Annotated in this window: 435 protein-coding genes, 12 tRNA genes, 3 other RNA genes, 5 pseudogenes and 2 riboswitches; of the genes and pseudogenes, 225 read left to right on the forward strand and 230 right to left on the reverse strand. The window is 59.9% G+C overall.

Annotated elements, in window-relative coordinates:
* Nucleotides 1-125 precede the first annotated feature (125 nt).
* Nucleotides 126-464: pseudogene (locus ACJ8PE_RS06175) on the forward strand (integrase core domain-containing protein); the annotation flags it as partial.
* A gap of 18 nt (nucleotides 465-482) precedes the next feature.
* Here the strand turns inward: ACJ8PE_RS06175 and ACJ8PE_RS06180 are convergent.
* From ACJ8PE_RS06180 to galU, 12 genes and pseudogenes are all read right to left on the reverse strand, one after another.
* Nucleotides 483-672: pseudogene (locus ACJ8PE_RS06180) on the reverse strand (IS110 family transposase); the annotation flags it as partial.
* A gap of 199 nt (nucleotides 673-871) precedes the next feature.
* Nucleotides 872-2,482: a hypothetical protein gene (locus ACJ8PE_RS06185; protein ID WP_197793100.1), complete on the reverse strand. Its 1,611-nt coding sequence runs from the start codon at nucleotides 2,480-2,482 to the stop codon at nucleotides 872-874.
* Nucleotides 2,483-2,596: 114 nt separating this feature from the next.
* Nucleotides 2,597-4,030, reverse strand: coding sequence for an undecaprenyl-phosphate galactose phosphotransferase WbaP (gene wbaP / locus ACJ8PE_RS06190; RefSeq protein ID WP_197793101.1), 1,434 nt, complete (start codon nucleotides 4,028-4,030; stop codon nucleotides 2,597-2,599).
* Between the two features lie 163 nt (nucleotides 4,031-4,193).
* Nucleotides 4,194-5,351 carry a glycosyltransferase family 4 protein gene (locus ACJ8PE_RS06195; protein ID WP_197793102.1) on the reverse strand — a complete coding sequence of 386 codons (1,158 nt, stop codon included), beginning with the start codon at nucleotides 5,349-5,351 and terminating at the stop codon, nucleotides 4,194-4,196.
* 69 nt (nucleotides 5,352-5,420) lie between these two features.
* Nucleotides 5,421-6,479: a glycosyltransferase family 4 protein gene (locus tag ACJ8PE_RS06200; RefSeq protein WP_197793103.1), complete on the reverse strand. Its 1,059-nt coding sequence runs from the start codon at nucleotides 6,477-6,479 to the stop codon at nucleotides 5,421-5,423.
* Nucleotides 6,476-7,372, reverse strand: a complete 897-nt coding sequence (locus ACJ8PE_RS06205; RefSeq protein ID WP_197793104.1) for a hypothetical protein — start codon at nucleotides 7,370-7,372, stop codon at nucleotides 6,476-6,478. Before ACJ8PE_RS06205 ends, ACJ8PE_RS06200 begins: the two co-directional genes overlap by 4 nt.
* 574 nt (nucleotides 7,373-7,946) lie before the next feature.
* Nucleotides 7,947-9,089: a glycosyltransferase family 4 protein gene (locus ACJ8PE_RS06210; protein WP_197793105.1), complete on the reverse strand. Its 1,143-nt coding sequence runs from the start codon at nucleotides 9,087-9,089 to the stop codon at nucleotides 7,947-7,949.
* A gap of 163 nt (nucleotides 9,090-9,252) precedes the next feature.
* Complete coding sequence (wzc, locus tag ACJ8PE_RS06215; protein WP_197793106.1) at nucleotides 9,253-11,424, reverse strand: tyrosine-protein kinase Wzc; 2,172 nt, start codon at nucleotides 11,422-11,424, stop codon at nucleotides 9,253-9,255.
* A 12-nt stretch (nucleotides 11,425-11,436) separates the two neighbouring features.
* Nucleotides 11,437-11,871, reverse strand: coding sequence for an arsenate reductase/protein-tyrosine-phosphatase family protein (locus ACJ8PE_RS06220; protein WP_197793107.1), 435 nt, complete (start codon nucleotides 11,869-11,871; stop codon nucleotides 11,437-11,439).
* Between the two features lie 4 nt (nucleotides 11,872-11,875).
* Nucleotides 11,876-13,009 carry a polysaccharide export protein gene (locus tag ACJ8PE_RS06225; protein ID WP_197793176.1) on the reverse strand — a complete coding sequence of 378 codons (1,134 nt, stop codon included), beginning with the start codon at nucleotides 13,007-13,009 and terminating at the stop codon, nucleotides 11,876-11,878.
* A gap of 297 nt (nucleotides 13,010-13,306) precedes the next feature.
* Nucleotides 13,307-14,200, reverse strand: a complete 894-nt coding sequence (locus tag ACJ8PE_RS06230; protein ID WP_197793108.1) for a sugar phosphate nucleotidyltransferase — start codon at nucleotides 14,198-14,200, stop codon at nucleotides 13,307-13,309.
* Between the two features lie 40 nt (nucleotides 14,201-14,240).
* Nucleotides 14,241-15,140 carry a UTP--glucose-1-phosphate uridylyltransferase GalU gene (gene galU, locus ACJ8PE_RS06235; protein ID WP_197793109.1) on the reverse strand — a complete coding sequence of 300 codons (900 nt, stop codon included), beginning with the start codon at nucleotides 15,138-15,140 and terminating at the stop codon, nucleotides 14,241-14,243.
* A 642-nt stretch (nucleotides 15,141-15,782) separates the two neighbouring features.
* Between galU and ACJ8PE_RS06240 the strand changes: the two genes are divergently transcribed.
* The gene (locus ACJ8PE_RS06240; RefSeq protein ID WP_033642457.1) at nucleotides 15,783-17,366 is read left to right on the forward strand and encodes a TerC family protein; all 1,584 of its coding nucleotides are present in this window, start codon (nucleotides 15,783-15,785) and stop codon (nucleotides 17,364-17,366) included.
* Nucleotides 17,367-17,397: 31 nt separating this feature from the next.
* Here the strand turns inward: ACJ8PE_RS06240 and dcuC are convergent, their stop codons facing one another.
* The 4 genes from dcuC to udk form a co-directional block, all read right to left on the reverse strand.
* A complete protein-coding gene (gene dcuC, locus ACJ8PE_RS06245) occupies nucleotides 17,398-18,750 on the reverse strand; it encodes an anaerobic C4-dicarboxylate transporter DcuC (protein ID WP_197793110.1) in 1,353 nt (450 codons plus the stop codon).
* 173 nt (nucleotides 18,751-18,923) lie between these two features.
* Nucleotides 18,924-20,756 carry an outer membrane assembly protein AsmA gene (gene asmA, locus ACJ8PE_RS06250; RefSeq protein ID WP_197793111.1) on the reverse strand — a complete coding sequence of 611 codons (1,833 nt, stop codon included), beginning with the start codon at nucleotides 20,754-20,756 and terminating at the stop codon, nucleotides 18,924-18,926.
* Between the two features lie 44 nt (nucleotides 20,757-20,800).
* Entirely contained in the window at nucleotides 20,801-21,382 is a 582-nt protein-coding gene (gene dcd / locus ACJ8PE_RS06255; protein WP_019454407.1) for a dCTP deaminase, read from the reverse strand.
* Between the two features lie 125 nt (nucleotides 21,383-21,507).
* The gene (gene udk, locus ACJ8PE_RS06260) at nucleotides 21,508-22,149 is read right to left on the reverse strand and encodes a uridine kinase (protein WP_033642454.1); all 642 of its coding nucleotides are present in this window, start codon (nucleotides 22,147-22,149) and stop codon (nucleotides 21,508-21,510) included.
* Between the two features lie 232 nt (nucleotides 22,150-22,381).
* On the opposite strand from udk, the gene ACJ8PE_RS06265 reads away from it, so the two are divergent.
* Nucleotides 22,382-23,011, forward strand: coding sequence for a phosphatase PAP2 family protein (locus tag ACJ8PE_RS06265; RefSeq protein ID WP_197793113.1), 630 nt, complete (start codon nucleotides 22,382-22,384; stop codon nucleotides 23,009-23,011).
* Between the two features lie 44 nt (nucleotides 23,012-23,055).
* Here ACJ8PE_RS06265 and apbC read toward each other — a convergent pair whose 3' ends face one another.
* Nucleotides 23,056-24,168 (reverse strand): iron-sulfur cluster carrier protein ApbC, encoded by a 1,113-nt coding sequence (gene apbC, locus ACJ8PE_RS06270; RefSeq protein WP_197793114.1) that lies wholly within the window; start codon nucleotides 24,166-24,168, stop codon nucleotides 23,056-23,058.
* Between the two features lie 159 nt (nucleotides 24,169-24,327).
* Between apbC and metG the strand changes: the two genes are divergently transcribed.
* The 8 genes from metG (at nucleotide 24,328) to sanA (ending at nucleotide 34,085) form a co-directional block, all read left to right on the forward strand.
* Nucleotides 24,328-26,355, forward strand: coding sequence for a methionine--tRNA ligase (gene metG, locus ACJ8PE_RS06275; protein WP_099783548.1), 2,028 nt, complete (start codon nucleotides 24,328-24,330; stop codon nucleotides 26,353-26,355).
* Nucleotides 26,356-26,579: 224 nt separating this feature from the next.
* Complete coding sequence (locus ACJ8PE_RS06280; RefSeq protein ID WP_197793115.1) at nucleotides 26,580-27,647, forward strand: sugar ABC transporter substrate-binding protein; 1,068 nt, start codon at nucleotides 26,580-26,582, stop codon at nucleotides 27,645-27,647.
* A 131-nt stretch (nucleotides 27,648-27,778) separates the two neighbouring features.
* On the forward strand, nucleotides 27,779-28,993 hold the full coding sequence (locus tag ACJ8PE_RS06285; RefSeq protein WP_197760152.1) for an MFS transporter: 1,215 nt from the start codon (nucleotides 27,779-27,781) through the stop codon (nucleotides 28,991-28,993).
* Nucleotides 28,994-29,131: 138 nt separating this feature from the next.
* Nucleotides 29,132-29,539: a CidA/LrgA family protein gene (locus ACJ8PE_RS06290; RefSeq protein WP_033642448.1), complete on the forward strand. Its 408-nt coding sequence runs from the start codon at nucleotides 29,132-29,134 to the stop codon at nucleotides 29,537-29,539.
* Nucleotides 29,536-30,231 carry a CidB/LrgB family autolysis modulator gene (locus tag ACJ8PE_RS06295; RefSeq protein WP_094143039.1) on the forward strand — a complete coding sequence of 232 codons (696 nt, stop codon included), beginning with the start codon at nucleotides 29,536-29,538 and terminating at the stop codon, nucleotides 30,229-30,231. The genes ACJ8PE_RS06290 and ACJ8PE_RS06295 overlap by 4 nt, the downstream gene beginning before the upstream one ends.
* A 137-nt stretch (nucleotides 30,232-30,368) precedes the next feature.
* Nucleotides 30,369-31,253 carry a cytidine deaminase gene (gene cdd / locus ACJ8PE_RS06300; RefSeq protein ID WP_197793116.1) on the forward strand — a complete coding sequence of 295 codons (885 nt, stop codon included), beginning with the start codon at nucleotides 30,369-30,371 and terminating at the stop codon, nucleotides 31,251-31,253.
* A 221-nt stretch (nucleotides 31,254-31,474) separates the two neighbouring features.
* The gene (locus ACJ8PE_RS06305) at nucleotides 31,475-33,172 is read left to right on the forward strand and encodes an NAD-dependent malic enzyme (RefSeq protein WP_004938945.1); all 1,698 of its coding nucleotides are present in this window, start codon (nucleotides 31,475-31,477) and stop codon (nucleotides 33,170-33,172) included.
* A 169-nt stretch (nucleotides 33,173-33,341) separates the two neighbouring features.
* Nucleotides 33,342-34,085 carry an outer membrane permeability protein SanA gene (gene sanA / locus ACJ8PE_RS06310; RefSeq protein WP_004938948.1) on the forward strand — a complete coding sequence of 248 codons (744 nt, stop codon included), beginning with the start codon at nucleotides 33,342-33,344 and terminating at the stop codon, nucleotides 34,083-34,085.
* 66 nt (nucleotides 34,086-34,151) lie between these two features.
* Here the strand turns inward: sanA and mglC are convergent, their stop codons facing one another.
* The 7 genes from mglC to ACJ8PE_RS06345 form a co-directional block, all read right to left on the reverse strand.
* Nucleotides 34,152-35,162, reverse strand: a complete 1,011-nt coding sequence (gene mglC, locus ACJ8PE_RS06315) for a galactose/methyl galactoside ABC transporter permease MglC (RefSeq protein ID WP_033642445.1) — start codon at nucleotides 35,160-35,162, stop codon at nucleotides 34,152-34,154.
* An 11-nt stretch (nucleotides 35,163-35,173) separates the two neighbouring features.
* Nucleotides 35,174-36,682 (reverse strand): galactose/methyl galactoside ABC transporter ATP-binding protein MglA, encoded by a 1,509-nt coding sequence (gene mglA / locus ACJ8PE_RS06320; protein WP_004938959.1) that lies wholly within the window; start codon nucleotides 36,680-36,682, stop codon nucleotides 35,174-35,176.
* 99 nt (nucleotides 36,683-36,781) lie between these two features.
* Complete coding sequence (gene mglB / locus ACJ8PE_RS06325; RefSeq protein ID WP_197793117.1) at nucleotides 36,782-37,774, reverse strand: galactose/glucose ABC transporter substrate-binding protein MglB; 993 nt, start codon at nucleotides 37,772-37,774, stop codon at nucleotides 36,782-36,784.
* A 265-nt stretch (nucleotides 37,775-38,039) separates the two neighbouring features.
* Nucleotides 38,040-39,077, reverse strand: a complete 1,038-nt coding sequence (gene galS / locus ACJ8PE_RS06330; RefSeq protein ID WP_042784038.1) for an HTH-type transcriptional regulator GalS — start codon at nucleotides 39,075-39,077, stop codon at nucleotides 38,040-38,042.
* A gap of 127 nt (nucleotides 39,078-39,204) precedes the next feature.
* Nucleotides 39,205-40,377: a DUF418 domain-containing protein YeiB gene (yeiB, locus tag ACJ8PE_RS06335; RefSeq protein WP_042784037.1), complete on the reverse strand. Its 1,173-nt coding sequence runs from the start codon at nucleotides 40,375-40,377 to the stop codon at nucleotides 39,205-39,207.
* 79 nt (nucleotides 40,378-40,456) lie between these two features.
* Entirely contained in the window at nucleotides 40,457-41,122 is a 666-nt protein-coding gene (folE, locus tag ACJ8PE_RS06340; RefSeq protein WP_004938969.1) for a GTP cyclohydrolase I FolE, read from the reverse strand.
* A gap of 244 nt (nucleotides 41,123-41,366) precedes the next feature.
* Nucleotides 41,367-42,524, reverse strand: a complete 1,158-nt coding sequence (locus ACJ8PE_RS06345; protein ID WP_033650593.1) for a YbfB/YjiJ family MFS transporter — start codon at nucleotides 42,522-42,524, stop codon at nucleotides 41,367-41,369.
* 105 nt (nucleotides 42,525-42,629) lie between these two features.
* Here ACJ8PE_RS06345 and ptrR point away from each other — a divergent pair, with 105 nt between their 5' ends.
* Genes ptrR through fghA form a run of 3 tightly spaced genes read left to right on the forward strand, consistent with a single transcriptional unit; the run spans nucleotide 42,630 to nucleotide 45,562 of the window.
* Nucleotides 42,630-43,550 (forward strand): putrescine utilization regulator PtrR, encoded by a 921-nt coding sequence (gene ptrR, locus ACJ8PE_RS06350; protein WP_016928453.1) that lies wholly within the window; start codon nucleotides 42,630-42,632, stop codon nucleotides 43,548-43,550.
* 30 nt (nucleotides 43,551-43,580) lie between these two features.
* On the forward strand, nucleotides 43,581-44,705 hold the full coding sequence (locus tag ACJ8PE_RS06355; protein WP_033642438.1) for an S-(hydroxymethyl)glutathione dehydrogenase/class III alcohol dehydrogenase: 1,125 nt from the start codon (nucleotides 43,581-43,583) through the stop codon (nucleotides 44,703-44,705).
* A 14-nt stretch (nucleotides 44,706-44,719) separates the two neighbouring features.
* Nucleotides 44,720-45,562 (forward strand): S-formylglutathione hydrolase, encoded by an 843-nt coding sequence (gene fghA, locus ACJ8PE_RS06360; protein WP_015377214.1) that lies wholly within the window; start codon nucleotides 44,720-44,722, stop codon nucleotides 45,560-45,562.
* A gap of 53 nt (nucleotides 45,563-45,615) precedes the next feature.
* Here fghA and ACJ8PE_RS06365 read toward each other — a convergent pair whose 3' ends face one another.
* The 8 genes from ACJ8PE_RS06365 to ACJ8PE_RS06400 form a co-directional block, all read right to left on the reverse strand.
* Complete coding sequence (locus ACJ8PE_RS06365) at nucleotides 45,616-45,909, reverse strand: CcdB family protein (protein ID WP_373270214.1); 294 nt, start codon at nucleotides 45,907-45,909, stop codon at nucleotides 45,616-45,618.
* 2 nt (nucleotides 45,910-45,911) lie between these two features.
* Nucleotides 45,912-46,154, reverse strand: coding sequence for a type II toxin-antitoxin system CcdA family antitoxin (locus ACJ8PE_RS06370; RefSeq protein WP_078061989.1), 243 nt, complete (start codon nucleotides 46,152-46,154; stop codon nucleotides 45,912-45,914).
* A gap of 80 nt (nucleotides 46,155-46,234) precedes the next feature.
* A complete protein-coding gene (gene gsiD / locus ACJ8PE_RS06375; protein ID WP_171403307.1) occupies nucleotides 46,235-47,143 on the reverse strand; it encodes a glutathione ABC transporter permease GsiD in 909 nt (302 codons plus the stop codon).
* Nucleotides 47,144-47,152: 9 nt separating this feature from the next.
* Entirely contained in the window at nucleotides 47,153-48,073 is a 921-nt protein-coding gene (gsiC, locus tag ACJ8PE_RS06380; RefSeq protein ID WP_089191398.1) for a glutathione ABC transporter permease GsiC, read from the reverse strand.
* Nucleotides 48,074-48,125: 52 nt separating this feature from the next.
* Entirely contained in the window at nucleotides 48,126-49,661 is a 1,536-nt protein-coding gene (gsiB, locus tag ACJ8PE_RS06385) for a glutathione ABC transporter substrate-binding protein GsiB (protein WP_147880313.1), read from the reverse strand.
* 23 nt (nucleotides 49,662-49,684) lie between these two features.
* Nucleotides 49,685-51,559, reverse strand: coding sequence for a dipeptide ABC transporter ATP-binding protein (locus ACJ8PE_RS06390; RefSeq protein WP_197793121.1), 1,875 nt, complete (start codon nucleotides 51,557-51,559; stop codon nucleotides 49,685-49,687).
* A gap of 19 nt (nucleotides 51,560-51,578) precedes the next feature.
* Nucleotides 51,579-52,535 (reverse strand): isoaspartyl peptidase/L-asparaginase family protein, encoded by a 957-nt coding sequence (locus tag ACJ8PE_RS06395; RefSeq protein WP_197760146.1) that lies wholly within the window; start codon nucleotides 52,533-52,535, stop codon nucleotides 51,579-51,581.
* Between the two features lie 357 nt (nucleotides 52,536-52,892).
* Nucleotides 52,893-53,429, reverse strand: a complete 537-nt coding sequence (locus tag ACJ8PE_RS06400) for a DUF924 family protein (RefSeq protein WP_197793177.1) — start codon at nucleotides 53,427-53,429, stop codon at nucleotides 52,893-52,895.
* A gap of 157 nt (nucleotides 53,430-53,586) precedes the next feature.
* On the opposite strand from ACJ8PE_RS06400, the gene moeA reads away from it, so the two are divergent.
* On the forward strand, nucleotides 53,587-54,825 hold the full coding sequence (gene moeA, locus ACJ8PE_RS06405) for a molybdopterin molybdotransferase MoeA (protein ID WP_273873159.1): 1,239 nt from the start codon (nucleotides 53,587-53,589) through the stop codon (nucleotides 54,823-54,825).
* A 2-nt stretch (nucleotides 54,826-54,827) separates the two neighbouring features.
* The gene (gene moeB, locus ACJ8PE_RS06410) at nucleotides 54,828-55,583 is read left to right on the forward strand and encodes a molybdopterin-synthase adenylyltransferase MoeB (protein WP_060425569.1); all 756 of its coding nucleotides are present in this window, start codon (nucleotides 54,828-54,830) and stop codon (nucleotides 55,581-55,583) included.
* A 51-nt stretch (nucleotides 55,584-55,634) separates the two neighbouring features.
* On the opposite strand, the gene ACJ8PE_RS06415 is transcribed toward moeB, so the two are convergent.
* The gene (locus ACJ8PE_RS06415; protein ID WP_028127944.1) at nucleotides 55,635-57,227 is read right to left on the reverse strand and encodes an ABC-F family ATPase; all 1,593 of its coding nucleotides are present in this window, start codon (nucleotides 57,225-57,227) and stop codon (nucleotides 55,635-55,637) included.
* Between the two features lie 180 nt (nucleotides 57,228-57,407).
* Here ACJ8PE_RS06415 and ACJ8PE_RS06420 point away from each other — a divergent pair, with 180 nt between their 5' ends.
* From ACJ8PE_RS06420 to ACJ8PE_RS06430, 3 genes are all read left to right on the forward strand, one after another.
* Nucleotides 57,408-58,052 carry a hypothetical protein gene (locus tag ACJ8PE_RS06420; RefSeq protein ID WP_197793123.1) on the forward strand — a complete coding sequence of 215 codons (645 nt, stop codon included), beginning with the start codon at nucleotides 57,408-57,410 and terminating at the stop codon, nucleotides 58,050-58,052.
* Nucleotides 58,049-58,264 carry a hypothetical protein gene (locus ACJ8PE_RS06425; protein WP_197793124.1) on the forward strand — a complete coding sequence of 72 codons (216 nt, stop codon included), beginning with the start codon at nucleotides 58,049-58,051 and terminating at the stop codon, nucleotides 58,262-58,264. The genes ACJ8PE_RS06420 and ACJ8PE_RS06425 overlap by 4 nt, the downstream gene beginning before the upstream one ends.
* A gap of 694 nt (nucleotides 58,265-58,958) precedes the next feature.
* On the forward strand, nucleotides 58,959-59,870 hold the full coding sequence (locus ACJ8PE_RS06430; RefSeq protein WP_197793125.1) for a hypothetical protein: 912 nt from the start codon (nucleotides 58,959-58,961) through the stop codon (nucleotides 59,868-59,870).
* A gap of 380 nt (nucleotides 59,871-60,250) precedes the next feature.
* Here ACJ8PE_RS06430 and ACJ8PE_RS06435 read toward each other — a convergent pair whose 3' ends face one another.
* Nucleotides 60,251-60,712: a hypothetical protein gene (locus ACJ8PE_RS06435; protein ID WP_197793126.1), complete on the reverse strand. Its 462-nt coding sequence runs from the start codon at nucleotides 60,710-60,712 to the stop codon at nucleotides 60,251-60,253.
* 610 nt (nucleotides 60,713-61,322) lie between these two features.
* Between ACJ8PE_RS06435 and ACJ8PE_RS06440 the strand changes: the two genes are divergently transcribed.
* Nucleotides 61,323-62,627: an MFS transporter gene (locus ACJ8PE_RS06440; protein WP_404769007.1), complete on the forward strand. Its 1,305-nt coding sequence runs from the start codon at nucleotides 61,323-61,325 to the stop codon at nucleotides 62,625-62,627.
* A gap of 89 nt (nucleotides 62,628-62,716) precedes the next feature.
* Here the strand turns inward: ACJ8PE_RS06440 and ACJ8PE_RS06445 are convergent, their stop codons facing one another.
* On the reverse strand, nucleotides 62,717-62,956 hold the full coding sequence (locus ACJ8PE_RS06445) for a tautomerase family protein (RefSeq protein WP_273873161.1): 240 nt from the start codon (nucleotides 62,954-62,956) through the stop codon (nucleotides 62,717-62,719).
* Nucleotides 62,957-63,019: 63 nt separating this feature from the next.
* On the opposite strand from ACJ8PE_RS06445, the gene ACJ8PE_RS06450 reads away from it, so the two are divergent.
* Both ACJ8PE_RS06450 and ACJ8PE_RS06455 read left to right on the forward strand, forming a co-directional pair.
* Entirely contained in the window at nucleotides 63,020-63,487 is a 468-nt protein-coding gene (locus tag ACJ8PE_RS06450) for a winged helix-turn-helix transcriptional regulator (RefSeq protein WP_033642428.1), read from the forward strand.
* A gap of 58 nt (nucleotides 63,488-63,545) precedes the next feature.
* The gene (locus ACJ8PE_RS06455) at nucleotides 63,546-63,977 is read left to right on the forward strand and encodes a hypothetical protein (RefSeq protein ID WP_099784360.1); all 432 of its coding nucleotides are present in this window, start codon (nucleotides 63,546-63,548) and stop codon (nucleotides 63,975-63,977) included.
* Here the strand turns inward: ACJ8PE_RS06455 and cynR are convergent.
* Nucleotides 63,901-64,851, reverse strand: a complete 951-nt coding sequence (cynR, locus tag ACJ8PE_RS06460; RefSeq protein ID WP_099784358.1) for a transcriptional regulator CynR — start codon at nucleotides 64,849-64,851, stop codon at nucleotides 63,901-63,903. The genes ACJ8PE_RS06455 and cynR overlap by 77 nt on opposite strands.
* A 111-nt stretch (nucleotides 64,852-64,962) precedes the next feature.
* Between cynR and ACJ8PE_RS06465 the strand changes: the two genes are divergently transcribed.
* The 4 genes from ACJ8PE_RS06465 (at nucleotide 64,963) to ACJ8PE_RS06480 (ending at nucleotide 67,166) form a co-directional block, all read left to right on the forward strand.
* The gene (locus ACJ8PE_RS06465; protein ID WP_004939026.1) at nucleotides 64,963-65,616 is read left to right on the forward strand and encodes a carbonic anhydrase; all 654 of its coding nucleotides are present in this window, start codon (nucleotides 64,963-64,965) and stop codon (nucleotides 65,614-65,616) included.
* A 19-nt stretch (nucleotides 65,617-65,635) separates the two neighbouring features.
* Nucleotides 65,636-66,106, forward strand: a complete 471-nt coding sequence (cynS, locus tag ACJ8PE_RS06470; RefSeq protein ID WP_197793129.1) for a cyanase — start codon at nucleotides 65,636-65,638, stop codon at nucleotides 66,104-66,106.
* Between the two features lie 233 nt (nucleotides 66,107-66,339).
* On the forward strand, nucleotides 66,340-66,597 hold the full coding sequence (locus tag ACJ8PE_RS06475) for a YjhX family toxin (RefSeq protein WP_004939031.1): 258 nt from the start codon (nucleotides 66,340-66,342) through the stop codon (nucleotides 66,595-66,597).
* Nucleotides 66,598-66,659: 62 nt separating this feature from the next.
* Nucleotides 66,660-67,166: a GNAT family N-acetyltransferase gene (locus ACJ8PE_RS06480; protein WP_197793130.1), complete on the forward strand. Its 507-nt coding sequence runs from the start codon at nucleotides 66,660-66,662 to the stop codon at nucleotides 67,164-67,166.
* Nucleotides 67,167-67,489: 323 nt separating this feature from the next.
* Here ACJ8PE_RS06480 and ACJ8PE_RS06485 read toward each other — a convergent pair whose 3' ends face one another.
* Nucleotides 67,490-68,386 carry a LysR family transcriptional regulator gene (locus ACJ8PE_RS06485; RefSeq protein ID WP_197793131.1) on the reverse strand — a complete coding sequence of 299 codons (897 nt, stop codon included), beginning with the start codon at nucleotides 68,384-68,386 and terminating at the stop codon, nucleotides 67,490-67,492.
* A gap of 132 nt (nucleotides 68,387-68,518) precedes the next feature.
* Between ACJ8PE_RS06485 and ACJ8PE_RS06490 the strand changes: the two genes are divergently transcribed.
* Complete coding sequence (locus tag ACJ8PE_RS06490; protein WP_197760137.1) at nucleotides 68,519-69,250, forward strand: isochorismatase family protein; 732 nt, start codon at nucleotides 68,519-68,521, stop codon at nucleotides 69,248-69,250.
* 31 nt (nucleotides 69,251-69,281) lie between these two features.
* Here the strand turns inward: ACJ8PE_RS06490 and ACJ8PE_RS06495 are convergent, their stop codons facing one another.
* A complete protein-coding gene (locus ACJ8PE_RS06495) occupies nucleotides 69,282-69,629 on the reverse strand; it encodes an antibiotic biosynthesis monooxygenase family protein (RefSeq protein WP_197760136.1) in 348 nt (115 codons plus the stop codon).
* A gap of 175 nt (nucleotides 69,630-69,804) precedes the next feature.
* Between ACJ8PE_RS06495 and ACJ8PE_RS06500 the strand changes: the two genes are divergently transcribed.
* The 5 genes from ACJ8PE_RS06500 (at nucleotide 69,805) to ACJ8PE_RS06520 (ending at nucleotide 75,525) form a co-directional block, all read left to right on the forward strand.
* The gene (locus ACJ8PE_RS06500) at nucleotides 69,805-70,488 is read left to right on the forward strand and encodes an ArsR/SmtB family transcription factor (RefSeq protein ID WP_197793132.1); all 684 of its coding nucleotides are present in this window, start codon (nucleotides 69,805-69,807) and stop codon (nucleotides 70,486-70,488) included.
* Between the two features lie 74 nt (nucleotides 70,489-70,562).
* The gene (locus tag ACJ8PE_RS06505; protein ID WP_033642416.1) at nucleotides 70,563-71,270 is read left to right on the forward strand and encodes a glutathione S-transferase N-terminal domain-containing protein; all 708 of its coding nucleotides are present in this window, start codon (nucleotides 70,563-70,565) and stop codon (nucleotides 71,268-71,270) included.
* Nucleotides 71,271-71,401: 131 nt separating this feature from the next.
* Nucleotides 71,402-72,829, forward strand: a complete 1,428-nt coding sequence (gene phoA / locus ACJ8PE_RS06510) for an alkaline phosphatase (RefSeq protein WP_197793133.1) — start codon at nucleotides 71,402-71,404, stop codon at nucleotides 72,827-72,829.
* Between the two features lie 460 nt (nucleotides 72,830-73,289).
* The gene (locus ACJ8PE_RS06515; protein ID WP_033642414.1) at nucleotides 73,290-74,870 is read left to right on the forward strand and encodes a malate:quinone oxidoreductase; all 1,581 of its coding nucleotides are present in this window, start codon (nucleotides 73,290-73,292) and stop codon (nucleotides 74,868-74,870) included.
* 205 nt (nucleotides 74,871-75,075) lie between these two features.
* Complete coding sequence (locus tag ACJ8PE_RS06520) at nucleotides 75,076-75,525, forward strand: helix-turn-helix domain-containing protein (RefSeq protein ID WP_042784011.1); 450 nt, start codon at nucleotides 75,076-75,078, stop codon at nucleotides 75,523-75,525.
* Between the two features lie 74 nt (nucleotides 75,526-75,599).
* Here the strand turns inward: ACJ8PE_RS06520 and ACJ8PE_RS06525 are convergent, their stop codons facing one another.
* The 4 genes from ACJ8PE_RS06525 to ACJ8PE_RS06540 form a co-directional block, all read right to left on the reverse strand.
* Nucleotides 75,600-76,640: a fimbrial protein gene (locus ACJ8PE_RS06525; protein WP_197793134.1), complete on the reverse strand. Its 1,041-nt coding sequence runs from the start codon at nucleotides 76,638-76,640 to the stop codon at nucleotides 75,600-75,602.
* An 11-nt stretch (nucleotides 76,641-76,651) separates the two neighbouring features.
* Nucleotides 76,652-79,267 carry a fimbria/pilus outer membrane usher protein gene (locus tag ACJ8PE_RS06530; RefSeq protein WP_197760133.1) on the reverse strand — a complete coding sequence of 872 codons (2,616 nt, stop codon included), beginning with the start codon at nucleotides 79,265-79,267 and terminating at the stop codon, nucleotides 76,652-76,654.
* A 27-nt stretch (nucleotides 79,268-79,294) separates the two neighbouring features.
* The gene (locus ACJ8PE_RS06535; protein ID WP_004939085.1) at nucleotides 79,295-79,978 is read right to left on the reverse strand and encodes a fimbrial biogenesis chaperone; all 684 of its coding nucleotides are present in this window, start codon (nucleotides 79,976-79,978) and stop codon (nucleotides 79,295-79,297) included.
* 66 nt (nucleotides 79,979-80,044) lie between these two features.
* Nucleotides 80,045-80,572, reverse strand: coding sequence for a fimbrial protein (locus ACJ8PE_RS06540; protein WP_004939088.1), 528 nt, complete (start codon nucleotides 80,570-80,572; stop codon nucleotides 80,045-80,047).
* A gap of 514 nt (nucleotides 80,573-81,086) precedes the next feature.
* Between ACJ8PE_RS06540 and ACJ8PE_RS06545 the strand changes: the two genes are divergently transcribed.
* From ACJ8PE_RS06545 to ACJ8PE_RS06555, 3 genes are all read left to right on the forward strand, one after another.
* Nucleotides 81,087-81,803: an EAL domain-containing protein gene (locus ACJ8PE_RS06545; protein ID WP_016928483.1), complete on the forward strand. Its 717-nt coding sequence runs from the start codon at nucleotides 81,087-81,089 to the stop codon at nucleotides 81,801-81,803.
* A gap of 21 nt (nucleotides 81,804-81,824) precedes the next feature.
* Complete coding sequence (locus tag ACJ8PE_RS06550) at nucleotides 81,825-82,415, forward strand: LuxR family transcriptional regulator (protein ID WP_004939094.1); 591 nt, start codon at nucleotides 81,825-81,827, stop codon at nucleotides 82,413-82,415.
* Nucleotides 82,416-82,599: 184 nt separating this feature from the next.
* Nucleotides 82,600-84,225 (forward strand): FMN-binding glutamate synthase family protein, encoded by a 1,626-nt coding sequence (locus ACJ8PE_RS06555; protein ID WP_004939096.1) that lies wholly within the window; start codon nucleotides 82,600-82,602, stop codon nucleotides 84,223-84,225.
* A 109-nt stretch (nucleotides 84,226-84,334) separates the two neighbouring features.
* Here the strand turns inward: ACJ8PE_RS06555 and betA are convergent, their stop codons facing one another.
* The 3 genes from betA to betI form a co-directional block, all read right to left on the reverse strand.
* A complete protein-coding gene (gene betA / locus ACJ8PE_RS06560; protein ID WP_004939099.1) occupies nucleotides 84,335-86,002 on the reverse strand; it encodes a choline dehydrogenase in 1,668 nt (555 codons plus the stop codon).
* Nucleotides 86,003-86,139: 137 nt separating this feature from the next.
* The gene (gene betB, locus ACJ8PE_RS06565; RefSeq protein ID WP_197793135.1) at nucleotides 86,140-87,612 is read right to left on the reverse strand and encodes a betaine-aldehyde dehydrogenase; all 1,473 of its coding nucleotides are present in this window, start codon (nucleotides 87,610-87,612) and stop codon (nucleotides 86,140-86,142) included.
* Between the two features lie 14 nt (nucleotides 87,613-87,626).
* On the reverse strand, nucleotides 87,627-88,229 hold the full coding sequence (betI, locus tag ACJ8PE_RS06570; RefSeq protein ID WP_033642409.1) for a transcriptional regulator BetI: 603 nt from the start codon (nucleotides 88,227-88,229) through the stop codon (nucleotides 87,627-87,629).
* A 400-nt stretch (nucleotides 88,230-88,629) separates the two neighbouring features.
* Between betI and ACJ8PE_RS06575 the strand changes: the two genes are divergently transcribed.
* Nucleotides 88,630-90,669, forward strand: a complete 2,040-nt coding sequence (locus ACJ8PE_RS06575) for a choline transporter (protein WP_197793136.1) — start codon at nucleotides 88,630-88,632, stop codon at nucleotides 90,667-90,669.
* Between the two features lie 44 nt (nucleotides 90,670-90,713).
* On the opposite strand, the gene ACJ8PE_RS06580 is transcribed toward ACJ8PE_RS06575, so the two are convergent.
* From ACJ8PE_RS06580 to ACJ8PE_RS06595, 4 genes are all read right to left on the reverse strand, one after another.
* Nucleotides 90,714-91,184 (reverse strand): YkgB family protein, encoded by a 471-nt coding sequence (locus ACJ8PE_RS06580; protein ID WP_004939115.1) that lies wholly within the window; start codon nucleotides 91,182-91,184, stop codon nucleotides 90,714-90,716.
* 64 nt (nucleotides 91,185-91,248) lie between these two features.
* Nucleotides 91,249-91,539, reverse strand: coding sequence for a pentapeptide MXKDX repeat protein (locus ACJ8PE_RS06585; RefSeq protein WP_033637682.1), 291 nt, complete (start codon nucleotides 91,537-91,539; stop codon nucleotides 91,249-91,251).
* A gap of 59 nt (nucleotides 91,540-91,598) precedes the next feature.
* Nucleotides 91,599-92,375 (reverse strand): molybdopterin-dependent oxidoreductase, encoded by a 777-nt coding sequence (locus ACJ8PE_RS06590; protein ID WP_046686687.1) that lies wholly within the window; start codon nucleotides 92,373-92,375, stop codon nucleotides 91,599-91,601.
* Nucleotides 92,376-92,385: 10 nt separating this feature from the next.
* Complete coding sequence (locus tag ACJ8PE_RS06595) at nucleotides 92,386-92,997, reverse strand: cytochrome b/b6 domain-containing protein (RefSeq protein ID WP_033650571.1); 612 nt, start codon at nucleotides 92,995-92,997, stop codon at nucleotides 92,386-92,388.
* 151 nt (nucleotides 92,998-93,148) lie between these two features.
* Between ACJ8PE_RS06595 and ACJ8PE_RS06600 the strand changes: the two genes are divergently transcribed.
* Both ACJ8PE_RS06600 and ACJ8PE_RS06605 read left to right on the forward strand, forming a co-directional pair.
* Complete coding sequence (locus ACJ8PE_RS06600; protein ID WP_016928494.1) at nucleotides 93,149-93,862, forward strand: response regulator transcription factor; 714 nt, start codon at nucleotides 93,149-93,151, stop codon at nucleotides 93,860-93,862.
* Nucleotides 93,863-93,865: 3 nt separating this feature from the next.
* Nucleotides 93,866-95,332, forward strand: coding sequence for a sensor histidine kinase (locus tag ACJ8PE_RS06605; RefSeq protein WP_099784324.1), 1,467 nt, complete (start codon nucleotides 93,866-93,868; stop codon nucleotides 95,330-95,332).
* Between the two features lie 13 nt (nucleotides 95,333-95,345).
* Here the strand turns inward: ACJ8PE_RS06605 and ACJ8PE_RS06610 are convergent, their stop codons facing one another.
* A complete protein-coding gene (locus ACJ8PE_RS06610) occupies nucleotides 95,346-96,764 on the reverse strand; it encodes a heavy metal sensor histidine kinase (protein ID WP_404769005.1) in 1,419 nt (472 codons plus the stop codon).
* Nucleotides 96,761-97,432, reverse strand: coding sequence for a heavy metal response regulator transcription factor (locus ACJ8PE_RS06615; RefSeq protein ID WP_033650568.1), 672 nt, complete (start codon nucleotides 97,430-97,432; stop codon nucleotides 96,761-96,763). Before ACJ8PE_RS06615 ends, ACJ8PE_RS06610 begins: the two co-directional genes overlap by 4 nt.
* Before the next feature lie 140 nt (nucleotides 97,433-97,572).
* Between ACJ8PE_RS06615 and ACJ8PE_RS06620 the strand changes: the two genes are divergently transcribed.
* The 4 genes from ACJ8PE_RS06620 (at nucleotide 97,573) to ACJ8PE_RS06635 (ending at nucleotide 100,228) form a co-directional block, all read left to right on the forward strand.
* Nucleotides 97,573-98,199 (forward strand): hypothetical protein, encoded by a 627-nt coding sequence (locus ACJ8PE_RS06620; RefSeq protein ID WP_042784000.1) that lies wholly within the window; start codon nucleotides 97,573-97,575, stop codon nucleotides 98,197-98,199.
* Nucleotides 98,200-98,212: 13 nt separating this feature from the next.
* Entirely contained in the window at nucleotides 98,213-98,818 is a 606-nt protein-coding gene (locus tag ACJ8PE_RS06625) for a cytochrome b/b6 domain-containing protein (RefSeq protein WP_197793138.1), read from the forward strand.
* On the forward strand, nucleotides 98,811-99,578 hold the full coding sequence (locus ACJ8PE_RS06630; RefSeq protein WP_197760129.1) for a molybdopterin-dependent oxidoreductase: 768 nt from the start codon (nucleotides 98,811-98,813) through the stop codon (nucleotides 99,576-99,578). The genes ACJ8PE_RS06625 and ACJ8PE_RS06630 overlap by 8 nt, the downstream gene beginning before the upstream one ends.
* 122 nt (nucleotides 99,579-99,700) lie before the next feature.
* Complete coding sequence (locus tag ACJ8PE_RS06635; protein WP_197793139.1) at nucleotides 99,701-100,228, forward strand: hypothetical protein; 528 nt, start codon at nucleotides 99,701-99,703, stop codon at nucleotides 100,226-100,228.
* A gap of 149 nt (nucleotides 100,229-100,377) precedes the next feature.
* On the opposite strand, the gene ygbI is transcribed toward ACJ8PE_RS06635, so the two are convergent.
* Nucleotides 100,378-101,142, reverse strand: coding sequence for a DNA-binding transcriptional repressor YgbI (ygbI, locus tag ACJ8PE_RS06640; RefSeq protein WP_197793140.1), 765 nt, complete (start codon nucleotides 101,140-101,142; stop codon nucleotides 100,378-100,380).
* Nucleotides 101,143-101,424: 282 nt separating this feature from the next.
* Between ygbI and ltnD the strand changes: the two genes are divergently transcribed.
* The 6 genes from ltnD (at nucleotide 101,425) to ACJ8PE_RS06670 (ending at nucleotide 107,078) form a co-directional block, all read left to right on the forward strand.
* Nucleotides 101,425-102,339 carry an L-threonate dehydrogenase gene (gene ltnD, locus ACJ8PE_RS06645; protein ID WP_197760126.1) on the forward strand — a complete coding sequence of 305 codons (915 nt, stop codon included), beginning with the start codon at nucleotides 101,425-101,427 and terminating at the stop codon, nucleotides 102,337-102,339.
* Nucleotides 102,339-103,598, forward strand: coding sequence for a 3-oxo-tetronate kinase (gene otnK / locus ACJ8PE_RS06650; RefSeq protein ID WP_269474267.1), 1,260 nt, complete (start codon nucleotides 102,339-102,341; stop codon nucleotides 103,596-103,598). Before ltnD ends, otnK begins: the two co-directional genes overlap by 1 nt.
* Nucleotides 103,595-104,227 (forward strand): 3-oxo-tetronate 4-phosphate decarboxylase, encoded by a 633-nt coding sequence (gene otnC / locus ACJ8PE_RS06655; protein ID WP_373275646.1) that lies wholly within the window; start codon nucleotides 103,595-103,597, stop codon nucleotides 104,225-104,227. The genes otnK and otnC overlap by 4 nt, the downstream gene beginning before the upstream one ends.
* 3 nt (nucleotides 104,228-104,230) lie before the next feature.
* Nucleotides 104,231-105,007, forward strand: coding sequence for a 2-oxo-tetronate isomerase (gene otnI, locus ACJ8PE_RS06660; protein ID WP_197760125.1), 777 nt, complete (start codon nucleotides 104,231-104,233; stop codon nucleotides 105,005-105,007).
* A gap of 106 nt (nucleotides 105,008-105,113) precedes the next feature.
* Nucleotides 105,114-106,484, forward strand: a complete 1,371-nt coding sequence (locus tag ACJ8PE_RS06665) for a GntP family transporter (protein WP_033642396.1) — start codon at nucleotides 105,114-105,116, stop codon at nucleotides 106,482-106,484.
* 63 nt (nucleotides 106,485-106,547) lie between these two features.
* Nucleotides 106,548-107,078 carry a GNAT family N-acetyltransferase gene (locus tag ACJ8PE_RS06670; RefSeq protein WP_033650561.1) on the forward strand — a complete coding sequence of 177 codons (531 nt, stop codon included), beginning with the start codon at nucleotides 106,548-106,550 and terminating at the stop codon, nucleotides 107,076-107,078.
* Nucleotides 107,079-107,082: 4 nt separating this feature from the next.
* Here ACJ8PE_RS06670 and ACJ8PE_RS06675 read toward each other — a convergent pair whose 3' ends face one another.
* Nucleotides 107,083-107,955, reverse strand: a complete 873-nt coding sequence (locus ACJ8PE_RS06675; RefSeq protein ID WP_099784306.1) for a LysR family transcriptional regulator — start codon at nucleotides 107,953-107,955, stop codon at nucleotides 107,083-107,085.
* Nucleotides 107,956-108,046: 91 nt separating this feature from the next.
* Between ACJ8PE_RS06675 and ACJ8PE_RS06680 the strand changes: the two genes are divergently transcribed.
* Nucleotides 108,047-109,030: a nitrilase family protein gene (locus tag ACJ8PE_RS06680; RefSeq protein WP_197793141.1), complete on the forward strand. Its 984-nt coding sequence runs from the start codon at nucleotides 108,047-108,049 to the stop codon at nucleotides 109,028-109,030.
* Nucleotides 109,031-109,116: 86 nt separating this feature from the next.
* Here the strand turns inward: ACJ8PE_RS06680 and ompX are convergent, their stop codons facing one another.
* Nucleotides 109,117-109,635 carry an outer membrane protein OmpX gene (gene ompX, locus ACJ8PE_RS06685; protein WP_019454480.1) on the reverse strand — a complete coding sequence of 173 codons (519 nt, stop codon included), beginning with the start codon at nucleotides 109,633-109,635 and terminating at the stop codon, nucleotides 109,117-109,119.
* A 400-nt stretch (nucleotides 109,636-110,035) separates the two neighbouring features.
* On the opposite strand from ompX, the gene rhtA reads away from it, so the two are divergent.
* Nucleotides 110,036-110,923 carry a threonine/homoserine exporter RhtA gene (gene rhtA / locus ACJ8PE_RS06690; RefSeq protein WP_033650558.1) on the forward strand — a complete coding sequence of 296 codons (888 nt, stop codon included), beginning with the start codon at nucleotides 110,036-110,038 and terminating at the stop codon, nucleotides 110,921-110,923.
* A 132-nt stretch (nucleotides 110,924-111,055) separates the two neighbouring features.
* Nucleotides 111,056-111,523 (forward strand): N-acetylneuraminate anomerase, encoded by a 468-nt coding sequence (nanQ, locus tag ACJ8PE_RS06695; protein WP_033642391.1) that lies wholly within the window; start codon nucleotides 111,056-111,058, stop codon nucleotides 111,521-111,523.
* Here nanQ and ACJ8PE_RS06700 read toward each other — a convergent pair.
* Entirely contained in the window at nucleotides 111,505-112,056 is a 552-nt protein-coding gene (locus ACJ8PE_RS06700; protein ID WP_197760122.1) for an AAA family ATPase, read from the reverse strand. The genes nanQ and ACJ8PE_RS06700 overlap by 19 nt on opposite strands.
* A gap of 357 nt (nucleotides 112,057-112,413) precedes the next feature.
* Here ACJ8PE_RS06700 and dps point away from each other — a divergent pair, with 357 nt between their 5' ends.
* The 6 genes from dps (at nucleotide 112,414) to ybiO (ending at nucleotide 118,260) form a co-directional block, all read left to right on the forward strand.
* A complete protein-coding gene (gene dps / locus ACJ8PE_RS06705; RefSeq protein ID WP_016928514.1) occupies nucleotides 112,414-112,917 on the forward strand; it encodes a DNA starvation/stationary phase protection protein Dps in 504 nt (167 codons plus the stop codon).
* 142 nt (nucleotides 112,918-113,059) lie between these two features.
* A complete protein-coding gene (locus tag ACJ8PE_RS06710; RefSeq protein WP_033650555.1) occupies nucleotides 113,060-113,326 on the forward strand; it encodes a DksA/TraR family C4-type zinc finger protein in 267 nt (88 codons plus the stop codon).
* A gap of 338 nt (nucleotides 113,327-113,664) precedes the next feature.
* Nucleotides 113,665-114,408 (forward strand): glutamine ABC transporter substrate-binding protein GlnH, encoded by a 744-nt coding sequence (gene glnH, locus ACJ8PE_RS06715; protein ID WP_016928516.1) that lies wholly within the window; start codon nucleotides 113,665-113,667, stop codon nucleotides 114,406-114,408.
* A 102-nt stretch (nucleotides 114,409-114,510) separates the two neighbouring features.
* The gene (gene glnP, locus ACJ8PE_RS06720; protein ID WP_004939229.1) at nucleotides 114,511-115,170 is read left to right on the forward strand and encodes a glutamine ABC transporter permease GlnP; all 660 of its coding nucleotides are present in this window, start codon (nucleotides 114,511-114,513) and stop codon (nucleotides 115,168-115,170) included.
* Complete coding sequence (glnQ, locus tag ACJ8PE_RS06725; RefSeq protein ID WP_004939230.1) at nucleotides 115,167-115,889, forward strand: glutamine ABC transporter ATP-binding protein GlnQ; 723 nt, start codon at nucleotides 115,167-115,169, stop codon at nucleotides 115,887-115,889. The genes glnP and glnQ overlap by 4 nt, the downstream gene beginning before the upstream one ends.
* Before the next feature lie 154 nt (nucleotides 115,890-116,043).
* Nucleotides 116,044-118,260, forward strand: a complete 2,217-nt coding sequence (ybiO, locus tag ACJ8PE_RS06730; protein WP_197793142.1) for a mechanosensitive channel protein — start codon at nucleotides 116,044-116,046, stop codon at nucleotides 118,258-118,260.
* Nucleotides 118,261-118,262: 2 nt separating this feature from the next.
* Here ybiO and ACJ8PE_RS06735 read toward each other — a convergent pair whose 3' ends face one another.
* The 5 genes from ACJ8PE_RS06735 to rlmF form a co-directional block, all read right to left on the reverse strand.
* Nucleotides 118,263-119,273 (reverse strand): alpha/beta hydrolase family protein, encoded by a 1,011-nt coding sequence (locus ACJ8PE_RS06735; protein WP_047572173.1) that lies wholly within the window; start codon nucleotides 119,271-119,273, stop codon nucleotides 118,263-118,265.
* Complete coding sequence (locus ACJ8PE_RS06740; RefSeq protein ID WP_197760120.1) at nucleotides 119,261-119,899, reverse strand: GNAT family N-acetyltransferase; 639 nt, start codon at nucleotides 119,897-119,899, stop codon at nucleotides 119,261-119,263. Before ACJ8PE_RS06740 ends, ACJ8PE_RS06735 begins: the two co-directional genes overlap by 13 nt.
* A gap of 11 nt (nucleotides 119,900-119,910) precedes the next feature.
* Complete coding sequence (locus ACJ8PE_RS06745) at nucleotides 119,911-120,480, reverse strand: TetR/AcrR family transcriptional regulator (protein WP_042783982.1); 570 nt, start codon at nucleotides 120,478-120,480, stop codon at nucleotides 119,911-119,913.
* Between the two features lie 182 nt (nucleotides 120,481-120,662).
* Nucleotides 120,663-121,967, reverse strand: coding sequence for a methyl-accepting chemotaxis protein (locus ACJ8PE_RS06750; protein ID WP_033633761.1), 1,305 nt, complete (start codon nucleotides 121,965-121,967; stop codon nucleotides 120,663-120,665).
* 295 nt (nucleotides 121,968-122,262) lie between these two features.
* A complete protein-coding gene (rlmF, locus tag ACJ8PE_RS06755) occupies nucleotides 122,263-123,228 on the reverse strand; it encodes a 23S rRNA (adenine(1618)-N(6))-methyltransferase RlmF (protein WP_197793145.1) in 966 nt (321 codons plus the stop codon).
* A 118-nt stretch (nucleotides 123,229-123,346) separates the two neighbouring features.
* Here rlmF and ACJ8PE_RS06760 point away from each other — a divergent pair, with 118 nt between their 5' ends.
* Both ACJ8PE_RS06760 and bhsA (ACJ8PE_RS06765) read left to right on the forward strand, forming a co-directional pair.
* The gene (locus ACJ8PE_RS06760; RefSeq protein ID WP_033642382.1) at nucleotides 123,347-123,976 is read left to right on the forward strand and encodes a flavin reductase family protein; all 630 of its coding nucleotides are present in this window, start codon (nucleotides 123,347-123,349) and stop codon (nucleotides 123,974-123,976) included.
* Between the two features lie 166 nt (nucleotides 123,977-124,142).
* On the forward strand, nucleotides 124,143-124,403 hold the full coding sequence (bhsA, locus tag ACJ8PE_RS06765) for a multiple stress resistance protein BhsA (protein WP_015377148.1): 261 nt from the start codon (nucleotides 124,143-124,145) through the stop codon (nucleotides 124,401-124,403).
* Nucleotides 124,404-124,471: 68 nt separating this feature from the next.
* Here bhsA (ACJ8PE_RS06765) and ACJ8PE_RS06770 read toward each other — a convergent pair whose 3' ends face one another.
* The gene (locus ACJ8PE_RS06770) at nucleotides 124,472-124,888 is read right to left on the reverse strand and encodes a putative T6SS immunity periplasmic lipoprotein (protein WP_197793146.1); all 417 of its coding nucleotides are present in this window, start codon (nucleotides 124,886-124,888) and stop codon (nucleotides 124,472-124,474) included.
* Between the two features lie 264 nt (nucleotides 124,889-125,152).
* Between ACJ8PE_RS06770 and ACJ8PE_RS06775 the strand changes: the two genes are divergently transcribed.
* Nucleotides 125,153-125,788: a carbonic anhydrase gene (locus ACJ8PE_RS06775; RefSeq protein ID WP_004939270.1), complete on the forward strand. Its 636-nt coding sequence runs from the start codon at nucleotides 125,153-125,155 to the stop codon at nucleotides 125,786-125,788.
* 62 nt (nucleotides 125,789-125,850) lie between these two features.
* Here the strand turns inward: ACJ8PE_RS06775 and ACJ8PE_RS06780 are convergent, their stop codons facing one another.
* Genes ACJ8PE_RS06780 through ACJ8PE_RS06795 form a run of 4 tightly spaced genes read right to left on the reverse strand, consistent with a single transcriptional unit; the run spans nucleotide 125,851 to nucleotide 130,862 of the window.
* Nucleotides 125,851-127,707, reverse strand: coding sequence for a M3 family metallopeptidase (locus tag ACJ8PE_RS06780; protein ID WP_442536731.1), 1,857 nt, complete (start codon nucleotides 127,705-127,707; stop codon nucleotides 125,851-125,853).
* 46 nt (nucleotides 127,708-127,753) lie between these two features.
* Nucleotides 127,754-128,713 (reverse strand): DNA-binding protein YbiB, encoded by a 960-nt coding sequence (ybiB, locus tag ACJ8PE_RS06785; protein WP_197760115.1) that lies wholly within the window; start codon nucleotides 128,711-128,713, stop codon nucleotides 127,754-127,756.
* A 37-nt stretch (nucleotides 128,714-128,750) separates the two neighbouring features.
* Nucleotides 128,751-129,380, reverse strand: a complete 630-nt coding sequence (locus ACJ8PE_RS06790) for an FMN-binding negative transcriptional regulator (protein WP_197793148.1) — start codon at nucleotides 129,378-129,380, stop codon at nucleotides 128,751-128,753.
* 57 nt (nucleotides 129,381-129,437) lie between these two features.
* A complete protein-coding gene (locus ACJ8PE_RS06795; protein WP_404769004.1) occupies nucleotides 129,438-130,862 on the reverse strand; it encodes an MFS transporter in 1,425 nt (474 codons plus the stop codon).
* 99 nt (nucleotides 130,863-130,961) lie between these two features.
* Between ACJ8PE_RS06795 and ACJ8PE_RS06800 the strand changes: the two genes are divergently transcribed.
* Nucleotides 130,962-131,801 (forward strand): helix-turn-helix transcriptional regulator, encoded by an 840-nt coding sequence (locus tag ACJ8PE_RS06800; RefSeq protein WP_197795440.1) that lies wholly within the window; start codon nucleotides 130,962-130,964, stop codon nucleotides 131,799-131,801.
* On the opposite strand, the gene ACJ8PE_RS06805 is transcribed toward ACJ8PE_RS06800, so the two are convergent.
* The 4 genes from ACJ8PE_RS06805 to prpB form a co-directional block, all read right to left on the reverse strand.
* Nucleotides 131,798-132,427 (reverse strand): LysE family translocator, encoded by a 630-nt coding sequence (locus ACJ8PE_RS06805; RefSeq protein ID WP_149542587.1) that lies wholly within the window; start codon nucleotides 132,425-132,427, stop codon nucleotides 131,798-131,800. The two genes, ACJ8PE_RS06800 and ACJ8PE_RS06805, sit on opposite strands and share 4 nt — an antisense overlap.
* Nucleotides 132,428-132,506: 79 nt before the next feature.
* Nucleotides 132,507-133,958: a bifunctional 2-methylcitrate dehydratase/aconitate hydratase gene (locus tag ACJ8PE_RS06810; protein ID WP_197777893.1), complete on the reverse strand. Its 1,452-nt coding sequence runs from the start codon at nucleotides 133,956-133,958 to the stop codon at nucleotides 132,507-132,509.
* Between the two features lie 50 nt (nucleotides 133,959-134,008).
* A complete protein-coding gene (gene prpC, locus ACJ8PE_RS06815; protein WP_101453369.1) occupies nucleotides 134,009-135,172 on the reverse strand; it encodes a bifunctional 2-methylcitrate synthase/citrate synthase in 1,164 nt (387 codons plus the stop codon).
* Between the two features lie 33 nt (nucleotides 135,173-135,205).
* Nucleotides 135,206-136,096 carry a methylisocitrate lyase gene (gene prpB / locus ACJ8PE_RS06820; RefSeq protein WP_197760110.1) on the reverse strand — a complete coding sequence of 297 codons (891 nt, stop codon included), beginning with the start codon at nucleotides 136,094-136,096 and terminating at the stop codon, nucleotides 135,206-135,208.
* 244 nt (nucleotides 136,097-136,340) lie between these two features.
* Between prpB and prpR the strand changes: the two genes are divergently transcribed.
* Nucleotides 136,341-137,930 carry a propionate catabolism operon regulatory protein PrpR gene (gene prpR / locus ACJ8PE_RS06825; protein WP_197795441.1) on the forward strand — a complete coding sequence of 530 codons (1,590 nt, stop codon included), beginning with the start codon at nucleotides 136,341-136,343 and terminating at the stop codon, nucleotides 137,928-137,930.
* Nucleotides 137,931-137,933: 3 nt separating this feature from the next.
* Here the strand turns inward: prpR and ACJ8PE_RS06830 are convergent, their stop codons facing one another.
* Nucleotides 137,934-138,842: a DMT family transporter gene (locus ACJ8PE_RS06830; RefSeq protein WP_404769003.1), complete on the reverse strand. Its 909-nt coding sequence runs from the start codon at nucleotides 138,840-138,842 to the stop codon at nucleotides 137,934-137,936.
* A gap of 136 nt (nucleotides 138,843-138,978) precedes the next feature.
* Here ACJ8PE_RS06830 and ACJ8PE_RS06835 point away from each other — a divergent pair, with 136 nt between their 5' ends.
* Nucleotides 138,979-139,413, forward strand: a complete 435-nt coding sequence (locus ACJ8PE_RS06835; RefSeq protein ID WP_089196777.1) for an Lrp/AsnC family transcriptional regulator — start codon at nucleotides 138,979-138,981, stop codon at nucleotides 139,411-139,413.
* Here ACJ8PE_RS06835 and dinG read toward each other — a convergent pair whose 3' ends face one another.
* The 4 genes from dinG to ACJ8PE_RS06855 all read right to left on the reverse strand — a co-directional run bounded on the left by dinG (nucleotide 139,414) and on the right by ACJ8PE_RS06855 (nucleotide 143,173).
* Nucleotides 139,414-141,612: an ATP-dependent DNA helicase DinG gene (gene dinG / locus ACJ8PE_RS06840; RefSeq protein WP_046896922.1), complete on the reverse strand. Its 2,199-nt coding sequence runs from the start codon at nucleotides 141,610-141,612 to the stop codon at nucleotides 139,414-139,416. It lies immediately after the preceding gene.
* Nucleotides 141,613-141,678: 66 nt separating this feature from the next.
* Complete coding sequence (locus ACJ8PE_RS06845) at nucleotides 141,679-142,071, reverse strand: tautomerase family protein (RefSeq protein ID WP_197793154.1); 393 nt, start codon at nucleotides 142,069-142,071, stop codon at nucleotides 141,679-141,681.
* Entirely contained in the window at nucleotides 142,061-142,393 is a 333-nt protein-coding gene (locus ACJ8PE_RS06850; protein WP_197793155.1) for a carboxymuconolactone decarboxylase family protein, read from the reverse strand. The genes ACJ8PE_RS06845 and ACJ8PE_RS06850 overlap by 11 nt, the downstream gene beginning before the upstream one ends.
* Before the next feature lie 123 nt (nucleotides 142,394-142,516).
* Complete coding sequence (locus ACJ8PE_RS06855) at nucleotides 142,517-143,173, reverse strand: glutathione S-transferase family protein (RefSeq protein WP_197760104.1); 657 nt, start codon at nucleotides 143,171-143,173, stop codon at nucleotides 142,517-142,519.
* Between the two features lie 240 nt (nucleotides 143,174-143,413).
* On the opposite strand from ACJ8PE_RS06855, the gene ompC reads away from it, so the two are divergent.
* The 3 genes from ompC to ACJ8PE_RS06870 all read left to right on the forward strand — a co-directional run bounded on the left by ompC (nucleotide 143,414) and on the right by ACJ8PE_RS06870 (nucleotide 146,385).
* On the forward strand, nucleotides 143,414-144,511 hold the full coding sequence (ompC, locus tag ACJ8PE_RS06860) for a porin OmpC (protein WP_033650535.1): 1,098 nt from the start codon (nucleotides 143,414-143,416) through the stop codon (nucleotides 144,509-144,511).
* A 179-nt stretch (nucleotides 144,512-144,690) separates the two neighbouring features.
* On the forward strand, nucleotides 144,691-145,539 hold the full coding sequence (locus tag ACJ8PE_RS06865; RefSeq protein ID WP_197793156.1) for a GNAT family N-acetyltransferase: 849 nt from the start codon (nucleotides 144,691-144,693) through the stop codon (nucleotides 145,537-145,539).
* Between the two features lie 15 nt (nucleotides 145,540-145,554).
* A complete protein-coding gene (locus tag ACJ8PE_RS06870) occupies nucleotides 145,555-146,385 on the forward strand; it encodes a 5'-nucleotidase, lipoprotein e(P4) family (protein WP_197751784.1) in 831 nt (276 codons plus the stop codon).
* A 3-nt stretch (nucleotides 146,386-146,388) separates the two neighbouring features.
* On the opposite strand, the gene ACJ8PE_RS06875 is transcribed toward ACJ8PE_RS06870, so the two are convergent.
* The 3 genes from ACJ8PE_RS06875 to ACJ8PE_RS06885 form a co-directional block, all read right to left on the reverse strand.
* Nucleotides 146,389-146,907: a GNAT family N-acetyltransferase gene (locus tag ACJ8PE_RS06875; RefSeq protein ID WP_033642367.1), complete on the reverse strand. Its 519-nt coding sequence runs from the start codon at nucleotides 146,905-146,907 to the stop codon at nucleotides 146,389-146,391.
* Nucleotides 146,908-146,909: 2 nt separating this feature from the next.
* Nucleotides 146,910-147,479, reverse strand: a complete 570-nt coding sequence (locus tag ACJ8PE_RS06880; protein WP_442536732.1) for a helix-turn-helix domain-containing protein — start codon at nucleotides 147,477-147,479, stop codon at nucleotides 146,910-146,912.
* Between the two features lie 134 nt (nucleotides 147,480-147,613).
* The gene (locus ACJ8PE_RS06885) at nucleotides 147,614-149,068 is read right to left on the reverse strand and encodes an MFS transporter (protein ID WP_197793157.1); all 1,455 of its coding nucleotides are present in this window, start codon (nucleotides 149,066-149,068) and stop codon (nucleotides 147,614-147,616) included.
* A gap of 103 nt (nucleotides 149,069-149,171) precedes the next feature.
* Between ACJ8PE_RS06885 and ACJ8PE_RS06890 the strand changes: the two genes are divergently transcribed.
* The 4 genes from ACJ8PE_RS06890 (at nucleotide 149,172) to ACJ8PE_RS06905 (ending at nucleotide 151,808) form a co-directional block, all read left to right on the forward strand.
* On the forward strand, nucleotides 149,172-149,825 hold the full coding sequence (locus ACJ8PE_RS06890; protein WP_033642364.1) for a helix-turn-helix transcriptional regulator: 654 nt from the start codon (nucleotides 149,172-149,174) through the stop codon (nucleotides 149,823-149,825).
* A gap of 177 nt (nucleotides 149,826-150,002) precedes the next feature.
* Nucleotides 150,003-150,497 carry a DUF2878 domain-containing protein gene (locus ACJ8PE_RS06895; protein ID WP_197793158.1) on the forward strand — a complete coding sequence of 165 codons (495 nt, stop codon included), beginning with the start codon at nucleotides 150,003-150,005 and terminating at the stop codon, nucleotides 150,495-150,497.
* 107 nt (nucleotides 150,498-150,604) lie between these two features.
* Complete coding sequence (gene yedA, locus ACJ8PE_RS06900) at nucleotides 150,605-151,528, forward strand: drug/metabolite exporter YedA (protein ID WP_442536733.1); 924 nt, start codon at nucleotides 150,605-150,607, stop codon at nucleotides 151,526-151,528.
* Between the two features lie 103 nt (nucleotides 151,529-151,631).
* Complete coding sequence (locus ACJ8PE_RS06905; protein WP_004939348.1) at nucleotides 151,632-151,808, forward strand: hypothetical protein; 177 nt, start codon at nucleotides 151,632-151,634, stop codon at nucleotides 151,806-151,808.
* Here ACJ8PE_RS06905 and ACJ8PE_RS06910 read toward each other — a convergent pair.
* Nucleotides 151,796-152,707 carry a LysR family transcriptional regulator gene (locus ACJ8PE_RS06910; RefSeq protein WP_047572204.1) on the reverse strand — a complete coding sequence of 304 codons (912 nt, stop codon included), beginning with the start codon at nucleotides 152,705-152,707 and terminating at the stop codon, nucleotides 151,796-151,798. The two genes, ACJ8PE_RS06905 and ACJ8PE_RS06910, sit on opposite strands and share 13 nt — an antisense overlap.
* 98 nt (nucleotides 152,708-152,805) lie before the next feature.
* Here ACJ8PE_RS06910 and ACJ8PE_RS06915 point away from each other — a divergent pair, with 98 nt between their 5' ends.
* The 3 genes from ACJ8PE_RS06915 to ACJ8PE_RS06925 all read left to right on the forward strand — a co-directional run bounded on the left by ACJ8PE_RS06915 (nucleotide 152,806) and on the right by ACJ8PE_RS06925 (nucleotide 154,377).
* Nucleotides 152,806-153,171, forward strand: a complete 366-nt coding sequence (locus ACJ8PE_RS06915) for a DUF6516 family protein (protein WP_004939355.1) — start codon at nucleotides 152,806-152,808, stop codon at nucleotides 153,169-153,171.
* Entirely contained in the window at nucleotides 153,171-153,551 is a 381-nt protein-coding gene (locus tag ACJ8PE_RS06920) for an HVO_A0114 family putative DNA-binding protein (protein WP_004939357.1), read from the forward strand. The genes ACJ8PE_RS06915 and ACJ8PE_RS06920 overlap by 1 nt, the downstream gene beginning before the upstream one ends.
* Before the next feature lie 106 nt (nucleotides 153,552-153,657).
* Nucleotides 153,658-154,377: an SDR family oxidoreductase gene (locus ACJ8PE_RS06925; RefSeq protein WP_116286529.1), complete on the forward strand. Its 720-nt coding sequence runs from the start codon at nucleotides 153,658-153,660 to the stop codon at nucleotides 154,375-154,377.
* Nucleotides 154,378-154,383: 6 nt separating this feature from the next.
* Here ACJ8PE_RS06925 and ACJ8PE_RS06930 read toward each other — a convergent pair whose 3' ends face one another.
* From ACJ8PE_RS06930 to ACJ8PE_RS06970, 9 genes are all read right to left on the reverse strand, one after another.
* Nucleotides 154,384-155,145 (reverse strand): phosphate/phosphite/phosphonate ABC transporter substrate-binding protein, encoded by a 762-nt coding sequence (locus tag ACJ8PE_RS06930; protein ID WP_080273377.1) that lies wholly within the window; start codon nucleotides 155,143-155,145, stop codon nucleotides 154,384-154,386.
* A gap of 28 nt (nucleotides 155,146-155,173) precedes the next feature.
* On the reverse strand, nucleotides 155,174-155,947 hold the full coding sequence (locus ACJ8PE_RS06935) for an ABC transporter permease (RefSeq protein WP_404769002.1): 774 nt from the start codon (nucleotides 155,945-155,947) through the stop codon (nucleotides 155,174-155,176).
* A complete protein-coding gene (locus tag ACJ8PE_RS06940; RefSeq protein ID WP_047572208.1) occupies nucleotides 155,944-156,879 on the reverse strand; it encodes an ABC transporter ATP-binding protein in 936 nt (311 codons plus the stop codon). Before ACJ8PE_RS06940 ends, ACJ8PE_RS06935 begins: the two co-directional genes overlap by 4 nt.
* Nucleotides 156,876-158,036 (reverse strand): ABC transporter permease, encoded by a 1,161-nt coding sequence (locus ACJ8PE_RS06945; protein ID WP_072628081.1) that lies wholly within the window; start codon nucleotides 158,034-158,036, stop codon nucleotides 156,876-156,878. The genes ACJ8PE_RS06940 and ACJ8PE_RS06945 overlap by 4 nt, the downstream gene beginning before the upstream one ends.
* A gap of 61 nt (nucleotides 158,037-158,097) precedes the next feature.
* Nucleotides 158,098-159,027: a glycine betaine ABC transporter substrate-binding protein OsmF gene (gene osmF, locus ACJ8PE_RS06950; RefSeq protein WP_033650522.1), complete on the reverse strand. Its 930-nt coding sequence runs from the start codon at nucleotides 159,025-159,027 to the stop codon at nucleotides 158,098-158,100.
* Between the two features lie 13 nt (nucleotides 159,028-159,040).
* Nucleotides 159,041-160,099, reverse strand: coding sequence for a fatty acid desaturase (locus tag ACJ8PE_RS06955; RefSeq protein ID WP_197793162.1), 1,059 nt, complete (start codon nucleotides 160,097-160,099; stop codon nucleotides 159,041-159,043).
* Nucleotides 160,100-160,188: 89 nt separating this feature from the next.
* Nucleotides 160,189-160,665: an OsmC family protein gene (locus tag ACJ8PE_RS06960; RefSeq protein WP_197795455.1), complete on the reverse strand. Its 477-nt coding sequence runs from the start codon at nucleotides 160,663-160,665 to the stop codon at nucleotides 160,189-160,191.
* Between the two features lie 140 nt (nucleotides 160,666-160,805).
* Complete coding sequence (locus ACJ8PE_RS06965; protein WP_197760094.1) at nucleotides 160,806-161,180, reverse strand: cell envelope integrity TolA C-terminal domain-containing protein; 375 nt, start codon at nucleotides 161,178-161,180, stop codon at nucleotides 160,806-160,808.
* A 41-nt stretch (nucleotides 161,181-161,221) separates the two neighbouring features.
* Nucleotides 161,222-162,133, reverse strand: coding sequence for a LysR substrate-binding domain-containing protein (locus ACJ8PE_RS06970; protein WP_042783950.1), 912 nt, complete (start codon nucleotides 162,131-162,133; stop codon nucleotides 161,222-161,224).
* 140 nt (nucleotides 162,134-162,273) lie between these two features.
* Between ACJ8PE_RS06970 and ACJ8PE_RS06975 the strand changes: the two genes are divergently transcribed.
* From ACJ8PE_RS06975 to ACJ8PE_RS06985, 3 genes are read left to right on the forward strand one after another with little or no spacing between them, the layout of a single operon-like run.
* The gene (locus ACJ8PE_RS06975) at nucleotides 162,274-162,918 is read left to right on the forward strand and encodes a hydrolase (protein WP_004939390.1); all 645 of its coding nucleotides are present in this window, start codon (nucleotides 162,274-162,276) and stop codon (nucleotides 162,916-162,918) included.
* A gap of 48 nt (nucleotides 162,919-162,966) precedes the next feature.
* Nucleotides 162,967-163,512, forward strand: coding sequence for an antibiotic biosynthesis monooxygenase (locus ACJ8PE_RS06980; RefSeq protein ID WP_033652685.1), 546 nt, complete (start codon nucleotides 162,967-162,969; stop codon nucleotides 163,510-163,512).
* A 21-nt stretch (nucleotides 163,513-163,533) separates the two neighbouring features.
* Complete coding sequence (locus ACJ8PE_RS06985) at nucleotides 163,534-165,405, forward strand: amidohydrolase (RefSeq protein WP_033652684.1); 1,872 nt, start codon at nucleotides 163,534-163,536, stop codon at nucleotides 165,403-165,405.
* A gap of 101 nt (nucleotides 165,406-165,506) precedes the next feature.
* Here ACJ8PE_RS06985 and ACJ8PE_RS06990 read toward each other — a convergent pair whose 3' ends face one another.
* From ACJ8PE_RS06990 to ACJ8PE_RS07000, 3 genes are all read right to left on the reverse strand, one after another.
* Entirely contained in the window at nucleotides 165,507-166,637 is a 1,131-nt protein-coding gene (locus ACJ8PE_RS06990) for a Gfo/Idh/MocA family protein (RefSeq protein ID WP_033642347.1), read from the reverse strand.
* Nucleotides 166,638-166,865: 228 nt separating this feature from the next.
* Nucleotides 166,866-167,489 carry a glutathione S-transferase family protein gene (locus ACJ8PE_RS06995; RefSeq protein WP_033642346.1) on the reverse strand — a complete coding sequence of 208 codons (624 nt, stop codon included), beginning with the start codon at nucleotides 167,487-167,489 and terminating at the stop codon, nucleotides 166,866-166,868.
* A 9-nt stretch (nucleotides 167,490-167,498) separates the two neighbouring features.
* Nucleotides 167,499-167,681 (reverse strand): DUF1127 domain-containing protein, encoded by a 183-nt coding sequence (locus ACJ8PE_RS07000; RefSeq protein WP_071845081.1) that lies wholly within the window; start codon nucleotides 167,679-167,681, stop codon nucleotides 167,499-167,501.
* Nucleotides 167,682-167,861: 180 nt separating this feature from the next.
* On the opposite strand from ACJ8PE_RS07000, the gene ACJ8PE_RS07005 reads away from it, so the two are divergent.
* The 3 genes from ACJ8PE_RS07005 to ACJ8PE_RS07015 all read left to right on the forward strand — a co-directional run bounded on the left by ACJ8PE_RS07005 (nucleotide 167,862) and on the right by ACJ8PE_RS07015 (nucleotide 171,067).
* A complete protein-coding gene (locus ACJ8PE_RS07005; RefSeq protein ID WP_197793164.1) occupies nucleotides 167,862-169,298 on the forward strand; it encodes an aminotransferase-like domain-containing protein in 1,437 nt (478 codons plus the stop codon).
* 81 nt (nucleotides 169,299-169,379) lie between these two features.
* A complete protein-coding gene (locus tag ACJ8PE_RS07010; RefSeq protein ID WP_033642344.1) occupies nucleotides 169,380-170,405 on the forward strand; it encodes an AraC family transcriptional regulator in 1,026 nt (341 codons plus the stop codon).
* Nucleotides 170,402-171,067, forward strand: coding sequence for an epimerase (locus ACJ8PE_RS07015; RefSeq protein ID WP_197760090.1), 666 nt, complete (start codon nucleotides 170,402-170,404; stop codon nucleotides 171,065-171,067). Before ACJ8PE_RS07010 ends, ACJ8PE_RS07015 begins: the two co-directional genes overlap by 4 nt.
* Before the next feature lie 10 nt (nucleotides 171,068-171,077).
* Here the strand turns inward: ACJ8PE_RS07015 and ACJ8PE_RS07020 are convergent, their stop codons facing one another.
* Nucleotides 171,078-171,500 carry an NUDIX hydrolase gene (locus ACJ8PE_RS07020; protein WP_404769001.1) on the reverse strand — a complete coding sequence of 141 codons (423 nt, stop codon included), beginning with the start codon at nucleotides 171,498-171,500 and terminating at the stop codon, nucleotides 171,078-171,080.
* 107 nt (nucleotides 171,501-171,607) lie between these two features.
* Between ACJ8PE_RS07020 and sseA the strand changes: the two genes are divergently transcribed.
* The gene (gene sseA / locus ACJ8PE_RS07025; protein WP_197760088.1) at nucleotides 171,608-172,453 is read left to right on the forward strand and encodes a 3-mercaptopyruvate sulfurtransferase; all 846 of its coding nucleotides are present in this window, start codon (nucleotides 171,608-171,610) and stop codon (nucleotides 172,451-172,453) included.
* On the opposite strand, the gene ACJ8PE_RS07030 is transcribed toward sseA, so the two are convergent.
* Complete coding sequence (locus ACJ8PE_RS07030; RefSeq protein ID WP_197793167.1) at nucleotides 172,450-173,319, reverse strand: LysR substrate-binding domain-containing protein; 870 nt, start codon at nucleotides 173,317-173,319, stop codon at nucleotides 172,450-172,452. The two genes, sseA and ACJ8PE_RS07030, sit on opposite strands and share 4 nt — an antisense overlap.
* A gap of 280 nt (nucleotides 173,320-173,599) precedes the next feature.
* Between ACJ8PE_RS07030 and ACJ8PE_RS07035 the strand changes: the two genes are divergently transcribed.
* From ACJ8PE_RS07035 to ACJ8PE_RS07050, 4 genes are all read left to right on the forward strand, one after another.
* Nucleotides 173,600-174,835: an FAD-dependent oxidoreductase gene (locus ACJ8PE_RS07035; protein ID WP_033642339.1), complete on the forward strand. Its 1,236-nt coding sequence runs from the start codon at nucleotides 173,600-173,602 to the stop codon at nucleotides 174,833-174,835.
* 68 nt (nucleotides 174,836-174,903) lie between these two features.
* Complete coding sequence (locus ACJ8PE_RS07040; RefSeq protein WP_016928576.1) at nucleotides 174,904-175,164, forward strand: type II toxin-antitoxin system Phd/YefM family antitoxin; 261 nt, start codon at nucleotides 174,904-174,906, stop codon at nucleotides 175,162-175,164.
* Between the two features lies 1 nt (nucleotide 175,165).
* On the forward strand, nucleotides 175,166-175,471 hold the full coding sequence (locus ACJ8PE_RS07045; protein ID WP_232099409.1) for a type II toxin-antitoxin system RelE/ParE family toxin: 306 nt from the start codon (nucleotides 175,166-175,168) through the stop codon (nucleotides 175,469-175,471).
* Between the two features lie 24 nt (nucleotides 175,472-175,495).
* Complete coding sequence (locus ACJ8PE_RS07050; protein WP_033642337.1) at nucleotides 175,496-176,008, forward strand: GNAT family N-acetyltransferase; 513 nt, start codon at nucleotides 175,496-175,498, stop codon at nucleotides 176,006-176,008.
* Between the two features lie 22 nt (nucleotides 176,009-176,030).
* Here ACJ8PE_RS07050 and ACJ8PE_RS07055 read toward each other — a convergent pair whose 3' ends face one another.
* Nucleotides 176,031-176,543 (reverse strand): DUF2165 family protein, encoded by a 513-nt coding sequence (locus ACJ8PE_RS07055; protein WP_042783943.1) that lies wholly within the window; start codon nucleotides 176,541-176,543, stop codon nucleotides 176,031-176,033.
* Between the two features lie 134 nt (nucleotides 176,544-176,677).
* Between ACJ8PE_RS07055 and ACJ8PE_RS07060 the strand changes: the two genes are divergently transcribed.
* Together ACJ8PE_RS07060 and ACJ8PE_RS07065 are read left to right on the forward strand one after the other, a co-directional pair.
* On the forward strand, nucleotides 176,678-176,941 hold the full coding sequence (locus tag ACJ8PE_RS07060) for a type II toxin-antitoxin system ParD family antitoxin (protein WP_004939442.1): 264 nt from the start codon (nucleotides 176,678-176,680) through the stop codon (nucleotides 176,939-176,941).
* 26 nt (nucleotides 176,942-176,967) lie between these two features.
* Entirely contained in the window at nucleotides 176,968-177,165 is a 198-nt protein-coding gene (locus tag ACJ8PE_RS07065) for a type II toxin-antitoxin system RelE/ParE family toxin (protein WP_232099410.1), read from the forward strand.
* A gap of 66 nt (nucleotides 177,166-177,231) precedes the next feature.
* Here ACJ8PE_RS07065 and urtE read toward each other — a convergent pair whose 3' ends face one another.
* The 15 genes from urtE to trpS form a co-directional block, all read right to left on the reverse strand.
* The gene (gene urtE / locus ACJ8PE_RS07070; RefSeq protein WP_046686646.1) at nucleotides 177,232-177,930 is read right to left on the reverse strand and encodes an urea ABC transporter ATP-binding subunit UrtE; all 699 of its coding nucleotides are present in this window, start codon (nucleotides 177,928-177,930) and stop codon (nucleotides 177,232-177,234) included.
* 12 nt (nucleotides 177,931-177,942) lie between these two features.
* Nucleotides 177,943-178,749, reverse strand: a complete 807-nt coding sequence (gene urtD / locus ACJ8PE_RS07075) for an urea ABC transporter ATP-binding protein UrtD (protein ID WP_015377102.1) — start codon at nucleotides 178,747-178,749, stop codon at nucleotides 177,943-177,945.
* Complete coding sequence (gene urtC, locus ACJ8PE_RS07080; RefSeq protein WP_033642333.1) at nucleotides 178,746-179,822, reverse strand: urea ABC transporter permease subunit UrtC; 1,077 nt, start codon at nucleotides 179,820-179,822, stop codon at nucleotides 178,746-178,748. The genes urtD and urtC overlap by 4 nt, the downstream gene beginning before the upstream one ends.
* Nucleotides 179,822-181,402, reverse strand: a complete 1,581-nt coding sequence (gene urtB, locus ACJ8PE_RS07085) for an urea ABC transporter permease subunit UrtB (protein WP_404769000.1) — start codon at nucleotides 181,400-181,402, stop codon at nucleotides 179,822-179,824. Before urtB ends, urtC begins: the two co-directional genes overlap by 1 nt.
* A 56-nt stretch (nucleotides 181,403-181,458) precedes the next feature.
* Nucleotides 181,459-182,727: an urea ABC transporter substrate-binding protein gene (gene urtA, locus ACJ8PE_RS07090; RefSeq protein WP_025302020.1), complete on the reverse strand. Its 1,269-nt coding sequence runs from the start codon at nucleotides 182,725-182,727 to the stop codon at nucleotides 181,459-181,461.
* Between the two features lie 35 nt (nucleotides 182,728-182,762).
* Complete coding sequence (locus tag ACJ8PE_RS07095; RefSeq protein ID WP_033644224.1) at nucleotides 182,763-183,473, reverse strand: GntR family transcriptional regulator; 711 nt, start codon at nucleotides 183,471-183,473, stop codon at nucleotides 182,763-182,765.
* Between the two features lie 14 nt (nucleotides 183,474-183,487).
* Nucleotides 183,488-187,108: an urea carboxylase gene (gene uca, locus ACJ8PE_RS07100; protein ID WP_442536734.1), complete on the reverse strand. Its 3,621-nt coding sequence runs from the start codon at nucleotides 187,106-187,108 to the stop codon at nucleotides 183,488-183,490.
* 2 nt (nucleotides 187,109-187,110) lie between these two features.
* A complete protein-coding gene (atzF, locus tag ACJ8PE_RS07105; protein WP_442536735.1) occupies nucleotides 187,111-188,940 on the reverse strand; it encodes an allophanate hydrolase in 1,830 nt (609 codons plus the stop codon).
* A gap of 223 nt (nucleotides 188,941-189,163) precedes the next feature.
* On the reverse strand, nucleotides 189,164-191,731 hold the full coding sequence (locus tag ACJ8PE_RS07110; RefSeq protein ID WP_197793172.1) for a putative mucin/carbohydrate-binding domain-containing protein: 2,568 nt from the start codon (nucleotides 191,729-191,731) through the stop codon (nucleotides 189,164-189,166).
* Between the two features lie 176 nt (nucleotides 191,732-191,907).
* Nucleotides 191,908-192,372, reverse strand: coding sequence for a DUF1456 family protein (locus ACJ8PE_RS07115; protein WP_004939471.1), 465 nt, complete (start codon nucleotides 192,370-192,372; stop codon nucleotides 191,908-191,910).
* Nucleotides 192,373-192,481: 109 nt separating this feature from the next.
* On the reverse strand, nucleotides 192,482-193,381 hold the full coding sequence (phnE, locus tag ACJ8PE_RS07120) for a phosphonate ABC transporter, permease protein PhnE (RefSeq protein WP_197793173.1): 900 nt from the start codon (nucleotides 193,379-193,381) through the stop codon (nucleotides 192,482-192,484).
* Nucleotides 193,378-194,241, reverse strand: a complete 864-nt coding sequence (phnE, locus tag ACJ8PE_RS07125; RefSeq protein ID WP_016928590.1) for a phosphonate ABC transporter, permease protein PhnE — start codon at nucleotides 194,239-194,241, stop codon at nucleotides 193,378-193,380. Before phnE (ACJ8PE_RS07125) ends, phnE (ACJ8PE_RS07120) begins: the two co-directional genes overlap by 4 nt.
* A gap of 78 nt (nucleotides 194,242-194,319) precedes the next feature.
* Nucleotides 194,320-195,252, reverse strand: coding sequence for a phosphonate ABC transporter substrate-binding protein (gene phnD, locus ACJ8PE_RS07130; protein ID WP_197793174.1), 933 nt, complete (start codon nucleotides 195,250-195,252; stop codon nucleotides 194,320-194,322).
* Nucleotides 195,253-195,293: 41 nt separating this feature from the next.
* Nucleotides 195,294-196,127 (reverse strand): phosphonate ABC transporter ATP-binding protein, encoded by an 834-nt coding sequence (phnC, locus tag ACJ8PE_RS07135; protein WP_041034041.1) that lies wholly within the window; start codon nucleotides 196,125-196,127, stop codon nucleotides 195,294-195,296.
* A 117-nt stretch (nucleotides 196,128-196,244) separates the two neighbouring features.
* Nucleotides 196,245-197,252, reverse strand: a complete 1,008-nt coding sequence (gene trpS, locus ACJ8PE_RS07140; protein WP_164107453.1) for a tryptophan--tRNA ligase — start codon at nucleotides 197,250-197,252, stop codon at nucleotides 196,245-196,247.
* Nucleotides 197,253-197,542: 290 nt separating this feature from the next.
* Here trpS and ACJ8PE_RS07145 point away from each other — a divergent pair, with 290 nt between their 5' ends.
* Nucleotides 197,543-198,418: an NAD(P)-dependent oxidoreductase gene (locus ACJ8PE_RS07145; protein WP_197760195.1), complete on the forward strand. Its 876-nt coding sequence runs from the start codon at nucleotides 197,543-197,545 to the stop codon at nucleotides 198,416-198,418.
* 33 nt (nucleotides 198,419-198,451) lie between these two features.
* On the opposite strand, the gene ACJ8PE_RS07150 is transcribed toward ACJ8PE_RS07145, so the two are convergent.
* From ACJ8PE_RS07150 to ACJ8PE_RS07160, 3 genes are all read right to left on the reverse strand, one after another.
* On the reverse strand, nucleotides 198,452-198,979 hold the full coding sequence (locus ACJ8PE_RS07150) for a cysteine hydrolase family protein (protein WP_042783932.1): 528 nt from the start codon (nucleotides 198,977-198,979) through the stop codon (nucleotides 198,452-198,454).
* A 34-nt stretch (nucleotides 198,980-199,013) separates the two neighbouring features.
* Complete coding sequence (locus ACJ8PE_RS07155) at nucleotides 199,014-200,117, reverse strand: suppressor of fused domain protein (RefSeq protein ID WP_197793175.1); 1,104 nt, start codon at nucleotides 200,115-200,117, stop codon at nucleotides 199,014-199,016.
* A gap of 163 nt (nucleotides 200,118-200,280) precedes the next feature.
* Nucleotides 200,281-201,153 carry an oxygenase MpaB family protein gene (locus ACJ8PE_RS07160; protein WP_197793181.1) on the reverse strand — a complete coding sequence of 291 codons (873 nt, stop codon included), beginning with the start codon at nucleotides 201,151-201,153 and terminating at the stop codon, nucleotides 200,281-200,283.
* A 242-nt stretch (nucleotides 201,154-201,395) separates the two neighbouring features.
* Here ACJ8PE_RS07160 and ACJ8PE_RS07165 point away from each other — a divergent pair, with 242 nt between their 5' ends.
* From ACJ8PE_RS07165 to ACJ8PE_RS07180, 4 genes are all read left to right on the forward strand, one after another.
* Nucleotides 201,396-201,839, forward strand: coding sequence for an acetyltransferase (locus ACJ8PE_RS07165; protein ID WP_060428973.1), 444 nt, complete (start codon nucleotides 201,396-201,398; stop codon nucleotides 201,837-201,839).
* Between the two features lie 265 nt (nucleotides 201,840-202,104).
* Nucleotides 202,105-203,130: a methionine ABC transporter ATP-binding protein gene (locus tag ACJ8PE_RS07170; protein ID WP_187048732.1), complete on the forward strand. Its 1,026-nt coding sequence runs from the start codon at nucleotides 202,105-202,107 to the stop codon at nucleotides 203,128-203,130.
* Nucleotides 203,123-203,791 (forward strand): methionine ABC transporter permease, encoded by a 669-nt coding sequence (locus tag ACJ8PE_RS07175; RefSeq protein WP_033637581.1) that lies wholly within the window; start codon nucleotides 203,123-203,125, stop codon nucleotides 203,789-203,791. The genes ACJ8PE_RS07170 and ACJ8PE_RS07175 overlap by 8 nt, the downstream gene beginning before the upstream one ends.
* Before the next feature lie 19 nt (nucleotides 203,792-203,810).
* On the forward strand, nucleotides 203,811-204,629 hold the full coding sequence (locus ACJ8PE_RS07180; RefSeq protein ID WP_197760194.1) for a MetQ/NlpA family ABC transporter substrate-binding protein: 819 nt from the start codon (nucleotides 203,811-203,813) through the stop codon (nucleotides 204,627-204,629).
* A gap of 812 nt (nucleotides 204,630-205,441) precedes the next feature.
* Here ACJ8PE_RS07180 and ACJ8PE_RS07185 read toward each other — a convergent pair.
* Nucleotides 205,442-206,086 (reverse strand): TetR/AcrR family transcriptional regulator, encoded by a 645-nt coding sequence (locus ACJ8PE_RS07185; RefSeq protein ID WP_197793849.1) that lies wholly within the window; start codon nucleotides 206,084-206,086, stop codon nucleotides 205,442-205,444.
* Between the two features lie 176 nt (nucleotides 206,087-206,262).
* Here ACJ8PE_RS07185 and bhsA (ACJ8PE_RS07190) point away from each other — a divergent pair, with 176 nt between their 5' ends.
* From bhsA (ACJ8PE_RS07190) to dapF, 3 genes are all read left to right on the forward strand, one after another.
* On the forward strand, nucleotides 206,263-206,520 hold the full coding sequence (gene bhsA / locus ACJ8PE_RS07190; protein ID WP_033637578.1) for a multiple stress resistance protein BhsA: 258 nt from the start codon (nucleotides 206,263-206,265) through the stop codon (nucleotides 206,518-206,520).
* 192 nt (nucleotides 206,521-206,712) lie between these two features.
* Nucleotides 206,713-206,970 carry a multiple stress resistance protein BhsA gene (gene bhsA, locus ACJ8PE_RS07195; RefSeq protein WP_004939517.1) on the forward strand — a complete coding sequence of 86 codons (258 nt, stop codon included), beginning with the start codon at nucleotides 206,713-206,715 and terminating at the stop codon, nucleotides 206,968-206,970.
* Nucleotides 206,971-207,083: 113 nt separating this feature from the next.
* Entirely contained in the window at nucleotides 207,084-207,959 is an 876-nt protein-coding gene (gene dapF, locus ACJ8PE_RS07200; protein ID WP_197793848.1) for a diaminopimelate epimerase, read from the forward strand.
* Here the strand turns inward: dapF and ACJ8PE_RS07205 are convergent.
* Nucleotides 207,934-209,232, reverse strand: a complete 1,299-nt coding sequence (locus tag ACJ8PE_RS07205; protein ID WP_197760073.1) for an SLC13 family permease — start codon at nucleotides 209,230-209,232, stop codon at nucleotides 207,934-207,936. The two genes, dapF and ACJ8PE_RS07205, sit on opposite strands and share 26 nt — an antisense overlap.
* Nucleotides 209,233-209,317: 85 nt before the next feature.
* Entirely contained in the window at nucleotides 209,318-210,223 is a 906-nt protein-coding gene (locus ACJ8PE_RS07210; protein ID WP_197793850.1) for a bifunctional helix-turn-helix transcriptional regulator/GNAT family N-acetyltransferase, read from the reverse strand.
* Nucleotides 210,224-210,704: 481 nt separating this feature from the next.
* Here ACJ8PE_RS07210 and ACJ8PE_RS07215 point away from each other — a divergent pair, with 481 nt between their 5' ends.
* The 5 genes from ACJ8PE_RS07215 (at nucleotide 210,705) to ACJ8PE_RS07235 (ending at nucleotide 214,975) form a co-directional block, all read left to right on the forward strand.
* Entirely contained in the window at nucleotides 210,705-211,376 is a 672-nt protein-coding gene (locus ACJ8PE_RS07215) for a CsgG/HfaB family protein (protein ID WP_033642307.1), read from the forward strand.
* 17 nt (nucleotides 211,377-211,393) lie between these two features.
* Entirely contained in the window at nucleotides 211,394-211,750 is a 357-nt protein-coding gene (locus ACJ8PE_RS07220) for a DUF4810 domain-containing protein (RefSeq protein WP_046686634.1), read from the forward strand.
* Nucleotides 211,747-212,403: a DUF799 domain-containing protein gene (locus tag ACJ8PE_RS07225; protein WP_033642306.1), complete on the forward strand. Its 657-nt coding sequence runs from the start codon at nucleotides 211,747-211,749 to the stop codon at nucleotides 212,401-212,403. Before ACJ8PE_RS07220 ends, ACJ8PE_RS07225 begins: the two co-directional genes overlap by 4 nt.
* A gap of 112 nt (nucleotides 212,404-212,515) precedes the next feature.
* Nucleotides 212,516-214,006 carry an alpha-amylase gene (amyA, locus tag ACJ8PE_RS07230; RefSeq protein ID WP_197793847.1) on the forward strand — a complete coding sequence of 497 codons (1,491 nt, stop codon included), beginning with the start codon at nucleotides 212,516-212,518 and terminating at the stop codon, nucleotides 214,004-214,006.
* A gap of 120 nt (nucleotides 214,007-214,126) precedes the next feature.
* A complete protein-coding gene (locus ACJ8PE_RS07235; protein ID WP_197793846.1) occupies nucleotides 214,127-214,975 on the forward strand; it encodes a PA4780 family RIO1-like protein kinase in 849 nt (282 codons plus the stop codon).
* A gap of 8 nt (nucleotides 214,976-214,983) precedes the next feature.
* Here ACJ8PE_RS07235 and ACJ8PE_RS07240 read toward each other — a convergent pair whose 3' ends face one another.
* Nucleotides 214,984-215,202 carry a DUF7661 family protein gene (locus ACJ8PE_RS07240; RefSeq protein ID WP_197793845.1) on the reverse strand — a complete coding sequence of 73 codons (219 nt, stop codon included), beginning with the start codon at nucleotides 215,200-215,202 and terminating at the stop codon, nucleotides 214,984-214,986.
* Nucleotides 215,203-215,271: 69 nt separating this feature from the next.
* Between ACJ8PE_RS07240 and ACJ8PE_RS07245 the strand changes: the two genes are divergently transcribed.
* Nucleotides 215,272-216,099, forward strand: coding sequence for an AraC family transcriptional regulator (locus ACJ8PE_RS07245; protein WP_060659791.1), 828 nt, complete (start codon nucleotides 215,272-215,274; stop codon nucleotides 216,097-216,099).
* On the opposite strand, the gene ACJ8PE_RS07250 is transcribed toward ACJ8PE_RS07245, so the two are convergent.
* The 3 genes from ACJ8PE_RS07250 to lsrG form a co-directional block, all read right to left on the reverse strand.
* Nucleotides 216,075-216,668, reverse strand: coding sequence for a LysE family translocator (locus tag ACJ8PE_RS07250; protein ID WP_096242042.1), 594 nt, complete (start codon nucleotides 216,666-216,668; stop codon nucleotides 216,075-216,077). The genes ACJ8PE_RS07245 and ACJ8PE_RS07250 overlap by 25 nt on opposite strands.
* An 82-nt stretch (nucleotides 216,669-216,750) precedes the next feature.
* On the reverse strand, nucleotides 216,751-217,656 hold the full coding sequence (locus tag ACJ8PE_RS07255) for an EamA family transporter (protein ID WP_273873203.1): 906 nt from the start codon (nucleotides 217,654-217,656) through the stop codon (nucleotides 216,751-216,753).
* An 87-nt stretch (nucleotides 217,657-217,743) separates the two neighbouring features.
* Nucleotides 217,744-218,037, reverse strand: coding sequence for a (4S)-4-hydroxy-5-phosphonooxypentane-2,3-dione isomerase (gene lsrG, locus ACJ8PE_RS07260; protein WP_033642299.1), 294 nt, complete (start codon nucleotides 218,035-218,037; stop codon nucleotides 217,744-217,746).
* A gap of 193 nt (nucleotides 218,038-218,230) precedes the next feature.
* Here lsrG and lsrK point away from each other — a divergent pair, with 193 nt between their 5' ends.
* The 6 genes from lsrK to ACJ8PE_RS07290 all read left to right on the forward strand — a co-directional run bounded on the left by lsrK (nucleotide 218,231) and on the right by ACJ8PE_RS07290 (nucleotide 223,788).
* The gene (gene lsrK, locus ACJ8PE_RS07265) at nucleotides 218,231-219,796 is read left to right on the forward strand and encodes an autoinducer-2 kinase (RefSeq protein WP_042783922.1); all 1,566 of its coding nucleotides are present in this window, start codon (nucleotides 218,231-218,233) and stop codon (nucleotides 219,794-219,796) included.
* A gap of 229 nt (nucleotides 219,797-220,025) precedes the next feature.
* Nucleotides 220,026-221,210, forward strand: coding sequence for an MFS transporter (locus ACJ8PE_RS07270; RefSeq protein ID WP_033652404.1), 1,185 nt, complete (start codon nucleotides 220,026-220,028; stop codon nucleotides 221,208-221,210).
* Between the two features lie 59 nt (nucleotides 221,211-221,269).
* Entirely contained in the window at nucleotides 221,270-222,187 is a 918-nt protein-coding gene (locus ACJ8PE_RS07275) for a LysR family transcriptional regulator (RefSeq protein ID WP_033642296.1), read from the forward strand.
* Nucleotides 222,188-222,240: 53 nt separating this feature from the next.
* Nucleotides 222,241-222,582: an HNH nuclease YajD gene (gene yajD / locus ACJ8PE_RS07280; protein ID WP_004939576.1), complete on the forward strand. Its 342-nt coding sequence runs from the start codon at nucleotides 222,241-222,243 to the stop codon at nucleotides 222,580-222,582.
* A gap of 271 nt (nucleotides 222,583-222,853) precedes the next feature.
* A complete protein-coding gene (locus tag ACJ8PE_RS07285) occupies nucleotides 222,854-223,489 on the forward strand; it encodes an AAA family ATPase (protein WP_016928620.1) in 636 nt (211 codons plus the stop codon).
* The gene (locus ACJ8PE_RS07290) at nucleotides 223,486-223,788 is read left to right on the forward strand and encodes a hypothetical protein (protein WP_033642294.1); all 303 of its coding nucleotides are present in this window, start codon (nucleotides 223,486-223,488) and stop codon (nucleotides 223,786-223,788) included. The genes ACJ8PE_RS07285 and ACJ8PE_RS07290 overlap by 4 nt, the downstream gene beginning before the upstream one ends.
* Nucleotides 223,789-223,829: 41 nt before the next feature.
* On the opposite strand, the gene ACJ8PE_RS07295 is transcribed toward ACJ8PE_RS07290, so the two are convergent.
* Nucleotides 223,830-224,591, reverse strand: coding sequence for a CDP-diacylglycerol diphosphatase (locus ACJ8PE_RS07295; RefSeq protein ID WP_197760071.1), 762 nt, complete (start codon nucleotides 224,589-224,591; stop codon nucleotides 223,830-223,832).
* Nucleotides 224,592-224,829: 238 nt separating this feature from the next.
* Here ACJ8PE_RS07295 and ACJ8PE_RS07300 point away from each other — a divergent pair, with 238 nt between their 5' ends.
* On the forward strand, nucleotides 224,830-225,630 hold the full coding sequence (locus ACJ8PE_RS07300; RefSeq protein WP_197760191.1) for an alpha/beta fold hydrolase: 801 nt from the start codon (nucleotides 224,830-224,832) through the stop codon (nucleotides 225,628-225,630).
* 40 nt (nucleotides 225,631-225,670) lie between these two features.
* On the opposite strand, the gene ACJ8PE_RS07305 is transcribed toward ACJ8PE_RS07300, so the two are convergent.
* From ACJ8PE_RS07305 to ACJ8PE_RS07315, 3 genes are read right to left on the reverse strand one after another with little or no spacing between them, the layout of a single operon-like run.
* A complete protein-coding gene (locus tag ACJ8PE_RS07305; RefSeq protein WP_197793842.1) occupies nucleotides 225,671-226,273 on the reverse strand; it encodes a helix-turn-helix transcriptional regulator in 603 nt (200 codons plus the stop codon).
* Nucleotides 226,270-227,571 carry an O-antigen ligase family protein gene (locus tag ACJ8PE_RS07310; protein WP_442536736.1) on the reverse strand — a complete coding sequence of 434 codons (1,302 nt, stop codon included), beginning with the start codon at nucleotides 227,569-227,571 and terminating at the stop codon, nucleotides 226,270-226,272. Before ACJ8PE_RS07310 ends, ACJ8PE_RS07305 begins: the two co-directional genes overlap by 4 nt.
* Before the next feature lie 21 nt (nucleotides 227,572-227,592).
* Entirely contained in the window at nucleotides 227,593-227,745 is a 153-nt protein-coding gene (locus ACJ8PE_RS07315; RefSeq protein WP_154219866.1) for a hypothetical protein, read from the reverse strand.
* Between the two features lie 363 nt (nucleotides 227,746-228,108).
* Between ACJ8PE_RS07315 and ACJ8PE_RS07320 the strand changes: the two genes are divergently transcribed.
* On the forward strand, nucleotides 228,109-228,912 hold the full coding sequence (locus ACJ8PE_RS07320) for a winged helix-turn-helix domain-containing protein (RefSeq protein WP_197793840.1): 804 nt from the start codon (nucleotides 228,109-228,111) through the stop codon (nucleotides 228,910-228,912).
* On the forward strand, nucleotides 228,909-229,424 hold the full coding sequence (locus ACJ8PE_RS07325) for a hypothetical protein (RefSeq protein ID WP_197760067.1): 516 nt from the start codon (nucleotides 228,909-228,911) through the stop codon (nucleotides 229,422-229,424). The genes ACJ8PE_RS07320 and ACJ8PE_RS07325 overlap by 4 nt, the downstream gene beginning before the upstream one ends.
* A gap of 55 nt (nucleotides 229,425-229,479) precedes the next feature.
* On the opposite strand, the gene ACJ8PE_RS07330 is transcribed toward ACJ8PE_RS07325, so the two are convergent.
* The 3 genes from ACJ8PE_RS07330 to ACJ8PE_RS07340 all read right to left on the reverse strand — a co-directional run bounded on the left by ACJ8PE_RS07330 (nucleotide 229,480) and on the right by ACJ8PE_RS07340 (nucleotide 233,805).
* Nucleotides 229,480-230,403, reverse strand: a complete 924-nt coding sequence (locus ACJ8PE_RS07330; RefSeq protein WP_197793839.1) for a DUF7916 family protein — start codon at nucleotides 230,401-230,403, stop codon at nucleotides 229,480-229,482.
* Between the two features lie 71 nt (nucleotides 230,404-230,474).
* Entirely contained in the window at nucleotides 230,475-232,772 is a 2,298-nt protein-coding gene (gene bglX, locus ACJ8PE_RS07335; RefSeq protein WP_094142458.1) for a beta-glucosidase BglX, read from the reverse strand.
* 112 nt (nucleotides 232,773-232,884) lie between these two features.
* A complete protein-coding gene (locus tag ACJ8PE_RS07340) occupies nucleotides 232,885-233,805 on the reverse strand; it encodes a LysR substrate-binding domain-containing protein (RefSeq protein ID WP_046686621.1) in 921 nt (306 codons plus the stop codon).
* Between the two features lie 118 nt (nucleotides 233,806-233,923).
* Between ACJ8PE_RS07340 and ACJ8PE_RS07345 the strand changes: the two genes are divergently transcribed.
* Nucleotides 233,924-235,078 carry a methionine aminotransferase gene (locus ACJ8PE_RS07345; RefSeq protein ID WP_197793837.1) on the forward strand — a complete coding sequence of 385 codons (1,155 nt, stop codon included), beginning with the start codon at nucleotides 233,924-233,926 and terminating at the stop codon, nucleotides 235,076-235,078.
* 34 nt (nucleotides 235,079-235,112) lie between these two features.
* Complete coding sequence (locus ACJ8PE_RS07350; protein WP_033633826.1) at nucleotides 235,113-235,892, forward strand: ABC transporter substrate-binding protein; 780 nt, start codon at nucleotides 235,113-235,115, stop codon at nucleotides 235,890-235,892.
* A gap of 34 nt (nucleotides 235,893-235,926) precedes the next feature.
* Here the strand turns inward: ACJ8PE_RS07350 and ddlA are convergent, their stop codons facing one another.
* Nucleotides 235,927-237,030, reverse strand: a complete 1,104-nt coding sequence (gene ddlA, locus ACJ8PE_RS07355; protein WP_015377061.1) for a D-alanine--D-alanine ligase — start codon at nucleotides 237,028-237,030, stop codon at nucleotides 235,927-235,929.
* A 168-nt stretch (nucleotides 237,031-237,198) separates the two neighbouring features.
* On the opposite strand from ddlA, the gene ACJ8PE_RS07360 reads away from it, so the two are divergent.
* The 5 genes from ACJ8PE_RS07360 (at nucleotide 237,199) to ACJ8PE_RS07380 (ending at nucleotide 242,195) form a co-directional block, all read left to right on the forward strand.
* Complete coding sequence (locus tag ACJ8PE_RS07360; protein ID WP_006324220.1) at nucleotides 237,199-237,402, forward strand: ParD-like family protein; 204 nt, start codon at nucleotides 237,199-237,201, stop codon at nucleotides 237,400-237,402.
* Nucleotides 237,399-238,193, forward strand: coding sequence for a type I methionyl aminopeptidase (gene map / locus ACJ8PE_RS07365; RefSeq protein WP_197793552.1), 795 nt, complete (start codon nucleotides 237,399-237,401; stop codon nucleotides 238,191-238,193). The genes ACJ8PE_RS07360 and map overlap by 4 nt, the downstream gene beginning before the upstream one ends.
* Nucleotides 238,194-238,319: 126 nt before the next feature.
* Entirely contained in the window at nucleotides 238,320-240,026 is a 1,707-nt protein-coding gene (gene dld / locus ACJ8PE_RS07370; RefSeq protein ID WP_197793554.1) for a D-lactate dehydrogenase, read from the forward strand.
* A 217-nt stretch (nucleotides 240,027-240,243) separates the two neighbouring features.
* Complete coding sequence (locus ACJ8PE_RS07375) at nucleotides 240,244-240,669, forward strand: PAS domain-containing protein (protein WP_023447580.1); 426 nt, start codon at nucleotides 240,244-240,246, stop codon at nucleotides 240,667-240,669.
* A 5-nt stretch (nucleotides 240,670-240,674) separates the two neighbouring features.
* Complete coding sequence (locus ACJ8PE_RS07380) at nucleotides 240,675-242,195, forward strand: flavodoxin domain-containing protein (protein ID WP_404768998.1); 1,521 nt, start codon at nucleotides 240,675-240,677, stop codon at nucleotides 242,193-242,195.
* Nucleotides 242,196-242,208: 13 nt separating this feature from the next.
* Here the strand turns inward: ACJ8PE_RS07380 and ACJ8PE_RS07385 are convergent, their stop codons facing one another.
* Genes ACJ8PE_RS07385 through ACJ8PE_RS07395 form a run of 3 tightly spaced genes read right to left on the reverse strand, consistent with a single transcriptional unit; the run spans nucleotide 242,209 to nucleotide 244,968 of the window.
* Nucleotides 242,209-243,216: a FecCD family ABC transporter permease gene (locus tag ACJ8PE_RS07385; RefSeq protein ID WP_033652390.1), complete on the reverse strand. Its 1,008-nt coding sequence runs from the start codon at nucleotides 243,214-243,216 to the stop codon at nucleotides 242,209-242,211.
* Nucleotides 243,213-244,169: an ABC transporter substrate-binding protein gene (locus ACJ8PE_RS07390; protein ID WP_197761453.1), complete on the reverse strand. Its 957-nt coding sequence runs from the start codon at nucleotides 244,167-244,169 to the stop codon at nucleotides 243,213-243,215. The genes ACJ8PE_RS07385 and ACJ8PE_RS07390 overlap by 4 nt, the downstream gene beginning before the upstream one ends.
* A gap of 16 nt (nucleotides 244,170-244,185) precedes the next feature.
* Nucleotides 244,186-244,968, reverse strand: a complete 783-nt coding sequence (locus ACJ8PE_RS07395; protein WP_197793561.1) for an ABC transporter ATP-binding protein — start codon at nucleotides 244,966-244,968, stop codon at nucleotides 244,186-244,188.
* Nucleotides 244,969-245,514: 546 nt separating this feature from the next.
* Here ACJ8PE_RS07395 and ACJ8PE_RS07400 point away from each other — a divergent pair.
* Nucleotides 245,515-246,366, forward strand: coding sequence for a DMT family transporter (locus ACJ8PE_RS07400; protein WP_197793564.1), 852 nt, complete (start codon nucleotides 245,515-245,517; stop codon nucleotides 246,364-246,366).
* A gap of 62 nt (nucleotides 246,367-246,428) precedes the next feature.
* Here the strand turns inward: ACJ8PE_RS07400 and ACJ8PE_RS07405 are convergent, their stop codons facing one another.
* A complete protein-coding gene (locus tag ACJ8PE_RS07405) occupies nucleotides 246,429-247,019 on the reverse strand; it encodes a Yip1 family protein (protein WP_019453944.1) in 591 nt (196 codons plus the stop codon).
* A gap of 204 nt (nucleotides 247,020-247,223) precedes the next feature.
* Here ACJ8PE_RS07405 and ACJ8PE_RS07410 point away from each other — a divergent pair, with 204 nt between their 5' ends.
* The 6 genes from ACJ8PE_RS07410 to ACJ8PE_RS07435 all read left to right on the forward strand — a co-directional run bounded on the left by ACJ8PE_RS07410 (nucleotide 247,224) and on the right by ACJ8PE_RS07435 (nucleotide 251,017).
* On the forward strand, nucleotides 247,224-247,691 hold the full coding sequence (locus ACJ8PE_RS07410; RefSeq protein WP_069100124.1) for an acyltransferase: 468 nt from the start codon (nucleotides 247,224-247,226) through the stop codon (nucleotides 247,689-247,691).
* Complete coding sequence (locus ACJ8PE_RS07415) at nucleotides 247,691-248,233, forward strand: GNAT family N-acetyltransferase (RefSeq protein ID WP_033652386.1); 543 nt, start codon at nucleotides 247,691-247,693, stop codon at nucleotides 248,231-248,233. The genes ACJ8PE_RS07410 and ACJ8PE_RS07415 overlap by 1 nt, the downstream gene beginning before the upstream one ends.
* A 104-nt stretch (nucleotides 248,234-248,337) precedes the next feature.
* Nucleotides 248,338-249,189 (forward strand): DUF1460 domain-containing protein, encoded by an 852-nt coding sequence (locus ACJ8PE_RS07420; RefSeq protein ID WP_033642273.1) that lies wholly within the window; start codon nucleotides 248,338-248,340, stop codon nucleotides 249,187-249,189.
* Nucleotides 249,190-249,320: 131 nt separating this feature from the next.
* Nucleotides 249,321-250,133, forward strand: coding sequence for a MetQ/NlpA family lipoprotein (locus ACJ8PE_RS07425; protein WP_197761457.1), 813 nt, complete (start codon nucleotides 249,321-249,323; stop codon nucleotides 250,131-250,133).
* A gap of 154 nt (nucleotides 250,134-250,287) precedes the next feature.
* Complete coding sequence (locus ACJ8PE_RS07430; RefSeq protein ID WP_197793566.1) at nucleotides 250,288-250,830, forward strand: GNAT family N-acetyltransferase; 543 nt, start codon at nucleotides 250,288-250,290, stop codon at nucleotides 250,828-250,830.
* Nucleotides 250,831-250,933: 103 nt separating this feature from the next.
* Entirely contained in the window at nucleotides 250,934-251,017 is an 84-nt protein-coding gene (locus ACJ8PE_RS07435) for a membrane protein (RefSeq protein ID WP_016928643.1), read from the forward strand.
* A gap of 42 nt (nucleotides 251,018-251,059) precedes the next feature.
* Here ACJ8PE_RS07435 and ACJ8PE_RS07440 read toward each other — a convergent pair whose 3' ends face one another.
* From ACJ8PE_RS07440 to ACJ8PE_RS07450, 3 genes are all read right to left on the reverse strand, one after another.
* Entirely contained in the window at nucleotides 251,060-251,980 is a 921-nt protein-coding gene (locus tag ACJ8PE_RS07440; RefSeq protein WP_197793568.1) for a DUF808 domain-containing protein, read from the reverse strand.
* A gap of 120 nt (nucleotides 251,981-252,100) precedes the next feature.
* A complete protein-coding gene (locus ACJ8PE_RS07445) occupies nucleotides 252,101-253,066 on the reverse strand; it encodes an alpha/beta fold hydrolase (protein ID WP_273873206.1) in 966 nt (321 codons plus the stop codon).
* An 83-nt stretch (nucleotides 253,067-253,149) separates the two neighbouring features.
* Nucleotides 253,150-253,554 (reverse strand): VOC family protein, encoded by a 405-nt coding sequence (locus ACJ8PE_RS07450; RefSeq protein ID WP_033652382.1) that lies wholly within the window; start codon nucleotides 253,552-253,554, stop codon nucleotides 253,150-253,152.
* 76 nt (nucleotides 253,555-253,630) lie between these two features.
* On the opposite strand from ACJ8PE_RS07450, the gene ACJ8PE_RS07455 reads away from it, so the two are divergent.
* Nucleotides 253,631-254,086 carry a GNAT family N-acetyltransferase gene (locus ACJ8PE_RS07455; RefSeq protein WP_033652381.1) on the forward strand — a complete coding sequence of 152 codons (456 nt, stop codon included), beginning with the start codon at nucleotides 253,631-253,633 and terminating at the stop codon, nucleotides 254,084-254,086.
* Nucleotides 254,087-254,120: 34 nt separating this feature from the next.
* Here ACJ8PE_RS07455 and pbpG read toward each other — a convergent pair whose 3' ends face one another.
* The 3 genes from pbpG to ACJ8PE_RS07470 all read right to left on the reverse strand — a co-directional run bounded on the left by pbpG (nucleotide 254,121) and on the right by ACJ8PE_RS07470 (nucleotide 257,295).
* Nucleotides 254,121-255,050: a D-alanyl-D-alanine endopeptidase gene (gene pbpG / locus ACJ8PE_RS07460; RefSeq protein ID WP_047572272.1), complete on the reverse strand. Its 930-nt coding sequence runs from the start codon at nucleotides 255,048-255,050 to the stop codon at nucleotides 254,121-254,123.
* Nucleotides 255,051-255,201: 151 nt separating this feature from the next.
* Nucleotides 255,202-256,305 (reverse strand): adenosylhomocysteinase, encoded by a 1,104-nt coding sequence (locus ACJ8PE_RS07465; RefSeq protein WP_442536737.1) that lies wholly within the window; start codon nucleotides 256,303-256,305, stop codon nucleotides 255,202-255,204.
* Between the two features lie 45 nt (nucleotides 256,306-256,350).
* Nucleotides 256,351-257,295, reverse strand: a complete 945-nt coding sequence (locus tag ACJ8PE_RS07470) for a GlxA family transcriptional regulator (RefSeq protein WP_033642266.1) — start codon at nucleotides 257,293-257,295, stop codon at nucleotides 256,351-256,353.
* 91 nt (nucleotides 257,296-257,386) lie between these two features.
* Here ACJ8PE_RS07470 and ACJ8PE_RS07475 point away from each other — a divergent pair, with 91 nt between their 5' ends.
* The gene (locus ACJ8PE_RS07475; RefSeq protein WP_442536738.1) at nucleotides 257,387-258,064 is read left to right on the forward strand and encodes a DJ-1/PfpI family protein; all 678 of its coding nucleotides are present in this window, start codon (nucleotides 257,387-257,389) and stop codon (nucleotides 258,062-258,064) included.
* Between the two features lie 50 nt (nucleotides 258,065-258,114).
* Complete coding sequence (locus ACJ8PE_RS07480; RefSeq protein WP_015377041.1) at nucleotides 258,115-258,678, forward strand: DedA family protein; 564 nt, start codon at nucleotides 258,115-258,117, stop codon at nucleotides 258,676-258,678.
* A 16-nt stretch (nucleotides 258,679-258,694) separates the two neighbouring features.
* Here ACJ8PE_RS07480 and ACJ8PE_RS07485 read toward each other — a convergent pair whose 3' ends face one another.
* On the reverse strand, nucleotides 258,695-259,588 hold the full coding sequence (locus ACJ8PE_RS07485) for a LysR family transcriptional regulator (protein ID WP_033642264.1): 894 nt from the start codon (nucleotides 259,586-259,588) through the stop codon (nucleotides 258,695-258,697).
* 112 nt (nucleotides 259,589-259,700) lie between these two features.
* Between ACJ8PE_RS07485 and ACJ8PE_RS07490 the strand changes: the two genes are divergently transcribed.
* Together ACJ8PE_RS07490 and ansP are read left to right on the forward strand one after the other, a co-directional pair.
* Nucleotides 259,701-260,138 (forward strand): PACE efflux transporter, encoded by a 438-nt coding sequence (locus tag ACJ8PE_RS07490; RefSeq protein ID WP_197761467.1) that lies wholly within the window; start codon nucleotides 259,701-259,703, stop codon nucleotides 260,136-260,138.
* A gap of 432 nt (nucleotides 260,139-260,570) precedes the next feature.
* Nucleotides 260,571-262,037 carry an L-asparagine permease gene (gene ansP / locus ACJ8PE_RS07495; RefSeq protein WP_197761469.1) on the forward strand — a complete coding sequence of 489 codons (1,467 nt, stop codon included), beginning with the start codon at nucleotides 260,571-260,573 and terminating at the stop codon, nucleotides 262,035-262,037.
* Nucleotides 262,038-262,075: 38 nt separating this feature from the next.
* On the opposite strand, the gene ACJ8PE_RS07500 is transcribed toward ansP, so the two are convergent.
* Complete coding sequence (locus ACJ8PE_RS07500) at nucleotides 262,076-262,855, reverse strand: HalD/BesD family halogenase (protein ID WP_046686611.1); 780 nt, start codon at nucleotides 262,853-262,855, stop codon at nucleotides 262,076-262,078.
* A 117-nt stretch (nucleotides 262,856-262,972) separates the two neighbouring features.
* Here ACJ8PE_RS07500 and ACJ8PE_RS07505 point away from each other — a divergent pair, with 117 nt between their 5' ends.
* Both ACJ8PE_RS07505 and ACJ8PE_RS07510 read left to right on the forward strand, forming a co-directional pair.
* Entirely contained in the window at nucleotides 262,973-263,872 is a 900-nt protein-coding gene (locus ACJ8PE_RS07505) for a LysR substrate-binding domain-containing protein (RefSeq protein ID WP_197793575.1), read from the forward strand.
* A 200-nt stretch (nucleotides 263,873-264,072) separates the two neighbouring features.
* Nucleotides 264,073-265,893 (forward strand): hypothetical protein, encoded by a 1,821-nt coding sequence (locus ACJ8PE_RS07510; protein ID WP_047572275.1) that lies wholly within the window; start codon nucleotides 264,073-264,075, stop codon nucleotides 265,891-265,893.
* A gap of 31 nt (nucleotides 265,894-265,924) precedes the next feature.
* On the opposite strand, the gene ACJ8PE_RS07515 is transcribed toward ACJ8PE_RS07510, so the two are convergent.
* Both ACJ8PE_RS07515 and ACJ8PE_RS07520 read right to left on the reverse strand, forming a co-directional pair.
* Nucleotides 265,925-266,068 carry a hypothetical protein gene (locus ACJ8PE_RS07515; RefSeq protein ID WP_154582435.1) on the reverse strand — a complete coding sequence of 48 codons (144 nt, stop codon included), beginning with the start codon at nucleotides 266,066-266,068 and terminating at the stop codon, nucleotides 265,925-265,927.
* 66 nt (nucleotides 266,069-266,134) lie between these two features.
* Nucleotides 266,135-266,986: an ATP-grasp fold amidoligase family protein gene (locus tag ACJ8PE_RS07520; RefSeq protein WP_046896836.1), complete on the reverse strand. Its 852-nt coding sequence runs from the start codon at nucleotides 266,984-266,986 to the stop codon at nucleotides 266,135-266,137.
* Nucleotides 266,987-267,141: 155 nt separating this feature from the next.
* On the opposite strand from ACJ8PE_RS07520, the gene ACJ8PE_RS07525 reads away from it, so the two are divergent.
* The 9 genes from ACJ8PE_RS07525 (at nucleotide 267,142) to ACJ8PE_RS07565 (ending at nucleotide 277,712) form a co-directional block, all read left to right on the forward strand.
* Nucleotides 267,142-268,431, forward strand: a complete 1,290-nt coding sequence (locus ACJ8PE_RS07525) for an oligosaccharide flippase family protein (protein WP_033652374.1) — start codon at nucleotides 267,142-267,144, stop codon at nucleotides 268,429-268,431.
* Nucleotides 268,432-268,520: 89 nt separating this feature from the next.
* Nucleotides 268,521-269,285 (forward strand): arylamine N-acetyltransferase family protein, encoded by a 765-nt coding sequence (locus ACJ8PE_RS07530; protein WP_197761474.1) that lies wholly within the window; start codon nucleotides 268,521-268,523, stop codon nucleotides 269,283-269,285.
* 122 nt (nucleotides 269,286-269,407) lie between these two features.
* The gene (locus tag ACJ8PE_RS07535; protein ID WP_015377033.1) at nucleotides 269,408-270,037 is read left to right on the forward strand and encodes a response regulator transcription factor; all 630 of its coding nucleotides are present in this window, start codon (nucleotides 269,408-269,410) and stop codon (nucleotides 270,035-270,037) included.
* Nucleotides 270,037-271,578: an MASE1 domain-containing sensor histidine kinase gene (locus tag ACJ8PE_RS07540; protein WP_197793579.1), complete on the forward strand. Its 1,542-nt coding sequence runs from the start codon at nucleotides 270,037-270,039 to the stop codon at nucleotides 271,576-271,578. Before ACJ8PE_RS07535 ends, ACJ8PE_RS07540 begins: the two co-directional genes overlap by 1 nt.
* Before the next feature lie 60 nt (nucleotides 271,579-271,638).
* A complete protein-coding gene (gene uhpC / locus ACJ8PE_RS07545) occupies nucleotides 271,639-272,967 on the forward strand; it encodes an MFS transporter family glucose-6-phosphate receptor UhpC (RefSeq protein ID WP_226772964.1) in 1,329 nt (442 codons plus the stop codon).
* Nucleotides 272,964-273,995, forward strand: coding sequence for an ABC transporter substrate-binding protein (locus ACJ8PE_RS07550; protein ID WP_197774476.1), 1,032 nt, complete (start codon nucleotides 272,964-272,966; stop codon nucleotides 273,993-273,995). Before uhpC ends, ACJ8PE_RS07550 begins: the two co-directional genes overlap by 4 nt.
* A 67-nt stretch (nucleotides 273,996-274,062) precedes the next feature.
* Entirely contained in the window at nucleotides 274,063-276,141 is a 2,079-nt protein-coding gene (locus ACJ8PE_RS07555) for an ABC transporter permease (protein ID WP_033642251.1), read from the forward strand.
* Between the two features lie 11 nt (nucleotides 276,142-276,152).
* A complete protein-coding gene (gene fbpC / locus ACJ8PE_RS07560) occupies nucleotides 276,153-277,199 on the forward strand; it encodes a ferric ABC transporter ATP-binding protein (protein WP_197793581.1) in 1,047 nt (348 codons plus the stop codon).
* Nucleotides 277,200-277,445: 246 nt separating this feature from the next.
* Nucleotides 277,446-277,712, forward strand: coding sequence for a hypothetical protein (locus tag ACJ8PE_RS07565; protein ID WP_033642249.1), 267 nt, complete (start codon nucleotides 277,446-277,448; stop codon nucleotides 277,710-277,712).
* Nucleotides 277,713-277,753: 41 nt separating this feature from the next.
* Here the strand turns inward: ACJ8PE_RS07565 and dusC are convergent, their stop codons facing one another.
* The 3 genes from dusC to rhlE all read right to left on the reverse strand — a co-directional run bounded on the left by dusC (nucleotide 277,754) and on the right by rhlE (nucleotide 281,223).
* The gene (gene dusC, locus ACJ8PE_RS07570) at nucleotides 277,754-278,686 is read right to left on the reverse strand and encodes a tRNA dihydrouridine(16) synthase DusC (RefSeq protein WP_033652368.1); all 933 of its coding nucleotides are present in this window, start codon (nucleotides 278,684-278,686) and stop codon (nucleotides 277,754-277,756) included.
* Nucleotides 278,687-278,770: 84 nt separating this feature from the next.
* Nucleotides 278,771-279,730: a D-2-hydroxyacid dehydrogenase family protein gene (locus ACJ8PE_RS07575; protein WP_197761482.1), complete on the reverse strand. Its 960-nt coding sequence runs from the start codon at nucleotides 279,728-279,730 to the stop codon at nucleotides 278,771-278,773.
* Nucleotides 279,731-279,843: 113 nt separating this feature from the next.
* The gene (rhlE, locus tag ACJ8PE_RS07580; protein WP_099785318.1) at nucleotides 279,844-281,223 is read right to left on the reverse strand and encodes an ATP-dependent RNA helicase RhlE; all 1,380 of its coding nucleotides are present in this window, start codon (nucleotides 281,221-281,223) and stop codon (nucleotides 279,844-279,846) included.
* Between the two features lie 297 nt (nucleotides 281,224-281,520).
* On the opposite strand from rhlE, the gene cecR reads away from it, so the two are divergent.
* From cecR to ACJ8PE_RS07605, 5 genes are read left to right on the forward strand one after another with little or no spacing between them, the layout of a single operon-like run.
* Nucleotides 281,521-282,219 carry a transcriptional regulator CecR gene (gene cecR, locus ACJ8PE_RS07585; RefSeq protein ID WP_033642245.1) on the forward strand — a complete coding sequence of 233 codons (699 nt, stop codon included), beginning with the start codon at nucleotides 281,521-281,523 and terminating at the stop codon, nucleotides 282,217-282,219.
* 18 nt (nucleotides 282,220-282,237) lie between these two features.
* Entirely contained in the window at nucleotides 282,238-283,224 is a 987-nt protein-coding gene (gene hlyD / locus ACJ8PE_RS07590; RefSeq protein ID WP_197793584.1) for a secretion protein HlyD, read from the forward strand.
* Nucleotides 283,225-283,232: 8 nt separating this feature from the next.
* Entirely contained in the window at nucleotides 283,233-284,969 is a 1,737-nt protein-coding gene (locus tag ACJ8PE_RS07595; protein ID WP_197793585.1) for an ATP-binding cassette domain-containing protein, read from the forward strand.
* Nucleotides 284,966-286,120: an ABC transporter permease gene (locus ACJ8PE_RS07600; RefSeq protein ID WP_197761487.1), complete on the forward strand. Its 1,155-nt coding sequence runs from the start codon at nucleotides 284,966-284,968 to the stop codon at nucleotides 286,118-286,120. The genes ACJ8PE_RS07595 and ACJ8PE_RS07600 overlap by 4 nt, the downstream gene beginning before the upstream one ends.
* A gap of 12 nt (nucleotides 286,121-286,132) precedes the next feature.
* Nucleotides 286,133-287,239, forward strand: coding sequence for an ABC transporter permease (locus ACJ8PE_RS07605; RefSeq protein WP_047025671.1), 1,107 nt, complete (start codon nucleotides 286,133-286,135; stop codon nucleotides 287,237-287,239).
* Nucleotides 287,240-287,309: 70 nt separating this feature from the next.
* Here the strand turns inward: ACJ8PE_RS07605 and ACJ8PE_RS07610 are convergent, their stop codons facing one another.
* The 6 genes from ACJ8PE_RS07610 to moaA form a co-directional block, all read right to left on the reverse strand.
* Nucleotides 287,310-288,020 (reverse strand): Bax inhibitor-1/YccA family protein, encoded by a 711-nt coding sequence (locus ACJ8PE_RS07610; protein ID WP_004939761.1) that lies wholly within the window; start codon nucleotides 288,018-288,020, stop codon nucleotides 287,310-287,312.
* Nucleotides 288,021-288,150: 130 nt separating this feature from the next.
* A complete protein-coding gene (gene moaE, locus ACJ8PE_RS07615) occupies nucleotides 288,151-288,618 on the reverse strand; it encodes a molybdopterin synthase catalytic subunit MoaE (protein WP_033642239.1) in 468 nt (155 codons plus the stop codon).
* A 2-nt stretch (nucleotides 288,619-288,620) separates the two neighbouring features.
* On the reverse strand, nucleotides 288,621-288,866 hold the full coding sequence (gene moaD, locus ACJ8PE_RS07620) for a molybdopterin synthase sulfur carrier subunit (RefSeq protein ID WP_004939768.1): 246 nt from the start codon (nucleotides 288,864-288,866) through the stop codon (nucleotides 288,621-288,623).
* Entirely contained in the window at nucleotides 288,863-289,342 is a 480-nt protein-coding gene (gene moaC / locus ACJ8PE_RS07625; protein WP_025301929.1) for a cyclic pyranopterin monophosphate synthase MoaC, read from the reverse strand. Before moaC ends, moaD begins: the two co-directional genes overlap by 4 nt.
* 3 nt (nucleotides 289,343-289,345) lie before the next feature.
* The gene (gene moaB / locus ACJ8PE_RS07630) at nucleotides 289,346-289,861 is read right to left on the reverse strand and encodes a molybdenum cofactor biosynthesis protein B (RefSeq protein WP_033642238.1); all 516 of its coding nucleotides are present in this window, start codon (nucleotides 289,859-289,861) and stop codon (nucleotides 289,346-289,348) included.
* A gap of 24 nt (nucleotides 289,862-289,885) precedes the next feature.
* Nucleotides 289,886-290,872, reverse strand: a complete 987-nt coding sequence (gene moaA / locus ACJ8PE_RS07635) for a GTP 3',8-cyclase MoaA (RefSeq protein WP_016928681.1) — start codon at nucleotides 290,870-290,872, stop codon at nucleotides 289,886-289,888.
* Nucleotides 290,859-291,003: riboswitch (molybdenum cofactor riboswitch) on the reverse strand. (Overlaps the previous gene by 14 nt.)
* A gap of 336 nt (nucleotides 291,004-291,339) precedes the next feature.
* Between moaA and yvcK the strand changes: the two genes are divergently transcribed.
* Complete coding sequence (gene yvcK, locus ACJ8PE_RS07640) at nucleotides 291,340-292,257, forward strand: uridine diphosphate-N-acetylglucosamine-binding protein YvcK (protein WP_197793587.1); 918 nt, start codon at nucleotides 291,340-291,342, stop codon at nucleotides 292,255-292,257.
* Between the two features lie 6 nt (nucleotides 292,258-292,263).
* Here the strand turns inward: yvcK and ACJ8PE_RS07645 are convergent, their stop codons facing one another.
* From ACJ8PE_RS07645 to ACJ8PE_RS07655, 3 genes are all read right to left on the reverse strand, one after another.
* Nucleotides 292,264-292,530 (reverse strand): VF530 family DNA-binding protein, encoded by a 267-nt coding sequence (locus tag ACJ8PE_RS07645; protein ID WP_004939783.1) that lies wholly within the window; start codon nucleotides 292,528-292,530, stop codon nucleotides 292,264-292,266.
* A gap of 100 nt (nucleotides 292,531-292,630) precedes the next feature.
* The gene (gene uvrB / locus ACJ8PE_RS07650; protein WP_033642236.1) at nucleotides 292,631-294,643 is read right to left on the reverse strand and encodes an excinuclease ABC subunit UvrB; all 2,013 of its coding nucleotides are present in this window, start codon (nucleotides 294,641-294,643) and stop codon (nucleotides 292,631-292,633) included.
* Nucleotides 294,644-295,174: 531 nt separating this feature from the next.
* The gene (locus ACJ8PE_RS07655) at nucleotides 295,175-295,303 is read right to left on the reverse strand and encodes a hypothetical protein (protein ID WP_255326645.1); all 129 of its coding nucleotides are present in this window, start codon (nucleotides 295,301-295,303) and stop codon (nucleotides 295,175-295,177) included.
* Between the two features lie 453 nt (nucleotides 295,304-295,756).
* Between ACJ8PE_RS07655 and ACJ8PE_RS07660 the strand changes: the two genes are divergently transcribed.
* Nucleotides 295,757-296,467 carry an ATP-binding cassette domain-containing protein gene (locus ACJ8PE_RS07660; protein ID WP_033642235.1) on the forward strand — a complete coding sequence of 237 codons (711 nt, stop codon included), beginning with the start codon at nucleotides 295,757-295,759 and terminating at the stop codon, nucleotides 296,465-296,467.
* Nucleotides 296,468-296,596: 129 nt separating this feature from the next.
* The gene (locus ACJ8PE_RS07665; protein ID WP_197793588.1) at nucleotides 296,597-298,231 is read left to right on the forward strand and encodes a hypothetical protein; all 1,635 of its coding nucleotides are present in this window, start codon (nucleotides 296,597-296,599) and stop codon (nucleotides 298,229-298,231) included.
* Between the two features lie 53 nt (nucleotides 298,232-298,284).
* On the opposite strand, the gene bioD is transcribed toward ACJ8PE_RS07665, so the two are convergent.
* From bioD to bioB, 4 genes are read right to left on the reverse strand one after another with little or no spacing between them, the layout of a single operon-like run.
* Entirely contained in the window at nucleotides 298,285-298,965 is a 681-nt protein-coding gene (bioD, locus tag ACJ8PE_RS07670) for a dethiobiotin synthase (RefSeq protein ID WP_197793589.1), read from the reverse strand.
* Nucleotides 298,958-299,725, reverse strand: coding sequence for a malonyl-ACP O-methyltransferase BioC (gene bioC / locus ACJ8PE_RS07675; RefSeq protein ID WP_197793590.1), 768 nt, complete (start codon nucleotides 299,723-299,725; stop codon nucleotides 298,958-298,960). Before bioC ends, bioD begins: the two co-directional genes overlap by 8 nt.
* Nucleotides 299,709-300,860 carry an 8-amino-7-oxononanoate synthase gene (gene bioF / locus ACJ8PE_RS07680; RefSeq protein ID WP_404768995.1) on the reverse strand — a complete coding sequence of 384 codons (1,152 nt, stop codon included), beginning with the start codon at nucleotides 300,858-300,860 and terminating at the stop codon, nucleotides 299,709-299,711. The genes bioC and bioF overlap by 17 nt, the downstream gene beginning before the upstream one ends.
* Nucleotides 300,860-301,897: a biotin synthase BioB gene (gene bioB / locus ACJ8PE_RS07685; RefSeq protein WP_031299723.1), complete on the reverse strand. Its 1,038-nt coding sequence runs from the start codon at nucleotides 301,895-301,897 to the stop codon at nucleotides 300,860-300,862. Before bioB ends, bioF begins: the two co-directional genes overlap by 1 nt.
* Before the next feature lie 88 nt (nucleotides 301,898-301,985).
* On the opposite strand from bioB, the gene bioA reads away from it, so the two are divergent.
* A complete protein-coding gene (gene bioA, locus ACJ8PE_RS07690) occupies nucleotides 301,986-303,260 on the forward strand; it encodes an adenosylmethionine--8-amino-7-oxononanoate transaminase (RefSeq protein ID WP_404768994.1) in 1,275 nt (424 codons plus the stop codon).
* 4 nt (nucleotides 303,261-303,264) lie between these two features.
* Here the strand turns inward: bioA and ACJ8PE_RS07695 are convergent, their stop codons facing one another.
* Both ACJ8PE_RS07695 and ACJ8PE_RS07700 read right to left on the reverse strand, forming a co-directional pair.
* A complete protein-coding gene (locus ACJ8PE_RS07695; protein ID WP_025301916.1) occupies nucleotides 303,265-303,666 on the reverse strand; it encodes a YkvA family protein in 402 nt (133 codons plus the stop codon).
* A gap of 2 nt (nucleotides 303,667-303,668) precedes the next feature.
* On the reverse strand, nucleotides 303,669-303,944 hold the full coding sequence (locus tag ACJ8PE_RS07700; RefSeq protein ID WP_025301915.1) for a metal/formaldehyde-sensitive transcriptional repressor: 276 nt from the start codon (nucleotides 303,942-303,944) through the stop codon (nucleotides 303,669-303,671).
* Between the two features lie 78 nt (nucleotides 303,945-304,022).
* Here ACJ8PE_RS07700 and dmeF point away from each other — a divergent pair, with 78 nt between their 5' ends.
* Together dmeF and ACJ8PE_RS07710 are read left to right on the forward strand one after the other, a co-directional pair.
* On the forward strand, nucleotides 304,023-304,991 hold the full coding sequence (gene dmeF, locus ACJ8PE_RS07705) for a CDF family Co(II)/Ni(II) efflux transporter DmeF (RefSeq protein ID WP_072022483.1): 969 nt from the start codon (nucleotides 304,023-304,025) through the stop codon (nucleotides 304,989-304,991).
* A gap of 32 nt (nucleotides 304,992-305,023) precedes the next feature.
* Complete coding sequence (locus ACJ8PE_RS07710) at nucleotides 305,024-305,506, forward strand: kinase inhibitor (RefSeq protein ID WP_042783877.1); 483 nt, start codon at nucleotides 305,024-305,026, stop codon at nucleotides 305,504-305,506.
* 64 nt (nucleotides 305,507-305,570) lie between these two features.
* Here the strand turns inward: ACJ8PE_RS07710 and pgl are convergent, their stop codons facing one another.
* Entirely contained in the window at nucleotides 305,571-306,566 is a 996-nt protein-coding gene (gene pgl, locus ACJ8PE_RS07715) for a 6-phosphogluconolactonase (protein ID WP_033652352.1), read from the reverse strand.
* 178 nt (nucleotides 306,567-306,744) lie between these two features.
* On the opposite strand from pgl, the gene ACJ8PE_RS07720 reads away from it, so the two are divergent.
* Nucleotides 306,745-307,563 (forward strand): pyridoxal phosphatase, encoded by an 819-nt coding sequence (locus ACJ8PE_RS07720; RefSeq protein WP_033652412.1) that lies wholly within the window; start codon nucleotides 306,745-306,747, stop codon nucleotides 307,561-307,563.
* Between the two features lie 31 nt (nucleotides 307,564-307,594).
* Here the strand turns inward: ACJ8PE_RS07720 and modC are convergent, their stop codons facing one another.
* From modC to ACJ8PE_RS07740, 4 genes are all read right to left on the reverse strand, one after another.
* Nucleotides 307,595-308,662, reverse strand: a complete 1,068-nt coding sequence (gene modC / locus ACJ8PE_RS07725) for a molybdenum ABC transporter ATP-binding protein ModC (protein ID WP_042783876.1) — start codon at nucleotides 308,660-308,662, stop codon at nucleotides 307,595-307,597.
* On the reverse strand, nucleotides 308,663-309,352 hold the full coding sequence (gene modB / locus ACJ8PE_RS07730; protein ID WP_033642225.1) for a molybdate ABC transporter permease subunit: 690 nt from the start codon (nucleotides 309,350-309,352) through the stop codon (nucleotides 308,663-308,665). It lies immediately after the preceding gene.
* Complete coding sequence (gene modA, locus ACJ8PE_RS07735; protein WP_197793595.1) at nucleotides 309,349-310,122, reverse strand: molybdate ABC transporter substrate-binding protein; 774 nt, start codon at nucleotides 310,120-310,122, stop codon at nucleotides 309,349-309,351. Before modA ends, modB begins: the two co-directional genes overlap by 4 nt.
* A 158-nt stretch (nucleotides 310,123-310,280) precedes the next feature.
* Nucleotides 310,281-310,430 (reverse strand): AcrZ family multidrug efflux pump-associated protein, encoded by a 150-nt coding sequence (locus tag ACJ8PE_RS07740; protein WP_004939813.1) that lies wholly within the window; start codon nucleotides 310,428-310,430, stop codon nucleotides 310,281-310,283.
* Nucleotides 310,431-310,622: 192 nt separating this feature from the next.
* Here ACJ8PE_RS07740 and modE point away from each other — a divergent pair, with 192 nt between their 5' ends.
* The 9 genes from modE (at nucleotide 310,623) to gpmA (ending at nucleotide 319,681) form a co-directional block, all read left to right on the forward strand.
* Entirely contained in the window at nucleotides 310,623-311,414 is a 792-nt protein-coding gene (gene modE / locus ACJ8PE_RS07745) for a molybdenum-dependent transcriptional regulator (RefSeq protein WP_197761508.1), read from the forward strand.
* Nucleotides 311,415-311,504: 90 nt separating this feature from the next.
* Nucleotides 311,505-312,992 carry a molybdate ABC transporter ATP-binding protein ModF gene (modF, locus tag ACJ8PE_RS07750; RefSeq protein WP_197793596.1) on the forward strand — a complete coding sequence of 496 codons (1,488 nt, stop codon included), beginning with the start codon at nucleotides 311,505-311,507 and terminating at the stop codon, nucleotides 312,990-312,992.
* Between the two features lie 95 nt (nucleotides 312,993-313,087).
* Nucleotides 313,088-313,660, forward strand: coding sequence for a cysteine hydrolase family protein (locus tag ACJ8PE_RS07755; protein WP_197793597.1), 573 nt, complete (start codon nucleotides 313,088-313,090; stop codon nucleotides 313,658-313,660).
* 167 nt (nucleotides 313,661-313,827) lie between these two features.
* Nucleotides 313,828-314,646 (forward strand): CPBP family intramembrane glutamic endopeptidase, encoded by an 819-nt coding sequence (locus tag ACJ8PE_RS07760; RefSeq protein WP_033652347.1) that lies wholly within the window; start codon nucleotides 313,828-313,830, stop codon nucleotides 314,644-314,646.
* Nucleotides 314,647-314,929: 283 nt separating this feature from the next.
* Entirely contained in the window at nucleotides 314,930-315,982 is a 1,053-nt protein-coding gene (galT, locus tag ACJ8PE_RS07765; protein WP_197793598.1) for a galactose-1-phosphate uridylyltransferase, read from the forward strand.
* Nucleotides 315,979-317,130, forward strand: a complete 1,152-nt coding sequence (gene galK / locus ACJ8PE_RS07770) for a galactokinase (RefSeq protein ID WP_442536739.1) — start codon at nucleotides 315,979-315,981, stop codon at nucleotides 317,128-317,130. Before galT ends, galK begins: the two co-directional genes overlap by 4 nt.
* The gene (gene galM, locus ACJ8PE_RS07775; RefSeq protein WP_099785348.1) at nucleotides 317,124-318,167 is read left to right on the forward strand and encodes a galactose-1-epimerase; all 1,044 of its coding nucleotides are present in this window, start codon (nucleotides 317,124-317,126) and stop codon (nucleotides 318,165-318,167) included. The genes galK and galM overlap by 7 nt, the downstream gene beginning before the upstream one ends.
* Nucleotides 318,168-318,364: 197 nt before the next feature.
* Nucleotides 318,365-318,712: a PsiF family protein gene (locus tag ACJ8PE_RS07780; RefSeq protein ID WP_033642211.1), complete on the forward strand. Its 348-nt coding sequence runs from the start codon at nucleotides 318,365-318,367 to the stop codon at nucleotides 318,710-318,712.
* A 216-nt stretch (nucleotides 318,713-318,928) separates the two neighbouring features.
* Nucleotides 318,929-319,681, forward strand: coding sequence for a 2,3-diphosphoglycerate-dependent phosphoglycerate mutase (gpmA, locus tag ACJ8PE_RS07785; protein ID WP_016928714.1), 753 nt, complete (start codon nucleotides 318,929-318,931; stop codon nucleotides 319,679-319,681).
* Nucleotides 319,682-319,727: 46 nt separating this feature from the next.
* Here gpmA and ACJ8PE_RS07790 read toward each other — a convergent pair whose 3' ends face one another.
* From ACJ8PE_RS07790 to aroG, 3 genes are all read right to left on the reverse strand, one after another.
* The gene (locus tag ACJ8PE_RS07790; RefSeq protein WP_033652342.1) at nucleotides 319,728-320,765 is read right to left on the reverse strand and encodes a M48 family metallopeptidase; all 1,038 of its coding nucleotides are present in this window, start codon (nucleotides 320,763-320,765) and stop codon (nucleotides 319,728-319,730) included.
* A gap of 7 nt (nucleotides 320,766-320,772) precedes the next feature.
* The gene (locus ACJ8PE_RS07795; RefSeq protein ID WP_033642207.1) at nucleotides 320,773-321,963 is read right to left on the reverse strand and encodes a YjgN family protein; all 1,191 of its coding nucleotides are present in this window, start codon (nucleotides 321,961-321,963) and stop codon (nucleotides 320,773-320,775) included.
* Nucleotides 321,964-322,223: 260 nt separating this feature from the next.
* Nucleotides 322,224-323,276: a 3-deoxy-7-phosphoheptulonate synthase AroG gene (aroG, locus tag ACJ8PE_RS07800; protein ID WP_025301893.1), complete on the reverse strand. Its 1,053-nt coding sequence runs from the start codon at nucleotides 323,274-323,276 to the stop codon at nucleotides 322,224-322,226.
* Nucleotides 323,277-323,488: 212 nt separating this feature from the next.
* Here aroG and ACJ8PE_RS07805 point away from each other — a divergent pair, with 212 nt between their 5' ends.
* From ACJ8PE_RS07805 to zitB, 3 genes are read left to right on the forward strand one after another with little or no spacing between them, the layout of a single operon-like run.
* Nucleotides 323,489-324,094, forward strand: a complete 606-nt coding sequence (locus ACJ8PE_RS07805) for a response regulator (RefSeq protein ID WP_033642206.1) — start codon at nucleotides 323,489-323,491, stop codon at nucleotides 324,092-324,094.
* Nucleotides 324,091-327,291: an ATP-binding protein gene (locus ACJ8PE_RS07810; protein ID WP_442536740.1), complete on the forward strand. Its 3,201-nt coding sequence runs from the start codon at nucleotides 324,091-324,093 to the stop codon at nucleotides 327,289-327,291. Before ACJ8PE_RS07805 ends, ACJ8PE_RS07810 begins: the two co-directional genes overlap by 4 nt.
* A complete protein-coding gene (gene zitB, locus ACJ8PE_RS07815; RefSeq protein WP_197793601.1) occupies nucleotides 327,291-328,253 on the forward strand; it encodes a CDF family zinc transporter ZitB in 963 nt (320 codons plus the stop codon). Before ACJ8PE_RS07810 ends, zitB begins: the two co-directional genes overlap by 1 nt.
* 35 nt (nucleotides 328,254-328,288) lie before the next feature.
* Here the strand turns inward: zitB and pnuC are convergent, their stop codons facing one another.
* The 22 genes from pnuC to cydA form a co-directional block, all read right to left on the reverse strand.
* Nucleotides 328,289-329,014, reverse strand: a complete 726-nt coding sequence (pnuC, locus tag ACJ8PE_RS07820; protein WP_033652339.1) for a nicotinamide riboside transporter PnuC — start codon at nucleotides 329,012-329,014, stop codon at nucleotides 328,289-328,291.
* Nucleotides 329,015-329,034: 20 nt separating this feature from the next.
* Entirely contained in the window at nucleotides 329,035-330,096 is a 1,062-nt protein-coding gene (nadA, locus tag ACJ8PE_RS07825; RefSeq protein ID WP_197752535.1) for a quinolinate synthase NadA, read from the reverse strand.
* A gap of 321 nt (nucleotides 330,097-330,417) precedes the next feature.
* Nucleotides 330,418-330,542, reverse strand: a non-coding RNA gene (locus tag ACJ8PE_RS07830) — RtT sRNA.
* A 76-nt stretch (nucleotides 330,543-330,618) separates the two neighbouring features.
* Nucleotides 330,619-330,694, reverse strand: a tRNA-Lys gene (locus ACJ8PE_RS07835).
* Nucleotides 330,695-330,700: 6 nt separating this feature from the next.
* A tRNA-Val gene (locus ACJ8PE_RS07840) sits at nucleotides 330,701-330,776 on the reverse strand.
* Between the two features lie 45 nt (nucleotides 330,777-330,821).
* Nucleotides 330,822-330,945: non-coding RNA, RtT sRNA (locus ACJ8PE_RS07845), on the reverse strand.
* A 13-nt stretch (nucleotides 330,946-330,958) separates the two neighbouring features.
* A tRNA-Lys gene (locus tag ACJ8PE_RS07850) sits at nucleotides 330,959-331,034 on the reverse strand.
* Nucleotides 331,035-331,186: 152 nt separating this feature from the next.
* Nucleotides 331,187-331,311: non-coding RNA, RtT sRNA (locus ACJ8PE_RS07855), on the reverse strand.
* Nucleotides 331,312-331,326: 15 nt separating this feature from the next.
* Nucleotides 331,327-331,402: transfer RNA gene (locus tag ACJ8PE_RS07860), tRNA-Lys, on the reverse strand.
* 7 nt (nucleotides 331,403-331,409) lie between these two features.
* Nucleotides 331,410-331,485, reverse strand: a tRNA-Val gene (locus ACJ8PE_RS07865).
* 29 nt (nucleotides 331,486-331,514) lie between these two features.
* Nucleotides 331,515-331,590 (reverse strand) — tRNA-Lys (locus tag ACJ8PE_RS07870).
* 178 nt (nucleotides 331,591-331,768) lie between these two features.
* Nucleotides 331,769-332,563, reverse strand: a complete 795-nt coding sequence (gene cpoB, locus ACJ8PE_RS07875; RefSeq protein WP_004939852.1) for a cell division protein CpoB — start codon at nucleotides 332,561-332,563, stop codon at nucleotides 331,769-331,771.
* A gap of 9 nt (nucleotides 332,564-332,572) precedes the next feature.
* Complete coding sequence (pal, locus tag ACJ8PE_RS07880; protein WP_004939853.1) at nucleotides 332,573-333,088, reverse strand: peptidoglycan-associated lipoprotein Pal; 516 nt, start codon at nucleotides 333,086-333,088, stop codon at nucleotides 332,573-332,575.
* A gap of 44 nt (nucleotides 333,089-333,132) precedes the next feature.
* Entirely contained in the window at nucleotides 333,133-334,425 is a 1,293-nt protein-coding gene (gene tolB, locus ACJ8PE_RS07885) for a Tol-Pal system beta propeller repeat protein TolB (RefSeq protein ID WP_004939856.1), read from the reverse strand.
* 132 nt (nucleotides 334,426-334,557) lie between these two features.
* Nucleotides 334,558-335,784, reverse strand: a complete 1,227-nt coding sequence (gene tolA, locus ACJ8PE_RS07890) for a cell envelope integrity protein TolA (RefSeq protein ID WP_046686581.1) — start codon at nucleotides 335,782-335,784, stop codon at nucleotides 334,558-334,560.
* 81 nt (nucleotides 335,785-335,865) lie between these two features.
* Complete coding sequence (gene tolR, locus ACJ8PE_RS07895) at nucleotides 335,866-336,294, reverse strand: colicin uptake protein TolR (RefSeq protein WP_004939859.1); 429 nt, start codon at nucleotides 336,292-336,294, stop codon at nucleotides 335,866-335,868.
* Between the two features lie 12 nt (nucleotides 336,295-336,306).
* Complete coding sequence (tolQ, locus tag ACJ8PE_RS07900) at nucleotides 336,307-336,990, reverse strand: Tol-Pal system protein TolQ (protein ID WP_004939862.1); 684 nt, start codon at nucleotides 336,988-336,990, stop codon at nucleotides 336,307-336,309.
* Nucleotides 336,987-337,391: a tol-pal system-associated acyl-CoA thioesterase gene (ybgC, locus tag ACJ8PE_RS07905; protein ID WP_004939863.1), complete on the reverse strand. Its 405-nt coding sequence runs from the start codon at nucleotides 337,389-337,391 to the stop codon at nucleotides 336,987-336,989. The genes tolQ and ybgC overlap by 4 nt, the downstream gene beginning before the upstream one ends.
* A 130-nt stretch (nucleotides 337,392-337,521) precedes the next feature.
* Nucleotides 337,522-337,818: a cyd operon protein YbgE gene (gene ybgE, locus ACJ8PE_RS07910; protein WP_004939866.1), complete on the reverse strand. Its 297-nt coding sequence runs from the start codon at nucleotides 337,816-337,818 to the stop codon at nucleotides 337,522-337,524.
* Nucleotides 337,818-337,931, reverse strand: coding sequence for a cytochrome bd-I oxidase subunit CydX (gene cydX / locus ACJ8PE_RS07915; protein ID WP_197793885.1), 114 nt, complete (start codon nucleotides 337,929-337,931; stop codon nucleotides 337,818-337,820). Before cydX ends, ybgE begins: the two co-directional genes overlap by 1 nt.
* A 17-nt stretch (nucleotides 337,932-337,948) precedes the next feature.
* On the reverse strand, nucleotides 337,949-339,088 hold the full coding sequence (gene cydB, locus ACJ8PE_RS07920; protein ID WP_015376980.1) for a cytochrome d ubiquinol oxidase subunit II: 1,140 nt from the start codon (nucleotides 339,086-339,088) through the stop codon (nucleotides 337,949-337,951).
* A 14-nt stretch (nucleotides 339,089-339,102) separates the two neighbouring features.
* Entirely contained in the window at nucleotides 339,103-340,671 is a 1,569-nt protein-coding gene (gene cydA, locus ACJ8PE_RS07925; RefSeq protein WP_004939873.1) for a cytochrome ubiquinol oxidase subunit I, read from the reverse strand.
* Between the two features lie 684 nt (nucleotides 340,672-341,355).
* Between cydA and ACJ8PE_RS07930 the strand changes: the two genes are divergently transcribed.
* A complete protein-coding gene (locus ACJ8PE_RS07930; RefSeq protein WP_442536741.1) occupies nucleotides 341,356-343,254 on the forward strand; it encodes a bifunctional metallophosphatase/5'-nucleotidase in 1,899 nt (632 codons plus the stop codon).
* A 72-nt stretch (nucleotides 343,255-343,326) separates the two neighbouring features.
* On the opposite strand, the gene sucD is transcribed toward ACJ8PE_RS07930, so the two are convergent.
* The 8 genes from sucD to sdhC all read right to left on the reverse strand — a co-directional run bounded on the left by sucD (nucleotide 343,327) and on the right by sdhC (nucleotide 353,080).
* A complete protein-coding gene (sucD, locus tag ACJ8PE_RS07935; RefSeq protein WP_004939878.1) occupies nucleotides 343,327-344,199 on the reverse strand; it encodes a succinate--CoA ligase subunit alpha in 873 nt (290 codons plus the stop codon).
* Nucleotides 344,199-345,365: an ADP-forming succinate--CoA ligase subunit beta gene (gene sucC / locus ACJ8PE_RS07940; RefSeq protein WP_015376978.1), complete on the reverse strand. Its 1,167-nt coding sequence runs from the start codon at nucleotides 345,363-345,365 to the stop codon at nucleotides 344,199-344,201. The genes sucD and sucC overlap by 1 nt, the downstream gene beginning before the upstream one ends.
* Nucleotides 345,366-345,487: 122 nt before the next feature.
* Nucleotides 345,488-346,702 (reverse strand): 2-oxoglutarate dehydrogenase complex dihydrolipoyllysine-residue succinyltransferase, encoded by a 1,215-nt coding sequence (gene odhB / locus ACJ8PE_RS07945; RefSeq protein ID WP_033642197.1) that lies wholly within the window; start codon nucleotides 346,700-346,702, stop codon nucleotides 345,488-345,490.
* 64 nt (nucleotides 346,703-346,766) lie between these two features.
* A complete protein-coding gene (gene sucA / locus ACJ8PE_RS07950; protein WP_182264963.1) occupies nucleotides 346,767-349,574 on the reverse strand; it encodes a 2-oxoglutarate dehydrogenase E1 component in 2,808 nt (935 codons plus the stop codon).
* Between the two features lie 275 nt (nucleotides 349,575-349,849).
* Nucleotides 349,850-350,566 carry a succinate dehydrogenase iron-sulfur subunit gene (locus ACJ8PE_RS07955; protein ID WP_015376975.1) on the reverse strand — a complete coding sequence of 239 codons (717 nt, stop codon included), beginning with the start codon at nucleotides 350,564-350,566 and terminating at the stop codon, nucleotides 349,850-349,852.
* Between the two features lie 16 nt (nucleotides 350,567-350,582).
* On the reverse strand, nucleotides 350,583-352,349 hold the full coding sequence (gene sdhA, locus ACJ8PE_RS07960) for a succinate dehydrogenase flavoprotein subunit (protein ID WP_015376974.1): 1,767 nt from the start codon (nucleotides 352,347-352,349) through the stop codon (nucleotides 350,583-350,585).
* Nucleotides 352,350-352,697 (reverse strand): succinate dehydrogenase membrane anchor subunit, encoded by a 348-nt coding sequence (gene sdhD, locus ACJ8PE_RS07965; RefSeq protein ID WP_004939891.1) that lies wholly within the window; start codon nucleotides 352,695-352,697, stop codon nucleotides 352,350-352,352.
* Nucleotides 352,691-353,080 carry a succinate dehydrogenase cytochrome b556 subunit gene (gene sdhC, locus ACJ8PE_RS07970; RefSeq protein WP_004939893.1) on the reverse strand — a complete coding sequence of 130 codons (390 nt, stop codon included), beginning with the start codon at nucleotides 353,078-353,080 and terminating at the stop codon, nucleotides 352,691-352,693. The genes sdhD and sdhC overlap by 7 nt, the downstream gene beginning before the upstream one ends.
* Before the next feature lie 728 nt (nucleotides 353,081-353,808).
* Between sdhC and ACJ8PE_RS07975 the strand changes: the two genes are divergently transcribed.
* On the forward strand, nucleotides 353,809-355,101 hold the full coding sequence (locus ACJ8PE_RS07975) for a citrate synthase (protein WP_033642196.1): 1,293 nt from the start codon (nucleotides 353,809-353,811) through the stop codon (nucleotides 355,099-355,101).
* Nucleotides 355,102-355,158: 57 nt separating this feature from the next.
* On the opposite strand, the gene nei is transcribed toward ACJ8PE_RS07975, so the two are convergent.
* The 12 genes from nei to ACJ8PE_RS08035 all read right to left on the reverse strand — a co-directional run bounded on the left by nei (nucleotide 355,159) and on the right by ACJ8PE_RS08035 (nucleotide 365,453).
* Nucleotides 355,159-355,950 (reverse strand): endonuclease VIII, encoded by a 792-nt coding sequence (gene nei, locus ACJ8PE_RS07980; protein WP_197762047.1) that lies wholly within the window; start codon nucleotides 355,948-355,950, stop codon nucleotides 355,159-355,161.
* A 54-nt stretch (nucleotides 355,951-356,004) separates the two neighbouring features.
* A complete protein-coding gene (gene pcp, locus ACJ8PE_RS07985; RefSeq protein WP_197762049.1) occupies nucleotides 356,005-356,649 on the reverse strand; it encodes a pyroglutamyl-peptidase I in 645 nt (214 codons plus the stop codon).
* 8 nt (nucleotides 356,650-356,657) lie between these two features.
* Nucleotides 356,658-357,677: a DUF979 domain-containing protein gene (locus ACJ8PE_RS07990; protein ID WP_197793714.1), complete on the reverse strand. Its 1,020-nt coding sequence runs from the start codon at nucleotides 357,675-357,677 to the stop codon at nucleotides 356,658-356,660.
* On the reverse strand, nucleotides 357,674-358,405 hold the full coding sequence (locus ACJ8PE_RS07995; RefSeq protein ID WP_016928734.1) for a DUF969 domain-containing protein: 732 nt from the start codon (nucleotides 358,403-358,405) through the stop codon (nucleotides 357,674-357,676). The genes ACJ8PE_RS07990 and ACJ8PE_RS07995 overlap by 4 nt, the downstream gene beginning before the upstream one ends.
* A 55-nt stretch (nucleotides 358,406-358,460) precedes the next feature.
* Complete coding sequence (gene pxpA / locus ACJ8PE_RS08000) at nucleotides 358,461-359,201, reverse strand: 5-oxoprolinase subunit PxpA (RefSeq protein WP_197762051.1); 741 nt, start codon at nucleotides 359,199-359,201, stop codon at nucleotides 358,461-358,463.
* On the reverse strand, nucleotides 359,191-360,123 hold the full coding sequence (gene pxpC / locus ACJ8PE_RS08005) for a 5-oxoprolinase subunit PxpC (RefSeq protein WP_197796552.1): 933 nt from the start codon (nucleotides 360,121-360,123) through the stop codon (nucleotides 359,191-359,193). The genes pxpA and pxpC overlap by 11 nt, the downstream gene beginning before the upstream one ends.
* Entirely contained in the window at nucleotides 360,117-360,773 is a 657-nt protein-coding gene (gene pxpB, locus ACJ8PE_RS08010) for a 5-oxoprolinase subunit PxpB (protein ID WP_004939909.1), read from the reverse strand. The genes pxpC and pxpB overlap by 7 nt, the downstream gene beginning before the upstream one ends.
* Nucleotides 360,774-360,932: 159 nt before the next feature.
* On the reverse strand, nucleotides 360,933-361,676 hold the full coding sequence (locus ACJ8PE_RS08015) for a type 2 GTP cyclohydrolase I (protein ID WP_197793717.1): 744 nt from the start codon (nucleotides 361,674-361,676) through the stop codon (nucleotides 360,933-360,935).
* A gap of 18 nt (nucleotides 361,677-361,694) precedes the next feature.
* Complete coding sequence (locus ACJ8PE_RS08020; protein ID WP_042783859.1) at nucleotides 361,695-362,675, reverse strand: MBL fold metallo-hydrolase; 981 nt, start codon at nucleotides 362,673-362,675, stop codon at nucleotides 361,695-361,697.
* A 22-nt stretch (nucleotides 362,676-362,697) separates the two neighbouring features.
* On the reverse strand, nucleotides 362,698-364,128 hold the full coding sequence (phrB, locus tag ACJ8PE_RS08025; RefSeq protein ID WP_197793718.1) for a deoxyribodipyrimidine photo-lyase: 1,431 nt from the start codon (nucleotides 364,126-364,128) through the stop codon (nucleotides 362,698-362,700).
* A 16-nt stretch (nucleotides 364,129-364,144) separates the two neighbouring features.
* Nucleotides 364,145-365,101 (reverse strand): YbgA family protein, encoded by a 957-nt coding sequence (locus ACJ8PE_RS08030; protein WP_033651168.1) that lies wholly within the window; start codon nucleotides 365,099-365,101, stop codon nucleotides 364,145-364,147.
* 142 nt (nucleotides 365,102-365,243) lie between these two features.
* Nucleotides 365,244-365,453 (reverse strand): YbfA family protein, encoded by a 210-nt coding sequence (locus ACJ8PE_RS08035; RefSeq protein WP_004939916.1) that lies wholly within the window; start codon nucleotides 365,451-365,453, stop codon nucleotides 365,244-365,246.
* Nucleotides 365,454-365,894: 441 nt separating this feature from the next.
* On the opposite strand from ACJ8PE_RS08035, the gene ACJ8PE_RS08040 reads away from it, so the two are divergent.
* From ACJ8PE_RS08040 to kdpE, 6 genes are all read left to right on the forward strand, one after another.
* A complete protein-coding gene (locus ACJ8PE_RS08040; RefSeq protein ID WP_016928742.1) occupies nucleotides 365,895-365,984 on the forward strand; it encodes a K(+)-transporting ATPase subunit F in 90 nt (29 codons plus the stop codon).
* The gene (gene kdpA, locus ACJ8PE_RS08045) at nucleotides 365,984-367,672 is read left to right on the forward strand and encodes a potassium-transporting ATPase subunit KdpA (protein ID WP_197762053.1); all 1,689 of its coding nucleotides are present in this window, start codon (nucleotides 365,984-365,986) and stop codon (nucleotides 367,670-367,672) included. Before ACJ8PE_RS08040 ends, kdpA begins: the two co-directional genes overlap by 1 nt.
* A gap of 26 nt (nucleotides 367,673-367,698) precedes the next feature.
* On the forward strand, nucleotides 367,699-369,768 hold the full coding sequence (gene kdpB / locus ACJ8PE_RS08050) for a potassium-transporting ATPase subunit KdpB (protein WP_016928744.1): 2,070 nt from the start codon (nucleotides 367,699-367,701) through the stop codon (nucleotides 369,766-369,768).
* An 18-nt stretch (nucleotides 369,769-369,786) separates the two neighbouring features.
* Nucleotides 369,787-370,356, forward strand: a complete 570-nt coding sequence (kdpC, locus tag ACJ8PE_RS08055; RefSeq protein WP_147838926.1) for a potassium-transporting ATPase subunit KdpC — start codon at nucleotides 369,787-369,789, stop codon at nucleotides 370,354-370,356.
* Between the two features lie 73 nt (nucleotides 370,357-370,429).
* Nucleotides 370,430-373,126: a two-component system sensor histidine kinase KdpD gene (gene kdpD, locus ACJ8PE_RS08060; RefSeq protein WP_042783854.1), complete on the forward strand. Its 2,697-nt coding sequence runs from the start codon at nucleotides 370,430-370,432 to the stop codon at nucleotides 373,124-373,126.
* A 16-nt stretch (nucleotides 373,127-373,142) separates the two neighbouring features.
* Nucleotides 373,143-373,832 (forward strand): two-component system response regulator KdpE, encoded by a 690-nt coding sequence (kdpE, locus tag ACJ8PE_RS08065; RefSeq protein WP_016928747.1) that lies wholly within the window; start codon nucleotides 373,143-373,145, stop codon nucleotides 373,830-373,832.
* A 27-nt stretch (nucleotides 373,833-373,859) separates the two neighbouring features.
* Here kdpE and ACJ8PE_RS08070 read toward each other — a convergent pair whose 3' ends face one another.
* From ACJ8PE_RS08070 to seqA, 4 genes are all read right to left on the reverse strand, one after another.
* On the reverse strand, nucleotides 373,860-374,159 hold the full coding sequence (locus tag ACJ8PE_RS08070) for a DUF3861 domain-containing protein (protein ID WP_404768990.1): 300 nt from the start codon (nucleotides 374,157-374,159) through the stop codon (nucleotides 373,860-373,862).
* Nucleotides 374,159-374,797 carry a PadR family transcriptional regulator gene (locus ACJ8PE_RS08075; protein WP_197796561.1) on the reverse strand — a complete coding sequence of 213 codons (639 nt, stop codon included), beginning with the start codon at nucleotides 374,795-374,797 and terminating at the stop codon, nucleotides 374,159-374,161. Before ACJ8PE_RS08075 ends, ACJ8PE_RS08070 begins: the two co-directional genes overlap by 1 nt.
* A gap of 191 nt (nucleotides 374,798-374,988) precedes the next feature.
* Nucleotides 374,989-376,632: a phosphoglucomutase (alpha-D-glucose-1,6-bisphosphate-dependent) gene (pgm, locus tag ACJ8PE_RS08080; protein ID WP_033638690.1), complete on the reverse strand. Its 1,644-nt coding sequence runs from the start codon at nucleotides 376,630-376,632 to the stop codon at nucleotides 374,989-374,991.
* A gap of 77 nt (nucleotides 376,633-376,709) precedes the next feature.
* Nucleotides 376,710-377,252, reverse strand: coding sequence for a replication initiation negative regulator SeqA (seqA, locus tag ACJ8PE_RS08085; protein ID WP_033651164.1), 543 nt, complete (start codon nucleotides 377,250-377,252; stop codon nucleotides 376,710-376,712).
* Between the two features lie 224 nt (nucleotides 377,253-377,476).
* Between seqA and ybfF the strand changes: the two genes are divergently transcribed.
* From ybfF to fur, 4 genes are all read left to right on the forward strand, one after another.
* Nucleotides 377,477-378,250 carry an esterase gene (gene ybfF, locus ACJ8PE_RS08090; protein WP_080273370.1) on the forward strand — a complete coding sequence of 258 codons (774 nt, stop codon included), beginning with the start codon at nucleotides 377,477-377,479 and terminating at the stop codon, nucleotides 378,248-378,250.
* 256 nt (nucleotides 378,251-378,506) lie between these two features.
* Nucleotides 378,507-378,794, forward strand: a complete 288-nt coding sequence (ybfE, locus tag ACJ8PE_RS08095; protein ID WP_004939936.1) for a LexA regulated protein — start codon at nucleotides 378,507-378,509, stop codon at nucleotides 378,792-378,794.
* 255 nt (nucleotides 378,795-379,049) lie between these two features.
* A complete protein-coding gene (gene fldA / locus ACJ8PE_RS08100) occupies nucleotides 379,050-379,589 on the forward strand; it encodes a flavodoxin FldA (RefSeq protein WP_004939938.1) in 540 nt (179 codons plus the stop codon).
* A gap of 329 nt (nucleotides 379,590-379,918) precedes the next feature.
* Nucleotides 379,919-380,365: a ferric iron uptake transcriptional regulator gene (fur, locus tag ACJ8PE_RS08105; protein ID WP_019454058.1), complete on the forward strand. Its 447-nt coding sequence runs from the start codon at nucleotides 379,919-379,921 to the stop codon at nucleotides 380,363-380,365.
* A gap of 250 nt (nucleotides 380,366-380,615) precedes the next feature.
* Here fur and ACJ8PE_RS08110 read toward each other — a convergent pair whose 3' ends face one another.
* From ACJ8PE_RS08110 to nagE, 5 genes are all read right to left on the reverse strand, one after another.
* A complete protein-coding gene (locus ACJ8PE_RS08110; RefSeq protein ID WP_197793723.1) occupies nucleotides 380,616-383,273 on the reverse strand; it encodes a beta-N-acetylhexosaminidase in 2,658 nt (885 codons plus the stop codon).
* 13 nt (nucleotides 383,274-383,286) lie between these two features.
* On the reverse strand, nucleotides 383,287-383,613 hold the full coding sequence (gene chiQ, locus ACJ8PE_RS08115; RefSeq protein WP_197793724.1) for a ChiQ/YbfN family lipoprotein: 327 nt from the start codon (nucleotides 383,611-383,613) through the stop codon (nucleotides 383,287-383,289).
* 45 nt (nucleotides 383,614-383,658) lie between these two features.
* Nucleotides 383,659-385,062, reverse strand: coding sequence for a chitoporin ChiP (chiP, locus tag ACJ8PE_RS08120; RefSeq protein WP_197793725.1), 1,404 nt, complete (start codon nucleotides 385,060-385,062; stop codon nucleotides 383,659-383,661).
* Between the two features lie 577 nt (nucleotides 385,063-385,639).
* Entirely contained in the window at nucleotides 385,640-387,304 is a 1,665-nt protein-coding gene (glnS, locus tag ACJ8PE_RS08125) for a glutamine--tRNA ligase (RefSeq protein WP_033642175.1), read from the reverse strand.
* A 240-nt stretch (nucleotides 387,305-387,544) separates the two neighbouring features.
* Nucleotides 387,545-389,581 (reverse strand): N-acetylglucosamine-specific PTS transporter subunit IIBC, encoded by a 2,037-nt coding sequence (gene nagE, locus ACJ8PE_RS08130; protein ID WP_197793726.1) that lies wholly within the window; start codon nucleotides 389,579-389,581, stop codon nucleotides 387,545-387,547.
* 334 nt (nucleotides 389,582-389,915) lie between these two features.
* On the opposite strand from nagE, the gene nagB reads away from it, so the two are divergent.
* The 12 genes and pseudogenes from nagB to ACJ8PE_RS08190 all read left to right on the forward strand — a co-directional run bounded on the left by nagB (nucleotide 389,916) and on the right by ACJ8PE_RS08190 (nucleotide 398,338).
* Nucleotides 389,916-390,716, forward strand: coding sequence for a glucosamine-6-phosphate deaminase (nagB, locus tag ACJ8PE_RS08135; RefSeq protein ID WP_004939952.1), 801 nt, complete (start codon nucleotides 389,916-389,918; stop codon nucleotides 390,714-390,716).
* A gap of 18 nt (nucleotides 390,717-390,734) precedes the next feature.
* Nucleotides 390,735-391,874, forward strand: coding sequence for an N-acetylglucosamine-6-phosphate deacetylase (nagA, locus tag ACJ8PE_RS08140; protein WP_033642173.1), 1,140 nt, complete (start codon nucleotides 390,735-390,737; stop codon nucleotides 391,872-391,874).
* A gap of 27 nt (nucleotides 391,875-391,901) precedes the next feature.
* Nucleotides 391,902-393,122 (forward strand): DNA-binding transcriptional regulator NagC, encoded by a 1,221-nt coding sequence (gene nagC, locus ACJ8PE_RS08145; protein ID WP_197793727.1) that lies wholly within the window; start codon nucleotides 391,902-391,904, stop codon nucleotides 393,120-393,122.
* A gap of 67 nt (nucleotides 393,123-393,189) precedes the next feature.
* Nucleotides 393,190-393,940, forward strand: a pseudogene (locus tag ACJ8PE_RS08150) (HAD-IIA family hydrolase).
* A gap of 190 nt (nucleotides 393,941-394,130) precedes the next feature.
* Nucleotides 394,131-395,573, forward strand: a complete 1,443-nt coding sequence (locus ACJ8PE_RS08155; RefSeq protein ID WP_033642172.1) for a carbohydrate-binding protein — start codon at nucleotides 394,131-394,133, stop codon at nucleotides 395,571-395,573.
* Nucleotides 395,574-395,856: 283 nt separating this feature from the next.
* Entirely contained in the window at nucleotides 395,857-397,521 is a 1,665-nt protein-coding gene (asnB, locus tag ACJ8PE_RS08160; protein WP_033642171.1) for an asparagine synthase B, read from the forward strand.
* Between the two features lie 218 nt (nucleotides 397,522-397,739).
* A tRNA-Met gene (locus ACJ8PE_RS08165) sits at nucleotides 397,740-397,816 on the forward strand.
* Nucleotides 397,817-397,832: 16 nt separating this feature from the next.
* A tRNA-Leu gene (locus ACJ8PE_RS08170) sits at nucleotides 397,833-397,917 on the forward strand.
* Nucleotides 397,918-397,947: 30 nt separating this feature from the next.
* Nucleotides 397,948-398,022, forward strand: a tRNA-Gln gene (locus tag ACJ8PE_RS08175).
* Nucleotides 398,023-398,066: 44 nt separating this feature from the next.
* Nucleotides 398,067-398,141: transfer RNA gene (locus ACJ8PE_RS08180), tRNA-Gln, on the forward strand.
* A 41-nt stretch (nucleotides 398,142-398,182) separates the two neighbouring features.
* Nucleotides 398,183-398,259 (forward strand) — tRNA-Met (locus ACJ8PE_RS08185).
* Between the two features lie 4 nt (nucleotides 398,260-398,263).
* Nucleotides 398,264-398,338: transfer RNA gene (locus ACJ8PE_RS08190), tRNA-Gln, on the forward strand.
* An 87-nt stretch (nucleotides 398,339-398,425) separates the two neighbouring features.
* Here the strand turns inward: ACJ8PE_RS08190 and ubiF are convergent.
* Nucleotides 398,426-399,607, reverse strand: coding sequence for a 3-demethoxyubiquinol 3-hydroxylase (gene ubiF / locus ACJ8PE_RS08195; RefSeq protein ID WP_197793729.1), 1,182 nt, complete (start codon nucleotides 399,605-399,607; stop codon nucleotides 398,426-398,428).
* Between the two features lie 197 nt (nucleotides 399,608-399,804).
* Between ubiF and miaB the strand changes: the two genes are divergently transcribed.
* The 12 genes from miaB (at nucleotide 399,805) to ACJ8PE_RS08255 (ending at nucleotide 411,490) form a co-directional block, all read left to right on the forward strand.
* Nucleotides 399,805-401,229, forward strand: coding sequence for a tRNA (N6-isopentenyl adenosine(37)-C2)-methylthiotransferase MiaB (gene miaB, locus ACJ8PE_RS08200; protein WP_033642169.1), 1,425 nt, complete (start codon nucleotides 399,805-399,807; stop codon nucleotides 401,227-401,229).
* A gap of 119 nt (nucleotides 401,230-401,348) precedes the next feature.
* Nucleotides 401,349-401,684, forward strand: coding sequence for a zinc ribbon domain-containing protein YjdM (locus ACJ8PE_RS08205; protein WP_004939967.1), 336 nt, complete (start codon nucleotides 401,349-401,351; stop codon nucleotides 401,682-401,684).
* 258 nt (nucleotides 401,685-401,942) lie between these two features.
* Nucleotides 401,943-402,974 (forward strand): PhoH family protein, encoded by a 1,032-nt coding sequence (locus tag ACJ8PE_RS08210; protein WP_170853105.1) that lies wholly within the window; start codon nucleotides 401,943-401,945, stop codon nucleotides 402,972-402,974.
* Nucleotides 402,971-403,444, forward strand: a complete 474-nt coding sequence (gene ybeY, locus ACJ8PE_RS08215) for an rRNA maturation RNase YbeY (protein WP_004939970.1) — start codon at nucleotides 402,971-402,973, stop codon at nucleotides 403,442-403,444. The genes ACJ8PE_RS08210 and ybeY overlap by 4 nt, the downstream gene beginning before the upstream one ends.
* 84 nt (nucleotides 403,445-403,528) lie before the next feature.
* On the forward strand, nucleotides 403,529-404,407 hold the full coding sequence (gene corC / locus ACJ8PE_RS08220) for a CNNM family magnesium/cobalt transport protein CorC (protein WP_004939973.1): 879 nt from the start codon (nucleotides 403,529-403,531) through the stop codon (nucleotides 404,405-404,407).
* Between the two features lie 7 nt (nucleotides 404,408-404,414).
* Nucleotides 404,415-405,944 (forward strand): apolipoprotein N-acyltransferase, encoded by a 1,530-nt coding sequence (lnt, locus tag ACJ8PE_RS08225; protein WP_033651155.1) that lies wholly within the window; start codon nucleotides 404,415-404,417, stop codon nucleotides 405,942-405,944.
* 395 nt (nucleotides 405,945-406,339) lie between these two features.
* Nucleotides 406,340-407,236 (forward strand): amino acid ABC transporter substrate-binding protein, encoded by an 897-nt coding sequence (locus ACJ8PE_RS08230; protein ID WP_033642166.1) that lies wholly within the window; start codon nucleotides 406,340-406,342, stop codon nucleotides 407,234-407,236.
* 216 nt (nucleotides 407,237-407,452) lie between these two features.
* Nucleotides 407,453-408,193, forward strand: a complete 741-nt coding sequence (locus ACJ8PE_RS08235) for an amino acid ABC transporter permease (RefSeq protein ID WP_004939979.1) — start codon at nucleotides 407,453-407,455, stop codon at nucleotides 408,191-408,193.
* Nucleotides 408,193-408,867 (forward strand): glutamate/aspartate ABC transporter permease GltK, encoded by a 675-nt coding sequence (gene gltK / locus ACJ8PE_RS08240; protein ID WP_015376945.1) that lies wholly within the window; start codon nucleotides 408,193-408,195, stop codon nucleotides 408,865-408,867. Before ACJ8PE_RS08235 ends, gltK begins: the two co-directional genes overlap by 1 nt.
* Entirely contained in the window at nucleotides 408,867-409,592 is a 726-nt protein-coding gene (locus ACJ8PE_RS08245; protein WP_197793730.1) for an amino acid ABC transporter ATP-binding protein, read from the forward strand. The genes gltK and ACJ8PE_RS08245 overlap by 1 nt, the downstream gene beginning before the upstream one ends.
* Nucleotides 409,593-409,705: 113 nt before the next feature.
* On the forward strand, nucleotides 409,706-410,638 hold the full coding sequence (gene rihA / locus ACJ8PE_RS08250) for a pyrimidine-specific ribonucleoside hydrolase RihA (protein WP_197793731.1): 933 nt from the start codon (nucleotides 409,706-409,708) through the stop codon (nucleotides 410,636-410,638).
* 147 nt (nucleotides 410,639-410,785) lie between these two features.
* Complete coding sequence (locus ACJ8PE_RS08255) at nucleotides 410,786-411,490, forward strand: FMN-dependent NADH-azoreductase (protein ID WP_033642164.1); 705 nt, start codon at nucleotides 410,786-410,788, stop codon at nucleotides 411,488-411,490.
* A gap of 40 nt (nucleotides 411,491-411,530) precedes the next feature.
* Here the strand turns inward: ACJ8PE_RS08255 and ACJ8PE_RS08260 are convergent, their stop codons facing one another.
* Complete coding sequence (locus ACJ8PE_RS08260) at nucleotides 411,531-412,013, reverse strand: zinc ribbon-containing protein (protein WP_025301844.1); 483 nt, start codon at nucleotides 412,011-412,013, stop codon at nucleotides 411,531-411,533.
* 285 nt (nucleotides 412,014-412,298) lie between these two features.
* On the opposite strand from ACJ8PE_RS08260, the gene leuS reads away from it, so the two are divergent.
* The 13 genes from leuS to lipA all read left to right on the forward strand — a co-directional run bounded on the left by leuS (nucleotide 412,299) and on the right by lipA (nucleotide 425,800).
* The gene (leuS, locus tag ACJ8PE_RS08265) at nucleotides 412,299-414,881 is read left to right on the forward strand and encodes a leucine--tRNA ligase (protein ID WP_047572364.1); all 2,583 of its coding nucleotides are present in this window, start codon (nucleotides 412,299-412,301) and stop codon (nucleotides 414,879-414,881) included.
* A 14-nt stretch (nucleotides 414,882-414,895) separates the two neighbouring features.
* A complete protein-coding gene (gene lptE / locus ACJ8PE_RS08270; protein ID WP_089196719.1) occupies nucleotides 414,896-415,456 on the forward strand; it encodes an LPS assembly lipoprotein LptE in 561 nt (186 codons plus the stop codon).
* Nucleotides 415,453-416,487 carry a DNA polymerase III subunit delta gene (gene holA / locus ACJ8PE_RS08275; RefSeq protein WP_169540787.1) on the forward strand — a complete coding sequence of 345 codons (1,035 nt, stop codon included), beginning with the start codon at nucleotides 415,453-415,455 and terminating at the stop codon, nucleotides 416,485-416,487. The genes lptE and holA overlap by 4 nt, the downstream gene beginning before the upstream one ends.
* The gene (gene nadD, locus ACJ8PE_RS08280; protein ID WP_197793667.1) at nucleotides 416,477-417,139 is read left to right on the forward strand and encodes a nicotinate-nucleotide adenylyltransferase; all 663 of its coding nucleotides are present in this window, start codon (nucleotides 416,477-416,479) and stop codon (nucleotides 417,137-417,139) included. Before holA ends, nadD begins: the two co-directional genes overlap by 11 nt.
* A gap of 194 nt (nucleotides 417,140-417,333) precedes the next feature.
* The gene (gene rsfS / locus ACJ8PE_RS08285; RefSeq protein ID WP_004940001.1) at nucleotides 417,334-417,651 is read left to right on the forward strand and encodes a ribosome silencing factor; all 318 of its coding nucleotides are present in this window, start codon (nucleotides 417,334-417,336) and stop codon (nucleotides 417,649-417,651) included.
* Nucleotides 417,652-417,654: 3 nt separating this feature from the next.
* On the forward strand, nucleotides 417,655-418,125 hold the full coding sequence (gene rlmH, locus ACJ8PE_RS08290) for a 23S rRNA (pseudouridine(1915)-N(3))-methyltransferase RlmH (protein ID WP_197793665.1): 471 nt from the start codon (nucleotides 417,655-417,657) through the stop codon (nucleotides 418,123-418,125).
* A 38-nt stretch (nucleotides 418,126-418,163) separates the two neighbouring features.
* Nucleotides 418,164-420,059: a peptidoglycan DD-transpeptidase MrdA gene (gene mrdA, locus ACJ8PE_RS08295; RefSeq protein WP_033642160.1), complete on the forward strand. Its 1,896-nt coding sequence runs from the start codon at nucleotides 418,164-418,166 to the stop codon at nucleotides 420,057-420,059.
* A gap of 8 nt (nucleotides 420,060-420,067) precedes the next feature.
* Nucleotides 420,068-421,180 (forward strand): peptidoglycan glycosyltransferase MrdB, encoded by a 1,113-nt coding sequence (gene mrdB, locus ACJ8PE_RS08300; RefSeq protein WP_004940006.1) that lies wholly within the window; start codon nucleotides 420,068-420,070, stop codon nucleotides 421,178-421,180.
* A gap of 10 nt (nucleotides 421,181-421,190) precedes the next feature.
* A complete protein-coding gene (rlpA, locus tag ACJ8PE_RS08305; RefSeq protein WP_197793664.1) occupies nucleotides 421,191-422,276 on the forward strand; it encodes an endolytic peptidoglycan transglycosylase RlpA in 1,086 nt (361 codons plus the stop codon).
* 180 nt (nucleotides 422,277-422,456) lie between these two features.
* Entirely contained in the window at nucleotides 422,457-423,668 is a 1,212-nt protein-coding gene (gene dacA, locus ACJ8PE_RS08310) for a D-alanyl-D-alanine carboxypeptidase DacA (protein ID WP_004940010.1), read from the forward strand.
* Nucleotides 423,669-423,772: 104 nt separating this feature from the next.
* Nucleotides 423,773-424,039, forward strand: a complete 267-nt coding sequence (ybeD, locus tag ACJ8PE_RS08315; protein WP_004940012.1) for a DUF493 family protein YbeD — start codon at nucleotides 423,773-423,775, stop codon at nucleotides 424,037-424,039.
* Nucleotides 424,040-424,173: 134 nt separating this feature from the next.
* Nucleotides 424,174-424,842, forward strand: coding sequence for a lipoyl(octanoyl) transferase LipB (lipB, locus tag ACJ8PE_RS08320; RefSeq protein WP_033651147.1), 669 nt, complete (start codon nucleotides 424,174-424,176; stop codon nucleotides 424,840-424,842).
* Nucleotides 424,835-425,800: a lipoyl synthase gene (gene lipA / locus ACJ8PE_RS08325; protein WP_004940018.1), complete on the forward strand. Its 966-nt coding sequence runs from the start codon at nucleotides 424,835-424,837 to the stop codon at nucleotides 425,798-425,800. The genes lipB and lipA overlap by 8 nt, the downstream gene beginning before the upstream one ends.
* 93 nt (nucleotides 425,801-425,893) lie before the next feature.
* Here lipA and tatA read toward each other — a convergent pair whose 3' ends face one another.
* Complete coding sequence (tatA, locus tag ACJ8PE_RS08330; RefSeq protein WP_004940019.1) at nucleotides 425,894-426,109, reverse strand: Sec-independent protein translocase subunit TatA; 216 nt, start codon at nucleotides 426,107-426,109, stop codon at nucleotides 425,894-425,896.
* A gap of 218 nt (nucleotides 426,110-426,327) precedes the next feature.
* Between tatA and ACJ8PE_RS08335 the strand changes: the two genes are divergently transcribed.
* Nucleotides 426,328-427,395 (forward strand): diguanylate cyclase, encoded by a 1,068-nt coding sequence (locus tag ACJ8PE_RS08335; RefSeq protein WP_197793663.1) that lies wholly within the window; start codon nucleotides 426,328-426,330, stop codon nucleotides 427,393-427,395.
* A 4-nt stretch (nucleotides 427,396-427,399) separates the two neighbouring features.
* Here ACJ8PE_RS08335 and ACJ8PE_RS08340 read toward each other — a convergent pair whose 3' ends face one another.
* Nucleotides 427,400-427,825, reverse strand: coding sequence for a GNAT family N-acetyltransferase (locus tag ACJ8PE_RS08340; RefSeq protein ID WP_197762216.1), 426 nt, complete (start codon nucleotides 427,823-427,825; stop codon nucleotides 427,400-427,402).
* Nucleotides 427,826-427,908: 83 nt separating this feature from the next.
* A riboswitch (Fluoride riboswitch) is annotated at nucleotides 427,909-427,971 on the forward strand.
* 78 nt (nucleotides 427,972-428,049) lie between these two features.
* On the opposite strand from ACJ8PE_RS08340, the gene crcB reads away from it, so the two are divergent.
* The 3 genes from crcB to ACJ8PE_RS08355 all read left to right on the forward strand — a co-directional run bounded on the left by crcB (nucleotide 428,050) and on the right by ACJ8PE_RS08355 (nucleotide 430,516).
* Nucleotides 428,050-428,433: a fluoride efflux transporter CrcB gene (gene crcB, locus ACJ8PE_RS08345; RefSeq protein WP_197793662.1), complete on the forward strand. Its 384-nt coding sequence runs from the start codon at nucleotides 428,050-428,052 to the stop codon at nucleotides 428,431-428,433.
* A gap of 289 nt (nucleotides 428,434-428,722) precedes the next feature.
* Nucleotides 428,723-429,319, forward strand: coding sequence for a TetR/AcrR family transcriptional regulator (locus ACJ8PE_RS08350; protein WP_442536742.1), 597 nt, complete (start codon nucleotides 428,723-428,725; stop codon nucleotides 429,317-429,319).
* A 6-nt stretch (nucleotides 429,320-429,325) separates the two neighbouring features.
* The gene (locus ACJ8PE_RS08355) at nucleotides 429,326-430,516 is read left to right on the forward strand and encodes a multidrug effflux MFS transporter (RefSeq protein WP_197762218.1); all 1,191 of its coding nucleotides are present in this window, start codon (nucleotides 429,326-429,328) and stop codon (nucleotides 430,514-430,516) included.
* Between the two features lie 57 nt (nucleotides 430,517-430,573).
* Here the strand turns inward: ACJ8PE_RS08355 and cspE are convergent, their stop codons facing one another.
* The gene (gene cspE, locus ACJ8PE_RS08360) at nucleotides 430,574-430,783 is read right to left on the reverse strand and encodes a transcription antiterminator/RNA stability regulator CspE (protein ID WP_004940030.1); all 210 of its coding nucleotides are present in this window, start codon (nucleotides 430,781-430,783) and stop codon (nucleotides 430,574-430,576) included.
* 345 nt (nucleotides 430,784-431,128) lie between these two features.
* Here cspE and ACJ8PE_RS08365 point away from each other — a divergent pair, with 345 nt between their 5' ends.
* From ACJ8PE_RS08365 to ACJ8PE_RS08390, 6 genes are all read left to right on the forward strand, one after another.
* Nucleotides 431,129-432,292, forward strand: coding sequence for a M20 peptidase aminoacylase family protein (locus tag ACJ8PE_RS08365; RefSeq protein ID WP_273973946.1), 1,164 nt, complete (start codon nucleotides 431,129-431,131; stop codon nucleotides 432,290-432,292).
* Nucleotides 432,293-432,480: 188 nt separating this feature from the next.
* Nucleotides 432,481-433,806, forward strand: coding sequence for an LLM class flavin-dependent oxidoreductase (locus ACJ8PE_RS08370; protein ID WP_042783837.1), 1,326 nt, complete (start codon nucleotides 432,481-432,483; stop codon nucleotides 433,804-433,806).
* 26 nt (nucleotides 433,807-433,832) lie between these two features.
* Nucleotides 433,833-434,753, forward strand: coding sequence for an ABC transporter substrate-binding protein (locus ACJ8PE_RS08375; protein ID WP_033642151.1), 921 nt, complete (start codon nucleotides 433,833-433,835; stop codon nucleotides 434,751-434,753).
* Nucleotides 434,754-434,762: 9 nt separating this feature from the next.
* The gene (locus tag ACJ8PE_RS08380; protein ID WP_096241998.1) at nucleotides 434,763-435,290 is read left to right on the forward strand and encodes a GNAT family N-acetyltransferase; all 528 of its coding nucleotides are present in this window, start codon (nucleotides 434,763-434,765) and stop codon (nucleotides 435,288-435,290) included.
* A 30-nt stretch (nucleotides 435,291-435,320) separates the two neighbouring features.
* Entirely contained in the window at nucleotides 435,321-436,208 is an 888-nt protein-coding gene (locus tag ACJ8PE_RS08385) for an amino acid ABC transporter permease (RefSeq protein WP_004940038.1), read from the forward strand.
* Nucleotides 436,209-436,217: 9 nt separating this feature from the next.
* The gene (locus tag ACJ8PE_RS08390) at nucleotides 436,218-437,045 is read left to right on the forward strand and encodes an amino acid ABC transporter ATP-binding protein (RefSeq protein ID WP_015376924.1); all 828 of its coding nucleotides are present in this window, start codon (nucleotides 436,218-436,220) and stop codon (nucleotides 437,043-437,045) included.
* A 36-nt stretch (nucleotides 437,046-437,081) separates the two neighbouring features.
* Here the strand turns inward: ACJ8PE_RS08390 and ACJ8PE_RS08395 are convergent, their stop codons facing one another.
* Nucleotides 437,082-437,591, reverse strand: a complete 510-nt coding sequence (locus tag ACJ8PE_RS08395; protein ID WP_197776699.1) for a VOC family protein — start codon at nucleotides 437,589-437,591, stop codon at nucleotides 437,082-437,084.
* A gap of 167 nt (nucleotides 437,592-437,758) precedes the next feature.
* On the opposite strand from ACJ8PE_RS08395, the gene ACJ8PE_RS08400 reads away from it, so the two are divergent.
* On the forward strand, nucleotides 437,759-438,238 hold the full coding sequence (locus ACJ8PE_RS08400) for a cold-shock protein (protein ID WP_004940042.1): 480 nt from the start codon (nucleotides 437,759-437,761) through the stop codon (nucleotides 438,236-438,238).
* An 81-nt stretch (nucleotides 438,239-438,319) separates the two neighbouring features.
* Complete coding sequence (locus ACJ8PE_RS08405; protein WP_015376921.1) at nucleotides 438,320-438,481, forward strand: YnfU family zinc-binding protein; 162 nt, start codon at nucleotides 438,320-438,322, stop codon at nucleotides 438,479-438,481.
* 6 nt (nucleotides 438,482-438,487) lie between these two features.
* Here ACJ8PE_RS08405 and ACJ8PE_RS08410 read toward each other — a convergent pair whose 3' ends face one another.
* The 7 genes and pseudogenes from ACJ8PE_RS08410 to ACJ8PE_RS08440 all read right to left on the reverse strand — a co-directional run bounded on the left by ACJ8PE_RS08410 (nucleotide 438,488) and on the right by ACJ8PE_RS08440 (nucleotide 445,817).
* Nucleotides 438,488-439,936, reverse strand: a complete 1,449-nt coding sequence (locus tag ACJ8PE_RS08410; RefSeq protein ID WP_033644213.1) for a GGDEF domain-containing protein — start codon at nucleotides 439,934-439,936, stop codon at nucleotides 438,488-438,490.
* A 602-nt stretch (nucleotides 439,937-440,538) separates the two neighbouring features.
* On the reverse strand, nucleotides 440,539-441,090 hold the full coding sequence (locus tag ACJ8PE_RS08415; RefSeq protein ID WP_033642149.1) for a flavodoxin family protein: 552 nt from the start codon (nucleotides 441,088-441,090) through the stop codon (nucleotides 440,539-440,541).
* Between the two features lie 326 nt (nucleotides 441,091-441,416).
* A complete protein-coding gene (locus ACJ8PE_RS08420; RefSeq protein ID WP_197762224.1) occupies nucleotides 441,417-442,949 on the reverse strand; it encodes a glycosyltransferase family 39 protein in 1,533 nt (510 codons plus the stop codon).
* Nucleotides 442,950-443,074: 125 nt separating this feature from the next.
* Nucleotides 443,075-443,218, reverse strand: a complete 144-nt coding sequence (locus ACJ8PE_RS08425; RefSeq protein WP_162837200.1) for a hypothetical protein — start codon at nucleotides 443,216-443,218, stop codon at nucleotides 443,075-443,077.
* A 192-nt stretch (nucleotides 443,219-443,410) separates the two neighbouring features.
* Nucleotides 443,411-444,265, reverse strand: a pseudogene (puuE, locus tag ACJ8PE_RS08430) (allantoinase PuuE); the annotation flags it as partial.
* Nucleotides 444,234-445,101 (reverse strand): annotated as a pseudogene (locus ACJ8PE_RS08435) (aspartate/glutamate racemase family protein); the annotation flags it as partial. The pseudogenes puuE and ACJ8PE_RS08435, both read right to left, overlap by 32 nt.
* The gene (locus tag ACJ8PE_RS08440) at nucleotides 445,101-445,817 is read right to left on the reverse strand and encodes a GntR family transcriptional regulator (RefSeq protein WP_033651130.1); all 717 of its coding nucleotides are present in this window, start codon (nucleotides 445,815-445,817) and stop codon (nucleotides 445,101-445,103) included. The pseudogene ACJ8PE_RS08435 and the gene ACJ8PE_RS08440, both read right to left, overlap by 1 nt.
* Before the next feature lie 133 nt (nucleotides 445,818-445,950).
* Here ACJ8PE_RS08440 and ACJ8PE_RS08445 point away from each other — a divergent pair, with 133 nt between their 5' ends.
* Nucleotides 445,951-447,447, forward strand: coding sequence for an NCS1 family nucleobase:cation symporter-1 (locus ACJ8PE_RS08445; protein WP_033642144.1), 1,497 nt, complete (start codon nucleotides 445,951-445,953; stop codon nucleotides 447,445-447,447).
* Nucleotides 447,448-447,561: the final 114 nt, after the last annotated feature.

A 447,561-nucleotide genomic window follows, 5' to 3' on the forward strand; every position in this document is an offset into this window, starting at 1 on the left:
CGGTAATGATCTGGTGCTCGGTGAATCGGGCTTTACGCATGACGATCTCCTCAGGGGACATAATCAGTATGTCGGAAGATCTCTAAAAGTGAATGGTCCGTTTTACCGGGATGCTTACAACTACAAACCGCGGATATCCGCTGAAGATGCGGATGGATAACGGCCCGGAGCTGGTCTCGCTGACGCTGGCACAATGGGTAGAAGAGCATGGTGTGATACTGGAATTTGTCAGGCCCGGAAAACCAACGCAGAATGCCTTTATAGAACGGTTTAACCGAACGTACCGGACCGAAATACTGGATTTTTATCTGTTCAGAACACTGAATAAAGCACAGGAAATAACGGAACATTGGCTGGCAGAATATAACAGCGAGCGGCCTAATGAATCCCTGAATAACCTGACGCCGGAAGAATACCGGTTGATGGCTGAGAAGACGGAAATCTCAAAAAGTGTGTGGAACTAAAACGGATGTGCTTACATGATGGCCGAGCTGGCTGATATGGCGGGCCATAAAATGAGCGCCGGCACAGGACTCCATGACGACGGTGGCTGCATTACAGGTGGAAAGAAAAGCGGTGAGCTGAGTACGGGGGAAACTTCTTGCGTAGCAGAGCGTGGACATGGAACGTATGTTTGCCGAGGTCAATACCGATGAGCGTGATGTTTTGCATAATGATCCCCTTCGGAAAGAAAAACCCCCTGCCAGCATACCGCTCACAGAGGGGAACGAGCATCTCATTAGGGTCAAGACATCGAAGAGTAGATGGAGCTGTTGCAGAACTAACTCGAGCTCGAATATGGCCTCTTTTAGAAGCGGTGTGTAAATCCCTCATCAGGAGGTAGTACGTTATTAAAAGTGGGTAGAAAAAGTTAAAGATATAGTTTCACCCCTACCCAATCGACATTTTCTTCGTGGTTATCACCTCGAGCATTAGAAGCCGTTAGACGTTTGAAGCCAGTCAAAATGTACCTACCGACAGCGTCCTCTACAGCATTCGAAAGCTTTGTCAGTATAACATTGTCCCCTGGCAGGAAATAATTACCAGCAGAGGGCATGTCCTCTGAATAGTAGTTTTTTGGAATATGCGTAACTGTCGATATATCGCTTACTCCGCGAGCACCACCAAGATCTACACTGTTATCCAACAACACAGCGCCATTACTCCAGTAAAAAGACGCGTCCGTCTGCCCACTAAATTGAACACTACTCCCCAGATTCAGCGCATGTTTCGAAATATCGGAATAAACCCCTACTGTTTTTATCCCAGATGAACCATTTAGGCTAGTATTGTCAATGTGCAATGGAACCTGTTCGTTAACAAATATACCTGCCGAAAGCTTGTTGCCAGAGCCATAGCGACTGAAACGACAGTTGGATACGATAGTATTTGACTGTGTAGTTAAAGCATGACTTGTATAATCATTAATATCAAGGTTATCGAGAATAGCTTGTCCATTATCTGTATTTCTGATCACGTTATAACTCGGAAGCCCACTCAGAAATCCCATTTTTTTTCCTTCAGCATTCCCAACCAACTTAGAATCTAAAACGGAAACTTTATTCTGCCAATTTTGAAACCAGATTGGATGCCTAGACATATCCACGTCGCACGAAATGAATCTACAATTATCTGCCGAACCAAGAGACCTTTCAGAACGGAGATATATTCCTCGATGGTAACCATATGAGAAAAGTCTAAAAAAAGTTGCAAAATCACATCTACCTATGTGAAATGCTGTAGCATGATCATAGATCCATTGTTTCAATGATTGATCGTACTTGAATCCATCATCGATTAAATAATTATAATTAAAATGCACATCGGATATACGTGGGATATCTAGACAACAATCAAGAGATAACCCACGAAATATCGGTGAACCAATAACATTTTCTATAACCACATGAGACGAGGATATCTCTTTTGTACCAATAAGAAATCCATAGTATGCATTGCCAATATCGAGATTTCTAAATTCAGAATAATAACCACCACCACAGAAGAGTGGTTTGTATTTTACAGGCGCCTCGCCTTTTTTTAGATACAACTTTTGATTGGGGTAGCGAAAAATAAGATTTTCTATTTTATTTCGCCCACCTAAGATAAACTGAGGTTTGTCCAAATCAGAATGATCAATGATCACTCTTGGCATTGTACCAGCCTGACCGAAAAGTCTGGCCCCGGACACAGTAGGAATTCCTGCAGACTCAATGCGAAGAACGTAATCATGGGGGATCTCAACGGGAATGCCCGAAGTAACCGCATCTATTAGAGCCTGAGTAGCATTAACAGTGCCTTTTTTTTCTACCAGGAATTTCTTGAATGAAATAGAGTCCTCAGTATTAGTCGTCAATAATGGTGCTAAAGTATTATTTTTTGTCTGTCCATCATCCGCTGCAAACACTTTAGTAGACGAAGATAATGCAACTAGAGCTGATGGTAAAACTAAAGATAGCATTTCTCTACGCTTTTTATCCATAGCAGCCTCTAATTAGACGAAGGTATCTCTATGAATCCGACGTCTTTCATGAGCTCAAAGACGCCCCCCCTTTACTGACTATTGTTAAGCCTCATATTTAGCTTAAAAATCAAGTTAATAAGCTCCATCTCTTTTTAAAACGACCCCAATAGTTTTAAATAAGATTACAATATCATTCCACAAGGCCCAATTTTTTACATACCACGCGTCGAAGTAAACACGGGTATCATAATCTATATTATTCCTACCACTGACCTGCCAAAGACCTGTCATTCCTGGTTTAGCCATTAAGTAATAATCAACATCACCGGCGTATCGCTCTAACTCAGCTTCAACAATAGGCCTTGGTCCAACCAGACTCATCTCACCAACTAAAACATTCCACAATTGCGGCAATTCATCCAGACTAGTTCTTCGTATAAATGAGCCAATTTTCGTTATTCTCGGATCGTTTTTTAACTTAAAATCTTTTTCCCACTCAGCTTTCGCCTCGGGATCAGTTTTGAGTAACTCGCTCAAAACTTCCTGAGAGTTGACAATCATTGATCTGAACTTCAAACATTTGAATTTTTTCCCGTTTTTCCCTATACGCTCATGTCCATATATTGCGTTGCCTCCATCTCGAGAAACTTTATACGCTAGAAAAAGTAAAACAGGTGATAATGCAATCATAATAGATAAAGACCCAACAATATCAAAGATCCTCTTTAACATTCTGGATGAATATTTAGCCAAATTATTATTCACTCTAAGAATAATGACTTCATGGCTAAAAATGAAAGACATATCCGTGCCATACAATGGAACTCCACGCAAAGTAGGAATTACGGATACAGAGCGACAATTATGCTTAGCGAGTTTTTTTAACCACCAGTCTCTTAAACTATGTTGTTTAAACTCAAGAGCAACTATAAATTGCGTATTTTCTGTATCATATATCTTCCACAGTTCATCTTCGTTGCTAATTACCCTTATACCGAAATACTCTTTATCGCATTGCCCATCAGTGCACACAAAACCTACAACATTAAAACCAAGAACCTCCTCGCTTTGCAATGCCTCATAAGCTTCAAAAGCATTTTGACCGGACCCAATGATGATTGCATCTTTCTTCCAAAGCCCTAAGTGATTCAGAAGTTTTTTACATAAATGGCGGCCTAAAGGGACTAAGATGAGAACGAATATCCATGTTAATAACCATACGTAACGTGAAAAATTCCATTTTGAAAAAGCAACCAAGGCCAAATCCAGCACGGCAAATATAATTAACGTCCTAATAATCTCTTTCAATTCAAACCAAAAAGGCTTCCGATAAGAATAATGCCGCAATCTGGTCCAAAACCAAGCCACACAGATTATTGAAAGTGAGAAATGAGCTAATATCCGAGCCCAGAACTCATCATTGGGAACAAAAACACTTATTCCACCGAATATCTTATAGATTAATAGGTATGAAAAAACTATCGATACATTAAAAAATATGACATCGGAAAAAGCTAAAGATAATTTTGAAACGAATGCCATTAAAGAGCCGTGTTTCTTAGTCATAGATCATCACCAAAAATTTTTTTTCATATCATTATCACCTTTGCACATTAATTTTATTAATTACAAGCAATGGCATATTTCAGATCAGGATAAAAATTTTGCACGAATAGCTTTAGTAAAGCTATCTTTATGAAATGAGGGCTTTATTAAATCAAAAAAACCATTAGTAAATAACTTTTTTCTTATCCTGGAATTCACTCCACCGTTCAGATACATAGGCTTTTATTTCGTTTTTAAAACGCTCATCTGAAAATCTCAATGCGTTATCGCGACAGTCTGTTGGCATTATATTTTCTTCTATACTTTCAAAATAGTTAACTGAATCAATAATTGACGATACACTTTGTTTATCAAAGAATATTCCAGTAGCCTGATTTGTTCCATATGGACGCACGGTTTCTAAAGCACCTCCCTTACCAAATGCAATAACGGGGGTTCCACATGCTTGGGCTTCTACAGGGGTAATGCCAAAATCTTCTTCCGCAGCAAAAACAAATGCCTTCGCTTTTCGCATATGTTCTTCTAAAACAGAATTACTTTGATAACCAAGAATTTCAATATTTTTTCCGGCTTTTGCTTTTATTTTTTTCATCTCTGAACCATCTCCAATCACAACCAATTTTCTCTCTGGCATGCTGGAAAATGCTTCAACAATGAGATCAATCCTTTTATAGGGTACAAGCCGCGATGCTGTCAGGTAGTAATTTTCTTTTTTATCTTCAAACGAAAATGAACTCACACTGACCGGAGGATAAATAACATCGGCCTCACGACCGTAAACTTTTTTTATTCTTCTTGCTATAAATTTTGAATTAGCAACAAAGTGGTCTACACCATTTGCAGTTCGGCAATCCCATAATCGCATTTTGTGCAAAATCAATTTAGCCAAGAAACCTTTGATTCCAGTGTCAAGAGAGGACTCTCTCAAATATTGATGCTGTAAATCCCATGCGTAGCGTATAGGGGAGTGAATATAGCTAATATGTAGCTGGTCCGGCCCTGTTAAAACGCCTTTAGCGACTGCATGACTACTTGAGAGGATTAAATCGTGTGCAGAAACGTCAAGTTGCTCGATAGCCAAAGGCATCAGTGGTAAATATTTCTGGTAAATATTCCTAGCCTTCGGTAATGACTGAATAAATGTCGTATTGGCTTGCTTACCAGAAAAATTAGACCTAGCATCGTCAGATAGAAAGTCAATTACTGAATATAACTCTGATTGAGGATACACATCAATAAACTCTTTAATTACCTTTTCTGCCCCTGCATATGTAACTAGCCAATCAGCCACAATACCTACACTACCAATGTTTCTTGACATTAACTTCTCCAAATCTATTCATAATCAATATGGCTTATTATATTTAATGTACTTTATTGACTTATAAACTTATGATAATTGAAGTTGATCTATTATTGAGCTCAACTTTATTGCAGAACTGCGCCAAGAATACTTGGCAATATTTTTATATCCTTTCCCGATAAGTTCATCCCGAAGCAATTTATTTTCGACAATGTTTTGTAAGGCCATGGTCATCTCACCGTCTTTTTCCGGGTTAAAATAGAGCGCACTATCTCCAAGAACCTCAGGCATAGAGGCTAAGCTGGACGATATTACAGGGCATCCACATGCCTGCGCTTCCAAAGGAGGTATTCCAAAACCTTCATAGAAGGAGGGAAAAACAAAGGCCATAGCATTGACATACAACGATAATAGCTGCTCGTCGGTGACTCGACCTACAAATTTGACACGTTCATCCGACCCAACGTAAGAGCTTAAATCCATATTAGAAAAACTTTTTGCCGCACCGCCGATAATTTTGAGATTTATATCAATATCTCTTGGCAACCGAGTAAACTCACGAATTAAGCCATGGAAATTTTTATGATAATTTGTAGATGACACTGCTAAAACATATTTCTCTTGGTTATCGCTTTTCTTTTCACTTCCAAATATATCACTAGCAGAATTATATACAACATGAACCTTAGAGCTGTCACACTGGTAAATATCAACCAACTCTGATTTCGAGAAATTACTCACAGTAATTATCGACTTTGAGTTTCTAAGTAATGTAGGCACGAGTAGATTATAAACAACCTTGAATTTCCAAGAATAACTTTGAGGATAACGTCGATATGTTACATCATGTTGAGTCACCACTTGATTTTTATAGAAAGCAGGCCCTGTATTCCCTAAGTTTATCAGTAAAGGACTTCCTTCAGTTCTAAGAAATCGAGGCAAATCGAATTGTTCCCAGAGATGTCCACTATGCCTGCCTATAACCTTTACATTAAATTTTCCCGCTGCGTCATTTCTCGCTATATTTTCAGGAGCCAAGAAAATAATGTCACTCCTTATTTTCTGAAGCTCAAGACATATCTGCTCAGCAAATCGTTGTACACCAGTAAGCTCCTGCGTCAGAAATCTAGCATTTATATAAATCATGTTTCCTCATCCTCAAGCGTTTTTTTTCTCACTGTTTCACTCTCACTTCTAAATGCGCAAACAAATATAAGCAACTTAGTAATAGTTAGCATCGTGAACGGTGTAACCTGAAAGAGAGGCGTCGATACAGCTAATATCCAGAGCAGATTAAACAATACAGCATTGTAGATAACATTATATGGCAAAGAAAGATTTAATGCAGATACTTTTAGAATAGAATACATTGAGAAACCGAAGAGTACAATAATCCCCAGAGGACCAACTACTTTAATGAAAGAGACAAATGGGGTTTGAATACTTTTTCTATAGCTAGTCGCATTATTTTCTTTATCGATGACTTTGATTTCCCCATCATCATCAGTATCTGTTGGTGAGTAGAATTGTCCACCATTACCGATACCAATGAGATTAGCTGGAAACTTACTTCCGGTATATTCCCAGTAGTCACTAATCTGACCTGAACGCGTATTCATAGATTTACTGGTTGAAAGCATTAGGAACGTAGAGGCCAAAAAAACAGCAGCAATAGCAACAGCCCCGAGCTTAAGTATAGCGATACGACCTTTTAAGGCGTTTATAACAAAATCATAAATGAAATAAATCGCGCCAACAACAAACACGTACTTGTACATGTTGGCATACACTAAAACACCGATAATTATAGAAAGGAGATATATATATTTTCTTTTTAGCGGTTTTGTCAGGAATAATGAAACTAATAGTACAGCATAAATTGTAAAAAAGTTATAAACATCATCTTGATCTATAATTGATATATTCATGCCATAACGCGACCACACATAGTCTTTATAGATCAGACTAGAGACAAATCCCGATACCGCATTAATAAAGTCGACTATGACGAAAAACTTAAACAGAGTATAAAAATCCATCTCTTTTACTCTATTACTACACAGTTGGAATAAGTAGATGAAAATAATGAAGTATAATACCCCGCGAAAGCTTATTAGCTGATCAGTGACAACACCTTTCCCGCCACTTTGTAAGTAAACAAAGAAAGACACCGTAGATAATATCGCAAAAAAACCTCCCTGTAATACCATATACTTAACATAGACAGATACAGTAGAGTTTATCGAAATAAGAGTAGGACTAGCACTGGACAATTTCCGTAAGACAATAAATAACAGCGTTATGACACATAATATATCTAAAGGAACTAATGGTCCGATAACTTTAAAATGAAATATAAATGTTCTCGGTATTGCCAAGTTATAGTCATGTATTGGCTTTACCATTATATTGTATGACGAGTATGAACAAATTACATAAAAAAACATCAAAACAAGAAAGGCAAATCCCATCTTGTATTTTTTGTTGAAATGCCTGACATATACTGAGACGAAAATAAGTGTAATGAAGAATACAACTGAATCTAAAAATATCAAGTTACCCACAATACACTCCAACTATCCAAGTTTATAAATTTTTGTAACGCTACGCATATTAAATATCATCATCATGGTCGCTCAGATAATACTGCAGATAGCGTTTATAAACTTGATTTTTTTCAAATGGATTATTTATATCTACGCCAGGCATTCCAACTTTGCGCGAAGTTAGTATCATATCAACATCTTTCAGTTGATAAATATTTCCCAACAGTTCGCTTATCTCGGTGATACCGCCAACAAAGTTAGTAATAACAATCTTCCCGGCCAATGCTGACTCAGCGACGACTCGCCCGAAAGGTTCTCGCCACTTCACAGGAAGGATAACAACATCAACGTTTTGCAGAAACTCTGAAATAGGTATAAATCCTAGCAGGGATATTTCACTTTTATGCGCCCTGACACGTAATTCTTCTTCATCAGCATTGAAACGTCCAGCGGCAGAAAATTTAATGCTCGTATCACCTTTATACTTCTCTGCAATAGTACAAAAAATATCAAAACCTTTATCTTCAGTCAAGCGACCAATAAATCCCACCCTGAGTTCCCTAGAGGTGAGTTTTTCAACTTCAATAACATCCACCGCATTATAGATGCAATCGACTTCCGAGCCAATAAAAAAACCATCCTCACGATGGAACTTCAGTATATAATCGCTAATACCGATATAGGTATCAACATGTCGACTCATTCTGCGTTTGATAAAAGACCAAAATCTCACCGAGGCAAGGCTGGTATGCATATTTCCATTTTTATTAAACATGGTAGAGTTAGGATGAAAAAGATAATAGTCCCTACTTGTATGGACTAGTTTTATTTTTTTATTTTTTATTTTTTTCCATACTGCAACTGAAAACCCGCTAATATTATTGGTATGCACTACATCTGGATTAAAATCGTCTATTTCTTTCCCTACCTTCCTTGCCATTATAGGATTATATAGATCAAGAAAATGCCATATAAGCCTTGAAATCCTGCCTCTCTTTTTTTGAAATGGCCAGTAGATATTGGCAAGAGGTAAATATACAACATCAACGCCGTTCAATAATTCTTTTTTTCTTTTCTTCTCATTGCTTAACGTAAGCACCCTAACTTTATGCCCACTTTTCGCTAACTCCTCGGCGAGAAGTTGAACAGAAACCTCTGCTCCGCCTACTGCATAAGGGGCATACAATGTATTAATCATCAAAATATTCATAATCCCCCCCCAAAACATACCCTTTTAAAAGACAAAATTCATCCATACTCAGAAAAAATGGAATAAAAAATTTATACTAAATTATTTGCTAAAAAATTAAAGTGATACATGGTTAAATATGAGCTCGGTGGTGTAGTTAAAATACACCACCGCCGCTTCTCAGTTATTTCTTATCGGATTTATACTCGTATTGATAGTAGCCATAGCTGCCATAATAACTACTGGCTCGTTTCTCAACAGCATTGAGTATGACACCTTTAATATCTACGCCGTTTTGGTCAAATCGGCGAATACTCACATCAATCTCTTTGACCGTATTCAAACCAAACCTTGCGATCATTAACGAAGTTCCAGCAATATTACCAATGATCGCTGCATCGGTTACAGCTAAAATAGGCGGTGTATCAATCAGTACCAGATCATAATTCTCAGATGCCCATTGAATAAACTCACCAAACTGCTGACGCATAAGTAACTCAGATGGATTCGGTGGTATTTGTCCCCTTGAAATAAAATCCATCCCTTCAATGTTCGTCTTTTTCACTGCTTCCGCTGCAGAAATTTGTTTAGATAAAATATCTGACAGGCCGTTTTGCCACCCTGTTCCTAATAGTGTATGCGAATATCCCTTGCGCATATCTGCGTCAATAACCAAAACTCTGGCTCCAGATTGAGCAATCACTGCTGCCAAGTTCATACTTACGAAAGTTTTGCCGATATTAGGGCTGGCACCTGAAATCATTAAAACATTATTCTTTGCTTCAAGCATCGCAAAATGCAGGCTTGTGCGCAGACTTCTTATTGCCTCGATAGCTAAATCGGTTGGGTTACCAGTAGCCAGTAAGGTTAGAGAGCGAGTATTTGATTTCCTTTTTGCTATAGAGAAAGTCTCTCTATCTTTTTTCTGCTGCCATTCAGACAATGGAATGCTCGCATAAACGTTAATCCCCTCTTGTTCTAGTTCCTCAGGGTTTTCAATACCTTTATGGAAGATAGTTTTTAACAGAACAATGGCAATCGAGAATACCCCGCCAAGGAATACAGCCAAGAAAATAATAATTGCCTTCTTCGGTTTAACTGGCTTTGGCTGAGTGACTGCAGGATCTACAATTCTTACATTGCCGACTGTACTAGCCTTAGTTATGCTCAACTCCTGCTGTTTATTAAGTAGCTGCATATAAATTTCTTTACCTGCATCAACATCTCGTGTCAGGCGAAGAATTTCTTGCTGCGTTTTCGGCATAGTACTTACACGTTTATTCAAACGTGCATTTTCTTTCTCAAGTGTCGCTCTCTTTTCCAGCAGGGCCCGGTACGCCGGGTGTTCTTTGGTATATAGTTTCGAGATCTCAGCTTCTTTAAACGTAAGCTCATTTAACTGAGTATCAACTGAAACAATCGTATCCAGCACAGATTTTGCTTCTAGCGACAGATCGACAGAGTCATTTTGCTGACGGAATTGATTAAGTTTGTCTTCAGCCTTATCTAAAGAACCACGTACAGACGGCAGTTGCTCCTTAAGAAAGTCCAGGCTCTTTGCTGCTTCTTCCGATTTACGCTCAACATTCTGCAATAAATAGTTAGTACTTATGCTGTTTAATACTTTTCGTACAAGAACCGGATCATCACCCACGTAACTTAATGATAGAACGCCAGTATCCTTTCCCTTATCTTCTACAGATAGATACGCAAGTACATCATTGATAGCAACTAACTTAGGTTTTTTGATTAGTTTGAATTCAGTTCCTATTGCAGAATCAATATCACTAACTAAAAGAGAAATCCCATTCTTGTCTAAGAATTCGCCAACACGGCCATTGATGATTGCCCCAGTATCATCGGAAATAGTGTAACTATCTTTTCCCGTGACTTTCAACTCCAACGGTGAATCCAACATACTTTCTGGAACATCAAATCTAGATAGTTCTATTTTTCCAGCCTTCTTCCCTGTCAACCTTGCCCATCCACGGCCAAAAACAGGAAAATAGTCCTCCTTAACAACTGTATCCAAATTTAGGTCATCTACTGTTTTACCAATGACCATTCGCGATTGGATCAACTCTATCTCAGTCGATGAGGCCGGTTGACTTGTCGGAATCATTTCTGACAAGTTACTCAGGATAGAATTCCCTGCATTTTGCTCAACCTGAACCAACGCATCAGATTGATATTCCGGTGTCGCAAATAATGAATAAATAATACCGAAAAATGCAAAAATCGTTGTAATCCCAATAATCAGCCAACGATTATCCAGCAAATTACCAACTAATCTTCCTAAGTCTATCTCATCATTACTACTGCTTACCGCAGTTTTCATCTTGGTAGTATCAGTCATTGTTATCTCTGTTCAACGATTTAATGCCTGAGCCCATTTATCTGCGGCTTCAGAAAGTAATTGGTAAACGAATTTAAATGCCTCATAGCTTTTACCATAAGGGTCAGCAATATCACGCTGATTAAGCCAGTGGGCAAATAGCATCGTTTTTCCTCGCACTTCGGGAGCTAAACGACACACACCGTCTATATGTTCTTTCTCCATGACTAAAATGAGGTCATAGTCGCGACACATTCGGGCTGTCAGTTGTTGACCTAGGTGCCCCTCTAGCGATAAACCATGCTCATTAGCAACCTGAATTGCTGTTACATCCGCGGCCTTACCGACTAAAGCGCCCAAACCTGCAGAGCTGATTTTTTTATCAGGCAAAGCCCGTTTTAACAACCGTTCTCCCGTTGGGGAACGACAGATATTGCCAATACAAACAACTAAAATCGAATCAAACATAAACTTACCATGTATGGATATAACGAACGGTTTCAGTCATATCGTGCACGCCAGAAATAGTCGGAACCAACTGACTAATCACCCGGTTCCAGCGAATAACCGGCGCTGTCGTTACATATACTATATCATAAGGCTGCAATTGAAACTCAGTGCCCATAACCAGTGCAGAGGCGTCAGAAGCTTTCAACTGGTAAATATTAGCGATCTTGCGCCCTTCATTACCACGTAAAGGACGGATGACAAATACGCCTGTCGCATCGGCTACCGCTTGATCCATCCCTTCAGCATTACCCAACGCCTCAGTTAATGTCATACCACTACGGTCCATTTTCAGGGTAGTTTGTTTCTTCACCTCACCCATAACAAATACTTTCAAGTCGTCATTTCTAGGGATATAAAGAATATCTCCAGGGTACAACAAATGGTTCTGTGTCAGATCGCCCTTTTGCATCAGAGCTTGTAGTGATATTCGCTTCTCTACACCGTTATGCGTAAGTACCAAATTCCGCCAATCCGCATCCTCTGATAACCCTCCAGCGGCATTAATTGCGTCCATGATAGTTAGCGGAACGTTGGTAATAGGCTGCTGTCCCGAATTTTTAACTTCGCCGGTGATGTAGGCTTTTTGCGAACGGAACGCAGCAATACTTACATCTACCTGTGGACTCTCAATATATTGAGCCAAGCGGTTTGATATATCTGAGCGGACCTGGCCTACTGTTTTTCCGGTTACTTTTACTTTACCGATGTAAGGGTAGAAAATGGTACCATCAGAATGTACCCAGTTACCGGTATCACTAGCGCTACGATATTGCCCTGCTGGTGTTGTGAGCTCCGGATGATCCCATACCGTCACCATCAAAACATCACCGACACCGATACGATATTCATAGTTTTGAAGTTCACGCTGTAACGAAGGGTTAGGTTGTGCGATCACTGCTTTAGGTCGCATTTTCTCCACCAACCCCGGAGTCATCGGATAGATATTAACCAGCTTGTCAATATCGAAATCGCTATCTGGCTGCTCAACTATGTCTTTGCCACTGGTTGAAAGATGAGAGCCCGGCACGATAGTACAGCCGCTGACCACACTGATAGATACCAGAAGCGGTATCAGTTTCCATTGTTTTTTTGCCATCGAGTTATCATCACTTTCAAAGTAAAAAATGCATGTAATGCCAAGTCCCAGGCCAACCATGGCGCCTACCGCGGCACTCAGCGAAATGAGTTATCAATGCTCCCATGAGTACATCCTAAAACGCACTTTCATTGAGCAAGTGTTGAATTCAGATTTGTTAGACTGAAAGCCTAGGAGCATTATTGCATAGTTCTTAAATAAAAAGAGCAGCATAAGCACCGTCGTTTTTGCCTAAACATAGCAGAGGCCGGTCGGATATCGCTCCAGACCAGCCATCATGAGAGTAATTGATAAACGCTACAGAGAGAGTTGTTCAGCCCACTCACGGAAGGCCTTACCCTGCGTTGGATGACGCAAGCCATATGTCACGAATGCCCGCAAGTAACCCATCTTCTCGCCGCAGTTAAACGACTCGCCAACCAACTCTGTGGCTTCTACCGTCTGATGTTTCAGCAATTCGGCAATCGCGTCCGTCAACTGAATGCGCCCCCAGGCACCCGGCTCGGTTTTTTCCAAAATGGGCCAGATAGCGGCTGAAAGCACGTAGCGCCCAACGGCTGAATAGTTGGACTTCAGTTGAACATCGCTGTCCGGTTTTTCGATAATCGCGGTAATGGGTGAAGATTCGCCTGGCTGCAACACATTGTTCTGGCACTCCACAACGGAATAGTCGCGCAAAACATGCTCATCCACGGGTTGGATCAATACCTGACTCAAACTCGTCTCTTCGAAGCGGGAAATGAGGTGAGCCAGGTTATCTTTTTTCAGATCGGCTTTAGCATCGTCAAGCAACACATCCGGCAACAGCACCACAAAAGGAGAGTCTCCGATCAATGGCTTGGCGCAAAGTACCGCATGACCCAGCCCCTTTGGTTGCCCTTGCCTAATATGCATCAACGTTACGCCTTTCGGCGTTATTGATTGGACTTCATCCAACAACTGGCGCTTAACGCGAGCCTCAAGCATCGCTTCCAATTCAAAGGACGTATCGAAATGGTTTTCTATTGCATTTTTAGATGAATGCGTAACCAGAATGATCTCTTTGATACCTGCCGCTACGCACTCATTAACAATGTATTGAATCAAAGGCTTATCGACGATCGGCAACATCTCTTTAGGAATCGCTTTAGTCGCCGGTAGCATATGCATACCCAAGCCAGCGACAGGAATGACAGCTTTCAACTTCGTCATGCTCGTCCTCTTCAATCTTGTGAACGTACTCAGCCACATGTTAGTTGTTATTCAAGGCCAGCTTCAACCATCGCGAGAAATCTTCACCTTCTGTGGCATGGCGTAGACCGTATTGCACAAAGGCCTTCATATAACCCAGTTTATCGCCGCAGTCGTGTGATTTACCGCTCATATGGAAGGCTTCCACTATTTGCTCATCCATCAGCATGGCGATAGCGTCGGTCAACTGGATCTCATCGCCCGCGCCTGGAGGCGTCTTCTCGAGCAGCGGCCAAATAGCAGCGGAAAGCACGTAGCGCCCCACAACAGCCAGGTTAGATGGCGCTTCCTCGCGTGCGGGTTTTTCCACCACTGCCGACATCGGCGCACTTTCGCCTGCAACCAGTGCTACTCCCGCACAATCCACTACGCCATATTTTGACACATCCTGCTCTGGTACCGGTTCAACCATGATTTGGCTGCACCCTGTAGCCTCAAAGCGTTGGATCATTTTAGCCAGGTTTTCTTTACGAAGATCCGCGGTTGCATCATCCAACAACACATCTGGCAACAAGACGACAAAAGGGGAATCCCCTACCATGGGTTTCGCGCACAATACCGCATGCCCGAGCCCTTTCGCTTGCCCCTGACGCACCTGCATCACGGTCACATCCGGCGGGCAAATGTTTTGCACTTCAGCCAGCAGCTGGCGTTTTACACGCGCTTCCAGCACGGCTTCCAACTCGAAAGAAGTGTCAAAATGGTTTTCAATCGCATTCTTGGACGAATGAGTGACCAATACGATGTCTTTGATACCAGCGGCAACACACTCGCTAACGATGTATTGGATAAGTGGCTTATCGACCACCGGCAACATTTCTTTAGGGATCGCCTTGGTTGCCGGCAACATACGAGTTCCTAAACCCGCCACTGGGATCACAGCTTTCAGTCTTTTCCGCATTTCCACTTCCACAAGCAATTAGCTGATTTATATAGTATAAATCACACATTTTAGGCAAAGCATGGCAACGCAAACTATTCGATCAGACACGCTACCGCCCTTGGCTTATAGCTGCCAAAACGCTGTTATGAAAATTCCTGTCGCAATCCAATGAACGCTAAGCACGTTTCTGTACATGACAAAGAGCGCGCATCACACGTTGATATTTCGCAGCTTGAAGAACAACAAGAATCTATGCCCTTATAACCAAAAAACGCGAGTTATCTTGGCTTATATGGCTAAGATTCTTATACTATTGACTTGCTGATACAAGCCTTAGATACCCGTGGCTAGGTGTTTTCAGAATAAGACTACTAACTCGCTGGACCCATGCAAATAATAGCATAAGAAACCTATTTCAATACGTTGATATTATTGATATTTAAAGCATGTATCTTTTATGAACAACCCAGTTAACATTCTCATGTACCGTTTCTCCGTGATGCCAGCTACACCTGAATGTGCTTTGAAATATTGGGTACTTTTTCTGCCGAAATAACCTGTTTTCATCCACTTCCTCTGATTCAAGTTGAATTTTGCCGCCTCAGCGCCCATCATTCCCGTGCGGCATAAGCCGTAGAACTTACAGGTGAAATTGGGCGTATGGAATGGATCGCTGATCCAACAATTTGGGCCGGCCTGGCCACATTGGTCGTGCTGGAAATCGTTCTGGGCATAGACAACCTTGTCTTCATCGCCATTCTGGCGGATAAACTACCAAAACAACAAAGAGATAAGGCTCGTGTCGTCGGTCTGTTGCTGGCGCTGGTGATGCGTCTGGCGTTGCTCGCCTCCATCTCGTGGCTGGCGACGCTGACCAAACCGATGTTCATCGTTGCAGAACACCCCTTCAGCGGCCGCGATCTGATCATGCTGGTCGGCGGCATATTCCTGCTGTTCAAAGCCACCATGGAGCTGAACGAGCGGCTGGAGGGCAAGGATGAAGAGCAGCACGGCACACGCAAAGGCGCGCGCTTCTGGCCGGTGGTAGCGCAGATCGTGGTGCTGGACGCCGTCTTCTCGCTCGACTCGGTGATCACCGCGGTCGGCATGGTCGACCACCTGGCGGTGATGATGATCGCGGTCTGTATCGCCATCGGCCTGATGCTGCTGGCCAGCAAACCGCTAACGCGCTTCGTTAACGCTCACCCGACTATCGTCATTCTGTGCCTGAGCTTCCTGCTGATGATCGGTTTCAGCCTGGTGGCGGAGGGCTTCGGCTACCACATTCCGAAAGGCTATCTCTACGCGGCGATCGGCTTCTCGGTGATGATCGAAGCATTGAACCAACTGGCGCAGTTCAACCGCCGTCGTTTCCTGTCTAAGGTGCGGCCGCTGCGCGAACGTACCGCCGAGGCGGTGCTGCGCATGCTGAGCGGCAAACATGAAGAAGCCGAGGTCGACAGTCATTCCGCCAATCTGCTGGCCGACAGCGACAGCGAAAACGGCGAGATCTTCAATCAGCAAGAGCGGCGCATGATCGAACGCGTGTTGGGCATGGCGCAGCGCACGGTCAGCAGCATCATGACCTCGCGTCACGACGTCGAATACCTTGAGCTGAACGATCCGCAGGAGAAGCTGACGCAATTGCTGGAGCGCAATCAACACACGCGCATCGTGGTGGTAGAAAGCAGCGCCAGCGATGAGCCGTTGGGCGTTATCCACACTATCGACGTTCTCAAACAGCAGCTGGCGCAGGCGCCGCTGGATCTGCGCGCGCTGATACGCCAACCGTTGATCTTCCCGGAGCAGCTCACGCTGTTGAGCGCCCTTGAGCAATTCCGCCAGGCACAGACGCACTTTGCCTTTGTGGTCGATGAGTTCGGTTCCGTCGAAGGCATCGTCACCCTGACGGACGTGATGGAAACCATCGCCGGCAACCTGCCGGAGGCCGGCGAAGAGGTGGATGCACGCCACGACATTCAGCAAAACGAGGACGGCAGTTGGACCGCCAACGGCTATATGCCGCTGGAAGATCTGGTGTTGTACCTGCCGATGCCGTTGGAAGAAAAGCGTGAATACCACACGCTGGCTGGGCTGCTGATGGAACATAGCCAGCGCGTGCCGCAAGAAGGCGAACAAATCACGATCGGTGACTACCTGTTCGAGCCGTTGGAGGTCAACAGCCACCGTATCCTGAAAGTGAAAATCACCCCGCCTCCCCCACCGGAGGACTACGAGGTTTAACATTGAGGCCGGGCATTGCCCGGCCTTGGTTTTACTGGGGAACCAGCAACTCCGTCGCCACGATCACCACCACCAGCCCGACAATCACCGGCACCGAAGTGCGCTTCACCACGTCGAACGGTGAGATTTTCGCCATGCCGGAGACCGCCACCACCACGCCGGAGACCGGCGACAGCGTGCGGCCGAGGTTAGACGCCTGCAGCATCGGGATCACCAGATAAGCCGGATTAACGCCCATTTGCGCCGCCAGTTTCGGGATCAGTTCGACAAACGCATAGAACGGCGCATTGCCGGAGCCGGTGGTCATGGCCGCCAGCATGGTGATCACCACCAGCACCAACATCATGATCAAACCGCCGGTGCCGAACGACTGCGCCAGCCCGATCAACCCGCTGATAAAGCCGACGGTGCTCAACCCTTGCGCGAAGACCCCGGCGGCCACCAACAGCATGACCACGCTGGCGAATGCGTCGGCCATGCCGCGATAGGCCACTTCCAGGCCGCTGAATACCTGTTTCGCGCTGAAACTGCGCACGAACTCAATCAATGCCGCCAACAGTATGCAACCCACCAACACGGTAATGATGTGCAGCTCCGGTCCCCATTTGCCGTCGAAAATCAGCACGCCGAGGATCGGTGTAAACGGCAATATCGCGTAAAATCCCGGCGCATGGGTTTTGATTTCGCTGACGTCCATGATGTGATGCTGTTCATTGCTCTTTCTGTCGAGATAACGCTGCCAGAAAAAATGCGCTACAGCCATGCAGACAATGGCGGCAATCGAGATAGGCAACGTGGTTTTGAACGCAAAGTCCACCAGCGGCATCTCCGCCGCTTTGGCCGCCAGCACCACGTCACCGGACGTCGGCGCCAGAATAATCGCCGCCGGCGAAGCGCAAATGGCAGCCGCCGCGCCGCGGCTGATGCCCACGTTCACCATCAACGGGAACAGCGTCGCCATCAGCAGCACGCCGAGGCCGGTGGCGGAAGAGACCGCCAGCGACATCAGGCAGGCGACAAAATACGCCGCCACCATCAGCAGATAAGGCGAATTGATCATCTGCAGCGGACGAGAAGCCAGCTTGACGACCACGTCGTTGGCGCCGATATGCGTCATGTAGGCGGCAAAGCCGCACAGCATCATGATCATCATGCCGAGATCGCCGCCGCGGCTCATCAGCAAAATCTTGACGTATTCGATTATGTCGGTCGCTCGCCAGCCGGTAGAAACCGCGCCGGAGGGCAACAGCGTTTTCCCCATCAGGGCGCTCATGCCGAGCAGCAGCAGCCCCCCCACCAACAAGACGCCGGTAGCGGAATATCCCTTGATAATGTAACGGCCCACGCCCGCCGCGACTGCGGCGCCAATAAGGAGCTCTATCATGTTTCCTCAACTCGTCATGTTTTCGCGCTCAAGCGCACAGTACTAGCAAAACTGGTCTCTACTCTGCACAAACTGAGCAGAGGTCTTCATGACCTTCATCAAGGTAACGGAGAGAAATTATCGCGGGAACCTCGATATTGACGCGGGCCACAATGTGGCCCGCATCGGAGGGATTACAGCTTGTCGAGCAGCTTCTTCAGATCCTGACCTTCGCGCGAATCCTTGTTCTTTTCAGCCCATTTGTTCAGCGCATCTTTAGCCCGATCCTGCAGCGTTTTACGCAACACCTGATCGACCTGCAGTTGATAGTTGAGCTGTTGCCACGGCCCATAGACCCGCAGCGGGATCGGCGTTTTTTGCAGTTGCTCGATCAGCTCGCCGCGCCCTTGCCATCCGCCGGTGACGCGCACGTTAAGCGCCATATCGCACTGTTTGCCCGGCATATCGATGCTGCCGGCGCCGGTCAGCGCCAGCAAAGGAGAATCCGCCGTCAGACCGCTGAGCTTGATCGTGCCCTGATTCAGACTGGCCTGCGCCGAGACGTTTTTGACCTCGGTATAACGCTGATAGCTGTCTTGCCCGCGCACGCTGTTATCGTTGCGCGCCACAGCCTGCTGGATCAGTTGCTGAATGTTCAGGCCATGCAGCTGCGCATCCTGCATCGCCAGCTGCGCCGTACCGCGCCAGCGGCGCTCAAATGACTGTGAAGAGAGGCGATCGCCGGTCAAATCCCCTTTCATGCTGAATTTGCCGGTCAACATCTGCGGCATGTCGAAGGCTTTGAGCACCGTGCCCAGTTCAACCTGGTCCAGCGCCGGCTGCACGCTGATCACCGGTTTATTGCCGCGCGCGTCCAGCGAGCCCGGCAAGGAGAAATCACCGCCGGCCAATTGTCCGGCGAGTTTATGCAGCGTCAGCAGTCCGCGTTGGTTGTCCGCCACGACGGCCAACTGAGTGACGTTCATACCGCGATAGGTCAACTGCGCGGCCTGCAGATTCAACTGCGCATTGAAATCGCGCAGCGCCTCTAAATTCTGCTGCCGATCGTCAACCTGGCTGGCGATCACCGGCGCGGAAGTCACGGCGGGTTGTTCGGCGGTATTGGTGCTGGATTGCCAGCCGGAGAGCGCATCGAGATCGAGGTTAGCCGAATTGAGGTTCACCACATAGCCGGGCACCGCCCCCAGCGTGGCGCTGATATCGCCGGTCAATTGGCTGTTATTGGCACTGACGCTCAGCTGGCTGACGGCAATCTGCGCCGGCGTCTGCTGATAGACCACCTGCGCATTGCCCTCTCCCTGAATACCGCCGTTCGGAATGTCCGCACCCGCCAGTTGATAATTGAACTGGGTGACTTTGGCGCCAATCTGGCGAGGGAACTGCTGCAAGTCGACATCGGCCGCCATGCTGAAGGTCAGGTCGCGTTGATCGCGGTTGACCCGGCTGGAAAGTTCCAGCTGCGCTTGCCGCGTCTGCGTTTGTTGCAGGGTGAGATTGATATCCCGGACATTGATTTGCTCATTGTCGGCGCGCTGCCAAATCAGCAGACTGTCCACGACCCGCAGATTATCGATATCGAACTTCCAGGCCACGTCTGTCGCGTCTGTGCCAGTGCCGGACGGCGCGATCGGGGCATCCATCTGCGAATGCTCTTCGCTATCGGGCGTGAGGCGAATGACGGCGTTTTTCAGCATCACCTGTTTCACAAACAGCTGATGCGACAGCAGAGGCAACAGTTTGACATCGAGGCGCATATTTTCCGCGCTCACCACCGGCGCTTTCGCGCCCGGCGCGGTCAGCGTCATGCGCCCGGCCAAAATGCTGAGCTGCGGCCAGATATGCCAGCGCAGGTCGCCTTCGAGCGTCAGCTGATAGCCGCTCTTCTGCTCGACCTTTTTGACCATGTAACCGCGAAAATCATTCGGATTGACCAGCAGTACCAGCGCGCACATCCCCGCCACCACCACCACCAGTAAAATCGCCAATGTCGTCAGTAATCTTCTCATGCCACCCTCTTGTCAGCGCCACACCGACGGTGCATCCCGCGCCGTTAGTCCTTGTCGATTCGACTGGCTACTGCGCCCTGCTGATCGCGATACTTCGCGTCCTGACGGCTGTTGTATGGCCGGGCCGCCGGGCCGGACAACGGTTCAAAGCTCAAGGCGCCGATCAGCATCCCCGGCCGCAGCGCCAGCGGCAGTTTGCCGGAGTTGTAAAATTCCAGCACGATGCGTCCGTGCCAGCCCGGATCGATACGGTGCGCAGTGACGTGCACCATCAACCCCAGGCGCGCCAGAGAAGAACGGCCGTCGAGCCAACCCACCAGATCGTCCGGCAGCGTCACGGATTCGAACGTCACCGCCAGGGCGAGCTCGCCGGGATGAAGGAAAAACGCCTCGCCTTCCGGCAGGACAATTTCGTCGCTCATCACGCGATCCAACGCAGCGCTGACTTCGTCTTTCGGCCCGCTGAGATCGATAAAAGGCGCGGTATGGCCGCTGAACACGCGGAACTGGTTGCCCAAACGGACATCTACTGTGGCCCCGTTGATGCGTTCGAGCGGCGGACGCGGGGAAATCACCAGTTTCTCGCTATCCAGCCAGGCTTCTATATCGCGGTCGCACAGTCTCATGTCTCTCTTCTCCATCAAAACGCGTAACTAAACAAAAATTGCCACACAACGGGCGAAAGGTCTACGCCGGGGTGCAAATAGTTGGCCGCCGGCCGGAAATACACATTTCCGGCCATTAAGCGGTATTATTCAAAGAATTGGCTGATTTTGGCTTTCAGAATATCGATCGCGATGCGGTTTTTGCCGCCGCGCGGGACGATGATATCGGCGTATTGTTTGGAAGGTTCGATAAACTGCAGGAACATCGGGCGCACGGTCTTCTGGTATTGCGCCATCACCGAATCCATTGAGCGGCCACGCTCGTTGACATCGCGCTTCATGCGGCGCATCAGGCAGATATCCAGCGGCGTGTCGACGAAGATCGAGAAATTCATCTCCTGGCGCAAGCGGATATCCGTCAGCAGCAAGATCCCTTCCAGAATAATGACTTTTTTAGGTTTCAGGTGAACGGTTTCTTTCTTGCGCGTGTGCTCGGTGTAGCTGTACAGCGGCAGTTCGATCGCTTTGCCGGCCTTCAGCATCTGCAAATGCTGGAACAGCAGGTTGTGATCCATGGCGCTCGGGTGGTCATAGTTGGTTTTAACCCGTTCTTCCATGGTCAGGTGACTCTGGTCTTTATAGTAACTGTCTTCTGGAATAACGCCGATGTGCTCATCGCCGACCTGCTCGCGGAGTTCGCGGTACAACGTGCTGGCAATAAGGCTTTTTCCGGAGGCAGATGCGCCAGCTATACCAATAATGACGCACTGATGCGGATTGTCAGTCATAAAATTAAAGACCTGATTTCGTAATGTGAAGGGAGGGAACTAAAACGCGACAATTATAGGGAGTCGTCGGGGTTTGCGCCACTGTATATTACGCGACGGCGGGCGAATTCAGGCTATCGCGCCGTACCGGCGATATGACATTTTAAGAATCTCACGGCTAGGGCAATGCCCCGCAACAGGTTACACTTCTGTGCTGACCTAGGGACCCCGTAGTCTTTCATCGGAGAATGATGTGCTGGATTGGTATTTTTTGACTTTTTTCGGCGACAGTATGCTGCTGCTGCCCTGCGCGCTGATTCTGTTTTTGTTGCTGATCGTGTTTCCCGCCACTCGCGCGGCAGGCTGGCAATGGGCGCTGATCTTCGGTTTCACCGGCGGGCTGGTCTGCCTGTCCAAGTTGGCCTTTATGGGCTGGGGCATTGGTAGCGCAAGTTATGACTTCACCGGATTCAGCGGCCATTCGGCCCTCGCCGCGAGCATCTGGCCGCCGCTGCTTTGGGCTTTAACCGGTCGATTTTCCCATCCGGTGCGCAGCATCGCGTTGTTGACCGGGTGGATATTGCCTTTCACCATCGGCGTGTCGCGCTTGGAGATCCGCGTGCATTCCGTATCCGAGGTGATCAGCGGGCTGATTTTAGGCTACCTGGCCAGCGCGCTGTTTTTATGGCTGCAGCGAGGGAAAACGCGACCACAGCTTGCCTGGCCGCATTTGGCCATCGCGCTGGCCTTGCCGTTGGCGCTGATGGGGCAGCGGCAGCCGGCGCCCACCCAGGGATTGCTGGAACATATCGCCAAAACGCTGGCGCAGATCGAACGCCCTTATATCCGTGCCGACCTGCACAACCCTGCCCGCATCCTATAAAAAACCCGGCGCTTAAGCCGGGTTCTTTCACTACCGCAAACAGATTACAGCGCGCGGAACGCAATCTCCGTCGGGATCGCCTCGCCCTGCCAATACATCTGCGCGGCCACGCGGCCGGCGAGCTGGCGATACCTCTCGGCGAATTCGCTCTCCGGGCGGCTGATCACCGTCGGCGTACCGCGATCCAGATCTTCACGCAGCGAGATATGCAGCGGCATTTGCCCCAGCAGACGGCTGTTATATTTCTGCACCAGCTTCTCGGCGCCGCCGGTACCGAAGATCGGCTCATGGTGGCCGCAGTTGCTGCAGATATGCACGCTCATGTTCTCGACAATGCCCAGTACCGGCACATGCACTTTCTCGAACATTACGATGCCTTTGGCGGCATCCAGCAAGGCGATATCCTGCGGCGTGGTGACCACCAGCGCGCCTGTCACCGGAATGTTTTGCGACAGCGTCAGTTGGATGTCACCGGTGCCCGGCGGCATGTCCAGCACCAGGTAATCCAGATCCGGCCACAGCGTATCCTGCAGCAGCTGCATCAACGCCTTGCTGGCCATCGGGCCGCGCCACACCATGGCGTTGTCGTCGGTCACCAGATAACCGATGGAGTTGGTCGCCAGCCCGTGCGCCATGATTGGTGCCATATGCTGACCGTCCGGCGAGGTCGGCCGCTCATGTTCGGTGCCCAGCATGTTGGGGATCGACGGGCCGTAAATGTCGGCGTCCAGAATGCCGACCTTGGCCCCTTCGGCGGCCAGCGCCAGCGCCAGGTTGACGGCGGTGCTGGATTTCCCCACTCCGCCTTTTCCGGAGCTGACGGCGATGATGTTGCGCACGCCTTTGATCCCGGCCTGCGCGTTGGCGCGCTTCAGCGTCGTGATATCGTGTTTCAGCTTCCAATCGATGGTGCCGGCGCCGGTCACGCGCAGCAGTTCGGGGCCGACGCTCGCCTGCAGCGCTTCAAAACCGCTCTGCCAGGCAAAGGGCATCGTCAGTTCGATATGCAGTACATCGTCCAGCAACGCGCAGTGATGGATAGCCTTCAATGCGGTCAGGTTGTTTTTCAACGTCGGGTGTTCAAAGGCGGCCAGTACACCGGTCACCAGGGCGCGCAGAACTTCGGGGTTGGTCTGCTCAGGGGATTTTGCGTTCATCCCGGCTCCTTGATTTTGAATGGGTAGCTTCCGGCTAAGCATACCAGAACTGCGCGGCGGCTGGCGCGTATAACCTGTAAGAAACCGCCCTAGCAGCGAAGGGCGCGATCGGTTAACATCGAAGGCCCTTTTATTCATTACAGAAAGCAAGTTCTCACTATGGCTCAAGTCGCGAAAAAATTATTGGTGACGTGCGCGCTACCGTACGCAAATGGTTCCATCCATCTCGGCCACATGCTCGAGCACATCCAGGCGGATATCTGGGTGCGTTACCAACGAATGCGCGGCCACGAAGTGCATTTCATCTGCGCGGACGACGCGCACGGCACGCCGATCATGCTGAAAGCGCAGCAACTGGGCGTTAAACCGGAAGAAATGATCGCGGAGATGAGCCAGGAGCACCAACAGGATTTCGCCGGCTTTGGCATCAGCTATGACAACTATCATTCGACCCATAGTGATGAAAACCGTGAGCTGTCCACCCTGATTTACAGCCGCTTGAAAGAAAACGGGTTTATCAAGAACCGCACCATTTCTCAGCTGTACGATCCGGAGAAAGGCATGTTCCTGCCGGATCGTTTCGTGAAAGGCACCTGCCCGAAATGCAAATCGCCAGACCAGTACGGCGACAACTGCGAAGTGTGTGGCGCCACCTACAGCCCGACGGAACTGATCGATCCGAAGTCCGTGGTTTCCGGCGCGACGCCGGTGATGCGCGACTCCGAGCACTTCTTCTTCGACCTGCCGGCCTTCAGCGAAATGCTGCAGGCGTGGACGCGCTCCGGCGCGCTGCAGGAGCAGGTAGCGAACAAGATGCAGGAGTGGTTCGAATCCGGCCTGCAGCAGTGGGACATCTCCCGCGATGCGCCTTACTTCGGCTTCGAAATCCCGGATGCGCCGGGCAAATACTTCTACGTCTGGCTGGACGCGCCGATCGGCTACATGGGCTCCTTCAAGAACCTGTGCGACAAGCGCGGCGATCTGGACTTCGACGAGTTCTGGCGCAAAGACTCCACCACCGAGCTGTACCACTTTATCGGCAAGGACATCGTCTACTTCCACAGCCTGTTCTGGCCGGCGATGCTGGAAGGCAGCCAGTTCCGCAAACCGACCAACCTGTTCGTGCACGGTTACGTGACGGTGAACGGCGCCAAGATGTCCAAGTCGCGCGGCACCTTCATCAAGGCCGGCACCTACCTGCAGCACCTCGACGCCGACTGCCTGCGCTATTACTACGCCGCCAAGCTCTCTTCACGTATTGACGACATCGATCTCAATCTGGAAGACTTCGTGCAGCGCGTCAATGCCGACATCGTCAACAAGGTGGTGAACCTGGCTTCGCGCAACGCCGGCTTTATCAACAAGCGCTTCGGCGGCAAGCTGGCCGACACCCTGGCCGATCCGGCGCTGTACCAGACCTTCGTCGACGCGGCCCAGAGCATCGCCGAAGCCTACGCCGCCCGCGAGTTCAGCCGCGCAATCCGCGAAATCATGGCGCTGGCCGATTTGGCCAACCGTTACGTGGATGAGCAGGCGCCGTGGGTGGTGGCGAAGGAAGAAGGCCGCGACGCCGATCTGCAGGCCATCTGCTCGATGGGCATCAACCTGTTCCGCGTGCTGATGACTTACCTTAAGCCGGTGCTGCCTTCGCTGACCGAACGCGCCGAAGCGTTCCTTAACGCCGAGCTGAGCTGGGACGCGATCCCGCAGCCGCTGCTGGGCCATCAGGTGAACGCGTTCAAAGCGCTGTTCAACCGCATCGATCTGGACAAGGTCAACGAGATGGTCAGCGCCTCGAAAGAAGACATGGCCGCCGCCAAGCCGGTGACCGGCCCGCTGGCTGACGATCCGATCCAGGAAACCATCACCTTCGACGACTTCGCCAAGGTCGACATGCGTATCGCCCTGATCAAGAGCGCCGACTTTGTCGAGGGCTCCGACAAGCTGCTGAAGCTGCAGCTGGATCTGGGCGGCGAATCGCGCCAAATCTTCTCCGGCATTCGCTCCGCTTACCCGGATCCGAAAGCGCTGGAAGGCCGTCTGACCATCATGGTCGCCAACCTGGCGCCGCGTAAAATGCGCTTCGGCGTGTCAGAAGGCATGGTGATGGCGGCGGGCCCAGGCGGGAAAGAGATCTTCCTGCTGAGCCCGGACAGCGGCGCGCAGCCTGGCATGCAGGTCAAGTAATCGCGCAGATGCGCGGCGTAGGGAGGGTCGAGCTTGCTCGGCCCTTTTTTATTGCCCCAACCCCCACGTTATAAGCATGAAGAAAAAGTCATAACCGCCCTGATTCCCCTGCCCGCCGCATCCGGCTATGATGCTCCGAAACCCAAAATAGACGTCCAGACAGAAAGACTGCTATAACAGACCTTCACCGGGATCGTTTCCCTGCTTTTTTGGAGCCTATAATAATGAAAAACCTCAAGACTTCGCTGCTCGCCCTCAGTCTGTTGTCCGCCCTGCCGCTGCAGGCGGCGGAAAACGCCGCCGTACCCGCCGCCATCGCTCAGCATCAGGGGCCGGTGCGCATCGCGGTGATCCGCAACCTCGGATCCGACGACAACACCACGCAATTTTTGGCGGGCGCCATTCAGGAAGGGCGCAAGCTGGGCTTTAAGGTGGATACCTTCCTCAGCAACGGCGACGACGCGCGCTTCCAGGACTTCGTCAATCAGGCTATCAGCCAGAAATATGACGGCATCATTCTCTCGCAGGGGCGAGCCCCCTATTCCACCGACCTGGTCAAGCGCATCGCGGCGGCCGGCATCGCCGTCGCGGCTTTCGATACCGACGTCAGCGGCAGCGTTCCCGGCGTCACCGTCTCGCAGCAGGACGACGCTTCACTGGCCAATGCCTCCTTCGGCCAACTGGTGAAGGATTTCAACGGCCAGGCCAAAATTGTCAAGCTGTGGGTGGCCGGCTTCCCGCCGATGGAGCGCCGTCAGGCCGCTTATCAGCAGTTGCTGAAACAGCATCCGGGCATTCATGAGCTGGAATCGATCGGCGCGGTCTCATCCGACGTACAGGGCGATACCGCCAACAAGGTGGGCGCGGTGCTGGCGAAATACCCGAAAGGCAAGATCGACGCCATCTGGGGCACGTGGGACGCCTTTACCCAAGGGGCTTACAAGGCGTTGAAAGAGAACGGCCGCACCGAAATCAAGCTGTACAGCATCGATATCTCCAATCAGGATTTACACCTGATGCGCGAGGCCGGCAGCCCGTGGCAGGTCAGCGTGGCGGTGGATCCGAAGCTGATCGGCGCGGTCAACCTACGCCTGGTGGCCAACAAGATCGCCGGGGAAAGCACGCCGGACAACTATCAGTTCAAAGCGGCGGTCATTCCGCAGGCGCTGCTGCTGGCGCAACCGGGGCCGGTCAACGTCGCCGGCCTGGCGAAGATCATCCCCGGCTGGGGCAGCAGCAGCGATTTCGTTCAGCCGTGGTTCGCCACGCTGCAGGCCGAACACGGTAAATAATGCTGTTTTTCACGAGGCTGCCGACGCAGCCTCTGTTTTTCAGATAAATATCGGCAGCCCCCTTCCGTCCCCGCCAAAATGCGCTATGTTATCTGCATCGCCCAATAACTGTATGCATAAACAGGTTTCAAATGAAGGGATTCCCCTCGCTGATCAACGTACTGCTGGCCAGTTCGCTGGTGTTGACCATCGGCCGCGGCGTCACGCTGCCGTTCATCACCATCTACCTCACCGAGCACTTCCAGCTGTTGCCGAAAAGCGTGGGCGTGATCCTGGGCGTCAGCCTCACCCTCGGCATCATCGCCAGCCTGTACGGCGGCTATCTGGTGGACAAATTCAGCAAAAACCGCCTGATCCTGCTATCGATTTTATTGTTCGCGCTGAGTTTCTTCGCCATTCCCTGGATCCCGCGTCCCGGCGGCGTGATCGTGGTGCTGGCGATCCTGCATACCTGTTATTCGGTGCTGAGCATCACCATTAAGGCCTGTTTCGCCGATTGGCTGCCGGTCGAGCAGCGCATCAAGGCTTTTTCAATCAACTACACGCTGGTCAACGTCGGCTGGGCGATCGGCTCTGCGCTCGGCGTTCTGGTGGCCGGGCTGAGTTCGCTGCTGCCGTTCTACCTGTCAGGCGGCCTGGCGCTGGCGACGGTGACGGCGCTGAGCCTGCGCTTGCGCGGTGGTGAACAGCGCCCGGCACCAAGCGCCGCCGCATCGGCCGCGCTTGCCAACTTCCGTCAAACGCTGGCCATCTTGCGAAGCGATCGACGGCTGATCTACTTCACCCTCGGCAGCACGCTGGGCGCGGTGGTGTTCGGTCAGTTCACGGGCTATCTGTCGCAGTACCTGATCACCGTCTCCAGCGCCGAGTTCGCCTACAAAATCATCGGGTTGGTGATGATCGTCAACGCCGGTATCGTCATCGCCCTGCAATACCTGCTCAGCCGCGGCATGCGCCAGGAAAATATGCTGCGCTGGCTGGCGCTGGGCACGCTGTTTTTCATCGTCGGGCTGCTCGGTTTTATGGTGGCCGGCCAGGCGGTCTGGCTATGGCTGGCGGCGATGGCGGTGTTTACCTTAGGCGAGATCATCGTTATCCCGGTGGAATACATGTTCATCGACTTTATCGCGCCGCCGCACCTGAAAGGCAGCTACTATGGCGTACAAAACCTCAGCGCATTGGGCGGCGCCATCAACCCGGTGCTGTGCGGGGTCATGCTCAGCTACGCCGCGCCGCCGCTGATGTTCGTGATGCTGATCGTCGCCGCGCTGCTCAGCCTGCTGTTTTTCTTCCTCGGCCATCGTTTGGCGGAACGTTCTGCGGCAACGGCCGAAGACGCGCGCTGACCCTGCCTGCAATTCTCAAAGCAGGATGTCAACCCGCCGATCGCGCATGGCAGGCATAGCGAGAATTCATAGTGCGATCTGTGGCGTGGCTCACAGTTTAATTGTATGATGAATGCATCGGTTAAACGGGAAAAGACAATGGCCAACGTGCTCACACTGTGCTGGAAATACCTCAGGGCCCTGCTCCTCATCTACCTGTGTCTGTTCGTCGGCAACGCAGTGGCAGCGCTGCTGCCGTTCGCCATTCCCGGCAGCATCATCGGCATGCTCTTGCTGTTCGCGCTGCTCTCCACCCAGATCCTGCCGGCCAAATGGGTTAAACCCGGCTGTCATTTGCTGATCCGCTACATGGTGCTGCTGTTCGTGCCGATCGGCGTCGGCGTGATGAAATATTACGACCAGATCGTTGCGCATCTGGGCCCGCTGGTCATTTCTTGCCTGATCAGCACGCTGATGGTGCTGGTGGTGGTCGGCTATACCTCACACTATTTTCACCGCGAGCGGCGCATTGCCGGCAAGCCCGACGACACGGAGGGCAACTCATGATCCATGAAATCTGGTGGTCGCTGCCGCTGACGCTGGCGGTCTATTTCGCCGCGCGCTGGCTGGCGCGCCGGTTGAACATGCCGCTGCTCAATCCGCTGCTGGTGTCCATGGCGGTGATCATCCCGCTGCTGCTGCTCAGCGGCATTTCCTATGAGCGCTACTTCCAGGGCAGCAGGATCCTCAACGATCTGCTGCAGCCGGCGGTCGTCGCGCTGGCCTTCCCGCTGTATGAGCAGTTGCACCAAATCCGCGCGCGCTGGAAGTCGATTATCACGGTGTGCTTCATCGGCAGCCTGACCGCCATGATCAGCGGCGGCGCCATCGCCCTGTGGTTGGGCGCCACGCCGGAAATCGCCGCCTCTATCTTGCCGAAATCGGTCACTACACCGATCGCGATGGCCGTCGCGGACTCGCTCGGCGGCATTCCGGCGATCAGCGCGGTTTGCGTTATTTTCGTCGGCATCCTCGGCGCCGTGTTCGGCCACACGCTGTTCAACCTGTTGAAAATCACGGTCCCCTCGGCGCGTGGCCTGGCGATGGGCACGGCTTCCCACGCGCTGGGCACCGCGCGCTGCGCGGAGATGGACTATCAGGAGGGCGCCTTCGGCTCGCTGGCGCTGGTGATCTGCGGCATCATCACCTCGCTGCTGGCGCCGTTTGTGTTTCCGGTGCTGTTGCATCTGTTCGGTTGATCAGGATGAAACTTGCGATACATCTCGCATTTACACCTTTTATTGCATTGATTTCATCATTTAAGAGATATTGATCACACTTTAATGTCTCTGGCCTGCCTAGAATGTGATCCCGTTAACCTGTAGAGAGACCTTCCATGCATCCGCGTTTTCACACCGCTTTCAGCGCACTGCCCGCGACACTGCAATCCGCCCTGCAGCCCTATCTGGACGCGTCCGACTTTCCGGCGATGTTCACGGCCGAGCAAGCGGCGGCGATCCGCTCAGGTTGCGGGTTGGACGATGACGCGCTGGCATTCGCGCTGCTGCCGCTGGCGGCGGCCTGCTCGTTAACCCCGATATCGCATTTCCACGTCGGCGCCATCGCGCGCGGGCAAAGCGGCAATCTCTATTTCGGCGCCAATATGGAATTCAGCGGCGCGCCGCTGCAGCAATCCGTGCATGCAGAACAAAGCGCAGTGACTCACGCCTGGCTGCGCGGCGAAAAAGCGCTGGCCTCGATCACCGTCAACTATACGCCGTGCGGACACTGCCGCCAGTTTATGAATGAGCTGAACAGCGGCGGCGCGCTGCAAATCCGTTTGCCTGGCCGCTCGCCGGCCACGCTGGCGGACTATCTGCCGGACGCCTTCGGCCCGAAAGATCTGGATGTCGCTTCACTGCTGATGGACGAGGTCAATCACGGGCATCAACTGCCGCTGAACGATGCGCTGACGCAAGCGGCGCTGGCGGCGGCCAACCGGAGCCACGCGCCGTACAGCAACGCCCACAGCGGCGTGGCGCTGGAAACGGCAGACGGCAGCCTCTACGCCGGCCGCTATGCGGAAAACGCCGCTTTTAACCCGAGCCTACCGCCGCTGCAGGCCGCGCTGATCCTGCTGAACCTCTCCGGCGGCGACTGCCGGGCTATCCGTCGCGCCGTCCTGGCCGAACCGCAGGACGCGAGCATCAGCCAATGGGATGCCACCCGCGTCACCCTGGCGGCGCTGGGTTGCCAAAACGTCAGCCGCGCCGCCTTCTAAGCGCACGACGGCGGGGCCATCCGGTTCCGCCGTTAACAGCACCGCCCGCCAAATACAATGCCCCGACGCCTCCAGAAACACTTTCTTTAGTTAAAAAATCATTTGATTGTCGATAATTACGCCAACCTGGTTCATCATCGGGCAACAAATGCTGTACATCTTCTCTTTATCTTTTAGGATCGTCGGCAATACAGTTATCTGATACGTGAAGAGTAAAACTGATGGAACTAGAATACGAAAGCAAACGTCCGCTCTACATCCCTTACGCCGGCCCGATTCTGCTGGAATTTCCGCTGCTGAACAAAGGCAGCGCTTTCACCGAGGAAGAACGTAGCCACTTCAACCTGCACGGCCTGCTGCCGGAAGCGGTGGAGACCATCGAAGAACAGGTGGAACGCGCCTACCGTCAGTATCAGGATTTCAAGAACGATAACGATAAGCACATCTACCTGCGCAACATCCAGGACACCAACGAAACCCTGTTCTATCGCCTGCTGGACTCGCACCTGAGCGAGATGATGCCAATCATCTACACCCCGACCGTCGGCGAGGCCTGTGAACACTTCTCAGATATCTACCGCCGCGCGCGCGGGCTGTTCATCTCCTACCCGAACCGCGATCGCATCGATGACATGCTGCAAAACGCCACCAAGCAGAACGTCAAGGTGATCGTGGTGACCGACGGCGAACGCATTCTCGGCCTGGGCGACCAGGGCATCGGCGGCATGGGCATTCCCATCGGCAAGCTGTCGCTGTATACCGCCTGCGGCGGCATCAGCCCGGCCTATACCCTGCCGGTAGTGTTGGACGTCGGCACCAACAACCCGCAGCGCCTCAACGATCCGCTGTACATGGGCTGGCGCCATCCGCGCATCTCCGGCGAGGAATACCACGCCTTCGTCGAAGAGTTTATTCAGGCGGTCAAACGCCGCTGGCCGAACGTGCTGCTGCAGTTCGAAGACTTCGCGCAGAACAACGCCACCCCGCTGCTGAACCGCTACCGCGACGAGATCTGCTGCTTTAACGACGACATCCAGGGCACCGCCGCGGTCACCCTCGGCAGCCTGATCGCCGCCAGCCGCGCCGCCGGCAGCCAGCTGCGCGATCAGACCGTCACCTTCCTCGGCGCCGGTTCCGCCGGCTGCGGCATCGCCGAACAGATCATCGCGCAGATGAAGTCCGAGGGGTTGAGCGAAGACGAAGCGCGCGCCCGCGTATTCATGGTTGACCGTTTCGGCCTGCTGACCGACAAACTGCCGAACCTGCTCGACTTCCAGAGCAAGCTGGTGCAGAAGAGCGACAACCTGGCCGGTTGGGAAACCGCCAGCGACGCCATCTCGCTGCTGGACGTGGTGCGCAACGCCAAGCCGACCATTCTGATCGGCGTTTCCGGCCAGCCGGGGCTGTTTACCGAAGAGCTGATCCGCGAGATGCACAAGCACTGCGAACGCCCTATCGTGATGCCACTGTCCAACCCAACCTCGCGCGTGGAAGCCCGTCCGGAAGACATCATCAACTGGACCGACGGCGCCGCCCTGGTCGCGACCGGCAGCCCGTTTGCGCCGGTAAGCTACAAAGAGCAGCTGTACCCGATTGCTCAGTGCAACAACTCCTACATCTTCCCGGGCATCGGTTTGGGCGTGCTGGCCTCCGGCGCCACCCGCGTCACCGACGCCATGCTGATGGCCGCCAGCCGCGCGCTGGCGGATTGTTCGCCGCTGGCGACCGACGGCCACGGCGCGCTGCTGCCGAATATCGACGATATTCAGGGCGTATCCAAGTGCATCGCCATGGAAGTGGGCAAAGCGGCGCAGCTGCAGGGTGTGGCGATCGTCACCTCCGAAGACGCACTGTCGAAAGCCATCGAGCACAACTTCTGGCGGCCGCAGTACCGCAGCTATAAGCGCACCTCGTTCTGATTGACGCGCTGAAATGACCCAGCCCGGCTTCGCCGGGCTTTTTTGTGCGGCAAAACCGCCGAAAAATGCGGCGACGCGCGTGCTTCAGGCAGTTCGCGTCTTGCGTCGGTCGGTCAGGTAAAGTAGCCTTGATCCATCTTTTTCAGCCCGGTGCGCGTAAGGCAACAACATGTGGAAACGCCTGATAATCAGCCTGTTCATCATCATTGCGGTGCTGATGGGCTCGGCTATTGCGCTCGATCGCTGGATCAGCTGGAAAACCGCGCCTTACGTCTACGACGAACTGCAGGAATTACCGCATCGCCAGGTCGGCGTAGTGCTCGGCACCGCCAAGTATTATCGCACCGGCGTGATCAACCAGTACTACCGTTACCGCATTCAGGGAGCGATCAACGCCTATAACAGCGGCAAGGTGAAATACCTGCTGCTGAGCGGCGACAATGCCCAGCAAAGCTATAACGAACCGATGACCATGCGCCGCGATCTGATCGCCGCCGGCGTGGCGCCGAGCGATATCGTGCTGGATTACGCCGGCTTCCGCACCCTGGATTCCATCGTGCGTACCCGCAAGGTGTTCGACACCAACGATTTCATCATCATCACCCAGCGCTTCCACTGCGAGCGCGCGCTGTTTATCGCCCTGCACATGGGCATTCAGGCGCAGTGTTACGCGGTGCCGTCGCCGAAGGACATGATGACGGTGCGCGCCCGCGAGATCTTCGCCCGTCTGGGCGCGCTGACCGATCTGTACATCCTCAAGCGCGAGCCGCGCTTCCTCGGCCCGCTGATCCCGATCTCCGCCATGCACACCGTGCCGGAAGACGCCCAGGGTTATCCCGCCGTCTCGCCGGAACAGTTGGTGGAACTGGAGCACAAGCTGAAAGAAGAGAAGCAGAAAGCCAAACAGCCTTGACGCGGCAAACGCCCAAAAGAAAGGCCGGCATATTTTGCCGGCCTTGTCGTCTCTGCTGCGGTAGATCTACTTCTTCTTGGCGTATTTCAACGAGTCCAGCGCCACGGCGAAGATGATGATGCTGCCCTTGATGATGTACTGCCAGTACGGGTTGATGCCGATATAGGTCAGGCCGTAGTTGATGACGGTAAAGATGATCACCCCGGTCACCACGCCCCACACCGTACCCACCCCGCCGGCAAACGAGACGCCCCCCACCACGCAGGCGGCGATGGCGTCCAGCTCATACATAAAGCCGAGGTTGTTGGTGGCGCTGCCGATGCGCCCCGCTTCCAGCAAGCCGCCGAAGGCATAGAACACGCCGGACAGCGCATAGATCATGATCAGGTTCAGCGGCACGTTGACGCCGGACACTTTGGCCGCTTCCGGGTTGCCGCCGATGGCGAAGATGTTCTTGCCGAAGCGGGTCTTGGTCCACAGGATCCAGACGAAAATGATGGCAATCAGCGCATAGAAGGTGATGTACGACAGCTTAAAGTCGCCGAAGCGCAAGAAGCCTTGGGCAAAGGTGGAGAACTTCGGATCGAAGCCGGCGACCGGCGACGCGCCGACCGAATCGTAATACAGCGAGTTGATGCCGTAGACGATGATCATAGTGCCCAACGTGGTGATGAACGGCGTCACGTTGAGGTAGGCGATAATCAGGCCGTTAACCAGGCCGATCACCGCGCCGACCGCACACACCAGCAGGATAACCACAGGAATCGACCAGGTTTCCATGTGCGGGAACACTTTGTTGACGTTATCCATCGACTGCAGCAGCGTGGCCGCCACCACCGCCGCCAGCCCCACCTGCCGCCCGGCGGACAGGTCGGTGCCCTGAGTCACGATCAGCCCCGCCACGCCCAGCGCGATGATGATGCGCACCGAAGACTGCGTCAGGATATTGCTCAGGTTCATCAGGCTGAGGAAAGTGGGGTCCTGAATGATGATGATGGCCAACAGCACCAGCAACACCACGTAAATGCCGCCTTCCTTGAAATAGGTAAATAAGGTTTTTTTATTTAGCGCGTTCATAATTCCGATCCTTAAAGGTGCAGGGAGGCGAGACGTAAGATTTCATTTTGCGAGGTCTGTTTGGTGTTAACGATGCCCGCAACCTGGCCGTTGCTCATCACCAAAATGCGGTCGGTGATCCCCAAAAGCTCCGGCATTTCGGACGAGACGATAATGATCCCCTTGCCCTTCTTCGCCAGCTCGGTCATCAGCTGATAGATCTCGAACTTGGCGCCCACGTCGATGCCGCGCGTCGGTTCATCCAGCATCAGGATCTCCGGCTGCGTCAGCAGCCAGCGGCCGATGATCACCTTCTGCTGATTGCCGCCGGACAGCGAGCCGATATGGGTGTGATGCCCCGGCGTTTTCACCCGCATGGCGTCGATCACCCACTGGGTGTCGCTCTTCATCCGCGCGTTGTCCAGCAGGCCGAGCTTGTTTTTATAATTGCGGATGTTGGAGATCAGCGAGTTGAACCCCACGTCGAGGTAGGCGTAAATCCCGGTGGATCGCCGCTCTTCGGTCACCAGCGCGAAACCGTGGTTAATCGCTTCGTTGGCGCTGTGGTTGTCGATCGCCTTGCCGTGCAGCTTGATAGTGCCCGCCACCTTCTCGCGAATGCCGAATAGCGTCTCGACGATGTCGGTGCGTTTGGCGCCCACCAGCCCGGCGATGCCGAGGATCTCGCCCTGGTGCAGATCGAAGGACACATCGCGGATCGAAGGCTGGCGCAGCGACGTCAGGTTCTTCACCTCGAGGATCACCTCACCCGGCGTGTTCTGCCTGTCGGGGAAACGCTGGCTCAGCGAGCGGCCGACCATCATGGCGATGATCTTGTCCATATCCAGCCCTTCCAGCGGCTGAGTGGCGATCCACTGGCCGTCGCGCAGCACCGTTATCTCGTCGCACAGCTGGAAGATCTCTTCCATCTTGTGCGAGATATAGACGATGCCGCAGCCGCGCTCTTTCAGCTTGCGGATGATGGTGAACAGGTGATTGACCTCTTTCTCCGTCAACGAAGAGGTCGGTTCGTCCATGATGACGATCTTGGCGTCATAGGAAAACGCTTTGGCGATCTCGATCATCTGCATCTGCGACACCGACAGGTTGCCCACCTTTTCGCGCGGGTTGATGTCGATATCCAGCTCGTCGAAGATCGCCTGAGTGTCTTTGAACATCTTGTCCTGATCGACGAACAGGCCTTTGGTCGGGTAGCGTCCCAGCCACATGTTGTCCATCACGGTGCGCTGCAGCACCAGGTTCAGCTCCTGATGCACCATGGAAACGCCGTGCTCCAGCGCTTCCTTCGAGCTCTTGAAGTCGATTTCCCGGCCCTGAAATACAATGCTGCCGCTGTCTTTTTTGTAAATGCCGAACAGGCATTTCAACAACGTCGATTTCCCCGCGCCGTTCTCCCCCATCAGGGCGTGAATGGAGTGCGGACGGACGCGTAAATTGACATTGTCCAAGGCTTTGACGCCGGGAAATGACTTACAAATATCCGTCATTTCCAGCAAAAATTCGCGTGAGCTATCGGCCATAAATACACCTGGCTTAACGATCTTGCAGTCGTAAACATCCCCGCCGGCGGTATCCCTGGTGTTGGCGCCGCAGGCGGGGTCTTAGCGGGATCTCAATTCTTATTTAATGAACTGAGACAGGTTGTCTTTATCTACGCCGACGTAAGGGATACGCACGACTTTATTTTCGATTTTATATTGGGTGCCTTCGGTGGCCGGTTTGCCCGCCGCCAGGTTTTTCGCCAGCTCGAAGGTGGCCTTCGCCTGATTGTCGGCGTCATTCAGCACCGTGCCCGCCATCGCGCCGGATTTCACCAGCGCCAGCGCTTCAGGCAGCGCATCCACGCCGAACACCGGAATACTGGTCTTGTTGTGCGCTTTCAGCGCTTCCACCGCGCCCATCGCCATGGCGTCGTTGTTGGCGATCACCACTTCGATCTTGTTGGCGTTCGGGCCGGAGAGCCAGGCGTCCATCTTGTCTTTCGCCTGCGCGGTATCCCACATCGCGGTATCCAACTGCAGCTGTTGGGTATTGATGCCTTTCTCGTTCAGCGTTTTCACCACGTAGGTGGTGCGCGCTTCGGCATCCGGGTGGCCCGGCTCGCCCTTCAGCAGCACGAATTGGATCTGGCCGTCTTTGTTCAGATCCCAGGCCGGATTGGCTTTCCAGTGTTTGGCGATCAGTTCGCCCTGGATCACGCCGGACTCTTTGGAATCGGTGCCGACGTAATACGCCTTGTCATAGCTGTCCAGCGCTTTGCGGGAAGGTTCTTTGTTGTAGAACACCACCGGGATATCGTTTGCGCGCGCCTTATCGATAACCACCGGCGCCGCGGCCGGGTCGACCAGGTTGATCGCCAGCGCTTTCACGCCCTTGGCCAGCAGCACGTCGATCTGATCGTTCTGTTTGGACTGGTCGTTCTGCGAGTCATTCATCAACAGGGTAACGTCCGGTGAAGCCTTGGCGTCTTTCTCGATCGCTTTGCGCACCACCGACATGAAGTTGTCGTCGTATTTGTAAATCGTGACGCCAATACGGGTATCAGCATGGGCTGCGGCGCCAAACATCATGGCAGCGGCCATGGCGGCCAGGGTGAAAACCTTCTTATTCATTGTCAATCTCCGGTTCTGTGTAGGGTATTACTCGTCTTTGAGCCAATGGTCACCGGCAGTGCGCGCACCCCAGGCCAGGCGATTTCCACTCAACACCTGTCGTCCGTGGATCTTGTTATTTCCGAGAAATGCTGTGTCAGCGCGAGATAAACGGTTACAGCGGCAAGGGCCTTTGCGCCTGAAAACGCCTAGAGCATAGACGGCGTGATGTTAATATTCTGTGAATTTTCTCACAGATTGAAAACGGTTACACAAGATTAAATCGTCAGAGAGTGACCGTCGCCTCACTTTGCCAGGGGGCGACAGAATGGCGCCGCACCAGCGTCGGCATGAACAGATGGCTCGCCTGCGGCTCCGCCAGGCCTGCTGCGCCCTGTAATGCCAGCTCGGTCGCCAACGTGGCCATCGAAACGATCGGGTAACGCACCGTGGTGAGTTTGGGGCTGGTGTAGCGCGCGATAGGAATGTCGTCGAAGCCGATCAGCGAGAAATGCTGCGGCACCGTGATACCGTTTTCTTTCAGCACCGCCATGGCGCCGGCGGCCATGGCGTCGTTGTAGGCGAACACCGCGCTCAGCTGTAAATTGCGCCCCAGCAGCTCGACCATCGCCGCCTCGCCGCCCTGCAGATCGGGCGAACCGTACGCGCGCCAGCTGTCGGGCGTCGCCAGCCCGGCGGCGGCCATCGCCTGCGCATAGCCTTGCTGACGCAGCGGCCCGTCTTCGATCGGGTGATTGGAGCCCAGATAACCGATGCGCCGATGGCCCTGCGAGAGCAGAAGACGCATCGCCATGTCAGCGCCACTGACGTTGTCCAGCCCAACGCAGCGCGGCTCATAGCCGGGGATAATCCGATTGATCAGCACCATGCCCGGCACCTGCTCCAGAAAGCCGATCAGTTCGGCGTCGCTCAGGGCTTTGGCGTGAACAATCAGGGCGTTACAGCGCTGACGGATCAGCACTTCGATCGCATGGCGCTCTTTGTCCGCCTGATGATAGCTGTTGCCGATCAGCAGATACTTGTGGTGTTTCTGCGCCACCGTGTCTACCGCTTTCACCAGCGCGCCGAAGAACGGATCGGACACGTCCATCACCACCACGCCCAGCGTATCGCTGCTTTGGGTCGCCAGCGCCTGCGCATTGGCGTTGGGGCGGTAGCCCAGTTCCGCTACCGCCTGCAGCACCTGTTCGCGCGTCTCTTTGCTGGTCAGCGCGCTGTGATTGAGCACGCGAGACACGGTCGCCACGGAGACGCCGGCGCGTTTCGCCACGTCGCGAATAGTGATCGGATGAACTGGAGGCATGCGGGATCCTGAAATCGGGGTAGTGGCCGGTGGCGCTATCCTACCCCGATTGACCCGCTGCTCTGCGTGAATTACGTCACAGGAAAGAAAACGTTTACATACATTTTTTTAACCTGTCGATGGGCGCTCACTTCAGCGCTTTGGATTCCGTTTCACCGGCGGCCATCTGCGTCAATTTGCGCCACAGCCATTCCATCGGCCCCTGTTCGAAGTAACGCAGCCACAGTGCGGAAAAGACCAGGTTGACCAACCAGACCAGCGGCACAAACGCCAACAGCTGAAGCCGGTCGAACTGCTCATAGAGGCCAAAGCGATAAAACAGCGTAGTGCAGATCAGCGTTTGCAACAGGTAGTTGCTCAGCGCCATGCGCCCCACCTGGCTCAGCCAGTGGGCGATGCGCAGGCGCGACAGCGCGGGCCAGAAACCGTAACACAGCGCCAGATAGCCCAGCGCCTGCAGCGGCGCGCCCAGCTCGCGCGGCACCTGCAGCAGGAAACCGCTCCAGCGATAGTCCCAGTGCACCTGCCATTGCAGCGCCACCGCCGGCAGTTGGATCAGCACGGACAGCGGCAACAGCCACGCCGCCTGCCGCAGGTAATAGCCGGAGGAATAGCTGCCGCGCAGCCAGCCGCTGCGCATTAGCCCGGCGCCGAACAGCATTAGCCCCGCCAGCTCCCAGCCATACTGCGCGCCGATGGCCAGCAGGCTGGACGAGAGCAGATCGGCGCGGCTGCGCCAGGCTTCGAAACCGCCCTGCAGCTTCCAGAACTTCTCGTACTGCAACTCCGCCACGCCCGGCTGCCAGAAGCTGCCCGGTTCACCGTGCGAGACAAAACCGAGCAGCAGCAGCACCGCCACGCCGATCAGGTAGAGCACCACGCCGGTTTTCAGCAGTTGGAATGTGTCTTTGGCTTCGCGGATCATGCGCCAGCACACCAGGCCGATCAGCCCGTAGGCCAGCAGAATATCGCCGTCCCACAGGAAGATGGCGTGCGCGAGGCCGAACAGCACCAGCCACGACAGCCGCGCGCGGATCCAGCTTTTGCCGCGTCGCAGCAGCATTTGCAGCCCGGCGCCGAACAGCAGTGCGAACATCGCCAGGAACTTGGCCTGGGCGAAAAGATCCAGCAGCGCCCAGGTCCAGGCGTCGCGCGATGACGGCATCCCCAGATAGGCCGGATTGAGGTAGGCGGCCTTCGGCAAGCCGAAGGCGCTGATGTTCAGCAATAAGATGCCGAGGATGGCGATGCCGCGCACGCAGTCCAGCGTGGCGATGCGCGGCAGAGGATGACTGTTCATTTTTTATCGCTGTCTTCCGCTCATGAAAAAGGCGCCCGCAGGCGCCTGTTGTCGTTTTGCGAGTCGCCCCGCAACGCCATCACCCCTGGTGATGGCGCACCGCGCGCAGGAACTCCTGGCGGGTATTTTGGCTGGACTTGAACAGCCCCCCCAACGAGGTGGTGGTGGTGGCGCTGGTCGCGTCGCGAATGCCGCGCGCTTTGACACAATAATGGACCGCATCGATCGATACCGCCACGTTATTGGTGCCGAGCAGGGTCTGCAGCGCCACCAGGATCTGCTGGGTCAGGCGCTCTTGCACCTGCGGGCGCTGGGAGAAGAACTGCACAATGCGGTTGATCTTCGACAGACCGATCACCGAGTCTTTCGGGATATAGGCCACGGTGGCCTTGCCGTCAATGGTGACGAAGTGGTGTTCACAGGTGCTGGTCAGCGTGATATCGCGCACCGTCACCATCTCATCCACCTTCATTTTGTTCTCGATGACGGTGATTTTCGGGAAGTTGGCGTAGTCCAGACCGGAGAAGATCTCGTCGACATACATTTTGGCGATGCGATGCGGCGTTTCCGCCAGGCTGTCGTCAGACAGATCGAGATTCAGCAGCTGCATGATTTCGGTCATGTGCTCTTTGATGCGACGCTTGCGCGTTTCGCGATCCAGCACTTCCCCGCGCAGCGGTGTCTCCAGACCACGCTCTTCCAGTGCCGCATGCACCAGCGCGGCTTCTTTACTTAATGATGTCATGTATTTGTTCTCCTGCGGACGGAACCCGCCGGCGGCCTGATAGGGCGTGCGGCCGGCGAATTGCTTGCTCTCGTGACGGCAGAGTTTTCGTGGTGGATAACGTGAACCCGGTCAAGATTTTGCCCCCACTGTAGATGAGAGCGCGGCGATTATCCAGTGATAGTGCTTCATCCAGAGGTGAAATCTTCGCATTTAGCACAATCAGGCCGGCTGCGGGTCTCCACGCTTTTTGTATGGATTTTAATCACCGAGTCGCCGTTTTTTGCGCCAACCGCCGCGCCGGGGTATTCACCGCCAGCCCTCCGGCCACCAACAGCGCTATCACCGCCACATACAGCGCCGGTTCCAACCGATGGGTCAAGGCGGTCGACAGCGCCGACAGCATCGGCCCAACCAGCTGGCCGATCGCATAACCGGTGGTCAGCAATCCGGCCATGTAACGCGCATGGCGCGGCGCCAGTTCACGGCCGTGCTGAAGGGCGAGCTGCACCACACAGAGGAAACCGCCGCCGGTCAGCAACGCCCCGAGCGCCAGGCCGGCCACGCCCGGCACCACTTCGGCGCTCAGTACGCCGAGCGCCTGTACCCACAGCGTGATCGCCAACCGGGTTTGGGTAGTCAGCCGATGGCGGGTCACAATGCCGATAACGATCCCCAGCACCGCCGCGCCGCCGAACACCGGCCAGACGAACTGTGCGAACAGGCTGTCGGGAAAACGCGCCGCCGCCATCTGCGACAAGAAGGTCGCCGGCAGGATATAGCCGAAGCCGGCCAGGCTGTAGCTCCACACCAGACGCTTGAGCGCCGGCGTCAGCAGCAGCGGCTCCGGGGCCACGTCCGGGCGATGCAGCTCGCCGCTGCGCGGCAGAAAGGCGCTAATCCCCCCGACCAGCACCAGCGCCAGCCCGCCATACACCAGCCAGGCCTGCGCCGCCGTCAGCCCCAGCGCGTTGATGCCCACCGCCAGCATGCCGCTGAGGAAGATGCCGGCGCCCGGCCCGGCGAACACCGCCGCGCTCAGCGCCGGCCGGCCGTAGTGCGCCAACCGCTCGTTGGTCCAGGCCGCCACCAGCACCATCGCCCAGCCGCTGGCCCAGCCGATGACGAAGCGCAGCGCGCCGTGGGTCCATTCATCCTGCGCCAACGCCGACAGCAGCGTCAGCGCCATCGCACCCCATACGCCCAGCCACAGGCGCCGCTCGACGTGGCGCGTGGCGCGCATCGCGTCGTAGGCGCCGCACAGGTATCCCAAATAGTTGATCGCCGCCACCAGCCCAGCGCCGGTCAGGCTGAACTGGTGGTCAGCGATCATCAGCGGCACCTGAGGGGTGAAAGCGAAGCGGCCAATGCCCATCGCCACGATCAGCGCGGCAAACCCGCTCAAGGCAATACGTAAAGCCATACCGGTATCCAAAAGGTTAAAAGAAAGTTGCCAGTATCATGCCGCAGTATTAAACTCACAAAAACTGAATAATAGTTATCAAGTTCATCACGAAACGAGAATATTATGGATCTGACTCAGCTTCGCATGTTCTGCTGCGTAGCGGAAACCGGCTCGGTCGCCCGCGCCGCCGAGCAGCTGCACCGCGTGCCGTCGAATCTGACCACCCGGCTGCGCCAGCTCGAGCAGGAGCTGGGCGCCGATCTGTTTATCCGCGAAAAACAGCGCCTGCGCCTGTCGCCGATGGGCCATAACTTTCTGTGCTACGCCAATCGCATCCTGGCGCTGAGCGACGAGGCGATGAGCATCACCCATGCCGGCGAACCGGCGGGCAACTTTGCTCTCGGCTCGATGGAGAGCACCGCCGCCACCCGCCTGCCCTCGCTGCTGGCAGCTTACCACCAGCGTTTCTCGCAGGTGTCTCTGTCGCTGACTACCGGCACCTCCGGCGAAATCGCCGATCGGGTGCGCGCCGGCACGCTGGCGGCAGCGCTGGTCGACGGCCCGGTGCCCTATGACGAGCTAAACGGCTGCATCGCCTATCCTGAACATATGGTGGTGATCTCCTGTCTCGATCACGCGCCGATCCACAGCGCCAAAGACGCCAACGGCGAAACGCTGTTCGCCTTTCGCGCCAGCTGTTCCTACCGCCTGCGGCTGGAGGCCTGGTTCAAGCGCGAAGGCGCGCGGCCGGGGCAGATCATGGAGATCCAGTCCTATCACGCCATGCTGGCCTGCGTCGCCAGCGGCGCCGGGCTGGCGATGATCCCGCATTCGGTGCTCAGCCTGCTGCCGGGCCATGAGCGGGTTCGGGTTCACACCCTGCCGCCGGACGTGGCCGACACCGCCACCTGGCTGCTGTGGCGCCGCGACGCGTTCGGGCCGAACGTGCGCGCGCTGAAAGAATTGATTATTGAACAGACGGAAACCGCCGCTGTTGATGAAAGCACCCCCAACGATTTATCAGACGTTGTCGATATCGCCTGATTTAAAAAGAAAACCACTGAGGAGACTATGATGGAGATGATCAAAACCCGCGCCGCCGTTGCCTGGGGCCCGAACCAGCCGCTGAAGATCGAAGAAGTCGAGCTGATGCCACCGCAAAAAGGCGAAGTGCTGGTGCGGATCGTCGCCACCGGCGTTTGTCACACCGACGCCTACACCCTGTCCGGCAAAGATCCGGAAGGCGTGTTCCCGGCGATCCTCGGCCACGAGGGCGGCGGCGTGGTGGAAGCGGTCGGTGAAGGCGTCACCAGCGTGGCGGTCGGCGATCACGTGATCCCGCTCTACACCCCGGAGTGCGGCGAGTGCAAATTCTGTAAATCCGGCAAGACCAACCTGTGCCAGGCGATCCGCTCCACTCAGGGCAAAGGCCTGATGCCGGACGGCACCACCCGCTTCTTCAAGGACGGCAAGCCGATCTTCCACTACATGGGCACCTCCACCTTCTCCGAATACACCGTGGTGCCGGAAATTTCACTGGCGAAAATCAACAAGGAAGCGCCGCTGGAGGAAGTGTGCCTGCTGGGCTGCGGCGTCACTACCGGCATGGGCGCGGTGATGAACACCGCCAAAGTGCAACCGGGCGACACCGTGGCGATCTTCGGCCTGGGCGGCATCGGCCTGTCGGCGATCATCGGCGCGCAGATGGCCGGCGCGGGCCGCATCATCGGCATCGACATCAACACCAGCAAGTTCGATCTGGCCCGCAAGCTGGGCGCCACCGATCTGATCAACCCGAAAGACTATGACAAGCCGATTCAGGAAGTGATCGTCGAGCTGACCGACGGCGGCGTCGATTTCTCCTTCGAGTGCATCGGCAACGTCAACGTGATGCGTTCCGCGCTGGAGTGCTGCCACAAGGGCTGGGGCGAATCGGTGATCATCGGCGTCGCAGGCGCCGGCGAAGAGATCTCGACCCGTCCGTTCCAACTGGTCACCGGCCGCGTCTGGCGCGGTTCGGCGTTCGGCGGCGTCAAGGGCCGTTCGCAGCTGCCGGGCATCGTCGAGCGCTATCTGGACGGCGAATTCGCGCTGAACGACTTTATCACCCACACCATGGGGCTGGAGCAGATCAACGAAGCGTTCGATTTGATGCACGAAGGCAAATCGATCCGTTCCGTCATCCACTTCGACCAATAAGCCAGGAGGCAGAGATGACGTTGTCATTGGAACTTCTCGAAGAGCACCGCATGTTCGGCGGCTGGCAGCAGCGCTATCGCCACGCGGCGCAGAGCCTGAATTGCAACATGACATTCAGCATCTACCTGCCGCCGCCGCGCGATGACAACCCGCCGCCGGTGCTGTACTGGCTGTCGGGGTTGACCTGCAACGACGAGAACTTCACGTTGAAAGCCGGCGCGCAGCGCATCGCCGCCGAGCTGGGCCTGGTGCTGGTGATGCCGGACACCAGCCCACGCGGCGACGAGGTGCCGAACGACGAAGGCTACGATCTGGGCCAGGGCGCCGGGTTCTACCTGAACGCCACCCAGGCGCCGTGGGATCGCCATTTCCGCATGTACGACTACATCAGCGCCGAACTGCCGGCGCTGATCGAACAGCACTTCAGCGTCAGCGATCGTCAGTCGATCTTCGGCCACTCGATGGGCGGCCACGGCGCGCTGATGATGGCGTTTCGCAATCCGCAGCGCTTCCGCTCGGTATCGGCGTTCGCACCGATCGTTAACCCGTGCCAGGTGCCGTGGGGCCGCAAGGCGTTCACCGCCTATCTGGGCAGCGACGAAAGCCAGTGGCTGCAGTACGACAGCTGCCATCTGCTGGCCAGCGGCGCGGAGAAAATGCCGGTTCTTATCGACCAGGGCGACGACGACCAGTTCCTGGCCGACCAGCTGCAGCCGGCACGGTTGGCGGAGCTGGCGCGCCAGCGCGACTGGCCGCTGACGCTGCGCATTCAGCCGGGGTACGATCACAGCTACTTCACCATCGCCACCTTCGTGGAAGATCACCTGCGCTTCCACGCCGAGCACCTGTTCCGTTAATAAAAAAATCCGGGCGGTTAATAAAACGCCCGGATTTATTTAAAAACCATCAATCAGAAAATCGATGGCAGCTTTATTTGATTCCTGTGCTCATTGGCATTACCAACGGCCTTGCCGAGCTGTGAAATACGTACGGCAGCCATCTCATGGGTCATAACGAGAAACTTTTCGCCGTTGACCTCAATCTCCGGGCACAGGCGTGCAGAAATTTTAACCCTGACGTTATCCAATGCATAAAGAGGGATCATTAACCGGGTCGAGAAGGCATCAATAAGATCGCTTTGAACGTCCAGTAAGTAGGGATAGGCTGATGCCGGATACGTATTGTCATATACGGTAAACTGCATATTCAAAATGTCCGATATTCATCAGACAACAAACCATTTTCTTCAGTGATACGATTAAGTTCTTCTAACGCCGCGCGATTTTGCTCGCGCCACTGTTGAATCTCAATATCCCTGACGCGGACGCTCAATGCGTCTGTCAATACGGATGACACATTGACGCCCAGGGATTTTGCGCGCTGGAAAAGATCGCGATCGATGGTTACGTTGACTGTCTTTTTCGTCACATTGTTATTTGCCATATCCATACCTCATCCCTGTAATATACGCGGGTCAAATTTTCATCAATTATACTCGTAAACAGGGGTATGCCAATTCAGCGATACCCTCACCCCTTCAGTTTCGGATCCAACGCGTCGCGCAATCCGTCGCCCAACAGGTTGAAGGCCAGCACGGTGATGAATATCGCCAGGCTGGGGAAGATCGCCACGTGCGGCGCGATCACCATATCGGCGCGCGCCTCGTTGAGCATCGCCCCCCACTCCGGCGTCGGCGGCTGGGCGCCCAGGCCCAGAAACGACAGGCTGGCGGCGGTGATGATCGAGGTGCCGATGCGCAGGGTGAAATAGACCACGATCGAAGACAGGGTGCCCGGCAGAATGTGCCGCAGGATGATGGTCCAGTCCGAGGCGCCGATGCTGCGCGCCGATTCGATATAGGTCAGGTGCTTCAGCACCAGCGTATTGCCGCGCACCAGGCGGGCGAAGGCCGGAATGCTGAAGATCGCCACCGCAACGATCACGTTGGCCATGCCGCTGCCCATGATCGCCACCACGCCGATCGCCAGCAGAATGCCGGGAAACGCGAACAGCACGTCGCAGACGCGCATGGTGAGGCGATCCCACCAGCCCTCATAGTAACCGGCCAGCAGCCCCAGCAGGGTGCCGATCGCCCCGCCCGCCAGCACCGAGAACACCCCGGCCGCCAGCGAAATACGCGTGCCCATCAGGATGCGGCTGAAGATATCGCGCCCGAGGGAATCTACGCCCAGCCAGTGCACCAGCGAAGGCCCCTCATTCAGCCGGTCGTAATCGAAATAGTTTTCCGCATCGAACGGCGCCAGATAAGGCGCCAGCAGCGCCGCCGCAATCAGCAGCAGCACCAACAGGCCGGCGACCAGCGCCGCCCGCTGACGGCGAAAACGCCGCCAAAATTCGCCCCACGGCGTGCGTACCGCGTTAGGGTCGATAAGCGGCATCGCCTTCAATGCGGCGCTGCGCCGCCAATGCTTAATCATGCCGCGTCCTCATTGGTAACGAATCGCCGGGTTGATCGCCGCGTACAGCATATCCACCAGCAGGTTGATCAGGATGAACTCCAGCGAGAACAGCAGCACCTCGGCCTGGATCACCGGGTAATCGCGCATTTCCACCGAGTCCACCAGCAAGCGCCCCAGCCCCGGCCAGTTGAATACCTTCTCCACCACGATCGAACCGCCGAGCAGGAAGCCGAACTGCAGCCCCATCATGGTCACCACCGGGATCATCGCGTTGCGCAGGCCGTGTTTCATCACCACCACGCTTTCCCGCACGCCCTTGGCGCGCGCGGTGCGCATGTAGTCCTCCTGCAACACCTCGACGAACGAAGCGCGGGTGAAACGCGCCATCACCGCCGCCACCGCCGCCCCCAAGGTGATAGAAGGCAGAATGTAGTGCCGCCAGCTGTCGGCGCCCACCGTCGGCAGCCACCCCAGCTCGACCGAAAACACCTGCATCAGCAGCATGCCGAGCGCAAAGGCCGGGAACGAGATCCCCGACACCGCCAGCGTCATGCCGAGGCGATCCGGCCAGCGGTTACGCCACACCGCCGACACCACGCCGATCGCCAGACCGAACGCCACCGCCCACAACATGCTGGCGATGGTCAGCCAGAAGGTCGGCATAAAGCGCGAGGCGATCTCTTCGCTCACCGGGCGCTTGGACACCATCGAGATGCCGAAGTCGCCCCGCAGCGCGTTGACGAAAAAGTGCGCGAACTGCTGCGGCAGCGGCTTATCCAGCCCCAAATCCTTGCGCACCAGCTGCACCACCGCCTCGTCGGCCTCCGGCCCCGCCGCCAGCCGCGCCGGATCGCCCGGCAGCAGATGGACGAACAGGAACACCAGCACCGCCACGATCAGCAGCGTCGGGATCAGGCCCAGCAGTCGTTTCAGAAAATAATTGAGCATCTCATTCCTTCCCCCGCCCGCCGCCGTCTGGCCGCAGGCGGGGATGGGCGCCTTATTTCAGATCGGCGTTATCAAAGTTGAACGAGGTATCCGGCATCACGTAGAAACCGCTCAGCTGTTTGCTGTTGGCCGACAACAGACGTTCGGTCGCCAGGAAGATCCAGGGCGCGTCGGCCCAGATGCGATCCTGCGCGTCCTGATACAATTTCTGCTTCTCGGCGCGATCGGTGGTCGCCAGCGCGTCGGTCAGATCCTTGTCCACCTGCGGGTTACTGTAGAACGCGGTGTTGAACTGCTTCGGCGGCGCCGCCTGGGTGGAGAACAGCGGCGACAGCGCCCAGTCCGCTTCCCCGGTCGAGGCCGACCAGCCGGTGTAGAACAGCCGCACGCCGGTGTCTTTCACCCCGATGCTCTCCACCTGCGCCGCGCGCTGCCCGGCGTCCATCGCCGTCACCGTCACTTTCACCCCCACCTGCGCCAGCTGCTGCTGGGTGAACTGCAGCACTTTCTGCGCGGTGCTGTGGTTGTGGGACGACCACAGCGTGGTAGTAAAACCGTTCGGGTAACCGGCCTCTTTCAGCAGCTCACGCGCCTTGGCCGGATCGTACGGCCACGGCTTGTAGCGGGCGGCGAAGTCGATCGCCGGCGGCACCGGCCCTTCCGCCGGCACCGCATAACCGGCGAACGCCACCTTGATCAGCGCGTCCTTGTTAATCGCGTAGTTCAGCGCCTGGCGCACCTTCGGGTTGTCGAACGGCTTTTGAGTGACGTTCATGCTGATGTAACGCTGCAGGATCGACGGCGCAGCCACCACGTTCAGCTTGGCGTTGCCCTCCAGCACCTTGGCCTGCTCGTAAGGGATCGGGAAGGCGAAGGTCGCCTCGCCGGTCTGCAGCATCGCCGCGCGGGTGTTGTTATCCACCACCGGGCGCCAGGTGATGCTGTCGAGCTTCGGCAGCCCCGGCTGCCAGTAGCCGTCGAACTTCTTCACCTTGACGAAATCGGTCTGGTTCCAGGTCACGAACTGATATGGCCCGGTGCCGACCGGATGGAAACCGATCTCCTTGCCGTATTGCTTCAGCGCCGCCGGGGAGATGATCGCCGCCGCCGGGTGCGCCAGATTGTTGACGAACGCCGAGAACGGCGCCTTCAGCACGATCTTCACCGTATTGGCGTCCACCGCTTCGGTTTTGTCGATCATCTTGAACAGGTTGTAGCGCTTGAGGTGGCTGTCCGGGTTGCTGGCACGATCGAGGTTGATCTTCACCGCTTCAGCGTTGAACGCGGTGCCGTCGTGGAATTTGATGCCCTGGCGCAGTTTGACGGTATAGGTCAAGCCGTCTTTGCTGACCTCATAGCTGTCCGCCAGCACGTTCACCAGCTTCATGTCCTTGTCGAAGCCGAACAGCCCCTGATAGAAAGACTTGGCCACCGCCTGCGACAGCGTGTCGTTGGCGTCGTAAGGATCGAGGGTGGTGAAGTTGGAAGCCACGGCGATCACCGCGTCCTTCGCCGCCCAGACCGGGCCGGTTCCCGCCGCCAGCAGTACGGCGGCCAACAGCGCATTGCGTTTGAATGTGTGCTTCATGTCGCTTGTCTCTCCTGAGGTCTTTAAAAAGCACCGGCGATCGGGTGGCGGGCGACAAAGTGCCCGGCGCCAACCTGCACCAGCGGTGCGGTAACGGGTTCATCGCCCAGCGCGCGCACCGGGCTGGGGATCTCATCGGCCGGCAGCGGCTGCCGTTTGTGGGCGTGAGCGGGATCGGCCACCGGCACCGCCGCCATCAGCTTGCGGGTATAGGGGTGCTGCGGGTTGTCGAACACCGCCTGCCGCGGGCCGATCTCGACAATTTGCCCGAGGTACATCACCGCCACCCGGTGGCTGATGCGCTCCACCACCGCCATGTCGTGTGAAATAAACAGAAAAGCGATGCCGAACTCGCGCTGCAGATCGAGCAGCAGATTGACGATCTGCGCCTGAATCGATACGTCCAGCGCCGAGACCGCCTCGTCGGCGATCACCACTTTCGGGTTCAGCGCCAGCGCGCGCGCGATGCAGATGCGCTGGCGCTGGCCGCCGGAAAATTCGTGCGGATAGCGGCGCGCGTGTTCCGGCTGCAGACCGACGCGTTCCAGTAGCCAGGCCACCCGCCTTTCCGCCTCACGGCCGCGCATCACGTTGTGCACCAGCAGCGGCTCCATGATGGAGAAACCGACCGTCAGGCGCGGATCGAGCGAGGCGTAAGGATCTTGAAAGATGAACTGAATATCGCGCCGCAGGTGCTGCAGCGCCGGCCCCTTCAACCGATCGATTCGCCGCCCGGCGAAGGTGATGGTGCCGCTCTGGCTGTCCACCAGCTTCAGCAAAGAACGCCCGGTGGTGGACTTGCCGCAGCCGGACTCGCCCACCAGCCCCAGCGTCTCGCCGGGGTAAAGATCGAAACTGACGTTTTCCACCGCGTGCACCCGGCGAGTAACCCGATTGAACAGCCCGCCGCGCAGATCAAAACGCGTGACCAGATGCTCCACCCGCAGGATCGGCGCAGCGTCTGGCGGCACGGTATCCTGCGGCGCGGCATCCCCCTCGCCATCCGGCAGCGGAAACTTCGCTGGCAGCGGCCGATCGGCCATTGCCCCCAGCTTCGGCACCGCCGCCAGCAGCGCCCGGGTATAGGCCTGTTGCGGCGCGGCGAACAGCTCGCGCACCCGATTTTGTTCCACCTGCTCACCGCGGCGCATCACCAACACCCGATCGGCGATCTCCGCCACCACGCCCATGTCGTGAGTAATGAAGATCACCCCCATCTGCATCTCCTGTTGCAGCACGCGGATCAGCTGCAGGATCTGCGCCTGAATGGTGACGTCGAGGGCGGTGGTGGGTTCATCGGCGATCAGCAACGCCGGCTTGCAGGAAAGCGCCATGGCGATCATCACCCGCTGGCGCATACCGCCGGAAAGCTGATGCGGGTAGCGCCCCAACACCTCTTTAGCCTCCGGAATACGCACCAGATCGAGCATGCGCAGCGCCTCCTGGCGCGCGCTGCGGTGGTCCATGCCCTGATGCAAACGCAGCGATTCGGCGATCTGCTCGCCGACCGGAAACACCGGATTGAGCGAGGTCATCGGCTCCTGGAAGATCATCGCCATGTCGGCGCCGCGCACCGTGCGCAGCGTGTGCTGCGAGGCGCGCGCCAAATCGAGCAGCGCGCCGTCGCGCCGGCGCAGCGTCATGGCACCGCTGACGATACGCCCGCCGCCCTGCTCCACCAACCGCATCAGCCCCAGCGAAGTGACCGATTTGCCGGAGCCGGACTCGCCGACGATCGCCAGCGTCTCGCCGCGATCGAGATCGAACGACAGGTTGCGCACCGCTTCTACGGCGCCGTCCGGTTGCGGAAAACTGATGCTCAGATCGCGCACCGCCAGCACCCGCTGCGGCGGCAATGACAACCCGTCGCCGGCGGGCCGGAATGAAACGTCGGTCATACACCCTCCCGGTGAACGCTTAGCGATAAATCCCGACGGACGGCGCATCGCCGACATAGCCAAAACCGCGGTACATCCCCTCGCTGTTGAACGGCAGCGCGATATTGCCGTGGCGATCGACGGCGATCATGCCGCCGCTGCCACCGAGGGCCGGCAGCTTCTCCATCACCACCCGATCGCTGGCCTCTTGCAGGCTCAGCTCGCCGTATTCGATCAGGGCGGAGACGTCATAGGCCGCCACGCCGCGCATGAAGATTTCGCCGGTGCCGGTGCTGGAAACCGCCACGGTGGCATTGTTGGCATAGCAGCCGGCGCCGATGATCGGCGTGTCGCCCACCCGCCCGGCCTGCTTGTTGGTCATGCCGCCGGTCGAAGTGGCGGCGGCGAGGTTGCCCAGCGCATCCAGCGCCACCGCGCCGACGGTGCCGAATTTGCGATCGGGATCGAGCGGCTCGCCGGCCTGCGCCGCGCCGTCGTGATCGAGCAATACCCGCCCCTGCTCCGCCTGGGCGCGGTGCAACTGATCAAAGCGTTCCTGAGTAAAGAAGAAGTCGGGGGTGACCATTTCCAGGCCGTGGGCGGCGGCAAACTTCTCGGCGCCTTCGGCGGCAAACAGCACGTGTTCGCTGTTTTCCAGCACCGCGCGCGCCGCCAGCACCGGGTTGCGGATGCGGCTGACGCCGGCGACGGCACCGGCATCACAGGTGCGGCCGTCCATCACGCAGGCATCCAGCTCATGGGTGCCCTGATGGGTAAACACCGAGCCTTTACCGGCGTTGAACAGCGGGCACTCTTCGAGCAGCCGCACCGCTTCGGTCACCGCGTCCAGCGCGCGGCCGCCCTGCGCCAATATCGCCTGCCCGGCGGCCACGATCTCGGACAGCGCCTGAATATACTGCCGTTCCTTTTCCGCACTCAGCGCCGCCCGGGTAATTGCGCCCGCGCCGCCATGAATGGCAATCACTGGTTTGCTCATTTGCCTGACACCCTGTGTTAATCCCGCCGTTGCGCAGCGAATAAGCTGAGCGCGGTATCATTATTATTCAGTCTTTTTTCGATGCTATTTAGCCCGACTGTGGAAGTACAGCATAACGTCCACGCCCCACTTTTAGCGTAGTCCGCTTAGACCGTTTCGCACCTTGAAATAGCTTATTGGAATAAAAACAGCAGGTTATAAAAAGCAGCAAACCGCTGAGAGTGCGGCTGAGATTATTGGTAATTTCGCGAGAGGAAATAGCGGCATGGGGTCATGAAATAAACGTTCACACTGAATAATCATTATTTCAACGCCCGGCCTACCGTTTTTTCCCGGCCGGGCGAAGATAATCCGCGATTAAAAACCGGAACCGGGTTGCTGTAAAAAGGCCTCTTCTTCCGGCGTGCTGATGCGCCCCAATATCGCATTGCGATGCGGGTACCGGCCGAAACGATCGATGATCGCCTTATGACGCAGTTCGAATTCCAGCTGATCGCCGTTATTGAGCTCGGTATACAACACCAGCGCCTGTTGGTGAATCAGCGGCGATTCCGAATGCATGAACGGCAGATAAAGGAAGCCGCGCTGCTCGCGGCTCAGCCGTTCGCACTCGCCGCTGTGGATCGCCTCCTGCGCCAGAATCAACGCCATGCCGTCGCAGGCGAACGACTGCGGCGTGCCGCGGAACAGGTTGCGGCTGAACTGATCGAGCACGATCACCTCCGCCAGCCGCCCTTCGATGGTGTCGCGCCAGTGCGCCAGCTCCCCCGCCGCCGCCGCCTGCCAGATTTCGCCGAAGCGGCTGTGCAGCAGACGATCGAAATCATCGTCCTTTTTGAACCACATCACCGGTTCGATCTCGTCGAACCAGAACTCGATAACCTGTTTATGCATCATGATTCTCCTCTGTTTTACGCAGTTTATACCCGTTCGCGCTTCCGCCGCAGTGCGAAAGATGGCGGGCATAACCCGTTCTCCCCCCCGGCGTTCTCTGCCATAATACCCGCACTTTGTCGCTATCAATGCGCACCCTGATTACGGAGTTCCCCTTATGGATCATTGCCATACTTCCGATCTCATCTCCCTGGAGCAAGCGCTGGAAAAAATGCTCGGGCAGATCGCCCCGCTGCAACAGACCGAATCCGTCGCGCTGACCGCCGCCGCCGGTCGCATCACCGCCGCGCCGGTGGTCTCACCGCTCGACGTGCCGCCGTTCGCCAACTCGGCGATGGACGGCTATGCGGTGCGCCTCGCCGATCTGGCGGCCAATGCGCCGTTGCCGGTCGCCGGGAAAGCCTTCGCCGGCGCGCCGTTCGACGGCCAATGGCCGGCCAACAGCTGCGTGCGCATCATGACCGGCGCGCCGATCCCGGCCGGGGCGGACGCCGTGGTCATGCAGGAACAGGCCGAAGTGAGCGACCAGGGCGTGCGTTTTACCGCGCCGGCAGAAACCGGCCAGAATATCCGTTTGGCGGGTGAAGACATTCGCCAAGGCGCCAGCGTGTTGCCGGCCGGCGTGAAGCTGGGCGCCGCGCAGCTGCCGCTGCTGGCCTCGCTCGGGGTCGCCGAAGTGCAGGTGATGCGTAAGCTGAAGGTGGCGGTGTTCTCCACCGGCGACGAACTGCAGCCGGTCGGCCAGCCGCTGCAGGCGGGCCAGATCTATGATACCAACCGCTTCGCGGTACGCCTGATGCTGGAGCAGCTGGGCTGCGACGTGCTCGATCTCGGCATTATCCGCGACGATCGCGATGCGCTGCGCGCCGCCTTCGAACAAGCGGACAGCCAGGCCGATGTGGTGATCAGCAGCGGCGGCGTCTCGGTCGGCGAAGCCGACTACACCAAACAGATGCTCGACGAGCTGGGCCAGGTCAGCTTCTGGAAGCTGGCGATCAAACCCGGCAAACCGTTCGCCTTCGGCAAACTGGGCCACGCCTGGTTCTGCGGCCTGCCGGGCAACCCGGTTTCCGCCGCCCTGACCTTCTACCAACTGGTGCAACCGCTGCTGGCGAAGCTGGCCGGCCACAGCGACTGGCGCCTGCCGCCGCGCCTGCGCGCGCGGGCGCTAACCCCGCTGAAGAAATCGCCGGGCCGCCTCGATTTCCAGCGCGGTGTGTTCAGCAGCAACGCCGCGGGCGAACTGGAGGTGAGCACCACCGGCCACCAGGGCTCGCACGTCTTCAGCTCCTACAGCCAGGGCAACTGTTTCATCGTGCTGGAGCGCGAACGCGGTTCGGTGGCGGTGGGTGAAACGGTGGAGATCGAGCCGTTCAACGCCCTGCTGAGGAGCTGAACATGTTGCCGGAATTGACCGACGCCGAAGCGCTGCGCTACAACCGCCAGATCGTGCTGCGCGGCTTTGACTTCGACGGCCAGGAGAAGCTGAAGGCCGCCCGCGTGCTGATCGCCGGGCTGGGCGGGCTGGGCTGCGCCGCCGCGCCTTATCTGGCGGCGGCCGGGGTTGGCCATCTGGTGCTGGTGGATTTCGACACCGTCTCGCTCTCCAATCTGCAGCGCCAGATCCTGCACCGCGACGATCGCATCGGCCAGAGCAAAGTCGCCTCCGCCAGGCAGGAACTGAGCGCCATCAATCCACATATCCGCATCGACGCCATCGACGGCCGTCTGGAAGACGATGCGGTTGCGGCAGAGATCGCCGCCTGCGATCTGGTGCTGGACTGCACCGACAACGTGGCGGCGCGCGACGCGCTGAACCGCCTGTGCCACGCGCAGCAGAGGCCGCTGGTTTCCGGCGCGGCGATCCGCATGGAGGGCCAGCTCAGCGTGTTCACCTATCAGCCCGGCGAGCCCTGCTACCGCTGCCTGAGCCGGCTGTTCGGCGACAGCGCCCTCACCTGCGTCGAAGCGGGCGTGATGGCGCCGCTGGTCGGCACTATCGGCACTCTGCAAGCGATGGAAGCCATCAAGCTGCTGGCCGACTATGGTCAGCCGCTGCGCGGCAAGCTGTTGATGTTCGATGCGATGAGCATGCAGTTCCGGGAGATGAAACTGCCGAAGGACCCGCACTGTGAGGTGTGCGGCGGAGAATGACGGATAAAAAAAGGGCGGGATAATTCCCGCCCTGATGCGTTGCCGCGAGGGTTACACGATGCCCTGGCTGCGCAGATAGTCTTCGTAGTTGCCGGTAAAGTCGATCACCTTGTTCGGGGTGATTTCCAGAATCCGCGTCGCCAGCGAGCTGACGAACTCACGGTCGTGGGAGACGAAGATCAGCGTGCCTTCGTACATCTCCAGCGCCATGTTCAGCGATTCGATGGATTCCATATCCAGGTGGTTGGTCGGTTCGTCCATCACCAGAATATTCGGGCGCTGCATCATCAGCTTGCCGAACAGCATGCGGCCTTTTTCACCACCGGACAGCACCTTCACTTTCTTCTTGATGTCGTCCTGGCTGAACAGCAAACGGCCCAGCACGCTGCGCACCGCCTGCTCGTCGTCTTTTTCCTGCTTCCACTGGCTCATCCAGTCGAACACGCTCAGGGTGTCGTCGAACTCGTATTCGTGATCCTGCGCGTAGTAACCGATACGGGCGTTTTCCGACCATTTCACGGTGCCGCTGTCCGGCTGCGCGTCGCCCACCAGCGTTTTCAGCAGGGTGGTTTTACCGATGCCGTTGGCGCCCAGCACCGCGACCTTCTCACCCACTTCCACCATCAGGTTCAGCTTGCTGAACAGCGGGCCGTCATCGAAGCCCTTGGTGAGCGCTTCCACTTCCAGCGCGTTACGGAACAGCTTCTTGTCCTGCTCGAAGCGGATGAACGGGTTCTGGCGGCTGGAGGCTTTCACCTCTTCCAGTTGGATCTTGTCGATCTGACGAGCGCGCGAGGTGGCCTGCTTGGATTTGGAGGCGTTGGCGCTGAAGCGGCTGACGAACGATTGCAGCTCATTGATCTGCGCCTTCTTCTTGGCGTTGTCCGCCAGCAGACGCTCGCGCGCCTGGGTGGCAGCGGTCATGTATTCGTCGTAGTTGCCCGGGTAAACGCGCAGTTCGCCGTAGTCCAGATCCGCCATGTGGGTACAGACCATGTTCAGGAAGTGACGGTCGTGCGAGATGATGATCATGGTGCTGTTGCGCTCGTTGAGCACGTTTTCCAGCCAGCGAATGGTGTCGATGTCCAGGTTGTTGGTCGGTTCGTCGAGCAGCAGGATTTCCGGATCGGAGAACAGCGCCTGCGCCAGCAACACGCGCAGCTTCCAGCCCGGCGCGATTTCGCTCATCGGGCCATAGTGCTGCTCAACCGGAATACCCACGCCGAGCAACAGTTCGCCGGCGCGCGCTTCGGCGCTGTAGCCGTCCATTTCGCCGTAGGCCACTTCCAGATCGGCCACTTTATAGCCGTCTTCTTCGCTCATCTCCGCCAATGCGTAGATGCGGTCGCGCTCTTCCTTCACCGCCCACAGTTCGGTGTGGCCCATGATCACGGTATCCAGCACGCTGTACTGCTCAAAGGCGAACTGATCCTGACGCAGTTTACCCAGGCGCTCGTTCGGATCGAGGAACACGTTGCCGCCGCTCGGTGCCAGATCGCCGCCGAGGATTTTCATAAAGGTGGACTTGCCGCAGCCGTTGGCGCCGATCAGGCCGTAACGGTTGCCGCCGCCGAATTTGACAGAGATGTTTTCAAACAACGGCTTACTGCCGAACTGCATGGTGATGTTGTTAGTGCTTAACACAGCGCTCGCTCTTTATACATAGGGAATGTGATTTGGCGCGCATTATGCCACAACGGGGTGCAGAGATCGCGGGAAGTTTCGGTGACATTTTGAGCGGTGAGTTCACACCGTTTGCCGGTGGGCATTGGCTTGCGTACAAGAAGTCTGCTAGATTCGCGCTTCATATTGAAAAGGATTTCTATGAAAAGCGCAAAGCAGATAGCCAACGACATGGCGGATGCCATAAACATTGACAGCAATTTAGTACGCGGGTTTGCACAAGGTTTTATCAGTGTACCGGTCGATTTCTACTACCTGGGCTACGACTATATTGATAGTGAAAACAGATGGTTAAACTCGCAAGATAAAGAGCGATTTATCAGACTCATCAAGTCAGGCCTGGCCAATAAAGCGAGCATCGAGAAAGTGGCTCATATCTTCATCGAAAACTTCGCCAGCAAAGTCAAATTTGAAGATGTTAAGGACATGACCATAAGAACATCAGGCAAACTCATCGGCAAATTCGCATTTAATCAGTTAGCCACCGCAAACATGGGATATATATTCTCTAAACAAATCATTCCACGACTTGTCTCGGGTGTTGCCGTTGGCTCAATTCTCACCGCTGGGGCAAGCATATCGCGCTCTGTCTATACATCACGCGACTTGAGGGCAAGAAACTCGCGGATGTATGATCAACTCAGACGCTTGGGAAACCTCGATCTGCTGTACTTTCTGTTAGAAAACAAAGTCCGACCATTCGAGGATGCCGTCTCGGTTTGGGAAAGAGATCGAAAGAAATTCAACCAAATTTGTCAGTACTTTTTTGCAAAGGTTAACGTATGAAGAACTTTATGCTGGCGGCTTTATCCAGAATTATTCAGGGTATTGGATGCGGCGTTGTGGCCCTCTCGCTGTTAGCCATTGCCTGGTTCATGTTTTATTCCGGCGACAGTTTGAAGTATCTGTGGGTTGCCATCTCCGCACTGGGGGTTTTCTTAGGGTATGTCATTTTCAGGTTTGCGGTTAAAAAAGTATACGATGAAAGTCCTGAGTGAACGGTGTAATTTAAATTAAATAAAGACAGTTATCATTTTGCTTTCAATGTTAATTACTGACTCTCTAGCCGATGAGCTGTAATTAACTCAGCAACATTCCGCACGCAGACTACTATCTTTGCGACGTATCTACCCCAGATAATTAGATGAGCCAATGCTACGAAAGTCGCGGAAAACAATTGAAACCTATCTGTGTGCCATTGTTATAGAAGGGGGATAGTTCGAATGGGTTGCTTCTTATTCCACTCACTCTGGTTGTAATACTCACCAGGGGGCTTGAGGATAGCATGCCAAAATTTATGCGGGAAATACCAGTTAAATGGTATAGTCCATGTCCAAAAAAAACCAGAAGAATTAATAACATTGTAAATAATAAATACCTATTACTAATAGCATGGTCCTCGGTCTGATAAGCAACGAAAGATGGTGCTTGTGAGATGAAAAATGAACTTCAAATCAAATTTGGCCAACGTGTTAGAGAGTTACGCAATGAGCATGTTTGGTCATAGGAAGAGTTCGTTGATAAGTGTGAGCTAGATCGCAATTATATAAGTGGGGTTGAGCGTCGGGTTAGGAATCTCACCTTAGAAGTGATAAATTTACTTGCTATCGGTTTGTCCATAACAATAAAAGATTTTTTAATTCCTTTTAAAATTACACTAGTGGAAAATAAAATTAATTTGAGGAATACTTTATGAAGCAGCAATCACTTTCCATTACGCCTATAGCAATAAAAGAAGTAGATAACATTAGCATGGGCATTCTCCCAAATGGAGAAACATTCCTATCCCTTCAAGGGCTAGCTAGATTTTGCGGTATGGCTCCGAGCTCAATAATTCAATTAGCACAAGACTGGGAAAAAGGAGAAGCTCAAGGACGTCAAAGGGGAAGGCAATTAGAAGAGCTAATAAAAGAATGGACGGAAACTGAACAAGCTCCAGATAGTTTATATGTACAATTAAGTAGTAACAATTCAATAACAGGGACTATACACGCAGTTCCTGAGCAAATTGTTATGGCCATAACCGACTATTATGCTCATTTTGCACAGGTAAAAAAAGATGAAGCCATAATAAACTATCGAAAAGCAGCCAAATTTGGTTTGCGCAAATATATATATGAGCGTCTGAGCTATAAAGAAACAGACGCCATATCAAAGAGCTGGTCATTATTTCAAGAACGAATTCTATTAAATGAGACCCCGCGAGGGTACTTCACGATGTTTGATGAGGCAACATCGATAATAGCCTCATTAATAAGAAATAACATTGTTGTCGATGATTCCATTATGCCAGATGGTAGTTTAGGAAGTCATTGGGGCCGTTATTGGAGAACAAACGCCCTTGCAGAAAAGTATGGGGAACAAATAAAAATAAGGCATAACTTTCCTGAGTCTTATAGACAGTTAGACCCAGAAATAAATGCATATCCCCATAGTGCACTTTCAGAGTTTAGGGGTTGGTTTGAAGACATATACTTACCTGAAAAATATCCTGAGTACGTAAAAAGGAAAGTCAAAGATGGTAAAATAATGTTGGAATCAATCCCACTATTATTGTCAGCAGTAATGCCACCAGAAGTTTCTGAAAAAAGATTGCTTAAGTAACAACTTCTCGAGCTCATTTTAAATTTTAATATGAGCTCTAAATATATTCCGCATACATATACATAGTAGGAAAGAGTAACACTGCTTTGTAACGATAAGAGAGATGTATAGTACAATAGGAAATTGAACCCTCAAATAATTAAGAGTTAGTATTGAAAGTCCATTTAAAAATCAAATATACTAGTGCGATCCATAACATACTCTTCGCGATAGAGTTAATGCTCTCCAGTCTTCACTTAGCATTATCTATTTTATAGTAAAGCCCTGATGACAATTTTTTCAGCATCTTTAACCTCAGCACCTCATCAAATTTAGCATACCTAGAAAATGCATCTATTAAATTTTTCTTTAATGAGCTATACGATTCAAAATGCACATCATTAGACATTTTTGTAAAAAAAACAAACCATTAGCAAGCCGATAAATATTAAAATTGAATCTAAAAAACCACTAGCTTTGGCCAAGCCACCGATAGCAATCAAAACACCAGGAATAGTAAATACTTTACTTTGACTTGATGAAACAAATTCATTTATTTTGGATGTGTACTCAAGATTCTTTTGATCTAATTCGTTCAATATTTTGTTGACAGAGAATCTTTTCGTATAGAGATCCAGCAATTCATTGTATCTTTTATAGAGCTTAGCACTTTTATTTATTAGAGAGGTGATGCTTTTATTATCATCCTCTTCGAGAACATCCAACAAAGCTGCCCTCATTATAGATATTCTTTCTGGAGATTGCGCATCATCTATAGATAATACTTTGATAAACTCTAATGCATTTTTTAGGTTGATGTCGCAGCCATTTTTCCCTAAGACATCCTTCATAGAACAGGACATATTTATAAATAACTCTTTTCCCCCAGAGTCATTAGGTACGAAAATAACACAATCCTTATCAACATGGTGGTTAGATATTTTTGCGACTACAAATAGCTAAAACAAATTCACAAAACACATTAATTATCGGTATCCATTAAAATAAAAAATGAAATTTATTCTCGCCAGATACCGCTCCAGGTACGAATAAATCGCACTTGAATGCCCCTTGGGAATCATTGATACAGTCAATACACCGCTATTTAATTCTATTTCTTTCCGACTATCGCCACATATTATGCTATACGCGACATTTTGTGATCGCCTTCTTAAATACCTCGAATCTTTAGATGATTAATGCGCCATAGCTCACTAAATAAAAATTAAACACACTGCCCACAAAAAGATAAAAAATAAATAAAAACAGTAAAATACAGACAAAAAGAAAAATCAAACTGCCATTCATCCGTTAGTTGTCCTCATATTGCATAGGATTGTACATACAAGTATATGTAAAGGAGACGTTGCCATTCTGTTGCCGCTTCGGGCGGTGGTTATCGCCGTCCCGGATAACGCCACCACGGCCAGAAAATAATAACAACACACCGTCCACCTATCGCGAGAGATAACGATGAACACTGCTGAAAACGCATTGCCCAAAAGCCAAACGGCGGAGAAAGGCGCGGTAAATTACAAAGTCATTGTCGGCGCCAGCCTGGGCAATGGCCTGGAGATTTTCGACTTCACCGTATACAGCTTCTTTGCCGCTATCATCGGCAAACTCTATTTTCCCAGCGACAGCGCCTACGGCTCTTTGCTGATGTCGGTAGCGGTATTTGGCGTCGGCTTTATCATGCGCCCGCTGGGCAGCATGGTGCTGGGCGCTTACGCCGACCGGGTCGGCCGCAAGGCCGCCATGCTGATGACTATCGTCTTGATGGGCATCGGCACCGCCCTGATCGCCTTCGCACCGACCCATGCGCAAATCGGCGTTCTGGCGCCGGTGTTGATCGTGATCGGCCGTTTGATTCAGGGCTTCGCCGCCGGCGGTGAAGTCGGCTCAGCCACCACGCTGCTGCTGGAATCGGCCGGCGCCAACCAGCGCGGCTTTTTTGTCAGCTGGCAGGCCATCAGCCAGGGCGTCAGCGCCCTGCTCGGCGCCTCTTGCGGGTTGGCGCTCACCTATTTTCTGCCGGAAGAGGCGCTGTATGTCTGGGGCTGGCGCGTACCGTTCATCATCGGCCTGCTGATCATTCCGGTCGGCGTGTATATCCGTAAGCACCTGGAAGAGACCTACAGCGGCGAACAGCCGGATCGTGCGCGAGCACCGTTGAATCCGGTATGGGATCTGGTGAGCAACCATGCCAAAGACCTGTTGCTGGGTGTGCTGGTCATCATGTCCGGCACCGTGATGGTTTATGTGGTGCTGCTTTACATGCCGACCTACATGATGCAGACCTACCACATCGCCGGCCCGACCGCCTATCTGTTCAGCTGTATCGCCTCCGTGGTGCAGATCGTGGCGGTCTATTACGCCGGGCGCTATGTCGATCGGATACAGAATTACAAAAGGCCGCTGCTGTTCTCCATCTTTGCGGCGCTGATCCTGATTTACCCGACCTTCTGGTTCCTCAGCGCCACGCAAACCCTGTGGCTGGCGATCGTTTTCCGCATCCTGCTGATCGGCGCGCTGGGGATCAACATGCTGGCGAGCACCATGCTGATCGTCTCGGCATTACCACGCCACGTGCGCGCCACCGGCACCTCGATGATTTACGCCTTCGGCGTGACGCTGTTTGGCGGCTCGGCGCAGCTGATCGTCACCTGGCTGCTGGAGACCAGCGGCAACCCGCTGGCGCCGGCGTGGTACGTGACCGGCATGCTGACCGTCAGCCTGATAGCCACTTTGCTGTTCCGGGAGCGTCACACCGAATAAAGTGCCGTCAATACCGATTCTGCCGCAGGCGGTAAACGCCTCTGGAGCGAGAAGACATTCCCGCCTGCGGACACGCGCTCAGACTGGCGTCATTTCGCGCACTCGCGCGGCGGGAACTTCGCGGCAATCATCGCCGCCGTCGGCTGCACGCCGCCCAGGCTCCATTGTTCGGGCGCATGTTCATCGATTCGGACCCAAACCGACTGCCTGAACGCCGGATCGCCTCGCCCTTCTATCTCTACCAGCAGTTCGGTAATGCGGGACAGCAATTCGCTTTTTTGCCGTTCATCCAGCATGCCTTTCACCGTTTGCACATTAACAAATGGCATTATACTCTCCTTGAATATAGATGAGTCTAAAAACAAGACTTAGGTTAGCGAAGGAAAATGCCCATGTCAAAATCTCCCGATCTCCCTACCGTTTCTCTTGCCCTGTGCGGGCTGGCACAGGCCGCGGATCTGCTTGGCGATCGCTGGACGTTACTGATCCTGCGCGAGTCATTCTACGGCGTCCGCCGTTTTGAAGAGCTGCGCGAGAATATCGGCGCTTCACGCCAGGCGTTGAGCAACCGTCTGAATGCCATGGTAGAACAAGAACTGTTGGCCAAACGCGCTTACCGGGAGCCGGGCGAGCGCGAACGACATGAATATGTCTTGACGGACAAGGGGCGCAGCCTGGGGCCCATCCTGGTTGCGCTGATGGCGTGGGGCCACCGGCATATTCTGCATGACAGCCCCCACGTTCAACTGGTGGATAAACGCAGCGGGCTGCCGGTGCAGCTGGCATTTATCGATGCGCAGGCGCACGTAGTGCCTGAAGACGCGCTGCAAATGTCGGCCGTTGAGCTCCCCCCGGCCTGACTTACCCATTCTGGTCTACGCTTGATACCAGACTGATTTAGGACAAGGATGCTGAACCATGCCACACCTCTATAACACCGCGCTGCTGATCGGTGCCGCGCTGAGCGCCATCGCCGCCCTGCTGCATATTTGGGTGATCGCCGCCGGGCCGCGCGGCTATCGGCTGTGCGGCGCCGGCGATCGCTTCATTAAGGCGGCGGAAGCGGGTAAAAAGTTCCCGGCCGTCGTCACCGCCGGCATCTCGCTGGTGCTGTTTATTTGGGCGCTGTACGCACTGTCCGGCGCGGGCCTGATCGCACCGCTGCCGCTGCTGCGGCCCGCGCTGTTTATTATCACCTTTATCTACCTGCTGCGCGGCGTCGCCGGCCCTTTCGCCCTGCGCGATACCGGCCGCAGCCAACGCTTCATCGTCGTCAGCTCGCTGATTTGCCTCGGCTTCGGGCTGGTGCATCTGCTGGGGATGACGCAGCGCTGGAGTGCGTTGGCGTAACGCCCTGTTCCTGCAAGACGGCGATAAACGCCTGCGCGGCGGCGCTGCGGTAAGCACCTTGGCGCTGCAGCAATACCGCCTGACGGGCCGGCATGGCGTTGGCCAGCGCCACCTTTTTCAACTGCCGGTTCTCGCGCGCAATCGCGGCCGGCAACAGCGTGGCGAGCTGCCCGCGCCGCACGATCTCGACGATGGCGCCCAGCGCATTGGCCTCCACCGCCACCTGCGGCCGAAATCCCAGCTGTGTGCAGTAGCGATCGATAAACTGCCGCGTGGCGAAGTCGCCGCTCAGCAAAGCCAGCGGCAGATGTTGCCACTCCGCCAGCGTCAGCGGCCGACGCCGCGCCGCCAGGGGATGGTCGGCGCCGACCATCAGCTCCAGCGTCTCGCTGAACAACACCGAGGCTTCCACGTCCACCGACTGCGCCATCTCAAAGGCAATCCCCAGATCCAGCCGATCCTGCGCCAGCAGCGCCTCGATCCGCTCTTGCGCCATCTCCTCAATGCTCAGCGTAATCCCCGGGTAACGGCGATAGAACGCATCGATCGTCGGCCCCACCAGATAGGCGGTGAACGTCGGGGTCATCGCCAGCCGCAGATGGCCGCGCGCCAGCGTCGCCACGTCATGGATCGCCCGCGCGCCGGCGTCCAGATCCTGCAGCGCCAGGCGCGCATAGCGCATCCAGGCCTCACCGGCGTCGGTCAGCTGCACCCTTCTGCCGCTGCGATCAAACAGCGGCGCTCCCAGCGCATCCTCCAGCTGTTTGATCTGTTGGGAGAGCGTCGGTTGCGAGACGTGCAGCGCTTCGGCGGCGCGGGTGAAATTGCCCTGTTCGGCCACGGCCAGAAAATAACGGATATGTCGCAGCAGCATAGCGCCCCAACTATTAGTAATACCTATAGCCATCATTATAAATGGGTCTTAGATCCTATAGCCAGAAGCGTTCATCATGCCGTCATCGCTTACCCCCCAGGGAGAAAAACAATGAAAGAGGTGATTGAGGGCTTCCTGAAGTTTCAGCGCGAAGCCTTTGTTGAACGCACGGCGCTGTTTCAGCGGCTGGCGACCCGCCAAAATCCGCGCACCCTGTTTATCTCGTGTTCCGACAGCCGCCTGGTGCCGGAGCTGGTCACCCAGCGCGAGCCGGGCGATCTGTTCGTGATCCGCAATGCCGGTAACATCGTGCCTTCTTTCGGCCCCGAACCCGGCGGGGTGACCGCCTCGGTCGAGTACGCGGTCGCCGCGCTGGGCGTGGAAGATATCGTGATCTGCGGCCATTCCGACTGCGGCGCGATGACCGCCATCGCCACCTGTCAATGTCTGGATCACCTGCCGACGGTCGCCGGCTGGCTGCGTTACGCCGATTCCGCCAAGGCGGTCAATCAGGCTTATCCGCATGTCTCCGACGAGGCGCGGGTCGCTTCAATGGTGCGCGAGAACGTCATCGCCCAGCTCAACAACATCAAAACGCACCCTTCCGTCGCCCTGGCGCTGGATCAGGGCCGCCTGACGCTGCACGGCTGGGTCTATGACATCGCCAGCGGCGCTATCGAGGCGCTGGACGGCGAAACCCGCCGCTTCGTGCCGCTCGCCACCCATCCCGAGGTGACCGCCACGCCGGCGATCGCCCGTTTTTAAGCCAACAAAAGGAGCCAACATGACACACTCTCTGCATAACGCCGCCCCGCGCGAAGCGCTCACCGACACCATCATGGCCGCCAAGATCCGCCATAACCTGACGTTCGAAGCGCTGGCCGAGGGCACCGGCCTCAGCCTGGCGTTTGTCACCGCCGCCCTGCTGGGGCAGCATGCGCTGCCGGAACCGGCAGCGCGCACCGTAGCGGCCAAGCTGGGGCTGGATGACGAAGCGGTGCAGCTGCTGCAAACCATCCCGCTGCGCGGCAGCATTCCCGGCGGCGTGCCGACCGACCCGACCATTTATCGTTTCTATGAAATGCTGCAGGTCTACGGCTCCACGCTGAAAGCGCTGGTGCACGAGCAGTTTGGCGACGGCATCATCAGCGCCATCAACTTCAAGCTGGATATCAAGAAGGTCGCCGATCCGGACGGCGGCGAACGCGCGGTGATCACCCTGGACGGCAAATACCTGCCGACCAAGCCTTTCTGATTGGCCTTGCGCCGGCGGCCCGCGTCGCCGGCAAATTGACAGCCAACCGGCCATTGGCTACATTAACTGCGCTTAAACGCCGCCCTGGCGTTTTTCACTGCCCGAGGCCTGTATGTTGGAGATTGTAACCACCCGATAGTCGCTTCCTTGCCGCATGGCGAGGGACTCTGACGTATCCGACGCGCGTTTGCGCGGGGATGCGCGTATCTGGGGTTATTACAGGATCTCCCAACATGAACATTTCCAAAGCGGAACAACGCGTGCTGCACGTGTTGGCCAAAGGCGGTTATATCGCCTTCACCCGCAACGACGCCGGTCGCGTCACCCACGTCGAATGCTACACCCGCGAAGGGCTCGGCCTGGCCGACTGCTCGCTGGCCGTTTTTACCAAGCTCAAAACCAAACGCCTGATCCTCTCTCGCCAGGGGCGCCCTTATCGCGTCACCTTCGCCGGGCTCAAGGCCGTGCGTGCGCAGCTGGATAACCGTTAATCATCGATACCGGCCGGGCAGGCAGCCCGGTCGGCTCAGCCTTATTGAATCAGGATACAACCATGAACATCACGTTACGCCACGAAACGCCGGCCGACGCCGGCGCCATCGCCACCCTCACCGCCGCCGCATTCTTGCACGCCGAACACAGCAGCCACACCGAGCAGTTTATCGTCAATGCGCTGCGCGCGGCGGGAGCCCTCACCCTGTCGCTGGTCGCCGAACGCAATGGCACACCGATCGGGTACGCGTCCGTCTCGCCGGTCGCACTCAGCAACGGCGCCGCCGGGTGGTACGGGCTGGCGCCGGTGTCGGTGCTGCCGGCCTGTCAGAACCTGGGGATCGGCAGCCGGCTGATCCGCCAGTTGCTGGCCGAGCTGCAGGAACGCGGCGCCGCAGGCTGCGTAGTGCTGGGCGAGCCGAACTATTACGGCAGCTTCGGCTTCCAGGCGCAGTGCGCGCTGACCCTGCCGGGCGTGCCGCAAGACTACTTCCGCGCCATCGCCTTCCAGGGCGCGCTGCCGTGCGCGGAGGTCACCTTCCACAACGCGTTTAACGCCGAAGCCTAACCCTGTTGCCGGCGCCGTCATGGCACCGGTTTTCAGTCCCGTTCGCCATAACGCAAGACGGCCATCCCTTCTTCTTCCGCCGGGAAAAAAGTACTGTGCCAGGCGCTCAAACTCCGTTTCGCTCAGTGCAAACGGGTTGCAGGATGGGTTTGCATAACGTTCTCCGGTCGTTGCCGGAGGGGGATAAAAAAACCCGCCTGCAGGCGGGTTTTTATTGGCGACACACGCGCTACCCCACCCTCTGGAGAAGGGTGATAATCATTTGCGCGAATGGGCGGTAGGATTTTTTCATAGCTAATGAATATGACAACCGTGCAGCGTTGTCAATTCGCCGTCATCAATCCCTGTTCTCGCACAAACTCGGTGAATAAACTCACTTTCTGCTGCACATGCCGGCGCGTCGGGTAAACCGCGAAGACCTGATGCACGTCGGCAATCTGTTCAGGGAACAGCCGCACCAGCCTGCCGGCAGCGATCTCGGGATCCGCCACAAACGACGGCAGCGAACCGATGCCCAGTCCCGCCACCAACATATCCCGCAGCATCAGGCTGTTGTTGGCGATCAGCCGGGGAGTGAACGTCACGCTCAGATTCTCCTCGCCGGCGGTGAACTGCCACTGCCCCGGCTTTTCTGCCAGGGAATAGGCCAGACAGCAGTGTCGCTGCAATTCATTGGGCGTTCGCGGCACGCCGTGCTGCGCCAAATAGCCGGGCGCGGCGCAAATTCGCTGGTGCACGTCCCCCAGCGCCCGGGCGCTGAGGGAAGAATCCGGCAGTCGGCGGCGAATGCGCAAGGAAATATCGAACCCGGCCGCCACCACGTCCAATACCCTGTCGTCCAGCGTCAGTTCGACCTGCAGCTGCGGGTAACGTTGCATAAACGGCGGCAGCAGCGGCGACAGCACCGTCAGGCCGAACGAGAGCGGCGCATTGACCCGCAGCGTGCCGGAGACCTGCTGCGCGCTGGCGGCAACCGTCTGCTCCAGCGCGTCGAACTCGCCAAGCAACCGGCAGGCTTCCTGGTAATAGAGCTGCCCGGCTTCGGTCAGACTCATGCTGCGGGTGGTGCGCACCAGCAACAGCGTCCCCAACCGACTTTCCAACTGCTTAATCTGCTTGCTCAACGCCGCCGGCGTGATCGCCAGATCCTCCGCCGCCTTATAGAAACTGTTGCGCTCAACCACGCGGCGAAAGGCGCGCATCGTCAGTAGCACGTCCATATTATGTCCCACAGGTTAATTATTAATTCAATAAAACACAGATTATTAACCTCAACAACCTCAGTAGACTTTATTCAACCACTTCCCTGAGTGGGAAGTGAATTTAATCTACTGATAATCATGGAGTTAATAATGAAAAAGACCCTGTTCGCCCTGATGCTCGGCCTGAGCGCCGCCACCGCCCCCGTCGCCGCGCTGGCGCAATCCCCCGCCGCCGACAGCCGCCAGACGGGTTATGTGCAACCGCTGACCGCCGACAACAGCCTGTTGCTGCTGGTCGATCTGCAGGACATGTTCGGCATGACCATTTCCTCTATCGATCAAACCAATCTGGTGAATAACGCCGCCGGCATCGCCAAGGCCGCCAAGGTGTTCAACGTGCCGACCATTCTGGCCTCGGCCAACGCCAAAAGCTTCGCCGGGCCAGTATTCCAGCAGGTGACGCAGGCACGTCCGGATCTGCAGGTGTACGATCGCACCGCCATCAACGTCTGGCAGGATCGGCGCGTAGTGGATCTGATCAAACAATCCGGCCGCAAGAAAATCATCATCGGCGGATTGTGGACCGCCAGCTGCGTGATGCTGCCGGCGCTGTCCGCTCTGGGCGAGGGGTATGAGGTTTATATCCTGTCGGACGTCACCGGCGACATTACGCCAGACAGCCAAAACAACGCCATGCAGCGCCTGATACAGGCGGGCGCCACGCCCATCAACTGGGTGGCGTTGATGCTGGAATGGCAGCAGGACTGGAGCCGCAAAGCCACGGCGGGAGGCGTATTGCAGATCGCCCGCGACCACGGCGCCGCCTGGGGGATGGGCGCCAGCTACGCCGGAGCAATGAAAGTGGGCAGCGAAGCGAAATAGCAGACGAAAGCCCGCCGCCGGCGGGCTTTTTTCAGGTGCGGTGATAACAACGGCTATCCTGTGGCGCCTGGTCGCGGCTCTCCAGCCCGTAGTCCCGCACCACTTCCGCCACCCGCAGCCGATACTGCGCCAACACCTCGCCACGGCCGCGCGCCTGCGCCGCCCGGTGCTGTTCGAGATTGCGCCACTGTTGCACCGCCGCTTCGTCGCGCCAAAAAGAGAGCGACAGCAGGCGCGCAGGATCGGCCAGGCTTTGAAAGCGCTCGATGGAAATGAATCCGTCGATCTGCGCCAGCAGCGGCTTCAGCGCCGCCGCCAACTCCAGGTAGGTCTCCCGCTGCCCATCGGCGGCCTGTAGTTCAAAAATCACGGCGATCATTATCTTCTCCTCTCAACGGTAAAATTCCGGTACGCGCGCAGGGTAAGAATGGCGCCACTGCACCGGTTTCAACGCCCGCTCATCAATATCCAGCGAATACGGCCGCTCAGCACCAAAGTGCGATGACCACAGGCTAGCAATGGACGCACAGCCATACTTCGTCTAACCTCAAAATATGCATAACATCGAGATAGAAGATCGTTTATCGGCGCTGAGCGCCGCCATCGCCGACCGCACCCGAGCGCGCATGCTGTGCCTGTTGATGGACGGGCGCGCCTACACCGCCACCGAGCTCAGCGCGGCGGTCGAGGTCGCCCCGTCCACCGCCAGCGCGCATCTGGCAAAACTGCTGGAGCAGCAGTTGATTGCCTGCGTCAAACAGGGGCGCTATCGCTATTTCCGGCTGGCCGGGCAACCGGTGGCCGCAGCGCTGGAAGGCCTGATGGCGCTGGCGGGCGTGCCGCGCCCGTCGGTGAAAAGCCGCACGCCCACCTCGCTGCAATATGCTCGCACCTGCTACGACCATATGGCGGGCGAGGTGGCGGTGAAGCTGCACGATCGGCTGCATGCGCTGAACTGGCTGACCGGCGAAGCAGACTACCGGTTAAGCGACATCGGTCAGGCCGCGCTGGCGCGGCTGGGCGTCGATTGCTCCCCCGCCCCCACCCGCCGCCGCTTCGCCTGCGGCTGCCTGGACTGGAGCGAACGCCGCTCTCACCTCGGCGGCGCGCTGGGCGCCGCGCTGTTAGCCGCCTTTATCCAACGCGGCTGGATCCTTCGCCGGCTCGACAGCCGCGAGCTGCAGCTGACCCCCGCCGGTAAAAAAGCGCTGGCCGCACATTTTGACCTCACGGTGTAACCCGGCGACAGGGTAGTTTTACTGCAATACTCTAGGGGTACGCTTAAGCGACCCCGCCAACCCGAGGAGTTTCCATGCTCGATTCCACCCAATTCCCGATCGTCAAACGCTGGCCGGCTCAGCATCCAGAACGGCTGCAGCTCTACTCTCTGCCGACGCCGAACGGCGTCAAAGTCTCCATCATGCTGGAGGAGATCGGACTGCCTTATGAAGCGCACCTGATCGACATCGGCAACAACGAAACCTGGACGCCGGAATTCCTGGCGCTGAACCCGAACGGCAAAATCCCGGCGATCATCGATCCCGACGGCCCCGGCGGCCGGCCGCTGCCGCTGTTCGAATCCGGCGCCATTCTGCTCTACCTGGCGGAAAAGAGCGGCCGTTTCCTGCCGCAGGACCCGGCGCAGCGTTACGAAACCATTCAATGGGTGTTCTTCCAGATGGCCGCCGTCGGCCCGATGTTCGGCCAGCTCGGTTTCTTCCATAAATTCGCCGGGCGCGAATATGAAGACAAGCGGCCGCTGGAGCGCTACAAAAACGAATCGAAACGCCTGCTCGGCGTGCTGGAAACGCGCCTTGAAGGCCGCGACTGGATCATGGGCGCGGAGTACACCATCGCCGATATCTCGCTGCTGGGTTGGGTGCGCAACCTGATCGGCTTCTATGAGGCGCGCGAACTGGTGGAGTTCGACAGTTTCCCCCGCGTCGCGCAGTGGCTGGAGCGAGGTCTGGCGCGCCCGGCGGTGCAGCGTGGGCTCGCTATCCCGGCGCGTGCGGCCTGATCGTCAAACGGGATGGCCGCCGGGCCCTCCCGCCTTCCGCTGTCATAAAATTGTCATCCCTCTGCTCTACTCTCCTTTCGTAACAATTTGATGTTATTTACATTGTTGTATTACGACAAGGAGCTTACCCCATGCAACCTGCTGTATCCCTGATCACCGGCGCCGTACTGTCCGCCCTGCTCTGTTCCTCCGCCATCGCAGCGGAAACCTCGGCCAATGCCGATGGCCTGACCGATCGTGCCGCGCGCGGCAACCTCGTCGAACCGGGCGGCGCCCGCCGTCTGGCCGGCGATCAGACCGCCGCGCTGAAGGCGTCGCTGTCGGACAAAACGGCGAAAAACGTGATCCTGCTGATCGGCGACGGCATGGGGGATTCCGAGATCACCGCCGCGCGCAACTACGCCGAAGGCGCAGGCGGTTACTTCAAGGGCATCGACGCCCTGCCGCTGACCGGACAATACACCCATTACTCGCTGGACAGGAAAACCCACAAGCCGGACTACGTGACCGACTCCGCCGCCTCCGCCACCGCCTGGGCCACCGGGGTGAAAACCTATAACGGCGCGCTCGGCGTGGACGTGAACGGCAAGGATCAACCAACGCTGCTGGAGATCGCCAAGGCGGCCGGCAAGGCCACCGGCAACGTCTCCACCGCCGAGTTGCAAGACGCCACGCCGGCGGCGCTGGTCTCGCACGTCATCTCACGCAAGTGCTATGGCCCGGAGGAAACCAGCGAGAAATGCGCCGCTAACGCGCTGGAAAACGGCGGCCGCGGCTCCATCACCGAACAACTGCTGAAAACCCGCGCCGACGTCACGCTGGGCGGCGGCGCGAAATCGTTCAACCAGCTGGCGAAAAGTGGCGAATGGCAAGGAAAATCGCTGAAGGACCAGGCGGCGGCGCAGGGTTATCAGTGGGTGAGCAACGCCGACGAACTGCAGGCCGTTACCCTCGCCAACCAGCAAAAACCGCTGCTGGGGCTGTTCGCCGACGGCAATATGCCGGTGCGTTGGCTGGGGCCGAAAGCCAGCTACCACGGCAACCTCGACAAACCAGCAGTGACCTGCGAAAACAACCCGGCGCGCACCGCCGCCACGCCAACGCTGGCGGCGATGACCGAAAAAGCGATCGCGCTGTTGAAAGACAACCCGAACGGCTTCTTCCTGCAGGTGGAGGGCGCGTCGATCGATAAGCAGGATCACGCCGCCAACCCGTGCGGGCAGATTGGCGAAACCGTCGATCTGGACGAAGCGGTACAAAAAGCGCTGGCCTTCGCCCGCGCCGACGGCAACACGCTGGTGATCGTCACCGCCGACCACGCGCACGCCAGCCAGATCGTCTCCGCCGACGCCAAAGCGCCGGGCCTGACCCAAAAGCTGACCACCAAGGACGGCGCCCCGATGACCCTCAGCTACGGCAACTCGGAAGAGGAGTCGCAGGGGCACACCGGCACCCAACTGCGCGTCGCGGCCTACGGCCCGCACGCCGCCAACGTAGTGGGCCTGACCGATCAGACCGATCTATTCTTCACCATGCGCGATGCGATGGGTATCAAGTAACCGTCTTCTGAACGATGGCCGCCCGCGACGGCGGCCATTTATTATTGGTTACCGCTAGGTATTTGCAATTTAACCGCAATTATTGTGTGATAACGAAATAACGTCTAATTACGCGACAATTAGCCCCTGAAGATAACGCGGTTATACGGCCTTTCTTCCCTCTCTGTTTATTCCTGCGACAGCAACCGGCCGTTTTTTGCTTATATTCATTTTTTTTAGTTACAAAAGTAGTTTTTAACATTCTCGCAAACAATAATACCCCGCCAGTAACGTGAACCGATCAATTTGCATCCGGACGGCCTGCAATAGTTCACTTTTCGTTAAATACCCTATTAACAAAAAGGCATTATTGCTGCCTATCGGCTTTCGCCGGGCGGTCGGCTTCATTATTTCCAGGGTAACTCCCGCTAAATTCTTTCACCTGCAATGAGTAGAATTTACACACAAGAGATTTAATTCAATGAGAAAATTACTCGTCCTGATTTTCAGTCTCAGCCTGTTTGGCGTTACGCAACAGGCGGCGGCTGAAGAGAAGAATAAAACCGTCGACGTGGTTCTGATCGGCGGCGGCATCATGAGCGCCACCTTGGGTACCTATCTGCATGAGCTGGAGCCGACCTGGACCATCGACATGTACGAGCGCATGAACGGCGTAGCGGAAGAGAGTTCCAACGGCTGGAACAACGCCGGTACCGGGCACTCCGCCTTCAGCGAAATGAACTACACGCCGGAAAAAGCCGATGGCACCATCGACATCAGCAAGGCGGTGAAGGTCAACGAGTCTTTCGAAATCTCTCGCCAGTTCTGGTCTTATCAGGTGAAAAACAATGTCCTGAAAGATCCGAAATCTTTCATTAACAGCGTGCCGCACATGAGCTTCGTGTGGGGCGACGACAACGTCAACTTCCTGCGTAAACGCTATGCGGCGCTGCAGCACAGCACCCTGTTCCGCGGCATGGAATACTCCGAAGATCCTGCGCAGATCAAGCAGTGGGCGCCACTGGTGATGAACGGCCGTGATCCGGCGCAGAAAATCGCCGCGACCCGCATGCCGCTGGGTACCGACGTCAACTTCGGCGTGATCACCCACCAGCTGGTTGACGCGCTGAGCGCCAGCGACAAGTTCAAGCTGAACCTGAGCCACGAAGTGCGCGACATCAAGCGCAACGCCGACCAGACCTGGAGCGTGACCGTTGCCGATCTGAACCGCGACGGCAAAGAAACCACCGTTAACGCCAAGTTCGTGTTCATCGGCGCAGGCGGCGCGTCCCTGACCCTGCTGCAGAAGTCCGGCATCCCAGAAGCCGACGGCTACGGCGGCTTCCCGGTCGGCGGCCAGTTCCTGGTCACCACCAACCCGGAGATCGCCAACCAGCACCTGGCCAAAGTGTATGGCCTGGCCAGCGTAGGTTCACCGCCGATGTCCGTGCCTCACCTGGATACCCGCATGCTGGACGGCAAGCGCGTGCTGTTGTTCGGGCCGTTCGCCACCTTCTCCAGCAAGTTCCTGAAGAACGGTTCACTGTTCGATCTGATGCACTCGCTGAGCACCTCGAACCTGATGCCGATGACCCACGTCGGTCTGGATAACTTCGATCTGGTGAAATACCTGGTCGGCCAGCTGATGATGAACGACGACGACCGCTTCGCCGCGCTGAAAGAGTACTTCCCGGACGCCAAGCAGGAAGACTGGAAGCTGTGGACCGCGGGCCAACGCGTGCAGATCATCAAGAAAGATGCGGATAAAGGCGGCGTGCTGCAGTTCGGCACCGAAGTCGTCAGTTCTGAAGACGGCAGCATCGCCGCTCTGCTGGGCGCTTCGCCGGGTGCTTCTACCGCTGCGCCGATCATGCTGCATCTGATGGAAACCGTGTTCAAAGACAAAGTGGCGACGCCGGAATGGCAGAGCAAGCTGAAAGAGATCATCCCGTCTTACGGCCACAAGCTGAACGGCGATATCGAGATGACCAACAAGATCCGCGGTTACACCAGCAGCGTGCTGGGTCTGAACTACATTGAAGTGAAACCGGAAACTAACTGATTCCCCGTGGTTTCCTGCTGACAAGGCCGCTTTATGCGGCCTTTTTTCTATACCCCTGCCGCTCAAAGAGCATTTTTGGCCACCTATTTACCCCCGGTTTACCCTTGCGTAACGGCGTAGTCACGCCTATTATCAAAGTATATTCTTGGATAATTAAGCTAAGTCACTGTGACCTGAATGTCGTTTTTGCGGGAGAACTAAAACCATGGATCGCGTCAATATCATTCACGATTTACTAGACTGGATTGAAACTCATCTGGACCAACCGCTGCTGCTGGATAACGTCGCCGCCAAGTCAGGCTACTCCAAATGGCACCTGCAGCGCATGTTCCGCAGCACCACCGGCCACGCGCTCGGCAGCTATATCCGCGAGCGGCGCCTGTCGCAGGCGGCGCAGGCACTGCGCTCCACCCCACGACCGATCCTGGATATCGCCCTGCAATACCACTTCGATTCTCAGCCGTCGTTCTCGCGCGCCTTCAAGAAACAGTTCGGCAAGACCCCGGCGGTGTATCGCCGCACCACCCGCTGGGACGTCGCGGAGTGGCCGGCGCAGACGCAGACTGAGCAACACCGCGACGCCCCCGCCTTACCACACTGGTTTGCCGGCAAATTGCCGGAAGGCGTATGCACCAGCTGGATGGGGCTGCGTTAATCCTCATGGTAAAGGCACAAAAAAGGGTTCAGTTCGCGAGAACTGAACCCTTTCTTTATTGACGAGACACCGAATTATTTGAAGGTGACGTCAATATTCGCCGATGCGCTGAACGGCCCCACTTTCGGGTTGGTGCTCAACCATTTCAGGCTGGCCATAAAGTTCTTTTCAACGATGGTGCCGTTGACCAGGCCCAGATCGACCGGACTGTTCATCATGATCGGCGTATTCGGCGTCGCCGCCTGCGAGATCAAAATCCCGAAACCGCTGTCGCTGGTCGGCAGGATCACGCTGTTATCCTGCAGTGGATAGGTGGTGCTGAAGCTGGCCTGCAACGTTTCACCTTTGCAATCCTGACCGGTCGTCGGATCGGACATATTGGCGGCGACCGAGAACGGCACCTGTTTCTCGATTTTACCCACCACCGCATTCTGACGCGGGATAGTGCCGAAATTCACCGTCGAGCCGTTGTTGGCCACCACGGTGATTTTCGGGTTGCAGGAAATAAACTGAATATTGCCTAGCCCGGAAATGTAGGCGTTAAAGTTACTGTTCGGCGTGCCGTTCAAGCCGCCGACGCCATCAACCTGAAATACCGAGTACGAGTTGTTGTCGTTGATCTTGCCGCCGGCCGGCGGCGCCTTGCCGGTTGCTTTAATGTAGATGGCGTAAGACACGGTTACCGTCAGCGATCTGGCCGGAGACAAACAACGGTTGCCCGAACGGCGACATTCCGTGCCGGGACCGACGTCCTGACGCGCACCTTTAGTCGGTTTGACATCAATCCCCTGATAAGTGACACCCACTTCGATCGAATTATGGATCTGACTCATCCGGGACTGCGGATCCCAGTACAGGTAGGCGTTCTCCCCTTTCGGGTTGTTCCAGTCATCCGTACATTGGAATGTCGAAGTAAAGGTCTGCGAACGCCACAGCAACGCGCCCGGCGCGGTATTGGCGGTCGACACCTTGATGGCTTTATCCAGCACGATATCCTGGCGAATGCTGCCGTTCTGCTTACAAGACAGCGCATAGCTGCTCTGAGAAAACGCGCCCAGCGTGACCAGCAGCCCAGCCGCCAACCCGAGATTCTTGTGCTTTAACAAAGAAGACATATCCTTTCCTTTTACGGTTTTCCGCAGGTCAGCGAAAGTTCCTGATAACCCATCAGCTGTTCGGTCGCCGCTTTCAATTCCGGCACCACCAGTGAGCAGCTTTCGCCCGCGTCGTTGCCCCATTTCACCAGCAGGCGATCCCCTGCGGAAGCCCCTGAAATATAAATATCGCCGTTGGTACCGACAGTACCGTTGTTCTTGCCGTCCGCACTGAAGACGTTGGCGCCAATCGGCGGTACGCTGCCGTCGGCCATCTTGCTGTGCACCAACAGGCTTTGGCCCGTGTGCGTTTCAAACTTCACGCGGGTGATTGCGCCGTAAGTCGGCACCACGTCTCGCGCCGCCATCGGGATATCCAGGCCGTTGCCGATATCTTCGGTGCGCAGCGCCACGCGGTTATGACGGTATGGCGACGCAGAGGTCATTACCGCGTAACCGAAGCGGTCGATGGCGACGCCCGGTTGGTTTTCGATGCGAACGCCTTTGGCGTCTTTGGCTTCCACCAGCACAAAGGTGTTCTGCAGCGGCTGGGTCAACGTCACGCCGCCGGAGTGCGCGACGATGCCACCCGCCACGCCCAACGAAGATTGTTGATAATCTTTGCTGTAGCTGTAACCGGCATTGATGTTCCCCATGCTGCCCTGGTAACCGACGTTGGCCGAGCTGGTTTGGCCCGAATAACGATCATGGCCGCTTTGCACCGCATAGTTCAAGCGGTTGTCATCCAGCGCGGTACCGCTCAGGCCGGCGCTGTAGGTATTGCCGCTCTGCTTGCTGTGGCCGGCGTTGAAGCTGGCGGTCATGTCCGACGAATCCTTGCTGAAGAAGCTGAACGGAATCGATACGGTCAGGTTGACGCTGCGATCTTTATAGCCGTAGTTGCTGCGGCTGTCCTGATAGAAGACGCCATAGCTGATATTTTTATAGCTGCTGTTGAAACCGGTCTGAACGGTGCGATCTTCGCCGGACCCGCCCCAGTAAGACTGGTTGCTGAGGTTGGCGTACAGCGTCGAATTACCGGCGATGCGCTGGTTGACAGACAGCTCAACGCGCTGGCGTTTGTTGTTGAACCGGCTGGTATAATAACTGCGACGGCGCGACTCCGCCCAGTCCGGCACGCCCAGGTTGCGATCGTTTTGATCGTAGTAATCGTTACGGTAATAACCGTTCTCATAGCGTTCGCGCTCGGCAACCGCATCGGAGAAATCATAATAGCCGGAGGTCGAGTAACGGTAACCGGCAATGCGGAATTCCGTCCCCCAATCGTTGAGCGACTTGGAATACAGGAAACGGAAACTCTCCCCCTGCTTGTCATCGCCGTTCACCAGGTTGGTGTCGGAATAGGACATATCAAAAGAGACAGCCCCCCAGTTCCCCAGGTTTTTACCGAGGCCCACGACCGCTGAACGGTAGTTTTCCGCCACCAGCACGCCACCGTAAGGCGTGATGTCATACGCCATACCGTGCGACAAGGTGCCTTGGACAAACTTGGGCTGATAGCGGCTGGTGCCGTCGTGGTATTTACCGGCGGTCAGCTGATAGTTCCAAATCCCTTCGCGCAGCATGTTCGGCACCGAGGAGAATGGCACGACGAATGAGGTTCTCGAACCATTGGCTTCGATGACCGTCACGTCCAGGTTACCGCTCAGGGTGCTTGGGAAAATGTCCGTCAGTGCAAACGGCCCTGGCGGCACGTTGGTGCTGTAAATGGTATAGCCGTTCTGACGCACTTCAACGCGTGCGTTGGTCGTCGCCACACCGCGCACCACCGGCGCATAGCCGCGCTGGCTTTCCGGCAGCATGTCGTCGGCGCTGGACATCTGCACACCGCGGAACTGAATGCTGTCGAAAACATTGTTATTGGTGTTGGTCTGGCCGATCACCAGACGGCTGCGCAGAGAAACGATGTCCGTTTCCGCCCAGCTGGAAATGTTCTTCCAATGCGTACCGGCGCCCGACTGTTGGTTCAACGTCGAGTTGTTGCGCAGGCGCCAATCGCCAATATTGAGGCCATTGTTAAGGCTCAGGAAGTAATAGTCGGAAGTCTTGTCGTTCTGATTGTTGCCGTAGCGGTTATGAGTGCCGCTAAAGTTATAGTTAACAAAGCCGGCATTGATGCCGCGATCGTAAACTTTCGGCGAAATGGCGCCTTGCGGGCGCGGGATCAGAAATACCTGCGGCACTTCCAGATCCATTCGCTGTACGGCGGCGTCATAGCTCAGCTTGGCGCCGGAGATCTGTTGTGGCAATGCGTAGCATTGCGCGGCACCGGCGGTGGTCAGATCGCCGGGCAGCTTTACGCCGTAATCCTGATAGTCCGCGGCCGTCAGGCACGGCGCTACCGGAGAGTCCTTGGATTCTTTCTTGAACTCGATTTCACGGTGATCGATACGCTGCCCGTTGAGATAGATATCAAACGGATATTTACCCGGCAGAATGTCATCCCCGCTGGCCAACGACGCCACCTGGGCGATGTTGTCATCGCCATGGATGAAGGAGGTGTTGAACTGCTCCTCCGCCATGGCCATATGTGAGAATGAAAAAGGCACAGCAGAAAAATAAATTACACCATTAATCAGCTTCACCAAACGTTTTGGCGCGAGGGTTGTTATTCTTTTGTGTGCCATTTCTTTCATTCCTTGAAGTGCTTCAAATCAATTCAGTGCGACGTTTTTAATCTCGGTGTGACCGCCATAGTCGTTGATATAGGTAAACGACATATTGTTGGCCGATTGCGCCCCCTGAGGCAGGGAAATACGCAGGCTGTCGTGTGGCTTGACCATGTCGGCGTTCACTTTCCAGCTCTTGCCGCCGCTCTTCAGGTTCAACACGCCCAGCGTGACGAACAGCGGGCCATCGTTGGTCACGACCAAGTTGCCGCCCTGGCGCTTCCACTTCAGCGCTTCCGCCTGCTGTTGCAAGTTGGTTTTCAACGAATCCGGGCGATAGAACAGTTTGATACGAGTACGGATCGCCACCTGCAGCACGTTATCTTGCTTAGGCGTTGGCGGAATTTCCTGTACGTTGACCCAGAGCAGAGATTCTCTGTCCTGCGGCAAACCGCTGCCGGAATAGATAAAACGCAAAATGGCGTCTTTCTTGGCAGCCAGCTTCAAAATGGGTGGCGTCACCACGATCGGCAAATTCTTAGGCATCTGGCTTGCATCGCCAGTATCCAGCCAGGTTTGCACCATGTAGGTATCGTCGCTGTCATTGCTGATTGAGAGCGATGCGGATTTACTTGCGCTGTTATAGATGACACGCGTCGCATCAACCTGAATGCCGGCAAAGGCATTAACAGAGAATGCGAATAAAATACCAGTCAGAATTTTTTTCATCGGAATGTCTCAACTCTCAAAATTTAGCCATCCTTGGCCAATAACTCTATCTATCCTGCCAGCGAATTATTTGTATTCGATGGTGAAGGTAGCGTTAGAGTTTGCCTGACCGGCAGTTACCAGATCCTGGAAGGATTTGTAACGAGCGCGCAGGTTGAAAGTCGCAGCGCCTGGGTTATCGCCATCAGCAGCAACAGTTACGGTAGCTGGGGTAGCCACTTCCTGAGAGATTGGCAGAGTAGAACCGTTGTTATCCAGAATTTCAACGCCAACGCCAGTTGCGCCGCCAGTTACAGCCAACAGCTCTGGGTGGCCAGCAGGAGTGTTACCGTCGAAACGCAGGGTGTAGTTACCCGCTTCACATTTCTCCAGGCTAATATCGAAAGCTTTAGCACCGCTGGTAGAACCGGCAGTTGGGAAAGCGGTGGTAGGATATTTACCCAGGTAAACTTCTTTATTCTGGTCTTTATCAACAACTTTACAGGTGGACTGTACAATTTCACCGGTGAATTTAACGTTGCCGTTTGCTGCCATTGCATTGGAAGCAGTTGCAGACAATACCAGGGCAGCCAAAGGCAATAATACTTTTTTCATTTCCAGCTCCATAGAACAATAAAATAATCGATTCAGTGGCGGGCTTATATATATATTGCCGCCACTGAGCATACACTCAGCGATAGCACTCCCTTGCTGAAAAGGAGCGTTGCCTCGATGAACTCATTGCCGGACGAAATATAGACTAAGCATATTCTTAATGTTAAATCGTTTAAAACATTCATAAGCCCCCTCTTGATAGGAATAAACTATCGGCGGATACCTATCGATCGATGTTGACGATTCATATGAATAGGAATAATCTGTGTTTGGGAAAGCTGCAGAGTTCAACATTTTGCGTTAAGGCCTGAAAATCAGAATATTATCCCGAATATTTACATTTAGTAACAGATTGCGACGTTTGGACTTTGGCACGAATTCCGCGTTAAATAGTCTGTCGACACGTTTCGGCCATCCTGACGCTTTAAATAAGAAATTTACCAAAAAATACGGAGTAACTTTCTTTTTAATCATTTAAAATCAACAAGTTAAATATCAATCCAAGGATTGGGAAATGAGCGGTTCTTTCAGAGAGAAAAATAACGGCATTAATTATGTTTTTCAGCCAATGTTCGCGAAATCGGGACAATTGCTGGCCGTTGAATGCCTGTCTCGCTTTACGTTTAATAGCGAATATGCCCATTTTTCTCCTGAACAGTTCTTTCGCCATGCCGACAGCGCTACCCGGATTGAGATTTTGATGGATCAGATCAATCTGATCGATAAATACAAACACTGGTTTCATGAAAACCAAGTGATAGCCACTTTGAATGTTGACGATTATTCCTTGCAATCGCTGGCGAATACTCACTTTGCCGAAAGAATTAATGCCCTGCGCTGTATTCATTTTGAGATCAGCGAGAATTCAACCCGGCTGGTGAAAGATCGCGTGCACGGCGATCCGTCCTTGAATAGTTATTCATTTTGGCTCGATGATTTTGGTTCTGGCTATGCGGGTTTTTCCGCGTTGTACAACAGCCAGTTCCGCTTCGTTAAGCTCGATCGTTTTCTGCTTTGGGACTTTATGAAAAAGTCCGGCGGCGAGGGCTTGATGCGCGCGTTACTGCGCTTCTTTTACCTTAATCATTACAAGGTAATTATCGAAGGAGTTGAAACTCCCGAACACAAGAAATGGCTGGATGAAATGCCATATTACGCACTGCAGGGAAAGCTGTGGAAGGAATCCAGCATCAAGGATTTGAACTCGCTTCTTACAGCTGAATACTTTTAACTCGGTATTGGTGTTTGCCCTATGTCTAAAAACAACGTTCTTGTGATTAGTGAGTGTAAGTACAGCTATGTTGGCCTGTCGGTGCTGCTGAAGAAACACTACGGCGCGTACGATATCCGCCTGTTTTCCGATTTCATGCACGGCGGCGCCAAAGCGGAAAAGATCACCAAGCACGATATCGCACTGATTTTCACCTCGCAAAACCTGGAGCAGAGCGTCAACGTGATCGAAAGCCTGGTGTCCCTGCACCAGCAGTACAACAGCAAAACGCGCCTGTTGGTGTTCTATGACGACGAGCGCGTGGTGAAACTGCTGTCGATCCTGGGGATTTCCGTCGAGTTGGTCTCCACCCGCATTCCGCTTTATTCGCTGCAGGAAAAAATCCAGCGGCTGCTGGAAAGCAAAGAGCCAGGCGGTATCCGGGTGCAGAAAACCCGCGAGCTCAGCCCGGCGGAAAGCGACGTGATCTTCAATCTGCTGCGTGGCGACAGCCTGCTGCATATCGCGGAAAAACGCGGCACGCACCCGAAAACTATCTTCTCGCAGAAATACAGCGCGATGAAAAAGCTGCGGCTGCGCAGCATGAGCACCATCTTCGTCGCCGGCAAATAGCACGCCCTGGTTTGTTGCGCGGTACGCCGCGCGGCAACCCGCCCCCTCGCCGAGTTAAATTAATGTAACAACCGGCGACAAAGCAGCAACAGACACACAACATCCTCTCCTGTTGGCTACGATTTGCACACGGATTATCCGTGAGTCATGTCGTGTGGATTAAAAATAAACATCAGGAGATGTTATGAAGTCGTCCTTATTCAGCCGCTATACCTGCTTTGTGCTGAGCATCTTGCTCACCCTGGTTTTCTTGATCATGATGCACAACCATCCGTGGTTCTGGCTGCCGGCCCTGGCCTGCGGTTGCCTGATGGTGCTGGGTATCTACGATCTCACGCAGCAGCGCCACGCCATTTGCCGCAACTACCCGATCATCGGCCGCCTGCGCTTCTTCTTCGAGTTCATCCGCCCGGAACTGCGCCAGTATTTCCTCGAGCAGGATAATGAAGAGATCCCGTTCTCCCGCACCCAGCGCACGTTGGTGTATCGCCGGGCGAAAAACGAGATGGGCGACAAGCCGTTCGGCACCCTGCTGGACGTGTACCAAACCGGTTATGAATGCATCGGCCACTCGATGCGGCCGGTGGAAGCCGCCGATCCCACCAGTTTTCGCATCACCATCGGCGGCGCCGACTGCCGCCAGCCCTACTCCGCGTCAATCTTCAACATTTCGGCGATGAGCTTCGGCGCGCTCTCCGCCAACGCCATTCGCGCACTCAACCTCGGCGCGGCCAAAGGCAATTTCTACCACGACACCGGTGAGGGCAGCATCAGCCGCTATCACCGCGAAAACAACGGCGATCTGGTGTGGGAGCTGGGCAGCGGCTATTTCGGCTGCCGCACCGCCGACGGCCATTTCGATCCGCGCCGCTTTGCCGAACAGGCGCAAAGCCCGCAGGTGAAAATGATTGAAATCAAGCTCAGCCAGGGCGCCAAACCGGGCCACGGCGGCATTCTGCCGGCGAAGAAGGTGGATGCGGAAATCGCCGCCACCCGCGGCGTGCCGGAAGGCGTGGATTGCATCTCGCCGGCCTCGCACAGCGCCTTTACCACCCCGCTGGAAATGATGCAGTTCATTCAGCAGCTGCGCGAGCTGTCAGGCGGCAAACCGGTCGGTTTCAAGCTGTGCATCGGCCACCCGTGGGAGTTCGTCGCCATCGTCAAGGCAATGCTGCACACCCGCATTCTGCCGGACTTCATCGTGGTGGACGGCAAGGAAGGCGGCACCGGCGCCGCCCCGCTCGAACTCTCCAACTATATGGGCATGCCGCTGCGCGAAGGGCTGCTGTTCGTGCATAACACGCTGGTGGGCTGCGGCCTGCGCGACCAAATCAAGATTGGCGCCAGCGGCAAGATCATCAGCGCCTTTGACATCGCCAGCGTGCTGGTGCTCGGCGCCGACTGGGTGAATTCGGCGCGCGGCTTTATGTTCGCCGTCGGCTGCATCCAGTCGCAAAGCTGCCACACCAACCACTGCCCGACCGGCGTCGCGACGCAAGATCCGCTGCGTCAGAAGGCGTTGGTGGTGCCGAACAAGGCGGAGCGCGTCTATCACTTCCATCAAAATACGGTGAAAGCGCTGGCGGACATGCTGGCGGCGGCTGGCGTCAGCCGCCCGGAGCAGCTGACCTCGCACCATATGCTGCGCCGCATCACGCCGACCGAGATCAAGGTGTACGCCGATATCTATTACTACCTGGAGCCGGGCGCGCTGCTGCAGCCGGAGATCAAAAGCGAGTTCTACGCCCGCATGTGGCGCATGGCGACGCCCAACAGTTTCGATCAGGCAATCTCGCTGCCGGCGGCATGATGGGATAAGGAATAAAAAGAGAGTTGCCCCCTCGCCTTGGGGAAGAGCATATGGAGAGGGGTTGCTTGCTACGGCGGCCCTCCCCCTCAACGGCGAGAGGGCGTGTCGGTTACTGCTTGCGCACCGGCGCATCGCCGGCGACGTAGTAGTCGGCGGTGCTGCGCGGCAACGGCGCGCGCTGGCGAATGCGGTCGGCGATCTTTTCGGCGATCATGATGGTGGTGGCGTTCAGGTTGCCGGTAATGATCAGCGGCATAATCGACGCATCCACCACCCGCAATCCTTCCATGCCGTGCACTCGGCCCTGGCCGTCGACCACCGCCATCTCGTCTTCGCCCATCTTGCACGAGCAGGACGGGTGGAAGGCGGTTTCGGCGTGCTCGCGCACGAAGGCGTCCAGCTGCTCGTCGGTCTGCACCTCTGGCCCTGGGCTGATCTCGCGACCGCGGTATTCGTCCAGAGCAGGCTGCGCCATGATTTCGCGCGTGATGCGGATAGCGTCGCGGAACTCCTGCCAATCCTGTTCGGTCGACATGTAGTTGAACAGAATGCTCGGGTGCTGGCGCGGATCCTTCGACTTCACCTGCACCCGGCCGCGGCTCGGCGAACGCATCGAACCGACGTGGGCCTGGAAGCCATGCTCTTTCACCGCGTTGCTGCCGTTATAGTTAATCGCCACCGGCAGGAAGTGATACTGAATGTTCGGCCAGGCGAACTCTGCGCGGCTGCGGATGAAACCGCCGGCCTCGAACTGGTTGCTGGCGCCGACGCCGGTGCCGTTGAACAGCCATTCCGCGCCGATTTTCGGCTGATTGAACCATTGCAACGCCGGGTACAGCGACACCGGTTTCTTACAGGCGTACTGCAGATACATCTCCAGGTGGTCCTGCAGGTTCTCTCCGACGCCCGGCAGATCGTGCACCACGTTGATGTCCAGACTTTTCAGCAGCGCCGCCGGGCCGACGCCCGAACGCTGCAGAATTTGCGGCGAGGCGATGGCGCCGGCGCACAGCAGCACTTCGCGCCGCGCTTTGGCATGGGTCAGCTGATTGCTGTCGCCCTGCAAATAGTTGACGCCCACCGCACGCTTGCCGTCGAACACGATGTGGTCGGTCAGCGCATGGGTGACGATCTTCAGGTTCGGCCGTGAACGCGCCTGATCCAGATAACCGCGGGCGGTGCTGGCGCGGCGCCCTTTCGGCGTCACGGTGCGGTCCATCGGGCCGAACCCTTCCTGCTGATAGCCGTTCAGATCGTCGGTGCGCGGATAGCCCGCCTGAACGCCGGCTTCCACCATGGCGTGGAACAGTTCGTTGTTACCGGCCTTCGGCGTGGTGACGCTCACCGGGCCATCGCCGCCGTGGTAATCGTTCGGGCCGATATCGCGCGTTTCCGCCTTGCGGAAATACGGCAGGCAGTCCAGATAGGTCCAGTCTTCCAGACCCGGCGCCTTGGCCCAGTTGTCGAAGTCCATCGCGTTGCCGCGAATGTAACACATGCCGTTGATCAGGGATGAACCGCCCAGCCCTTTGCCGCGGCCGCATTCCATCCGGCGGTTGTTCATGTGCGGCTCAGGATCGGTTTCATACGCCCAGTTATAGCGGCGGCCCTGCAGCGGAAACGCCAGCGCGGCCGGCATCTGGGTACGGAAATCCATCCGGTAATCCGGGCCGCCGGCTTCCAGCAGCAGGACGCTGACGTCGGCGTCCTCGGTCAATCGGGTGGCTAACACGTTGCCGGCTGAACCGGCACCGATAATGATGTAGTCAAATTCCATTCATTATCTCCTTACTTTATAGAGGCCTGGTCAGGCAAAGACGCGAAGCGCGGCTCGGCAACAGGCTGTGTATTTGGGCGCTCTAGAGATTGTCGGCCGCAGCCAACGCGGCTGCGGCTCGAAAGACGACGGGAAGATCAGAATACCGAGGCGTATTCGCCCAGCTCGACCTGCACCGATTTGATCTGGGTGTAGTGTTCCAGCGTCGTCAGGCCGTTCTCGCGGCCAACGCCGGACTGCTTGTAGCCGCCGACCGGCATTTCCGCCGCCGACTCGCCCCAGGTGTTGATCCAGCAAATGCCGGCTTCCAGCTGGTGGATCACGCGGTGCGCGCGGGCCAGATCGTGGGTCACCACGCCCGCGGCCAGGCCGAAGGTGGTGTCATTAGCGCGGCGCACCACTTCCTCTTCGCTCTGGTAGCTGAGAATGCTCATCACCGGCCCGAAGATCTCCTCACGCACGATTTCCATATCGTCGCGGCAGTCGCTGAACACCGTCGGCGCCACATAAGCGCCCTTGCCGAATTCGCCATGGGTGACGCGTTCGCCGCCGCACAGCAGGCGCGCGCCGCTGTTTTTGCCGCTCTCGATAAAGCGCAGCACCGATTCCATGTGCGCAAAGCTGACCAGCGGCCCGAAGTTGGTCTGCGGATCGGTCGGGTCACCGAGGCGAATGCGCTTCACGCGCTCGAGGATTTTCGCCTCAAACTGCGCCTGCAGCGCCGCCGGCACGAAGACGCGGGTGCCGTTGGTGCACACCTGGCCGGAACTGTAGAAGTTGGCCATCATGGCGATATCGGCGGCGCGATCCAGATCGGCGTCGTCGAAGATAATCAGCGGCGATTTGCCGCCCAACTCCATGGTGACTTCCTTCAGCGTCGAACCCGACGCGTTGGCCATCACCTTCTTGCCGGTTTTCACCCCGCCGGTGAAAGAGACTTTGGCGATGCCCGGATGGTCGGTCAGATACTGCCCCACTTCCGCCCCGCTGCCGGTCACCACGTTGAACACGCCGTCCGGCAGGCCGGCTTCGGTGTAGATTTCCGCCAGCTTCAACGCCGTCAATGACGTGACTTCACTCGGCTTGAAGATCATCGCGTTGCCCGCCGCCAGCGCCGGCGCGGACTTCCACAGCGCTATTTGAATCGGGTAGTTCCAGGCGCCGATGCCGGCCACCACGCCCAGCGGCTCGCGGCGGGTGTAGACGAACGAGGTATCGCGCAGCGGGATCTGCTCGCCTTCAATGGCCGGGATCAGGCCGGCGTAGTACTCCAGCACGTCAGCGCCGGTGACGATATCCACCGCGGTGGTTTCCGACATCGCTTTGCCGGTATCCAGCGTCTCCAGCGTCGCCAGTTCATCGTTGCGCTCGCGCAGAATATCCACCGCACGACGCAGGATGCGCGAACGCGCCATCGCCGTCATCGCCGCCCACACCTTCTGCCCGCTGGCCGCACTGGCCACCGCACGATCGACGTCTTCAGCGTCGGCGGACTGGACTTCAGCCAGAACTTCGCCGTTCGCCGGGTTAATGGCGTTGAAGGTTTTTCCAGCGGTGCTGTCTACATAGGCGCCATGAATATAGAGCTTCTGCAAGCCAAAACGGGACATAGGATCTCCTTGAGTTATCCTCCGGGCGGCGTTTGCCCCCGGAGTTGGAACGTGATGTATTCGGTCGTGAGCGCCAGGGCCTGCGCCTGATTGAACGCGGAGCCGCGCAACGCGCTGCGCAGCCACAGCCCATCGATCAGCGCCGCCAGCCCCTTGGCCGCCAACCGCGCCTGCGGCTGCGGCATAACGCGGCGAAACTCGGCGCACAGGTTGGAATAGAGCCGACGGCCGTTCACCTGTTGCAAGCGGTTGAGCTGCGGCTGGTACAGACTGCTGGCCCAAAAGGCCAGCCAGGTCTTCATCGCCGCGCTGTTGATCTGGCTGTCGTCGAAGTTGCCGGCGACGATCGCCTGCAGCCGCGCCGCCGGGCTGTTGTCGGTCAGCGCCTGCAGCCGCAGCTTCACCGCCTCGCCCAGATGGCTGATCAGATAGCGCATCGTGGCTTCCAGCAGGCCGTTCTTATCCTTGAAATAATGGCTGATGATGCCGTTGGAAACGCCGGCCCGCCGCGCAATCTGCGCGATGGTGGCGTCATGCATTCCCACTTCGTTTACCGCGGCGAGCGTGGCATCAATCAACTGCTGCCTTCTGATTGGCTGCATTCCTACCTTTGGCATATTTCGACTCTCACAAAACCGACTTCGGCCTTATCTCAGCGGGCAAATTTCACTGCCGTTTCGCCCGTGATTCAGGTCATCATGAGGACTATTAAACTTTTTTTTGATTGAACGTTCAATAAAAATTGCATATATTTTATTGCCGCCTGGTTAAAAAAATGTATTTTCTGGTTGTGGAACTGGCTGATTTTTGTGAGGTAATTAACGAATCTGACCAAAATCAGTGGCTGTAAGCGGTTCCCACCGCGAAGCGCTCCGGTGCTTCATAAGCAGGCGAAAGCGGCATCGTTCAGGCCATTCCCGTGGGGATGGCCGCCGCCTTCATTCGCCCGTTTTCCGGATGCGCCAACGCGCCCCAGAATGCGGAGCGGCACGATTTTACTCAGTTCAGAGGATGACGATGACAACACGCGAAACCTCCTCCAAACCGCAGCAGGACCGCCTCAACCCTGTGGTTTTCTTCACCTCGGCGGGGCTGATCCTGGCCTTCTCGCTGATGACCATCTTTTTCACCGACTTCTCCGGGCAGTGGATCACCCGCACGCTGAATTGGGTGTCGACCACCTTCGGTTGGTACTACCTGCTGGCGGCGACGCTGTACATCGTGTTCGTGGTGTTTATCGCCGCCTCGCGCTTCGGTTCCATCAAGCTCGGGCCGGAACAGTCCAAACCGGAGTTCAGCCTGATGAGTTGGGCGGCGATGCTGTTCGCCGCCGGCATCGGCATCGATTTGATGTTCTTCTCGGTCGCCGAGCCGGTGACCCAGTACATGATGCCGCCGGAAGGCGACGCGCAAACGCTGGAGGCCGCCCGCCAGGCGATGGTCTGGACACTGTTCCACTACGGCCTGACCGGCTGGTCGATGTATGCGCTGATGGGCATCGCCCTCGGCTACTTCAGCTATCGCTACAATCTGCCGCTGACCATCCGCTCGGCGCTATACCCGATCTTCGGTAAACGCATCAACGGCCCGATCGGCCACAGCGTGGACATCGCCGCGGTGCTCGGCACCATCTTCGGCATCGCCACCACGCTGGGCATTGGCGTGGTGCAGCTCAACTACGGCCTCAAGGTGCTGTTCGAGATCCCGGAAAACCTGACGGTGCAGGGCTCGCTGATCCTGCTGTCGGTGATCATGGCCACCATCTCGGTCACCTCGGGGGTCAACAAGGGCATCCGCATCCTGTCCGAGCTGAACGTGCTGCTGGCGCTGGGCCTGATCCTGTTCGTGCTGTTCTTCGGCGACACCGAGTTCCTGCTCAACGCGCTGGTGCTTAACGTCGGCGATTACGTCAACCGCTTTATGGGCATGACGCTCAACAGCTTCGCGTTCGATCGGCCGGTGGAGTGGATGAACAACTGGACGCTGTTCTTCTGGGCCTGGTGGGTGGCGTGGTCGCCGTTCGTCGGCCTGTTCCTGGCGCGCATCTCGCGCGGGCGCACCATTCGCCAGTTCGTGGTCGGCACGCTGATCATTCCGTTCGTGTTCACCCTGCTGTGGCTGTCTATCTTCGGCAACAGCGCGCTGTATCAGATCATTCACGGCAACGCGGAATTCGCGCAGGAAGTGATGCAGTTCCCGGAGCGCGGCTTCTACAGCCTGCTGGCGCAATACCCCGGCTTCACCTTCAGCGCCTCGGTGGCCACCATCACCGGCCTGCTGTTCTACGTCACCTCGGCGGACTCCGGCTCGCTGGTGCTGGGTAACTTCACCTCACGCCTGGCCGACATCAATAATGATGCGCCGAACTGGCTGCGGATTTTCTGGTCGGTGGCCATCGGCCTGCTGACCATCGGCATGCTGATGACCGACGGCGTGCCGGCGTTGCAGAAAACCACGGTGATCATGGGCCTGCCGTTCAGCTTCGTGATCTTCTTCGTGATGGCCGGGCTGTACAAATCGCTGCGGGTGGAGGACTACCGCAAGGCCAGCGCGCTCAGCACCCTGGCGCCGGTGCCGGTCTCCAGCCACGACGTGCTCAACTGGAAACAGCGTCTGTCGCGGGTGATGAACTACCCGGGCACGCAGTACACGCAGAAAATGTTGGATAAGGTTTGCCGTCCGGCGATGCAGGACGTGGCGCGCGAGCTGGAGTTGCGCGGCGCGAAAGTGGAGTTCAGCGAAGTGCCGCCGACCGAAGACGAACGCCTGAACCACCTGGAGCTGCTGGTGCACCTGGGCGAGGAACAGAACTTTATCTATCAGATCTGGCCGATGCGCTACTCGGTGCCGGGCTTCACCTACCGCGCCCGCTCCGGCAAGTCGCACTACTACCGGCTGGAAACCTTCCTGATGGAAGGCACCCAGGGCAACGACCTGATGGACTACAGCAAGGAACAGGTGATTGGCGATATTCTCGACCAGTACGAGAAGCACCTGAACTTCCTGCACATTCATCGCGAAGCGCCGGGGGACACCCTGACCTTCCCGGATATGTGACGGCCGAGAAATACCCAGAGGGCGTAGCCAGGCTACGCCCTTTTTTATGCCTGCTCGGCCGGCAAATCGGCCTTCAGCAGCACCAGGGAGCCGGCCAGCAACACCAGATCCTTGATTAAAAAGCTGGTGGCGCCGGCCATGGCCGGAAAACCGCCGGCGGAGGGCTCCCAGGCGCCCGGCGTGGAAAAGATCAGCGTCAGCGTGGTCAGGTAGGTCACCGTCGATCCGATCGCCCCCAGCAAACCCAGACGCCGCGACCAGAACCCCGCCAGCAGCAGCAAACCGAAGCTCCATTCAGCGACGCCCAATGCATAACTGGCGCCGCGAATGCCGAACGCCTGATGCATCCAGCTCAGCAGCGGGCTGTTGCCGATCAGCGGCACCAGCCCCTGCGCCTCATAATCAAACCATTTGGCGTAGCCGAAGGCGGCGAAGATCACCACCAGCGCCGCACGCATAAAAATAACGTCCCCGTTCGAGCGCCGAAAGCGCCGCAGCCATGTCGCCAACATCATCCTCTCTCCTTATGTTGCCCGCAGCCGCCGCGGTTTGCCGCTTGCGGCCGCGGGGTGAGGCGGCTTAGTGCCCCATCGCATCCTTTTTCATCTCGTCTTTCTTCATGCCGTCTTTGGCCATACCGTCTTTCGCCATGCCATCCTTTTTCATGGCGTCTTTGCCCATTTTGTCTTTCTTCATGCAGTCCTTGCCCATGCACTCTTTCTTCATCCCATCTTTCGCCATGCCGTCGTGCGACATCTGGCTCATGCCGTCCTTTTTCATCGCGTCTTTACTCATGCCGTCCGCGGCGTTGGCGCCGGCCACGCCCAGCATCAGCGCGCTGCACATCATCATTGCGAATAACTTTTTCATGGTATTTCCTTCCGTCATGTCAAAGGCACCGGAGTGCCGGAGAATGGCCGGCGGCCGCCTCAGCTGCCGCCAAACCAGTTGTAACCCTGGTCTTCCCAGTAACCGCCCGGGAAGCGGTTGGTGACCTCGATCACCTGAATGTGCTTCGGATTCTTGTAGCCCAGCTTGGTCGGCATGCGCAGCTTCATCGGATAGCCGTACTTGCGCGGCAAGGTCTGGCCGTCATAGGTCAGCGCGATAATCGTCTGCGGATGCAGCGCGGTGGCCATGTCGATACTGGTGTAATAGTCGTCGGCGCATTTAAAGCTGACGTAGCGGGCGCTCAGATCCGCGCCGATTACCTTAAGAAAGTTGGCGAACGGCACGCCGCCCCACTTGCCGATGGCGCTCCAACCCTCGACGCAAATATGACGCGTCACCTGGCTAACCTGCGCCATCCGATGCAGCTGCGGCAGGCTCCAGGCGCGCTTGTCCTGCACCAACCCCGCCACTTCCAGCCGATAGTCGTCGCCGTTGATGTCGGGCGCGTCCTCCTCGGCGTAAAAGGCGTTGAACGGGAATGGCCGGGTGATCATCGACTCCGGGTAGACCGGCGCCAGGCGATCGCCGTTGAACAGCCAGCCCTGCACCCGATCGTTGAGGCGCGAAATGCGGCTCAGCGCCTGCTCGACGTTGGCGTTGCCGCTGAGATCGCAGCCGGTAAGCATAGCGATACCGCCCAGCGTCAGGCCGTTGCGCAGAAAGCGGCGGCGGGACGACGCGGTCAACAAGCGCTGCGCTTCTTTGACGATCGCCTGCCCTTCAACGATCGTCATGATCTGTTTATCCTTTTTCATCGTGAACTCCTTAACGTCCGCGCAGCATGGCCAGCAGCGTGCGGGGCACCAGCGCCACCATCACCAAATGGATCGCGACGAAGGCCACCAGCGCCGACATGGCGAAAAAGTGGATATAGCGCGCCGCCTCATAGCCGCCGAGCAGCGTGCGCAGCAGCGGAAACTGCACCGATTTCCACAGCACCAGCCCGGACAGCGCGCTCAGCACGCCGAGGAGCATCACCGACAGATAGGCCACGCGCTGCACCATGTTGTAGTGGCGCAGGTCGGCGTGCTGCAGCCTGCCGCGCAGCGCCGCGCCGACATCGGCGAGAAACTGCTTCGGGCTGAGCGGCCAATATTTGCGTTTGAAGCGCCCGCTGGCGAGGTTCAGCAGCAGGTAACACAGCCCGTTGACGCCAAACAGCCACATGCCGGCGAAGTGCCACTGCAGCGCGCCGCCCAGCCAGCCGCCGAGCGTCAGCTCGTTGAAAAAGCTGAAATTGAACAGCGGCGAAGCGTTGTAGATGCGCCAGCCGCTGGTCACCATGATCAGCATCGCCAGCGCATTCAGCCAATGCGTTAACCGCAGCCACAGCGGATGTACGGTCTGTCGTTGTTCCGGGGTGAGGGTGAGGCTCATAACGATTCCTGCCAGCTAACGATGCGATGCACCGAGTATTCCCCGGATTTGTTCCCCAAGACCTCACGCAAAGTTAAATAAAATGTGATAACTCCGCCGGTGGCGGTTGTGTAGACTTCAGAGAGAATCGGGCTAATCAGCGGTAATGAGAATGGACAAGCCAAAACGAATTTTGATCGTCGAGGACGACGGCGACATCGCCGAGCTGCTGCAGCTGCATCTGCGTGACGAGGGTTACGCCATCAGCCACGCCGCCGACGGCAATCAGGGCATGGCGATGCTGGAACAGGGCGGCTGGGACGCCTTGATCCTCGATCTGATGCTGCCGGGCGTAGACGGATTGGAGATTTGCCGCCGGGCGCGCACCATGACGCGCTACACGCCGATCATCATCACCAGCGCGCGCTCCAGCGAGGTGCACCGCGTGCTGGGGCTGGAGCTGGGCGCCGACGACTATCTGGCCAAACCCTTTTCCATGCTGGAGCTGGTGGCGCGGGTCAAGGCGCTGTTTCGCCGCCAGGAGGCGATGAGCCGCAACCTGCGCATGGACGCCGGCGCGCTCAGCTTCAACGATCTGACCATCGATCCTATCGCCCGCGAAGTGCGCCTGCACCAACAGCCGATCGAGCTGACGCCGCGCGAATTCGACCTGCTGTACTTTTTCGCCCGCCACCCGGGCCAGGTGTTCTCGCGCCTCAGCCTGTTGAATCAGGTCTGGGGCTATCAGCACGAGGGGTATGAGCACACCGTCAACACCCATATCAACCGGCTGCGCATCAAGATCGAGCGCAACCCGGCGGAACCCGAGCGCATCCTCACGGTGTGGGGCATGGGCTATAAATTCGCGGCCGCGCCGCAAGAGTGAGCCATGAAAAACCTTACGTTAGCGCAACGCCTCACGATTATCTTCGCGCTGCTGATCGTCATCGGCTGCGCCTTTTCCGGCTGGATGCAGGTGCGCAGCAATACCCAGTACAGCCAGGCGGTGATCCAGCGCCTGTCCGGCAACCTGGCGCAGCATATCGCCGACAGCAATCCGCTGCTGGGGGTTAACGGGCCGGATCCGCAGGCGGTGCATACCCTGTTCGATCAGCTGATGGCGGTGAACCCCAGCGTTGAGGTTTATCTGCTCGACAAACAGGGCGCAATCATCGGCAACGCCGCGCCGGCCGGGCATCTGAAGCGGCAGCGGGTCGCGCTGGCGCCGCTGCAGGCGCTGCTCGATGGCGCGCAGATGCCGGTGTACGGCGACGATCCGCGCAGCGCGGACGGGCGCAAAGTGTTCAGCGTTGCGCCGCTGAAGATCGACGGCCGGGTCGAGGGCTATCTGTATGTGGTCTTGCTCGGTGAAGAGTACACGGCGCTGGCCAGCAACGCCCAGTTCAACTCGGCGGCCAGGATGGCGCTGTGGACCTCCGGGGTGATGGTGCTGTTCAGCCTGCTGGCCGGCGGTTTCGCGTTCTACTGGGTCACTCGCCCCATCCGGCGCCTGACCCGTCAGGTCAATGCGCTGGACAGCGGCGGCATTGAGGCAGTGCAGGCCTACGCGGCGCTGCCGGCGGTGCCGGCCGGGCGCGACGAAGTCAGCCAGCTTCAGCAGGCCTTCCACCGCATGGCGCAGCGCCTTGCCGAACAATGGCAAACGCTGGCGCAGCAGGATCGGCTGCGGCGTGAGTTCATCGCCAACGTCTCGCACGATCTGCGCACCCCGCTCACCTCGCTGCACGGCTATCTGGAAACGCTGTCGGTCAAGGCCGCCACCCTGAGCGACACCGATCGGCGGCGCTATCTGGAGATCGCGCTGGCGCAGAGCCGCAAGGTGGGCAAGCTGGCGCAGGAGCTGTTCGAGCTGGCGCGGCTGGAATATGGCGTGGTGAAACCGCAGAAAGAGCCCTTCTCCCTCAGCGAACTGCTGCAGGACGTGTTCCAGAAGTTCGAGCTGGCGGCGGAGGCGCGCAACCAGCGGCTGCACGCCGACATCGCCCCCGGCGTGCCGCCGGTGTTCGCCGATCTCAGCATGATTGAGCGGGTGCTGACCAACCTGTTGGACAACGCCATTCGCCATACGCCGCCCGGCGGCGACATCGGCGTGCGGCTGTGGCGGCAGGAAGACCAGGTGATGGTGCAGGTCAGCGACAGCGGCCCCGGCATTCCGCAGACGCTGCGCGCCGATCTGTTCGTGCGGCCGTCTGTCCTGAGCGGCGCCCGACGCCCCGCCGGCGGGCTGGGGTTAATGATCGTGCGGCGCATTCTGCAGCTGCACGACAGCGACATTCAGCTGATCGAACAACCACAAAGCGGCGCCTGCTTCCGCTTTGCCATTCCGCCGCGTTAATCCGGCATATCGGTTATTGCGCTAGCGGGAACCGCAGGCTGAAAATGAGGCTGGCGACAGACGCGCGCTCGATACATTCGGCGCGCACCTCACCGCCGTGCAGCGTCATGATGGCGCGCACGATGGACAGCCCGAGGCCGCTGGCGTGGCTGCCGGCGCTGCGCGCGGGATCGGCGCGGTAGAAACGATCGAACAGCTTTTCCAGATGCGCCGGCGCGATCGGCGGCCCCTGATTGATGACCTGCACCCACCAGGCATCGGCACGCCGTTCAGCCCGCAACACGATCAGGCTGTTTTCATCGGCATAGCGCACCGCGTTGGCCACCAGGTTGCTCAGCGCCCGCTGGAACAACATCGCGTCCGCCTTCAGCTCTCCTTCCCCTTCGCAGCTCAGCGCGATGCCGCGTTCTTCCGCCAGCCCTTCGAAGTAATCCGCCACCCGCCGCAGCTCGGCCGCCACCTCCAGACGACTGTAGTTCAGCGCGGACTGCGCCTCACCGGCGCGCGCCAGAAACAGGATGTTTTCCACCATGCGCGAAATACGCTCCAGCTCATCCATATTGTTCGACAATAGGGTTTCGTACTCCTCCACGCTGCGGGGTTGATACAGCGCCACCTGACACTGGCCCATCAACGCGCCCACTGGCGTGCGGATCTCATGGGCCAGATCGGCGGAAAACTGCGTCAGCCGCTGATAACCTTCATTCAACCGATCGAGCATCGCATTGAATGACCGGGTCAGCTGCTGCAACTCCTTCGGCGCCCCCTGTTCGCTGAGGCGAGTGGACAATGTATTGGGCGCGATCTGCGACGCCTGCGCCGCCATGCGCCATAGCGGCTTCAATCCCCGGCGCATGACCCCATAGCCCAGCAGCGCAATCAGCAGGAAAGCCACAATGACCGCCGCGACAATGCGCCACAGGTAACGCGCCAGCATCTTCTGCTCGTTGACCATGACGTGCGCAGCGGAGATCTGCAGCAAACTGCCGTCTTCCAGACGCACCATCGCCGATGCCGCGCGCAGCGGCACCCCCTGCGCCGTTTCCCCGCCGCGCACGGCGGCCAGCGTCTGCGCCTGTTCGGGCGGTGTCGGCGCGATCGGCGGCAGGGCCACCCTGGCCGGATTCACATTGATGAGCGGTTTTTGCCCTGGGATTTGGAAAATCAGCACGTCCTGTTCATTGCCCAGCATATTTTCGAACAGGCCGTTATTGGCGGTCAGGCGCGCCAAAGGAAAGCGCTGCCCCAGTAAATGGCGGAAATACTCTACGCGCCCGGTCACCTGCAGATCGCTGCGGAGCGTCATTTCCTGGCGCATCGCGCCGAACAGATACCAGCCCGCCCCGCTCACCACGCAGGCGGCCACCAGCGCGAACAGCATGGCGGTACGCAGCGTCAGCGACACCGGCCGACGTGAAGCGCGGGCGTTCACGAGCGCGGCTCGCAAACATAGCCGATGCCGCGCACGCTGTGGATCAGCTTGACGTCGAACGGCCGGTCGATTTTGGCGCGCAGGCGTTTGATCGCCACGTCAACCACATTGGTGTCGCTGTCGAAATTCATGTCCCACACCTGAGAGGCGATCTGCGTGCGCGACAGCACTTCGCCTTCGCGCCGCACCAGCAGATGCAGCAGCATGAATTCTTTATTGGTCAACGGGATCACCTGATCCTGGCGCACCGCCCGGCGGCGCAATACGTCCAACTGCAGATCGGCGATGGCGTAATGATCGGCTTCGCGCGCCGGCCCGCGGCGCAGCAAGGTGCGCAAACGCAGCACCAGCTCGGTAAAGGAAAACGGTTTGATAAGATAGTCGTCCGCGCCCAGCTCCAGACCGTGGATGCGATCCTGCACGCCATCGCGGGCGGTGAGAAACAGGATCGGCACGTCGCTTTTCTTGCGCAATACCTCGATGATCTGCCAGCCATCCAGCCCCGGCAGCATGACATCGAGCACGATCGCATCGTAGTCCTGCTCCAACGCGCGAAACAGCCCATCGGTGCCGTTGCGCGCCAAATCGACGCCATAGCCCGCTTCCCCCAGCCCTTTCTTCAGGTAATCCCCTGTGCCGATATCGTCTTCAACTACCAGTATTCGCATGCTCGCCACCTCGTTACGTCTGCAAAAATACTAGCAGCTTCGGCGGACAAACTTGATGACATTAATGTCATCAAACGGCCATGGCGCTGACCCAGTAGGTCAACCATGCTTAACCGGCAAACTCATTTCAGGAGAACGTTATGATTACCCGTCATCGTATAGCCGGTTTACTGTTGTCCACGTTACTGCTTTCCAGCGGATTGGCCGCCGCCGCCCAAACGCCGGGCAAGGTGATTGCGCCGCTGCGCGGCACCATCACGCAGGTTGCCGACGGCAATCTGCAGCTGACCGACCGCAAGGGCGAGACACTCAGCGTCAAGCTGAACGAGCAAACTAAAGTGCTCAGCGTTTCCAAAGCCACGCTGGACGATATCAAACCGGACAGCTTTATCGGCACCGCCGCCGTGCCGCAGCCGGACGGCACGCTCAAGGCACTGGAAGTGCACGTGTTCGCCGCCAGCCTGCGCGGCACCGGCGAAGGGCATTCGGCCTGGGAATCCGCCGACGGCAAAGTGGATACCATGACCAACGGCACCGTCGGCAAACTGGTGAAATCCAACGGCCGCACCCTGACCGTCACTTACGGTAACCAGCAGAAAACCGTCGTCGTGCCGGAAGACGTGCCGATCGTGACGCTGGATCCGGGCGATCTGAGCCTGCTTAAACCGGGCGTGCACATCGTGCTGTTCTCCGCCGCCGACGATAAGGGCCAGCGCGTCGCCACGCGTATTTCCGCCGGCAAAGACGGCACCGTGCCGCCGATGTAACCGGAGGAATACCATGAAGACCAACGCGTCGCCGCCGGTGCATCGCTGGCCGGTTCGAATCACTCATTGGATCAACCTGTTCGCCATGGTGTGCATGTTCATGAGCGGTTGGGAAATCTACAACGCCTCGCCGCTGTTCGATTTCCGCTTTCCGCTGCAGATGACGCTGGGCGGTTGGCTAGGCGGCGCGATTGGTTGGCATTTGGCGGTGATGTGGCTATTGGCGCTCAACGCCGTCTGCTATCTGCTGTGGAGCCTGTTCAGCGGCCATTTTCGCCGCGATCTGTTGCCGCTTCGCGCCGACGCGCTGCGGCAGGATATCTGGCTGGCGATGACGCTGCGCCTGCGCCACCGGCATGGCCGCTATAACGCCATTCAGAAACTGATGTACCTCGGCGTACTGGCGCTCGGCCTATTACTGGTGCTGTCCGGCCTGGCGATTTGGAAACCGGTTCAGCTGCAGGGATTGGTCGCGCTGTTTGGCGGCTTCGACTTCGCGCGCTACGTGCATTTCTTCGCCATGGCCGGCATCGGCCTGTTTGTGGCGATCCACGTCTTTATGGTGGCTGTCGTGCCTAAAACCCTGTGGGCGATGATAACGGGTGGCAAACATGAATGAGAAAAAACAGCGGGCAATCGCGCCGACGCTGGAACCGGACCAAAAAAAGCAGCTGGTCAATCTGCAACGCCGGCTGATGTTGCGCTCCGGGCTGACGCTGGGCGGCATCGCCATGCTGACCGGGTGTAATCTGCAAGACGGCGATCGGGTGGATAAGGTGCTGTGGGCCATGTCGCGCTGGAACGACCGGGTGCAGGCCTGGCTGTTCAGCGGCCAGCGGTTGGCGCAAACTTACCGGCCGGACCAGATCACTCACCCTTTCCCCTTTAACGCATTTTACCCGGAATACAACGTCCCCGAGATCGATCTCGCCGGCTACCGGCTTGAGGTCGCGGGGAAAGTGGAGAAAAAAGCGCCCTGGACGCTGGAACAGCTGCAGCGGCTGCCACAGCAAAGCCAGATCACGCGCCTGATCTGCATTGAGGGCTGGAGCGCCATTGGCCAATGGGGAGGCGTGCCGCTGCGCACCTTTCTGCAGCACGTCGGCGCGGATCTGAATGCCGGTTACGTCGGCTTCAAATGCGCCGATCGCTACTACGCCAGCCTCGACATGGCCACCGCGCTGCACCCGCAGACCATCCTGGCGCTGGACTTCGGCGGCAAGGCGCTGCCGGCGGACTATGGCTACCCGCTGCGGCTGCGCGTGCCGACCAAGCTGGGGTTCAAAAACGCCAAACATATCGCCGCGATCTTCGTCAGCGACGTCAATCCGGGCGGCTATTGGGAGGATCAGGGCTACAACTGGTTCAGCGGCATTTAGTTTTGCGCGGTGCTGCGCACAACCTTCATCGGCGGCTGGAGGATCGTCTCCGCCGCGGTTAATAATCTGTTCGTCACAAAGGGGATAACTATAGGAAAAATAATAGTAAAAAGGATTTTATCATGGATATTGATGTGAGGGAGTCACACACTGGAATAGCAGACACATACAGATATCAGATTGCCGTCAGAAAAGGTGATGGTAAATCGGCCATCTATCATTTGGATTTCAAGAGAATTGGGCAAAACATGCACCATTGGTTTGCCCCAGTGTATGTGGACACTGCTATCCTCAATAATGCTTTCTCTCTGGAATTTTATGATGTTAAGGCGTTGAGCGACGTAAACAGGCATCGGCGCTCAGCTTTCGATACCTATACTGCAATGCATTATACCCTTCTCCAACGCGAACGCTTATTCGTTGTTGGCATCGGGGAAACTCTTCTCAAGTTTGCCTATCAGTATCATGCCAGGATCATCTTAAGTGCACCGTTAAGGCCAGCATTAGCTAAAATTTATGATTTTTTGTTGAAAAAATACGCGCAAAAAGGGCATTATTTATACAAAATAGAGTTTATAAAGGACCGCCTCTATGTCATCGAAATCCCACGTAGCCCCCATAGCATCCCATACTTGCCAACAGCACGTTAAGGAACAGCGCCTGAAAGAGATGCAAGCCTTCCACGAAGAGTGGTGGGAACAAAGGCGCCGCGAATGGCGTGAACGCGGCGGCATTGAAGCCAGTGAACCGCCCGCACGTAGCATCGATACCGAACTTTCATCCTAATGAAGGTTCGTTCTTATTCTTCCGCCGTCAGCAATGCAATCTCCGCTTGCTCAATGGCCTCCCGCGCGGCGGCGGGCAACCCTTCGTCGGTAATGATGGCGTCAAAGGCAGCGATCGGCAGCGCCAGATAGGTGGCGACTTTGCCGTATTTGGACGTATCGCTGAGCAGAATGCGGCGGCGGCTGGCCTCGACGATGGCCTTCTTCACCATCACCTTATCTTCGTTCGGCGTCGACAGGCCGCGCATGCTCCACGAAGAGGCGGAGATGAACGCCAGATCGATAAACAGACCGCGCAGCGCCTGCGCCGCCGCCTCGCCGACGCAGGAGCGGTTTTCCCGGCACACGGTGCCGCCGGTGTGGATGATTCGGCACTGGCTATGCTCTATCAGGAACCCGGCGATGACAAAGTCGTTGGTCACCACCGTCAAATCGTCACGTTCTCCGATCTGTTTCGCCAGCGCCAGCGTGGTGGTGCCGGCATCCAGATAGATACAGCTATTGGCGGGAATTTGCCGCGCCGCCAGCCGGCCGATGGCGATTTTCTGCCGGCCGAACATCCCCTCTTTGGTCTGGTGAGAAGGTTCGCTCGCCACCCGTTCCGGCGCCTGCACGCCGCCCGAGACCGACTGCACCGCCCCCTGCTCTTCCAGCTTTTGCACGTCACGGCGGATCGTCATATGTGACACCCCCAGCCGTTCGGTCAGCTCGGCGATGCTGACGACGCCGCGTTCGGATACCAGCGCAAGAATTTGTTGATGGCGTTCTACAGGTATCACGGTTCCCTCTCGTTGCTGCGGTGATAATAATTGTGATTTTACGTCAATTTTCGTTCGCCGATAGCCCTAATTTCTCGCAGCGTGACGGCGAGCGCAGTTAGGCCAGCCAAACATAAACTTATTAAAAACATAATAGTAATGTTGCTTCATGCCAGAAATCGCACGAAAAACCCGTTTCACGCATTGTTAATTATTGTGATATCGATCGCGGATAATCGGCCGGCAAGCGCTTACATTTAACACAACAAAACAAATTATCACTAAAATTAACAGGAGTGCAGTATGACACACCCAGGGAATTATGCCGTTTGCGTCATCGGGCTGGGGGCGATGGGCATGGGCGCCGCGCGTTCATGCCTCCGCGCCGGATTGACCACCTACGGCGCCGATCTCAATCCGCAGGCGCTGGCGGCGCTGCAACAGGCCGGCGCGAAACAAACGGCCCCCAGCGCGTGCGACTTCGCCGCCGAGCTGGACGCCGTGTTGCTGCTGGTGGTGAACGCCGCGCAGGTGAAGCAAATCCTGTTCGGCGAGCAAGGCCTGGCGCCGCAGCTCAAGCCGGGCACGGCGGTGATGGTCTCTTCGACCATTTCCGCCGATGACGCCAAACAGATCGAGCAACGGCTGCTGGACTACGGCCTGGCGATGCTGGACGCGCCGGTTTCCGGCGGGGCGGCCAAGGCGGAAGAAGGCCAGATGACGGTGATGGCCGCTGGCGCCGACGCCACCTTCGCGCGCCTGCAACCCGTGCTGGACGCCATCGCCGGCAAGGTTTACCGCATCGGCGAAACCATCGGCCTGGGCGCGACGGTAAAAATCATCCACCAGCTGTTGGCCGGGGTGCACATCGCCGCCGGGGCGGAAGCCATGGCGCTGGCCGCCCGCGCCAACATCCCGCTGGACGTCATGTATGACGTCGTCACCCACGCCGCCGGCAACTCCTGGATGTTCGAAAATCGCATGCGCCACGTGGTCGACGGCGACTATACGCCCAAATCGGCGGTGGATATCTTCGTCAAGGATCTGGGGCTGGTGGCGGATACCGCCAAGGCGCTGCATTTCCCGCTGCCGCTGGCCTCCACCGCCTTCACCATGTTTACCGCCGCCAGCAACGCCGGCTACGGTAAAGAAGATGACAGCGCGGTAATCAAAATCTTTGCCGGCATCGATCTGCCGCAGAAAAAGGAGACGCTCTGATGCAGCTCGGCGTAATCGCGGATGATTTTACCGGCGCGACCGACATCGCCAGCTTTCTGGTGCAAAACGGCCTGCCGACGGTGCAGTTGAACGGCGTGCCGCAGGACGAAACGCCGGTCGACGCTCAGGCGGTCGTCATCAGCCTGAAATCGCGCTCCTGCCCGGCAGAGCAGGCGATCGAACAGGCATTGCAAGCGCTGGCCTGGCTGCAAAAACAGGGCTGCCGCCAGTTCTACTTCAAATACTGCTCCACCTTCGACAGCACCGCACAGGGCAATATCGGCCCGGTGACCGACGCCCTGCTCGCCGCGCTGGGGGAAAATTTCACGGTTGTTTCCCCGGCGCTGCCGGTAAACGGCCGCACGGTCTATCAGGGCTACCTGTTCGTCGGGGAACAGCTGCTGTCTGAGTCCGGCATGCGTCATCACCCGGTCACGCCGATGACCGACAGCAACCTGCTTCGCCTGATGGAATCCCAGGCCGCCGGACGCTGTGGGCTGGTGACGGCGGCGGAAATGGATCGCGGCGCCGAGGCAGTCAGCGAGAAGCTGCAGCAATTGGCGCAGGAAGGCGTGCGCTACGCGGTGCTGGACACGCTCAACGAACGGCATCTGCTTACCCAGGGCGAAGCGTTGAAAACGATGAAGCTGGTGACCGGCGGTTCGGGCCTGGCGATCGGTTTGGCGCGGCAATGGGCGCAGAACGGCGAACGTTCGGCAGAGGCGGCCGGCGCGCCGCAGGGGGAAAAGGCGGCGGTGCTGTCTGGCTCCTGCTCCGTCATGACTAACCGGCAGGTGGCGCACTATCGCGAACGCGCGGCGGCGCAGGCCATCGATATCGACCGTTGCTTCGATCCCCAGACGCGCGCCGCCTACGCCGTCGAGTTGGCGCACTGGGCGCAGCGCCATGCCGGAGAAGCGCTTGCCCCGCTGATCTACGCCACTGCATCGCCGGAGTCGCTGCAGCAAACGCAACAACGGCATGGTGCCGCCGCCAGCGAGGCGGTGGAAGCCTTGTTCGCCGAGCTGGTGGTGCAACTGCGCCAGTTGGGATTCAGCCGCTTTATCGTCGCCGGCGGCGAAACCTCCGGCGTGGTGACGCAGGCGCTGGGCATTCGCGGCTTCCATATCGGCCCCAGCATTTCCCCCGGCGTTCCCTGGGTGCGCGCCAGCGATCGGGCCATTTCCCTGGCATTGAAATCAGGTAATTTTGGCGATGAAGCCTTCTTCGCGCGCGCGCAAACGGAGTTCCCGGTATGAGCATGACGATTGAACAGCATGCGCGTGAAGAGATGGTGCGCCTGGGCGCCTCGTTTTTCCAACGCGGCTACGCCACCGGCTCCGCCGGCAACCTCTCGCTGATGCTGCCGGACGGCGCGCTGCTGGCGACGCCGACCGGCTCCTGTCTCGGCGAGTTGCAGGCCGATCGCCTGTCTAAAGTGAGCCTGAACGGCGACTGGCTCTCCGGCGACAAACCGTCGAAAGAGATCAGCTTTCATCGGGCGCTCTATCTGAACAACCCCGAATGCAAAGCGGTCGTGCACTTGCATTGCACCTACCTCACGGCGCTCTCTTGCCTGCAGGGGCTGGACGCCGACAACGCCATCAAACCGTTCACCCCCTATGTGGTGATGCGCGTCGGCAAGGTGCCGGTGGTGCCTTACTACCGGCCCGGCGACGAAAGGCTGGCACAGGATTTGGCCCGCCTGGCGCCGACCCACCGCGCCTTTTTGCTGGCCAACCACGGGCCGGTGGTGACGGGTAAAGACCTGCGAGCGGCGGCGGACAATACCGAAGAGATGGAAGATGCGGCGCGTCTGATCTTCACCCTCGGCGATCGTCCGATCCGCTATTTGACCGCTGATGAAATTGCCGAATTACGGAGCTGAACCATGCCTAAATTTGCCGCCAATTTGTCGATGATGTTTACCGAGGTGCCGTTCCTCGATCGCTTTGCCGCCGCTGCCGCACAGGGCTTCAGCGCGGTGGAATTCCTGTTCCCTTACGAGCATCCCGCCGATCTGTTGGCCGAGAAACTGCGCGAACACGGCCTGCAACAGGTGCTGTTCAACACCGCGCCCGGCGATGCCGCCGCCGGCGAATGGGGACTGGCGGCGCTGCCGGGCCGCGAACGGGATGCGCGCGCCGATATCGATCGCGCGCTGGCCTACGCCATCGCCCTTTCCTGCCCCTGCGTGCACCTGATGGCCGGCGTGGTGCCCGCGAGCGCGGATCGGCGGCGTTATCTCGACACCTTTATCGCCAATGCGCGCTATGCCGCCGACGCTTTTGCGCCGCACGGCGTCAAGGTGCTGATCGAGGCGCTCAGCCCGCCGGTCAAGCCCGACTACCTGTTCGCCAGTCAGCATCAGGCGGCGGAAGCGGTGGCGGCGATCGAAAGACCGAACGTGTTCATCCAGTTCGATTTTTTTCACGCGCAGTTGGTAGACGGCAATATCAGCGGGCTGCTGGAGACGCTGGCCGGGCGCTACGCGCATATCCAGATAGCCTCGGTGCCGGATCGTCATGAGCCCGACGAGGGCGAACTGAATTACCCGTGGCTGTTCGACAGGCTGGATGCGCTCGGCTATCAGGGCTGGATCGGTTGCGAATACCGCCCGCGCGGCGACACCGCCGCCGGGCTCGGCTGGCTGAAGCCTTACCGCTAAAGCCGCACGCCGACACCAGGAAATCGATTTTATAACAATGAAACGCACCCGTATCGCCACGCGGCGATCGCGGTGCCCAACGCTTACCCAACGAAAGGCTTTTTTCATGTCTACCTCTCTGCTGTTGCTGATTGCCGTACTCGGCGTGGTGCTGCTGTTATTGATGGTGATTAAGGCGAAGGTGCAACCCTTTGTCGCGCTGTTGGTGGTCAGTTTGCTGGTGGCGCTGGCCAGCGGCATTCCGACCGGCGAAGTGATGAAAGTGATGACCGCCGGAATGGGCGGCGTGCTCGGCTCGGTGACCATCATCATCGGTCTGGGGGCGATGCTCGGCCGCATGATCGAACAATCGGGCGGCGCCGAGTCGCTGGCGCAGCGTTTCAGCCAGGGTCTGGGGCCGAAACATACCGTCGCGGCGCTGACCCTCGCCGCGTTTATTCTCGGCATTCCGGTGTTCTTCGACGTCGGCTTTATCATTCTGGCGCCGATTATCTATGGCTTCGCCAAGGTCGCCAAAGTGTCGCCGCTCAAGTTCGGCCTGCCGATGGCCGGCGTGATGTTGACGGTACACGTCGCGCTGCCGCCGCACCCCGGCCCGGTCGCCGCCGCCGGCTTGCTCAACGCCGACATCGGCTGGCTAACCATTATCGGCCTCGCGATCTGTATTCCGGTCGGCGTTATCGGCTATTTCGCCGCCAACTACCTCAACCGCAAAACCTATCCGTTATCGATAGAGGTGCTGGAACAGCTGCAGCTGGCGGCGCCGGAGCCGCGTCCGGAAGATCACGCGCCGCTCAGCGATCGCATCAACCCACCCGGCGCCGGCCTGGTGGCGGCGCTGATCGTCATCCCGATCGCCATCATCATGCTCGGCACCGTCTCCGCCACCCTGCTGCCGGCCGGCTCGGCGCTGCGCGACGCGCTGTCGCTGCTGGGCTCGCCGGCGGTGGCGCTGATGATCGCCCTGCTGCTGGCCTTCTATTTCCTGGCGCTGCGCCGCGGCTGGAGCCTGCAACACGCCGGCGACGTGATGGGGGCCGCGCTGCCGACCGCCGCGGTGGTGATCCTGGTAACCGGCGCGGGCGGCGTGTTCGGCAAGGTGCTGGTGGAATCCGGCGTCGGCAAGGCGCTGGCGGAAGTGCTGACGGCCATCGGCCTGCCGCTGGTGCCCGCCGCCTTTATCATTTCGCTGGCGCTGCGCGCCTCGCAGGGTTCCGCCACCGTGGCGATCCTGACCACCGGCGGCCTGTTGTCGGAAGCGGTCAGCGGCTTGAATCAGCTGCAGCTGGTGCTGGTAACGCTGGCGACCTGTTTCGGCGGGCTCGGGCTTTCGCACGTCAACGACTCCGGTTTTTGGATCGTCACCCGCTATCTGGGGCTGTCGGTGGCCGATGGCCTGAAGACCTGGACGGTGTTGACCACCCTGCTCGGCCTGAGCGGCTTCCTGTTCACCTGGCTGTTGTGGCTGGCGGCGTGATTTCTCTGGCATACTGAACGCCGTTGTTTTTCATCGCCTTTCATCCTGTGCAGGAGCAGCAACATGACCGTAATCAACACCGCGCCAACGCTTATCACCGAACGCCTGCGGCTGGACGCGCACACGCTGGACGACTTCGACTCGCTGGCCGCGCTGTGGGCCGACCCGCTGGTGGTGCGCTATATCGGCGGCACCCCGCGCGACCGGGAAGACTCCTGGGGGCGCCTGATGCGCTACGTTGGCCACTGGGCGCTGTTGGGATACGGGTATTGGGCGGTGCGTGACAAGCAGAGCGGCGAGTACCTCGGCAGCATCGGCTTCTCCAACTTCCTGCGCGACATCACCCCGGCGCTCGATGCGCCGGAGATGGGCTGGACGCTGGTGAGTTCGGCGCACGGCAAAGGCTATGCCACCGAGGCGCTGCGGGCGGCGCTGGCCTGGGGGAAAACGCACCTGCCGGGGGAAAAAACCGTCTGCATCATCTCGCCTGAAAACCAGGCTTCGCTGGCGTTGGCGAAAAAGGTCGGCTTCAGCGAAAGCCACCGCAGCGAGTACCATCAAAACCCGATCGTGGTGATGCACTGCCCGCTTTGAATGCCTAAGCGCGTTGCACCGCCAACGCCGTCTGAATGAAGTTGTCCCGCAGCGCGTCGGTGCGCTGCGGATCCCAGGCGATACCGACCTGCCACTCCGTCTCCTCGCCGCTCAGCGATAAAATGTCGATGCCGGCCGGCGCGATATGCGTGATGCTGTGCGGCAGCAGCGCGACGCCGACGCCGGCGGCGACCAACGCCAACAGCGTCTGGATATCACCGGCCTGCTGCACCACGTTCGGCGTCAACCGGTGAGCGGCGATAAACCGCAGCGACTGATCGCTCAGCCCGCGCCCGCGTTTAGGGGTCAATTGCAACAGCGGCAGCTGATTGAAACGCGCCATCAGATCGTCGGCGCGCAGCGCCAGCGCACCCGGCGCAGCCAGCACCAACCTATCGCTCAACAACGCGACGCCGCACAGCGGCGTATTGACCGGCAAGCGCACGAACCCCGCCTGCAACTCTCCCTGCAGCAACAGCTGATACTGCCGCTCCGACGGCAGATCTTCGAGGCCAATCGCCACCTCGGGAAACCGTTGGCGAAAGGCGGCCACCAGCTGCGGCGCCAGATGAAAACTGGACAGGCCAAACCCCAGCGCCAGCCGCCCCGCTTCCCCGAGCGCCACCCGCCGCGCGCGCCGCTGGAACTGCTGATACTGCTCCACCAGCGCCTGCGCCTCCGGGTAAAGCCGCCGCCCGCCGGCAGTGAGCACCGCCCCTTGTCGGCCACGCTCGAACAGCCGAACGTCAAGCTGGGCTTCCAGCGCCTGAATTTGCTTGCTCAGCGCCGGTTGGCTGATACACAGCAGGCTCGCCGCCTGCCGATAATTGCCCTGCTCCGCCAGCGCCACCAGGGCGCGCAGTTGTTTTATATCCATTCCATTAGATTATCAAATAAGGAATTTAATTGATTATACAGTAATCAATTCGCCTGCTGTAATCAATGCAGACCCCAACCGGAGAGATCCCATGACCACCTCATTACGCGCCGCCACGGTGCAATTCCAGCATCGCGCCAATGACAAGAATTACAACCTGTCGACCATGGAACGCTTTATCGCGGAAGCGGCCGAACAACAGATACAACTGTTGGCCTTCCCGGAAATGTGCGTCACCGGCTATTGGCACGTGCGCCATCTGTCCGACGCCGAAGTGCGGACGCTGGCGGAGCCGATCGTGAGCAGCCCTTCGCTGGCGCGCATTCGCCCGCTGGCTGAGCGTTACAACATGGCGATTGGCGTCGGGCTGATCGAGCTGGGCGATGACGGCCTGTGTTACAACGCCTATGCCGTTTGTCTGCCGGACGGCGAACTGCATGTGCACCGCAAACTGCACGCCTTCGAGCACCCGGCTATCGCCAGCGGCGACCGCTATACGGTGTTCGATACCCCCTGGGGCGTACGCGTGGGCGTATTGATCTGCTGGGACAATAATCTGGTGGAGAATGTGCGCGCAACGGCGCTGCTGGGCGCGGAGGTGCTGATCGCCCCGCACCAGACCGGCGGCACCCATTCGCGCAGCCCGCACGGCATGAAGCCGATCCCGCAGGCGCTGTGGCAGCGGCGCGTGGAAGATCCGCAGGCGATAGAAGCCGCCTTTCGCGGCGAACACGGCCGCGGCTGGCTGATGCGCTGGCTGCCGTCGCGCGCTCACGACAACGGGCTGTTCTTGCTGTTCAGCAACGGCGTGGGCCGAGATGACGATGAAATACGCACCGGCAACGCGATGATCCTCGATCCTTACGGCCGGATCGTGGCGGAGACCTGGGCGGCGGAAGACCGGATGGTCAGCGCCGAGCTCGATCTGACGCTGATCCCGCTCAGCACCGGTCGCCGCTGGATCTACGGGCGGCGCCCCGAGCTGTACGGGTTGTTGACCGAGCCGCAAGGTTACGAGCGCGATGCCCGCAGCGCGCGCTTTTCGACGCAGCCGACGGGGCGCGGCGGTGAATGACAGATAAAAAAAATCCGCCCGGAGGCGGATTTTTTATGGGTGCGGCAAACAAGGCCGCAGGTTCATGCCCGCAGGCACGAACACACTTAGAAGCGGTAGCCTACGCCAACGTTCCAGGTGCCAACGTCAACGCTGCGAATGCGGTTCTGCTCGTAACCGACATCCAGGGCAACGTTCTCGATTGGGTTGAACTGCAGACCGGCGCCGTAGGTGAAGCCGTAGTCAGCGGTGTCGTGACGAGAAGTGCCGTTCTGAGCGTTGGTAGTGAATTTACCGTAACCCAGGCCAACCAGACCGTAGATGCTCGCCCAGTCATTGATGCGGTATGCTGGACCGGCAGAGATAGAGTTGTACTGAGCTTTGTTATAGAAACCGTCCTGAGAACCGTCCTTTTCCAGGTGGGTAAAGGAACCGATTACGCCCAGTGGGTTGTTGTCGAACTCGTAACGGTATTTCAGGTTGAAACCGTCGGCTTTGTTAGCAACGCCTTGGAAATCACCCTGCGCATAGCCAGCGGATACGGTGCTCTGACCAGCGAATGCGGTACCTGCGCTAACTGCTAATACGCAAGCTGCTACTGCGGAAAGACATGCAATTTTTTTCATAACCACCTCAAACGCGTTTTATTATTAAGTACATCCATTTGTTCATGCTTTGAAAATATAACAAAAATTAGCGTGAAACTCTGCCTTGAAATGAGTGTCTAATGCTTTATATCGTGTAACAGAAGATTTCAAGAACAGTGTATCTTCTTCTTTTCGCTCTATTTTCGGCCGTATTCTACGACTTTCTGTGACAAAAATCACCTATTTAATATCCAGATAATTCTTAAGAAAAAGCGCATTTTTTGACCAAATCCGCCACATCTCATCCGAGGATCGGCGGATTTCACCGCGATGCGCGCTTTTCTCAGACAGATTTTCGCCATTTCATTTACACTGCTCGCATCCCCGTTTCGACCGTTTTCTCAAGGCTGAGGAACGGCGCATAAAAGGCCCGTTAAGGATGTCGTTATCTACTGCCGGCAGAGCGCCCTCCGCGCTGCTGCCCATTTGTCTGTTAATCATCGCCATGGTGTCGATCCAGAGCGGCGCTTCGTTGGCCAAAAGCCTGTTCCCGATCGTGGGCGCGGAAGGCATCACGACGCTGCGTCTTTTCATCGGCACCCTGATTCTGTTCATCATCTTCCGCCCGTGGCGCATGCGCATCGCCGCCGGCAGCCGCTTGCCGCTGTTGATTTACGGCCTGTCGCTCGGCGCGATGAACTACCTGTTCTACCTGTCGTTGCGCACCGTGCCGCTCGGCATCGCCGTGGCGCTGGAGTTTACCGGCCCGCTGGCGGTGGCCATGTTCTCGTCGCGGCGGCCGATTGACTTCCTTTGGGTGGCGTTGGCGATCGCCGGGCTGTGGTTCCTGCTGCCGCTTGGTCACGGCGTAGGCGGAATCGACCCGTTCGGTGCCGCCTGCGCGCTCGGCGCCGGCGCCTGCTGGGCGGTCTATATCATCTTCGGCCAGAAGGCCGGCGGCGATCACGGCCCCGGCACGGTGGCGCTCGGCTCGCTGATCGCCGCGTTGGTGTTTTGCCCGATCGGCGCCTGGCAAACCGGCAGCGTGCTGTTCAACGTTGAGATTCTGCCGATAGCGCTGGCGGTGGCGATCCTTTCCACCGCGCTGCCTTATTCGCTGGAGATCATCGCGCTGCCCAAAATTCCGGCGCGCACCTTCGGCACCTTGATGAGCCTGGAACCGGCGATGGCGGCGTTATCCGGCATGCTGTTCCTCGGCGAACACCTGAGCGGCGTGCAATGGCTGGCTCTGGCGGCGATCATCGCCGCCTCCATGGGCTCCGCCCTCACCATTCGCCCCAAACCTCGCCTCGAAAGCCTTTCCTGATGACCCGACTCGCCTGCAGTCCGCAACGTCGGAATGCAGGCGGGTTAACTGTTTTCCTCGTGACAAGTCGGCATACTTCCCCTTAGCCTGTATCGCAGGCTCTTTGGACTTTCGCTCACATGGAGAATAACAGTGATTCACAACAGCCTGTTCAACCCACGCTTCGGCCGCGGACTCGCGCCGGCGCTGGTTTCAACCCTGACCGAATTGCGCCGATGTGACCTGCCAGAACTGGCGCTGGGGCATCACCCGATCGACGGCGACAACATCTTTATGGACGTGATGACGCTGACCACCGCGCCGGCGGCGGAAAAGCGCGCCGAAATGCATCAGGAATACATTGCGCTGCATCTGCTGATCAGCGGTGAAGAGCGCATCGAATACGGTCTGGCGGGCAACGGACATCGCGAACAACCCCACGCGGAAAATAGCGATCTGCTGCTGCTGGACATCAAACGCCACCCGCAAACGCTGCACATGACGCACGGCATGTTCGCCCTCTTTTTCCAGATGGAGCCGCACAAGACCGGCTGCGTGTGGCAGCGGCCACAGCAAATCAAGAAAGCGGTGGTGAGGATCCATCACCGTCTGCTGCTGTGAACCTGCGGCAGCGCCCGTAGAAAATCGGCGGCCTGGCGGGGAGAACGCAGGCGCACGAAACGGCGTCCGGCGTCGGGACGAGCCATCTCCGCCAGGTATTTTCGCCGGTTCTTCGAGTAAGTGCGGATCGTCCAGAGCACGATCGACTCGCGGCTGAAGAAAGAACGGCGGAAGCTTTCCCGATTGCCGGTGCCCGGCCACAGCTCGCTTTTGCCGGCCGCGCGTCGGCACGCGCGGCGCACGGCCTGCCACAGCGTGCGGCCGAAACCGTAGTCCAGCCACAGAATATAATCGACCTCGCGCCACTTGATCGGCTGCGTGCGGCTGTAATTGCCGTCCAGCACCCAGCCATCCCCCGCTTCGGCCAGCATCTGTTCAAGCCGCGCCAAGAACGCGTCATCGGGCGTTCCCTGCCATTCGGGCCGCCAATACAGCCTGTCCATCTCGATATAGGGCACGTCAAGCCGTTCCGCCAGTTGACGCGCCAGGGTACTTTTACCGCTGCCGCTGGTGCCGACGACGTTAATTTTCATTATTCGCCTATAAAGAGAGAGGATAATTGCCCTACTGTAGCGGCATCAATTACCGCTATCAATATGAATGGATGAGAAATTAACACCACGATAACAAAGCGGATATTTAGCCGAAGCCCGCAGGCGAAAAAATAAAATAACCAAGGTAAATTTTCACAGCCATAAACAATAAATCAGCGAATGATAAATAACTATATTTTTCATGGTTTTGTATTAATTAAAAATTCAACCAGATCCATTATTCGTAGGCTAACCCTATTTGTGCAATAGCCATTTTCGTCCGGCAAAAATAAACAGCCCTGCTATAATTGATCCCGTAACGAAATAGGACAACGACTAATCAAGAGGATATCTGATATGAGTACCGCTAAACTGGTGAAAACGAAATCTTCTGATCTGCTGTATACCCGTAACGATCTGGACGAAAAAATCAAACTGGCCGCCATCAAGGCGCTGAACCATCAGGTCGTGCAATTCATCGATCTTTCGTTGATCACCAAACAGGCGCACTGGAACATGCGTGGCGCGAACTTTATCGCGGTTCATGAAATGCTGGACGGCTTCCGCACCGCCATCATCGAGCACCAGGACACCTTCGCCGAACGCGTGGTGCAGCTGGGCGGCGTGGCGCTGGGCACCGTACAGGTGGTGAACGATCGCACGCCGCTGAAAAGCTATCCGACCAATATCCACAGCGTGCAAGAACACCTGAAAGCGCTGGCCGATCGCTACGGCGCGGTGGCGAATGACATCCGTAAGGCCATTACCGAAGTGGAAGACGAAGACACCGCCGACATGTTCACCGCCGCCTCGCGCGATCTGGACAAGTTCCTGTGGTTCATCGAATCCAACATCGAATAACGCCGCAGCGCGTTGCAGACCGCTCGTCGTGCCGGGCAGAACAGGCTGGGCTTCGCCCGGCCTGTTTTCTTTTGCGCGGCCGTTGAATTGTGCAAAAAATGGCCCATATTAAGCGGTAGGTTTCCCTTGTCAGGAGGTGATGATGGCCAGCGGCTGGGCGGCGGACGGCGCCGTACAAGATCAAATTGATTCTACCGTCGACGATGCGGTGCAGCGTGCGCGTGATGCGCTCGGGCATGGCGAGAGCGAACGCTATTGCCAGGAATGCGGAGAACCGATCCCCGAGGCGCGCCGCAAGGCGCTGAAGGGGGTGCGTTTTTGTGTCGCCTGCCAGGCCGAACAAGACAAAAAACACGCGGCCAGCAGCCTGTACAACCGGCGCGGCAGCAAAGACAGCCAGTTGCGCTAGCAGTATCTGCTCCCCTTTTTCCCCTCTCGCAGTCACGCTTGCACCGTCAATGGATCATGAAAGTTAGAGTTAGTTATCAATATTGAAGCAAAAACGTTAAAGAACGGTTGTTTCGCAGCCAAAATTTGGTTAATGATAGCCCCGTGCACCAAGATAATTCTTACGCACCATTTCGGTGCCTCATTGTGGTGCATAACTATAACTATTCGCCGTCACGGCACAACATCACGCAGTAACTCTTTGTTTTTATATTAGTTGAAAACATGGCACGATTTTTTCATGGCACCAACTGCAATATAAAAAATGGGTAATCCGCAACCTGTACAGGAATTCCTCTCATGAAGTCGATTTTTAAAGTCTCCCTGGCCGCACTCTCCCTGGCCTTTGCCGTAAGTTCCCACGCAGCAGACAAACTGGTGGTCGCCACCGACACCGCTTTCGTTCCTTTTGAGTTCAAGCAAGGCGACAAATACGTCGGCTTCGACATCGACCTGTGGGCCGCCGTCGCCAAAGAGCTGAAGCTGGACTACACCCTGAAACCGATGGACTTCGGCGGCATCATTCCGGCGCTGCAGACCAAAAACGTCGATCTGGCGCTGGCCGGCATCACCATCACCGATGAGCGCAAGAAAGCCATCGACTTCTCAGACGGTTACTACAAAAGCGGCCTGCTGGTCATGGTCAATGCCGACAACAACAGCGTGAAAGGCATCGACGATCTGAATGGTAAAGTGGTGGCGGTGAAGAGCGGCACCGGCTCGGTGGATTACGCCAAGCAGCACATCAAAACCAAGGATCTGCGTCAGTTCCCGAACATTGACAACGCCTATATGGAACTGGGCACCAAGCGCGCCGACGCGGTGCTGCACGACACGCCAAACATCTTATACTTCATCAAGACGGCCGGCGCCGGCAAGTTCAAAACCGTCGGCGATTCGCTGGAAGCGCAGCAGTATGGCATCGCCTTCCCTAAAGGCAGCGATGCGCTGCGCGAGAAGGTGAACGGCGCGCTGAAAACCCTGCGCGAGAACGGCACCTATAACGAAATCTACAAGAAGTGGTTCGGCACCGAACCTAAGTAAGCGGTGAACTTGGCACGCTATTAACTTAAGCACAGGGGGCGCTTAACCCCCTGCGCTTCGTTGTATCTGATACCCACGTTTGGGATCACCGGGAGAAATATCATGCAGTTCGACTGGAGCGCCATCTGGCCCGCCATTCCTATCTTGTTAGAGGGCGCCAAAATGACCCTGTGGATTTCGGTCCTCGGTCTGATTGGCGGCCTGATCATCGGCCTCGTCGCCGGCTTTGCCCGCACCTACGGCGGATGGATCGCCAACCACATCGCGTTGGTGTTTATCGAAGTGATCCGCGGCACGCCGATCGTGGTGCAGGTGATGTTCATCTACTTCGCCCTGCCGATGGCGTTCACCGATTTGCGCATCGATCCGTTCACCGCGGCGGTGGTGACCATCATGATCAACTCCGGCGCCTACATCGCGGAAATCACCCGCGGCGCGGTGCTGTCTATCCATAACGGTTTCCGCGAAGCCGGGCTGGCGCTCGGCCTGTCGCGCCGCGAAACCATCCGCTACGTCATTATGCCGCTGGCGCTGCGCCGCATGCTGCCGCCGCTGGGCAACCAGTGGATCATCAGCATCAAAGACACCTCGCTGTTCATCGTGATCGGCGTGGCGGAGCTGACCCGTCAGGGTCAGGAAATTATTGCCGGTAACTTCCGCGCGCTGGAAATCTGGAGCGCCGTGGCGGTTATCTACCTGATTATTACTCTGGTGCTGAGCTTCGTGCTGCGTCGTCTGGAAAGAAGGATGAAAATCCTGTGATTGAATTTAAAAACGTCTCCAAGCATTTTGGCCAAACCCAGGTGCTGCACAACATCGATTTGAAGATCGACAAAGGCGAAGTGGTGGTGATCATCGGGCCGTCCGGCTCCGGCAAGTCCACCCTGCTGCGCTGCATCAACAAGCTGGAAGAGGTGACCAGCGGCGATCTGATCGTCGATGGCCTGAAAGCCAACGATCCGAAAGTAGACGATCGGTTGATCCGCCAGGAAGCCGGCATGGTATTCCAGCAGTTCTACCTGTTCCCGCACCTGACGGCGCTGGAAAACGTCGCCTTCGGCCCGATCCGCGTGCGCGGCGCGAAGAAGTCCGATGCGGAAAAGCTGGCGCGCGAGCTGCTGGCCAAGGTCGGTCTGGCTGAGCGCGCCCACCACTACCCGTCCGAACTGTCGGGCGGCCAGCAGCAGCGCGTGGCGATCGCGCGCGCGCTGGCAGTGAAGCCGAAAATGATGCTGTTCGACGAGCCGACCTCCGCGCTCGATCCGGAGCTGCGCCACGAAGTGCTTAAGGTGATGCAAGACCTGGCCGAGGAAGGCATGACGATGGTTATCGTCACCCACGAAGTCGGCTTTGCCGAAAAAGTGGCGTCGCGCCTGATCTTTATCGACAAGGGCCGGATTGCCGAAGACGGCAACCCGCACGATCTGATCAACCATCCGCCGAGCCCGCGTCTGCAGGAATTCCTGCAGCACGTGTCCTGATCCTGGCGGTTTAACGGCGGGCGCGCCACGCGCCCGCCGCTTTCATTCCGCACGCTCTCCCACGCCCCATCGCGTTTCCTTTCCTACTATATTGATTGTTTTTCATCGTATTGCTCTGACATCCGCCGATCACAGAACGCCAAAGAGAGGAACCATGCCGCCAAACGCAGACTCCCGACGAGGTTCTCATCTGCGAGAACACCTGCTTTTCCTACTGCTGTTGACCCTGAGCGTCTTTGCACCACCAGCGCTGGCGCAAAATGCGCCGCCTGCGCCCGCCGACAAGAGCGAGCAGCAGAAAGCCGCCTACGCCGCGCTGGCCGATCTGCTGCAAGACGACCAAGCGCGCGCGGAACTCATCGACCACCTGAAACAGACCGCCGGCGACGCTACGGCCGCCGCGCCGACAACGTCGGAGGAATCGACGCCCGTTACGCTGAGCGACAGCCTGAACTCGCTGGCGCAGGAAGGCATCGGCACCTTTAACCAGAAGCTCGGCGCGCTGCAAAAGCTGATAGATTCCGGCCCGAAGCGCGTTTTCAATCCCGCCGGCTTTTTCCGCGCGCTGGGCTACTTTCTGCTGACGGTGGCGGTCACCTTTGCGCTGTTCCACCTGATCCGCCGGCTGATCGCGCCGCTGTACAAGCGCATGGGCAGTTGGGGGCACAACGCCAGGCTGCAGCGCGGCCCGTGGTATAAGCGCCCCGCCGCCATTCTCGGCGCTTTCGCCATCGATCTGCTGGTGCTGCTGCTGGCGCTGGCGGCAGGCAACCTGTTTGCCCGCCACGTCCACGCCGACAGCGCCACCATTCTGCGGCTGCAGACCCTGTTTCTCAGCGCCTTCGCGGTGATTGAATTTTTCAAGGCGGTGCTGCGGCTGATTTTCGCCCCCAGCTTCGACTATCTGCGCCCGTTCCCCTTCAGCGATCGGAGCGCGCGCTATTGGAATACCCGCCTCGCCTGGCTCAGCGGCCTGATCGGCTATGGCCTGATGGTGATGGTGCCGGTGGTGGCGGTGCAGATCAGCTATTCTGCCGCCGCCGCCGTCAATCTGGTGGTGATGCTGGCGCTGACGCTGTACGCCATTTGGCTGATCCTGCACAACCGCAAACCGATACAGCAACAGATCAACCTGCTGGCCGAACGGTCGATGGCGTTTTTCAGCGTGATCCTGCGCGGGCTGGGGCATGTCTGGCACCTGCTGGCGATCGCCTATTTTCTGGTGCTGTTCGTGCTGTCCCAGTTCGACATCGGCAACAGCCTGCGCTTTATGATGAGCGCCACGGTAAAAAGCCTGCTGGTGGTCGGCGTCGGCGCTCTGCTGTCCGGCATGCTGACCCGCTGGATTTTCCGCCGCATTTCGCTGCCGACCGACGTCAATTTGCGCTATCCGATGCTCGAGCGGCGCATCAACTCTTACATCCCCAACGGGTTGAAGATACTGCGGGTGATGGTGGTGCTGGCAGTGACGCTGTTTCTGCTCGATGCCTGGCATCTGATCAACCTGTATCAATGGGCGGGCAGCGAAAATGGCCAGCGGACGCTCGGCGGGCTGGTGCATATTCTGCTGATCCTGTTGATCGCCGTGTTCAGTTGGACGCTGATGGCCAGCATCATCGAGCACCGCCTGGCGCTGGAGCTGAGCAACGGCGTGCGGCCGAGCGCGCGCGAACGCACGCTGCTGACGCTGTTTCGCAACGTGTTGGCTATCGTTATCAGCACCATCACCGTGATGATCGTGCTGTCGCAGGTCGGACTGAACATCGCGCCGCTGCTGGCGGGCGCCGGCGCGCTGGGGCTGGCCATCAGCTTCGGTGCCCAGACGCTGGTGAAAGACGTGATCACCGGCGTGTTCATCCAGTTTGAAAACGGCATGAACACCGGCGAATACGTGACCGTCAGCGGCATCACCGGCACCGTGGAGCGCATGACCATCCGCTCGATCGGCCTGCGCGACGACTACGGCGTCTATCACATCGTGCCGTACTCTTCGATCACCACGTTGGCCAACTATGCGCGTGAGTTCGGGGTATACCGCGCCAATTATACCGTCAGCCGCGACGAGGACATCGATCGGGTCAATGAGGTGCTGCATCAGGCCATCGAGGCGCTGAAGCAGGATGAACAGGTGAAGCATTTCCTGATTGGCGAGCCGGTCTTCAACGGCGTGGTGGCGCTGGGCGATCGCTCGTTCACCACCCGCGTGACGGTGCGCACGCAGGCGCTGAAACAGTGGGTGGTGCAATACGCCCTCGACCGGCTGGTGAAAATCCATTTCGATCGGGCCGGCATCGTCATGCCGCAGCAGGCGATGCAGATTTCCCGCGCGCCGCAGCCGCATGACGAGCAGGCGCCGCCCGCGGCGATCTGAGGTTAGCGCCCGCGCCCGCAGGGCTGAGCGGCCAGGAAGGCCGCCACGTCCTGCCGGTAGGCGTCGTATTGCACCGAGCGCGGGGCAAACAGGCCCACCACGTTGATCAGCCACGGATGGCGCGCGAACAGCGGCTTGACCATCACATGATCGGCCTCGTCGATACGTGTCACCGTCAGCAGCGAGGCCGGGATCGTTTGCCGATACACACGCTCGGTTTCGTCCGCGTCCACGTTGACGTCGCGCCCGCCCAGGATCAGGTGCACCGGCGTGGCGAAATGCCGCAATCCCGCCGTCGCGTCGCTGGCCATGTTGGCGCGAATAAAGCGCCAGCGGTCGGCGCTCAATGCAGCGGCGGCGCCAGACTCACGGCGGTACTGTTCGTAACCGTCCGGCTGTTCGAGCAGCGTTTGGATGTGGCGCCAGTGCGCCTCGCGCGCGGCGATCGACGCTTCATCGTCCCCTGCCGCCGCCATCGCCGCCCGGGTGTTGTAGCGCCCCTGCCGCAGCCAGTTGATCGCCGGCGCCACCGCCAGCGTAAACGCGATGTCGGGGCGCAAACGCGCCACCTCCGGCATTACCCACCCCGCCTGACTGGTGCCCCACAGCCCCACGCAGCGCGCATCGAAGCGCCCGTCCCGCCGGGCCCAGTCGATGATATCGGCGGTTTCCCGCGCGCGATCCGCCATGGTCTGATGCAGCCAGTTGCCGCCGGAGCCGCCCACGCCCGGCTTATCGAAGGATAAAACCGCATAGCCCTGCTGCGCCATCGTCTCCCAAATGCCGTAATAGCCTTCGTCGCGGCTGGCGTTAGCCGGTCCATCGCCGTGCACGAACACCACGACGCCGGGCTTCACCGGCGCATGCTCCGGCAGCACCAGCGTGCCGGTCAGCCGATTGCCACCGGCGGTCACCACGACCGGTTCGGTGACAAAGCGAAAGTCGTTGACGTAAATCACCCAGCCGAGCACCGGCAAGAGCAGCGCCACGAGACACAGCCCTATTCTGCGCACGTCGCCTCCCCGCTGCGTTTCTCCATCAACACCCAATCGGCCTGGCCGAACAGCAAGCCCAGCGAGGCGTAATGTTCTTCGCGCCGCACCTGAAAACCGCAGCGCTGATACAGACGCTGCGCATCGACGTTGCGCCGGCTGACGTGCAGGCTCAGGCGCCGGCCTGCGCCTTGTTCGGCGGCGTAGTCGTTCATCCACTGCAGCAGTCGCCTGCCCACCCCTTTGCCGCGCTGACTCTCGGCCACCGCCAGGTAGGAAAGATACAGCTCATCGGCCGCCGGGGTGTGCTGCAACACCGCAATTTGCAGATACATACGCCAAACGTTTAGCCAGCCATAGCGGCGACACAGCCGCCAAATCGGCAAGGCGCGCGGACGTGGCCCAGCGCGGTTCTCGCCATCGATGGCATTCAGGGCAAAGGCCGCCACCACCTGTTCATCCTGTTTCACCACGAAGCTGCGCTCCCGGCTGCCGCTTTGCCGCCAACGCCACAGCCGATAGAACAGACGCCACTGAAGGTGGGTGCTCAGACGGCGCGCGCGCTGGAATTTGTCGCAGAACGCGGCGTAGATCAACGCCGCCGTTTGCAGGCGGTCAGCGTCGCGATAAGGCTCAATGTGCAACATATCAACCTCGACTAGGGTTGGCGGTAGAGCAGTTGCTCCAACAGCCGCACCGGCGTGATCGCCTCCGGCGAAGGCGACGCGAAGATCGCCTGCCGCCAAGCCTGGCTTTCGATCACGTCCAGCACCAGCTGCGCGAGCGGCAAGGGCGCTATCGCCGGCGCGATCTCGCCGATTTGCTGAGCCTCGGCGATCGTCGTCGCCAGCGCCTCAATCAACTGCCGCTGGTTGGCGCTGAACGGCTCGGCCAATGCCGGGTTACGCGCCACTTCAGCCACAATCTCCGCCGACAGTTGCACATTGTCCGGTTCGGCGACAAAAGCGTGATAGGCGGTGAAAAAGGCCGACAGCGCCTCTTTCGGCCGCTTTTTCTCGGCCCGCAATGCGGCGGCGAACTCGGCGAATACGCCGTTTTCCAGCAGCGCGATCTCGCCGATCAGCGCCTCCTTGCCGGAAAAATGGTTATAGAGGTTGCCCACGCTAACGCCCGCCGCCTGGGCGATATCCCGCATGCTGGTCTGGTGAAATCCCTTATGGGTAAAGCTGTGCAGCGCAGCGTCGACAATCTTTTCTCGGTTTCCCATCGGCAGCTCCCGAAACGGTGAAGGGGCGCTGGGCGCCGTAAATTGACACAAATAAATGAACGAACGTTCATTCATATTTAAGGATAGCATAGGCCGGTAAAATTGAACCGCGGCTCAACGGCGCAGAGATCGGTGGGAAGAGACAAACGCCGCCCCGCTTTCAGGGGCGGCGCCCGGCAAACTCAGTGCAGCGCGTCGCCCTGCTTCACCGACGTAAACGCCTGCATCAGTTTCACGACGTCATGCATGCCGATGTTGACCTGATTGATCACTTCTCCGGCGTCATGGGTCAATGCCACACCGCCGCCGGCCTGTTCCACGCAGGTCGCCATGCCGGCGATCGCCGCCGCCACGCCTTGCTGGATAGACTTGGTCATGCGTTCGATCTCGGTCGCCGCCTTGCGCGACTGTTCCGCCAGCGTGCGCACCTCGTTGGCCACCACCGCAAAACCGCGCCCGTGCTCACCGGCGTGGGCGGCTTCGATGGAGGCGTTAATCGCCAGCAGATTGGTTTGCGAGGCAATTTTACGAATGGCTTCGACGATGGTGCCGATCTGCTGAGAGCACTTGCCAAGCTCGGTGACCACGTCCGACGTTTCGCGCGCCGCCGCTTCGACCTGCTGCATGCCCTTCACCGCCTGCTGCACGATGACCGCGCCCTGCGCCGCCTGCCGGTCGGTATCGAGCGACAGATGATGCGCGTTGCGCACCATCTCTTCTTCATGCTGCTGCTGTTGCATCAGCCGGGTGATGTCCTGGGCGATCTTCACCACTTTCACCACCTGGCCGTCGTTGTCGAGGATCGGGTTATAGCTGGCCTCCAGCCATACCCGTTCGCCGCGCCGGTTGACGCGCTCAAAACGCCCGGTGATGAACTCGCCGCGCGCCAGGCGCTGCCAGTGCCGCCGATAATCGTCGGAAGCGGCGAACGCCGGTGGGCACAGCACCGCATGCGACTGCCCGCACGCCTCATCCAGCCGATAGCCCATCAGCGCCAGCATATTGTCATTGGCGCTGACAATGTCGCCCTGCGGCGTGAAAGAAATCATCGCCATCGAGCGATTCAGCGCCGCCAGCAGGCTGCGGTGTTCCTGCGCCTGGGTCACTCGCTCGGTCACTTCGCTGGCGATCTTGACGATTTCCACCACCTTACCCTGTTTATTCAGCACCGGCGCATAGGTGCCCTGCAGCCACACCGCCTCGCCGTTTTTCGCGATGCGCTTTATCGTGTCCGTGATGGGTTGCCCTTTATTCAGCGTCTCCCAATGTTCGCGATATAACGGGCTGGCGACATAGTTCGGATCGCAGAAAATACGATGATGCCGGCCTATCACATCATCGCGTTGAAATCCGAGCGTGCTGAGAAAGAGATCGTTGGCGCGCAATACCGTGCCGTCGGGCGAGAATACAATCATGGGAACGGCGTGTTCTATCGCGCTCAGCTCGGCGCCTTTGTGGGTAGTTAACTGACTGAATCGTAACAGCATAGGGTGTAGTCCTTGTGGCAGATGATCGCGCTTTTCTTATTTTGTCTGGCCACATGCCGCGCCCACACGCAGACGTGCCATCGCGGAAGGAGCGGGCAGCGCCGATCCTTCTGGTTATTGCTCTTAACCGGATTAAATTTATTTATTCAGTAAAGTAATTATTCGAATTTAAATAAACCAACAACCTAAGATTTTTATTATGAATAACTGTATTGAGAATAACGTAAGTGATGAAAATTGAAAGGTAAAATGCGGATTTTTGTCGGCGCCGGCAGGATAACCGGCGCCGGGAAGATTAACGCCAGCGTTCGGCTGCCCAGGCGGCCTGTTGCTCGGCGTCATGGAAGGTCCAGGCGACGAAGCGGCTGATCTTCTGCCCTTGCGCCATCTCGATGGTGCGCACCTCGGCCGCCCCCGCCACTTTCAGCGCATGGTAGATGGCCGGCAACGTGGTGTTTTTCGAGATAAGCGAGGTGAACCACAGGCAGTTATTGGCCTTGCTGACGCTTTCTTCCACCATCTTGCGCACAAAGGCTTCTTCGCCGCCTTCGCACCACAGCTCGTTGTTCTTGCCGCCGAAGTTTTGCACCGGCTTGTCGGCCACTTCCCCTTTGCCCAATTTATGCAGCTTGCGGCGGGTGCTGGCGCGCGCTTCCTGCTCGGACGCGTGGAACGGCGGGTTGCACAGGGTCGCGTCGAATTTCTCGGCCGCGCCGATGATGCCGCTAAAAATCAGCTCAGGCTGTTTTTGCAGCCGCAGACGCACGCTGTTCCGCAGCGTCGGGTTCATTTCGACGATCATTTTGGCTGCGTTCAGCGACACCGGATCGATTTCGGAGCCGGTGAAACGCCAGCCGTATTCGCGCAGGCCGACGATCGGGTAAATGCAGTTGGCGCCGACGCCAACGTCGAGGATCGCCACGCCCTTGCCGCGCGGGATCTTGCCGCCGTTGCTGGTCGCCAGCAGATCCGCCAGGTGGTGCAGATAGTCGGCGCGGCCCGGGATCGGCGGGCACAGGTAATCAGCCGGAATATCCCAGTGTTCGATGCCGTAAAAGTGTTGCAGCAACGCACGGTTGAGCATTTTCACCGCCGCCGGATCGGCGAAGTCCACCGAGACATCGCCCCAGGCGTTCGGTTTTACGAACGGCGCCAGCGCCGGGCAGCTGGCGATCAGCGCCGGGAAGTCGTAGCGCGAACGATGACGGTTGCGCGGATGCAGGCCGCTTTTCTGCTGCGGGAAGGTTTTCTTTTTTTCCACCGTGACGGGCTCTCTTGAAGGTATTTCCGGCGCGTAAGATAACACATCCGGTCCGGAATGGCGCAGCGGCGGGAAACCCGGCACAATGAAAGCTTCATCGATTGCCACAGGGGTCCCCATGAGCCGTGAATCTCGTTATTATTATGAACCCGCCGCCGGCCACGGCCTGCCGCACGATCCGCTGAATGCCATCGTCGGCCCGCGCCCCATCGGCTGGATCTCTTCCCGCAGCGCCGCCGGCTTGCGTAATCTGGCGCCCTACAGCTTTTTCAACTGCTTCAACTACCGCCCGCCAATCATCGGTTTCGCCAGCACCGGCTGGAAAGACAGCGTGGCGAATATCGTGGAAACCGGCGAGTTCGTCTGGAACCTGGCGACGCGCCCGTTGGCGGAAGCGATGAACAACAGTTCCATCAACCTGCCGCGCGGTGAGGACGAATTCGCCTTCGCCGGCGTCACGCCGCTGCCCGGGCGCCGGGTCAAAGCCGAGCGCGTGGCCGAAAGCCCGGTGAACTTCGAATGCCGCCTGACCCAATGCATTCAGTTGCAAACCGCCGCCGGGGAACAGGTGGAGACCTGGCTAGTGTTGGGCGAAGTGGTGGCGGTGCATCTCGATCCGGCGCTGCTGGATGAACACGGCGTTTACCAGACCGCCGCCGCCGAACCGATCCTGCGCGCCGGCGGCCCGAGCGCCTACTACGGCATTTCCGAGCAGCACCGTTTCGATCTGACGCGCCCGACGCGCTGATCGTCTCCCCCGTTTATACAGAAGATGAATGGGGGAATTAACAATCAAAAAATCTGAATAAAACCGTCAACACTCTCCGATTTCATCACGTCTTCTCCTGCGCAATAATCTTCCCATCGAAAGGCACTCCCTTTCTCCCTAATCCGCTTTGACAGGAATGACGAACATGAAAACCATCAAAACTTTTGCTGCTGCTATCGCTCTGGCTACCGTTTCTTTCACCACTTTCGCCGCTGAACACGTCAGCGCGCAGGATGCCGCCCAATTCGAAAAAGCCGGCGTGATCGTCGCCAGCGGCGCAACAGACCTGAGCAGCCTGAAATCCCAGTTGGCCGCCAAAGCCGATGCGGCGGGCGCCAAGGCTTTCACCATCACCTCCACCAGCGGCAATAACCTGATGCACGCCACCGCGGTTATCTACAAATAATCGCCGCCCCAGACGTCAAAAAGCCCGCCGGCTATCACCCCGGCGGGCTTTTTTTATGTTCAAGTGCATTAGCGCTGAATGGGTAAGACAGCGAGTTTTTTGCCGTCCGCTTTGTCAGCAACCAATGTAAATTCAGTCCAATATTTGCGCGGCGCCTCATTTGACGCATTGCCGACCGTCGCAATCTCAACCGAATAGCTATGCCCAATCTTGAACCCGTCGAAAGCCTCCGTCAGGCATTCGCCAGGCATGACCGCTATCGGCTGCTGGCCCGGCGCAACCGACGTGGACCATTCCGCCTTCCCTCCGGCCCCCGATTGATAAATTCCGATGCCCACCAGCTCGCGTTTTCCATCAATATCGTCCGGCACGCTAATGCATACGCGATTGTTTTTAACGCTGACGTTTGCCGGATAGAACCAGGGACGTTCCTGCACACAGCCGCTCAGCAATGCCAGCGCCAATAAAAAAGTCAGTTTTTTCATTTCATTGCCTTAGGGTTACGCGGCTCTCGAAGGAACAACCGTAACACGGTTTCATAGCGAGTTTTAAATAGATACGACAGCTATTTTCCTATCGTCCGCTTCGTCAGCCCCCACGCGTAAACGAGCCGGAAAATTCTGTCGCCAACAGGCAGAAACCCTGTATTCAATGGGGTTTGCACACACATTTTTTTACCTGCCTATAGCTGGACTAACGGGAGAGGATGATTATCATGTTACGCAGACTACAGATGCAGAGAGCGTTGTATGCAACATATCATTGAAGGTTTCCTCAGTTTCCAGAAAGAGATTTTCCCGCAGCGCAAGGAACTGTTCCGCAGCCTTGCCTCCAGCCAAAATCCCAAAGCGCTGTTTATCTCATGCTCTGACAGCCGTTTAGTGCCCGAGCTGGTCACACAGCAAGAACCTGGGCAGCTTTTCGTTATCCGTAACGCCGGCAACATCGTCCCTTCCTTCGGCCCGGAGCCGGGCGGCGTCTCTGCTACCATCGAGTATGCAGTGGTGGCGTTGGGGGTTACCGATATCGTGATTTGTGGCCACTCGAACTGCGGCGCAATGAAAGCGATAGCCTCCTGCCAGTGCCTTGATCCCATGCCTGCCGTGGCCCACTGGCTGCACTATGCCGATGCGGCAAAAGCGGTGGTCGAGAAGAAAACGTGGAATAGCGAAACAGACAAAGTTAACGCTATGGTCGAAGAGAACGTTATTGCTCAGCTAAATAATATCAAAACCCACCCTTCTGTGGCGGTGGGTCTGCGCAACAGCGGGCTGCGCCTGCACGGCTGGGTGTACGACATCGAAAGCGGCGAAATTCGCACGCTGGATAGAAACACCAAGAGCTTCGTGTCTTTGGCCGATAATCCCGACGTCTATTTCGAATAAAATAGCGTCCGGTTTAGCCATTAAATAAAATCCACGCCGCGGCGTGGATTTTATTATCCGCCTTAAGCCAAGCGCGCCTCTATCGCCGCAGCGAAGTCGCGGCACATCCGTTCGTCACCCTCAGCGTTGTCCGCCAATACCGTCTCGCCATCCACCACCCGGATGTGCGCCTGCAAATCGAAATCTGCCGGCGGCTGCGGGCGCTTGGCCGCGGCGGCCATCGTCTGCTGCGCCTCATGCCACGCCTGCGCCACCGTCTGGTTGCAGGCCTGCGCCAGATAGTCCGGATTAAACCCTTCGCCGGTCAGGCTGCGCAGCGTGTCGTCATGGCTGACGCTGTTGCCCGGCAACCAGTAGTGTTGCGCCAGATCCGGGCCGATGGCCGGGTTGTCCGTCAGGTAACCGTCGCGTTGCAGGAAGAAGTGACGGGTTTGCTCCACCGCCATCATCGCCAGCAGATAGCCCTGATAGGAACAGGCGGACTCCAGCGACAGCAGGTGCGGGATCGCCAACGTCGGGCGCGGGCTGCCGCTGATGCCGAGGATCTTTTGCTCGACCTCGCGCGCCAGCGCGGTGATGGCTTCCGGCGTGCGCTGCTCATCATCCCACTGATACAACGCCCACTCGAAGTACGGCACCAGCAGGATATGGCGTTCGTTGAACGCGCGCATCGGCTGGCGCGCCGCGATGCCGGCCTCAATCAGCGCATCGGGCACCGCTTCGCCGGCGGCGTTTTTCGCATAGCGCTTCAACCAGTCGGCATCGTCCAGCAGGCTGTCGCAGAACATCGACTGGGTTTCGGCATAGGCCATCGAGGTCGGCGGAAACTCCTGCGAGAAGCACGGTGCATTCTGGCGGATGTTGGCGAAGTGCGCCGCGTGGCCGCCCTCGTGGAACAGGGTGTTGAGCCCGGAAGCGCCGCTGCCCACCTGCCCCGGCTGCGCCAGGCTGGTGAAGTTGATGCGCGCCGGCACCCATTCCCCCTGGCGCACAAACGGCGGCACCGGGCCGTGCATGAAGCCGTTCTCAAACTTGCCTTTGCGCACCAGCAGATCGAGATTCATCTCGGCGCCGCCAAAACCGATGTGCAGGCGTTTGAAGCTGTCGACCCAGCGTTCCAGCGAACGAGAAAACGGGAAGTAAGGATCCAGTTGACGGGTAACGTCGCCGGCACTGGCGAAGCGTACGTTCCACGGCTCCAGCGCCTGGTCGCCCTTGTCGGCCGCCAGCTGCCGCAGGCTGCGCGCGTTGGCCGCGCGGGTTTTCCGCTCGAAGCGATCCAGAATGGCGAACAGCTGCTCCGGCGTCATGCGCTCGGTTTTGTTCACCTTGTAATCGAAGTAGTTGCGATAGCCCATCTGGCGCGCAAAGCGGTTGCGCAGGCCGATCAGCTCCGGCAGGCCGTTATGCAGCAGCCATTGCTCCAGATCGCGCAGCGCCTGCTGCGAGCTGCGGCGAGAGTCTTCGTTCGGGTTGGTCGCCTGGTTGGTCAACAGCTCGCCGAGCGAGGCCGCCACCCGCTGACCCTCGGCGTTCAGATGGGTGACCTGATAGCCCTTGCGGCGCGAGTAGAGATCGGATTCGGCGTGGATGATCTGATCCAACAGCGCCTGCGCCTGCAAGTCTTCAATGGCGTTGCAGTCGAAGAAACGCAGCCAACCTTGCAGGCCGTGGATCAGCGCATCGCGCTGCACCTCCTGCGGCAACGCATCCAGTCCGGCCAGCAGACTGCGGATCTCGGCCAGCCGGCGCGGTTCGGCGACGAAGCGCTTATAGGCGCTTTCCGCGGCGGAAAAGCGCGCCGAGACGTCTTCATCGCCGGTGCCCATGTAGTTTTGCCAGAACAGCTCTTCTTTGGCGCGGTGTACGTCGAGGTAATCCTGGTTCAATTGATTGAAGTAATCGAGAGCCTGTTGCATAACCGTCCTTCTCAGCCGATGAGGAAATATCCCAGTATAGTCGCGCTTAGGCCTGACGCAGGCGCTGCAGCCCCTGCTCCAGCGTCTCGCTCTCGCCGGCGGCCACCAGGCAACAGGCGACCTGCCGCTGGATGGCCTGCGGGATCGCCACCTCGCCCGCCAGACAGCGTTCAGTCCAGCGCGCGGTGGTTGCCGCGTCTTTCGCCGCCGGCAATGCCGGTGTGTCATCCGGCAAGGTGCGCTCCAGCAGCACCTGCTGTTCGCCGCCGACGATGTGGTGAATTTGCGGGCACCGCAGCGGGTTGGCGTAGGCCTCGCCTTCCGTGCCGTGCATCAACAGCCCGCGCGCGCCGATCTGGCGGAAAAACGACGCCACCCGGCCGACATACTCCGGGTGAGAGACGCTGGCGAGGCGCAGCACATCCTGTTCGCCGAACGGCGTCGCCAGCTTGGCCAGCGTATGGGCGCTGTTGCGCACCCCCATGCGCCAACGCAATCCGAGCTGCCGCGCCAACGGCGGCGACAGCGTGGAAACCGGCATGAATACCGCCTCGCCGTTATCGAGACGCCGCTGTGCGTGAGCGGCCTGTTCCGACCACGGCAGCCCCAGAGCGCGGAAAATCTCGGCGCTGGTCACGCGGGTGCTGTCGTCCAGGACGCCGTGCACCACCACCGGCAGGCCCACTTTCGCCAGCAGCAGCGCCAGCAGCGGCGTCAGGTTGGCCTGCTTGCGCGCGCCGTTGTAGCTCGGCAGCACTACCGGCAGCGGGCGCCCTTGCGGCGCCTGCAGCGACAATACCTGCTGCTGCATCGCCTGGTAGAACCCCAGCATCTCCTCTTCGGCTTCGCCCTTGATGCGCAGCGCGATCAGAATGCCGCCCAGCTCAAGTTCGGGGACCTCCCCGGCCAGCATCGCCTGATACAGTTGAAAAGCGGTCTGTTGATCCAGGTCGCGCGCATGATTTTTGCCGCGGCCTATTTCTTTGATAATTTTGGTGTAATCCATCCGAAGGTTCCCCTGGCTGCCCTTCAGTTAGCATACCCTATCCGCGCCGCCGCTCAACCTCCTGCGCCAGCCGCCGCTGCGCGTCATCGCCCTCGCGCAGCCCGGCGATGACCCCGCCGGCGTCGTCGGCGCTGCGGTTTTGGCTCATCTTCCATTTGCCTTCACGCCGGGTGACGGCGATCTCGATGCCGACGATGCCTTTAAGCTGCGCGGCGATGTAGTTGGCCGGCGCATCATCGAGCCGCCAGGGTTCCGGGCGTCGCCCTTCCTGCTGCGCGGTAAGAGCGATCAGTTGGCGGCGCAGCCAGGCCGGATCGTCCGTCACCGTCGGCACGCCATACAGTTGCACCACGCTGTAATTCCAGGTCGGCACCACCTTGCCGGTCTGGCGTTTGCTCGGGTACCAGCCTGGCGACACATAACCTTCCAGGCCTTGAAAGATCACCAGGCATTCCGCCGCGTGCCGCAACCGCCGCCAGTGCTCGTTGGCGCGCGACAGGTGCGCCCGCAGCCGCAGCTGCCCCTGCTCGACACCAGCCACAAACGGCAGCGGGTCGGCCGTCAATCCGTGCTCGCCGTGGCTGACCAACAGCCCCAGCGGGTGGGCGCGGATCAACGCCAGTTGGGCATCCAGATCGTCTTCGCGAAATGCGGCGGGTTGAAACATCAGTGGGGATCCTTATCGCTCTCTCATGATGACGACAGTAAAGCACCCGCCGGCGGCCTACTTAAGATCCGCTTTCTGAGTATTTCGAGTGATCCGCTTTAACAACAACAGGGCCACGCCCATCGCCAACAGATTAAATACCATGGCGCCGGCAAAGGCCTGGGCATAGCGCTCCGCCGCGCCGCCGCTCGCCAACAGCGGCACAAAACCGACGCCGCTGACCACGATGCCCAGCGCGCCTCCCACCTGCTGCACGGTGGCGACCAGACCCGCCGCCATCCCCGCCTGCCGCTCCTGCGCCAAACCCAGCACCAGATTCAGCAGCGGCGTCATGCTCAGCGCCTGACCGAATCCCAGAACCACCAACCCCGGCAGCAGCCGCAGCGGATGCGCCAGCGCCTCACCCCACAGCGCCTGCGCCATCAATAGCGCCAACCCGGCGGCGTAAATCGCCACGCCCACGCTCAGCGCGCCGTTGCCCCACCGCTGCGCCAGCCGGGGCGCCAGCATCGACGCCAACATAAAGGCCGCGCTGGCCGGGGCGAACAGGCTGCCCGCCTGAAAAGGCGTCAGCCCCGCCCCCGCCTGCAGCAGCAGTGCGAAACACAAGAAAAACGAGGAGGCGGTGGCATAAATCGCCAGCACCACCGCCATGCCCGGCGCGAAGCCTGCCTGGCGGAACAGCGCCGGATCGAGCACCGCATCCTCACCGCGCTGCGCCAGACGACGCTCCCAACGCAGGAAGCCCCACAGCGTCAGCATCGCTAACGCCAACATCGGCGCTATCCACCACGGCCAGCCGCGCGCCGGCCCCTCCAGCAGCGGCAGTAGCAACAGCGACAGGCCGGTCGCCGCCAGCCACAGGCCAACGCCGTCCAGCCGCTGCGCCTGCGCCACCCGCGATTCGGGAATGCGCCGCAACGCCCACAGCGCCAGTGCACCGATCGGCAAATTGATCAAAAAGATCATGCGCCAGCCGCTGCCGAACAGGTTGGCCTCGATGATAAATCCGCCGAGGATCTGGCCGAAGATCGCCGCCAATCCCAACGTCATGCCCAGCCAGGCGAAGGCGCGTCGCCGCTGTTGCGGCGCGTACAGCACCCGCATCAAGGCGTAAATTTGCGGGAACAACAGCGCCGCCGTCGCCCCCTGCAGAATACGCGCGGCGATCAGCAGGCCGAGCGATCCCGCCAGCCCGCACAGCAGGGAGCTCAACGTGAATCCCAGCATGCCGAGGCTGAACAAGCGCCGACGCCCGAAGCGATCGCCCAGACGCCCACCGGCGATCAACAGCACCCCAAACGCCAGCTCGTAACCGGCGACGATCAAACCGACCCCGGCGAAATCGGAGGCGAACTGCCGCTGGATCACCGGCGCCGCCACGTTGACCACGAACAGATCGAACACCGTGACGAAACCGCCCAACAGCAGCACCGGCAGGCCGGGCAGCCCTCGCCGCTCACCAGATAATGAATGTTCCATACCACCTCCAGAGATTATGATGGCCGCAGTATGGAACAAGGTTTAAACTGTTACTATATAGCCATTTATACTATTACTGACAGCAACAGGACGGCCGACATGCCCCCACGCACCCTCGAACGCACCCGCAACGAACTGGGGGATTTTCTGCGGCAAAAGCGAGAACAGCTGTCGCCAGAGGCGGTCGGCTTGCCGAGCGGCAGCCGCCGCCGCACGCCGGGATTGCGGCGCGAGGAGGTGGCGGCGCTGGCCGGCGTCGGCCTCACCTGGTACACCTGGCTGGAGCAAGGCAGGGAAATCAATGCGTCGGTGACGTTTTTGGAAAATCTGGCGCGGGTGCTGCAGCTCGACGCCGCCGGCCGCTACCACCTGTTCTTATTGGCGCATCAGCGCCCGCCGGTGCCGGTTGGGCATCAGTGGTGCCAGGTTTCGCCGTTGGTGCGGCGTCTGCTGGACGATTTGGCGCTGCGGCCGGCCTACGTCATGAACCTGAGTTGGGACATCATCGCCTGGAATCCGGCGGCACAGCGGCTGTTCGCCATCGGCGAGCGCCCGGCGCAAGAGCGCAACATGTTGTGGATGCTGTTTGCCGATCCGCAGCTCAATGAGCGCCTGCTGGAGTGGCAAGCGCAGGCGCCGCAAATCCTGGCCAGCTTCCGCCGCGACTACGCCCGCGCGCCGGAGGATGAGGTGATGCGCCAACGGGTGCAGGCGCTGGAGCGGGTGTCGCCGCCGTTCCGCCGGCTCTGGCGGCAGCATGACATTCACGGACGCTGTCAGGGACGGCGCAGCTTCATCGTCCCGGAGATCGGCCCGGTCACCTTTGACCATGCCTCTTTCATCGTCGACGAAGAGAACCATCTGCGGCTGGTGATGTACAGCGCGCTGCCGGACGAACCGGCCAGCGCGGCGTTTGAAGCGCTGCTGCGCGAGGATTAACGACGGCTGTCGAAAATGAGTTTGCAGGCCAGCCCGGCGAACACGCCGCTCAGCAGGTAGTTCGGCCAGCGGGCGCTGAAACGGCGGCCGGCGAAACGGCTTTTCACGCCGCTGACCGCCAGGATCACCCCGCCGTTAATCAGCAAGCCGACCAGATTCAGCACCGTCGCCAGCGCCAGCATCTGCACCACCACCGAGCCGGCGCGCGGATCGATAAACTGCGGGAACAGCGCCAACACGAACAGCGCCATCTTCGGGTTGAGGATGTTGGTCAGCAGCCCCTGTCGGAAAATGCGCGCCGTCGGCACCGCCTGCAACCCGGCAGAAGCCTGCAGACTGCTGCCGGATCGCAGCGTTTTCCACGCCAGATAAAGCAGATAGGCTGCGCCCAACATTCTCACCGCGTCGTAAGCCAGCGGCACCGCGACGAACAGTTGCGACAACCCCAGCGCCGCCGCCAGCGCATGGCAGTAAGTGCCGAGTTGAATGCCCGCCAGCGAAGCGAAACCGGCCCGCCGCCCCTGGCTGACGCTGCGCGAAGCGATCAGCAGCATATCCGGGCCGGGGGTCAGCGCCAGCGCCACGCAGGCACCGGAAAACAACAACAGCGTTGCGGCATCAATCATGAATCACCTGATAAGAAGACGGACGGGGATGGAGCGTCCATCATAGCGACGCCGACCTGGCTTGTCAGCGCCGCTCGCGTCAGATCACCCACAAATCGAGATACTCGTTGACCGGCATCTGCGCCAGCCGCTGCCGGTCCAGCGACACCTCAAGAATGCGCTGCTGCTGCAGGGCCGGGAACTGGCGCGCCAGGTTGGTTTTGAACTTCTCAATCAGCAGCGGGATGCCCTCTTCGCGCCGCCGCGCATGACCGATAGGATACTCCACGGCCACCTCATCCAGACGGCTGCCGTCGGCGAACTCCACCGTCAGCGCATTGGCGATCGAGCGTTTTTCCGGATCGTGATAATCGCGCGTGAAGGCGGGATCTTCATGGCAATGTATCTTGCTACGCAATGCGTCGATGCGCGGATCTTCGGCCACCCGGTCCTCGTAATCCGCCGCCGTCAGCCGGCCGAACAGCAGCGGGATCGCCACCATATACTGAATGCAGTGATCGCGATCCGCCGGATTATCCAGCGGCCCCTGCTTGTCGATAATGCGCAGGCAGGCCTCGTGGGTGCGGATGCTCACCCTGGCGATATCGGCGGCGGTTTTGCCGGCGGCCTGCATCTGGCGGTGCAGCGTCATGGCCGCCTCCACGGCGGTCTGGGCATGGAACTCCGCCGGGAACGAAATTTTAAACAGCACGTTCTCCATCACATACGCGCCGTATGGCCGCTGGAAGCGGAAAGGTTTGCCGTTGAACGAGACGTCGTAGAATCCCCAGGTCGGCGCCGTGAGCGCCGAGGGATAGCCCATCTCACCGGTGGCGGCCATCAGCGCCAGCCGCACCGCACGGGCGGTCGCATCCCCCGCCGCCCAGGATTTGCGGGTGCCGGCGTTCGGCGCGTGGCGGTAGGTGCGCAGCGACTGCCCGTCCACCCACGCCAGCGACACCGCGTTCAGGATCACCTCGCGGCTCAGGCCGAGCAGCTGCGCCACCACCGCGGTGGACGCCACCTTCACCAGCAGCACGTGATCCAACCCTACCCGGTTGAAGGCGTTTTCCAGCGCCAGGCAGCCCTGGATCTCATGCGCCTTGATCATGGCGATCAGCACCTGCCGCATGGTCAGCGGCGCTTTGCCCGCCGCCACCGCCTGGCGAGAGAGCCAATCGGCCACCGCCAGGATCCCGCCCAGGTTGTCCGACGGGTGGCCCCACTCCGCCGCCAGCCAGGTGTCGTTGAAGTCGAGCCAGCGGATCATGGCGCCGATATTGAACGCCGCCTGCACCGGATCCAGCTGGAAACGGGTGCCGGGCACCCGACTGCCGTTCAGCACCTCGGCGCCCGGCACCACCGGCCCCATCAGTTTCTTGCAGGCCGGGTAGCTCAGCGCCTCCAGCCCGCAGCCGAGGGTATCGAGCAGGCAATAATGGGCGGTGCGGTACGCCGCCGGGGTATCGACGGCCTCTTTCATCACATAATCGACGATATCGACCATTTCGCGATCGAACGGCGGACGGCGGGTATTGGCAGACTCAAGCATCATGATTCCCAAAGGCTCCAGAGTGAAAACAACACGATAACGACCGGCGCTCAGCGCTGATCCAGCGGTACGAAGGCTCGCGCTTCCGGCCCGGTATAGTTGGCGGACGGGCGAATGATTTTGTTGTCCTGCCGTTGCTCGATGATGTGCGCCGACCAGCCGCTGACGCGCGCCATGACGAACAGCGGCGTGAACATTTCGGTGGGCACCCCCAGCTGGTGGTAAGACACCGCCGAGAACCAGTCGAGGTTGGGGAACATATTTTTGGTGTCGCGCATCACGCTTTCCAGCCGGTCGGCGATGTCATACAGCTTCATCGCGCCCGCGTCCTGCGACAGGCGCAGCGCGATCTCTTTGATCACCTGATGGCGCGGATCGGAGACGGTATACACCGGGTGCCCGAAGCCGATCACCACCTCTTTGTTGTCGATGCGGCGGCGAATGTCGGCTTCCGCTTCGTCCGGCGTTTCATAGCGTTGCTGGATCTCCAGCGACACCTCGTTGGCGCCGCCGTGCTTCGGCCCGCGCAGCGCGCCAATGGCGCCGACGATCGCCGAATAGACATCGGATCCGGTGCCGGCGATCACCCGGCCGGCGAAGGTCGAGGCGTTGAACTCATGCTCGGCGTACAGGATCAATGACGCGTGCATCGCCTGCTCCCAGCTGGCGGAAGGCGCTGCGCCGTGCAGCAGGTGCAGGAAGTGGCCGCCGATGGAATCGTCGTCGGTCTCCGGCTGAATGCGCTCGCCGTTGTGGCTGTAGTGATACCAGTAGAGCAGCATCGATCCCAACGACGCCAGCAGCCGATCGGCGATGTCGCGCGCGCCGGCCGCGCCGTGCTGCTCTTTTTCCGGCAGCGTGCAGCCGAGGGCCGAAACGCCGGTGCGCATCACGTCCATCGGGTGAGATGCCGCCGGCAGCGCCTCCAGCACCGTGCGCACGCTGGCGGGCAGGCCGCGCAGCGCTTTGAGCCGCTGCTTGTAGGCATGAAGTTCGTCGCGGTTGGGCAACTTGCCGTGGATCAGCAGATGGGCGACCTCTTCAAACTCGCAGTGGCGCGCGAGATCGAGAATGTCGTAACCGCGGTAGTGCAGATCGTTGCCGCTGCGCCCTACGGAACACAGCGCGGTATTCCCGGCGGGCACGCCGGATAACGCCACGGATTTTTTCGGCTTAACGCCAGTCGGGCTTTGCGGGGGGATCGCTTGGCTCATACTGTCCTCATTTGGCTTCTGCGTGAATGGCGCTTATTCGTCGCGTTGGCGAGCGAACAGAGCGTCGAGTTTCTCTTCGAACAAATAGTAGTTGATGCTTTCATACAGCTCGTTGCGGGTCTGCATGGTGTCGATGACGTTTTTCTGCGTGCCCTCTTCGCGCAGGGCGCGGTACACCCGCTCCGCCGCGCGATTCATCGCCCGGAAGGCCGACAGCGGATACAGCGCCATATCCACCTGGGCACTGCGCAGCTCGTCGGTGGTAAACAGCGGCGTCGCGCCGAACTCGGTGATATTGGCCAGGATCGGCACCTGCGTCGCCTCGGCGAAACGGCGATACATGCCCAGCTCGGTAATCGCTTCCGGGAACAGCATGTCGGCCCCGGCCGCCACGTAAGCCTGAGCGCGCTCGATGGCCGCCTCCAGCCCCTCCACCGCCAGCGCATCGGTGCGCGCCATGATCACGAAGTCCGGATCGCTGCGCGCATCTACCGCCGCCTTGATGCGATCCACCATCTCTTCGGTGGAGACGATGGCCTTATTGGGCCGATGGCCGCAGCGCTTGGCGCCGACCTGATCTTCGATATGCAGCGCCGCCGCCCCGGCCTTGCTCACCGAACGCACCGTGCGGGCGACGTTGAACGCCGATGCGCCGAAACCGCTGTCGACATCTACCAGCAGCGGCAGCGGGCAGACATCGGTGATGCGGCGAATGTCGGTCAGCACATCGTCCAGGGTCGAAATGCCCAGATCCGGCAGCCCCAGCGAACCGGCCGCCACGCCGCCGCCGGAAAGGTAGATGGCCTGGAACCCCGCCCGCTGGGCCAGCAGCGCATGGTTGGCGTTGATCGCGCCGGCGATTTGCAGGGGTTTTTCTTTACTCAGGGCCTGACGAAAGGCGAGCCCGGGTGAGCGCAGCGTCATGACGTTTTCTCCGATTAGCCAGATGAAACAGACAGAGCAAGGGGCGGGCCAGGTTGTACTTCGGTGAGGAAAAAATTAAACGCGATAAAAATAAGTGAGTTACAACATATTCAGCGCCATTGGCCTGGCAAAGGGGTAAAAAACGTTTCAGATAACGTTTCAATCGTTGTTTCACGCAGTAAATTTGAAACATCACTGAAACCGGGCTACACCTAATGCAGCCACTTCCATTCGGTAACCCACCATGAGCGATCACGTCACGCCGGACAAACCGGTGATCTGGACCGTCTCCATCACCCGTCTGTTCGATCTGTTCCGGGATATCAGTCTCGAGTTCGACCACCTGGCGACCATCATCCCGATCCGCCTCGGCTTCGAGGAGGCGGTGCAGCATATCCGCGCTCGCCTGGCTAGCGAGCCTTGCGACGCCATCATCGCCGCCGGCTCCAACGGCGCTTATCTGAAAAGCCGCCTGTCGGTGCCGGTCATTTTGGTCAAGCCCGGCGGCTTCGACCTGCTGCAGGCGCTGAGCCAGGCGCGCAGAACCGCCGATCGGATCGGCGTCATCACCTATAAAACGCCCCTGCCCGCGCTAATGGAGTTCCAGCAAACCTTCGATCTGCCGCTGGAGCAGCGCAGTTACGTCACCGAAGAGGACGCGCGCGGCCAGATCGCCGAGCTGAAAGCCGCCGGCATTCAGGCGGTGGTCGGCGCCGGCCTCATCAGCGATCTGGCGGAAGAAGCCGGGCTCACCGCCATTTTCCTCTATTCCGCCGCCACCCTGCGCGCCGCCTTCAGCGATGCGCTGGACGTAACGCGCCTGATGCTGGGCGGCGCCAAGCGCGGCGGCGATTACGCCGCGCGCGATACCCTGCAGCCGCGCTATGGGCTGAGCGATTTACAGGGCGATTCCCCGCAGATGGAACAGACCCGGCGCACCATCATGCTGTACGCCCGCTCGCCGGCGGCGGTGTTGATTGAAGGCGAAACCGGCACTGGCAAAGAGCTGGCGGCGCAGGCGATCCACCGCGAATACTTTTCCCGGCGCGGCGCGCCGTCCAGGGGCGCGACGCCGCCGTTCGTCGCCATCAACTGCGGCGCCATCGCCGAATCGCTGCTGGAGGCGGAGCTGTTCGGCTATGAGGAAGGCGCCTTTACCGGCTCACGGCGCGGCGGCCGACGCGGGCTGCTGGAAACCGCCAACGGTGGCACCCTGTTTCTGGATGAGATCGGCGAAATGCCGCTGCATCTGCAAACCCGGCTGCTGCGGGCGCTGGAAGAAAAAACCATCACTCGGGTCGGCGGGCAACAGCCGGTAAAGGTCGACTTTCGCGTCATCAGCGCCACCCACACCCGCCTGGAGCAGGCGATTCAACAGGGCGATTTTCGCGCCGATCTGTTTTACCGCCTGAGCGCCCTGCGGCTGCAGCTGCCGCCATTGCGGGCGCGCGGCGACGATATCGCGATGCTGGCGGAACACTTTCTGAAACAGTCGCTGGCGGCGCTCGACGTGCCGCTGACGGAGCCGCTGCGCGCCGCCCTGGCCGGGTGTTACGCCGCGCTGGGTCATTACGCCTGGCCCGGCAACCTGCGCGAGCTGCGCAACATGATGGAGCGGGTGGCGCTGATGCTGAGCACCGGCGTCGCACCGAGCGGCGAGACCCTGCAGTGGCTGCTGCCGGAGCTGGCGGCGGTCTCGCCGCCCGAGACGCAGGCGGCGCCCATCTCCGCCCACGAAGCCCTGGCGCGGTGTGGAGGCGACCACGCCGCCGCCGCCCGGTTGCTCGGGATCAGCCGCACCACGTTATGGCGTCGGCTGAAAAAACCGAACTGAGCATCAGCCGGCGCGCCGGCCGTCCGAGGCCGGCAGCAGTCGCGCTCGCCGCTCGCCCAGCAGGTTCATGCCCGCCGCCGCCAGCAGGATGATCGCCGTCCCCAGCAGTTGCCATGCCGACAGCCGGTGGCCAAACGCCAGGCGATCCACCAGCATGGCGGCGATCGGGTAGATGAACGACAGCGAGCCGATCAGGTGGGTCGGCAGCTTCTGCAGGGCGCCGTACATCAGCACGTACATCAGGCCGGTATGCAACACGCCGAGCGTCGCCAGCATCCCCCACTGCCCCACGCTGGCCGACGCATGAAAATCCACCAGCGGCAGCAGCATCACCGCCCCCACCGTTACCTGGATCAGCGCAATAAGATGGGGCGGCGTGCCCTTCAGCCGCTTGGCCGCCAGCGCCATCAGGGCGTAGAAAAACGCCGCGCCGAGCGCCAGCGCGATGCCCGCCAGATAATGGCTCTGCTCCCCCGCCTGCCGCGGCTGCGCCAGCACCACCAGCATCATGCCGCCGAACGCCAAGCCCAGCCACAGCAGCTTGCGGGCGGACAGCCGTTCCCCCAGAAACAGCGCCCCCAGCCCCACCAGCATAAACGGCTGGGTGTTGTACACCGCGGTGGCGATGGAGATAGAGGCATAGGAATAGGCGGCGAACAGCAGCAGCCAGTTGATCACCAGCGCGACGCCGCCGGCGATCGCCAGCAGCAGCGTGGCGCGCGTCAGCGCATCGCGGCGCAGCTGGCCCAGCGCGCCGCACACCGCCAGCAGCACCAGCGCCCCCACCGCGCAGCGCCAAAACACCACGTTGATAACCGGCTGGCCGGACATCAGCACAAACCAGCCGATGGAGCCGGAAATCAGCATCGCCGCCGCCATCTCCAGCGAGCCGCGTTTTATCTCTGCATTCATTCTGCGTTCCTCAAAGCTTGCCCAGAGGCATAGCTTGCGGCTTCGCAGGGAGGCTTTCCATAGCATAAAAAAGGCAGATATGCTTAACTGCCTTTTTCTCGCAGCTACAATCAAGAAAACACCTAACGGAGGCGTTATGGATGATATCGATCGCCAAATCCTGACCATTCTGGCGGAAGATGCGCGCGCATCGTTGAAGACGCTGAGCGCGCAGGTGGGCCTGTCGTCGCCGAGCACCTCGGAAAGACTGCGGCGGCTGGAGGAAAGCGGCGTGATCCAGGGCTATACCCTGAACGTCAATCTGCAGGCGGTGGGTTACGCCTTTCAGTCGCTGGTGCGCATCAAGCCGCTGCCGGGCATGCTGAAGAAGGTCGAACAGCTGATTCAGACGATCCCGGAAGTGGTCGAATGCGATAAGGTGACCGGCGAAGACTGCTTTATCGTGCGGCTGGTGGCGCACTCGATGGAACAGCTCGACCACACCCTCGATCGGCTGGCCGAGCACGCGCAGAGCAACACCTCGATCGTGAAAACCACGCCGGTCAAGCGCCGCCTGCCGCCGCTGCTCTGATCAACGCCGCCGTTTGCGGGCGAACGGGTTGCCGCGCTTCTTCTCTTTTTTAGTCGCGTCGGCGGCGGATTTCAGCGCCGCCAGATGCGCCTTGTCGGCCTCCGGCACCGCGCGCTGCTCAATCGGGAACACCGGCAACGACGCCAACAGCCGCGAACCGTAGTTTTTGGTCAACAGCCGGCGATCGTAGATCACGATCTCGCCGTAACATTGGTTGCTGCGGATCAGGCGGCCGACCTGCTGGATCAGGTTGAACGAGGCGCTCGGCAGGCTCTGCACTTCGAACGGATAACGCTTCAGCGATTTCAGCCACTCGCCTTCGGTGATGATCACCGGGCTGTCGATCGGCGGAAACGCGATTTTGTGAATATGCACCTGGGTCAGCAGTTCGCCTTTCAGATCCAGCCCTTCGGCGAACGATTGCAGCCCCACCAGCACGCTGGCGACGCCCTTCTCCACCCGCTTGCGGTGCTCTTCCACCAGCCGGTAGCGCGGCTGGTCGCCCTGCACCAGCAGCATCAGCCGCAGATCGGTCACGTAGCTGAGGAAAGTCTGCATCGCCCGGTGGCTGCTGAACAGGATCAGCATGCCTTTGTGCTTGCCGCTCGCCTGCTCGGCGCGGAAAAACCGCGCCATTTCCTCAAGGTGCTCCGCCTCATTGGCGAGCGCCGGTTCATAGCGCATCTGCGGAATGACAATCTTGCCCTGTTCGACGTGATTGAACGGCGATGAGAGCGTTTCGAAGCGATCGCCGGCCTTCTCGCTCAGCCCGCTCATCTCTTGCAAACGCGCGAAGCTGTTCAGTGAACGCAGCGTGGCCGAGGTGACCACCACGTGCGGCACCTTGCGCCACAGCAGCTTTTCCAGCTGATCGCTGACGCGAATGCCGACGCAGTGCAAATACAGATGGGTGACGTTATCGCGCAGTTCGCGCGTGACCCATTTGGAGATCGGCGCGTTGGACGACTTGTCGAGCGCCGCCAGCCGCCACAGCTTGCTCATCGCCTCCAGATAGCCCAGCGTGCGGCTCATCTGAATGATCGAGCGGTGCAGACGCATGATGTCGTGCTTGCCGGTCTGTTCGGTAAGATCGTTAAGCACGAACTCCGCCAGCCCGCGCAGCGCATCGGTCAGTTTGAACAGCCGTGCGCAGCTCTCCACCATCTCCGCGGGCAGCTCGCCCATTTCAAAACGGTGCTCGGCCGCCACGCTATCGCCGGGCAGATAGGCGCTGACCTGATGCTCGAAGATCTGCACCAGCTCGCGTAGCTCCTCGCAATGGTTTTTCAGCCGTTCGCTGTTGGCCAGCCCCGGCGGGTTCTTCGGCCGGTACTGCGTCATGCACTGTTCGACCTGGCGCACGATCATGTCCAGCTGCAGGTTGGTCGACAGCGCAGTGATTTCCCCGTCGATCTCCAGCGCATCGCGCGCCACCTCCGGCAAATGGTGGCCTTCGTCCAGCACCAGCAGCAGCTCTTTCGGGTTCGGCAGCACCGATTCCGTCTCCAGCGCCGCCATCACCAGCGCGTGGTTGGCCACCACCACGTCGGCGCTCTCGATCTCTTTGCGGGCGATATAGAACGGGCATTCGCGAATGTAGTGACAGTTGCGCCCCAGACAGTTGGCCTTGTCGGTGCTCAGCTTGGCCCACAGCGGATCGTCGATGCTCTGCTGATAGTGATCGCGCAGCCCATCCCACTCAAAGCGGGCCAGCGCCTTGGTCAGTTTCTGACACAGCGCCTGCTCTTCACCGCTGGACGGCGCCAGCTCGTCGTCGAGAAACAGCGTCAGATCGCCCTGTTGGCTAACGTCGGTGCTCATCGCCGCCAGGTTGCGCGGGCAGACGTAACGCCCGCGGCCAAAGGCGCCGGTGAATTTCAGATCGGGAATAATCTTCTTCAGCAGCGGCAAATCCTTGCTGTAGATCTGATCCTGCAGCGCCACGTTGGCGGTGCTGACCACCAGCGGTTTGCTCTCCGCCCGCCCGACGGCGATGCCCGGTATCAGGTAAGACAGCGTTTTGCCGACGCCGGTCGGCGCCTCGATCGCCAGATGGCGCGGGTAGTCGCCGGCCAGCGTCTTCGCCACCTCGGCGATCATCTGACGCTGGGGCGCGCGGGAAATGAAATCCGGTATTTGCTGCTGCAGGGCTTTGTACCACTGGCCAATCTGATCTTTAACTGCGGAGGAGAGCGCCATTCAACTCTTATCTAAACGAAATGATGGCGCTATTGTCCCACAGACCGCCGGCGGCGTCAGCCCGAGTTACGCCTGCGGATCGATCATCGAGGCGCGTCCGGCGCCGAACGACCATTCGTCCAACTGGGTGGTGGCGATCACCACCATCACATCCTCGGGGTTCAGCCGCAGGTTCTCCGCCAGCAGCGTCGCCAACCGCCGGTAAAAACGCCGCTTGGTGTCGCTGTCGCGCGGCCGCCCGGCGGTGATGTAAAACAGCACGAAATCCGCGCTGCGCGGCCCGCCGAGATAATCGCGATCGTAGATAAGCTCACCGGGGCGGTATTGATCGATCGCCTGAAACCTGTCCGCCGGCGGCACCTCGAAGGCCTCCACCAGCGCCTGATGCAGGCTGTCGGACAAGGTTTGCAGGTAGTCGGTGGATTTGCCCTGATGCAGGGCGATGCGGCTAAACGGCATGGGGCGCCTCCGGTTCCAGCTCGCGCAAGCGCGCCACGGCCGACGACGCCGCGGGCCAGCCGGCGTAAAACGCCAGATGGGTGATGAGCTCAGCCAGCTGCTGATGCGCCACGCCGTTGCGCTGCGCCAGCTGCAGGTGAAACGGCAGTTGCTCCAGGCGGTTGAGCGCCACCAGCGCGGCGACGGTGATCAAGCTGCGCTCGCGCGGGCTCAGTTCTGGCCGCTGCCAGACATCGTCAAACAAGACGCTGTCGCTGAGCTGCGCCAGCTTGGGGGCGATATCGCCGAACGCCTGTTGTCCGGCCCGGGATTCTGATTGCATCACACTCTCCTGTCAGTTGCAGATAGCCTTACGCTACCCGCCGACGAGGCGTGTGAAAATCGGGATTTTCGGCAGTCTCGGTTCAGAAAAACGGGAGGGTTCCCCGCCGACGGCGGGGAGATATTACGATTCCAGCGGCGCAACGCCGTCGAAATGGGCGCTCAGCAGCGCATTCAGCTCCGGCCGCTGCTCCACCCGTTCGGCGATGGCGTAAAGCCGCGGGCAGTGTTGCCGGAACCACGCGCGCCCCGGCCGCCAGTTGCACATCACCGCCACGTACAGGTCCAGCGCGCTGAAGCTCTTGCCGAGAAACCACGGGCCGGCGGCGCCGGCGGCGGCGTTCAACTGCCGCAATAAACGCTCGCGATAGCTCATCACTGCGTTTTTCAGCTGTTCCGCCCCTTCCGTTTTCGGCTGCCAGCGCTGCGGATGGTCGGCGTAGGTGAAAGTGGGATAAATCTCCGCGTTGATGAACAACAGCCAGCGCAAAAAGCGCGGCAACAGCGGCGAGCCGCCGGGCGGCGCCAATTCGGCGTGCGGCGCGCGATCGTGCAGCAGCAGGATAATCGCCGCGCTCTCCGTCATCACTTCGTCATCAGGCAGCACCAGAGTGGGGACCTGGCCGAGCGGGTTCAACGCCAACAGGCGATCCCGATCCGGGCCCTCCTGGGTGTAATCCACTTCCTCGTAGCCCCAGGGGAACGCGGTCAGCACCAACGCGGCGGCCACGATGGTCGAGCCACACCCCTGCGTACCGAACAATGTATAAGTATCGTGCATGATTCCTCCGGAAACCGATCAGGCTATCGGTAACTGTAGACCAGCCGCCGACCGTCGGTTGCAGAAAAAATTCACCCTTTGCGCGACTTTTTTAATCGTTCGACATGAAAATGAATTTTTTGTCATAAATAGATCACATTACTACGGTAAAAATTCTCCGCCGCCAACAACCGGACGGCACAGTAAAGCAGCAATGCAACTGATGATAGCGTCTTTTAATCGAATAAAGCAGGGTAACCCATGAAACGTAATCTTCTGGCCGTTATTATTCCGGCACTTTTACTTGCGCAAGCGGCACAGGCAGCAGAAATCTACAATAAAGACGGCAACAAACTCGATTTTTACGGTCGTGTGAAAGCCCTGCATTATTTCTCCGATGATGCCGGCAACGATGGCGATAAAACCTACGTCCGTATCGGCTTTAAAGGCGCCACCCAGATTAATGACATGCTGACCGGTTACGGCCAGTGGGAATATCAGATCGCCGCTAACCATTCTGAATCCGACGGCACCAAAGACACTAAAACGCGTCTGGGCTTCGCCGGTCTGAAATATAAAGACCTCGGTTCTTTCGACTACGGTCGCAACTACGGCATTATTTACGACGTCGGCGCCTGGACGGATATGCTGCCTGAATTCGGCGACGACGCGTACGTCAAAACCGACAACTTCATGAACGGCCGCACCAACGGCGTCGCCACCTACCGCAATAACAACTTCTTCGGTCTGGTCGACGGCCTGAAATTCGCCGTCCAGTATCAGGGCAAGAACGAAAACGACGGCCGCTCCGCCAGCAAGGCTAACGGCGACGGCTGGGGTCTTTCCTCCAGCTATGAAATCATCGACGGCCTGAGCGTGGGCGCCGCCTATGCCTCTTCCAACCGCACCGCCAGTCAGAAAGCGGGCACCTTCGGTAAAGGCGACAAGGCCGATATCTGGGCCGCCGGTCTGAAGTATGACAACAACGATGTCTACCTGGCCGCGACCTACTCGGAAAGCCGCAACATCGCGCCAATTTCCGGCACCGCCACCATCAATAACCGCTCCACTTCCGTCAGCGGCTTCGCCAATAAAGCCGAAGGCCTGGAACTGGTTGCGCAATATCAGTTCGACTTCGGTCTGCGTCCATCGCTGGGCTACGTTCAGCAGAAGGGCAAAGATATTGAAGGCATCGGCGATGCCGACCTGGTGAAATATATCGACGTCGGCGCGTACTACTATTTCAACAAGAACATGTCGACCTATGTGGATTATAAAATCAACCAGCTCGACAGCAATAATAAGCTGGGTCTGAAAGACGACAACGTGATTGCCGTCGCCCTGACCTATCAGTTCTGATGTGATGAATGAATAACCACCACTGCAAACTTTAGCGTCACTTGATACCCAGAGTTTTATTTCGCCGGGCGGCTGCGTCCGGCTTTTTTGTTTTTATTTTCCCCGTCGGCGAATGCCCCCGCTTGCCTTGCCAAACAAACGGGTCTACATGTATAGCTTTCCCCCGAGCGGAATCAGCCATGCATAACGACGGTCGGTTTAACTATCACAACGCCGTGCGCTACAGCAGCGACGAACTGGCGAACATCCTCAACCACTGTTTTGAAAACTACATCGTGCGTTTCGTCCTCGACGGGCCGACCTTCGCCGCCCGCTTCGGCGCCGAAGATCTCAGCCTGAACGACAGCCTGATCGTCACCCATCGCAATGAACCGGTGGCGGTGGCGCTGATCGCCCGCCGCGGCCGGCACAGCCGGATCGCGGCCTTTTCCGTACGCCCCGAGATGCGCGGCCAGGGGCTGGGTAAGGCGCTGATGCAACGGGTAGTAGCGGATGCCCGTCAGCGCGGCGATCATCGGCTGTCGCTGGAAGTGATCGAAGGCAACGAAGCCGCGCTGGCGCTGTACCACCGCGCCGGGCTGCGCATCGTGCGCACCCTGACCGGCCATCAGGCGCCGGCGGCCGTGCCGCCAGGCAAGGCGGTGCTGCAGGCGTTCGATCCGCTGACCGTCAGCCATCGCCTGACGGCGGAAGGCGCCACCGACCTGCCCTGGCTGATCGCCCCCGAATCGCTGTTCAAACTGCCGGGCAAACCGCGCGCTTATACCCTCGAACGCCAAGCCTATGCCGTGGTGATGCCCGGCGCCGAGCACTGCTGGCTGCGCCTGATCTACGTGCCGCCGCAGCATCGCGGTCAGGGGCATGCCCGCGCCTTGCTGGCCGCTCTGCAAGCGCAGTTCGCCCCTTTGCCGCTGACCGCCAACGTTTTTGTGCCCGAGGTGGCCGCCCCCTTCTTTACGCATCTTGGCTGGCGGCAGGATCCCCTGCGTCAGTTCGAGATGGATATGCTGCTGGACAGTCCACAATAAAAAAGAGAGATAACAATGGCAGGAAAACAGGTACGCACACTCACCCTCGGCGCGGCGATGGGCGTCACGCTGCTGGCCTTGACCGGTTGCGCGCAGCCGCCGCACGCCGACGCGCAGGCCCAGCAGCGGTTGGCGGATCAATCGGTGCTGGCGGTCAACTGGTTCCAACAGTCCGGCGAATACCAGGCGCTGGCGCATCAGGCGTTCAACAGCGCGCAGCGCGCCTTCGATCAGGCCAGGGCCGCGCCAGGCCGTAAAAAGGCGGTGGTGGTCGATCTGGATGAAACCATGCTGGATAACAGCGCCTACTCCGGCTGGCAGGCGCAGCAGGGCAGACCGTACGACGGCGCGACTTGGGCCAAATGGACGCAGGCCGAACAGGCCGCCGCGGTGCCGGGCGCAGTGGCGTTCGCCCGCTATGTTAACGCCCATCAGGGGACCATGTTCTACGTGTCGAACCGTAAACAGAGCGACTACGCCGCCACGGTGGCCAACATGCAGAAGCTCGGTTTCACCGGCCTGTCGGCAAAAACCGTGCTGCTCAGCACCGACACCGCCAATAAACAGGCGCGCTTCGACGCCATCAAACAAGCCGGCTATGACATCGTGGTGTACGCGGGCGACAACCTGAACGACTTCGGCGCCGCGACTTACCACCAGGACAATGCGCAGCGCCGGGCGTTCGTCAGCGAGAACCAGGCCAAGTTCGGCACCGAATTCATCGTGCTGCCCAACCCGATGTACGGCGACTGGGAAAGCGGCCTGGCTCGCGACTACAACAAGCTGACGCCGCAGCAAAAGCTGCAGGTGCGCCAGCAGGCGATCAAAGCCTGGCGCGGGCGCTAACCCTCACAGCAGTTTGTACATATAGCAGGTGGCCTCCAACGCCCCGCCGTCGCTGGCGCGGGCGTATTGCGGGATGTCGCCCGCCGCCTCGAACCCCAATTGACGGTACAGCCCCTGCGCCGCGCTGCCGCTCAGGGTATCCAGTACTAACAGGCTGCGGCGATGACGCGCCGCCAGCGCCTGCACTTCCTGCATCAACAGCCGGGCGACGCCCTGCCGCCGCGCCTGCGGGTGTACCATCAGCTTGACCACTTCCGCCCGGTGGCGGCCGTTGTCCGGCATCGCCAACAGCAGCTGCACGGTGCCGACCGGCCGGCCGTTCGCGAGCGCCACCAGCATCGCACGCTCTCCCCGCGCGATGGCCGGCAGCAACCCCTGCCAAAACGCCTGCGCCTGCGTCAGCGTGAAAGGCATGACAAAACCGATGCTGGCGCCGTGCGCCACGCTGGCGTGCAGCATTTCGGCCAATTCGGCAATGGCGCTTTGCGCCGCGCCGGCGTCCCACTGTTGCAATTCGATCATGGCTATGGCCTGCAGATAACGAGGGTGTAATGGGCCGGCTCATCGCCGGGAACATGGAAACGGGAGGCGCCGAACAGGCGGTAGCGCAGGCAGTCGCCGGATGATAACCGGAAAACGCGCCCTTCCAGCGTCAACTCCAGCTGCCCGGACAGCAGCCAGAGATGGTGCTCCAGCGCCGGAATCGACGGCAGGTCGTAATCGATCTGCGCGCCGGCATCAAGCCGGGCTTCGATAAATTCAGCCTTATACAACGCAGCGGGGGGAGAAACGGAGCGACGGTGAAAACCGCTGGCGCGATCGACCCACACCGGTTGCTGCTGCGGCAGCAACAGCTCCGGCGGCTCGTCTTCGATCTCGCTCAGCAGGCGCGACATGGTCAACCCATAGGCGGCGCACAGCCGGTTCAGCAACGACGCCGTCGGGCTGGTCTCGGCGCGCTCCACCCGCGAGAGCGTCGCCCGACTGAGGCCGGTGCGCTGCGCCAGCTCCTCCAGCGACCACGCCCGTTGCTGGCGCAAATCCGCCAGCCGCTGCGCCAACCTCAGGTCGGCATTGTCCAGACCGTTATCCACCGTTCACACTCCGCTTGAAAATCCCATATAAGAGAAATAATCTCAAATTAGAGATATAGCAAGCGAATTTTAACAATGTCGCGCAGGAATAACGCCAGGATCACCGCAAACATCGCCGAATGAGGAGAAGCGTTCTAGCACTCGCGCGAGGACGGATTGGGTACAAAATTGCCCGTCTCGGCGGCCGGCGGCGCGATCGCGGCGCAGCGCCAGGCGCTGAATACCGCCAGCAGCGGCGCCAGCGCGAACGCCAGGAACAGCCAACGCGCCGCCGATGCCGCGCCCGCCGCGCCGCCCGGATCGTTCAGCCCCGCCAGGTTGGCGATCATCCCCGCCAGCGCCGCGCCGAATGCGGTGGCGAACAGCTGCACCGTGGTGATCGAGGCGCCGGCGATGTCTTTGTCCGCTTCAGGCGCCACCTGCAAAATGCGCGTCAGCAGATGCGGCCAGCCGAAGCCGATGCCGAATCCCACCAGCGACAACGCGATGACGATCGGGGTCAGCGCCTGCCAGTGACCGCCGGAGGGCGTCGGCATCAGGATCGCCAGCGCCAGCAGGCCCACCAGCACGAACAGCGGCCCGCTGACGATCGCCCGGCGAATGCCCGCCCCGCGCCAGCCGGAACTGAGGATTTCGGACAACGTCCAGCCGGCGGCCATGGTCGCGGCGATATAGCCGGAGATCAGCGGCGACTGGCCGTGCAGCAACTGCAGGAAATAGGGCACGAAGATTTCGCTGGTCATGCCGATCACCAGCAACGACACCGTAATATAGAGCGCCGCCAACGATGAGCCGCGCCGCAGCGCACCGTGCGGCAACAGGCGCGCGAGCGAGCGCGCCTCGCGCTTCATCAGCCAGGCCATCAGCGCCAGCGAAAGCGCGATGCCCGCCAGGTTGATCCAGACGCTGTGCGCCAGGCTGCCGGCGGACACCACCAGCACCGCCACGGTCAGCAACAGCAGCTGCGCGGTCGGCAGCGGCGCGGCCGCCTGCTGCGCCTGGCCCTTGGGCAGGATCAGGAAGGTAAACGCGGCGTACAGCGCCATGATCGGCAGCAGAATGCCGAAGGCCCAACGCCAGGCGTGCAACTCGGCGAAAATGCCGCCTACCGCCGGGCCGACCAGCGTGGCGATGCCCCACATTGCCGAGATAAGCGCCATGGCGCGCGGCCACAATCGCTGCTCGAACACCAGATTGATCATCGCGTAGGAGAGCGCAAAGATCAGCCCGCCGCCGAACCCCTGCACCGTGCGGCCGATCAGCATCACCGGCATGCTCGGCGCCAGCGCGCACAGCCCCGCTCCGGCGATGAAAAACAGCGAAGCGACCAGATAGGCGTTGCGCGCGCCGTAGCCGCTGAGCAAGCGGGCCGACAGCGCGGAGCCGAGGATCGACGCCACCACGAACAGCGTGGTGTTCCAGGCATAGAGATCCAGACCGCCGATATCCTGCACCACCGAGGGCAGAATGGTGGTGGCGACCAGAATATTGATGGCATGCAGCGCCACGCCAAGCGAGAGCGCGATCGCACTGGCCGCATTTTTGCCGGAGAAAAGGTCGCTCCAGCGGCTATCATCATGGGTTATCACGGTTGTTGTCCTGTTTTCAGAGGAATGGCATTGAGTTGGTCATGAGATTGCGTTAAATTTAACAAGAGTTATCTTGGAATAAGTTAGGACGAGGCGGAGAAATATGTCAAGAATAAACTTGGAAAATGGCGGCAGCACCGCACAATCGGTCAGTGACCGTTTGCTGACGCTATTGAAGACCCGCGGCCCGCAGCAAGCCTCAGACGCAGGAAAAGTGCTCGGCACCACCGGTGAAGCGGCCCGCCAGCAGTTCGTCAAGCTGGCGAAAGAGGGGCTGGTCGAAGCGATCGCGGAAACGCGCGGCGTGGGCCGCCCGGTGCAGCTGTGGCATTTGACTGCCGCCGGTAACGCACGCTTTCCGGACACCCATGCGGATCTGACGGTGCAGCTGCTGCGCACCGTGCGCGACAAGCTGGGTGAACAGGCGATCGACCTGCTGATCGAGACCCGTGAGCAGGAAAACCGCATCAACTACAAGCAGGCGATGATCGGCGCCACCGATCTGCGCGAACGCGTGGCGCGTCTCACCGAGATCCGCTGCCGCGAAGGGTATATGGCCGAATGGCGTCAGGAGGAAGACGGCGCCTATCTGCTGGTGGAAAACCACTGCCCGATCTGCGCCGCCGCCACCGTCTGCCAGGGCTTCTGCCGCGCTGAGCTGAGCATCTTCACCGAAGTGCTGCAGGCGCAGGTGGAGCGCGCCGAACACATTCTGGCCGGCTCTCGCCGCTGCGCCTACCGGATTTCTCTCTTGTAACACCGTTTTTTGCCCGCGTTTTCAACCGGTACAGATTATTCTGCTTGTGCACCCCGCACCTTCCCTTCTAAGGTTGAATTATCGAATATTCAGGCAAACAACGGGCCCCGCGCCCGTTCTGACACCTCCGTCGGCGCGCTGCGCACGGCGGCAGAGTAACCCCACGGGAGTTGAACGATGAAGAAGCCGCATGCCGGATTCTGGCTGGCGACGCTGGGGCTGGGCGTCTGCTGGCTGCTGGCGCTGCTGACTCGCGATCGGCTCAACGGCATACTGCTGGCCGGTGCGGCGCTGGCGCTGATCTTTACCCCCGCCGCTCGCCGCAAGGGCGCCGCCCTGGCCGCCTTGGGCGGCATCGGCATGGATGGTCTGTGGAGCTACAGCGGCGTGCTGCATTACAGCGGGCAACACGGCCTGCCGCTCTGGACCATCGCGCTGTGGATCGGCTTCGGCTGCTGGTGGTATTGGCTATTGGACGTGGTCAGAGCGGCGCCCTGGCCGCTGGCGGTATTGGGCGCCGCCCTCGGCCCCTTCGCCTACGCCGTGTCCTGGAAACTGGACGCCCTGCTGCCCGGCGTGCCGCCGGAGTTCATGCTGCTGCTGCTGGCCATCGGCTGGTCGATTTATCTGCCGGCCGTCAGTTGGCTGCTGTGGAAACAGCAAGGCCATTGACGGCTTTCGGCCGCCGGAAAAATAATGCCGCAGGCCATTGCTTATCGGTTGCCCGATCGGGTTTACTGAGCATTCTAATAATAATCATTCCCGCAAAATACAATCCTATGCTTAGCCAACAAAGCCGTAGCGTCCTGCCGTTGATCGGGGCGTTGTTCACGTTATATATCGTTTGGGGTTCCACCTATTTCGTCATTCGTCTGGGCGTCGAACAGTGGCCGCCGCTGATGATGGCCGGGATTCGCTTTCTGCTAGCCGGCATCGTGTTGTTCAGTTTCCTGGCCTGGCGCGGCCACGCGCTGCCGACGCCGAAGCAGTGGCTGGCCGCCGGCGCCATCGGCATTCTGCTGCTGGCGGTGGGCAACGGCCTGGTGACGGTGGCGGAACACCAACACGTGCCGTCCGGCATCGCGGCGGTGATGGTGGCGACGGTGCCGCTGTTCACCCTCTGCTTCAGCCTACTGTGGGGCATGCGCAATACCAAGCTGGAATGGGCCGGCATCGCGTTCGGGTTGGTGGGCATCGTGCTGCTTAATACCGGCAACAACCTGGTGGGCAATCCGACCGGCGCGCTGCTGATTTTGCTGGCGTCGGCCAGTTGGGCCTTCGGATCGGTGTTGGGATCGCGCATCTCGCTGCCGGCCGGGCCGATGGCCGGCGCGGCGGAGATGCTGGTCGCCGGCGTGGTGTTATTGGCAGCCAGCCAGCTGAGCGGCGAGCGCCTCGTTCAGATGCCGAGCACCGGCGGCTTTCTGGCGCTGGGCTATCTGATCGTCTTCGGTTCGATGCTGGCGATCAGCGCCTATATGTTCTTGTTGAAGAACGTGCGCCCGGCGGTCGCCACCAGCTATGCCTACGTCAACCCGGTAGTGGCGGTGCTGCTCGGTATCGGTTTTGCCGGTGAATCGCTGGCGCCGCGCGAGTGGCTGGCGCTGGTGATCATCGTTGCGGCGGTGGTGCTGGTGACGCTGGGAAAATACCTGTTCGCCCGCCCGGCCAACGTACAGGCCATCGACTGCGAACGGCGATGATCACAAAGGGCGGTCTGCGGGCCGCCGTTAAAAACGATTCTTGTTTCACCCGGCGAAGGGGCTATAATTCCCGCTGTTCCAAGCAACCTGCGAAATTATTCCTATGCTGAAAAAAGCGTTCGTCATCGTCATCGCCCTGTGCGCCTTCGGTTCTCTGGGCGGCGTATTCCTCGCCGGGCTGAACATCTACACCCGTTCCACCACCCCGCACGAAGAAAGCGCGCCTGCCGGGGATACCGCCGCCACGCCGGCGCAAACCGAAACCCTTCAGGCCAAGTGATCGTCCATCCAACGCTGGCAGCGCTGCTGTAAAAAGCGCTGCAGCTGCCTGACGCGTTCCGACACCTGCGAACGATGCGGGCAGACCAGATTGATCGGCACCGCGTCGCTGCGCCATTCCGGCAACAGTTGCACCAGCCGCCCGGCGTGAATGTCGGCCACCACGTCGATCGCCGACTTGCGCACCACTCCGTGCCCCGCCAGCGCCCAGCGCCGCGCCACCTCGCCGTCATCGGTAAAATAGCTGCCGTTCAGCGGCACTTCGACCCCCTCCTCACCGCGCCACAGCCGCCATTCCACCTGCCGTTTGCCGCTGGGCTGATACACCAGAATGCTGTGCCGAACCAGATCGGCCGGCGTTTGCGGCGCGCCGTGACGCCGCAGGTAATCCGGGCTGGCGCAGATCAACCGCCGATGCTGCGGCAAGATCGGCAGCGCCACCAGCGAAGAGTCGGCCAGCGGCCCGAAGCGCAACGCCACGTCTACCGGTTCGCGGAACAGGTCGGCCTGCCGATCGTTGATCAGAAGCTGCAGCTGAATATGCGGATGCTGCAGGCGGAACTCATCCAGCCAGCAGAGCAGCAAATTGCGGCCAAAATCCGACGGCGCGGAAATCTGCAGCACCCCGGACAGCCCCTGATGCTTCTCGCGGATCGCCTGCTCTCCTTCGGCTAACGCGCCCAGTGCCAGGCGCGCGCTGTCGAGATAGCGAGCCCCCTCCTCCGTTAACCTCAGGCTGCGGGTGGAGCGCACCAGCAGCCGCGCGCCCAACTGCTGCTCCAGCCTTTTCACCGCAATGCTGGCCGCCGCCGGCGTCATGTCCAGCGCGCGCGCCGCGGCGGAAAAACTGCCGCCGTCCACCGTACGGACAAACACCTCGAGATCGACAAATGAGGTCATGTATTTCCCTTCTTAGAGAGCCGGATTCACGGCGTATCGGATTGACGATAAAACGCCCAACAGTTATGATTAAATCATAATAAATGGAGCTTTGATCAATGGATGAACACAACGGACTGGACTACATCCTTAGCCTGCATGGCACGCGGGTCAATCGTGAGGATGGCTATTGGTGGAAAATCGAGGCTTGGACGGTGACCCAAACGGCCTTTATCCCTCACGGCATCCGTTACAATTTGACCTTGCATGATAACCACAATACCCGGGTTTTTGGCATAGACAACGCGCATGCCATTAAAACACCCCGCAAAGGTAAATTTTCGGGCCGCGTCGTTTACGATCACCAACATGACTCCCCGACGGACAAAGGCTCACCCTACGAGTTTCATTCCGCCTATCAGTTGGTGGAAGATTTTTTTACCCGGATAGACGAAGTCATACGCAAGAGAGAAAACCGAGGTTGATGATGAAAGCACTGATTGGCGTGATGCCTGAAGAACTGATTCGCAAGCGCACACTGGCGATCGCAAAAGGGGAATACCAGCCACAGGAACGTGAGCCCAAAGTGTGGTTTACGTCAATGATTGCGCTGGCCCAGGTGCTCAGCAACGAGAATATTGCCCTGCTGCGTCTGATCGACACTGCCCGCCCCGAGACCATCAGCCAGTTGGCCGAACTGTCGGGGCGCCAGGTCAGCAATCTGTCCACCACGCTGAAAACGCTGAGCGGGCACGGCCTGGTGGCACTGGAAAAACAGGGGCGTTCAGTGAAACCTCGAGCGCTGTTTACCGATTTCGAAATCATCGTGGATCAGAAGCTAAACGCCCGCTTTAGCGCCGCATGATCTTTAAAAAATATTAATAAGAGTTTGTCAGCAAGGCCGATTGTTAGGTGATTTTCAATCAGGAAAGATAGATCCCGTTGAAACTTACCTAAAAAGAGGCCTTAACATGACAATTCCTGACTCCCCCCTGAAACGACAAAAGCTGGTGATCCTGGGCGGCACCAGCGGCATTGGCGCCGCGGTGGCCTACGCAGCGGCGGCGCGCGGCGCTGAAGTGGTGCTGGCTTCGCGCCGCCTTCCCCACGCCGGGGAGAAAAACGACGCACTGCATCTGATGCAGGCCGATCTGACCGATGAAGCGTCGCTGCATGCGCTGTTTGCCGCCGTCGGCGCTTTCGACCATCTGGTGATCACCGCCGGGCCGCTGGTGCAGGCGAAACCGCTGGCGGAGACTGCTTTTGAGCAGGCGCAGGCCGACTTCAACGTCAAATTCTGGGGCAGCTTGCGCGCGGTGCAGGCCGCGCTGCCGACGCTGGCGCCGCAGGGCTCCATCACCCTGACCTCCGGCCAGCTGTCGCGCAAATACCTCGGCGGTCAGTTGATCAAAACCGGCATCAACGCCGCGCTGGAAGCGGTCGGTAAACAGCTGGCGAAGGAACTGGCGCCGCGGCGGGTGAACGTGGTCAGCCCCGGCATCACCGCCACCGAAGCCTACGACGGCATGGGCGCCGCGCAGCGTCAGGCGCTGTTCGAGCGCGTGAGCGTCAGTCTACCGGTCGGCCGGATCGGCCAGGCGGCCGACGTCGCAGCGGGTTACCTGCTGGCGATGGAGAACGGTTTCGTCACCGGCAGCGTGATCGATATCGACGGCGGCGGCCTGCTGTAACGGCGGCTAGAGCGCCGTTACGCCCTGTGCGGCTGCCTGCTGCTCCAGCACGGTGATAATCTGATAAGCCGAGCGCGGCACCAGGCTGAAATCGCCGATCAGCAGGCGGTCGCTGACCGCCTCATCCAGCATCGCTCGGGCGCCGGCGCGCAGGATGTCCACCTGTTCCGGCGGCGTGCCGGCTGCGGTGATCAGCGGCAAACCCGGCACCGCCGCCGTGCGGCCAATGATTTTCAGCCCCTCCAGCGCCTGCGGCTGCGCGCGGCGCAGCAGTTCCATGCTGATGGAATCGATGGCGGCGATATCCGCCTGCCCGCTGCGGATCAGTTTCAGCGACTGATAATGCGCCCCGGAGGCGATAGCCGCACCGAAGAATTTCCCGTCCTGCGCCAGCGGCGCGATCAGCGCGCGCAAGCCGTTGTAGCCGGACTGGGAATCGGTGCTGTTATACGCCACCGTACGGCCGCGAAAATCCGCCAGCCGTTCGCCGGAGTCGCCCGCGCGCACCACCAGCCAGCTGCGGTAATTAGGCCCGTCGCACCCTTCCACCCGATAATGATAGGTTCCGATCAGCTGCACCTGCGGCAGGCTGCTGACCAACGGATAACCACAGGTTTGGCTGAGCAAGAGATCCTCGCGCCGCCAATGCTGCGCCAAATCGTCCGGCCAACTGAGCCGTTCCGGCGCCGCCGGCAGCCCCAGCCGCAGCAGCTTGCCGCGCAAGACCTGCCAGAAAGCGTCGGCCTGCTCCCGGCCAACGCCGTACATCGGTAGAGACACCTGCATCATTTCCCCCTTACCCCGCCGGAGTGGCCGCCAGCGTCTGCTGACGCCAGGCGGTGAGATAACGCACCCAACGTTCGAACAGCATATCGGTGATAATAGCCAACAACGCCACAACCGCCGCGCCCTGGATCACATAGGCGGTGTTAAACCCGGTTAGGCCGATGATGATCGGCGAACCGAGCGTTTTGGTACCGACGGTGGAAGCGATGGCCGCCGTGCCGATGTTGATGATCACCGACGTGCGGATCCCGGCGACAATCACCGGCGCCGCCAGCGGCAGTTCAACCCGCCACAGTATTTGCCAGGCGCTCATCCCCACGCCGCGGGCGATCTCGCGCGTGGCGGGCGGCACCGATTCGATGCCCGCCAGCGTGCCCTGCAGGATCGGCAGCAAGCCGTACAGCACCAGCGCGATGATCGCCGGCTGCTCGCTGAAGCCCATCACCGGCACCGCCACCGCCAACACCGCCACCGGCGGGAAGGTCTGCCCCACCGCCACCACCGTTTCCAGCAGCGAACGAAACTCCCGGCCGCCGCGTCGGGTCACGGCGACGCCCGCCGCCACGCCGAGAACCACCGCAATCAGGCTGGAGATCGCCACCAGCGACAGGTGCGCCCCCACCAGCGCGATAAAGCTGTCCTGCTGATAAATGGGCCGGTCCAGATCGGGGAACCAGGCGGCAAACAGGCCGCGCAGATGATCCATGCCGAACACCAGCGCCAACAGCAGCGCCAGCGTCCAGGGCAGCGGATCGCGCAGCAGGCGCCAGAGACGCCCGCTCATGACAGCGCCTGCCCGGCGATCAGATCGTGGAAGTGCAAAACCCCCAACGCTTCGCCCCGTTCATCCACCACCGGCAGGCAGTCGCTGCCGCGCGCCACGAACACCGACAGCGCCTCGCGCAGGCTCATGGCAGCGGCGATCGGTTCGCCCCCGGCGACACCGGGCCGCACCCGCTCCGCCACCGTCCCCAGCGACAGCAGCTTGATGCCGCGATCGCTGCGCCCGAAGAAGTCACGCACGAAGTCGTTGGCCGGGGCGGTCAACAGCGTCAGCGGCGTGCCCTGTTGCACCACCCGCCCCTGATCGAGCAGCACCAGACGATCCGCCAGGCTCAACGCCTCGTCGATGTCGTGCGTCACCAGCACAATGGTACGGCCCGAGATCTGATGAATGCGCGCGATTTCCGCCTGCAGCGCCGCGCGGGTGACCGGATCCAACGCGCCGAACGGTTCGTCCATCAACAACACCTCGGGATCGGCGGCGAGCGCGCGCGCCACTCCGACCCGCTGCTGCTGCCCGCCGGAAAGCTGGTGCGGATAGCGGCGACGAAACAGATCCGGTTCCAGGTGCAGCAGCTCCAGCAACTCGGTAACCCGATCGCGAATGCGCGCGCGCGGCCATTTCAGCAGCTGCGGCACGGTGGCGATGTTCTCCTCCACCGTCCAATGTGGAAACAGGCCGATCGATTGGATCGCATAACCCATGCGCCGCCGCAGATCCTGCGGTTTAAACGACTGGATCTCTTCGCCGGCAAAGAGAATCTTGCCCCGATCGTGCTCGATCAGGCGGTTGATCATTTTTAATGTCGTGGACTTGCCGGAACCTGAGGTGCCGATCAACACGGTGAATTCGCCCTCGGCGATGTGCAGCGTGAGATCGTCCACCGCCGGCTTGCCCTGAAAAATTTTGCTGACTTGCTCAAAGTGAATCATCGGCGCGATACGTCCAGGATTGAAACCCAAAATTTAAACAGCGAATCGACGATGACCGCCATCATGACCACCGGGATCACCCCCAGCAGAACCAGATCCAGCGCGCTGCTGAGCAGCCCCTGAAACACGATGGCGCCAAAGCCGCCGGCGCCGATCAGCGCCGCCACCACCGCCATGCCGACGGTTTGCACCGCCAGGATGCGCACGCCGGTCAGGAACAGCGGCAACGCCAACGGCAGCTGCACGCGCAGGAAGATCTGCCCGCGCGTCAGCCCCATGCCGGTGGCGGATTCAATCACCCCGGCCGGCACGCTCTGCAGCCCCGCCACCACGCTGCGCACCAACGGCAACAGCGCGTACAGCACCAGCGCCACGATCGCCGGCGCCATGCCGATGCCGCTGACGCCGTGTTCCGCCAGCCAGGGCACCGCCGCCGCCAGCCCCGCCAGCGGCGCGATCAGCAGGCCGAACAGCGCGATGGAAGGCACGGTCTGGATAATGTTCAGCGCGGAGAAGATCGGCCGCTGCCAGCGCTCGGAGCGAAAACACAGCACCCCGAGCGGCACGCCGATCGCCAGCGCCGGCGCCATCGTCGCCAGCAGAATGGTCAGGTGCTGCAGCAGCGCGGCGTCAAACACCTCCTGCCGATTGTGGTACTCCTTCAGCAGCGACAGCTGATCGAGCTGATGGCCGAACAGCAGCAGCGCCGGCGGCACCAGCACCAGCGCGTTGCCGAGCATTCGCCGCAGATGCGACGCGGTGAGGCGCGTCATGGCGTCGGCGGCGATCAGCAGGCTCAGCGCCATCGTCAGCCAGGCACCGCTGCCCCAGGAGGTGCGCGCCAGGCGCGATCCCTCCTGCGCCAGGCGTTCGGCGGCCTGTCCGCCGATCCAAAAGACCAGCGTCAGCACCCCGCAGGCGGCCAGCGCCGTCAACAGCGCACGCCCCCGCGTCGGCGGCAACAGGCTGAGGATCGCCAACGCCGCCAGCGGCAACAGCAGCCACAGCGCCGGGCCGTGCAACAGGGAGAATAAGGACAGGCTTTTACCCGACAGCAGACGATTGGGGGCATAACTGAGGAACGGCAGGCCGAAGGCGGCCAGCAGCAACAGCACGAACAGCGTTAACAATACGCGATGTTTTACGGCAATAGTCAAAGAAACTCTCCGGCGCCATCGGTTTTCCCCCTCTCCCGTAGCAAGAGGGGGCACCTCGGCGTTATCCCTTAACAAATCCTTTCTCTTTCAGGTAAGCGGCCGCCACCTGTTTGGCGTCCTGGCCTTCCACGGCGATCTGCGCGTTGAGCTTTTGCAGCGTCGGCCCGTCCAACGAGGCGAACACCGGTTTCAGCAGTTCAGGCAGATTGGCGTGCGCTTTCAGCGCCGCTTCGCGCACGATCGGCGCCGGCGCGTAGATGGGTTGTACGCCTTTCGGGTCCGCCAGCGTCTGCAACCCCAGCGCCGCCACCGGGCCATCGGTGCCGTAGGCCATCGCCGCGTTGACGCCGGAGGTCTGCTCCGCCGCGGCCTTGATAGTCACCGCCGTGTCGCCGCCGGCCAATGACAGCAGCTGATCCTGATTCAGCTTGAAACCGTAGGCGTTCTGGAACGCCGGCAGCGCATCCGGCCGCTCGATAAACTCCGCCGAGGCCGCCAGCTTGAACTTGCCCCCGCCGTTGATCCACTTGCCGAGATCCGCCAGCGTTTTGAGATGGTTGGCGTCCGCCACGTCCTGCCGAATGGCGATAGTCCAGGTATTGTTGGCTGGCGCCGCGTCCAACCAGACGATTTTGTTTTTGTCGTAGTCGAGCTGCTTCACCTTCTCGAAGCCAGCCTGGGCGTTCTTCCATGCCGGATCTTTCTCATCGGAGAAGAAAAACGCGCCGTTGCCGGTGTACTCCGGGTAAATGTCGATCTCGCCGGAGGTAATGGCGCCGCGCAGCACCTTGGTAGTGCCGAGCTGCAGTTTGTTGGTGGTTTTGATGCCGTTGGCTTCCAGCACCTGCACGATGATGTTGCCGAGCAGCGAACCTTCGGTATCGATCTTGGAGCCGACGCGTACCGAGTCGGCCGCCTGCGCCAGGCCGCCGGTGGCCAGCAGAGCCAGCGCGATGGCAAAGGAACGTCCGCGTGATAAGGTGATTGCCATACTTTTCCTCTGGTTATATGTTTTCTGGCTCATGGGCCAGTTCGGTTGGAAAATCCTGAGAAACGCGCTTCCAGCGCGCAATAAAGTTTTTCTTCGGCCGGGCACCGCGTTCCTCCCGCCGTTCGCCGGCGCTCAGCGGATGCACGCCGACGTCGATCGGCGTCAGCGCGTAATCGCGCAGCCACTCGCCGTAGCCTTGCGCGACAAATCCCTGGCTGCGGCGCTGATACGCTTCGCGCTCCGCCAGGTAGACTTCGCGCAGGCCATACCAGGGCAGGCCGGGCAGATCGTGATGCACTAAATGGTAGTTCAGATTGAGAAACAACAGCCGCCACGGCCAGCCCGCCTCATTAATAATAGAACGTGCCTGCGGTGCGTCCACGGCGCGATGCTCAAAAAACGATCTCACCTTGGTCAGCGCCAGCGCCGGATAGCTGATGGCCAACAGGTAAAACGCCGTACCGATACCCTGCGTCTGCAGCCAGTGCAGCAGCGCCGCCAACAACGACAGGTGCACCAGCCACATCGCCCAGGCGCGCCATGCGCCACCGGCAAGCGCCTTCACCGCCGCGGCCAGGGTCGCGGCGATATCCAGCGCCGGGCCGAGTAGCACCCGGCCGATCAGCGTATTGCGCACCGCGGCCAGCAGCGGCAACAGGCGGGGATAACGCCGCCACTGCGCGGCGCTGAAGTAGTAGCTTTCGGGATCTTCGTGCGGATCGGTCAGGTGGTCATTGCGATGGTGGCGCAGATGCGAATCGCGATACAGCCCATAGGGATACCACACCGCCAGCGGCAACAGGCCGAACAGCTGATTGACGCGCGGCCGGCGCGTCGGATGGCCGTGGATCAGCTCATGCTGCAGCGACATATACCCGGTGGTCAGCAGGATCAGCAGTGGCGTGCCAAGCCACGGGCCCAGCGCCTGCCAATAATGCGCCACGCCAAACCAGCCGCCGTACACCGCCGCCATGATCCCCCAGGTGGGCAGTTCCAGCCGCCAGTGCCAACGCTGATAAAGCCGCCGGATCCGGTCGCGTTGTTCGGGGTGCAAATAGTGGGCGTGGGACATGCTGCGGCTCGCGGTTGGGGATTTTCTCCCAGTATCCGTGAGCCGCAGTGACGTTCAAAATAACGAAAATGGCAAAGCTAAGTGAAAATTCAGCGGGTTGCGTACGCGGCCTGCGGTTCGCACGCCACCGGGAAATTCACCGAATTGGCGATAAAGCACAGGTGATGCGCCTTCTCATGCAGCTGTTGCGCCAGTTGCAGATCGTTGCCGTCGCGCACCGTGACCTGCGGCCGCAGCGTCACCGAGGTGAAAAAGCCGCCGCGCGCGGCGTCTTCGCGCATCACGCCCACGGCATCGTCCTGATAGGCCAGCACCGAAATCCCCGAGGTGGCGCACAGATGCAGGTACCATAATTTGTGGCAAGCGCTGAGCGATGCCACCAGCAAATCCTCCGGATTCCAGCGCGTCGCGTCACCGCGGAAGGCCGGATCGGCTGAGCCGGCGATATCGGCCTTGCCCACGGCGCCGATCAGGTGATCGCGTCCATAAGCGCGATAATCTTCCGTGCCTGCGCCCAGATTTCCCTGCCAGGTCACCGAGACCCGATAATGATGCTCGCCTTTCATGTCTTTTGCTCCCGTTGGCCGGCCAATGAAAAATTGTCTGGGTGCATGCCCGGAGAACACTATTGGCGGAAAAGCGTGAATACGCAAACGGCGAAACGAGAAAAAACGGGCCGCGCAGGCAGCCCGTCGGTCACATCCCTTTAGGGAACGAAATCGAGCACCACGGCGTTGAACAACGCGTATTCAGTGGCGCTGGCCATCGGCGGAAACTGCGCGCGCTGCACCGCCGCGTTGGCCGCCGCGCACAGCGGCGCATCGCCTCTTACGATCTTGCTGCTCGCCAGTTTCCCGTCCGGCCGCAGACGGATGCTGATGGTGCAGCGTTGGCCGCGCGCATGCTCCGGCAAACGCAGCTCGCGGCTCACCGCGTTATGCACCCGCACCGGATAGCTGAGCGGCGCCGCTACCGGCGCCTCGGCCTGCGGCGACGGCAAAGGGGTGCCGGCCTGACGCCCGGTGCCCGCGCCGCAGCCGCTCAACAGTAACAGCGCCAACAGGCTTAGTGTCTTTTTCATTCCCTATGTCCTTATTGGGGATTAATCTTTATCGAGCGCCCTTACTGCGCCGCTGGGTAAGCCTCACCGTCATCCGCGTAACGCTGCAGCCGCTCGCGCCACCACTTGGCCGCCAGGCCGCTGGCGCTTTCCCGCCAGCCGAAGTAGGCGATGTCGCTGCAACGTTCCGATTCGACGCGTTTCGCCACCAGTTCGCCGCTGTTCAGGTAAGGTTCCGCCAAGGCGCGCGGCAGATAGCCGCAGCCCAGTCCGGCCAGCTGCGCCTGCAGCTTGGCGTCGAAGCCGAAGACCGTCAGCGTGTCTTGCTCTTCCAGCAGGTTCAGGCTCTGCGGCGCGTTGACGCGTGAGGTATCGCGCACCACCACCGCCCGGTGCTGACGGATCTCATCCTTCGGCAACGGTTCCGGCAGCGCGGCCAGCGGATGCTGCGGCGCGACGGCGAACACGTAGTCCAGCTGCCCCAGGCGGCTGAACGCATAGCCCACCCGCGACGGCGGCTCGCAGATGGCGCCGATGATAATGTCGGCACAGCCGTAAACCAGCGACTCCCAGGAGCCGGCCAGCACCTCGTGGCTGAAGCGCAGCCGGGTATGGTGATGCTGCCGGTAGAACTCTTCTATCAGCGGCAACAGGCGGGCAAACGGGAAGGAGGCGTCGATCCCGAGCGTGATCTCGCTTTCCCAGCCGTTTTCGACATAGCGCGCCTGCTGTTCCAGATCCTGCGCCGCGCGCAGCAGCACCCGCCCTTTTTCCAGCATCAACTTGCCGGTATCGGTGAACTTCGCCCGATGGCCGGAGCGATCGAGCAGGGTGATGTCGAGATCGTTCTCCAGCTTCTGCACCATATAGCTCAGCGCCGAAGGGGTTTTAAACAGTGCGGCGGCCGCGGCGGCGAAAGATCCGTGCCGGTCCAGCGCGTCCAAAATCAGCAGCGCTTCCAGGTTTAATCTCATGCTTTCTCCCGTGTATAAAAAAACTCAACAAGTCGGCAAAAATTCTGCGGTATCTTTGAAATCGCCCTCTGCCTACCATGCGTTTTATCGGCGTTACACTCATCAGATGTTCAACCGAAATATCACTGGGAAGGTAAATTATGTCCAAGTTTCAACTGCTTGATAAAGACAACTCCGCACTGATTTTTATCGATCATCAACCGCAAATGGCCTTCGGCGTGGCTAATATTGATCGTCAGCAACTGAAAAACAACGTTGTTGGTTTGGCGAAGGCAGGCAAGATTTTCAACGTTCCTACCCTTTTCACCTCGGTCGAAACCGAAAGTTTCAGCGGCTATATCTGGCCGGAGCTGCTGGCGGTACACCCTGAAATCACCCCGATTGAACGCACCTCGATGAACTCCTGGGAAGACGCGGCCTTCGTCAAAGCCGTGGAAGCCACCGGCCGCAAAAAGCTGGTGATCTCCGCGCTGTGGACCGAAGTGTGCCTGACCTTCCCGGCGCTGATGGCGCTGGAAGCCGGCTATGAAGTGTATGTGGTGACCGACACCTCCGGCGGCACCTCCGTCGATGCGCACGAGCGCTCTATCGATCGCATGGTGCAGGCCGGCGCCGTACCGGTGACCTGGCAGCAGGTGCTGCTGGAGTACCAACGCGACTGGGCGCGCAAAGACACCTACGACGCGGTGATGGCGCTGGTGCGCGAACACAGCGGCGCGTACGGCATGGGCGTCGACTACGCTTACACCATGGTGCACCACGCACCGGCCCGCACGGTGAAATAATTCCCCCTGCCCCGGCCCCGCGCCGGGGTATTTTCAGGAGTCGGTTTTATGGCCCATCCGCAGCATGTCACGCTGGTGATCACCCACCGTTTGGCGCCGGGGAACGAGCAGGCCTATGAGGCCTGGCTGAACCGCATCATGCCGGACGCCGCGGGCTTCACCGGCCATCTGGGCGTCAACGTCATCCGCCCATCCGACAGCGAACAGGCCTATACGGTGCTGGTCCGCTTCGACAATGTCGATAATCTCTACCGCTGGCTCAACTCGCCGCTGCGCAAGCAATACATCGAAGAAGTCACTCCGCTGTTGCTGGAGAATGACCATATCGAGATCCGCCCCGGCGCGGAGTTCTGGTTTACCCCGCCCAACCCCGGCGTGCGCCAACCACCCCAGTGGAAGCAGTTCATCATCACCCTGCTGGTGATCTTCCCTTCCACCAATCTGGTGCCCTGGTTTTGGGGGCTGGCGCTGCCGCAGTTGAACGGCACGCTGCTCGGCCATTTTCTCAATGACGCCACCGTGGTCGCCCTGGTGGTGTACCTGTGGATGCCCATCGTGACTCGCGTTTTTCATCAATGGCTGATCCGCCGCTAGGCGGTTCGCCGGGAGAATGTTATGAACCACCACGCTTCATTGATCCTCACCAACGGCAAATTTCACACCGTTGACCGCCAAAATCTCACCGCGCAAGCGGTCGCCATTCGCGACGGCAAGTTTCTGGCGGTCGGCAGCGAAGCCGAAGTCATGCAACACGCCGGGCCGGAAACCCAGGTGATCGATCTGCACGGCCACACCGCCATTCCGGGCCTGAACGACTCGCACCTGCACCTGATCCGCGGCGGCCTGAACTACAACCTGGAGCTGCGCTGGGAAGGCGTGCCTTCGCTGGCCGACGCGCTGCGCATGTTGAAAGAGCAGGCGCTGCGCACGCCGAGCCCGCAATGGGTGCGGGTGGTCGGCGGCTGGACCGAGTTCCAGTTTGCCGAACGCCGCATGCCGACGCTGGACGAAATCAACCAGGCGGCGCCGGACACGCCGGTATTTATTCTGCATTTATACGATCGCGCGCTGCTCAACCGCGCGGCGCTGAAAGTGGTCGGCTACACCAAAGACACGCCGAACCCGCCGGGCGGCGAGATCCAGCGCGACGCCAACGGCAACCCGACCGGCATGCTGATCGCCAAACCCAACGCCATGATCCTGTACGCCACGCTGGCGAAAGGGCCGAAGCTGCCGTTGGAACAGCAGGTCAACTCCACCCGCCAGTTTATGCGTGAGCTGAACCGCCTCGGCCTCACCAGCGCCATCGACGCCGGCGGCGGTTTCCAGAACTACCCGGAGGATTATCAGGTGATCGCCGAGCTGCACGAGAAAAAGCAGCTGACCATCCGCATCGCCTATAACCTGTTCACCCAGCGGCCGAAGCAGGAACTGGAAGACTTCGAGCTGTGGACCGACATGCTCAAACCGGGCCAGGGCACCGACTTCTATCGCCACAACGGCGCCGGCGAGATGCTGGTGTTTTCCGCCGCCGACTTCGAAGACTTCCTGCAGCCGCGCCCGGATCTGCCGCCGGGCACCGAAGACGAGCTGGAGCGAGTGGTGCGCCATCTGGTTGAGCACCGCTGGCCGTTCCGCCTGCACGCCACCTATGACGAATCCATCAGCCGCATGCTGGACGTGTTCGAGAAGGTGAACCGCGATATTCCGTTCAACGGCCTGCACTGGCTGTTCGACCACGCCGAAACCATTACCGAACGCAATATCGAGCGCGTCAAGGCGCTGGGCGGCGGCATTGCGGTCCAGCACCGCATGGCGTTCCAGGGGGAATATTTCGCCGACCGCTACGGCATCGAAGCCACCAAACATACGCCGCCGGTAGCGAAAATGCTGGCGGCCGAGCTGCCGGTCGGGCTGGGCACCGACGCTACCCGCGTCGCCAGCTACAACCCGTGGACGGCGCTGTACTGGCTGGTCTCCGGCCGCACCGTCGGCGGCATGGCGATGTACGACGACAGCGCCCGGCTGGATCGCGAAACGGCGCTGATGCTGTGGACCCAGGGCAGCGCCTGGTTCTCCACCGAACAGGGCAAGAAAGGCCAGATCAAAGTCGGCCAACTGGCGGATTTGGCGGTGCTGTCGCAGGACTACTTCAGCGTGCCGGAAGAGCAGATCAAAGGCATCGAGTCGGTAATGACGGTGGTGGACGGCAAGGTGGTCTACGCCGCCGGCAGCTTCTCGCCGCTGGCGCCGCCGCCGCTGCCGGTGCTGCCGGAGTGGTCGCCGGTCACCCAGGTGCCGGGCCATTACCGCTCCGCGCCGCCGTCGGCGGCGGCCCGCGTCGGGGTAGTGAGCCAGGCGCACCAATGCTGCGGCCCGTGCGGCGTGCACGCGCACCAGCATGACATCGCGCGCCGCTCCAGCATCCCGGTGTCGGACGAGAATGCCTTCTGGGGCGCTTTCGGCTGTTCGTGTTTCTCGTTCTAAGTTATCAAGCCAATAACTTATTATAAAATTAATTTAATAAGCCATTAAGCTGGCAATGTAATAAATTAATGGCGCTGTCCGCGGAGAGCGCCATTTTCTTTTCAATCGCGGTTGATCTCCAGCCAGCGCCGCTGTTCGGCGGAGGCGGCTATCGCGTCCAGCACGCAGGACACCTTCCAGCCCTCTTCAAAGTCCGGCCACATGCGATCGCCCGCGGCGATGCCGTTGACCAGATCGCGGATCTCCACCGTCTTCTGATCGTTAAAACCGATGCCGTGCCCGGCGCTGATGCAAAACGCCGCATAGTCCGGGTGCTTCGGCCCCACCAGCAGCGTCTTGAACCCCTGCCGCTCCGCCGGCTCATCGTGCCGATACAGCTTCAGCTCCGCCATCCGTTCCTGGGTATAGCTCAGCGTGCCTTTGGTGCCGGTAACCACATAGGTCAGCCCCATCTTGCGCCCGCAGGCGATGCGCGACGTTTCGATAGTGCCCATCGCCCCGCCGGCGAAACGCAGCAGCGCACTGGCCTGATCTTCGTTTTCCACCGGATGCATACGCGACGGGTCTTGCGGATCCGGCCGCTGTTTGATCACGGTCTGCATATCGCCAGAGACCGCCACGATATCGCCCACCAGGTAGTGCGCCATATTGACGATATGCGCCGCCAGATCCCCCAACGCGCCCAGCCCGGCGCTGGCGCGGCGGCAGTGCCAGTCGATCGGCGTGCGCGGGTCGGCCAGGTAATCCTCATTGTGGGTGCCGTAAAAATGCACCACCTCGCCGATTTCGCCGTTGGCGATGATCTCGCGCGCCAGCTGGCTGGTGGGGTTCTTCATGTAGTTGAAACCCACCAGCGTTTTCACCCCTTTGGCGCGGGCGGCCTGCACCATCTCCGCCGCGTCGGCGGCGTCCAGCGCCAGCGGTTTTTCCGAATACACGTGCTTGCCGTGGCGGATCGCCGCCAGCGCCATCTCTTTGTGCAAGAAGTTGGGGGCGCAGATGTCCACCACGTCGATCGCCGGATCGGCCACCAGCTGCCGCCAGTCGCCGGTCGAACGCGCAAAGCCGAACTCGGCCGCGCGCTGCGCCGCCAGCTCGGGCGTCACCTCCGCCAGCATTTCCAGCACCAGATCCCCTTTAAGGGGAAATACCGTGGGGGCCTGCGCATAAGCGATAGCGTGACAACGCCCGATATAGCCGGTGCCGATTAACCCAACGCGTACCTGTTTCATCATCCTCTCCCGTGACTGAAATCTTGCCTGAAACCCGGCGCCCTGAGTGAAACGCGCCAGCTGATAACGGTTTTATATGGAATATAAATTTCAATAACAAGCGCGCGAAAAAAGAAAGTTAGGATTCGTGATGTCGTTCATGAAACGTTGACAGGATGATGCAAAAAGGAAAATCCGAACACGGCGTTGCCGTATCCGGATAAGGTAAAATGAACCATTTATTTCATATTAAGGTAAACCGTTGGCACCGTGCTGAACGTAGCCAGGGCGTTGCAGCAGGCGCTGCTGATAGGCCGCCAGCGCCGCATACTCCGGCCGCTCGAACGGCGTCATCAGCCAGCGGTTGAGCGACAGCCCCAGCACCACGTCCGCCAGCGTGAAGGCAGCGCCGGCGGCGTAAGGGCCGTGCTGCGCCAAATGCGCATCCAGCAAGCCCATCAGCCGATTCCACTCGCGCTCGGCGGCGGCCAGGCTGGCGGCATCCTGGTAATCCGCATGCCCGCGCACACGCGACATGAACACATAGCGCCAGGCGCCGTTCAGATCGGTGGCCTGCCAGTCCATCCACATCTCCACCGCCGCGCGCGCGCCGGGTTCCTGCGGCAGCAGATCGCGGCGCCCTTCCCGCCCCGCCAGATAGCGGCAAATGGTGTTCGATTCCCACAGCACCCGTGCGCCGTCGATCAGCACCGGCACCAGGCCGTTGGGATTGAGCGCCAAAAACTCGGGTTCCTGCGTGGAGCGAAAGCCGCTGCCCCAGTCTTCCCGTTCCAGCGTCAGCCCCAGCTCATGGCTGGTCCACAGCACCTTGCGCACGTTGATCGATGAGGCTTTGCCCAATAATTTCAGCATCCGCTTTCCTTATTCTCTCCAGAACGGTTTATACCCTTCCCGCCAGGCATCCGCCCGCGTCAGGCCGATATCCGCCAGTTGCCTGTCGTTCAGCAGCAGTAACTCTCTGCGCGTTCTGCGACGCAACAAATACCAACGCCAGCGTGACCAGCCTCCCCGTCGCCACGTCGTCATGCCATCAAACAGAGCCATCTTATTATTCCCCCTGATGTTTTCGCCTTGTTGTGATGATGCGCGCCGGGCAAAAAACAATACAGATGCACGTTAGCGTTATTTTTTTCATACAGCTGCATACCAAAATGCGCTGAATGGTTTACTTTTGAGGCATCTGTACCGGTTTTTCGGTTACTTTTCCTGATGAGGGATATCTGTATGACACGCTACGCCACGCTGGCCGCCATTCTCAGCCAACGCATTCAGCAAGGGCTGTATCCGGTCGGCCACCGCTTGCCTTCGGTGCGCGCGCTGAGCCTGGAACACGGCGTCAGCATCAGCACGGTGCAACAAGCCTACCGCCTGCTGGAAGAACAGCGCCTGGTGGAAGCGCGACCGAAATCGGGCTACTTCGTGCATGCGCAGCGCACGCAGGCCGAGCTGCCCGCCATGACGGCGCCGACGCAGCGGCCGGTGGACATTTCGCAATGGGAACAGGTGCTGGAACTGGTGCGCACCCGGCCGCGCGAGGGCCTGATCCAACTGGGGCGCGGCATGCCGGACATCGCCGAGCCGACGATGAAACCGCTGATCGTCGCCCTGCGCAACGCCGCCCGTCACGGCGACTTGCGCAGCCTGTATTACGACAGCATCCAGGGCGTGACCGCGCTGCGCGAACAGGTCGCTCGCCTGCTGCTGGATTCCGGCTGCCAAATCGGCGCCGATCAGTTGCTGATCACCACCGGCTGTCAGGAAGCGATCTCGGCCGGGCTGCGCGCCGTTTGCCAACCCGGCGACATCGTGGCGGTCGATTCCCCCTGCTTCCACGGCACCATGCAAACGCTAAAGGGATTGGGCATCAAAGCGCTGGAAATCCCCACCGATCCGCTGACCGGCGTCAGCCTGGAGGCGCTGGAGATGGCGCTGGAACAGTGGCCGGTCAAGGCCGTCCTGCTGACGCCCAACTGCAACAACCCACTGGGCTACATCATGCCCGACGCCCATAAACAGCGGCTGCTGACGCTGGCGCAGCGCCACGACGCGGCGATCATCGAGGATGACGTTTACGGCGACATCGCCTATCACTACCCGCGGCCGCGCACCATCAAATCGTTCGACGAAGATGGCCGCGTGCTGCTGTGCAGCTCGTTTTCCAAAACGTTGGCGCCGGGGCTGCGCGTGGGCTGGATCGCGCCCGGCCGTTATCTGGAGCGGGTACTGCACATGAAGTTCATCGGCTCCGGCGCCACCGCCACCCAGCCGCAGCTGGCGATCGCCGACTTCATCCGCGGCGGGCACTATCTGAAGCACCTGCGGCGCATGCGCGCCCGCTACCAGCAAAACCGCGACCGCATGACCGATCTGATCCTGAAATACTTCCCGGCCGGCACCCGCGTCAGCCGGCCGCGCGGCGGTTTTATGCTGTGGATCGAACTGGACGAGGCGTTCGACACCCTGCGGCTGAACCGCCATCTTGAACAGCAAGGCGTGCAAATCGCCGTCGGCAGCATTTTTTCCGCCGCCGGCAAGTATCGCAACTGTCTGCGCATCAACTATGCGCCGACGCTGACGACGGAGATCGAACAGGCGGTACAACGGGTCGGCGCCACCATCCAGGCGCTGATGCCGACCGACAGTTTGGCGCAATCGGATTAAATCTTGACGCGATCGGATTATCGGCGCACGGACAGGCTGTTTTAGAGTAATGCCTTCTCTTACCACTGGCAGGCAACAACCATGAGCAGCGATCAAATTCCGGTTTCCAACGCGTTGGCGGTGCGCCTCGCGGCGCAAGGCGTCGATCTCGAACGGGTCGGTCAGTTAGCCGGCTTGCCCGCCGGGCTGCTCAGCGAGCGGCGCGTAAAAGTGCGGTTGACCACCCACCAGTTCTTCGCCGTCTGGCGCGCCCTCGCCCAACTGAGCGACGATCCCGCCTTTGGTCTGCGGCTGGGCGGCGACGTCGCGCCGGAGCATTACGATATCGCGTCAGTCGCCGCACTGCACTCCGCCACGATGGGCGAGGCCCTGCGTAAAGTCGCGCGCTACAAACGGTTGGTGTGCCCGGAAGAACTGATGCTGGAGGAAGATGGCGACAGCGTTCGGCTGCATACGCGTTGGACGATGATCGAGGACCATACGCCGGAATTGCTGATAGACACCATGTTCGCCTCTATCACCACCCTGTGCCGCCGTGGCACCGGTTTACCGCTGCAGCCCAAGGCGCTTGAGGTGACCCGCCGTCGCGATCCCCACTCACCGCTGCTGCGCCACTTCGGCTGCCCGGTGCGATTCGACGCGCCGCTGGACGTGCTGGTATTTGACCGTGCGCTGATGCAGCAGCCGCTTATCACCCACGACCAGGACATGCTGGCGCTGCTGCTGCCGGAGCTGGAGGCCGAGTTGGCCGAAGCGCGCGCCGAGCAAGACTTGCCCACACAGGTGATGACGATCCTCGGCCGCAGCATGCGCGGCCAGCGCCCCAGCGTCAACAGCGTGGCCGCGGAGCTCTATCTCAGCCCACGCACGCTGCAGCGCCGTCTGCAACGGCACGGCTACAGCTACCAGCAGTTGTTGGACAAAACCCGCCACCGCACCGCCTGCCGCTTGTTGGCGGAGACCGATCTTGAGCCAGGGGAAATCGCCTTTGTGCTGGGATTCGAAGAGCTGAATTCGTTCAGCCGCGCCTTTATTCAGTGGGAAGCGCTGACGCCCAGCCGCTGGCGCATGCAGCGCACCGCCGGCCAGTGGGAGAACAGAGCATGAAAGTGATTATCTTCGGCGCCAGCGGCATGGTGGGCCAGGGCGCGTTGCGGGAATGCCTGCGCGATCCGCGCGTCAGCGAGGTGCTCAGCATCGGCCGTCGTCCGGTGGCGCAGAGCCACGCCAAGCTGCGCCAGCTTTCTGTGCCCGATCTGCGTGATCTGTCGGCGCTGGAGCCGCAGCTCGCCGGCTATGACGCCTGTTTCTTCTGCCTGGGGATTTCGTCCGCCGGCCTGAGCGAAGCCGAATATCGCGCGGTGACTTACGATCTGACGCTGGCCGCCGCCCGCCCGCTGGCGAGACTGAATCCGACGATGGTCTTCCTCTACGTTTCCGGCGTCGGCACCGACAGCAGCGAACGCGGCCGCAGCATGTGGGCCAGGGTCAAGGGCGCCACCGAAAACGCGCTGCTGGCGCTGCCGTTCCGCGCGGTGATGTTCCGCCCCGGCGCCATTGTGCCGCTGCACGGCATTCGCTCCAAAGTCCGCGCATACGATCTGATTTATCGGCTGTTCAAGCCGCTGTGGCGCGGCGCATTGCGACTGTTTCCCGCGCAGGTGAGCAGCACCGAACGAATCGGGCTGGCGATGCTGGCGGTGGCGCGCCGGGAAACGGCCTTGCGCATCCTGGAGCCGCCGCAGATCAATCAACTGGCGACGCGCTGAAATACCGTCATCAACTGCGCCGCCGCCAATACTCCGCCACCCGGCGGCGCAGATGCTCGATGCCCTGCGGATGCTCAATAAACTGCGCCACCGGCATCATCCGCCAGCGCTGGCCTTCGTCGCCGAAGCGAATGGCGGCGATCTGCGCCGGGGCGATCTCGCCGGCCATAAACCAGGTCGGCGGGGAGCCGGGCAAAATGCCGGCGTAGCGCCGCCGCCAGACAACCTGGTGTTCGGCGATCGCCACGCCGAACTCTTCCCGCGTTTCCCTCTGCACGCACTGCAGCGGCGTTTCGCCGTTTTCCCGCCCGCCGCCGGGCAGATCCCACTGACCGGGCCACGGAATGCCCGGCTTGTCGTCCCGTTGGTAAACCAGCAAGAGACCGTCGCACAGCAGCGCGATCTTGGCCCCGCCAAACGCCTCGTCCGTCATGATTTCTCCGCTCCCGGCCCCATCGCCTTTGACTGAACATCATACTTCATCCCCGCGCGGCCTGGTGTATAGTGAAAATCCGTTTTCACAACAGGCGAACAATGACGATGAACTCTCCGTTTCTGGTGACTCCCCAATGGCTTGCGCAACATATCAACGATGAAAATCTGGTGGTGATCGACGTTCGGATGTCGCCGGTCGGGCTGACGCCGAAAAAAGACATGCTTGCCGAGTTCGAACGCGGCCATATCCCCGGCGCGGTCTATTTTGATATCGACGACGTGGCGGACAAAAACACCGCGCTGCCGCACATGTTGCCGACGGCGGCGGAATTCGCCGCGGCGGCGGGCCAATTGGGCATCAGCGAGCGCGATACCCTGGTGATTTACGATGAGGGCAACCAGTTCTCCGCACCGCGCGGCTGGTGGACTTTCCGCAATTTCGGCGCCGAGCACGTTTATGTGCTGGATGAAGGGCTGAACGGCTGGACCGCGCTGGGGCAAGCGCTGGAAACCGGCCCGGCGCAGCCTGCCCCGCAGACGTTTAACGCCCGGTTCAACGCCGACGCGGTGGTGGATATGCGGCAAGTGGAGCAAGCGTTAGGCACGCCGGTGCAAATTCTCGACGCGCGCGCCGCGCCGCGCTTTTATGCCGAAGCGCCAGAGCCGCGCCCCGGCCTGCACCGCGGCCATATTCCCGGCAGCATCAACATTCCGTACGGCGAGCTGCTGGAAAACGGCCGCTTCAAATCGTTGGAAGCGCTGCGCCAAACCTTCAGCGACAAGGGGGTGGACATCAACGGCCCAATCATCACCAGCTGCGGCTCCGGCGTGACGGCGGCGGTGCTGGCGTTTGGCCTGCTGTCGCTCGGCGCGCCGCAGGTCAAGTTGTATGACGGTGCCTGGAGCGAATGGGGCCAGCTGAGCGGCAAGCAGCCTATCGCCCAAGATTAAGTTTCGATCCGCTCGACCACGATCTGCGCCAGCCGCTGCACGGCGGCCGAAGGCTGATCCTCGGCGCGGTGCAGCACCACGCCGAGTTGGCCGAGAGCGGGCAGCAGATCGGGGGCCAGCGGCGACAGGCCGGGCGGCAAGCCCGCCGCCGTGCGCACCGTAACGCCCAACCCGGCGCTCACCGCCGCCCACACGCCGTTCAGGCTGCGGCTGCTAAAGGCGATGCGCCAGGGTATGCCGGCGCGATCCAGCGCCTGCGTCGCCGCGCTGCGCATCAGACAGGGCGCGTCAAACATCACCAACGGCAGCGGCTCATCCCCTTCTCGCCAGGGCGCCAGCGCGAAGCCGGACGACGCGATCCAGTGCAACTGCCGCTGCCCCAGCGCCTGATGAAACGGCGTGCTCAGACCGCCATCCCACGCCAGCGACAGATCCAGCTGGCCTTTCAGCACCCAGTCGATCAGCTCGGCATTACGCGCGATGCGCGCCTCGATCCTCACCTTTGGATTGGCGCGCGCAAAGCTGCCCAACACCTGCGGCAGAAACGTCTCGCCGAAATCCTCCTGCAGCCCCAGCCGCACCGTGCCCTGCAGATCCAGCCCGCGCACCGCGGCGGCGGCTTCGTCATTAAGCTCCAGCAGGCGGCGCGCGTAACCGAGCAGGGTCTCCCCCGTCTCGGTCATCACCATGCAGCGCCCGGCCTTGCGCAGGATCGGCGCGCCAACCTGCTGTTCCAGTTTTTTCAGGTGGGCGCTGACCGCCGACGTCGAGCGCCCCAGCCGTTCAGCCGCCTTGGCGAAGCTGCCCAGCTCGACGCCGGTGACGAAGCTGCGCAAATCCTCGAGATCGAACGTTATTCGCCCCATGCTGACCATCCTGATTTTCTGAACCATCAATCAAAATAATACCGATTTTACTGATAAAGATGGCGTGTCACGCGCTCCGGGTCAATGTCTTTCCGGAGAATCCTTATGCTCGCGATGCAATACCGTTTTACCCTGCCCGCCGGTTCCGCCCCTCTGTCCGCTCCCTTTGACCACACTGCGCCGCGGGTTGACAGCTCAATGTGATATTGATAATCATTATCAATATTGCATATTCATTTGCGGCTCGCGGGATGCGGGCCGCTCTCCGGGGTCAACCGTCATGTCGTCATCACCAATCACACCTTACGCCACCACCTGCTGCATCGTGGGAGGCGGCCCCGCCGGGCTGATGCTCGGCTATCTGCTGGCGCGGGCGGGGATCGACGTGACGGTGCTGGAGAAGCACGCCGATTTCCTGCGCGATTTTCGCGGTGACACCATTCACCCGTCGACGCTGGAAGTCATGCATCAACTGGGCCTGCTCGACGAACTGCTGACGCTGCCGCATCAGCGCGCGGAATCTCTGCACGCCGAAGTCGCCGGACGCGACATCAAGCTGGCGGATTTCACCCGCCTGCCGACGCGCTGCAAATTTATCGCCTTTATGCCGCAGTGGGAGTTCCTCAACTTTTTGGCCCAGCAGGCCGCCGCCTTCCCCAACTTCAGGCTGCTGACCTCAACGCAGGTTCACCAGCTGCTGTACGACCGCGGCCAGGTGTGCGGCGTGCTGGCCGACACGCCAGAAGGCCCGATCCGCGTGCGCAGCCAGTTGGTGGTCGGCACCGACGGCCGCAACTCGGTGGTGCGCGAACAGGCGGCGCTCAGCAGCCGATCCTTCGGCGCGCCGCGCGACGTATTGTGGATGAAGCTCAGCAAGCAGCCGGGCGATCCGGCCTGGTCGATGGGCCACACCGGGCCGAAACAGAACTTCATCATGATCGATCGCGGCGACTACTGGCAGTGCGGTTACTCGATCGACAAAGGCAGCTTCGATGCGATCCGCCACAGCGGGCTGGAGAAATTTTTGCTGCACCTCGCCGAGGTGGCGCCATTCCAGGACGATCGCCTGCAGGAGATCGTCGAGTGGGATCAGGTCAAACTGCTGAGCATTCGCATCGATCGTCTGGATCGCTGGGCCAAACCGGGGGTGCTGTGCATCGGCGACGCCGCGCACGCCATGTCGCCGATCGGCGGCGTGGGCGTCAACCTGGCGATTCAGGACGCGGTGGCCGCCGCCAACGCCCTGATCCCGCCGCTGCGCCAGCATCGGCTGCAGCTGAAGCATCTGCTGAGCGTGCAGCGCCGGCGCGAATTCCCCACTCGCGCCATCCAGTTTTTGCAGATCAAAATGAGCCAGCGCAAGCCGGGCGAACGCCGCGCGGCGGGCGGCTCGCGCTTGATCGCCCGCGTCGGCAACAGCCGCTGGCTGCCGCGCCTGTTCGGCCGCATCATCGGCCTGGGTTTTCGCCGTGAAACACCGCGGCATCTGTCCAACGAAACCTGCCCGCCGGAATAGCATTGGTGATTTTTTCATCGCGCCGTATAATGGTTAAATCGAACGATTTAATTAACTGGAGCGATTAAATGTACGCACTCACCGCGAACGAGGCCAAAACCCAATTCGGCGATTTGCTGCTCAAGGCGCAGCGTGAACCGGTGCAAATCAATCGCAACGGCAAACCGGTCGCCGTCGTCATGTCTGTAGAAGATTACCAGGCGCTGGAAGATCTCAAATTAAGCGCACTGCAGCAAAAAATCGCGCAGGCTACCGCCGAGGAAGACGCCGGTAAGGCGGTAGACGGCGATGCCTTCTTCAACCGTCTGCTCACCGATGAAACAGACTGAGATGCCCGCATTTCGCCTCACCCCGCAGGCCCAACAAGATCTGCTGGCTATTCGTCATTTCACCATCGAGCACTGGGGCCAAGCGCAATCTCGCCGCTATCTTGAGCAGTTGAGAGAGGCCATGCATCATTTGGCAGATATGCCGGAAGCGGGTAAAGCTCACTTCCACGATCTGGGCGAAGAGATACGCAGTTTTCCTTACGCCAGCCATAGGATCTACTACCGCAACCGCCCTGCCGGCATCACCGTTCTCGCCATTCTGCATCAGGCGATGGTGCCTCACCGGCATCTGGAACAACGGCTGTAATTTTTCTTACTCAAAGGGGCACTGATGTTCACCGTTCGTCAGGCATTGCTGGAAGATTTAACGCAAGTGCGCGATATCGGCATCCGCACCTACCGCGCCCACTTCGGTGAGCTGTGGCGCTACCCGCACGAGCTGGAGGCCTTTCTGGCGGAGGATTTTTCCGTCTCCGCGCTGGAACGGACGCTGCGCGATCCCGACGTATGCTGGCTGTTGGCCCATGAGGATGACGCCCTCGTCGGCTATGCGCGGGTGAACTTCGACAGCCTGCTGGCACCAACCGAGCACATCGGCGCAGAGCTGCAGAAAATCTATTTTCTGCCGGGCCATGCCGGCAACGGCTATGGCCAGCGCCTGTACGAACAGGTGCAGCAGCGGGCTATCGACCGTCGGCAAAAAACGCTGTGGCTGGAAGTGCTGCAACGTAACACCCGCGCCCAACGTTTTTATCAGCGTCAAGGATTGAGCATTTGTGGCGAGACCTGCTACACCAGCGCCCAGGGCTCGATAGGCATTTGGTATATGAGCAAGGCGCTGTAACCGCGCCCCGCTCCGCCGTCGTTTAGCGCGGCTCCCGCTGCAGCATCAGGAACAGCAAGGCAAACGCATTGGGCGCCAGGTAGATCAGTGCCCCCAGCTGCACCGCCAGCGGATCCTTCTTGGCCTGCCAGGCCATAAACCAGTCGCCGGCGACCACCATAAAGCCGACGCCCCACACCGTTATCGCGCAAAGCGCCCCCAGCATCGCCCAGACTTTACCCTTGGCGAAAGCGGCGTAAGGGCCTTTCAATCGCCCGATCATCAACGCCACGCCCGCCGTCGCGAACAGGCCGGCCAGCGTTTCCAGCGCGGTGATGACCGCCAACCCCAACATGCAGGCCCAGTCGGCGCTGATCGCGCGCCACATCAGCCCCGGCGTTTGATAAGTATCCTGCATGGCGAGCAGCGGCCCCACCGCATTGCGCGCGGTGCCGGCGAAATCCGCCGTATTGTTCAACAGGCTAAACAGCCCCCACAGGGCCGGAAACAGGGACAGGACGATGCAACCGAGGCGTGACACAGTGATTTCGTTCATGGTTATCCTTAATGAATAAACGGGTGGCTCCCGTCCTCATGACGGGACCGCTATTGAGATCCTGATAGTTTGACGTGCACAATGTAAGAACTAATCTTACAATGACGCAGCATAGCCGAAAGTGAGGAGGAACAATGGGCAGAACACTAACGGTAGATCTGGGTGACGAACTGCGTAGCTTCGTCGAAGACCTGGTGGCCAGCGGCGATTACCGAACGCCCAGTGAGGTCATCCGCGAATCCGTGCGCACTTTGCGCGAACGTACCGCCGCCTCAAAACTGGAAGAGCTTAGGCGCTTGATCGCCGAAGGAGAGAACAGCGGCGAAGCCGTCGAATGGGATCGTGATGTGTTCATGGAAAGAATACGGAGCAAAGCAAAAGGGTGCGCAGGAGAGTAACCGTTCGTCCAAAAGCGTTGGACGATATGGAAGAGATCTATTTTTACGGGTTGGCGCACTTTGGCTTGCAGGTGGCCGAAGATTATCTGCGCCGCCTGCATCAGGCTTTCGATAACCTTAGCCACCACCAACTCGGCAAAAACATCGATGCAATCAGCCCCGGCCTATGGGTATTGCCCGTCGCCAACCACCTGATTTATTTCGACAGCACAGGCGGGAGGTGAATATCATCAGAGTGCTGCATCATTCCCGCGATCCGCTCAGCCAATCCTTTTTCAGCTGACCCAACGTTAAATCGCCACCAGCGCGCGGACGCCGTCCTGTTCCATAGCGCTGCCGGCGCCGCGCTGCACGATGCTGCCGCGCGACATCACCAGATAGCTGTCCGCCAGGTCGGCGGCGAAGTCATAGAACTGCTCCACCAGCAGGATCGCCATATCGCCCCGCGCCGCCAGCTGTTTGATCACCGCGCCGATCTCCTTGATCACCGAAGGTTGGATCCCTTCCGTCGGTTCGTCGAGGATCAACAGCTGCGGTCGGCAGGCCAGCGCCCGGCCGATCGCCAGCTGCTGTTGCTGCCCGCCGGAAAGATCGCCGCCGCGCCGATCCTTCATTTGCCGCAGCACCGGAAACAGTTCATAGATCGGATCCGGCACCGCGCGCGCGTCGGCGCCGGAAAAACGCGCCAGCCCCATCAGCAGATTTTCCTCCACCGTCAGGCGCGGAAAAATCTCCCGCCCCTGCGGCACATAGGCGATGCCCGCCTGCACCCGCTGATGCGGCTTTTTACCGGTGATGGTTTCGCCCCGCCAACGGACGCTGCCGCTGCGCGCCGGGATCAGCCCCATCAGGCATTTCAGCAGCGTGGTCTTGCCCACGCCATTGCGCCCCAGCAGGCAGGTCACCTCGCCGATGCGCGCCTCGAACGACAGGCCGCGCAGAATGTGGCTGCCGCCGTAATACTGATTCAATTCCTCTACCTGCAGCATGATTACGCCTCCTCAGCGCCCCAGATATACCTCAATCACCCGTTCATCGGCCTGCACCTGCGCCAGCGATCCTTCCGCCAGCACCTGCCCCTGATGCAGCACCGTCACGCGATCGGCAATGGTTTCCACAAACCCCATGTCGTGCTCCACCACCATCAGCGAATGCTTGCCCGCCAGCTCGCGGAACAGTTCAGCGGTGTAGTCGGTTTCAGCGTCGGTCATGCCGGCCGCCGGCTCGTCGAGCAACAGCAGGTGCGGTTCCTGCACCAGCAGCATGCCGATCTCGAGAAACTGTTTCTGTCCGTGGGACAGCAGCCCGGCGGGCCGGTGGCGCTCATGCCCCAGCCGCAGGGTCTTCAGCATCTCGTCGATGCGGTCGCGCTGTTCGCTGCTTAAACGGGCGCGCAGGCAGGCCCATACCGACTTGCGGGTTTTCTGGGCGATCTCCAGATTTTCGAACACCGTCAGCGCCTCGAACACCGTCGGTTTTTGAAACTTGCGGCCGATGCCCGCATGGGCGATCTGCATCGGCGCCAGCCGGGTCAGATCGACGGTCTGGTCGTAAAACACCCTGCCGCTGTCCGGCCGGGTTTTGCCGGTGATCACATCCATCAGGGTGGTCTTGCCGGCGCCGTTGGGGCCGATCACGCAGCGCAGTTCGCCGACGCCAATGCGCAGCGACAGATCGGTCAGCGCGCGAAAACCGTCGAAGCTGACGTTGACGTTGTCGAGCTGCAACACCGGATCGGTTTGCTGCCGGTATTTGTCCGCCGGCAGCGGATGGGTAAACAGTTCGTCGGTCACTTGCATCGCCTTCATGAGGATTTCCTCCGACGCAGCAGGCCAATCACCCCTTTGGGCAGAAACAACGTGACGACGATAAACATCAGGCCGAGGAAAAACTGCCAGTATTCGGGAATGGCCATGGTGAACCAGCTCTTGGCGCCGTTGACGATGCCGGCGCCGAGCAGCGGCCCCACCAGGGTGCCGCGCCCGCCAAGGGCTACCCAAATGGCGGCCTCGATCGAGTTGGTCGGCGACATTTCGCCGGGGTTGATGATGCCGACCTGCGGCACATAGAGCGCGCCGGCCAGCCCGCACAGCACCGCCGACAGCGTCCAGACGAACAGCTTGAAGCCCTTCGGATCGTAGCCGCAGAAGGTCAGGCGGTTTTCCGCATCGCGCACCGCGGTCAGCACCCGGCCGAACTTGCTGCGCGCCAGCGCAAAGCCGATGGCCAGGCTGGCGGCCAGCAGCAGCACCGTCGCCAGGAACAGCGCCACCCGCGTGCCGGCGGCGGTGATGGGAAAGCCGAGCAGCGTGGTGAAACCGGTAAAGCCGTTATTGCCGCCGAAACCGGTCTCGTTGCGAAAGAACAGCAGCATGCCGGCATAGGTCAGCGCCTGGGTCATGATCGAGAAGTACACCCCTTTGATTTTCGAGCGAAAGGCGAAGTAGCCGAACAGGAAAGCCAACAGGCCCGGCACCAGCACGATCAGGCACAGCGCCCAGGCGAAATGCTGGGTGCCGCTCCAGAACCACGGCAGCTCGTTCCAGGAGAGGAACGCCATAAACGCCGGCAGCCCGTCTCCCGCCGCCTGCCGCATCAGGTACATGCCCATGGCGTAGCCGCCGAGCGCGAAGAACAGCCCGTGGCCGAGCGACAGCAGCCCGGCATAGCCCCACACCAGATCGAGCGCCACCGCCACCACCGCGTAGCACAGGATCTTGCCCGCCAGCGTCAGGGTATAGGTGGACACCGCCAGCGGATGACCCGCCGGCAACAACGTCATGAACGGCATGACCAGCAGCGCCAGCAACGCCAGCCCGCCGATGCTCAACGCCAGCCGGGGCGCTTTCTGCACGCCGGTTACGGTCAATGGTTGGCTCATCAGTCAATCACCCTGCCCTTAAGGGCGAACAGCCCCTGCGGACGCTTTTGAATAAACAGAACGATCAGCACCAGGATCAGGATCTTGCCCAACACGGCGCCGATCTGCGGCTCGAGGATCTTGTTGACGATGCCGAGGCCGAAGGCCGCCGCCACCGTCCCCGCCAGCTGGCCGACGCCGCCGAGCACCACCACCAGGAACGAATCGATGATGTAACCTTGCCCCAGCTCCGGCCCGACGTTGCCCAACTGCGACAGCGCCACCCCGCCAAGCCCGGCGATGCCGGATCCCAACCCGAAGGCCAGCATGTCCACCCGCCCGGTGGGCACGCCGCAGCAGGCCGCCATCGCGCGGTTTTGCGTCACCGCGCGTACGTTCATGCCGAGCCGGGTCTTGTTCAGCAGCAGCCAGGTCAACGTCAGCACCAGCAGCACGAACGCGATCACCGCGATGCGGTTCCACGGCAACACCAGGTTCGGCAACAGCTGCACGCCGCCCGACAGCCACGCCGGGTTGGCGACCTCGACGTTCTGCGCGCCGAACAGCACCCGCACCAGTTGGATCAGCACCAGGCTGATGCCCCAGGTGGCCAGCAGGGTTTCCAGCGGCCGGCCGTACAGGTGGCGGATCACCGTGCGCTCCAGCAGCATGCCGATCCCGGCGGTGATGGCGAACGCCACCGGCAGCGCCGCCAGCGGGTAGAGCGCCAGCCACTGCGGCGCAAATTGCTGAAACAGCCCCTGCACCAGATAGGCGGAATAGGCGCCGAGCATCAGCATTTCGCCGTGCGCCATATTGATGACGCCGAGCAGGCCGTAGGTGATCGCCAGGCCGAGCGCCGCCAGCAGCAGGATCGAACCGAGCGACAGGCCGCTGAACGCTTGGCCGAGCAGATCGCCGATCATCAGGCGGTGCTGCACGCGCTGCAGGCTGCGCTGCGCCTCGGCGCGCACCGCGGCGTCCGGCTCATTGGCCGCATCGGTCAAGGCTTGCAGCCGCGCGCGGGTTTCCGGCTCGCCCGATTCCCCCAGCAGCCGCACCGCATTGAAGCGCACCTGCGGGCTGGCGTCGGCCAATTGCAGGTTCGCCAGCGCAATGCTCAGCGCGTCGCGTACCTGCGGGTCTTTCTCCTGCGCCAGCCGCCGGGTCAACAGCGGCAACTGCTCGCCCTGCGCCTCGCGCTGCAGCGCGGTCGCCGCCTGCAGCCGCACCGCCGCGTCCGCGCTGACCAACCGCTGCGCCGACAACGCGTTGGCGATCAGAATGCGCAGCCGGTTGTTCAGCCACACTTTCTTCGGCTCGCCAACCGGGGCCGCCTCGCCTTCAAGCGGCAGATAGCGGTCGCCCTGGCGGATAAAGGCGCGTTTCGCCCCGTCGATCGCCACGCTTTCCTGCTGCAGCCCCTGCAGCAACGGCAGGCGCGCGGGATCCGGCTCGGCCGCCCACGCCTGCAGCAGTTTGGCCTGCTGCGCGCGAGTGGCCGCCGCGAACTCATCGGCCGGCCCGGCCTGCGCCAGCAGGGGCCAGGCGCACAACAGCCACAGCCCGGCGCGCAGAGAGGATAAAAACGGAGATTGCATCAGCTGCCTCTTCTGTTGGGCCGGCGCGCGTCGGGCCGCGCCGGCGCTGAGTGACGTTACTTGCCGCCTTTCACCGGGTAATCCGGCTTTTTGTCGTTGCCGGCGATATACGGACTCCACGGCTGCGCGCGCACCGGCGCCTCGGTCTGCCACACCACGTTGAACTGGCCGTTGCCCTCGATCTCGCCGATCATCACCGGCTTGTGCAGGTGGTGATTGGTCTTGTCCATGGTCAGCGTGAACCCCGACGGCGCGGCGAAGGTTTGCCCGGCCATCGCCGCGCGCACCTTATCGACGTCGGTGGTGCCGGCCTTTTCCACCGCCTGCGCCCACATATGGAGGCCGACGTAGGTGGCCTCCATCGGATCGTTGGTGACCGCAGTGGCGTAATTCGGCAGATTGTGCGCCTTGGCGTAGGCTTTCCACTGGCTGACAAACTGTTTGTTGGTCGGGTTATCCAGCGATTCGAAGTAGTTCCAGGCCGCCAGGTTGCCCACCAGCGGTTTGGTGTCGATGCCGCGCAGCTCCTCCTCGCCGACCGAGAAGGCGATCACCGGCACGTCGGTGGCCTTGACGCCCTGGTTGGCGAGTTCTTTGTAGAACGGCACGTTGGAATCGCCGTTGATGGTGGAGATCACCGCGGTGTTGCCGCCGGCGGCGAACTTCTTGATGTTGGCGACGATGGTCTGGTAATCGCTGTAGCCGAACGGCGTATAGACCTCTTCGATATCCTTGTCCTGCACGCCTTTGCTGTGCAGGAAGGCGCGCAGGATCTTGTTGGTGGTGCGCGGATAGACGTAATCGGTGCCCAACAGGAAGAAGCGCTTGGCGCCGCCACCGTCCTCGCTCAGCAGGTATTCCACCGCCGGGATCGCCTGCTGGTTCGGCGCCGCACCGGTGTAGAACACGTTCGGCGACATCTCTTCGCCTTCGTATTGCACCGGATAGAACAACAGTCCGTTCAGCTCCTCAAACACCGGCAGCACCGACTTGCGCGACACCGAAGTCCAGCAGCCAAACACCGCCGCCACCTTGTCCTGGCTCAGCAGCTGGCGCGCCTTTTCGGCGAACAGCGGCCAGTTGGAGGCCGGATCTACCACCACCGGCTCCAGCTTTTTGCCGAGCACCCCGCCTTTGGCGTTGATCTCGTCGATGGTCATCAGCGCCACATCCTTCAGCGGCGTCTCGGAAATCGCCATGGTGCCGGAGAGCGAACTCAGAATACCGACCTTGATGGTGTCGGCGGCCTGCGCGCTCCAGGCCAGGCCCAGGCCGACAGCGGCGGCGGATAGCGCAAAAGCTTTGATAAAACGACGACGTTGCATAGTTCAAACTCCTGATGTGTGTGAAATCAAAATCGTTACGCCGAGCGCGCAGGCTGCTGAGCCCGCGCCTGGTGCAACATGTGCAGCGTTATTTTTCGCACTTCTGCCTTGCTGACGGCGATGTGCTCGCCGAGCAGCGTTTGCGCCGCCCCGCTTTGCCGCTGCAGGATCGCCTGCAAAATGGCGGCGTGCTCGCGGTAGGTGGCGTCCACCCGCGCCTGCTGGGTGAAATCCAGCCGGCGAATGATGCGGATCTTTTCGGTCAGTTCGCGGTGAATGCGCGCCATTTCGCCGTTGCCCGCCGCGGCCACCAACGCCTGATGAAACTGCTCATCGTGCTGCGACACCGCCTTGCCGTCCGCCAGGCGCGGCGCTTCGGTCCAAAAACGGCTCAGCGCCGCCAGCGCGTCCGGCGTTTCCCCGGCCGGGCGTTCGCACAGCCGTTTCACCGCCTCTTGCTCCAGCACGATGCGCAGGTCGTACAGCTCTTCGAAGTAGGCGAAGTCGAACGGCCGCACCTGCCAACCGCTGCGAAACAACACCTCGACATAGCCTTCGCGCTCCAGCCGAAACAGCGCCTGACGCACCGGCGTGCGGCTGGCCGCCATGCGCTGCGCCACGTCGCTTTCGCTGAAGCGATCGCCCGGCAGCAGGCGAAACTCGAAGATGTCGGCCTTGAGCTGCAGATAAATGCGCTCCGCCAACCCTTCCGGGCGCGCCTTGTGCTCTCCGTTGGTGATTTGCATCATCGCTCCTCCGTTCAGACCGCCTTTTCCAGCCACAGCAGGGCGTCGCCCGGCCCGACCGGCCGCCCCTGCCGGCAGCTGATGCGTTTAACGATCCCGGCGCGCGGCGCGGTGACCGCCAGCTCCATTTTCATCGCCTCGACCACGATCAGCGGCTGCCCGGCCGCCACCGCCTGCCCCGGTTCCACCAGGATCTTCCACACGCTGCCGTTCAGATCGGCGCTGACCAAATCGCCGTCGATGGCGTCTTCTTCCTCCGGCGGCAACAGCTGCGCCTCGGCCTCGTCGTCATCGCTGCGCCAGCGCGCCACTTCGGCGCTGAACGCCTGCTGCTGGCGATGCTGGAAGTCGGCGATCGCCTCGGCGTTGTCGGCCAGGAAACGGGTGTAGGCGGCGAAGTCGAACTCGCTCTCTTCGATGCGCACCTGCATGCGCCCTTCACGGAACGCTTCGCGCTGCTCGTCCAGCTCTTGCTCGCTGACCGGGTAGAAGCGCACCTGATCGAAGAAGCGCAGCAGCCAGGGCTCACCGGCGGTGAACTGCGGGTTTTTGAGAAACTTGTTCCAGATCGGCAGCGTGCGCCCCACCAGTTGGTAACCGCCCGGCGAATCCATGCCGTAGATGCACATGTACATGCCGCCGATGCCGACCGTCCCTTCGGCGGTGTGGGTGCGCGCCGGGTTGTATTTGGAGCTCAGCAGGCGATGGCGCGGATCGAGCGGCACCGCGCAGGGCGCGCCGAGGTAGACGTCGCCCAGCCCGAGAATCAGGTAGCAGGCGTCGAACAGAATGTCGCGCACCTGCTCGCGTCGGCTCAGGCCATTGATGCGCTGAATGAAATCGACGTTGTTCGGCAGCCAGGGTGCCGAGGCGCGCACCGTCTGTTGATAGCGATCCACCGCCCCCAGCGTGGCCGAATCCTCAAACGCCATCGGCAGCCACACGGTGCGCGTCGGCACCTTCAGGCGGCTGACGTCCCCCAGCGCCCGTTCGCGCGCCAGCAGGCGCTGCAGCAGGTCGGCCTGGCTAATCTGCCGGCTGTCGTAGCGGATCTGCAGCGAACGCACGCCCGGCGCCAGCTCCGCCACGCCCGGTATCGCCTCCTCACGCAGCGACTGCATCAGCAGATGAATGCGCAGCCGCAGCGCCAGATCGAGCACATTGTCACCGTACTCCATCAAGATGTAGCCGTCCCCCGCCTGGCGATACGCCACCGCCGGGCGCCCTTCCGCCGCCGGCAGCGCCGCCAGCACCGCGACGGAAACGGTCTCCGCCGGGGCCAGATCCGGCGGCGGCAGGGTGATGGCCTTCACCGCCGCCAGCGCTTCGATGCTGCCGAGCTGCGCCTGCTCCAGCGACTGCGCCTGCCGGAAACCGATCGGATGGAAACGGATGCGGTCGCCCGGCTTCACCTGCCCCACTTTCCACAGTTCGGCCTTGGCGATGGTCACCGGGCAGACGAAGCCGCCGAGGCTGGGCCCGTCGCGGGTCAGGATCACCGGGAAGTCGCCGGTGAAGTTGATGGCGCCGATGGCGTACTCGCAGTCGTGCACGTTGGAAGGATGCAAACCGGCCTCGCCGCCGTCCTCCCGCGCCCACTCGGGCTTCGGCCCCGACAGGCGCACCCCGAGGCGGTTGGAGTTGTAATGCACCTGCCAGTCGGTGGCGAAGAAGGCCTCTATCGATTCAGCGGTGAAAAAGTCCGGCGCGCCGTGCGGCCCGTACAGCACGCCGATGTGCCACTGGTCGCCGTAGTGCGGGATCAGGCTGTCGTCCATCGCCTGCGGCGCGGCGATCGGCGCCGGCGTGGTGCTGGCCGCCAGCGCCGGTTGGGCGATCGCCAACATGTCCGCCACGCGCAAGGTGCGCCCGGCGTGGCCGCCGAACTGGCCCAGCGCGAAGGTGGAGCGGCTGCCGAGATACACCGGCACGTCAAAGCCGTTGCGTACCGCCAGATAGGTGCGGCAGCCTTGCGTGGCGCGCCCCAGCGTCAATACCTGCCCGGCCCGCACCGCGATCGGCCGCCAGTAGGAGACCGCCTCGCCATCCAGATCGGCCGGGCAGCTCGCGCCCGTCAGCGCGATGGTGGCGTCGCAGTGAAAGCGCAGCGTCGGCCCCTGCAGGGTAAACTCCAACCCGGCGGCCGCCGGGTGGTTGCCGACGATGCGGTTGGCCAGCCGAAACGCGAAGTCGTCCATCGGGCCGGACGGCGGCACGCCGATGTCCCAATAGCCGAGGCGGCCGGGATAATCCTGCACGCTGCTGTAGGTGCCGGGTTGCAGCACTTCGAGGCAGTGCGGCTGGAAACGCACATCGTCCAGCAGGCGCGTCCAGACGTCGCCGCGCTGAAATTGCGGCGTGGCGATCACCTGCCGCAGATAGTCGAGGTTGGTGGCGATGCCGTGCAAACGGGTCGCCGCCAACGCCACGCGCAATTTTTCCAACGCCTGTGCCCGATCGGCGCCGTGCACGATCAGCTTGGCGATCATCGGGTCGTAAAACGCCGACACTTCGCTGCCGGTCGCCACCCAACCATCGAGGCGCACGTCGTCAGGGAAATGCACCTCGGTCAGCACGCCGGGGCTGGGCTGGAAGTTTTTCAGCGGATCTTCGGCGTAGAGGCGCACCTCGATCGCCGCGCCCTGCGGCGCGCGTTGCAACGCCACCCAATCCAGCGCGTCGCCCGCCGCCACCTGCAGCATGCATGCGATCAGATCCAGGCCGGTGACCATTTCGGTGACCGGGTGCTCGACCTGTAAGCGGGTGTTCACCTCCAGGAAATAAAACTCGTCGCGCGCGGCGTCATAGATAAACTCTACGGTGCCGGCGCTGCGGTAATTCACCGACTCGCCCAGCGCCACCGCCGCCCGGTGCAGCGCCTGGCGGGTCGCCGCCGGCAGATGCGGCGCCGGGGTTTCCTCCACCACCTTTTGGTTGCGCCGCTGCAGCGAACAGTCGCGCTCGCCGAGCGCCGCCACCCGCCCCTGGCCGTCGCCGAAAATTTGCACCTCGACGTGGCGCGCCCGATCGACGAAGCGTTCGATAAAGGCGCCGGCGTCGCGGAAGAACTGCTCTCCCAGCCGTTTGACGCTGTCGTACGCGTCGCGCAGCGCCGCCTCGTCGTCACAGCGCGTCAGGCCGATGCCGCCGCCGCCGGCGGTGCTTTTCAGCATCACCGGGTAGCCGATGCGCGCGGCGGCCGAGACCGCCTGCTCAACGCTCTCCAGCAAGCCGGTGCCCGGCGTCATCGGCACCCCGGCCAACGCCGCCAGCTCGCGCGCCCGGTGCTTGAGGCCGAACTCGCGCATCTGCGCCGCCGTCGGGCCGATAAAGGCGATGCCCGCCGCTTCGCAGGCGTCGGCAAACTCGGCGCTCTCGGACAAAAAGCCGTAGCCGGGGTAGATCGCCTGCGCGCCGGTGGCCGCGGCCGCCGCGAGGATCTTGTCGATGCGCAGGTAGCTGTCGGCGGCCTTGTCGCCGCCGAGCGCCACCGCCCTGTCGGCCTCGGCGACGTGCGGCGCATTGCGGTCGGCGTCGGAATAGACCGCCACGCTGGTTACGCCCAGGCGTTTCAGGGTGCGAATGGCGCGGCAGGCGATTTCGCCGCGGTTAGCGATCAGTACGGTAGTAAACATGTTCATGCCCCCTTAACGCTGGCGAGATAGTCGCGCCAGCCGCCAAACTCAGTGATATCCGTGGCACCTTCCAGCGCCCAGGCTTCGCAGATAAACCCCTTCACCCGCCGGCCGTCCGCCAGCAGCAGCGTGCCGATGCCCAATGGCGCCGGAATTTCCGCCACAAACTCCCCGAAACGGGCCAGCGGGATGTCCCACAGCTCAACGTGGATCGCCGCCCCCTGAGCCGCGCACGCCAGCCCCGGCTTCGGCGGATCGGTATCGGCCAGCGCATACAGGCGATAGCAGGGGGCGGTAGCGGTTTGCTCCACCTGCACCGCGTCGCGCTGTGTCAGCCGGACGTTGAGCGGCATGCCGCTAAGGTGAGCGCCCACTACCGCCAGACGCACGTGCCCTGTGGACGGCGCAGGCACAGGCTGCGGCGGCAATGCCCGACCGATGGCCCCGAGCGGCAAGGCGCTTTGCCGTTGCCAGCGCAGGCCAAACGCCGCCAGCGCCCGGTCATGCCAGGCGGGCGCAATCAGGGTGATGCCCGCCGGTAGACCGTCTTCGCGCAGCGGCCCCGGCAGCGCCAGCGCGCTCAGATCGGCCAGGTTGGTGAAATTGGTGTAAGTGCCGAATTGCGAATTGAACAGCACCGGCTCCTGCGCCATCTCCGCCAGGGTGCGAATAGTGGGCGCGGTCGGCACCACCAGCGCGTCGAACGGCGCCAGCCGCTGGGCGATTTGCCGCGCCAGCTCGGCGCGCAGGTATTCCGCCTTGTAGGCGTCGCAGGCGCTGTAACCGAGGCCGTTGCCGACGATGCCGCGCACCACCGGATCGATAGCCTGCGGGCTCGCTTCCAGCACCTGCTCAATGGCCACCGTGCGCTCCGCCACCCAGGGGCCGTAATACAGCTGTTCCGCCAGAGTGCGAAACGGCGCGAAATCGAGGGGTTCCAGCGTGGCGCCGCCCGCCTGCAGCTGCGCCAGCGCTCGGTGAAACGCCCGCTCGGCCTGAACGTCGCCGAAAAACTCCAGCTGGGCGGGAACGGCGAAACGCGGCGCGGCGGGGATATCCGCCGGCGCGGTATGCGGATCGGGGCGGGAATACGGGTCTGCCGCGTCAAAGCCGCTCGCCAGTTCCGCCACCAGCGCGGCATCGGCCACCGTCAGCGCGAAAACCGACACCGTATCGTTCAACCGGCAGGCCGGCACCACGCCGCGGTTGGACAACCGCCCCTTGGTCGGCTTCAGCCCGACGATGTTGTTGAACCCGGCGGGCACACGCCCCGAACCGGCGGTGTCGGTGCCGAGCGCGAACGGCACCAGGCCGCGCGCCACCACCGAGGCGGAGCCGGAGCTGGAACCGCCGCTGACGTAGCGGCTGTCGAAGCTGTTGACCACTGCGCCATACGGTGAGCGAGTGCCTACCAACCCGGTAGCGAACTGGTCGAGGTTGGTTTTACCAAGGGCGATCGCCCCGGCGGCGCGCAGGTGGGCGACCACGGTGGCGTCCGCCGCGGCCTGATAGGTGAACGCCGGGCAGGCGGCGCTGGTCGGCCAGCCGCCAACGTCGATATTGTCTTTGATGGCGAAGGGCACGCCGAACAGCGGCAGGCGGCTGAGATCGCCGGCGACCGCCTCGAGCCTCTGTGCCAGCTGCCGATACTGCTGCTCGCGCTGCGCCGGCGTAGCGAGATACAGCCAGGCGTTATCGTCTGGGTTCAGCCCGGCGACCAGCGTTTCGATCGTCGCACTGACGCAGGCAAGGCGCTCGCCCGCCGGGCGGGTTTGGTAATGGTGTTGCCATTCACTGAGGGTAAAACCGCACGCTACAACAGGTTCGCTCATCGACTGAATTCCATCTGGTACACAAGATGGGATTCAACAGAGCAACCGGCGTGCCAATTTTTAATCTCATGATTTCAATAAATTATAATTAAAACTTATGACAGCGGCGGCAAACGGGCTGCACCAGCGGCGCGCAGCGGGAGAACAAAAAGAGTGCAATGGCGGGATGACGCAGAGGAAAAACCGGGGCGACGACACTCGCCGCCCCGCAGGCCGATGGGGATCAATCCTTAATGCGTTTCAAACCGACCGGCGTAATGCAGTAGGTCTGTTGCTTGCCCTTCTCCGCCAGCCGCAAGTGCTGCATTTCGTTGACGATCGCCAGGCGGTTGTCCGGCTCTTCATGCCGCAGATGAATCACTTCACCGCCGTAACCCGACAGCGGCAACACCCAGGTTTTGGCCGGTTGATTCTGGCTGCCGATGACGTCGTAGCTGAGCAAGACGTTGCCGTCCGCATCCGTCACGCTGAGGAAGGCGTAGCTGTCGGCAAAGTAGTGGTGAGCAATCCCCGCCGCCAGCGTGACGGTAACGGTTTTCTTCACCAGATCGATGGCGCCGGTCAGGAACTGGCGATCGCCAATCCCTTTGCACGCCACGGTAAACGCATTGCCGACGTTAGCGCCCGGCGGCGTATTGTCGGCCGGCAGGCAATCCCGATAGGTCGCCAACAGCGGCTCGCGCTGCGGCTCGGCAAAGGCGCCGATCGCCAGATAAATATCGTCCTTGAACGACGACGATGGCGCGTAGTAGGCCGGCAGCAGCCGGCGCAAACGCTGCGCCGCCTGTTCCAGGCGCGTCAGCAGCGCCTGCTCGGGATCGCCGGGCAACGCCGGGTTTTTCAGCCCGCTGGTTTCGATACGCAGCACGTTGGTTTTGTTTTTGTTATCGATGACGCCGGCCGCCGCCGGATTCAAACGCACCCGGCTCGGCTCCACATGATAAATCTCGATGTCATCACCCTCGGCAAACGGCAGCTCGTCGTGACTTAACGTAGCCTGAGTGCCCTGAACCTCTTTGCTGAAGCGCACCGCACCCTGCCGATCGCGCAGCGTCACCCGGGCATAGGTTTCACCCGGGAAGTAGGCGTGCGGCGTGGTGCTGGTCACGTCAACCACCACCGCCCCTTTGGCGCGATCGACGACCACGGTGGCGAAGACCGCATCGCTCAGGCCCAACAGATTGATCTCCTGCGACACGATCGGCGAAGCGGCTTTGCGCTCGAAGCGAAGCGTCACCGCGCTTTTCCCCTGTTTCACGGTCAGGTAACCCGCCGTCGGCCGGTATTTGCGATCTTTACCGGTCGGCAACCGCAGGGTGTACACGCCGATCGGCAACCCAGCCAGCGCCAGGGTCGGCGCGTCAATACGGACCTTGTGGGCATAGCGCGCCCCTTCCATCAGGACAAGATCCTCACCGTAGATCTGCGCAAAGTCATCGATATCCAGACTCAGGGCGACATCGCCTTTCAGGCCGCTCGCCTTGAGCTGAGAGGAATCGACCAGGCGCAGGGAGGAATCCAGCTTCAGCTGTGCCTGCACCGCCGGCAAACTCTGCACATCCACCAGTTGATACAGCGGGTACACCGCCTTGGCGTGGCTGAACGCGTTGAGATCGCGCTGCGTTTGGGTGATCACGCCGCCGGTCAGCTCGACAAACGGCGTCACGTCGATTTGCTCGCCGGCCGCGGCGAAGCTTGCCGACAGCAGGTCCAGCAAGGCATGTTCGGACGGCACGAAGCCCGGCGTATTGCAGCTTTGGCGATACTGCTGGTTAAAGTGCGTGAAGGCGTTCTTGCCTGCCTTGTCGACCATCAGCATCGCGAAGAACAGCTTGGAGCGCAGATCCCACTGGTTGAGCGGCGTGCCCTGAGCGATCAGATCGACGATTTTCTTCTCGACGCCGGCCGCGTTGCCGTAGTTATACAGCCACCCTTCCTGGTATTTGCGCTCTCCCAGCATCACGTCCTGATAGCAAGCGGCGTAAATATTGTTCCACATCTCACCGGTGGAGAAATATTTGTCGCCCATAAAGTGCCCCTGATAGCCGTGCGCGATCTCATGCAGACTGCCCCAGTTGCTGTCTTTCGGCGTCAGCCAGAAGCTGCTGACCGAGCTGCTGGTTTCCGCCGTCCAGCGGCCGCCGTAATACGCGGCGCCGGCGCCGTGTTTATCGGCCTTCATAAAGTAGCGGTTGCGAATATTGCGATCGGATTCGTGTTCAGCCTCGAACGAGACGCCGGTCAGCGCATTGTAGAAGGTGAAAATGCGGTCATAGTAGGCGATCAGCCCGTCGATGTTTTTCGCCTCGCCCAGCGACTTCAGCGCCGGTTTACTGATTTTCGGCACCAGCAACACCGCGTATTCCGCATCGACCAGCGCAAACTCGGCGTCCCGATCGTCCCAGCGGGCGAAGAATGCGGCTTCGTTTTCGCCGCGGCGATAAACCGGCAGCGCTTTCGCCGTGTCCGGATACTCGAACTCCAGCGCCGGTTCGCCCTGCCCGTACGGCGTATCGATAAACGGCACCGAGACGGCATTGACCTGGGCCTCGACCCAGCTCGCGCCGACGCTGAATTCAGCCTCCGTTTTGCTGTCGTCATTCAGCAAGCGCAGCGTGAGCTTGCCGGTAAACGCCGCGTTGGTCTGCCGCACTCGCAGCACCTGCCCGGCGGCGAGAATGATGCCCAGGTGCTGGCGATCGTGATCGATACCTTTGCTCATGCCTGCCGCATCCAGCCAGACCGGCCGGGTCAACGTGTAAAGTGATTGGGTTTTCGTGATGGTTGGCATCCTGCTTTCCTCATGGTTTGGGTGATTGAATTGACCATGAGAAAGTAACCGGGGGGCGGCCCGCCCACCATCGATGGTGGATGGCTGAGGGCCTGTACAACAACGGCGGGCGGGAGAGCGGCAATAAAAAAGGCGCAACCTTGCGATTGCGCCTGAGGCTCGGTGAACGCTGCGCGTTACTCGCCGCGAACGCGCTGCGCCAACCCTTTGAGGAAGTAGCGCAGCATCTGATCGCCGCATGGGCGGTAGTTCTTGGTGCCTTCTTTGCGGAACAGCGCGCTCAGCTCCGGCTTGGAGATGCGGAAGTCCACCGCGGTGAAGATCTGGTGCATGTCGGTGTCTTTCAGCTCGAACGCCACGCGCAGCTTTTTCAGCACCAGGTTATTGGTGATCGGCAGTTCAACCGCCGGCGCCGGGAACTTGTCGTCCTTGCCGCGCTTGAAGAACACCAGGCCGTTGAGGAAGTGCGCCATCACTTCGTCAGGGCACTTCTCGTAGCCCGGCTCGCCTTCTTTGATCACGTAAGCGTCCATCGCCGACACCGCCACCTCGAAATCGTCCAGTTTGATAATCTCGACCATTTTGGCGTTGTTAATGCTCAGCATATAGCGCACGCTGCGCAGCACGTCGTTGTTCATCATGGGATTGCATTGCCTTTACTTGTCTAACGGGGACGTGCGCACATTGCGAAACGAAATGACTGCCACACACCTTGAATGTGCGGCAGTATAGGGATCGGCAAGGGGTTTCTCAATCGATTTGGCTTTTTTGCTGATACAGCGGGATATCTTCGCCGATGATGTACTTGTTGCGCAGCAGCGACGAGACCTTGTCCATGATCATCACCACCACCACCAGGATCAGGGTGATGAACATCACTACGTCCCAGTTCCACAGCCGCATGTTCTCCGCATACACCAGGCCGATGCCGCCGGCGCCGACGAAGCCCAGCACCGCCGCAGAGCGGGTGTTGGACTCGATCTGGTACAGGCTGAGCGCCAGGAAGGTGGGGAACGACTGGGTGAAAATGCCGTAGCGGTGCTTCTGCAACCCGTTGGCGCCCACCGCCGTCAGGCCGCGGCTGGGGGACTTGTCCACCGCCTCATGGCCTTCGGCGTACAGTTTGCCCAGCAGCCCGACGTCCTGCATCACGATAGCCAACACCCCGGCGAGCGGCCCCATGCCGACGGCGCGCACGAAGATCAGCCCCCAGATCGCCATGTCGATGCCGCGCAGCACGTCCAGCAAGCGGCGCACCAGCACGGAGATCGGCCGCAGCAGCGGCGTCGACATCACGTTGCGCGCGGCGAAGAACGACAGCGGCAGCGCGATCAGCGACGCGGAGATGGTGCCGGCGAACACGATGGCGATGGTGATGCCGATCTGCTGGAAGTAGTACATGAACGGCCAGTTGACGAAGTCGTGCCAGACGAACATGCGCAGGAAATAGCGCCCCAGCTGCTGGCAGCCGTTGATAAACTGCGGCCAGCTAATGCCGAAGACCAGGAAGAAGAACACGTAGTACAGCACGATCGCCAAGGCGATCAGGCCGACGGTGCGCAGGTAGCGCCCCTGCTGCGCGAAGATCGCCTGATGCTGCTGTTTCAACTGGCGCAGCGTTTCCGCCGATGCCGGAGTGCCCGCTGTCATTTTGCCCCCTCCACCACGCGCTTGCGCAGCTCGCCCGACACGTAGTCGAGCACGGAAACCACCACGATGATCAGCAGCAGCGTCATGCTGACCTGATCGTAACGGTCGAGTTTAATGTTGGTCATCAGCTCCTGGCCGATGCCGCCCGCCCCCACCAGCCCCAAAATGGTCGACTGACGGAAGTTGATCTCCAGCCGCATGAAGCTGTAGGAGAGAAACACCGGCTTCACCTGCGGCCACAGGCCGAAGCGCATGCGCTGCAGCGGCGTGGCGCCACAGGCCGCCAGCCCGCGCACCGGTTTGTTGGAGGCGGTTTCGATCGATTCGTAGAACAGCTTGGTCAGGCTGCCGATGGTGTGCAACGCCAGCGCCAGGAAGCCGGGAATGGCGCCGATGCCGAACGCCATCACGAACATCACCGCCCACGCCAGCTCCGGCATGGTGCGCAAAAACGCCACCAGCGTGCGGATCGCCAGCCGCACCGAGGCCGGGGTATAGGTATTGCCGGCCGCCAGAAATGCCAGCACGGTCGCCACCAGCACCGAGAAAATGGTCGCCGCCAGCGCCAGCTGCAGGGTCTCCCAGATCAGCGGCAGCTGAATGTTCAGGCGATAGCCCCAGTAGGCCAGCGAGCCTTCGGTACGCCCATCGGCGAACAGCAGGTTCCAGTGCAGCGTCGGCACGGTTTCGGCCAGGTAGTCGAAGAAGTGCGGAATAGACACCCAGACGGTGTGCAGGTTGAACTCGGCGAGGTTGCCGGCGCCCAGGTACAGCACCACCAGCCCGAGCGACCACAGCAGCGCTTCGCGCTTTTGCTTGCTGCGGATCCGTTGGTAATAGTGTGCGAAATCGGTATTCAAAACAGGTCTTCCATCGTTATGGAACAAGGGGTTCAGCATGCTGAACCCCTTCATTCGGGCGGCCGAGGCAGCCGGGAATCAACGGTCGCCTTTGGTCAGCTCGCGCTTCATATCGATGATAGTCTGGTATTCCGCCAGGGTGGTGTCGCCGATGTGCTGTTTGCCGCCCATCGCTTTGATAAAGCACGCGTGATCGTCTTTATCCAGCTTCTTGATGGCGGTGACCACTTTGGCCTTGAAGTCGGCCGGCAGCGAGTTGCTCACCAGGATCGGGCCGTTCGGGATCAGCGGCGACTGCCAGATGATGCGGATCTGTTTCATCAGGTCCGGATGATCCATGCGGATCATGCGGGTGAACGCGCCGCTGGTGTAGCCGGTGTTGTAGTCGCCGATCATCGACGCCCAGGTCACCGCGCCTTCGAACTGGCCGTTCAGCACGCCGAGGATGTCCTGCTCGTGGCCGCCGGAGAAGGTGACACTGGAGAAGGTGTTGTTGTATTTGTTGTCGACCGTGCCGCCGAACAGCTTTTTAAACGCCTGGTTCGGGATCAGGAAGCCGGAGGTGGAATCCGGATCGGCGAAGCCGATGGCCTTGCCCTTCAGGTCTTCCAGTTTCTGGTACGGGCTGCCGGCCTTCACCACCACCACCGAGTGGTAGCCGCGCGACTGGTCGACGTCGTCAACCGCGATGCCGACGATGTCCACCGCTTTCGGATCCTTGATGTAAACCGAAGCGAACGACGACGGCGACATGCTCAGCACCAGGTCAATCTTGCCGCCCAGCAGGCCCTGGATCACGCCGGAATAGTCGGATGAGTTGCGCAGCTTGGTATCGACGTTCAACTCTTTATCCAGAAACTGCTTCACGCACTGGTTATCGCCAATCTGCTGGGTGGCGTTCTGGCCGCCGAGAATGCCCAGGTTCAGCTCTTTCGGCGCATCCGCTGCGGCAGCATTAAATACCATCATCGTGCCGGCCATCAGGGTGGTCAGACTCAATACTTTTTTCATTAGGTGTGCCTTGTGTGTAAAGGGTAAAGGTCAAAAGTGCTTCAATGGATCTGATTGGCTTCCTCGCCATACAGCTGGTGCAGGATCCGTTCGTTCAGTTGCGAAGGATGCCCGTCAAACACGATCTTCCCGTGGGCGATGCCGATCACCCGCGAGCAATACTCTTTCACCAGTTCGACCGAGTGCAGGTTCACCATCACCGCGATGCCGTCTTCGCTGATTTTCTGCAGCGCATCCATGATGCGGCGGGTGTTTTTCGGATCGAGCGACGCCACCGGCTCATCGGCCAGCAGGATTTGCGGGTTTTGCATCAGCGCGCGGCAGATGGCGACGCGCTGCATTTGGCCGCCGGAGAGGTTCTCGGCGCGCTGCAGCGCGTGCGGCAGCATGTTGAGCCACTGCAACAGCTCGATGGCGCGAGCGCGGTCGGCGTCATCGAACAGTTTGAAGAAGGATTTCAGAGTGGAAGTGTGGCTCAGACGGCCCAGCAGCACGTTGGTCATCACGTCCAGCCGCGGCACCAGGCAGAAGTCCTGGAAGATCATGCCGCAGCGCGCGCGCCACTGGCGCATCTGGCGGCCGGCCAGCTGAGCGATATCCTGCGCCACGCCATCGTCTTCGAAGTGCAGCATCTCGCCGCAGCTGGAAGGAATGGTGCCGTTCAGGGTGTGCAGCAGCGTGGACTTGCCCGCGCCGGAACGGCCGATCACCGCCACGAATTCGCCGGCATGCAGATCGAAATTGATGTCATCCAGCACGCGCTGCTGCGCTTTGTAGGCCTTGCCGAGTCCCTTTACCGATAACACTTTGCGGGATGCGGCGGCGTGCTGCCCTGGAAAGTCGTGCTGTGCCAATTTTAACAGTGCCTGAGCCATATGATTTCTCTGGTTTCAGTGGCTAATCATTATGGGCACCTATTAACGGATAAGTTTATGACAGTGGGATGATGGTTTTATGGCCGGGGCGTGACGCGTGCCGCCCCGGCGTGCGCATCATTCCAGGCTAAAGAAGTCCAGCCCCAGCGCCGCCTTGACCTGCTGCAGCGTCTGCTGGCTGACCTGATGCGCGCGGCGGGTGCCATGCTGCAGGATGCGCGTCAGCTCGCCTTTATCGGCGATGAATTCGGCGCGGCGGGTGCGGATCGGTTCGAGCAGGCTCTGCAGGCAATCCTCCAGCAGCCGTTTGATTTTCACGTCCCCCAACCCGCCGCGCCGATAGTGCGCCTTCAGCTCCGCCAACAGCGCTGCGTCTTCGCAGAAGGCGTCCAGATAGGTGAACACCATGTTGCCCTCCACCCGGCCGGGATCGCTGACGTTGAGATGGCCGGGATCGGTGAACATGCTCATCACCGCCTTGTGCACCTCGTCGGCGCCGGCGCCAAGCTGAATGGCATTGCCGCGCGATTTCGACATCTTGCCCTGCCCGTCCAGCCCCGGCAGACGCCCGACGTTGCTTAACAACGGCTGGCACTCCGTCAGCACCGGTTGGCCGACGATGTGGTTGAAACGCCGCACGATCTCGTTGGTTTGCTCCAGCATCGGCAGCTGATCCTCGCCGACCGGCACGTGGGTGGCGCCGAAGGCGGTGATGTCCGCCGCCTGGCTGACCGGATAGATCAGAAAACCGGCCGGCAGGCTGCGGGCGAAATCCTTCTCGGCGATTTCGCTTTTCACCGTCGGGTTGCGTTCCAGCCGCGCCACGCTGACCAGGTTGAGGTAGTACATCGTCAGCTCGGCCAACGCCGGCAGCGCCGACTGCAGGCAAATGGTGGTCTTGTGCGGATCGATGCCGACCGCCAGATAGTCGGCCACCACGTTGAGCACGTTGGCGCTGATTTTTTGCGGGTTGTTGCCGTTGTCGGTCAGGCCCTGCAGATCCGCCACCATCACCGTTTGGTTATGCTGGTGCTGCAGTTCGACGCGCTGGCGCAGCGAGCCGACGAAGTGACCTAAATGCAGTGGGCCGGTGGCGCGATCGCCGGTAAGAATGGTGTAGCTCATGGCAGTGCTCCTGAAGGTCTGTAGACCGCCGGATCAACGCCACAAAAGATAATGCCGCCAAACCGGCGGCATTAAAAAGAGATGTGAATACTCGTGCCGCCTCAGAAGAGGCGCCACCATGACTGATTGTGGGTGGAGTGCATCGATATATTCATGCCATCAAGGTATACCCGCAGCGGCAATGCGTCAATAGCCCGCCGCCGGCGCGTAAGACGGCGTTACACTCCGGCATTTGCGTTCCTGGCCCGGCGCGCTAGGGTAAAACCTTCAACCTGAAAAAGGAGCGCATGATGAAGATCGGATTTGCCGGACTGGGTGGGATGGGCAGCGCCATGGCGGCTAACCTGGTGAAGGCGGGATTTGCGTTGACGGTATGGAACCGTTCGCCGCAGGCGGCGCAGCCGCTGGTGAGCGCCGGCGCGCGGCAGGCCGAACGGCCGGAACAGTTGGCCGATGCCGACGTGCTGATCACCATGCTGGCCGACGATGCCGCGACGCAACAGGTGGTGGTGGACAGCGGATTGCTGCAGCGGATGAAACCGGGCGCGCTGCATATCAATATGGCGACTATCTCGGTCGAACTCGCCAAACGCCTGACGACGCTGCATGCGGAACACGGCATCGGTTATCTCGCCGCGCCGGTGCTGGGCCGGGTCGACGTGGCCGCCGCCGGCAAGCTGAATATTCTGGCGGCCGGCGATAGCGAGCGGCTGAAGCAAGCGCAGCCGCTGTTCGATGCCCTCGGCCAGAAAACCTGGCATTTCGGCGCCGATCCGGCGCAGGCCAACGTGGTCAAAATCGCCACCAACTTTACGCTGGCCAGCGCCATTGAAGCGATGGCGGAAGGCAGCGCGCTGGTGCGCAACCACGGCGTTTCCGGCGCCGACTACCTGCAGATGCTGAGCAGCACCGTCTTCGCCGCCCCGGCCTATCAGGGCTATGGCGCGCTGATCGCCGCCGAGAAGTATTCACCCGCCGGATTCCGGCTGGCGCTGGGGCTGAAGGACGTCGGGCTGGCGCTGGCCGCCGGCGCCGACAGCCATACGCCGATGCCGTTCGCCGGGGTGCTGAAAGACAATTTCCTCGACGCGATGGCGCAGGGGGATGCGGATCTGGACTGGGCGGCGCTGGCCAAGGTGGCGGCGCGGCGGGCGGGCCTGAAATAACGAACGGGGGCCTCGGCCCCCGTTTCTTCGTTCTCAGAACACGATGTCCGCCGCGGGAACGGCGCGGATCGGCACGCCGAAGCTGTCGATATTCGACAGTGTCTCGTTATGGTGGGTGCGGATCAGCAAACCGTCGGCATAGGATTTGTCGTGGCAGGTATGCGCATCCGCCGCCAGCGTCACCGGATAGCCGTGCGCCGCCGCGCTGCGCACCGTGGTATCGATGCAAAACGGCGTGGAGTAGCCGCAAACCACCAGCTGCGATACGCCGTTGGCGATCAGTAACGCGCCGAGCGAAGTGCGCAGGAACGAGTCCGGCGTGGTTTTATCTACCCGATGGTCGCCTGGCGCCACCTTCAGCGCCGCAAGCACTTGCCAGGCGGCGCTGCCGTGCGGCAGTTCGTCGTCCGGCGTATGGTGCTGAATCACGATCACCGGCACGCCCGCCCGGCGGGCGCGCTCGCTCAGTTGGTTGATGCGCGCAACGGTGCCCGCAGCATCCGCCGGCGGCGGCGTAAACAACCCTTCCTGCACATCGATAATCAACAGCGCGCTGGTCATGGCGGCTCCCGAAGAGAAGACGAGACAAGTCGCGTCAGCACACCGGCTGGCGCGGGCGGAAAATATGGTCGACGCCCTGCTCGCGCAGCCTGTGCACCAGATCATGCCCGCCGTTCGGCGTGGCGTGCGCCAGCTGGCGCTCGGCGGTAAACACCGGGCTGGCCCAGAACAGATTCACCGGGTCGCCATACTGCTGAGGCAACGTCAGGTGCGCGTGATGCGGGTAGAAGGACGACGATAAAATATAGCCTTCATAGCCCAACGGTGCCACGTCGGACTCCAGCGTATGCCCTTCGCCGATCCAGGTCAGCCGCGCCCAAGGGGCGTGAGCGAAACCGGCCAGCGCGCTGGCCATCTGCACCGCGTTGTCTTCGGTCATGTATTGGCTGTCGATGGCGATCGCCATCTCCATGCGGCGATAGCGCGAAGCCTCATCGTTGAACAGGATCTCCACCCACGGCATCGGCCGAATGCTGACGCCCATGGTGAGGAAGTAATAGATGCCGTCGCGCTCGTGCTGAGTGATGGCCATCGGCGGCCACTTGCCCTGATCGATGGCGTAGTATTTTACCGAAGGGCCGAAATGCTGCTCATAGCGCGCCTGAAAATCGCGCTGCATCTTCGGCCACGGATTGCCCTCTTCACGCTGCCAGCTGCGCCAGAACTGGCGGGTGCTTTCCGCCTGCGCATATTGCGTGTTGGTCGAGGCCGAACCGAGCGGATAGGCCAACGGGCTCTCCTTGATGCAGCTGGCCGAATAGCACACCGAATGGTCGATATACAGGCTCCAGCCGGGGATCACCGCCAGCAATTGGCCGTAATACCACAGGGCCGCGCCGTCGTCGCTTTCGCTCCACACCACCCTCAGCCCTTCCGGGTTCAGCGGCGCTTCCCCTTCCAGGTTGCGGCAAAATTCCGCCGCCAGCATCGGCGGCTGCCCCTGCTCCAGCGCGGCGCGATCTTCCTGCAGCGGCGCGGCGGCCAGATTGCGCAGCCAGCAGGCGCGCACCTGATAGCGATCGCTGTAGGCTTCGGCGGGATAAATGTAAAAATAGGCTGCCCTGCTCCCTTGCTGAACCACCGCGACCAGCGTCTGGTTCTCATTGCTGACTTCAGCAAGTACGTATGACTCGTTCATATCACCTCAATAGGGTCAGGGCGCGGCAGAATCGGCTGCGCGCAAAAAATGGAATGTGGCTTTGCCCTCAAGTGTAAAACGCATTACTGGCCGGATCACCCGTAAAAGTCTCAAAAACGGCCGTAAACGAAGATAAACAAAGGTTAATTATAGCGGCTGCGGCTCATGACGGCTGAGTGATGCGCCGCACCGCGCGCTGATAGGAACCGTTGCGCATCGACGCGCCCAGCACTTTGCCGAGGCCTGCAGCCCCCGTTCGCACCAACCGCCGCCGCAACGCGCCCGGATGAAAGCCGAACTGCCGCTGCGCCCAATCGGGCAACAGATCGATGCCCGCCTGCATCACCACCCCGCCGAGCGGGCGCGCCAACACGCTCGGCGCCGGCGCCTTCAGCAGAATGCGCGCCACCTCTTGGGTGCGTTCGTCACAGACCAGCTGCGGCCGCATCGCCTGCAGATAGTCGTCTACCTCCGCGCAGGACTGAGGGATAGCGGTCGCCCCCAGCGCGGCGGCCACGCGCGCCGCTTCGCGATAGTATTGATCCTGCAAATCGCGGGAAAGATGCGGGTTGCGGTAGAGCAGGTGGCTGGCCAGAAAACGGCTGCTCTCCGCCACGTGCACCCAGGTCAGCAGCGCCGGATCGCTGGCGGCATAGGGCGTGCCGTCGCTGCCGACGCCGGTCACCCGCAGGTGGATGGCTTTGACTTTGGCGATCAGCCGCTCCGCCTCGGCGGTCGGGCCGAAGGTGGTGACCGACACGAACTGGCTGGTGCGGCGCAGGCGGCCAATCATATCGTCGCGGAAGTTGGAGTGATCCCATACGCCGGCCAGCGCCAACGGGTGCAGCATTTGCAACAGCAAGGCGCTGACGCCGCCGCACAGCATCGGGGTGAAATCGCGGTGTACCTGCCAGATGACCGACTGCGGGCCGAACAGCCCCGGATCGCCGGGCGGATTCTCAAAATCGACGCCGCCGAGCGCCAACCCGGTCAGGCTGAGCACCTGTTTTTCTATCGCTGCGCGTACCGCTTCCATCCTGCCGCCCTCTTGCTCATTCAGCGGCCAGTGTATCACGCGGCGAGCGCCTCATTGCGCCCTGCGGCGGTTGAAAGCTTTAACTTACTGAATTACAGTTGTTATACCGCTTGCAACCAGGCGGGCCTATTCGATCCACTGCAGAGGCGCTTTGCAGGGCGTTAACCCACGTTAATTCGGCACTAACCCCACAAAACCTCTATCTAGTTTCTTTTCCTTCAACTTAGATAGCAGAGAGTTCGATGATTACCATCAGAGCACGCGCGGCGGAAGACAACGCGCAATTGGCAGATATCTGGCTGCGTTCGGTGCGCGCCACTCACCACTTTTTAACCGAAGACAACATCGCACAGCTGTTCCCGCTGGTGCTGAACGACTACCTGCCGGCGGTCAACGTTTGGGTGGCCGAAGAGCAGCCGGGGCATCCCTGCGGCTTTATCGGTCTGAACGGCAACAAGGTGGAGATGCTGTTTATCGATGCCGATCAGCGCGGCAAAGGCGTGGGCAAAGCGCTGCTGACCCACGCGGAAACGCTGCACGATGAGCTGCAGCTGGACGTGAACGAGCAAAATCCGCAGGCCAGCGGCTTCTACCGCCACTACGGGTTTGTCATCACCGGCCGCTCGCCGCTCGACGGCCAGGGCAACCCGTTCCCGCTGCTGCACATGAAGCTGGACAAACGCTAGCCCTCCCGCCGGCCGCCCCGCGGCCGGTTTTCTCTCCCCCTGTTTCACCCACTGTTTTATATATCAAATCAGAATAAGTAATAGAATTTACATTCTTCCTGTCACTATAAACCCTCGGTAGGATTGCCCGGTATTCACCCGCAACAGAGATTCCGTCCGCCACTCCCTGCCGGGTTGTGCCCCGCAGAAAAGCCGAACGATCCCTGTCCGGCGCACCGCGCTCTGGACGGAATGCTGTGAAGTATCGATAAGGATCCGCTTCGCTATGATCGTTCTTTCGAACGTTTGCAAAACTTTTGACAGCGCACAGGGCCGCGTCGTGGCGGTTGACGACGTCAGCCTGGCGATAGAAGCCGGGCAAATTTACGGCATCATCGGCTACAGCGGCGCCGGCAAAAGCACGCTGATCCGCCTGCTCAACGGTCTGGAAAAGCCCACCAGCGGCCGCATTGACGTGGGCGGATTCGATATCGCCCGCGCCAAAGGCAGCCACCTGCGCCAGGCGCGCCTGAAAATCAGCATGGTGTTTCAGCACTTCAACCTGCTGTGGTCGCGCACCGTCAGCCAAAACATCGCTTTTTCCATGCAGATCGCCGGCGTGCCCAAGGCGCAGATTGCGCCGCGCGTGGCGGAACTGATCGCGCTGGTTGGCCTGCAGGGGCGCGAAAACGCCTACCCGTCGCAGCTCAGCGGCGGCCAGAAACAGCGCGTCGGCATCGCCCGCGCGCTGGCCAATAACCCGAGCGTGCTGCTGTGCGACGAGGCCACCTCAGCGCTCGATCCGCAAACCACCGACGCTATTCTCGACCTGCTGCTGGCCATCAATCGCCAGCTGAAATTGACCATCGTGCTGATCACCCACGAAATGCACGTGGTGCGCAAAATCTGCCACCGCGTGGCGGTAATGGAAAACGGCCGCATCGTCGAAGAGGGGCCGGTGCTCGAGGTGTTCACTCGGCCACAGCAGCCGATCACCCGGCAGTTCGTCAAACAGGTGTCGCAGTATGCGGACACGGCTGAGAGCTTCAACCCGCAGCTCACCGCCCACCTGCCGGGGACGATCTTCAAGCTGACCTTCGTCGGCGAACAAACTCATCAGGCGGTGATCGCCGAGGTGATTCGGCGCTACCCGCTCACCGTCAACATTCTGCACGGCAAGATCAGCCACACCCTCAACGGTTCGTTCGGCGAACTGTACATCCACGCCGAAGGCAATGAACAACACGTCGCCGACATGCTCAGCCTGCTGAACGAAAGAGACATCGCCGTCGAGGTTATCCAACATGATTGAATCCCTGTTCCCCCACCTGCGTCTGGACCAACTGTGGGACGCCACCTGGGAAACGCTGTACATGACCGGCATCGCCGGTTTGGCCACGTTGGTGCTGGGCATCGTGCTCGGCGTGCTGCTGTTTTTAACCTCCAAGGGCCAGCTGTGGCAGAACCGGGCGGTCTACTCGCTGATCTCCGTGTTGGTCAACGTCTTCCGCTCCATTCCGTTCATCATTCTGATCGTGCTGCTGATCCCGTTCACCAAATCGCTGATCGGCACCATTCTCGGCGCGGACGCGGCCCTGCCGGCGCTGATCGTCGGCGCGGCGCCGTTCTACGCCCGGCTGGTAGAGATCGCGCTGCGCGAGGTCGACAAAGGGGTGATCGAGGCGGCGCGCTCGATGGGCGCCAAAAACCGCACCCTGATTTTCCGCGTATTGCTGCCGGAGAGCTCGCCGGCGCTGGTTTCCGGCATCACCGTCACCCTGATCGCGCTGGTGAGCTACACCGCGATGGCCGGGGTGATCGGCGCCGGTGGCCTGGGCAACCTGGCCTATCTGGAGGGGTTCCAACGCAACCACAGTGACGTGACGCTGGTGGCGACGCTGACGATTCTGCTGATCGTTTTCGTCATTCAGTTCATCGGCGACACCCTGACAAGAACGCTCGATAAACGTTAATTAACCAAGGAAAACGATGATGAAAAAGCACCTACTGATGTTGGCTTTCGCCTCCGTCGCCACCCTAGCCTCATTTGGCGCCACGGCAGCGACCAAGCTGGTGGTCGGCGCCTCCAACGTGCCGCACGCCGAGATCCTCGAACAGGCCAAACCGATACTGGCGAAGGAAGGCATCGATCTGCAGATCAAGCGCTTCCAGGACTACATCCTGCCGAACACCGCGCTGGCCAGCCACGACATCGACGCCAACTACTTCCAGCACGTGCCTTACCTGAACTCGGTGCTGAAAGACCACGCCGACGACAAGAGCTACGACTTCGTCAGCGCCGGCGCGATCCATATTGAGCCTATCGGCATCTACTCGAAGAAGTACAAGAGCCTGAAAGATCTGCCGGAAAACGGCAAAATCATCATGCGCGACGCGGTGGCGGAAGAAGGCCGCATTCTGTCAATCTTTGAACGGGAAGGCGTGATCAAGCTGAAGCCAGGGGTGAGCAAGGTGGATGCACGCATCGCCGACGTGGTGGAAAACCCGAAACACCTGAAGTTCCAGGCTAACGTTGAAGGCGCGCTGCTGCCGCAGATGTACAACAACAACGAAGGTGACGCCGTGGTGATCAACGCCAACTACGCCATCGACGCCGGGCTGAATCCGACCAAGGATCCGATCGCGGTCGAAAGCGGCGAAAACAACCCGTACGCCAACATCATCACCGTGCACAAAGCCGACGTGAACAAGCCGGAGATCGTGGCGCTGGTGAAAGTGTTGCACTCCAAGCCGATTCAAGACTTTATCCGCGAGAAGTACCAGGGCGCGGTGATCCCGGTCAATCAGTAGTGGGTTAAATGGCCCGGTAAAAGCCGCAATGCCGCTCACTTAAGCCTGAGTGGCATTTTTTTATCCAGCCTCTGGGCGTTCTGTGCAGGGGAATTGCCGTAAATGTCCGCATTTCTCTGTGGCCAATATGAACGGCAATTGGAGGGACCGATGGCGCGGCCCCTCCACCCGCGCCTTCGCTTAACACCATCTGTCCGCTACGCGGATACCCTCGCCGCGTCTGCGTTGTCGGGCGGGTCGGCTGCGACAAACGTCCCTGTTAGTCTCGCCTCAACCGGCCTTCCCTGGCCGGTTGACCCTGACAACGCCGTCTTGCTCGGCAGCCGGTGATGCGCGCTAAAGGCCAACACCTGAGCTGGCTGCTACCGGGAAATCTGTCGCTTATAAGGTTCTGGTAGAGAAGTTGGAGATGAGCGCGGTGTTGGGCGCCCTTGAAGACGCCGAACGCAGGCATAGCGCATTAGGCGAAACCGCCATGGACGGCGGTTTCAGGTGAGACAGGCAGGGACGCCTGTCGCAACCGGCCTCAATGCGCTATGGCGGAGAGAGGACAAATCTGCCTGGAGCAGATTTGAACGCTGCTTGCAGCGGCCCCGAAGGGGCGAGGCCCAGGGATGGGCTGAGTAACGTTGGCAAAGCCAACCGTCTGATAGGGCAAAGGCGCGGGTTGCCAGGGGCTGCGCCTTCGGCCCCTGGCTCGGTCGAGGTGCGTGAGCCACATGGGGCATATCACTTTTATCGACCGAAAATGTCACGAACGCCTGCAGAAAAACGCTAACTGATCAGCATTGCGGTAAAAACCGGGCCTGTTTCTACACCTTATTGCCAATCTGGCTGAGCCGCGGCCACACCAGCATCAGCGCCTCCAGCAACCGCAACAGATCGTCCCGGCTTGCCCCTTCTCGCGCCTGCACCGACATGCCTTCAATGGTGCAAATCACGTATTTCGCCAGCAGCGCGGTATCGGTTTTCGCCAGCAGCTCGCCCTGTTGCACCTTGCGATCGAAGCAGGCCTTCAGCGCCGCTTCCTGCGCATGATGCTTTTTGCGCAGCATCTGGGCGACGTCGTCGGAAGCGGACGACAGCGCAGCGGAGGCGCACACCATGAAACAGCCTGACGGCGTGTCGGGGTCGGTAAATACCTCGGCGGAAGAACGCACGTAGGCTTCGACGATCTCGGCCACCGGCAGATCCTGCTCCAACAGTTGGTTAGTGCAGGTGGTGTATTTTTGCAGATAGCGTTCCACCGCCGCGCGGAACATCCCTTCTTTGTTGCCGAACTCGGCATACAGCGTCGGCGCCTTGGCGCCGGTCACTTCCACCAGATCGGCCAGCGAGGTGGCTTCATAACCGTGCCGCCAGAACAGATCGAGCGCGCTTTCCAGCGCCCGGTCGCGATCAAATTGTTTGGGTCTGCCACGGCTTTTCTTGCCGCAGACCGCTTCATTGATGCTCATCGTTCCTCTCCTATCCCGCTCCACAGCAGGCTTAGCACAAATAACTTAACGATCATTATAAAAAAATATTGCGCCCTCGTCGAGAACCGATTAGCATTTAGTTATCGATCGTTAAGATAATTTAGCGAAGCGGATTAAACCCCTCTATTTACCGTTATCGGAAAGGAAATAATATCATGAAAAACTTAAAATTAACTTTAGCAGCTCTCACTCTGGCCAGCGTTTCCTTCGGCAGCTTCGCCGCTGATTTGGTCCAGAACCAACCGGCAGACCAGCAGAAAGTGGGCGTCATCACCGTCAGCGGCGCATCCGATCTGACCTCGCTGGAAAGCAGCCTGGCCGCCAAAGCCGATCAGGCTGGCGCCAAATCCTTCCGCATCATCGGTGCCGGCGGTAACAACCAACTGCATGGCACTGCAGAAATCTATCAATAACAACGTATTAAGCCAACAGGTTGCCTGTTCTTTTGCTCACAACGCCAGGGCGTAAAAAAAATTAATTAACGAGCATTAAAAAAATACTTGCAATCTGTCAAACCGGCACCTAATATTAAATTATCGATCGTTAATTAATTTAACGACCTTACAAAACAAACATCGTAAAGAACACTGATAGGAAATAAGACCATGAAAAACCTGAAAATGACCATCGCCGCCATCGCACTGGCTTCCGTCTCCTTCGGCAGCTTCGCCGCCGAACTGGTCAACGCTCAACCGGCCGATCTGCAAAAAGCCGGCGTCGTTACCGTCAGCGGCGCGTCCGACCTGAGCAGCCTGGAAAACAAACTGGCGGCCAAAGCCGACGCGGCGGGCGCCAAATCCTTCCAGATCATCGCCACTACCGGTGACAACAAACTGCACGGCACCGCGATCATCTACAATTAATGGCCGGATCGGCAATCGTGCAAAAGGGCGGCTCAGGCCGCCTTTTGTTTGCTTTAACGCCAACGTTCTGTTGTAAGCTGTAGCGACCTCTTCCCGCTGAGCCGAGCAACGCCATGACTCCCCTGCTGTTTCACAAATATCACGGTCTGGGCAACGACTACCTGGTATGCCATCGTTCGGTCGCCGATCGCCTGAGCCAGGAACAGATCCGTCTGCTGTGCCACCCGCATTACGGCATCGGTTCCGACGGCCTGCTGATCGACAGCGGCGACGCCGTCAATCCCACCCTGCGCATCATCAACCCGGACGGCTCCGAAGCGGAGAAAAGCGGCAACGGCTTGCGTATCTACGCGCGGTATCTGTTCGACAGCAAGCGCGTGGCGCATCAGCCGTTTCTGGTGCATACCGCCGGCGGCGACGTGCGTTGCCAGGTGGCGGAAGACGCGCATCAGATAAACGTGGAGATGGGGCGCGCCAATTTCAGCCCGGCGGCGCTGCCGGCCTTGATCGATCTGCCGGAGGCGCTGAACTATCCGCTGCCCCTGAAGGAGGAGACGTTAAGCGTTTCGCTGGTGTCGATGGGCAACCCGCACTGCGTGGTGCCGGTGGAAAAACTGGATCTGGCGCAGGTGCATCGGCTCGGACCGCAGATTGAGCGCCATCCGCTGTTCCCGAAACGCACCAATGTACAACTGGTGGAAGTGGTCGATCGCCAGACGCTGCGCATCGGCATCTGGGAGCGCGGCGCCGGCTTTACCCTCGCCTCCGGCAGCAGCAGCTGCGCCGCCGCCAGCGTGATGCGCAAGTTGGGGCGAGTCGGCGAGCGGGTTAGTGTGCGGATGCCGGGCGGCGAACTGCAGATCGCCTTCAGCGGCGATTTTCAGGTCAGCATGCGCGGACCGGTGCATAAAATCGCCACCCTGACGCTGGACGAAGACTGCTTTGCCGGCGGCGCGGGGCTGTTTACGGGATCCACCCCAGCAGCCTGAACCACAGATAGTCCAACGGCACCAGCAGCGCAAAGCTGAGCGCGGCCAACAGCAGGCACAGCTTTAGCCCTTCGCGCGCCGGCACTTTGCCCATCCCCATCGCCACCACGATCGGCGAGGCCTGATACGGCAACAGCGGCGTGGCGTAACCGATCACCTGGGTCATCAGCACCGTCAGCAGCGGCAAGCCGCTGCCTGCGGACAACGCCTGCGCCAGCGGGGTAAACAGCGCCGGCACGCCGTTGGCGGTCACCACGAAATTCAACAGCGCGGTGATCCCCACCAGCGAACCGAATGCGGTAAACGGCTTGCCGTGCAGATCCGGCATCATCGCCAGCAGCGCGCCGCCCAACCGATCGCCGAGCCCCGAGTGGCTGACCAATGCGGTCAGCCCCAGGATCCCCGCCACGTAAATACAGGTGCGCACGTTGACCCCGGCGGCGAACTGCTCGCCGTTGAGAAAACCGATGCGCGGCAACAGGCAGAAGCAGGCCGCCGCCAACCCTATCCAGGCGGGGGCGATGCCGTGCCAGCTGTCGGTCATCCACAACAGTACCGTAATGCCCAACAGCGCGATCAGCCGCCACTCGGCGGCACTGAGCGGCGTTTGCCCCGCCTCGGTCGCCACCGGCTGCGGCCGGGCACGGAACAGGCCACAGATGCACAGCGTCAGCAGCGCGCCTTTGGCCACCCCGAGCACCGGAGCATGCAACAGCAGATAAGAGAGATATGCGAAGTGGCTGCCGTAGGCGCTTTCCGCCGCGCCGCTCATCACCAGGTTAGGCACGTTGGCCGGCAGGATGCTGGCGGAAAGCTGGAAGGTGCCGAACCCCACCGCCAGCGCCAAACCGATGCGGCCGCGCGAGCCTTCCGCCAGGCCGGCGCGCTCGGCCAACGCCATGACGATCGGCATCAGCAGCGTAATCCGCCCCATATTGGAGGGCATGACAAACGCCAACGCGTAGCTTATCGCCACCACGCCGCCCACCAGGCGCGGCCAGGAACCGGCCAGATGCGGCAAGAGTCGGTTGGCCAGGCGATCCGCCAAGCCGGTGCTGCGGATGGCGGTGCCCAACACGAAACCGCTGAGCACCAGCCAGAATGCGGAAGACGCGAAACCGGAAAAGGTCACCGCGGCGGGTGCCAGCTGCAATACCATCACCGCCGCAAAGAACAGCAACGCGACCAAATACTCCGGCAAACGGGCGCTGGCCCATAGCGCGATGACCACCAGCGTGACCAGCGCAGACAGCGCCATGGGATCCCCCAACATAATTCTCCTCCCTGATAAAACGTTGTGATTGTTATCAAACGGTTAACAGGGTGACACAAGGCGCGGGCGTTAACCTTGAAACCGCTCACATATCGTCGTTCTGCAGATTTTTCAGCATGCACACATTGCAGCCGTGGTGGCCGGTATTGCCGCGCCGTTCCGTCAGCAGCGTGAAACCCAGCGCGTAATATAACCCGATCGCCTCTTTCAACTGTTCGGTGGTTTCCAGGTAGCAGTAGCGGTACCCCGCCGCCCGCGCCGCCTTCAGCGCCTGCACCACCATATAGCGCGCCATGCCCAGCCCGCGCGCGCCGGGTTTGAAGAACAGTTTTTGCAGTTCGCAATAGCCGGGCTCTTCGCCGGCCAGCGGCGCCATGCCGACGCCCCCCACCACCAGCCCGTCCCGCTCCAGCACCCAGTAGCGGCCGCCGTTGTCATGATACAGGCCGGTCAGCCGATCGAGATCCGGATCGTGCAGGCTGACCCCTTCCATCTTGTCCATGCCGTACTCGCGAAATACCTCGCGAATGATCGCCGCCATCGCCGCATCGTCGCGCTCGGCGATCGGCCGCACCCGCAGGTTGGCGTCGCGCTGTTTGCGCGCGCTGCGCAGCGCCGCAGTCATCTTTTTCATCGCCGCAGTGGTGCTCGCCAGCTCATCGTCGTCCAACTGCGCCAGCGCCGCCTGCATAAAGCCGTCGGCGTCGCTCTCGATGCCGGCCAGCGCCTTGCCGCCCTGTTTACTCAGCCGATGCAGGTTGTGCCGCCTGTCATCCGGATGATCCACCGTTTCTATCACGCCGGCGGCCACCAGGCTGCGCAGCGCCCGGCTGGCGCTGGCCTTGTCGATGCACAGCCGGGCCGCCAGCTCGGTGACGCCCAGCGGCTGCTCGCTGACTTCGATCATCAGATGGATCTGCAGCGGCGAAAAGCGCGAGCCGTTGCTCTGCTTGTTCAACATGCCGAATTCTCTGACCAAATTGCGCGCCAATGCTCTGAAATCCCTGATGTTCACAATTGATATCCCCAATTAGCTACCGATAAAAAATGAGATTTAGTTGATAGTGTTACCTAATTCTCACTACCTTAACGGATCATCAAACCGCCATGAACCCCGGTATAACAGAGGAGCTGATGCAAAACGTTACATTACCCAATACAGTAAACTGATTAATTCAAAAAAATCAGAATAAAAATTCATTAATTTAATGTTGATAAAACAATAAACCAGTTAAAAAACATACAATCGTGAAAAAATCTGCGGATGAGAGAAGAAATCGATATCAATCCATTGCATTACAATAGGTTACAACAATGTTAATAGCGGCATTAATGCCGATATCTTGTTGTAATTTGTTACATATTCATGGCAGGATCGCAGCGCTTCCATAACGGCGACAACGCTCGTTATGGAAACATCGGGCACGGGTTGCTCCCGCGCCGTTTTATGCTCATGGAGAGATCGCATGCCAATGAAAAAATCACTCGCCGTCTGTTCCGTCGCCCTTTCCGTCACTTTGCTGGCGGGCTGTGCGACCGAATCCTCCCGCTCTTTGGAAGTGCCGAAAGTGGCTTCCTACAACACCACTTATCAGGGCCCACGCAGCCCTATCGCCGTCGGTAAATTCGACAACCGCTCCAGCTACATGAATGGCATCTTCTCCGATGGCGTCGATCGGCTGGGCAATCAGTCCAAGACTATCCTGATCACGCATTTGCAGCAGACTGGCCGTTTCAACGTGCTGGATCGCGCCAACATGGAAGAGTTGAAAACTGAAGCCGGCATTAAAGGGAAAGCACAAACGCTGAAAGGTGCCAACTATGTGATTACCGGCGATGTCACTGAATTCGGCCGCAAAGAAGTCGGCGATCATCAGCTGTGGGGCATTTTGGGCCGTGGTAAATCACAGGTCGCTTACGCCAAAGTTAATCTGAACGTCGTGAACGTACAGACCTCAGAAGTCGTCTATTCCTCTCAGGGCGCCGGTGAATACGAACTGTCCAATCGCGAAATCATCGGTTTCGGGGGCACCGCCAGCTACGACTCCACCCTTAACGGCAAGGTGCTGGATCTGGCCGTGCGTGAAGCCGTCAATAACCTGGTTACCGGTCTCGAAAACGGCGCATGGCGCCCTGCTAACTAACGGACTAGAGCAGAAAGATGATAACTAAAAAAATGGGCGGGGCGCTGTTTGCAGCGACTCTGTTGGCCGGCTGCGCCGCGCCGAAAACGCTTTACAATTGGGATGGCTACCAAACTTCTCTTTATCAATACTACCAGCAGGATGGGCAAAGCCCTGAGCAGCAGATCGCTACGCTGAAAGAGATCGTCGAGAAATCCCGCGCCAAGGATAAAGCCGTACCGCCGGGGCTGCATGCGCAACTGGGACTGCTGTACAGCAAAACCGGCAACGACGGACAAGCCATGAGTGAATTCAACACGGAAAAAGCGCTGTTCCCGGAATCGGCATCGTTTATGAATTTCCTGATGGCCAAGGATAAGGGGAGCTTTAAATGAAGCGTGTACTCACTTTCCTCAGCGTTACCGCCATCCTGTTGCTGAGCGGCTGTGCCAAGCAAACGCCTTATGACTATGCGGCATTCCATGAGAGCAAGCCGAAGTCGATCCTGGTCTTGCCGCCGGTTAATCAGTCGCCGGATGTCAAAGCCAGCCACAGCGTGCTCGCCAGTGCAACCTTACCGCTGGCCGAAGCCGGTTATTATGTGCTGCCGGTCGCTGTAGTGGAGGAAACCTTTCTGCAAAACGGTCTAACCAACGCCAACGACATCCGCGCCGTCAGTCCGAAAAAACTGCACCAGATTTTCGGCGCCGACACCGTGCTGTACCTGGATGTCACGCAATACGGTACCAGCTACATGGTGATCAGCAGCGAAACTCGCGTTACCGTAGCCGCTCGCCTGGTTGACCTGCGCAACGGCAAACAGCTGTGGGCCGGCACCGCCACCGCATCCAGCAACGAAGGCAACAACAATTCAGGTGGCCTGCTGGGCATGGTGATCAGCGCCGCGATTTCACAAATCGCGGATACCATCAGCGACAAAGGGTTCGACATTGGTGCCATCGCCAACACTCGCCTCCTGTCGGCAACAGGTCAGAACGGCGCCATTCTTTATGGCCCGCGCTCACCTCATTACGCCAGCCAGCGTTAAGCAGTCTCTCGGGCGGCCTTCTCGGGCCGCCTATGCCAAACTTGTCCCTTTTGCCAAAAGTAGCCCATGCTTTAACTGCTCCTTTCCTTCTGGCTAACCGGGACGCTGGCTCATGACGAAAAAAACCACCCTGCTGCAATTCTTCCACTGGTACTACCCCGACGGCGGCAAACTGTGGCAGGAGGCCGCCGAACGCGCCCCGCACCTCGCCGAACTGGGCATTACCGATCTGTGGCTGCCGCCCGCCTACAAAGGCGCTTCCGGCGGTTACTCCGTCGGTTACGACACCTACGATCTGTTCGATCTGGGCGAGTTTGACCAGAAAGGCAGCGTGGCCACCAAATACGGCGACAAGGCGGCACTCGAACACGCCGCCACTGCGCTGCGCGAACACGGCGTGGGGGTGCTCTACGACGTGGTGTTCAACCACAAGCTCGGCGCGGACGAGAAAGAACGGGTGCACGTGTTCAAGGTGGACGCCAACAACCGCAACGACATCGACGACCAGGGCTTCGACGCGCTGGCCTATACCCGCTTTACCTTCCCCGGCCGCCAGGGCGCGCATTCCGAGTTTATCTGGGATTACAAATGCTTCAGCGGCGTCGATTACGTTGAGCAGCCGGACGATAAAGGGGTGTTTAAAATCGCCAACGACTACGGCGACGACGGCTGGAACGATCAGGTCGACGACGAGAAAGGCAACTACGACTACCTGATGGGCGCCGACGTGGAGTTCCGCAATACCGCCGTGACGGAGGAGCTCAAATACTGGGCGCGCTGGCTACTGGACACGCTGCCGTGCGACGGCTTCCGCCTCGACGCTGCCAAACACATTCCCGCCTGGTTCTTCAAAGAGTGGGCGGATCACGTGCGCGACAGCGCGCAGCGCGATCTGTTTATCGTCGCCGAATACTGGTCGCACGATCTCAGCGCGCTGCAACAATACATCGAGTTGGTGGACGGCAAAGTGATGCTGTTCGACGTGGCGCTGCACCTGAAGTTTCATCAGGCGTCAAAACAGGGCGACGGCTTCGACATGGCGCAGATCTTCACCGATACCCTGACCGCCGCCGATCCGGCCCACGCGGTGACGCTGGTCGCCAACCACGATACCCAGCCGCTGCAATCGCTGGAGGCGCCGGTGGAACCCTGGTTCAAACCGCTGGCCTACGCGCTGATCCTGCTGCGCGAACAGGGCGTGCCCTGCGTGTTTTACCCCGACCTTTATGGCGCCAGTTACCGCGATAAAGGGCGTGACGGCGGCGAGTACCAGATTGACATGCCGGCGATCCCGGAGCTGGAGAAGCTGATTGCCGCCCGCCAGCGCTTCGCCAACGGCCCGCAAACCGACTACTTCGACGACAGCCACTGCGTGGCCTTCAGCCGCGCCGGCACCGCCGACGCCCCCGGCTGCGTGGTGGTATTGACCAACGGCGGCGAAAGCGGCAAGACGGTCGCGCTCGGCGCCGATCTGGCGCGCACCGCCTGGCACGATTTCCTCGGTAACCGCCAGGAGGAAATCACCACCGACGACCAGGGCAGCGCCCATTTCCCGGTCAACGCCGGCAGCGTCAGCGTCTGGGTGCCGACAGGCAGCCTGTGAACGCCCGCCGCCGCGCAATGATGCCGCGGCGGCAAAACTAATGTTTGCCTTTCGGGTCTAACTTACGCTATCAACTGCGCAAGCCATTCACACCGGAGCCTAAATAGGGTACAAGGCTGCATGAAAATTCCAAAACGACTCCAGCCGCTGGTGGATGACGGGTTAATCGACGAAGTCATCCGCCGTTTGAAAAGCGGCAAAGAAGCCGACGTGTTTATCGTGCGCTGCGGCGATGAGATCCGCTGCGCCAAAGTGTACAAAGAAGCCGAGAAGCGTAACTTCAAGCAGGCCGTGCACTACCAGGAAGGGCGCAAGGTGCGCAACAGCCGCGACGCGCGCGCCATGAACAAAGGCTCCAAATTCGGCCGTCAGCAACAGGAAGAAGCCTGGCAGAACACCGAAGTGGACGCGCTGTATCTGCTGGCCAGGGCCGGGGTGCGGGTGCCGCAGCCGGACATCTGCCTGGACGGCGTGCTGCTGATGGAGCTGATCACCGACGAGGAAGGCCTGGTGGCGCCGCGTCTGAGCGATGTTATCCTGACGCCGGAACAGGCGCGCGCCGATCATGCTCTGATGATGAACTACGCGGTGCGCATGCTGTGCGCCGGCTTGGTGCACGGCGATCTGTCGGAATTCAACGTGCTGATGGATAAAGACGGGCCGGTGATCATCGATCTGCCGCAGGTGGTGGACGCCGCCGCCAACAACCACGCCAAAAGCATGTTCGAGCGCGATATCGACAATCTGGCGGAATATTACGGCCAATTTGCGCCGGAGCTGCGCGACAGCCAATATGCCAAAGAGATCTGGGCGCTGTATCAGGAAGGCACGCTGACGCCGGACAGCGTCCTCAGCGGCCGATTCAGCGAAATCCAGAAGCGCGCCGACGTCGGCTCGGTGCTGGAAGAGATCCAGGCCGCCAGCGAGGAACATCAGCGCCGCCTCATGGCGCGCAACGCGGAAGAGTAACGCCCGCGCTACTCGACGCGAAACACGTCCGGCCGCTGCGGGGTCGCGGCTTCGTGATAGATATCCCCCAGATAGCCGGCGATCTCCTCTTCGCGCAGATCCGCCGGCAACACGATATCGTAGCTGGGGGCATATTTGCGCTCCGGCAGCGTCACGCGGAACAGCCGCCATTCGTCCCCGATACGCTTCACGCCTACCAGGCGGCCGAACACGTTAAAAATTATCATCCGCCATTCCCCTTTTCGTCGCTTTCAGGCTATAACACTGTGATGCCGCCGCAGTGAAAAGGAAAGCGCATGAGTGAAAAAACGCCCCAGTTCTGGCGCGACCCGCAGTTGCCTTTTGTCGAAGCGCGCGCCATCAATGATGGCCGCAAAGTGTGCTACAGCCTGCACAGCCACGAATTCTTTTCCATCGGCGCCATCACCGGCGGCGTCAGCACCTATGTCAACGGCGAGCGGCGCATGCAGGTCGGCGCCGGCGATGTGGTTGTCATCAATCCGCAGCAGGCGCATGCCTGCAACCCGATCGCCGACCGCCGTTGGTCATACATCATGTTCTATCTCGATCTCGCCTGGCTCGGCGCGCTGCAGCAGGAAATGATGGGCGGCGACGGCGACCGCTTTGTCCCCTTCAGCCGGCCGCTCAGCCGCGATCCGGCGCTGTTCAACGGGCTGAACCAACTGTACGCGCTGCTGACGAACGCGCAGTGCGGCGCGCTGGAAAAACAGATCGCCCTGGTGGAGTATTTCAGCGCCCTGCAGCTCGCGCTGGGCAGCGGCCGCCAGCCGGAGACGCCGCCGCACCCCCGACTGGAAGCGGCGGCGGCGTTTATCGACGCGCACTGCACTCAGTCGCTGACGCTGGAAGACATTTGCCACGCCGCCGCGCTCTCGCCCTCCTACCTGATCCGCGCCTTCCGCCAGCGCTACGGCATGACGCCGCACGCCTATCTGGTCAATCGCCGCGTGCAGCACGGCCATCGGCTATTGAAAAGCGGCCTGCCGATCGCCGCGGCCGCCAGCGAAAGCGGCTTTGCCGATCAGGCGCACTTCCAGCGCACCTTCAAACAGCTGCTGGCCGCGACACCCGGCCAGTATCAAAAACCCTCCGCCAACAGATAGCAGGCGCTGGCCGCCAGCAACGCCGCCATCACGCGATTGAAGCGTTGTACGTTGCGCGCCTGCCTGAGCAGGCCGCGCAACATCGCGCCAACGTAAGCCCAGCAGGCCACCGAAGCATAGCAAATCACGAAGTAGAGCCCGGCGAACTGCCACAGCAGCCGGATGTCGCCGTCGCCGACAAACGCCCCGAGGCTGGCCACCGACGCCAGCCATGCCTTGGGGTTCAGCCATTGCATCAGCGCGCCGTACCAACAGGAAGGCGCCTGCGCCTCGCCGTTGCCCAGCCTGCCGTCGTCAAACGCCAGCCGGTAGGCCATAAACAGCAGGAAGGCCACGCCGGCCCATTGGATCAAGCGGGTCAACGCCGGCCACAGGATCAGCAGTTGGTGCATGCCCAAACCCAGCAGCACCAGCAACAGGGTAAACCCCAGCGTGGCGCCGAACACGTGACGCTGGGTCGCGCCAAAGCCGAACTGCGCCCCGGCGCTCAATGCGACGATGTTGACCGGGCCGGGCGTGATGGAGGCCGCCAGCGCAAATGCGGCCATGGAAAGGTAGATATTATTCATGAGGGCACCTGAGGAAAAATTCACAGGCGCCAGAATGCCGGGCCGCGCCGACAACGTATTGAACAGAATTGCCCTGTTAGGTTTAGCGCACCGCGACGGCCCGTCGGCGCGGCAACCCGAAGGTATTGACCGCCATGCCGGCCAGCACCAGCAACGCGCCGCCGAACTGCGCCGGCGACAGCGCTTCGTCCAGCAGCAGCCAGGCGGCGAACAGCCCGACCAGCGGCACCAGCAGCGTCAGCGGCGCGACGCGCCAGGTTTCGTAGCGCCCCAGCAGGCTGCCCCATACCGAATAACCGAACAGCGTGGCGGCGAACGCCAGATAGGCAACCGCCAGCCAGGTGCCGACCTGCACATGGCTCAGGCTGGCCAACACCGCCTGCGGGCCGTCGAACAGCCAGCTGCAAATCAGGAACGGCAGTACCGGGATCGGCGCGCTCCACACCACCAGCGACAAAATGTTGCGCTGCGGGAAACCGGCCAGGATCTTCTTGTTGGTCAGGTTGCCCAGCGCCCAGGAGAACGCCGCCGCCAGGGTCAGCAGCAGGCCCGCCAGGGGGACCGCGCCGCTGCCCGGCTTATGCAGGCTGGCCTGCGCCAGCGCCAGCATGCCGCCGCTGGCGATGGCGATGCCGACGAAATGATTCACGCGCAGCTTTTCGCCCATCAGCACGACACCCAACAGCAGGGTGAAGAACACCTGCGCCTGCAACACCAGCGAGGCCAACCCCGCCGGCATGCCCACCTTGATGGCGACAAACAGAAAGGCAAACTGCGCGAAGCTCATGGTCATGCCGTAGAGCAACAGCCATTTCCACGGGATGATCGGGCGCGGGATAAAGAAGATCGCCGGCAACGCCACCAGTAAAAAACGCATCCCGGCCAACAGGAACGGCGGCATCCCCTGCAGGCCGAACTTGATTACCACGAAATTCACGCCCCAGATCACCACCACCAACAGCGCCAACAGCCGATCGCGCAATGTCATCCTCGCCCCGCTTATCCCATTGAAAATTCGCTTTGCCTTGCAGGTTACAACCAAACCGGGCGCATGGACACCGGCAAACGCCGGCGTTTATTCCGGCATCAGGCCGATGAAGGTGGTTTTCTTGCGCGGGCCGGTCATCAGCGCTTCCAGCTTCTCCACGCACTGCAGATAGTGTGGGGTCTGCTTGTGCGCCGCCACCGCCTGCTCGTCGCGATAGGCTTCGTAGATGTAAAACCGCGTCGGAATATGCTCATCCTGCAGCACGTCGAAACGCAGGTTGCCCGGCTCTTCGATCGCCCCCAGATGATTGGCGCGGAAAACGTCGATAAATTCGTCGATCTTGTCCTGTTTAACGTTGATCTCTACCAATGTGACGTGCATGACAGCTCCTTGTTTAAACGGTGCGCCGCAGCATGGCGCTTTCCAACCATAGGTTTATTCCCGTCGATTGCCCTGCCGCAACGGCAATTTTGCCGCCTGGCTCACAAATCGCACCGGCGATGCCCACCCCGCCCCCGGCGAGGGAAGACGGCGGCATCTATAGTTACTATTCCTCCCCCTGAGAGCATAGGCTATGGATAACTACTTGATGGCGCTGGACGCAGGAACAGGCAGCATTCGCGCGGTGATCTTCGATCTGGCGGGCAATCAGATCGCGCACGGCCAGGCCGAGTGGCAACACCTCGCGGTGCCGGGCGTACCCGGCTCGATGGAATTCGATCTCAACCGCAACTGGCAGTTGGCCTGCCAGTGCATCCGCCAGGCGTTGCAGCGCGCGGGGCTGAGCGCGCAGGCGATCCGTGCGGTAGCCTGCTGCTCGATGCGTGAAGGCATCGTTCTGTACGATCGCAACGGCGTGCCGATCTGGGCCTGCGCCAATGTCGATGCGCGCGCCAGCCATGAAGTCAGCGAACTGAAAGAGTTGCACAACCACGGCTTCGAACGTGAGGTCTACCAGTACTCCGGCCAGACGCTGGCGCTGAGCGCCATGCCGCGCCTGCTGTGGCTGGCGCACCACCGGCCGGACATCTATCGCCAGGCGGCGACGCTGACCATGATCAGCGACTGGCTGGCCTACATGCTGAGCGGCGAGCTGGCGGTCGATCCTTCCAACGCCGGCACTACCGGCATGCTGGATCTGACCAGCCGCGACTGGCGGCCGGCACTGCTCGATATGGCCGGGCTGCGCGCCGATATTCTGTCGCCGGTGAAAGAGACCGGCGTCGTGCTGGGGCGCGTCACCGAACAGGCGGCGCAGGAGAGCGGGCTGCTGCGCGGCACCCCGGTGGTGATGGGCGGCGGCGACGTGCAGCTCGGCAGCCTGGGGCTCGGCATCGTGCGCGCCGGGCAGACGGCGGTGCTCGGCGGCACCTTCTGGCAGCAAATCGTCAACCTGCCGGAACCGGCCATCGATCCGGAAATGAACATCCGCATTAACCCTCATGTCATTCCCGGCATGGCGCAGGCGGAATCCATCAGCTTCTTTACCGGCCTGACCATGCGCTGGTTCCGCGACGCTTTCTGCGCCGAAGAGAAACTGCTGGCGGAGCGACTGGGGATCGACGCTTACAGCCTGCTGGAAGAGATGGCGGCCAGGGTGCCGCCGGGCGCCTACGGCGTGATGCCGATCTTTTCCGACGCCATGCATTTCAAAACCTGGTATCACGCGGCGCCGTCGTTCATCAACATGTCTATCGATCCTGAACGCTGCAACAAACAGACGCTGTTCCGCGCGCTGGAGGAGAATGCCGCCATCGTCTCCGCCTGTAATCTGGAGCAGATCGCCGCCTTCTCCGGCGTGCAGGCCCGCTCGCTGGTGTTCGCCGGCGGCGGTGCGAAGGGCAAACTGTGGAGCCAGATCCTCAGCGACGTCACCGGCCTGACGGTGCGGGTGCCGGTGGTGAAAGAAGCCACCGCGCTGGGCTGCGCGATCGCCGCCGGGGTCGGCGCCGGGCTTTACGCGTCGCTGGCCGAAACCGGCGAGCAGCTGGTGCGCTGGGAGCGCGAGCATCAGCCGGATCTCACCAACCATGCGCGGTATCAGGAACAGAAAGAAAACTGGCGGCGAGTCTACGCCGATCAGCTGACGCTGGTGGATAGCGGCCTGACCACCTCATTGTGGAAAGCGCCGGGGCTCTAGCGCCGCGCGCGGCCCGGTCATAACCTTATACCGTTTTATTCCTTTCCCCTCGGCTCCCCTCGGCGCGGCGCAAGCCGCGTTTTAACTCGCTGCCGTCATTGTTCCCCCTCAGAAACAGTGTAACCACCGCAGATGGATTTATCTGCGCCTTCAGCCTGCCGTAGATTGTGACTTTGATCACGCCGCGCCCCGAGCGCGGCCTGCGCATTCACCTGAGAAGAGCGGCATTATGCTGAATAATAAAGATAACCCTGCATCATCCCCGTGGCCGGCGATCTTCTCGCTGACGGTCGCCTGTTTTGTCATGGTCACCACCGAGTTTTTGCCGATCGGCCTGCTGACCAACATCGCCCCTTCGCTCGGCGTCAGCACCGGCACCGCCGGGCTGATGGTGACCATGCCCGGCATCGTGGCGGCGGTGGCCGCGCCGGTATTGAGTCTGGCTTCCGGCCGGCTGGACAGACGCCTGCTGATGCTGGGGCTGTCGTTGCTGCTGATGGTGTCCAACCTGGTGGCGGCACTGGCCGTCAACTTCCCGATGATGCTGCTGGGCCGCGTGCTGCTGGGCATCTGCGTCGGCGGCTTCTGGTCATTCGCCGCCAACTACGGCCGCCATCTGGTGCCGGAAGCCAGCCAGGGCCGCGCCACTGCGCTGATCCTCAGCGGCATCTCGGTCGGCGCGGTATGCGGCGTGCCGGCCGGGGCCCTGATCGGCGATCTGTTCGGCTGGCGCGCCGCCTTCTTCGGCGGTGCGGCGCTGGCAGTCGGCGTACTGTTGGCGCAGCTGCGTTTGCTCACGTCGGTACCGCCTTCCCGACCGGTCACGCCGCGCGATCTGGTGCTGCCGCTGCGCCTGCCGATGGCGCGCATCGGCCTGATCGCCATCGTGCTGCTGTTCATCGGCCACTTCGCCGCCTATACCTATCTGCGGCCTCTGCTGCAGCAGGTGTTCGTGCTCAGCCCATCGGCAATCTCGCTGCAGCTGTTGGCCTATGGCGCCATCGGCCTGCTGGGCACCTTTCTCGGCGAGCGTCTGGCGGAACACAGCCTGCGCGCCACCTTCATACTGATCGCCGCCATGCTGGCGGGCATTTTGATCGTTTCGCCGCTGCTCAGCGGCCTCGCCGGCGCCACGCTGATGGTGCTGGTATGGGGGCTGGCCTTTGGCGCCGTGCCGGTCTGCGCCACCAACTGGATGTTCGCCGCCGTGCCGCAGGCGCCGGAAGCCGGTCAGGCGCTGTTGGTGTGCGTCATCCAGATCGCGCTGGCCTCCGGCGCACTGCTGGGCGGCGAGGTGGTGGACTGGCAGGGCGTCAGCAGCGCCATGCTGTTCGGCGGCGCGCTGATCCTCTCCGCCACGCTGGTATTCGGCCTCAGCTTGCGCTCCGGCGCGATTGGCGCTAAACAGTGTTAATCATTATCTATCTGCAGAAACATGCCCCGGCCAGCGCCGGGGCATGGCGTTGAGAACCTATGGACCATCATTTGCTCGCTATCCGGGTATTTAACCGCGTCGTGGAAACCGGCGGCTTTACCCGCGCCGCCGATTCGCTGGGCATGCCGAAAGCGACGGTCACCAAGCTGATCCAAAATCTGGAGGATCACCTGCAGACCAAACTGTTCCAGCGCACCACCCGCAGCGTGTCGGTCACCCGCGAGGGCGAATGCTATTACCAGAATACGGTGAAATGGCTGGCGGATTTGGAGCAGATGGAGGGCTGTCTGACCGAGTCGCAGAATTCTCCGCAGGGCGTGCTGCGCATCGATACCGGCAGCGGCACCGCCCGCCAACTGCTGTTGCCGGCGCTGCCCGGCTTTTTGGAACGCTACCCGCAAATCCAGATCGATCTCAGCATCGGCGATCGCGTTATCGATTTGATCAGCGACAGCGCTGACTGCGTGATCCGCAGCGGTCCGTTGGCCGATTCCAGCCTGATCGCCCGGCGTCTGTTCGATCTGGACTGGGTCAGCTGCGCCACCCCGGCCTATCTGGCGCGCCACGGCACCCCGCGCCATCCGTGCGATCTGGAACAGGGTTTTCCGATGGTGCACTACCGCCATCCGGTCAACGACCGCATCCATCCGCAACGCTATGTCGAGCGCGGCAAAGAGATCGCCATCCAACAGCGCTACCCGGTCAGCATCAATGAAGGCAACGCGCTGCTGGCGGCGAGCCTGGCCGGCTTGGGCATCATCCAGATCTATCGGTTTATGGCGCAGCCGCACCTCGAGCGCGGCGAACTGGTCAGCCTGCTGCACGACTGGCAGCCGCCGCCGGAGCAGATGTACGTGGTCTACCCGTCCAATCGCCACCTCAGCGGCAAGCTGCGGGCGTTCATCGACTGGGCGGTGGAGACGTTTGACAGCGGCAAGATGAGCCGCACGTTGTAGCCGCACGCACTGTGGTATTATTGGCGCATATTGATTTCCGACGGACGACCACCATGGCCTATATCCCCAAAAACTATGCGAAGCTGGAAACCGGCTACCGCGAAAAAGCGCTGAAACTGTTCCCTTGGGTATGCGGGCGCTGCTCGCGCGAATTCGTTTATTCCAACCTGCGCGAACTGACGGTGCACCACATCGATCACGATCACAGCAACAACCCGGAAGACGGCAGCAACTGGGAAATGTTGTGTCTGTATTGCCACGACCACGAACACTCGAAATACACCGAGGCCGATCAATACGGTTCGACGGTGGTGGCCGGTGAAGATGCGCAAAAAGATATCGGCGTCGCCACCCACAACCCGTTCGCCAACCTGAAGGCGATGATGAAGAAGTAACGCCATCGACAGCTTAATGAGCCACTAACTTATTAAGCTGTTAAATTAACAAAAGGCTCTTCCGTTCCGCCACTTCCCAGAGAATTCCTACTTACCCATCCGGTCCATTCACCGCAAAATAAGCTGCGCAGTTAACAACATACTGGCTTGGCAAGCCGCCGCAGTTGGTGCATATTGTTCGCGAGTTGTTCTTGTTAACCTGTTTGATTATCAACCTAATAAGCACATTAACTTAATAAGTTACCCGCTTAATAACTTGAGAGATGGCAGCATGATTGTTCTGATTGGCTCGCAAAAAGGCGGCGTCGGCAAATCGACGAAAGCAGTGAATATCGCCGGGTATCTGATTCTTAAGCAAGGCAAGACGGCGATCATCGTCGATGCCGACGACCAGAAATCGATCATGACCTGGTACAACGACCGTCAGAACGTCGAGGGGCTGCCGCACATTCCGGTGGTGGCCGCGTCGGGTAAAATCAAGGAAACGCTGCTGGAGCTCGATCGCCATTACGACTACGTGATCGTCGATACCGCCGGCCGCGACAGCGCCGAACTGCGCTCCGGCCTGCTGGCCGCCGATCTGTTCCTCTCGCCGCTGCGCCCTTCGCAGATGGATCTCGACACCATCGGCTATCTGTCGGAGATGTTCTCCACCGCGCAGGAATACAACGAGAAGGTCAAAGGCTACATCGTATTGAACATGTGCCCGACCAATATCTTCATTAATGAAGCCAACGAAGCGGCGCAGGTGCTGAGTGAATACCCGGAGTTCACCCTGGTGAGCAATCGCCTGTGCGACCGCAAGATTTACCGCGACGCCTGGGGTGAAGCCATCACCGTGCACGAAGCGAACAATGAAAAGGCGCAGACCGAAATTGAATGCCTGGTGAAAGAGGTGATCCTGTGAAGAAACGCACCCCCACCCACCGCATGTCGGAAGACGAATTCATCAACAGCGCCACCTCGCATACGTTGCCGGTTGCGGCGCCCGCGCCGGAAGCCAAGCCGGCCGGCCGCAAGCGTACTTATAAGGCGATCTCCGTCAGCCTGACGGACAACCACATTGAGGCTATCGATGAAGTGATCGTGCAGGCGGCGCGCAACGGCATCGTGCGTATCACCCGCTCCGACATCATCAAACTGGCGATCGACGGATTGGCGGAGAAAAGCGAAGCGCAACTGCTGGCGCTGCTGAAAAAACTCTGACCGCACGGCAGCCGCCGGCTGATCGAGCCGGCGGGCCGTTATCATCTAGAGTTCCCCGCGACCTCGCACCGGTAGTCCTGAATTTCACCGGCCGACCCCAGGTTGAGATCGGTCAACTTCAAACGGTTTGCCAACAGCAGCATCTCACCCTGCGGGCTGACCGCCAGCGCCAGGCCGTAATTGCCGATGCTGTCGCCCTGCTCGACCACGTAGTTTTGCAACAAGCGGAAAGGATCTTCCTGGGTTAAATCGGTGCCCGCCAATTTTCTGGCCAGATATTGATGGCCGACCAATTTCACCGCCAGAGGCCGCCACTGTTGATCTAATTGCTCAGCCTGTTCCCCCAGCGCGTTATAGACATCCTGGCGCAAGCAGGCAACGTGAATATGCAACTGATTTTGAGAGCGGCCATATTTCGAATTGACCGCCAGAGAAACCCATGCGTCTTTTAACGGTTTACCCAGCTCGCTGGATATATGTTCGCGGTTATTCCAGGCCTGGGCGAAATAAGGCGGCGTTCGATCCGCTTGCAATATCGGGCTCTCGATGCCGCTGACCTTTTCGGTCGGTATCACCAGATCGTGGTAAGGGCCCTTGCTGTCCTTAAACAGCACATATCCCTCGGTTAAATCCACCTTTAAGCAGGGCGCAGGATCGTGGTTCTGCTGCTGATTGGGCACGCACTGTTGGCTGACTATCTGCCACAGCGCATTCGGATTGCCGCGCCCGAAGAACCACCACAGCACCGCCGCCAGCAGCAAAATGACAAGCAAAATAATTAATAGTCTGAAAAGTCTTTTCATCGCGACTCCCTGTTTATCTATTCCATACCGAAAGGAGCGCCAGCATAAACCAAGGCTCCGGCATCGACCAGAATATTATCCTTAATGTCACCTTTTATTGACGTCTTGTTAGCAATGGATAATTAAAAATAAGCCTCCACCTGAGTAATTTAAGGTAAATTAATACCGTGGGTTGAATATGAGTGTGATATAAGCAGCCGGAACTCTTTTTATATAAGGAACCGATAAGATGCCAACGATGGGCAAATCCCTGCATTATCTCGACGTAGGTTCAGGCTTTCCATTGCTGCTGGGCCACAGCTATCTGTTCGATCTGAATATGTGGGCGCCGCAGTTCGAAGCGCTGGCTAAACGCTACCGCCTGATCGTACCGGATCTCTGGGGCCACGGCGATTCACCGGCGCTGCCACCCGGGCGAAACAGCCTGTCGGATATCGCCGCCGATCATTTGGCGCTGATGGATCATTTGGATATTGAAGAGTTCGGCATCGTCGGCCTGTCCGTCGGCGGCATGTGGGGCGCCGAACTGGCGGCGCTGGCGCCGGAGCGGGTGAAAGTGCTGGCGCTGCTGGACAGCTACCTGGGCGACGAAACTCCAGAGGCACGGCAGCGCTATATGGGCATGCTGGCCGCCGTGGAACAGGCCGGCGCCATCGCGCCGCCGCTGCTGGAATATATCGCCGCGCAGTTCTATTCCGACGAAGTGCCCGCTGCGCTGTCGCAGCCGTTGCTGGCCCATCTGCAAAGCCTGCCCGCCGAGCGCCTGCGCGAAAGCATCGTGCCGCTGGGCCGGATGATCTTCGGCCGCCCCGACAAGCTGGCGCTGCTGGAACACATCACCGCCGCCAGCATCGTCATCACCGGCGCGCAGGATAAGCCGCGCCCGCCGGCGGAAGGCCAGCGCATGGCGGATCTTCTCGGCTGCCGACATGTGCTGATCCCCAACGCCGGGCATATCAGCAACAAGGAAAATCCGGCGGCGGTCAATGAAACGCTGCTGGCGTTTCTGGCCGAAAGCACCACGCCGCTGTTTTGGTAAGTGCTCCGGGCCGCCAGGCCCGGACCTGCCATGCCATCGCTCAGACGACGTGGCTATCGCCATTTCCCTGACCGAACTCCCCCAGACGCAACCAGCGGTAAAGCTCCGCATCGCGCTGAAAATGCATCTTTCTCATCACCGCCCGTTTATGCGTGCTCACCGTCTTGATGCTGACCCGAAGCCGACGGGCAATGGCGGTCGGCGTCATTTCCCAACTCAGGTAACGCATCACTTGTTTTTCCTGCGGCGTCAATGGCAACGGCTGGCACCAGGCGCAACAAGAAAAACCGCAGGCGCCGCCGGTTCGGCCTTTTATCACCCGCGCTACCGTGTGCAACAGCTTTGCGACGCCTTCATTGCGGTACACCCTGCCCGCTTCCCTCAGGCACCCCGAAATGGCGCGAATGCGGGCTTCTCTGAGATCGTAAACGGCGAGATAAAGGGCGTGAGGAGCATGGGGAGGATGGCAAAAACGCGCCACGTCGCCTTTGGCGATCGCCTGGAACACAAGGTCGGCATTCATCGGCTCGCTGCAGCGCGCCTCGATGCCACGTTCACTAAAATAGTCGCTCAACGCCCGATACGCCCCGGCAACAAAAAAGCGGTCGATATCCAGGAAGGCGATATTGATGACCGAGTTCACGCCGTTTCCCTCCGCGCGAAAACAAACCGGCAAAACCGGCCGGCATTGAGCCTGCTGCGCCCATCCAACGTAACGAGCAGCAGCATCAAAACCGCCCATTGGATGAGCGACAGCCCGAACGGGTAGGAAAACTGCGCGCACAGCAGCAAGGGAATGCCGCTCGCCGCCAACGCGGCCTCTTCCCCGGCGGCCGGGCTGTGCAAGCGGGCGGCGATGCGTTCCCGTCGCCATGTTTGGCGCACCAGCGCCGCCACGCCCGCCAGCAGGCACAGCATGCCCGCCAACGCAACGACGCCACCTTCTATCCACCACAGCAGGAGCTCATTATAGGGTTGCCGCGCTGCGCCTGCCCGCGCCACCGCGGGCAGCGCATGGGCCTGTAAATGCTCAAAGCCATGCTCGAATCGGCCATAGCCCCATCCCAACCAGGGCCGCTCTACCACCAGCGCCAGCGAATCAAGCAGCGTATCGCAGCACGGCGCGGCATTCGACAAGCGAACGCCGGCGTTCAATTCATCCGCCAATATCGCCAGGCAGAATCCCAATGCCGTCATCAGCAGCGCGAGCACGCAATGCAGCGGGTATCTGCGCACAAACATCAGGGTCAACAGCGCGGCACCCAATAGCACGCTGAGACAAACGGTCTGCGATGCCCCCCACCCCAGCGCGGCGGATAAACCGATCAAGAGCGGCAGCAAGAGTAAAATACGCCATCGCTCGTTATCTCGGCGCAACATGCGGAACCGAGGCAACACCGTCAGACCCCATCCCGCCAATAATCCGCTCGCCAATAAACTGCTCGCGGCATCCGGCCAACGCCCCCAGCTGCCGGCATAGCCTGCCGCCGCCTCGGCCGGGGAGGAAAAAAGCCAAATGCCTCCCACGGCAGCGGCTAATACCAGCGTATAGATAAACGCAATACGCACGTGTTGCATGACCCGATATTGCAATAGGATAAAGTAAATAATCCAACTGCCAAACAGGCAGGCCATTCGCCCGACGGTAAGCACGCCCCACTCGGCACGAGAATAAAAAAGGGGCAGCAGCAATATCACCGCGCCCAGCGCAAAGAAAAAACACGCAGGGGTCATCCCCCACGCTTTTCGCAAAAAAAGGAGCGCGCCGCCGACGCCCAATAAAGCAAACAGGACAACCCCAATCACAAGAGAATATGGAAACGTCAGCGAGAAATAGTTCATATCATAGTGATAAATATAGCCACCCAACAAAAGCAATACGCTGACATAGACCATCACCATGAACTTTAAACATGGAATAGACATAATAATTTCATCCAAATGTATATATCTGAAAAACCATCAGAAAAGGCTAAGCCATTTTTCAATTGCAATAAAAGAAATGCCTGTCAGCAACACCAGCCCGGTAACTATCGCCATCACAATCCCGACAGATTGAATAGCTTCAAAAAGCTTTCGCCTGTAGCGTAAAAGCGTCCAGTTTCTTTTAAACATACCTTTTCCTCTTGGCCATTCAGGCTTCAAGCAAAGAGAGCCCGCAATTTAAACGTGGATTACCGGCAAAATCCTGTCGCATTCCCCAGCGAGTTCCATAGTATCGCCGCAGCCAAAATCAAGATATATGTATTAAATTTAACCATAAAAACAGTTTTTAATTCCTATAAATAATAAAAATAAGGAATTAAAAACCAAAACAAAGAAAACCTAATATTATAAAACTGGCGACACCCGTACGTTTGAACTTTCGCCAAAAATTTCACAACATGAAAAAATCGCCATCATCTTGACGGGTGAAAAATAATAGATAACTCTGTCCTCGCTAAATTTCGCCGTCGCTATAAGGGCAAGCAGCACATTATGGAATACGTCATTAATCAGATGATTATTTTCTCACCTGCCGAACGCGCATTGTTCATCATCAATGAACGGGAATCTTTTATGCCGTTATCTAACCCTGCCACCCGCTTGTTGTTAGAGTTGGTTACCCATCATAAAGAGATGCTCACCCGCAGGCATTTGATGCAGCGGGTCTGGGAAGATAATGGTTTTGTGGGTTCAAACAATAATCTGAATGGTTGCATCAGTGAGATAAGAAAAGCGCTTGAGTCGCTGGCGCTGGATCCGCAAATCATTATTACCATCCCCAAACTGGGGTTCATTCTTGAAGCGGAAATTACCTCATGCGAAAACATGCGCTCACCGGACAACCAAAAAGCGGTTATTCCCACCCTGTTGACCCGGGCCGGCGCACTGTTAAAACGGCGTGGGAATATCTGCCAGGCAAATAAAGCGCCCTTTGCCGCAGCATTGATGATGATTGCGTGCTTTAGCCTCGTCTGCGCTTTATTGTGGTTCAACCGGCCGGTTCACGCGTTCAAAAACGCCAAGGTCGATTTTTTTTATCGCCATGAGCAGTGCAACGTTTTTACGTTGGAAACCGCCGCGCTGAACGACCGGCGTGAAACGCAAGCGCAAATTGCCGCTGCATTGAAAGCTGAAGCGACCGACTGCGGCACAGCGCCCGCCGATCTGTTCTACACCAAAATCGCCAACCCCAATCTTCCTTTTCAGGTCACCTTCATCGCCATCTGCAATCTGGCGCAACCCGGTCAATATGGCCGGTGCCGCACGATCAAAAACACCGACGGTATGACGCCATGAACAAAAAAACACGCTTTATCGTCGGCTTGTTATTGCTGATGGCACCCCTGGCAAGCCAGGTCGCCCAGCTGTCGCACCATCCTAAAACCTTACTGCGTTGCGAAGCGGAGATCACCGCGCGCAACCGCCATGGCCCAGCCATGGAGCCCGCTGCGGTTTTAAAAGCAAAGATGTATTTTTTCCTCTACCACAACGGCACTGGCTTTATCAGGCTCAATGGTTTTATCGAGCGACAAGAAAAGACCTATGTGCTGAACCGCGAACTTCACTATGTGTATGACACCCCCGGCGATGAGGCGGCTGAAGAGGATGGCGGCGGCGATGGGTACACGCTGCGATTCGCCGCCGACCGTAAACATGCCGGAGATACGGTTCCCGCCCCCCTTTGGGCGACCTTTTTGCAGTCGGAAGATCCCCGAATCTCCTACCATGTCGCCGTCGAACACGTACTCGGCAATCTGTATGTGGTCAGTACGCTTCAAAGCCCGACCTTTGTCTGCCGGCGTTATTAGGCTATGCGTTGCGAGTGTTGCCTATCGGAAGAAAAGCCCGCAAGCGGCAGCCATTTCAGCGGTTAATTGAACGCGCCATGCGGCTGTAGGTGTGGCGCACGCCGCGAATCGCCACGCTGTAGGCGAAGATGTTTTCCGGCAGCGCCAGCCCCAAATAGCCGGTATCGCCGATATGGTGCAGATCCGCGCCGGCCATTTTGCTCATCAGCGCAATCTGCCGCACGGTCTGCACGTCGGCCCCCTCTTGCGAGGAGCCGATCGCCGTCATCGCCAGCGCCCCCTGCCGCTGGGCAAAGGCGATCAGCGCCGCCACTTTCTCCTGCGACATGCCGGGAATGGTGCCCGGCGCCGGCAACAGCACGATATCCGCACCGTTCTCCACGAACAGCGCGATGTCCTGCTCGCCGATCAGTTGGCTGCCGCTTTCGCGCACAATGCCGGCGCCGTGCATTTTGCCGGTCACCAGCACCATCTCGTCGCCCACTTCCTCGCGGATCGCTTTCAGCGCGGCGGCAATCGCCTGATTGCTGACGCCGTTGTTCGGGTTGCCGGTCAGCACCAGCATGCGCGCGCCGAGCTGATACAGCTTGCGCGCATTCTCGGCGGTGGCGGCGCGGCCCGCCGTCATCTGCCAAAAGTCGTTATGTTCGCTGGCGAAAGCCGGATCGACGGCCTCCAGGTTCACCCCGATCACCCGCCCGGTCAGGCGCTGCAGCGTGCGCAGCGCCTCCTGCGGCGGCACGTCGGCGGGCAGGCCCGCGATATGTGGACGATCGACGTCGAACAGGTTCAACAGCAGCAGGTCGGCGCCCTGGCTGGCCGCCAGTTCGGCGTTGGTGACGTTATTGAGCAGCGGCTGAGTGACCGCGATGGTTTCGCTGACCAAGATGCGCCCTTCGCTGGCGCGGATGGCATAGAGCAGGTCGGCTTTGCCGATATCGGCCAGATCGCTGGCGCTGCAGTCCAGATAGCGTTTCATGAGGCAAGCTCCGATGACGTTAGCGGGAATGGATGCCCCCTCTCCCACCGCCGTGAAAGAGGGGGAAAAGGTTACTTCAGCGTAAAACTTTGCGCCTGCACGTTGTCGGAGTCCAGGCCGACGAACACGTTGAATTTGCCCGGCTCCGCCCCCCATTTCAGGCTGGCGTTGTAGAACTTCAGATCGTCTTCGCTAATCGGCAGCTCAACCTGCTGCGACTGGCCGGCCTTCAGCGTCACTTTCTTGAAGTTGCGCAGCTCTTTCACCGGCCGGCTGACCGAGGCGGTCACGTCCTGCAGATACAGCTGCACCACCGTGGCGCCGTCGTACTTGCCGGTATTTTTCAGCGTGACGCTGGCGGTTAGCTTGCCGTTGCGCGCCATCGTCGGGCTGGATAACTTCAGATCCGACAGGCTGAAGGTGGTGTAGCTCAGGCCGTAACCAAACGGATACAGCGGGCCGTTCGGCGAATCGAAGTAGCGCGAGGTGTACTTGCCCGGGTTCTCCTTGCCGAACGGCCGGCCGGTGTTCAGGTGGTTGTAGTACATCGGGATCTGGCCGACCGAGCGCGGGAAGGTCATCGGCAGCTTGCCCGACGGGTTGTAATCGCCGAACAGCACGTCCGCCACCGCGTTGCCGCCCTCGGTGCCGCTGTACCAGGTTTCCAGCATCGCGTCCGCCTGCTCGCTCTCCCAGCTCAATGCCAGCGGGCGGCCGTTCATCAGCACCAGCACCAGCGGCTTGCCGGTGGCTTTCAGCGCGGCGATCAGATCGCGTTGGCTCTGCGGGATCGTGATGTCGGCGCGGCTGGAGGCCTCGTGCGCCATGCCCTGCGATTCCCCCACCACCGCCACCACCACGTCGGCCTTGTTCGCCGCCTGCACCGCTTCGTCGATCATCTGCTGCGGCGAACGGGTATCGAACGCCACCGCAGGCTCATACTCGTTCAGATAATCGATGATGCCTTTATCCTGCGTGACGTTGGCGCCCTTGGCGTACAGAATGCGCGCCTTGTCGCCCACAGCCCGCTCCAGCCCCTCGCGCAGGGTGACCGACTGCTTGACCACCCCGGCGGCCGACCAACTGCCCATCACGTCGCGCTGGCTGTCGGCCATCGGCCCGACCAGCGCGATGGTCGCCTGCTTGCTCAGCGGCAGCGTCTGCTTATCGTTCTTCAGCAGCACCATCGTCTTGCGCGCCACCACCCGCGCTTCGGCGCGGTGCAGACGGCTTTCGGCGTTGGTGTCCTGCGGATCGGAACCCGCCGGGCCCAGATGCACGTAAGGATTGGTGAACAGCCCCATGTCGTATTTGGTGTTCAGCACGTCGCGGCAGGCGCGGTCGATATCGCTTTCAGACACCAGTCCGTCCTTCACCAGCCCCGGCAGGTATTTGTCGTAGAACTCGTCGCTCATGCTCATGTCGACGCCGGAGGTGATCGCCAGGCGCACCGCGTCGCGCGCGTCGGCGGCCACGCCGTGCTTAATCAGTTCCTTAATCGCGCCGTGGTCGCTGATGGTGATGCCTTTAAAGCCCCACTGCTCGCGCAGCAGATCTTTCAGCAGCCACGGGTTGGCGGTGGCCGGCACGCCGTTCACCGAGTTGAGCGACACCATCACTCCGCCGCTGCCGGCGTCCACCGCCGCTTTGTAAGGCGGCAGATAGTCCTGATGCATGCGCAGCGGGCTCATGTCGACGGTGTTGTAATCGCGGCCGCCTTCGACGGCGCCGTACAATGCAAAGTGCTTGACGCTGGCCATCACCGAACCGGGTTTGGCCGGATCGCCGTTCTGGAAACCGTCGACCATCACCTTGGCGATTTTCGAGACCAGCCAGGTGTCTTCGCCGAAGCCTTCGGAGACCCGGCCCCAGCGCGGATCGCGGGTGATATCGACCATCGGCGCGAAGGTCATGTTCAGGCCGTCATCGCTGGCCTCTTGCGCCGCGACCCGGGCGCTGAGCGCGATGGCTTCCAGATCGAAGCTGGCCGCCAGCCCCAGGCTGATCGGGAACACGGTGCGCTGGCCGTGCACCACGTCATAGGCGAAGAACAATGGGATTTTCAGGCGGCTGAGCTGCATCGCCTGATCCTGCATCACCCGGATATCCGGCCGGGTAACGGTATTGAAGATGGCGCCGATCTGCCCTTTGCGGATCCCCTCGCGGATCGCTTCTTTCGGGTTATCCGGTCCGACGCTGATCAGCCGCAGCTGGCCAATCTTCTCTTCCAGCGTCATCTGCTTCATCAAATTGGACACGAAGGCGTCGCGCTGCTGGGCGTGAATGCCCTGCGTTATCGGCGTTTCCTGCGCAAAAACCGGGCTGAGGGCCAGACCGGACAACATACTCACCACACAAAGCCATTTCATCTTGTTTTATCTCAGGCGTGTTTCCGCCGCCAACGCCGCGGAGTTTAATCGGAGTGAAGAAACAGTTTGCCACACTCTGTTTCATCGCCAAGGGAATTCGCATCGCTAATGTTTACAAAGCATTACAGGTTATCGGCAGGTAATTCTGCAGCCGGGCGCGGCTGTCGGCGGCCTCCGTCGCCAGAAAATCGATCAGCGCGGTTAACGTCGGCGGCGCCACCGTGCGTTCAGGATAGACCAAATAATAGGCCGCGCCGCTGCTGACGCAGAGCGGGAACGGCGTTACGATGCGCTGCGCCTGAATATCCTCCTCCAGCAGGCACAGATCGCCGATGGCGATGCCGAATCCCTGCAGCGCAGCGCTCATCGCCAGATCGAGGGTATCGAAATGCTGGGCCTTGCCGGACGGCAACGCATCGGCGCCCGCCGCCTTCAGCCAGCGCAGCCAGTCGCGCCGATCGCGCGTCGGGTGCAGCAGGGTTTTGTCCGTCAAGTCCGTCAACCGGGCTGCCGGCGGCAGGAACGTCGGCGTACAGACCGGCGTGAGGATTTCGTCGAACAGCAAGTGCGCGGTCAGCTTTTTACCCGGCGGCCGGCCGAATACCACCGCGGCGTCAAACTGCTCGGTACTGAAATCCAGGCCGTGCGACACCGAGGCGGTCAGCTCGATATGCATGTCCGGCCGTTCATTTTGCAGGCGAATGATGCGCGGCAGCACCCAGCGCATGGCGCAGGTCGGGCATTTGATGCGCAGCGCCCCCGGCGGAGCGGCGGCCCGCGTCAGGGCTTCATCCAACTGCCCCAGCGCCTGCTGTACCGGCGCCAGCAGCTGCGCGCCCTGCGGCGTCAGCGCCAAACCGCGCGCCTGACGGCTGAACAGCGGATAGCCCAAGCGCTGTTCCAGCCCGAGAATTTGCCGGCTGACCGCCCCCTGCGTCAGGTGCAGCTGCCGGGCGGCATGGGTAAAGTTGAGGCGTTGCGCCACCACCACAAAGGTTTTCAATACGTCGAGCGACGGCAGGGATATCGGCATAGCGTGCCTCGATTAGGTATGATCGTAGTGCATGACAAGTATGACAAACTTTCCCTTGTCCGCCTACGCCGCCTGATGCTTAATCGCTCAACACTTCCCTGTTTGCCTGGAGCCCATCATGCAGAGCGCCTGCTCATCCCGCTCGAAGCTGCCGGACGTCGGCACCACAATTTTCACCGTCATTGGCCAACTCAGCGCCGAACATCAGGCCCTCAACCTGTCGCAGGGCGCACCCAACTTCGCCGGTGACCCGCAGCTGATCGAGGCAACGGCGCAAGCCATGCGCGCAGGTCATAACCAATACGCGCCGATGAGCGGCGTGGCGGCGTTACGTGCTGCTCTGGCGGAAAAAGCTGAACGATTGTATGGCGCGCGCTATGACGCCGACGAAGAAATCACGGTGATCGCCAGCGCCAGCGAAGGGCTGTACTCGGCGATCAGCGCACTGGTGCATCCCGGCGACGAGGTGATCTATTTCGAACCGGCGTTCGACAGCTATGCGCCGATCGTGCGCCTGCAGGGCGCCACGCCGGTGGCGATCAAACTGTCGCTGCAGGATTTTCGCGTCGACTGGGATGAAGTGGCCGCCGCCATCAACGGCAAAACGCGCATGATCATCGTCAACACGCCGCACAACCCGACCGGCGCGGTGTTCGACGCGCAGGATATCGACCGCCTGACCGCCCTGACCCGCGACACCGACATCGTGATCCTGTCCGACGAGGTCTACGAGCATGTGGTGTTCGACGGCGATATTCACCACAGCATGGCGCGCTACCCGCAGTTGGCGGAACGCAGCGTGATCGTGTCGTCGTTCGGTAAAACCTATCACGTCACCGGCTGGCGCGTCGGTTACTGCCTGGCGCCGGCGGCGTTGATGGACGAGATCCGCAAGGTGCACCAGTTCATGGTGTTCTCCGCCGATACGCCAATGCAGCACGCCTTCGCCGCCGCGCTCGCCAACCCGCAGAGTTACCTGGGGCTGGCGGCGTTTTACCAACAAAAGCGCGATCTGCTGGCCAGCGCCCTGCAGGATTCGCGCTTTGAGCTGCTGCCCAGCCGCGGCAGCTTCTTCATGCTGGCCCGCTTTAGCGGCTTCAGTCACGAAAGCGACAATGATTTCGCCGTGCGCTTGATCCGCGAAGCGAAGGTGGCGACGATCCCGCTGTCGGCGTTCTACAGCGACAGCACCGATACCGGCCTTATTCGGCTGAGTTTTTCCAAAGATAACGAGACCCTGCTGGAAGGCGCGCGCCGCCTGAGCCAGGTGTAATTTTTTGTCCGACCATGGGAAAGGGGCACTGCCTATGAAAGCTTTGAAAACGCTGTTCGCCGCCGGATGCCTGCTGGCCGCCGGCTCTTCTCTGGCGGCGGAAAACAGCCTGCGCTTCGGTCTGGAAGCGCTGTATCCGCCGTTCGAATCCAAATCCGCCAGCGGCAAACTGGAAGGGTTCGACATTGAACTGGGCGACGCGGTGTGCGCCGCCGCGCAGTTGCAATGCAGCTGGGTGGAAACCTCGTTCGACAGCCTGATCCCGGCGCTGCAGGCGCGCAAGTTCGACGCCATCAACTCGGCGATGAACGTGACCGAACAGCGGCGCCAGGCGATCGCCTTTACCGACGCCATCTATCAGGTGCCGAACCGCCTGATCGCCAAGGCCGACAGCGGCCTGCTGCCGGACGCCAAAGCGCTGGCGGGCAAACACGTGGGCGTGCTGCAAGGCTCGATTCAGGAGATTTACGCCAAAACCCATTGGGCGCCGGCGGGCGTGGATGTGGTGTCTTACCAGGATCAGAATCAGGTGTATCTCGATCTGGCGGCCGGTCGGCTCGACGCCACGCTGGTGATGGCGCCCTCGGGGCAAAGCGGCTTCCTGTCACAGCCGGACGGCAAAGGCTTCGCCTTCGTCGGCGAGGCGGTGCGCGACGACAAGATCCTCGGTGAAGGCATCGCCTTCGGCCTGCGTAAAGGGGATGAGGCGCTGAAGAAGAAACTGGATGCCGCCATCGCCAAAGTGAAACAACAAGGCACGGTGACGGCGCTGTCGAAGAAGTATTTCGGCGATATCGACGTGACGGTGAAGTGATGGACGGGGGCGGCACCGCCGCCCCCTGCCGCGTTTAGCGATCGAACACCGAACTGTTCAGCGCGCGATCCTGCTGGTGGCGCTCCAGCGCCAATTCGATCAGGCGCGTGATCAGCGCCTGGTAGCTGACGCCGCTGGCGGCCCACAGCTTGGGATACATGCTGATGTTGGTGAAGCCCGGCAGCGTGTTAATCTCGTTGATCACCACCTGGTTATCCGGCGTCAGGAACACATCCACCCGCGCCAACCCGAAGCACTCCAGCGCGCGGAACGCCTTCAGCGCCACCTCACGGATGTGGTCGCTCACTTCCGGCGCGATCGCCGCCGGCACCACCACCTGAGCGCCCTGCTCATTGATGTATTTGGTGTCGTAGGAGTAGAAAGCGTCGCTCAGCACGATCTCGCCGCACACGCTGGCCTGCGGATCGTCGTTCCCCAGCACCGCGCACTCGATCTCGCGGCCGACGATCGCCGACTCCACCAGCACTTTATGATCGAAACTGAAGGCCAGTGCCACCGCCGCGTCAAACTCGGCGCGGTTCTCCACCTTGCTGACCCCGACCGACGAGCCCTGGTTGGCCGGCTTGACGAACAGCGGCAGGCCGAGGCGCTCGCTCAGTTGCTCAAACGTGAACCCGGCGCGGTTGGCGCGCGTCAGGGTGACGAACGGCGCCACCGCCAGCCCGGCGTCGCGCAGCAGGCGCTTGGTCACGTCTTTATCCATGCTGACCGCCGAGCCGAGCACGCCGGCGCCGACGAACGGCATATTGGCCATGCGCAGCAGCCCCTGCAGCGAGCCGTCTTCCCCCAGCGTGCCGTGCACGATCGGGAAGATGACGTCGAGCTGGCCCAGCGCGCCGGCGCTGCCCGCTTCGATCAGCTGCTGTTTTTCCTGGCCCGGGATCAGCGCCACGTTCTTGTTCGAGCGGTTCAGCGCGATCAGCGCCGGGTTCTCGGCGTTGAGCAGGTAGTTGGAGGCGTCGTTGATGTGCCACTGCCCCTGTTTGTCGATCCCCAGCAGCGTGACGTCAAACTTCTCTTTGTCGATTGCATCCACAATGTTTTTGGCCGACTGCAGCGACACCTCATGCTCCGCCGATTTACCGCCAAAAATCACCCCAACACGTAGTTTAGTCACGCCTTAAATCCTTCTGAAAAATCATGGCAAAAAAGTCGTTCATCACAATAAACGCATTGCCTGGCGGCGGCAATCGTTGTTGCCAGAATCTTCTTACGCCACAGAATGCCACATCGCGACCATCCAAAACGTATACACTTCGTATATCGTTCATTTATGGAGACGCCGATGGGCATCGTAAAAATTTCGGACGCGCTGCATGACGATCTGCGCCTCGCCAGCCTGACCATGACGCGTTCGATCAACGCGCAGGCCGAGTACTGGATCAAGATCGGCATGCTGGCGGAGTTCCATCCGGAACTGACCTACCCGCAACTGGTAAAAAAAATGATGAAAGATAATGCGCTGACGCTGAAGGAGATTGTCGGGTGAAACAGATTGTGATTAAAACGCCGGAAGAGATTGCCAAAATGCGCCATTCCGGCGCTCTGCTGGCTAAAGTGTTTGCTATGCTCGATGAGGTCATCGTCGAAGGTATCTCCACCATGGAGATCAACGACCGCGCCGAGGCGTTTATCGTCGAAGAACTGAAGTCGCGCCCGGCCAGCAAAGGGCAGTATGATTTCCCCTATGTGCTCAACACATCAATCGACGACGTGGTATGCCACGGGGTGCCGTCGGCCAGCAAAATCCTGCGTTCCGGCATGATTGTCAACGTGGACATCACGCTGGAAAACGGCGGCTACATCGCCGACTCCAGCAAGATGTACTGCATCGGCCAGGTGACGCCGCTGGCCAAACGGCTGGTGAACAACGTCTATGAATCGATGTGGCAGGGCATTCGCGCGGTGAAACCGGGTGCCACCCTGGGCGATATCGGCCACGCCATCCAGCGCCACGCCGAGCAGGCCGGCTACAGCATCGTGCGGGAGTATTGCGGCCACGGCATCGGCCGCGACATGCACGAAGAGCCGGCGGTGCTGCACTACGGCCAACCCGGCAGCGGCATGGCGCTGCAGGAAGGCATGGTGTTCACCATCGAGCCGATGATCAATCAGGGCGACCGCCGCATCAAGCAGAAGAAAGACGGCTGGACGGTGGTGACGCGCGACAAAAAACTGTCGGCGCAGTGGGAACACACCGTAGCGGTCACCGCCGACGGCGTGGAAATCCTGACGCTGCGCGACGAAGAGCGTCGGGCCGGTTACGCCGAACGCTACTAAATCCGCAAGTCATTAGCTTAATAAGCTAATGACTTGATAAGTTATTTAATTGATAGCCTCTTAGCTGACTGCGCGACACTCCGGCGCCGCGGTTAAAGCGACGGGGATGACAGGGAGACAGGCAGCATGCAGTCAGGCAATCAGGCGTTTCTCAACCAGCTTAAGGACATCGTCGGCGGCCCGCAGTTGTTGACCGGCGATCGCAACACCGAGCGCTATCGCAAGGGGTTCCGCTCCGGCGAAGGCCTGGCGCTGGCGGTGGTGTTTCCCACCAGCCTGCTGCAGCTGTGGCGCATTTTGCAGGCCTGCGTGGCCGCCGACAAAATCGTCATCATGCAGGCCGCCAATACCGGCCTGACCGAAGGATCGACCCCCAGCGGCAACGACTATGATCGCGACATCGTCATCGTCAGCACCCTGCGCCTCGACCATATTCAGGTGCTGGACAACGGCAAGCAGGTGGTCGGCTTCCCCGGCAGCACCCTGCACCACCTCGAGAAATTGCTCAAGCCCTACGGCCGTGAACCGCATTCGGTGATCGGCTCTTCCTGCATCGGCGCCTCTGTTATCGGCGGCGTGTGCAACAACTCCGGCGGCTCGCTGGTGAAACGCGGCCCGGCCTATACCGAAATGGCGCTGTACGCCCAGTTAGGGGAAGACGGCCAGCTGCGCCTGGTGAACCATCTGGGCATCCGGCTTGGCGACACGCCGGAAGAGATCCTCACCCGGCTGGAAAAAGGCGACTATCGCCCGAGCGACGTCGAATACGGCGAGCTGCGCGCCTCGGATAACGAGTACGCCAGCCGGGTGCGCGACGTCGACGCCGACACCCCTTCCCGCTTCAACGCCGACAAACGCCGCCTGTACGAAGCCTCCGGCTGCGCCGGCAAACTGGCGGTGTTCGCGGTGCGGCTCGACACCTTCGAGAAAGAGGGCAAAGAGCAGGTGTTCTATATCGGCACCAACGACACCGCGGTGCTGACCGAACTGCGCCGCCACATGCTGAGCCAGTTCGAAAACCTGCCGGTGGCCGGAGAATATATGCACCGCGATATCTTCGACATCGCCGAGGTGTACGGCAAAGACACCTTCATGATGATCGACAAGCTCGGCACCGATCAGATGCCGCGCTTCTTCACCCTGAAAGGCCGCATGGACGCCAGCCTCAACAAGCTGCCGCTGCTGCCGCACAACCTGACCGATCGGCTGATGCAGGGCCTGAGCCATCTGGCGCCGAGCCACCTGCCGAAACGCATGAAGGAATACCGTGAACGTTTCGAACACCATCTGCTGTTGAAGATGGCCGGCCCCGGCGTGGAAGAGGCCCAGCGCTACCTGACCGACTATTTCGCCCAGGCCGAAGGTGCCTTCTTCGCCTGCACGCCTGACGAGGGCAAAAAGGCTTTCCTGCACCGCTTCGCCGCCGCCGGCGCCGCCGTGCGCTACCACGCGGTGCACGCCGACAAGGTGGAGGATATTCTGGCGCTGGACATCGCCCTGCGCCGCAACGACACCGACTGGTTCGAAACGCTGCCGCCGGAAATCGACAGTCAGTTGGTGCACAAGCTGTATTACGGCCACTTTATGTGCCACGTCTTCCACCAGGACTACGTGGTGAAAAAAGGCGTGGACAGCCATGCACTGAAAGAAAAGATGCTCGAGATCCTCAACCGGCGCGGCGCCGAGTACCCGGCGGAGCATAACGTCGGCCACCTGTACCACGCCAAACCGGATCTGCAAGCGTTCTACCGCACCGCCGATCCGACCAACAGCTTCAACCCCGGCATCGGCAAAACCAGCAAACGCAAAGGCTGGGCCGAAGCCCCCCGCTAAACGCCGCACAATCGGCCCGCCGCCCACCCGGCGCGGGCCTCACCGCCCCTGCCCGCCTCGTCGTGACCTTTCCGCTCATAAAGATGCATTTTTATTGCAACTTATAAAATTCCCGATTACCATTCATCGCAAATGAGAATTAATTACAAAGCTGTCGTGACGGATACATGACATCCGCCGTGGCATTCACCGCGAACTTAATGAGAAGGAACCTACCATGAGTCAGACCCTCGATTCCGCCCAGCTATTGGCCGCGCTCGATAAAGTGATGGTGATCTCCACCACCGATCTGCAGGGCACCATCACCTACGTCAACGACCTGTTCTGCCAACTGACCGGCTTTTCCCGGGAAGAGCTGGTGGGCCAGCCCCACAGCATCGTGCGTCACCCTTCCGTGCCGAAAGCCGTTTACAAAGCAATGTGGGACACCATCAAGGCGGGCGGCATCTGGACCGGCATCATCCCGAACGTCGGCAAGGGCGGCGTGCTGTACGTGGTCGACACCACGGTGCAACCGCTGTATGACGCCCAAGGCAATATCGAGGCTTATATCAGCATCCGCCGCGTAATTAACGATCTGATGACCGACTTCGAATCGGTGGAATTCGCCAAAGAACAGTTCGACAACCACTACGACAAGTAACCGCTATGGCCGACATTATCGAACGCATCCTGATTGGTTACGGTTCGGAGTCGGGCAACGCCCGGGCGCTGGCGATGCGCCTGGGCGAGCAAAGCAGCCTGCAACCCTACCGCCCCGTCGTTAAAGAACTCAACGCCATCCAGCCCGCCGATGTGGGCGAACGCGACGCCCTGTTGATTGTCTCGAGCTCATTTGGCGACGGCGAACCGCCCGCCAACGCCGAACGTTTCCCCGACGCGCTGGCGCAATGGCCGGATCGCCACCGGTTGCGCTACGCCATCTTCGGTCTCGGCGACACCGCTTACCCGCATTTCTGCGGGTTTACCCAGGCGCTGGATGCGCGCCTCACGCAATACGGCGCCCGTGCCATCATCAATCGCGTTGACGCCGACGTTAACGTCGAACGGTTCTTCACCACCTGGCTAACGACGCTGGATAAGGTGCTGGCCGGCGATGCCCAGGCGGGCCGCGATTTGCATCTGCGCGTGACCGCCTACGGTGAAGACCATGCGTTCAACGCCGCCCTCCTCGAACGGCGGCCGCTTAGCGCACGCACGCCGCAAGCCTGGCATCTGCGGCTGAATATCGCCGGCAGCGGCATCGTTTACCGGGCAGGGGATACCGTCTATCTGTTGCCGGAGAACGACGAAGGATTATTGATCCGGCTGGCAGAGTGGCTCGGCAGGCCGGAGGCCATCGACGCGCTGCGGCGCCGGGAGCTGCGCCAGATCAGCAAAACGACGCTGCGCGAACTGGCGCAGTTGGCCGACAGCGAAGAGCTCAAAAGCCTGCTCAAGATCCGTCAGCGCAAATCCCTGGAGAGTTATCTGTACGGCGCCGATCTGCTGGACGTGCTGCACGATTTTTGCCCGCCGCACGCGATCACGCTGGAGAACCTGTTGGCGCTGCTGCCCATTTGCCTGCCGCGCGCCTACTCCATCGCTTCGGCAACGCGGGAAGAGAGCCTTGATCTGTGCGTGCGCGACGTGCGTTATGAACGCGGCGGCCGCACGCGGCGCGGCACGGCGACCGGCTGGCTGCTCAAGCACCCCGGCCCTTTCCGCCTCTTCTGCCGCGCCAACCCCGGCTTTTACCTGCCGCGCGACACCGCCATGCCGGTGCTGCTTATCGGTACCGGTACCGGCATCGCACCGTTGATTGGCTTACTGCGCGAAATGGCCGCCCAGGGCGAACGGCGTGAAACCGTCCTGATCTTCGGTGAGAAAAGGCGCGATGAAGACTTCCTGTATGGCGAGGAGTTGGTCACGCTGAACGCGACGGGCGTACTCACACGGCTCATCACGGCATTCTCGCGCGACGCCGACAAGTATTACGTGCAACACGCCATCGACGATCACGCCGATGCCGTCAGCGGCCTGCTGCAACGGGGCGCGCATGTCTACCTGTGCGGCAATCGTCAGTATCTGGAACATGCCGTGGCGACGGCGCTGGAGCAAGCCTGCGGGGCGGAAAACCTGTGGCAGACGCTGATTGAACAGCAGCGGCTGCACCTGGAACTCTATTGAGACAGGGCGGCGTTCACCGCTCCGCGCGCAGCAGCAAGGAGACGATGAACGCGCCCCCCAGCCCCGCCGTAATGATGCCGATGGGCAGCTCCTGATTGGGGATCAGGCTGCGGCTGAGCATGTCGCCGCCGGTCAGCAGCATCGCCCCCAGCAGGCCGCACATCGGCACGGACAAGCGGTGGCGCACACCTACCAGGCGCCGGGCCAGATAAGGCACCATCAGCCCGACAAAACCGATCACGCCCGTCAGCGAAACGAGAAACGCCGTAGACAATGCGCAGCACAAAAAGGTCTCGGTGCGCAGGCGCGCCACGTTGACGCCCATCGAATGGGCGGTTTGCTCACCCGCCAGCAGCGCGTCCAGCGCCCGCCAACGCAGCGCCGTAAACCCGGCCAGCAGCGCGAAACTCACCAGCGGAATGAACAGATTATCCCAACGCGCCAACCCCAAGCCGCCCAGCGACCAGAACAACACTGAACCGGCCGCCCGCTGATCGCCGGAAAAGACCAGATAGCTGGTGAGCGCGCTGAACAAAAATGAGACCGCCAGGCCGCAGACGATAAGCTGCTCGGCGCGCCTGACCCGGCTGACGCGAAACAGGATCATCACCGCCAACGCGGACAGAATGCCGCCGACGAAAGCGGACAGCGGCAACGTCAGCGCCCCCAGCGCATCGCCGAAGCGCGTGATGACCAGCACCGCGCCGGCAGCGGCGCCGGAGGAGAGCCCAAACAAAAAAGGATCGGCCAGCTCATTGCGGGTGGTGGTCTGCAGCAGCGCGCCGGTCATCGCCAGCCCGGCGCCGGTCAACGCCGCCAACAAGGCCCGAGGCACGCGCAGTTGCACGACGATAGTGTCCAGCATGCCGGAAAGCGGCGCCGAACCTATCCCTAACGCCGCCAACGCCTGCCGCCATGACAGCGCGACGCTGCCCAATTGCAGGCTCCAGACCATTAATCCGCACAACGTCAACAGCGCCAGCGGCGCGAGCACCATAAACCGCCGTGTCGGCGAGTTCATTCAGCCTCCGGCGCGTACAGCGCCCGCGCCAGCTTTTCCACCGCGCCGATATTGGCCGGCCCCGGCGTCAGCTCCGCATACTGCAGTTTCAGATAACGATGGTGCCGTACCGCAGGCGTCAACTTCATCAACGGATGAGACTCGAGGAAACGCCGCAGCGCCTCGGCGCCTGACCCGGTCTGGTAATCCAGCAGAATGATGAAGTCGGGTTCCGCCGCCGCCACCGCCTCCCAGGATGCCGTCGTCCAGCTCGCCGCCAAACCGTCCATCACGTTGCGGCCGCCCGCCGCTTCGACAATCGCCGTCGGCATGGCGTATTTACCGCTGGTAAAAGGCTTCTCTTCTCCCGAGTCATACACGAACACCTTGAGCGGCGCCTGACCCGCCGGTCTGGCGGGCAGCGCGGCTAACCGGCGGCGCCAGCCCTCAACCAGCGCAGCGGCCTCTCGCTGCTTGCCGAAAATCTTGCCGAGCTTCAGCTCATCGTCATAAAGCAGGTTCATATCGGCCTTCTGCGGCCGGCCGCCGGCCTGTACGCAGCTCTCGCTCAGCACCAGCGTTTTGATGCCGAACGGCGCGAGCGTCTCCGGCGTGACGTCGCCGCCGATCTTCATGCCGTAATTCCAACCGGCGAAGAAAAAGTCCGGCTGCGCCGCCAGCAACGTTTCCAGAGCGGGATACTTCGGCGCCAGTTCGGGAATGGCGCCCATCGCCGCCTTGAAATCAGGCGTCAATTTGTACCAGCCGGTGATGCCGGTCAGCCCGACGATCCGATCCTGCAGATGAAGCGCAAAGGCCATCTCGGCCATATTGATGTCGTTGATGACGGCGCGCTGCGGCGCCTGATTGAAGGTGATCGGCTTCCCGCAGCTTTCTACGGTGACGGGAAATTTTTTAGCCGCTGCCGCTCCGCCGACCAACAGCAGGAGCAAGGGGAATACGCGTATGTTCATGTTTCTCTCTGGTTTATCAAGCGCAATGGGGAACTTCAAAAATACGCAGCGTTTTCCCGCTGACGGGATGCGCCACGCTGAAACTGTGCATGCCGAACACCGGCAGAATTACCGGGGTTTGCAACACCGCCGCGGGCGAGCCGCAGGCCACCTGGCGGCTTTCGTTGAGCACCAGGATCCGATCGGCGAACGCCTCCGCCACGGGCAGGTCATGCAGCACCGCAATCACGGCGATAGCTTTATGTTTTACTAACGACAGCAGCGCCGAACGCCCGGGGGGATCGAGGTGATTGGTCGGCTCATCCAACAACAACAGGTCGGGAGACTGCGCCAACGCCCGGGCCAACGCAGCGCGCTGACGCTGGCCGCCCGAGAGCCGCCCCAACGGGTGGTGCCTGAGCGGCGCCAGACCGGTTTCCCCGATGATCTCGTCAACGATGCGTTTTCCCGCCGCGAGCCGTTCGCCATGCGGCAAACGCCCTAACGCCACATAGTCCTCCAGCGACAGCCGCAAATCCGGCAGATCGTTTTGCGCCAGAAAGGCGATGCTTCTGGCGCGTTCCGCCGCCGACAAGCCGGACAAAGCGCGCCCTCGCCAGTAAATCTCGCCGCTGTCCGGCCGCGTTTCGCCGATCAGCGTGCGCAACAGGCTGGATTTGCCGCTGCCGTTAGGGCCGATAACCGCCAGCTTCTCACCGGCGCGCAGCGTGAAATGGATGTTGTCGAGTATCGAGGCCCCGCCGTGGCCGGTCAGGCTAACCCCATCAACATGGAGGATGTCGTGAGCTGAATACATCATGCGTTAATTGTTACATTATAACATATCAATATTTTTATCACGATTGCGCGCCCTCTGCAAAAACGAATCGTAAAGTCTCTTGCCGCACGCATGACGGGAAGCGGCGGCGGGGAGCCTACCCCCTTGCGCCTCGCGCTGGCGTTAAAACTGCGTTTTTGCAGCAACATAGCACACCTTTAATTTAATGATAATGATTTTCATTATCATTTATGATTCTGTGATTTTCGGTTGCACGCCACGCTGAACTTGGCTATGTTTGAAGCGATTGGTTTCATTCACGGTTTTCAGGAACTCACATGACCTACCTGGCGCACAGCACAGATCCGACAAACGCGACCGTTCCGGCCGTCGTTTTGCTGTGTGCTTCCTCCGCTCCACCCGCCGTTTTCTCTGTCGTTTCCGCGGTTGCCGCTTACCCGCCACGCCTTGTGGTCGTGCGCTAAGCCACACCGACTTTTTACCTCCGGCTTATGTTGATTTGTTGCGTTCAGGCGTAGACCGCCGCGCGCGCCGGAGCCTGTAATTTTCACGACAGGTGAAATTGATATGCGATTACCTTCTCTCTGGGCCAATGCCGGCCTGGCTACGCTGTTCGTCCTGCTTTGGAGCAGCGGCGCGATCTTCTCCCGTTGGGGGTTGGAGCACGCCTCCGCCTTCGCTTTTCTGTTCTTCCGCTGCGCCATCGCGCTGGCGGTGCTGTTGGCCATCGGCCTGTGGCAGCGCCAGTGCCTGCCCGCCGCCGGCACCCGTCGGCGCGTCGCGTTGATCGGCGTGCTGATGATCGGCAGCTATCAGATCTGCTATCTGCTGGCCCTCGAACGGGGCATTACCCCCGGCGTGCTGGCCACGCTGCTTGGCGTACAGCCGATCCTGACCCAGTTCATTACCGAACGGCGCTGCGCCGGGCTGCGCGCGCTCGGGTTGGCGCTGGCGTTGGCGGGGCTGACGCTGGTGGTGTACCAAAGCCTGATGGTGGCCCATTTCTCGCTGAGCGGCATGCTGTTCGCCTTTATCGCCTTGGGCTGCATGACCGCCGGCACCCTGCTGCAAAAGGGCATGACGCAGCCGCCGCTGGCGGTGTTGCCGCTGCAGTATGCCGTCGGATTATTGATGTGTACGCTGGCACTGCCGTTTGAGCCGCTGCGGGTCGAATGGCGGCCTGAGTTCGTGCTGCCGCTGCTGTGGATGGCGGTGGTGATCTCGGTGCTGGCGACGTTCTTGCTGTATCGCCTGATCCAGCGCGGCAACCTGGTGCAGGTGACCAGCCTGTTCTACCTGATCCCGGCGGTCACCGCCCTGCTGGATTATCTGCTGCTCGGCCACACGCTGGCCGCGCTGAGCCTGCTGGGCATGGCGGGCATCGTGCTCGGCGTGATGCTGGTTTTCCGCCGCGCATAGCCTAAAAACAAAAACCCCCGCGCCGTTCCACCGGCGCGGGGGCGATAACAACAACCGTTAACTCAGAACAACCAGGAACCGTACCCCCACAGCAGCACCGTCACCCCAAGCAGCAGCTCGAGCAACAGAATGCCGATGGCGAAGGTCGAGCTGGAGAAGATGAACCCTTCCTTACTGTCGATATTCAGGAAGTGCGGGATCCCCAGATTCAGCAGATAGCCCGAATAGCACAGGCCGATAATGCCGACAAACAGACACAGCCAGACGACCGGATAAAGCGCCACTACCCCGCTGAGGAACATCGGGGTCGCCACGTAGCCGGCGAACACCATGCAGCGATGCAGGCTTGGGCGCGATTCATAACGCCGCGCCATCCAGTGAATGACTTTCCCCATGGCCGCTACGCCTGCCAGCATCAGCAGGTAGAACGCCACGGCGGTATAAAACGCGGTAAACATGTCGAGCCTGATGGCATGTCCCTCGCCGGAGAGCCAGCCCAACTGGGTGGTGCCGATAAAGGCGCAGACCACCGGGATTGCTGCCAAGAGCAACACGTGATGGGTGTATAGGTGCGAGACGCTTTCATTCTCGCTTTTGATCTGTTCGAACTCGGCGCTGGGATGCGCCAGAAGTCCCCAAACATGACTGACCATGAAACACCTCCTATCTCGCCGTAGGCCGCGATCGGCGAACGAATTTCACACCTCTGACGGACAGCTACCCGTGCGAGGATTGCGGCCACGGGGCTCTCTCCCCTGTACTAATTATAGTCTTTTGGCGAAAAAACGTGCGGAAAGCGAAAGGCGCGGCGCTTTGTCTTATACTCCCCCCATTAAACCCAGGCTGTGAGGAAGGTTATGTCATCCGCTATCATCACCCGCCAGGCGGGGATCGTCGACGTCGACGCCGGGCGCAACGTCACCGTGGTAGAACCCTGCAATCTTTACGGCTGCCGGCTCGGCGACGATGTCTTCGTCGGCCCGTTCGTCGAGATCCAGCGCCACGTCAGCATCGGCGCGCGCAGTAAAATTCAGTCGCACAGCTTTATCTGCGAATACGTTACCCTCGGCGAAGCGTGCTTTGTCGGCCACGGCGTCACCTTCGCCAACGATCTGTTCCGGGACGGCGCGCCCAACGCCGATCCGGCCAGTTGGGGGCGCACCTGCATCGGCGATCGGGTGTCCATCGGTTCCGGCGCCACGATCCTGGCGGTGACGATCTGTAGCGACGCGGTGATCGGTGCCGGGGCGGTCGTGACCCGCGACATCACCCGCAAGGGGATCTACGCCGGCAACCCGGCGCGTCTGCTGCGGGAGCTGCCGTAATGAACCCGGCCATCCGCATCGCGGCCATTGAGACGTTGCCCGACGATTATCTGGCCCGCGGCGATTTCAGCTTCACCATCGCCTGTTACGCCCTGCCGCAGTTCGACAGCCCGGTGGACAGCTGGCCAACCCGCCCGGTGGCGCCGTTTCGCAAACGCTATCCCCTGGCGCCGTTCGCCAACGAAGACAGCGTGACCTTCCTGGCTTATCGCCAGAACGACGCCGTTGGCCACATCACGCTGAGCAAAAACTGGAACGGCTACACCCTGATCGACGAGATCGCCGTCAGCGCTGACGCGCGCCGCCAGGGCATCGCCGGGGCGCTGCTGGACTGCGCCAAACAGTGGGCGCGGCAGCAGGAAACCTCAGGTATGATGCTCGAAACGCAGAACAACAACCTGGCGGCCTGCCGCTGCTACCAGCACTATGGGTTTATCCTCGGCGGCATCGATCGCTTGCTGTACCGCGCCGAACCGGAGATCGCCGATCACGAAATCGCGCTGTTCTGGTATTTGCCGTTCAATAGCGAAATCGGTTACTGATTTATCGATTGCCATTGAGGTTATGTTTACTTTTTAACCCCTACCATCGGATGAGAACTGTTATCACTTACTCTGATAAACCAGCGACACCCATGGAGGGCCATATGAACAAGAACAAGGCTGTTTTACTGATGTTAGCTATCGCCATGAGCGGATGCGCCGATCGCCCCACCGCCGTAACCCCCGCAACGCCGCCGACCGACGCCGCCGTTTCGCCGCCGAACCTGCAACCGCAGATGGATGACAGCACCCGCAGCAAGCTGCGTGAGATCCTCGCACTGCGCGCCGGTTGGCCCGCCGCGCAGCCGCATGGCCGCACCGTCGATTTGATTTCGCGCGAATTCCTCGGCACGCCCTATCTCGCCAACCGCCTGATCGGTTCGCAGAGCACGCCCGAGCAGTTGGTGATCGACTTCCGCGGGCTGGATTGCTTCACCTACATCGATTATGTCGAAGCGCTCAGCACCGCCCGCAGCGAAGCCGAGTTCGTTCAGCGCCTGGTGGACATCCGCTATGTCGACGGCAAAATCGCCTTCCCGCAGCGCAAACACTTCTTCACCGACTGGGCGCAGCGGCCGAAAAAAGTGGCCGAAGACATCACCGCCCAGCTCAGCCCGCACGCCGTCAGCCTCGTGAAAAACCTCAATCAGAAAGCCGACGGCGGCAGCTACCTGCCCGGCTTGCCCGTCGTGCAGCGCAGCGTGACCTACATTCCCAGCGACCGCGTCGACGACAAGGTGCTGGCCCAGCTGCGCACCGGCGACTACATCGGCATTTACACCAACCTCGCCGGGCTGGACGTGACCCATACCGGCATCTTCGTCATGACCGACAACGGCCCGGTGCTGCGCAACGCCTCATCGCGCAAGGCCAACATGCAGGTCGTCGATTCACCCTTTATGGATTACGTGATGGCCACGCCGGGCATCGTGGTGCTGCGTTCGCTCAGCCGATAATCCCCCCATCGCATAACGGCTATAAGCTATAGCCGTTTATGCTGAACGAGCGTTTGACTTCATCGGCGGTTCAGGCTTAGCTGTAAGAACAAAAACCAACTGATTTTATTGTTCTTTTCAGGGAGAGTTCGATGACCTTACGCTGGCATATCACCCCTCTGGCGGCGGCCTTCGCCGCCGTATTGGCGCTTCAGGGCTGCGATCAAAAAACCGACCAAAACCATATCAAAGTCGGCGTCATCAACGGCGCGGAACAGGACGTGGCAGAAGTCGCCAGGCAGGTGGCGAAAGAGAAATACGGGCTGGACGTCGAACTGGTCGGTTTCAGCGGCTCGCTGCTGCCGAACGACGCCACCGACAAAGGCGAACTGGACGCCAATGTGTTCCAGCACCGCCCGTTCCTCGAACAGCAAAACAAAGATCACGGCTATAAGCTGGTGGCGGTCGGCAATACCTTCGTCTTCCCGATGGCCGGCTACTCCAAAAAGATAAAATCGCTGAAAGAGTTGCCGGACGGGGCGGTGATCGCCATTCCGCTCGATCCGACCAACCTGGGACGCGCCCTGCTGCTGCTGGAAAAAACCGGGCTGATTAGCCTGAAGCCTGGCAAAGGGTTGCTGCCTACCGCGCTGGACATCAGCGCCAACCCGCATCATTACCAGATCATGGAGCTGGAAGGCGCGCAGTTGCCGCATGTGCTGGACGATCCGAAGGTCACCGTCGCCGTCATCAGCACCACCTACATCAACCAAACCGGCCTGTCGCCGACCAAAGACGGCATCTTCATCGAAGATAAAGACTCGCCGTACACCAACATCATCGTCACGCGCGAAGACAACAAGGACGCGCCGAACGTGCAGAACTTCATCAAGGCCTATGAATCGGATGAAGTGGCCAAAGCCGCCGAAAAAATCTTCAACGGCGGCGCGGTGAAAGGCTGGTAATGCCAGGCAAACCGCCTCAGGGGCTCTCCCCAAAGAGCCCCTTCCCGCTCATCATCGCCTTTTCTTATCTCACCATAAGAAAACCCGATTTATCCCGGCGACGAGCAGCGCGCATAATGGCGTTTATCCGCTGATTTTCAAGGTAAACAGACACGTGACAACGCTCTCCACCCCCGTACTCAGCCTCCTCGATGCCACGCCGGACGATATGGCCGCCGTGCTGCGTATTTACACCCAGCACGTGCTGTACGGCGCGGCCTCATTTGAAGAGCAGCCGCCGACGCTGGCGGAAATGCAGTTGCGCCTGAGCAAGGTGCGGGAGGCCGGCCTGCCCTGGCTGGTGGCGAAAAGCGCAGGCGTCATTGTGGGTTACTGTTATGCCACGCCTTATCGCCCCCGGCCGGCTTACCGCTTTACCGTGGAAGACTCGGTGTACATCGCCGAAGGGCAACAGGGTAAAGGCATCGGCAGAGCGCTTCTGAGCGCCTTGATCGCCCGCTGCGAACAAGGCCCCTGGCGCCAGATGCTGGCGATCGTCGGCGATTCCGCCGCCAACCGCGGCTCATTGGCCTTGCATCAGTCACTCGGCTTCACCAGTGCAGGAACGTTAAAAGCGGTGGGGTTCAAGCTGGGGGAATGGCGCGACACGCAGATTATGCAGCGCGCGCTGGGCGCGGGCGACAAGCGCCGCCCGTGAAGGCATGACGACGCACGATAGAGAGATAGCGTCTATAGTGAAGAATGATTTCATTAAGTTAGCGCCAATCGCGCCCCACCTTTAACCGGTAAGGAAGAAGCCAATGAAAATTATTCTGTGGATTGTCGCCATCATCTTCATCGTGGGTTTGTTGACGATTACCGGCGTTCTCAAACTGATCTTTTAATTCGTCTGATACGTCCCGCCCCTCCCGGGGCGGGACTTTTCATCAAGCCTTGAAACGCGCGCGCACGGCGCCCAGCGCCGACACCACCGCCAGCACGACACCGCCGGCCACCAGTCCGAACGCCACGTTCAACAGCGCCGGGATCACCCCCTGCAAAAGATGGCCAAACGTCGGCACCACAGTGGTGTACGAGGCCCAGTCTTCGAACAGATGATGCACCGGCGGCAAACCGTGGGTCAGAATACCGCCACCGACCATAAACATGGCGACAGTGCCGACGATCGACAGCGTTTTCATCAGATAAGGCGCGGCGCGCACGATGCCGCTGCCGATGGCGCGCGCCAACGCGCTGCCTTTGCGGCTCAGATACAGCCCCAGATCGTCCAGCCTGACGATGCCGGCGACAATGCCGTACACGCCGAGCGTCATCACGACGGCGATGCCGCACAAGACGATCACCTGCTGGCTGAAGGTGGCGCCGGCGACCGTGCCCAAGGTGATGGCGATAATCTCGGCGGACAGCACAAAATCGGTGCGTATCGCCCCTTTCACCTTGCGCTTCTCATAGGCCGCGGCATCCTCATTGGCGCCGGGCCCGTCCGATGTCTCCTCCTGCGCCGCCTTGCCGGGGCTCAGGCTGTGGAACACCTTTTCGAACCCTTCGTAACACAGGTAGGCACCGCCCACCATCAGCAGCGGCGTAATCGCCCAGGGCGCGAAGGCGCTGATCAGCAGCGCCAACGGCACCAGGATCGCCTTGTTGATCAGCGAGCCTTTGGCGACGCTCCACACCACCGGCAGCTCGCGGTCGGCTTTAACGCCGGTGACCTGCTGCGCGTTGAGCGCCAGATCGTCCCCCAGCACCCCGGCGGTTTTTTTCGCCGCCATCTTGCTCATTAAAGAGACATCGTCCAGCAATGAAGCGATGTCGTCGATGAGAGTGAGTAAGCTACTTCCTGCCAAAATGATTCATCCTTTTACATTCACATTTATTATTTGTTTAGCATAGCGGTTAAGCGCCATGCAGGGATATAGGATGAGAGAGGAAAACGCCAGGCCAGCAATGGCCGCCCCGCGCCGACGTTAAGCCCCCTCGCCCGCCGGCCCCTCATCGGATCCGGTAGCGGCCGCACGCGAGATATGTTGAAGGACAAGGCGATGGGCATCAAATACGCACGATAAATGCGTGCTGCCTTCAAGCAAACCAAAGGCGGTTTGGGCGTTGCCATGCTGTTCGACGAAGCGCTGCATCGCTTGCGCATTGAACAACTCATCCTGCGCTGCCGCCAGCAGCAAGGTCGGTAATCGCAGCGCCGCCAGTTGCCTGGCCGGGGCGCGAGGCGTCAACGCGTTAGCCATATTGACGCTGTATTGGCAGACAAAATCGGGGGCGGCGGCCAGCACAGCCGGGGGAAAATTCAGGCTGACCGCCCGAACGTGCCCAAACCAGCGCCCGCCGCTGAGCGCATTGGCGACAAACGGCCATTGTCGCACCTGCGCAAAACGGGCCGTCGCCGCCAGATCGCGGGCCATCCCGGAAAATGGCCCCAGCTCGGGCGCCAGCATGATCAGGCTGTCCGCCTGCTGTTCGCCAGGGTAACGGGTCAGGTAGTTGAGCAACATGCCGGCGCCGCTCGAATGGCCCAGCAGGTGCCTGCGCGCCAACGGAAACCGGCGGCGCATTTCCGCCAGGATGACATCGACATCGCGCCAAATACGCTCAGGCCGCTCAACCGTCCCCCGCTCTCCCGTGGAATCGCCATGTCCGCGGATATCCACCAGACACACCGCGAGCGTCGGCTCGGCGGCCAGCTGGCGCGCAAGAACGTCATACCCGGCGGCGCTGTTCACCCCGCCGCCGTGATAAATCACGATCGCGTCTTCACTCTCGGCTGCGTGCCGATACAGACGATAGCTCAACCCCTCGACGCAACCGGACGACATGTCCACATGCCCGCCCGGCCACTCGCCGTAAGACTTCGCTTGCTCAACATAGCGGTCAAAATCAATCAAAGCGCACCTTTCCATGATGTTGTCGGTATTGCCCACGGCAGAGAGCCCTGCCGCCATGGCGATAAGCATATGAAACAACAGTAGGCGCTACCATCCCTTTTGCACGCCGCGCGCTGAGCTCAGGGCAGATCGCCCGCCGGCACATTGAGCTGCCAGGAAAGGCCGAAACGATCGTTGAGCCAGCCGAAACGGGCGCTGAAGCCATAGTCATCAAGCGGCATCAGCACCTTGCCGCCCTCCGCCAGCCGATGGAACGCCCGCTCCAACGCTTCTTCGTTAGGCAGGTTGATGAACAGCGACACCGCCGGGGTAAAGCTGAAGTCATGGCTGATCGGGCTATCGGTAAACACCAGGTTCTGCCGATCAAAATCGATGGACGCATGCTTGATCAACCGCCGGCCGTCCGGCGTCGGATCGTAATGCTGCACCTGCATGAGCCGAAAACGCTCGAACACCTGGCTGTAGAGATCGATCGCCCGCTGCGCCTCTCCCTGGAACATGACAAAGGTCGAAACCTGACTCATAACATCCCCTCCGGCAAACGTTGTGGTATTAATGGAGGATAGCGGATTACCGTTGAAGCGGCGGAAAGGAGCAACCATGAGCATCATTCATCGCCTGGCGCAGCCGGACGATCTCAACGGCCTGTTAGCCTTGTATCGCGAGCTGCGCCCGCAGGACGCGCCGCTGCGCGCCGACGATGCGCGCCGTACCCTGCAACGCCTGTTGGACGATCCGGCGATCCGTCTGGTGGTGGCGGCGAAAGAAGAATACCCGATCGCCACCTGCATGCTGGCGCTGATCCCGGGGCTGGCGCATCAGGCGCAGCCGTTCGGCGTCATCGAACACGTGGTGACAGCGGAGCCCTACCGCGGCCACGGCGTGGCGCTCGCCATGATTGAGTACGCGCTGCAGCTGGCCTGGCGCAAAGGCTGTTACAAGGTGATGCTGTTGTCGGGGCAGCAACGCACCGGCGCGCACCAGCTCTACCTGAAAGCGGGCTTCGACGGCGATCGCGAGCGGGGATTTGTCATCAGACGGCCCGAGGGCCGATAGCGGCCCGCCGCAAACGGGCGGACCGCCAGGCGGGTTATTCGCTGTCGTTCTTCGCCAGACGGGCGTCTTTTTGGCGGCGATAGTCACGCGCGGCAGCCGGGATCGGCGTCACCTTACCGGTTTCAATCCAGCTGCGCAGCCGGTTGGCGTCGGCGAAGTGGGTGTATTTGCCGAAGGCGTCCAGCACCACCAGCGACACCGAGCGGTTGCCGATCACGGTACGCATCGCCAGGCAGTGCCCCGCCTGGTTGGTGAAGCCGGTCTTGGTCAGCTGAATGTTCCATTTCGGGTTGTACACCAGGTGGTTGGTGTTGCGGAACGGCAGCGTGTAGTTGGGATCCTTGAAGCTGGCCATGCGTTCGGTGGTGGTGCTGAGCTGGCCGATCAACGGATATTGCTTGGTGGCGATCAGCAGTTTGGTCAAATCGCGCGCCGTCGACACGTTATGAATAGAGAGCCCGGTCGGTTCCACATAATGGGTATTGGTCATGCCGAGCGCCCTGGCCTTGGCGTTCATCGCTTTGATGAAGGCGCTGTAGCCCCCCGGATAGTGGTGCGCCAGGCTGGCGGCGGCGCGGTTTTCCGACGACATCAGCGCCAGCAGCAGCATATCCTTGCGGCTGATTTCGCTGTTCAGCCGCACCCGCGAATACACCCCTTTCATCTCCGGCGTCTGGTGGATGTCCACCGACAGCATCTCGTCGAGCGGCAGGTGCGCGTCCAGCGTGACCATGGCGGTCATCAGCTTGGTGATCGAGGCGATCGGCACCACCTCATCCGGGTTACGCGCGTACATCACCTTATGGGTTTGCATATCGACGACCATCGCGCTGCCGGAAGCCAGCTCCGGCTGGGCGGCGTGCAGGGCGGCGGCGTTATCGCTGGCCAGCGCGCGCGGCGCAAAGCCCGCGCCCGTCTGCAAAGCGAGCAGAGTCAGAACCAAAACACGTATTTTCACAGGCATTACTCTGAAATGGGGGCTTGAACTCAGCGAATTATATGTGAGGGTTCAGCGCTTGGCACTGGGATTGTATGGCGGATTTGTGACAAATTCTGTCGGCCGAAAATCGGTACAGCCCGCGGGTGCTCTGGGATGAACGCCCGCGGGGAAAAAGTTACAGTGCCGGCTGCCACGCCGACTGCGGCAACAGGTACAGCCCCGGCGTTTGCCGCGCTCCCGCGCCGACGATATGGCCGATGCCGGCCGCCATCACCGCCAGCGTGACGTCGAAGGCGTTAAGGCTGTCGCCATAGCCGGCGGTCAGGTTGAACATCGAGCCGTTGGCCAGCAAATAGACCGTCTTTTCATTCAGTTGGTAAGCATTCACATAAGGCATCGGCTCGTGGTGCGGCAGGCTCTTGAGGAAGCCGACATCGATCTCTTCGGCCACGTGGCCGACGTTGAGGATAAATACGCCTTCCTGCGCCTGTTGCAGATGCTGCGCCGAGAGCACGTTTTTCGCGCCGGTCGCGGTGGCGATAACGTCCGCCTGCGCGACCGCGCTCGCCAGATCCACCACCTGCCAGCCGTCATAACGCGCCTGCAGCGCGCGCGCCGGATCGATTTCCGCCACCATCACCTGGCCGCCGTAGGCTCTGGCCGCGGCCGCCGTGCCCTGCCCGACCAGGCCATAACCGATCACCAGCACGCGCTTCTCGTGCAGCGTCAAATGGGTGGTCTGGAAGAAGGTATGCCAGGCGGTCAGCCCAACCATGTGCCGGTTATGCAGCCCTTCTTTCACCGGCAGATCGTCCCAGTTGAAGATCGGGTAGCGCGGCGCCACGCCGTTCAACCGGCTGATGCCTGATCCGGTGGCCTCCAGCCCGGCGACGATCTGCGGGCCGTTCGGCAATTGGTGCAGACGGGTGGTCAGATCCGCTCCCATTTCGCACAGGTGAGTCGGCCGCCAGGCCAGCGCGCGATCGAAAGATTCCGACCATTCGCCGGCGCTCATATCGCGCCAGGCGTAAGCCTGCGCGCCCCGCCGTTCCAGCCAGGCCACCACGTCGTTCTGTACCGTGGTGGGATTGCAGGTGGTCAGAAAGATCGCCGCGCCCTTGTCCAGCAGGCCGGCCACCAGCGGCGCCATTTTCAGATCCAGGTGCATATTGCACGCCAACCGCACCCCGTGCAGGTCCGGCAACGCCGCCACCGCCGCCCGGGTGCGCGGCATATGGCGCATCGCCCAGCTCAATTCGCTCTCAAAATCCTGATACATCCGTTGCTCCTCTGATGCGCCCCGCCGCCAGGCGTGGCAAAAAAGTTATCCCGCGCGGCCAAGCCGGCGGATCGCCTGCGGCGACAGGCCAAATACGCGGATAAACGCCCGCCTCATACGCTCCGGATCGCTGAACCCCACCGAGCGGGCGATCGCCTCCAGCGGTTCGGCGCTCTCTTCAATACGCCCTCTGGCCGCCTCTACCCGCAGCTGCTCGATCACCTTGGCCGGCGTCTGCCCGGTTTCGGCGCGGAACAGCCGGCCGAATTGCCGCTCGCTCAGGCAGGCGGCGTCGGCCAGATCCGCCACCGACAGCGGCAGATGCAAATGCTCGCGCGCGTACGACAGCGCGGTGCGCATGCGATCCGACGACGGATTCAGCGCCAGCAGCAGTGAGTACTGCGACTGCCCGCCGGGGCGGCGGTGATAGACCACCAGTTGCCGCGCCACGGCCGCCGCCAGGGTGGCGCCCAGATCGTCTTCGATCAGCGCCAACGCCAGATCGATGCCGGCGCTGATGCCGGCCGAGGTCCAGATATCCCCGTCGCGAATGAAGATGCGGTTGCTGTCGACGCGAATGCGCGGGTAGTTCTGCTGCAGCCGCGCCGCGTGATACCAATGAGTGGTGGCGCGCTTGCCGTCCAGCAGCCCGCAGGCCGCCAGAATAAACGCGCCGGTACATACGCTGGCGATGCGCCGCGCTCGTCGGCTTTGGTTGGCCAGGAACGCCGCCAGCGCCGGTGATTGCGCCGCCATCACGTTGCCGCTGCCGCCGGCCACCACCAACGTATCGAAACGCTCGTCGCCGCACGGCTGCGTGGCGATTTCCACCCCGGCCGAGCTGGCGACCATGCCGCCCTGCGGCGAGATCGCCACACAGCGGTAGGCCGGCGGGTCGGTGAACTGGCTGACGTTATCGAACGCCGCCAGCGGCCCGGCAAAGTCCAGCAGGTTAAAGCCGGGAAAAACCACAAAACCGATCGTTTTCATGATGGCGCTTTTTGAGGGTTATCTGTCATATCAGCCAAAAACAGGGCGGCTATTATGACCCAGGTCCAACGATAAAAATGAGGCGAATATCATGTCTGAATCACTCGTGATTGTATTTCCCATCTATCAAGGCGTCACCCAGCTCGACTTCACGGGCCCCTTGCAGTTCCTGCGCCGCATGCCGGGCGCGGAAATCGTCGTCGCCTCGGTAGACGGCGCGGATGTCGAGTCGGAAGGCTTGCACTTCACCCAGCTGCGCCCGCTGCCGGAGATCGCGCGCTGCGACGTGCTGTGCGTGCCGGGCGGCAGCGGCTGCACCCAGGCGCTGCAAGATGAGGCCTTCATGCAGCAGATCCGTCGGCTGGGCGCCGATGCCCGCTACCTGACCTCGGTGTGCACCGGTTCGCTGATCCTGGCCGCCGCCGGTCTGCTGCAAGGCAAACGCGCCGCCTGCCACTGGTCGATGCGCGACAGCCTGAAGCTGTTCGGCGCCGTGCCGAGCTCAGCGCGCGTGGAGCGTGACGGCAATGTGATCAGCGGCGGCGGCGTCACCGCCGGCATCGATTTCGCGCTGGCGCTGATCGCCGAACTGCACGGCGAAGAGACCGCCCAAATGATCCAGCTCTATCTGGAATACGCCCCGGCGCCGCCGTTCGAGGGCGGCACGCCGGAATTGGCCCCGCCGCACATTTACGCCAGGGTACAGGCGCAGATGGCGAAGAACCTGCAGCGGCGCAGAGCGTTGGTGGCCCAGATCGCCCAAGGTTAGCAATCGGGCGTATACTTGCCCTTATGCGTCAGCCACATAAGGAGTAAGGAATGACCGATTTAGCCCACTATATTACGGACTACGGTTACTGGGCGTTGTTTATCGGCTGCCTGGCGGAAGGGGAAACCATCACGCTGCTGGGCGGCATCGCCGCTCATGAAGGGCTGTTGCACTGGCCGTGGGTGATCGCAGTGGTGGCGCTGGGCGGCATGATGGGAGACCAGCTGCTGTACTTCGCCGGCCGCCGGTTTGAAGGCCGCGTCATCTCGCGGCTCAAGGGACAGGAAAAGCGCATCGCGCGCGCCAGAAGGCTGATCGCCCGCCACCCGATGCTGTTCGTTATCGGGGTGCGTTTCATGTACGGTTTCCGCATCATCGGCCCGGTGTTGATCGGCGCCAGCCGCCTGCCGCCGTCGCGCTTCGTGCCGTTGAACATCCTCGGCGCCATTTTATGGGCGACGATCTTCGTCATGCTCGGTTATTTTGGCGGCCAGGCGATCGAACGCTTCGTTACCGGCTTCGACAAAAAGCTATCCAGCCTGCTGTTTGTCGCGCTGGCGATCGCCGCCATCCTGCTGGTGCGTTTCTGGTGGCGTAAACGCCACCCGGAGTAAGCAAACGCAGCGGGCGTCAGCTTTCCTGCGGTGCCTCGCGCATCAGCGCGACCAGTTCGCGCGCCGCTTTGTCCAACGGGCGATTCTTAAGCCAGATCAAATGCATCGGCAAGCGCAGCTCGTTCTTGGTGTTTTTGAACTTCAGCCGCACCAACCGCCCCTGCGCCAGCAGCGGCTCGGCCAACGACAGCGGAAAATTGCCCCACCCCAGACCCGCTTCCACCATGTTCAGCGCCATCGGCAGGCTGTCGGTGCGCCAGTAAGCCTCCGCCACCTGGGGACGCAGATCGCCGATCGGCAGATCGCGACTGGCCACCATGATCTGCCGCACGTTGACCAGATCCTCGAGAAACAGCTCGCCCGCCGCGCCGTCCAGCGCCGGGTGCTGCGGCGACAGCATCGCCACCAGTGACTCCGCGCCCACGAAGTGGAACTGTTCCGCACTGTTGACGTTCAGCCCGCCGAACGCCAGACAAACGCCGATGCGCCCCTCGTGCAGCATGTGCAACACGTCGTCCTGCGGCGCGCTGAGCACTTCGATGTTCAGCAGCGGATAACGTTGCGACAGCGTTTTCACCGCTGCCAGCAGGCCGGCGCCGTTGATATCCGACGCCACGCCGATCGAAAGCCGGCTCTCCAGCCCCTGGGACAGTTCGATGGCGTGCACCTGCAGCTGCTTGAGCTGCCCGGCGATCAGGCGGGCGTGCGGCGCCAGGGCCAGCGCCAGCGCGGTCGGCGTCGGTTCACGGTGAGAACGGTCGAACAAGGCGAAACCGAGCTCCGCCTCCATGTTGGCGATGGCCATGCTGACGGCGGAGGGCACGCGCCGCAGCGCGCGGGCGGCGGCGGAAAACGAGCCGCGATCGAGCACCGCCAAAAACAGTTCGATGTTGTCGCTGGAAAAATTCATTGTTCAACCTGTCAGATTAACTGACAACTCCTGACTTTTTCTATCAATGTGATTGACGTTATCTTAGCCGCCGTCGCCACAGAGGCAACTAAAAACAGATCGGGAGAAAACGATGCAAGGCGTCAAACGCAAACTGGTGTATGTCACCGCTTATGAAATCATCGGCATGGCGATCTCGGCGCTGGGGCTGGCGCTGCTGTCGGGCCATGCGCCAAGCAGCACCGGGCCGCTGGCAGTGGTGATCACCACCCTCGCGGTAAGCTGGAACTTTATTTACAACTATGTATTCGAGTGGTGGGAAAGCCGCCAGGTGTCGCGCGCCCGCACGCTCAAACGCCGCATTTTGCACGCCGTCGGCTTTCAGTTGACGCTGGTAGTGTATCTGATCCCGCTGATCGCCTGGTGGATGGGCATCACGCTGTGGCAGGCGCTGCTGCTGGATATGGCGTTGATCGTCATCATTCCTTGTTATACCTTCGTGTTCAATTGGGCATTCGACAAGCTGTTCGGCCTGCCCGCATCGGCTCTGCCGGCCAGCGAATCGGCCTAAGACTCGTTACGCGCCCACCGACCCGCTGCTGATGCCATTTTCTGCGCGGGTCGCCATTTCCTTTCCCCTTATTTCTCACCGCGAAATATAAGAACAACACCCTGTAATTTGCACGGTAATTATTATTTTGTGATTTTAATCACTTTTTATTCCTCGATATTTCCGTCTTGATAAAACATCACATCTTTTTGAATAATATATCCTTTTATATTTGGATTAAAAAATAAACACACTTGTTCACGTTTTATGCGCAGTATTTTTTGCCACCATTACGGAGAAAAGGTAGCATGCTTCGCCGTTATTTTAATGATGGCTGTATACACAATAAACAGCGGAATGATGCCACGACCTCATTCTCATAACGATTAGTCATAGCAATCGTTTGCTCTCGGTAAGAGCAGGGTTAACATAGACAGGTAAACAGGACGGATAATGCACTCACAAAAACAGTCTGCGGATGAAAAACACGCCGCCAGAAGACGCTGGCTAGACTCTCATGAATCCGGTTATCACAAAAGCATGGGCAACCGGCAAATCCAAATGATCGCCATCGGCGGCTCCATCGGCACCGGCTTGTTCCTCGGTACCGGCGGCCGTCTCGAACTGGCCGGGCCGGCGCTGGCGCTGGTCTATCTGGTGTGCGGGATCTTCTCTTTCTTCATCCTGCGCGCGCTGGGCGAACTGGTGCTGCATCGCCCTTCCAGCGGCAGCTTCGTTTCTTACGCTCGCGAGTTCCTCGGTGAAAAAGCCTCTTACGTCGCCGGTTGGATGTATTTCCTCAACTGGGCGATGACCGGCATCGTCGACATCACCGCCGTGGCGCTGTACATGCACTATTGGGGCACCTTCGCCGACGTGCCGCAGTGGCTGTTCGCCCTCGGCGCGCTCGGCATCGTCGCCACCATGAACATGATCGGCGTGAAGTGGTTCGCCGAGATGGAGTTCTGGTTCGCGCTGATCAAGGTCGCCGCCATCGCGTTGTTCCTGATTGTCGGCGTCGTCTTCCTCGGTACCGGCACGCCGGTGGCCGGCCACACCACCGGCATGCACCTGATCACCGAAAACGGCGGCATGTTCCCGCACGGCCTGCTGCCTGCGCTGGTGCTGGTGCAAGGGGTGATCTTCGCCTTCGCCGGCATCGAGCTTATCGGCACCGCCGCCGGCGAGTGTAAAGATCCGGCCAAAATGATGCCTAAAGCGATCAATAGCGTGATCTGGCGTATCGGTCTGTTCTACGTCGGCTCCGTGGTGCTGCTGGTGCTGCTGCTGCCGTGGAACGCCTATCAGGCCGGCCAAAGCCCGTTTGTCACCTTCTTCAGCAAGCTGGGCGTGCCTTACATCGGCACCATCATGAACATCGTGGTGTTGACCGCCGCGCTGTCCAGCCTCAACTCCGGCCTCTACTCCACCGGCCGCATCCTGCGTTCGCTGGCGATGGGCGGCTCCGCGCCGAAGCTGATGGCCAAAATGAGCAGCCAGCAGGTACCTTACGCCGGCATCCTGGTCACCTGCGGCATCTACGTAATCGGCGTGGTGCTCAACTATCTGGTGCCGTCGCAGGTGTTCGAGATCGTGCTGAACATCGCCTCGCTGGGCATCATCGCCTCCTGGGCGTTTATCATCGTTTGCCAGATGCGCCTGCGCAAAGCCGTGCGCGAAGGCCGCGCTCAGCCGGTGTCGTTCAGAATGCCGGGCGCGCCGTTCACTTCGTGGCTGACGCTGGCGTTCCTGCTGATCGTGGTGGTAATGATGGCCTTCGACTACCCGAACGGCACCTGGACCATCGCCACCATTCCTGTGTTGGCGGTGCTGCTGGCGCTGGGCTGGTTCGGCCTGCGCAAACGCGCGCAGGAAGTGAAGCTGGAACAGCAGGCTCACGAAGAGCAGAACCCGCACTGAATCGACAAACCGCCCTCCGGGGCGGTTTTTTTTATCCGCTATAACCGCCCGTAGAACGTCATTCTGGCGCTTTCCGACAGCATCACGTCCGGCTGCGCATTGTAGGCCAGCACCACCAGCATGCGCGTGGTGTCGCCTTCGGTCGGCGTCACCCGGTGCATGGCGTTGCGCCCGCGAAACAGCACCAAATCCCCCTCCTCCATCGCCAGCTGTTTGACCGCCCGCTCGCCGTCCAGCACCTGCGTGACCCCGGCATAGTTCATCTCGCCGCGATCGGCGTCGCGCAGGTTCTCCACGTATTCGAAGCGCCCACCCGCCTGCGGTTTCTGGATCAAGAGCGTGATGGCGAACGAGGAGTTGTCAAAATGCCAGCCCAGCTCCTGGCCGGTGTGGGCGTAATGCAGGTTGATCGACGACAGCCGATCGGCGTAGGGATAGAGCTGCGCCTCGTCAAGCACCGCGCACAGGAACGCGCGAAACGCCGGAGCGTCGTACAACGCGCGCAGCGGCGACTGCGGCGGAATATCCTCGTCGGTAATGCAGCCCTTGGACGACACCACCAGCCGGTTGCGCGCATGGTCGGCCGGCAGCGCGTCGTCCTGCGGCCGTAGATACACGTTGTGTTTGCTGGTGGCGTAAAACGCCGCATGGTGCTGTTCGGCGCCTTCCAGCCGCACCGTCGCCAGCGCGGCTTCGCGCAGAAATCCCGGCAGCACCAGCGCGCCGGCGCGCGCCAGCGTTTGCCGGCAGCGGACGCGGAACGCGGCGTCGTCGATGGGATGGGCGGACAGATCGATAATATCGGCAAGTTGCGGCATGACGTTCCCCTCGTGTGCGAAAGCCGGATGCCTCCCACTGTAGCGAATGCCGCATTGCCGCCATAACAAAAATACGTTATGGATAAGCTAACGAATTCTTAGCGATAAGCCCTGCTCATGCACTCACCGTCCCGTGCGCGCTTGCCCAAGCTGAGCGCCATTCTGGCGTTCGAAACCGCCGCTCGCACCGGCAGCCTGGCCCGTGCGGCGGATGCGCTGGCGCTGACCGCCGCCGCCGTCAGCCAACAGATCCGCCAGCTCGAACAACATCTGGGCATCACGCTGTTCATTCGCGCTAAAAGCGGCGTCACGCTGACCGAACAGGGCGCGGACTACCTGGCCTACGTGCAGGAGGCGTTTGAAACGCTGCGCGTGGCGCAGCAACACGTCGAACGCCAGCGCGGCAAACAGGCGCTGACGGTGTTCGCCCTGCCGGCGCTGGCGTCTAAATGGCTGAATCCGGCGCTGGGCGACTGGCTGGCGCAGTGCCCCGACGGCGATCTGCGGCTGCACGCGACCCATGCGGCGGTCGATTTCGCCCATTCGGCGGCGGATTTCGCACTGTGCTTCGGCGATCAGGATTACCCGCTGCTGGAAAAGGTGCAGCTGTTTCAGGATCGGGTGCAGCCGGTATGCAGCCCGGCGCTGCGCGATCGCGGCGACTGGACGCAGCTGCCGCTGATCCACGTCGACTGGGGCAAGGAGAGCCAGTTTCTGCCGGGCTGGCACGAATGGTTCACCGCCGCCGATCGGTCGCCGCCGCCGCGCCGCGGGCTGACCTATAACCTGACTTCGCTGGCCATCGACGCCGCCGTGCAAGGACGCGGGGTGCTGCTCGGCCAGCGGCGGCTGATCGCCCGTGAACTGGCGGAGGGCCGGCTGGTCACCCTGGCCGAACCGGCGCTGCCACTCAGCAAGCCCTACTACGTGGTTTACCCGCCGCGCACGCTGGAAAAACCCGGCGCCGCGGCGTTTTTGGGCTGGCTGCAAGCACTCGCCCTCGCCGCCAGCACCTAAAATCCGCAACGTGATGTTTGCTGGCGTCAGACACAACCCTGGACGCTTAATGCCCTCGCCTTAGCCTGTTAATTTATTCCTGCCGACCGGGATCATGAACGGGCTCCCTCTTCGGTCACAATGCCACTTACTTAAGCCTCCGCCTCTGCAACTGCCACATATTGCATCGGCCTCTTATCGTACCAAATGAGGGTTATTCCATGATTTCATTAAATGATTATGCCAATCTGCGCAACTATGCCGGCAGCGAAACCGCAGTGATGCTCGAAAACCGCTACCACCATGGCGTATTTACCCGAGACGACGCGGATTCCACCAGTCAGGATAACGGTGTTACCCTGCTCGTCGACGCGCAAAACCGCCGCTGGAAGCGCATCATCAATGACGGCGATTACAGCATCGATTGGTGGCACCTGCCGGGCGATGAGCTGGATTACTCTCTGACCATCACCCGCGCTTGCAACTTCTTGCAGGTCAAAGGCGAAGAGTGGTGGCAACTGCCGATCCCGACGACCCCTGCGGGGATTACTCTGGTCGGCCCCGGCGGCGTACGCCCTTGTAAAACCACCGCCAACCTGAAGCTATGGAAAAACGCCGTCGATTTTAAGGGCACCATTCTTGATTTCAGCAGCGCGGCCAATATCGAGTGCGTACGCGTGCAATACTCTTTGGGTGCGCCGGCGATTTACAACCTGCGCATCGTCGGAGCGCCCGGCGCGGCGGCCAATCTGCGCGGCCTGTGCGTCTACAGCGATGCCTCGAACATGCACGGCCTGCCGGCCTGCCAACTGCTGGTGCAAAACGTCTGGCTGACTAACCTGCACAAGGGCATCGTCTTCGGCAACAACGCCTATATTCAGAGCTGGCACAGCATCATGGTGCGCGGTTGTGTCTGGCCAATTTGGTCGGAAACCACCGCCAACGCCGGCGAAAAAATCGTCTTCTACAAATGCCTGTTCGGCGACAGCCGAAACTACTATCAGGGCGTGCATACTTTGGCCTTCCGAGATTGCTCTTTCGATTACAGCGGCTTTAACAATGAAACCGAACAGTTGGCCAATACCGATTACGGCTTGTTTGATCTCAAAGGCGGCACGCTTGACTTTAAAAACTGCCACTTCGAATGGGGCAACGCCAACTGCCGCAACTATCGACCGGTATTTACCAGCGACAACGGCGGCACGGTAAAAATCAAAGACAGCCAATGGCACAGCGTGATGACTAACAACACCGATACCGGCAGCAAGGTGCCTTATCAATACGTTGAATATTTCTACTTCGATAAATCCAGCGATCTGAGCGGAAAATGTTATATCGATGGGTTCGATCTGGTGAACGCCGACATTAAAAAAGGCTGGTCCAACAACCACATCGAAATGAAAAAGATCGTCGCGCCTGGCTATGTCAACATGTGGCGTCTGCTCTATCTGGGCGATGGCGTCAACCATCTGCCGGAACCCACCTGGAAAGAGAGCAGTGCGCTGGCGCTGAATAATGTCTACGCCTTCGGCGGCGCACGCGTTTCGCAAACGGAAACCGCCGATTTGGCAGTAACGCTGCAAAACGGCGTGCTCACCGCCACCACCAAAACGGCGACAACGGCCGACAAGCGCATCGAGATCTACTTCCCGATCGCGAAAAACGATCTGGTGCTGTGGCGCGCCACGTTGGCAAACCTAAAAGGCCAGAACAGCCTTGATGTCACAATCGGCACCTACCAAGGAAAGTATGTGCTGAACGGCGATGCCGGCGTCACCACCTTGCTGGAAAAAGTCTGTCAGTGGGGCCGCACCGGCACAGTCACCCCGACCACTTCAGCAACGATGACCTCGGATCGCATTACCGCGCTCGACGTTGCCGAGTATTTGCCGCTGCCTGAGGGCTACGTTAATTACGCCCGCATCGCCATCGTGCTGAAAAACTTTGTCGGCAGCGCCGCTCAGCCAACCTCGGTGGACATTACCAAACTGCTGTGTCAAAAGATCGACATCGTCTCCCGCAACCCGCATAAATCCTGGTAACTGCACAGGCCCCATCAGGGGCCTGTTTTTGTTAATGCGTGGAATAACCGCCGTCGATGCAGTAGAACGCGCCGGTGGCTTTCCCGCTATTTCTTTCCTGTCCTGTTTTCAACGCATCCAACTTGGGATGCGCTTCATGACTGAAGATCGCCTGCGCCACGAAACGACACTGCATTCGAAGAGGAACGCCGCGGCGTTTTTGGGCTGACTGCGGGAACTGGCCCAACGCTCGGCATAGCGTTCAGGTTTTGGCCATCAGCTCGCCCAGCAGCAGGTTCGTGGCGCGCGGTTGGTACACTTCATTGCCTGCACCGGGGGTGAGCGTCAGCTCGCCGATATAGAGCCTGTCTTGCGTCAGGTAGAAATCGACCCGGCAGTAGTCCAGATCGGCGGCAACGGCTTGGGCGACCTCAATCATCTCATCCCAAAAGTCAGGCTTCGCGTGCAACGTGTTGATCTGGGGAATATCTTTCTGGGTAAAAAAGCAGTGATGCGCATGGCGGTCCAAAAACTCCAGCGACGTCGGCTCCGGGCCGCCCCGCAGCAACTCCACGAACAGATAAGGCTGGCTGCCGTTAAAAACATGCACTTTATAGTCGATCAATTCACCGTCGCGTTCGATGTCCAACAGGTTTTCAACCACAATTTGCAGTGGGATCTTCGCATAGTGCTTCTCACGAAAGCGCTTCCAATACGTTATTTTTGACCATTTCTTGAGAGTGCTTGCAATCTCATCATAACTCACTCGCGCTTTATCTCTGACAATCTTAACTTGCTGCGAGGCATTATTTGTTTTGATAACAAAAGATTGAGGCAACGACAAATAGTCTTGCTCAGTGAAGTTCTCCGTTATCATGATGACCGGCGTTAGGTATTTTTCCGAAACGCGACTGGATATATAATCCCTCACCGCCACCTTGTCCGCCAACAGGCTGAACTCTTCGCGCGGGTAGCGCATTCTGTGGTAAATCCTTTCAGAAAAACTTTTAGGATTCAAAAAGTTGACAAAGCTTCCGTGAACAAAATAATGCGACAGCTGATAATAAATAAAGTCAGGCGAAACCTTATAGAGGTATTTTACGAATTTTCTCATTCCGTTGATTCATCCATTAATCCAACATAACAAAAGACCCAGCTAAAGTTTAAATGCAATTGACTTCAATTGTAAAATATAAAAAAAGCCTTGGTGATTATTAAAGGATAAAAAACGGAATAATCCTATATCATAAGGTGTTCAGGGAAGCGTCAGTGAAACTAAAGATCATAGACTTCAGCATAATAAGAAACGCTTCCTGGATGATAGCGGAAAAGACGGTATCAATCCTCGGCGTTATATTCATCACCGCCTACATGGCCAAATATATTGGGCCGGAAAGCTTCGGAAAGATTACCTTTGCCACGGCGATTTTCGCCATTACCCAAACGTTGGCGCTGCTGGGATCGGACACCATCCTCTTCAAACGCATTAGCCGTAATCCGCGCTCCGGCGCAGCGCTGATGTTCTCCACCAACCGGCTGAGGCAAGCCTGTTTCCTGGCCTTTTCTGCGATCATCTTGCTTTATACCGGGCTGCGGGAAGACTTCACGACCTTTTACTTTTGCGCCGCCACATTCCTGGCCTCGTTTTTTTCACTCAAAGACGTCTTCGCCATTTACCATGACGCCCGGCTGGAATCGCGTTTCAATACCCTGGCCAACGTGGCCGGCTTAGCCAGCGCATTGTTGGCTCGCTGGCTGATCGTGTTTTTTGATCTGCACCTGTACTTTCTGGCCATCCCTATCGTGATGGTGTACCTCATCCCCTATCTGATCCGTCATCACCTTTATCATCGCCGCCATCCGGGCTTTTCGGCCCCCGGCCGTATTCGGCGCAAATATGTGCGCTATCTGCTCGCCAGCGGCCTGCCGTTGGCAGTATCCAATGTTTCCATCGCCATCTATACCCGGCTGGCGCAGCTGTTTTTGATGTGGTTCGTTTCCGCCGCGGTGCTGGGCATTTACTCGGTCGCCATTACCCTGGCGACCGCCTGGATGTTCGTTACCGATGCCGTCATCACCTCGTTCTTCGCGAAAATATTCGCCTATCGGCGCGAAGACGCGATGCGCGCCGCGGCCAAACTGAATGGGTTGGTGCTGGCCATCGCCTTAGCCATCGTCGCCGGGATCGTTTGGCTGGGCAAACCGGTCATCGCACTGTTGTACGGCGAGCAATACCTGGCGGCCTATGCCGCCATGGGGGTGTTGGCCGTCGCCACCCTGCTCTCCGCCCTGGGGACCGTGGCCTATAAATACATCGTGCTGTTTTCCGGTTATGGCTTCCTTTCCCGCAAAATGTTGTTGGTGTTTATCATTAACATTCCCCTGTCATACGGCCTGATTCGGCAATACGGCATGATGGGCGCCGCTTACAGCACCTTGCTGACCGAACTGCTGTCATTGACCGTACTCAACTATCTCTTTCAACGGGGTGCCGTACTGAAAATGCATCTGCGCTCACTGAACCCGGCGCTTTACCTAAGACGCCCGTCGGGAAAATAATCCGGCTGCCGTGGCGCAGCACGTAATGCGCTCACAAACGCCGCAAAGCCCGCTATTTTATGCCTACTTTTTCTCATGCGAGACACCCTGTGGATACCCAACGCTACCTGCAGCATATCGGCTTTGCCGGCGCCGCCCGCCCCGATCTCCCCACGTTGCAACAGCTGCACCATCGCCACATGCTGAGCGTACCGTTCGAGAACCTGAGCATTATTTATCATCAGGGCATTCAGTTGGCGCCCGAAGCGCTGTTCAGCAAGGTGGTGGAGCGTAACCGCGGCGGTTTCTGTTATGAGCTGAACACGCTGTTCGCCCTGCTACTGCGGGAGATCGGTTTCAAGGTGAGCTTCATCTCCGGCGAGATCCGCGCGCGCGACGGCCATTTCGGCCCGCCCTACGACCATCTGGCGCTGCGGGTGGATCTGGCGGAGCAGGCCTGGCTGGTGGACGTCGGTTTCGGCGATTCCTTCCTGACGCCGCTGAAGATCGTCGCCGCCGAGCCGCAACCGCAGGCCAGCGGCACCTTCCACCTGGAGCGGGAAGGCGAGTATTACCTGCTGGAGCGCCGCAACGGCGACCAACGTTCGCATGCCAAAACCCTGTATCGCTTTACCGTTCAGCCGCGCGAGCTGCACGAGTTCGACGAGATGTGCCGCTTCCACAGCACCTCGCCGCAGTCGCATTTCACCCAGCGCCTGGTGTGTTCACGGCCGACGGACCACGGCCGGGTGACCCTCAGCGACATGAAACTGATCGTGACCGAAGATCACCAGCGCCACGAAACGACGTTGCATTCGGAAGAGGAACGGCGCGCCGCGCTGTGGCAGCATTTCGCCATCGATTTGGATCGTTGACGGCGCCGGCGGCGCCCTTTTATTACAATTCTGTTACATCGATTGCATAACCGCGCTTGGCTGATTGCCAGCACCGCAGCGGCAGGCATCATAGGATCATGATTCGGCAACAGAGTGCGAAAATGATCCGTGTGATACTGGTGGATGACCATGTGGTGGTGCGCTCCGGCTTTGCGCAATTGCTCAGCCTCGAGGACGATCTCGACGTGGTGGGGCAATACAGCAGCGCGGCGGCGGCCTGGCCGGCATTGCTGCGCGACGACGTCAGCGTCGCGGTGATGGACATCGCTATGCCGGATGAAAACGGCCTGAGCCTGTTGAAGCGCCTGCGGGCGCAGAAGCCGCAGTTTCGCGCGATCATACTCAGCATCTATGACTCCCCCACCTTCGTGCAGAGCGCGCTGGATGCCGGCGCCAGCGGCTATCTGACCAAACGCTGCGGGCCGGAAGAACTGGTGCAGGCGGTGCGCTCCGTCGATATGGGCGGCCATTACCTGTGCGCCGACGCGCTGCGGGCGCTGCGCGGCGGCGAGCAGCCGGCCACGGCGCTGGAAGCGTTGACCCCGCGCGAGCGCGAGATCTTCGATCTGCTGGTCAAAGGCGACAGCGTAAAGGAGATCGCTTTCAAGCTCGATCTCAGCCACAAAACGGTGCACGTGCATCGCGCCAACGTCCTGGGCAAGCTGCAATGCAGCAGCACCATTGAACTGGTGCATTTCGCCCTCGACCATCAGCTGCTGGCGGGGCATTGATGTCGCCCCGCTTCCGGCCCTGGGTTATCTCGCTGTTTATCCTGTTGGCCTGGGGCAGCGGCTGGCTGATGCTGTGGACGCTCGGTTTCTACCTGACCCACAACGGCAATCAGGCGGCGCTGTTTCTGCCTCACGGCGTCTATCTCGCGCTGCTGATCCTGCTGGCGCGCCGCTATTGGCCCGCCCTGATAATACCGCCGGTGCTGCTGCTGTTCTGGCTGCACGGCGAACGCCTGCTGAGCGGCTACAGCCTGCTGGCCGCGCCGTTCATCACCCTGATCCCGGCTCTTCTCGCGCAACGGGTCTGGCGCCGTTTTCCGCTCTACTGGCAACGGCTGACGCTGCTGCTGGCCACAGTGACCGCCGCCTCGCTGCTCAATACCGCCCTGCTTTCACCTTTCGCGCACAGCCCGGCGATGCTGCTCGGCCTGGCGTCGTTTACCGGCGGTGTTTTGTTGACCCCGTTCGTCTACCTGATCTTTGAATTTCTGCGCCAGCAGCACCGCTACCATCTGCTGGGGCTGGACACCGCCAACCCGCCGCTGCGCGCGTCCTTAATCATCTGGTGCAGCCTGTTTTTCGTTATCGGCATCGGTACGCAGATGGTGCTGTCGCCGGAAATCGAGCGCCTGCTGCTGATCGTGGTGTTTTTGCCGAACGTGGTGATGGCGTGGAAGTTCGGTTGGCAGGGCGGCGTGCTGTCCGGCCTGCTCGGCAGCATGATGATCACCATCGCGCGGCAGGTCGGTGTGGGGTTCGGCAATCTGGTCGAGCTGGAAATCTTTCTGGCGACCCAGGCGCTGCTCGGCATCGGTCTGGGCATCGCCATCAGCCGTCAGCAGCACCTGGCGCAAAACCTGCACCACTATCGCCGACGCCTGGAAGAAGAGTTGGCGACGCGGCGGGCATTGACCGAAAAACTGATCCACACCGAAGAAGACACGCGAAAGAACCTGGCGCGCGAGCTGCACGATGAAATCGGCCAGAACATCACCGCCATTCAAATTCAGTCGCAGCTGGTCAAGCGGGCGCGCGATCCGGCGCAAACCCAGGCCGCAGCGAACCAGATAGGCGATCTCGCCCGGCGCATTCATCACTCCACACGCCAGCTGCTGCGCCAACTTCGCCCGCCCGCGCTGGACGAGCTGGCGTTCAAAGACGCGCTTCACCACCTGCTGAGCGAATTCGCCTTTAGCGAACGGGGCATCCGTTGCCGTTTCGACTACCGCCTGATCGACACGCCCGCCGGCGAGACGGTGCGCTTCACCCTCTACCGGTTGCTGCAAGAGCTGCTCAACAACGTGTGCAAACACGCCGAGGCCAGCGAAGTCGCCATCGTTTTGTATCAGCAAGGCGCCATGTTGCACCTCGAGGTACGGGACAACGGCGTCGGCATCCATGCGGGCAACGCGCCGGGCTTCGGCATTCAGGGAATGCGCGAACGGGTCAGCGCGCTCGGCGGCGAACTGACGCTGGAAACGCAGCGCGGCACCCGGGTAATTGTTAACCTGCCCACAAATTTGCAACAAACCGCCGACTAACTAGGAAAAAGTCTTAGCCACTCCGGACTTTATCTCATCCCCTTTCCTTTTCACCTTCTTATAGTCAGCACCAGGGAGGCGGCTATGCAAGCACGCTCGGCATCTGAAATCGATCATCGTTACCGTGCGCTGCGCCCGCGGCTGCTGCTGTACATGGTCATCGGGTACGCCGCCTTTTACCTGACGCGCAAAAGCGTGAATTACGTGCTGCCGGCGCTGCAAACGGATTTGGGGCTGGATAAAGGAGACATCGGCCTGCTCGGCTCGCTGTTTTATCTGAGCTACGGCCTGTCGAAATTCGTCGCCGGGTTGTGGCACGACGGCCATGGGCAGCGCGGGTTTATGGGGATCGGCCTGTTCGCCACCGGTTTGCTGAACGTGGCGTTCGCCTTCGGCGAATCGCTGACGCTGCTGCTGGCGGTCTGGGCGCTGAACGGCTTCTTTCAGGGCTGGGGCTGGCCGCCCTGCGCGCGGCTGCTGACCCACTGGTATTCGCGCAACGAGCGCGGCTTCTGGTGGGGCTGCTGGAATATGTCGATCAACCTCGGCGGCGCGATTGTGCCGCTGATCAGCGCCTTCGCCGCCCAGCGCTGGGGCTGGCAGGCGGCGATGTTGATCCCGGGGGCCGTCAGCATGGTGCTGGGCATCTGGCTCACGCGGCAGCTGACAGGCACGCCGCAGGAAGAAGGCCTGCCGTCGGTCGGCCAGTGGCGCCACGATCCGCTGGAGCTGCGCCAGGAACAGCAAAGCCCGCCGATGGGGCTGTGGCGAATGTTGCGCACCACGATGCTGAAGAACCCGATGATCTGGTTGCTCGGCGTCTCTTACGTGCTGGTCTACCTGATCCGCATTGCGTTGAACGACTGGGGCAACCTGTGGCTGACGGAAAGCCACGGCGTCAACCTGCTCAGCGCCAATGCGACGGTGATGCTGTTCGAGATAGGCGGCCTGCTCGGCGCGCTGTTCGCCGGCTGGGGCTCGGATGTGCTGTTCGGCGGGCAGCGCGCGCCGATGATTCTGCTGTTCACGCTCGGGCTGATGGTTTCCGTCGCCGCGCTGTGGCTGGCGCCGGTGCATCACTACGCGCTGCTGGCGGGCTGTTTCTTTACGGTGGGCTTTTTTGTCTTCGGCCCACAGATGCTGATTGGCCTCGCCGCCGTGGAATGCGGGCACAAAGGCGCCGCGGGCTCCATCACCGGCTTTCTCGGCCTGTTCGCCTACCTGGGGGCAGCGCTGGCGGGCTGGCCGCTGTCGCGGGTCATCGAAGGCTACGGCTGGTCAGGCATGTTCAGTTTGCTGTCGATCGCCGCTGTTCTTATGGGTTTATTGCTGATGCCGCTGCTGATGGCGAGCGTTACCACCTCTACCGAGAGAAGGATAAAACAATGAAAAAAACGTGGTTCACTACCCTGATAGCGTCCGGCATCGCGCTGGCGACCCTAAGCGGCGCCGCGCACGCCAAGGGCCGCCTGGTGGTCTACTGCAGCGCCACCAATGAAATGTGCGAAGCGGAAACCAAAGCCTTCGGCGAGAAATATGACGTGAAAACCGCGTTCATCCGCAACGGATCCGGCAGTACGCTGGCGAAAGTGGACGCCGAGAAGAAGAACCCGCAGGCGGACGTCTGGTACGGCGGTACGCTCGATCCGCAATCCCAGGCCGGTGAAATGGGGCTGCTGCAGCCGTACAAATCGCCGAATCTCGACCAGGTGATGACGCAATTCCGCGATCCGGCCAAGCTGAAAGGCAACTACTCCTCGGCGGTCTACGTCGGCATTCTCGGCTTTGGCGTCAATACCCAGCGCCTGAAAGAGAAAAACCTGCCGGTGCCCAAGTGCTGGAAAGACCTGACCAAGCCGGAATACAAAGGCGAGATTCAAATCGCCGATCCGCAAAGCTCCGGCACCGCCTACACCGCGCTGGCGACCTTTGCCCAACTGTGGGGAGACGATCAGGCGTTCGCTTACCTCAAACAGCTGAACGCCAACGTCTCGCAGTACACCAAGTCCGGCATTGCCCCGGCGCGCAACGCCGCCCGCGGCGAAACGGCGATCGGCATCGGTTTCCTGCATGATTACTCGCTCGAAAAGGAACAGGGCGCGCCGCTTGAGCTGATCTCGCCGTGTGAAGGCACCGGCTACGAAATCGGCGGCGTCAGCATCCTCAAAGGCGCGCGCAACCTCGACAACGCCAAATTGTTCGTGGATTGGGTGCTGTCGAAAGAGGCGCAGGAGCTGGCGTGGAAGCAAGGCAAGTCCTATCAGATCCTGACCAACACCACCGCCGATACCTCGCCGAACTCGCTGAAGCTCGACGACCTGAAGCTGATCAACTACGACATGGACAAATACGGCTCGACCGAGGTCCGTAAGGCGCTGATCAATAAATGGGTCAGCGAAGTCAAGATGGGTAAATAAGCCCACATTCTGCGCCTGTTGCCGGGTAAGCCTCACGGCTTGCCCGGCCTGAACATCCGGGAAACTTATGTCACATACACATGCACTCCATCTCGTGAAAAAACGAGATGCGATATCCCTTTGGGTTTTGCTTGGCTGGCTGGCGTTCGCCCTGCTGCCGAGCTGGAGCCTGGATTACGGCCTGCTGGAGTCCACCGGCGAAGAGATCCTCGCGGCCTACGGCTGGTCACACCGCAATATCAGCTGGCTTTGGTGCCTGCTGCCGAGCCTGCTGCTGCTGCGCCCTTACGCTGCGGCGGGCCGTGAGCAGCGGCGCCGCCACGCGTTCGATGCCGGCTGGGCGCTGCTGTGCATGGCCTTTATCGTTGTCAGCGCCACGGTGGCGGGACGCGGTTTAGGCTACGCCACCCTGGTGCAGTTGACCGCGCTGGGCGCCATCATGACGCTGGCGCTGACCCGCCTCGACTGGCTGGGCGGCGACCGTTTCGTTATCGGCGCGCTGGTCACCATCGTGGCGCTGATCGGCGTCTTCATCGTCTGGCCGAGCATCGCGATTTTCATTCCGATGTTCACCGACCAGACGGGCGCTTTCGCGCCGCTGGCCTTTATGAACGTGCTGTCGCAGGCGCATATCATTCAGGTGATCCTCAACTCCATCGCCCTGTCGATCGCGGTGGGCGCCGGCTGCACCTTTTTCGGCCTGGTGCTGGCAATTTACACTACCCGCATCGCCAAGCGCAGCGCCATTATCGGCCGCATCTTCTCCATCTTGCCCATCGTCACGCCGCCGTTCGTCGTCGGCCTGGGGGTCACGCTGATGATGGGGCGCTCCGGCTACGTCACCGAGTGGATGGTGGCCTGGTTCGGTTTGACCAACACCAACTGGCTGTACGGCTTTACCGGCATCTGGCTGGCGCAGGTGCTGGCGTTCACGCCGATGGCGTTCATGATCCTCGACGGCGCGATCAAGACCATTCATCCTTCGCTGGAAGAAGCCTCCTACACCCTGCGCGCCAGCCGTTGGCAAACCTTTAACGGCGTGTTCGTGCCGCTGCTGAAACCGGCGCTGGCCAACGCGTTTTTGATCGTGGTGGTGCAATCGCTGGCTGATTTCAGCAACCCGCTGGTGCTCGGCGGCAACTTCGACGTGCTGGCGACGCAAATCTATTTTTACATCACCGGTTCGCAGCTCGATTATCAGGCCGCCAGCACCCTCGGCGCCTTCCTGCTGCTGTTCTCGCTGCTGGTGTTCTGCATTCAGTATATGTGGATCGGCAAACGTTCCTACGTCACCGTGTCCGGCAAATCGTATCGCGGCGACGTGCAGCCGCTGCCGGTCACGCTGGTGTGGGGCGTGATCGCACTACTGGCGGTGTGGGTAGCCTTTAACGCCCTGCTTTACGGCAGCATTTTCTACGGCAGCTTCACCGTCAACTGGGGAGTGGATTACACGCTGACGCTGGATAACTTCATCAAACTGTTCGGCCAGGGCATGAGCGACGGCGCGTGGCCTTCGCTGCTCGACACGCTGCTGTACGCCGGGATCGCCGCGCCGATCACCGCCGCGTTCGGCCTGCTGATCGCCTGGATCGTGGTGCGCCAACAGTTCAAGGGCAAAAAGACCATCGAGTTCACCACCATGCTGTGCTTTGCGGTGCCGGGTACCGTGGCCGGCGTCTCTTACATTCTCGCCTTTAACGGCGCGCCGGTGTACCTCACCGGGACGGCCGCCATCGTGATTATTTCGATGGTGATGCGCAACGTGCCGGTGGGCATTCGCGCCGGGATCGCCGGGCTGGGCCAGATAGACAAATCGCTGGACGAAGCCTCGCTCAGCCTGCGCGCCGGCTCGCTGCGCACCATCACGCACATCCTGCTGCCGCTGCTGCGCCCGGCTATCCTGTCGGCGCTGATCTACAGCTTCGTGCGCGCCATCACCACCGTCAGCGCCATCGTCTTCCTGGTCACCCCCGATACCCGCGTGGCCACCGCCTACATCCTCAACCGCGTGGAAGACGGCGAATACGGCGTGGCGATCGCCTACGGTTCAATTCTGATCGTGGTGATGCTGGCGATTATTTTCCTCTTTGACTGGCTGATCGGCGAGGCACGCATCTCCCGTTCAAAAGCCAAAAACCAGGCGTAATGGAGCCCATGATGAGCCAGAAAAATTTCGTTGAACTGCGTAACGTCTCCAAACGGTTCGGCAGCAACACGGTAATCGATAACATCACGCTCACCATCCCACGGGGGCAAATGGTGACGCTGCTCGGCCCTTCCGGCTGCGGCAAGACCACCATTTTGCGCCTGGTCGCCGGGCTGGAAAAACCGAGCGACGGGCAGATATTCATTGATGGTGAAGACGTCACCCATCGTTCCATCCAGCAGCGTGACATCTGCATGGTATTCCAGTCTTATGCCCTGTTCCCGCACATGTCGCTGGGGGAGAACGTCGGCTATGGCCTGAAGATGCTCGGCATTCCGCGCGCCGAAGTGAAAGCGCGCGTGCAGGAAGCGCTGGCGATGGTGGACTTGGCGGGGTTCGACGATCGCTATGTCGATCAGATCTCCGGCGGCCAACAGCAGCGCGTGGCGCTGGCGCGCGCGCTGATCCTCAAGCCGAAAGTGCTGCTGTTCGACGAGCCGTTGAGCAACCTCGACGCCAACCTGCGCCGCAGCATGCGCGAAAAGATCCGCGAGCTGCAAAAGCAGTTTGATATCACGTCGCTGTACGTCACTCACGATCAGAGCGAGGCTTTTGCAGTCTCCGACACCGTACTGGTGATGAACAAGGGGCATATCATGCAGATGGGCTCGCCGCAGGATCTCTATCGGCAGCCCGCCTCGCGCTTTATGGCGAGCTTTATGGGGGACGCCAACCTGTTCCCGGCCAGCTTCAGCGCCGATCATGTCGATATCAGCGGCTATCGCCTGCCGCGCCCGGCGCATTTTGCCGCCCAGGGCGCCGGCACGGTGGGCGTGCGACCGGAAGCGATCACGCTGAGCGAGCATGGCGAGGAAAGCCAGCGCTGCGAGATCCAGCATGTCGCCTACATGGGGCCGCAGTATGAGGTGACGGTGGCGTGGCACGGGCAACAGATTTTGCTGCAGGTTAACGCCACCCGCCTGCAACCGAACGTCGGCGAGCAGTATTATCTGGAAATTCACCCCTACGGCATGTTTATGCTGGCGGACGCGGCATAGTCGGCCTCACGCTTAAGGGGTAGAATAACGGCCATCCCGAACGGGATGGCCGAAAATAATCGCCAAAAACACCGTATTTATCTATTTTTACAATTCCACCCAAGTCCTTGTTCAACCGAGAAATAAATATATCCGCATTCATTAAAAAATAACTACCTGGGCCACCAAGGGTGATATTTTTATTTATATGGGGTAAGCTTAATCCCGCAGTCGAAATTATTTAACGGCCAACTCAAGGAGAAATTCATGAGCAACAATGCAAACGCACAGGCGCAGCTGGATAATTTACGCAACGTCGCTTCCCAGCTGAAGGAAATGCGCCACTACGCGCAATCGAATATCGAGACGCTCTCCGCACACTGGCTGGCCTTCGATCAGGGGGAATGCAAAAATAAGGCATTCGCCGAAGCCATTAACGACCTATTGAATAAACAGGGCGCCTGTCTGGAAGGGCTGGAAAAAACCATTCAGGATATCGAGATAGAATTAAACCGTCTTGATAAAGCCGCCTGATAATGCCGATTTAAATAAACCCGCCACGCGCGGGTTTATTTTCAGCTGCGGCAGATGACGCGCGCAATATCCCCGGACGTCGTCAGCGCGCGTATTTCGCTGAACAGTTCAGTTGCTTCATCATATTCTTTACGCAAATAACCCAGCCACTGTTTAATGCGCGCCACGTGATACAGGCCGGTGTCGCCCTGCTTTTCCAGATGGACGTATTTTTGCAGCAGCTCAACCACCTGCGGCCAGGGCATGCGCGGTTCGTTATATTTCACCACCCGGCTCAGGTTCGGCACGTTGAGCGCGCCGCGCCCCAGCATGATGGCGTCGCAGCCGGTCGTCTGCAGGCAATCCTGCGCGCTCTGGTAATCCCAGATCTCGCCGTTGGCGACAACCGGGATGCTCAGCCGCTGACGGATCTCGCCGATCGCCGCCCAGTTGATGCGATCCGCCTTATAGCCGTCCTCTTTGGTGCGACCGTGCACCGTCAGTTCGCTGGCGCCCGCCTGCTGCACCGCATCGGCGATTTCAAAGCTGCGATTGGAAGAGTCCCAGCCCAGGCGCACCTTCACCGTGACCGGCAGATGGGCCGGCACCGCCGCGCGCATCGCTTTGGCCCCCTGGTAGATCAATTCCGGATCTTTGAGCAGCGTCGCCCCGCCGCCGCTGCCGTTCACCAGCTTGGACGGGCAGCCGCAGTTGAGATCGACGCCGTAAGAGCCCAATTCCACCGCGCGCGCGGCGTTCTCCGCCAGCCACTGCGGGTACTGCCCCAGCAGCTGTACCCGCACCAGCGTGCCCGACGGCGTGCGGCTGGCGTGACGCAGCTCCGGGCACAGCCGATAGAACGACTTGGCCGGCAGCAGCTGATCGACCACGCGCAAAAATTCGGTGATGCACAGATCGTAGTCGTTCACTTCGGTGAGTAATTCACGCACCAAAGAGTCGAGAACGCCCTCCATCGGAGCCAATAATACGCGCATGACCAATCCCAGCTAAAAAAAGACCCGCAATGATACGGGTGAATGCCCGCGCCAGACAAGCCTCTGCGGGCATTAAAAACGCCATCAGCCCAGCCTACGGATCGGTTGACCGGCGAGAAACGCCGCAATGTCCTCAACCGCCTCGGTGAAGTAGGCGCGGTAGTTATCGTCCGCCACGTAACCCACATGCGGCGTCGCCAGCACGTTGGGCAGTTGACGAAACACATCGTCGGCCGGCAGCGGCTCCGTCTCGAACACGTCCAGCCCGGCGCCGGCAATCTTCCGCTGTTGCAGCACGTCCACCAGCGCCGCCCGATCGACGATCCCCGCGCGCGAGGTGTTGATCAGGTAAGCGGTGGGTTTCATCGCCGTCAATTCGTCCCGCCCTACCAGCCCGCGGCTGCGATCGCTCAGCACCAGGTGAATGGAGACAAAATCGCTCTGCTCGAACAGCGCCCGTTTGGACGGTGCCAGCAGGGCGCCCTCCTGCGCTGCCCGTTCCGCCGTCAGGTTCTGGCTCCAGGCCAGCACCCGCATGCCGAACGCCTGTGCCACCTTGGCCATTTGGCCGCCGATCTTGCCCAGCCCCAGCAGCCCCAGCGTCTTCCCCTGCAGCGTGACGCCCAAGCCCAGCTGCCACGGGCCGTTGTTCCGCAGCCCGACGCTTTCCGGCACGATATGCTTGGCCAGCCCGAGCAGCAGCGCCCAGGTCAGCTCCATCGGCGCGGCCGACCCGCTGGCAGTGCCGCACACCACCACGCCGCGCTCGGCGGCGGCGGCCAAATCGATAGCGGCATTGCGCATGCCGGAGGTGATCAGCAGCTTCAGCTGCGGCAACCGCGCCAGCAGCGAGGCGGTTATCGGCGTGCGCTCGCGCATGATGACCAGAATGTCGCATTCCTGCAGATGCACCGCCAGCTCCGCCTCATCGGTAAAGTGCGCGCTGATGGCGGACACCTCCACCCGATCGGCCAGCGCCGACCAGTCCGCCATCTTGAGCGCCACCTGCTGGTAATCATCAAGAATTGCGCACTTCAATTTCATCTCCGTCTCCTGGAATGTAGGGATAGCCACCGTCCAGCCTAGTACGAAAATGCCGTTCCGCCAGGCAAAAAAAAAGCCGCCCATACAGGCGGCTTGCTTTTGCGCAATCGGGCTTATTCGGCCGGTTTGCGGTTGCGCGGGCGACGCGAGGCCGGCGCGCCGGAACGGCGCTGGCCGTCACCCTGCGGGCGAGCGTTGCCGTTACCGTTGCCACGGTTTTCACGCTGGCTGCCGTTGGCGTTACCGCTGCGCTGACCGCCGCCGTTACCGGAACGCTGGCCACCGCCGTTGCCGCGCGGCGCGCCGCGTCCGCCGCCCTGGCGGCCGTTGATGATCGGCTCGGCCTTGATGGTCGGATCCGGCTCGTAGCCCGGCAGCGCAATGCGCGGAATTTCACGCTTCAGCAGACGCTCGATGTCGCGCAGCAGCTTGTGTTCATCCACGCACACCAGCGAGATGGCTTCGCCGGTACGCTCCGCGCGGCCGGTACGGCCGATGCGGTGCACGTAGTCTTCCGGCACGTTAGGCAGCTCGTAGTTCACCACGTGCGGCAACTGGTCGATATCCAGACCGCGCGCCGCAATGTCGGTCGCCACCAGCACGCGGATGCGGCCGTCTTTAAAATCGGCCAGCGCACGGGTACGGGCGCCCTGGCTCTTGTTGCCGTGGATCGCCGCGGCGGTGATGCCGTCTTTGTTCAGCTGTTCCGCCAGGTGGTTGGCGCCGTGCTTGGTGCGGGTAAAGACCAGCACCTGTTTCCAGTCGCCTTCGCCGATCATCTGCGACAGCAGTTCCCGCTTACGCTTCTTGTCGACGAAGTGCACGCTCTGCTCGATCTGCTCGGACGCGGTATTGCGGCGAGCCACTTCCACCGAGGCCGGGTTATGCAGCAGTTTGTTGGCCAGCGCCTTGATGTCGTCGGAGAAGGTTGCGGAGAACAGCAGGTTCTGGCGCTTGGCCGGCAGCTTGGCCAGCACGCGGCGGATGTCGTGGATAAAGCCCATATCCAACATGCGGTCCGCTTCGTCCAGCACCAGAATTTCGATTTTGGACAGGTCAACCGCGTTCTGATGTTCCAGATCCAGCAGACGACCCGGCGTCGCCACCAGGATATCGACGCCGCCGCGCAGCTTCATCATCTGCGGGTTGATGCTCACGCCGCCAAACACCACCAGCGAACGCAGGCGCAGGTGTTTGCTGTAGGCATCGACGTTTTCGCCGATCTGCGCCGCCAGCTCACGGGTTGGCGTCAGGATCAGCGCGCGCACCGGGCGACGGCCTTTGACCGGATGGTCATGCTTGCTCAGCAGCTGCAACAGCGGCAGGGTAAAACCGGCGGTTTTACCGGTGCCGGTCTGGGCGCTGGCCATCAGGTCACGACCTTCCAGCACGACAGGGATAGCCTGACGCTGAATTGGCGTCGGTTCGCGATAGCCCTGTTCTTCAACAGCGCGCACAATTTCAGCACTTAAGCCGAGGGTTTCAAATGACATAAAGAGAAAAACTCCAGATCCCCCCTAACCTAACAGTGTTCGGTGCAGTTTCCTGGGAGGATGATCAGACGGGGCATTAAGCATGACCACGAGGGATTGGCACAAACTGCAGTGCACCAGGCGGCGATTGTAACAGAAGTCGCGCAATAAAAAGCACTTTTACGTGCAGAGAGCACAATCTGCCGTAAATTCAGCATTATCTGAAGTCGGTCACATAACTCATTGTGGTTAGCGGTTGCGTTTTAAACAATCTGGCATAAAGTTAATCATATGATTGATTAACTTTGAGCGTGACCTATGCCAGCTTCCGTCCCTCATCAGGCCGCCGGCCGGGCGCGCGGCGAGCAAACGCGTCGGCAACTGCTCGCCGCGGCGACCGACCTGTTCGGTGAATATGGCCTGCAGGGCGCCACCACCCGCGATATTGCCCAGCGCGCCGGCCAGAATATCGCCGCCATCACCTACTACTTCAGCTCCAAAGAGGGGCTGTATCTGGCCGTGGCGCAGTCGCTCGCCGATTTCATCCAGCAGGCATTCGCCCCGCTGGCCGAAGAGGTCGATCGCTTTGGGCAGCAGCCTGCCGCACAGCGATCGCCCGACGCGGCGCTGCGTTTGCTGCAGCGTGGCCTGCTGGCCTTCAGCGAGCTGATGACCCAGCCGCACACGTTGAATCTGAGCAAAATCATGTCGCGCGAACAGCTTGCCCCAACCGACGCCTACCCGCTGATCCACCGCCAGGTGATCGCGCCGATGCACGAACGGCTGTGCCGCCTGCTGTCGGCCGCCACCGGCATCGACGAACGCGCTGCCCGCCTCGTGTTGCATACCCATGCGCTGATCGGCGAGGTGCTGTCGTTCCGCGTAGCGCGGGAGACCATCCGCCGTCAGGCCGGCTGGCAAGAGATTGGTGAGGGCGAAGCGGCGCAAATCGCGGCGGTGCTGAGCGAGCATATCGAGATTTTAGTTATTGGGCTGCGCCAACGTCACGGCGCGTAAATTCAGGCAGGGAGTGTTATGAACAAAAAACGCAGTGCCTTGATCGTGTTGTTGATTCTGCTGATCGCGGCCGTCGCTTACGGGGTATGGCATTACCAACAACAGCAGGATAAGCCGCTGACGCTGTACGGCAACGTCGACATCCGCACGGTCAACCTCGGCTTTCGCGTCGATGGCCGCCTGGCGTCGCTGACGGTGGATGAAGGCGATAGCGTTCAGCCGGGCCAGCTGCTCGGCAAACTGGACGATGCTCCCTACCGCAACGCGCTGCAACAGGCCGAAGCCAACGTCGGCAGCGCGCGCGCCAAACTGTCGCTGCTGCAGGCTGGCTATCGCAGCGAAGAGATAGCCCAGGTGCAGTCAGAAATGGCGCAGCGCCAGTCCGCTTTCGCCTACGCCGACAGTTTCCTGAAGCGCCAGCAAGGGCTGTGGGCGAAAAACGCCACCTCCGCCGACGCGCTGGAGGATGCGCGCACCGCCCGCAATCAGGCGCAGGCCAATCTGCAAGCGGCGAAAGACAAACTGTCGCAATACCGCAGCGGCAACCGCCCGCAAGAAATTGAACAGGCCAAGGCCGAGGTGGCGCAAAGCGAAGCGGCGTTGGCGCAGGCGCAATTGAACCTGCAAGACGCCACGCTGCTCTCCCCTTCCGCCGGCACGGTGCTGACCCGTGCGGTAGAGCCGGGCACTATGCTCGGCGCCGGCGGCACGGTGTTCACCCTGTCGTTGACCCGGCCGGTGTGGGTGCGCGCCTACGTCAACGAAACCAGCCTGAACCAGGCGGTGCCCGGCACCGAGCTGGAGATCTACACCGACGGCCGCCCCGGCAAGCCTTACCACGGCAAGATCGGTTTCGTCTCACCGACCGCGGAATTCACGCCGAAAAGCGTTGAAACGCCGGATCTGCGCACCGATCTGGTGTATCGCCTGCGGGTGATCGTCACCGACGCCGACGATGCGCTGCGTCAGGGCATGCCGGTCACCCTGCGCTTCGCCAAACCCTGAGGCCGGCCATGGAACAGGCGCACACCATCGAGTTGGCAGGGCTGGAAAAGCGCTTCCCGTCGCTTGAGAAACCGGCGGTCGCCAGCCTGACCACCACCCTGCGCAGCGGCGCGGTCATCGGGCTGGTCGGCCCGGACGGCGCCGGCAAAACCACACTGCTGCGCATGCTGGCCGGGCTGCTGAAGCCCAGCAGCGGCAAACTGCGGGTCGCCGGGCTGGATCCGATCGGCCAGGATCGCCAACTGCATGCGATCCTCGGCTACATGCCGCAGAAGTTCGGGCTGTATGAGGATCTGACGGTGATGGAGAACCTGACGCTGTACGCCGATCTGCGCGGCGTCACCGGCGATCTTCGCCGCCAGACCTTCGAACGGCTGCTGAAATTCACCGATCTGACCCGCTTCACCGAGCGTCTGGCGGGCAAGCTGTCCGGCGGTATGAAGCAAAAACTGGGACTGGCCTGCACGCTGGTGGGCGAACCCCAGGTGCTGCTGCTGGACGAACCGGGCGTCGGCGTCGATCCGATCTCGCGCCGCGAGCTGTGGCGCATGGTGCACGAGCTGGCCAATGACGGCATGTTGATCCTGTGGAGCACCTCTTATCTCGACGAGGCCGAGCAGTGTCGCGAAGTGCTGCTGCTCAACGAGGGCGAGCTGCTGTTCAGCGGCGCGCCGCAGGATCTGACCCAGCGCATGGCCGGACGCACGGTATTGATCGCCGCGCCGCCCGGCAGCCATCGATCGTTGCTGCAGCGGGCGATCTGCCTGCCGGCGGTCACCGACGGCGTGATCCAGGGCAAGTACCTGCGCCTGATCCTGAAAGAAGGCGAAGATCACCGGCAGCTGCTGCAGGCGCTGGATCTGCCGGACGCCGAACTGGACGAAGCGGATCCGCGCTTCGAGGATGCGTTTATCGATCTGCTCGGCGGCGGCCCCAACCATCGCTCGGCTCTGGCGGAGATCATGCCGACCGTTGACGGAGAAAGCGGTGAAACGGTAATCGAAGCGGTGCAGCTGACCAAGAAATTCGGCGATTTCGCCGCCACCGATCACGTCGATTTTCAGGTGCGGCGCGGCGAAATCTTCGGCCTGCTCGGCCCGAACGGCGCCGGCAAGTCCACCACCTTCAAAATGATGTGCGGCCTGCTGGTGCCGTCCGGCGGCAAGGCGCTGGTGCTGGGGATGGATCTGAAGACCAGTTCCGGCAAGGCGCGCCAACGCCTCGGCTACATGGCGCAAAAATTCTCGCTGTACGGCAACCTGACGGTGGCGCAGAACCTGAAGTTCTTCTCCGGGGTCTACGGCCTGAGCGGCAAGGCGCAGCGCGACAAAATCGACGAGATGTCCCGCGCCTTCAACTTCGCGCCGATCCTCGATCAGACGCCGGATGCCCTGCCGCTCGGCTTCAAGCAACGCCTGGCGCTGGCCTGCGCGCTGATGCACGAACCGGATATTCTGTTCCTCGACGAACCGACCTCCGGTGTCGATCCGCTGACGCGGCGCGAGTTCTGGCTGCACATCAACGGCATGGTCGACAAGGGCGTCACGGTGATGGTGACCACCCACTTTATGGACGAGGCGGAATACTGCGACCGCATCGGCCTGGTGTATCGCGGCAAGATCATCGCCGCCGGCACGCCGGACGATCTCAAACAACAGGTAGCGCGCGACGACAACCCCAACCCCTCGATGGAACAGGCGTTTATCGAACTGGTGCAGGGCTACGACGAGGAGGAACCGCGGTGAGCGACAACCGAGCCCCAATCGACGACGGCGGCTTCTCCTGGCGCCGACTGCGCGCGCTGTGCCTGAAGGAGACGCGGCAAATACTGCGCGATCCCAGCAGCGGCCTGATCGCCTTCGTTATCCCGCTGATGCTGCTGTTTATCTTCGGCTACGGCATCAACCTGGACTCCAGCAAGCTGCATCTGGGCATTCTGATGGAGCAACAGAGCGAAGACGCGCGCGATCTGGCCCAGGCGTTCGCCGGTTCGCCCTATATCGAACCGACCATCAGCGACAACCGCCGGCAGCTGATCCAGCAGATGCAGGCCGGCACAATCCGCGGCCTGGTGGTGATCCCGGTGGATTTCGACCAGCGCATGGCGCGCCCGCACGACAGTGCCCCCATCCAGGTGATCACCGACGGCAGCGAGCCGAACACCGCCAACTTCGTGCAGGGCTATGCCCAGGGCGTATGGCAAGTTTGGCAGCAGCAGCGCGCCGCCGATCGGGGGAGCAACGACAAGCCGCTGATTGACGTGCAGATGCGCTACTGGTTCAACCCGGCGGCCATCAGCCGGCACTACATCATTCCCGGCGCCATCACCATCATCATGACGGTGATCGGCGCCATTCTCACCTCGCTGGTGATCGCCCGCGAATGGGAGCGCGGCACCATGGAAGCCCTGCTCTCCACCCAGGTGACGCGCAGCGAGCTGCTGCTCTCCAAGCTGATCCCGTATTATTTCCTCGGCATGATCGCCATGGCGCTGTGCATGGCGGTGGCGATCTGGGTGCTCGGCGTGCCCTATCGCGGTTCGCTGCCGATCCTGCTGCTGATCAGCAGCCTGTTCCTCGCCAGCACCCTCGGCATGGGCCTGCTGATCTCCACCCTCACCCGCAACCAGTTCAACGCGGCGATGGTGGCGCTGAACGCCGCCTTCCTGCCGTCGATCATGCTGTCCGGCTTCATCTTCCAGATCGACAGCATGCCGGCCATCGTACGCGCGGTGACCTACATCATTCCGGCGCGCTACTTCGTCAGCACGCTGCAAACGCTGTTCCTGGCGGGCAACGTCGGCACCGTGCTGCTGATCAATCTGCTGTTCCTGATCGCTTCCGCCGTGGTGTTCATCGGCCTGACGGCCTGGAAAACCCAGCGCCGGCTGGATTGAGGAGAAAGAGTGATGTTTCACCGTCTGTTGACGCTCATCATCAAGGAAATGCAGGCGCTGCTGCGCGATCCGCAAACCCGCGCCATCCTGATCATGCCGGTGATCCTGCAGGTGCTGCTGTTCCCGTTCGCCGCGACGCTGGAAGTCACCAACGCCACCATCGCGGTCTACAGCGAGGACAGCGGCCAGGCCTCGGTAGAGCTGACCCAACGCTTCGCCAAGGCCAAAGCCTTCTCCCATGTCCTGCTGCTGCGCAATCCGCAGGAGATAAAGACCACCATCGACAACCAGCGGGCGCTGCTGCTGATCCGCTTCCCGGCGCAGTTCTCGCGCGATATCGCCACCGGCAACACCGCGCCGCTGCAGCTGCTGCTCGACGGGCGCAACTCCAACAGCGCGCAGATCGCCGCCAACTACGTACAGCAGATCGTGCAGGAATATCAGAACGAGCTGCTCGGCAAGCGCGCGAAACCCAACAACAGCGAACTGGTGGTGCGCAACTGGTATAACCCGAATCTGGACTACAAATGGTTCGTGGTGCCGTCGCTGATCGCCATGATCACCACCATCGGCGTGCTGATCGTCACCTCGCTGTCGGTGGCGCGCGAACGTGAACAGGGCACGCTGGAACAGCTGCTGGTCTCGCCGCTCACCACCTGGCAGATCTTTATCGGCAAGGCGGTGCCGGCGCTGATCGTCGCCAGCTTCCAGGCCAGCATCGTGCTGTTGATCGGCATCTTCCTGTATCAGATCCCGTTCGCCGGATCGCTGCTGCTGTTCTACGCCACCATGTTGATCTACGGGCTGTCGCTGGTCGGTTTCGGCCTGCTGATCTCGTCGCTGTGCGCCACTCAGCAGCAGGCGTTTATCGGCGTGTTCGTGTTCATGATGCCGGCGATCCTGCTCTCGGGGTATGTCTCGCCGGTGGAGAATATGCCGGTGTGGCTGCAGGATCTGACCTGGGTGAATCCGATACGCCACTTCACCGACATCACCAAGCAGATCTACCTGAAGGACGCCAGCTTCAGCATTATCTGGCGCAGCCTGTGGCCGCTGCTGGTGATCACCGCCACCACCGGCAGCGCCGCCTACGCGCTGTTCCGCCGCAAGATCGCATAAAAAAAGCTCTGCATGTCACATGCAGAGCTTTTTGATCGCCAAATACCCTAAGGCTTGAAAGACAAGGGATTTAGCGGCGGTTGCCGAAAATGCGCAGCAACATCAGGAACAGGTTGATGAAGTCGAGATACAGCGTCAGCGCGCCGACGATGGCGTACTTGCGGAAGCCGTCTTTATCATCGGCGTTCAGCTGCTCGCCCATCGCCTTGAGTTTCTGCGTGTCGTACGCGGTCAGGCCGACGAACACCACCACTCCGATGTAGGTAATCGCCCACATCAGCGCGGTGCTTTTCAGCCAGATGTTCACCAGCGAAGCCAGCACGATGCCGATCAGCGCCATGAACAACATGCTGCCGAAGCCGCTCAGATCGCGCTTGGTGGTGTAGCCGTACAGGCTCATGGCGCCGAACATGCCGGCGGTGACTACGAAAGTGCTGGCGATCGAGCTGTAGGTGTACGCGATGAAGATGCTCGACAGCGTCAGCCCGGTCAGCGCCGAGTACAGCATGAACAGCGAGGTGGCCACCGCGCCGCTCAGGCGGTTGACCATGCCGGAAATCACGAACACCAGCGCCAACTGGGCGATGATCAGACCGAAGAAGGTGATCTGACTGGAGAAGATGAAATTGAGGATCGCGGGCGTATTGGCCGCATACCAGGAAACGAACGCCGTCAGCAGCAGACCGCAGGTCATCCAGCCGTAAACCTGCGCCATGTAGGCCTGAATGCCGCTGTTGGCACGTTCGACGATTGAACCATTAGAGCGTGGATATCGGTCCATGACGGTTACCTTTTGCGTTGTAAACAAGATTCCGAAGCCCCGTAAACGGGGCTTCGCCTGCTATAAGCGTACCACAGAATAGGCCGCGCGAAAGCGGCAAAGGTCTTGATTTGTTTCCGCTGTTGAGGCGTTATTTAGCCGCGTCATGCCAGCGCTGCGCGGCCTGACGATCGCTGTCGCGAGCGTCCACCCAACGATCGCCCTGGCCGGTCGCTTCGCGCTTCCAGAACGGCGCGCGGGTCTTCAGGTAGTCCATGATGAACTCGCTGGCGGCGAACGCCATGCCGCGGTGCGCGCCGGTCACGCCGACGAACACGATCTCGTCGCCGGGATACAGCGCGCCAACGCGGTGGATCACCGTCACGCGCTGCAGCGGCCAACGGCTGCGCGCCTCGGCCACGATCTCCGCCAGCGCCTTCTCGGTCATGCCGGGGTAGTGTTCCAGCGTCAGCGCGCTGACGTCGTCCCCGAGGTTATGGTTGCGCACCTTGCCGGTGAAGGTCACCACCGCGCCGTCGGCGTCGCACTGCGCCAGCCACTGATACTCGTCGCCGACGTTGAACGGCGCTTCGCCCACGCGAATGCGGGTGTTTTCCATGCTTACCCCCCGGTAACCGGCGGGAAGAAGGCCACTTCATCGCCGGCGCGCAGCGGGTGATCCGCCGCCACCAGCGACTGATTGACCGCCGCCAGCAGTTTGCCGGACTCCAGCGCCAGCGCCCAGCGATCGCCGCGCGCGCACAGCGCCTGACGCAGCGCCTCGACGGTCGGGTAATCCGCCGGCATCGACAGCGCGCCGGTGCCCACCAGTTCGCGCACCTGCGCGAAAAAAAGAATATCGATCATGCGTTCACCTTAAAATCGCCGGATTTGCCGCCGCTTTTCGCCAGCAGGCGCACCGGGCCGATCACCATGTCTTTCTGTACCGCTTTGCACATGTCATAGATGGTCAATGCCGCCACCGAGGCGGCGGTCAGCGCCTCCATCTCGACGCCGGTTTTGCCGGTCAGCCGGCAGCAGGTTTCAATGCGCACCCGGCTGTGCTCCGTTTGCGCCTCCAGCTGCACTTCGACCTTGCTCAACATCAGCGGGTGGCACAGCGGGATCAGTTCCCAGGTGCGTTTGGCCGCCTGAATGCCGGCGATGCGCGCCGTGGCGAACACGTCGCCCTTGTGATGGCTGCCGTCGACGATCATCGCCAGCGTGGCGGGCAGCATGTCGACGAAGGCTTCGGCGCGCGCCTCACGCACCGTTTCGGCCTTGGCGGAAACGTCGACCATATGGGCTTCGCCGGCGGCGTTAATGTGGGTTAGCTGTGTCATGACTCAGGGCTTCTTCAAATGGGGCTGGAAGTTGCACGGGCGATGGCGCGCGTCCAACTGCTCTTCGATAATCCGCTCCCAGGCGGTGCGGCAGGCGCGGGTGGAGCCAGGCATGGCGAAAATCACCGTGCGGTTGGCCAGGCCGGCCAGCGCGCGCGACTGGATCGTCGCGGTACCGATCTCTTCGTACGACACCATGCGGAACAGTTCGCCGAACCCTTCCACCTCTCTGTCGAACAGTGGCAACAGCGCTTCCGGCGTGTTGTCGCGCGCGGTAAAACCGGTGCCGCCGGTGATCAGCACCGCCTGCACGTTGTCATCGGCGATCCACGCGGAAACCCGTGCGCGGATCTGGTAAATGTCATCTTTGACGATGGCGCGATCCACCACCTGATGGCCGGCTTCCTGCGCCGCTTCCTGCAGATATTGGCCGGAGGTGTCTTCCGCCGCGCCGCGGCTGTCGGACACGGTCAGGATGGCGATATGCGCCGGAATAAACTCGCTGCTCGCATGGCTCATGGTTCAATAAGCTCCTATTGGCTGTCAGCCGCCGATAAACGACAGGTTCTGGGTGATCCCACTGTTACCCTGATGCAGGAAATGGGTCTGCTTCTTGCTCAGCAGCCCGCTCTGAATGCGCGCCTTCAGCGCGTCGAGCTGGCCGTCGTCCGCCAGCAGATCGCGCAGGGGCACCCCCTGCTCGCCGAACAGGCACAGATGCAGATTGCCGATGGAAGAAACGCGCAGCCGGTTGCAGCTGGCGCAGAAGTCTTTTTCATACGGCATGATAAGACCCACCTCACCCTGGTAGTCCGGGTGGCTGAACACCTGCGCCGGGCCGTCGCTGCGGCCACGCGCCTGGCGCTGCCAACCCTGCTGCTCCAGCTGCAGGCGAATCACTTCGCCGGAAACGTGGTGTTTGCGAAACAGCTCGCCGCCCTCGCCGGTTTCCATCAGTTCGATAAAGCGCAGCTGGATCGGCCGATCCTTGATCCAGGCGAGAAACGCGCCGAGTTGCTGGTGATTGACGTCGCGCATCAGCACGGCGTTGACCTTGACCTTGCTGAAACCGGCGCTGAAGGCGGCGTCGATGCCGTCCATCACCTGGCGGAACTTGTCCTGACCGGTAATGGCGTGAAACTGGCGGGGATCCAGACTGTCGATGCTGACATTGATCGCCGTCAGACCGGCGTCACGCCAGGCGGCGACGTCGCGCGCCAGACGGTAGCCGTTGGTGGTGACCGCCAGCGTGCGAATGGCCGGATTTTCCCGCACGGCGGCGATGATCTCGGTAAAGTCGCGGCGCAGCGAAGGCTCGCCGCCGGTCAGGCGCACCTTTTCGGTGCCCAGTTCGGCGAACGCGCGGCTGACGCGGCGGATTTCATCCAGCGACAGGAAGCTTTTCGGGCTGCCGCTCGGCTTGTAGCCGTCGGGCAGACAGTAGGTGCAACGAAAGTTGCACACGTCGGTGATCGACAAGCGCAGGTAATAGAACTTGCGCTCATAAGCATCAATGAGTTGCGGTACCATAACACCTTTCCAAAGTCGGGAGATGCGAGCGTTTCCCCTCTGCACCCTGGTGGCTGACTTCGCCACGGCCCAGGCGCCATATCGTTCCGGATGAACAACGTAGGCGCAGGGGCTAGGAGTTTGATTTCTCTTCCCGCTACCTTGAGTAGCCGGAATGAAACCGTGGTTTTCAGCAGAATTCTAGCGCTAATCGGCAACGATAGCCAACGCGTTAATTCGCTATATAACTGTCTATACAGCGTTTTTAGACGCCGCGTAATCGGGTAAACCATGATAAACATCGCTTACGAGGGCGAATTGACCAGAATCACGCAAATGGCACTCTTTATCCCCTAAATGATGGGCGTCGCCTCCCGACGGCAAGCCCGCTCACCCCAGAGGCAACGTCAAGGATAACGGGTATATCGCGTTTTTACGCCGGATCCGCTACCTTATGCGGGCAGTTCAGCCCCTTTGTAAGGAAATTTATGCGTAATCGTACCCTGGCCGATCTCGACCGCGTGGTGGCGTTGGGCGGCGGACACGGCCTGGGCCGTGTGATGTCGGCCCTGTCGTCCTTAGGCTCCCGCCTGACCGGCATCGTTACCACCACCGACAACGGCGGTTCCACCGGCCGCATCCGCCGTTCGGAAGGCGGTATAGCCTGGGGCGATACCCGCAACTGTCTCAACCAGCTGATCACCGAGCCGAGCGTCGCCTCGGCGATGTTCGAATACCGCTTCAGCGGCAACGGCGAACTGGCCGGCCATAACCTCGGCAACCTGATGTTGAAAGCGCTGGATCATCTGAGCGTGCGCCCGCTGGAAGCGATCAACCTGGTGCGCAGCCTGTTGAAGGTAGACGCGGCGTTGATCCCGATGTCGGAACAGCCGGTGGATTTGATGGCGCACGATCACGAAGGCAACCATGTTTACGGTGAAGTGAATGTTGACCAACTGACTCATATGCCGCAGGAGCTGATGCTGTCTCCCCCGGTCAACGCCACGCGCGAAGCGCTGGACGCCATCGCGCAGGCCGACGTGATCCTGATTGGGCCGGGCAGTTTTCTCACCAGCCTGATGCCGCTGCTGCTGCTGGGCGATCTCACCCAGGCGCTGCGCCGCAGCAGCGCCAGCATGATCTATATCGGCAACCTCGGCCGCGAGCTGAGCGTGGCCGCCGCGGCGCTGTCGTTAAAGGATAAGCTGACGCTGATGGAAGAGAAGATCGGCCGCCGGATGATCGATGCGCTGATCGTCGGCCCGGCGGTGGACGCCAGTGAAGTGCAGGATCGGGTGGTGATTCAGCAACCGCTGGAAGCGAGCGACATCCCTTATCGCCACGATCGCCAGCTGCTGCGCCAGGCGCTGGATCAAGCGCTGGTGGAGCTGGCCGACCGCCGTTGACCGAATTTAACCGTCTCGCCCGCGCAGCCAGGGATTATCGCTGGCTGGGGCGGGATGGCTGACCATATCGATATACAGATCTTCCACCTCTTTACGCGCCCAGGGCGTGCGACGCAAAAATTTCAGACTGGACTTGATGCTCGGATCGCTGCGGAAGCAGTTGATGCGAATGCGCGCACCCAGCTCGGACCAACCGTAGTGATCCACCAGTTTATTCAGCAGTTGCTCCAGCGTCACGCCGTGCAGCGGGTCTTTAGACTGGTGTTGGCTCATGTTCGGTACTCTTCGTGGTCAAATCGGGCCGCACACCATAACAGCTTTGACGCGGCCGACAAGGAATTTTGACGCCCACAGCGCGGGCGCCGTCCAACGGTCAGGAAATCGCGATGAACTGCTCGCGCAGCTGGTGGATCTCGTCGCGCAGCGCAGCCGCCTGCTCGAACTCCAGATTTTGCGCATGGGTATACATCTGCGCTTCCAGATCGCGGATTTTCTGATCCAGCGCTTTCGGCGTGAGGTTCTGCAGCTGAGCGCCGCTGTCCGCCGCCTTGCCCCTGCCTTTACCCTTGGCGCGGTTGACCGGCTGGCCAATCTGCAGAATGTCGCCGATCTTCTTGTTCAGCCCCTGCGGCACGATGCCGTTGGCTTCGTTGTAAGCCTGCTGCTTGGCGCGCCGCCGCTCGGTTTCACCGATCGCTTTGGCCATCGAATCGGTGATGCGATCGCCATACAGGATCGCCTTGCCGTTCAGGTTACGCGCCGCGCGGCCGATGGTCTGGATCAGCGAACGTTCGGAACGCAGGAAGCCTTCCTTGTCGGCGTCCAGAATCGCCACCAGCGACACCTCAGGCATGTCGAGCCCCTCACGCAGCAGGTTGATGCCCACCAGCACGTCAAACTCGCCCAGACGCAGGTCACGAATGATTTCGACGCGTTCCACGGTGTCGATATCCGAGTGCAGGTAGCGCACGCGCTCGCCATGCTCTTCCAGGTATTCGGTCAGGTCTTCCGCCATGCGTTTGGTCAGGGTGGTCACCAGCACGCGCTCGTTGATCGCCGCGCGCTTGCGGATCTCGGAGAGCAGATCGTCCACCTGAGTAGCGACTGGCCGCACTTCCACGATCGGATCCAGCAGCCCTGTCGGGCGCACCACCTGGTCGATCAGATCGCCGCCGGATTTCTCCAGCTCATATTTGCCCGGCGTGGCGGAAACATAGATGGTCTGCGGCGCCAGCGCCTCGAACTCCTCGAAGCGCAGCGGGCGGTTGTCCAGCGCCGATGGCAGGCGGAAACCGTACTCCACCAGCGTTTCCTTGCGCGCGCGGTCGCCCTTGAACATCGCGCCGATTTGCGGAATGGTGACGTGGGATTCGTCGACCACCAGCAGGCCGTCCGCCGGCAGGTAATCGAACAGCGTCGGCGGCGGCTCACCCTCGGCGCGCCCGGAAAGGTAGCGCGAGTAGTTTTCGATGCCCGAGCAGTAACCCAGCTCGTTCATCATCTCCAGATCGAACTGGGTGCGCTGTGTCAGGCGCTGCTCTTCCAGCAGCTTGTTGTTGGCCAACAGCACCTTGCGGCGGTCCGCCAGATCGACCTTGATCTCTTCCATCGCCTGAATGATCCGCTCGCGCGGCGTCACGTAGTGCGACTTCGGGTAGATGGTAAAACGCGGCACCACCTGCTCAATCTGCCCGGTCAGCGGATCGAACAGCGACAGCCGCTCCACTTCGTCGTCGAACAGCTCAACGCGCAGCGCCAGCTCGTCCGACTCCGCCGGGAAGATGTCGATCACCTCGCCGCGCACGCGGAAGGTGGCGCGCTGGAAAGCCTGATCGTTGCGGGAATACTGCAGCTCCGCCAGCCGGCGCAAAATGGAGCGCTGATCGATGATCATGCCCTTGGTCAGATGCAGCATCATCTTCAGGTAAAGATCCGGATCGCCCAGGCCGTAGATCGCCGACACCGACGCCACCACCACCACGTCGCGCCGCTCGAGCAGCGCCTTGGTGGCGGAAAGGCGCATCTGCTCGATGTGCTCATTCACCGAAGCGTCTTTTTCAATGAAGGTGTCGGAGCTGGGCACGTAGGCTTCCGGCTGGTAGTAGTCGTAGTAGGAGACGAAGTACTCCACCGCATTCTCCGGGAAAAACTCTTTCATCTCGCCGTACAGCTGCGCCGCCAACGTCTTGTTCGGCGCCAGCACCATGGTCGGCCGATTCAGATCGGCTATCACGTTGGCGATGGTGAACGTTTTGCCCGAGCCGGTTACCCCCAGCAGCGTCTGGTGCGCCAGGCCGTCTTCCAACCCCTCTTCCAGTTTGCGGATGGCTTCCGGCTGATCGCCGGCCGGTTTGAAATCAGAATGCAGTTTGAAAAGTTTACTCATTGCTCGGCTACCCTATGGAGATGCGCGCGCTCAGGCGGCCAGCCGGCTCTACGCCGGACGTGGCCCCTAATTATGGAAAGTGTCGGCGATTTGCGCCAGTGCCCATGATACTGGATATAAAACCAGCTTCAAGCGGATTCGTCGCTGCGCCCGGCAGCGCGGCAACGCCGTTGCACCGTGAGGTTACAGCGGGGTGACATTTTTATTGTCAATAACAGATTTATCCCCAGAACTTGCCGAAAATTAACTTATTGATAGCACCGCGGCGAAAAATCACACATAGAAACCCGATCAATGCCCTGGCGTCTTGATTTTAGTTAATTTATTGATAATTAATAGTTTTAATAAAAAGACGAGATTGCGGACAAAGCGAACAGAACCCGCGTCGGCTCTCGCTTTACAGCGTTTTTCTAAATCTAATGCACAAGGTTATCCACAGGAATAGTGGATAACTCTCACCGCCCCGCCCGTGGCGGGAGTTACAGAAAGAAAGCTTTTCGCCCTTTACACTCGCCAAAATGGCTTTTTTAGTTATTTTTTCATAAAAATATCGCTTTGTTTATGCCGATTAATACTAAAAATCCCCATTGCCAAAATCGCATTGCCCCCTTTCACGCCGATCGCGCTTGACGGCGGCGCAACGCCTTGCACCACGCCCACGCCGGAGAGCACCACAAGAGTGCAAAAAACGTCCGGGTTAACTTCCCGGCGTATTTTCAGGCCGCCGCGGCAGAGCGCGTCGGGCCTGACAGGCGGTTAACAAAGCGATAACACTCCCCCTTTTCGGCCAGTGGCAAAACTGGCCTGGGAGTTGCTTTATCTTCCCGCGTGCGAACGAGGCGCGACAGCATAATGCGCTGCCGAATGCGGCGTGCAACCGCCGCCTGGCTATGCCTCGTAAAAGCGCGAGAACGACACCAAGTCGTCATAAACGTCGTTTTTCACGACATATTGACTGTCTTTCCGTCCACCGCAGACATTGCTCAGGTGAATCGGAGGGACGGCATTTTGTTCCGGACATTGCCACACTCGGGAAATCAACCGCCAATGCGGCCTTTGCAGCACCCCACCAACGAGTGGAACGGGCGCCTATGTCTATGAGGAGAATGCCACATGCTGAGTCTGAGATCGGTCAATCAATTTTACGGGCAAAATCATACCCTGTGGGACATCAACCTGGAGCTGCCGCGCGGCCAGTGCACCGTGCTGCTCGGGCGCAACGGCGTGGGCAAGACCACGCTGGTCAACTGCATCATGGGGCATTTGCCGGTGGTGAGCGGCAGCATGACCTGGCAGCCGGCGGATCAGCCGCCGCAAAACCTGCTGCTGCAACCGATGGAGCGCCGCGCCGCACTCGGCATCAGCCACGTCCCGCAAGGGCGGCAACTCTTCTCGCAGCTGAGCGTGGAAGAGAATCTGCAAGTGGCGCAGATGGCCGTGCGCGGCGCCCCTTACCGCATTCCGCCGCTGATCTACAGCCTGTTTCCCAATTTGCGCCAGATGCGCACCCGCCGCGCCGGCGATCTGTGCGAAGGCGCTCAGCGCCAGTTGGCGATTGGTCGTGCGCTGGCGCAGGAGCCGGCGCTGCTGATCCTCGACGAACCGACAACGGGCGTACCGCCCTCGATCGCCGCCGACATCGGCAACGTGATCCGCAGGCTCAACTATGAGTTGGGCATGACCATTTTGCTGGTAGAGCATCAGCTGCCGTTCGTGCGCCGGGTGGCGGATCGTTTTTGTCTGCTCGATAGCGGGCGCACCGTGGCGCACGGCGCGCTGGCGCAGCTGGATGAGGCGCTGATCGGCGCCGGGCTGGCAGAGTGAGTGCTCGGGTTAGCGATTAGGTTGCTGTTGTATCAGTCACGGCCGGTCTGCGCCCAATAGGCATGGGCCGGCCATCTTTTCATACTCGATAGGGGTCACACCGACACCATAATATCGAGGGATGTAAGCATGACAGACAACAACGCGGCATTTATTCAATACGCGGATTTGCGCAACAAAAACTGGAGCCTGCAGGAACGTCTTAATATTGAAGGTATTTACGTCAGTTCGCGCGACGAACTGGTCGGCGCACAAGACTTTATCATCAAAACGTTAAAACGCCCTGCGATTGTCAGATTCGCCGCGCCTTTTGCCCTTTGGACGGCGCCTAAAACCGATATCAATGTCGGATTCGTCTATATCGACGGCAACGGCGTCAACGTCACTACCGAGATCCCCAACGGCACGGAAAGCGACCATAACTATTTCCTGCGCTGCTATACCAGCAACGGCGCGCTGGATAACAACGTTCCTATTCGCCCGGCGCCTATCATGAAAGATTTCACCGTAAAGGGCATCGGCGCCAGGATTAACAACAGCAAAGATGAAACGACGATCGAATACACCTATATCGACGGCGTCCGTTTCGATTCGCCTGAAGGCCCGCTGGGCAACTTTTCCGTCAATAACGTCTATATTTCCGGCTTCTACTACGGCCTGTACTACGGTACCAATGCCTATATCGCCCACCACTACGCCTGTGAAGTCATTCGCTGTTTTGAGTGCCTGCATATGCCTTCAACGAACAGCGGCGCCCAAAACTTCGGCGAAGGCATCAACTTCTTCGGTGGCACCCTCGGCAATTCCCAGGGGCTGGCCGTTCGCAACGCTAACCCCAACGGCGCCTTCCGCCTGTTCGGCACTTCGATCGACTATGCCGGCTCGATTGCCGACGTTGAGGCCGGTAGCATTGAATTGCATGGCTGCCATATGGAATTCAACAACGGTAATAGTCCGCTTACGGAAATTCCCTTCAGTTGCAGCGCCAATCAAAATGCATCGCTGTTGATTCACGGCGGCGAAATCATCGTCGCCGGCGGCCGACTGGCGCAAGCGTCGCTGTTTTACGCCGAGGCCGGCAGTAGCGGGATTATCGTCGACAGCGTGAAGTTCTATGGCGTACGAACCGCCAGCGGCCGCTATTTCAGCGGTACCGGCGACTTTGTCATCGTCAATAGCCGACTGGATGGCGGTGGGGGTGGCGCCGGGATCCAGACGCTGGTCGGCGCCGTGAATAACAAGTTAAAAGACGGTGAGTTCGCCTTTTCCGCTAAGCCGTTTGGCTGGGAAGTGACAGGCGGCACGATCAGCGAGCCCTTTACCTCAGACGCAGTGACTATCAGTATCGAAGCCGGCGCGGGCGTCAACGGCAGCAATGCCCTGAAAGTGACCAAGTTGGGCAACGCCAATACCAACGCCGGAGTGAGAGTGATCGTGCCCGCCGCGCAATATGAGCAGCTGGGCGCCTGTTTTACCCTGAAAACGGTCAACGGCGGTACCGGCAATCTGTTCGCGACGCTGCAATATGCCTGTATCCAGGACCATGCGGACAACGGCATCTCGCTCGTCGCCAAAGCCGCGCCGGCAGCCTGGGACGCCGTCTTGAAAGCCGATGCTTACGCCGAGTACACCGAATATCGTTTCAACGCTAATCGACGAAAAGTCCCGGTCTGGGCGACCCATGTCATCCTGACGTTCAACCTGTTTGCCCTGGCGAAAAATGGCGTGCTTTATCTCGATAACGCCTGTATTACCGCCATGTAAAAGCCAACGCCGGGTCATAAGACCCGGCGTTGTGATTCATCAGCCAGAACCTCTCACTGCGCCAGCAAGCTGATATCCAGATATTGCCCCAACGGCGCCCGTTCGGCCTGCGGCAGGTGCGGGATTTCGCCCAGCAGCGGCGCCGGCAGCATGCGGCGCAGCGTGGCCAGGTATTCCTGATGCCGCCGCCCCGGCGGCGCCACGTCGTTGGCGATCCAACCGGCCAGCGTCAGCCCCGCCTGTTGCACCGCCTGCGCCGTCAACACCGCATGGTTGATGCAGCCCAGTTTGATACCCACCACCAGGATCACCGGCAGTTGCTCCTGCTGCACCCAGTCGGCGAAGGTGTACTGCGCCGACAGCGGAGTAAACCATCCGCCGGCGCCCTCGACCAATACCCAGTCGGCGCGCTGTTCCAGCCGGCGCAGGCCGTCGGACAGCCGCGCTGCGTCTATCGGCCGGCCTTCATCGGCGCTAACGATATGCGGCGAAGTCGGTTCGGCAAAAACGTAAGGGTTCACTTCGTCGTAATCCAGCGCCACACCGCTGTTGGCCTGCAGCGCCAGCGCGTCGCCGTTGCGCAGCCCCTCGGCGGTCATCTCGCAGCCGGAGGCCACCGGCTTATAGCCGGCGCTGCGGTAGCCCGCCCGGTTGGCGGCCTGCAGCAAGGCGCTGCTGGCGACGGTTTTCCCCACTTCGGTGTCGGTGCCGGTCACGAACCAACGTTTACTCACGATAAATCACTCCATAAGCCAGATGATAGCTGAGCGGGAACTGCCCCTGCCGACACGGGTAAGCCGCCTGCAGCGCGGCGAGGCGGCCGCGTGACATCAGGCCGCCCTCGCGCCCCTGATGCAAATGCGTCGCCCCGATGCCCTTGAGTGAACGCATCAGCGTCATCACGTCCGGGTAGTTCAGGATGCGCAACTCCGTCACCAGCTCGTGTCGATAGGCGGCGCAGGCGGTGCGGATCTGCGTCAACGGCAAAAAGGCGTTCACGTGACGTTCGCCGTCCACCTGTTGCCAGGCGTCCCCCAATTCCTGCAGCGAGCCCGCCGCCAGCGTGGAAACCAGGATCACGCCGCCGGGACGGGTCACGCGATACAGCTCTGCCAGCGCGGCAGGCAGATCGCTGCACCACTGCACCACCAGGCTGCTGAAACAGATGTCCATCGCCGCATCGGGCAGCGGCACCTGTTCGATATCGCCCAGCAGATAATGATGTGCCGCCTGCCGTTGGCGGGCGACGTCCAGCATGCCCGGCGCCAAATCGAGCGCGGTCACCCGTTTGCCGCGCTCACGCCACATACGGCTGAAATAGCCGGTGCCGCAGCCGGCGTCCAGCAGCCGTTCGCCCGGGTGGGAACTCCCCATCCCCAGTAAGCGCTCGCCAACGTCACGCTGCAGCTCGGCGGCGGCGTCGTAGCTGCCGGCCGCGCGGCTGAAGGCCGAGGCGACCGCCTGTTTGTTCACGGTGTCATTGGCTGACGTCATTCAGCACCTCCAGCAGGCGATCGATATCCTGCGGCTGATGCGCCGCCGTCAGGGTAATGCGCAGCCGCGCGCCGCCCGGGGGTACCGTCGGCGGACGGATGGCGCTTACCCACAGGCCGCACTCGCGCAGGCGGGTCGCCAGATCGAGCGCGCGCTGATTATCCCCCACCAGCAGCGGCTGGATGGCGGTGTCGGAATCCGTCAGGGTCAGCGCCAGCGGCGCCGCGCCCTGACGGAAACGCCGAATGTTGGCCTGCAGCCGAGCGCGCAGATCATCGCCCTCGCGAATGCAGACCAGCGCCGCCTGCAGCGCGCAGGCCTGCGCCGGCGGCATCGCGGTGCTGTAGATCAAATGGCGGGCGAACTGCAGCAGATACTCGGCGGTCGCCTCATCGCACAGCACCGCCGCGCCGCTGACGCCGAACGCCTTGCCGAAGGTCGCCACCAGCAGTTCAGGGCGCACACCCTGCTGCCAGCAGCTGCCGCGGCCTTGTTCGCCGCGCACGCCGATGCCGTGGGCGTCATCCACCATCAGCCAGGCGCCCGCCGCACGGGTTAAGCGATGCAGCTCCGCCAACGGCGCGCCGTCGCCATCCATGCTGAACACCCCTTCGGTGACCGCCAGCCGCTGCCCGTCGCAGGGTTTGGCCAGCAGATCCGCCAAGGCCTGCGGTTGATTGTGCTGGAACCGGCGCAGCTCGGCCGGCGACTGCGCCGCCGCCTCCAGCAGCGAGGCGTGGCTGAGACGATCGGCCAAAATGCGATCGCCCTTTTGCATCAACGCCGCCAGCACCGCCTGGTTGGCGGCGTAGCCGGAGATGAACAGCAGCGCGCGCGGATAGCCGAGCCACGCCGCCAGTTGCTCTTCCAGCGCCTGATGCGCTGCGCTAAAACCGGTCACGTGGCCCGAACCGCCGCTGCCGACGCCGTAACGCTGCGCGCCCTGCTGCCAGGCGGCGATCACTCGCGTATCCTGGCTCAGCCCCAGGTAGTCGTTGCCCGAGAAGTTCAGATAGAGACGATCGCCGAGCCGGATCTGGCGGCCGTTGCCGCCCTCGGTGGTCTGTCGCCGGCGGTAGGCGGCGTTCAGGCGCCGCTCAGCCAGCGCCTGCTCGATGCGTTGCTGCCAGCTCATCACGGCGCCGCGTTGTAAAACTCGGCGGTATCGGCGTTCAGCAGTTGCTTGGCCAGCACCTGCTGTTGCTGGTTGTCGCCGTGTTCGGTTGCGGTCTGCTGCGGGTTGAGCCCCAGCTTGCGGAACAGCTGCAGGTCTTTGTCTTCTTCCGGATTCGGCGTGGTCAGCAGCTTGCAACCGTAGAAGATCGAGTTGGCGCCGGCCATGAAGCACATCGCCTGCGTCTGTTCGTTCATCTGTTCGCGGCCTGCGGAGAGACGGACATAAGAAGATGGCATCATGATGCGCGCCACCGCGATGGTGCGGATGAAATCAAACGGATCGACGTCATCGTTATCCGCCAGCGGCGTGCCTTTCACCTTCACCAACATGTTGATCGGCACGCTCTCCGGTGGTTTTGGCAGGTTGGCCAGCTGCACCAGCAACCCGGCGCGATCGCGCACCGTTTCACCCAGCCCGACGATGCCGCCGGAGCACACTTTGATGCCGGCGTCGCGCACCTTGTCGAGCGTATCCAGGCGCTCCTGGTAGCTGCGGGTGGTGATGATGCTGCCGTAGAACTCCGGCGAGGTGTCGAGGTTATGGTTGTAGTAATCCAGCCCGGCCTCCGCCAGCCGCTCGGCCTGGGTGCCATCCAATGTGCCCAGCGTCATGCAGGTTTCCATGCCCATCGCTTTCACGCCCTGCACCATTTGCTGCAGATAAGGCATATCGCGCTCGTGCGGGTTCTTCCACGCCGCGCCCATGCAAAAACGGGTCGACCCGTTCGCCTTGGCCTTGCGCGCCGATTCCAGCACCTGCTCGACCTGCATCAGCCGCTCCGACTCCAGGCCGGTCTTGTAGCGTGAGCTCTGCGGGCAGTATTTGCAGTCTTCCGGGCAAGCGCCGGTCTTGATCGACAGCAGCGTGCTGACCTGCACCTGACGCGGGTCGAAGTGCTGGCGGTGTACGGTTTGCGCTTCGAACAGCAGTTCCAGCAGCGGTTTATCAAACAGGGCCTGGGCTTGCCCTACTGTCCAGTGAATGCGGTCGGCCATCATGGCGTCTCCAAAACGAAAAAGTGTCGCCAGTTTAAATATTGTGGATATACTGTCAACCAATCTTAATCCAATTTGGTTTACAACAATGTCTGTCACCGCTTCCGACCTGGCGTTTGACCAACGCCATATCTGGCACCCCTACACCTCCATGAGCCGCCCGTTACCCTGTTACCCGATCGAATCGGCCAGCGGCGTCGAACTGCAGCTGGCGGACGGCCGGAGTCTGGTGGACGGCATGTCCTCCTGGTGGGCGGCGATCCACGGTTACAACCATCCGCGCCTGAATCAGGCCGCCAGCCAGCAGTTGGAGAAGATGTCGCACGTGATGTTCGGCGGCATTACCCATCCGGCCGCCATCTCGTTGTGCCGTCGGCTGGTGGAAATGACGCCGGAAGCGCTGCAGTGCGTGTTCCTGGCGGACTCTGGTTCGGTGGCGGTAGAAGTGTCGCTGAAAATGGCGCTGCAGTACTGGCAGGCGCGCGGCGAGCGCCGGCAGCGCATCCTGACGCTGCGCCACGGCTATCACGGCGATACCTTCGGCGCGATGTCGGTCTGCGATCCGGACAACTCGATGCACAGCCTCTATCAGGGGTATTTGGCGCCGCACCTGTTCGCCACCGCGCCGCAGTGCCGCTTCGACGAGGAATGGCGTGAAGAGGATATCGCGCCGTTCGCCGCGCTGCTGGAGCAGCACGCCGGTGAAGTGGCGGCGGTGATTCTGGAACCGGTGGTGCAAGGCGCCGGCGGAATGCGCATCTACCATCCGACCTATCTCAAGCGGGTGCGCGAGCTGTGCGATCGCCATCAGGTGCTGCTGATCGCCGACGAGATCGCCACCGGTTTCGGCCGCACCGGCAAGCTGTTCGCCTGCGAGCACGCGCAGGTGGTGCCGGACATTCTCTGTCTGGGCAAGGCGCTGACCGGCGGCTATATGACCCTTTCCGCCACCTTGACTACCCGCCATGTGGCGGAGACCATCAGCAACGGCGCGGCCGGCTGCTTTATGCACGGGCCGACCTTTATGGGCAATCCGCTAGCCTGCGCCGTGGCGGACGCCAGTCTGGCGCTGCTGGTGGAAAATCGCTGGCAGGCGCAGGTGAGCGCCATCGAAACCCAGTTGAAGCGGGAACTGTTGCCGTTGGCGGCGCTGCCGAAGGTGGCCGACGTGCGGGTGCTGGGCGCGATTGGGGTGGTGGAGATGCGCGAACCGGTGGATGTCGCCGAGCTGCAGCGCGGGTTCGTCGAGCGCGGGGTATGGATCCGGCCGTTCGGCAAGCTGATTTACCTGATGCCGCCTTACATCATCGAAGCGGAACAGCTCAGCCGCCTGACCGCCGCCGTGGCCGACGCCGCGCGTTAATGCCTTACCAATGCTGGTCCAGATAGCGGGCCAGCAATCCCAAACACAGCAGCCACAGTAAAATGATCATCGCCGCCGCCATGCGGCCGGTGGGATTATCGACGCGCTTTTGCGCCTTCTCGCGCAGCTCGGCCATCAGCGGTTTGGGGATCAGGCGCACCGCCAGCATGATGCCCAACGGCACGATGATCACATCGTCCAGATAGCCCAGCACCGGAATAAAATCCGGGATCAGATCGATTGGTGAGATCGCATAGCCGGCGACCAGCAGCGCGATCAGCTTGGCGTACCACGGGGTGCGCTTATCACGGGCGGCCAGCCACAGCGCGTAGATATCGCGCTTGATGCCTTTGGCCCAACGGCGCAGCCAGCCGAACCACGGCGTGCGTTTTTTCAGTGAAATCATGATTACTTCATATAAGAACGTAAAACGGTCATCAATTGCTCGATGTCCTGCTCGCGCTGCTGCGGCGTAGCGTCCGCGGCAGCCAGATGTTCGCGCACATGCCCTTCCAGCACCTGCGCCATCAGACCGTTGACCGCGCCGCGCACCGCCGCGATCTGCTGCAGAACAGCCGAACATTCGCCGCCGCTCTCCAGCGCGCGCTCCAGCGCTTCGGCCTGCCCTTTAATGCGGCGCACCCGCGCCAATAGCTTCTTTTGATCTCTGTGGGTATGGCTCATCATTTCCGCCTGATTGTTATTTACTATACTGGGGTATAGTATATTTCAGCACACTATCTTTTGCTGAGGAACTTCACCATGACGTCTCACGCGCCCGTTTTGCACCGCGAGCACAGCCACGTTTTTGACGATGGTAACCCATTGGCCGAAAGAAACACCAGATGGGCGGTGATACTCACCGCCAGTATGATGGCTATCGAGATCGCCGGCGGCTGGCTGTTTAACTCGATGGCATTGCTGGCCGACGGCTGGCACATGAGTTCGCACGCGCTGGCCCTGGGCCTGTCGGTGCTGGCTTACGGCGCCGCACGCCGGCTGGCCAAGGATCGCCGCTTTAGCCTCGGCACCTGGAAGATCGAGGTGCTGGCCGGTTACACCAGCGCGGTGTTGTTGGTGCTGGTGGCGGCGCTGATGCTGTTTCAGTCTGGGCAGCGGCTGCTGAATCCCAGCCCGATTCATTACAACGAAGCCATCGCCATCGGCGCGATCGGGCTGGCCGTCAACCTACTCTGCGCCTGGCTGTTGCGCGGCGGCGGCCACCATCATCATCACGGGGATGACCACGACGACACTCATCATGACCTCAACCTGCGTTCCGCCTATGTTCACGTGCTCGCCGACGCCGCCACCTCGGTGCTGGCGCTCGTCGCGCTGTTCGGCGGCAAGCTTTGGGGTGCCGCCTGGCTCGATCCGCTGATGGGCATCGTCGGCGCGGCGATGGTGGCCGCCTGGGCCTATAGCCTGATGCGCGATAGCGGAAAGATTTTGCTGGATGCCGAAATGGACGCCCCGGTGGCGCAAGAGATCCGCCAGGCCCTGGCCGCTTCCGGCCACGCGCTCACGCTGACCGATTTGCATGTAGGCCGCATCGGCAAAGGAAAATATCATTGCGTCCTCGCCCTGAGCAGCGCCGATCGCACCCTCACCGCCGATCGGGTGCGCCAACTGTTGGCCGCGCATCCCGAACTGGTGCATGTCACCGTCGAGATCAACCGTCCGCCGCTGGCGCAAGGGGTTGTATTGTTCCACCGAAAAGATCTAGCTTAAGGGTCCGCGTTTATCGACAACTGGGAGTCATTATGGCTTTTCGTTTGTACAGCAACGATCTGCAGGACGGCGGCACAATGCCGCAGACGCAGGTCTTCAACGGCATGGGCTACCGCGGCGATAACCTGTCGCCGCACCTGGCCTGGGACGGCGTGCCCGCCGGCACCAAAAGCTTCGTCGTCACCCTGTACGATCCCGATGCCCCGACCGGCTCCGGCTGGTGGCACTGGGTGGTGGCCAATATTCCGGCCGACGTGCGCGAGCTGCCGCAGGGCGCAGGCTCCGGCAAAGCGCCGCTGCCGAGCGCCGCGCTGCAAACCCGTACCGACTTCGGCTCGGCCGGTTACGGCGGCGCCGCGCCGCCGAATGGCGAACGCCACCGCTATCAGTTCACCGTGCATGCGCTGGACGTGGAAAGCATTGAGGTGGATGAAGGTTCCAGCGGCGCGTTGGTGGGCTTTAACGTGCATTTCCACAGCCTCGGCAGCGCCACGCTGACGGTGATGTTCAACTGATTGATCTCCGCCCATAAAAAAGCGCGGCTCAACCGAACCGCGCTTTTCTGCTCTGCCCGCCGAATTACTTCGCCAGCACGCTTACCCACATCGGGCCTTTGCCCACCGGATAACGCGCCAACATAGTCAGCTGACCGCTGGCCTGATCAATTTCATGCACCGCGATGTGATCGGACTTCTGGCCGGACGAAATCACGAAGCGGCCGCTGTGATCGATATTGAAACCGCGCGGTTGCGCTTCGGTCGGATAATAGCCGACCACGCTCAACGTGCCGCCGTCTTCGGAGACGCTGAAGAGGGTCAGAATGCTGGCGGTGCGATCGCTGGTGTACAGGAAGCGGCCGTTCGGCGTGATATGAATGTCCGCCGCCCAGCGGGTGCCGTCGAAATCGTCCGGCATGATATCCAGCGTTTGCGTCACGGTGTATTTGCCGCCGTTTTCCGAAATGGCCAGTACGTCCACCGTGCCGTTCAGCTCGTTGACGCAATAAGCGAACTTGTCGTTGTGGTGGAACGCCATATGGCGCGGACCGGCGCCGGCGGCGATATCCACCGCGTCCTGCGCGTGCGGCGTCAGCTGGCCCGCCAGGCTCAGGTTGAACAGACGGATGCGGTCTTCTTTCAGACACGGTACCAGCACCAGCTGGTTGGTCGGATCGATGTTGGCGGAGTGCGGCGCGCTCAGGCCGTCGATCTGTTGGATCGGCGCCGTGACCACGCCGTCGTGGCCGATCGGGCTGATGCTGGCGCAGTTGCCGCTGTAGGAAGCGGAGAACAGGTAACGCCCCTGCAAATCGGTGGAGATATGGGTCGGGCTGCCCGGCAGCGGCGCCATGCCGGCCTGCTGCAGCGTGCCGTCCGCCTCGATGCGGTAGCTGACGATGCCGAACGCCGGACGCACGCCGACGTACAGGTGAGTCTTGTCCGGATGAAGGGTCATCGGCTGCACCTGGCCCGGCACGTCAACGGTTTGCAGCAGCGTCAGCGCGCCGGCGTCGTCCAACTGCCAGACGTGGATCTGCTGGCTCTCCGGGCTGGCGACATAAACGATTTGCTTCATGTGTTCTCCTTGCAAAGGGTAAAAGAGGAACCGGTTTCAGGCCGTTCGATTGTCCCTAGCTTACCGCACATCCGTCGCATGGCAACCCTGCTTAGCACCGGAAGCTCACGCGGTTTTCTCCATTGGCTATCCGGTGTAACATCGGATTAATTTTATGGCTAACGATAACGAGAACCCTATGAGCTACCGCGTCATCGCCCTCGATCTTGACGGCACCCTGCTGGACAATCAAAAACGCATCTTACCGCAGTCGCTGGAAGCGCTGGCGCAGGCGCGCGCCGCCGGCGTCCAGGTGGTGGTGGTCACCGGCCGCCATCACGTCGCCATCCATCCGTTCTACCAGGCGCTGCAGATTGACACGCCGGCCATCTGTTGCAACGGCACCTACCTGTATGATTTTCAGCAGAAAAAGGTGCTGGCCGCCGATCCCTTGGCGAAGGAGCAGGCCAAACAGGTGCTGCAGATGCTCAAACAGACCGACATTCACGGGCTGATGTACGTTGACGACGCCATGCTGTATCAGGAACCGAGCGGCCACGTGACTCGCTCGCTGGCCTGGGCCGAAACCCTGCCTGCGGCGCAGCGCCCGACGCTGCTGCAGGTCGGCAGCCTGGCGCAGGCGGCCGACGACGCGCAGGCGATCTGGAAATTCGCCACCTCGCACGCCGATATTCCGGCGCTGCGCGAGTTTGCCGACACGGTGGAAAAAGAGCTGGGGTTGGCGTGCGAATGGTCCTGGCACGATCAGGTGGATATCGCCAAAGGCGGCAACAGCAAAGGCAAACGCCTGCGCCAATGGGTGGAGTCGCAGGGGCTGAGCATGGATCAGGTGGTGGCGTTCGGCGACAACTACAACGACATCAGCATGCTGGAAGCGGTCGGTTTGGGCGTGGCGATGGGCAACGCCGATGACGCGATCAAGGAACGCGCCGATCTGGTGATCGCCGATAACCTGCAGCCGGGCATCGCCGAGGTGATCCGCACCCGCGTGCTGTAGTCTTTTCGCCCTCCCGCCGGGAGGGCCCGCCTTAACGGCTCTCGCGGCTGATCGACACGCTTTTCACCTGCGCGTACAGCCACTGCCCGGGGCGGATCGCCAGTTCGTCTCGCGCCCAGGGCGTGATGCGCGCCCACAGCACGTGTTCCCCGACCGCCAGCTTCACTTCCACCTGCCCGTCCACGTCCAGACACTCGCTGACCTTGGCCGGCAAGACGTTGCGAATGCTGCTGTTGACCGGCGGCTGCAGCACCAGCGAGACGTCGGCGGCATTGATGCGAATGCGCAGCTGAGTGCCCAACTCGGCATCGATGCCGCTGACCCACAGCCGCTGATCGCCGAGCGCCAGCGCGGTCATGGCATAACGTTGATGATGCTCAATCACGCTGACGCGCAGCACGCTGCTCTGATCTTCACGTTGCAGCCACGGCCGCAGCGCGCTGCTGGCCCAGACGGCTTCCAGCCCGCCGAACGCGCGCACCTCGCCGCGATCCAGCACCAACACCTGCTCGGCCAGGCGCAGGATCTCGTCCAGGCTGTGGCTGACATAGAGGATGGGGATGTTCACGTCCTGCGCCAGCCGCTCCAGATACGGTAGCAGCTCGCGTTTGCGCGGCAGATCGAGCGAGGCCAGCGGTTCGTCCATCAGCAGCAGTTCCGGCGCGGTCAGCAGCGCGCGGCCGATCGCCACCCGCTGTTTTTCACCGCCGGAGAGCGTCAGGGGCAACCGATTAAGCAGCGGCCCGATGCCCAGCAGCTCGACGATGGTGTTGAACTGCGTACGCATGCCGGCCGCCATGCCGTACTGCAGGTTGCCGCGCACCCGATAGTGCGGGAACAGGCGCGCATCCTGAAACACATAGCCGATACGGCGCTTTTCCGGCGGCAGGCAGAGGCCCGCGGCGGTATCCACCAGCGTGCGGCCATTAAGCGCGATGCGCCCCTGCTGCAGGCGGGTCAGGCCGCCGATGGCGTTGATCAAGGAAGTTTTGCCTGCGCCGGACAGGCCGAAAATCGCGGTGATGCCCTGCGCCGGCAAATCGGCGCGGACGTTGAGATTGAGGTCGCCCAGCTGCTGCGAGAAATCCAGCTCCAGCATTTACACCCCCATCCGTTTGCGGCCCCAGCGGGCCAGCCATTCGGACACCATCAGCGAAGCCAGCGACAGCACGATGGCGATCACGCACAGACGCGCGGCGGCGGCCTCCGCCCCCGGCGTTTCAATCAGCGTATACATCGCCAGCGGAATGGTGCGGGTTTCCCCGGGAATGTTGGAGACGAAGGTGATGGTGGCGCCAAACTCCCCCAGCGAACGGGCGAAGGCCAGCACCACGCCGACAATGACGCCGGGCAGCGACAGCGGCAGCGTGATGGTGAAAAATACCCGCCACGGATTGGCGCCCAGCGTGCGCGCCGCCTGTTCCAGCCGGGTATCCACCGCCTCCAGCGCCAGCCGAATGGCGCGCACCATCAGCGGAAACGCCACCACCGCCGACGCCAGCGCGGCGCCGCGCCAGCTAAAGCTGAAGCTGAAGCCGAACCAATCGTACAGCCGCTCGCCGATGACGCCGCGCCGCCCCATGGCGATCAGCAGCAAATAACCGACCACCACCGGCGGCAGCACCAGCGGCAGGTGAATGACGCCATCGAGCAGCGCCTTGCCGGGAAAACGGCAGCGCACCAGCACCCAGGCCATCAGAATGCCGAACGGCAGGCTGCAGACTACCGCCAAACCGGAAACTTTCAGGCTCAGCTCAACCGCCTGCCACTCGTACTCGCTCAGAATCATTTACGCGGGGTGAATCCATAATGTTCGAAAATAGCGGCCGCTTCCGGGCTCTTCAAATAGGTATAGAAAGCGCTGACCGTCGGATTTTGACGATCTTTCACAATCGCCATCGGATATTCAACCGGTTTGTGACTGTCTTCCGGGAACACGCCCACCACTTTCACCTTGTCGCTGGCGACCGCGTCGGAACCGTAAACGATGCCGAGCGGCGCTTCACCGCGCTCCACCAACGCCATCGCGCTGCGCACATTGTTGGCGCGCGCCAGTTTAGGCTCCAGCGCGCGCCAGGCGCCCAGATGCTCCAGCGCCTCTTTGGCGTAGATGCCGGCCGGCACGTGATCCGGATCGCCCACCGCCAGACGACCGCCGTTCAGCAGTTTGGCCCAATCGGTCTGCTTGTCGATGGCGATCTTGTCTTGTTTATCGTTCTTGGCGGCGATCAGCACCAGTTCGTTGCCCAGCAGCGTATAGCGGGTGTCTTTCACCATCTGCTGCTTGTCGATGGCGTAATCCATCCACTGTTGATCGGCGGAGATAAACAGATCGGCCGGGGCGCCCTGCTCAATTTGGCGCGCCAGCGTCGAGGACGACGCGAAGGAGGAAACCACCTGCACGTCCTTGCCTTTTTGATACTGGGTGGCGATGTCCTGCAGCGCGTTGGTCAGCGACGCGGCGGCGAACACGGTGATCTTTTCCGCCGCCGAGGCCTGAGTCACCAGGCCCGATGCCAACACGATCCCGCCAACCCATTGGGTCCATTGCTGTTTCATTGTTTTTCTCCGCAAGTTAACGTGCATTATCACTCTTCGTTATATAAAAAATAATATAACGTTGCGCGAAAGCTTGTCATGCGGTTTATCGGCAAAGCGTGAGATAACTTGAGGAATGCCCGCCGGGCGATGCCGACGGGTATCGGGATGGGGAACGGTCAGTGCTGGGTGCGGTTTTCTTTCGAGCGGCCCACTTTGGAGAAGACGTTGAACACTTCGCCAAAACCGTAGATCAAGCCGAGAATGAGCGCCATGACCACCGGCACCATCACCACGGCGAATAACAGACTTTTCAATAATTCCAACATGATAGCCTCGCTTAACTGCCCATTGAGCGGCAAATGCCTTTCACCGCATATCAGGTTATTCTAACCCAAAAAATCGCTAAAACCGGAGTTATTTTAGCCAGCGAGGCGAAATTGTGATCGGCCAAACGTGCCCTTTGGCGCTTTGCCGCCAAATCGGCGACAATAAGATTTTTGCCGCCGACAGGATGCGCTATGCAGGCCGAAATTCTTCTGACTCTCAAACTCCAGCAAAAGCTGTTCGCCGATCCGCGCCGCATCGCGCTGCTGAAACAGGTGCAGCACACCGGCTCCATCAGCCAGGGCGCCAAACTGGCGGGCATCAGCTACAAAAGCGCCTGGGACGCCATCAATGAGATGAACCAGCTGGCGGAACAAACGGTGGTGGAACGCGCCACCGGCGGTAAAGGCGGCGGCGGCGCACAGCTGACGCACTATGGCCAGCGGTTGATCCAGCTGTATGACCTGCTGGGCCAGGTGCAGCGAAAAGCTTTCGACGTGTTGCAGCAGGACGATCTGCCGCTCGACAGCCTGCTGGCGGCCATCTCGCGCTTCTCGCTGCAAACCAGCGCACGCAATCAGTTTTTCGGCACCGTGATCGAACGCGACCACCAGCAGGTACAGCAGCATCTGGCGATCCTGCTGAACGACGGCAGCACTCGCCTGACGGCGGCCATTACCCAGCAAAGCGCCGATCGGCTGCAGCTGACGCCCGGCAAAGAGGTGCTGGCGCTGATCAAGGCGCCCTGGGTGCGTCTGAGCGTCGATGCGGCCGATAACGCCGACGCGGATAATGCGCTGGCGGGCGTGGTGGCCGGCATTCAGCCGGGCGCCGAACACAGCGAGGTGCTGGTGACGCTGGCGGGCGGCGAAACCCTGTGCGCCACCCTGACGACGGCGGAGCTGCAGCGCCTGCAGCTGAGCGTCGGCGACGCCGTACACGCCCTGTTCAACGCCGATCGGGTGATTGTCGCCACGTTGTGTTAAGCGCAACGTGATGTTGCGTTTTTGTTGATTGACATCACCCTGCAATGCGCCTATTTCTAAGGCAAATAATTGCAAAAAAAGGAACAGGTGATGTCGTCGTTGCACATTTCGCAAGGTTCATTCCGCTTGAGCGATACCCGCACCCTGACGCTGGAAGCGCTGGCGATCCAAGCCGGTGAAAGCTGGGCCTTCGTCGGCGCCAACGGCAGCGGAAAATCCGCCCTGGCGCGCGCGCTGGCCGACGAACTGGTTCTGCTGCGCGGCGAACGCCGCAACGACTTTCAGCATACGGTGCGCATCTCCTTCGAACAGTTGCAAAAGATGGTCAGCGACGAGTGGCAACGCAACAATACCGATCTGCTCAGCGCGGACGAAGACGACACCGGCCGTACCGCGGCGGAGATCATTCAGGAAGAGGTGAAAGACGCCGCGCGCTGTGAGCGACTGGCCGCGCAATTCGGCATTACCGCCCTGCTGACGCGCCGCTTCAAATACCTGTCTACCGGCGAAACGCGTAAAACCCTGCTGTGCCGCGCGCTGATGCCACAACCCGACCTGCTGATCCTCGATGAACCTTTCGACGGGCTGGACGTGCACTCGCGCGCGCAGCTCGCCGCGCTGCTGAGCGAGCTTTCCGCCCAGGGACAGACCGTGGTGCTGGTGCTCAACCGTTTCGACGAAATACCGGATTTTGTCCGGCAGGTGGGCGTGCTGGCGGACTGCACCCTGACCAACCGCGGGCCGCGCAGCCAGGTGATGGCGGACGCGCTGGTGGCGCAGCTGGCGCACAGCGAAAATCTCAGCGGGCTGGCGCTGCCGGAAACGGAGGATCCGACGCAAAAAGAGGCCCTGCCGGCGGATCGTCCGCTGATCGTCCTGCGTGACGGCGTGGTCAGTTATAACGATCGGCCGATCCTCAATCATCTCGACTGGCAGGTTAACCCTGGTGAACACTGGCAGATCGTCGGCCCAAACGGCGCCGGCAAATCCACCCTGCTCAGTTTGATCACCGGCGATCACCCGCAGGGCTACAGCAACGATCTGACGCTGTTCGGCCGCCGCCGCGGCAGCGGGGAAACCATCTGGGAAATCAAACGCCATATCGGCTACGTCAGCAGCAGCCTGCATCTGGATTATCGCGTCAACACCAGCGTGCGCAACGTGGTGCTGTCGGGGTTCTTCGATTCGATCGGCATTTATCAGGCGGTCTCGGATCGCCAGCGGCAGCTGACCGAGCAGTGGCTGGCGCTGCTCGGGCTCGACGGCGCGCGCGGTGACGCCCCGTTCCACAGCCTTTCCTGGGGCCAACAGCGGTTGGCGCTGATCGCCCGCGCGCTGGTGAAGCACCCGGCGCTGCTGATCCTCGACGAGCCGCTGCAAGGGTTGGATCCGCTCAATCGCCAGCTGGTGCGCCGCTTCATCGACGTGCTGATCGGCCAGGGCGCCACGCAGTTGCTGTTCGTTTCGCACCATGCCGAAGATGCGCCGCAGTGCATCACCCACCGCCTCAGCTTCGTGCCCGACAGCGAGGGCGGCTACGGCTATCAACACCAGCGGCTGGAGGCGACCTCCGTCTGAAACGCGGCGTAAACATATCCGGCAACACTTCACCGCAGCACATCACATTTGGCCTTTTATCATAGAAAGAAAGAAGGCCATTTTCTGGAGACGCCATGTCCGCTGCGTTGATTATCATCGACCTGATCGAGGATCTTATCGGGCCCAAAGGCCGCGCCAACCACTGCCGTGAACAGGTTGCGGCGACCCACCTGCTCGCCAACGTCAATGCCGCCGCGGCCTACGCGCGGGTGCGAAAAATCCCGGTAATTTGGGTGCGGGTGGGATTCGCCGACGATTATCATGACATCCCGCCTCACTCGCCGCTGTTCAACCATCTCAAGCAGATCGGCGCGCTGCGGCTAAACGGCCCGGGATGCCGCTGGGTGCCCGAACTGCACCAGGAAGAGACCGATCTGCAGTTTGAAAAAACGGCGGTTAGCGCCTTCTCCGGTAACAATTTGTTAGCCTGGCTGCGGCAACATCGGTGCCACCATTTGCTGCTGGCGGGCATCAGCACGCCGCTCGCCATCGAAAGCACCGCGCGTCAGGCGCACGACGCCGGCTTTCAGGTGACCGTATTGCACGATCTGTGCGCAGCCCCTACGCAGGAGATCCACCAGCAGAGTCTGGATACCCTGCAAAATCTGGCCGAAATCACCCGTTCGCAGGCCTGGATGAGAGGCTAACCCGCTTCGCCGCCGGTTGTGTCAGCCGGCATAATGCACGAATGCATCACTGCCCCGACCTTTAGCGTCATTCTGGTGTGCTACTATCCGCTTTAGCGCTCAATCTCGCCATCATCGCACGCCGCAAAGGCGCTGAGCGCCGTGTACATATTTTAAAGGGACATATTATGTGGGGCGTACTGGCTGCTTCGTTATTTTTCTTGCCGTTTAACCGGCTGATAGCCTGGGTGATCCTGGCCGCCTCGGCGGGCATGGGGCTTTATCATGGAGTGCTGACGCCACTCAGCCTGGGTTGCCTGTTGGCCATCGTGGCGCTGGCGGGTCTACGTCATTATTTTCGCGCGCAGCGTAATCTGGCGATCGCGCTCGAAGGGTTGGTGATCGCCGGCTGCGTGGCGCTGTTCTTGCATCTGGTGCCTGGCATCCACAACCAGCTGATGATCGACGGCGAAAAGGCCGGCCCGCTCAGCGCGCCGTTCACCATGTATTACAACTTCGACAAGGCGATGGTGCCGTTCCTGCTGTTCGCCTGCTTGCCCACATTGTTTTCCGCCGAACGCGGCGGCAACGGCGGCAAGGCGGGCTGGATTGCGCTGCTGCTGGCCGTGCCGGCGCTGTTGCTGCTGGCGGTGGCGCTGGGCGGCTTAAAAATCGAGCTGCATGCGCCCGCCTGGATCCTGCCCTTCGTCATGGCGAACCTGTTTTTCGTCTGCATGGCCGAAGAAGCGCTGTTTCGCGGCTACCTGCAGCAGCGCCTCAGCCAGTGGCTGGGAGCCTGGCCGGCGCTGATTGTCGCCTCCCTGGTGTTCGGCGCCGCGCATCTGGCGGGCGGTACGCTGATGGTGATCTTCGCGACCCTCGCCGGGGTGATCTACGGCCTGGCGTGGATGTGGAGCGGCCGTCTGTGGGTGCCGATTCTGTTCCATTTCGGACTGAACCTGACCCATCTGCTGTTCTTCACCTACCCGCTGTATCAGCATCCCTAACGTCTGACGCCGGCAGAGAGCGCTTCTCTGCCGGTGGCTGGATGAAAACGCTATCACAAGCGCCTCACCGCCCCGCCATCAACCGCTTTGCATGCTGCTTTACGCCGCCTGTCCGGCGCTTCTCACTGAAGTGTAAACGATTCCATTTTTCGCGTTGGATCACCTTTTTATCGCTGTAGCCATGCTATCTTTTTGCGCATTGACCACTCCCTGTTCAGCAATGGGCGTATCAAGACGGTAATTGGAAGCGATTACACCCTCGTCGACGCCAAGAAGGAACCGTATGACGGAATTTAACCCTATCGACCATCCGCACCGCCGCTTTAACCCGCTGAGCGGCCAGTGGGTGCTGGTCTCACCGCACCGCGCCAAGCGCCCCTGGCAGGGCCAACAGGAGAGCGTCCCCACGGCAACGCTGCCGGCGCACGATCCCGACTGTTTCCTGTGCCCGGGCAATGCGCGCGTCACCGGCGATCGCAATCCGGAATATCGCGGCACCTATGTCTTTACCAACGATTTCGCCGCGCTGATGAGCGATACGCCGCCGGCGCCCGACAGCCACGATCCGCTGATGCGCAGCCAGAGCGCGCGCGGCGTCAGCCGGGTTATCTGTTTCTCTCCCGATCACAGCAAGACCCTGCCCGAACTGACGCTGCCGGCGCTGGAGCAGGTGGTCGCCGCCTGGCAGGCGCAAACCGAGGAGCTGGGCAAGCACTACCCCTGGGTGCAACTGTTCGAAAACAAAGGCGCGGCGATGGGCTGCTCCAACCCGCACCCGCACGGGCAGGTCTGGGCCAACAGTTTTCTGCCGAACGAGGCCGAACGCGAAGATCGCCTGCAACACGACTATTTCCGGGAACATGCCTCCCCGCTGCTGCTGGACTATGCGCAGCGCGAGCTGGCCGCAGGCGAACGCATCGTGGTGAACACCGAACACTGGCTGGCGGTGGTGCCCTACTGGGCCGCCTGGCCGTTTGAAACGCTGCTGCTGCCGAAAACGGCGGCGCAGCGCATCACCGATCTCAGCGCGGCGCAAAGCCGCGATCTGGCGCTGGCGCTGAAGAAGCTGACCAGCCGCTACGACAACCTGTTCCAGTGCTCGTTCCCCTATTCGATGGGATGGCACGGCGCGCCGTTCAATGGCGCCGACAACCGGCACTGGCAGCTGCACGCCCATTTCTATCCGCCGCTGCTGCGTTCAGCCAGCGTGCGCAAATTTATGGTCGGTTACGAGATGCTGGCGGAAACCCAGCGTGACCTGACCGCCGAACAGGCCGCAGAGCGTCTGCGCGCCGTCAGCGATATTCATTACCGTGAAGCCGGAGCCCAAGCATGAGCCTGAAACCGCTTACCCATTCCCTGTTTACCGAACACTTCGGCTATGCGCCGGCGTTGACCATCCAGGCGCCGGGGCGGGTGAACCTGATCGGCGAGCATACCGATTACAATGACGGCTTCGTGCTGCCCTGCGCCATTGATTACCAAACCGTTATCGCCTGCGCCAAGCGCGACGACCGTCAGATCCGCGTGCTGGCCGCCGATTATCAGAATCAGCAGGATCAATTCTCGCTCGACGATCCGATCGTCAGCCATCCCGACCAGCGCTGGTCCGACTATGTCCGCGGCGTGGTGAAGCACCTTCAGCGCCGTAACGCCGATTTCGGCGGCGCGGATCTGGTGATCGCCGGCAATGTGCCGCAGGGCGCGGGGCTCAGCTCCTCCGCCGCGCTGGAAGTGGCGGTGGGCCAGGCGCTGCAGGCGCTCTATCAGCTGCCGCTGGACGGCGTGGCGCTGGCGCTGAACGGCCAGGAGGCGGAGAACCAATTCGTCGGTTGCAACTGCGGCATCATGGACCAGCTGATCTCCGCGCTCGGCCGGCGCGACAGCGCTCTGCTGATCGACTGCCGCTCGCTGGAGACCCGCGCGGTGCCGATGCCGGACAGCGTGGCGGTGGTGATCATCAACTCCAATGTGCAACGCGGGCTGGTGGACAGCGAATACAACACCCGCCGCAAACAGTGCGAAGAAGCGGCGCGTTTCTTCGGCGTCAAGGCGCTGCGCGACGTCAGCCCCGAACAGTTTGCAGCGCGTCAACATGAGTTGGATCCGTTGGTGGCCAAACGCGCGCGCCATGTCATCAGCGAGAATGCCCGCACGCTGGCGGCGGCCGATGCGCTGGCGGCCGGCGATCTGCAACGCATGGGCCGGCTGATGGCGGAGTCCCACGCCTCGATGCGTGACGACTTCGAAATCACCGTGCCGCCAATCGATCGGTTGGTCGAGATTGTCAAAGCGTTCCTCGGCCCGCGCGGCGGCGTGCGCATGACCGGAGGCGGCTTTGGCGGCTGCATCGTCGCGCTGATGCCACAGGACCTCGTGGAAACGGTGCGCGCCGCCGTGGCGCACGAGTATCCGCTGCAAACCGGCGGATTGCGGGAAACGTTTTACGTCTGCCAGGCTTCGCAGGGGGCCGGCACATGCTGACGGTGAGCACGGAAGCGGCGCCCGATGGGCAGCCTTACCAGCTGACGCGGCTGCAAAACGCCGGCGGCATGACCGTCACCCTGATGGACTGGGGCGCCACCTGGTTGTCCGCGGTATTACCGCTCACATCCGGCGAAAAACGCGAGCTGCTGCTCGGCTGCCGCAGCGCCGCGGACTATCAACGTCAGGGCGCCTATCTGGGCGCCACCGTTGGCCGTTACGCCAACCGCATCGCCAATGCCAGCCTGCCCATCGACGGTAAATCCCATGCGCTGCTCGCCAATCAGGGCGCGCACCAGTTGCACGGCGGCCCCGACGGTTTTCATACCCGCCGCTGGCGCCGGGTACAGCAGGATGCGCACCAGGTCTGCTATGCGCTGCATTCAGCGGATGGCGATCAGGGCTTCCCCGGCAATCTCGACGTGCAGGTTTGCTACCGCCTGACCCCCGATAATCGTCTGGAAATCAGCTATCTGGCGCAGGTCGATCGCCCCAGCCCGGTCAACCTGACCAACCACGCCTATTTCAATCTGGACGGCCCCGGCACCGACGCCCGCGCCCAACGGCTGCAGCTGTTCGCCGATCGCTATCTGCCCGTCGACGCCGAGGGCATTCCCTGCGCCGAGCTGACGCCGGTGGACGGCAGCGGCATGGATTTTCGTCAACCGAAAACGCTGCTGCAGGATTTCCTGCGCGATCGCGACCAACAGCGGGTCAACGGCTACGATCACGCCTTTCTGTTGCACCGCATCTGCGGCGCGCTGGAAAGCCCGGCGGCCCATTTATGGTCCGCCGACGGGCAGGTGCAAATGAGCGTGTTCACCGACGCGCCTGCGCTGCAACTCTACAGCGGCAATTTTCTGGCCGGCACGCCGGCGCGCGAGGGCGGCAGCTATGCCAACCATGCCGGCGTGGCGCTGGAAAGCGAGTTTTTGCCGGACAGCCCGCACCATCCCGAGTGGCCGCAGCCGGATTGCTGGCTGCAGCCGGGGAGCCGCTACCGCAGCGCCACGCATTATCAGTTTTATCCTATCTAACCCGCCATGCCCCTCGCCGTGCGGCCGGGGGCGATTTGTTATAAATGCTTACCTTTTAGCCCTATCCCCCCGCCGGCGCCCACCTTCCCTTATTCCAAAGCGCGCACTACACTCAGGCTACCGTGATAAGCACAACGCCTTGTGCAACGTCACAATTTTCGGCCGATGGCGGCCAATCAATAGCTGAAGGAACACCTATGCGTCTGATTACTGCACTTCCATTGCTGGCGGGCTTAATGCTGAGCACCAATCTGATGGCGGCCGACGCGACGACGGCGACGAAAACGCCTTCGCCGGCGCAGGCGGCCCAACAGAAACGCATGACCGATTGCAACCAGCAGGCATCCACCAAGTCGCTGAAAGGCGCGGACCGCTCCACCTTTATGAGCACCTGTCTGAAATCCGAAGGCGCCGCTGCAACGGGCAAAACCCTGACGCCGCAGCAGCAGAAGATGAAAAGCTGCAACGCCGACGCCAAGACCAAGGATCTGAAGGGCGACGCGCGTAAAACCTTCATGAGCAACTGCCTGAAAAAATCGGCCTGATTTTCCCTCTGCCACGGCGCGTCCGAAGCGATTCCGACGCGCCGTTTCTCCCCCTTCCGCCCCAGCCTGAACGATTCAGCTTTTTCCTTTCTCCAGCCCTTACTTTGCGGCAAGAAATTGGCTATGGTTAGACACTATCGATTGCCGAGCCCCGGCCCGCGGCAATATAATGATTTTCGTTATCATTGAAATGTCAGATTATTAAGGAGTTAAGCTATGGCTGTAACTAAGCTGGTTCTGGTGCGTCACGGCGAAAGCCAGTGGAACCAAGAAAACCGCTTCACCGGTTGGTATGATGTTGATCTGTCCGACAAGGGCCGCACCGAAGCGAAAGCAGCAGGCAAGCTGTTGAAAGAAGAAGGTTTCACTTTCGACTTCGCTTACACCTCCGTACTGAAGCGCGCGATCCACACCCTGTGGAACATCCTCGACGAGCTGGATCAGGCCTGGTTGCCAACCGAAAAATCCTGGAAGCTGAACGAACGTCACTACGGCGCGCTGCAGGGTCTGAACAAAGCGGAAACCGCTGAAAAATACGGCGACGAGCAGGTGAAACAATGGCGTCGCGGCTTCGCGGTGACCCCGCCGGAGCTGACCAAAGAAGACGAACGTTACCCTGGCCACGATCCGCGCTACGCTTCGCTGAGCGAGCAAGAGCTGCCGCTGACCGAAAGCCTGGCGCTGACCATCGATCGCGTTATCCCTTACTGGGACGAAGAAATCCTGCCACGCATCAAGAGCGGCGAACGCGTGATCGTTGCGGCGCACGGCAACTCGCTGCGCGCGTTGGTGAAATACCTGGATAACCTGAGCGAAGACGAAATCCTCGAGCTGAACATCCCAACCGGCGTGCCGTTGGTGTATGAGTTCGACGAGAACTTCAAGCCAACCAAACGTTACTACCTGGGTAACGCCGATGAGATCGCTGCAAAAGCGGCGGCCGTGGCGAACCAGGGTAAAGCGAAGTAATTTCGCCGGTTCACGAAAAAGCCCCCGGTTTTCACCGGGGGCTTTTTTATTTCTGCTGCGCCATCGCCTCATTCACCGCATCCAGCCGTTCCTGCATCGCCGGATGAGTGCTGAGCCAGGCAGGCAGCGCCCAGTCATCGGTCTTTTCTCGTTCAGGCGCCTGTGCCAACGCGCGGTAGATCGCCGCCATTTCCGCCAGCGAACGCCCCTGGCGCTGCATTTCCGCTATCGCAAACGCATCCGCCTCACGCTCCATCCCGCGAGAAAACTGCATCTCATTTACGAAGGATGCGGACTGCAGCAACGTGTCGCCGATGCCGCTGACGTCACCCGTCATCCACATCAGCGTCAATGCCACCAGTGACGAGCGCACCAACATGCGCATCGGATGGCGATAAGCGTGATGCCCCATTTCGTGCAGCATCACCGCCGCCAAGCCATCGTCGTTTTTCGACAAGGTGACCAGGCTATCGCTGAGCACCAGCGTGCCGTCCGGCAACATAAAGGCGTTCGGCGCACCGGGCGCCGCCATCAACTTCAGCGAGAGCGGCGTGCGCTCTTGGCGCATGTCGGCCGGCATCACCTGCCGGAACAGCTGCTGCAGCGCCCGTTGCCGCTCGGCCGGCAGTGCCGAGGGCGCGAAGCCACTCTGCTCCAAGAACGTCTGCGTATGTTCGCCCAGCTTCTGTTCCACCGAGGTGGGGATGCGCATGGCGATCTCGCTGCTCGCCCACGGCAGCACCACGTAAACGTAAGCCACTACCGCCAACAGCGTCATCAGCAGCGCCAGGGCGACGCCGCGTTTATGGCGTTCCAGGCGATGCACCCACCCCGGCGAACGGCGCTGATAGAACCAGCGGCGAAAGGCCGCATCGTCGTCGGGCACAAAGCGCCCGCCGCCCTTGAAGGTGAGCGTCAGCGGAATATTGCCCAGCGCGGCAGAAACGGTGATGTCCGTCAGCGGGATGTAACGCTGTTCATCCTGCCGCTGCAACGTCACGCCTTCGCCGCTTTCGTTCACCAGCAGACGAGCCGCCTCACGTGCGGCCCGTCCCGGCAACTGATAAGCGCCTTCAAGGATCATCGGCGCCTCAGAAGCTGCCGCCCAGATCCAGCGCCTGCACCGCTTCTTCGGCCACCGCGCTGTTGGCGGTTTCCTGATGCGCCGTAATGTCCAGCAGCGCCAGATCGCCTTCAACCGCCGTGCACGCCGCCAGATAACGGGCATGACGCACTTCCGCCACCGGCGCCGCCAAACCGAGCGAGAACAGGGTAATCAGGGTATTGGTGATCAACAATCCCATGTACGGCAGCGTTTTCATTGAGGAATGCAGCTTGATGTCGCCGTTCAGCCTTGCCTGGTTAAACAGGTAGTTGCGTTGGGCGACAACCTGGTAGCTGCTGGCCACCAGGGCACCGATCAGCAGCACCACCATCATCAGCAGAAGGCTGCTGATATTGTCCAGCACCAGCACATCGATGGCTTCATTGGTCAACATGCCCATCAATACCATCTGATAGAGGGTAAAGAAGAACGAACCGATGCACACCAGCGCGACCAACATGAACGGCAGGAATATGAGCAGGCCGATCAAGGCAAATTTGATAAAGGCCGATTTCTTCAGTTCGGCAATAAACGGCGTGTTCCCGAAAAACAGGTTATTAACGTACAAATCATGCTGCAGTGCGCTAATAATGCCGTTTACCGCCGCAAATGCCGGCACGGCCAAAATCAGCGTCAGCACCAGCATAAATGCGATGGCGTTGATGCTGCCAAGACCGCTGCCAATGCCGAGCAAGACGATCAGACCGACATACAGTCCGATAATCAGCAATAACGGGCAGAACAGCAAAGCCCAATAGGCGCGCCCGGTGCGGCAGACATAATTAAAGCGCACGCCGCGATAGCTCGACATAATCGCATTGTAGCGCCAGCTGCGGATAACAATCCACGGCAACAGGGCAAGCAATACCAGCAGCGCCAACAGCCCCAGCAATGGCGTCACCGCCAGCAGGAAATAAAATACGATGATGCCGCCGATCACCAACAGCCGTCCTTTCAGAATTTGCAGCGGCTGCGCATGATAATCGAAACGATCGCCGTCCAATTCCGTGTTGCCGTAAAAATAGCGACGACGACGCACCGTCGCCCAGGCGGAATAGATGCCCAGGGTCAGAGCGGTCAATAACGCGTTGACTAACCAAATAGCGAAGTACTCACCACCTTTCCCATGGAATTTAATCCGGTGCAACCCCAGCGGCTGCGAGGTATTGTTTGTCATAATTCTTTCGTCCTGAAAGGAATAGGTCATACCACTCCCCACTTATTAGGCCTGCGGGGTTTATGGAATAAAAAAAGCGTCTTATATAAGCACAATGCCGAGAGCGGTGACAATTATTCTTTTATTAAATAGGAATAATGCGAATACGGCCGCTTAAAGATTTAATAAGCCTATTGACTGTAGGCCTTAAATTGACAGGAGATATAAAATTTTAAGGTAAATAGAAAAAGGGCCCGCTGACGAGCCCCTTCTTTACGCGATTAACCGCGGCGCGCTTTCACCGCCGCCGCCAGATCGCGCAGCACGGTTTCGGTATCCTGCCAGCCGATGCAGCCGTCGGTGACGCTCTTGCCGTAAACCAGCGGCTCGCCGCTTTCGAGGCTCTGGTTGCCTTCCACCAGGTGGCTTTCGATCATTACACCGATAATCGCTTTTTCACCGCCGCCAATTTGCCCGCAAACATCGGCGCTCACGTCCATCTGTTTTTTGAACTGTTTGCTGCTGTTGGCATGGCTGAAGTCGATCATCACCTGCGCCGGCAGCCCCGCTTTGCTCAAACCGGCTTTGACGTCCTTCACATGCGCCGCGCTGTAGTTTGGCTCTTTGCCGCCGCGCAGGATAATGTGGCAGTCACCGTTGCCGCTGGTGTTAACGATCGCCGAGTGGCCCCATTTGGTCACCGACAGGAAGCAGTGCGGCGCGCCGGCGGCGTTGATGGCGTCGATCGCCACCTTGATGGTGCCGTCGGTGCCGTTCTTGAAGCCGACCGGGCAAGAGAGACCAGAGGCCAGTTCACGGTGCACCTGCGATTCCGTGGTGCGCGCGCCGATGGCGCCCCAGCTCATCAGATCCGCCAGGTACTGCGGCGTGATCATGTCGAGGAATTCGCCGGCGGCCGGCAACCCGCTGTCGTTGATCTCCACCAGCAGCTTGCGCGCCAGGCGCAGGCCGTCGTTGATGTTGAAGCTGTTGTCCATTTGCGGATCGTTGATCAGGCCTTTCCAGCCCACGGTGGTGCGCGGTTTTTCGAAGTACACGCGCATCACCACTTCCAGCTCGCCGCTCAGTTCTTCACGCAGCGCCAGCAGGCGCCCCGCGTACTCTTTGGCGGCTTGGGTATCATGGATGGAGCAAGGGCCAATCACCACCAGCAGGCGATCGTCGCTGCCGCGGAGGATATTGTGAATTGCGCTGCGGGCCTGGGACACCGTCTTTGCCGCGCGTTCAGTGGCCGGGAATTTCTCCAGCAAAGCCACCGGCGGCAGGAGTTCCTTAATATCATTAATGCGTAAATCGTCGTTTTGGTAATTCATAGCTTTTCCATTCGGTATCGTGGGGTATTTCGCAGTGCGTAACGGTGTAGATCCCAACAATCTAGCCTGTGAGAATGGCGCTGTAAATCACCTTTGCCCCTCGCCGCTGGAACCGCCAAATTAACAGCAGATTGTGCTGTTTCATCTGGCGAGCGCAGAGCCTCCTTTTTCGCTATGCTAGCGATCAGAATATAAAGTGACCCGAGTTGAACATGCCCTCTCTGCTATTAGTTGATGACCACCCGGTGGTTCATGTCGCACTGGAAGCGGCGCTAATGAAATCATCCCGCCCCTACCGCCTGCAGGCGGCGCAGGATGACGTACAGGCGCTGGCCCTGCTGGCCGAGGCCGCTTTCGGCCTGGTGATCCTGGATATCGGCCTGCCGCAGGTCGACGGGCTGCAGCTGTTGAAAAAAATCCGCCGCCGCTATCCGCAACAAAAGATCCTGATCTATACCGCGCAGGAAGCCGATGTCTATGCGCGCATGGCGCATGCCGCCGGCGCCGACGGTTTCGTCAATAAAGGCAGCTCGCTGGCGGAGTTGGTGCAGGCGATCGAACAGGTGCTGGACGGTGAAATCAGCTTCCCCGCCGCCGCGCTGGCCGAAGAGGCGCCGACGGCGGACGGCGGGCTGCTCACCCCTAAGGAGCTCGAGGTGCTGGGCTTGCTGAGCCAAGGGCTGTCCAACCTGCAGATCGCCGACCGGCTGCACATCAGCAACAAGACTGTCAGCACGCACAAAAAAAACATCCAGCGCAAAACCGGCGCCGGCAACCTGCTGGAACTGGTGGCGGTGTTTAAAGAGCTGGCGCCATGATGCGCCGCGCCCTGCTGCTGCTGATCCTGTGGTGCGGCCTGGCGCAGGCGGCGGAGCCGGTGCGCTATCAGCTGGTCAGCAACCTGAATACCCCCGAGAATATGCTGATCGTCGGCGAGAAAAATCCCTGGCGCGATCGCACGCTGCGCGTCGGCATCATCAGTGAGAACACCAGCCCGTACAACATCATCGTGGACGACGATCTGTATGGGCTGAACGCCGACTACCTCGGCTATATCCAGCAGGTGACCGGCATCCGCTTCGCCATTTACGGCTTCGCCGATCTGACCCAGCTGGAACAGGCGCTGCACGACGGCAAGGTCGATCTGCTGTACGGCATCCCGCAGAGCGAAGCGCTGCACGGGCTGGAGATCTCCCAGCCTTACTACATCAGCAACCTGCGCGTATTGCGCGATCGCAGCAACGATAGGCCGGTGATGCTCAATTCCGCCAACGCCCGCGTCGCGATCGGCGCGCTGACCGACATGCAGTCCGGCGGCGCCCTGCAGGCGGTGGCGTCGCAGATCCAGCGCTACGACAACAACCTGCAGGCGGTCTATTCGCTGCTCAACGGCAGCAGCGACTACTTTATCGCCGACGAGGCCAGCGCCAGCTTTATCATCGACCAGTTGCAGCTCGGCCAGCTCTATCAAATTGAAAGCAACGAGAACCTGGGCAACCTCTCCTTCGTGTTCGCCGCCGCCGACCCGCGCCTGATAGACACGCTGGACACCGCCATCGCCGACGCGCCGATGGAACTGATGAATGCCCTGCAGAGCCGCTGGAGCAAAAAGATCCCCAGCTACCTCGATACCGGCAATGCCGATCTGACGACGATGGAGAAGAATTGGGTGGCGAGCCACCGCGTGGTTTACTATGCCGCCATCGAGAACAACTTCCCGTTCGCCTACCGCGGTTCCGACGGCCAGCCGCGCGGCTACGCCATCGATATTCTCAACATCATCGCGCAAAACACCGGGCTGCGTTTCGCGCCGCTGTGGGCGCGCAACGCCGAGCAGGCCGATCAGCTGGTGCAATCCGGCCAGGCCAGCTTCCGCGCCGCCCTGCCGCTGGCGCGCGGCGTCAAGGCGCGCTATGGCGCCAGCATGCCGATCCACCGTTCGCTGTGGGGCGTTTACGTCGGCCAGTATGCCAACGGCGTCTCGACCTGGAGCGATCTGGCCGGCAAGCGCATCGGCGTGCTGCAGGGCGATTTGGCTCAGGGGCTGGTGCCGGAGCAGGAACAGACCGTCAGCTTCGCCGACAGCAAGTCGATGTACGACGCGCTGGCCAACGGCCAGTTGGATGCGCTGGTGGATAACGTCATTTCCGCCAACTTTTTGGCGCTGTCGCGCTATTCCGGCGCCATCAAACTGGCCTTCGCCGCCAACAACATCCCCTATCCGGTAGCGTTCGGCGTACGCCGCGATCAGCCGCTGCTGCTGGCGATCCTCGATAAGAACCTGATGCAGATCCCGGCGGATACCCTGCAATCGCTGCGCGACGAGTGGATCGTCGACCGCAGCAACCTTATCGACGCGGTGAACGACAACCGCATGCCGCCGCAGACCACCTGGCTGCTGGCGCTGTTGGCCGCCGCCACCGTGCTGCTGTTGGCGCTGACGCTGCGCCGTTTCATGCTGCAGCGCCGTGAAAAACGCGAACGCGAAGAGCTCGAGCAGGCGCGCCGCCGCGCCGAAGCGGAAAACCGCATGAAGAGCAAATTCCTCGCCACCGTCAGCCATGAACTGCGCACGCCGATGCACGCCATCCTTGGCCTGCTGGAACTGGAGCTCAAACGCCAACCGGCGCCGGAAGGCCTGCCGGTGATTTACAGTTCGGCCTCATCGCTGCTCAACCTGCTCAACGACCTGCAGGATCACGCCCGACTGGAAACCGGGGCGTTGACGTTGGCGCCAAAACCGGTGGCGCTGCGCCCCTGGGTCGCGCGCATTGACGCCCTTTACCGGCCGCTTATCGGCGAACGGCCGTTGACGTTGAAGGTGACGGCAGATCCGGCGCTGCCGGAGGCGGTGGTCATTGATGGTGAGCGTTTACTTCAGGTGGCTAACAACCTGATAAACAATGCGATAAAGTTCACGACGCGCGGAACCATTCAGGTCGAGGTCGGCTGGCACGCGCAGGATGAACGACGGGGAGAGTTGCAGTTAACGGTGAACGACAGCGGCTGCGGCATCGCCGCCGATGAAGTAAGCAAGCTGTTTCAACCGTTTTACCGCGCACGCGGCGCGCAACGCATCTCGGTGCAAGGTACCGGTTTGGGCCTGTCTATCTGCAAAGAAATCGTCGAACAGATGGGCGGCCGCATAGAGCTGCACTCGCAGCCGGGCGTCGGCACCCGCGTCGAGGTAGTGATACCGGTCGAGCTGAGCGGCGACGCGCCGGTTGGCGCTCAGGAGGAGCACACCTTTGCTCTGCCGTCTTCCGCCTTGCGTACCGCGCTGATCGACGATCATCCCACCAATTTGTTGCTGCTGGAACGCCAACTGCGCCACTTCGGGCAGCAACCCGCCCGCTTCGAACAAGGCTATGCGCTGCTGAAGGCCCAGCGACGGCAGCCGTTTGACCTGCTGTTTATCGACTATAACATGCCGCGCCCGGACGGCCTGACGCTGGCCAGGCTGATCCGGCGCGACGAACAGCGGCTGCAGCGCCCACCTTGCCGCATCGTGCTCTGTTCGGCGGACGTGCAGGAGTTTACCCGCATCCCGCCGGGGCTGGTGGCGATCGATCACTTCCTGACCAAGCCGATTTCGCTGACGGCGATCGGCCAGGTATTGGCTCAGCAACCGCAGGCTCAGGAAGAAAAGTCAGTCCTTACTGACCTACGGCAAACGCTGGCCGACATGGCGGGCGGCGATCGCGCCATGCTGCAGCGGCTGGCGCAGACGCTCGGCGATACGCTGCGGCAAGACCGGCAGCGGCTCGCGGACGCCGTCGCCGCGAACGACTGGCCTCGCCTGGAGCAGGCGGCACATCGCATCAAGGGCAGCCTGCTGATGCTGCAGCTGCCGGAAGCCGCGCAGCTGTGCCAACAGCTGGTGGATACCGCACGTCGGGGCGAGCTTGCCGCCGCCGCTTATACTAAATTAAAGGCGTTAGTGGCGCAGATAGAACCGGAGCTGGACGCTCTGCTCGCCGCCGCCCCCTCTTTCGCTATGCATAAGGATGAATAATGTCGGACACTCCACACATACACCTGCCGAAAGACAGTAATAGTAAACGCCTACTGACCGCTTTTTTAGTCACCGCCGTCTTTATGGTGGCCGAGGTGGTCGGCGGCCTGTTGTCCGGCTCGCTGGCGCTGTTGGCCGACGCCGGCCATATGTTGACCGACGCCGCCGCGCTGCTGGTGGCGCTGATGGCGGTGCACTTCTCCCAGCGCAAACCCAACGCGCGCCACACCTTCGGCTACCTGCGCCTGACCACGCTGGCGGCCTTCCTCAACGCCGCGGCGCTGCTGGTGATCGTGGTATTCATCCTGTGGGAGGCGATACGGCGTTTCTTCGAACCACAGCCGGTGATGGGTACCCCGATGCTGATCATCGCCATAGCGGGGCTGCTGGCGAACCTGTTCGCCTTCTGGCTGCTGCATCGCGGCAGCGAAGAGAAAAATATCAACGTGCGCGCCGCCGCGCTGCATGTGCTGGGCGACCTGCTCGGCTCGGTGGGCGCTATCGTCGCGGCCATCGTTATTCTCGCCACCGGCTGGACGCCGATTGACCCGATCCTGTCGGTGCTGGTCTCCTGTCTGGTGCTGCGCAGCGCCTGGCGGCTGCTGAAGGAGAGCTTCCACGAGCTGCTGGAAGGCACGCCGCAGGAGGTCGATATCGCCAAGCTGCAAAAAGACCTGTGCCTGAACATCCCGGAAGTGCGCAATATCCACCACGTACACGTCTGGCAGATCGGCGAACAGAAGCTGATGACGCTGCATGCGCAGGTGATCCCGCCACATGACCACGATGGGCTGTTGCAACGCATCCAGGCTTATCTGTTGGAACACTACAAGATCGGCCACGTGACCATTCAGATGGAGTACCGGCACTGCGAGACGCCGGACTGCGGTATCAATCGGGCGCCGGAGCCGAGTGAACACTCACATGCCGAAGCGCATTCGCACCTGGGGCATCGCCACTAAGCCAGGAGGGCGCCATCACGGCGCCCTCTGCGTTGTTACGGAGCGGAAGATAATGGATTGGAATGGTTGCGCCCGGCGCTCTTGATCCACAGCCAGGAGCCGTTCAGCGCAATCAGCGTCAGAATGACGTACTCCAGCGCCATCGCGTAAACGCCCTGGTAAGCGAAGATCGCCACGCTGATGACATCGATCACCACCCACAGCAACCAGTTTTCCACGTACTTGCGCGTCATCAGGATCATCGCCACGATGGACAGCACCATCATCGCCGAATCCCAGAACGGGAAGGCGTCCGGCTGCAGTGTCGGCATCTGTACGTTCAGCCCCAGCCCTTGCATCACCGCCACCGCAATCTGCGTCAGCCAGGCGAACACGCGGTCGATGTTAAAGGTCATCAGGCCAATGCCGATGACGCACACCGCCGCCCAAGCCAGTGCTTTCGGCAGCGGCAGCCAGCGGATCTGCAGCTCAGCCTGATTATCCTGCGTCTGGCGGCTCCAGGCATACCAACCGTAAATATTGGCGCCGAAGAAAAACAGCTGCAGCAGCAGGCTGGCGTACAGCTGGATCTGGAAGAAAATCACCGCGAACAGCGTGACGTTGATCAGGCCGAACAGGTAGTTGACGATTTTTTCCTTGCTGGCGTACCAGATGCACAGCAATCCGAACAGGGTGCCGATGGCTTCGATCCACGACAGATCGTAACCGCCCGCGCCAAGCGGAATGTGCACCAAAATATTGCTGGTACTGAAGAAGCTCATGAGGTCATCCTTTTAAACGGTTAAGCGTTGCCTTTAACCTGCATCTTAAGCTGAGCGGCGAAATCCAGCATGCGGTTCAGCGGCACCAGCGCCTTTTCACGCAGCGCGGCGTCCACGAGGATCTCATGCTGTGCGCCCCCTTGCTCCAGACCTTCGGCAATCGCCTTCAGGCCATTCATCGCCATCCACGGGCAATGCGCGCAGCTGCGGCAGGTCGCGCCTTCTCCGGCGGTCGGCGCTTCGAACAGCTCCTTGTCCGGACAGGCCTGCTGCATCTTGTAAAAGATACCGCGATCGGTGGCAACGATCAGCTGTTGATGCGGCAATGTTTTCGCCGCCTGAATCAACTGGCTGGTAGACCCCACCGCATCCGCCAGCTCCACCACCGCCTGAGGCGATTCGGGATGCACCAGGATAGCAGCCTGCGGATAGAGCGCCTTCATGCGCCGCAGCGCCTGAGTCTTGAACTCGTCATGGACAATGCAGGCGCCTTGCCAGCACAGCACGTCGGCGCCGGTCTGCTTCTGCACGTAGCTGCCGAGATGGCGATCCGGCGCCCAGATAATTTTCTCGCCCAGGCTATCCAGATGCTCGATCAGTTCGACGGCGATGCTGGAGGTCACCACCCAGTCGGCGCGCGCTTTGACCGCCGCCGAGGTGTTCGCATAGACCACCACGGTGCGATCGGGATGGCTGTCGCAAAACGCATGGAACTCCTCTTCCGGGCAACCCAGGTCAAGCGAACATTCGGCAAACAGGGTCGGCATCAGCACCTGTTTTTCCGGGCTGAGGATCTTGGCGGTCTCCCCCATGAAGCGCACGCCGGCCACCAACAACGTGGAAGCCGGATGGGCGCTGCCGAAGCGCGCCATTTCCAGCGAATCCGCCACGCAGCCACCGGTTTCTTCCGCCAGCGCCTGGATTTCCGGATCGGTATAGTAGTGGGCGACCATCACCGCATTGCGCTGCTTGAGCAAGGTTTTGATCTTTTCGCGATAAAAGGCTTTTTCCGCTACGTCCAGCGGTACCGGTTTGGGCGGGAAAGGATACACCGCCGCGTTGACATCAAACATTTCACTCATCGCTGCAATCTCATGCTAGGCTGGGCGCCTGCCATTTGAATATCGCCTGCCGCAACGCCCTTAGTTTTATATACTAAACAAAATACCTAAAATTGCGCGAAAAGTCCGCTGATATTTTCAAATTTGCGCACTTAGTGTTTAATGGATTAAAAACACTGGAATGAGCCGCGCAGAACACAGCGGATAATGGCCCGGCGAAGACGCATAACGCCCAGGGAAGACCCGGATGCCGATTGGCGCAGAGTTGAAACGAGAAAGCAGGGATTCAGGTTGGGGTGCTGCAGAGGCGAAAAAAGCGCCAAAAGGCGCTTTTTTCTGAATGGGTGGGTCGTGCAGGATTGATTCGGCCTGTGGCCTCACCCTACGGGCAACGCTGCGCGTTGTCGTATCGCTGCGCGATGCTCGAACCTGAACGCAGGATCTCACCCGCACGACTCAGTGGGCTATGTCAGCAAGAAGATAAAGGCAGAGCCAGGTAGGCGCAGATGCGAAAAAAGCGCCAAAAGGCGCTTTTCTCTGAATTGGTGGGTCGTGCAGGATTCGAACCTGCGACCAATTGATTAAAAGTCAACTGCTCTACCAACTGAGCTAACGACCCGCAGTGTGGTGGGTGATGACGGGCTCGAACCGCCGACCCCCTCCGTGTAAAGGAGATGCTCTACCAACTGAGCTAATCACCCACTGCTGTGGTACTGCTATTTTTCACATCCAGCTCTATCAAAGAGTGGTGGGTCGTGCAGGATAACTCGGCCTTTGGCCTCGCCCTAACGGGCCATCACCGGGGTGATGTTGTCTCGCTTCGCGAGACTCGAACCTCTACGGTTCTCATCCTGACGATTTAACACCTTGCTCTATCAAAGAGTGGTGGGTCGTGCAGGATTCGAACCTGCGACCAATTGATTAAAAGTCAACTGCTCTACCAACTGAGCTAACGACCCACTGATGTGGTTTACTGCTGATGGCGAATAGGCTACAAAAACCGACTCGCGGAAAACAAGGATGGGGATGTTCAGGACAACTCGACGGGTACTCGACTCGGACCTTTACTTTGCCACATCAAACCGATTCTGAAGCTACCATTCTCTAAGAATGGTGGGTCGTGCAGGATAACTCGGCCTTTGGCCTCGCCCTTGCGGGCCATCACCGGAGTGATGTTGTCTCGCTTCGCGAGACTCGAACCTTTACGGTTTTCATCCTTTACGATTCTCTATCGCAGCCATTCTCGAAGAATGGTGGGTCGTGCAGGATTCGAACCTGCGACCAATTGATTAAAAGTCAACTGCTCTACCAACTGAGCTAACGACCCATAACAGTGGTGGGTGATGACGGGCTCGAACCGCCGACCCCCTCCGTGTAAAGGAGATGCTCTACCAACTGAGCTAATCACCCACTGTTGTGGTTACTGCTACTTCAGAAATTGGTGGGTCGTGCAGGATTCGAACCTGCGACCAATTGATTAAAAGTCAACTGCTCTACCAACTGAGCTAACGACCCAATTTCCCTGCCGCTTTAACATCTTGCAAGATGTCTTGGCAACGGCGGCATATATTACTAATTTATCTTGGCAGCGCAACCTAAATTTTTTACCGATGCGTTCAACTGCTTGTTCTTCACGCGAATGAGCCCAGAAATCGGTCAAATCGACTAACTTCTGGGCTCATTTTTCTAACCGTTAACCGCCTACGCGACTTTTCGCCTGCTTGGCCGCCGCACTGGTTGGGTATTGTTTGATCACCTGCTGGAACACGGCCTTGGCTTTATCGGCCTGCCCTTTTTCCTGCATGATGATACCCACCTTGTACATGGCGTCCGGCGCCTTCGGTGATTTAGCGTAATTCTTCACCACCACCGCAAAATAATAGGCCGCATCGTCTTTTTTACCCTTGTTGTAGAACAACTGGCCCAGCCAATAGTTGGCGTTGGGCTGGTAAGTAGACTTCGGGTACTGTTTTACGAAGGACTGAAAGGCGGAAATCGCCTGGTCATACTGTTTTTTTTCCAGCGCCAGAGAAACAGCGGCGTTGTAGTCGCTGTTCTCATCACCGCCGCTCGGCGTTGCAGAAGCGGCTGCAGGCGCGCTGCTGCCCGCATCGGAAGATGCGCCTGCGGCTGCCCCGCCGGCAGCGCCCGCTGCCGCAGAGGCGCTCTGAGCGCCGCCCTGGCTGAGGCTATCCATCTGTTGATAGATTTGCTTCTGGCGTTCAACGACCTGATTCAACTGATACTGGCTTTCCTGGATTTGCCCACGGAGAGAATCAATGTCGCGTTGATTGTCAGAGAGTTGTTGCTGGAGTTGGTTTAAAAGCTGGCCTTGAGCATTGCTGATGCGCTCAAGCGAGGTGACGCGGTCTTCGACCGAGCCGGAGCCGACATTACTGATTGGCGCTTGGGCAGTAGCGGCCCAAGGGGCCGCTACGCCAACCAGTAACGACAGACTCAACAGGTGACGTCTGAAGTTACTGTTCATGCGATTCTCTTAGTAAACCAGAACGGCACGACGGTTTTTAGCATAAGCCGCTTCGTCGTGGCCCAGTACTGCTGGTTTTTCTTTACCGTAAGAAACGATAGAGATCTGGTCAGCGGAAACGCCTTTACCCTGCAGGTACATTTTAACGGCGTTAGCACGACGCTCACCCAGAGCGATGTTGTATTCCGGCGTGCCGCGTTCGTCAGCGTGGCCTTCAACGGTCACTTTGTAAGACGGGTTGTTACGCAGGAATGCAGCGTGCGCGTCCAGCATCTGAGCGAATTCGGAGCTTACGTCATACTTGTCCAGGCCGAAGTAAACGATGTTGTTCTTCTGCAGTTCTTGCATCTGCAGACGAGCTTGTTCTTCGGAAGACAGGTTGCTGCTGCCGTTTTCCATACCAGTGCCGGCGCCAGCGCCCATACCAGATTGGTCGTTGTTCGCGCTTTTGTTAGAACTACAAGCTGCTACAGCCAGAACTGGCAGTGCCAGCAGAAGCCCTTTCAGCACTTTGTTCAGTTGCATTTCTTTGATCCTTTTATAGTTTGCCATACATATTTACACATGCATCACAGATACGGCGACCAGGCAGGGAATTTGACCTGTCCATCAGTTGCCGGAAGACGCGCTTTGAAACGCCCATCAGTTGACACCAACTGCAGCACGGAGCCCATACCTTGCGTGGAGCTATAGATCACCATGGTGCCGTTTGGCGCAATACTAGGCGTTTCATCCAGGAAGGTGCCGGTCAAAACCTGAACGGCGCCTGATCCAAGATCTTGTTTGGCGATGTGTTGTGCACCACTGTTGGTGCTGACCATCACCAGGAATTTACCGTCGGAGCTGACTTCAGAATCCTGGTTCTGAGAGCCTTCCCACGTCAGACGCTGTGCGGCACCGCCGCTGGCGCTGATTTTATAAATCTGCGGACGCCCGCCCTGGTCGGAGGTAAACGCCAGAGACTGGCCATCCGGGAACCAGGTCGGTTCGGTGTTGTTGTTGCGGCCATCGGTCAGCTGCGTGATCTGGCCGGAGCCGAGGTTCATCACGTACAGGTTCAGGCTACCGCTCTTGGACAGCGCGAAGGCCAGCTTGCTGCCGTCCGGCGAGAACGCCGGCGCACCGTTGTGGCGCGGGAACGAAGCGATCTGGCGGATGGCGCCGTTAGCCAGGGTTTGCACCACCAGCGCGGAACGGCCGCTCTCGAAGGTCACGTAAGCCAGTTTACTGCCGTCCGGCGACCAGGCCGGCGACATCAGCGGCTCAGGCGAACGGTGCACCGTGAACTGGTTGTAACCGTCGTAATCCGCTACGCGCAGCTCGTACGGGAATTTCCCGCCGTTGGTCTGCACCACGTAGGCGATACGGGTGCGGAACGCGCCCTTGATGCCGGTCAGCTTCTCGAACACTTCGTCGCTGGCGGTATGGGCAGAATAACGCAACCACTGTTTGGTCACTTTATACTGGTTCTGCGCCAATACGGTGCCCGGCGAACCCGAGGTGTCCACCAACTGGTAGGAGATCAGGTAGCTGCCGTCGGCGCCAGGTTGAACCTGACCGACCACTACGGCGTCGATGCCCAATGCAGTCCAGGCCGCCGGCGTCACTTCAGACGCGGAGGTAGGTTGCTGCGGCATGCGCGCCACGTCGATCGGGTTGAATTTGCCGCTGTTGCGCAGATCCGCGCCGACAATCTTGCCGATATCTTCCGGCGGCGTGCCTGGGCCCGCCCATTTAAACGGCACCACGCCAATCGGACGAGCGGAGTCGACCCCTTGGGTGATTTCAATGCGAACTTCCGCGTGCAACACGGACGCCCACAGAATTAAAAAACCTAGCGCTACTCGAAATGCCTGCTTCATCTCATCTCCCTTATCCAGGCGGGATGCCTGCGATAAATTAGCAGAATTTTAACAAACCAACTCACGTAAAACTACATAATCCCTGTTGGTTACCTTAGTACATCCCTGTGATAACACTCACTCAATCAACCGTTATTGCGGCTTGAATTCAAGTATAGAATTCTTAAAGTGCTGATAAACGGCATCGCTCGGCGGCTTCGGTATATGCGCCAACTTGGCGGCAGACACCGCAGCTTGACACAGAGCAGGATCGCCCCCCGCTGCTTGTACACTTATCAGCAGGCCGTCCGGCGCCAGCTTGATACGCAGGTCGCAGGTTTTGCCGGCGAACGAACTGGCGTCATAGAACTTGCTCTGAATCGCCCCTTGAATCTGCCCCATATAACCGCTGATATCCGCCCCGCTGGCACCAGCCGTCTTGGCATTGCCCTGCCCGGCCGGTTTACCGTCGCCCTTCGATTTGGCACCGCCGCCTTTCGGCGCGTTCTTGCCATCCGCCAGGCCGCCAAACAGATCGCTAACTTCCTCCGATTGTTTCGCAGCCTCGGCGGCGGCCTTCTTCTTGGCGTCCGCAGCGGCTTTTTTGGCGGCAGCGGCTTTCTCGGCCGCCGCTTTCTTCTCTGCCTCGGCGGCAGCCTTCTTCTCGGCTTCCGCTGCGGCTTTTTTCTCGGCTTCAGCAGCCGCTTTCTTCTCCGCGGCCTCTGCAGCTTTCTTTTCTGCCGCGGCGGCGGCGGCTTTCTTCGCCTCTTCCGCCTGTTTCTTGGCGGCGGCGGCAGCGGCCGCTTCTTTCTTGGCTTCCGCTTCGGCTTTCTTCTGCGCGTCCGCCTGCGCCTTGGCGACCTTGTCCGCTTCGGCCTTCGCCTTGGCGGCGGCGGCTTCGGCGACCTTCTGTTGCTCTTGGGCCTTCGCAGCGGCGGCTTCCGCCGCTTTTTGCTGCTCGGCGGCCTGCTTCTGCTGCTCCGCCGCCTTCTGCTGTTGCTCAGCCTGCGCCTTGGCGTTCTGCGCGGCTTTCTCCTGCGCCGCCAAACGCTCTTTCTCCAGCTCTTTCAGGCGCTGCTGTTGCTCCGCCTGCTTCTGCTGAAGCTCTTCGGCCTGTTGCTCCGCTTTTTTCTGGCGCTGCTTCTCGGCACGCTGCGCATCGTTGCTCTGCTGCTGCTGGCGGTTGTACTGCTCCACCACCGCGCCGGGATCGACCATCACCGCGCCCACCACGGTGCCATCACCGCCACCGCCGGCGCCCATATCGACCTTTTCCTGCAGCGATCCCCAAATCAGCAGGGCAATCAATATGAAGTGCAGAACGACCGAAACAATAACGGCGCGGTTCAGCTTATCGTTTTGCTCAGTTGCCTTTACCAAAATAGATTCCCAAAAACTGGTGTTGCTTATACGGGGTTCCTGGGCCGCAGCGCAGGAACCGGGTTGCCGTTCGCCTTACGGTCAGATCGGCTGGGTCATCAGCCCCACGGAAGCTACGCCCGCCTGATGGAGAATATTCAATGCCTTGATAATCTCATCGTAAGGGACTTCCTTCGCACCGCCGATCAAAAAGACCGTTTTCGGGTTAGCCGCCAAACGCGACTTGGCTTCGGCCGCGACTTGTTCAGGCGGCAGCAGCTCCATACGGTTGTGATCCACCACCAGGGTGTATTGACCTACGCCGGAAACCTCGAGGATCACCGGCGGATTGTCATCGCTGGACACCGTTTTGGAATCGGTGGCGTCCGGCAGGTCAACCTCCACGCTCTGCGTGATGATTGGCGCGGTTGCCATAAAGATCAGCAGCAGCACCAGCAACACGTCGAGCAGCGGAACGATGTTAATTTCGGACTTCAGCTCGCGCCGACTACGTCCACGTACTCTCGCCATGCTACCTCCTACTTATTTGCTGTCGCTGGAGAAGGCCTGACGATGCAGAATAGCGGTGAACTCTTCCATAAAGTTGTCGTAATTCTGCTCAAGCTTGTTGACGCGCTGGTTGAGACGGTTATAGGCCATTACCGCCGGGATGGCGGCGAACAGACCGATCGCGGTGGCGATCAGCGCTTCGGCGATACCCGGCGCCACCATCTGCAGCGTGGCTTGCTTCACCGCGCCCAGCGCGATAAAGGCGTGCATGATCCCCCACACGGTGCCGAACAGGCCGATGTACGGACTGATCGAACCGACGGTGCCGAGGAACGGAATATGGGTTTCCAGTGTTTCCAGCTCGCGGTTCATCGAAATGCGCATCGCACGCGACGCCCCTTCGATCACCGACTCCGGCGCATGGTTGTTAGCGCGGTGCAGGCGGGCGAACTCTTTGAAGCCGGAATGGAAGATCTGCTCGGAACCGGTCAGGCTATCGCGACGCGCCTGACTTTCCTGGTACAGACGGGAAAGCTCGATACCGGACCAGAATTTGTCTTCAAAGGCTTCGGCGTCACGCGTCGCCGCATTGAGGATGCGGGTGCGCTGAATGATGATCGCCCAAGAGGCTACCGAGAAGCATATCAAAATCAACATGATAAGCTTAACCAGCAGGCTCGCCTTCAAGAATAAATCTAGGATGTTCATGTCAGTCACTGCTTAAACTCCGCGACAATAGACTTAGGAAGCGCTCTTGGCTTCATTTGGTGTGGATCAATACAGGCAATCAGGACATCTGCCTGGCTCAGTAGGGCCCCGTCAGAATTGACAATGCGTTGAGCAAACGTGAGAGAAGCCCCGCGCAGAGAGGTGATTTCACTCTGGACCTCCAGTTGCTCGTCGAGACGAGCCGGAGCCAGATAATCCACCGTCATGCGCCGGACGACAAAAGCGACTTGTTCACTGAGCAGCTGCTGTTGATGAAAGTTGTGCTGACGCAGCATCTCTGTGCGCGCTCTTTCAAAAAAGGCGACGTAGCGGGCGTGATAGACCACACCACTGGCATCGGTATCCTCGTAGTAAACGCGAACCGGCCATCGAAACAACGTATTACTCACTCTACTTCCCAGCAATGCAATTTAACGCTGCTACTATACGCAAGACGGATCGGGTTGGGAATGGGTTACAAGATGGGAATGAAAATAATTATGGGCCGTGAGGGCCCATAACGTGGGGACATCGGGAAGATTATAAAGAAACGTAAAGTAATCCTGCGCACAAGATCACAATTGCAGGAAGCGGCGCGAAAAAAGCGCGCCAGACGCTGCGCTGCGGGCGGAATCCGAAGCCGTGGATCACTCCGGCGCATACGGCCCAAATCAGCAACAGCCCTTCCCAAATCTCCAGCGAGCTGGTTTTGGCGGCGAAACGCGTCGGATCCCAGAACACGCACCCCGCCAAAATCAACGCCAGCACCAGGGAAAGGGCCCGAACCGGGCCCTTGTCGGTGACAGCGTACAGCTTGTCAATCACGGACGAGCTCATTACTTACTGTCTTGCTGAGCTTTGGTCGCTTCGCTCTGCTCAAGCGCCAGCGCCGTGATGATGCCGAAGGCGCAGGCAAGAAGCGTTCCGAGAATCCAGGCAAAATACCACATGGTTTAGCTCCTTATCCTTAGTACAGCGAATGCTTGTTGTTTTCGATGTAGTTCTTGTCGAGGCGACCGAACATTTTGTAGTACGACCAACTGGTGTACGCCAAAACGATAGGCACGAAAATCGCCGCCACGACGGTCATCACTTTCAGCGTCAACAGGCTCGACGTCGCGTCCCACATGGTCAGGCTGACGTTAGGCACGGTGCTGGACGGCATCACGAACGGGAACATGGTGACCCCGGCGGTGAGGATGACGCAGGCGATGGTCAGCGACGAGGTGACGAACGCCAGCGCGCCTTTCTCCAGACGCGAGAACAGGATGGTGAACAACGGCAGCACTACGCCCAGTGCAGGCAAGGCCCACAGCAGCGGATACTTGTTGAAGTTGATCAGCCATGCGCCGGCCTGATGCGCCACTTCTTTACGCAGCGGGTTGGATTCCGCCATGGTGTCCAGCGCCGAAGTGATCACGTAGCCGTCGATGCCTTTAACCAGCCACACACCCGCCAGCAGGAAGCATACCGCCATGATCAGCGTCGCGATCTGCGCTGCGGCGCGTGACCGCAGGTGGATCTCGCCGGTGGTGCGCATTTGCAGGTAGGTCGCGCCCTGAGTGACCAGCATGGTCAGACTGACCACGCCCGCCAACAGACCGAACGGATTCAGCAGTTGGAAGAAGTTGCCGGTGTAGAACAGACGCAGGTACTCGTCCACATGGAACGGCACGCCCTGCAGCAGGTTGCCGAACGCCACGCCGAACACCAACGCAGGCACGAAGGAACCGATGAAGATGCCCCAGTCCCACATGTTGCGCCAGCGGCTGCTCTCCAGCTTGGAACGGTAGTCAAAACCGACCGGGCGGAAGAACAACGCCGCCAGCACCAGGATCATGGCGACGTAGAAGCCCGAGAAGGCCGCTGCGTAGACCATCGGCCAGGCGGCGAACAGCGCGCCGCCGGCGGTGATCAGCCACACCTGGTTACCGTCCCAGTGAGGGGCGATGGAGTTGATCATCACCCGGCGCTCGGTATCGGTTTTACCGATGATGCGCACCAGGATGCCGACGCCCATGTCGAAACCGTCGGTGACGGCGAAGCCGATCAGCAGTACGCCAACCAGCACCCACCAGATAAATCGCAGTACTTCATAGTCAAACATACGTGGACTCCTGTTTAGCGCGCTTCCTGCACGGCGGCAGTCGGTTGTTCAAAGTGGTAGCGGCCGGTTTTCAGGCTGCTTGGACCCAGACGCGCAAACTTGAACATCAGGTACATTTCAGCCACCAGGAACAGGGTGTACAAGCCGCAAATCAGCCCCATCGAGAACAGAATGTCGCCCGCGGTCAGCGAAGAGTTGGCGACTGCGGTCGGCAGCACCTCACCAATCGCCCACGGTTGACGGCCGTATTCCGCCACGAACCAGCCGGCTTCCACCGCGATCCACGGCAGCGGCAAGCCATACAGCGCCGCACGCAACAGCCATTTTTTCTGGCCGATGCGGCCGCGCACCACGCTCAGGAAGGACAGACCGATAATCAGCAGCATCAGCACGCCACAGGCCACCATGATGCGGAAGGCGAAGTACAGCGGTGCCACGCGTGGAATGGAGTCCTTGGTCGCCTGCTGGATCTGCGCTTCCGTCGCGTCGCTGACGTTCGGGGTATAACGCTTCAGCAGCATGCCGTAGCCCAGGTCTTGCTTGGTTTTGTTGAATTCCGCACGCACCGCAGGATCGGTATTGCCGCCGCGCAGCTCTTCCAGCAGCTGGTAGGCTTTCATGCCGTTGCGGATGCGCACTTCATGTTGCGCCAGCAGATCTTTCAGGCCGGTGACCTGAGTGTCGGTGGAACGCGTGGCGATCAGGCCAAGCGCATACGGGATCTGAATAGAGAAGGAGTTTTCCATCTTGTCCTGATCGGGGATGCCGAACAGGGTGAAGGACGCCGGCGCCGGCTGGGTATCCCACTCCGCTTCGATGGCGGCCAGTTTGGTTTTCTGTACGTCGCCCATTTCGTAACCGGATTCGTCACCCAGCACGATCACCGACAGCACCGCAGCCATGCCGAAGCTGGCGGCGATGGCGAAGGAGCGTTTGGCGAAAGCGATGTCGCGGCCCTTCAGCAGGTAGTAAGCGCTGATGCCCAGCACGAACATGGCGCCGGTGGTGTAGCCTGCAGCCACGGTGTGAACGAATTTCACCTGCGCAACCGGGTTAAGCACCAACTCGGAGAAGCTGACCATCTCCATGCGCATGGTTTCGAAGTTGAAATCCGACGCGATCGGGTTCTGCATCCAGCCGTTGGCGACCAGGATCCACAGCGCGGACAGGTTGGAGCCGAGGGCCACGAACCAGGTTACCGCCATGTGCTGCACCTTGCTCAGACGATCCCAGCCGAAGAAGAACAGGCCGACCAGCGTCGATTCAAGGAAGAACGCCATCAGACCTTCGATAGCCAGTGGGGCCCCGAAGATATCGCCGACGTAATGAGAGAAATATGACCAGTTAGTCCCGAACTGGAACTCCATGGTCAAACCGGTGGCCACACCCAGAGCAAAGTTAATCGCAAATAACTTTCCCCAGAATTTGGTCATGTCTTTATAGATTTGTTTGCCAGACAGGACATATACCGTTTCCATAATTGCCAGCAAGAACGCCATACCGAGCGTTAATGGGACAAATAAGAAATGGTACATCGCCGTTAAAGCAAACTGTAAGCGCGACAGTTCGACAATATCAAACATCTTGACTCCTTGCTCCTCGCAGGAAGACTCCGACACGCGGTTATCGGCACGCTTCTTTCAAAGCCGCCAGTAACGCCCCGCAGTGAATGCCCTTAAACACAACAAATTTGATCCAGCTTCTCCGCTTTCAACCGCACACTCGGCCAATAGCCCGCACGGGCCGTCGACAAGCACGCCACTGAAAACCGACAACGGGTAACAAATGCAACAAGATCAACCATCCATAATCACAACATGGATGATACTCGCCCAATCCCACACAATAAATAGGTTTTTACGTGACGTGGGTTGGACTTTTGGTTACAGGTCAAATCTTAGCCGAAAGAGGTACTTCGGCCTAATTTGATCTGAGACAATTTAAGCCTATCCGCATATTATTTCCATATTCATCAGCACATTTCGCATAATTTTCTTAGGGTCATGTTGCGCAATGGTTTAATTGTTTTTTAATGATATTTTTGTGTTAAATAAATGTAATTCAAAAGAGCCGCCATTGTATTATTACGCACTTATTATGCGACATAATTAACCTTTTATTTCCAATAAGCCGTGACAGTGATAGCAGTCACAAAACAACAAATCTCTCTCCAATATTAGTCTATTTCTCGCAATGGGATCGTAAAGGTTGCGATTTTGTAGCAAAATGACCACTTATGTTAAAATTGCATTGAGTGACAATAACTTATGAAAAAAATCATCTTCGCCTCTGTCTTGGGACTCTCGGGAAACGCCATGGCCGCCGAAACGGTAAATATCACCCTGTTGGGCACCTCCGATCTGCACGGCACTTTCGTGCCCTGGGACTACGCCAGCGACACGGAAAACCTGGCGGGCAGCCTGAGCCAGATAGCCACCCAGATCAAAAAGGTGCGTGCCGAACAGCCCAACCTGATTCTGGTGGACGCCGGCGACACCATCCAGGGCAACTTCGTCGAAACCTTCAAACAGGAGGCCATCAGCCCGATGATGCTGGGCCTCAACGCGCTTGACTACGACGTTTGGGTGATGGGCAACCACGAATTTGACTTCGGTCTGCCGGCGCTGGCCACGCCGCTCAAACAGTTTAAAGGCGCGGCGCTGGCGGGCAACATCGTCTGGGACAGCGGCAAACCTTATCTGCCGGCCTATACCATCCTCGAACGCCAGGGCGTGAAGATCGGCATTATCGGCATGGACACGCCGATGACTGCGGAATTCGCCAAGGGCACCGATCGCATCAAAGGGCTGAACTTCACCGATCCGGTACAGGCGGTGAAACAGGTCATCAGGCAGATCGACGGCCAGGTCGACGCGATCGTGCTGGTCGCGCATATGGGCATCGACAACGAGAACCAGCGCCCCGGCACCGGCGTGGCGGACATCGCCAACGCTAACCCGGAGCTGGCGGCGATCGTCGCCGGCCACATGCATGTGAAGATCGATAAAGCGGTGGTGAACGGCGTCATCATCACGGAGCCGGATAAGTACGGTCGCGCGCTGTCACGCATTGACCTGCAATTTGAACGCCGCGATGGCAAATTCACGCTGATCGACAAAAACAGCTATACCTATTCCATCAAGGGGCTGGCGCCGGACAGCGCCATGCAGGCTCTCTACCAGCCGTATCATGACATTTTGCGCGCCAACGCCAACCGAGTCGTGGCGAAGCTGAGCGGCAGCGATCTGGTGCCTGCCGACGAGTTCCGCGGCATTCCTCAGGTACACGTTCAGGATACCGGCATCAGTGAGTTATTCCAGCAGGCCGCCCGTCACTATGCACCGCTGGCGCAGGTGATCGCCCTGCAGATCGACAACGATCGCGCCAAACTGGATGTCGGCGATATCAAGGCCAAGGATATCGCCTTTAACTACCAATACGCCGGCGGCGAGATCACCGTTTATCAGCTCAACGGCAAAGCGCTTAAACGCTACATGGAGTGGTCTGCCGATTATTTCAATCAGCTGCAGCCGGGCGACGTCACCTACAGCTTTAACCCGGCGCGGCGCTCGTCCAAATATTCCACCAACGATTTCTTCGACGGCGTCACTTACACCATCGATCTGCGTCAACCGGCCGGTTCGCGCATCGTCAGTCTGCGCCTGGCAGACGGCACGCCGGTCACCGACGACATGCCGATCCGCCTGGGCATGAACAGTTACCGTATGGGCCACCTGACGCAGAAGGGCGGCGCGCTGGAGGGGCAATCCTTCCCGGTGCTGTTCGACAGCAAAGCGCAATACGGTGAAGAAGAAGGCACCATTCGCAACCTGACTCTGCGCTACCTGACGGAAGTGAAACACGGCCAGTATCAGAGCGTGCCGCCGCAGCGCTGGAAGCTGGCCGGCATGGCGGGATACGAACCGCAGCGGGCGATCGTTAAACGGCTGCTCAATGAAGGCGTTATCCAGGTGCCGACCACCGACGACGGGCGCTACACCAACGTCGCCTCGATCAACGTCAAAGACGCGCTGTTCAACAATGCCGACGATTACCGCACCGCCCTCACCTCGCTGGAGCAACAGCGGCAAACCGCCGCCGATCCGGTGCGGCAGCGCCGCCTGCAGGATCGGATCGCGCTGATCAAAGCACTCAACGATTTCTGATCTTCACCCATAAAAAAGGCCACCCAATGGGTGGCCAAACATGTCGAGATAATGTTATTTCGTACTCAATGCTTAGCGCTTCAGTACCGCTTTTACCGCATCGCCGATGTCCGCCAGGCTGCGAACGGTTTTCACGCCCGCCGCTTCCAGCGCAGCAAACTTCTCGTCCGCGGTGCCTTTGCCGCCTGCGATGATGGCGCCCGCGTGGCCCATGCGTTTGCCTTTCGGCGCGGTCACGCCGGCGATGTAACCCACGACCGGTTTAGTGACGTGTTCTTTAATGTAAGCTGCCGCTTCTTCCTCAGCGCTGCCGCCGATCTCACCGATCATCACGATCGCTTCGGTCTGCGGATCCTGCTGGAACATCTTCAGGATATCGATGAAGTTGGAGCCCGGGATCGGGTCGCCGCCGATGCCCACGCAGGTGGACTGGCCCAGACCGGCATCGGTGGTTTGTTTCACCGCTTCATAAGTCAGGGTACCGGAGCGGGAAACGATGCCAACTTTGCCCGGCAGGTGGATGTGGCCAGGCATGATGCCGATTTTGCACTCGCCCGGGGTGATCACGCCTGGGCAGTTTGGCCCGATCATGCGCACACCGGCTTCGTCCAGTTTCACTTTCACGGTCAGCATGTCCAGAGTCGGGATGCCTTCGGTGATGGTGATGATCAATTTGATGCCGGCATCGATCGCTTCCAGAATGGAGTCTTTGCAGAACGGCGCTGGAACGTAGATGACGGAGGCCGTCGCGCCGGTCGCTTCAACCGCTTCGCGCACGGTGTTGAACACCGGCAGACCCAGGTGCTGAGTGCCGCCTTTGCCCGGGGTGACGCCGCCAACCATTTTGGTGCCGTAAGCGATAGCTTGTTCGGAGTGGAAAGTCCCCTGGCTACCGGTGAAGCCCTGGCAAATTACTTTGGTGTTTTTATCGATTAAGATGGACATTATTTACCCTCCACTGCTGCAACAACTTGCTGAGCCGCATCAGTCAGGCTGGTCGCAGCAATGATATTCAGGCCGCTGTCCGCCAGTTTCTTGGCGCCCAGTTCGGCGTTGTTCCCTTCCAAGCGCACAACGACCGGGACGTTAACGCCCACTTCAGCCACTGCGCCGATGATGCCGTCAGCGATCAGATCGCAACGTACGATACCACCGAAGATGTTAACCAGAACCGCTTTCACCTTGTCGTCGGACAGGATGATTTTGAACGCTTCGGTCACGCGCTCTTTGGTCGCGCCGCCGCCAACGTCCAGGAAGTTGGCCGGTTCGCCGCCGTGCAGTTTAACGATGTCCATGGTGCCCATCGCCAGACCGGCGCCGTTCACCATGCAGCCGATGTTGCCGTCGAGGGCAACGTAGTTCAGCTCCCACTGAGCCGCACGGGATTCACGCTCGTCTTCCTGCGAAGGGTCACGCATTTCACGCAGTTCAGGCTGACGGAACAGGGCGTTGCCGTCGGCGCCCAGTTTGCCGTCCAGGCACACCAGATCGCCCTGCTTGGTGATCACCAGCGGGTTGATCTCAACCATCGCCAGGTCGCGCTCCAGGAACAGCGTCGCCAGGCCCATGAAGATCTTGGCGAACTGGCTGACTTGCTTGCCGGTCAGGCCCAGTTTGAAGGCCAGTTCACGACCCTGATAAGGCTGTGGACCCGCCAGCGGATCGATGGTCATTTTGTGGATCAGTTCCGGGGTTTCTTCCGCCACTTTCTCGATTTCCACGCCGCCTTCGGTAGACGCCATGAATACGATGCGACGGGTCGCGCGGTCTACAACGGCGCCCAGGTACAGCTCTTTATCGATGTCGGTCGCCGCTTCTACCAGGATCTGGTTAACCGGCTGGCCCAGCGCGTCAGTCTGGTAAGTCACCAGACGTTTGCCCAACCAGGCTTCCGCGAAGGCACGGATATCTTCTTTGCTGTTGACGACTTTAACGCCGCCCGCTTTACCGCGGCCGCCAGCATGAACCTGACATTTCACCACCCACGGGCCGGAGCCGATTTTGGATGCGGCTTCTTCTGCTTCACGCGGAGTGGTACAGGCGTAACCGGTTGGTGCCGGCATGCCATACCGAGCAAACAGCTGTTTTGCCTGATATTCGTGTAAATTCATGATGTTCTATCCATTCAGTTCTGAAGGTTTTTAGCCGGACCATTATTACGCGGTAAACCGCATGGTTTTCCGGCCACATAGCACAGAGTGCGGGCGCGGCATGCCGCGCCCGGCAAGGGTTACTAGACGTCCAGCAGCAGACGAGCCGGATCTTCCAGCATCTCTTTGACCGTCACCAGATAACCGACGGATTCTTTACCGTCGATCAGGCGGTGGTCATAAGACAGCGCCAGATACATCATCGGCTGGATCACCACCTGACCATTGACCGCCATTGGGCGATCTTTGATGGCGTGCATGCCCAGGATGGCGCTCTGCGGCGGGTTGATGATCGGGGTGGACATCAGGGAGCCGAATACGCCGCCGTTGGTAATGGTGAAGTTACCGCCGGTCAGCTCTTCCACGGTCAGTTTGCCGTCGCGGCCCTTAACGGCCAGCTCTTTGATTTTCTTTTCGATGTCAGCCATGCTCATGGCGTCCACATCGCGCAGTACCGGCGTCACCAGGCCGCGCGGAGTAGAAACCGCGATGCTGATGTCGAAGTAGTTGTGGTAAACCACGTCGGAACCGTCGATCGACGCGTTCACTTCCGGGAAACGCTTCAGCGCTTCAACCACCGCCTTGATGTAGAAGGACATGAAGCCCAGACGCACGCCGTGGCGTTTCTCGAAGGCTTCGCCGTACTGCTTGCGCAGATCCATGATCGGCTGCATGTTGATTTCGTTGAAGGTGGTCAGCATCGCGGTGCTGTTTTTCGCTTCCAGCAGACGCTCGGCGACGCGTTTGCGCAGGCGGGTCATCGGCACGCGTTTTTCGCTGCGGCCGGCCAGAGCAGGCTGCGGCGCGGCTTCAGCGGCGGCTGGTTTGGCAGCCGCGCCGCCTTTGGCAAGGTGCGCTTCCACGTCTTCACGCGTAATGCGGCCACCCACGCCGGTGCCTTTGATGGCGCCGGCATCGAGATCGTGTTCAGCAATCAGGCGGCGAATCGCCGGGCTGAGCGCGTCATTGCTTTCTTCTTCCAGGCTCGCGGTCGCGCGCTGTGCAGGCGTGGCTTCTTTCTCCTGGCTCTTCTCAGCGGTCGGCTTGCCGGAGCTGTCGCCCGGACGGATGCGGCCGAGCAGCTGGCGAGACAGTACGGTCGCGCCCTCTTCTTCCACGATAGCATCGAGAATACCCGCTTCACTGGCCGGCACTTCCAACACCACTTTGTCGGTTTCGATTTCAACCAGGACTTCGTCACGCTGAACGCTGTCGCCCGGTTTCTTGTGCCAGGTGGCTACGGTCGCATCGGCAACCGATTCAGGAAGGTCAGGAACCAGAATATCTACGCTACTCATTTAGCTTTCCCTTAAGTTTTTTATCATCTGCTTGCCGGCCCCTCGGCCGGCAAGCGAGCGAACATTAGTCAATATTCAGCGCATCATTCACCAGAGCCTGCTGCTGCTTCTGGTGTACGGACATATAACCCACCGCCGGAGAGGCGGAGGCCGGACGTCCTGCGTAACGTAAAGAAGCCCCGAACGGCACCACTTCACGGAAGTTGTGTTGGCTGCAGTACCAGGCGCCCTGGTTCAGCGGCTCTTCCTGACACCAGACGAAGTCATGCACGTGCGAGTATTGCTCCAGCACGGCCTGCACGGCCTGATGCGGGAACGGATACAGCTGCTCGATGCGCACGATGGCCACGTCTTTCTGCTCGTTCTTGCGACGCTGTTCCAGCAGGTCGTAGTAAACCTTACCGGAGCACAGCACGACGCGCTTGACCGCTTTCGGATCCAAATCGTCGATCTCGCCGATCGCCGGCAGGAAGGTGCCATTGGCCAGCTCGTCCAGCGAAGAGACCGCCAGCGGGTGACGCAGCAGCGACTTCGGCGACATCACCACCAGCGGACGACGCATACCGCGCAGCGCCTGACGACGCAGCATGTGGTAAACCTGCGCCGGCGTGGACGGGACGCACACCTGCATGTTCTGCTCAGCGCACAGCTGCAGATAACGTTCCAGACGCGCGGAGGAGTGCTCTGGGCCTTGGCCTTCATAGCCGTGCGGCAGCAGCATCACCAGGCCGCACATACGGCCCCATTTTTGCTCGCCGGAGCTGATGAACTGGTCGATAACAACCTGCGCGCCGTTGGCGAAGTCGCCGAACTGCGCTTCCCAGATGGTCAGCGTGCGCGGTTCCGCCGTGGCGTAGCCGTATTCGAACGCCAGCACCGCCTCTTCAGACAGCACGGAGTCCCAGACCTTGAATTCGCCCTGGCCGCTGTGGATATTCGCCAGCGGAACATAGACCGAACCGTTTTTCTGGTTGTGCACCACCGCGTGACGGTGGAAGAAGGTGCCGCGGCCGGCGTCTTCGCCGGAGATGCGGATTGGAATGCCTTCATCCGCCATGGTGGCGTAGGCCAGCGTTTCGGCGGCGCCCCAGTCGAACGGCTTGTTGCCCGCCGCCATCTCGGCGCGGTCAGCGTAGATTTTCGCCACGCGTGACTGCATTTCGATCGCTTCCGGCACGGTGCTGATGCGGCGGCCCAGTTCCTGCAGACGCTTCATCTCAACCTTGCTCGGGTACTCTTCGTCCCACTCGTGGTTCAGGTACGGCGACCAGGTGAAGGAGTGCAGATTCATCGGACGCCATTCTTCAACGACACAATCGCCGCGGTCGAGCGCATCACGATACAGGTTGACCATTTCCGTGGCATCTTCCAGGCTGGCCACTTTCTGTTCGGTCAGAACGTCAGCGTAGATTTTGCGCGGCGTAGGGTGTTTCTTGATCTTCTGATACATCACCGGCTGGGTGGCGCTCGGCTCATCGGCCTCGTTGTGCCCATGGCGACGGTAGCAGACCAGATCGATCATCACGTCACGCTTAAAGGTGTTACGGAAATCCAACGCCAGGCGAGTGACGAAGGCCACGGCTTCCGGATCGTCCGCGTTAACGTGGAAGATCGGTGCCTGAACCATTTTGGCGATGTCGGTGCAATATTCGGTAGAGCGCGCATCCAGCGGGTTGGAGGTGGTGAAGCCAACCTGGTTGTTGATGACGATGCGCACGGTGCCGCCCACTTCGTAGCCGCGAGCCTGAGACATGTTCAGGGTTTCCTGAACCACGCCCTGGCCGGTAATGGCGGCGTCGCCGTGGATGGTGATCGGCAGCACCATGTTGCTGCGCGCTTCGTCCAGACGATCGCGACGGGCGCGAACCGACCCCATGACCACCGGGCTGACGATCTCCAGGTGCGACGGGTTGAACGCCAGCGCCAGGTGAACCATGCCGCCTTCGGTTTCCACGTCGGAGGAGAAGCCCTGGTGATATTTCACGTCACCGGTGCCGAGGTGTTCTTTATGCTTGCCGGCGAATTCGTCGAACAGATCGGCCGGCTTTTTGCCCAGCACGTTGATCAGCACGTTCAGACGGCCGCGGTGGGCCATGCCCAACACCACTTCGCGCGTGCCGTTCTTGCCGGCGTGGCGCACCATCTCTTTGAGCATCGGCACCAGCGCGTCGCCGCCTTCCAGCGAGAAGCGTTTGGCGCCCGGGAATTTGGCGCCCAGGTAGCGCTCCAGGCCTTCCGCCGCGGTCAGCTCGTTCAGGAAACGGCGTTTTTCGTCGGCGGTAAAGCTGGCGCGCCCCACCACCGACTCGATGCGCTGCTGGATCCAGCGTTTCTCTTCGGTGTTGGTGATGTGCATGTACTCAGCGCCGATCGACCCGCAATAGGTCTGCTTCAGCGCGGCGTACAGATCGCCCAGCTTCATGGTTTCTTTGCCGATGGCGAAAGAGCCCACGTTGAAGGTTTCCTGGAAATCGGCTTCGGTCAGGTTGTGGTAAGCGGGATCAAGGTCAGGAACTTGCTCGCGCTGCCACAGGCCGAGCGGATCGAGGTTGGCATGCTGATGCCCGCGGAAGCGGAAGGCGTTGATCAGCTGCAGTACCTTGACCTGTTTGGCGTCGGTTTCCGGATCGGTGATGGTGGTGTTGTAGCGCGCGGAGTCTTTCGCCAGGCGGCGGAAGTAATCGCGCGTTTGAGAGTGAAGCTGATCGGGTTTGACACCCGCGGTTGGTAGCTGTTGAAAAATGGAACGCCAGCTATCTTCAACGGAACCCGGATCGGTTAAGAAGTCTTCATAGAGCTGCTCTATGTAAGACTGGTTCGCGCCCGCCAGATAGGAGGAATCCAGCCAGGCCTTCATTGCGCCGTTCTGCATCATGATCCCTTAAGCTTTGAAGCTTTAGTTTTCGCCGTGGTTAACATAATTACCGTGATGAATACGGTTTGCCGTAAAACGGTTCACTCGACGTACTTGCGGCCATGTCGGCCCGATACGTTCTGTTATGGACCTTGCGGTCCCTTACAAGGAACCTCTAAAAACCGGCGGAAGAACCAGGCTGCATAGCGCCGCAGCCGCGGGTCAGTTTTTAGAGGTTCCCTCCCCTATGGGACGTGCGCCGGAAAAGAGCCCGGCGCAGCATCTCATTCCGTTTATGCGCCGCGTTGCAGCAGCATGGACTTGATATGCCCGATCGCACGCGTCGGGTTCAAGCCTTTAGGACATACACTGACACAATTCATAATGCTATGGCAGCGGAAAACACTAAAAGCGTCGTCCAGATCATCTAAACGTTCTTGCGTTTCCGTGTCACGGCTGTCGATCAGGAAGCGATATGCCGCCAACAGACCGGCTGGGCCGATGAACTTGTCCGGGTTCCACCAGAACGATGGGCAAGAGGTCGAGCAGCAGGCGCACAGAATGCACTCGTACAGACCGTCCAGCTTGGCGCGCTGTTCCGGCGACTGCAGGTGCTCACGCGCCGGCGGATTCTTGCCGTCGTTCAGCAGGTATGGCTTGATCTTTTCATACTGGGTGTAGAACTGCCCCATATCCACCACCAGATCGCGCACCACCGGCAGCCCCGGCAGCGGACGGATCACGATCTTGCCGTTGCCTTTGCGCAGCGACGAAACCGGGGTGATGCACGCCAGGCCGTTTTTACCGTTCATGTTCAGGCCGTCGGAACCGCACACGCCTTCGCGGCATGAGCGACGGAACGACAGGGTCGGGTCTTTTTCTTTCAGCTGGATCAACGCATCCAGCAGCATCATGTCACGGCCTTCTTCCGCTTCCAGGGTGTAGTCCTGCATGTGCGGGGCATCGTCGACATCCGGGTTGTAGCGATAAATGGAAAATTCGAGTTTCATCTGTCGATCTCCGCAATTAGTAAGAACGCACTTTCGGCGGGAATGCCGGGCGCAGCTTCGGTTGCATGTTCACTTCGCGGCGCGTCATGCTTTCCGATTGCGGCAGATACAGCGAATGGCACAGCCAGTTGGCGTCATCGCGTTCCGGATAGTCGAAGCGGCTGTGTGCGCCACGGCTCTCGGTACGGAAGTTGGCCGACACGGCGGTGGAATACGCGGTCTCCATCAGGTTATCCAACTCCAGGCATTCGATGCGCTGGGTGTTGAACTCGCTGGAGGTATCGTCCAGGCGTGCGTTCTTCAAACGTTCACGGATCACTTTCAGTTCTTCCAGGCCCTTGGCCATCGCATCGCCTTCGCGGAATACCGAGAAGTTGTGCTGCATGCAAGACTGCAGCGCTTTGCGAATCTCGACCGGGTCTTCGCCGGAACGGGTATTGTTCCAACGGTTCAGACGATCAAGCGAAGCTTCCACGTCGGAGTCGCTGGCGTCACGGCTCACGCCCTGCTCCTCCAGCGATTCCTGCAGGTGCATGCCGGCGGAACGGCCGAACACCACCAGGTCCAGCAGCGAGTTGCCGCCCAGACGGTTGGCGCCGTGCACCGATACGCAGGCGATTTCGCCCACGGCGAACAGCCCAGGGATCACCACGTCTTCGCCTTTCTCGTTTACGGTCAGCGCCTGACCGGTCACCTTGGTCGGAATGCCGCCCATCATATAGTGACAGGTTGGGATAACCGGGATCGGCTCTTTCACCGGATCGACGTGCGCGAAGGTGCGGGACAGCTCCAGAATGCCCGGCAGACGGGATTCCAGCACCTCTTTGCCCAGGTGATCCAGCTTCAGCTTGGCGTGCGGGCCCCAAGGACCGTCGCAGCCGCGGCCTTCGCGGATTTCGATCATGATCGAACGGGCAACCACGTCGCGGCCCGCCAGATCTTTGGCGTTCGGCGCATAACGCTCCATGAAGCGCTCGCCGTGTTTGTTCAGCAGGTAACCGCCTTCGCCGCGGCAGCCTTCGGTCACCAGCACGCCCGCGCCGGCGATGCCGGTCGGGTGGAACTGCCACATTTCCATGTCCTGCACCGGCACGCCGGCGCGCAGCGCCATGCCGACACCGTCGCCGGTGTTGATGTGGGCGTTGGTGGTGGACTGGTAAATGCGACCTGCACCGCCGGTCGCCAGCACGGTGGCCTTGGCTTTGAAGTAAACCACTTCACCGGTTTCGATGCAGATAGCCGTGGTGCCGACCACCGCGCCGTCCTGGTTTTTCACCAGATCAAGCGCATACCACTCGGAGAAGATGGTGGTGTGGTTTTTCAGGTTCTGTTGGTACAGGGTGTGCAGCAGCGCGTGGCCGGTACGGTCGGCTGCGGCTGCGGTACGTGCCGCCTGCTCGCCGCCGAAGTTCAGCGACTGGCCGCCGAACGGGCGCTGATAGATGCGGCCGTCGTCCAGACGAGAGAACGGCAGCCCCATGTGTTCCAGTTCCAGAATCGCTTCCGGGCCGGTTTTACACATATATTCGATGGCGTCCTGGTCACCGATATAGTCGGAACCTTTCACCGTGTCGTACATATGCCATTCCCAGTTGTCCTCGTGGCTGTTGCCGAGCGCGACGGTGATGCCGCCCTGTGCGGACACGGTATGGGAACGGGTCGGGAAAACTTTGGACAGCAGGGCACAGGTCGAGCCCGCTTGGGAAATTTGCAGCGCGGCACGCATGCCCGCACCGCCGGCGCCGATTACGACGGCATCAAACTCTCTGACTGGCAGTTTCATTTAAGCACCCCACACTACGATTGTTCCGTACAGTAAATAGACCAGCAACGCGACCACGACAGCCAGCTGCAACACCAGGCGAACCGCCAGCGGCTTGACGTAGTCCGTCAGCACCTGCCACAGCCCGATCCAGGCGTGAACCAGAATCGACAGCAAGGTCAGCAGAGTGAACACTTTCGTAATGGAAGTGGCGAAGAAACCGCGCCAGATGTCATAAGTGAGTTCCGGAGCCGTGACGAAAAAGCCCAGGATATACAGGACGTACAGGGTGATGATGATAGCGGAAGCGCGCAGCAGCAGCCAATCGTGCACGCCGTTGCGCCCTAATGCAGAAACGTTGTTTACCATACGAGGACTCCAGCCAGAACTGACAGCACGACGGTCAGACCGATCGCCACCTGGGCGGAACGGGTACCGGCGGCCAAACTCTCTTCGATGTAGCCAAAATCCATTAACAAGTGACGGATGCCACCGCAAATGTGATAGGCCAGCGCCGTGAGGATGCCCCAGAATATGAATTTGACGATGAAGCTATTCATGATGGCGGCCGCCTGCAGGAACCCCTCTTGGGAAGAGAGTGACAGGCCCAGCAGCCAGAGGAGGATACCCACGGCAACGAAGGTAATTACGCCAGAGACTCGGTGTAAGATAGACGCTATCGCAGTTACGGGGAACCGGATCGTTTGCAGATCCAAGTTGACAGGTCGTTGTTTTTTCACGTATTTGCCCACACAGCTCTTATTATTTTCCTTCCTCCGGGCCTGGGCGGGGATCAGACAGCGTTAAGAGCCTAAAACCCTTACACGTCACGCGCTCAAACATCAACATCCTCTGTGCTCAAACGGCGCGCATTTATAACGCTGGGTGCTCCTACTTCAGGGTAATCCGGAGACCTGGCGGCAGTATAGGAGGATCACATTCTGATTACAATTCTCATACAACCGCTTTGATAACATTTCCCCCGAACAGTGATTCAGATCACGGATTTCACAATTAGTGCAAAATTAATTATCTGATTTGACAAGAGATCAACATTTCCATTACATATAGGGGCACAAACGGTCCTATGATGCGCTACGGGTCAGCAGATACACTTCCCCCCGGGTTCGAGTTATGCAACAGTGTATTTGGCGAACCTATCCCAATAGCCGTTGTTTCCCGCTCGATTTTGCCGGCGTCAAAAAGCAAATAAAGCAAATAAAAACAGTTTATTGGGATAGGTTCACATCTCTTCGAACAGCTCATAGGTAAGATTAACAGACTATAACGAATTACTCTGAATCGTTAACAACTGGTCACCCGTCTCGTTCGCCTGGTCAGCACTCTGTACCCTACCCGCGCACAGTTGCGCAGTCGCTCACAGAGTTAGCGTCCGCACCATTTTTTGCGGGCAACCTGCAGAGATTTAAGGTATTTCAGTTGTTAGTGGTTTTTAAATAAGGCGCTAAGGAGACAGTAAATGACTGATAAGAAAGCGACGCTAACCATTAACGACAGCGAAGCTCCGATCGAACTGGGCGTATTGACACCGACACTGGGCCCTGATGTCCTCGATGTCCGCGCTCTGGGTTCCAAAGGTTATTTCACATTTGATCCCGGCTTTACCTCCACCGCTTCTTGCGAATCCAAGATTACCTTCATCGACGGCGACAAAGGCGTGCTGCTGCACCGCGGCTTCCCTATCGAACAGCTGGCGAAAGAATCTTCCTACCTGGAAGTGTGCTACATCCTGCTGTACGGCGAGACCCCGACGCCGGAAGAGTTCGAGACCTTCAAAACGACCGTTACCCGCCACACCATGATCCACGACCAGATCACCCATCTGTTCCGTGGCTTCCGTCGCGACTCGCACCCGATGGCGGTGCTGTGCGGCGTGACCGGCGCGCTGGCGGCGTTCTACCACGATGCGCTGGACGTCAACAACGAGCGTCACCGTGAAATCACCGCGTTCCGTCTGCTGTCCAAAATGCCGACCGTGGCCGCGATGTGCTACAAATACTCCCTGGGCCAGCCGTTCGTTTATCCGCGCAACGATCTGTCCTATGCCGGCAACTTCCTGCACATGATGTTCGCCACCCCGTGCGAAGAGTACGTGGTGAACCCGGTGTTGGAACGCGCCATGGATCGCATCCTGATCCTGCACGCCGACCATGAGCAGAACGCCTCTACCTCGACCGTGCGCACCGCCGGCTCTTCCGGCGCCAACCCGTTCGCCTGCATCGCGGCCGGCATCGCCTCCCTGTGGGGGCCGGCGCACGGCGGCGCCAACGAAGCGGCGCTGAAAATGCTGGAAGAGATCAAGACCGTCGATCACATTCCGGAATTCATCAAGCGCGCCAAGGACAAGAACGACTCCTTCCGCCTGATGGGCTTCGGCCACCGCGTGTACAAGAACTACGATCCGCGCGCCACCGTGATGCGCGAGACCTGTCACGAAGTGCTGAAAGAGCTGAACAAGAAGGACGACAACCTGCTGCAGGTGGCGATGGAGCTGGAGCACATCGCGCTGAACGACCCGTACTTCATCGAGAAGAAACTGTACCCGAACGTCGACTTCTACTCCGGCATCATCCTGAAGGCGATGGGCATTCCTTCTTCCATGTTCACCGTGATCTTCGCCATCGCGCGCACCATCGGCTGGATCGCGCACTGGAACGAAATGCACGACGAAGGCATCAAAATTGCCCGTCCGCGTCAGCTGTACACCGGCTATGCCGAGCGTGATTTCAAATCCCAGCTGAAAACCAAGTAAGCCGCTTCCCCGGCTGAAACCGCACAGCGCCGCCCCTTCGGGCGGCGTTTTTTTTGCTTATTTCTGGCAGCCCGGGCACCAATAAAACGGCCGCGACGACAGCTCGGTGCGCACAATCATCGCGCCGCAGCGCTCACAGGGCTCGCCGCTGCGATGAAACACCTTGAAGCGAAACAGCGCGCCGTGATGGCGGTTCTCATCCGCCTGCCCGCGCGTCTGATAGGAAAGACGCGGCACCGCCAGCAGCGCCTCCGCCAGACGCCAAAGCGCTTCCGGCGCCAGATCCTGCGGTTTGTGCTGCGGCGCCAGTTCGGCCTGCCATAGAATTTCGGCGCGCAGATAATTGCCCAATCCGGCGAGAAACGCCTGGTCGAGCAGCATGCCGCCCAGCTGCCTGCGGCGAAAACGCGGCGTCAGCAAACGCTCCTGCACCTCATCCACCGTCAACGACATCTCCAGCACGTCGGGGCCGATGCGTTGCAGGAACGGGTGCTGTTCTATCTCCTCGCGCGGCCCGACGGTGATGTCGGAAGCGCTGTAGAGCAATATTGCGCTGCGAGAGGTTTCCAGGCGCACCCGCAGATCGCGCTTGGTCTCCGGCGTCTCTCCCGCCGCCGCCACTTTCCATACGCCGTACAGCTGGTTATGGCTGTACATCGTCAGCCCATTGGAAAAGTGGGTCAACAGCGCCTTGCCGCGCGGCTCGATGGCGACGATGCGCTCGCCGAGCAAACGCTGACGGTAGTGCTTCAACTGGGGAAAAGCGAAATCGACGGCGGTCAGCGGCTGATCGATCACCGCCGCCGCCAGTTTGTCCGCCGCCCGGCGGATCTCCGGTCCTTCCGGCATAGACCACTCCTTGCGTAGACCCGGCGCAGCCCGATGCGCCGGGGATTCTCTTGATTAATGCGTCGCGCCGCCCACCACTTTCAGATCGTGTTCCACCTGCAAAGCGATGGAAACGGCCAGCTCCAGCGCAAACAGCACCGTCGAAGCCGCCATGCTCGGCGCGCCGGGGTGCGCCGCCGCCTGCTCAGGCAGATACGGGATATGGATAAAACCGCCCTTCACCTCGCGTTGGCCGCTCAAACGGTGCAGCAGCCCATACATCACATGGTTGCACACGTAGGTGCCGGCAGTCTGCGAAACGGCGGCCGGAATGCCAGCCTCGCGCATCGAACTCACCATCGCTTTGATCGGCAAGGTGCTGAAATAGGCCGCCGGACCGCTGGCGACGATCGGCTCATCCACCGGCTGCTGCCCCTGATTGTCGGGAATACGCGCATCGTCGACGTTGATCGCCACCCGTTCAATCGTGATATCGGTGCGGCCGCCGGCCTGGCCGATAGCCAACACCATCACCGGCTGCACCTCGTCGATCGCCGCATTGAGCGCCTCCAGCGCCGCGCCGAACACGCACGGCAGCTGGCGCGCCACGATGCGTGTGCCGACCAGCTCCATATCATTGAGCTGCTTCACCACTTCCCAGGAGGGGTTGAGGCGCTCGCCGCCAAACGGCTCAAAGCCGGTAATCAATACTTTTTGCATCCTTACTCCTACAGGAACATCAGGAAATACAGCAGGAACACGTTAACCAACAGCAGCAGCACGCCGGTCGGCACCTGCGCCTTGATCACCGCATTCTTGTCCGGCAGCTCCAGCAGCGCCGCCGGCACGATGTTGAAGTTCGCCGCCATCGGCGTCATCAGGGTGCCGCAATAGCCGGAGAACATGCCGATCGCCGCCATCACCGCCGGGTTGCCGCCGTGCTGCAACACCAGGATCGGAATGCCGATGCCGGCGGTAACGATCGGGAAGGCGGCGAAGGCGTTGCCCATCACCATGGTCAGCACCGCCATACCGATAGCGTAGACTGCCACGGCGATAAAGCGGTTATCGACCGCCAGATACTCCTGGGTCAAATGCGAGATCGCGGTGCCAACGCCGGCGACGGTAAACAGCAGCCCCAGCGTGGCAAGGATCTGCGGCAGAATGAACGCCCAGCCGATCGAATCCAGCAGGCGCCGCGCTTCCTGTATCGGCTGCAGGGCCTTCTCATGGGTCATTTTCACCGCGATCGCCAGGCCAATCAGGCAGCCGACGGTCATCGAGAACAGGGTAATTAGCGTCGCGTGGTTACCGCTGCCGAATACCTCGTTTTGCAACGCCGGCACGTTGTTGAACAGCAGCACGCCGACCACCGTCACCACCGGGATCGCCAGCGCGGGAATGAACAGCTTGTTGCCCAGCCGCTTGGCGCTCGCCTCGCGCTCCTGCGGCGTCCGCTGGTGATAGCTGCCGAGGCGCACGCCGCCGAAGCCGGCAATCAGGGCCATCACCACCACCACCGCGCCAACGATGATATGCAGCATGCGTTTTTCGTTGCTGCCCTCGCCCAGTACATCGCCCAGCAGGCGGTAAGTCCAGTCGCCGACCAGGAATACCAGGCCGTACAGCCCCCAAAACAGCCCGGTGGTGATGCGGCGCGGGTTGGCGCGATCGCGCCAGGACATCACCGCCACAATCAGCAGCACCGCGCCGGCCAGCCAGTAAAGGTATTGTTGCTGGAAGTTCATCGCGCTTCCCCCTTCGCCTGCAGCGCCGCCTGATTCAGCTGCGCCAGCTCGGCGCTCAGCTGTTTATCCATCCGATACAGCCGGAACGCGTGGATCAGGAAAGCGAAAATGGCGGTCGGAATGCCCCACAGCGCGATATGCAGCGGCTCGGTCTGAATGCCGCCGGACTCCAGCATAAAGTTATGCATGAAGATGATCGCACCGAAGGCCACGAAGATATCCTCGCCGAAGAACAGCCCGACGTTGTCGGTAGCGGCCGACATGGCGCGCAGGCGGTGGCGGGTGCGCTCCGGCAGCTCGCCGTAACGGTTTTCCGTCGCCCCTTCCGCCATCGGCGCCAGCAGCGGCCGCACCATCTGCGGATGCCCGCCCAGGCTGGTCAGCCCCATCGCCGCGGTGATCTCGCGCACGAACAGGTACACGATCAGCAAACGGCCGGCGGTGGCGCTTTTGATCTTGGCGATCCACGCCTGCGCCCGCTCTTTCAGCCCGTGACGTTCCAGCAGGCCGATCACCGCCAGCGGCAGCAGCAGGATCAGCGGCAGGTTTCGGGTATTGAGAAAACCCTCGCCGAGCTTTTCCAGAATGACGTCCAGCGGCATCAGCGCCGCCAGACCGGTGATGATGCCGGCGGCGATCACCACCAGCACCGGATTGAAACGCAATACAAACCCGACCACGATCGCGGCGATGCCGATCAGTGGCCAGAGATTCACGGCCTGTTCCATAGTCTTCCCTCGATATTTTCTAATAATTTTTTTGTTTGTGATGTTGTGTCTTGCTTTACTGCTCTGCGCTGACGCGGATGCCCTGTTGAACAAAACTGTCCCGCAGCTTGCGCGCATACGCCAGCGCATGCTCGCCGTCCCCGTGCAGGCAGACGGTCTCCGCCTGTACGGCGGTCCAAACGCCATCGACGCTGCGCACCCGGTGATGGCGCACCATCTCCAGGGTTTGCGTCAGCGCTTGTTCATCATCCTCGATCAATGCCCCCGGCAAACCGCGCGGCACCAGCGTGCCGTCGGCCTGATAACCGCGATCGGCGAACACCTCCTGCCGGGTGGTCAGACCGAGCCGTTGCCCGGCGCGGATCAGCTCGCTGCCGGCCAGCCCCACCAGCCGCAGCGCCGGATCGACCGCCTGCACCGCCCGGGCGATGGCTTCCGCCAGCGCCGGCTCAACCGCCGCCTGGTTGTACAGCATGCCGTGCGGCTTAACGTGCACCATCACCCCGCCCTCGGCGCGGGCGATGGCCGCCAGCGCCCCGAGCTGATACACCACCTGCGCGTACACCGTTTCCGGCGGCAGTTGCATGCGAGTGCGGCCGAAATTCTCCCGATCGGGAAAACTCGGGTGGGCGCCGATCGCCACGCCGTACTGCAATGCCCAGCGCACCGACTGACGCATGGTCTGCGCATCGCCGGCGTGGAAGCCGCAGGCGATGTTGGCCGAACTCACCAATTGCAACAGCGCCTGGTCGTTGGCGCAGCCTTCGCCGAGATCGGCGTTCAAATCAACGATCATGTAACCCCCAGGCAATCTGTCGAAGGAAAAGATCCTGCTCGGCCTTGGCGCGCTGCGCCTCGGCCAGTGAACAGAGAACGAAATGGATCGGTTCGCCGAGACGGATCTGCGCCAAATGGTAAAGATCGGCTTCGATCACGCAGGCGATGCGCGGGTAACCGCCGGTGGTTTGCGCATCGGCCATCAGCACGATCGGCTGGCCGTTGTGCGGCACCTGCACCACGCCGGGCAGCAGGCCGTGCGAAAGCATCTCGCGGTCGGTGGTGCGCTCCAGCGGCGTGCCGCCGTGCAGGCGGTAGCCCATGCGGTTGCTCTGCGGGCTGAGCTGCCAGGCGGTGCGCCAGAACGTGTCCTGCGCCTCTTCGCTGAATTCAGCGTACTCCGGCCCCGGCAGCGCGCGGATGCGGTTGGTGAACAGCAGTTGCTTCACGCCGCAGCGGTGTTGCGGCAGCGCGGTGGATTTACCCAGCGGCAGCCGATCGCCGTCCTTCAGATTACGGCCTTCGTGGCCGCCAAAGGCGGCTTTCATGTCGGTGCTGCGCGAGCCCAGCATTTCCGGCACGGCAATGCCGCCCGAGATCGCCAGGTAGCTGCGCATGCCGCGTTTCGGCGTGCCCAGCGCCAGCCGCTGCCCCTTTTTCACCGGGTAGCGCCAGCCGGTCCACAGCGGCTTGCCGTCCAGCTGCGCGTCGCAGCCGGCGCCGGTCAGGGCGATCCAGCCAGGGCGGGTAAACTCGGCGCTGAACTGGCCGAGGGTGATCTCCAGCCCGGCGGCCTCAGGCGCATTGCCCACCAGCAGGTTGGCGATCTTCAACGCCGGTTGATCCAGCGCCCCGCCGGTGCTGATGCCCAGGCGGCGGAATCCCTCGCGGCCCAAATCCTGCACCGTGGTATAGATGCCGGCACGCAGAATAATCAGCATACGCCCTCCTTCTGCGGCACGAAGCGCACGTTATCGCCCGGGCGCAGCAGCGTCGGCGGCATTTCATGCGGATTGAACAGCGCCAGCGGCGTGCGGCCAATCAGCTGCCAGCCGCCGGGCGTCACCAGCGGATAGATGCCGGTCTGGCCGCCGCCGATGCCGACGGAACCGGCCGCCACCGCCAGACGCGGCTCAGCGCGGCGCGGCGTCGCCAGTTGTTCCGGCATGCCGCCCAAATAGGAGAAACCCGGCTGAAAGCCGAGGAAATAGACCACGTAGGCCGCCGCCGCGTGGCATTCCACCACCTGCCGCGGCGTCATGCCGGTATGGCGCGCCACTTCATCCAGATCGGGGCCTTGCTCCCCGCCGTAGACCACCGGAATATCCACCTGGCGCGATTCCGGCGTCAGGCTCTCTTTGCTTTCCCAACCTTGCTGCAGCAATGCGAGCATCGCTTCGGCGTCGGCCTGCGGCGTATGCAGCAACAGCGTCAGGTTATTCATCCCCGGCACCACTTCCCGCACGTCGGGGTGGTGATTCAGCTTTTCCGCCAACGCCCAGATGCGCTGCTGGCTCGGTAAGGTCACCGGCGGCGACAGTTCAAGCACTACCGCTCTTTCACCCAACAGGTAATAACGTGCTTGTTGCACCCTTATTCTCCTTATTATTATCGCGATGAAAAACACACCAGTTATGCGTGACGCGGCCCCGGCTGTCAATAGAACGCAACCATAAGGAAAATAAGGAAATAGCGCGGTAAAAGGATTCAGCCGGCGCACAGGCCGGGCTGGATCCGGGGAAGAAAAAAATCAGGCGGGATTCGGGATATCGATAAAGGTCACATCAAAACCGTGGTGCTGAGCCAGCCATTCCCCCAGCGCTTTTACGCCGCCGCGCTCGGTGGCGTGGTGGCCGGCGGCAAAGAAATGCACGCCCATTTCGCGCGCGCTGTGAATGGTCTGCTCAGACACTTCACCGCTGATGAACGCATCGACGCCGAAGCGCGCCGCGCTGTCGATAAAGCCCTGGCCGCCGCCGGTGCACCAGGCCACTCGGCGAATATGCTCAGGCGCGTTATCGCCGCAGTGCAGCACCGCGCGCCCCAGCCGGCTTTCGATGCGCTGTTGCAGCGCTTCGCCGGTCAGCGGCTGTTCGAATTCCCCGTGCGGCACCAGCGGCTCGACGTCGCCAATCACCCGAATGCCCAGCACCTGCGCCAGCTGCGCGTTGTTGCCCAGCACCGGATGCGCGTCCAGCGGCAAGTGGTAGCCGTACAGATTGATGTCGTGGGTCAACAGCGTTTTCAGGCGGTTGCGCTTCATGCCGCGCACCGCCGGCGCCTCGTTTTTCCAGAAATAGCCGTGATGCACGATGATCGCGTCGGCCTGATGCGCCACCGCGGCGTCCAACAGCGCCTGACAGGCGGTGACGCCGGTCACGATGCGCTGCACGTGCGGGCGCCCTTCCACCTGCAATCCATTGGGGGCATAGTCCTGAAACGCCGCGGCGTTCAGTTCCGTGTTGATCAGTTGTTCCAGATCGAGGTTACGCATTCTCTTCTCTCTTCATAGTCAAAATGTCTGCCGGTCGCCCTGCGCCATCAGGATGAATTTCACCCCCAGATCGTTGCCCTGCGCCAGCTGCTGCGCAATGGCGGCGCGCGCGTCTTCGCCCTGCTTCAGGCTCGGTTTGATGTGGCTGATCACCACCGGCAGACCGTTCAGCGAGCCTTCGCCGCCGCTGTACTGCGTCAGGTTCTTCAGCTCCTTCAGCAGCCAGGCCGGCGTCAGATGGCCGTACAGATGTTTGTCCTCCACCCCGTTAGGGTAAGAGGTTTCGATAATCATGCCCTTGAGCTTTTTCTGCTCGACAAGCGGCCCCAGCACGCGCCACACGGCATCGAGATCGCGCGACTGCTCCACCTTGTCCGGCCCGGTATCGCCGAAGTAGGCGAAGAACTCGTTGCCGTTGGAAATCAGCAGCATTGACGACGGGTAGCGATCGTGGCTGAGCGGGTACATCACGCCGGTCAACCCGGTCAGGCCGAGGGTAAAGCGCTGCTGCGGCCGCACCGTTTGCAGCCGGTAGGTGCCCAGCCGCGAGCCGTTGCCGGCGTCGGTAAAGTTCGGCCAGGCCTTCCAGTTGAAGTAATGGTTGCGCAGGGTCAGCACGGTGTCCGCCTGGGCGTAAACGGTTTTTTTATTATCTTCGGGCGAGCCGACGATCAGCCCCGCCACGTGGTCCAGATGGCCGTGGCTGATGAAATAGCCGCCGATCAACTGCCGGAACACATAGCCCTGCGGCGTGTAAGGCGCGGCCAGCTCGGGGGTCACCTGCGGGAAACTGCCCTTCTCCAGCCCTTTGGCGATGCCCGGCAGCAGCGAGCCGGCGTCCAGCGCCACATACTGCGGCTGATTATCGCTGCGGATCAGATAAGAGGTCAGGTTGCCGTCGCTGACGCCGCCGTCGACGCCCAGCGCCACCACGTCAAAGCCGGCGATCGCCAGCGCGGAATAGCCGCTCAGGCACAGGGCCAGCACCTTTTTCATCATTACGTCGCTCCTTGCAGTTGCCTCAAGACTCTCCCCGTTTCGCCGCCTCGAACGCCGCCAACGTCTCCACGCGGGCTTGTTTGTGATCGACGATCGGCAGCGGGTAGTTCAGCGTACGGCGCTGCTTTTCCGCCCAGCGGTGGGGGTAATGGATGTCATTGTCGGGCACATCCGCCAGTTCCGGCAACCATTTACGGATGAAAGTGCCTTGTGGATCAAAACGTTCACCCTGGGTGGTCGGGTTAAAGATGCGGAAATACGGCGCGGCGTCGGTGCCGGTGGAGGCCGCCCACTGCCAGCCGCCGTTATTGGCCGCCAGATCCCCGTCCAGCAGTTGCGACATGAAATAGCGCTCCCCGGCGCGCCAGTCGATCAGCAGATCCTTCACCAGAAAACTGGCGCTGATCATGCGCAGCCGGTTGTGCATCCAGCCGGTAGCGTTCAGTTGGCGCATGGCGGCATCGACGATCGGATAGCCGGTTTCGCCCCGCTGCCAGGCCTGCAGCTTCGCCGCGTCAGCGCTCCAGCACACCTTGTCCGTCCAGGCGATAAAGGGACGATGGCGGCACAGCTCGGGGTAGGCCACCAGCAGGTGGCGATAGAACTCGCGCCAAATCAACTCGTTCAGCCAGGCGAAAGCGCCGCTCTCGCGATCTTCCAGCAGCTGCGGGCATTCGGCGCGCAGGCGGTTAAAACACTGGCGCGGCGACAGCGCGCCGATCGCCAGATAGGGTGACAGGCTGCTGGTGCCGGCGATGGCGGGCAGATCGCGCTGCCGAAGGTAATCTTGCACCTGCTCACGACAAAAGGCGCGCAGCCGCTGCAGCGCGGCCTCCTCGCCGGCGGGATAATCATCCCCGATGTCCGCCGCGGGATAATCGAACGCCGCCGGCGCTTCAGGCGCAGGCAACGCGCCATCGGCACGGATCTTCGGCGCCGGCAGGCAGCTCACGTCGGACTCAGTCAGGCGCTGAATGAAGGCGTTGCGAAACGGCGTATAAACCTTGTACATCTCGCCGCCGCCGGTTAGCACGCTGCCCGGCGGCAACAGCAGGCTGTCATCAAAACCGTGGCACGTTACCCGTCCATTCAACTGCTGCTCCAGCCGCGCATCGCGTCGCCGTTCATTCAGTTCGTACTGGCGGTTGTAAAATAGCGCGTCCACCTGCTCTCGCCGGCAATACTCCGCCAGCCAGTCGATCGACGCGGCAAAGTCCGTGCCGGCATGGCAATGCAGCGCAATGCCCTTTTGCGCCAGCGCCTGCTGTACCGCCCGCAGGCTGGCGTGGATCAGCGCCGCCTGCCGCGGCGCCATCTCATGCTGCCGCCACTGCTGCGGGGTGGCGATAAACACCGCCAGCACCCGGGCTTTGGGATCGCTGCAGGCAGCGTGCAGCGCTTTGTTGTCGGTGATACGCAGATCGTTACGCAACCAGACCAGATGCGTGGTCATAAAATTCCCTTGTCAATCAATGGCCGTAACGCAAACGCAGCGCCTCCGGATAAGGTTCGAAATAGCGTTGTTCCGCCAAATAACTGTCGGGGTATTCCGCCATGTAATGCTTAAGCAAGGCGATCGGCGCCAGCAGCGGCTGCATGCCCTGCCGGTAGCGGTCGATCAGGTGCGCCAGCTCCTGGCGCTGCGCCGCGCTGAGCTGGCGGCGGAAGTAACCCTGCACGTGCATCAGCACGTTGGTATGGTTGCGGCGCGTCGCCTTGTGCGCCAACAGCGCCATCAGGCGGCTGCGGTACTCCACGGCGAAGTCTTCCAGCGAGTCCCAGCGATGAATGTCGGCGACGAAACGCCCCAGTTCGCGGTACGCCGGCTGCGAATGCGCCAGCAGCGACAGCTTGTAGCGGCTGTGAAACGCGATCAGCCCGCCGCGGGTCAGCCCCTGACGCCACAGCATGTTCAACTCATACAGCGCGTACACTCGCTCGATAAAGTTTTCCCGCAGCGCCGCATCCTGCAAACGCCCATCTTCTTCCACCGGCAGCCACGGCATCTGGCGCAGCAGCTCGGCGGTAAACAGCCCGACGCCGTTTTTACGCGAGTCCTTGCCGTTCTCGCTGTAGACCCGCACCCGCTCCAGGCCGCAGCTCGGCGACTTGGCGCAGACGATGTAACCGCACAGGTGCTGCAACGCGGCCACGCGCTGCGCGGAGAAACTGCGCATCTCCTCGGTCAGATCCACGCCGGCGTCGTTGCTGTAGCGCATCGCCGGCCACGGCTGCGCCTGTTTCACCAGGCGCAGCGCCGGGCGCGGCGTGGGCAGGCCGATCGCCATTTCCGGGCATACGGGCTCAAAGCGCACATAGGGCGCCAACTGTTCCACCGCGAAGGCCAGCCGCTTGTGGCCACCGTCGAAACGCACCGCGTCACCCAGTAAACAGGCGCTGATGCCGATAGGGATCTTGTCACTCATACCGTTCTCTCGTGGTGTTGGTCGATGGGGAAAGTGTAGAAGAATGGCTTGCCAAATACGACCTTGCGCTTGACGGCAGCGGGCTCGGGGCATAAAAAAACCCCCGCCGCAGGGCGAGGGTTGTTCGTGAGTCGGCAGTGACTCAGTAGAAGTCGCAGGACGCCAGTTCCGCCTGCTGCAGCCAGACCGGCTTATCGCTGGTTTTTGACCAGACGCGGTGCAGGTAGCTGTAAAAACGCCCGCGATCGCTGCGGAACAGCATCACCGGCAGGGCCAAAATGCCCGCGATCACCACTGCGCTGCGGCGCAGGAGAATCCGATGCAGTGAATAAGCGTGATAGGTCGTAGACATGCGAACCTCCTTAAAAACGCCTGCCGTTGATTTGTCAGGGAAAACGGCGTCGGCGTATCAAATGAACAATCGGTAATTTGGTAACTGAGCAAAATTTTAGCGCACTTGATGAAAGTTTACTACTCATCCGACCACTAAATCGCACAAAAAATCGCTAATCGCCGCAGCGATCCGTAATTTTGTTACAGCCAAGTTAATTTTTAACTTAACATGGGTTACGTTGTGGTTATTATCCGGGTTATTATTTCCCGCTTACGCCCGTTCTCCCTCCCCCATCAGGGGCAATCTCGCCACCGGCCTGATGGTTGAAATGCTGAATTTCCGCTGCAATTTCAGCCATTTTTATACTTTTTTTACACCCGCCTGCGCGATTTTTTCATCTTCTTTCTACCCCGCTCCCTACACTGCCTCTATCAAAAACAACACCTCTGGAGGTGTCCCGTGAGTTTCAGCGTTATTGGTGGTGCGCTGTTGGTTCTGCTGCTGTTGGCCTATCTGGTCTACGCCCTGTTTAACGCGGAGGATTTCTGATGGCGGCTTCAGCCTTTTTACTGATCGCCAGTTTCCTGCTGGTGCTTCTGCTGCTGGCCCGGCCGCTGGGCGGTTTTATGGCGCGCCTGATCGAAGGTGAGCCGCTGCCTGCGCTGCGCTCAGTGGAAGCCGGCGTCTGGCGCGCCTGCGGCATCCGCCCCACCGAGATGAATTGGTGGCAGTACGCGCTGGCGATCCTGGCGTTTAACCTGCTCGGCCTGGCGCTGCTGTTCGCCCTGCTGATGGCGCAGGGCTCGCTGCCGCTCAACCCGCAAGGCTTCCCTGGCCTCTCCTGGGATCTGGCGCTCAACACCGCCGTCAGCTTCGTCACCAACACCAACTGGCAAGCCTACAGCGGTGAAAGCGCCCTCAGCTATTTCAGCCAGATGGCCGGGCTGGCGGTGCAGAACTTCGTTTCCGCCTCCACCGGCATCGCCGTGGCCTTTGCGCTGATCCGCGCCTTTACCCGCCGCGCCGGCAAGACCGTCGGCAACGCCTGGGCCGATCTGTTCCGCATCACGCTGTATGTGCTGCTGCCGATCGCGCTGCTGATCGCCCTGTTCTTCGTCAGCCAGGGCACGCTGCAAAACTTCCTGCCTTACCTGCACGTCACCACGCTCGAAGGCGCGCAGCAGACGCTGCCGATGGGGCCGGTCGCCTCGCAGGAAGCGATCAAGATGCTCGGCACCAACGGCGGGGGGTTCTTCGGCGCCAACTCGGCGCACCCGTTCGAAAACCCGACCGTGCTGACCAACTTCGTGCAGATGCTGGCCATCTTCCTGATCCCTTGCGCGCTGTGCTTCTCTTTCGGACAACTGGCCGGTGAAAACCGTCAGGGCCACGCGCTGATCTGGGCGATGGCGCTGATCTTCGTGGTGGCGGTGGTGGTGGTGATGTACGCCGAGCTGGCGGGCAACCCGCACCTGAGCGCGCTGGGCGCCGACAGCAACATCAATATGGAAGGCAAAGAGTCGCGCTTCGGCATTCTCGCCACCAGCCTGTTCTCGGTGGTGACCACCGCCGCGTCCTGCGGGGCGGTCAACGCCATGCACGACTCCTTCACCGCGCTGGGCGGCATGGTGCCGATGTGGCTGATGCAGATCGGTGAAGTGGTGTTCGGCGGCGTCGGCTCCGGCCTGTACGGCATGCTGCTGTTCGTGCTGCTGACGGTGTTTATCGCCGGTCTGATGATCGGCCGCACCCCGGAATACCTGGGCAAGAAGATCGACGTCTATGACATGAAGATGACCGCGCTGGCGATCCTGGTCACACCGGCGCTGGTGTTGCTGGGCAGCGCGCTGGCCATCGGCACCGACGCGGGCCGCGCCGGCATCCTCAATCCGGGCGCCCACGGCTTCAGCGAAGTGCTGTACGCCCTGTCCTCCGCCGCCAACAACAACGGCAGCGCCTTCGCCGGGTTGAGCGTCAATACGCCGTTCTACAACCTGCTGTTGGCCTTCGCCATGTTTGTCGGCCGCTTCGGGGTGATCCTGCCGGTGCTGGCGATCGCCGGTTCGCTGAGCGCCAAACAACGCCAACCGGCGGGCAACGGCACCCTGCCGACCTATGGGCCACTGTTTATCGGCCTGCTGATCGGCACCGTGTTGCTGGTGGGCGCGCTGACCTTCGTGCCGGCGCTGGCGCTGGGCCCGGTGGCCGAGCATTTGCAACTTTGGTTGGCAAACTAACAGACGTCACAGAGAGAGAATAAGAGATGACTCGCAAACAACGCGCGCTGTTTGAACCGGCTCTGGTGCGCACCGCGCTGATCGATGCGGTGAAAAAACTGGACCCTCGCGTTCAATGGCGCAACCCGGTGATGTTCGTGGTGTATATCGGCAGCCTGCTGACCACCGCCATCTGGCTGGCGATCCTCGCCGGCCAAACCGACGGTGCCGCCGCCTTTACCGGCAGCGTCGCCCTGTGGTTGTGGTTCACCGTGCTGTTCGCCAACTTCGCCGAGGCGCTGGCCGAAGGCCGCAGCAAGGCCCAGGCGGAAAGCCTGAAAGGCACCAAGAAAACCAGCTGGGCGAAAAAACTGGCCGGCCCGCGCCGCGACGGCGCCACGGAGAAAGTGGCCGCCGAGAGCCTGCGCAAAGGCGATATCGTGCTGGTGGAAGCCGGCGACACCATCCCGTGCGACGGCGAAGTGCTGGAAGGCGGCGCCTCGGTAGATGAAAGCGCCATCACCGGTGAATCCGCGCCGGTGATCCGCGAGTCCGGCGGCGACTTCTCCTCGGTCACCGGCGGCACCCGCGTGCTGTCCGACTGGCTGGTGGTGCAGTGCAGCGTCAACCCGGGGGAAACCTTCCTCGATCGCATGATCGCCATGGTGGAAGGCGCCAAACGCCGCAAAACGCCGAACGAAATCGCGCTGACCATCCTGCTGGTGGCGCTGACCATCGTGTTCGTGTTGGCCACCGCCACCCTGTTCCCGTTCTCGCAATACAGCGTCGAGGCGGCCGGCAGCGGCAGCGTGGTCACCATCACCGTACTGGTCGCGCTGCTGGTTTGCCTGATCCCCACCACCATCGGCGGTCTGCTGTCCGCCATCGGCGTGGCCGGGATGAGCCGCATGCTCGGCGCCAACGTGATCGCCACCAGCGGCCGCGCGGTGGAAGCCGCCGGCGACGTGGACGTGCTGCTGCTGGATAAAACCGGCACCATTACGCTGGGCAACCGTCAGGCTTCGGAGTTCCTGCCGGCGCCGGGCGTGAAAGAGCAAGAGCTGGCGGACGCCGCTCAGCTGGCTTCGCTGGCGGACGAAACGCCGGAAGGCCGCAGCATCGTGGTGTTGGCCAAACAGCGATTCAACCTGCGCGAACGCGATCTGCAGGCGCTGAACGCCACCTTCGTGCCCTTCTCCGCCCAGACCCGCATGAGCGGCGTCAACGTGCAGGAGCGCATGATCCGCAAAGGCGCAGTGGATGCCATTCGCCGTCACGTCGAATCCAATCAGGGGCACTTCCCGCGGGCGGTGGACGATCTGGTGGAAAGCGTGGCGCGCACCGGCGGTACACCGCTGGTGGTGGCGGAAGGCGCCCGGGTGCTGGGCGTGGTGGCGCTGAAGGATATCGTCAAGGGCGGCATCAAGGAGCGCTTCAATGAGCTGCGCAAGATGGGCATCAAAACGGTGATGATCACCGGCGATAACCCGCTGACCGCGGCGGCGATCGCCGCCGAAGCCGGGGTGGACGACTTCCTGTCGGAAGCCACGCCGGAAGCCAAGCTGGCGCTGATCCGCCAGTACCAGGCGGAAGGCCGCCTGGTGGCGATGACCGGCGACGGCACCAACGACGCCCCGGCGCTGGCGCAGGCCGATGTGGCGGTGGCGATGAACTCCGGCACCCAGGCCGCCAAAGAGGCGGGCAACATGGTCGATCTGGATTCCAACCCGACCAAGCTGATCGAAGTGGTGCATATCGGCAAACAGATGCTGATGACGCGCGGCTCGCTGACCACCTTCAGCATCGCCAACGACGTGGCCAAGTACTTCGCCATCATTCCGGCGGCGTTCGCGGCCACCTATCCGCAGCTGAACGCGCTGAACGTGATGCACCTGCACTCCCCCGCCTCCGCCATCATGTCGGCGGTGATCTTCAATGCCCTGGTGATCGTGTTTCTGATCCCGCTGGCGCTGAAAGGGGTGAGCTACAAACCGATGAGCGCCGCGGCTCTGCTGCGCCGCAACCTGTGGCTGTACGGGGTCGGCGGTCTGCTGGTGCCGTTCGTCGGCATCAAACTGATCGACCTGATCCTGGTCGCGCTGCACGTCGCCGGTTAACCATTGAGGGAAATGAACATGACGTATTTACGACCTGCGCTGGTGATGTTGATCCTGCTGACGCTGCTCACCGGCATCGCCTATCCGCTGCTGACCACCGGGCTGGCGCAGCTGCTGTTTTCGGGCGCGGCCAACGGTTCGCTGCTGTACCAGGGCGACAAGGCGGTCGGCTCCGCGCTGATCGGCCAGAACTTCACGCGCGCCGACTATTTCTGGGGCCGCCCGTCGGCGACCGGCGATTCAGCCTATAATCCACTGGCCTCCGCCGGCAGCAACCTGGCGGCCACCAACCCGGCGCTGGATAAGGCTATCGCCGAACGCGCGGCGCAGCTGCGCCAGGCCAATCCGGCCATGAGCGGCCCGATCCCGGTGGACCTGCTAACCGCCTCCGGCAGCGGGCTGGATCCGCAGATCTCGACCGCTGCGGCGCGTTATCAGCTGGCGCGGGTCGCGGCGGCGCGTCATCTGCCGCCGGAACAGGTCGCCAAACTGATCGAAGACAACACCGATCGGGCCACGCCCAACTTCATGGGCGAATCGGTGGTCAACGTGCTGAAGCTGAACCTGGCGCTGGATGCGTTGAAGTAACGCGCCGTATTCAGCATAGTGATAGGGTTCGGCATGCCGAACCCCTTTTTGCTTGGTAACACAAGGAATTGTCATGGTCGAAGAAGAACAGCAGCGTCCCGATCCCGATAGCCTGCTGGCGCTGGCCAATGAAAAACCGCGCGGCCGGTTGAAGGTATTCTTCGGCGCCTGTGCCGGCGTGGGCAAAACCTACGCCATGCTGCAGGAGGCCCAGCGTTTGCGCGCTCAGGGGCTGGATGTGCTGGTCGGCGTGGTGGAAACCCACGGCCGCAGCGAGACCGCCGCCCTGCTCGACGGCCTGGCGCTGTTGCCGCAAAAGCGCATCCAGCATCGCGGGCGACTGGTGCATGAATTCGATCTTGACGCCGCGTTGGCGCGCCATCCAGCGCTGATCCTGATGGACGAACTGGCGCACAGCAACGCCCACGGTTCGCGCCACCCCAAACGCTGGCAGGATGTGGAAGAGCTGCTGGACGCCGGCATCGACGTGCTGACTACCGTCAACGTACAACATTTGGAAAGTCTGAACGACGTGGTGGGCGGCGTGACCGGCGTGCGGGTGCGCGAAACGGTGCCCGACCACGTGTTTGACGAGGCCAGCGAAGTGGTGCTGGTCGATCTGCCGCCGGACGATCTGCGCCGACGGCTGCACGAAGGCAAAGTGTATATTCCCGGTCAGGCCGAGCGCGCCATCGAGCATTTTTTCCGTAAAGGCAACCTGATCGCCCTGCGCGAGTTGGCGCTGCGCCGCACCGCCGATCGGGTCGATGACCAGATGCGCGAGTTTCGCGACACCCAGGGGCGCGAGAAAGTGTGGCACACCCGCGACAGCATTCTGCTGTGCGTCGGCCACAACAGCGGCAACGAAAAGCTGGTGCGCATCGCCGCCCGGCTGGCGGCGCGGCTCGGCTGCCACTGGCATGCGGTCTACGTGGAAACCCCCAAGCTGCACCGGCTGCCGGAAAACCAGCGCCGCGCCATTCTGCGCGCGCTGCGGCTGGCGCAGGAGCTGGGCGCCGAAACCGCCACCCTGGCCGATCCGTCCGAAGAGCGCGCAGTGCTGCGCTACGCCCGCGAACATAACCTCGGCAAAATCATCATCGGCCGCCGCAGCGAGCAGCGCTGGAAGCTGCGCGGCAGTTTCGCCGATCGCCTCGGCCGGCTGGGCCCGGATCTCGATCTGGTGATCGTCGCGCTGGACAGCGACGCCGCACAGCCGCCGCCGGGCAAGGAGCACGACGGCCGCAGCTTCAATGAGAAATGGCGCATGCAGCTGCGCGGCTGCGCGGTAGCGGTGGCACTGTGCGCGCTGATCACCCTGCTCTCGCAGTGGCTGCTGCCGGGCTTCGATCAGGCCAACCTGGTGATGGTCTACCTGCTCGGCGTGGCGATCGTCGCGCTGTTCTTCGGCCGCTGGCCATCGGTGCTGGCGGCGGTAATCAACGTCGCCAGTTTCGATCTGTTCTTCGTTCAGCCCGAATGGTCGTTCGCCGTCAGCGATATGCAGTATCTGCTGACCTTCGGCGTGATGCTCGCCGTCGGCATCATCATCGGCAACCTGACCGCCGGGGTGCGTTATCAGGCCCGGGTGGCGCGCTATCGCGAGCAGCGGGCGCGCCATCTGTACGAAATGTCACGCGGGCTGAGCCGCGCGCTGACCGTGGCCGACATCGCCAACACCAGCCGTCATTTCCTCTCCAGCAGCTTCCAGGCGAAAACCGTGCTGCTGCTGCCGCAGGAAGACGGCCGGCTGCAGCAAATGATCGGCGAGGAAGGCGGGCTGCTGTCGGTAGACGAAGCCATCGCGCGCTGGAGTTTCGATAAAGGCTTGCCGGCCGGCGCCGGCACCGACACCCTGCCCGGCGTGCCTTACCAACTGCTGCCGCTCAATACCCCCAAACAGACCTTCGGCCTGTTGGCGATCGAACCCAACAACCTGCGCCAGCTGATGGTGCCGGAACAACAGCGGCTGCTGCAAACCTTCGCAGTGCTGATCGCCAGCGCGCTGGAACGGCTGCACCTGGCACGCAGCGCCGAAGAAGCCAAGCTGGACGCCGAACGCGAACAGCTGCGCAACTCGCTGCTGGCGGCGCTGTCGCACGATCTGCGCACCCCGCTGACCGTATTGTTCGGCCAGGCGGAAATTCTCACGCTGGACCTGGCGGCCGAAGGCTCCAATCACGCCACCCAGGCCAGCCAGATCCGCCAGCAGGTGCTGAGCACCACCCGGCTGGTAAACAACCTGCTGGATATGGCGCGCATCCAGTCCGGCGGTTTCAGCCTGCGTAAAGAGTGGCAGTCGCTGGAAGAGATCGTCGGCGCCTCGCTGCACATGCTGGAGCCGCTGCTCAGCCAGCATCCGATCGAGGTCGATCTGCCGCCGGAACAGATCCTGGTCAACTGCGACGGCAGCCTGCTGGAACGGGTGTTCACCAACCTGTTGGAAAACGCCAATAAATACGCCGGCGCCGAGGCCACCATCGGCATTCGCGCCCGCACGCTGCCCGAGTGGCTGGAAGTCGAGGTCTGGGATAACGGCCCCGGCATCCCCGCCGATCAGCTGCAGCTGATTTTCGACAAGTTTTCACGCGGCAATAAAGAGTCGGCGATCCCCGGCGTCGGCTTGGGGTTAGCGATTTGTCGTGCCATTATTGAAGTGCATGACGGCCGCATCTGGGCGGAAAACGGCGCCAACGGCGGCGCCAGCTTCCGCTTCGTGCTGCCGCTGGAAAAACCGCCCGAGATCGACGGCGACGCCTTCGATCTGTAATCAACGCAGGGGAAACGTGAGCATAACGCCAACCAACATTCTGATTGTTGAAGATGAAAAAGAGATCCGCCGCTTCGTGCGCACCGCGCTGGAGAGCGAAGGCCTGCGGGTATTTGAAAGTGAAACGCTGCAGCGTGGGTTGATTGAAGCCGGCACGCGCAAACCGGATCTGATCATCCTGGATTTGGGGTTGCCGGATGGCGACGGGCTGAGCTACATCCGCGATCTGCGGCAGTGGAGCGCCATTCCGGTGATCGTGCTGTCGGCGCGCAACGCCGAAGAGGACAAGATCGCCGCGCTGGACGCCGGCGCCGACGACTACCTCAGCAAGCCGTTCGGCATCGGTGAGCTGCTGGCGCGGGTGCGGGTCGCGCTGCGCCGCCACTCAGCTAACCAACAGGAAAGCCCGCTGGTGAGCTTTTCGGCGATTACCGTCGATCTGGTGAATCGCCGGGTGCTGCGCAACGACGAAGATCTGCATCTGACGCCGATCGAGTTTCGCCTGTTGGCGGAGCTGCTGGCCAACGCCGGCAAGGTGATCACCCAACGCCAGCTGTTGAGCCACGTCTGGGGGCCGAATTACGTGGAGCACAGCCACTATCTGCGCATCTACATGGGCCACCTGCGGCAGAAGCTCGAAGCCGATCCGGCCCGGCCCAAACACCTGCTGACCGAAACCGGCGTCGGCTATCGCTTCATGCCTTAACCCCGGCGGGCGCGGTTTGCCGCGCCTTTACGCCGCCGGCCCCTTCTTCAATCCGACCATAAATTCTTTAAACGCATCGCGCAGCGGAGCGAACACCGGGTGTTTGCGGTTTTCGATCATCACTTCGGAGAACAGCTTCAAGCCTACGGCGAAGGCCGCGCTCTGCTCGGGGCCGAAGTTCAGATCGTCACGCGCCCGGATGCGTTCGACGATATCGAGAATATCGTCGTGGTTGCTCACTTCAAAACTCAGCGGCGCTTTCTCGACGGGATTGCCCTGGCGATCGCTCAGGGCTTCAACGGTAATGTTAAAACGGTGGCCGGGCATCAGTTCTTCTCCTGCTGCGTGGGTTGAATATGCATTTCGCTTTCGATCGCCGCCACGGCGGTCAGCAACGCGGCGTTGATGCGCTCCACCTGCTGCGGCGTAAGATCGGCGCGCATCACGTTGCCGCGCAGCAGGCTGCGCAGACGGTTCATGGCGTCGTAGATGCCTTCCGCCAGGTTGCCGTGCCGATGACGCTCGCGGCCGGCGCCCGCCAGACGCGCCAGAATGACCTCAACCACCTGTTGATGCTTTTGCAGCTCGCCCTCGCCCGCCGCGGTGATGCGGTAGCTTTTGCGGCCGTTGCCGGTGGTGAGCGGTTCGAGGAAATCCTGCTCTTCCAGCAGCGTCAGCGTGGGGTAAATCACCCCCGGGCTCGGCGCGTACAGGCCGGATGACGCTTCCTCGATCGCCTTGATCAATTCGTACCCGTGGCTGGGCTTGCGCGCCACCAGCGCCAGCAGCACCAGGCGCAGATCGCCGTGTTCGAACAGACGATGACGCCCGCCCCGGCCGCCGCGCCCACCTCGGCCGTGCTCTTCGCCTTCGCCGCCGAAGTGATGGCGCCCGCCGCGATGACGACGACCCTCTTCGCATTCATGGTGATGATGATGCCGGTGTAAACCTAATCGATGAAACATAAGGTGAGACCTCGCTTTAGTAGGGAACATCAATACGAGGTTGTTTAGATATATCTAAACAGCATCGATAGCGCTAATCTAGATCGATATATCTAAATGCGCAAGCGCGTGCCGTGAAAAAGATATATCTAAATAGCGCCCATAAAAAAAGCGCTGTAAAAACAGCGCTTTTTATCAATCAAGAAAAGTGATTACTTGGCGGAAGCCAGCACTTCGCTGACGATCTCGACCGCTTCGTGCTCAATCTTCTCGCGGTGCTCCGCCCCGAGGAAGCTCTCGCAGTAGATCTTGTAAGCCTCTTCGGTGCCGGAAGGACGAGCCGCGAACCAACCGTTGTCGGTCATCACTTTCAGGCCGCCGATCGACGCGCCGTTGCCCGGCGCTGCGGTCAGACGTGCGGTGATCGGGTCCCCGCCCAGCGTACTGGCCTTGACCATCTCCGGCGACAGCTTGGACAGCGCCGCTTTCTGCGCATGGGTTGCCGGCGCCTGGATGCGGTTGTAGCTTGGCGCGCCGAAACGCTTGGCCAGATCGTCATAGTGATGCTGCGGGTTCTCACCGGTTACCGCGGTGATTTCAGCCGCCAGCAGGCACATGATGATGCCGTCTTTGTCGGTCGACCACGGCTGGCCGTTGAAGCGCAGGAACGAGGCCCCGGCGCTCTCTTCGCCGCCAAAGCCCAGGCTGCCGTCGAACAGACCGTCCACGAACCACTTGAAGCCGACCGGCACTTCCACCAGCTTGCGGCCCAGATCGGCCACCACGCGATCGATCATCGCGCTGGACACCAGCGTTTTACCCACCGCAACATCGGCGCCCCACTGCGGGCGATGCTGGAACAGGTAGTTGATGGCTACCGCCAGATAGTGGTTCGGGTTCATCAGACCCTTCGGCGTGACGATGCCGTGGCGGTCGTAATCCGGATCGTTGGCGAACGCCAAATCGAATTTGTCGCGCAGCGCCAGCAGGCCGGCCATCGCCGACTCCGACGAGCAGTCCATGCGGATGATGCCGTCGTGATCCAGGTGCATAAAGCGGAACGTCTGATCGATGGAATCGTTCACCAGCGTCAGATCCAGCTTGTAGTGTTCCGCCACCCGCTGCCAATAGGCGATGCCGGAACCGCCGAGCGGATCCACGCCCAGCTTCAGGCCGGCGCGTTGGATGGCCGGCATGTCGACCACCTCCACCAGCCCTTCGACGTAAGGCTGCACCAGATCTTTGGCGTGCAGGTGGCCGCTGTTCCAGGCCTTGTCCAGCGACTGACGCTGCACGCCTTTCAGCTGCTGCGCCAGCAGTTCGTTGGCGCGCTTTTCGATCACCGACGTCAGGTTGGTGTCAGCCGGGCCGCCGTTCGGCGGATTGTATTTGATGCCGCCGTCTTCCGGCGGGTTGTGGGACGGCGTAATGACGATGCCGTCGGCCTGCGCGCCGCCGCGGCGGTTGTGGCACAAAATGGCGTGCGATACCGCCGGCGTTGGCGTGAAGCCGTTGTTTTCCTGCACGATCACATCGACGCCGTTGGCGGTCAACACTTCCAGCACGGAAATAAAGGCCGGCTCGGACAGCGCATGGGTGTCTTTGCCCACGTAGCACGGGCCGGTGGTGCCCTGCTGATGACGAACTTCGGCGATCGCCTGAGCGATGGCGAGGATGTGCGCTTCATTGAAGCTGTGGCGCTGCGCGCTGCCGCGGTGGCCGGAGGTGCCAAACTTCACCGCATGTGCGGCATTGCCGGCTTCCGGTTGCAGCACATAGTACTGCGACGTCAGCTGGGCTACGTTGATCAGATCGCTTTGACGGGCGGGCTGCCCGGCACGTGGATTATTCGCCATCGACATATCTCCCTCATCCCTGTCGGTGACCGGGCAAATACGTCGCGCACGGCCATCATGACGGGCTGTTCGCTAAATTAGACGGTACCGCAAACTTTCTCGATCAGTTCCGCCGGGAACTGCATCGCCTGCATGATGTGTTCGATCATGCTGCGTTTGCGGCCGGTATTGGTATTGGTGATCACCCAGTAAGGGGTGCCCGGCACATGCTTCGGCTTGGTATGCGTGCCGTTGGCCAGCAGGGTCTGCTGATCGCCGGCGAAATAGGTGCGGGTACGGCCGGTCAACGCCTCGGTGGCGGCGGCAAAACCGGCGGCATCGAGGGTGTACAGCGTGGACAGCACCAGCATGAAACGGTTGACCGCTTTGTTCTGCTCGGCGTATTCATCCGACAGCAGCAGTTCACGCACGGCGCGTACGCGATCGCGCGGGCGCTGAACCGGCGCCGCTTTTTCCGCTTCGACGGACGGCGACGCACTGGCGGCAGGCAACGCGCGCACCGGCTGACCGGCGGTGAATTTCAACATGCGGCGTAAAATATCGGACGCGCTTTCACCGATGTGTTGCGTGTGGCTGGCAATATAACGGTAAAGCTCTTCGTCGACTTCAATAGTTTTCATCTTTATCCAATACTGTTTTTTCTACTTAGAACCTGAAGCCAGATCCTGCATTCAAGCCATGGGATTATAAGGTTAAAAGCGCTGGGGCGAACACAACAATGTGCCTCCGGACGGCAAATGCAGACTAATACCTATAGCCGGCACTGCCAAGCCCGCGCCGCGAAAATTCCGCATGATTCATCGTGCGATTCAATCATGATACCCTAATCTGAATCTCTCTCAGTATGAACTTCGCCATGAAATTACATTACCAACTGCTGGCCGCCGAGTCAGACGCACTGCCGGTGCTGCTGATCCACGGGCTGTTCGGCAATCTGGACAACCTGGGCGTGCTGGCGCGCGATCTGCATCAGCGTCACAGCGTAATTAAGGTCGATCTGCGCAACCACGGCCTCTCCCCGCGCGCCGACGAGATGAACTACCCCGCGATGGCGCAGGATCTGCTGGAGCTGCTCGACGAACTGCGGCTTGAGAAAGCGATCGTCATCGGCCATTCGATGGGCGGCAAAGCGGCGATGGCGCTGACCGCCATCGCGCCCGAGCGCGTCGCCAAGCTGATCGTCATCGACGTCGCGCCGGTGAATTACCAGACCCGACGTCACGACGAGATTTTCGCCGCCCTGAAGGCCGTCAGCGCCGCCGGCATCACCCAGCGCCAGGCCGCCGCCCAGCTGATGCGCGATTACCTGCAGGAAGAAGGCGTGATCCAGTTCCTGCTGAAATCCTTCCATAACGGCGAATGGCGCTTCAATCTGCCGGTGCTGATTGAACGCTATGATGACATCACCGGCTGGCAGGACGTGCCGGCCTGGCCGCACCCGACCCTGTTCATTCGCGGCGGCCTGTCGCCGTACGTGCAGGACAGCTACCGTGCGGACATCGCCCGCCAGTTCCCGCAGGCCCGCGCGCACGTCGTTGCAGGCACCGGCCATTGGGTGCACGCCGAAAAACCGGAGGCGGTGCTGCGCGCCATCCACCGTTTCCTCGACGAAGCCTGAAAAATACGCTCACCTGGCGAAAAAACGCGCTAAAGATAACGGCTTAGCGCGTTTAGCCCGCAGTTAGGCATTGTCGCCGCTCCATCTGCTGGGGTAATATGGCGCGCTATAATTTTGCCGCCGCGCCAGCGCGTTCGCGAACGCCGGTTCGGCGGTAAATTTGGGTTAGGGTTTATTGGCCCGAAGTGTGTTAACCGATGCCTCCGGAAGCGTGCGAGCGCTTTTTGATGCAAACTCCCTTGCAGTACCGCTACCTATGGCAAAAGAACAAACGGATCGCACGACGCTGGATCTGTTCGCAGATGAACGCCGTCCGGGGCGCCCGAAAACCAACCCGCTTTCCCGCGATGAACAGCTTAGAATCAATAAGCGCAATCAGTTACGGCGCGATAAAGTGCGTGGATTGCGGCGCGTAGAGCTGAAAATCAACGCGGATGCGGTGGACGCCCTGAACAAACTGGCGGAACAGCGCAACATCAGCCGCAGCGAACTCATCGAGCAGATGCTGTTGGCGCAACTGGCGGAAGAACAGCCGGAACATTGATCTCTTCGGCCGCACGCGCGGCGCGGCGTTAAGGACAACGCCGGATCGACCACGCTTTTCTTCATCCTTCGGCATCGCATAAATGCGATAAAACCCCGGCGCCACTTTCTGGCATGATACGCATTTACCGGTAAGAGACTGCGCCTGTCGGCGCCCGCCACCGTGGCGAAAGGCTCTTGCCATGGCATCATTTTAATCGGCGGCAGTGCCGGCGCCGAGTAATGCAATTAATTGAATTTAAAGGTTATACGCGATATGGCTACTGTAGGCATTTTCTTTGGCAGCGACACTGGCAATACCGAAAACATTGCCAAAATGATCCAGAAAATTCTCCAGAAACAGTTTGGCGACGACGTCTCTGAAGTGCACGACATCGCCAAAAGCAGCAAAGAAGACCTGGAAGGGTTCGATATCCTGCTGCTGGGTATCCCGACCTGGTACTACGGTGAGGCGCAGTGTGACTGGGATGATTTCTTCCCGACGCTGGAAGAAGTCGATTTCAACGGCAAACTGGTGGCGCTGTTCGGCTGCGGCGACCAGGAAGACTACGCGGAATACTTCTGTGACGCGATGGGCACCATCCGCGACATCATCGAACCGCGCGGCGCGGCCATCGTGGGCCACTGGCCGACCAAAGGCTACCACTTCGAAGCCTCCAAAGGCCTGGCGGACGACAACCACTTCATCGGTCTGGCGATCGACGAAGACCGTCAGCCGGAGCTGACCAACGAGCGTGTCGACGCCTGGGTCAAACAGATCGTCGAAGAGCTGAGCCTGGCCGATATCGTCGGCTAAACGCCGGGACTGGCGAAAGGTTGAACAAAGGCCCTGTAAAGTGCATAGTGTGCCGACAGGGCCGTCATCGGCAACAGGGATTGCTGCGATAGAAGCTACAGATTTGTAACTTCCCACCCCGTCACGGTAGACTGAGATATCGGTTTATCCCATCCATCAAGGCGTTGCATGCAAAACATGCAATAGTGCAATTATATCTTTGTTAACAACCGGCGGTTTCCATTTAGTACAACCGGTTCTATAATGAGACGCATTAACTCTTTGTGCCGACCGATGCCACAGGCGAGTACGCCTCAACTTGATTAGCATAGTAACAGGACTGAATTCGCATGACCGACAACAACATCGCATTGAAGAAGGCCGGCTTAAAAGTCACGCTTCCGCGACTCAAAATCCTGGAAGTACTGCAAAATCCGGAATGCCATCACGTCAGTGCGGAAGATTTGTACAAAAAACTGATTGATATGGGCGAAGAGATCGGGCTGGCGACGGTTTATCGCGTACTGAACCAGTTTGACGATGCGGGCATTGTGACACGTCACAATTTCGAAGGCGGCAAGTCCGTGTTCGAGCTGACCCAACAGCATCACCACGATCACCTGATTTGCCTGGATTGCGGCAAAGTGATCGAATTCAGCGACGAATCCATCGAAGTGCGCCAGCGTGACATCGCCAAGCAGCACGGCATCAAGCTCACCAACCACAGTCTGTACCTGTACGGCCACTGTGAAACCGGTGACTGCCGCGAAGACGAAACGCTGCACGACAAGAAATAAGCCCTGACCGGCTATGAAAAACCGCCTCATCTTGAGGCGGTTTTTTTATGCCCGCCGTACAACGGGCAAAAAAATCCCCGGACAAGCCGGGGAAAAATCATGTCATGAAATATCACAATTGCAGCGGCACAGCGACTCCACGTACTACTCTCACCACAACGTCCGCCCTGCGCCGACACGCGCGGGCGAACGCATTCCCCCTTTGTTATGATGCGGCCCGCCGCCAAAACTGCGGGCCGCACCGCCCTTCTTAGACCTTCTCGGCGCGGCTGTAGCGTTTGCCGTCCGGGCTGACCGAGCGCACCTGTACTTCGCCGGAGACCGCAGGCTTGGCCCTGGCATCATAACGCTGCCATTGCTTACCGCCGTCGGTGGAGTACTCGATGCCCAACCCCGGCAGCGCGATATTCGCCTCCAGCTTGCCGCCCGCCACGCGAGCGCCCGGCACCGGCAGACGATAAGCCACGCCACCTTTGTCCAGCTTGGCCAGTTCACGCTGGCCCAGAATATTGGCGAAGCGCAGCCAATCTTTCTCCAGCGTCTTGGTATCGACAAAGTGGGTTTCCCCGCCTTTGTATTCGCGGCCGGCGCGATAGTCCTGCTCCCAACCGGCGCGATGCCAGGCGCGCTCCGCCACCGACAGCGCGCGTGGGAAGATCATGTATTCCATCTGCGGGTCGGTGCGCTGGGTTTCGCTCCACAGCTGAGCGGAAAGTCCATATGCCCCCGGCCACGGCTTGTCGCTCTTGGCGTTGAAGTGGTTGCCGTCTCGGTCAACCGAGGTTTCCGCGTTCTGCGGCATGTTGTCCGGCGCGAAGCTGAACACCTTGCGCTCGTCGCTGAAGCGGGTGCCCCAGTAGTAACCGCGCTCGTCCGGGTTCACCTCGTAAGGGAAGTCCATATAGACGTAGTCCGGGTTGGAGACCACCACTTCATACCCTTTGTTGGCCCAGTCGTTGACGCTGTCGAAACCGCCCCAGTACAGGGTGTCCCAGAAGTTGACCCCCACGCGCGAGGTGGCGAACGCCTTCGAACTCTCGGCGTCTTTCAGGCCGTCTTGCCAGGCCTGCATTCTGTCGATGCCGTGCGCCTTCACCAGCTTGCTGACCTCTTGGCCGAAGTAGCTCGGCAGGTGCTCCATGTCGGCCACTTTGCCCTCTTTGATCATCACCTGGCACACCTGAGACTTGGCCCACGGCTTGTCTTCATTGCTCTGGTCAATGATGCCTTTACCCGGTTCCGGTTTCGCCTTGTCGGTGTAGCCGGCACCCAGGCGGATGTTTTTCGCTTCGTCGCCGCCAAAGTGCCAGGTCTTAATCGGCTGGCCGGCTTCTTTATGCATCTGGGCAATCTCGCCAATCACCTTGTCGACAAAGCGCTGGGAGGAATCCAGGCACGGGTTCAGGTAACTCTGACGGTTAAAGAACTGCACCGAGGTGGTATTGGAGGTATCGGTCGGATCCACCAGGCGGAACTCGTTGGCCTCCTGCTCTTTGCCGGCGGCATGCAGTTTCTTGTAGCGCGCTTCCATCGAGACCACCGCCGCGCGGGCGTGCGCCGGCATGTCGATCTCCGGGATCACCTCAATCTGGCGCGCCTGGGCGTATTTGATGATGTCGATGTAGTCCTGACGAGTGAAGAAACCGCCGTAGACATCCGGCCCCTGGCCGTACTGCGGCAGCAGGCAGGTGGTTTCGCTCAGATCGTGGCAGCGCTGGCCGCCGACTTCCGTCAACTCAGGCAAGCCGGGAATTTCGATACGCCAACCTTCGTCATCGCTCAGGTGGAAGTGGAATTTGTTGAGCTTGTAAGCCGCCATCTGATCCAGCAGGCGCAGCACCGCATCCTTCTTATGGAAGTTGCGCGCCACGTCGAGGAAAATGCCGCGATACTGGAAGCGCGGCGCATCGCTGGCGTCGAGCGTGGCGATCTTGCCGCTGCCGTCGGTCGGCACTAACGACAGGATAGACTGCAACCCGTAGAACATCCCGGCCTGATCGAAGCCAATCACCCGCGCCTCTTTCTTGCCGATCTTCAGCTCATAAGCGCCCGGCACCGCCATCGCGCCTTTAAACTTGCCCGGCTGGATGTCGGTCTTGATCGGGTAACCGTTGGCCTGAACCGGCACGCCCAGCAGCGCGAAGCGCTGGTTGACGACATCCGCCGCCGGCTTGACCAACGCACTCAGATCCGGCGATACCCCTTTGCGCAGATCGGCGTCCTGCGCGTGCACTTTCACCTGCATCGGCGTCGGCACGATCTGGCCGCGCAGCGCGCCGACGGGCAGCGTCTGCAGATCGGCGTTGCTGACAAAACGCGAAGCCGGCGTCATCAGAATATTTTTGTCGTCCTTGGTGCGCTTCCACTGATCGCCGGTAAACGGCGCCACAAACTGATCCAGATTTTCGGTGTCGGTATTCGCCAGCATTTTCGGCTTGGCGTCGCCGGAAGTGGCATACCAGCGGGGCAGGAAGTCGTTTCTGAACAGCTGCCAGTATTCGGCGACCACCGGGATTTCCACCGCCTTACCGGCCGGGAAACCGCTGAATTTGGCGGTCGGCTCCAGCTTGTACAGATCGCCAGTGAGGTGAGCGATCTTGAACTGATCGTTGTCTACCCGCAGAGTCTGGCGCGGGCTGTGGAAATAAATGATCCAGTCTTTGCCGTCGATCGCCTGCCCGTCGTTGCTCAGGGTGAACAACACCCGGTTGCATGAGGCCCAGTCTGCGCCCAGCGCCGCGCAATCCACGCCGTTTTCCCCGGCGCGGTTATCCAGCATTTTCACGTTCAGCTTCAGTTGGCTCAGCTGATCCACCAGCTGTTGATCGGCCATGGCGCTCCCCATGCCGCCCAGGAATCCCATCGTTGCCGTCAAGGCGGCCAGTGCGCTCAGTTTGAATGCGTTCATCTTCTCGTCCTTCTTAATTATTGTTATCGCGAATTTCTTGCCACAGCTTGCCGCACTTGGCGTCGTAAGCCTGACCGTTACCGCTGTGAACCGCCATAATGCAGTTCTGATAATCCATCACCCGTACCGTTTCCTGCGCAGCGAACTGCTGGTGCTGTTTCTCTTGTTTCAGCACGTTCAGTACCGCCTTGCACGGCTGCAGACGCTCCGGCGAGCCTTCCGCGGTATTGATGCAGGCGCTGTAAGCCTGTTTCAACTTGGCGTCTTCCGGCGGCGCGGAGGGTTGCGCACAGGCGCTCAGCGCCGCAGCGGCCGCCAACATCAGCATGATTTTTTTCATCGTTGAATTCCCTTAACTGCCCCGGCGGCGAGGCCGGGGAACGCATCAGAAGATGGTGAATGGCGCGATGACCATGAACTTGACGTCTTTCTCGTCCTGGAAGATGTTGCCGTAACCGCCGCCCCAGCTCGGAATGTTGGTGTGGTTGTCATACTTGGTGTAATGCAGCTTGAGCAGCGTGCCCTTGGCTCGCCCTTCCTGGATGGTGTACATCGCGTCCAGACTCCAGGCGCTCTCTTTCAGGCGCTGGCTCTGATCGTAGATCGGGTTGGTGCTCGGCTTGGCGTCCCACGCGTAAACGTAAGAGCCGCCGACCGCCATGCCCGGCAGGTTCCAGTTGCTGAGGTCATACATCACGCCGGCATACACCGCTTTTTCGCCGTTGGCGTTAAAGTCGGAGCGGTTATCCCACCACACGTCCAGGCGACCGTTTGACGAGGCGTAGGTCGGGGTCATACGTTGCAGGAAGAAGCCCTGATTGCCTTCCGCCTTGACCATGGTGCCTTCCAGACGCCAGTTGAACTGGCCGGTGGTGTAACCGAAGGTCAACGCCTGCAGCCAGGCCAGGCCGTCATAGATGCTGTTCGGATCGTTCTTGTTGCTGATGCGGTCTTCCGCGCCATAGAACTGGTAACTGGTGGTCAGCGGGTTGCCCAGCAGATCGAATTTGTAAGACGCCTTGGTAAAGTACTGATTCACGTACCCCTGGGCCTGGCCGTAAGCGGCTTCCAGCACCAGGTCGTTTTTGAAATCGTACTTGGCGCCCAGCGAGTGCAGGTAGGAGACACGGGTTTTCTTATCGTTCTGGCGGAAGTCGTCCATCTCGATATGCCACGGCGCTTTGTATTTGTCGGCCCACATGTAGGAGAAGCTCAACGCGCCGGCATCGCCGTAGTCGAACTTGGCGCCGGCTTCAGCCCCCTGATAAGTGCCCGGCATAAAGCTCCAGTGCGGCGCCAGCAGGGTTTGGCCGCTCGGCTGAATATAGCCGGCGCGCGCCCAGACCGGGCCGTATTTGAATTTGGCGGCGGCTTTGTACAGGCTGATACCGCCTTTATCACCGGAGTAGTCTTCGTCGTAGGTACGGTTCTTCGAGGAGAACGCGATTTCGTTCGGGTGACCGCTGGCGCTGGATTCAGCCAGTTCGATGGCGGTAAAAGTGCCGACATCCAGACCGAACATGTCCCAGGCGTAGCCCGACGCGAAATCCAGGCTCAGGTTGGCGGTAGAGTGGGACAGGTTGGTGGTGTATTGATTGTAATCCTTGCTGTCCGGATTGAGATCTTTACGGTCACGCTCACGTTGCCAGTAATAAATGCCGCCGGTCAGCGTGGAATCCTCGATAAACCCTGCGGCTTTCGCCTCAGGCGCCATGGCAAACCCTGTTCCCAACAGCGCGCCCGCGACTGCGAGCGCCAGCGTTTTACGCTGAGCACCGTGCGTACCCATATTGAAATTCCTCTTTGACTTAACTTAAAAGTTGCAGCCGCCTGTGTTCACCACTGCCCTGCACGACTGCCAATAAAAAACCCGAACGGGTAAAAAATATTGCCGACGAGATGTTATTCCCACAGCACTAATTGCTACAGACAGACTATTTTTCGCGACGCGAATTATCAAATGAAAAATGCGGAAGATTTGTCAAAGTATGACAAGGAGCACATATCGGTGATAATTTGTTACGCTGGCATTCATGGAAGGTGTCGAATAAAAAATTCAATTAAATCAGAATAAATACGGATACCAGGTCAACCAGAGACGATTAATGGTTTCAGCCTGACTAAATCCGTCAGTCAGGAGATAAAATTTGAGAGCGCTCTCTAAATGAAATTAATTCGCATCACGAATATATAAGTAAAGATTAAGACTACTAAGCCCAATATAAGAAAACTTATTGATTAACGCACCGCAGTTAATTAAACGCAGCCCGGAAAAACGTGGCGGGAATAGATGATTTACTCAATAGCAGGCATAAAAAAGCGCGGCCTGAGCCGCGCTGATACATTAATTTTCGAGGCAATTAAGATTAGCCTTCGATTTTCGCCCAGGTGTCACGCAGACCGACGGTGCGGTTAAACACCAGGTGCTCAGCCGAAGAGTAATGGCTGTCGGCGCAGAAGTAGCCTTCACGCTCGAACTGATAGGCTTTCTCCGGCTGTGCGGCCGCCAGACTCGGCTCAACGAAACCGTGCTTGATCACCAGCGATTCCGGGTTAATGGTGGAGAGGAAGTCCTCCGCCGCGCCCGGGTTAGGCACGCTGAACAGGCGATCGTACAGGCGAATTTCCGCCGGCAGCGCGTGCGCCGCAGACACCCAGTGGATCACGCCCTTCACCTTGCGGCCGTCGGCAGGATCTTTGCTCAGCGTTTCCGCATCGTAGCTGCAGAAGATGGTGGTGATCTCGCCGGCTTCATCTTTCTCGACGCGCTCGGCCTTGATCACGTACGCGTTGCGCAGACGCACTTCTTTGCCCAGCACCAGACGCTTGTACTGCTTGTTGGCTTCTTCGCGGAAGTCGGCGCGATCGATATAGATCTCACGGCTGAACGGCACATCGCGGTTGCCCATTTCCGGCTTGTTCGGGTGGTTAGGCATGCTGACCATTTCCACCGCATCGCCCATGTTCTCGATGACGATTTTCACCGGATCCAGCACCGCCATGGCGCGCGGCGCGTTCTCGTTCAGATCGTCGCGGATGCAGGATTCCAGCGCCACCATTTCGACGTTGTTGTCTTGCTTGGTCACGCCGATGCGCAGGCAGAACTCGCGGATCGAGGCGGCAGTATAACCGCGGCGGCGCAGACCGGAGACGGTCGGCATGCGCGGATCATCCCAACCTTCGACGATCTTCTCGGCCACCAGCTGATGCAGCTTGCGCTTCGACATGATGGCGTATTCGAGGTTGAGACGCGAAAACTCGTACTGGCGCGGGTGGCAAGGAATGGTGATGTTATCCAGCACCCAATCATACAGACGGCGGTTATCCTGGAATTCCAGGGTGCACAGCGAATGGGTGATCCCTTCCAGCGCATCGGAAATGCAGTGGGTGAAATCGTACATCGGGTAGATGCACCATTTATTGCCGGTCTGGTGGTGTTCGGCGAACTTGATGCGGTACAGCACCGGATCGCGCATCACGATAAACGGCGAAGCCATATCGATCTTGGCGCGCAGGCAGGCGGCGCCTTCGGCGAATTCGCCGTTGCGCATCTTCTCGAACAGCGCCAGGTTCTCTTCCACGCTGCGACCGCGGTACGGGCTGTCTTTGCCCGGCGCAGTCAGGGTGCCGCGGTATTCACGGATCTGCTCCGGCGACAGTTCGTCGACGTAGGCCAGCCCTTTGCTGATAAGCTCCACCGCATACTGGTGCAGCTGATCGAAATAGTCTGAGGAGTAACGAACGTTGCCGCTCCACTCAAAGCCCAGCCACTCCACGTCGTGCTTGATAGACTCGACGAACTCGATGTCTTCTTTCACCGGGTTGGTGTCGTCGAAACGCAGGTTGCACTGGCCCTGATAGTCCTTGGCGATGCCGAAGTTCAGGCAGATGGACTTGGCGTGGCCGATATGCAGATAGCCGTTAGGCTCCGGCGGGAAACGGGTATGTACCGACGTGTGTTTCCCCGACGCCAGATCTTCATCGACGATCTGACGGATAAAATTGGTTGGGCGGGCTTCAGCCTCACTCATTTCACTGTTCCTCAATGCAAAGCGCTACACATAACCGCCTATGATCCAACAAGCCACGTCTGGAAACAACCGTTTGTTTCATGAAAAATGCGGCGCGTTGCACCATCGGCGCGCAGCGCACCGCCGTGGGGCGAAACGGGATAAAAAAAGCGGGAAGAGATCGCTCTCTTCCCGCCAAGTCGGGGCAAACTCCGCCATGATGCGTGTTCGGCCCCAGGCACTACTCAGGTAAAAACAGCCTTATTTCTGGATCTCATACAGCTTGGTCTGACCGGCGACCACAGAGCCGCTGGCCAGCGCCGCCAGGCCGGCGTACTCGTCAGCATTGCTGACTACCACCGGGCTTATCATCGAACGCGCATTGGCATTCAGGTAATCCAGATCCAGCTCCAGAATCGGTTGACCGGCTTTCACTTCCGCGCCCTCTTCCACCAGGCGTTTGAAGCCCTGGCCTTCCAGCGCGACGGTGTCGATCCCCATGTGCACCACGATCTCGGCGCCCTTGTCGGTTTCCAGGCAGAATGCGTGGTTGGTATTGAAGATTTTCACCACGGTGCCGTCAGCCGGCGCCACCACGATCTTGTCGGTCGGGCGAATCGCCAGGCCGTCGCCTACCGCCTTGCTGGCGAAAGCTTCGTCCGGCACCTGTTCGAGCGCCACCACTTCGCCGGTCACCGGCGCCACCAGCGTTTCAAACGCGGCTTTCGGCGCGTTCGGCACCGCCTGCGGTTTGGCTTCCGCGGCAGGCGCCGCCGCCGGGGCCGCCGCTGCCGCTACCGGGCCGGCCGCAATCACGTTGCGCATTGCGCTGGCGATAAGTTCGGCGCGGGTGCCGACGATCACTTGCACGCTCTGCTTGTTCAGGCGGATAACGCCCGACGCGCCGAGGCGTTTCGCCAATGCGTCGTTCACCAGCGTGGAGTCTTTCACATTCAAACGCAGGCGGGTGATGCAGGCGTCGATGCCGGTCAGGTTGTCGGAACCGCCGATCGCACCGACGTAACGACGAGCCAGGGTGGTGGTTTCGTTCTCGTCTTTACCGGCGTTGCTGTCGACGTTGACGTCGTAGCCGTCGGTTTCGTCACCAGCAACCGCCAGCTCGCGGCCCGGAGTCATCAGGTTGAATTTTTTGATGGTGAAGCGGAACACCACGTAGTAGATGACGAAGAACACCAGGCCTTGCGGGATCAGCATGTACCAGTGGGTCGCCAGCGGGTTGCGAGACGACAGCACCATATCCACCAAGCCGGCGCTGAAGCCGAAACCGGCGATCCAATGCATGCTGGCGGCGATGAACACCGAGATACCGGTCAGCACGGCGTGGATCACGTACAGCACCGGCGCCACGAACATGAAGGAGAATTCCAGCGGTTCGGTAATACCGGTAAAGAAGGCGGCGAAAGCGGCCGCCAGCATGATGCCCGCCACTTTGGCTTTGTTCTCAGGACGCGCGCAATGGTAAATGGCCAGCGCCGCCCCCGGCAGACCGAACATCATGATCGGGAAGAAGCCCGCCTGATAACGGCCGGTGATGCCGACAACCGCTTTACCGGCTTCGATCGACTGCTGGCCGCCAAGGAAGTTAGGAATATCGTTGATGCCGGCCACGTCGAACCAGAACACCGAGTTCAGCGCGTGGTGCAGGCCGACCGGGATCAGCAGGCGGTTGAAGAAGGCGTAGATGCCCGCGCCGACCGAGCCCATTTTCTGAATGTGTTCACCGAAGTTCACCAGACCGTTGAAGATCACCGGCCAAATGTACATCAGGATGAAAGCCACCAGGATCATCAGGAAGGAAATGAGGATCGGCACCAAACGGCGGCCGCTGAAGAACGACAGCGCCTTGGGCAGCTCGACGCCGCTGAAGCGGTTGTACACTTCGGCGGAGATGATGCCCACCAGAATACCGACGAACTGGTTCTGGATCTTGCCGAACGCGGCGGGCACCTGATCGAGCGGGATCTTCTGAATCATCGACACGGCGGCCGGCGAACAGAGAGTGGTCAGCACCAGGAAGCCGACGAAGCCGGTCAACGCGGCGGCGCCGTCCTTGTCTTTGGACATGCCGTAGGCCACGCCGATAGCGAACAGCACCGACATGTTGTCGATGATAGCGGAGCCGGATTTAATGAAGAAAGCGGCGAGCGCGTTGTCGCCGCCCCAACCAACAGGGTCAATCCAGTACCCGACGCCCATCAAGATGGCGGCGGCGGGCAGCGTGGCGACCGGCACCATCAGCGCCCGTCCCACCTTTTGCAAATAACTAAGAATGTTCACCTTTTCCCCCTATGTTGTCCGCGGACGGACCCTATTAGTAGTTTATTTGAAGCTCTCACTACCTTTTTAGAAACAGCGCTTGGCACGTATCACTCATGCCGAGTGTAAAAAATTTATTTTGTATCGCAAATTAAAACCTCCCTTTTTGTGATAAATATCACCAAAAAGTAGTCTTTACCTCCCAGATTGCTGGCCATCACACAAAACTTATTTTATCATTCAAAAAATCAACCGAACGGACGATTCACGCGAGAATCATAAAGCTGGGTTACGCTTACGACTCCCGCAGGCCCGTACAGTATAGCTTTAGTTTACTTATCCCAAGAGGTGTTAGATGAGACTTATCCCACTGAAAGATACCGCTCAAGTCGGCAAATGGGCCGCGCGTCATATCGTTCAACGCATCAACGCATTCAAGCCAACCGCAGAGCGCCCGTTTGTTCTCGGCCTGCCCACCGGCGGCACGCCGCTGGAAGCCTACAAACATCTGATTGCGATGCACAAAGCAGGTGAAGTAAGCTTTAAGCATGTTGTGACTTTCAACATGGACGAGTACGTTGGCCTGCCGCAGGAACACCCGGAAAGCTATCACACCTTCATGTACCGCAACTTCTTTGATCACGTTGATATCCCTCGCGAAAATATCAACCTGCTGAACGGCAACGCCGCGGATGTCGACGCCGAGTGCCGCCAGTACGAAGAGAAGATCAAGTCTTACGGCAAAATTAACCTGTTCATGGGCGGCGTGGGCATCGACGGCCATATCGCGTTCAACGAGCCGGCTTCGTCCCTGGCTTCGCGCACCCGCATCAAAACGCTGACCGAAGACACCCGCATCGCCAACTCGCGCTTCTTCGGCGGCGATGTCAGCCTGGTGCCGAAATATGCGCTGACCGTCGGCGTGGGCACGCTGCTGGACGCGGAAGAAGTGATGATCCTGGTCACCGGCCACGCCAAGGCGCAGGCACTGGAAGCCGCAGTGGAAGGCAATATCAACCACATGTGGACCATCAGCTGTCTGCAGCTGCACGCCAAAGCGGTAGTGGTGTGCGACGAACCGGCCACCATGGAGCTGAAAGTCAAAACCGTCAAATATTTCCGCGAGTTAGAAGCGGAAAGCGTTAAAAGTCTTTAATCTTTGCAGGGGGCTACGATGTTCGCTTTAACCCACGGCCGAATCTATACCGGCCACGACGTACTTGATGACCATGCAGTCATTATCGCTGATGGGCTGATCGAGAAAGTCTGCCCGGCGGCTGAATTGCCCGCCGGCATCGAAACGCGCGACCTGGGTGGCGCCATCCTGGCCCCCGGGCTTATCGACGTGCAGCTGAACGGCTGCGGCGGCGTACAGTTCAACGATTCGCTGGAAGCAATCTCGGAAGAAACGCTGGAGATCATGCAGCGCGCCAACGAGAAATCCGGCTGCACCAGCTATCTGCCGACGCTGATCACCAGTAGCGACGAATTCATGAAGCACAGCGTCGACGTGATGCGCGCTTATCTGAAAAAGCACCAAAACCAGGCGTTGGGCCTGCACCTGGAAGGGCCATACCTCAGCCCGGTGAAAAAAGGCACCCACAATCCGGCGTTCATTCGCAAGCCTACCCAGGAAATGATCGATTACCTGTGCGCCAACGCCGACGTGATCACCAAGGTGACGCTGGCGCCGGAAATGGTTGAACCGCACTTTATCAAGCAGCTGACCGAGGCCGGCATCGTGGTCTCCGCCGGCCACTCGAACGCCACCTACGATCAGGCTCGCACCGGTTTCGCCGCCGGCATCAGCTTCGCCACCCACCTGTACAACGCCATGCCTTATATCACCGGCCGCGAACCGGGGCTGATGGGGGCGATCTTCGATACGCCGGAGGTCTATACCGGCATCATCGCCGACGGCCATCACGTGGCCTGGGCGAGTATCCGTAACGCCAAACGCCTGAAAGGTGATAAATTGGTCTTGGTCACCGATGCCACCGCGCCGGCGGGTGCAGATATTGACCAATTTATTTTCGCCGGTAAAACAATATACTATCGGGATGGGCTGTGCGTGGATGAGAACGGCACCCTGAGCGGTTCCGCGCTGACCATGATCGAAGCGGTGCGAAACAGCGTCGAGCATATCGGCATCGCGCTGGACGAAGCGCTGCGCATGGCGACGCTGTATCCGGCGCGCGCCATCGGCGTCGATCACCGTCTGGGCACCCTCGAAGCCGGCAAGGTGGCTAACCTGACCGCCTTCACCCGTGATTTCAAGATCACCAAAACGCTCGTTAACGGTAACGAGGTTTAATTCAATGAACAGCGAGTAAAATTATTGATGAGCACTGGCGGACAAGCACAAATAGGGAACGTTGACTTAGTCAAACAACTTAACGGCGCGGCAGTTTACCGCCTGATCGACCAGCAGGGCCCGATCTCGCGCATTCAGATTGCCGAACTCAGCCAGCTCGCCCCCGCCAGCGTCACCAAAATTACTCGCCAGCTGCTGGAGCGCGGGCTGATCAAAGAAGTCGATCAGCAAGCCTCCACCGGCGGCCGCCGCGCGATCTCCATCGTGTCGGAAACCCGTCATTTCCATACCGTCGCGGTGCGTCTCGGCCGCCACGACGCCACCATCACCCTGTATGACATGAGCGGCAAGTCGCTCAGCGAAGAACACTATCCGCTGCCGGAACGCACTCAAGAAACGCTGGAGAATGCGCTGTTCGCCGCCATCGCCCAATTCATCGACGCTAACCAGCGCCGCCTGCGCGAGCTGATCGCCATCGCGGTGATCCTGCCCGGCCTGGTGGATCCGGCGCTGGGCGTGGTGCGCTACATGCCGCACATCAGCGTCAGCAATTGGGCGCTGGTGGACAACCTACAGCGGCGCTTTAACGTCACCAGCTTCGTCGGCCACGACATCCGCAGCCTGGCGCTGGCGGAGCACTACTTCGGCGCCACCCGCGACTGCGAAGACTCGATTCTGGTGCGCCTGCACCGCGGCACCGGCGCCGGCATCATCGTCAACGGGCAGATTTTTCTCGGCAACAACGGCAACGTCGGCGAGATCGGCCATATCCAGATCGATCCGCTGGGGGAACGCTGCCACTGCGGCAACTTCGGCTGCCTGGAAACCGTGGCCGCCAACGCCGCGATCGAACAGCGCGTGCGCCAGCTGCTGAGCCAGGGCTATCCGAGCAAACTGACTCTGGAAGACTGCGGCATCAACGCCATCTGCAAGGCCGCCAACCGCGGCGATCTGCTGGCCAGCGAAGTGATCGAACACGTAGGCCGCTATCTGGGCAAAGCGGTGGCCATCGCCATCAACCTGTTCAATCCGCAGAAGGTGGTGATCGCCGGTGAGATCACCGAAGCGGACAAGGTGCTGCTGCCGGCGATCCAGAGCTGCATCAATACCCAGGTGCTGAAGGACTTCCGCAAAAATCTGCCGGTGGTGACCTCCGAACTCAATCATCGCTCGGCGATCGGCGCTTTCGCCCTGGCCAAACGCGCGATGCTCAACGGCGTGCTCTTGCAGCGATTGCTGGAAAGCTGATCCGCCGCTTCTGGCAGGCGTGTTATCGTCACCCTTCGCCTGCCGTAATCATGAGAAACAGCGACAAATGAAAATCAAAAACGTTATATGCGATATCGACGGCGTGCTGCTGCATGACAATACGCCGGTGCCCGGCGCCGATCTGTTCCTGGCGCGCATCCAGGAACAGGGCATGCCGCTGGTGGTGCTGACTAACTACCCGTCACAGACCGCGCAGGATCTGGCGAACCGCTTCGCCGCCGCCGGGCTGGAAGTGCCGGAGAGCGCGTTCTACACCTCGGCGATGGCCACCGCCGATTTCCTGCGCCGCCAGGAAGGCAAAAAAGCCTATGTGGTCGGCGAAGGCGCCCTGATCCATGAGCTGTACAAAGCCGGTTTCACCATCACCGACATCAACCCCGACTTCGTGATCGTCGGTGAAACCCGCTCTTACAACTGGGACATGATGCATAAAGCCGCCTACTTCGTCAGTAACGGCGCGCTTTATCGCCACCAACCCGGATAGTCACGGCCACGGCTTCTCGCCGGCCTGCGGCGCGCTGTGCGCCCCCATTGAGAAGATCACCAGCCGCAAGCCGTTTTACGTCGGCAAGCCCAGCCCGTGGATCATTCGCGCCGCACTGAACAAAATGCAGGCGCACTCGGAAGAGACGGTGATCGTCGGCGATAACCTGCGCACCGACATTCTGGCGGGCTTCCAGGCCGGCCTGGAAACCGTGCTGGTGCTGTCCGGCGTCTCCACGCTGAGCGACATCGAAACCATGCCGTTCCGCCCGAGCTACGTCTACCCTTCCGTCGCCGATATCACCATCTTCTGATGCGGCCATGGCGGCCGCCCGGCCGCCATTATTTCCTTCTCCCTCAGCGTCAGTTTGAATTTAATTCGTTCATGGCCGTAAAAGGTTTCAGCCTGCCTGCGTTAAAAATCCTCATTATAACGTTACGCCCCGCCAATAGCTGATATTGCCGGCGAGCGAAAAACCCTTACCCCTAATTAATGAGGCTACCATGAGCACAAATAACACGATTAATGCCGTCGCCGCCGATGACGCGGCCATTATGCCGTCTATCGCCAATAAAAAGATCCTGATGGGTTTCTGGCACAACTGGGCCGCCGGCGCCAGTGACGGCTATCAGCAAGGCCAGTTCACCAATATGAACCTGACCGACATTCCCGCCGAGTACAACGTGGTGGCCGTCGCCTTTATGAAAGGCCAGGGCATCCCAACCTTCAAGCCTTACAACCTGTCCGACGCCGAGTTCCGCCGCCAGGTGGGCGTGCTGAACAGCCAGGGCCGCGCGGTGCTGATCTCCCTCGGCGGCGCAGACGCGCATATCGAGCTGAAAACCGGCGACGAAGACAAGCTGAAAGACGAGATTATTCGCCTGGTGGAAGTCTATGGCTTCGACGGACTGGATATCGATCTGGAACAGGCGGCGATCGGCGCCGCCAATAATAAAACCGTCTTGCCTGCGGCGCTGAAAAAAGTAAAAGACCATTACGCCGCCCAGGGGAAAAACTTTATTATCAGCATGGCGCCGGAATTCCCATACTTACGTGAAAATGGCACCTACCTGGATTATATCAGCGCCCTCGAAGGCTATTACGACTTTATCGCGCCGCAATATTATAACCAGGGTGGCGATGGCCTTTGGGTTGAAGAAATTAAAACCTGGCTGACCCAAAACGACGATACCAAGAAGGAAGACTTCCTCTACTACCTGACGGAAAGCCTGGTTACCGGCACCCGCGGCTATGCGAAGATCCCGGCGGCGAAATTCGTCATCGGCCTGCCGAGCAACAACGACGCCGCCGCCACCGGCTACGTGATCGATAAACAGGCGGTGTATAACGCTTTCTCGCGTCTCGACGCCAAAAACCTGTCGATCAAGGGCCTGATGACCTGGTCAATCAACTGGGACAACGGCAAGAGCAAAGCCGGCGTCGCCTACAATTGGGAGTTCAAAACCCGCTATGCGCCGCTGATTCAGGGCGGCGTCACCCCGCCGCCGGGAAAGCCTAATGCGCCGACGGCGCTGACGGTCGCCGAGCTGGGCGCCACCTCGCTGAAACTGAGCTGGGCCGCCGCCACCGGCGCCTCACCGATCGCCAGCTACACCGTCTACCGCAACGGCAACCCGATCGGCCAAACCGCCGGTCTGTCGCTGGCCGACAGCGGTCTGACGCCGGCAACCCAGTACAGCTACTTCGTTACCGCGACCGACACCCTGGGCAATACCTCCCTGCCGAGCAGCGCGCTGGCGGTCAAAACCGCCAATGACGGTACGCCGCCCGATCCGGGCGCGCCCGAGTGGCAGAACAACCACAGCTACAAAGCCGGCGACGTCGTGAGTTATAAAGGCAAGAAATACACCTGTATTCAGGCGCACACCTCCAATGCCGGCTGGACGCCGGATGCCGCGTTCACCCTCTGGCAGCTCATCGCCTAATCGCTAATCGATTGCCGGTCAAACTGGCCGGCAATCCCGCCATCACGCTAAAAATTGCATAATCGACAATTTTTTACGCCGATAACTGAAAATCCGTTAAAAACCTCAGCCACGCAAACAACTATTTCTCAGCGCATGGCTAAAACGCTTGCATCCTCTGCAGCTTTTGGCGCATTTTCATAACCACAGCGCAGCAAAACCGCGTTATCGCTGATAAATCGGCAATGCTGCCCATAACAGTAAAAACAACATCACAGTCATAAAAGCCCGTTAGGAGAGTTGTATGTGTTCTATTTTCGGTGTGCTCGATCTGAAGTCCGATCCCGTTGAACTGCGTAAGAAAGCGCTGGAGCTGTCACGTCTGATGCGCCACCGCGGCCCGGATTGGTCCGGCGTTTACGCCAGCGACAAAGCCATTCTGGCTCACGAACGCCTGTCGATCGTCGACGTCAACAACGGCGCTCAACCGCTGTACAACGCTGCGCACACCCACGTTCTGGCGGTCAACGGCGAAATTTACAACCATCAGGCGCTGCGCCAACAGCTGAGCGACCGCTATGCCTTCCAGACCGGCTCCGACTGTGAAGTGATCCTGGCACTGTATCAGGAGAAAGGACCGGAGTTCCTCGACGATCTGCAAGGCATGTTCGCCTTTGCCCTGTATGACACCGAAAAAGACGCCTACCTGATCGGCCGCGATCACCTGGGCATCATCCCGCTGTATATGGGCCATGACGAACACGGCAACCTGTACGTTGCCTCGGAAATGAAAGCGCTGGTGCCGGTGTGCCGCACCATCAAGGAATTCCCGGCCGGCAGCTACCTGTGGAGCCAGGACGGCCAGATCCGCGAATACTATCGCCGCGACTGGTTCGATTACGACAGCGTCAAGGACAACGTGACCGACGCCGCCGCCCTGCGCACCGCGCTGGAAGAGTCGGTGAAAAGCCACCTGATGTCCGACGTGCCTTACGGCGTGCTGCTGTCGGGCGGGCTGGATTCCTCGGTCATTTCGGCGATCACCAAGAAGTACGCCGCGCGCCGCGTGGAAGATCAGGAACGCAGCGAAGCCTGGTGGCCGCAGCTGCACTCCTTCGCCGTCGGGCTGGAAGGCTCGCCGGATCTGCGCGCCGCGCAGGAGGTGGCCAACCATCTGGGCACCGTGCACCATGAGATCCACTTCACCGTGCAGGAAGGGCTGGACGCCATCCGCGACGTGATTTACCACATCGAAACCTATGACGTCACCACCATCCGCGCGTCGACGCCGATGTACCTGATGTCGCGCAAGATCAAGGCGATGGGCATCAAGATGGTGCTTTCCGGCGAAGGCGCGGACGAAGTGTTCGGCGGCTACCTGTACTTCCATAAGGCGCCGGACGCCCGCGAATTCCACGAAGAGACCGTACGCAAACTGCTGGCGCTGCACATGTTCGACTGCGCGCGCGCCAACAAGGCGATGTCCGCCTGGGGCGTCGAAGCCCGCGTGCCGTTCCTGGACAAGAAATTCCTCGACGTGGCAATGCGTATCAACCCGAAAGATAAAATGTGCGGCAACGGCAAAATGGAAAAACACATCGTTCGCGAATGTTTCGAGTCCTATTTGCCCGCCAGCGTGGCCTGGCGCCAGAAAGAGCAGTTCTCCGACGGCGTCGGCTACAGCTGGATCGACACGCTAAAAGAGGTGGCTGCGCAGCAAATTAGCGATCAACAGCTCGAAACCGCGCGTTTCCGCTTCCCGTACAACACGCCGACGTCGAAAGAAGGCTACCTGTACCGCGAAATCTTCGAGGAGCTGTTCCCGCTGCCGAGCGCCGCCGAATGCGTGCCGGGCGGCCCATCCGTCGCCTGCTCGTCCGCCAAGGCCATCGAGTGGGATGAATCGTTCAAGAAGATGGACGATCCTTCCGGCCGCGCCGTCGGCGTGCACCAGGCCGCCTATAAATAATCGCGCGGCATTTTCCCCGGGGCGGGCCTTTTGGCCCGCCTTTTTGTTGCCTTTTCCGCCCGCCAACTGCCTGAATTGCCGATTTTATCGCCATAATGTTCACAACCCAGACAAACAGCGCTTCCGGGCGCTTTTTCGGGAAAAAACTTGTTGACGCAAATCGGTCATATACGCATAATGCGCCCCGCAACGCCGATGAAGGCAAAGCAAAAAAAGAGGGCTACGTAGCTCAGCTGGTTAGAGCACATCACTCATAATGATGGGGTCACAGGTTCGAATCCCGTCGTAGCCACCATCTCTTTTTTGTATTTGCGGGAGTGGCGAAATTGGTAGACGCACCAGATTTAGGTTCTGGCGCCGCAAGGTGTGCGAGTTCAAGTCTCGCCTCCCGCACCATTTCTCTTCATCGTCGGCGCAGTATGTTGATGGGGTATCGCCAAGCGGTAAGGCACCGGTTTTTGATACCGGCATTCCCTGGTTCGAATCCAGGTACCCCAGCCATATTCTTTCGGGCATGAGGTTTCAACATAAGATTTGTTTGCAGGTGGGGTATCGCCAAGCGGTAAGGCACCGGTTTTTGATACCGGCATTCCCTGGTTCGAATCCAGGTACCCCAGCCATAACAAACTGCTTGCAAATCAAAGAAGTAAAAAGTAACATCGGCTACGTAGCTCAGCTGGTTAGAGCACATCACTCATAATGATGGGGTCACAGGTTCAAATCCCGTCGTAGCCACCATAATTGGGGTGTCGCCAAGCGGTAAGGCTCTGGTTTCTGATACCAGCATACCCAGGTTCGAATCCTGGCACCCCAGCCATATTTAGAAAAGCCCGCTTCGGCGGGCTTTTTGCTGTCTGGCGTTCAGCCAATCCTAACGGGCCCAGCCGCAGCTGAGCCCTGACGGTTACAATCCCAACGCGTACTTCAACGCATGCTCTTTCAGCTTGCCCGCCCGCTGCGCGGCCATCAGCGCCAGATTGCGCGCGACGTTCAGCGGCGCCAGGTTATTGCTGAAAGCCGTATAGAACAGATCCATCCCGCTCTGCATCAGCAGATTGTCGGTACGGCGGCGGCGCTGATAACGCAGCAGTACCGCCTCGCTGCTCCAGTCCTCTCCCTGCTCCCGCGCATCGCTCAATACGTTCAGCAAGGCATCCACGTCGCGATACCCCAGATTGACGCCCTGCCCGGCCAGCGGATTGATGGTATGCGCCGCATCGCCCAGCAGCGCCAGCCCCGGCAGCACGTAGCGCTGCGCATGACGCCGCGTCAGCGGGAACGAACCGGCGGCGTGCACCTTGACCGGGCCCAGTCGCGCCGGGAAAGCGGCGGCGATCTCACGCTCCAGCTGCGCCGGCGGCATCGCCTGCAGCTGGCGAATGCGCTGCGGGCTGTCATACCACACCAGCGACGCCCAGCTGTCGTACAGCGGCAGGAAGGCGCGCGGCCCGGACGGGAAGAAACGCTGCCAGGTCACATCCTGCTGCGGCGCGCCGGTATCGACGGTGATCAACATGCACGCCTGACGATACTGCCAGCCGTTGGTGCCGATCGCCGCCAGCTTGCGCACCTGAGAGTTGGCGCCGTCGGCGCCGACAACCAGGCGCGCCTGCAGCGTTTCATCGCTGTCCAGCGTCAGTTGCCAGGCCTTGTCCGCCCGCTGCAGCGATTGCAGCCTGGCGGGGCACAGCAGCGTCAAATTGGCGCACTGTGCGAACTGCTGCCACAGCGCCAGCTGCAAAATGCGGTTTTCCACCATAAAGCCCAACTCCGGCAGCCCCAGAGATAGCGCATCGAACGCCACGCGCGACGACGCCCATTCCCAGGTCTCCAGCCGGCGATACGGCGCCGTGCGCATCGCCGTCACGGCGGGCCAGGCGCCGAGCTGTTTCAGCAGCCCCACCGAGGTGCAGCCGATAGCGGAAATGCGCAGGTCCGGCGGGCTTTGCGCCTCGAACGCCTGCGGCGCCTGATGTTCCAGCAACGCCACCGACCAGCCCGCCTGCGCCAGGCCCAGAGCCGCCGCCGCGCCGACCATGCCGCCGCCCACCACCACCGCGTCGTACCGATTTTGAGATGTCTTCATATTGGCTATGTTTTCTATGTGAATGCTCGCCATCCCACCCGACATGGCGTTTTGCGCAGTGTACCGGATTTTCGCTCCGGCTTCAGGTGGCATGCCATTTTCCCCCGCGCTGGTCACAACGGCGGCAAATGATTACAATACGCGCCCTGCATGTCGCGTAACGCAACTTTCGCTCCGCACTGAGTAATGGCAAGTCAATGACGAAAAAACTACATATCAAAACCTGGGGCTGCCAGATGAATGAGTACGATTCATCGAAAATGGCCGACCTGTTGAACAGCACGCACGGCTTCGAGTGGACCGACAACGCCGAGGAAGCGGACGTGCTGTTGCTGAATACCTGCTCGATCCGTGAAAAAGCGCAGGAAAAAGTTTTCGCCATGCTGGGGCGCTGGCGCTTGCTGAAAGAGAAGAACCCGTCTGTCATCATCGGCGTCGGCGGTTGCGTGGCCTCGCAAGAAGGCGAACTGATCCGCAGCCGCGCGCCTTGCGTCGACGTGGTATTCGGCCCGCAGACCCTGCACCGCCTGCCGGAAATGATCAACCACGTTCAGGGTACCCGCAGCCCGGTGGTCGATATCAGTTTCCCTGAGATCGAAAAGTTCGACCGCCTGCCGGAGCCGCGCGCCGAAGGCCCGACCGCGTTCGTGTCGATCATGGAAGGCTGCAACAAATACTGCACTTTCTGCGTGGTGCCATACACCCGCGGCGAGGAAGTGAGCCGCCCGAGCGACGACGTGCTGTTCGAAATCGCCCAACTGGCGGCGCAGGGCGTGCGCGAAGTCAACCTGCTCGGCCAAAACGTCAACGCGTACCGCGGCGCCACGCATGACGGCGATATCTGCTCGTTCGCCGAACTGCTGCGCCTGGTGGCCGCCATCGACGGCATCGATCGCATTCGCTTCACCACCAGCCACCCTATCGAGTTCACCGACGACATCATCGCGGTGTACGAAGACACGCCGGAGCTGGTCAGCTTCCTGCACCTGCCGGTGCAGAGCGGTTCGGATCGCATCCTGACCATGATGAAACGCGCCCATACCGCGCTGGAGTATAAGGCGATTATCCGCAAGCTGCGCAAGGCGCGCCCGAACATCCAGCTCAGCTCCGACTTCATCGTCGGTTTCCCGGGCGAGAGCCAGGCCGACTTCGAACAGACCATGAACCTGATCGCCGACGTCAACTTTGACGTCAGCTTCAGCTTCATCTATTCGTCGCGCCCCGGTACGCCAGCGGCGGACATGGTTGACGACGTCAGCGAAGAAGAGAAAAAACAGCGGCTGTATATTCTGCAGGATCGCATCAACCAGCAGGCGCTGCAGTTCAGCCGCCGCATGCTCGGCACCGTCCAGCGCATTCTGGTGGAAGGCACCTCGCGCAGAAGCGTGATGGAGCTGGCCGGGCGCACGGAGTGCAACCGTGTGGTAAACTTCGAAGGCACGCCCGACATGATCGGCCAGTTTGTCGACGTGGAAATTACCGAGGTGCTGACCAACACCCTGCGTGGCGCAGTGGTGCGCACCGAACAGCAGATGGATCTGCGCGTACATGAATCCCCGCAGTCGGTGATCGCCCGTACCCGCAAAGAAAACGCGCTGGGCGTCGGCATTTACCAGCCCTGACGCCGCGGCGGCCCGCCTTATCGCCGCCCGTTCGCGCTACTCCTTACCGTTTCTCCGCCGGGCGTCCGCGCCCGGTGATGTTCTTTTTTTATTTTTTATTGTTGAAGAGGCGACATAACATGCAACTCCCACACTGCCCGAAGTGCAACTCCGAATACACCTACCAGGACAATGCCCTGTTCATCTGCCCTGAGTGCGCCCACGAGTGGAGCGACAGCGCCCCGGCGGAAGATCAGGACGCGCTGATCGTCAAAGACGCCAACGGCAACCTGCTGGCGGACGGCGACGCGGTCACCGTGATCAAGGACCTGAAGGTTAAAGGCAGCTCCTCGATGCTGAAGATCGGCACCAAGGTGAAAAACATTCGTCTGGTGGAAGGCGATCACAACATCGACTGCAAAATCGACGGCTTCGGCCCGATGAAACTGAAATCCGAGTTCGTGAAAAAGAACTGATTCTCGGCGGCCTTGTCCTGTGATGACGCGGCGGGCTTTGCGCCCCGCCGCGTTTTTTCCTTATCTTCCCTTGAATTCCGCCGACGGCGCACAGATAGATCAGCGGTAAACTTGCGCCGTTGCGGCGCACCATGAATAATTCAAGAAAGAGAGTATTCAGGCTCGCCCTGAACGCGCGCGTCCCGGACGCGCTATGTGACATCAACCAGGCCCGATGTGACCTAGAGGAATAGTTTGAACGTCGCAACACAAGAAATTATGTTGGAGCCCGCAGACAACAAGCGTTTGCTCAGCCTGTGCGGTCCGTTTGATGACAACATCAAGCAACTCGAGCGCCGATTGGGCATCGAAATCAATCGTCGCGACAACCGCTTCAAGCTGGTCGGCAAAAACCTGTGCGTGGTCGCCGCCGCCGATATCCTGCGCCATCTGTACGTGGATACCGCGCCGATTCGCGGCGTGATCCCGGATATCGATCCGGAGCAAATCCATCTGGCTATCAAAGAGAGCCGGGTGCTGGAACAGGTGGCGGACAGCGTGCCGGATTACGGCAAGGCGGTCACCATAAAAACCAAGCGCGGCATGGTGAAACCGCGCACGCCTAACCAGGCGCAGTACATCGCCAACATTCTCGATCACGACATCACCTTCGGCATCGGCCCGGCCGGTACCGGCAAAACCTACCTGGCGGTCGCCGCCGCGGTGGATGCGCTGGAACGCCAGGAAATTCGCCGCATTCTGCTGACCCGTCCCGCGGTCGAAGCCGGCGAAAAGCTGGGCTTCCTGCCGGGCGATCTGAGCCAGAAGGTTGATCCTTATCTGCGCCCGCTGTACGACGCCCTGTTCGAAATGCTGGGCTTCGAGCGCGTGGAGAAGCTCATTGAGCGCAACGTGATCGAAGTCGCGCCGCTGGCCTATATGCGCGGCCGTACGCTGAACGATGCCTTTATCATTCTGGATGAGAGCCAGAACACCACCATCGAGCAGATGAAGATGTTCCTGACGCGCATCGGCTTCAACTCTAAGGCGGTCATCACCGGCGACGTCACCCAGATCGACCTGCCGCGCAACCAGAAATCCGGCCTGCGCCACGCGGTGGAAGTGCTGTCGGACGTAGAAGAACTGAGCTTCAACTTCTTCCACAGCGAAGACGTGGTGCGCCACCCGGTGGTGGCCCGCGTGGTCATCGCTTATGAGGCCTGGGAAGCGGCCGAACAGAAACGCAAAGACGCAATTGCCGAACAACGTAAGCGCGAGGCGCTCGCCGCCTCCGAGCAGGAGACACCATGAGTCAGGTGATTTTGGATCTGCAGATTGCCTGTGAAAGCAGCGATGGCCTGCCGGATGAAGCCACGTTCCAGCGCTGGCTGGAAGGCGTGCTGCCGCAATTTCAGGAAGAGGCCGAGGTCACCGTACGTCTGGTGGACGAAGCGGAAAGCCACGAGCTGAACCTGACCTATCGCGGCAAAGACAAGCCGACCAACGTGCTCTCTTTCCCGTTCGAGGCCCCGCCGGGCATCGAGCTGCCGCTGCTCGGCGATCTGATCATCTGCCGCCAGGTGGTTGAACAGGAAGCGATTGAGCAAGGCAAGGCGCTGGAGGCCCACTGGGCGCATATGGTTGTCCACGGCAGCCTTCATCTGCTAGGGTATGACCACATCGAAGACGATGAAGCCGAAGAAATGGAGTCTTTGGAAACCGAAATCATGCACGGACTGGGCTACCCTGATCCGTACCTGGCGGAAAAAGACCCCGTCTGACGTCAGCCGTTTACCTTACAGCCCCTAACGGGGCTGTCGCTGACGCCCCTTAACTCTGACATGAGTGACAGTAACGAAAACGCCATGAGCGACGACCATTCACAAAGCAATGACAGCCCCAGTCCCAAGAAGGGGTTCTTTACTCTTATCCTTAACCAGCTGTTCCACGGCGAGCCCAAAAACCGTGGCGATCTGGTCGAGCTGATCCGTGATTCCGAACAAAACGACCTGATCGATCCCGATACACGCGACATGCTGGAAGGCGTGATGGATATCGCCGAACAGCGCGTGCGCGACATCATGATCCCCCGCTCCCAGATGGTGACGCTCAAGCGCAACCAGACGCTGGAAGAGTGCCTGGACGTGATTATCGACTCCGCCCACTCGCGCTTCCCGGTGATCAGCGAAGACAAAGATCACATCGAAGGCATCCTGATGGCCAAGGATCTGCTGCCGTTCATGCGCGCAGACTCCGAGCCGTTCAGCATCGACAAAGTGCTGCGCACCGCGGTGGTGGTGCCGGAAAGCAAGCGCGTCGACCGGATGTTGAAAGAGTTCCGCTCCCAGCGCTACCACATGGCGATTGTCATTGACGAATTCGGCGGCGTGTCCGGCCTGGTCACCATCGAAGACATTCTGGAACTGATCGTCGGCGAGATCGAAGACGAATACGACGACGAAGACGATCTGGATATCCGCCAGCTCAGCCGCCACATGTACACCGTACGCGCGCTGGCACCGATCGAAGACTTCAACGAAGCCTTCGGCACCCATTTCAGCGACGACGAGGTCGATACCATCGGCGGTTTGGTGATGCAAGCCTTCGGCCATCTGCCTGCGCGCGGGGAAACCATTGAAATCGAAGGTTACCTATTTAAAGTTGCCATGGCAGACAGTCGACGTATCATCCAGGTTCATGTAAAAATTCCGGACGACTCTCCACCACCGAAACTGGAAGATTAAATCCAACATGGCTAAAGCCTCATTACTTGAACGCCAGTGGGTTCGCGCCCTGCTGGCGCTGTTGTCAGGTGCCGGCGGGACGCTGGCGTTCTCGCCCTACGATTTCTGGCCCGCGGCCATCGTCTCCCTGTTCGGCCTGCTGGCCGTTACCCTCAATCGCACCACCAAACAGTCCGCCCTGCTCGGCTTTGTCTGGGGCTTCGGGTTGTTCGGCAGCGGGATCAACTGGGTGTATGTCAGCATCGCCGATTTCGGCGGCATGCCCTTCGCCGTCAACGTATTCCTGGTGGCGCTGCTCGCCGCTTACCTGTCGCTGTATACCGGGCTGTTCGCCGGGCTGCTGACCCGCCTGTGGCCGACTACCCGCTGGTGGCGGCTGGCCATCGCCGCGCCGGCGCTGTGGCAGGTCACGGAATTCCTGCGCGGCTGGGTGCTGACCGGCTTCCCATGGCTGCAGTTCGGCTATAGCCAGATCAACGGCCCGCTGAAAGGCATCGCGCCGCTGCTGGGCGTCGACGCCATCACCTTTGTGCTGATGGCCATCGCCGGCCTGCTGGTGTACGCCGTCAATCAGCGCCGCCTCTCGGCGGCGGTGATCGCCGCCGCGCTGCTGCTGTTGCCATGGCCGCTGCGCCAGCTGCAGTGGTTTACTCCGCAGACGGATAAAGCGGTGAATGTCGCCATGGTGCAAGGCAACATCGCTCAATCGATGAAATGGGATCCGAAAGCGCTGGTCAGCACGCTGCAAACCTATCTGGACGAAACCCGTCCCTACATGGGTAAGGCACCGATCGTTATCTGGCCGGAATCCGCCATCCCGGATTATGAAGCCAATCAGAACGGCTTCCTGACGATGATGGACGACCTGATGCGGGCGAAGAACAGCAGCCTCATCACCGGCATCGTCGACGTGCGCGCCACGCCGCAGGGCCAGCAAATCTACAACAGCGCCATCGTGCTCGGTGAACCGACGCCGTACAGGTACCCGGCCAACGATCGCTACAACAAGCACCACCTGGTGCCGTTCGGCGAGTTCGTGCCGCTGGAGACGCTGCTGCGGCCGCTGGCGCCGTTCTTCGACCTGCCGATGTCCTCCTTCAGCCGCGGCGACTACGTACAACCGCAGCTCAGCGTACGCGGCTACAACCTGACGGCGGCCATTTGCTACGAAATCGTGTTGGGCCAGCAGGTGCGCGATAACTTCCGCCCGGACACCAACTTCCTGCTGACCATCTCCAACGACGCCTGGTTCGGCCACTCCATCGGCCCATGGCAGCACTTCCAGATGGCGCGCATGCGGGCGCTGGAACTGGGCCGGCCGCTGCTGCGCAGCACCAACAACGGCGTCACCGCTGCAGTGGACGCGAACGGCGACGTGATCGCCGAGATCCCGCAGTTCACTCGTCAGGTGCTTGAAGTGAAGGTCACACCGACCACCGGCGTCACGCCTTACGCGCGTTTCGGCGCCGCGCCGCTGTGGGTGATCACACTGTTGCTGGGCGGTTGGGCGCTGATGTTGGGCCTGCGCCGCAAATAGTCCTCTTCGCCGGGGCGCGCCCGCCGCGCCCCGCGTTTCCGTAAACGTTCCCCCACCTCGGTCAGAAAACGTCGTTAAATCAACGCGACTGGCACACTCCTTGCTTTATCTAAGGTGACATCGCACGTCGGTTAACTTTTGCTGACGTTTTGTCGCACCCGTGCACATTTTGGAGGCACCGAACGCACCATGCAGGTGCGTCGGGGTTTGATTGCATTGATTTGGTGCGCGCGGCGTCTCAAAAAATGAAACATTTTAGTTTCAAGATATTCACAATCGGTTATTTTTTAACGGCTATCCGTTCTAAGACTATCTTTATAACCTGAGCAATAAATAGTCGATTTAAACCTGACGCTCTTTAGTCAGAGCCACCACAACAGCAAAGGAGTTGGACCATGCAAATGCGTAAATTGGCGTTATCGTTACTGCTGCTCGGTATGGCAGGTAGCGTGGCGCACGCGGAAGACCTGACCGGTACGCTGAAGAAAATCAAAGACAACGGCGTTATCGTTGTCGGCCACCGCGAATCGTCTGTGCCCTTTTCCTACTACGACAACCAGCAAAAAGTTGTGGGCTACTCTCAGGACTACTCCAACCAAATCGTTGAAGCCGTTAAGAAAAAGCTGAATGCACCGAATCTGCAGGTGAAAATGCTGCCGATTACCTCGCAGAACCGCATCCCGCTGCTGCAAAACGGCACCTATGACTTCGAATGCGGCTCTACCACCAATAACGTAGAGCGCCAGAAACAGGCCGCCTTCTCCGACACCATCTTTGTGGTCGGCACCCGCCTGCTGGTGAAGAAAGGCTCCGACATCAAAGACTTTAAAGACCTGGCCGGCAAACCGGTGGTGGTCACCTCCGGCACCACGTCCGAAGTGTTGCTGAACAAACTGAACGACAGCGACAAAATGAACATGCGCATCATCAGCGCCAAAGACCACGGCGACTCCTTCCGCACCCTGGAAAGCGGCCGCGCGGTGGCCTTCATGATGGATGACGCCCTGCTGGCGGGCGAGCGCGCCAAAGCCAAGAAGCCGGATCAATGGGAAATCATCGGCACGCCGCAGTCGAAAGAAGCCTACGGTTGCATGCTGCGTAAAGACGATCCTGAGTTCAAGAAACTGGTCGATGACACTATCGCCCAGGCGCAAACCTCCGGTGAAGCGGCCAAGTGGTTTGATAAATGGTTCAAGCAGCCTATCCCACCGAAAAACCTCAACATGAACTTCGAGCTGTCGGACGACATGAAGCAACTGTTCAAAGCGCCTAACGACAAAGCGTTGAACTGACTCAATAGAATAAAGCCGGGGCGGCCGCCAAGCCAAACCGGCCCAGTTGATGACTGGGACAGACAGGAATGAGGGGGGCCGTTCCCCTCCCTCATTTTCCCCAAGGCGCGTCACCGATCTCCGCACACAACAAGCCAGCCCGACTGGCCGCGCGGCGATCGGCGCCTATCAAGTCATCACTTTTCGGCGCCCTGCGCCCGTTTATCGGAGTTTGTTATGTCAATAGATTGGAACTGGGGTATCTTCCTGCAGCAGGCCCCGTTTGGGAACACCACTTACCTCGGCTGGATCTGGTCCGGCTTTCAGGTCACGGTGGCCCTCTCCGTCTGTGCATGGATTATCGCTTTCTTCGTCGGTTCGCTGTTCGGTATCTTGCGTACCGTGCCCAACCGCTTTCTTTCCACTCTCGGCACCTGTTACGTCGAACTGTTCCGTAACGTGCCGCTGATCGTGCAATTCTTTACCTGGTATCTGGTGATCCCCGAGCTGCTGCCGGCCAATATCGGCACCTGGTTCAAGACCGAGCTGGATCCCAACGTGCAGTTCTTCGTCTCTTCCATGCTCTGTCTGGGGCTGTTTACCGCCGCCCGCGTTTGCGAGCAAGTGCGCGCCGCCATTCAATCCCTGCCGCGCGGCCAGAAAGCCGCCGGGTTGGCGATGGGCCTGACGCTGCCGCAAACCTACCGCTACGTGCTGTTGCCGAACGCCTACCGGGTTATCGTGCCGCCGATGACCTCGGAGATGCTCAACCTGGTCAAAAACTCCGCCATCGCCTCCACCATCGGCCTGGTGGACATGGCCGCACAGGCCGGCAAGCTGTTGGATTACTCCGCACACGCCTATGAATCCTTTACCGCCATTACGCTGGCTTATATCGGCATCAACGCCGTGATCATGCTGTTTATGCGTCTGGTCGAAAAGAAAGTGCAGTTGCCTGGCAACCTGGGGAGTAAATAATGTACGAATTTGACTGGGCCTCGATCGTCCCAAGCTTCCCTTATCTGCTGCAGGGCATGGCGATCACGCTGAAGATCACCGTGACCGCCATCGTGGTCGGCATTCTGTGGGGCACCGTGCTGGCGGTGATGCGTCTGTCGCCGTTCAAGCCCATCAGCTGGTTCGCCACCCTGTATGTTAACCTGTTCCGCTCGGTGCCGCTGGTGATGGTGCTGCTGTGGTTCTATCTGGTGGTTCCAAGCTTATTACAACAGGTTCTAGGCCTGTCGCCGAAAACCGATATTCGCCTGATCTCGGCTATGGTAGCCTTTTCCCTGTTTGAAGCGGCCTATTACTCGGAAATCATCCGCGCCGGTATCATCAGCATCTCGCGCGGCCAATCCTCCGCCGCGTTGGCGCTGGGCATGACGCATTGGCAATCCATGCGGCTGGTGATCCTGCCGCAGGCGTTCCGCGCCATGGTGCCACTGCTGCTGACCCAGGGCATCGTCCTGTTCCAGGATACCTCGCTGGTTTACGTACTGAGCCTGGCCGACTTCTTCCGCACCGCATCGACCATCGGCGAACGCGACGGCACCCAGGTTGAAATGATCCTGTTCGCCGGCTTTGTCTATTTTGTTATCAGCCTCGCCGCCTCGGCGCTGGTAAGCTATTTGAAGAAAAGGACTGTTTGATGATATCCCTGAAAAATGTTTCCAAGTGGTACGGTCACTTTCAAGTGTTGACCAATTGCACCACCGAAGTGAAAAAAGGCGAAGTGGTCGTCGTCTGCGGTCCTTCAGGCTCCGGCAAGTCCACCCTGATCAAAACCGTCAACGGCCTGGAGCCGATCCAGCAGGGAAGCATCCTGGTGAACGGCACGCCCGTCAACGACAAGAAAACCAACCTGGCGCAGCTGCGCGCCAAGGTCGGCATGGTGTTCCAACACTTTGAACTGTTCCCGCACCTGTCCATTATCGACAACCTGACGCTGGCGCAGGTAAAAGTGCTCAAGCGCGACAAGACCGCCTCACGCGAGAAGGGCCTGAAGCTGCTGGAACGCGTCGGCCTGTCCGCCCATGCCAACAAGTTCCCCGGTCAGCTCTCCGGCGGCCAGCAACAGCGCGTCGCCATCGCCCGCGCGCTGTGCATGGATCCGATCGCCATGCTGTTCGACGAACCGACCTCGGCGCTCGATCCGGAAATGATCAACGAAGTGCTGGACGTGATGGTCGAGCTGGCGAACGAAGGCATGACCATGATGGTGGTGACCCACGAAATGGGCTTCGCCCGCAAGGTGGCGAACCGCGTGATCTTTATGGACGAAGGCAAAATCGTCGAAGACCGCAACAAAGACGATTTCTTCAACAACCCCGAGTCCGATCGCGCCAAGGACTTCCTCGCCAAGATCCTGCACTAAGTTCTCGCTATGCGCCCCGCCAGGGGCGCATCTTTTCTCCCGGCACGAAAAGCGCTTGTATCTCCTCGTTTTTGATCCGATGCTCGCCGGATAACAAACAGAGGAGAAAGAACATGCCCCGCCCTATTATCATCGATTGCGATCCCGGCCTCGACGACGCCATCGCGCTGGCTATGGCGCTGCGCTCGCCAGAGCTGGACGTCAAAGCCATCACCACCTCCGCCGGCAACCAGACGCCGGAGAAAACCCTGCATAACGCGCTGGGTCTGTTAACCCTGATGCAGCGCAAGGACATCCCTGTCGCCGCCGGCGCCGCTCGCCCGCTGATGCGCGAGCTGGTGATCGCCGACTATGTCCACGGCAAAACCGGCATGGGCAACACCCACCTGCCGACGCCGACCCTCAAACCCGATCCCCGCGGCGCCGTCGAGCTGATCGCCGACCTGCTGCGCACCAGCCCGCAGCCAATCACCCTGGTGGTGACCGGCCCGATGACCAACATCGCCCTGCTGTTGGCCCAGCACGCCGAGCTGAAAAGCCGTATCGAGCGCATCGTGTTTATGGGCGGCGGCATGAATGCCGGCAATACCACGCCGGTGGCGGAATTCAATATCTTCGTCGATCCCGAAGCCGCCGAGATGGTGTTGAAATCCGGCGTGCCGCTGACCATGGCCGGGCTGAACGTCACCCATCAGGCGCTGGTGCTGCCGCAGGATATCGAGCGCATTCGTCAGATAGCCAATCCGGTCGCGCAGGCGGTGGCGGAGATGCTCGATTTTTACCTGCCGCTGTATCTCAGCCACCCGCGCGGCCTGCCTGGCGCGGCGATGCACGATCCCTGCACCATCGCCTGGCTGCTGGCGCCGCAGCTGTTTACCGGCGTTGAACGCTGGGTCGGTGTGGAAACCAAAGGGGAATACACCGTCGGCATGACGGTGGTGGACTATTTCCAGCAAACCGGCAACGCGGCCAACGTGGAAGTGCTGACCGGCATCGATCGCGCAGGCTTTATCGATCTGCTGACCGAGCGCCTGGCGCGTTATTGATCCTCTCGGGGCGCGCTCGCGCCCTCATTCAACTTTTTTGATTTAACTCAGCGAATTTTTGCGCTATCACTGTTGATGGCTTGCCTCTACCATGCGTTTACACCGATTGACATCGTTACCAATTACACTTCGCCTGGAGATAAGCCAATGAGCCGCGTACTGGTCCTGAAATCAAGTATTCTGGGTGAATATTCCCAGTCTGGAAAATTAGTCGATTTTTTTGTTGAACAATGGCGTGAAGCTCATCCGGAAGACACTTTCACCGTGCGCGACTTGGCCAACCCAACGCTGCCGGAGCTGGATGGCGAAGTGATGGCCGGCTTTACCGCCGGCGACAAACCGTTGACGCCGCATCAGCAAAGCACCCTGGCGCTGTCCGATGAGCTGATTGCCGAGCTGAAGTCGCACGACACGCTGATCATCAGCGCCCCGATGTACAACTTCAACATCCCGACGCAGCTGAAGATCTACTTCGATCTGATCGCCCGCGCCGGTCAGACGTTCCGCTACACCTCCGCCGGCGCCGAAGGGCTGGTGACGGGCAAGAAAGCGATCGTCATCTCCAGCCGCGGCGGCATCCACGCCGACACGCCGACGGATCTGATCACCCCGTACGTGAAACTGTTCCTGGGCTTTATCGGCATCACCGACGTTGAATTCGTGCTGGCGGAAGGCTTCGCCTACGGCCCGGAAGCGGCGGAGAAAGCCGCCCAGGACAGCCGCATCGCGGTCGCGCAGAAAATCCCGGCCGGCGTCGCCGTCCCGGCCAGCGCACCGGCGCCGGCAAACGTCGCCCAAGAAGCCGTCAGCGGCGGTTTCCTGAGCAACCTGCTGAAGAAACTGTTCCGTTAACGGTAAACGTCAGCGTCCCCCGCCGCGGCGGGGGACGTCATCAGGGTTCAAATGGCCGACGCTGGAACTGGTCGTGACCGCATTTCGGGCAGAGCGGCAGCACTTCCGGCGTGTAAAACGCCAGGTGGTAGTGACACTGCTCGCAGACCAGATTGCCCAGCCCCACCACTTCACCGCTGTGGTACACGCCGTGGTGGCTGACATCCTTGAACACCTCGCGCCACTCCAACTGGGTTTTATCGGTGATATCCGCCAGTTCCTGCCACAGGCTCTCCTTAATCACCCGCATAAACACGCTGTCGGTAAACTCGTCCCGGCTTTCCTGATAACTGCGGGCGAACTCTTCCAGATCGCGCCGCACCGCCTGCGTTACCTGCCGCACCTCGTCGCGCGTCAGATCTTCGGCCTCGTTCAACCGCCGCTCCGCGCTGGCCACCAGTTCGTCGATATCGCGTTCGCCGTTTTTCAGACGTTCGGTCAGCGATGCCACCAATTCGCGGTAATACTGAGCAACCTTGTTCATAGACTCTCCTCGATAAACGCTGCGCCGGACTTGGCCATGGGGATACCCTTAAGCTACTTGTTCTTATTTTAGCCGTAAATGACTGATGTCACTTGGCAAGACGCGGGATCCGCAGGTTGTGAGCCGCGTCATGGCGGCGTTTTTTTTAAATGCGCCGAGTCAGGCGCTTGGAGTTGTTGCCGGGAGGTCTTATCAGCTATGCTATGCGGATCTACGAATACTAAATGTTCATTGCGTTGCCTCTGACCGGGGCAACGGTTTACACCTACAGGACCACCGGCCGCCATGCAAGAGCAATACCGTCCAGAAGACATAGAATCGAACGTACAGCTTCACTGGCAAGAGAAGCAGACTTTCAAAGTTACCGAAGACGACAGCAAGGAAAAGTACTACTGCCTATCCATGCTGCCTTACCCGTCCGGCCGACTGCACATGGGCCACGTTCGTAACTACACTATCGGCGACGTGATCTCGCGCTATCAGCGCATGCTGGGCAAAAACGTACTGCAGCCGATCGGCTGGGATGCGTTCGGCCTGCCGGCGGAAGGCGCAGCGGTGAAAAACAACACCGCGCCGGCCCCGTGGACCTACGACAACATCGAATACATGAAGAACCAGCTGAAACTGCTGGGCTTCGGCTACGACTGGGATCGCGAAATCGCCACCTGCCAGCCGGAATACTACCGCTGGGAACAGTGGTTCTTCACCAAGCTGTATGAAAAAGGCCTGGTCTACAAGAAGACCTCGGCGGTGAACTGGTGTCCGCACGATCTGACCGTGCTGGCCAACGAACAGGTTATCGACGGCTGCTGCTGGCGCTGCGACACCAAGGTCGAGCGTAAAGAGATCCCGCAGTGGTTCATCAAAATCACCGCCTACGCCGATCAGCTGCTGAACGATCTGGACACGCTGGAAAGCTGGCCGGAGCAGGTGAAAACCATGCAGCGCAACTGGATTGGCCGCTCCGAAGGCGTGGAAATCACCTTCGACGTGGCTGGCAGCGAAGAGAAGCTGACGGTTTACACCACCCGTCCCGACACCTTCATGGGCGCCACCTACGTGGCGGTCGCCGCGGGCCACCCGCTGGCGCAACAGGGCGCGCGCAACAACCCGGCGCTGACCGACTTCATCGACGAATGCCGCAACACCAAAGTGGCCGAAGCCGAAATGGCGACGATGGAGAAGAAAGGCATGCCGACCGGCCTGTTCGTTGTCCATCCGCTGAGCGGCGAGAAGCTGCCGGTGTGGGTCGCCAACTTCGTGCTGATGGAATACGGCACCGGCGCCGTGATGGCAGTACCGGCGCACGACCAGCGCGACTGGGAATTCGCCACCAAATATGATTTGCCGATCAAACCGGTGATCCTGAACCTCGACGGCAGCCAGCCTGACGTGAGCGCCGAAGCGATGACTGACAAAGGCGCGCTGTTCAACTCCGGCGAGTTTGACGGTCTGGACAACGAAGCGGGCTTTAACGCCATCGCCGACAAACTGGTCGCCAAAGGCGTCGGCCAGCGCAAGGTCAATTACCGTCTGCGCGACTGGGGCGTTTCCCGTCAGCGTTACTGGGGCGCGCCAATCCCGATGGTGACCCTGGAAGACGGCACCGTGATGCCGACGCCGGAAGACCAACTGCCGGTGATCCTGCCGGAAGACGTGGTCATGGACGGCATCACCAGCCCGATCAAGGCCGACCCTGAGTGGGCGAAGACCACCGTCAACGGCCAGCCGGCGCTGCGCGAAACCGACACCTTCGACACCTTTATGGAGTCCTCCTGGTACTACGCGCGCTATACCTGCCCGCAGTACGACCAGGGCATGCTGGATCCGGCCGCCGCCAACTACTGGCTGCCGGTCGATCAATATATCGGCGGCATCGAGCACGCCATCATGCACCTGATGTACTTCCGCTTCTTCCACAAGCTGATGCGCGATGCGGGCCTGGTGGATTCCGATGAGCCGGCCAAGCGCCTGCTGTGTCAGGGCATGGTGCTGGCCGACGCCTTCTACTACACCGGCAACAGCGGCGAGCGCGTCTGGGTATCCCCGGTTGACGCCACCGTCGAGCGCGACGACAAAGGCCGCATCATCAAGGCCACCGATCCGCAAGGCCGTGAACTGGTCTATGCTGGCATGAGCAAAATGTCGAAGTCGAAGAACAACGGCATCGACCCGCAGGAGATGGTGGAAAAATACGGCGCGGACACCGTGCGTCTGTTCATGATGTTCGCTTCACCGGCAGAAATGACGCTGGAGTGGCAGGAATCCGGCGTGGAAGGGGCTAACCGCTTCCTGAAACGCGTATGGAAACTGGCCTACGATCACGTGGAAAAAGGCGCGGTGCAGCCGCTGGACGTGGCGTCGCTGAACGAAGAGCAGAAAGCGCTGCGCCGCGATCTGCATAAAACCATCGCCAAAGTGACCGACGATATCGGCCGCCGCCAGACCTTCAACACCGCGATCGCCGCCGTGATGGAGCTGATGAACAAACTGGCCCGCGCGCCGCAGGAGAGCGAGCAGGATCGCGCGCTGCTGCAGGAAGCGCTGCTGGCCGTCGTTCGCATGCTGTATCCGTTCACCCCGCACGTGTGCTTCGCCCTGTGGCAGGCGCTGGGCGGCGAAGGCGACGTGGACACCGCGCCATGGCCGGTTGCCGACGAGCAGGCGATGGTCGAAGACTCCAAGCTGGTGGTGGTGCAGGTGAACGGCAAGGTTCGCGCTAAAATCACCGTATCTGCCGATGCGACCGAAGAGCAAGTGCGCGCGCGCGCTGCCGAAGAGCATCTGGTGGCTAAATATCTGGACGGCGTCACGATTCGCAAAGTGATCTATGTTCCGGGCAAACTGCTTAACCTGGTTGTGGGTTAACACAAGGAGGAGTTGTGCGACAACGTATTCTGACGCTGTTGCTGGGGTTGGCGGTGCTGGTCACCGCCGGCTGCGGTTTTCACCTGCGTGGCACCACGCAGGTGCCTAATGAAATGAAAACGCTGATCCTGGACAGCGCCGACCCTTATGGTCCGTTGACGCGCGCGGTGCGTGAGCAATTGCGTCTGAACGACGTGACCATCGTCAGCGATCCGAAGCGTAAAGACGTGCCTTCTCTGCGCATCCTCGGTGCGACGGAAAGCCAGGATACCGCCTCGATCTTCCAGGACGGTAAAACCGCCGAGTATCAGCTGGTGCTGACCGTGCAGGCCCAGGTGCTGCTCCCGGGCCACGACCTATATCCGCTGTCGGTGAAAGTGTTCCGTTCGTTCTTCGACAACCCGCTGACCGCGCTGGCCAAAGACTCCGAGCAGGAGATCATTCGCCAGGAAATGCGTGAGCAGGCGGCGCAACAGCTGGTGCGCAAACTGCTGACCGTGCACGCGGCGGAAGAAGAAAACCGGCAGAAAGCCGCTGCCGTCGGCGAACGAGCGGCAAGCCAAACCGCACAATGATCCGCATTTATCCGGAACAACTTGCCGCGCAGCTCCGAGAGGGGCTGCGCGCTTGTTATTTATTGAGCGGCAATGAACCGCTGCTGCTGCAGGAAAGCCAGGATCTGCTCCGGCAGGCCGCGCAACAGCAGCAGTTCAGCGAGCACTACAGCATTTCCCTCGACGCCCACACCGACTGGGACGCCATCTTCGGCATCTGCCAGGCGATGAGCCTGTTCGCCAGCCGCCAGACGCTGCTGCTGATTTTCCCGGAAAACGGCCCGACGGCGCCGATCGGTGAACAGCTGACCAAGCTCGCCACCCTGCTGCACGACGACATCCTGCTGATCCTGCGCGGCCCGCGCCTCACCAAAGCGCAGGAAAACAGCGCCTGGTTCAAGGCGCTCAGCCCGCACGGCGCCCTCGTCAGTTGCCAGACGCCGGAGCAGGCACAGCTGCCGCGCTGGGTCGCCACGCGCGCCAAGGCGATGAAGCTGGAGTTGGACGACGCGGCCAATCAGCTGTTGTGCTACTGCTACGAAGGCAACCTGCTGGCGCTGTCGCAGGCGCTGGAGCGGCTGTCGCTGCTGCACCCGGACGGCAAGCTCACCCTGCCGCGCGTCGAGCAGGCGGTGAACGACGCCGCCCACTTCACGCCGTTCCACTGGCTGGACGCCTTACTGGCCGGCAAGAGCAAGCGCGCCTGGCATATTTTGCAGCAGCTGCAGCAAGAGGATGTCGAGCCGGTGATCCTGTTGCGCACCCTGCAGCGCGAACTGCTGCTGTTGCTGACGCTGCAGCGCCGCATGGCGTCCGCGCCGCTGCGCACGCTGTTCGATCAGCACAAGGTCTGGCAGAACCGCCGCCCGCTGGTCACCCAGGCGCTGCAACGCCTGTCCGGCGCCCAGCTGCAGCAAGCGGTACAGCTGCTGACGCAAATCGAGCTGACCCTCAAGCAGGACTATGGCCAGTCGGTCTGGCCGGAACTGGAAACCCTGTCGATGCTGCTGTGCGGCAAACCCCTGGCCACGAGTTTTACCGATGCCCACTAATCCGGAACACCCCACCGTATTGCACGCGCTGTTTGGCGGCACCTTTGATCCGATCCACTACGGCCATCTGCGGCCGGTGGAGGCGCTGGCCGCAGAAGTGGGCCTGAATCGCGTTACGCTGCTGCCTAACCACGTGCCGCCGCACCGCCCGCAGCCCGAGGCCAACGCACAGCAGCGCTTGAAGATGGTCGAGCTGGCGATCGCCGGCAATCCGCTGTTCGCGGTCGACGATCGCGAACTGCATCGCACCACCCCCTCCTACACCATCGAGACGTTGGAAACGATTCGTAAAGAGCGTGGCGCCACCCAGCCGCTGGCGTTTATTATTGGCCAGGACTCGCTGCTGACGCTGCATAAATGGCATCGCTGGCAGGCGCTGTTGGACGTCTGCCATCTGCTGGTGTTGGCGCGCCCGGGCTATAACGATCGCATGGACACGCCGGAACTGCAGCAGTGGCTGGAACGTCATCGCACCGCCGACCCGGCGCTGCTCAGCCGCCGCCCGCACGGCCATATCTATCTGGCCGATACGCCGGAGCTGGAAATTTCCGCCACCGAGATCCGCCAGCGCCGCCATCAGGGCCTCAACTGCGACGATCTGCTGCCGCGCCCGGTGCAGCGCTATATCGAGTTGCAGGGTTTATATCGCTAGCGAAAGGTGCGTGATATACTGCGCCGCTATTTTTCAGGTATCCGCTGAAAACCCCGGAAACCTTAGCTGGCCGGGCAGTCACCAGTTAGCTGGCTTTCAGCGGCAGCCTGCCGAAACCTTTATCCGGTTACGCCGCGGCGCGCGCATTTTGCCCGCCGCAGCCGACTGAACAGAACACACCCGAGGGGGAACCTTTGCAAGGTAAAGCGCTCCAAGATTTCGTCATCGATAAAATCGATGACCTGAAAGGCCAAGACATTGTCGCTCTGGACGTACAGGGCAAATCCAGCATCACCGATTGCATGATCATCTGCACCGGCACGTCGACTCGCCACGTGATGTCGATCGCCAGCCACGTGGTGCAGGAATCCCGCGCCGCGGGCATGGAGCTGTTTGGCATGAAAGGCCAGGAAGCCTCCGACTGGATCGTGGTCGATCTGGGCGAAGTGATCGTGCACGTGATGCAGGAAGAAAGCCGTCGCCTGTACGAGCTGGAAAAACTCTGGAGCTAAGCGGTGAAACTGCAATTGGTGGCGGTCGGCACCAAAATGCCAGACTGGGTGCAAACCGGCTTTATGGATTACCTGCACCGCTTTCCCAAAGATATGCCGTTTGAGCTGACCGAGATCCCGGCCGGCAAACGCGGCAAAAACGCCGACATCAAACGCATTCTGGACAAGGAAGGCGAACAAATGCTGGCGGCGGTGGGCAAAGGCAACCGCATCGTTACGCTGGATATCCCAGGCTCGCCGTGGGAAACGCCGCAGCTGGCGCAGCAGCTTGAGCGCTGGAAGCAGGATGGCCGCAACGTCAGCTTGCTGATCGGCGGCCCGGAAGGGCTGGCGCCCGCCTGCAAAGCCGCTGCCGAGCAGAGTTGGTCGCTTTCTCCGTTGACACTGCCGCATCCTTTGGTGCGCGTCCTGGTGGCCGAAAGCCTCTACCGCGCCTGGAGTATTACTACAAATCATCCTTACCACCGGGAATAGCCGGTGGTGACCGTGACAGAGTGAAATAAAGCAGCGGGATGAAAATAGAACGTAACCCTTTTCGCGACTATACGGCTGAATCCGCCCTGTTTGTACGCCGCGCCCTGGTGGCGTTCTTGGTCATCCTGGTGCTGTCCGGCATCCTGATCGCCAACCTGTATAATCTGCAAGTGGTCCGCGTCGAGGATTACCGCACCCGCTCCAACGAAAACCGCATCAAGCTGGTGCCCATCGCGCCCAGCCGCGGCATTATCTACGATCGCAACGGCACTCCGCTGGCGCTCAACCGCACCATTTATCAGCTGGAACTGATGCCGGAAAAGGTCGACGATCTCAAAGCCACGCTGCAGGCTCTGCGCCCGGTGGTCGACTTGACCGATGACGACATCACCAATTTCGAAAAAGAGCGCAAGCGCTCGCGCCGTTTCGTCTCCATTCCGGTGAAAACCGCGCTGACCGAGGTGCAAGTCGCCCGTTTTGCGGTCAATCAGTTCCGCTTCCCGGGCGTGGAAGTGAAAGGCTACCAGCGCCGCTACTATCCCTACGGCTCCGCCCTCACCCACGTCACCGGCTACGTGTCGAAGATCAACGACCGCGACGTCGAGCGGCTGGACAAAGACGGCAAACTGGCCAACTACGCCGCCACCCACGATATCGGCAAGCTGGGCATCGAACGCTATTACGAAGACACGCTGCACGGCAAAACCGGCTATGAAGAGGTCGAGGTCAACAACCGCGGCCGGGTGATCCGCCAATTGCACGAACAGCCGCCTTCCGCCGGTCAGGACGTCTACCTGACGCTCGATCTTAACCTGCAGCGCTATATCGAACAGCTGTTGGTCGGCAGCCGCGCCGCGGTGGTGGTGAGCGATCCGCGCACCGGCGCCATCCTGGCGATGGTCTCCAACCCGAGCTACGATCCGAACCTGTTCGTCGACGGCATTTCCAGCAAGGACTATCAGGGGTTGCTGAACGATCCGAATCGCCCGCTGATCAACCGCGCCACCCAAGGGGTCTACCCGCCCGCCTCGACGGTGAAGCCTTATATCGCGGTGTCGGCGCTGAGCGCCGGGGTGATCACCAAAAACACCGTGGTGTTCGATCCCGGCTGGTGGCAATTGCCCGGCTCGGAAAAACGCTTTCGCGACTGGAAGAAATGGGGCCACGGCCGCCTGAACGTCACCAAGGCGCTGGAAGAGTCCGCAGATACCTATTTCTACCAGGTCGCTTATGACATGGGGATCGATCGGCTGTCGACCTGGCTGACCAAATTCGGTTACGGCCAGTACACCGGCATCGATCTGTCCGAAGAGCGCTCCGGCCTGATGCCGACGCGCGAATGGAAGCAGAAACGCTATAAAAAACCGTGGTATCAGGGCGACACCATTCCGGTAGGCATCGGCCAGGGTTACTGGACCGCGACGCCGATCCAGATGGCCAAGGCGCTGAACACCCTGATCAACGACGGCACCGTCAAAACGCCGCACCTGCTGCAGAGCACCCGCATCAACGGCGCGCTGGTGCCGTTCAAACAGGAAGAAAACACGCAGATCGGCGATATTCACTCCGGCTTCTGGGAAATTGCCAAAGACGGCATGTACGGTGTGGCCAACCGTCCGAACGGGACGGCGCGCAAATACTTTGCGGACGCACCTTATAAAGCCGCGGCGAAATCGGGTACCGCACAGGTATTCGGCTATGAAACCTACAACGCCCACAAACTGGCGGAGCACCTGCGCGATCACAAACTGATGACCGCCTTCGCACCGTTCAACAACCCGACGGTGTCGGTCGCCATCATTCTGGAAAACGGCGGCTCCGGTCCGGCGGTGGGGACCATCACCCGCCAGATCCTCGACCACATTCTGCTGGGCGACAACAATACGCAATTGCCAAGCGAGGCCCCGCTGCCGCCTGGCGTAGAAGGTGACTAAGGTAGAACATGACTGAAAGCCAACAAAAAGGCTCGATCTGGACCAAAATCCACATCGACCCGACGTTCCTGCTGCTGATCCTGGCCCTGTTGGTCTACAGCGCCTTCGTGATGTGGAGCGCCAGCGGCCAGGACATCGGCATGATGGAGCGCAAGATCGGGCAGATCGTCATGGGGCTGATCGTGATGGCCGTCATGGCGCAGATCCCGCCGCGCGTGTACGAAAGCTGGGCGCCCTATCTGTATATCTTCTGCGTGATTTTGCTGATCCTGGTGGACGCCTTCGGGCAGATCAGTAAAGGCGCGCAGCGCTGGTTGGATCTCGGCGTAGTGCGCTTCCAGCCGTCGGAAATCGCCAAGATCGCCGTGCCGCTGATGGTGGCGCGCTTTATGAACCGCGACGTTTGCCCGCCTTCGCTGAAAAACACCGCCATCGCGCTGGTGCTGATCTTCCTGCCGACGCTGCTGGTGGCCGCGCAGCCGGATCTGGGCACCTCTATCCTGATCGCCGCTTCCGGCCTGTTCGTACTGTTCCTGTCCGGCATGAGCTGGAAGCTGATCGCCGTCGCCGCCGTCGCGCTGGCGGCCTTCATCCCGGTGCTGTGGTTCTTCCTGATGCACGGCTATCAGCGCGACCGCGTCATGATGCTGCTCGATCCGGAGAGCGACCCGCTCGGCGCCGGTTATCACATCATTCAATCCAAGATCGCCATCGGCTCCGGCGGCCTGTCCGGCAAGGGCTGGCTGCACGGCACCCAGTCACAGCTGGAGTTTCTGCCGGAGCGCCATACCGACTTTATCTTCGCCGTCCTGGCCGAAGAGCTGGGGCTGATCGGGGTACTGGTGCTGCTGGCGCTTTACCTGCTGGTGATCATCCGCGGGCTGATGATCGCCGCCAAGGCGCAAACCACCTTTGGCCGCGTCATGGTCGGCGGCTTGATGCTGATTTTGTTCGTTTATGTCTTTGTTAACATCGGTATGGTCAGTGGCATTTTGCCGGTAGTTGGCGTACCTTTGCCTCTGGTCAGTTACGGGGGTTCGGCGCTGATAGTGTTGATGGCCGGCTTCGGCATCATCATGTCGATCCACACGCATCGGAAAATGCTGTCTAAAAGTTTATAAGAGGTGAGTAATGCGTAAGGAATGGCTTTGGATCGGCGTCGCGGCGGTGTTGCTCTCCGCCTGTACCGCCCCGACCACGGAACAGCAAGCCCCTCCGCAGCCGTACAACGGCCCGGTGGTGGAAATCGGCGGCGTCGAGCCTCAATATGAACCCTATAACCCTAATAACTTGCAGGATTATAAGGTTAATGGCGATACTTACCGCATCGTAAAAGATCCGCAGAACTTCTCGCAGACCGGCCTGGCGGCCTGGTATGGCGAAGAGGCCAACGGCAACACCACGGCGCTGGGCGAGCAGTTTGACCCCAACGGCCTGACGGCGGCGCATCCGACCCTGCCAATCCCAAGCTATGTGCGCGTCACTAACCTGGCCAACGGCCGTCAGCTGGTGGTGCGCGTCAACGATCGCGGGCCATATACCAAGGGCCGCATCATCGATCTGTCGAAAGCCGCCGCCGACCGCCTCAACCTGTCCAACAACACCAAGGTCAAGGTAGATTTCATCAACGTGGCGCCGGACGGCACGCTGAGCGGCCCCGGCACCATCGGCACCATCGTGGCGAAACAGAGCTACGCCCTGCCGGCGCGCCCGGATCTCGGCTCCAGCGGCATGGGCACCCCTATTCAACAGGAGGCGCCGATCGCCAGCGGCGCGGCGGTGCGCCCGATCGATAACAGCACTCTGCGCACCGATGACAACAGCTCCCCTGCAGCCGGCGGCAATGCCGCCAACGGCCGCAGCGGTTTCCTCGGCGCGCCGAGCGCGGTGCCGGCCGGGGTGCTGGAAGGTTCCGAACCTGAAGCCGCCGCGGTAGCCGCACCGGTCGCGGCCGGCGCGGCGGCTGTCGGCACGGCTGCCGCCGCCTCTTCCGGCGGCTACGTGGTGCAGGTCGGCGCGCTGAGCAGCGCCGAACGCGCCCAGAGCTGGCAACAGAGCCTGAGCCAACAGTTTGGCGTCCCGGGCAAAGTGGCGGCCAACGGCAACGTTTACCGCGTCCAGCTTGGCCCGTTCAGCAGCCGTCAACAGGCGGCCCAGCTGCAGCAACGCCTGGCGAGCGAAGCGCAACAACAGTCTTTCGTTACTGCTGCACCCTGAGCGTTAAGCCCGGCGGGCATTCACGGCCGATAAGCGGTTATTTAGCTGAAACATTTTCTTGCAGCTAAAAGGGCACTAACCGCAATTAGTCAGATGAATGGGTAATGCCTGCCGGGATCGCATCTGCTATAGTGTGGCTCGTTTTTTAACTTTACTTTCACGGATGTTGTAGTCCCGATCATGAAACAAGTAACTTCTTTTCGCTTAATCAAAAGCATCGCCCTCGGCACCGTTATCGCAATGAGCGCAGCCTCCGTTGCGCACGCCGATGACGTTAACATCAAAACCATGATCCCAGGTGTCCCGCAGATCGATGCGGAAGCGTACATCCTGATTGATTACAACTCCGGCAAGGTGCTGGCCGAGATGAACGCCGATGCGCGTCGCGATCCGGCCAGCCTGACCAAAATGATGACCAGCTACGTCATCGGCCAGGCGCTGAAAGCGGGCAAAATCGGCCAGGACGATCTGGTGACCGTCGGCCAGGACGCCTGGGCGACCGGCAACCCGGTGTTCAAAGGCTCCTCGCTGATGTTCCTGAAGCCGGGCGATCGCGTGCCGGTCTCCAAACTGACCCGCGGCATCAACCTGCAGTCCGGTAACGACGCCTGCGTGGCGATGGCCGACTACGTCGCCGGCAGCCAGGACGCGTTCGTCAACCTGATGAACACCTACGTCAGCAAGCTGGGCCTGCAGAATACCCACTTCCAGACGGTGCACGGCCTGGATGCGCAGGGCCAATACAGCTCGGCGCGCGACATGGCGCTGATCGGCCAGGCGCTGATCCGCGACGTGCCGGAAGAGTACGCGATCTACAAAGAAAAAGAGTTCACCTTCAACAATATCCGCCAGATGAACCGCAACGGTCTGCTGTGGGATAACAGCCTGAACGTCGACGGCATCAAAACCGGCCATACCGACGCGGCGGGCTACAACCTGGTGGCTTCGGCGACCGAAGGCCAAATGCGCCTGATCTCCGCCGTGATGGGCGGCCGCACCTACAAAGGCCGTGAAGCCGAGAGCAAGAAACTGCTGACCTGGGGCTTCCGCTTCTTCGAAACCGTGGCGCCGCTGAAAGTCGGTAAAGAGTTCGCCTCCGAGCCGGTCTGGTTCGGCGATGCCGACCGCGTTGAGCTGGGCGTGGACAAAGACGTTTACCTGACCATTCCGCGCGGCCGCATGAAAGACCTGAAGGCCAGCTACGTGCTGAACACGCCGGAAATTCACGCGCCGCTGGCGAAAAACCAGGTGGTGGGCAGCATCAACTTCCAGCTGGACGGCAAAACCATCGACCAGCGTCCGCTGGTGGTCATGAACGAAGTGAAAGAAGGCGGCTTCTTCAGCCGCATCGTGGACTACATCAAACTGATGTTCCACCACTGGTTCGGTTAACGGTTGAAACGGGCGAAATCGTCCCCATATAGTGAATAACACTAACTCCCGCCCCGGCGGGAGTTATACTTTATAGATTAGCTAGCACTCTGGAGCGCACGCACATGCAAAAAACTAAACTGAACGAACTGCTCGAATTCCCTTGCTCGTTTACCTACAAGGTAATGGGCCTGGCGCAGCCTGAGCTGGTTGACCAGGTGGTTGAAGTGGTGCAGCGCCATGCGCCGGGCGATTACAACCCGCAGGTCAAGCCAAGCAGCAAAGGCAACTACCACTCCGTCTCCATCACCATCAATGCCACTCACATCGAGCAGGTCGAAACCCTGTACGAAGAGTTGGGCAACATTGAAATTGTTCGCATGGTGCTGTAATTCCAGCATAAACCCCTGCTTATCAACCCGGGATGGCGCAGCGTCTTCCCGGGTTGCGCATTTTTGGTCAGCGAAAGGCTGGTCGCAGGCCGGAGCGCCCGGTATAATGGCTTTACCACTTCTGTAACCTGACGATGACTCTTTTGCAACCAGACAAGATCATTTTGCGTCAGCTGGGGTTGCAGCCCTACGCGCCTGTATCCCAAGCCATGCATAACTTCACCGACAGTCGTACCGAGACCACGCCGGACGAGCTGTGGCTGGTGCAGCATCACCCGGTGTTCACCCAGGGTCAGGCCGGCAAAGCCGAACACGTGCTGATGCCCGGCGACATCCCGGTTGTCCAGAGCGATCGCGGCGGCCAGGTGACCTACCACGGGCCGGGTCAGCAGGTGATGTACGTGATGGTCGATCTGAAACGCAACAAGGTCGGCGTACGTCAATTGGTCACGGCGATAGAAGATACGGTTATCAACACCCTCGCCCACTTCCGCCTCACATCGCGCGCCCGTCCGGATGCGCCCGGCGTGTACGTGGGGGAGCAGAAAATCTGTTCGTTGGGTTTGCGGATCCGCAAAGGCAGCTCATTCCACGGCCTGGCCCTGAATGTGGCGATGGATCTCAGCCCCTTCCAACGCATCAACCCTTGCGGTTACGCCGGTATGCAGATGACGCAGGTCAGCGCGCTGGCGCCCGGCGTTGGCATTGAAGACATACACCCAATCCTGGTACAGGAATTTGTTCATTTACTCGGCTACCAGACGGTCGAGCTTCGTAACTGGAACCTGCACGATTATGAGTAAACCAATTCAGATGGAACGCGGCGTCAAATACCGCGATGCTGACAAAATGGCGCTGATCCCGGTCAAAACGGTGGTCACCGAACGGCAGGAGCTGTTGCGTAAACCCGAGTGGATGAAGATCAAACTGCCTGCCGACTCAACGCGCATTCAGGGCATCAAAGCCGCGATGCGCAAGAACGGCCTGCACTCCGTCTGTGAGGAAGCCTCGTGCCCTAACCTGTCCGAGTGTTTCAACCACGGTACCGCCACCTTTATGATCCTCGGCGCCATCTGCACCCGCCGCTGCCCGTTCTGCGACGTGGCCCACGGCCGCCCGATCGCGCCGGACGCCAACGAGCCGGAAAAGCTGGCGCAAACCATCGCCGACATGGCGCTGCGTTACGTGGTGATCACCTCGGTTGACCGCGACGATCTGCGCGACGGCGGCGCTCAGCACTTTGCCGACTGCATCTCCGCCATCCGCGCCAAAAGCCCGAACATCAAAATTGAAACGCTGGTGCCGGACTTCCGCGGCCGTATGGACCGCGCGCTGGAGATCCTCACCGCCACGCCGCCGGACGTATTCAACCACAACCTGGAAAACGTGCCGCGCGTCTACCGCCAGGTGCGTCCGGGCGCCAACTACGAATGGTCGCTGAAGCTGCTGGAGCGCTTTAAAGAAGCGCACCCGGATATCCCGACCAAATCCGGCCTGATGGTCGGCCTGGGCGAAACCAACGCGGAAATCATTGAAGTGATGCGCGATCTGCGTCGCCACGGCGTGACCATGCTGACGCTGGGTCAGTACCTGCAGCCGAGCCGTCACCACCTGCCGGTGCAGCGCTACGTCAGCCCTGCCGAGTTTGACGAGATGAAAGAAGAAGCGATGGCGATGGGCTTCACCCACGCCGCCTGCGGCCCGTTCGTGCGTTCGTCTTACCACGCCGATCTGCAGGCCAAAGGGATGGAAGTGAAATAACGCGTAATAGTTTGTTACGCTATAGACGGCGGAAACGCCAAAAAACGGATGTCCACAAGGCATCCGTTTTTTATTGCGCGCAGTCAGACGGGGTTAAACGTCTTTCTTTTCGACGCTCTGCTGAGCGGACTGGCTTTCGGCGGCGTTGTTGCCGGCGGCCGGCGGCGTGCTGTCATCGCCCACGGCTTTTTTAAAGCCTTTCAGCGCCGCGCCAAGATCGGCGCCGAGCGTACGCAGTTTGCTGGTGCCGAACAGTAAAATCACCAACACCGCAATCACCAGAAGTTTGGTAATGCTGATACCTTCCATACTCACCTTCTTATCATAGAGCGCTGCGTGAACAGCGAGAAAAACTGACCTTGCCTGCGAATATTTAGCGACTTTCCTTCGGCTCGCACAACCGCAACATGTAACAGAGTGAGATCGGTCGCAGTAATGCCACAGCGCCTCTGGACGTGAATCCCAGACTATTCTTAGTTTATCACCCACATGATACGCTGCCATGATACTCATCAGGGAGATGCCGGATGTATATTGCCCCACCCATTTTCGATGCCCGAAAATCCGGCCTCAGCTTCGCCAAACGCACCTACCTGCCCCGCGCCGTCGGTCTGGGGCTCGGCTTTATCTGCGTCTGCGCCGCGCTCTATCCCCTGGCTCCGCCCGCGGCGATCTGGCTATTGCTGGCCTTTCACGGCTTTCTCTGGCCGCATCTCGCGTACCGCCTGGCCTGCCGCGCCAAAGATCCGTTCAAAGCCGAAATTCGCAACCTGCTGATCGACTCCGCTTTCGGCGGCTTCTGGGCGGCGATGATGGCGTTCAACGCGCTGCCCGCCATCGTCATCCTGTCGATGATGAGCATGAATAACATCGCTTCAGCCGGCAAAACGCTGTTTGTAAAAGGATTGGCCATGCAACTGGCCACGGCGGCGTTCACCGCCGCGCTGCTCGGCTTCCCGTTTCACCCCTACAGCACGCCGTTGCAGGTCTATCTGTGCCTGCCGATGATCTACCTTTACCCGACGCTGCTCGGGCTGGTGACTTACCGCACCGCCAAGCGGCTGGCGGAAAAGAAACAGGAGCTGCAGCGCATCAGCACCCGCGATGGGCTGACCGGCTTATACAACCGTCGCCACTGGGAGCATCTGCTGCATCGTCAGTTCGACAGTTGCCGTCGCTACCAGGATAAGGCCACGCTGATCCTGATGGATATCGACCGCTTCAAAACCATCAACGACACCTTCGGCCATGCTTTGGGGGATGAGGCCCTGGCGGCGCTGGCGGAAGAGCTGCTGATCGGCTTGCGTAACGTGGATATCGTCGGGCGCTACGGCGGCGACGAGTTTGGCGCGGTGCTGCCGAACACCAACGCCGAGCAGGCGGAAATCGTCCTGCGACGCATCCAGCAGCGGCTGGACGCGGTCAGCTTCAAGGAGGCGCCGCAACTGCGGCTGCAGATCAGCGCCGGCATCGCCAACTACCACCCCGCGTTGGGCGGCTATCTGGACTGGCTGAAAACGGCCGACAGCGCGCTCTATCGGGCGAAGCAAAACGGCCGCAACCGGCTGGAAACGGCAGTGCCGCCAGGGGAGTAACTTACTAGCTTAATGACTTGGCAAAATACTTCGGCGCTTCAACAAAGCCTTCGCGCAGGTAAAACGCATGGGCCCGCTCGCGGCGACTGTGGCAATGAACCTCCAACCGATCGCAGCCGCGACGGTGCGCCAGCGCCTCTCCCTCCGCCAACAACCGCCGCCCCACGCCCGCGCCGCGCGCCCGATCGTCGACGCAAAAATAGCTGATGCGGCCAATGTCGCCGGCCAACGCCAGCTGCGGCAGGAAATGCAGCGACAACACGCCCAGCACCTGCGCCCCGTCCGCCGCCACCAGCAGCGCCTCGTCCGGGTGCGCCAACAGTTGCTGCATGCGCTGCGTCAGAAACGCCTCGGTGCCAGGATAGCCCAACACCGTCATCAATTCGGCGATAGCGTGCCGGTCGCCCAGACGCGCCGCTCTGATTTCCATCGGTTTTACCTCGCAGGGGGTCGATACTACAAAATAGACGGCGTTAGGTGTAACATCCATCGGGTACGGTGAAAAAGGCCGTGCGGCACGCTGGAGATGACATTCCTCCCTAACCGCCTTCACAGGCTGATGATGTCTACGTAACCTCTCGGAGAGAGGCGCGTAGCGTTACGCCTGTCCCTTTCCGAGCCCGTGAATTTCTCTGTTTGAAAGGGAGTTGCCCCATGTTGAGTTCTTTACTGGCCGTCTTTATCGGCGGCGGCGTCGGCAGCGTTTTGCGCTGGGCGGTAAGCATGAAAATGAATCCGCTGAACGCCCACATTCCGCTAGGGACGCTGATGGTCAATCTGATCGGCGGTTTTATCATCGGTCTGGCGATGGCGATTTTCACCCGCATGACACACCTGGATCCCACCTGGAAACTGCTGATCACCACCGGCTTCTGCGGCGGCCTGACCACCTTCTCCACCTTTTCGCTGGAGGTGGTGTATCTGATGCAGGACAGCCGCTTCGGCTGGGCATTGGCCAACATGCTGCTTAACCTGGCCGGCTCGCTGGCGATGACGCTGCTGGCCTTCATGCTGGTGATGTGGGTCAACGGGCGCTAAGCCCTTAATGTTTCCTTAATCTTGCATGCGCATAATCTCATCCAGAACTCCTGACTGGATGAGAAATCGCTATGTTTAGCCTGCCGAAAACCACCGCCGAAACGATCGCCGTTGCGCTGTGCGTGCTGATCGTCGCCGCCTTTATCAACGCCTACCTGTTCGCCTAACCCCCCTTTCCCCGCAGCGCGCGTTCATCTTGCGTCCTCCCCATCCGTTACACTACAATTGAGAATGAACGTTCACACCCAAAATTGTGAACCCGGCTCACGCGCAGCAAAGGATCGGGCAGATGCTCTCCCCCAACGACAGTAAACAGGCCAAAGTGCAGGCGCGCCGCGATCAGATCGTCGAAGCGGCGAAAACCAGCTTCCGCCGCCACGGCTTCCATGCCGCCAGCATGGCGCAGATTGCCCAGGGCTCGCAGCTCAGCGTCGGGCAAATCTATCGCTATTTCGCCAATAAAGACGCGATTATCGAAGAGATCGTCAATCGCATCATCACCAGCAAGATGCAGCGCCTGGAAAACCTTGGCGATCACATCAACCTGATCGCCGGCACGCTGGCGGCGCGCACGCTGTTTCAGCAACCGGGCGAGAGCGAAACCGATCACATGCTGATGCTGGAAGTGACCGCCGAGGCCACGCGCAACCCGGTGGTGGCCAAACTGCTCAGCGATGCGGAGGCGCGGCTGTTTCGCCACGTGTGCCACAACCTGCAGCGGCTGTATCCCGATTTCAGCGCGGAAGAGATCGCCGCGCGGGTGGAGTTTATCGCCGTCATGAGCGAAGGCACCGGTTACCGTATCCTTACCACGCAAAAAGCCGATGCGTCCCTGCTGCGCGATCTGTATCAGCAGGCCATTTCTCACCTGTTCAGGAAATCTTAATCTCCCATGACCAAACACTTAGCCAGACAACGTCTGGTGTACGCCGTCGTGCTTGGCCTGTTGGCCGCGCTGGGGCCGCTGTGCACCGATCTCTATCTGCCCGCCCTGCCGGAAATGGCGGGCGAGCTGAATACCTCCACCGCCGCCGCACAGCTCAGCCTGACCGCCGGGCTGCTCGGCCTGGGCGTCGGCCAGCTGATTTTTGGCCCTTACAGCGACAAACTGGGCCGTATGCGCCCGCTGCTGCTGTCGCTGATCCTGCTGCTGGGCGCTTCGCTGTGGTGCGCGCTGGCGCCCACCATCGACCAATTGCTGATCGCCCGTCTGCTCCAGGGCATCGCCGGCGCCGGCGGCGCGGTGATTTCCCGCGCCATTGCCCGCGATCTGTATGCCGGTCATGAGCTGACCCGTTTCTTCGCCTTGCTGATGCTGGTCAATGGCCTGGCGCCGATCGTCGCACCGGTGCTGGGCGGCGTCATGCTGCAGGTGATGAACTGGCGCGGCATCTTCGGCGTGCTGGCGGCCATCGCCGTGCTGCTGTTCAGCCTGTCGGCGCTGAAGCTGCGCGAGTCCCTGCCGGTCGAGCGCCGCAGCCAGGGCGGCATTCTGGCGATGCTGATGTCGCTCGGCGGGTTGCTGACCCAGCGCTATTTCATGGGCCTGTGCCTGACGCAGGGCTTCGTAATGGCCGGCATGTTCGCCTATATCGGCGCTTCGCCTTTCGTCTTGCAGCAGATCTACGGCCTCAGCCCACAGATGTTCAGCCTGTGCTTCGCCATTAACGGCGTCGGGCTGATCATTGCGGCGCAGCTGGCCAGCCGTCTCAGTTCACGTTGGGGGGAACGCCGGGTGTTGAGGGGGGGGTTAACGCTGGCGGCCATCGCATCGCTGTTGCTGTTGTTGGCCGCCGCGCTGCATGCGCCGCTGGTCGTGTTGCTGGTGCCGCTGTTCTTCTCGGTGGCGGTGATCGGCATCGTCGGCCCGACCGCCTCGTCGCTGGCGATGCAAAGCCAGGGGGACAAAGCCGGCAGCGCGTCGGCCTTGATCGGCGTGTGCATGTTCGCGCTCGGTGCCTGCGCCGTGCCGCTCACCGGGCTGGGCGGCACCTCGGGCCTGTCGATGGCGCTGACCATCGTTGGCTGCTACGCCATCGCCATCCTGCTGTTCAGCCTGTTGGCCCGCCGCAGCGACGCATAACGCGCCCAATAAAAAACCCGCTCAATGAGCGGGTTTTAAGAAATTCAGCTACGCAGCTTAGATAGCAGTAACGTTAGCGGCAGATGGGCCTTTGGCACCGTTCGTGATTTCAAATTCTACACGCTGGCCTTCAGCAAGCGTTTTGAAACCGTTGCTAACGATGGCAGAGAAGTGAACGAAAACGTCCTTGCTACCATCTTCCGGAGTAATGAAACCGAAGCCCTTGGATTCATTAAACCACTTAACGCTACCTTTAATCTTAGACATCAAACTTACCTTTAACGTGAATGAAAGACACAAAACCTGTGTCGATTACAGTACAGCAAGCAGGCAGGATTTTGTCCACCACCGCGATCACAGAAATCCGATAAAGAGTGAAAAAATCCGTGTTGTCCGGTGTAAATGAATGACACCGGTTGCAGTAAGTTACCGTTCCAGGTCAATCCTCTCCCTGCGCCGGCGAACAACGCGCGAACGCCTAAACCTGCCCCTTTCCCCCATCGTTGACGCGCCGTGCAAACACAATCGCTATGAAATATAACCAGATGGTCTTTTTGCTTCGGCGGCCCCTGCACTAGGGTTAGGGTTTATTTCCCACTGTGAGCCAAGCCTATGACCAGCCAGTTGGCAGACAAGATCATCGCCTATCGGCGTGAACTGCACCAAAACCCGGAGCTTTCCAATCACGAATTCGCCACCACCGCCCGCCTGACCCGCTGGCTGCAAGAGGCGGGGATTCGCCTTCTGCCGTTGGCGCTGAAAACCGGAGTCGTGGCGGAGATCGGCAGCGGCCAGGGGCCGATCATCGCGCTGCGCGGCGACATCGACGCCCTGCCGATCGACGAAATCGCCGACGTGCCCTTCAGCTCGCAAAACAGCGGCGTGATGCACGCCTGCGGGCACGACTTTCACACCTCGGTGATGCTCGGCGCCGCACACCTGCTCAAAGCGCGTGAAGCCGAACTGGCGGGCACGGTGCGCATCTTCTTCCAGCCGGCGGAAGAGACCTTCAACGGCGCCCGACACCTGATCGACGCCGGCGCGCTGGATAACGTCGCGGCGATATTTGGCCTGCACAATGCGCCGGAGCTGCCCACCGGCACCTTCGCCACCCGCGCCGGGCCGTTCTACGCCAACGTCGATCGCTTCCAGATCCGCATTACCGGCAAAGGCGCCCACGCCGCCAAACCGGAACAGGGTGTCGATACCATCGTCACCGCCAGCCAGATCGTCGGCGCGCTGCAAACGCTGCCCAGCCGCAGCTTCAGCTCGCTGGAATCGCTGGTGGTGAGCGTGACGCGCATCGAAGGCGGCAATACCTGGAACGTGCTGCCGCAAACCGTCGAGCTGGAAGGCACGGTGCGCACCCACAGTGATGCGGTGCGCTGCCAGGTGCCGGATAAAATTCGCCAGGTGATCGACGGCGTTGCCGCCGCGCTCGGCGCGCAGGCCGAACTCCACTGGCAGCCGGGGCCGCCGGCGGTGATCAACGACGCCCATTGGGCGGCGTTCAGCAAAACCGTCGCCGCCGAGGCCGGCTACCGGGTCGAAGAGGCGGAGCTGCAGATGGGCGGCGAGGATTTCGCGCTGTATCTGCATCACGTGCCGGGCGCGTTCGTCAGCATCGGCTCCGCCAGCGAATTCGGCCTGCACCATCCGCGTTTCAATCCCGATGAGCGCGCCCTCTTTCCTGCCGCCCGCTATTTTTCGCTGCTGGCGGAGCGCACGCTGCAACAATTAACCCCCGCAGCGAAAAAAGCCCTCAGCAACGCCTGAATAACGTGAAATAGTATTTCCCCGACGCCGCTGATGCCGTGCCGGGGATTATTATTTTCGCTCGCCGTGATATTTGCAGTTTTCAACATTTGAATATGCTGTTTTGTTGTTTTACATCCCGACAGCGCTCATCAATAGTGGACGCATCAGACACCGCGCGCCTTTCGGCGCATGACAGGATAATCACGATGAGCGACAACGCGAATAATCAACGGCAATTACGGCTGGGCGCCATTCTGCACGGCGCCTCGGGAAATATGTCCGCCTGGCGCCACCCGGACGCCACCGCCGACGCCAGCATCAACCTCGAATTTAATATCGCCTCGGCGAAAAAAGCCGAACAAGGGAAATTCGATTTCGTCTTCGTCGCCGATGGCTTATATATCAACGAAAAGTCCATTCCGCATTTTCTTAACCGTTTCGAGCCGTTGACCTTATTGGCCGCGTTGTCCGCCGCCACCGACAAAATTGGCCTGGTGGGCACGCTCTCCACGTCCTACAGCGATCCGTTCACCGTCGCCCGCCAGTTCGCCAGCCTCGATCACCTGAGCAACGGCCGCGCGGGCTGGAACGTGGTGACGTCGCCGCTGGAAGGTTCGGCCAAAAACTTCTCGCGCGCCGAGCACCCGGAGCACAGCCTGCGTTACCGCATCGCCGGCGAGTTTCTCGACGTCGCCAAAGGACTGTGGGACTCCTGGGAAGACGATGCCTTCGTGCGCAATAAGGCCAGCGGCGAATTTTTCCGCGCCGGGAAACTGCACACCCTCAATCATCAGGGGGAGTTCTTCTCGGTGCAGGGGCCGTTGAACATCGGCCGCACGCCGCAGGGCCGCCCGATCCTGTTCCAGGCCGGCGCCTCCGAAGACGGCAAACGGCTGGCGGCCAAGCACGCCGATGCGATCTTCACCCATCACGACACGCTGGAGCAGGCGCAGGATTTCTACCAGGACGTGAAGCGGCAGCTGGTGGAACAGGGGCGCGAACCCGACGACCTGCGCATCTTCCAGGGCGTGAGTGTGATCGTCGGCGACGACGATGCGGACGTCGAGCGCCAGTACCAGGAGACGGCCCGTCTGGTCAGCATCGAGAACGCCCTCAACTACCTTGGCCGCTATTTCGAACATTACGACTTTTCCCGCCATCCGTTGGACGCCCCCTTCCCGGACATCGGCGATCTGGGGCAAAACAGCTTCCGCAGCACCACCGACGCCATCAAGCGCAACGCCCGCGAGCGTAACCTCACGCTGCGCCAGGTGGCGCTGGAAGCCGCCTCGCCGCGCCCGGTGTTCAGCGGCACGCCGGAAGCGGTGGCGGACGGCCTGCAACGCTGGTTCGACGGCGAAGCCGCCGACGGCTTCATCATCAGCGGCGGTACGCCCAACGCCTTCGGGCACTTCGTCGATCGGGTGGTCCCCGTCCTGCAACGGCGCGGCCTGTTCCGCCAGGCGTACCACGGCGATACGCTGCGCGAGCACCTGGGCCTGAAGCGTCCGTTGAACAGATTCACCCAATAATAAGATCGTTTTCAGGAATACCCGCTATGCAGAAAACCGTTACCGCCGCTCTCGTGGCGGCCTTGCTGAGCTTGACCGGCGCCGCGCAGGCGGGCACCGGCATCGATTTGCAGGCCAATGAAACCCCTATCCATGCGCCGAAAAACCCGCAGGCGATCGCCAAGCTGCCGGCCGATTTCCGCTTCGTGAAGCCGGGCCGGTTCACCGTCGCGATCGCCGCGCTCAACACGCCGCCGCTGGCGCTGTTCGCCGCCGACAACCGGCGGCTTATCGGCAGCGAAGTGGATATCGCGCAGTTGGTGGCCGACAGCCTGGGGCTGGAACTGAACGTGGTGCAAACCTCGTGGGAAGACTGGCCGCTGGGGGTGGTTTCCGGCAAGTATGACGCGGCCATCACCAACGTCACCGTCACCAAAGAGCGCAAAACCCGCTTCGACTTCGCCACCTATCGCATTGACTCGCTCGGCTTTTATGTCAAAACCGGCGGCAAGATAGCGACGATCAAACAGCCTGCCGATATCGCCGGATTAAAGATCATCGTCGGCTCCGGCACCAACCAGGAAGCCATTTTGCTGGCGTGGGACAAGCAGAATCGGCAGCAGGGGCTCAAACCCTTCCAGCCGATCTACGTAACCGACGATGCGGCCGCCACGCTGGCGATCCAGTCCGGCCGGGCCGACGCCTATTTCGGGCCCAACGTGCTGGGCGCCTATAAAGCGGCGCTGAATGGCCGTACCCGGCTGGCGGGCACGGTGGAAGGCGGTTGGCCCAAGGCGGCGCACATCGCCGTCACCACCCGTAAAGGCAACGGGCTGGTGCAGGCGGTGAATGAAGCGCTGAACGGCGCGATCCGCGGCGGACAGTACGATCAGGTGCTCAACCGCTGGGGCGAGAGCGTCGAACGCCTTGCGCAGTCGGAAATCAACCCGCCCGGTCTGGGCGATTAGGAGCGTGCGATGACGCAAGACACTTTCATTCAGACGCTGCCGACCGATCCGCTGGTCGCCCCGGTGATCGAGGGGCTGTTCGGCGAATATCGTCAGCGCTACGGCGACTATTTTGGTGACCAGGAACCGGAACCGCTGGACCTGTACGCGCCGCCGCAGGGCGCCTTCATCGTGCTGCTGCGCGCCGGTGCGCCGATCGCCATGGGCGCCTTCAAGCGCTATGACGGGCAAACCGCCGAGCTGAAGCGTATCTGGACGCGGGGCGATCTGCGCCGCCAGGGCCTGGCGCAACGGGTGTTGCAGCAGTTGGAAACGCTGGCGCTGGCGCAGGGTTATCGCCGGCTCTATCTGACCACCGGCTTTCGCCAGCCCGAAGCGGTGGGCCTGTACCTGAGCAACGGTTATCAGCCGCAGTTCGATCCCACCGTCGACAGCGAGGTTTACAGCCGCCCGCCCTACGATGGCCGCCTGCCGTTCCGCAAAAGCCTGATTGCAGAAGACGCCTGTTGTTGCGCGTCGGAAAGGAAAATCGCCTAAGGCCCCTTTATCTGTATCAGGAGACATGACATGTCCAAACAAGAAGTCTTGAAAGTGGTGCCCGCCCGCTATCCGCTGCGGCTGATCGGCGCGCTGTTTTCGCTGTTTATTCTGGCCGCCATCGTGCAATCGGTGGCGGGCAACGCGCGCTGGGAATGGGGCGTGTTCGCCGAGTGGTTCTTCGCCCCGGCGGTGCTGGCAGGGCTGGGACAGACCCTGCTGCTGACGCTGCTCGGTACGCTGTTCAGCATCCTGTTCGGCACCCTGCTGGCGCTGGCGCGGCTGTCGCGCTCTTACCTGCTGGCGTCGCTGGCCTGGGGGTATATCTGGCTGTTTCGCTCGCTGCCGCTGATCCTGGTGCTGATCATCCTGTATAACTTTTCCTATCTGTACGACGCCATCTCGCTGGGCATTCCCTTTACCTCGGTGGTGTTCGCCAGCTACCCGACCATCGATATCCTCGGCCAGTTCGCCGTGGCGGTGCTGGGTCTGACGCTGGTGCAGTCCGCCTATACCGCCGAGATCATCCGCGGCGGCATCCTGGGCGTGGATTACGGCCAGCACGAAGCGGCGGCGGCGCTGGGCCTGCCGGGCTATCGCCGCACCTTCCGCATCATTCTGCCGCAGGCGCTGCGATCCATTATTCCGACCGGATTCAACGAGATCATCAGTCTGGCGAAAGGCACCTCAATCGTTTATGTGCTGGCGCTGCCGGAGCTGTTTTACACCATCCAGGTGATCTATAACCGCACCCAGCAGGTGATACCGCTGCTGATGGTGGCCACCGTCTGGTATCTGTTCATCACCACCGCCCTGTCGGTGATCCAATACTACATCGAACGCTATTTCGCCCGGGGCGCGGTGCGCGAACTGCCGCCGACGCCCTGGCAGAAACTGGCCGGCTGGCTAAAACGTTAGGAGACCCGCATGTCTGAAGCCATTGATTATTACGCCTTGCCCGAACAGCCGGCACGCAACCTCACCCCGGTGCCGGCGCGCGGCCTGATCGAAATCAGCAACGTCAGCAAGTTCTTCGGCAAACACAAGGCGCTGGACGACGTCAGCCTGACGCTGCAGCCGGGCACCGTGACCGTGATCCTCGGGCCTTCCGGCTCCGGAAAATCGACGCTGCTGCGTGCGATCAACCATCTGGAGCGCGTGGACGAAGGCTTTATCCGCATCGACGGCGACTACGTCGGCTACCGCCGCAAGGGCAACCGGCTGTACGAGCTGAAGGAAAAGGCCATCCTCCGGCAGCGCATCAACGTCGGCTACGTGTTCCAAAACTTCAACCTGTTCCCGCATCTGACGGTGCTGGAAAACATCATCGAAGCGCCGGTGGTGCACAAGATCCACTCCCGCGAACGGGCGAAAGCGGTGGCCTATGAGCTGCTGGATACGGTCGGGCTGCGCCACAAGGCGGACGCCTACCCGCGCCACCTCTCCGGCGGCCAACAGCAGCGCATCGCCATCGCGCGCGCGCTGGCGCTGAACCCGAAGGTGATCCTGTTCGATGAGCCGACCTCCGCACTCGATCCCGAGCTGGTCGGCGAAGTGCTGGACGTGATTAAAGGGTTGGCGGATCTGGGCGTCACGCTGGTGGTGGTGACACATGAAATCGGCTTTGCGCGCGAAGCGGCGGATCGGGTGGTGTTTATGGTCGACGGGCAGATCGTCGAGCAGGGCGATGCCAGACAGGTGCTGGCTCAGCCGCAGCACCCGCGCACCGTCAACTTCCTCAACAAAGTGCTGTGAGCGTCGGGGCGCCGATGCGCCCCGCGCAGGAGCAGGTTAGAGGCCGGCGAAACGCCGCTTCTCGGCGGCGAAATCCAACGGGCGGATCCCCTGCTGGTTTTTATCCTCTTCGGTCAGCAACGCCGGGGGAATAAACCAGGTCACCTCGAACAGCAGCCCGTCCGGGTCGTGACCATAAATGCTTTTGTGCACGCCGTGATCCTCTTCCAACCCGAGAATGCCGCGTTCGGCCAGCTGATGGCGAATGCGCTCCAGCTCTTCCAGGCTGTCCACTTCCCAGGCCAGATGATACAGCCCGGCCGGCGGTTCATGGTCCGCCGGCGGCTCGCCGTTGGCGCGAAACACCCCGGCGCGCTGCTGGCCCAGGTTCTTGCTGAACAACGCCAAATCGTGATCGTTGTCCGAGTCGGCGGCCTGGGTAAATACCGCCCGATCGGGGCTGTCGGACGGCTTCAGCTTGAAGCCTAATACCTGATGATAAAAATCGGCGCTCTGCCGCACGTCGCTGACGTACAGCACGGCGTGATTGAGACGTTTGATGCCCATCGCTATTCCTTTTTGCGCATTGAATAAAGTCAGCATGAACATAGCATGTCGCTGGGAAGCCGCTAAATGCCGTTATCGCATGACTAAATGCCGCCCGCGCAATCTGTCGCTGCAAGGCATTCCGCGCTATCATAAGCGCTGTATTGAACCTTTTTGTGAGAATAGCGATGAACGGCAAGATAACGACTTTTTTTGAAGACAAAGGCTTCGGCTTTATTACCGACGAGAACGGAGAAAATCGTTATTTTCACGTGATTAAAGTGCAAAACCCGGAGCTGATTAAGAAAAACGCGGCGGTGACCTTCGAACCGACCAACAACACCAAAGGCCCGTCGGCTTATGCGGTCAAAGTGTTGGCGCCCAGCAAATACATCATTATCGCCAATGAAAGAATCAAGATCACCAGCATCAAGTCTTTCAATACCTTCACCAAGGAAGTGCCGGTCAAAGCCGACGTGGATAAAGAGAACACCGTGCTGTCAGTCGGCCTGCTGATGAACCGCATTCGCCCGCAGTCCGAAGACCAGGCGCAGGCCATGCAAACGCTGCGCATGCTGACCATCACCACCTTCCAGAACACCACCCATACTTTCTCCGAGCACGAGATCGACATGGATGAGACCATCAAGGCGCTGAAAAGCCTGTAAGCCTCTGCGTACAGAAAATAACCAACGAAATGTGTCGTCGCCTGTGTTAGCGTGAGTTTTCACCTGACACAGGCTATTGATATGTCCGATTCCAGCAGCGTCAAAGGTTTTATCAACCGCTCCACCCAAATCGTCTGCCCTAAATGCGGCTATGTTACCCGGCAAAAATGCGCGGCAATGCTGCAAGACGTGATATTGATTTGCCCTAACTGCGAAACCCGCTTCGAGCCCAGACAAGGCTGAAAACGGTTAGCGGAACAGGATATGCTCGACGCTGTTGCCGTTCACCACGTTGAACGACTCCACCCGATTACGCCCCTGCGATTTGGCGCGATACAGCGCGATATCCGCCATGTTCATCAACTGCTCCAGCGATTTCACCTCGTTCATCGCCAAACTGGCGACGCCGACGCTGATGGTGATTTTCAACGTCTGCTTGCCTTCCGCCTGCAGCTCCGTCTGCTCCACCAGCCGGCGCAGATGCTCCCCCAGCGCCACGCCCTGCGCCGCCAACGCGCGCGGCAGCATGATGGCGAACTCTTCCCCGCCCAAGCGGCCGAATAGCTGATCGTGCCGCAGCTCGCGCCGCACGATATGCGCGAACGACGCCAGCACCTGATCGCCGGCGCTGTGGCCGTGCGTATCGTTGATCTGCTTGAAATGATCGATATCGATCAGCAGTAACGACACCGCTTCTTTGGAACGGTGCTTGTGCTCCAACAGCTCGCCCGCTTTGCGCGTCATCGCGCTGCGCGCCAGCACGCCGGTCAGGAAATCGTGGTTGGCACTGTGCTCCAGACGCCGCATAAGCTTACGGTTGGCCGCGATGGAACTGGCGAGGATCAGCGGCCCCATCACCAGCATGGCGATACCCAATCGGGCGGACATCAGCGTGTCGAGGAAGGCATTATGGTTGTTCGGCGTTTCATACAGCACCAGGTTGGCGGAGATGCTGCTGATCTCGGACATACCGGTCAACAGCGTCAGCAACGTCACGGGGAACAGCTGGTAGCGCACCGCGCACCACAGCAGCGCCGGGATCGGGAAGGCGATCGCGCCCGGCCCGCCGATATAGACGCTGAACGCCAGCGACAGCAGCAACGCCAGCAGCGGCAGGCAGCCTTTCAAGCGCCAACGCACCTGCATGCGCAACAGCTGTTTCAACCGCGGCGCCGCCATTAGCACCGGCAACAGCAGCAGGGTCGTCGAAAACTGTTCGCTGAACCAGGCCAGCCAGGCGACCACCACCGTGTTGTTGTACAGGCTATCGTTGCGCAGCACGGACAGCGTCGACGCCACCGCCGCACCGGCCAGGCTGGCGCTGAACATATAGAGTATCGCCTGGGGTTTACCCATGCGCCGTTGAGATTGCGGCAGCATCAGCATAATGCCGTAACCGACGACGATCAGCGACATGTTGCAGGCGTTCAGCCACAGCGCCAAAGACCAGCCCTCGCCGGTGCTGAGATCGGCGGCAACCATGCCCAGATAGGTCGTGAGCCAGCCGAGCGGCGTGGCGTAAGCGGGTTTGCGCAGCAGCAGGCCGAGCAGAATCGCATTCACCGGCCAAAATAAAGAAAGCGAGCCAATCGGCCGGCTAAGAATGCCCACCAGGGAAAGTAAAAAGGCCAGCATGAAAAGATTGATGAGCTGAACCGTAAGCGGCAGGCCATGCCTGGCGTTTATTCTGGCGTTCATCGCCTCGCCCATATTTTGCTAATAACCAGAATAATAATGTGCATACTCTCTCGCCCGGCCAGTGAGGGATAATCAACCCGGATTTCAACCAAAAAAGCCAGACAAATCAATAATAAAAAGCATTAACAATTAATTAACAGACTTTTCTTAACCTAATGTGGCGGCGGTGGACTCCCCCGCATACCGTCAGAAAATAATGCTCAGCTCTGCTGACAGCATAGCGCAAAGCGTAATCGGCCGCCGACGACGTTAATTACATTAATAATATTGTGGTTATTACTCGTTGAATGATATTTGAATAACTACGTGATTATTTTCCTGCAACTGGGCCGCCCGTGCAATAACAACCCAAAAAAAGCCCGCCTAAAGCGGGCTTGCTTGAACAACAGCAAATCGACAGTTACGACACAGCCATTCATTGCATGCCTGTGCTGCCACGCAGTGTAGCGGCGAAAGCTTAAGCAGACCTTAGCAACAAAAAACCCGGCCTAGGAACCGGGAATATTTGTACGAAATGCAGCGTTAGCCCAAGCAGGCTAATAACATTTCGCAGCTTACACGCCAAATGTGCAGAGAAAATGAACGCTGCACGCGGCAAGGCCTTACGCCAGTTTGGCGGCAAAGCCCGCCACGCGCTGGCCATAGAGCTTGGCGGTCGCCAGATCGCCCGACAGCATCTCGTCCACGCCGGCATCCGACGGCGTCTGCACCAACAGCCCCACCGAACCGCCCAGGTTGTTGACATCGGTACGCTGCGCCGATTTGGTGTTGGCCGGCAACAGCCCCAGACTGACCCACAGGCCGCCATGTTGCGAAGCCAGCGTTTGCAGCGCAATCAGCGTAACCTGCTTGTCGCCGTTCAGGCTGGCGCTGTTGGTAAAGCCGCCGAACACTTTGTCCTGCCACTTGCGGCCGAACCAGGCTTTGGAGCTGGCGTCGGCGAATTTCTTGAACTGCCAAGACGGGCCGCCCATATAGGTCGGTGAGCCAAAGATGATGGCGTCCGCCTCATCCAGCTTCTGCCACGCTTCATCGCTGATATCGCCTTCCTGATCGATAGCGATCAGTTCGGCCCCTGCGCCTTCCGCCACCACTTTCGCCAAACGCTCGGTATGGCCGTAGCCGGAATGAAACACCACTACTGTCTTCGCCATAGAAATTCTCCACTCATTGCACAGAGGCGCCGACGACGCCCATCTCGCGTTCAATCTAATCAAGCGCGCAACGGCTGAATACTGAATAAAACTGACGGTGTTATTCAAAAAAATCGCGCTACGCGCCGCCGGGTATGCGCAGATAAAAAAAATCCCGCACAAGGCGGGATAAACTTAACAGGGATGGGGTAATACACTACAGGGAATGGATAACACACAACATCATCGGGTAGAGCTACAGTACCAATCCCAATGTATAGAACTGTCATCCCCGCGTAAGTTTGCTCGGCCAGATGTAACGCCGAATGGGAAATATGACATTCCGCTCAAGGCACCACGAATAGCCTCGACTCGAAACCGCCGCTTTTGAAGGTGCCGGTATTGACCCACCCCGGCGGCGAACGGCCGAAGTCCTGATTGAAATCCCCGCCGCTGACCAGCCAGACCCGGCGATGGTCTTTCGCTAACGCGCTGAGGTTATCGACGTAGGTCTGCGCCGCCCGATCGTGGAAAAAGGTGCCGAAACCATAGGCATTGGGCTTGCCCGAAATGCCGTTGGGCCTGGCGGGGGTATACAGCAAGGCGCGATAGCCCTTCTTGTTGTAATACACATAGCTCAGGTAGTTGAACATGTTGCTGACCACCACCGCATCGTTGGGCTGATAGTTACTGTTGATGTAGTGCACCATCACCTTGAACTCATCTTTCTCGACCGGATAGTCGTTGCGCACGCCGCAGCCGAACAGCAGGCTGAAGAACAGCAGCAAAGAGATCCCGCGCACCCGGCTTTTCGTACCGGCGATCAGCACGCCCAATACCAGCGGAATGCCGAGCGCGGCGGAATAAAGGTAGCGATCGACAAACAGCGGCGAACGCCAGGAAATGGCGAATACCAACGTCACCGGGATCAGCATGCCGCCAAGCAGCAGCAGCGCATATTTTCTCGGCATCTGGCGCCGCCACAGCAGCAGTGAACATAAGGCGACAAACATCGCCGGCAGCAGCCAGAGAATGATCGTGGGATAGTTGCTGCCATCATGCCCGGTGAGAAAACGCCAATACATCGCCGGCAGATCGCCCCAGGCAACCTGAGGGATCCAACCGACGTCGCCGCCGACCCGCAGTTCGGCAATATGCGCCAGCAGATTGAGCAGCACCAGCAGCCAGGGAATATAGGCCACTCCAATCGCCGCATTGGCCAGCCACCACGCCGGCTGCCTGATGTAACACTCGCCTTCGCGGCGGCACGACAGTGCCAACACCACCAGCCAGTGCGCGATCAGCGTGAAAATCGTGAAGTAGTGAGTATAAAAGCTCAGCGTCATCAACAGCGCATACAGCGCCAGATAGCGGCGGTTATCCGGCGTTTTCAGCCACTTCGCCAGCGCCATGGCGGCGGCGATCGCCAACAGCCCCATCAGCGCATACATGCGCGCCTCCTGGCTGTAACGCACCGCCATCGGCATGATCGCCATCAGCCATCCCGCGGTCAGCGCCGCCCGCTCGTTGGCCAACCAACGGGTAAAACGCATCGCCAGCGCCACCGTCATCACGCCGAACACCAGGCTCAGCGCGCGGGCCGCCATAATGCCGTCGCCAAACAGCACCATCCAGCCATGCAGCAGCAGGTAATAAAGCGGCGGGTGAACATCGAAGGAAGCATGGTACAGCAAAGCGCCCACATCATAGCGGCTGGTCAGCACGCTGGAGGCCTCGTCGCACCAAAAATACCGATCCGTTAAGGAAATACACCGCACGATCGCCGAAAACGCCACGATCGCCAACGCGTAATGTTTGTAACCGATGCCTTTTAAGCCGTTATTGCTCAAAGAAACATTCGATACCTGTTGCAGTGACATAACCGCATTCCGCCCAAGAGAACCACACAGTGTGGAGACGCAGCGTCATCATTGCCGACGGCGGGTAAATGGCGGGTAAATCAGTGCGAAAAAAACGGCGCAATCACCGCGGCGGCGCACGGCCCTCAGCGGATTTCAACGGTGATGTCCGGGTAGGCCTTCTCCCCGTCGCTGAGGTAATGCCCCAACGCCCGGTAAGCCATGACGTACAGCACGGCGGCGCCGCACAGGCACAGCAAGGTCACGAGAAAGAATCTGGATTTGCGCACGATAGGCTCCATGGGGAAATTTTCACCTATTGTAACGCGGCAAAATAAACGAAGGTTCAATTGGCGGCGGGTCGTTTGCCCTACGGCCGCTCTGTCGATCCATCAAAGCATTGGAGCGAGCTGAGCGGCAGCGTTATTGGCCATACGAAAACACGCTGCGCAGCGGGCCGACACAGCGCAGCCAGGCATGCGTCATGTTCCCGGGTACGGATGGGTCTCGCGCCAGTGGTCCGCTATCTGCTGCCGCGTACAGACCCACACCCGTTCGTGTTGCTGGATATAATCGAGAAAACGCTGCAGCGCGCGAAAACGCCCCGGCCTGCCCAGCAGACGACAGTGCATCCCCACCGACATCATCTTCGGCGCCTCCTCGCCCTCAGCGTACAGCACGTCGAAGCTGTCTTTCAGATAGGTGTAAAATTGCTCGGCGGTATTAAATCCCTGAGCGGTGGCGAAACGCATGTCGTTGGCGTCCAGCGTGTAAGGAACGATCAAGTGCGGCCGACGGCTGCCGTCGCCGCACGCCACTTCGCTCCAGAACGGCAAATCATCGCCGTAATAATCGCTGTCATAATCAAAACCGCCCTGCTCCACGACCAGTTGCCGAGTGTTGGGGCTATCGCGCCCGGTATACCAGCCGGTAGGCGCTTTGCCGAACAGGTCGGCCAGCACTTGCACCGCTTTTTGCATATGCTCACGCTCCTCAGCGATATCCATATGTTGATAATGGATCCAGCGCCAACCATGGCTGACCACATCGTATTTCGCCGCTTTGATCGCCGCGACAATCTCCGGCTGGCGCGCCAGCGCCATCGCCACGCCGAAGACCGTCAACGGCAGGCCACGCCGGCTGAACTCGCGGTGGATCCGCCAAAAGCCCGCCCGGCTACCGTATTCGTACAGCGAATCCATCGACATATGGCGCGCCGGATAGCTGGCGGCGCCGATAATATCGGAGAGAAACTGTTCCGATCCCGCATCGCCATGCAGCACATGATTCTCCGCACCCTCCTCGTAGTTTAGCACAAACTGCACGGCAATTCGCGCGTTGCCCGGCCAGCGCGCGTGCGGCGGATCTCCGGCGTAGCCTCGCAGGTCACGGGGGTAATTCTCATCGACAATGACCATTCTTCATCCCTTTAAAATAGATTTAACGACTGAAATTGACCGCTTAACGCTTTGGTTTCGGGATAGGCCAAGTCCCCTTGTTTGCTGGTCGATAACCCCAACGCCACCAGCGACTCCACCATTTTTACCGCCGCGCTGACGCCATCAATCACCGGCGCCCGCAGCTCGCGGGTCAGTTCCTGCGCCAGCGTCGCCATTCCGCCGCAGCCGAGCACAATCGCCCCGCAGCCATCCTCTTTCAGAGCGCGGATGCAGCGCTCGCGCACTTTCTCCTGCGCCAGCCCGCTGCCGTCTTCCAGCGCCAGCACCGGCAAGTCAATGGCGTGCAGCGCCGCGCAATGCTGATGAAAACCGTACTGATGCAGCAGGTGGCGGGCGATAATCAGCGTGCGCGGTAACGTGGTGACGATCGAAAAACGGGTCGCCACCATCGACGCCATATGCATCGCCGCTTCCGCAATGCCGATCACCGGCCCCTGCGCCAGCTCGCGCGCGGCCAGCAATCCCGGATCGCCGAAACAGGCGATCACATGACCGTCAACGCCCTGCCGTCGCCCCACCCTCACCTGTTCCAGCACGCCGATCGCCGCGATGGCTTCGTCAAAGTGCCCTTCAATGGACGGCACCCCGTCGCGCGGGCACACCGCCAGGATCTCGGTGCCCGGCGCGGCGGCGGTGCGCGCAGCGGCGGCGATGGTGTCGGTCATCGCCTGACTGGTGTTGGGGTTGATAACCTGTATGCAAACAGAAGACATCACGGCTCCTTGTAACCGGCGAACAGCCGGGAAAAATCGGGCAGGCTGACGCCATCGCGCTCAAAGCGCAGGCTGGCGACAATATGATCAAAATGGCGCATCAGGGCGTCGCTCAGAGGCTGCAGCGCTTTATCCCGCAACAAACCGACCAACTGCTGATGATCGTCGCAACGGCACCCCTGCCGCCACGGCGCGCCCCAGGTGGCGATGACCAGGGAAGAACGCTGGCAAAGACGCGTCACCATGTCGGTGATAACCGAATTGCCCGAGATCGCCTGCAGCTGAATATGAAAATCGGCGGAATAGCGAATCGCCGCCGGGCCGTCGTAAGCCTCATGCACCTGCTGTTCCAGCTGAATAATGCGCTCCAGTGCCGCCAGATGGGGCGCTCGACAGCGGGCGATAATATCGGGAAGGTTGGCGACCTCCAGCAGCGCGCGCGTGCGGAAGATAGCCTGCGCCTCTTCCACCGTCGGGCTGGCGACATATGCACCACGTTTGGGCTTCAGGCTAACCATTTGCACAGCGGCGAGTCGTTGCAGCACCTTACGGATGCCGGTGCGGCTCACGGCAAACACGTCGGACAACGCCTCCTCCGGCAATTTGCTGCCCGGCGGCAGCTGATGCTCGACAATCGCCGTCATCAACGCCTGATAAATGGTTTCATCTTTGTCCTGCAGCGCTGGCGCGGCCTGGAGACAATGTTCAGTATTCATTCACCCACTCCGGTTTCACCTATCGATAGCAAAATCGTATACATAACGCTCGGTTTCTGTATGCAAAATCAGCCATTGTGGCCTGGATCCTGCAATAGCCTCAGCAATCCACATAACAAGAGGAGCAGGTTTCATGCCACATTCAACACACATGCATCAGGTTTCGGCCAAAGACGCGACCGCCGGCTACAGCCCGCGACTGTGTAATGAAGATCTCGCGCCGACGCGCGACCAAAACTGGAGCTGGTACAACATTTTTTCATTCTGGATGTCGGACGTGCACAGCATGGGGGGCTATGTGGTCGCGGCGAGCTTTTTCACGCTCGGGTTGGCCAGTTGGCAGGTGCTGCTCTGCCTGCTGATCGGCATTTGCATCGTACAGCTGTGCGCCAACCTGGTGGCGAAGCCAAGCCAAATGGCCGGCGTGCCCTATGCGGTCATCTGCCGCCAGGCGTTTGGCGTCTTTGGCGCCAATATCCCGGCGGTGATCCGCGGGCTTATCGCTTTCGCCTGGTATGGGATCCAGACCTACCTTGCGGCCAACGCCCTGATGCTGGTGCTGCTCAAGTTCTGGCCGTCGCTGTCCACGCTCACCGGAAGCGGCTTCCTCGGCCTGTCGCTCCTGGGCTGGCTATGCTTCGCCACCATGTGGCTGCTGCAGGCGATGGTCTTTTGGCACGGCATGAACGCCATTAAGCGCTTCATCGATATCGCCGGGCCGGCAGTCTATGTGGTGATGCTGGCGCTGGCGGGCTGGATTGTATACAAGACCGGTTTTGACGGGATTTCCTTTACCCTGGCCAGCAAATCGCTGACCGCCGGGGAGCAGACCTGGCAAATGATCACCGCCACCGCGCTGGTGGTCTCCTACTTCTCCGGGCCGCTGCTCAACTTCGGCGATTTCTCCCGCTACGGCAAAAACATGGGCGAGATCCGCCGCGGCAACCGCTGGGGCCTGCCGTTCAACTTCCTGCTGTTCTCCATCGTCACCGTAGTGATTGTTTCCGGCACACAATCGCTGTTTGGCCACATGATCACCGACCCGATTGAAACCGTCAGCCGCATTGGAAACGATCTGGCGGTCGCCATTGGCCTGCTGACGATGATCACCGCCACCATTGGCATCAATATCGTGGCCAACTTCGTCTCGCCGGCCTTTGACTTTTCGAACTGTTCGCCGCAGAAAATCAGCTTCCGCACCGGCGGGATGATTGCCGCCGTTGGGTCGATTCTGCTGACGCCGTGGAATTTGTTTAATTCGCCGGAGCTTATCCACTACACCCTCGACGTGCTGGGCGCCTTTATTGGCCCATTGTTCGGCATCCTGATCGCCGATTTTTATCTGATCAAACGCGGCCAGGTATCCGTGGACGATCTGTTTGATGACACCCCGAAAGGCAAATACTGGTACCGCAACGGTTTTAACCCGAAAGCCATTGCCGCGCTGCTGCCGTCGGTGGCCATTGGCCTGATCATCAGCTTTATTCCGGCCCTGCACCAAGTGGCCAACTTCAGCTGGTTTATCGGCGTCTTCCTCGGCGCGACCGCCTACCGCTGGCTGGCCCGCGATGAGCGCACCGCCGTGGCCGGTCCGGCGTTCCGGGCGAAGGTGATGGCGCAAAAAGAGTAATTCCGCCCACAGCAAACTGCGTCGGAAGGGAAAAAAGCCATCCGCAACCGTGGGGGGGGGGGGGGGGGGGGGGGGGGGGGGGGGGGGGGGGGGGGGGGGGGGGGGGGGGGGGGG

It is taken from the genome of Serratia sp. CY74737, from assembly GCF_052166775.1.
Lineage (GTDB): Bacteria > Pseudomonadota > Gammaproteobacteria > Enterobacterales > Enterobacteriaceae > Serratia > Serratia ureilytica.

Excerpts from the sequence above, each read along its gene's own strand:
- ACJ8PE_RS06185 (WP_197793100.1), bottom strand. The coding sequence starts at position 2,482 with ATGGATAAAAAGCGTAGAGAAATGCTATCTTTAGTTTTACCATCAGCT.
- wbaP (WP_197793101.1), bottom strand. The coding sequence starts at position 4,030 with ATGACTAAGAAACACGGCTCTTTAATGGCATTCGTTTCAAAATTATCT.
- ACJ8PE_RS06195 (WP_197793102.1), bottom strand. The coding sequence starts at position 5,351 with ATGTCAAGAAACATTGGTAGTGTAGGTATTGTGGCTGATTGGCTAGTT.
- ACJ8PE_RS06200 (WP_197793103.1), bottom strand. The coding sequence starts at position 6,479 with ATGATTTATATAAATGCTAGATTTCTGACGCAGGAGCTTACTGGTGTA.
- ACJ8PE_RS06205 (WP_197793104.1), bottom strand. The coding sequence starts at position 7,372 with ATGGATTTTTATACTCTGTTTAAGTTTTTCGTCATAGTCGACTTTATT.
- ACJ8PE_RS06210 (WP_197793105.1), bottom strand. The coding sequence starts at position 9,089 with ATGAATATTTTGATGATTAATACATTGTATGCCCCTTATGCAGTAGGC.
- wzc (WP_197793106.1), bottom strand. The coding sequence starts at position 11,424 with ATGACTGATACTACCAAGATGAAAACTGCGGTAAGCAGTAGTAATGAT.
- ACJ8PE_RS06220 (WP_197793107.1), bottom strand. The coding sequence starts at position 11,871 with ATGTTTGATTCGATTTTAGTTGTTTGTATTGGCAATATCTGTCGTTCC.
- ACJ8PE_RS06225 (WP_197793176.1), bottom strand. The coding sequence starts at position 13,009 with ATGGCAAAAAAACAATGGAAACTGATACCGCTTCTGGTATCTATCAGT.
- ACJ8PE_RS06230 (WP_197793108.1), bottom strand. The coding sequence starts at position 14,200 with ATGACGAAGTTGAAAGCTGTCATTCCTGTCGCTGGCTTGGGTATGCAT.
- galU (WP_197793109.1), bottom strand. The coding sequence starts at position 15,140 with ATGCGGAAAAGACTGAAAGCTGTGATCCCAGTGGCGGGTTTAGGAACT.
- ACJ8PE_RS06240 (WP_033642457.1), top strand. The coding sequence starts at position 15,783 with ATGGAATGGATCGCTGATCCAACAATTTGGGCCGGCCTGGCCACATTG.
- dcuC (WP_197793110.1), bottom strand. The coding sequence starts at position 18,750 with ATGATAGAGCTCCTTATTGGCGCCGCAGTCGCGGCGGGCGTGGGCCGT.
- asmA (WP_197793111.1), bottom strand. The coding sequence starts at position 20,756 with ATGAGAAGATTACTGACGACATTGGCGATTTTACTGGTGGTGGTGGTG.
- dcd (WP_019454407.1), bottom strand. The coding sequence starts at position 21,382 with ATGAGACTGTGCGACCGCGATATAGAAGCCTGGCTGGATAGCGAGAAA.
- udk (WP_033642454.1), bottom strand. The coding sequence starts at position 22,149 with ATGACTGACAATCCGCATCAGTGCGTCATTATTGGTATAGCTGGCGCA.
- apbC (WP_197793114.1), bottom strand. The coding sequence starts at position 24,168 with ATGAACGCAAAATCCCCTGAGCAGACCAACCCCGAAGTTCTGCGCGCC.
- metG (WP_099783548.1), top strand. The coding sequence starts at position 24,328 with ATGGCTCAAGTCGCGAAAAAATTATTGGTGACGTGCGCGCTACCGTAC.
- ACJ8PE_RS06280 (WP_197793115.1), top strand. The coding sequence starts at position 26,580 with ATGAAAAACCTCAAGACTTCGCTGCTCGCCCTCAGTCTGTTGTCCGCC.
- ACJ8PE_RS06285 (WP_197760152.1), top strand. The coding sequence starts at position 27,779 with ATGAAGGGATTCCCCTCGCTGATCAACGTACTGCTGGCCAGTTCGCTG.
- ACJ8PE_RS06290 (WP_033642448.1), top strand. The coding sequence starts at position 29,132 with ATGGCCAACGTGCTCACACTGTGCTGGAAATACCTCAGGGCCCTGCTC.
- ACJ8PE_RS06295 (WP_094143039.1), top strand. The coding sequence starts at position 29,536 with ATGATCCATGAAATCTGGTGGTCGCTGCCGCTGACGCTGGCGGTCTAT.
- cdd (WP_197793116.1), top strand. The coding sequence starts at position 30,369 with ATGCATCCGCGTTTTCACACCGCTTTCAGCGCACTGCCCGCGACACTG.
- ACJ8PE_RS06305 (WP_004938945.1), top strand. The coding sequence starts at position 31,475 with ATGGAACTAGAATACGAAAGCAAACGTCCGCTCTACATCCCTTACGCC.
- sanA (WP_004938948.1), top strand. The coding sequence starts at position 33,342 with ATGTGGAAACGCCTGATAATCAGCCTGTTCATCATCATTGCGGTGCTG.
- mglC (WP_033642445.1), bottom strand. The coding sequence starts at position 35,162 with ATGAACGCGCTAAATAAAAAAACCTTATTTACCTATTTCAAGGAAGGC.
- mglA (WP_004938959.1), bottom strand. The coding sequence starts at position 36,682 with ATGGCCGATAGCTCACGCGAATTTTTGCTGGAAATGACGGATATTTGT.
- mglB (WP_197793117.1), bottom strand. The coding sequence starts at position 37,774 with ATGAATAAGAAGGTTTTCACCCTGGCCGCCATGGCCGCTGCCATGATG.
- galS (WP_042784038.1), bottom strand. The coding sequence starts at position 39,077 with ATGCCTCCAGTTCATCCGATCACTATTCGCGACGTGGCGAAACGCGCC.
- yeiB (WP_042784037.1), bottom strand. The coding sequence starts at position 40,377 with ATGAACAGTCATCCTCTGCCGCGCATCGCCACGCTGGACTGCGTGCGC.
- folE (WP_004938969.1), bottom strand. The coding sequence starts at position 41,122 with ATGACATCATTAAGTAAAGAAGCCGCGCTGGTGCATGCGGCACTGGAA.
- ACJ8PE_RS06345 (WP_033650593.1), bottom strand. The coding sequence starts at position 42,524 with ATGGCTTTACGTATTGCCTTGAGCGGGTTTGCCGCGCTGATCGTGGCG.
- ptrR (WP_016928453.1), top strand. The coding sequence starts at position 42,630 with ATGGATCTGACTCAGCTTCGCATGTTCTGCTGCGTAGCGGAAACCGGC.
- ACJ8PE_RS06355 (WP_033642438.1), top strand. The coding sequence starts at position 43,581 with ATGGAGATGATCAAAACCCGCGCCGCCGTTGCCTGGGGCCCGAACCAG.
- fghA (WP_015377214.1), top strand. The coding sequence starts at position 44,720 with ATGACGTTGTCATTGGAACTTCTCGAAGAGCACCGCATGTTCGGCGGC.
- ACJ8PE_RS06365 (WP_373270214.1), bottom strand. The coding sequence starts at position 45,909 with ATGCAGTTTACCGTATATGACAATACGTATCCGGCATCAGCCTATCCC.
- ACJ8PE_RS06370 (WP_078061989.1), bottom strand. The coding sequence starts at position 46,154 with ATGGATATGGCAAATAACAATGTGACGAAAAAGACAGTCAACGTAACC.
- gsiD (WP_171403307.1), bottom strand. The coding sequence starts at position 47,143 with ATGATTAAGCATTGGCGGCGCAGCGCCGCATTGAAGGCGATGCCGCTT.
- gsiC (WP_089191398.1), bottom strand. The coding sequence starts at position 48,073 with ATGCTCAATTATTTTCTGAAACGACTGCTGGGCCTGATCCCGACGCTG.
- gsiB (WP_147880313.1), bottom strand. The coding sequence starts at position 49,661 with ATGAAGCACACATTCAAACGCAATGCGCTGTTGGCCGCCGTACTGCTG.
- ACJ8PE_RS06390 (WP_197793121.1), bottom strand. The coding sequence starts at position 51,559 with ATGACCGACGTTTCATTCCGGCCCGCCGGCGACGGGTTGTCATTGCCG.
- ACJ8PE_RS06395 (WP_197760146.1), bottom strand. The coding sequence starts at position 52,535 with ATGAGCAAACCAGTGATTGCCATTCATGGCGGCGCGGGCGCAATTACC.
- ACJ8PE_RS06400 (WP_197793177.1), bottom strand. The coding sequence starts at position 53,429 with ATGCATAAACAGGTTATCGAGTTCTGGTTCGACGAGATCGAACCGGTG.
- moeA (WP_273873159.1), top strand. The coding sequence starts at position 53,587 with ATGGATCATTGCCATACTTCCGATCTCATCTCCCTGGAGCAAGCGCTG.
- moeB (WP_060425569.1), top strand. The coding sequence starts at position 54,828 with ATGTTGCCGGAATTGACCGACGCCGAAGCGCTGCGCTACAACCGCCAG.
- ACJ8PE_RS06420 (WP_197793123.1), top strand. The coding sequence starts at position 57,408 with ATGAAAAGCGCAAAGCAGATAGCCAACGACATGGCGGATGCCATAAAC.
- ACJ8PE_RS06425 (WP_197793124.1), top strand. The coding sequence starts at position 58,049 with ATGAAGAACTTTATGCTGGCGGCTTTATCCAGAATTATTCAGGGTATT.
- ACJ8PE_RS06430 (WP_197793125.1), top strand. The coding sequence starts at position 58,959 with ATGAAGCAGCAATCACTTTCCATTACGCCTATAGCAATAAAAGAAGTA.
- ACJ8PE_RS06435 (WP_197793126.1), bottom strand. The coding sequence starts at position 60,712 with ATGTCCTGTTCTATGAAGGATGTCTTAGGGAAAAATGGCTGCGACATC.
- ACJ8PE_RS06440 (WP_404769007.1), top strand. The coding sequence starts at position 61,323 with ATGAACACTGCTGAAAACGCATTGCCCAAAAGCCAAACGGCGGAGAAA.
- ACJ8PE_RS06445 (WP_273873161.1), bottom strand. The coding sequence starts at position 62,956 with ATGCCATTTGTTAATGTGCAAACGGTGAAAGGCATGCTGGATGAACGG.
- ACJ8PE_RS06450 (WP_033642428.1), top strand. The coding sequence starts at position 63,020 with ATGTCAAAATCTCCCGATCTCCCTACCGTTTCTCTTGCCCTGTGCGGG.
- ACJ8PE_RS06455 (WP_099784360.1), top strand. The coding sequence starts at position 63,546 with ATGCCACACCTCTATAACACCGCGCTGCTGATCGGTGCCGCGCTGAGC.
- cynR (WP_099784358.1), bottom strand. The coding sequence starts at position 64,851 with ATGCTGCTGCGACATATCCGTTATTTTCTGGCCGTGGCCGAACAGGGC.
- ACJ8PE_RS06465 (WP_004939026.1), top strand. The coding sequence starts at position 64,963 with ATGAAAGAGGTGATTGAGGGCTTCCTGAAGTTTCAGCGCGAAGCCTTT.
- cynS (WP_197793129.1), top strand. The coding sequence starts at position 65,636 with ATGACACACTCTCTGCATAACGCCGCCCCGCGCGAAGCGCTCACCGAC.
- ACJ8PE_RS06475 (WP_004939031.1), top strand. The coding sequence starts at position 66,340 with ATGAACATTTCCAAAGCGGAACAACGCGTGCTGCACGTGTTGGCCAAA.
- ACJ8PE_RS06480 (WP_197793130.1), top strand. The coding sequence starts at position 66,660 with ATGAACATCACGTTACGCCACGAAACGCCGGCCGACGCCGGCGCCATC.
- ACJ8PE_RS06485 (WP_197793131.1), bottom strand. The coding sequence starts at position 68,386 with ATGGACGTGCTACTGACGATGCGCGCCTTTCGCCGCGTGGTTGAGCGC.
- ACJ8PE_RS06490 (WP_197760137.1), top strand. The coding sequence starts at position 68,519 with ATGAAAAAGACCCTGTTCGCCCTGATGCTCGGCCTGAGCGCCGCCACC.
- ACJ8PE_RS06495 (WP_197760136.1), bottom strand. The coding sequence starts at position 69,629 with ATGATCGCCGTGATTTTTGAACTACAGGCCGCCGATGGGCAGCGGGAG.
- ACJ8PE_RS06500 (WP_197793132.1), top strand. The coding sequence starts at position 69,805 with ATGCATAACATCGAGATAGAAGATCGTTTATCGGCGCTGAGCGCCGCC.
- ACJ8PE_RS06505 (WP_033642416.1), top strand. The coding sequence starts at position 70,563 with ATGCTCGATTCCACCCAATTCCCGATCGTCAAACGCTGGCCGGCTCAG.
- phoA (WP_197793133.1), top strand. The coding sequence starts at position 71,402 with ATGCAACCTGCTGTATCCCTGATCACCGGCGCCGTACTGTCCGCCCTG.
- ACJ8PE_RS06515 (WP_033642414.1), top strand. The coding sequence starts at position 73,290 with ATGAGAAAATTACTCGTCCTGATTTTCAGTCTCAGCCTGTTTGGCGTT.
- ACJ8PE_RS06520 (WP_042784011.1), top strand. The coding sequence starts at position 75,076 with ATGGATCGCGTCAATATCATTCACGATTTACTAGACTGGATTGAAACT.
- ACJ8PE_RS06525 (WP_197793134.1), bottom strand. The coding sequence starts at position 76,640 with ATGTCTTCTTTGTTAAAGCACAAGAATCTCGGGTTGGCGGCTGGGCTG.
- ACJ8PE_RS06530 (WP_197760133.1), bottom strand. The coding sequence starts at position 79,267 with ATGGCACACAAAAGAATAACAACCCTCGCGCCAAAACGTTTGGTGAAG.
- ACJ8PE_RS06535 (WP_004939085.1), bottom strand. The coding sequence starts at position 79,978 with ATGAAAAAAATTCTGACTGGTATTTTATTCGCATTCTCTGTTAATGCC.
- ACJ8PE_RS06540 (WP_004939088.1), bottom strand. The coding sequence starts at position 80,572 with ATGAAAAAAGTATTATTGCCTTTGGCTGCCCTGGTATTGTCTGCAACT.
- ACJ8PE_RS06545 (WP_016928483.1), top strand. The coding sequence starts at position 81,087 with ATGAGCGGTTCTTTCAGAGAGAAAAATAACGGCATTAATTATGTTTTT.
- ACJ8PE_RS06550 (WP_004939094.1), top strand. The coding sequence starts at position 81,825 with ATGTCTAAAAACAACGTTCTTGTGATTAGTGAGTGTAAGTACAGCTAT.
- ACJ8PE_RS06555 (WP_004939096.1), top strand. The coding sequence starts at position 82,600 with ATGAAGTCGTCCTTATTCAGCCGCTATACCTGCTTTGTGCTGAGCATC.
- betA (WP_004939099.1), bottom strand. The coding sequence starts at position 86,002 with ATGGAATTTGACTACATCATTATCGGTGCCGGTTCAGCCGGCAACGTG.
- betB (WP_197793135.1), bottom strand. The coding sequence starts at position 87,612 with ATGTCCCGTTTTGGCTTGCAGAAGCTCTATATTCATGGCGCCTATGTA.
- betI (WP_033642409.1), bottom strand. The coding sequence starts at position 88,229 with ATGCCAAAGGTAGGAATGCAGCCAATCAGAAGGCAGCAGTTGATTGAT.
- ACJ8PE_RS06575 (WP_197793136.1), top strand. The coding sequence starts at position 88,630 with ATGACAACACGCGAAACCTCCTCCAAACCGCAGCAGGACCGCCTCAAC.
- ACJ8PE_RS06580 (WP_004939115.1), bottom strand. The coding sequence starts at position 91,184 with ATGATGTTGGCGACATGGCTGCGGCGCTTTCGGCGCTCGAACGGGGAC.
- ACJ8PE_RS06585 (WP_033637682.1), bottom strand. The coding sequence starts at position 91,539 with ATGAAAAAGTTATTCGCAATGATGATGTGCAGCGCGCTGATGCTGGGC.
- ACJ8PE_RS06590 (WP_046686687.1), bottom strand. The coding sequence starts at position 92,375 with ATGAAAAAGGATAAACAGATCATGACGATCGTTGAAGGGCAGGCGATC.
- ACJ8PE_RS06595 (WP_033650571.1), bottom strand. The coding sequence starts at position 92,997 with ATGAGCCTCACCCTCACCCCGGAACAACGACAGACCGTACATCCGCTG.
- ACJ8PE_RS06600 (WP_016928494.1), top strand. The coding sequence starts at position 93,149 with ATGGACAAGCCAAAACGAATTTTGATCGTCGAGGACGACGGCGACATC.
- ACJ8PE_RS06605 (WP_099784324.1), top strand. The coding sequence starts at position 93,866 with ATGAAAAACCTTACGTTAGCGCAACGCCTCACGATTATCTTCGCGCTG.
- ACJ8PE_RS06615 (WP_033650568.1), bottom strand. The coding sequence starts at position 97,432 with ATGCGAATACTGGTAGTTGAAGACGATATCGGCACAGGGGATTACCTG.
- ACJ8PE_RS06620 (WP_042784000.1), top strand. The coding sequence starts at position 97,573 with ATGATTACCCGTCATCGTATAGCCGGTTTACTGTTGTCCACGTTACTG.
- ACJ8PE_RS06625 (WP_197793138.1), top strand. The coding sequence starts at position 98,213 with ATGAAGACCAACGCGTCGCCGCCGGTGCATCGCTGGCCGGTTCGAATC.
- ACJ8PE_RS06630 (WP_197760129.1), top strand. The coding sequence starts at position 98,811 with ATGAATGAGAAAAAACAGCGGGCAATCGCGCCGACGCTGGAACCGGAC.
- ACJ8PE_RS06635 (WP_197793139.1), top strand. The coding sequence starts at position 99,701 with ATGGATATTGATGTGAGGGAGTCACACACTGGAATAGCAGACACATAC.
- ltnD (WP_197760126.1), top strand. The coding sequence starts at position 101,425 with ATGACACACCCAGGGAATTATGCCGTTTGCGTCATCGGGCTGGGGGCG.
- otnK (WP_269474267.1), top strand. The coding sequence starts at position 102,339 with ATGCAGCTCGGCGTAATCGCGGATGATTTTACCGGCGCGACCGACATC.
- otnC (WP_373275646.1), top strand. The coding sequence starts at position 103,595 with ATGAGCATGACGATTGAACAGCATGCGCGTGAAGAGATGGTGCGCCTG.
- otnI (WP_197760125.1), top strand. The coding sequence starts at position 104,231 with ATGCCTAAATTTGCCGCCAATTTGTCGATGATGTTTACCGAGGTGCCG.
- ACJ8PE_RS06665 (WP_033642396.1), top strand. The coding sequence starts at position 105,114 with ATGTCTACCTCTCTGCTGTTGCTGATTGCCGTACTCGGCGTGGTGCTG.
- ACJ8PE_RS06670 (WP_033650561.1), top strand. The coding sequence starts at position 106,548 with ATGACCGTAATCAACACCGCGCCAACGCTTATCACCGAACGCCTGCGG.
- ACJ8PE_RS06675 (WP_099784306.1), bottom strand. The coding sequence starts at position 107,955 with ATGGATATAAAACAACTGCGCGCCCTGGTGGCGCTGGCGGAGCAGGGC.
- ACJ8PE_RS06680 (WP_197793141.1), top strand. The coding sequence starts at position 108,047 with ATGACCACCTCATTACGCGCCGCCACGGTGCAATTCCAGCATCGCGCC.
- ompX (WP_019454480.1), bottom strand. The coding sequence starts at position 109,635 with ATGAAAAAAATTGCATGTCTTTCCGCAGTAGCAGCTTGCGTATTAGCA.
- rhtA (WP_033650558.1), top strand. The coding sequence starts at position 110,036 with ATGTCGTTATCTACTGCCGGCAGAGCGCCCTCCGCGCTGCTGCCCATT.
- ACJ8PE_RS06700 (WP_197760122.1), bottom strand. The coding sequence starts at position 112,056 with ATGAAAATTAACGTCGTCGGCACCAGCGGCAGCGGTAAAAGTACCCTG.
- dps (WP_016928514.1), top strand. The coding sequence starts at position 112,414 with ATGAGTACCGCTAAACTGGTGAAAACGAAATCTTCTGATCTGCTGTAT.
- ACJ8PE_RS06710 (WP_033650555.1), top strand. The coding sequence starts at position 113,060 with ATGGCCAGCGGCTGGGCGGCGGACGGCGCCGTACAAGATCAAATTGAT.
- glnH (WP_016928516.1), top strand. The coding sequence starts at position 113,665 with ATGAAGTCGATTTTTAAAGTCTCCCTGGCCGCACTCTCCCTGGCCTTT.
- glnP (WP_004939229.1), top strand. The coding sequence starts at position 114,511 with ATGCAGTTCGACTGGAGCGCCATCTGGCCCGCCATTCCTATCTTGTTA.
- ybiO (WP_197793142.1), top strand. The coding sequence starts at position 116,044 with ATGCCGCCAAACGCAGACTCCCGACGAGGTTCTCATCTGCGAGAACAC.
- ACJ8PE_RS06740 (WP_197760120.1), bottom strand. The coding sequence starts at position 119,899 with ATGTTGCACATTGAGCCTTATCGCGACGCTGACCGCCTGCAAACGGCG.
- ACJ8PE_RS06745 (WP_042783982.1), bottom strand. The coding sequence starts at position 120,480 with ATGGGAAACCGAGAAAAGATTGTCGACGCTGCGCTGCACAGCTTTACC.
- ACJ8PE_RS06750 (WP_033633761.1), bottom strand. The coding sequence starts at position 121,967 with ATGCTGTTACGATTCAGTCAGTTAACTACCCACAAAGGCGCCGAGCTG.
- ACJ8PE_RS06760 (WP_033642382.1), top strand. The coding sequence starts at position 123,347 with ATGAGCCGTGAATCTCGTTATTATTATGAACCCGCCGCCGGCCACGGC.
- bhsA (WP_015377148.1), top strand. The coding sequence starts at position 124,143 with ATGAAAACCATCAAAACTTTTGCTGCTGCTATCGCTCTGGCTACCGTT.
- ACJ8PE_RS06770 (WP_197793146.1), bottom strand. The coding sequence starts at position 124,888 with ATGAAAAAACTGACTTTTTTATTGGCGCTGGCATTGCTGAGCGGCTGT.
- ACJ8PE_RS06775 (WP_004939270.1), top strand. The coding sequence starts at position 125,153 with ATGCAACATATCATTGAAGGTTTCCTCAGTTTCCAGAAAGAGATTTTC.
- ACJ8PE_RS06780 (WP_442536731.1), bottom strand. The coding sequence starts at position 127,707 with ATGCAACAGGCTCTCGATTACTTCAATCAATTGAACCAGGATTACCTC.
- ybiB (WP_197760115.1), bottom strand. The coding sequence starts at position 128,713 with ATGGATTACACCAAAATTATCAAAGAAATAGGCCGCGGCAAAAATCAT.
- ACJ8PE_RS06790 (WP_197793148.1), bottom strand. The coding sequence starts at position 129,380 with ATGTTTCAACCCGCCGCATTTCGCGAAGACGATCTGGATGCCCAACTG.
- ACJ8PE_RS06795 (WP_404769004.1), bottom strand. The coding sequence starts at position 130,862 with ATGGAACATTCATTATCTGGTGAGCGGCGAGGGCTGCCCGGCCTGCCG.
- ACJ8PE_RS06800 (WP_197795440.1), top strand. The coding sequence starts at position 130,962 with ATGCCCCCACGCACCCTCGAACGCACCCGCAACGAACTGGGGGATTTT.
- ACJ8PE_RS06805 (WP_149542587.1), bottom strand. The coding sequence starts at position 132,427 with ATGATTGATGCCGCAACGCTGTTGTTGTTTTCCGGTGCCTGCGTGGCG.
- ACJ8PE_RS06810 (WP_197777893.1), bottom strand. The coding sequence starts at position 133,958 with ATGCTTGAGTCTGCCAATACCCGCCGTCCGCCGTTCGATCGCGAAATG.
- prpC (WP_101453369.1), bottom strand. The coding sequence starts at position 135,172 with ATGAGCCAAGCGATCCCCCCGCAAAGCCCGACTGGCGTTAAGCCGAAA.
- prpB (WP_197760110.1), bottom strand. The coding sequence starts at position 136,096 with ATGACGCTGCGCTCACCCGGGCTCGCCTTTCGTCAGGCCCTGAGTAAA.
- prpR (WP_197795441.1), top strand. The coding sequence starts at position 136,341 with ATGAGCGATCACGTCACGCCGGACAAACCGGTGATCTGGACCGTCTCC.
- ACJ8PE_RS06830 (WP_404769003.1), bottom strand. The coding sequence starts at position 138,842 with ATGAATGCAGAGATAAAACGCGGCTCGCTGGAGATGGCGGCGGCGATG.
- ACJ8PE_RS06835 (WP_089196777.1), top strand. The coding sequence starts at position 138,979 with ATGGATGATATCGATCGCCAAATCCTGACCATTCTGGCGGAAGATGCG.
- dinG (WP_046896922.1), bottom strand. The coding sequence starts at position 141,612 with ATGGCGCTCTCCTCCGCAGTTAAAGATCAGATTGGCCAGTGGTACAAA.
- ACJ8PE_RS06845 (WP_197793154.1), bottom strand. The coding sequence starts at position 142,071 with ATGCCGTTTAGCCGCATCGCCCTGCATCAGGGCAAATCCACCGACTAC.
- ACJ8PE_RS06850 (WP_197793155.1), bottom strand. The coding sequence starts at position 142,393 with ATGCAATCAGAATCCCGGGCCGGACAACAGGCGTTCGGCGATATCGCC.
- ACJ8PE_RS06855 (WP_197760104.1), bottom strand. The coding sequence starts at position 143,173 with ATGCACGATACTTATACATTGTTCGGTACGCAGGGGTGTGGCTCGACC.
- ompC (WP_033650535.1), top strand. The coding sequence starts at position 143,414 with ATGAAACGTAATCTTCTGGCCGTTATTATTCCGGCACTTTTACTTGCG.
- ACJ8PE_RS06865 (WP_197793156.1), top strand. The coding sequence starts at position 144,691 with ATGCATAACGACGGTCGGTTTAACTATCACAACGCCGTGCGCTACAGC.
- ACJ8PE_RS06870 (WP_197751784.1), top strand. The coding sequence starts at position 145,555 with ATGGCAGGAAAACAGGTACGCACACTCACCCTCGGCGCGGCGATGGGC.
- ACJ8PE_RS06875 (WP_033642367.1), bottom strand. The coding sequence starts at position 146,907 with ATGATCGAATTGCAACAGTGGGACGCCGGCGCGGCGCAAAGCGCCATT.
- ACJ8PE_RS06890 (WP_033642364.1), top strand. The coding sequence starts at position 149,172 with ATGTCAAGAATAAACTTGGAAAATGGCGGCAGCACCGCACAATCGGTC.
- ACJ8PE_RS06895 (WP_197793158.1), top strand. The coding sequence starts at position 150,003 with ATGAAGAAGCCGCATGCCGGATTCTGGCTGGCGACGCTGGGGCTGGGC.
- yedA (WP_442536733.1), top strand. The coding sequence starts at position 150,605 with ATGCTTAGCCAACAAAGCCGTAGCGTCCTGCCGTTGATCGGGGCGTTG.
- ACJ8PE_RS06905 (WP_004939348.1), top strand. The coding sequence starts at position 151,632 with ATGCTGAAAAAAGCGTTCGTCATCGTCATCGCCCTGTGCGCCTTCGGT.
- ACJ8PE_RS06910 (WP_047572204.1), bottom strand. The coding sequence starts at position 152,707 with ATGACCTCATTTGTCGATCTCGAGGTGTTTGTCCGTACGGTGGACGGC.
- ACJ8PE_RS06915 (WP_004939355.1), top strand. The coding sequence starts at position 152,806 with ATGGATGAACACAACGGACTGGACTACATCCTTAGCCTGCATGGCACG.
- ACJ8PE_RS06920 (WP_004939357.1), top strand. The coding sequence starts at position 153,171 with ATGATGAAAGCACTGATTGGCGTGATGCCTGAAGAACTGATTCGCAAG.
- ACJ8PE_RS06925 (WP_116286529.1), top strand. The coding sequence starts at position 153,658 with ATGACAATTCCTGACTCCCCCCTGAAACGACAAAAGCTGGTGATCCTG.
- ACJ8PE_RS06930 (WP_080273377.1), bottom strand. The coding sequence starts at position 155,145 with ATGTACGGCGTTGGCCGGGAGCAGGCCGACGCTTTCTGGCAGGTCTTG.
- ACJ8PE_RS06935 (WP_404769002.1), bottom strand. The coding sequence starts at position 155,947 with ATGAGCGGGCGTCTCTGGCGCCTGCTGCGCGATCCGCTGCCCTGGACG.
- ACJ8PE_RS06940 (WP_047572208.1), bottom strand. The coding sequence starts at position 156,879 with ATGATTCACTTTGAGCAAGTCAGCAAAATTTTTCAGGGCAAGCCGGCG.
- osmF (WP_033650522.1), bottom strand. The coding sequence starts at position 159,027 with ATGGCAATCACCTTATCACGCGGACGTTCCTTTGCCATCGCGCTGGCT.
- ACJ8PE_RS06955 (WP_197793162.1), bottom strand. The coding sequence starts at position 160,099 with ATGTCCCACGCCCACTATTTGCACCCCGAACAACGCGACCGGATCCGG.
- ACJ8PE_RS06960 (WP_197795455.1), bottom strand. The coding sequence starts at position 160,665 with ATGAAAGGCGAGCATCATTATCGGGTCTCGGTGACCTGGCAGGGAAAT.
- ACJ8PE_RS06965 (WP_197760094.1), bottom strand. The coding sequence starts at position 161,180 with ATGAAAAAGACACTAAGCCTGTTGGCGCTGTTACTGTTGAGCGGCTGC.
- ACJ8PE_RS06970 (WP_042783950.1), bottom strand. The coding sequence starts at position 162,133 with ATGAGATTAAACCTGGAAGCGCTGCTGATTTTGGACGCGCTGGACCGG.
- ACJ8PE_RS06975 (WP_004939390.1), top strand. The coding sequence starts at position 162,274 with ATGTCCAAGTTTCAACTGCTTGATAAAGACAACTCCGCACTGATTTTT.
- ACJ8PE_RS06980 (WP_033652685.1), top strand. The coding sequence starts at position 162,967 with ATGGCCCATCCGCAGCATGTCACGCTGGTGATCACCCACCGTTTGGCG.
- ACJ8PE_RS06985 (WP_033652684.1), top strand. The coding sequence starts at position 163,534 with ATGAACCACCACGCTTCATTGATCCTCACCAACGGCAAATTTCACACC.
- ACJ8PE_RS06990 (WP_033642347.1), bottom strand. The coding sequence starts at position 166,637 with ATGAAACAGGTACGCGTTGGGTTAATCGGCACCGGCTATATCGGGCGT.
- ACJ8PE_RS06995 (WP_033642346.1), bottom strand. The coding sequence starts at position 167,489 with ATGCTGAAATTATTGGGCAAAGCCTCATCGATCAACGTGCGCAAGGTG.
- ACJ8PE_RS07000 (WP_071845081.1), bottom strand. The coding sequence starts at position 167,681 with ATGGCTCTGTTTGATGGCATGACGACGTGGCGACGGGGAGGCTGGTCA.
- ACJ8PE_RS07005 (WP_197793164.1), top strand. The coding sequence starts at position 167,862 with ATGACACGCTACGCCACGCTGGCCGCCATTCTCAGCCAACGCATTCAG.
- ACJ8PE_RS07010 (WP_033642344.1), top strand. The coding sequence starts at position 169,380 with ATGAGCAGCGATCAAATTCCGGTTTCCAACGCGTTGGCGGTGCGCCTC.
- ACJ8PE_RS07015 (WP_197760090.1), top strand. The coding sequence starts at position 170,402 with ATGAAAGTGATTATCTTCGGCGCCAGCGGCATGGTGGGCCAGGGCGCG.
- ACJ8PE_RS07020 (WP_404769001.1), bottom strand. The coding sequence starts at position 171,500 with ATGACGGACGAGGCGTTTGGCGGGGCCAAGATCGCGCTGCTGTGCGAC.
- sseA (WP_197760088.1), top strand. The coding sequence starts at position 171,608 with ATGAACTCTCCGTTTCTGGTGACTCCCCAATGGCTTGCGCAACATATC.
- ACJ8PE_RS07030 (WP_197793167.1), bottom strand. The coding sequence starts at position 173,319 with ATGGGGCGAATAACGTTCGATCTCGAGGATTTGCGCAGCTTCGTCACC.
- ACJ8PE_RS07035 (WP_033642339.1), top strand. The coding sequence starts at position 173,600 with ATGTCGTCATCACCAATCACACCTTACGCCACCACCTGCTGCATCGTG.
- ACJ8PE_RS07040 (WP_016928576.1), top strand. The coding sequence starts at position 174,904 with ATGTACGCACTCACCGCGAACGAGGCCAAAACCCAATTCGGCGATTTG.
- ACJ8PE_RS07045 (WP_232099409.1), top strand. The coding sequence starts at position 175,166 with ATGCCCGCATTTCGCCTCACCCCGCAGGCCCAACAAGATCTGCTGGCT.
- ACJ8PE_RS07050 (WP_033642337.1), top strand. The coding sequence starts at position 175,496 with ATGTTCACCGTTCGTCAGGCATTGCTGGAAGATTTAACGCAAGTGCGC.
- ACJ8PE_RS07055 (WP_042783943.1), bottom strand. The coding sequence starts at position 176,543 with ATGAACGAAATCACTGTGTCACGCCTCGGTTGCATCGTCCTGTCCCTG.
- ACJ8PE_RS07060 (WP_004939442.1), top strand. The coding sequence starts at position 176,678 with ATGGGCAGAACACTAACGGTAGATCTGGGTGACGAACTGCGTAGCTTC.
- ACJ8PE_RS07065 (WP_232099410.1), top strand. The coding sequence starts at position 176,968 with ATGGAAGAGATCTATTTTTACGGGTTGGCGCACTTTGGCTTGCAGGTG.
- urtE (WP_046686646.1), bottom strand. The coding sequence starts at position 177,930 with ATGCTGCAGGTAGAGGAATTGAATCAGTATTACGGCGGCAGCCACATT.
- urtD (WP_015377102.1), bottom strand. The coding sequence starts at position 178,749 with ATGAAGGCGATGCAAGTGACCGACGAACTGTTTACCCATCCGCTGCCG.
- urtC (WP_033642333.1), bottom strand. The coding sequence starts at position 179,822 with ATGAGCCAACCATTGACCGTAACCGGCGTGCAGAAAGCGCCCCGGCTG.
- urtB (WP_404769000.1), bottom strand. The coding sequence starts at position 181,402 with ATGCAATCTCCGTTTTTATCCTCTCTGCGCGCCGGGCTGTGGCTGTTG.
- urtA (WP_025302020.1), bottom strand. The coding sequence starts at position 182,727 with ATGCAACGTCGTCGTTTTATCAAAGCTTTTGCGCTATCCGCCGCCGCT.
- ACJ8PE_RS07095 (WP_033644224.1), bottom strand. The coding sequence starts at position 183,473 with ATGCAAATCACCAACGGAGAGCACAAGGCGCGCCCGGAAGGGTTGGCG.
- uca (WP_442536734.1), bottom strand. The coding sequence starts at position 187,108 with ATGTTTACTACCGTACTGATCGCTAACCGCGGCGAAATCGCCTGCCGC.
- atzF (WP_442536735.1), bottom strand. The coding sequence starts at position 188,940 with ATGAGCGAACCTGTTGTAGCGTGCGGTTTTACCCTCAGTGAATGGCAA.
- ACJ8PE_RS07110 (WP_197793172.1), bottom strand. The coding sequence starts at position 191,731 with ATGCCAACCATCACGAAAACCCAATCACTTTACACGTTGACCCGGCCG.
- ACJ8PE_RS07115 (WP_004939471.1), bottom strand. The coding sequence starts at position 192,372 with ATGATGAACAACGACGTGCTGCGCAGCGTGCGCTATATGCTGAGCATT.
- phnE (WP_197793173.1), bottom strand. The coding sequence starts at position 193,381 with ATGACAGCGGGCACTCCGGCATCGGCGGAAACGCTGCGCCAGTTGAAA.
- phnD (WP_197793174.1), bottom strand. The coding sequence starts at position 195,252 with ATGAAAAAAGTATTGAGTCTGACCACCCTGATGGCCGGCACGATGATG.
- phnC (WP_041034041.1), bottom strand. The coding sequence starts at position 196,127 with ATGGCTCAGGCACTGTTAAAATTGGCACAGCACGACTTTCCAGGGCAG.
- trpS (WP_164107453.1), bottom strand. The coding sequence starts at position 197,252 with ATGAGCTACACCATTCTTACCGGCGATCGCGCCACCGGCCCACTGCAT.
- ACJ8PE_RS07145 (WP_197760195.1), top strand. The coding sequence starts at position 197,543 with ATGAAGATCGGATTTGCCGGACTGGGTGGGATGGGCAGCGCCATGGCG.
- ACJ8PE_RS07150 (WP_042783932.1), bottom strand. The coding sequence starts at position 198,979 with ATGACCAGCGCGCTGTTGATTATCGATGTGCAGGAAGGGTTGTTTACG.
- ACJ8PE_RS07155 (WP_197793175.1), bottom strand. The coding sequence starts at position 200,117 with ATGAACGAGTCATACGTACTTGCTGAAGTCAGCAATGAGAACCAGACG.
- ACJ8PE_RS07160 (WP_197793181.1), bottom strand. The coding sequence starts at position 201,153 with ATGGAAGCGGTACGCGCAGCGATAGAAAAACAGGTGCTCAGCCTGACC.
- ACJ8PE_RS07165 (WP_060428973.1), top strand. The coding sequence starts at position 201,396 with ATGATTACCATCAGAGCACGCGCGGCGGAAGACAACGCGCAATTGGCA.
- ACJ8PE_RS07170 (WP_187048732.1), top strand. The coding sequence starts at position 202,105 with ATGATCGTTCTTTCGAACGTTTGCAAAACTTTTGACAGCGCACAGGGC.
- ACJ8PE_RS07175 (WP_033637581.1), top strand. The coding sequence starts at position 203,123 with ATGATTGAATCCCTGTTCCCCCACCTGCGTCTGGACCAACTGTGGGAC.
- ACJ8PE_RS07180 (WP_197760194.1), top strand. The coding sequence starts at position 203,811 with ATGAAAAAGCACCTACTGATGTTGGCTTTCGCCTCCGTCGCCACCCTA.
- ACJ8PE_RS07185 (WP_197793849.1), bottom strand. The coding sequence starts at position 206,086 with ATGAGCATCAATGAAGCGGTCTGCGGCAAGAAAAGCCGTGGCAGACCC.
- bhsA (WP_033637578.1), top strand. The coding sequence starts at position 206,263 with ATGAAAAACTTAAAATTAACTTTAGCAGCTCTCACTCTGGCCAGCGTT.
- bhsA (WP_004939517.1), top strand. The coding sequence starts at position 206,713 with ATGAAAAACCTGAAAATGACCATCGCCGCCATCGCACTGGCTTCCGTC.
- dapF (WP_197793848.1), top strand. The coding sequence starts at position 207,084 with ATGACTCCCCTGCTGTTTCACAAATATCACGGTCTGGGCAACGACTAC.
- ACJ8PE_RS07205 (WP_197760073.1), bottom strand. The coding sequence starts at position 209,232 with ATGTTGGGGGATCCCATGGCGCTGTCTGCGCTGGTCACGCTGGTGGTC.
- ACJ8PE_RS07215 (WP_033642307.1), top strand. The coding sequence starts at position 210,705 with ATGAAAAAATCACTCGCCGTCTGTTCCGTCGCCCTTTCCGTCACTTTG.
- ACJ8PE_RS07220 (WP_046686634.1), top strand. The coding sequence starts at position 211,394 with ATGATAACTAAAAAAATGGGCGGGGCGCTGTTTGCAGCGACTCTGTTG.
- ACJ8PE_RS07225 (WP_033642306.1), top strand. The coding sequence starts at position 211,747 with ATGAAGCGTGTACTCACTTTCCTCAGCGTTACCGCCATCCTGTTGCTG.
- amyA (WP_197793847.1), top strand. The coding sequence starts at position 212,516 with ATGACGAAAAAAACCACCCTGCTGCAATTCTTCCACTGGTACTACCCC.
- ACJ8PE_RS07235 (WP_197793846.1), top strand. The coding sequence starts at position 214,127 with ATGAAAATTCCAAAACGACTCCAGCCGCTGGTGGATGACGGGTTAATC.
- ACJ8PE_RS07240 (WP_197793845.1), bottom strand. The coding sequence starts at position 215,202 with ATGATAATTTTTAACGTGTTCGGCCGCCTGGTAGGCGTGAAGCGTATC.
- ACJ8PE_RS07245 (WP_060659791.1), top strand. The coding sequence starts at position 215,272 with ATGAGTGAAAAAACGCCCCAGTTCTGGCGCGACCCGCAGTTGCCTTTT.
- ACJ8PE_RS07250 (WP_096242042.1), bottom strand. The coding sequence starts at position 216,668 with ATGAATAATATCTACCTTTCCATGGCCGCATTTGCGCTGGCGGCCTCC.
- ACJ8PE_RS07255 (WP_273873203.1), bottom strand. The coding sequence starts at position 217,656 with ATGACATTGCGCGATCGGCTGTTGGCGCTGTTGGTGGTGGTGATCTGG.
- lsrG (WP_033642299.1), bottom strand. The coding sequence starts at position 218,037 with ATGCACGTCACATTGGTAGAGATCAACGTTAAACAGGACAAGATCGAC.
- lsrK (WP_042783922.1), top strand. The coding sequence starts at position 218,231 with ATGGATAACTACTTGATGGCGCTGGACGCAGGAACAGGCAGCATTCGC.
- ACJ8PE_RS07270 (WP_033652404.1), top strand. The coding sequence starts at position 220,026 with ATGCTGAATAATAAAGATAACCCTGCATCATCCCCGTGGCCGGCGATC.
- ACJ8PE_RS07275 (WP_033642296.1), top strand. The coding sequence starts at position 221,270 with ATGGACCATCATTTGCTCGCTATCCGGGTATTTAACCGCGTCGTGGAA.
- yajD (WP_004939576.1), top strand. The coding sequence starts at position 222,241 with ATGGCCTATATCCCCAAAAACTATGCGAAGCTGGAAACCGGCTACCGC.
- ACJ8PE_RS07285 (WP_016928620.1), top strand. The coding sequence starts at position 222,854 with ATGATTGTTCTGATTGGCTCGCAAAAAGGCGGCGTCGGCAAATCGACG.
- ACJ8PE_RS07295 (WP_197760071.1), bottom strand. The coding sequence starts at position 224,591 with ATGAAAAGACTTTTCAGACTATTAATTATTTTGCTTGTCATTTTGCTG.
- ACJ8PE_RS07300 (WP_197760191.1), top strand. The coding sequence starts at position 224,830 with ATGGGCAAATCCCTGCATTATCTCGACGTAGGTTCAGGCTTTCCATTG.
- ACJ8PE_RS07315 (WP_154219866.1), bottom strand. The coding sequence starts at position 227,745 with ATGTTTAAAAGAAACTGGACGCTTTTACGCTACAGGCGAAAGCTTTTT.
- ACJ8PE_RS07320 (WP_197793840.1), top strand. The coding sequence starts at position 228,109 with ATGGAATACGTCATTAATCAGATGATTATTTTCTCACCTGCCGAACGC.
- ACJ8PE_RS07325 (WP_197760067.1), top strand. The coding sequence starts at position 228,909 with ATGAACAAAAAAACACGCTTTATCGTCGGCTTGTTATTGCTGATGGCA.
- ACJ8PE_RS07330 (WP_197793839.1), bottom strand. The coding sequence starts at position 230,403 with ATGAAACGCTATCTGGACTGCAGCGCCAGCGATCTGGCCGATATCGGC.
- bglX (WP_094142458.1), bottom strand. The coding sequence starts at position 232,772 with ATGAAATGGCTTTGTGTGGTGAGTATGTTGTCCGGTCTGGCCCTCAGC.
- ACJ8PE_RS07340 (WP_046686621.1), bottom strand. The coding sequence starts at position 233,805 with ATGCCGATATCCCTGCCGTCGCTCGACGTATTGAAAACCTTTGTGGTG.
- ACJ8PE_RS07345 (WP_197793837.1), top strand. The coding sequence starts at position 233,924 with ATGCAGAGCGCCTGCTCATCCCGCTCGAAGCTGCCGGACGTCGGCACC.
- ACJ8PE_RS07350 (WP_033633826.1), top strand. The coding sequence starts at position 235,113 with ATGAAAGCTTTGAAAACGCTGTTCGCCGCCGGATGCCTGCTGGCCGCC.
- ACJ8PE_RS07360 (WP_006324220.1), top strand. The coding sequence starts at position 237,199 with ATGGGCATCGTAAAAATTTCGGACGCGCTGCATGACGATCTGCGCCTC.
- dld (WP_197793554.1), top strand. The coding sequence starts at position 238,320 with ATGCAGTCAGGCAATCAGGCGTTTCTCAACCAGCTTAAGGACATCGTC.
- ACJ8PE_RS07375 (WP_023447580.1), top strand. The coding sequence starts at position 240,244 with ATGAGTCAGACCCTCGATTCCGCCCAGCTATTGGCCGCGCTCGATAAA.
- ACJ8PE_RS07380 (WP_404768998.1), top strand. The coding sequence starts at position 240,675 with ATGGCCGACATTATCGAACGCATCCTGATTGGTTACGGTTCGGAGTCG.
- ACJ8PE_RS07385 (WP_033652390.1), bottom strand. The coding sequence starts at position 243,216 with ATGAACTCGCCGACACGGCGGTTTATGGTGCTCGCGCCGCTGGCGCTG.
- ACJ8PE_RS07390 (WP_197761453.1), bottom strand. The coding sequence starts at position 244,169 with ATGAACATACGCGTATTCCCCTTGCTCCTGCTGTTGGTCGGCGGAGCG.
- ACJ8PE_RS07395 (WP_197793561.1), bottom strand. The coding sequence starts at position 244,968 with ATGATGTATTCAGCTCACGACATCCTCCATGTTGATGGGGTTAGCCTG.
- ACJ8PE_RS07400 (WP_197793564.1), top strand. The coding sequence starts at position 245,515 with ATGCGATTACCTTCTCTCTGGGCCAATGCCGGCCTGGCTACGCTGTTC.
- ACJ8PE_RS07405 (WP_019453944.1), bottom strand. The coding sequence starts at position 247,019 with ATGGTCAGTCATGTTTGGGGACTTCTGGCGCATCCCAGCGCCGAGTTC.
- ACJ8PE_RS07410 (WP_069100124.1), top strand. The coding sequence starts at position 247,224 with ATGTCATCCGCTATCATCACCCGCCAGGCGGGGATCGTCGACGTCGAC.
- ACJ8PE_RS07415 (WP_033652386.1), top strand. The coding sequence starts at position 247,691 with ATGAACCCGGCCATCCGCATCGCGGCCATTGAGACGTTGCCCGACGAT.
- ACJ8PE_RS07420 (WP_033642273.1), top strand. The coding sequence starts at position 248,338 with ATGAACAAGAACAAGGCTGTTTTACTGATGTTAGCTATCGCCATGAGC.
- ACJ8PE_RS07425 (WP_197761457.1), top strand. The coding sequence starts at position 249,321 with ATGACCTTACGCTGGCATATCACCCCTCTGGCGGCGGCCTTCGCCGCC.
- ACJ8PE_RS07435 (WP_016928643.1), top strand. The coding sequence starts at position 250,934 with ATGAAAATTATTCTGTGGATTGTCGCCATCATCTTCATCGTGGGTTTG.
- ACJ8PE_RS07450 (WP_033652382.1), bottom strand. The coding sequence starts at position 253,554 with ATGAGTCAGGTTTCGACCTTTGTCATGTTCCAGGGAGAGGCGCAGCGG.
- ACJ8PE_RS07455 (WP_033652381.1), top strand. The coding sequence starts at position 253,631 with ATGAGCATCATTCATCGCCTGGCGCAGCCGGACGATCTCAACGGCCTG.
- pbpG (WP_047572272.1), bottom strand. The coding sequence starts at position 255,050 with ATGCCTGTGAAAATACGTGTTTTGGTTCTGACTCTGCTCGCTTTGCAG.
- ACJ8PE_RS07465 (WP_442536737.1), bottom strand. The coding sequence starts at position 256,305 with ATGTATCAGGATTTTGAGAGCGAATTGAGCTGGGCGATGCGCCATATG.
- ACJ8PE_RS07470 (WP_033642266.1), bottom strand. The coding sequence starts at position 257,295 with ATGAAAACGATCGGTTTTGTGGTTTTTCCCGGCTTTAACCTGCTGGAC.
- ACJ8PE_RS07475 (WP_442536738.1), top strand. The coding sequence starts at position 257,387 with ATGTCTGAATCACTCGTGATTGTATTTCCCATCTATCAAGGCGTCACC.
- ACJ8PE_RS07480 (WP_015377041.1), top strand. The coding sequence starts at position 258,115 with ATGACCGATTTAGCCCACTATATTACGGACTACGGTTACTGGGCGTTG.
- ACJ8PE_RS07485 (WP_033642264.1), bottom strand. The coding sequence starts at position 259,588 with ATGAATTTTTCCAGCGACAACATCGAACTGTTTTTGGCGGTGCTCGAT.
- ACJ8PE_RS07490 (WP_197761467.1), top strand. The coding sequence starts at position 259,701 with ATGCAAGGCGTCAAACGCAAACTGGTGTATGTCACCGCTTATGAAATC.
- ansP (WP_197761469.1), top strand. The coding sequence starts at position 260,571 with ATGCACTCACAAAAACAGTCTGCGGATGAAAAACACGCCGCCAGAAGA.
- ACJ8PE_RS07500 (WP_046686611.1), bottom strand. The coding sequence starts at position 262,855 with ATGCCGCAACTTGCCGATATTATCGATCTGTCCGCCCATCCCATCGAC.
- ACJ8PE_RS07505 (WP_197793575.1), top strand. The coding sequence starts at position 262,973 with ATGCACTCACCGTCCCGTGCGCGCTTGCCCAAGCTGAGCGCCATTCTG.
- ACJ8PE_RS07510 (WP_047572275.1), top strand. The coding sequence starts at position 264,073 with ATGATTTCATTAAATGATTATGCCAATCTGCGCAACTATGCCGGCAGC.
- ACJ8PE_RS07515 (WP_154582435.1), bottom strand. The coding sequence starts at position 266,068 with ATGCAGTGTCGTTTCGTGGCGCAGGCGATCTTCAGTCATGAAGCGCAT.
- ACJ8PE_RS07520 (WP_046896836.1), bottom strand. The coding sequence starts at position 266,986 with ATGAGAAAATTCGTAAAATACCTCTATAAGGTTTCGCCTGACTTTATT.
- ACJ8PE_RS07535 (WP_015377033.1), top strand. The coding sequence starts at position 269,408 with ATGATCCGTGTGATACTGGTGGATGACCATGTGGTGGTGCGCTCCGGC.
- ACJ8PE_RS07540 (WP_197793579.1), top strand. The coding sequence starts at position 270,037 with ATGTCGCCCCGCTTCCGGCCCTGGGTTATCTCGCTGTTTATCCTGTTG.
- ACJ8PE_RS07550 (WP_197774476.1), top strand. The coding sequence starts at position 272,964 with ATGAAAAAAACGTGGTTCACTACCCTGATAGCGTCCGGCATCGCGCTG.
- ACJ8PE_RS07555 (WP_033642251.1), top strand. The coding sequence starts at position 274,063 with ATGTCACATACACATGCACTCCATCTCGTGAAAAAACGAGATGCGATA.
- fbpC (WP_197793581.1), top strand. The coding sequence starts at position 276,153 with ATGAGCCAGAAAAATTTCGTTGAACTGCGTAACGTCTCCAAACGGTTC.
- ACJ8PE_RS07565 (WP_033642249.1), top strand. The coding sequence starts at position 277,446 with ATGAGCAACAATGCAAACGCACAGGCGCAGCTGGATAATTTACGCAAC.
- dusC (WP_033652368.1), bottom strand. The coding sequence starts at position 278,686 with ATGCGCGTATTATTGGCTCCGATGGAGGGCGTTCTCGACTCTTTGGTG.
- ACJ8PE_RS07575 (WP_197761482.1), bottom strand. The coding sequence starts at position 279,730 with ATGAAATTGAAGTGCGCAATTCTTGATGATTACCAGCAGGTGGCGCTC.
- rhlE (WP_099785318.1), bottom strand. The coding sequence starts at position 281,223 with ATGTCATTTGAAACCCTCGGCTTAAGTGCTGAAATTGTGCGCGCTGTT.
- cecR (WP_033642245.1), top strand. The coding sequence starts at position 281,521 with ATGCCAGCTTCCGTCCCTCATCAGGCCGCCGGCCGGGCGCGCGGCGAG.
- hlyD (WP_197793584.1), top strand. The coding sequence starts at position 282,238 with ATGAACAAAAAACGCAGTGCCTTGATCGTGTTGTTGATTCTGCTGATC.
- ACJ8PE_RS07595 (WP_197793585.1), top strand. The coding sequence starts at position 283,233 with ATGGAACAGGCGCACACCATCGAGTTGGCAGGGCTGGAAAAGCGCTTC.
- ACJ8PE_RS07605 (WP_047025671.1), top strand. The coding sequence starts at position 286,133 with ATGTTTCACCGTCTGTTGACGCTCATCATCAAGGAAATGCAGGCGCTG.
- ACJ8PE_RS07610 (WP_004939761.1), bottom strand. The coding sequence starts at position 288,020 with ATGGACCGATATCCACGCTCTAATGGTTCAATCGTCGAACGTGCCAAC.
- moaE (WP_033642239.1), bottom strand. The coding sequence starts at position 288,618 with ATGGAAAACACCCGCATTCGCGTGGGCGAAGCGCCGTTCAACGTCGGC.
- moaD (WP_004939768.1), bottom strand. The coding sequence starts at position 288,866 with ATGATCGATATTCTTTTTTTCGCGCAGGTGCGCGAACTGGTGGGCACC.
- moaC (WP_025301929.1), bottom strand. The coding sequence starts at position 289,342 with ATGACACAGCTAACCCACATTAACGCCGCCGGCGAAGCCCATATGGTC.
- moaB (WP_033642238.1), bottom strand. The coding sequence starts at position 289,861 with ATGAGCCATGCGAGCAGCGAGTTTATTCCGGCGCATATCGCCATCCTG.
- moaA (WP_016928681.1), bottom strand. The coding sequence starts at position 290,872 with ATGGTACCGCAACTCATTGATGCTTATGAGCGCAAGTTCTATTACCTG.
- yvcK (WP_197793587.1), top strand. The coding sequence starts at position 291,340 with ATGCGTAATCGTACCCTGGCCGATCTCGACCGCGTGGTGGCGTTGGGC.
- ACJ8PE_RS07645 (WP_004939783.1), bottom strand. The coding sequence starts at position 292,530 with ATGAGCCAACACCAGTCTAAAGACCCGCTGCACGGCGTGACGCTGGAG.
- uvrB (WP_033642236.1), bottom strand. The coding sequence starts at position 294,643 with ATGAGTAAACTTTTCAAACTGCATTCTGATTTCAAACCGGCCGGCGAT.
- ACJ8PE_RS07660 (WP_033642235.1), top strand. The coding sequence starts at position 295,757 with ATGCTGAGTCTGAGATCGGTCAATCAATTTTACGGGCAAAATCATACC.
- ACJ8PE_RS07665 (WP_197793588.1), top strand. The coding sequence starts at position 296,597 with ATGACAGACAACAACGCGGCATTTATTCAATACGCGGATTTGCGCAAC.
- bioC (WP_197793590.1), bottom strand. The coding sequence starts at position 299,725 with ATGACGTCAGCCAATGACACCGTGAACAAACAGGCGGTCGCCTCGGCC.
- bioF (WP_404768995.1), bottom strand. The coding sequence starts at position 300,860 with ATGAGCTGGCAGCAACGCATCGAGCAGGCGCTGGCTGAGCGGCGCCTG.
- bioB (WP_031299723.1), bottom strand. The coding sequence starts at position 301,897 with ATGGCCGACCGCATTCACTGGACAGTAGGGCAAGCCCAGGCCCTGTTT.
- bioA (WP_404768994.1), top strand. The coding sequence starts at position 301,986 with ATGTCTGTCACCGCTTCCGACCTGGCGTTTGACCAACGCCATATCTGG.
- ACJ8PE_RS07695 (WP_025301916.1), bottom strand. The coding sequence starts at position 303,666 with ATGATTTCACTGAAAAAACGCACGCCGTGGTTCGGCTGGCTGCGCCGT.
- ACJ8PE_RS07700 (WP_025301915.1), bottom strand. The coding sequence starts at position 303,944 with ATGAGCCATACCCACAGAGATCAAAAGAAGCTATTGGCGCGGGTGCGC.
- dmeF (WP_072022483.1), top strand. The coding sequence starts at position 304,023 with ATGACGTCTCACGCGCCCGTTTTGCACCGCGAGCACAGCCACGTTTTT.
- ACJ8PE_RS07710 (WP_042783877.1), top strand. The coding sequence starts at position 305,024 with ATGGCTTTTCGTTTGTACAGCAACGATCTGCAGGACGGCGGCACAATG.
- pgl (WP_033652352.1), bottom strand. The coding sequence starts at position 306,566 with ATGAAGCAAATCGTTTATGTCGCCAGCCCGGAGAGCCAGCAGATCCAC.
- ACJ8PE_RS07720 (WP_033652412.1), top strand. The coding sequence starts at position 306,745 with ATGAGCTACCGCGTCATCGCCCTCGATCTTGACGGCACCCTGCTGGAC.
- modC (WP_042783876.1), bottom strand. The coding sequence starts at position 308,662 with ATGCTGGAGCTGGATTTCTCGCAGCAGCTGGGCGACCTCAATCTCAAC.
- modB (WP_033642225.1), bottom strand. The coding sequence starts at position 309,352 with ATGATTCTGAGCGAGTACGAGTGGCAGGCGGTTGAGCTGAGCCTGAAA.
- modA (WP_197793595.1), bottom strand. The coding sequence starts at position 310,122 with ATGAAACAGCAATGGACCCAATGGGTTGGCGGGATCGTGTTGGCATCG.
- ACJ8PE_RS07740 (WP_004939813.1), bottom strand. The coding sequence starts at position 310,430 with ATGTTGGAATTATTGAAAAGTCTGTTATTCGCCGTGGTGATGGTGCCG.
- modE (WP_197761508.1), top strand. The coding sequence starts at position 310,623 with ATGCAGGCCGAAATTCTTCTGACTCTCAAACTCCAGCAAAAGCTGTTC.
- modF (WP_197793596.1), top strand. The coding sequence starts at position 311,505 with ATGTCGTCGTTGCACATTTCGCAAGGTTCATTCCGCTTGAGCGATACC.
- ACJ8PE_RS07755 (WP_197793597.1), top strand. The coding sequence starts at position 313,088 with ATGTCCGCTGCGTTGATTATCATCGACCTGATCGAGGATCTTATCGGG.
- ACJ8PE_RS07760 (WP_033652347.1), top strand. The coding sequence starts at position 313,828 with ATGTGGGGCGTACTGGCTGCTTCGTTATTTTTCTTGCCGTTTAACCGG.
- galT (WP_197793598.1), top strand. The coding sequence starts at position 314,930 with ATGACGGAATTTAACCCTATCGACCATCCGCACCGCCGCTTTAACCCG.
- galK (WP_442536739.1), top strand. The coding sequence starts at position 315,979 with ATGAGCCTGAAACCGCTTACCCATTCCCTGTTTACCGAACACTTCGGC.
- galM (WP_099785348.1), top strand. The coding sequence starts at position 317,124 with ATGCTGACGGTGAGCACGGAAGCGGCGCCCGATGGGCAGCCTTACCAG.
- ACJ8PE_RS07780 (WP_033642211.1), top strand. The coding sequence starts at position 318,365 with ATGCGTCTGATTACTGCACTTCCATTGCTGGCGGGCTTAATGCTGAGC.
- gpmA (WP_016928714.1), top strand. The coding sequence starts at position 318,929 with ATGGCTGTAACTAAGCTGGTTCTGGTGCGTCACGGCGAAAGCCAGTGG.
- ACJ8PE_RS07790 (WP_033652342.1), bottom strand. The coding sequence starts at position 320,765 with ATGATCCTTGAAGGCGCTTATCAGTTGCCGGGACGGGCCGCACGTGAG.
- ACJ8PE_RS07795 (WP_033642207.1), bottom strand. The coding sequence starts at position 321,963 with ATGACAAACAATACCTCGCAGCCGCTGGGGTTGCACCGGATTAAATTC.
- aroG (WP_025301893.1), bottom strand. The coding sequence starts at position 323,276 with ATGAATTACCAAAACGACGATTTACGCATTAATGATATTAAGGAACTC.
- ACJ8PE_RS07805 (WP_033642206.1), top strand. The coding sequence starts at position 323,489 with ATGCCCTCTCTGCTATTAGTTGATGACCACCCGGTGGTTCATGTCGCA.
- ACJ8PE_RS07810 (WP_442536740.1), top strand. The coding sequence starts at position 324,091 with ATGATGCGCCGCGCCCTGCTGCTGCTGATCCTGTGGTGCGGCCTGGCG.
- zitB (WP_197793601.1), top strand. The coding sequence starts at position 327,291 with ATGTCGGACACTCCACACATACACCTGCCGAAAGACAGTAATAGTAAA.
- pnuC (WP_033652339.1), bottom strand. The coding sequence starts at position 329,014 with ATGAGCTTCTTCAGTACCAGCAATATTTTGGTGCACATTCCGCTTGGC.
- nadA (WP_197752535.1), bottom strand. The coding sequence starts at position 330,096 with ATGAGTGAAATGTTTGATGTCAACGCGGCGGTGTATCCTTTCCCGCCC.
- cpoB (WP_004939852.1), bottom strand. The coding sequence starts at position 332,563 with ATGAACAGTAACTTCAGACGTCACCTGTTGAGTCTGTCGTTACTGGTT.
- pal (WP_004939853.1), bottom strand. The coding sequence starts at position 333,088 with ATGCAACTGAACAAAGTGCTGAAAGGGCTTCTGCTGGCACTGCCAGTT.
- tolB (WP_004939856.1), bottom strand. The coding sequence starts at position 334,425 with ATGAAGCAGGCATTTCGAGTAGCGCTAGGTTTTTTAATTCTGTGGGCG.
- tolR (WP_004939859.1), bottom strand. The coding sequence starts at position 336,294 with ATGGCGAGAGTACGTGGACGTAGTCGGCGCGAGCTGAAGTCCGAAATT.
- ybgE (WP_004939866.1), bottom strand. The coding sequence starts at position 337,818 with ATGAGCTCGTCCGTGATTGACAAGCTGTACGCTGTCACCGACAAGGGC.
- cydX (WP_197793885.1), bottom strand. The coding sequence starts at position 337,931 with ATGTGGTATTTTGCCTGGATTCTCGGAACGCTTCTTGCCTGCGCCTTC.
- cydB (WP_015376980.1), bottom strand. The coding sequence starts at position 339,088 with ATGTTTGACTATGAAGTACTGCGATTTATCTGGTGGGTGCTGGTTGGC.
- cydA (WP_004939873.1), bottom strand. The coding sequence starts at position 340,671 with ATGTTTGATATTGTCGAACTGTCGCGCTTACAGTTTGCTTTAACGGCG.
- ACJ8PE_RS07930 (WP_442536741.1), top strand. The coding sequence starts at position 341,356 with ATGAAAAAAATCATCTTCGCCTCTGTCTTGGGACTCTCGGGAAACGCC.
- sucD (WP_004939878.1), bottom strand. The coding sequence starts at position 344,199 with ATGTCCATCTTAATCGATAAAAACACCAAAGTAATTTGCCAGGGCTTC.
- sucC (WP_015376978.1), bottom strand. The coding sequence starts at position 345,365 with ATGAATTTACACGAATATCAGGCAAAACAGCTGTTTGCTCGGTATGGC.
- odhB (WP_033642197.1), bottom strand. The coding sequence starts at position 346,702 with ATGAGTAGCGTAGATATTCTGGTTCCTGACCTTCCTGAATCGGTTGCC.
- sucA (WP_182264963.1), bottom strand. The coding sequence starts at position 349,574 with ATGCAGAACGGCGCAATGAAGGCCTGGCTGGATTCCTCCTATCTGGCG.
- ACJ8PE_RS07955 (WP_015376975.1), bottom strand. The coding sequence starts at position 350,566 with ATGAAACTCGAATTTTCCATTTATCGCTACAACCCGGATGTCGACGAT.
- sdhA (WP_015376974.1), bottom strand. The coding sequence starts at position 352,349 with ATGAAACTGCCAGTCAGAGAGTTTGATGCCGTCGTAATCGGCGCCGGC.
- sdhD (WP_004939891.1), bottom strand. The coding sequence starts at position 352,697 with ATGGTAAACAACGTTTCTGCATTAGGGCGCAACGGCGTGCACGATTGG.
- ACJ8PE_RS07975 (WP_033642196.1), top strand. The coding sequence starts at position 353,809 with ATGACTGATAAGAAAGCGACGCTAACCATTAACGACAGCGAAGCTCCG.
- nei (WP_197762047.1), bottom strand. The coding sequence starts at position 355,950 with ATGCCGGAAGGACCGGAGATCCGCCGGGCGGCGGACAAACTGGCGGCG.
- pcp (WP_197762049.1), bottom strand. The coding sequence starts at position 356,649 with ATGCAAAAAGTATTGATTACCGGCTTTGAGCCGTTTGGCGGCGAGCGC.
- ACJ8PE_RS07990 (WP_197793714.1), bottom strand. The coding sequence starts at position 357,677 with ATGAACTTCCAGCAACAATACCTTTACTGGCTGGCCGGCGCGGTGCTG.
- ACJ8PE_RS07995 (WP_016928734.1), bottom strand. The coding sequence starts at position 358,405 with ATGGAACAGGCCGTGAATCTCTGGCCACTGATCGGCATCGCCGCGATC.
- pxpA (WP_197762051.1), bottom strand. The coding sequence starts at position 359,201 with ATGATCGTTGATTTGAACGCCGATCTCGGCGAAGGCTGCGCCAACGAC.
- pxpC (WP_197796552.1), bottom strand. The coding sequence starts at position 360,123 with ATGCTGATTATTCTGCGTGCCGGCATCTATACCACGGTGCAGGATTTG.
- ACJ8PE_RS08015 (WP_197793717.1), bottom strand. The coding sequence starts at position 361,676 with ATGCGTAACCTCGATCTGGAACAACTGATCAACACGGAACTGAACGCC.
- ACJ8PE_RS08020 (WP_042783859.1), bottom strand. The coding sequence starts at position 362,675 with ATGATGAAAAAGGTGCTGGCCCTGTGCCTGAGCGGCTATTCCGCGCTG.
- phrB (WP_197793718.1), bottom strand. The coding sequence starts at position 364,128 with ATGACCACGCATCTGGTCTGGTTGCGTAACGATCTGCGTATCACCGAC.
- ACJ8PE_RS08030 (WP_033651168.1), bottom strand. The coding sequence starts at position 365,101 with ATGAGTGACAAGATCCCTATCGGCATCAGCGCCTGTTTACTGGGTGAC.
- ACJ8PE_RS08035 (WP_004939916.1), bottom strand. The coding sequence starts at position 365,453 with ATGTCTACGACCTATCACGCTTATTCACTGCATCGGATTCTCCTGCGC.
- kdpA (WP_197762053.1), top strand. The coding sequence starts at position 365,984 with ATGGCGGCTTCAGCCTTTTTACTGATCGCCAGTTTCCTGCTGGTGCTT.
- kdpB (WP_016928744.1), top strand. The coding sequence starts at position 367,699 with ATGACTCGCAAACAACGCGCGCTGTTTGAACCGGCTCTGGTGCGCACC.
- kdpC (WP_147838926.1), top strand. The coding sequence starts at position 369,787 with ATGACGTATTTACGACCTGCGCTGGTGATGTTGATCCTGCTGACGCTG.
- kdpD (WP_042783854.1), top strand. The coding sequence starts at position 370,430 with ATGGTCGAAGAAGAACAGCAGCGTCCCGATCCCGATAGCCTGCTGGCG.
- ACJ8PE_RS08070 (WP_404768990.1), bottom strand. The coding sequence starts at position 374,159 with ATGCCCGGCCACCGTTTTAACATTACCGTTGAAGCCCTGAGCGATCGC.
- ACJ8PE_RS08075 (WP_197796561.1), bottom strand. The coding sequence starts at position 374,797 with ATGTTTCATCGATTAGGTTTACACCGGCATCATCATCACCATGAATGC.
- pgm (WP_033638690.1), bottom strand. The coding sequence starts at position 376,632 with ATGGCGAATAATCCACGTGCCGGGCAGCCCGCCCGTCAAAGCGATCTG.
- seqA (WP_033651164.1), bottom strand. The coding sequence starts at position 377,252 with ATGAAAACTATTGAAGTCGACGAAGAGCTTTACCGTTATATTGCCAGC.
- ybfF (WP_080273370.1), top strand. The coding sequence starts at position 377,477 with ATGAACTTCGCCATGAAATTACATTACCAACTGCTGGCCGCCGAGTCA.
- ybfE (WP_004939936.1), top strand. The coding sequence starts at position 378,507 with ATGGCAAAAGAACAAACGGATCGCACGACGCTGGATCTGTTCGCAGAT.
- fldA (WP_004939938.1), top strand. The coding sequence starts at position 379,050 with ATGGCTACTGTAGGCATTTTCTTTGGCAGCGACACTGGCAATACCGAA.
- fur (WP_019454058.1), top strand. The coding sequence starts at position 379,919 with ATGACCGACAACAACATCGCATTGAAGAAGGCCGGCTTAAAAGTCACG.
- ACJ8PE_RS08110 (WP_197793723.1), bottom strand. The coding sequence starts at position 383,273 with ATGAACGCATTCAAACTGAGCGCACTGGCCGCCTTGACGGCAACGATG.
- chiQ (WP_197793724.1), bottom strand. The coding sequence starts at position 383,613 with ATGAAAAAAATCATGCTGATGTTGGCGGCCGCTGCGGCGCTGAGCGCC.
- chiP (WP_197793725.1), bottom strand. The coding sequence starts at position 385,062 with ATGGGTACGCACGGTGCTCAGCGTAAAACGCTGGCGCTCGCAGTCGCG.
- glnS (WP_033642175.1), bottom strand. The coding sequence starts at position 387,304 with ATGAGTGAGGCTGAAGCCCGCCCAACCAATTTTATCCGTCAGATCGTC.
- nagB (WP_004939952.1), top strand. The coding sequence starts at position 389,916 with ATGAGACTTATCCCACTGAAAGATACCGCTCAAGTCGGCAAATGGGCC.
- nagA (WP_033642173.1), top strand. The coding sequence starts at position 390,735 with ATGTTCGCTTTAACCCACGGCCGAATCTATACCGGCCACGACGTACTT.
- nagC (WP_197793727.1), top strand. The coding sequence starts at position 391,902 with ATGAGCACTGGCGGACAAGCACAAATAGGGAACGTTGACTTAGTCAAA.
- ACJ8PE_RS08155 (WP_033642172.1), top strand. The coding sequence starts at position 394,131 with ATGAGCACAAATAACACGATTAATGCCGTCGCCGCCGATGACGCGGCC.
- asnB (WP_033642171.1), top strand. The coding sequence starts at position 395,857 with ATGTGTTCTATTTTCGGTGTGCTCGATCTGAAGTCCGATCCCGTTGAA.
- ubiF (WP_197793729.1), bottom strand. The coding sequence starts at position 399,607 with ATGAAGACATCTCAAAATCGGTACGACGCGGTGGTGGTGGGCGGCGGC.
- miaB (WP_033642169.1), top strand. The coding sequence starts at position 399,805 with ATGACGAAAAAACTACATATCAAAACCTGGGGCTGCCAGATGAATGAG.
- ACJ8PE_RS08205 (WP_004939967.1), top strand. The coding sequence starts at position 401,349 with ATGCAACTCCCACACTGCCCGAAGTGCAACTCCGAATACACCTACCAG.
- ACJ8PE_RS08210 (WP_170853105.1), top strand. The coding sequence starts at position 401,943 with ATGTTGGAGCCCGCAGACAACAAGCGTTTGCTCAGCCTGTGCGGTCCG.
- ybeY (WP_004939970.1), top strand. The coding sequence starts at position 402,971 with ATGAGTCAGGTGATTTTGGATCTGCAGATTGCCTGTGAAAGCAGCGAT.
- corC (WP_004939973.1), top strand. The coding sequence starts at position 403,529 with ATGAGCGACGACCATTCACAAAGCAATGACAGCCCCAGTCCCAAGAAG.
- lnt (WP_033651155.1), top strand. The coding sequence starts at position 404,415 with ATGGCTAAAGCCTCATTACTTGAACGCCAGTGGGTTCGCGCCCTGCTG.
- ACJ8PE_RS08230 (WP_033642166.1), top strand. The coding sequence starts at position 406,340 with ATGCAAATGCGTAAATTGGCGTTATCGTTACTGCTGCTCGGTATGGCA.
- ACJ8PE_RS08235 (WP_004939979.1), top strand. The coding sequence starts at position 407,453 with ATGTCAATAGATTGGAACTGGGGTATCTTCCTGCAGCAGGCCCCGTTT.
- gltK (WP_015376945.1), top strand. The coding sequence starts at position 408,193 with ATGTACGAATTTGACTGGGCCTCGATCGTCCCAAGCTTCCCTTATCTG.
- ACJ8PE_RS08245 (WP_197793730.1), top strand. The coding sequence starts at position 408,867 with ATGATATCCCTGAAAAATGTTTCCAAGTGGTACGGTCACTTTCAAGTG.
- rihA (WP_197793731.1), top strand. The coding sequence starts at position 409,706 with ATGCCCCGCCCTATTATCATCGATTGCGATCCCGGCCTCGACGACGCC.
- ACJ8PE_RS08255 (WP_033642164.1), top strand. The coding sequence starts at position 410,786 with ATGAGCCGCGTACTGGTCCTGAAATCAAGTATTCTGGGTGAATATTCC.
- ACJ8PE_RS08260 (WP_025301844.1), bottom strand. The coding sequence starts at position 412,013 with ATGAACAAGGTTGCTCAGTATTACCGCGAATTGGTGGCATCGCTGACC.
- leuS (WP_047572364.1), top strand. The coding sequence starts at position 412,299 with ATGCAAGAGCAATACCGTCCAGAAGACATAGAATCGAACGTACAGCTT.
- holA (WP_169540787.1), top strand. The coding sequence starts at position 415,453 with ATGATCCGCATTTATCCGGAACAACTTGCCGCGCAGCTCCGAGAGGGG.
- nadD (WP_197793667.1), top strand. The coding sequence starts at position 416,477 with ATGCCCACTAATCCGGAACACCCCACCGTATTGCACGCGCTGTTTGGC.
- mrdA (WP_033642160.1), top strand. The coding sequence starts at position 418,164 with ATGAAAATAGAACGTAACCCTTTTCGCGACTATACGGCTGAATCCGCC.
- mrdB (WP_004940006.1), top strand. The coding sequence starts at position 420,068 with ATGACTGAAAGCCAACAAAAAGGCTCGATCTGGACCAAAATCCACATC.
- rlpA (WP_197793664.1), top strand. The coding sequence starts at position 421,191 with ATGCGTAAGGAATGGCTTTGGATCGGCGTCGCGGCGGTGTTGCTCTCC.
- dacA (WP_004940010.1), top strand. The coding sequence starts at position 422,457 with ATGAAACAAGTAACTTCTTTTCGCTTAATCAAAAGCATCGCCCTCGGC.
- ybeD (WP_004940012.1), top strand. The coding sequence starts at position 423,773 with ATGCAAAAAACTAAACTGAACGAACTGCTCGAATTCCCTTGCTCGTTT.
- lipB (WP_033651147.1), top strand. The coding sequence starts at position 424,174 with ATGACTCTTTTGCAACCAGACAAGATCATTTTGCGTCAGCTGGGGTTG.
- lipA (WP_004940018.1), top strand. The coding sequence starts at position 424,835 with ATGAGTAAACCAATTCAGATGGAACGCGGCGTCAAATACCGCGATGCT.
- tatA (WP_004940019.1), bottom strand. The coding sequence starts at position 426,109 with ATGGAAGGTATCAGCATTACCAAACTTCTGGTGATTGCGGTGTTGGTG.
- ACJ8PE_RS08335 (WP_197793663.1), top strand. The coding sequence starts at position 426,328 with ATGTATATTGCCCCACCCATTTTCGATGCCCGAAAATCCGGCCTCAGC.
- ACJ8PE_RS08340 (WP_197762216.1), bottom strand. The coding sequence starts at position 427,825 with ATGGAAATCAGAGCGGCGCGTCTGGGCGACCGGCACGCTATCGCCGAA.
- crcB (WP_197793662.1), top strand. The coding sequence starts at position 428,050 with ATGTTGAGTTCTTTACTGGCCGTCTTTATCGGCGGCGGCGTCGGCAGC.
- ACJ8PE_RS08350 (WP_442536742.1), top strand. The coding sequence starts at position 428,723 with ATGCTCTCCCCCAACGACAGTAAACAGGCCAAAGTGCAGGCGCGCCGC.
- ACJ8PE_RS08355 (WP_197762218.1), top strand. The coding sequence starts at position 429,326 with ATGACCAAACACTTAGCCAGACAACGTCTGGTGTACGCCGTCGTGCTT.
- cspE (WP_004940030.1), bottom strand. The coding sequence starts at position 430,783 with ATGTCTAAGATTAAAGGTAGCGTTAAGTGGTTTAATGAATCCAAGGGC.
- ACJ8PE_RS08365 (WP_273973946.1), top strand. The coding sequence starts at position 431,129 with ATGACCAGCCAGTTGGCAGACAAGATCATCGCCTATCGGCGTGAACTG.
- ACJ8PE_RS08370 (WP_042783837.1), top strand. The coding sequence starts at position 432,481 with ATGAGCGACAACGCGAATAATCAACGGCAATTACGGCTGGGCGCCATT.
- ACJ8PE_RS08375 (WP_033642151.1), top strand. The coding sequence starts at position 433,833 with ATGCAGAAAACCGTTACCGCCGCTCTCGTGGCGGCCTTGCTGAGCTTG.
- ACJ8PE_RS08380 (WP_096241998.1), top strand. The coding sequence starts at position 434,763 with ATGACGCAAGACACTTTCATTCAGACGCTGCCGACCGATCCGCTGGTC.
- ACJ8PE_RS08385 (WP_004940038.1), top strand. The coding sequence starts at position 435,321 with ATGTCCAAACAAGAAGTCTTGAAAGTGGTGCCCGCCCGCTATCCGCTG.
- ACJ8PE_RS08390 (WP_015376924.1), top strand. The coding sequence starts at position 436,218 with ATGTCTGAAGCCATTGATTATTACGCCTTGCCCGAACAGCCGGCACGC.
- ACJ8PE_RS08395 (WP_197776699.1), bottom strand. The coding sequence starts at position 437,591 with ATGGGCATCAAACGTCTCAATCACGCCGTGCTGTACGTCAGCGACGTG.
- ACJ8PE_RS08400 (WP_004940042.1), top strand. The coding sequence starts at position 437,759 with ATGAACGGCAAGATAACGACTTTTTTTGAAGACAAAGGCTTCGGCTTT.
- ACJ8PE_RS08405 (WP_015376921.1), top strand. The coding sequence starts at position 438,320 with ATGTCCGATTCCAGCAGCGTCAAAGGTTTTATCAACCGCTCCACCCAA.
- ACJ8PE_RS08410 (WP_033644213.1), bottom strand. The coding sequence starts at position 439,936 with ATGAACGCCAGAATAAACGCCAGGCATGGCCTGCCGCTTACGGTTCAG.
- ACJ8PE_RS08415 (WP_033642149.1), bottom strand. The coding sequence starts at position 441,090 with ATGGCGAAGACAGTAGTGGTGTTTCATTCCGGCTACGGCCATACCGAG.
- ACJ8PE_RS08420 (WP_197762224.1), bottom strand. The coding sequence starts at position 442,949 with ATGTCACTGCAACAGGTATCGAATGTTTCTTTGAGCAATAACGGCTTA.
- ACJ8PE_RS08440 (WP_033651130.1), bottom strand. The coding sequence starts at position 445,817 with ATGAATACTGAACATTGTCTCCAGGCCGCGCCAGCGCTGCAGGACAAA.
- ACJ8PE_RS08445 (WP_033642144.1), top strand. The coding sequence starts at position 445,951 with ATGCCACATTCAACACACATGCATCAGGTTTCGGCCAAAGACGCGACC.